Below are 449,424 nucleotides of genomic sequence, written 5' to 3'. Positions count from 1 at the left end.
CGGACCCAAAGGGCGTAGCTTTCAATGAGAAAATTTATTGGCGTGGCGCGATCTATTTTGTTTGTGATCGTTGGGCTTTTACTGATGTTTCTGCTTGGGCTGAAGGTATATGGTTCTTGGATGGCTCAGCCATTAAAAAAATATTGGAGCGATTCGGGGGATTGCTATATCTCCAAGTATGAGCCTGACTACAAGATGATCGGCCTGGCTGGCAGGGTGCTGGAGTTATTGAGTAGTCGGTATTTTTATCGTGTCTATACAAAAGATGATGAACTGCTTAGGACATCCGAATGGTTTTTCTGGATGAGGGAGGGAAATGAGCAGGTTGCCCCCGAGTTTTCTGGCGCTACTGCGCTGTACCCGGGAACTGAGGGTTGGGAGTACTGGACGGTGACAGCGTGTCGTTGAAGATTTTGGTATTCAGAGAGGGCTTTCATAGAGTGAGTCATGCTGAAAACTAAAAGAGGGTTAGTGGTTTTCATTGTTTCGGTAGTTGTGCTTCTACTGTTGCTCCCCCTAGGGCTCAAGTTAAGAGGTGCGTGGCTGGCTCAGCCCAGAGTGAAGGATTGGAACGAGTCGGGTAAATGCTACATAGCAACATATATCCCGGAATATCGATCGGTGGGGCTGGTTGGGCGCGTTTTTGAATTGTTCAGTAGCAAGAATTTTTATCGGGTTTATACCAAGGAGGGGGAGATGCTTAGAACGTCGGAATGGTATTTATGGATGAGAGAAGGAAGTGAAAATATTGCTCCGGAGTTTAATGGTGCTTCCGCGCTATATCCTGGGTCCGAGGGCTGGGAGGGGTGGACTGTCACGGAGTGTCGTTAAGCACAACGATGAATATGCTCCGGAGTAAATGGCTTCGCCGAACAGTTATATTCGCTGTTGTGTTGGGTGCGGCATTGGCATACACCGTCAATGTAATGCTCGGTTATCCCTCGAGTACTACGCAGGTAAGTCCGTCAGGCCGATTCATAATGGAGAGTGTGCGTGTCGATGGAATTTTTTTTCTGCGGAGAATGGCTTATCTTCGAGTAATTGATACGCAGGCGCCTGAAACAGTCTACCGCACACCTTTGTATAACACGCAGTCCTTGGATATGCGGGTATTTGAAAATGATCATGAGGTCGGGATTTACTGGATAAGATTTGATTGGCAGAAAAATCTGTTTGTTATTTCCATGCCGGAATGGGAAGAGCACGGGATGAATGTGTTTGTAAGTAATGCGCCTTATACCCATTTTAAAAATTAGGTTGGGTGCTTTTTTGGTTTCGGCCTAAGGCCTGCGACAGCAGGCAAGGAGCTTGAAGGGAATGAATGTCCGTTCCGCAGTCAGCGTTTTTTTCTATGTTGCAATTGGCGTGTCATATGTGCCGCTGCACAACATGCCGGTGGATATCTATCTGTCTCTCTACGGTGAGCTGATCTCCCGTGGCGTCAATATCGGTATGACCAACGTGTTGATGCTTCAGCTCTTTGTTCTGGTAAGTCTGATTGTTTTCTTTACCAGGAATATCAAGCTCAAGTTTGTCATCGTTCTACTGATGACAAGCCTGATCACTTTTTACTTTTTAACGCGTCATCCCGTTCGTGCCATGGCTTACAGCGCGCTGAGAGGTTTTTTGAGCATTGCCGCGATAGTTCTGCGGGAAGCGGTGGATCGATGGCTTGCAAGAAAAACAGCAGCCATTCAAGCGCAACCGTGAACCCAGGCGTTTCCACATTCGCCCGTTCCCCCACTCACCCCAGGCAGGTAAACCATGTCCTTCAACCACTACTACCAAAGCGAACTGACCGCGCTGCGCCAGTTGGGCCGGCGTTTCGCCGAGCGTAGTCCGGCGCTGGCTCCGTTTCTCGGGCAGGCCGGGCGGGACCCGGATGTGGAACGGCTGCTGGAAGGCTTTGCCTTTCTCACCGGGCGTCTGCGGCAGAAGCTCGATGACGAGCTGCCGGAGCTCAGCCATTCGTTGATGCACCTGCTGTGGCCCAACTACATGCGGCCGTTGCCGGCGTTCAGCATCCTGCAGTTCGATCCGTTGCAACGTTCGGGGCCGGCGGTCGGCGTGCCTCGGGACACGCCGGTGGAGAGCCGGCCGATCAATGAGGTGCGCTGCCGGTTCCGCACCTGCTATCCCACCGAGGTGCTGCCCCTGGCGCTGTGCGGGCTGACCTATTCGGTCAAGGGCGACGGGGCCTTGCTCAGTTTGCGCCTGGAGATGACCTGCGACGGGCATCTGGGCGAGTTGGAGCTGGGGCGCCTGCGCCTGCATCTGGCCGGTGAGCGCTACATCAGCCAGATGCTCTACCTGAGCCTGTTGCGCAACCTGGCCGGGATCGAGCTGGTGCCGCTGCGTGCCAGTGGCGAGCCGTTGCGCGCAGCCAACGGTGATCCGCTGGCGTTGCAGATCCCGGGCAACAAGGTGCAGCCGGTGGGCTTTGCCGAGGAAGAGGCGTTGATTCCCTATCCGCTGAACACCTTCCGCGGCTATCGCTACCTGCAGGAATATTTTTCCTTCCAGGACAAGTTCCTGTTTGTCGACCTCGGCGGCCTGGAGGTATTGCGGACGCTGCCGGAGGACAGCCTCAAGCAGGTGCGCGGCCTGGAGCTGCGCTTCGATATTCGCAAGAGCGGTATCCAGCGCCTGCGGCCGACCCTGGACAACGTCAAGCTGTACTGCACCCCCATCGTCAATCTGTTCAAGCACGACGCGCTGCCGATCCGCCTCGACGGCAAGCAGGACGAGTACCTGCTGCTGCCGGCGGAATACGACCTGGAAAACTGCGGGGTGTTCTCGGTGGATTCAGTCACCGGCTGGGCCCCGGGCGGGGTCGGCTACCAGGCCTATGTGCCGTTCGAATCCTTCGAGCACGACCCCAGCTTCGACGTGCCCCAAAGCCGTCCGCACTACAGCATCCGCCAGCGTTCGTCCCTGCTCCACGATGGCCTGGACACCTACCTGAGCTTCGCCATCCGCCACACCGAGGCCCAGGAAACCCTGTCCATCGAGCTGACCTGCACCAACCAGAACCTGCCCCGTCAGCTCAAGCTCGGCGACATCGACCAGCCCTGCGAGAACACCCCGGATTTTCTGCGCTTTCGCAACATCACCGCGGCCACTGCCAGCTACGCGCCGCCCCTGAATCGCGATTTCCTGTGGAAGCTGATCAGCAACATGTCCCTCAACTACCTGTCCCTGGCCAACGTCGATGCGCTCAAGGTGATTCTCGAAACCTACGACCTGCCGCGCTACTACGACCAGCACGCCGAGCGGGTCAGCAAACGTTTGCTGGGAGGGCTCAAGTCGATCCGTCACGAACACGTCGATCGCCTGCACCGCGGCCTGCCGCTGCGGGGCCTGCGCACCGAGCTGACCATCGACCCGCAAGGCTACATCGGTGAAGGCGACCTGTTCATCTTCGCTTCCGTGCTCAACGAGTTTTTCGCTCTTTACGCCAGCCTCAATTCGTACCACGAGCTGCGGGTAAACAGTACACAAGGAGAGGTGTACCAATGGACGCCACGCATGGGGCTACAGCCCCTGCTTTAAGCGAGCTGTCCCGAGGCATACGGGAGTACTCGCTGTTCCAGGCGGTGATGCTGGTGGTCGATCGACTGCGCGACGCTCACCCACAGATGAACGACGACGAGCTCTACGATCAGCTGGAGTTCCAGGCCAACCCGAGCCTGGGATTTCCCGGCAGCGACGTCGATCGCGTGGAGTTCTTCGAAGAGCAGGGGCTGTTGCATGCGCGCCTGCGCCTGAACCTGATCGGTCTGTTCGGCTCCGGCTCGCCGCTGCCGGCCTTCTATGGCGAGCAGGCCCTGGGCGACACCGAGGACGGCAACCCGACCCGGCATTTTCTCGATCTGTTCCACCATCGCCTGCAACGGCTGATGCTGCCGATCTGGCGCAAGTACCGCTATCGCGCGAGTTTCTCCAGCGGGGCCCTGGACCCGTTTTCCAGCCAGTTGTTCGCCCTGATCGGCCTGGGCGGCGAGGAGATCCGCCAGGCCCGTGAGCTGAACTGGAAACGCCTGTTGCCCTACCTCGGCCTGCTCAGCCTGAGGGCCCACTCGGCGGCCCTGATCGAGGCGGTGCTGCGTTACTACTTCAAACATGCGCAACTGGTGATCGAGCAATGCATTGAGCGCCGGGTGCAGATTCTCACCGAGCAGCGCAACCGCCTGGGCCTGGGCAACAGCGTGCTCGGCGAGGACCTGGTGCTGGGGGAGCGGGTGCGTGATCGCAGCGGCAAGTTCCGCATCCACATCCGCGAGCTCGACTGGCAGCGCTTCCATGAGTTCCTGCCGATCGGCTTCGGCTATCAACCGCTCTGCGCCCTGGTGCGTTTCACCTTGCGCGACCCGTTGGACTACGACATCCGCCTGGTACTGCGCCAGGAAGAAATCCGTGAACTGTGCATCGGCGAGCAGAACGCTTGCCGCCTGGGCTGGACCAGCTGGCTGGGACGGGAACGCGCCGATGGCGTGGTGACCCTGGGCAGCCTCTCTCATTAAGGACGAGACCGATGATCAACGTCGATTTGCAACAACTGATCCAGGCACTGGATGCCGATACCCGGCGCGACCTGGAGCGCTGCGCCGAGCGTTGCGTGGCCCGTGGCGGCAGCAAGATCCTGGTCGAGGACCTGCTGCTGGAACTGCTGGAGCGACCCCAGGGGCTGCTTGCCCGGGCCCTGCAGGATGCCGGGATCGAGGCCGCTGAGCTGGTGGCGGTGCTGCAACCCGGGACCGAGCACAGCGCTTCACGCAACCCGGTGTTTGCGCCGGAGCTGGTGCAATGGCTGCAAGACGCCTTGCTGGTGGCCAGCCTGGAACTGGGGCAGACCCAGGTGCAGCAGGCGGCGTTGCTCCTGGCCCTGCTGCGCAACCCGCTGCGCTACGCCGGCAGCCGCTACCAGCCGTTGCTGGCGCGCTTGAACAGCCAGCGCCTGAAGGACTTCGCCCTGGCCCAGCAGGGTGATCCCGAGGCCCCGGGGCAGCCTCTGGCCGCTGGCGAATCGCTGTTGCAGCGCTTCACCCACAACCTCACCCAGCAGGCCCGGGACGGCCGGCTCGACCCGGTGCTGTGCCGCGATGAAGCGCTACGCCAGATGGTGGATATCCTCGCCCGACGGCGCAAGAACAACCCGATCATTGTCGGCGAAGCCGGGGTCGGCAAGACCGCGGTGGTGGAGGGGCTGGCGTCGCGGATTGCCGCCGGTGAAGTGCCCCAGGCGCTGCTGGGCGTCGAGTTGCTGGTCCTGGACATGGGCTTGCTGCAGGCCGGGGCCAGCGTCAAGGGCGAGTTCGAGCGTCGCCTCAAGGGGGTGATCGACGAGGTCAAGGCCGCGCCGCGGCCGATCATCATGTTCATCGACGAGGCCCATACCCTGATCGGTGCCGGTGGCAACGCCGGCGGTGGCGACGCCGCCAACCTGCTCAAGCCGGCCCTGGCCCGGGGCGAACTGCGCACCATCGCCGCCACCACCTGGAGCGAGTACAAGAAATACTTCGAGAAGGACCCGGCCCTGGCCCGGCGTTTCCAGCCGGTGCAGTTGCACGAGCCCAGCGTCGACGAGGCGGTGACCATCCTGCGCGGCCTGGCCCCGGTCTATGCACAGAGCCATGGCATTTACTTGCGCGACGATGCGGTGGTGGCGGCGGCGGAATTGTCGGCGCGCTACCTGGCGGGCCGCCAGTTGCCGGACAAGGCGGTGGATGTGCTGGACACCGCCTGTGCCCGGGTGCGCATCAGTCTGGCGGCAGCACCGCAGAGCCTGGAGCGGCTGCGGGCCGAGCTGGCCGAAGGTGGGCGCCAGTGCCAGGCCCTGCGGCGCGATGCCGAGGCCGGGCTGAGTATCGACCAGGCGGCCCTGGCCCAGCTGGAACAGCGCCTGATCGAGGCCGAGCAGGAACGCCAGGCCCTGGAGCAACGCTGGCTGGAGCAGCGCCGGCTGGCCGAGCGCCTGCTGGTCCTGCGCCAGGAACTGGCCCAGGCCCGCGCCGCCGCGAGCACCAGCCCCCAGGACCCGGCGCAGACCCCGCCAACAGTGGACCTCGATGCCCTGCAGGCAGAACTGGAGGCGGTCCATGGCCTGTTGAGCAGCGCGCAAACCGCGGAGCGCCTGGTCAGCTTTGAAGTGTGTCCACGGCTGGTGGCTGAAGTCATCAGCGCCTGGACCGGTGTGCCCCTGGAGCAGCTGGCCCGCGAGCACAACGCCCGGGTGGCCAGTTTCGCCGACGATCTGCGGGCGCGGATCCGCGGCCAGGAACAAGCGGTGCAGGCCCTCGACCGTTCCATGCGCGCCGTCGCCGCCGGCCTGAACAAGCCCGACGCGCCGGTGGGGGTGTTCCTGCTGGTGGGCCCCAGCGGGGTCGGCAAGACCGAAACCGCCCTGGCCCTGGCGGACCTGCTGTACGGCGGCGAACGCTTCCTGACCACCATCAACATGTCCGAGTTCCAGGAGAAACACAGCGTCTCGCGGCTGATCGGCTCGCCGCCGGGCTACGTCGGTTATGGCGAGGGCGGCATGCTCACCGAAGCGGTGCGTCAGAAGCCCTATTCGGTGGTGCTGCTGGACGAGGTGGAGAAGGCCGATCCGGACGTGCTCAACCTGTTCTACCAGATCTTCGACAAGGGCCTGGCCAACGATGGCGAAGGGCGCGCGATCGACTTTCGCAACACCCTGATCCTGATGACCTCGAACCTCGCCAGCGAACGCATCGACGCCCTGTGCCGAGGTCCGCAGCGGCCCAGTGCCGAGGACCTGGAACAGGCGATCCGCCCGGTCCTCAGTGCCCACTTCAAGCCGGCGCTGCTGGCCCGCATGCGGGTGGTGCCGTTCTACCCGGTGGACGCTGCGGTGCTGCGGGAGCTGATCGAGATCAAGCTGCAGCGCCTGGGCCAGCGCCTGGGGCGCCGGCAACTGCAGTTCAGTCATTGCCCGGAACTGGTGACGCAACTGGCCCGGCGCTGCGGGCAGAGCGACAGCGGTGCGCGGTTGATCGACCACCTGCTGGAGGCGCATCTGATGCCCCGGGTGGCCGATCGCCTGCTGCAGGCCATGGCCAGCGGCGAGTCCCTTGCGCAGGTGTACGCCACGGTGGATGCCGACGGCGGCGTGGTCTGCGAGTTTGTTTGAGGGCAGCCGGATGTTTACCCAGATTGCCCAACCACTGGCCTACGCCGAATCCCTGCTGGGGATGTACTGCGAGCTGGCCAGGAGTCGCGACGAGGCCAGCCTGCTGGCGGACTTCGTGGCTGCCGTCGCCCGGCTCAGTGGTTGCCAGCTGACCCAGCTGTACCTGCTGGACGCCACCCATACCCGCCTGGAGCTTTGCGCCGAGTGTTTGAGCGACGCCACGCGGCCGCGGCCGGTGGCCGAGCTGCCGGCGGACTACAACGGTGAGCAGCTTTTGCAGTTCTCGCTGTGCCAGGACCGCGTGCTGTTCCTCGCCGACCTGGGCTGCGGCCTGTACCAGACCGACTTCCTGCCGGAGGCCGGCGGTGCCTGGCGCTCGCTGCTGTGCGTGCCCCTGGCCAACCCCCAGGGCGCGGTGCAAGGGTTGCTGCTGTGCGCCAGCCGCGAGCCTGCCCGGTTGCAGGGGTTTGCCGGTTCGTTGCGCCTGTCGGGCAGTTTCCTGCTGGCCCAGCGCAGCCTGCGGCAACACTGGCGGCGCGCGGCGACCACGCTGCCGACCGAGCCCGAGGCCCCGCGCCGGGCCGGCGACTACGGGCTGATCGGCAGCAGCCTGGCCATGCGCCAGACCTGCCAGCTGATCAGCAAGGTGCTGCACAGTCCCTACACGGTGCTGCTCCAGGGCGAAACCGGCACCGGCAAGGAAGTGGTGGCGCGGGCCATCCACGATTACGGACCGCGCCGCTTGCAGCCCTTCATCGTGCAGAACTGCGCGGCCTTGCCCGAGCACTTGCTGGAGAGCGAATTGTTCGGCTATCGCAAAGGCGCGTTCACCGGCGCCGACAGCGATCGCATTGGTCTGTTCGAGGCGGCGCAGGGCGGCACGCTGCTGCTGGATGAAATCGGCGACATGCCGCTGGTGCTGCAGGCCAAGTTGTTGCGGGTGTTGCAGGAAAGCGAAATCCGCCCCTTGGGCAGCAACGAGCCGCGCCAGATCGATGTGCGCATCATCGCTGCCACGCACCGCGACTTGCCGACCCTGGTCAGCAGCGGCGAGTTTCGCGAGGACCTCTATTACCGCCTTGGCCAGTTCCCCATCGAACTGCCGCCCCTGCGCCAGCGCGCGGGGGATGTGTCGCAACTGGCGCGCTACTTCTGCGACAAGACCTGCGCCTTCCTCCAGCGCGAAGCATTGCAGTGGTCCGACTCGGCGCTGCAACTGCTCGGCGGCTACGCCTTTCCCGGCAACGTGCGCGAGCTCAAGGGCCTGGTGGAGCGGGCGGTGCTGCTGTGCGAAGGCCGCGAGCTGCTGCCCGAGCACTTGCTGCTGCAACGCTCGGCGCCGGACGACTCGCCGACCCTGAACCTGCGGCTGCGCATGGAACAGATCGAGCGCGGCCTGTTGCTGGAATGCCTGCACAAGCACGGCGGCAATCGTACCCACGCCGCCCGCGAGCTGGGCATGTCGCGGCGTGCCCTGCATTACCGCCTGGCGCGCTTGCAGATCCAGCCGCTGGAACCCGAGGCGTCCTGCTCATGAGCGCGCTGTGGCGGTGTTTGTCGCTGACCGGCGGCGCCCGATTGCTTGGGCGCCGTGCCCCTTACCTTGATCCGGAGAACCGCTGATGTCCGTTCGTCCCTGGCCCCTTGTCCTGCTGTTGCTGGTGGTTTTCGGCCACCTGGGCGCTTGCAGCGGCAATTACAAATTCAATGACCCCAGCTACCGCCCGCTAGGTGACCCGCAGACGGTCAACCGCGGCAAGTGAGCGCAAGGAGCAGCACCATGGAACTGGTTTTCGAAATGCTCGACAGCCCTCAGCGCCTGCCGGCCGCAAGCGCCAGCAAGACCTTCGGGCAGGGCGGGGGACGGATCGGCCGCGGCGCCGATTGCCACTGGGTGATTCCCGATCGCCAGCGGCACCTGTCCAATCACCACGCGCAGGTCAGCTATCGGGACGGCGCGTTCTTCCTCACCGATACCAGCAGCAACGGCATCGTCCTCAAGGACAGCGGTGCGCGTCTGCCCAAGGGCACGCCGCTGCGCATCGAGCAGGGCAGCACCTATGTGCTGGGGGGCTTCGTGATGCGCGCGCGGCTGATGCCGACGAGCGCGTCCCTGGCGCTGGACGTCGGCCGGCCGCTGGCCGCGGGCAGCATCATTCCCGATGACGCCTTTCTCGATCCGGATCCGCTCAAGGCCCTGGCCATGGAGGAGCAGGGCGAGCTGACGGACGATCCTCTGGCGCTGCTCGACAGCCCGCCCCAGGCCCTGGAGCCCTTCGCCGACTACGCGCGGATCGACACCGAGCACTTGCTGGTCCCCGAACTGGTGGCGCCCGCGCCGGTCCCGCCAGCGAGCCCGGTGTCGCCGCCCAAGAGCCCTGGCGAGCCGTTCTGGGAACGCTTTGCCGAGGCCCTGGGCGTTGAGCTCAAGGACCTCGATCCGGCGGCCCGGGAAGCACTGGCGATCAAGGCGGCGAGCCTGCTCAAGCAGAGTGTCGCCAGCCTGCAGCAGAGCCTGCGCACCCGTAGCGAATTGAAGAACGAACTGCGCCTGGGCCAGACCCAGGTCCAGAGCGTCGGCAAGAACCCGCTGCGCTTTGCCCCGGACGCCGGTGAAGCCCTGGAGCGGCTGCTGCTGGACGACAAGCCCGGGCAGTTGTCCGGGCCCCAGGCCATTGCCCGGGCCTTCGGCGATTTGCAGGCGCACCAGGTGGCCTTGCTCGCCGCCAGCCGGGCAGCGCTGCGCAGCACCCTGGAGCACTTTTCGCCGCAGCAGTTGACCCTGCGCTTCGAGCGCGACGGCAAGCGCCCCTGGCTGGCCACCGCCGGGCGTCACTGGCGGGCCTACACCCGTTACCACCAGAACCTGCGTCTGGACGACGACTGGAGCGAACGCCTGCTGGCCCGGGACTTTGCCCAGGCCTACGAGGAGCAGCACCGGCTGATTTGTACCCTCAACACCCACGCCCACCAAGGATGATCCCCATGCTTCGCTGCAAGGTTTTGTTGATGCGCACCGCGACCCTGCTGGCGCTGTCGCTGCTCGCCGCCTGCGCCTCGATGTCGCCGTATTCGAGCCTGACCAAGCTCGACCTCAGGCTCAGCGCCAGTGACCAGTTGAACCCCGACCTCAACGGCCGGCCGTCGCCCATCGTGGTGCGGCTGCTGGAGCTCAAGCACCCGGTGGCCTTTGAAAACGCCGATTTCTTCAGCCTCTACGAGCGGGCCAAGGAATCCCTGGCCCCGGACCTGGTGGCCAGCGAGGAGCTGGAACTGCGGCCCGGGCAGAGCCTGGAGCTCAAGCTCAGCGTCGACCGTGACAGCCGTTATGTCGGGGTGCTGGCGGCCTACCGCGACCTGCCGGAAACCCGCTGGCGCTACGTGATTCCGATCACCGCGATGGAGGTCACCCGCAGTGAGCTGATCCTCGATCAGGCGGGCATTCGCAACCGTCTGCAACCTCTGGCCCGGGCGGATGAACAGCCATGAACGAACATAAAGTCATCTGGCAGGAAGGCATGTTGCTGCGTCCCCAGCACTTCCAGCACAACGACCGCTATTTCGATCATCAGCTCAAGACCCGCACCCAGTTGCTGGGCAGCTACACCTGGGGCTTTCTCGGTCTGGAGATCGACCTGCAGTACCTGAACATGGGCAAGCTGGTGATCAGCCGGGCCTCGGGGATCCTGCCGGACGGCAGTCTGTTCGCCCTTGGGGAGAGCAGCGAGCCCCTGGCCCTGGACGTGCCGGCCAACACCGGCAAGACCTCGGTGTACCTGGCGCTGCCCCTGGTCACTGGCAACCACATCGAAGCCCGGCGCGCCGAGCAGTCCGATGTGCTGGCGCGCTACATCACCTACGAAGCGCAGATCGCCGACTCCAATGCCGACGACGACTCCAGCAGCCAGATCAGTTGCGGACGCCCGGACTTCCGCCTGTTGCTGGGCGAGCAGCAAAGCGACCAGGCCTACGTCAAGCTCAAGGTCTGCGAGGTGCAGGGCAGCAACGCCGAAGGGGTGATCAACCTCGATCAGGAGTTCTTCCCGACCTTCATCCAGACCCACGCCTCGGCCTACCTGCTGTCGTGCCTGAAGGAGGTGATCAGCATGCTCGCCCACCGTGGCGACACCATCGCCGAGCGCATCCGCTCCAATGGCAAGGTCGGTGGCGCCGAGGTCGGCGATTTCATGATGCTGCAGCTGATCAACCGCAGCGAAGTGGTGCTGCGCCACTACCTGGACCTGGAGCAGGTGCATCCGGAGGAGCTGTATCGCACCTTGCTCGGCATGCTGGGCGACCTGTCGACCTTCTCCAGCGAGAGCAAGCGCCCGCGCCTGGACACCCGCTACCAGCACAGCGACCAGGGGGCGAGTTTTCGCAGCCTGATGGACGCCATTCGCCAGGTGCTGTCCATGGTCCTGGAGCAGCACGCCATGGAGCTGGCCTTGCAGGAGCGCCAGTACGGCATCCTGGTGGCGGCGCTGCACGATCACTCGCTGCTGGAGTCGGCTTCCTTCGTCCTGGCCGCCAGCGCCAACTGCGACGCCGAAGAGTTGCGTCATCGCTTGCCGGCGCACCTCAAGGTCGGCCCGGTGGAGAACATCCGCCAGCTGGTCAACCTGCACCTGCCGGGGATCAAGGTCAAACCGCTCTCGGTGGCGCCGCGACAGATCCCGTTCCACTCCAGCAAGACCTATTTCATCCTCGAATTCAGCCCCCAGGAGCTGACTCAACTGGAACGTTCCGGCGGCTTTGCCTTCCACGTTTCCGGGGAGTTCTCCGAGCTTGAGCTGAAATTCTGGGCCATCAGGAACTGACTGCCATGACCAAGGACAGTGAATACCCGCAGGACGACAAGACCGTCCTCGTCGACCGCCACGAGCCCCACGCCGACAGCGGCCCGCTGACGGACTCCGCCGCGCCGCCGCGTATCGAGCAACTGGAGCAGCGGATGATCTATGCCGCGCGCCTGCAACCGGCCCAGGCCTTCAACGTCAGCCTCAACGCCCTGGTGGCTGCGGCGTCCGAGCTGCTTTCGGAAGTGGTGCGGCTCAAGCACAGCGTGGTGCGCGAAGACCTGGGCGAGCTCAACCAGCAACTGAGCGCCGCCATCCGGCGGTTCGAGGCCCGGGCGCTGCACGACGGCGCCGAGCCCGGCCAGGTGCGCAGCGCCCGCTATGTGCTGTGCACGGTGGCGGACGAGGCGGTGGTGAGCACCCCCTGGGGCAATGAAAGCCAATGGTCGCAGATGAGCCTGCTGAGCAGCTTTCACAACGAGACGTTCGGCGGCGAAAAGGTCTTCCAGCTGCTGGAGCAACTGACCCGCAACCCGTTGCGCCACCTGCCGATGCTGGAGCTCATCTACCTGTGCCTGTCCCTGGGGTTCGAGGGCAAGTACCGGGTCGCGCCCCGCGGCATGCTGGAGCTGGAAGGCATCCGCGATGCCCTGTACCGGCAGATCCGCCAGTTGCGCGGCGACGTGCCCCGGGAGCTGTCGCCCCAGTGGCAGGGCTTTGGCGATCAGCGCCGGGACCTGGTGCGGATCGTGCCCTGGTGGACGGTGGCGTTGTTCACCCTGGTGAGCCTGGCGGTGATGTATTCGGGGTTTGCCTGGGTTCTGGCGCAGCAGCGCGAGAGCGTGCTGCAACCTTATCGTCAGCTTGATTCGGCGGCGTCCGTGAGTGCGCCGCAAGACGGGAAACTGTGATGAAGACTCTGTTGAAGAAAGTCGGCCTGTTCCTTGCCAGGACCTGGGTCTGGACCCTGCTGCTGTTGCTGTTGACGGCGTTGCTGGTGTGGTTCGTCGGGCCCTTGCTGGCGGTGGATGACTATCGGTTCTGGGCCAGCACCACCGCGCGGCTGTTGACCATCAGCGGCTTGTGCCTGATCTGGGGCTTGAGCATGGTGTTTGTCAGTTGGCGCGCCGGGGTGCGCAAGAGCGCCCTGGAGGACAGCGAGGAAGGCCGGCAAAGCCTGGAGCGCGAACAACGCATGGATGACGAGGAGAAAGAGCTGCGCAGTCGCTTCAAGGAAGCGCTGCGCACCCTCAAGACCTCCAGCCTGTATCGCGGCCGCGGCGAGCGCTGGCGCCAGGACCTGCCCTGGTACCTGCTGCTCGGGCCCCAGGGCGGTGGCAAGACCAGCCTGCTGGATTTTTCCGGGCTGGAATTTCCCCTCAATCGCATCGACCGCAAGCTGACCCGCGACACCCAGGGCAGCGTCCACTGCGACTGGTACTTCGCTGAACACGGGGTGCTGATCGATACGGCCGGGCGTTACCTGACCCATCCCGATCCCGAGGCCGACAGCCACGCCTGGAGCACCTTGCTCGGCCTGCTGCGCAGCCGTCGGCGCAATCGCCCGCTCAATGGCGTGCTCCTGGCGCTGCCGGTGGAAGTCTTGCAGGGCGGCGACGAGCAGGCCCTGGAGCTGTTGGCGCGCCAGGTGCGCAGTCGCCTGCAGGACGTGCGGCAAAAACTGCATGTGGACGTGCCGGTGTACCTGGTGCTGAGCAAGGCCGACCAACTGCTGGGGTTCGACGAGTTCTTCGATCAGCTGAGCCGCGAAGAGAGCGAGCAGGTGCTGGGTGTCAGCTTCCGGCGCGAGCAGGACGGCACCGATGTGGCGGTGCTGCGCGACGAGTTCGAAGACCTGCTGCGGCGCCTCAACAGCCAGATGATCATGCGCATGCACCAGGAGCGCGATACCCAGCGTCGCGGGCGGATACTCGATTTTCCCCACCAGCTGGGACTGATCGGCGAGCGCCTGTGCCTGTTCGTCGACATGGCCTTCACCGGTAACCGCTACCAGCGCGCCAGCCTGTTGCGCGGCTTCTACCTCACCAGCGCGCCGCACCTGAGCCAGTCACTGGACCCCGACACGGCCGGGATCGGCGCCAACCTGGGCCTGCAGAGCAGCCTGCTGCCGAACCTGCACAGCGGGCGGGCGCGATTCATTCATCACCTGCTCAGCCAGGTGATTTTTCCCGAAGCCGAACTGGCGGGCCTGGAGAAGGGCGAGCGCCGGCGCATCGACTGGGGCCAGCGCGCCCTCTATCTGGGGGCGCTGGGTTCCCTGGGGCTGTTCGGGCTGGTATGGGCCAGTGGTTTTTCCGCCAACCATGCGCGCCTGGAGCAATTGCGCGAGCTGGCCCGGGAGTGGACCCAGCAACGCGCCACCCTGAGTGACCGGAGCGACGCCATGGCGGCGCTCAAGACCCTGGACCTGAGCGACCAGGCGACCCGGGTGTTCCCGCCCAAGGGCGAGGTGTCGCTGCATGAGCGCGCCGGCCTGTACCAGGGTGAGGCCAGCAACCCGGTGCTGCGCGCAACCTATGAGCGCGAGCTGCAAGCCCAGTTGCTGCCACGGGTGGCGCAGATGCTCGAAGGGCAGATCCGCAGCAACCTCAAGGACCGCGAGCGCCTGCTCAACAGCCTGCGCGCCTACCTGATGCTCAACCTCAAGGAGCGTCGCGACCCCAGCTGGCTGCGCGACTGGGTGGCGGCCGACTGGTCGCGGCGCTACCCCGGCAACAGCCCGGTGCAGAACGGCCTCAACCGCCACTTCGAGCGCCTGTTGCAGCAACCCTTCAGCTACCCGCTCAATGAGCCGCTGGTGGCCCAGGCGCGTCAGGTGCTGCGCAGCGAGTCGCTGGCCGACGTGATCTACCGGGTGCTGCGCGAGCAGGCTCGCACGCTGCCGGACTATCGCCTGAGCCAGCACCTGGGGCCCCAGGGCCACCTGCTGCTGGGCGCTGATTATGTGATCCCGGGCTTCTACACCCAGCAGGGCTACCAGCAGTATTTCTCGGTCCAGGGCGCCAGCCTGGTGAGCGACATCCTCCAGGACAACTGGGTGCTGGGGGAGGGCAGCGACATCAGCGGCATGGACCTGCGCCAATTGATGGTCAAGCTGGAGCAGCTGTACTTTCGCGACTACGCCAACCACTGGGGCGAGGCCGTGGGCCGGGTGGCCTTGCAGCCGATCAACGATGCCGGCGAAGGGGCCGAGCAAGTGGCCGGCCTGACCTCGGCCAACTCGCCGATCCTGCAACTGCTGGTGGAAGTGCGCGAGAACACCCGTTTCCCGGTGCTGGTCGAGCCCGGCGATGAGCTGAGCGAGGCCGCTGACAAGCTGGCCGGTGGCGGCGCCCTGGGCAAGGTCGCGGCGGCGGCCGCGGGCAAGGCCAAGGACGGGTTGCTGAAAAAACTCCCGGACACCGCGCGCAAATCCCTGCAAAGCCGCTTCGAGCCGCTGCACCGCTTGCTCGACGACAACAACGGCCCCACTGCGGACCTGGCCCCGGCCCTGCAGGCGCTCAACGAACTGCAGTTGCAACTGGCGTTTCTGGCCCGCTCCGGCAACCCCGAGCAGGCGGCCTTTGAAATGGCCAAGACCCGCATGAGCGGCCAGCGCGATGCCCTGAGCACCCTGCGCACCAGTTCCGGACGCCTGCCGCGACCGGTCAGCGCCTGGTTCAACCTGCTGGCCGAGGACACCTGGCGCCTGGTGCTCAACGACGCCTACCAGTACCTCAACCAGCGTTATCAGGGCGAGCTCTACGGCTTCTACGGCAAGGCCATCCACAAGCGCTACCCGTTCGATGCCCACAGCAGCAGCGAGGTGGCGATCGGTGACTTCCGCGAGTTCTTCAAGGCCCAGGGCCTGGCCGAGCGCTTCTTCGACACCTACCTGCGGCCCTTCGTGGTGGGCGATCCGGGCAATTACCGGCTGCGCAACGTCGACGGCTACAGCCTGCCGGTGTCCCGGGTCTACCTGGACCAGATGGCCGCGGCTCAGGTCATCCGCCAGAGCTTCTTCGCCGAGAACCCCGCCGAGCCCCAGGTGCAGTTCCGCCTGGAACCCTACACCCTGGACCCCAGCGTCAGCCGCGCCGAGTTTCGCTTTGGCAACCAGCAGTTCGAGTACCGCCACGGTCCGATCGTGCCCATGGCCTTCAAATGGCCCACCGATGCGGAAAACGGCCGCACCAGCCTGGTCCTGGAAAAACTCGCCGGGCGGCCCATCGGCATCGAGAAGAACAGCGGGCCCTGGTCACTGTTCCGCCTGTTCGACCTGATGCAGAACGAATACCTGAGCGGACGCGACGTGATGGTGATCAAGGCCGACCTGGGCGGACTGCGGGCCAACTACCTGCTGCACAGCCAGCGCACCCCCAACCCCTTCGACATGGGCGTGCTGCGTAGCTTCCGCCTGCCGGTGCAGCTCTGATGAGCGCTGCCGGGAGCTGGCGCAGCGCGGCCCGTACCGACCCGGGCAAGGTGCGCCGGCGCAACGAGGACGCCTTCCTCGACTGCCCGGAGCGCGGGCTGTGGGTGGTGGCCGACGGCATGGGCGGGCACCAGGGCGGCGACATCGCCAGCCGGTTGATCGTCAGCAGCCTCGCCGAGCTGCCGGCCGAGGAGGGCTTCGAGGCCCGCCTGGCCAGCGTGCGCCAGTGCCTGCACTGGCTCAACCGGCGCCTGGGCCAGGAGCTGACGGTCACCGCCGGACGGCGCGACAGCATCATGGGCAGCACCGTGGTCGCGCTGTTGCTGCAGGGCGATCGCGCCGCCTGCATCTGGGCCGGAGACAGCCGCTGCTACCTGTGGCGCGAGCAGCGCCTGTACCAGCTGTCGCGGGATCATTCGCTGATGCAGAAGCTCATCGACGAGCAGCAGATGAGTGTCGAACAGGCCCGCTCGCACCCGGCCGCCAACGCCTTGACCCGGGCGGTGGGCGCCAGCGAGCGCCTGAGCCTGGAAGTGCTGGAACTGCAGGTCTATCCCGGCGACGTGTTCCTGCTGTGCAGCGACGGCCTGTACCAGGAGTTGACTCGCAACGCCTTGTGCCGGGCCTTGAGCCTGGCGGCGCCGCAGGTGGCCTTGCAGCGTCTGTTCGAGGACGCCCTGGACGGCGAGGCGCGGGACAACCTGACCGCCGTGGTGGTGCGCCAATGAGCCTGCCGCTGTTGCACCCGCATTCACCCTCGCCGGCGCCGGGCGAACTGACCCGGGTGGTCGCGGCTGCGGCAACGCAGCCGCGGCCGGTCAAGGGCCGTGGCAAAGGCTCCAAGGGGCGCGGCAAGGCCCGGGGTGGCGGCAAGCGGCGCTTGCCGACAGGGCCGCCGCTCAAGGTGCTCGATCCCCTGGGCGGGCTGCCCCAGGTGCTGGCCGGCCGTTACCGCCTGGAGCGCTTGCTCGGTGCCGGCGGCATGGGCGTGGTGTACCGCGCCCGGGACCTGCTGCATGAACAGTTCGGCGACCCCGAACCCTATGTGGCCGTGAAGCTGCTCAGCGAAGCCTTCGCCGACGCGCCGGATGCCAGCGCCTTGCTCTACAGCGAATTCGCCCTGACCCGGCGCCTGCACCATCGGCACATCGTGCGCATGCACAGCTTCGACGTGGACACCGGGCACGCCTGCGCCTTCATCACCATGGAACAGCTGCGCGGCATGCCCCTGGACCAACTGCTCTGCCAGTGGCCCCTGGGCTTGCCCTGGGCGCAGGCGCGGGAGGTGATTCTGGCCTTGCTGGATGCCCTCGCTTACTGCCATGGCCTCGGGGTGCTGCACGGCGACCTCAAGCCCGGCAACCTGATGCTCGGCGACGACGGCCTGCGCCTGTTCGACTTCGGCCTGAGCCGCGCCGCCCAGGGCCTGTTGCCGGGCCTGCCAGGGCTCAACCGCCAGCGTTTCGACGCCTGGACCCCCAGCTACGCCGCGCCGGAGCTGCTGCAAGGCGCGGCCCTGTCGACGGCGGCCGATCTGTTCGCCGTGGCCTGCGTGATCCATGAACTGGTCAGCGGCAAGCACCCTTATCGCCGCCTGCCCTCGACCCAGGCCCGGGACCAGCAACTGGACCTGCAACTGCAACGCCCGCGCCAGTTGCCGGAGTACTGCTGGCCGGCGCTGCGCACGGCCCTGGCGCTGAATGCCGCGGAGCGAGCCATCGGCGTCGAGGAACTGCGGCATGCCTTTGCCCCCAGGGGCGGCTGGCTGGGCGGCTGGTTGCAGCGGCGTGAACCATGAACAGCGAACAAGGAGCAGCACATGTTCAACTCGGCCAGTGAGACCCACTTCAGCCTGAGCGTCGAAGACTTTGCCAATGACTTGCAGGTGCTGGGATTCAAGGGCACCGAAGGCATCAGCCAACCCTTTCGCTTCGACCTGCAACTGGTCAGCGACAACCCGGCCCTGGACCTGGAAGGGCTGCTGCACAAACAGGCCTTTCTCGCCTTCGACCCCCAGGGCCATGGCATTCATGGCCAGATCCAGCGCGTGGCCCAGGGTGATTCCGGGCAGCGCCTGACCCATTACCAACTGTCCCTGGTGCCGCGCCTGGATTACCTGCGCCATCGCACCAACCAGCGGATCTTCCAGCAACGATCGGCGCCGACCATCATCGCCGCGATTCTCGAAGAGCACGGCATCCTCGCCGATGCCTATCGGTTCCAGATCGAGCATCCGTGTCCGGCACGCGACTACTGCGTGCAGTACGACGAGAGCGACCTGCACTTCATCCAGCGCCTGTGCGAAGAAGAGGGCCTGCATTACCACTTCCAGCACAGTCGTGGCGGCCACCTGCTGGTGTTTGGCGACAATCAGACCGCGTTCCCCACGCTCGGCCGCCCCACCGCCTATGTGCGCGGCAGCGGGCTGGTGGCCGACGAGCCGGTGATCAAGGGCCTGGAAGTGCGTCTGGAGTCGCGCACCAGTCGCACCAGCCGCCGCGATTACGACTTCGAGAAACCGCGCCTGCAGTTGGAGGCCGCCTACCGGCCTGAGGCCGCAAGCCCGGAACCGGACCTGGAGGACTATGACTACCCCGGACGCTTCACTGACCGTGAGCGTGGCAAGTTGCTCAGCCAGCGCGCCCTGGAACGCCACCGCGCCGACTATCGGCAGGCCGAGGGCTGGGGCGATGAACCACGGCTGGTCAGCGGGCATTTTCTGCAATTGTCCGAGCACCCGCGCAGGCAATGGAACGACCTCTGGCTGCTGACCCAGGTGACCCACGAAGGCAAGCAGCCCCAGGTGCTGGAAGAGTCCATCACCAGCGATACCCGGGCCGAGGACGGCTTCCAGCAGGGCTACCGCAACCGCTTTCTGGCCACCCCCTGGGACGTGTTCTACCGCGCGCCGCTCAAGCACCCCAAGCCCCAGGTACTGGGCAGCCAGACCGCGGTGGTTACAGGCCCGGCAGGAGAGGAAATCCACACCGATCCATACGGCCGGGTCAAGGTGCAGTTCCACTGGGACCGCGAAGGCCAGGGCGACGACAAGAGCAGTTGCTGGCTGCGGGTGGCCTCCGGCTGGGCCGGCGACCGCTACGGCGCCCTGGTCATCCCGCGCATCGGCATGGAAGTGCTGGTGAGCTTTCTCGAAGGCGACCCCGACCAGCCCCTGGTCAGCGGCTGCCTGTACCACAAGGAACACGAAGTGCCCTACGCGCTGCCAGCGCACAAGACCCGCAGCGTATTCAAGAGCCTGAGCTCGCCGGGCGGCGGCGGTTTCAACGAACTGCGCATCGAAGACAAGAAGGGCGCCGAGCAGATCTTCGTCCACGCCCAGCGCGACTGGGACCAGAACATCCAGCACGACCAGAAGCTCCGCATCGGTCACGAGCGCCACGACACGGTCGAGCACAACGTCTACAGCGAATTCAAGGCCGAGGAACACCGCACCACCCACGGCGCGCGCAAGACCGAACTCCGCGCCGACGACCACCTCACCGTGGCCGACACCCAGCACATCAAGCTCGGCGTGGCGCAACTGACCCAGGCCGGGCAGGAAATCCACCTCAAGGCCGGGGACAAGATCGTCATCGAGGCGGCCCTGGAAATGACCCTCAAGGCCGGCGGCAGCTTTATCAAGCTCGACCCCGGCGGCGTGACGATCGTCGGGCCGCTGGTGAAACAGAACGCCGGCGGCGCCCCGGGCAGTGGCAGCGGGATCGCCATCAAACCGCCGTTGCAGCCGGGGGCGGCGGATCGGGATGTACCGGGAGCCTTGCCCCAGGTCGCCGCGCCCAACCCGCCGCCGGTGTGCAAAGAGTGCCTGGCCCGGGCCAAGGCCAACAACCAAGCGCTGGAAGCACGCTAGAGGAGCCCGCCATGTATACGAGCAACCCGCAGTGGCACGAGCTGCTGTGGCAACAGGTACAGCGGCTGGAGCACGAGCACCTCGACCTGCTGATCGACGCCACCGGCCTCGACTACCCGCTGCTGCAAGAACTGGCGACCCTGGCCGACGGCCCGCCACTGGCCAAGCTGTTCGACAGCACCCCGGAAGCCGCCATCGCCGATGCCGGGCCATTGCTGCTGCGGCTGAAGCTGCGTCATCAAACCTGGCTGAAGGCCTTTTTCAGCGCGGTCGACTGCACCCAGCACGTACTGGCGCTGCTCAGCCCCTGGCCCTTCGAGGCCCTGGCCGCTCACCTCAGCCGCTGCACCCAGGCGCAGTGGAACCAGGGCCGCGAACAAGGGGTGCTGCGCTACTACGACCCGCGCCTGTTCCTGCCGGTGAGCGAAGCCCTGACCCCGGCCCAGGGCCGCGTCCTGCATGGCCCGGTGATCGCCTGGCACTGGCTCGACCGCGACCACCGGGCACAGCAGCTGCTGGGGCACTACTCCCGACACAGCGACGCCCCAACAGCGGAAGGCTTCCTGTTCGACCCCGCGCAGGTCGCCAGCCTGAAGGCCTGGGCCGACGCCGACTGGCACCGCCGCGAGCACAGCGCCACCCCGCAGCACTACGGCCTGAGCCGCGAGGAAGGCCTGATGCGCCACCTGTTCCACAGCCAGATGGCGGCCTGCCAGCAAGGGCTGCAAGAACCCGGGGAACGACAGGCGTTTATTCGCCAGTGGCTGTTGGATAACTCGCCGTTCGTGGTGGATGAGTAGGGGAGGGGGATGCCATGAAGTGGATGTGCAAAACGCGGAGCTGGAAGACCGCAGTGTCATTGACCGGGTGGTTGAGTGCCGTGTTGCTGATCACAGCCTGTCGGAGCCAGTCCCCGATGCTGAGCGCCCCGGTGACGGGGTACAACCATACTTCGGCGGCGATCAATCGGTTTTCGGTTAATGGGGCGGGAGGGCCGAACTTGGGGCCGCATCAGGGCGGGGGGAGTGAAGTTTGTTGTGGTGTTGTTCCTCGTTATTGGGTTCCAGGATTAAGAGCTGTTGTTGAGTGGGAAAAAGATCCGGATCCTTACTCTTCAAGCAAGTGGGAGGAACGACCTTACTCAGATGCTTGGACTAAACGTATGAAGGCGCAAAAACAAGAGTACTCACGTCACAAAGCTATTGTTGAAATTCCACAGTACGAGAGTCCCGGTGACTTGAAAGTTCATTTTTTACCTTGCGATCAGGTTCGTGTTACTGCTGCTGGAACGTCTCCAGGCTACCCTGGTTATCCTTACAACTATCCAATGGAAATGGAGGAGCCTGAAGTATGTTAGGGCTAATTATGGAAAAATTTTTTGTGAGCGGTCTATTTGGTGTCTTGAGTGTTGCTCGCGGATGCTTGTTGGTCGCCGGTCTGTTGATTGCAAGCGCTTGTCAGTCTGAGTCGAAGATGTTGTCGGCGCCGGTGACGGGGTATAACCATACTTCGGCAGCGATCAATCGGTTTTCGGTGAATGGGGCTGGTGGAGGGAACGTTGGTCCACATCAAGGAGGAGGTAGCCAAGTTTGCTGTGGCGTTGTACCTCGTCATTGGGTTCCAGGATTAAGAGCTATTGTTGAATGGGAAAAAGACCCTGATCCAGACGGGTATATTAAACGGGGTAAATATGGTCAGCTTGATGTTGAGGACTATAAACGTCATGCCGCCAACTACTCCAGACACAAAATGACTGTAGAAATTCCTCGATACTCTGTGGCTGGAACATTGAAGGTTCATTTTTTGCCGTGTAATCAAGTACGTGTTTCTGCAGACAATATCAAGGTGATGGATCCACGTTATCCCTACAGCTATCCAATGAAAATGGAGGAGCCAGAAGTATGTTAGGGCTAATTATGGAGAAGTTTTTTGCGAGCGGTTTATTTGGTGTCTTAAGTGTTGCTCGTGGATGCTTGTTGGTCGCCGGTCTGTTGGCTGCAAGCGCTTGTCAGTCTGAGTCTAAGATGCTAGGGGCGTCGGTGACGGGCTATAACCATACGTCGGCTGCGATCAATCGTTTCTCTGTTAATGGGGCGGGAGGGCCGAACTTGGGGGCATATCAAGGTGGTGGTAGTAAAGTTTGCTGTGGTGTCATTCCTCGTCATTGGGTTCCAGGGTTGAGAGCTGTTGTTGAATGGGAGAAAGATCCTGATCCATATTCTTATGGGAAATGGCCAGAGCGACCATATTCTGAAGCTTGGAATAAGCGAATGGAAAGGGAGAAACAGCAGTATTCGCGTCACAAAGTGACTGTGGAGATTCCCCGGTACTCCATCGCTGGATCTTTGAAAGTTCACTTCCTGCCTTGTGATCAGGTGCGTGTTTCTGCAGATAATATCAAGCCTGGTGATCCACGTTATCCCTACAATTATCCGATGAGGATGGAGGAGCCGAAGGTATGTCCGAAATAATAAAGAAAAATTTAAAAAATCGTAAGGTTGATACGCCAATTGCTCCAGCTTTCCCCTTGGATAGATGTTTGCCTACAATTCCAAAGCAACTTTCTAGAAGTATTAAGCTTCAAAGGCGTGACGAAGTTGAGTTTGGTGAGCAGCAGCGTAAAGTTGTCCAGGCTAGAGGTGATGCATACAGTGGAGTGCCTTGTTGTAAGACTTTGCATATTACATTGGTGTTTGATGGGACAAACAATAATGATGAGGCCGACAGTGCTTCGAACCCATCGTCATGTAGCAATATGGCTCGGCTTTATCATGCGAGTATAGGGGCGGATGATATTGCTCGGGAGAATGGCTATTTCAGGTATTACAGTCCAGGTGTGGGTACGGTTTTTCCTGATATTAAGGAAATGGTACCCAGTAATTGGGGGCTGATAGCTGCCAGTGGTGGTGAAAACCGAATCAACTGGGGCCTGACTCAAATGCTTGATGCATTAAAGGATGCTATCCCGACGCAAGATCCTCTTTCGGAGAAAGAGACTCAAGCATTAGTAGAGAATATGGCTACTTGTTGGTACGGCAACGTAACAACTTTAGGTCTATTGGAAAATGGCGAAAAGAAACGTGAAGCCGCCATGCGTCCCTATATAGATGACCTGGAAAAGGTGCTACAGCAGCGACGAGATACAGGCGAGAAACCCCATATCTTGGCCATGCGCCTATATGTCTATGGCTTCTCCAGAGGCGCTGCACAAGCCCGAACCTTTGCCAATTGGCTGCAAACCCTGACCCGTTGCCAAGGCAGCGATGGCGCAGTGGAGTATCGTTTTGCCGGGCTGCCGATCTCCATTGAGTTCCTTGGTATCTGCGACACGGTGGCGGCGGTGGGTATCGCCGACAGTTTTCCCTTTACCGCCGGGCATATGGATTGGGCGGACGGCACCATGCGTTTGCCTGATGAAGAGTCTGCAACTTGCATGGACACCTCCATTCCTGAGGACTGCCACTTTCTCAAGCGTTGCGTGCACTTGGTATCAGCCCATGAGCAGCGTGCCAGCTTCCCATTGGACTCGATCCGTCGTCGACCGAAAAACGCCAGTGGCCAGCGCGATACGACTCAGCCCTCCAGTTACCGTAGTGGCACCGTCGAATATCTTTACCCCGGCGTGCACTCGGATGTAGGCGGGGGTTATGCCCCTGGGGATCAGGGTAAGGCGCTTGCTGGTACCGAGCATTTGTTATCGCAGATTCCGCTGCAGCATCTTTACGCAGAGGCGTTTAAAGCGGGTGCTCCTTTACAAGTTCCAGAATTTGCATGGCGTGAGGGCATGCATGAAGAGTGGCGGAAGATGAGTAAAGACACCTTTGCTGAATTCAACGTCTCCGACCAACTCATCAAACGCTTCAACGCCTGGCAAGCCGACGCCGCTCAACACACCGGCACCCTGGAAGACATGATCGAGTGGCAACAGGCGCTGATCACCGGTTGGCGCATCGACCGTTATGCCGGAGGGGTGGAAAGGCAGCCGTTCTATCAGAATGCTCCGCCGGATATGCCCAAGGCCGAGGTCGAGGCCTGGAAGGCGATCCAGGCGCGCAATGATGCCGAGACCGAGGCCGCCGCCAAAGGCAAACCGGTACCGACTTACACCGAGGCACAGGAGAAGGAGTACCAGCGCCATGTGCAGATCGTCGGTGGTGAGGAAAAGGCCAACGGCATGCGCAGGGAAAAGGTCTTCGACCCGCCCTTGGATCACCGGCAACTCAAAGGCGCCGCCGACGAGTTTCGTCATGACTACAAGCAAGAGTGGGGTCTACTCCCCGACAGCATGGAGATCGGCGGCGTTCTGGATTTGCTGCTGGGCGGTACGGTGTTCCTGGTCAACGAGGAAGACGAGGCCAAGGAGTATGCCTACCTGCACGATAAAGGCACCGAGCTTTACCGGGAGTTGTTCAGTGCACCCAACACGCCCAAATCGGGCAAGGAAGACCTGGTGGCGCTGTTCGACGAGCAGATCCACGACTCCCGCGCCTGGTTCATGAACACCTCCTGGCTGGGCCCTCGCGAGCCGTTCACTGATTACTTCCGCATTCGCCTGGTGCATTTTGACAACGAGTCGAACAAGGAGCTGTCGCTGCTGGCCACCGCCGGCCGGGTGGTGGGGGTGGGGCTGGCGCTGGCCAGTGTCGGTTTGAGCATCAAGAAGAAGGATCCGCGCATGTTGCTCGGCCTGTTCCTGCCGTCTTTGGCGCGGCCGGTGCTGGCGGGCAAGGTCGGGGTGCCGGGTTCGCCGCAAGTCAGCGCTTTCGACCCGCTGACCGGTCTGGCCTTGCCGATGCTGAGCAATCTGGATGGGCTGCGGGCCTTCACTCAATCCCCGGGGGATGTGGTCGCCCTGGTCGCGGCGATGCCGCCTCCGCCACCCTTGAACGCCAGCACCGCCACCACTCCGGAGTTGCAGAAAATCCTCGTGGCCCACCAAGCGCTGGAAGCCGCACAGGCGGCGCAGGACAAGGAGGACGCCCGCCTTGCCGGGCTATTGGCGAGCGCCAACGATCAGGGCCAGCCGGCTGGCTGGCAAGACCTGCTGGCCGAGCAGGTGGGCAATCTGAAATCGTCCGGGAAGCAGGTATAGCGATGGATAACCTGAAGGGGCGGCACTCCCGGGGCCGCCCTTTGAGGGAGGAATCAGGCGCGTGCCTTACTGGGGGTTGGCCTCGGGCAACAGTGCCTGGGACAGATCATCCACCACTGCCTTGCCCATTTCGCACAGATAGTAGGCCGGCCAGGCGTAGCGCTCGCCCTGGGGTTCCATGGCCGCGTCCAGCATGAGTTTCTTGGCGTAATAGAACAGGTTGGAGGCATGTTCCAGGGCTTCGCCCACGGGAATGTCCGGGTTGACTTTGAACAGGCTTTGGTCTTTGTCGCCGCAGGGGGCGAAGGTGACGATGCCGAGGGTTTTGACGGAGGCGGTCATTGGGCACCTCCGGCGGTTTGTGTGAGGCAGATTTCGAATGGATTTCTGATGCACATGGCAGTAACTCCGTTTACTCGATTGAGCTGCCGGTTTCGTTTCCAGTCGAAAGGGTGGCAGCTGTGCGCGGGCTGGAAAACCGGAGTAAACGGAACCCGGCAGACCCGAGGGTCTCCCGCGCACAGCCGCCATAGCACGAGAATGCCGGGCACAAAAAAAGCGCCGGCATTCGTGATAGGTGGCGCTGCTGCGCCGTTTACTTCATCGGGTTTCCAGGCCCGGCCGCTGATTGTGCAGCGGCGGGCGAAGGATAGCGGGCAGGGTGATCCGCTGCAACGGCGTTGGCGCGCTATTGTATGACGCCTTGTGTGTGCAGGCGTTTACCGCCGACGCGGGTGCTGGCTCTTCAACCAATTTCCATCGAACCCTGTCCTGGCACTCAAGCGCTCAAGGCCGCGCCCCCACCCCATACGCATCCCACAACTTATTGCGGAACTTGTTCTGCGGATCGACCCGGGCCTTCAGCGCGAGAAATTCCCCCGCCCGGGGATAGGCCGCGTGAAACTGCTGCGCCGTGGCGTGGATCTGGTACGGCAGGTAGTAGCTGCCGCCGTGCTGGATGGCGCTGTCCACCAGGGCGCGGGTCCATTCGCCGACTTTCTCCCGTTCCTCTGGCGCGGTGCTCTGCTGGTAGTACAGCACCAGGGCGAAGACTTCGGTCTTGGCCCAGGCCAGCAGGGTGCCGGGGTCGGCCTTGGCGTGGCGGATCGACAGGTTGATCACGTTGACGTTATGCGCCCTTAAGGTCGCGCCCATCTCCTGGATGAAGCTTTCCAGCTGGTCGGGGGGCACGAAGTATTCCTGCAGCACGTAGGTGCGCTGGGCCCGGGACTCGGGCTCCAGTTCGCGCACGTCGAGGCTGGCTTCGTGGTTGCGCCAGGACACTTGCGGTTTTTTCAGCACCAGGGGGTCGATCACTTCCTGGCGCAGGGTCTTGCCGCCGGGCCACTGGCTCACCACTTTCAGGGCCTTCTGTTCTTTCCAGTAGTTCTGGTCCAGGGGCGTGAGGCGCTCCTTGACCGTGACCGGCAGCTCGGTCTGGCTGTAGGACACCGCGCGCAGGGTCTGGTACTGGTCGGGGTAGAGCACGGCGTTGTGCAGGATGACCTTGGGGTTGTTGTGGATCCGGGCCTGGAAGTAGGGGCGGTAGTCGCCGAGGGGCATTTCGTCGACGCTGTGCAGCAGGCGCACGTTATCGCTCAGTTGCAGGGTGGCCTGGACGATCACCCCCAAGCCGCCGTAGCCGCCGATGGCGCCGTAGAACAGCTCGCGGTTGTGCTGCGGGCTGGCCTCCACCACTTGGCCGTCGGCCAGCACCAGCTTGATGGCTTTCACCGAGCTCACCAGCGGGCCGTAGCCGATGTAGCGGCCGTGGGCGTTGACGCTCAGGGCGCCGCCGACGGTGAAGTTGGCGTAGCTCTGCATGATGCTCACGGACAGGTCGTGGGGGTCGATGTAGTCCTGCACGGCGCGCCAGGTGATGCCCGGCTGCACGGTGATTTCCTTGCGCTCTTTGGAGAAGTCGAGCACTTGGTTGAAGCCGCGCATGTCGATCTGCAGGGCGTGCTCGGTGGCGGTCTGGCCGCCCATGCTGTAGCGCCCGCCGCCTATGGCGATGGGCCCGGGGTGTTCGGCCACTTGCTGGACGATCTGCTCCAGGGTGGTGGGGCGCACCACCCGATCGACCACGATGGGGTTGAGCTGGGTGATGTCGTTGACGGTTTCTGCGGCGTGGGTGGTGAGTGCGTTGCTGAGTGCCGCGCATAAAAACAGGCCGATCGCGAATCTCATTCGCCGTGTCCATCCCTGGTGGTGGTGCGCCGCCGAAGGGGCGCAAATGGCGGCAGAATACTGCCACGGCGGGCCCATGACCATGGGCGAACGCACCGGGGGGAGGGCGGCATCGACCCCTGGGTCGATGCCGGGCGCGGCTTACAGCGTCGGCAGGCCGAGGGTCGCGGCGCACTGCTCCAGGGAGCGCTGCTGGGTCTGGGCGTACAGCTGCAGCTCGTCGAGGGTGGCCCGACCCAGGGCGTTTTCGAAGGCCTGGCGGTTGGAGTGTTCGGCGTAGTGGCTCTGGCTGTCGTCACCCAGGTTGGACTGGAAGATCCCGGCGGCGCTCACCGGCAGGAAATCCTCATAGACCAGGGGCTCGAAGCCCAGGTGTCCGGCTGCCAAGAGGGCCGGCAGGGTGGTGGGGCGCTGGGGCTCGGTGCGGGCCGCGAGCCCGGCTTCGCTGACGAAGTAGCGAAAGTACGCCAGGCCCTGTTCACGCATGGCCGAGTGGCTGTCGGGAAATTCCCCGAAGTGCTCTTGCATCAGTTGGTTGTAGCGCTGGGCGTTGGCCTCGTTGGGGAAGTCGCCGAGGGCGTCGCGGGCGGCGTTCAGCAGGCGGTCGTAGAGTTCGCGGCCCTTGGGGGTCAGCGCCGCGCCGCGCTGTTCGATTTCGCCAAAACGCGCGCTGTGGCTGCCCTGGCTGTCGGCCTGGTCGGTGAAGGCCACGGATTCCTCCAGGGCCTTGAAGCTGGTCTGGCGCAGCAGGATCGGGCAGTCGCGGCGCGGCGGGCCTTCGATCACCGCCTTGGGGGTGATGCCGCGCGCGGGCATCAGCCGTTGCACTGCATCGATGTCCAGGGTGCGCGGGGTCAGGTGGTTGATGTGCGGGCCCTTGAACGCCACCACGTCGGCGATCAGCCGGTGCTGGGCGCTGAGGCTGGCGTACTGGGCGGCGGTCACCGTGGCGTGGTGGTGCCAGCGGAAGGTTTCCAGGGCTTCCTGGATAAAGCGCTGGGCGTCGTCTTCATCCAGCCCGCCCTCGGCCTGGGCCTGTTCAATCAGTTCCAGCACCTTGGGGGTGAAGATCTGGCGCTGGGCCAGCACCTGTTGGGCAAAGCCTCGCAGTTCGGGGTTGTCGATCAGTTCCAGGCGCAGCAGCGAGGTGAAGACCCGGAACGGGCTGACCTGCAGGGCCTGTTCATGCACCGCGCGAAAGGCCGTGGAATGCACCGGCACCCCGGCCGGGGTCAGGTCGTAGTAGCCCACCGGCTGCATGCCCATCACCGCGAACAGCCGGGCCAGGGTCGCCAGCTCGGCGGCGGTGCCGACGCGGATCGCGCCGTGGCGCTCCAGGTCCAGGCGCTGCAGTTCGCCGCTGCGCTGCAGGTGTTGGGCGAGCGCCGGTTGCTGCTCCAGGACCTGGGCATTGACCTGGGCCACCAGGGCCATCAGGGCGCCGTAGAGGGGCACCTCCTCGCGGTACATATCCGACATCGCCCGGGAAAATCCCTGGCGGATCAGGTCAGGACTGACGAAGCGCTGGTTGCTCATGGACAGGGTTCCCGTGGCAGTGGATATCGAAGCGAGAGAGGTACGGATCGGCCCCGATTCTGCTGGCCGGTGCCGGGGCTGACAAACGAAGTTTCCTCTGAACTTCATTCTGCAAATGAATGCATGGGGCCGGCGGGCAGATTCCCGCTCAGCGGCCCCGTCTTGAGCGGGCAGGCTGTGTACACTGATGGCGTTTTGCATCCGCGTGGCTAGACTTGCAACGGTTCAAGCTCACCTATCGCTCGCTGCATCTTTCCCATCGCTGGACGGAGGCAACTTGGCCCCTGCGCAGTACACCAGAGGCAAGGGACTGTCATTGGCCAGGAGGCTGTATAAATCGCGGATTCTGGGCCTTGGCCTGGGCTTGCTGTGCGTGGCCGCGGGGATGTGGCCGCTGCAACCGGCGCCCTGGGTCTGGGGACTGATGCTGGGCAACGCCCTGGTCTGGCCGCACCTGGCCTATCAGTGGGCGCGTTGGTCGCGGGTGCCGTTTCGCGCCGAGTACCGCAACCTGCTGGTGGACTCCTTGCTCGGCGGGTTCTGGGTCGCGGCCATGCACTTCAATCCGCTGCCGCTGGCCACCACCCTGGGGATGATGGCGATGAACAACATCGCCCTGGGCGGGGTGCGCTTCTTTCTCGCCGGCAGCCTGGCCCAGGCCCTGGGCATCGGCCTGGGCCTTTGGCTGTTCGGCTCGTCGTTCATCGCCCAGACCACGCCGTTGCAGCTGTACGCCTGTCTGCCGATGCTGACCCTGTACCCCATGACCCTGGGCTACATCTGCTACCGGCAGGCGGCCACCCTGGGCCGGCACAAGCGCGAGCTGCTGGCCCTGAGTCGCACCGACAGCCTGACCGGGCTGCTCAATCACGGGGCCTGGAAGGACCAGCTGGAGATCGAGTTCCAGCGCTGCAAGCGCCAGGGCCGAGGCGGCGCCATCGCCCTGATCGACATCGATCACTTCAAGGCCATCAACGACACCTATGGCCATGTCGCCGGGGATGGGGTGCTGCGCCAGTTGAGCAAGATCCTCAGGCAGAACCTGCGGGCCAGCGATCAGGCCGGGCGTTATGGCGGCGATGAGTTCTGCGTGATTCTGCCGGACGTGCCCCTGGAGCAGGCCGCCGAGCGGATGGAAGCCTTGCGCGGGCGTTTTGCGAGCCTGGGGGATGAACAGAGCCCGACCTTGCAGGTCAGCCTGAGCATTGGCCTGGCGGCCTTCAGTCCCGAGCATGGCGAAGCCATGGACTGGCTCAACGATGCCGATCAGGCCTTGTACGTGGCCAAGAGCGGCGGTCGCAACAACGTCAACTGCCATCGGCCGGAGCAGCCATCGCGCAGGGTGTTGAATCCTCTGTAGTACCTGCCTCTTGTCGGGCTTGCCCGCGAATGCGTCGGGTGGCGCGTCGCGGGGTTGGCGGTGCTCGCTTCGCCGGCAAGCCGGCGCCTACGGGGCGGGGTGCAGGCGCCGGGCCAGCTCCAGGGCACTGCGGCCGCTGGCGATGCCCGGCACCAGTTGGCTGAAGGGGATGTCGATCAGCCGGTCCTCGCGCACCGCCCGCAGCCGCGACAGCACCGGGTCACGCTGCAGCAGCTGGCGTTTGCGCGTGGCCGGTGACCACAGGGCGTCCGCCAGCAGCAGCACGTCCGGGTCGTTGCTCAGCAGGGTTTCGCTGTCGACCGTCAGGCGCGGGCGGTCGATGGCAGCGAAGCTGTTGCGCGCGCCGGCGGCCTGCAGCAATACCCCGACAAAACCGCGCCGCCCCTGGCTGGCCAGGCCGTTGACTTCGCTGTCGAGGTAGAACACCGCAGGCCTGTCGCGCCCCTGATACAGGGCCGCCGCCGCGTCGAGGTCGGCCTGCTGCCCGGCGATCAGTTGCGCCGCCCGGGCGTCCTGGCGCAGCAGCCGGCCCAGGGTCAGCAGGTCGTGACGGATATGCCCGAAGTAGTCCTCGTTGTGCCCGGCGCAGGCCGACTCCAGCAGGTAGCTGGCCACGCCAATGCCCCTCAGGCGCTGCCGGGAACTGAAGGACTCGGGGAACGCCGAGGCAAAGCCGCCCACCACCAGATCGGGCTTGAGGCTGTAGAGCACCTCCGCCGACGGGTATTGCCGGGCGATCACCGGTACGCCGTGGTAGTGCCCGTCGGCGCCGGCATCGTCGTCCAGGTAGGCCACGCCGATCAGCGACGGCCCGGCGCCCAGGGCCAGCAGCAGGTCGGCGCTGTGCTGGTTGAGGGCGACGATGCGTTGCGGCGGCGCGGCGATCTCCCAGCGCTGGCCGCAGTTTTCATAGGTGGTGGCCAGGGCTGGCGTGCCGGCCAGACCGAGCAGGAGGCCGAGCAGCGGGGCGATGGGGGTTGTTCTAGGCATCTGTCGCGCCTGCGTAAGGCGAGGGAATCAGCAGATCGGCTACCGGCGCGCCTGCCACTAGGTGTTGCTGCACCAGGCGCAGCACCTGGGCGTCGTCGCCGACCCGGTACCAGCAGCCATCCGGGTGCACCGTCAACACCGGCCCCAGGTTGCAGGGGAACTGGCAGGCGGTGCGGGTCAGCAGCACGCCACCGGGTGTCTCCATGTGCTCCAGGCGCAGCAGCTCGCGGCGCAGGGTCTTCCACAGCGCCAGGGCGCCGCGCCGCACGCAGCGCGGGCCGGTGCAGAGGAACACCTGGCGGGCGTGGGGTGGCACCCGCGACCAGTCCGGGTCGCAGGCCACCGCGTTGACCTTGTCGCAGGGCAGGTGGCGCTCGTGCTGGTCGACGCTGGCGCAGGCCAGGGCTGCGTCCAGGCCGCGGCGGCCCAGGGCCTGGGCGGTGATCCAGGGTTGCGGCGCTTGCGGGTGGGCGCGGGCCAGGCGCCCCAGTTCGTCGCGCAGCCAATCCAGGTAGGCGCTGTCGGAGCTGGGCTCCAGGTCCACCACCAGCAGCGCCGCGCCGTTCTCGGGCAAGGGTTCGTCGAGGGCGGCCCAGAGGCTGTCGAAGCCGTCCAGGGTGTCGATCACCCGGGTGCTGGCGTCGTTGCCCCGCAGCCGATGAAGCTCGCGGCGAAACGCCTCGCCCAGGGCGCCGCTGTTCAGGCCGGGGCCGACGAACAGCACCCGTTGATAATCCTTGTGCATGGCAGTCGTCCTCAGAAGCGGTAGGTGTAGCGCACCTCGGTGGTGAAGGGGCGCCCCAGGTTGTCCACCCGCGGGTTGTTGCTGGCGATGCTGGTGCTGTAGTCGCGGTCGAAGAGGTTTTCCACCAGCAGGCTCAGGCGATGCTGCTGGGCCGTGTCGAGGTAGCGATAGGCATCGGCGTCGACCACCGAATAGTGGCCGTAGTCGATCTTCTTCGGGCTGTCGATCTGGCCGATGTAGCGGATTGCCCCGCCCACGCCCCACTGGCGGTCCACGGACTCGTAGCCCAGCCGCGTGCGGGCGAGGAAGCCGGGGATGTTGCTCAGGGTCACGCCGTTGCGCGACTCCACCAGGTTGCGGGTCATGTCCGCCTGCAGGGTCCATTGCGGGCTGAACTGCCAGCGCCCGTCGATCTCCAGGCCACGTACCTTGATCCGTCCTTGGCCATTGACCCAGTCGATGCCGTCGAGGGCGATCAGGTCGTCGATCTTGCGCTGGAACAGCGTGCCGCTGGCGTTGAAGTCGCCGGCCAGCAGGTGGCCCTGGTAGTCCAGGCCCAGCTCGGCATTCACGCTCTTTTCCGGCTTGAGGTGGCGGTTGCCTCGTTCATCCTCCTCGTTGGCGAACAGTTGCTCGGCGTTGGGCAGCTTGAAGGCGCTGCCGAACTGGCCGCGCAGTTGCCAGTGGGGCGAGAGGTCATACAGCGAGGTGAGCATGCCCACCGTGGCGCTTTCGCCGCCGCTGATCTTCTCGTGACGCACGCCGATGCTCGGGTGCCAGTCGGGCAGGGCTGCCAATACCGGGCGCAGTTGAGCGTAGAGGGCGTTGGCCTGGGCGCTGTTGTCCTCGATCTTGAGCACATCGTCCTGGCCCTTGAACCACTGGTTGTCGCTGCCGAACACCAGCACATGGCCGCCGTCCAGCTCGGCCTTGCCCTCGGCCTGCAGGCCCCAGTCGGTGAAGCCCCAGTAGTCGTTGTGGTTGATCACCTTGAGGCCCCCGCCCTCGGTGGTGTTGATGCGGGTGTAGCGGGTGTCCCAGTCGTTGACATGGCCTTTGACGAAGTAGCTGAAGCGCTCGCCCAGGCGCTGCTCGAAGGTCGCGGTGGCGATCTGCTGGATGCGGTCGTTGGTGGTTTTATGGTTGTTCACCGGGCGGGCGAAATCCAGGTTGGCGTCGCTGTACTGGTAGAACAGTTCCAGCCGCGAATCGTCGGCAAAGCCCTGGATCGCCTTGGCGCCGAAGGTGGTCACGGCATAGCCGCGTTTCTTGTCCCGGGTGTTGGGGCTGTAGGCGCTGTTGCGATAGGGCTGGTAACCGTCGGAGACGTTATGGCTGACATAGGCCAGCAGGCCCAGGTCGCCCAGGCCGTTGCTGAGGATCTGCTCGGCGCGGGCATCGCCGCTCTGGCCCCGGAAGCTGTCCAGGCCCAGGTTGACCTCGCCGGAGACGTCGCGGGTCTGCGGGCTGCGGGTGACGATGTTGATCACCCCGGACACCGCCTGGGTGCCGAACAGCAGGCTCTGGCCGCCCTTGAGCACCTCGATGCGCTCGATGGCGTTGGCCGGCAGGGTGTCCAGGTACAGGCCGCCGTACAGGCGGTTGTTCAGGCGCACGCCGTCCAGCAGGATCAGGGTGTCGTCGTTGCGCCCGCCCAGCAGGGAATAGGTGCCGTAGTCGAAGGGGCCGTTTTTCGGTGCGACGTAGAGGCCCGGCACGTACATCTGCAGGACCCGGGTGATGTCGCTGCTGGGGCCGGCACGCTCGATCTGCTGGCGATCGATGATCTCCACCTTGCTGCCGTACCTGGCCATTTCGGCCACCGTGGTGGACTCCACCGAAGGGGCGGAAACCCATTGCTGCTCCAGTTTCAGCGGCGCGTCGTCCGCCAGCAGCAGGGGGCTGAACAGGCAGCCGAACAGGGCGCCGCTCATGCTGCGGCGCGGTGCACGCCAGTCGCGTGCAAGGAAAGTCTCAGGTGTTGTCATTCTTGGTCTTCTCGAAAGTGTCTTCGGGAAGCACGCAGGAGAAGGTATCGGCCACAGGCACGCGACCATACCGGCCCATGCCCGCCCACCGCAGGATTGCCAAACACAGGTTCCAGGCCGGTCTCCGGGCTGACGAGTGTGGCGGCATTCGCCTTCCCATACCTTGGGTACAGTGGCGTGTTGAATGCAGCACTCGCTTACCGTTGCGGGGGCAGCACCGGACTAGCCCTGAAGGGGCGCACCGGTTTCCCGTTTCACCTCATGCACGGCGGCATGAGGCACCTGAAACTGGGCGGCATCTGAACACTCGCACCGACGTTCGTCAACGTCGGGCCTGGCGCCGGGTGCTTGCGGTTCAAGGGCGATGGCGGATCTGCAGCGAGTCGTGCCTGATAACGGGCAAGGCGGTGGCTACGGCAGCGCGGCGGTTTCCGGGGTCAGGTGCCGCTGTGAGCGCCGTGTCGGCGGGGACTCGCAGGCCAGCAGCGGCACGGCGCGCACCGAGTCGCCGGGCTGCAGTTGCAGGCGTTTGGCGGTCAGGCGGTCCACCAGCAGGCAGCCGGACACCAGGCGCCCGGGCGCGGCGGTGATGCGGCAGTTCTCCAGGCGCCGGTTGTGAATCAGCCACACCGGCGCCTGCGCGTCCGGAGTGCCCACCAGCAGGGGCAGGGTCTGGCTTTCACGCACGCTGCGGATCTTCGTCACCTCGGCCTCGATCAGCGGCCCGCCGTCGAAGATGTCGATGCAGCCCTGATGGTTGAAGCCTTCGTCCCGCAGGATGTGCACCGCCTGCTCGGTGCTGTGGTGGGCCTGGCCGATGGCGGCCTGGGCGGCGGGGCTGAGCAGGCAGGTGTACAGCGGCTGGCGTGGCATGAGTTCGGCGATGAACGGCTTGCTGCCCTGGCTGGACAGGCGATTGGCCTGCTGGAAGTCCATCTTGAAGAAGTGGCGCCCCAGGCTGTCCCAGAACGGCGAACGGCCCTGGCCGTCGAGCTGGCCCCGCAGCTCGGCCACCAGCTTGTCGCCGAACAGCTTCGGGTATTCGGCGACGAACAGCAGGCGCGCGGTGGACAGCAGGCGCCCGGCGTAGCCCTGGCGCTGGTCGTGGCGCAGGTACAGCGAGCAGAGCAGGGATTGCCCGGTCATCTCGTTGCACAGGAACAGGGTCGGGATCTGTTTTTCGATCCCCAGCTCCGGGGCGCGGCCGCGGGTGATGCCCACCCGGTAGTGGTAGCAGGGCTCGCGCAGGCCGATGGCGCCGCTCAGGCCGCAGACGCCGATCACTTGCTGGTCGTCGTCCTCCAGTACGAACAGGTAGTCGGCGTCGGCCCGTTCCACCTGATTGGCGAAGGTGCGCTGGGCCCAGCGCAGCCGATGAGCCAGGCGCTCGGGGTCGGTGGAGAGGTTGTTCAACTCGCGACCGTTGCCTTGCAGCAGCCTCAGCAGCGCCGGCAGATCGGTGACGCGGATCGGACGGACGATCATGGCACAGCTCCTTGACGCTGCCCGGGGCAGCGGTAAAACCGCGGCTGGCTCATAACGCCACCGCCCGCACCGGCTCGCCCGGTGTCAATTGCAGGGCCTGGAACATCGAGTGGTCCAGGCCGATCACGTCCCCCGGGGCCTCATCCAGGGGCACGACAATCGCGCGAAAGCCCTGCAGCCGGTCATTGCTCAGCAGCCAGTGGCGGCCCTGGCCGCTCTGCGGGCTCAGGTAGCTGGTCGCGACCCGGCTCTGAATGATCGAGCGTAGCTGGTTATGGCGTGCCTGCAGGGTCGGGCCGGCATCGAACAGGTCAACGTACTGGGTCGGCGCAAAGCCCTCGTCGACGAGGATGTCGCAGGCTTCCCGGGCCGCCGGGTGAATGCGTCCGATGCAGTCCTGGGCCGGCTGCGGCAGCATCGGGATGTACAGCGGGTACTGGGGCATCAGTTCGGCGAGAAAGCCGCGGCCCTGCAAGGCGCACAGGCGTTCGGCCTCGACATAGGGCAGGTCGAAGAAGTGCTGGCCCACCGCCGCCCAGAAGGGCGATTGGCCGGCGTCGTCGCTGTAGCCGACGATCTCGCTGATGCAACTGTCGGCAAAGCGCCAGGGGTGCGCGGCGATGAACAGCAGGCGCGCGCGGGAGGTCAGTTGCGCCTGGGGCGTGCCCGCCAATGCCGGATCGACATGGAAGCTGCGCAGCAGGGTCTGTTCGCTGAGGTCCTGGCACAGCGACAGGGTCGGCACCGCCTGCTCGATGTTCAGCTCGCGCGAGCTGCTGATGAAGGGGCGGTTGCGCAGGCTGTAGAAGGGGGTGGCAAAGCCGGCGGTGGCGAGAATGTCCGAGCAGCCGTGGAGTTGGCCGCTGTCCTGGTCCTCGAGCACCATAAAATAGTTTTCCGGACCCTGGCGGGCCTCGACCTTGGCGAAGGACGCCAGGGAGTCGAGGATCTTTTCCCGCAGGCAGGTTTCGTCATCCACCAGCGAAGTCACGCCCAGCAGGCGTGTGCCGGCCAGTCGCAGCAGTTGAGGCAGATCGGATAACGCCACCGGACGCAAGGCCAGCATGGGGGTACTCCTGTATCAAGGGCCGTTCGCCCGGGGCGAACATCGGCCAGACATCACTGTCGGTGACCACGCAGTTGCACGGCCGCGGCATCCGGCGGCCGGTCCCCGGGGCGGCTCTTGGCGGCTGCGCGCGGGGTGCGCGCGACGCCATCCGGCGCCGCGCGGGAGGTTATTGCTTGAGCGGATCGGGCAGGGCGGCGCCGCTGCCCAGCTTGTTCAGCAGGAACAGGTAGACCAGCCCGGCGAGGATCCAGATGGCGCCGAGTTTCTGCGCGTCCACGCCCATGTTGTACATGATGGCGCTGACGATCACGAAGCCGATCACCGGGCAGATCAGGTGGCGGATCACCTGGCCGGACTTCTGCCGGCGCCAGTAGAAGTTGATCACGGTGATGTGCAGCAGCATGAAGCCGCTCAGGGCGCCGAAGTTGACCAGGGAGGTCAGGGTATCCACCGAGTTGATGAACAGGTAGCAGATCAGCAGCGACAGCACCGCCACCAGGTAGATGCTGATGTGCGGGGTGTTGTGTTTCGGGTGGACCTTGGCCAGCACCTTGGGCAGCTTGCCGTCGCGGGCCATGCCGAACAGCAGGCGCGACACCGCGGCTTGCGAGGTGATGGCCACGGCCACGCCCCAGGCCAGCGCCGTGGCCACCCCGGTGAGGGTCGCCAGCCAGCTGCCGGCGGCCAGTTCGGCGATCTCGTAGAAGGCGGTGTCGGCGGACTTGAAGCCCATGCCGGCGGCCAGGTCGGTGGCGATCCAGGTCTGCACCACGAAGATCGCCCCCATCACCACCAGGGTGATCAGCGCGGCGCGACCGACGCTGCGGCCCGGGTCGCCCTTGACCTCTTCGGCCAGGGTCGAGATGGCGTCAAAGCCCAGGAACGACAGCACCGCGATCGACACGCCCTGCATCAGCAGGCCGAAGTGGAAGTTCTCCGGGCTGTACAGCGGCGCCAGGGTCAGTTGGCCGTTGCCGGCGCCCCCGTGCAGGGCGTTCCAGGCGTAGAACAGGAAGATCCCCAGCACCACCAGCTGCGCCAGCAGGAACAGGATGTTCATCCGCGCGGTGAAGGTGATGCCCCGCAGGTTGACGAAGGTGGCGCTGACCAGGAACGCCAGGATGAAGCCGACCTTGGGCACTTCCGGGTACAGGTGGTTGAGGGCCATGGCGGCGTAGACGTAGAGCAGCGGCGGAATCAGCAGGTAGTCCAGCAGCATCAGCCAGCCGGCGAGAAAGCCGACATGGGGATTGAGGCCGCGCTGGGCATAGGAGTAGACCGAGCCGGCGATGGGGAAGGCGCGGGCCATTGCGCCGTAGCTCAGGGCGGTGAAGACCATCGCCACCATGCCGATGATGTAGGCCAGGGGCACCATGCCCGGGGCTTCCTGGTTGACGTAACCGTAGACCCCGAACGGGGCGATGGGGATCATGAAAATCATCCCGTAGACCACCAGGTCGCGCAGGCTCAGCCCGCGCTTGAGTTCCTGTTTGTAGCCGAATTCTTCAATCTCCATGAAGCGGTTCTCCTTGTAGCCAATATAAGTGGACGAAGGCGGCGCCGAGGGTCGTCATGGACACCTCGGGCGCCGGCCTGTGTTTGAACCTGGCAGGGTTAAAGACACACCACAGCGTGTTTTCTTGTTGTCGTTGCAGTCCTGCAAATCGTCTTGTTCGCGTTCAATCCTCTTGCTATCCGGGTTACAGCAGCGGCGCCAGGCGTTCGCTCCAGCACTGCACGGCTTCGGGGCTGCGCAGCAGATCGTTGCGCACCTCGATCAGCACCGATTCCAGGCCCCGGGCATCACCGTGCACCGGCACGGTCATGTCGCTCAAGGGGTCGATTTCATAAGGCTGGTTGCCCGCCACCTTTATCGGCAGGGCCCACAAACCTTCCAGTATCCGCGCGGCGTAGGCCGTGGCGTTGCCATACAGCACGCCGACTTCCAGCGAGCGCGGCTGGCTGTAGTAGATCGGCGTGAAGCTGTGGATCCCCACCACCCGCACTTCGCGGCCGGCGGCCAGGCGCCGGTCGATGATGCGCTGCAGACGCTGGTGAAACGGCGTGAACAGCTGCTGGCGGCGGTATTCGCGGGTCGCCTCGTCCAGGTGCTGGTTGCCCGGCACCTGATAGATCTCGCTCTGCAGCGGGATGCTGTCGGGAGCGTGGCGCGGCCGGTTGAGGTCGATCAGCAGGCGCGAATAGTTGGCCGCGATCAGGGTCGCGCCCAGGGCCTGGGACAGGCTCTCGGCCAGTTCCAGGGCGCCCGGGTCCCAGGCGATGTGCTCGCGGGCCGCGACCTTGTCCAGGCCCAGGTCGTGCAGGGCCGGTGGAATGTAGTGGCTGGCGTGCTCGCACACCAGGATCAGCGGATGCTCGGAGTCTTCCCGCAGCAGGCGATAGGCCGGTTCGGTATAGAAACCGTGCTCGGCGGATTTAGTACAGGTGTCCATAGTGCTCACAGAGTTCGGCAGCGGTCAGGTGCTCGGTCAGGGACACTTCCTTTTGTTTGACGGCCAAATAGGTGCTCAGCAGCGGTTCCGGCAGAGCCTGCAGCAACTCCGTGTTGCTGCGCAGGTAATCCAGGGCCTGGGGCAGGCTGCCCGGCAGGGGCACGATGCCGCTGGCCAGGCGCTGTTCGGCGCTCAGTTCATCGGGGACCTTGTCGGTCACCGCGTTCAGCGGCAGCGTCTGTTCAAGGCCCAGGCGTCCGGCGATCAGGATCACCGCCATGGCCAGGTGTGGCGAGGCGGTGGCGTCCAGGGCGCGGAACTCCAGGTTGTACTGCGGCGCCAGGGGCTTGCCGCCGATGTCCACGGTGGGGCAGATGCGCAGCGAGGCTTCGCGGTTGCGCAGCCCCAGGCAGGCGTAGGAGGCGCTCCAGTGATGGGGCTGCAGGCGCTCGTAGGACAGCGGCGTCGGCGCGGTGAAGGCGCACAGCGCCGGCAGATGCTTGAGCACCCCGGCGGCCCAGTGCTGGCCCAGGCGCGACAGGTCGTCGCCGCTGACCGCCTGGGGATCGTAGAGCAGTGGGGTGCCGTCCAGGTCCTGCAGGCTCAGGTGCAGGTGCACGCCGTTGCACACCGCGTCGGCGGCGGTCTTGGGCGCGAAGCTGACCCGCTGCCCCAGCTGCCGGGCGATTTCCCGGGTGATCTCGCGCACGTTCACCGCGCGGTCGGCGGCCGCCAGGCCCTGGGTCGGGCGGCAGGTGATTTCGTACTGCCGCTTGCCGTATTCGGGGAGGAACATTTCCGGTTCGGCGCCGGCGGCCCGCAGCGCCGCCAGCAGCCAGCCGCCAAAGGCCGCGCCCTGGCGCTGGGCTTCCAGGGAGAAGGCCAGGTGCTGGCGCTGGCCGGCGCCGGTGTCGAGGTTGAATTCATGTTCGAAGGCCGCGGTGATCTGGATGCCCAGCTCGCGGTAGCGCTCGATTTCGTTGCGCAGCAGGGTGCGCGGGCAGGCCGCCCAGGGCTTGCCGTCGGTTTCGCAGATGTCGGCGTGGATGAAGTCCAGCGGCGCCGCGCTGGCATCCGGCCCAGCACCGACACTGACCCGGCTGTCCAGGTCGGGAATCAGCCGCAGGTCGCCGTAAGCGCCCCAGGGGTTGTCCTCGGCGATCAGGTCTTGGGGCGTCAGGGCGCTGTTGGCCGGCACCCAGCCGCAGCCGCCGAGCCGGTAGCGTTCCAGTTCGTCGCTGGGAAAGGAACGGCCCCGGGTCACGCCGATCAGGTCGGTGGTGACCAGGCTGGTCATCGCCACCGGGGTCAGGGCCTTGATGCCCTGGCCGCGGCTCATCCGCGGATCTCCCGCAGGCGGCCGAGCACGGTGTCGGTGTCGGTGATCCAGCAGTAGCCCTTGATCGCGTTGAGGCAGGCCTGGTGCCGGGCGTCGCCGTAGGTGGCGCAGGCGTCTTCCACCAGGGTCACCAGGTAGCCGCGGTCGGCGGCGTCGCGCACCGCCATGTCCACGCACTGGTCGGTGACGATCCCGGCGACGATCAGGTGGCGGGTTTCCAGGTTGCGCAGCACGTAGTCGATGTTGGTGGAATTGAACACCCCGGAAGAGGTCTTGGGCAGCACGATCTCGTTTTCCACCGGGGTCAGCTCGTCGATGATCGCCGCCTGGGGGCTGCCCTTGGGCAGGTGCATGTTCGACAGCTTGTGGTCCAGGGAGCGGTCACGGCCGTCGGCGGTCAGGCTTTCGATAAGGGTGTGCAGCACGTTTTGCCGCGCCTCGCGCACCGCGGCCAGCAGCCGTTGCTGGTTGGGGATCACCCGCTCCCGGACCCGCTTGAGAAAAGCCTCGCCCTCGGGGCCTTGCAGGTGCGGGTCGAACTGCGGTTCCAGCCAGGCGCGCTGCATGTCCACCAGCAGCAGGGCGGTGTGATCGACAACGAAGGGCAGGTCGCGGGGCGAACGGTGGGGCAGGCTGAACATCCTTATTTTTCCTCCAGCACATGGGTATCGAATTGCGCCCGCAGGGCATCGATGCCCTCCAGGCGTTGACCAAGATGGGCGCTGCGCAGCGTCAGGCAGGCGATCAGCGCCTCGACCTGGGCCAGCGCCGGCACCAGGGTGTCGAAGGGCGACAGCGATTCCACCGGGGCGCTGATGATCAAGTCCGCCAGCTCCCGCAGCGGCGAGGCATAGATATCGGTGAACAGCACGACCCGGGCGTGACGCGCCTTGGCCGCGCTGGCCACCCGCAGGGCCTGGGACTGATAGCGGCGGTAGTCGAACAGCAGCACCAGGTCCTGGCGCTGGATATCGAACAGGCGGTCCGGCAGCTGCGCATTGTCTTCCAGCAACAGGCAGCCGGGGCGCATCAGGCGCAGGTGGTTGAGCAGGTAGTGGGCGAGGAAACTGCTGAAGCGTCCGCCAAAGCAGTACACCGCGTGGCGGTTGTCCTGCAGCCAGTCCACGAGCACGCGCACGTCTTCGGGCTGGGTCAGGGCCTGGGTGTCCTGCAGCGCGCGCTGGCTGTCCGCCAGGTAGCGGCCCCAGGTGTCGCCCTGAGCCACTTGCGCCCGGGGGCGGAGCAGGGTGCTGGGGGACCGCAGGCGATCGTCCATGTCGCTGAGCAAGGCTTCCTGGAATTCGCCGTAGCCGCTGAAACCGAGCTTTTTCACCAGCCGCACGATGGTCGGATCACTGACCCCGGCGTGTTCCGCCAGGCGCGACATCGGTCCCAGGCCGTTGCGCGGGTAGTGGTCGAGCAGCGCGCGCACCACCTTGCGTTCCGCGGGCGTCAGGTCGAGGGCCGAGTCGGTGATCAGGTCTTTGAGAGAGGGCATCGGGTGCCTTGGACAGTGATGTCGGTTTTGTTTCATGAAAAGGCGAAATTGATATTTATGTAATGGACGCTACATGTCTAGTGAAAAATTGGTTGATATCGGAATGCCCTGAAATGGGGCGGGGGCGGGGTTGGGGTTGGGGGGCGGGGTACATATCCGTTGCTGCGGTAACGGCTGCTTACGGTTTCGCCCTTACGGCGAGTCACTTTTACCAAACGCCGTAAAAGTAACCAAAAGGGCTTGCCCCTCCATACGGCCCCTCGCTGGGGCTCGGGGTGCCCGAGCTCCGGCATTGCTCCGGGGGCCCGCCGCCAACCGGCCATCCATGGCCGGGTGGCGGCTAGCTCGGCATCCATGCCGAGCTGCCCCCTACGCAACGCCTACGCTCGGCCTGCTGGGAAGGGGCCTGAAGATCAAGATCAAGATCAAGAGCAAGATCAAAAGCCAAGCTGCGCAGGCAGTCTCCTTGTAGCCGCTGCCGAAGGCTGCGAACGAGCGCTCGCGCTCGCAAAACCAGGCGGCGCGATATGTCAGGAATATCGGGGAGGCAGGTTTAGCGTCTCCTGCGGAGCCGTGCGCAGCCTGCGGCAGCGGCTACAGAGTATGTGCGTTCTGTAGCCGCTGCTGAGCCTGCGAAGCTGCGAAAAGGTCCGCAGGACCTTCAGCCCTCCCAAGAGTAACGTCGCCCAGTGAAGGACTAATGAAACAAGGCCGGCCGGCAGGCCGCCGTCAGATGTTGATCTTGCTCCGGCTTTTGATCTTCCTGCCCCTTTAGACACGATGGCCGAACGCAGGCATTGAGCCGTGGGTAACCCGGCAGGACGCCGGGTTAGCCGCACTGGGCCAGGGATGGCCCATTGCGGCGGCCCACGGATCAATGCCGGAGTGAGGGCATGCCGAGCCTAGGCGAGGCACCGAGTGGAGGGGCAGGAGCGTTTTGCTCACTTTTGCGCTCTTCAAAAGTGAGTCGCTGTAAGAGCGAAACCATAAGCAGCCGTGACCGCAGAAATGGATATGTACCCCGTCAAACTCGCTGTAAGAGCGAAACCCTAAGTAGCCGCACCCGCAGCAACGGATATGTACCCCCCAAAAAAAGCCGAAAAGCTCGATCAATCCCCCCGCCTTTCGCTCCGCAAGCCCTCACAACCAACCCCCAATTCAATCAATTGCTCCAGAGGCACCGCCGGCGAGAAGAAGTACCCCTGGGCACAGCCAATGCCAATGCTCCGCAGAATATCGATCTGCTCCTGAGTCTCGACCCCTTCGGCGGTCAGTGTCGCCTGGTACAGGCGGGCGCTTTCCTGGGCGATGGACACGGCGGTGCGCATCCGTTCGTAGTGCAGCAGCGAGATCATCGAGTGGTCGATCTTCACTTCCGCAAAGGGGTATTTGGCCAGGATGCTCAGCGCCGAATAGCCGGTGCCGAAGTCGTCCAGGGACAGGGTCACGCCATGATCCTTGAGCAGGAGCATGTTGTGGGCCGCTTGGCGGGTGTCCTGCAGCAGGGTGTTTTCGGTCAGTTCCAGGGTCAGGCGGTGGCCGGGCAGGCCGCTTTCCTTGAGGCGCTGTATCAGCAGCACGGCAAAGTTGGCATCGCTCAGGGTCGAGGCCGAAACGTTGACCGCCAGCGGTCCCGTCAATCCGGCGTCGATGTAGCGCCGGGCATCGCGGATCACCGCTTCGATGGTCGACCATTCGAAGGCGTGCTGCAGGTCGTGGTGGCGGATGACGTCGAGAATCAGCAACGGAGAAATGGCCGCGCCCTGTTCGTCCCGGGCCCGCAGCAGGGCTTCGGCGCCGATGACCGTGCGCCGCTCCAGGCAGAACTTCGGCTGGTAGTGCAGAGGCGGGTTGTGGGTGCGCACCCATTCCAGCAACTGCTGGCGGATGCGTTCGTTGCTCTGGGCCTGCTCGATCAGCGACTGGTGCAGGTAGCGCACCGGCTGGCGGCTGTCCTCCAGCGCCAGGCTGATATTGCGCAAGGTGACGGTGGGGCTGCCGCCGGCGCAGGCATCGATCACGCAGTACTGCAGGGTGGGAGGCAGGCCGCCGTCGCCGGGCAGGCTGGCCTGCAGGGTCATTTGCAGGGAGGTCAGCAGCGCCGACTCCTCGACCTGGCGGATCCCGCAGTTGGGCAGGGCCAGGGCGATGCTGAGGTCGGAGAACATGAAGGGGCTGGGCTCGCTGGCGGTCTGCAGGACGTGCCTGGCCGGCCCGTCCCTGAACTGTTGCGCCAGGCCGATCAGCAATTGATCGCTCCAGTCGTGACCATGGATGGCCACCAGGTCCTTGAGATTGCCGATCTTGATCACGATCAGGGTGTGCCGCCCGAGCTTGGGGCCGTTGTGCTGCAGCAGTTGTTCCAGGTAGAGGTTCAGGGCCCGGCGATTGGGCAGTTGCGTGGTCGAGTCGGTCAGGGCCTGTTGCAGCAGACGCTGCTGGGCCTGCTGGTAGCGCGCTTCGCGGCGCAGCATGGCGAGGATCAGGATGATCAGCGGCAGCGAGAGCAGGGTCGAACTGATCCGCAGTGACAGCAACTGGGCATTGATGGCGGAATCGATGCTGCCGAACCAGTCGATCAGTTGCATCGGGGCGATGGCGGCGGCGATCCGCACCAGCACCACCAGCGCCATATCCTTCAGGCGCAGGGACCACAGGTCGCGCGACTCGAACCAGCGGTGCAACAGCACGCCGCCCAGGGTCATCAGGCTGAAACTGAACAGGGCTTCGGCAAACAGCTCGGCCCCGGCGATCCAGAAACGTGCCAGCGCCACCAGTGTCAGGCAGGCCAGGCCGCCCCACCAGCCGCCCAGCAAACCGGCAAGAAACAGCATGTCGTTGCTCAGGAACGCCTTCACCGGGGTTTGCATGAACTGCGAGGCCAGGGCGATCAGCGCGACGTTGCTGGTGCCGAGGATCAACCCCAGCAGCACTTTCTTGGATTTGATCAGGCGCTGGGCATCTTCGCGCAGCATCAGCAGGGTGCTGAAGATCCCGACCATGGCCACGTATTGCAAGAGGATGATCGGCAGCAGCGAAGTGTTGACTGCCAGGTCGAGAGACATGAGCTCCCACATACCGCTGTGCATGGTTGTTTAGGTGCCTGGTTGGGTCGAAACGTGGAAGAGGGCTGGAGGATAAGAGGGAGGTGCCTGGGTGGCCTATAAGCTGATTCTCTTTTTGAAAGCAGTTTGTTCTTGATTTTTATGAGAGCTTTCCAGCGCTCGCCGTCGGTTTTTTTCCCTCGGCCATCGTGCTACAACCGCGCCTCACCCCTGATAGCCCTTTGTCGAGATTGCCCCATTGCCGGCCACCCGCCTGACCCTGATCTGCCATGCCCGTACCGCTGCCCAGAAGCAGGCGCGCCTGCCCCTGGACGAAGCCCTGGAAATGGACTGGCAGGCCCAGGCCCTGAGTCGGGCGGCGGCTTTCAAGCCCGGGCTGCGGGTGCTCTGCGGGCCGGAGCGGCGCACCCGGCAGACGGCCGCGCTGTTCAGCGCCGCGCCCCAGGTGCAGGAGGCCTTGCGCGATTGCGCTGTGGGCGCCTGGCAGGGGCTGCGGCTTGCCGAGTTGCAAGCGCGAGAGCCCCAGGCCTTGCAGGCCTGGCTCGAAGACCCGCAGTGCGCGCCGCCGGGGGGAGAGTCGCGGGTCGAGTTGTGCCAGCGCGTGGCCCAATGGCTGGAGCAGATGGCCCAGCAGCCCGGGCACTGGCTGGCGGTGACCCATCCCATGGTGATCCGCGCGGCCATGCTCCAGGTGCTGCAGGCGCCCCTGAGCAGCTTCAACCTGCTGGACATCGAGCCCCTGGGCCGCCTGGATTTGAGCCACGCCGGGCGCTGGCGCCTGCGACTGGACGGCCGTGACTGAGCCCCTGGGCCGGCGGCGCATTGGTCGGGCGCGTCGCGCCGCCCATACTGTCCCCAGGCACAGCAGCGAGAACCTGACCCCATGAAAACCCTCCTGGTCATCGGCATCGGCGCCGGCAATCCCGATTTCATCACCATCCAGGCGATCAAGGCGCTGAACCGCTGCGATCTGGTGTTCCTGATGGACAAGGGCCCGAGCAAGGATTCGCTGATCGACCTGCGCCGCGAGCTGTGCCAGCGCTACCTCACCGAGCGCCCTTATCGCTTCGTCGAGGCGCAGACCCCGGAGCGTCAGCGAGGCGACGTGGATTACCCGGCCAGCGTCCAGGCGCTGAACCGTGACAAGCAGCGGATCTTCGAACGCCTGATCAACCAGGAAATGCAGCCGGGGCAGACCGGGGCCTTTCTGGTCTGGGGCGATCCCGCGCTGTATGACAGCACCCTGCGCATCCTGCAGCAGATCCTGGCCAGTGGGGCGGCGCAGTTCGAGTATCAGGTGATCCCCGGCATCACCAGCGTCCAGGCCCTGGCCGCACAGCATAAAGTGCCGCTCAACCGCATCGGCCGCTCAGTGGAAATCACCACCGGCCGCCGTCTGGCGGCGGGGCAGGCCGGTGATGCCGACAGCCAGGTGGTGATGCTGGATGCCGAGGACGCCTACCGCCAGTTGCGCCATCAGGACCTGGACATCTACTGGGGCGCCTACCTCGGCACCGCGGACGAGATCCTCATCGCCGGGCGCCTGGACGAGGTCGCCGACGAGATCCAGCGGGTCCGTCGCCAGGCGCGCGAGACGCATGGCTGGATCATGGACACCTACCTTCTGCGCAAACCGGAGCCTTAGACACGGGCCGGAATGGACGCCACCGGATAAGCGTGGTGTTCTTCGCCGGCAGCGGGGTCTCCCTCTTTTCCCGTAGGAGCGGGCTTGCCCGCGAAGAGGCCGGGATGAACACCACCGGATGAACGTCGGGTGCTTCGCCGGCAAGCCGGTTCCTACGAGGGGGATTTTTGGCCGAAGCGTTCGCGGTAGGCCGAGGGCGGCAGGCCTACGAGGCTGCGGAAGGCCACGCGAAAACTTTCCACCGAACGATAACCGCAATGCAGGGCGATGCTTTCCGTGGTCTGGCTGCCACTTTCCAGCAGTTCCCGGGCCCGGGCCAGTCGCTCATGTTGCAGCCAGGCCTTGGGCGTGGCGCCGGTGGCGGCGCTGAAACGTCGCAAGAAGGTACGTTCGCTCATCAGCGCCCGGGCCGCCAGGTCGCTCACCGTCAGCGGCTGATGCAGGCGCTCCCTGGCCCATTGCATGACCTGCGACAGGTCGCTGCGCGGGGTGCGGCTGACCGGCGCCGGAATGAACTGGGCCTGGCCGCCGGTACGCTGGGGTGACATCACCAGGCGTCGGGCCACGCTGTTGGCCACCCCGGTGCCAAAGTCCCGGGCCACCAGGTGCAGGCAGGCATCGATTCCGGCGGCGCTGCCGGCAGACGTGATCAGTTGGCCGGCGTCCACATAGAGCACGTCCGGGTCCACGCGGATGTCCGGGAAGCGCTCGGCCAGTTCTTGGGTGTAGCGCCAGTGGGTGGTGGCGCCCAGGCCGTTGAGCAGGCCGCTGGCCGCCAGGGCGAACACCCCCGAGCAGATCGACAGCAGCCGCGCGCCGCGATGGTGGGCCCGGCGCAGGGCCGCCATCAGCTCGGGCGGCGGCGCCTGGTCGCGGCTGCGCCAGCCGGGAATGATGATGGTCCGGGCCTGCTCCAGCCGTTCCAGGCCGCCATCGGCGAGTATCCGGATACCGCCCGCCGCGTGCATCGGCCCCGGGTCCACGGCGACGATGCAGTGCTCATACCAGGGAAAATCGAACTCCGGCCGGGCCAGGCCGAAGATTTCCACGGCGATGCCGAATTCGAAGGTGCACAGGCCGTCGTAAGCCAGGATCGCGACCAGACCGGGGGGATTATGCATTTGGCGGAAAGTTACCAGTGGCTGTCCGGGGCGCCACTTTAACGCGGTGGGGCCGGGCCGATAAAGTCCTTCCCACCTTAATCGCGAGTTTCTGGAGACGCCCATGACCAGCCTGGTCCGCAGCACTGCCGCCGCCCCTTCGGCCATTGCCCTGATGCATTTTTGCAACCGCCTGACCTTTGAAACCGACTGTTCCGACGTCTACAGCAGCCAGCAGGCCGGTGAAGTGGATTTTGTCCTGGTGGATGTGCGTGGCCCTGAGGCCTTTGCCCGTGGCCATGTACCCGGGGCGATCAATCTGCCCGGGCGCTTGCTCAGCGCCGAACACCTGGCCGGTTATCCCCGCGACACCCTGTTCGTGGTGTATTGCGCCGGCCCTCACTGCAACGGCGCGAACAAGGCGGCGATCAAGCTGGCGGCCCTGGAATACCCGGTCAAGGAGATGATCGGCGGTGTCACCGGCTGGCTCGATGAGGGTTTTGGGCTCAGCACCGGACAACCGCGCAGCGAGGGGCCGGACCTGTCCTGCGCCTGCTGAGGGGCACCTGCGCTGGCGGCGGCCCCAGGTTGCGGCTGGCGCAGGATATGTCGGTAAACATGGTCCGTTCTGAGGCGAACGTCGGGTTGCTCAGGGATAAACGCACCACGTCGGGGCGAGGGGGAGGGCGCAGCGTCGCGGCTTTATGATTTTTATAAGTATTTGTCGCATCAACACAATTTGCTTCCCGGGAGCCGCTCTAGACTGCTGGCCACTTCGATTTGCCCCTAATCGAAACCAGCCAATAAAAGTCTCCGTCTCCTGGAGTTATAAATGAACAAGTTTGCGCTGTTTGGTGCCCTGGCACTGTCGCTGTTTTCCTTCACCGCTTCGGCCGACGAGGCCAAGCCGATCCGCATCGGTATCGAAGCCGGCTACCCACCGTTCTCGATGAAGACCCCCGACGGCAAGCTCACCGGTTTCGACGTCGACCTGGGCGATGCCCTGTGCGAGCAGATGAAGGTCAAGTGCACCTGGGTCGAGCAGGAGTTCGACGGCCTGATCCCGGCGCTGAAGGTGAAGAAGATCGACGCCATCCTGTCGTCCATGACCATCACTGACGACCGCAAGAAGAACGTCGATTTCACCATCAAGTACTACCACACCCCAGCACGCTTCGTGATGAAGGCCGGCACCGCCATCAAGGACCCGCTGACCGAGCTCAAGGGCAAGAAAGTCGGTGTGCTGCGCGCCAGTACCCACGACCGCTTCGCCACTGAAGTGCTGGTGCCGGCCGGTATCGACCTGGTGCGCTACGGTTCCCAGCAGGAAGCCAACCTGGACATGGTCTCCGGTCGCATCGACGCGCTGCTGGCCGACTCGGTCAACCTCAATGACGGTTTCCTGAAAACCGACGCCGGCAAGGGCTTTGCCTTCGTCGGTCCCGAGTACAACGATCCGAAATACTTCGGTGGCGGTGCCGGCATTGCCGTGCGCAAGGGCGACAAGGAGCTGGCGGAGAAATTCAACACCGCCATTACCGAGATCCGCGCCAACGGCAAGTACAAGCAAGTGCAGGACAAGTACTTCGATTTCGACGTCTACGGCGAGTAAACCGTCGGGCTCGATACATGCAGTAAAAAAAGGTGGCGGCCGCAACTCGGTCGCCACCTTTTTTCTGCGTCACTGTTTTATTCTGCACCGCGCTTTTTTCGATCCCTGGAGCCAGCATGCAACGCATCGATCATTCCCTGCCCTGGGGCCATCTGGGCACTCAGCGTCAGCTCAGCGTGTTCCGCTTTGGTAGCGGCACGCGCAAGGTGTACATCCAGGCCAGCCTGCACGCCGATGAATTGCCGGGCATGCGCACCGCCTGGGAACTCAAGCAGCGTCTGGCCGAACTGGAGCGCCAGGGCCGCCTCAAGGGGGTGATCGAACTGGTGCCGGTGGCCAACCCCATCGGCCTGGACCAGCAGGTGCAGGGCAGCCACCTGGGGCGTTTCGAGCTGGGCAGCGGCAAGAACTTCAACCGCGCCTTCGTCGAACTCAGTGGCCCGGTGGGCGACCTGATCGGCAAGCAGCTGGGCAGCGATGCCGCCGCCAATATCGCCTTGATCCGCCGCACCATGGTCCAGGTGCTGGATGAACTGCCGCCGCCGGCCTCGCAACTGGAGGCCCTGCACCGCTTGCTGCTGCGCCATGCCTGCGACGCCGACATCACCCTGGACCTGCACTGCGATTTCGAAGCGGCGATCCACCTCTATGCCTTGCCCCAGCACTGGCCGCAGTGGCAGCCCCTGGCGGCGCGGCTCAAGGCCGGGGTGGCGCTGCTCTGTGAAGACTCCGGCGGCAGCTCCTTCGACGAGTCCTGTTCCGCGCCCTGGCTGCGCCTGGCCCGGGATTTCCCCCGGGCGGCAATCCCCCCGGCAAACCTGGCCACCACCCTGGAGCTGGGCAGCATGGGCGACACCCGGGTCGAACAGGCCCGGGCCAATAGCGAGGCCATCCTCGGCTTTCTCGCCGAGCAGGGCCTGATCAGCGGCGACTGGCCCGCCGCGCCGGCGCAGTGCTGCGAAGGCATGCCCTTCGAAGGCACCGAATACCTGTTTGCCCCGCACCACGGCGTGGTCAGCTTTCTGCGCGAGGCCGGCGAGTGGGTCGAGTGCGGCGATGCCTTGTTCGAAGTGGTCGACCCGCTGAACGACAGGGTCAGCACCGTGCGGGCCGGCACCAGCGGCGTGCTCTTTGCCCTGGACCGCGGGCGCTACACCCAGCCGGGCATCTGGCTGGCCAAGGTGGCCGGCCGCGAGGCGATTCGCGCCGGCAAGCTGATCAACGACTGAAGCGCGACGACAGGAGCGCACCAGGGTGGATGGGGGCTGGCCATGGGCAGCCCTGGTGCGGTTGCCCTCGATCCGCCAGCGCGCCTTTCGCCGGCAAGCCGGCTCCTACAGCAGAGGCGTCCATGTCCCGAGTGTCGCTGTTCATCCGCCTGCTGTTGGCCTTGTGCCTGCTGGCGGCCACTTTCAATCACCTGCGCGCGGCGCTGGACCACGGCTTGCTCTGGGACTATGGCTACGGCGTCGACACGCCGCTGGCCAGCCGGGCCTTCTGGGGCTCGCTGACCCTGTTCGACCCTCTGGCGGCGTTGCTGTTGTTCGTGCGTCCGCGCTGGGGCCTGCTGCTGACCCTGGCGATCATCGTGCTGGATGTTGTGCACAACAGCTTTTATGTGGCAGCCCACGGCCAGTGGCTGGAAACCTTCTACCTGTCTCAGGTGGGGTTTGGGCTGGTGGTGGTGCTGCTGTTGCCGCTGGCCTGGCGCGGGCTGGCGCTGCCCGCCAGATGAACCACCGGGCCCGGCGATGCTAGGCTCCTGCACTGATTTTCCTACCATCCCTCAGGCACAAGGAGCCGTACATGATCCGCTACCTGGCGCTACTGGTTGCATTGGCCGCGCCGCTGGCCCACGCCGCGCCGACGCTGCACGACGATCTGCCGCTGCGCTACCTGGAGCAGGCCCCCGACGACACCCGCAACCAGCCGCTGGTGATCTTCCTGCATGGTTACGGCAGTAACGAGGCCGATCTGTTCGGCCTGCATGAGCGCCTGCCGGCGTCCTACACCTACCTTTCGGCCCGGGCACCGCAGACCCTGGAGGAGGGCAGTTACCAGTGGTTCCAGCGCAAGGGCCAGGGCGCCTATGACGGCGTTACCGAGGAGTTGGCCAGCAGCGCCGAGCTGATTGGCCAGTTTGTCCGCGCCGCGGTGGCCAAGTACCACACCCAACCGGACAAGGTGGTGCTGGTGGGGTTCAGCCAGGGTGCGGTCATGGCCTATGAAGTGGGGCTGCGTCATCCGCAGTCGGTGCGTGGCATTGCCGCCCTGAGCGGGAAGATCCTGCCGCTGTTGGCGGCCCAGGTGAACAACAGCCCGGAGCTGCAGCGCCTGGGCATCTTCATCGGCCACGGCACCGATGATCGGCGCCTGCCCTACAGCGACGGGGTACAGGCCCATCGCTTGCTGCTTGAAGCCGCGCTGCAACCGCAGTTCCATGCCTACCCGGGGCTGGGGCACAGCATCAGCGAAGCCGAGATCGAAGACCTCAAGGCCTGGCTGCAGGGGCTCAACCCCTGAGCCGAAGCAGGGTTTACTGACCGAGGATCTGCTTCATCAGCGCCGCATGCCCGGCCTTGTCGGCGGCGCGGGAAATCACCTGGACCACCGCCATGCGCGAGCCGGAACCGGCGATCAGGGTCGAGTTCAGGGTCTGGCCGCCGCCCTGGGTCGCGGTGCTGTCGATCTGCCGCACCCCGAGGCCCTTGAGGGTCATGCTCTTTTCACTCTGCTTGCTGAAGTCCGGCAGGGCGGCGGCCTGTTGCGAGAGAAAGCTGCTGACGGCGGCGTCGAGAAAGGCGCTGTCGTTGTCCTTGACCTGAGCCGCATTGGGAATGCTGTTCTGCGCGGCGATCACCACGGTGCGGGTGGTGGCATTGGAATACAGAGTACCGCTGGCGCCCGCGGTGCCATCGGCCTCGCTGCCGGCCGGCAGGGCCGAGGCGCTGAAGCCCTTGGGCAGGGTGAAGGCGAGCTTGCCGCCGAGCATCGAAACCTTTTCCCCTGGCGCCTGCTTGGCCGTGGACTTGCCGGCCGCGAGCGCGTTCAGCGCACCAAAGCCCGCCACTGCGGCGAACACCAGGACCAGGGCTTTTCTAGCGAAGGATGACATGCACAATCTCCGGGCATGGGATCAAGGGGGCGCATCATCCCACGGTCGTCACAGAAGGCTCCAGAAGGATTTTTCGTGGTGGATCAATGACTGCAAACTGTTTTGATTATTGAGGTTTATAAGACACCGAACAGTGGCATCTACTTCTCCGGGAGCCGGTTACGTATTGACGGGCCAAGTGCCGCGCCGAACCATCTCTTTGACTCGATCTGCGCCATTGGCACGGACTAGAAGTTCCAGCCTGGCCTTTTCGATGTCCTCAGCGCTCCAGAACTCGGTTGCCATCGTGGCTTTCTCATGGGACCAGCCATTGTCGTAGTGACGCACCACATATTGCTGCTGGTAATCCCACATTGCGGTGCCAGGAATGGGCGTCACGATAAACGGGTTGGCGTAGGCCATTCCCGCACCCATTAGGCTGACCGCGTAGTCGGTGGTTCTTTCTATCAATTCCAGGCTTTCGATAAACGGCTTGGCGCCCGCAATGGCGGGCGGGTTGACAAAGCCCAACATGAAACCGCCAGTGACCTGGATGCCGTGCTCAGTGAATATCTCGATGAGTTCAAAGGTGGCTTGCTGAATGGCATTGAAGCGCGACTTGTTGGAATTGATCAGGCTTTCCTCGTTGGCGCTTTCCACCGCAAGGTAGATGTTGTAGCAGCCGTTTTCGGCAATCGAGCGGATGAACTGCCGGGCTGTCAGTCCGCCCTTGATCGCGGCGATGACGTTGCGGTACTGCGGACTTTTCAGTTCCTGATCATCCAGCTCAGCGAGGAAACGCTCGCCTTTGTGCAGCAGCACTAGATTGAACAGACTCAGGCCATCTTCTTCGACCCAGGGCAAATTGTGCTTTTTCAGCAGGCGTCCCACTTCCATGGCATACAGCGGATCGTGCATCAGATGGTCGTCCTCAATCAGTACCTCGGTCACGCCCTGATTGACCAGATCCGCCAGGTGCAGGTCGAACCAATCCAGTCCCAGGGCACGCCATGGGCCGTTGATCTTGGGGATGTAGCAGAAGTTGCAGTTCACATTGCAGCCGATGGTGGAGAAAATCTGCGCCCAGGCGCCGTGTTTGTGTACCCGAGCGCCGGAGGAGTGATAGGGCTGCAGATAGTGGTTCATGTCCAGGAAACTGAAGTCGGGCAAGGGCATGACCCCGAGACGTTCCTCCAGACCCTGGCGGCTAGGCACAATGCTCAAGTAGTTGGATTTGCGCGAAGGGCGAACCAGTTGTCCCTGCTGGCCACGATAGGCAACCCCTGGAACTGCATGAATGTTGCCGTCGCCATGGCTTAAGGCGTCGAGCAATAGGGTGAAGGCTCGGTCCGCTTCATTGATCAGGACAAAATCAAATGCGGAGTCCAGCAGCGCGTTCTGCCAATCGCCGCTGGAGTGTGCGCCTCCAGTCACCAATACCAGTTTGGGATCAATGGACTTGACCAGATTCGCCAACGCCCGAGCGTTGCCCCATTGCACGGTGTAGTTGCACTGGATGCCGACGATGTCGGGCTGTGCAGTCTCGATGATGGTGCGCATCTGCTCATCGCTCAGGCCGTAGCGCAGCAGGTGTCCCTGATCGACTTGCACCAGGGGGGACTCCTGTTCCCAGCCAGCGAAGGGGGCGTCGATGATCTGTACGTCATACCCCGCGCGACGGGCCACTGTGGCGATACGCAGCAGGCCAATGGGAGTGCCTGCACGCTTCATCACTTCAAAGGTATCGATGCCGATTTGGGTGAATGCGCTGTCTTTCGGCGCCGGTTCGACCAAGCGCGTGTAGGGCGGAACGAATAACAGCACTCTTGGGGCCTCGCCATGGGAGCGGCGGCGCGTGGCGCTATGGCTGGTCGTTCTGGAGGGAAGACCCAGATTCTGAAGTGTCGCTCTGGTGGGGGCTACCGAAAAAAGCGGGCCAGTACGATCGAGCCTCTCAGCCCCTTGGGAGGCAATCAGATGCATTTTTTGAACTCCTTGTTGGTACAGAGATTCAGGCCCCGGAGGTGCCCTGGCGTGAGGTAGCGATCACCGCTCCAGCGATGATGAGTAACGCCGGCATGAGCAGGATCGGGTTGGCGTGGGCCTGGCCGACCAGAATCAGCAGCAGGGTGGAAAACAGCGGCGCCAGATAGGAAAGAGCGCCGAGACTTGCCAGGTTGCCGTGTTTGGTCGCGTGATCCCATGCAAAGAACGCCAGGCCAACCGGGCCCAGCCCGAGGCCGATGATCGCCAGCCATTGCCCGTAGTCAGGCTGAACCGTGGTTTCGAATGCCAGGTGACAAAGCGCTCCAGCTACCGCCACCAGGCCGCAGATTGCCCCGATGATGCTGCTGGGAACGTTGCTCAAGCGTCGATTGATCACCGAGTAGCCCGACCAGACCAAGGCGCAGAGCAAGGCCGCCGTATAGCCGGCGATCGGCATGCTGGCCACGCCTGACTGTGAGCGTTGCTGCATGATGAACGCCGTGCCCGCGAGCCCCAGGAGTGCTCCCAGCAGTTGTCGTGGGCGCAGTGACTGACCGCCCGTGATACCGGCCAGCAAGACGATCAGCAGTGGCCAGAGGTAGGCAATCAGGCTGGCCTCGGCCGGGGGCGCGGCCTTGAGGGCGAAGAAATACAGCGCGTGATAGCCAAAGATTCCCAGGAAACCTGTGGCCCACACCTTCCATGGCTGGCGCCAGCCTTGAAAACCCGCGGCACCTCGCAGCCCGAGAATGAACAGGCTGGCCAGAAAGGCCACGGCAAAGCTCAAAGCCAGCAATTCGAAAGGCGGGATGCCTGACGTTAGCGTGGTGAGCAAGGCCAGGCAGGACCACAGAAACACAGCAATCACCCCAATGGCGGTTGCCGAGGCGGCAGACCTTGGAGCCGAGAGCGTTTTATTGGACGTCGTTGCTTGGGTCATGAGTCCCGCCCGATAAGCATTTCGAAGCGGGGATCATAGGGAGGACGGTCGGTCGGGTATTGGCGTGTGCTGCCTAATACTTGTTCCAGGCTGCACGTTTTCAGCCGGTTCTGCTGCACCTTCGCGCCGATGCCGGTGTCAGGTTGCGGTTTTTCTTCAGCGCATGGTTCAAGGCGCTCTGATCCGCGTAACCCACTCGATGGGCAACTTCGCTGATCGACAGTCGAGTATCGCGCAGCAGGTCCATGGCCAGGTCCAGACGCAGACGCGTGATATGGGCAAACGGCGTGGTTTTCAGGTGTTGCTCGAAGAGTATGTACAAGCGTCGTTCGCTGGTGCCTGAGATTCGAGCTATTTCAGAGGCGGTCAGGTGAGTGTCCAGATTGTTTTCGATATGGGTCAGGGCCCTGGCCAGGGTGAATTGTCCGTGGTCAGGGGTGTGGCTGTGGGGCTGGACCAGGGACGACATCAACAAGGTACTCCAGGATTGAGCCACCTCAGGTGAGCTGGTCAGCAATGGAACGCTGCGTGTGGCGTAGTCAAGTAGGTGACGAATCTCCGGCCTGACCGGAAAGAAGCTTTTTTCGTTGAGCCTCTTGATGGTTTCAGCTTCGAATTTTTGGGTGCGGGGTGATGAAAGCGGGACGTCAAGAACCAGGAAAGTGTTGGCGGTGCTGGCGGAAAAGGTATGAGGGCAACCTGCCGGGATGATCACGCCCTGGCTCCAGTCGACTTTGCCGCCACGGCCATCGACTTCTATCTCCATGGCGCCTGACTGTGGCAGCACGATCTGGTGGTAGTCGTGGTCATGCAGCTCAACCTGGCCAGAGTAGGATCGCAAGGCCAATGAAGCCTTTGGGGTTTCTATGTTGCTCATCACGCTCTTCCATAAGACTGACGATGCATGATGCATGAGTGCCAGAGTTCGGCGCCAGTCTCTGAATGCCGAGGCTTTGTGACGGTTTATTTGCGGTTCATGGACGTTGCCTGGCAGCGCAGTTGGTGGTATTTCGCGCCAACAACCGCTTGCTCAAGCCCAGCACCAGCATCGACACCGCCACTGCCAATGCAAAGGCCAGCATTCCCAGTTTGGGCAAGGCCACGGCCAGTACCAGGCAGAATGCCGCAAAGGAATACAGGCCGGTGCTCAGCGAGCGCAGCAGCACGGTGGTGAAGGCCACGCCGTGACTCTGGTGGGAGAACACCGCCAGCACGCTGCCGAGCACCGGGAACACCGCGAGCATGCCGCTCCAGCGCTCGCCCACGGTGCTGGCCAGCAGGGTCACCGCCAGGGTCAGCGTGGCCCCGGCGAGCATCCGGTAGGGCAGTTTGTCGGAACGCGGCGCGGGGGCCGCGGGCAGGTCGCCCACCCGAGGAAACAGGCGCGGTGCCAGGAGCAGGCCGCCGGCGGCGCAGGCCACGGACAAGCCCAACGAGGGCGGCATCCGGGTAATGGCTCCGGCCAGCACAGCCCAGACCAGGGTCGCGACGGCCAGGGCCCCGGGCCAGGCAAGGCGCTGCGCGGCATGGGTGTAGGCGACGCTGAAGGCGATCATCGCCAGCAACGCCGAGAGGGCGGCCCCCGCCGCCTGGGTGGCGAAGGCCGTGCCTTGCTCCAGGGCCAGAAACAGCAGGATCGGTCCCACCACCACCGGAAACCCCGCCCGCCAGCCGGCGACATTCGGGCCCCAGCACCGGCTCGCCAGGGAGATCAGCCAGAGGAATCCGGGAACCGTCAGCAGTTTTAACAGCAGCATGGGCGCACTCAGTGGATAAACGGTGCGCCACGCTAGCATCCAACGGGGCATTTGGCGCGTATGTGCTGGCAGGAAGGTGGCCGGGAGCGCGCTGTGCTGCTGCTTTTTCTTGTACAGCGAAAAGCTTTTGAATCGATTAAAAGCGGTTTTGTACAAGTATTTAGGCGTTTAAGCCGGTTTTTAACGATAAAAATTGTACAAAATTTAAATTGTCGTATAGGTTTTTAAGGGTGGAATGTGTCGATGCCTGCTCAATCCTTTCAGGGGCAGGCGGTCGCTCTCCACACTTTTGGGGCTCCGAGGTTAGGCCCGGGTGGAACCGGGGCTGGGTCAGTTGTGCGGTCGGCCACCTCGGCGCTCTTTTTTTCCTTGGCACGTGCAAGGAATTGCCCGCCTCGCCAGCTTTTCGGAACCCATGCGCCATGCACGATCCTCTTTCGCAGCACTTTCACGGCATTCTCCAGGGTCTGGGTGAAGACCCCTCACGCGAAGGCCTGCGGGACACCCCGCAGCGAGCGTCAAAGGCCTTGCGCTACCTGTGTCATGGTTACGAAACCAGCCTCGAAGAACTGGTCAACGGTGCCTTGTTCAGCTCCACCAGCGACGAGATGGTGATGGTCCAGAACATCGAGTTGTACTCCCTGTGCGAGCACCATCTGCTGCCCTTCATCGGCCAGGCCCATGTGGCTTACATCCCCACCGGCAAGGTGCTGGGCCTGTCCAAGGTGGCGCGGATCGTCGACATGTATGCGCGACGCCTGCAGATCCAGGAGAACCTCACGCGGCAGATTGCCGAGGCGATCCAGGAAGTGACCCGGGCGGCCGGGGTGGCGGTGGTCATCGAAGCGCGACACATGTGCATGATGATGCGCGGGGTCGAGAAGCAGAACTCGCTGATGAACACCTCGGTAATGCTGGGGGCCTTCCGCGAGTCGGCCAGCACCCGCCAGGAGTTTCTCCAACTGTTGCGCAGGCAACCTTGAATGAAGCGCATCCGGCGAGTGGGGATGGCCCGGTGTTGGTGGCTGCTGCTGGTGCTGCTCAGCGCCACGGCCAGCGCCGACTGGCAGGCCTCGCTGCCCGATGCCCGGCTGCTGGGCAGCGGCGAGTTCAGCTGGTTCGGCTTCAAGGTCTACCACGCGCGGCTCTGGGGCAGAGCGTTGCCTCTGACGGACGACAGCCCCTTCGCCCTGGAACTGACCTACCGGCGCACGATCAGCCGCGACGATCTGGTGCAGACCAGCCTCGACGAGATCCAGCGCCTGTCCGGCAGCGCGGTGAGCCCGGCGCAACTCAAGGACTGGCAGGCGCAGATGCAGCGCGCCTTCGTCGATGTCGAGCCGGGCCAGCGCATCACCGGGGTGTTCCTGCCCGGGCACGGGGTGCAGTTCTTTGTCGACCAGCGCTTGCAGTACAAGGTCGAGGACGAAGCTTTCGCCCGGGCGTTTTTCGCCATCTGGCTCGACCCGCGCACCCGCAATCCGCAGTTGCGCGCACAACTGCTGGGCCAATAGCGGGCGCAGCACAGGAGAGGTTGCATGTTGAAGAAATACTTGCTGTTGCTGTGCCTTGGCCTGGTCGCGTGCAGCGACCTCGACGTCAAGCAATACCGTGACCAGAAGCCCGAGCTGGAACTGCGCCAGTTCTTCAGTGGCCGGGTCGAGGCCTGGGGCCTGTTCCAGAAGCGCTCCGGCGAGGTGATCAAGCGCTTCCATGTGCAGATCGACAGCCGCAGCGAGGGCGAGAAATTCATCATGCACGAGGACTTCACCTACAGCGACGGCACCCGCCAGACCCGGGTCTGGACCCTGGTTCCGGCGGGGCCCGGCCTGTGGCGCGGCACCGCCGACGATGTGGTCGGCGAGGCCCTGGGCGAAGTGTCCGGCAATGCCCTGCGCTGGCGCTACGTGCTCAACCTGCCGGTGGACGGCAAGACCTACCAGGTGCACTTCGACGACTGGATGTTTCTGTTGGACGAAAACACCCTGGCCAATCGTTCCTACATGACCAAGTTCGGCTTCGAGCTGGGGCAGGTCAGCCTGTTCTTCCGCCGCCAGCCCAACTGACCGGGCGCGACCCGGATCTCAGGACGGGTCGTCGAGAAAGCGCCCTCGATGCTCGGGGCTGGGCAGCAGGCACACCGGGTGGCGGCCGAACCAGCGGTAGCGGTTGCTGGCGATCCGGTCGTAGGCCCAGTCCCGCAGCGGCCGCGGGATCCAGCGCAACAGGCGCAGCCAGCGCCAGGGTGCGGGCAGTTGTGCCATTAGGCGGATAAACGCCTCGGAGCGCTGGGACAGGCCCCGGTCCTCGATCAGCAGCACCGTGTCGAACGCTTCGCTGGGCTGGCCGAACCACTTCAGCAGGGCCTGGCCCTGGGGCGATTGCATCGACGCCAGCTTGATCCGCCGCTGGCTGTCGTGGCGGATCACGAACTGCACCGAGGCATTGCACAGCTTGCACACCCCATCGAACAGCAGGACCCGGTCGCCGGGTTGCAGGAAGGGCGGCAGGCTGTCGGGTCGGGGAGTGGTCGCAGGGTTGTTCACGGGGCCACCTTGGGCGCGGTATCGAAGCCTGCGGCGGGGGCCGCCAGGCGCTGTAAAGGCAGCAGCATACGCGCCTTCAAGGTCAAGATTCAGGCTTGGGTGCCCGCGCTGAAACCTCCAAGCTGGGCCCTTGCGCCAATCCGTCGTGGAAATCCCCCGTGAAATTCAGCCTGCCGAAAATCGCCACAGCGCCCTTTTGTCCGCCGGAAGTGGCGGGTTCCGTGTCCGTCGATCCCCGTGCCTCGTTGTTCAAGCGCCTGCTGCGCTTTGCCGGGCCCGGGCTGCTGATCTCCATCGGCTACATGGACCCGGGCAACTGGGCCACGGCCATCGAAGCCGGCTCGCGCTATGGCTACAGCCTGCTGTTCGTGGTGCTGCTGGCGAGCCTGGCGGGGATGGCGGTGCAATGCCTGTGCTCGCGCCTGGGCATCGCCACCGGGCGCGATCTGGCGCAACTGTGCCGGGAGCGCTACAGCCGCCGTTCGGCCCGGGCCCAGTGGCTGGCGGCCGAGGTGTCGATCATCGCCACCGATCTTGCCGAAGTGCTGGGCTGCGCCCTGGCGTTCCACCTGTTGCTGGGGGTGTCGCTGAGCACCGGGATCGTCATCACCGCCTTCGACACCTTGCTGGTGCTGGCCTTGCAGAACCGCGGCTTTCGCCGGCTGGAGGCGATCATGCTGGCGCTGGTGGCGACCATCGGCGTGTGTTTTTTCATTGAACTGCTGCTGATCAAGCCCTACTGGCCGGACGTGGCCCGGGGCTTCACCCCATCGCTCGCGGCCATCAGCGATGCCGCGCCGCTGTACCTGGCGATCGGCATCCTCGGCGCCACGGTGATGCCGCACAACCTGTACCTGCACACCTCCGTCGTACAGACCCGGCTGATCGGCCAGGACCGGGCCAGCCGCGCCGACGCCATCAAGCTGGCGCGGATCGACACCATCGGCTCCCTGGCCCTGGCGTTGCTGGTGAACGCGGCGATCCTGATCCTCGCCGCCGCGGCCTTCCACAACACCGGCCACAGCGACGTGGTGGAAATCCAGGACGCCTACCACCTGCTCGACCCCCTGGTGGGCGGAGCCCTGGCCAGCGTGCTGTTCGGCGTGGCGCTGCTGGCCTCGGGGCAGAGCTCGACCTTCACCGGCACCATCGCCGGGCAAGTGATCATGGAGGGCTACCTGAACCTGCGGATTCCCTGCTGGCAACGGCGCCTGATCACCCGCGGGCTGGCCCTGATCCCGGCGTTCATCGGCGTCTGGCTACTGGGTGACGGCGCCGTGGGCCAACTGCTGGTGCTGAGCCAGGTGGTGCTCAGCCTGCAACTGCCATTCGCCCTGTACCCGCTGATCCGCATGACCAACGACCGGCGCCTGATGGGCGAATTCGTCAACCGCTGGCCGACCCGGATCCTCGCCTGGAGCCTGTTCGCCATTATCAGCGCCGCCAACGCCTGGCTGATTGCCCAACTCTTCCTGTAGGCGCCGGCTTGCCGGCGAAGGGGCCGCTGAGTCTTGCGCCGGTCTTGCCGACGCCTTCGCTGGCAAGCCAGCTCCTACGGTGACCGGGCGGGTGGCGGTGGCGCTAGCGATCCCAGTACGGCTCGGGGCCGAATTTCTCGACGAAGAAGTCGATCACGGTGCGCACTTTCACTGACAACCGGCGGCTGCCGGGCCACAGGGCGGCGATCTGCTGCGGTTCGAGGCTGGTGGCCACTTCGAAGCCTTCGAACAGGCCCACCAGTCGGCCCTGGTGCAGGGCTTCGCCAATCAGCCAGGAAGGAAACATCACCAGCCCCAGGCCCTGTTCGGCGGCCTGGGTCAGGGTGTCGGCGTGGTTGCCGGTCAGCGGGCCCTTGACGCTGTAGCAGGTCCAGTCCTGGTGGCCCTGGCGGAAGAACCAGCGCTGCTGTCCGGTTTCGCCCTTGTAGGCCAGGCACTGGTGCTGTTGCAGCTGCTCCGGGTGGTGCGGTGTGCCGTGCCGGGCCAGGTAGGCCGGGCTGGCCGCCACCCGGTAGCGCTGCGGGGCCAGCAGGCGCGCCTGCATCGAGGAATCTTCCAGGGTGCCGATGCGAAACAGCAGGTCGGTGCCATCCTGCAAGGGGTCGATGTAGTTGTCGGTCTGCTGGATGTCCAGTTGCAACTTGGGGTAGCGGCCCAGCAGTTCGCCAAGCCAGGGCGACAGGTGACGCTGGCCGAACACCACCGGGGCGTTGATCCGCACCAGCCCGGCCGGTTCGTCCTGCTGTTCCTGCAGCGCCTGTTCGGCTTCTTCCCATTGCGCCAGCACCCGCCGCGCATGGTGGCCCAGCAAGCGCCCGGCCTCGGTGGGGCTGACGGCGCGGGTGTGGCGATAGAGCAACTGCTGGCCCAGGGCCTGCTCCATCAGCTGGATCTGCCGCGAGATGGACGAGGGCGCCAGCCCCTCGCGGCGCGCCACGGCCGAGAAGCTGCCTTGGTCGAGCACCGCGATGAACAGGCGCAGGGCCTTGAAACCGAGGTCGTTGAAGCCTTGCATGGGGGAGTCCTGCTGTGCGTTTTACGCAAAAGAGTTGTCGGCATGCTGGCATTTATCGCAAAGCAGGTGCAATCGATAATGCCCGCCGTTTCTTGATCTCAGGCAGGTGTTGCATGTCTTCCGATGTTGTCGAACCCGCGTTGCCAAACCTGGCGCCGGTCACTGAATCCCGCGCCGGCTGGCAGCGCCTGATGCTCTTGCCGCTGGTGATCCTGGCCGGCATGGGCCTGTCGGTGGAGGCCGGCTTGCTCGGCCCGCTGGGCGCTCAGGTCGGGCACTTGTGGGCCACCCTGAGCATCTTCGGCGTGGGCGCGGCGTTGCTGTTTCTGCTGCTGTTGTTCAGCGGCCCGCAGCCCGGCCCGGCCTTGAGCCAGTTGCCACGCTGGCAACTGCTGGGCGGGGTGCTGGGACCTATCTACGTGGTGGTGCTGACCCTGGCCACGCCCCATATCGGCATTGCCATGACCATGATCGCGATCCTTTCCGGGCAGGTCGGCAAGAGCGTGCTGATCGACCATTACGGCTGGTTCGGCAGTGCTCGCAAACCGGTCAATGCAGAACGCTGGCTGGCCCTGACACTGATTGTCGTGGCCCTGATCCTGATGGCCCGAGGTTGAAGATGAACCTGATTCTATTGCTGGTTCTGGTAGTGGGCGCCGGTGCGGTGCTCAGCGTGCAGGCGGCGATCAATGGCCGCCTGGGAGAAAGCGTCGGGGTGCTGCGCAGCAGCCTGCTGACCTTTGCCGTGGGGGCCTTGATCACCGGGCTGCTGATTGTGTTTTTCCAGCCACCCCAGGCCATGACCTTGCTCCAGGCGCCCAAGTGGCAGCTTTGCGGCGCGCTGTTCGGGGTGGTCTACATGCTGGTGATGGTCGGCGCGGTGCCCCGGGTCGGCACCGCGGTGGCCACGGTGGCGGTGATCCTCGGGCAACTGGGCATGGGCATGCTGATCGACAACTTCGGCTGGTTCGGCAACCCGGCCATCGAGCTGTCATCCAACCGCCTGCTGGCGATGCTGTGCCTGGCCCTGGCGCTGCTGTTCATGTACCGGAGCCAGAAGCCATCAGCGGCAAGCCGTAAGCCACAAGCCGCAAGCTGTAAGCCGTAAGCCACAAGCTTGAAGCTTGGAGCTTGTTGCAGCTTGGCGCCTAGCGCAGCGCGTCTTCCAGCACTTCGATCCAGTGCCGCACCGGGGTGCGGCCGGCGCCATCCAGGTGGTTCTGGCAGCCGATATTGGCGGTGACGATCAGGTCCGGCTGGCCGCTTTCCAGGGCCCGCAACTTGTCGTCCCGCAGTTGCCGCGCCAGCGCCGGCTGGGTCAGTGAATAGGTGCCCGCCGAGCCGCAGCACAGGTGGCTGTCGGGCACCGCGATGAGGTGAAAGCCCAGGCGTTGCAGCAGGCTTTCCACGGCGCCGCCGAGCTTTTGCGCGTGCTGCAGGGTGCAAGGGCAGTGGAAGGCCAGGCGCTGGTTGCTGTGGGCGCCGAGCTGCTCCAGGGGTTCATCGCGCAGCACTTCCACCAGGTCCCAGGCCAGGGCACTGACCTGCCGGGCCTTGTCGCGGTAGGCCGGGTCGTGGGCCAGCAGGTGCTGGTAATCCTTGATGAAGGCGCCGCAGCCGCTGGCGGTCTGGACGATGGCTTCGGCGCCCTGTTGCAGCTGGGGCCACCAGGCGTCGATATTGCGCCGGGCCCGTTGCAGGCCGGCTTCCTGGGCGTCGAGGTGATAGTCCACGGCGCCGCAGCAGCCGGCCTCGGCAACCGGCTGCACGCTGATGCCCAGGCGGTCGAGAACCCGCGCCGTGGCGGCATTGGTATTGGGCGACAGCCCCGGCTGCACGCAGCCTTCAAGCAACAGCACGCGCCGCGAATGGCCTGGGGCGGGGCGCGGCTTGGCGCTGGGCACCTGGCGCGGCAGCTTGTCCTGCAGGGCCTGGGGCAGCAGCGGGCGCAGGCGGCTGCCGCCGTGGATCAGGGCCTTGAACAGTTGCGGGTTGGCGCTCAGCGCTCGCAGGCCACGGCGCAGCAGTTGCTGGCCGGCGGGCCGGGGCAGGGCGGCATCGACCACGGCGCGGCCGATGTCCAGCAGGTTGTGGTAGTCGACCCCGGACGGGCAGGTGCTCTCGCAGTTGCGGCAGGACAGGCAGCGGTCCAGGTGCTGCTGGGTCTGGGCGGTGGCCGGGGCGCCTTCGAGCACCTGCTTGATCAGGTAGATGCGCCCCCGCGGGCCGTCCAGCTCGTCGCCCAGCAACTGGTAGGTGGGGCAGGTGGCGTTGCAGAAACCGCAGTGCACGCAACTGCGCAAGATGCGCTCGGCTTCGGCGGCCCGGGGCAGTTGCCGGGCCTCGGGGCTGAGGGTGGTCTGCATGGGCTAGAGCTCCGCGTAGAGTCGGCCGGGGTTGAAGATCCCTTGCGGGTCCAGCTGCGCCTTGAGCCGTTGGTGGTAGTGCAGCAGGGGCGGCGCCAGGGGCTGGAACGGGCTGTCCTGCAGGCCGTGGCTGTAGCAGCTGGCGTGGCCGCCGACGGCGCTGACGGCGGCGCGGATCTCGGCCGCCGTGGCATCGCTCTTCAGCCAGCGCTGGGCGCCGCCCCAGTCCAGCAGTTGTTCGCCGTGCAGTGCCAGCAGCGGCGTGTTGTGCGGCAGTGACAGGCGCCACAGCGGCAGGCCGGGGTTGAAAAAATCCAGTTGCTGCTCGTTGAGCAAGGCCCAGTAGCCCGAATCCAGAGGCTCGCCGCCGAGGCGTTCGTGGGCCGCCGCCACCGAGCCTTCACCGCCCTCCAGGCGCAGGTGCAGGCGCTCGCCGTCATGGCAGGCGGCGCTGATGGGCAAGGGCTGTTGGCCCCATTCGGCCAGTTGCGCGAGGGCCCGCTGGCGGTCCATTTCCAGGCTCAGGCTCAGGCTTTGCCGGGGCTTGGGCAGGACCTTCAGCGAGACTTCGGTGATCAGCCCCAGGCAGCCGTAGCTGCCGGCCATCAGCCGCGACAGGTCATAACCGGCGACGTTCTTCATCACCTCGCCGCCAAAGCGCAGGTGCTGGCCGCTGCCGCTGATGATCCGGGTGCCGAGGACGAAATCGCGCACCGCGCCGGCCCAGGGCCGACGCGGCCCGGACAAGCCGCAGGCGAGCATGCCGCCCAGGGTGGCGCCGGCGCCGAAGGATGGCGGTTCGCAGGGCAGCATCTGCCCGGCGGCGTCCAGGGTGGCGTGCAACTCGGCGAGCGGGGTGCCGGCCCGGGCGCTGATCACCAGCTCCGTGGGGTCGTAGCTGACGATGCCGCGATGGCTGCGGGTGTCGAGGATTTCCCCGGCGCAGTCGCGGCCGAGAAAGGCCTTGCTGTTGGAACCCTGGATGCGCAGCGGGGTGTTGCTCTGCAAGGCGTCGCGCACCTGCTCCAGCAACTCTTCTGCGGCATCGAAATCGCTGTCCGTGCTCATCAGAACCGCTCCAGTTCGGGGAAGGGCAGTTGCCCGTGGTGGACGTGCATGGCGCCGAACTCCGCGCAGCGCTGCAGGGTCGGGATGTTCTTCCCGGGGTTGAGCAGGCCGCTGGGGTCGAAGGCGGCCTTGATGGCGTGGAACAGGCTCAGCTCGTGATGGTTGAACTGGGCGCACATCTGGTTGATTTTCTCTCGGCCCACGCCGTGTTCGCCGGTGATGCTGCCGCCCACTGCCACGCACAGTTCGAGGATCTTGCCGCCCAGGGCCTCGGCCCGCTCAAGCTCGCCGGGCTGGTTGGCGTCGAACAGGATCAGCGGGTGCATGTTGCCGTCGCCGGCATGGAACACATTGGCCACCCGCAACTGGTGTTCCTCGGCCAGGCGCGCGATGCCCCGCAGCACCCCCGGCAGCTGGCGGCGGGGAATGGTGCCGTCCATGCAGTAGTAGTCCGGCGCCAGGCGCCCCACCGCCGGGAAGGCGTTCTTGCGCCCGGCCCAGAAACGCACGCGCTCGGCCTCGTCCCGGGCCAGGCGCACCTGGCTGGCGCCGGCCCGTTGCAGCACCTGGCGCACTCGCTCGCAGTCGTCGTGGACATCGGCTTCCACGCCGTCCAGCTCGCACAGCAGGATGGCCGCGGCGTCCACCGGGTAGCCGGCGTGGATGAAGTCCTCGGCGGCGCGGATCGCCAGGTTGTCCATCATCTCCAGGCCGCCGGGAATGATCCCCGCGGCAATGATCTCGGCCACGGCGCGGCCGGCGGCTTCCACCGAGTCGAAGGCCGCCAGCAGCACCTTGGCGATCTGCGGCTTGGGCAGCAGCTTGACCGTGACTTCGGTGATCACCCCCAGCAGGCCTTCGGAGCCGGTGAACAGCGCCAGCAGGTCGAAGCCCGGCGCGTCCAGGGCCTCGCTGCCCAGGGTCAGGGGCTGGCCCTCGACGCTGAGCATCTCGACCTTGAGCAGGTTGTGCACGGTCAGGCCGTATTTCAGGCAGTGCACGCCGCCGGCGTTTTCCGCGACATTGCCGCCAATCGAACAGGCGATCTGCGAAGACGGGTCGGGGGCGTAGTACAGGCCGAAGGGCGCGGCGGCCTGGGAGATCGCCAGGTTGCGCACCCCGGGCTGGAGCCGGGCGCAACGGGCGGCGGGGTCGATCTGCAGGATGTCCTTGAAGCGCGCCATCACCAGCAGCAGGCCTTTCTCCAGGGGCAGGGCGCCGCCGGACAGGCCGGTCCCCGCGCCCCGGGCCACCACCGGCACCCGGTGCGCATGGCAGATCTGCAGGATGCGCTGCACCTGGTCCAGATGCCGGGGCAGGGCCACCAGCATCGGCGTGCTGCGATAGGCGCTGAGGCCATCGCACTCGTAGGGCTTGAGCTGCGCTTGCTGGTCCAGCAGTTCCAGCTCTGGAAGCTGCTGGCGCAGGGCCTGGATCAGGGCCTGGCGGTCGACCTCGGGCAGGGCGCCGTCGAGGCGTTCGTCGTAGAGCATGGTCATGGCGGCGAAGGACCTTGAGTGATGGTTATCAGGTCGCGACAGCGGCATTGGCGGGGCGGGTGTCCGTCCGTCGGCGCTTGCCCTGGCTGAACCACTTTAGTCGCTTGTGGCCGGGTGAGGAGAGCGGATTGGCCTAACCTTTCCAGGTACTCGAACCCTGCGCTGGCCGTTGCTGTCGCGGGCGCTGCGCTGATCGAGTCCCACCAGAAGGCCGCTCAAGAGGAGCCTTGTCATGTCCAATCAAACCTGTGCCTGTCCGGCTTGCACCTGCAAGCTTGGAGCCCACTCGATTGTCCGTCACGGTAAGCACTACTGCTGTCAGGCGTGCGCCGATCACCATGCCCATGGTGAGCCTTGCGCCTCCACCGAAGGCTGCAAATGCGCCAAGGGCGCCCACGGCTGAAGCCGTCAGGCGGGTGGCGCCACAGGGCTTCACCCGCATCGCCAGCGCCTAGACCGAAGGGCGCCAGGTGACGTTCTCGATGCCGAATTTCTCGGCCATCGGCTTGCTGGTTTTCTTCACCCGTTCGCGGCCGAAACGGCCGATGCGACCGACACCGGCATCGCAACTGGCCCAGTGCCAGGCCTCGGCGTTGTCCATCTTTTCCTGGCGAATGATGAAGGACTTGGGTGCGCCGTGAAGGGTGTATTCGATGACGAAGAGTTTTGCGTTGTTCATAGAGCCTTGATTCCTCCCTGTGATCCTTGAGTGATCCTGCGGGCTGGAAAAAATTCACTTTGATTGTCCGACTCTGGCGCCAACGGTCCTGGCTCCGCGCCTGACCGGCCCAAGGTCGGAGCGAGGCCGCCAGGGCCCGGGAAAAAGTCCGCGCCCGGAGCGCTCCCAGCGTCTGGCGAGCGCTGCGGCCGCTGGTTACCATGGGCGCCCGCCGACCCGTTGCGAGCTTGTCATGGCCCTGGCCACCCCTCCCGATCTGAGCGACACCGCGATCCCGCTGCAACCCCTGGCTCGCACCTATCCGCGCGGCTTGTTCATCGAGCCCCACGAGCACGCCTGGGGCCAGTTGCTGTACGCCATGAGCGGGGTGATGTGGGTCGAGACGCCCACCGAGGCCCTGGTGGTGCCGCCGCAGCGGGCGGTGTGGCTGCCGCCCGGGGTACGGCACGGGATTCGCGTGGTCAGCGACCTGCAGATGCGCAATATCTACCTGCGCCCGTCCCTGGCGGCGACCCTGGACCCCAGCGTCCAGGTGCTGCAGGTGGACAACCTGCTGCGGGAGCTGATCGTGCGCCTGGTGGAGCTCGAGCCGCCGCAGACGGATTACTACGAAGCCCTGGTGCAACTGGCCCTGCTGGAGCTGCGGCGGGCCCGCCGCTCGCTGCTGAAGATCGCCCTGCCGGACGCCTCCGACCGGCGCCTGGGCAGCCTGTGCCAGGCGGTCATGGCGGCGCCGTCGCTGGCCATTTCCTTTGAACAGCACGCCGACGCGGCCGGGGCCAGCGTGCGCACCCTGGCGCGGCTGTTCAAGGAACAGTTGGGCCTGGGCTTTGCCGAATGGCGGCGCCAGGTGCAACTGGCCACCGCTGCCGCGGAACTGATCCAGGGCGTACCGGTGAGCCGCATTGCCCGCGAGCTGGGTTATTCCCCCAGCAGCTTCAGCGACATGTTCCGCCGCGAACTGGGTGTCGCGCCCTCCCAATACGCCAGCCTGGTGTAGCCGCTGCCGCAGGCTGCGAATGGCTGCGAAGGAGACGCGGCGATCTCAAGCTCGCCCGAGGTTTGTCGGAAGACCGCCAAGCAAGGCCCTGCGGTCCTTTTCGCAGCTTCGCAGGCTCAGCAGCGGCTACAGGGCACGGCTTTGTGTAGCCGCTGCCGCAGGCTGCGAACGGCTGCGCAGGAGACGCGGCGATCTCAAGCTCGCCCGAGGTTTGTCGGAAGACCGCCAAGCAAGGCCCTGCGGTCCTTTTCGCAGCTTCGCAGGCTCTGCAGCGGCTACAGGGCACAGCTTTGTGTAGCCGCTGCCGCAGGCTGCGAACGGCTGCGCAGGAGACGCGGCGATCTTGAGGGCGCCAGAGGTTCGCCGGGATATAGCCAAGCAAGGCCCTGCGGTCCTTTTCGCAGCTTCGCAGGCTTAGCAGCGGCTACAGGGCACAGCTTTGTGTAGCCGCTGCCGCAGGCTGCGAACGGCTCCGCAGGAGACGCGGCGATCTCAAGCTCGCCCGAGGTTTGTCGGAAGACCGCTAAGCAAGGCCCTGCGGTCCTTTTCGCAGCTTCGCAGGCTCAGCAGCGGCTCCAGGGCACGGCTTGGTGTAGCCGCTGCCGCAGGCTGCGAACGGCTCCGCAGGAGACGCGAAGCTCCGCAGAGCCCCCGAGGTGCATCAGGCGGACGCCAGCCAAGCGACCGCCCGGGTTTCGGCTTTGGCCGAAATCCTGAAGCACTTGGCCGATGCCGCAGGCAGCCGCCACCTAGACTGTGCCGCACACGCCACCTCACCCCGGCATCAACAGCACGGCTCCTGGAGCGCAGCATGAACTACCTGATTTCCCTGGCCGCCGGCCTGTTGGTCGGCCTGCTTTACGGCGCCTTGCAGGTGCGTTCCCCGGCGCCGCCGGCGATAGCCCTGGTGGGCCTGTTGGGCATGCTCGGCGGTGAACAGTTGTGGCCGCTGGGGCGCCAACTCTTTAGCAGTTGGCTGTCCTGAGCCCGGTTTTTTTCTATCTCCCTGACGCATGGAACCGACGATGAAAGCACTGCAATTTTCCGCCACCGGCGACCTCGCTGCCCTGCGCCTGGTGGACCTTCCCACGCCGCTGCCGGGCCCCGGCCAGGTGCTGGTGCGCATCCAGGCCGCAGGCCTGAACCCCAGCGACGTGAAGAATGTGCTCGGGCGCTTTCCCTACACCACGCTGCCGCGGATTCCCGGGCGAGATTTCGCCGGGGTGGTGGAGCAGGGGCCGGCCGAGCTGATCGGTCAGGAGGTCTGGGGCACCGGCAAGGAGCTGGGTTTCTTCGCCGACGGCAGCCATGCCCAGTACGTGGTGCTGTCCGCCCGGGGCGTGGCCCGCAAGCCCCGGCAGTTGAGCTTTGCCCAGGCCGCGAGCCTCGGGGTGCCATACACCACCGCCTGGGATGCCCTGGAGCGCAGCGGCGTGACGAGCGGCACGCGGCTGCTGGTGATCGGTGGCGGCGCGGTGGCCACGGCGGCCCTGGCTTTGGCCAAGGTGCGCGGGGCCCGGGTGCTGGCGGCGGCGCGGCGGGCCGAGCAGGTCCGGGCGCTGGAAGCCCAGGGCTATCCGACCCTGCACCTGCAACAGCCGGAAACCCTGGCGGCCCAGGTGGCCGAGGTGTATGCCGACGGCGCCGAGGTGATCTTCGACACCACCGGCTTCTGGCTGCCGGCGGCAGTGCCGGCCCTGACCACCTTCGGCCGCATCGCCATCATTGCCGCGCCGCTGGACGGGCATGTGCAACTGCCGGCCCTGGCCCTGTACCGCAAGGGTGGCTCGGTGGTGGGGATCAACTCGCTGTTGTACGGCGTAGAGGCGTGCGCGGCGATGCTGGAGCAGTTCGGCCGCTACTTTGATGAAGGCCTGCTGCCGCTGCCCGAAGGCTTGGTCGAATCACCACTGGAGCAGGGGCTGGAGCGCTATGCCGAAGTGAACCAGGGGCGTGGCGAGAAAGTCATTCTCATGCCCTGAGCGGCCTCGATGTGCCTGCGCCCGGTAGGCGCTGGCTGGCCAGCGAAGAGGCCCCTGAGAGCGCCTTCGCCGGCAAGCCGGCTTCTACGGGTTGTGGAGGATCAGGCGTCGGGGACGCCTTTTTCCCAGGTCGACCAGTTGTCGAGAATGTCCTGCACCAGAGGATTGCCGGCCCGGTAGAGGTTCTCCAGGGCCGGGACAAAGCCGCCCTGGTCGGCGTACTTGAGCAGGTTGTCCACTTCGCTGGCCCCCGGCGCCGGGCGGTCGAAGTCGGAGCCGGCCCGTAGCACCGCCAGGCGCTGGATGTCCACCAGGCCCTCGCGGCTGGCCCGCAGCAAGGCTTCGTAGGTGGAGTTGTCTTCCTGCTGGGTGGTGCAGTAGGTGCCTTTGTTGTCGGTCAGCAGGCGGGTCCAGACTTCGGCCCGTTCGCTCAGGCGAGTGCCGGAGAACCAGGTGTTACCCGCCAGGGTGTCGCAACGGGTCACCACCGGCGGCTGGTTGGCTGGGGCCTTGGGGTATTTCAGGCGCCAGGCTGCTGATTGCTGGCTTTCGCTCAAGCTCACCTTGTGGCTCAGGGCGAAGGCCTTGGCCTGGAGCTTGGGGTTCAACTCGAAGACCTCAGTCTTGTAGTCCAGGGGCGGTTTTTCGTTGGGGCCCTTGGTGTTGATCCCCAGGTAGCCGGTGGGCCAGTCCTTGGGCGCGTCCCGGGAGTCGATTTCCCACTGGGTGCCGAACTCCACCAGGTAATGAGCCCAGGCGGCGGTGCCGATGGTGCCGTGGTGCGGGCTGATGCCGGCGATCCCGGCAATCAGGAAATAGCTTTTGCGCAGGTCGAACTTCGGCGACAGGGCCAGGGCCAGGGTCGAGGCCGCGGCATTGGTCTGGCCCATGCCGGTGGTCAACAGGCACACGTCCCGGTCATTGCAGCGAATGCTCGGATACTCCGCCGCCAGCCCCGGCACGCGAATCTCGCGCTTGAGCTCCAGGCGCTCGATCCAGTGCTGCGCCTCCGGCGCGAACATGCTGATCAGCACCACCTTGGGCGTGATCGGTGCCTCATTGGCCCAGGCGCCGCTGACCATCAGCGCGCTCAAGCCCAATACCCACGAAACCTTTTGAATCCCTCGCATACAACCTCCTTCATCTTCAGAAATATCAAGCCTCAAGCTACAAGCCTCAAGCTACAAACAGACGGCGCTTGCCGCTTGCCGCTGCTTCTAGAACTGATAACCGACCCCGGCGTAATAGCCCCAGCCATTGGAGCGGGCGCGGAACTCGCCCTCGCCGAAATTCAGCACGCTGCCATCCTCCCAGTTGCCGCCGTTGTGGAAGTAGCGGCCCACCAGGGTGAAGCGCAGGTGAGTGAAGGCATACAGCAGCACGTTGGTGGCCACCGTGGCATTGGCGGTGCGTGCCGGGTTGTCCTTGTGCAGGTCGGAGCCGAAATCGAAATTGGTGAAGCCGATGTAGGTCAGCGAGGCGCCGTTGCTGTAGCTGTCGATGGGCACGATGTATTTCAGCTGGGCGCGGTAGCCGTCCCAGGAATACTCGTTGCTGGCGCCGTAGTTTTCCCACTGGTAGCGGCCGTAGAAGTTGGCCGAGAGGTTGACCCGGGAATGGGTGTCGATGTCGGTGCCCAGGCCGCTGTACAGGGTGTTGGCACGGTTGGCGGTGCGGCTGCCGTGGTCGTAGATCCAGTCGAAGGCCACATACCACTCCTTGATCGGGCCGATGGCCAGGCTGCGGCCGGCCAGGTAGTCGATGGAGATCCGCGGTTCGTGCTCCATGAACAGCGGCGAGCCGTGGTCCCAGATGCCCTTGTCGTGGCTGTTGCCGATGTCGAGGATCTTCGGCAGGTCGATGTAGCCGTACAGCTCGAAGGGGCCTTTGCGTCCGAAGTATTCGTATTCCAGGTAGATGTCGTCCGCCGGGCGCGGGCCGAAGCTGATGTCCTTGCTGCCGATCAGCATCAGGTCCTGGTTGTACCAGTCGGAAAGGTAGGCGCCCTGTTTCGCAGGCTGGACCTCGGCGCTCAGGCTTTCGCCCTGGGCTGATGCGTCCGGGGCGGGGGATTGGGCCTGCGCGGCGTGGCTGAGTAGCGCGGTAACGCCGGCCAGCCCGAAGGAAGCAGCCGACAGGCCGCGGCAAGCCGGGCGGGGGAAGCGATTGTGCATGGAAAGTCCCTGTTCGTGCGGTGTGAAGTCCCTGATGTCCGTTCCCCCGCAGGGCGGTGGCGAACACCCACAAAAATGCAACTCGCAAACGTTTGCACATGGCGTACCAACTTGAAATAGCCTTGGCAAATAAAAGTCCTCGACAGGGCCTTTGCGCCAGCGCTGTGGCGGCTGCGGCGCTACCGAGCGGCCCGCCGATGGAGGGCCGGCGGTGAGCAGGGCTGGGTATTACCAGCGGGAATACAAAGGGCCGCCTTTTCTATTATCCAGTAATGACGACCCTGGCTAGCATCCGGACTCGCCAGGGCCGTTTGCTGCGGCCCCGGCGCCCCAATCATCGATACCGAGGGATCGTCATGAGCCGTTCCGCGCCCTGTACCCGGGAGCAGATCCAGCAGTTGGATCAGTCAGACCCGCTGGCCTTCTGTCGCCAGCGTTTTACTTTGCCGCAACACAAGATCTACCTCGACGGCAACTCCCTGGGGGCCATGCCGGCCCATGTCCCGGCGCGTCTGGAGCAGGTGCTCAAGGTGGAGTGGGCCGAGGGCCTGATCAACTCCTGGAACGACGCCGACTGGTACCCCGCGCCGCAGCGCACCGGGGCCCGCATCGCCGGGCTGATCGGGGCCCAGGGGCACGAAGTGATAGTGGCCGACTCCACCTCGATCAACCTGTTCAAGGTGCTGGTGGCGGCCTTGCGCATGCAGCCGTCGCGCCGGGTGATCCTGGCGGAGAACGGCAACTTTCCCACCGATGTGTACATCGCCCAGGGCGTCGCGGAGCTGACCGGCTGCCGGCTGCAGTGTGTTGACCCGGAGCAGGTCCTCGACGCCCTCAGCGACCAGGTGGCGATCCTCTCCCTGACCCACGTCAACTACAAGACCGGCCGCCGCTACGACATGGCGGCGATCACCGCGCGGGCCCACGAGCTGGGTGTGCTGGTGGTCTGGGACCTGTGCCACTCGGCCGGCGCCATGCCGGTGGAGCTGAACGCGGCCGGCGCGGACTTTGCCGTGGGCTGCGGCTACAAGTACCTCAATGGCGGCCCCGGCGCGCCGGCCTTCGTGTTTGTCGCCGAGCGTCACATCGTCCAATTGCGCCAGCCGCTGACCGGTTGGCACGGGCACGCCAAGCCCTTCGATTTCAGCCATGACTACCAGCCGCACCCGAGCCTCGACCGGATGCTGGTGGGCACCGCGCCGCAGTTGGGCGTGCTGGCTCTGGAAGCGGCGCTGGAGGTGTTCGACGGCGTCGACCTGCAGGCCTTGCGCAGCAAGAGCCTGGCCTTGTCCGAGCTGTTCATCCGCCTGTGTGACGAGCAATTGGCCGGGTTGGGCGTGCAGTTGCAGACCCCGCGCGATGCCCAGCAGCGCGGCAGCCAGGTTTCCCTGAGCCACCCCCAGGCCTACCCGGTGATGCAGGCCCTGATTGCCCGGGGCATCGTCGGTGATTTTCGCGCGCCGGACATCCTGCGCTTCGGTTTCGCGCCGCTGTACAACCGCTTTGAAGACATCTGGAGCTGCGTCGACGCACTGCGCGACATCCTCGTCAGCGAGGCATGGAACCAGCCGCAGTTCCTGGCCCGCAAAGCGGTGACCTGAACCCCGTGCCCAGCCTTGGAGCAAGAGTGTCATGACAAAAACAATACGCACCTTCAAACAAGTGGCAGACCGTGAACACGGCCTCAAGCAAAGCCTGAGCAGTGGCCAGCTGTCGATGATCGCCATCGGCGGGGCCATCGGCACCGGGCTGTTTCTGGGCAGCAGTTTCGCCATCGGCTTTGCCGGGCCCAGCGTGCTGGTGAGCTACGCCATCGGCGCGGTAATCGCCCTGTTGCTGATGGGCTGTCTGGCGGAAATGACCGTGCGCCATCCGACGTCCGGCTCGTTCGGTTCATTCGCCGAATTCTATGTGGCGCCCTGGTTCGGCTTTGCCATCCGCTACGCCTACTGGGCCTCCATCGTGTTTGCCGTGGGCACGGAAATCACCGCGGCGGCGATGTACATGAAGTACTGGTACCCCGAGGTGCCCGGCGGTTACTGGATGCTCGGTTTCTCCCTGGCGCTGATTTTGGCCAACGCCTTCAGCGTCAAGGTGTTCGGCGGCATCGAGTATGTGTTCTCGCTGCTCAAGCTGTGCGCCATCCTGGTGTTCATCCTGCTCGGGGCCTGGGTGGTGTACGGCGCGGCGCCCGGCTCGGGCATCGGTTTTGCCAACTACAGCAACGAGGGCGGCTTCTTTCCCAACGGCGCCTGGGGCACCTGGGTGGCGGTGATCGTGGCCTTCTTCAGTTACTTGAGCATCGAGATGATCGCCGTGGCCGCGGGCGAGGCCAAGGACCCGGAACGTGCAGTGACCCGGGCCTTTCGCATCACCATGGTGCGCCTGGTGGTGTTCTACCTGCTGACCATCGCCCTGGTCCTGGCCATCGTGCCCTGGAGCCGCAACACCGGCGGTGAAAGCCCCTTTGTCATGGTCATGGCGGCCACCGGCATTCCCTATGCCGGCGGGGTGATCAATGCGGTGATCCTGGTGGCGGCGCTGTCGGCGATGAACAGCCAGCTGTACATCACCACGCGGCTGATGTTCAGCCTGTCCCGGGCCGGCCAGGCGCCGGCGCTGTTCGGGCGCCTGACCAACAATGGCGTGCCCCTGGCGGCGCTGCTGCTGTCGTCCCTGGGGATTGCCCTGGCCACCTTGCTGTACCTGGCCTACGCCGAAAAAGCCTTCACCCTGATGATGTCGATCGCCATGTTTGGCGCCATGTTCACCTGGGCCGGAATCTTCCTCACCCACCTGTTCTTTCGCCGGCAACAGGGCTCCGAACCCCTGGCGTTCAAGCTCTGGGGTTATCCCTGGACCAGCCTGGGAGGGCTGTTGCTGATGCTGGCGGTGATGATCACCACGCTGTTCACCGAGCAGTTCTTCCTGACCCTGGTCTGCGGGCTGCCGTTCCTGGCGCTGATCCTGCTCATCTACTACCTGCGCTTTCGCGGCCAGCGCCCGCTGGATGCCGAGGCGCCCAAGCCGTTGCCGATCCAACCCTGAGTTCCGGAGCACCCCGTTTGCGGGAGCCGGCTGGTCGGCGAAGCGGTCCGCGTGATCGCCTTCGCCGGCAAGCCGGCTCCCACGGGGCCTTTGGTCACTGTCGATCCCTGTCGCCACCTTTACAAAAACAATAATCCACAAGGGTTTTGCCATGTCTGACGTAATGCGCCGTTCACCGCTTTTGCTGTTGCCGCTGCTGGGTTGCCTGCCCTGGAGCGTCCACGGGGCCGGGGAGGAGCCGGCCGGTTTCATCGAGGACAGCCATCTGCGCATCCTGGCCCGCAACTACTACCTCAACCGCAGCGTCCAGGACGGCCGTGCCGACCGCAAGGACTGGACCCAGGGCTTTATCGGCCGCTTCGAATCCGGGTTCACCCAGGGCACGGTCGGCGTCGGCGTGGATGTCTTCGCCACTCTCGGGCTCAAGCTGGATGCCTCCGGAGGCAAGACCGGCACCTACAACCTGCCGATCCACGACAACGGTAAGCCGGCGGACGAATACGCCAAGGCCGGTGCCGCGCTGAAACTGAACGTCTCCAACAGCGTGCTGCGTTTCGGCGAGCAGTCGGTGGACACCCCGGTGTTCGCCGTCGGCCACAACCGCCTGATCCCGGAAACCGCCACCGGCTTTGCCCTGGACAGCCAGGAACTGGACAAACTCAAGTTGCAGGCCGGGCATTTCACCTCGGCCACCGGCCACGTCACCACCAACAGCAATGGCGACCTCTGGGCCTTCTATGCCGGCGTCACCACGCCCTCGGTGGACTACCTGGGCGGCCAGTACCAGTTCACCGAAGACCTGGGCGCCAGCTTCTACGCGGCGCGTTTCGCCGACATCTGGAACCAGTACTACGCCAACCTCAACGGCCGTACCGACCTGGGGCAGGGCCGGCAGGCCGGTTTCGACCTCAACCTCTACCGCACCCTTGACACTGGCCAAGCCAGAGCTGGCGCCATCGACAACACCACCCTGGGCGCCTCGGTGTTCTATGGCTTGGGCGCCCACCGCCTGACCCTGGCGCTGCAGAACGTCGACGGCAACACCCCGTTCGACTACCTGGGGGTGGGCGACCTGGACCGCAACGGCCGCAATGGCCGCGACCAGGGCGCCTCGATCTACCTGCCCAACTCGGTGCAGTACTCGGACTTCAACGGCCCCAACGAGCGTTCCTGGCAACTGCGCTACGACCTGTCGCTGGCCGGCTACGGCATGCCCGGCTGGAACCTGATGACCCGCTACCTGCGCGGCTCCGGCATCGACGGCACGCACACCCCGGCAGGCAGCGCCTACGCCGGGATGTATGGCCAGGACGGCGTGCACCGTGAGATCAACTTTGAAGCGCGCTATGTGGTGCAGAACGGCCCGCTCAAGGACCTGAGCTTTCGTCTGCGCCAGACCTGGCACCGGGCCAACGTGGCTCAGGGCGAGGGCAATATTGATGAGTTCCGGCTGATTACCGATTACCCGATCGATATTTTTTGAGCGGGTGGCGGTCTGGAGTGCGAATGCTCGGGCAGGGTGCCTGGCTGAAACCAGGCCATAGCCCGTCGAGTGAGCAGGGGCGCCGGGCCACCTGAACGGTGGCCCGGCGTTTGTCGTTTAAAACGCGTAGCTGGCCTTCAAGGTCATGCCGTTCGCGTCGAAGCCGCTGCGGGCCTGATAGTTGTAGCTGGCGCCGATCACCAGGGACGACACGGCGTAGTTCAGACCAACCGCTGCTTCATAACGGTCACGAGCCACCGAGGCCCCGGTAACGGTGAAGGATGAGCTTCCCAATACGAAGCTTGAGGTCTGGGCGACACGGTCCCCGATCACGTCGTGGTAGGTCATCAGGCTGGCTTCGGGCTCAAGCCGTCCCTGGGCCAACGGCCAACTGCCGGCCAGGCGCAGGCCGGCCCCCAGTTCGCCGATCTCATAACGTTGGGAGCCGTTATCAAGGGCCGCGGATGAGCCATGCTCCTTGAAGCCTTGCATGCGCACGTTGGCATAACGGGCGGCCACACGAGGTTCAAGCAGCGCGTTGTCGCTCAGCGTGAAGGTGTAGCCGCCGAGCAGGCTCATGGACAGCAAGTTGCTGTCATAGCTGCCTTTGGCTGTGGTGCCGGCGACATGGCGCTTGCTGTCGTTTTCGTTATGGCCATAGCCCAGGCTGCCGTCCACGAACCAGTTCTGCAGCGCCCAGTTGCCATACAGCGCGAGGGCATTGCCTTGTACATCGGTCTTGTTGTTCAGGTCCGAATGGATATTGGCGTTGTGGTAGGCGTAGGCGACCCCCAGGGTCGTGGTGGGACTGACCTTGCCATCGACGCCGACCACGACGCCGCTACTGTTGGCGGAGTAACCATTGCGATGGTCGCGGCGATCCTGGTCCAGGTCGCTGCTCAGCCCTTGTACCCAGACGCCGTGATCATGGCTCGGGGCGCTGCCGAGTACACTGCCGGGCTGGCGATCCAGGCGGCTGAAAATCGCGCTATTGACCTGATTCTGTGCCGCCACGGTGGTATCCAGCACACCGCGATTCACATCGGGTTTCAGCCGTTCGCCCTGCGCGGCAAGGCCCGCCGCGCTGGACTGGGTCGCCAGTGCCTGAAACACCGGATCGCTTTCGCTTAGCCGCCCCAGGATCTGGTTTTTCAGGGTGTTCACCACAGTCGCCGTGGTCGGGTCCGAACCCTGGGCGAGCAGGGCCTGTTGAACCTGTTGGTCGCTTTTCAGTCCCACCTCGGCCGAGACGGTCTGGGCATCCGCGGTGTAGCTGAGTACGTCCAGCAATGCCGACTGGCTGGCCACGCTCAGGCCATTGTTTTGCACGCTGCTGGCTTTAACCAGGGTGTAGCGGGTCCCTGCGGCAGGGGCCTGAAATTCGCCGGGGTTGGCGCTCAGCGTCAGCTTCGAGTCTTGGGCGAAGGTCGCGGTGCCGTTGACCGTCAGATAGGGCGTGCCCGGCAGTACGCTGTCGGTCAGGCGCATATCGATACCGGCGCCGTTGCTGACTGACAGATCACCGGTAAGGGTGGTGCCTTGGGTGGCGAGGTTCAAGGAGCCCGAGCTGATCGACAGCGGCCCGACCATGCGCTGGCCGTTGAAGCTTGCCTGTCCGGCAATATTGATGCTCGTGAGGTCAAGCAGGTCGCCGGTAATCTGGCCTCCGGTCCAGTTCAGTTGCGCCAGGTTGGCGCCATTGATCGCGATACCGCTATTGCTGCGAATCTCGCCCGCCTGCTGATTGATTTCCAGGGGCGAGGTTTGCTCCGTGGCACTCACCGAAATAGCGACCCCGTCAGCCAGAATCGTGCCGCGGTTGATAATGCCCCGGGCTCCCGCAGCCGAGGTCTGGGTGAAGGTGGCGCCCCTGAGGTCGATGGCTGCTGCGTTTGTGCCTTTGCCTTCAATCGTGCCGGTGTTGAGCAGGTAGTCGACGGTGCCGTCATAAAAAACGATGGAAGAAGCATCCTTGCCAGTGGCTGACATCAGGCCGCTGTTTTCGATCTTCAGGGCACTGGTGTTGGTCTCTATATCCATCGCGTTGGACTCAGCGCCGTTAACACGAATGCTGCCGGAGTTGAGCAACTTGCCGCCGATGAATATGGGCTGCAGCGCTGAGGCATCAAGTATCAATCCAATGGCTTCGTCGCCGGAAACATCAATAGTCCCGGTATTGGCAACGTCGCCCATCACCGTGGCCCTGTTCACGAACATGCCTTCGAGATTCGGCGTAAAAGCTGGGTTGTCTTGAGCGGTGATCGTGATCGAGCCGGAGTTTATGACGCTTGCGCCAATCGTCGCGCCGCCGATTTCGAAGCCGTTGACATTGCGCGCGTTGATAAAGGTCAGCTTGCCGTCCTGCCTAACATCCCCTGAGATAAAACCACCCGTTGCACTGGGATTGGCGCCAAAGCTGTCTATTTCAAGGCCACGAGCGTTGGTCACGCCGTCGAAAGTGATGTCGGCCCGGTTGATCAGCGAGCCTTGAATATCGGTTCTGATGAAAGTCGCTCCTGCGACACCCCCTGGTACCTGTGGTGCGGCGGGCTCGGTCTTGGTGACCTGCCCGCTCAAGGTCACCGATTCACTGAAAGATTCATCCGTCCAGCTGTTCTGTCCCAAGCCAAGATTGAACTCAACGGCCGCGGCCTGTGTGCCTATGGCTCCCACCATCAAGGCAATGAGGGACTTGTGAAACCCTTTACTCTGCATGCGTACTCCATTACTGAACGATGCTGCCATGATCCTCGGCAGGCGTTTGAACCCTGTGAAACCCGGAAAAGCACGGCGTACTTTGACGTTGTGGAAAGTTAGAGCGACGCAAGATCGACGGCGATGACGAGCCCCATTGTTCACGTCGCCCTGAAAGAGCCGGGCGATTCTCCCTGAAAGCAAAAGATTCTTAAATAAGGAATTTCTCTAATCAAACTCAGCGAAATAGCCTGAGAGAAGGGGCTGTGCGCTGTGCTGCGCGAGTCTTGAAAGGCGCGCACTGGCCGGCTCTCCGAGCCGACCAGTGCGATGAGTTACACCGCTGCTTCGGGCTCTGCCAGCGACCGCTGCTGCAGACGCTGCATCGCGCCCAGCGCCACCCCTGCCAACACCACCGGCACCGCGATCCAGGCGAAGAAGTGTTGCAGGTCACCGGCGTTGCTGAAGATCCAGCCACCGAGCAGCGAGCCAACGATGGAGCCGGCGCGGCCGGCCGCCAGGGCCCAGGCCACGCCGGTGGCCCGGGAGGCGGTGGGGTAGAGGGTGGCGGCCACCACGCTGAGGTTGTTCAGGGTGCCGGTGAGGCTGAAACCGGCCAGGAACACGATGGCCAGGGTGCCGGCGGCGCTGTGCAGTTGGCTGCCGGTCAGGGCCAGGGCGCAGGCGGCAATCAGGCACAGCCAGGGCAGGATGCGCAGGGCGCCTATGCGGTCCATCAGCAGGGCCATGGCGATGCCGCCGAGCACGCCGCCAAAGGGGATCATGGCGCTGATCCGTGCCGCGCCGCCGGTGTCGTAGCCGCTGGCCCGCAGCACCGTGGGCAGCCAGTTGGTCAGCAGGTAGAACACGAACAGGCAGCAGAAGAAGGTCAGCCATAGCAGCAGGGTGCGGGCTAGCTGGCCGGGGCTGAACAATGCCCAGAGCGGTGAGCGGGCGCCGGCCTCGCCGCTATCGCCCACCAGTCGTACCCGTTCCCAATCGGACTGGCCGCTGATGCGGGTGATGATGCGGCGCAAAGTGGCGGTGTGGCGTGGGCTGTTGGCCATGAAGCACACCGATTCCGGCAGCGCCAGGTACAGCACCGGCAATAGCAGCAGGGGCGCCAGGCCGCCGATCAGCAGCAGGCCCTGCCAGCCCACCCGGGGCAGCAGCTCGCCGGCCACCGCGCCGCCCAGGGCCAGGCCCAGGGTGAAGCCGGAATAGCTCAGGGTCACCAGCAGCATGCGCCGCCGCGCCGGGGAGTATTCCGAGCTCAGGGTGATGCAGTTGGGCAGCACGCCGCCCAGGCCGATGCCGGTGACAAAGCGCAGGATGCTCAGCACTTCGATGTTCGGTGAAAGCGCCGTGGCCAGGGTGCCCAGGCCGAAGATCGCCACGCAGGTCAGCAGCACGACCTTGCGTCCGTGGCGGTCGGCCAGGGGGCCGAAACAGAAACTGCCCAGGAGCATGCCGAACAGCCCGGCACCGAAGGCCGGGGCCAGTTGTGCCCGCTCGATGTTCCAGTGCTGGATCAGTTCCGGGGCAATGTAGCCGATGGCGGCGGTGTCGAAGCCGTCCAGCAGGACGATCAGGAAACACAGCAATAGCACCCGCATTTGCAGGGCGGACAGAGGACTGCGGTCGATGAGTTCGCCGAGGTGTTGCGTTCGCTCGTACATGGGTGGCTCCTTATAGGTTTTGTTCGAGGCGGGCATGGGGTGCCCGCCGGATGACCACGGTGACGGGTGCAGCGAGGGGGATGGGGGGCTGAGTGCGGGCACTCAGTACAGGTTGAAAAAGTCCTGGGCGTTGCCGCCGAGCAGACGTGCCTTGTCGGCTTCGGCCAGGGTCGGGTGTTCGGCGATGCCGCTGCCGATGCGCTGTTCGCCGAGGGGGAAGGGTGAGTCCGAACCCAGCATCACCCGTTCACTGCCCATCACTTCCACCAGCAGTTTCAGGGCGCCGGGGTCGAACACCGCCGAGTCGACGAAGAAGCGCTTGACGTAGCTGGACGGCAACTGCGGGCAGTCTTCGCGGACGATGTCGCGGTGACGCCAGGCGTTGTCCACCCGGCCCAGGAGAAAGGCGAAGCCGCCACCGCCGTGGGCGAAGCAGATGCGCAGGGATTCGGGCAGGCGCTCGAAGGCTCCGGAGAGGATCAGCGACAGAATCCCCAGCTGGGTTTCCGCCGGCATCGCCACCAGCCACGGCAGCATCCATTTGCGCATGCGCTCGCCGCCCATCATGTCCCAGGGGTGCACCAGCACCGGGATCTGGTTACGGGCGCAGTGATCGAGAAAGGTCACCAGATGATCGTGGTCCAGGTCGTGATTGCCCACGTGGTTGCCGATCTGCACGCCGACGTGGCCGATGGCCTGGGCCCGGCTGGCTTCGGCGCAGGCGGCGTCCAGGTCCTGCAGCGGCACCTGGGCCAGGACCTTGAGCCGGCGTTCGTGGCCGGCGGTCATGGCCATGGCCCGATCGTTCATCAACCGGGCCCAGGGCAGGGCCCGTTCGATGGGCGCGTCGTAGGCGAACATCACCGGCGTGGCGCACATGATCTGCAGGTCCAGGCCTTGTTCGTCCAGGTGCTCGACACGTCGCGCCGGGTCCCAGAGCACGTCGTGCACCGGACGAAAGGCTTTGTCGCCGACCATGATCTGGCCCCGGGCGCCGTCCTTGCGCAGCCAGGGCGCGCGCACCGGGTCCAGGCGCGCGGCCTCGTCCTGGCTGATGTCGGGGAAGAAGTGCGAATGCATGTCGATTTTCATAAAGGGGTCGCCGCCTTGAGGGTGTGGTGCCAGGTCTGCCAGTCGCGGCCCGGGTGGATTTCGCCGCAGCCAGTGCAACGCCGCTGCTCCTGGCTGGTGGCGTAGAACTCTTCGTAGACCGGTGGCAGGTCGTTGACGATGCTCTGCAGCTGCATTTCATAGCGCTGGATCAGCGTGCCGCAGCGGGCGCAGGACCATTGCAGGGCGTCCAGCAGGCCCTTGGGCCGCTGGCGCTCCACCACCAGGCACAGGCTGCCGGGCTCCGGGCGTTGCGGGGAATGGATGACGTGGGGCGCCATCAGGTAGATGTCGCCTTCGCGCAGGTCGATGCGTTCGTAGCGGCCGCGGTCCCAGATGTTCAGGTAGGCATTGCCCTTGAACTGATAGAAGAACTCTTCCATGGGGTCGTCGTGAAAGTCGGTGCGCTGGTTGGGGCCGCCGACCACGGTGACCATGAAGTCGGCGTCCTGCCACACCTGGCGGTTGCCCACCGGCGGTTGCAGCAGATGGGCATGTTCGTCCAGCCAACGGTTGAAGTTCAGCGGTGCGCTGTAGTGGTGCTTGTCCATTGTTATTGTTCTCGGCGATTGAGCGGGGCGTAGGCCACCGCTTTGATTTCGATGCGCAGGTGCGGGTGCGGCAACTGATGCACGGCCACGGTGGTGCGGGTCGGGCCCTGTTCGTCGAAGTACTCGGCGTAGACCTGGTTGTAGGGACCGAAGTCGTTCATATCCACCAGGAAGGCGCTGATTTCCACCAGGTCCTGCAGCCCGGCGTTTTCGCTGGCGAGGATATCGCGGATGTTCTCGATCACCGCCCGGGTCTGGGCGCGAATGTCCAGGCGGGTGGTGCCCAGCTCGTCCACTTCGACGCCGTCGAAGCTGTTGTCCGGGCGCCGCGAGCTGGTGCCGGAGACGAACAGCAGATCGCCGGCGCGCTTGATATGGGGGAAGCGGCCCCGGGGCTTGGCCTTGCCCGGCACCAGGGTCGCGCGATTGATGCTCATGAGCCTTCTCCTTGTGCCTGGCCGCTGCAGGTGAAGGCGCATTCGCCGTAGCCATTGATCTCCACCGTCAACTGCGCGCCGGGTGTCAGGGCCACGGCGGCGGTGGCGGCGCCGGCCATGATCAGGCTGCCGGCGGGCAGGCTGATGTCGGCCCGGGCCAGCAGTTGCGAGGCGTGCACCAGGCTGCGCAGCGGATGGCCGAGGATCGCCGCGGTCGAACCGGCCTCCACCAGGGCACCGTCCAGGCGCATCAGCACGCCGGCGTTGGCCAGGGTGGAAAAATCCCGGGACCAGGGGCCGACCACCAGCCCGGCCGAGGAGCAGTTGTCCGCCACCACGTCTTCCAGGCTGAATTTGAACGCCTCGTAGCGCGAGTCGATGATCTCGATGGCCGGGGCCACGGCCTCCAGATAGTCCACGGCTTCGAGCTGGGTCAGCGGCCGGTCGATGGCGCGCCGGGTGAGGAAGCACAGCTCCGGTTCGGCCCGGGGGTGGATGTAGCGGTCCAGGTTCAGCTGGCCGCCGTCCTCTTCCAGCATGGCGTCGGTGAGCCAGCCCCAGATCAGGCTGTCGACGCCCATCTGCTGCATCTTGGCGCGGCTGGTGAAGCCCAGCTTGAGGCCGATCATGCGTTCGCCATCGGCGTAGCGGTGGGCCATGGAGGCGCGCTGGATCTGGTAGGCCTGCTCCAGGTTGAAGGGCCTGTGCCGGCTGAACTGGGGCAGGGCGCGAGCGTTGCGCGCGGCCTGATCCAGCGCGTGGGCGATGGGGGCAAGATCGAGGTTCATGGGCGGGACTCCCGGGCAGCGAGCAGGTCGAGGGCGACGTCGACGATCATGTCTTCCTGGCCACCGACCATGCGCCGGTGGCCGAGCTCGACCAGGATGTCGACGGTTTTCAGGCCGTACTTGTGGGCGGCTTGTTCGGCGTGGCGCAGGAAGCTGGAGTAGACCCCGGCGTAGCCCAGGGCCAGGGTTTCGCGGTCGACCCGCACCGGCCGGTCCTGCAGCGGGCGCACCAGATCGTCGGCGGCGTCCATCAGGCGATAGAGGTCGGTGCCGTGGTTCCAGCCCAGCTTGTCGGCGGCGGCGATGAACACTTCCAGCGGCGCGTTACCGGCCCCGGCGCCCATGCCGGCGAGGCTGGCGTCGATGCGCTGGCAGCCTTCTTCCACCGCCACCAGGGAGTTGGCCACCCCCAGGCCGAGGTTGTGGTGGGCGTGCATGCCGGTGGCGGTGTCCGGCTTGAGCACGGCCTTCAGCGCCCGAAAGCGCAGGCGGATGTCCTGCATGTTCATGGCGCCGCCGGAGTCCACCACGTAGATGCAGGTGGCGCCGTAGCTTTCCATTTTCTGCGCCTGCACGGCGAGATTTTCCGGGCTGGTCATGTGGCTCATCATCAGAAAGCCCACGGTGTCCATGCCCAGTTCCCGGGCGCATTCGATGTGCTGGCGCGAGACATCGGCCTCGGTGCAGTGGGTGGCCACCCGCACCACCCGGGCACCGGCCTGGTAGGCGGCCTTGAGGTCGTGAACGGTGCCGATGCCGGGCAGCAGCAGGGTGGCGATGCGCGCGTGTTCGAGCACCTCGGCCGCGGCTTCGATCCATTCCAGATCGGTGTGGGCGCCGAAGCCGTAGTTGAAGCTGGAGCCCTGCAGGCCGTCGCCGTGGGCCACTTCAATGCTGTCGACCCGGGCCGCGTCCAGGGCCCGGGCGATGGCCTGGACCTGATCCAGGCTGTACTGGTGGCGGATGGCGTGCATGCCGTCACGCAGGGTCACGTCGGAAATGTAGAGCTTGTTGCCGGGGTTGAAAGTCATGGCGAAGCTCCTTCAGCGGTTGAGCAGCGACTGGGCCATGCGCTCGGCGGTGGCCAGCGCGGCGCAGGTCATGATGTCGAGGTTGCCGGCGTAGGCGGGCAGGTAATGGGCGGCGCCCTCGACCTCCAGAAATACCGAGGTCTTGAGCCCGCTGAAACGCCCCAGCCCTGGGATCAGCAGCGGCGCCGAGGCCGGGATCGGCTCGAACTGCACCTGCTGCTTGAGCCGGTAGCCGGGCACATAGGTCTGCACCGCCGCGGCCATCTCGGCGATGGAGGCGGCGATCTGCCGCTGATCGGCGGCGGCCGACAGCATCAGCACCGTGTCGCGCATGATCAGCGGCGGTTCGGCCGGGTTCATGACGATGATCGCCTTGCCCCGGGTGGCCCCGCCGAGGGTCTCGATGGCGTGGCGGGTGGTTTCGGTGAACTCGTCGATATTGGCCCGGGTGCCGGGGCCGGCGGATTTGCTGGCAATCGAGGCGACGATTTCCGCGTAGTGCACCGGGGCCACCCGCGACACCGCGGCGACCATGGGAATGGTCGCCTGGCCGCCGCAGGTGACCATGTTCAGGTTGAGGCTGTGCAGGTGCTGCTCCAGGTTGACCACCGGAATGCAGTAGGGGCCGATGGCCGCCGGGGTCAGGTCGATCAGGCGGATGCCCGGCTTGGCCTGGCGCAGCACGGCCTCGTGGTGCTGGTGGGCGGCGGCCGAGGTGGCATCGAACACGATGTCGATGGCGGCAAACTCGGGCATGCGCAGCAGGCCTTCGACGCCTTCGTGGGTGGTGGCCACGCCCAGGCGCCGGGCCCGTTCCAGGCCGTCGGAAGCCGGGTCGATGCCGACCATGGCGCTCAGTTGCAGGTGCCGGGCCTGACGCAGGATTTTCAGCATCAGGTCGGTGCCGATATTGCCCGAGCCGATGATCGCGGCCTTGAGGGTTGGGTTCATGCGTGGCTCCGGTTCATTGGACGCTGGCGAAGGCGGCGCTGACGCTGCCCAGGCCCTGGATGTGCGCGGTGAAGCGATCTCCCGGCTGCACCGCGACCATGGGCCCGAGGGCGCCGGTCAGGAGGATGTCGCCGGCCCGCAGTGGCGTGCCCAGGCGGGCCAGGGTGTCGGCCAGCCACAGGGCGGCGTTCAGCGGGTTGCCCAGGCAGGCGGCGCCGGCGCCCACCGACACCGGCTCGCCACGCCGGGTCAGGCTCATGCCGCAGCGCACCAGATCGAGTTTTTCCAGGGCCACCGGCTGGCTGCCGAGCACGAACAGCCCGCTGGAGGCGTTGTCGGCGATGGTGTCGCTCAGGCGGATGTCCCACTGGGCAATGCGGCTGCCGACAATCTCGATGGCCGGCAGGGCAAAGGCGGTGGCGCGGATCAGGTCGGCCAGCGTGTGGCGCTCATGGTTCAGGTCATGTTCCAGCACCAGGGCCACCTCGGCCTCGACCTTGGGCTGGCAGGTGTCGCTCCAGGCGATGGGCTGGTCGTCACCGCGGGCCATGTCGGCGAACAGCTGGCCGAAGTCCGGCTGGTCCACCCCCAGTTGCTGCTGCACGGCGCGGGAGGTCAGGCCGATCTTGTGGCCTACCGGGCGGCGTCCGGTATCGATGGCCGCCTGGTTGTTGTAGTGCTGCACCTGGTAGGCCAGGTCGGCCAGGGAGGTGTGGGGTTGCGCGGCCTGGGCCTGGGCAATCAGCTCGCGCACCGGGGCGCAGGGCTGGCCGTTGAGCTGGGCCTGGCGCAGGTGGTGCGCCGCTTCAATCAGGTCTGCATGCATGTCGGGGTGCCCCTCAAGGGTTGACGCAGATGGTGGTGATCTCGGAGTAGAAATCCAGGGAGTGACGGCCGCCTTCGCGCCCCACGCCCGAGAGCCTTGTGCCGCCGAACGGCGTGCGCAGGTCGCGCAGGAACCAGGTGTTGACCCAGACCATGCCCACGCGGAAGCGCCGGGACAGCTGGTGGGCGCGCTTCAGATCGCGGGTCCACAGGGCCGTGGCCAGGCCATAGGCCGAGTCGTTGACCCGGCGCAGCACTTCGTCCTCGGTGTCGAACGGGGCGATGTGGCAGACCGGGCCGAACACCTCCTCGCGCAGGCAGCGGGCGTGGTCCGGCAGGTCGGTCCAGATCGTCGGCTGGACGTAGGCGCCCTGGTCCCGGGCATCGCCGAACTGCGGAATGCCGCCGCCGCTGACCAGGGTCGCGCCTTCCTCCAGGGCCAGTTGGAAGTAGCCCAGGACCTTGTCCCGGTGCTTGTGGGAAATCAGCGAGCCCATGTTGACCCCGTCTTCATCGGGGTAGCCGATCTTCAACTGTTCGGCACCGGCCTTGAGGGCGGCGACGAAGCGCTGGTAGATCGGCCGTTCGACGTAGACCCGCTCCGAGCACAGGCATACCTGCCCGGCGTTGGTGAAGCTTGCGCGCAGCACCCCGGCCACCGCGGCGTCGAAATCGCAGTCGGCGAACACCACCGCGGCGTTCTTGCCGCCCAGCTCGAAGGACACCTCGCGCACGCCTTCGGCGGCGGCTTTCATGATGGTGGCGCCGGTACGGGATTCGCCGGTGAAGGTGATGGCGTCGACGTCGCGATGGGCGGTGAGGAATTCCCCGGCCGAATTCGGTCCGAAGCCGTGCACCAGGTTGAACACGCCGGCCGGCACCCCGGCGTCGTGCATCACTTCGGCCAGCAGGGTGGCGCTGGAGGGGGTGTCCTCGGACGGCTTGACCACCACCGAGTTGCCGCAGGCCAGGGCCGGGGCGACTTTCCAGGTGAGCAGCAACAGCGGCAGGTTCCACGGCGAGATGATCGCCACCACGCCGTGGGGCTTGCGCACGCTGTAGCTGAACACGTCATTGCCGTCGGCGCCGCGCATCTCGAAGATTTCGCCGCCGGATTGGCGCAGCAGCTCGGCGAAGGTGCGGAAATTCTGCACCGCGCGGGCCACGTCCAGGGTGCGCGCCTGTTGCACCGGGCGCCCGGTGTCGGCGACTTCGGCGGCGACGAAATCCTCGAAACGCGCCTCGATGCCGGCGGCAATTCGCAGCAGCAGGTCGGCGCGCTGGCTGGCGCTGTAATCGGCCCAGGGGCCGGACTGCGCCGCCTTGGCCGCGGTCACGGCGCGGTCCACTTGGGATCGGTCGGCCTCGCAGACCTGGCCCAGCACGCGGCCGTCGACCGGGGAGATATTGGCAAAGGTCTGGGGGCTGGCGACGAACTCGCCGGCGATGAAATGACGCAGCAGGGCAGTGGACACTTGAACCTCCGAAACATGGGTTTCGGGGCGAGTGTAGGAAGGCCTGGTATTAGTGAATAATCAAAGATCGGCCGCTAACTATTAACAATTGGAATATCAGGGCGAAGCCTGGATCGGCGCTTGCCCGCTGTCGGACTCTGCTCGGGCCAGGTCCAGGCATTCGCGGAACAGCCGGGCCGCCGGGCCCAGATGGCGCTGGGCGTAGAAGCAACCGATGTCGCCGAACTGCAGCGGCGTCCCCAGATCGAAAGCCTGGAGCATGCCGGCCTGGATGAACTGCAACGAGGCCTCGTAGGGCATCAGGGCCACGGTGCGCTGATCCTGCATCAGGGTGATGTTGGTGAGGATCGACAGCGACTCGGCAACATTGTCCGGCGTCGGCAGGCCGTTGTCGGCGAACAGTCGGTCGGCGGTGCGCCGCAGCAGCGAGTCGCGGGTCGGCAGCACCCAGGGGTAGGCGTGCAGGTGTTCCAGGCTGACCGGCGTCTGCTGGTGCAACGGGTGATGGACGCCGGCGACGATGCTCAAGTCCTCGCGGTACAGCACGTCGACCTCCAGGGCCTCGCTGCGTCGGTGCCAGTCGTCCGGCACCCGGCCCACCACCAGGTCGACATCGCCCACCGCCAGCGCCGGGAACAACTGGTCCATCTGCCCGACCCGCAATGACACCAGCACCCCCGGAGCGCGCTGCTTGAGCAACTGGATGGCCCGGGGCAGCAGCGAGGTCGAGGCCGAGATCAGGGTGCCGACCATCACCTGCCCCGAGGTGCCTTCCTGGAAGGCGTTGACCTCATCGGTCAGGGCCCGCAGCTCCGCCAGCAGCGACTTGGCCCGTTGCACCACCACCTGGCCCAGCTCGGTGGCGCTGACCCCGCGGTTGCTGCGCACCAGCAGCGGCGCCTCGAAGTAGGACTCCAGCTCGTGAATGATCTTGGTCACCGCCGGCTGAGTCAGGTTCAGCGCCTGGGAGGCGCGCACCAGCGAGCCGCTTTGCAGCACCTGCTCGAACACCACCAACTGGTGGAACTTGAGCTTGCGGGCGATGGACTGGGTGGTGAATTTCATGGCGGGCTCCGTCAGCGTCTTGCCCTGGCCTCGGGTGAGGGGCGGGGGGGCGCTTTTGTGGGTATGAGGACAAGCGTGCCCGGGCAGGGCGCTGCAAGCCTAACCAAAGTCCGGCGCATTTGCTTGGTGCAAGCGCTACCGCAGGTGTCCGGTCTTGAGAGGCTGGGCGCGGATGCTAGAGTGCGCCACTGATCCGCCGCCGCCTCGGGAGTGACCATGGAATTGTCCGACCACCTGTTGATGCTCGAACGCCAACTGCAACAAGCCGAAGTGCGCGCCGATCGCCAGGCGCTGGAGGCCTTGCTGGCCGATGATTTTCTCGAATTCGGCGCCAGCGGCGGACGTTGGAACAAGGCCCAGGTGCTGCACAGCCTGCCGCAGCAGGACTTCATCGAACGGCGCATCAGCGAGTTTGCGTTGCAGCGCCTGGCGGCCGATCTGGCCCAGGTTACCTACCTGTGCCATAACGCCGCAGCCGGTGGACGGGCGGCCAGCAGTGCCTGGCGCAGTTCGCTGTGGCGCTGCCGCGAAGGGCGCTGGCAGATGCTGTTCCATCAGGGCACGCCGCGGCCCAGTGCCTGAGGGCTCTGCTAGAATCCCGGTCCCAGACTTGACGAGGTGCCCCATGAGCGAGCCGATTCGCCTGACCCAGTACAGCCACGGAGCCGGCTGCGGCTGCAAGATTTCCCCCCAGGTGCTGGAGGTGATTCTGGCCGGCAGCGGGGCGCAGAACCTCGATCCCAAGCTGTGGGTCGGCAACGCCTCGCGCGATGACGCGGCGGTCTACGCCATCGACGAAGAACGCGGCGTAGTCTCCACCACCGACTTTTTCATGCCCATCGTCGACGACCCCTTCGACTTCGGGCGCATCGCCGCCACCAACGCCATCAGCGACATCTACGCCATGGGCGGCGACCCGCTGATGGCGATCGCCATTCTCGGCTGGCCGGTGAACGTGTTGGCCCCGGAAATCGCCCGGGAAGTGATCCGCGGCGGCCGCGCCGTATGCGACGCGGCGGGCATTCCCCTGGCCGGCGGCCACTCCATCGACGCACCGGAGCCGATCTTCGGTCTGGCGGTCACCGGGCTGGTAGAAAAACGCTTCATGAAGCGCAACGACACCGCGACCGCCGGCTGCCTGCTGTACCTGACCAAGCCCCTGGGGATCGGCGTGCTCACCACCGCCGAGAAAAAGGGCAAGCTGCGCGACGCCGACATCGGCCTGGCCCGCGACTGGATGTGCACCCTGAACAAGCCCGGCGCGCGTTTCGGCAAGCTCGAAGGGGTGACCGCGATGACCGACGTCACCGGTTTCGGCCTGCTCGGGCACCTGGTGGAAATGGCCGACGGCAGCGGCCTGACCGCGCAGATCCACTACGACCGCGTACCTCGTTTGCCGGGGGTCGAGTACTACCTGGACCAGGGCTGCGTGCCCGGCGGCACCTTGCGCAACTACAGCAGCTACGCCGAGAAGATCGGCCGGGTCCAGGAGCTGCACAAACGCGTGCTCTGCGATCCACAGACCAGTGGCGGCCTGCTGGTGGCGGTGACCCCGCAAGGCAATGCCGAGTTCCTCGCCCTGGCGGCGGAGCTGGGCCTGGAACTGGCGCCCATCGGCGAGCTGGTGGAGCGACAGAGCCACGCGGTCGAGGTGTTCTGATGCCTCTGGACTGCACCGACTACCGCGACATATTCCTCAACGACCGGCCGATGATGGACACCCGGGCGCCGATCGAATTCACCAAGGGCGCCTTTCCCGGGGTGCTCAACCTGCCGCTGATGACCGACCTGGAACGCCAGCGTGTCGGCACCTGCTACAAGCAGCAGGGGCAGCAGGCGGCCATCGTGCTTGGGCATCAACTGGTGTCCGGGGACATCAAGGCCCAGCGCATCCAGGCCTGGGCCGATTTCGCCCGGGCTCACCCCGACGGCCTGCTGTACTGCTTCCGTGGCGGCCTGCGCTCGCAGATCGTCCAGCAATGGCTCAAGGACGAAGCGGGCATTGACTACCCGCGGGTTGGCGGCGGCTACAAGGCCATGCGTACCTTCCTGCTGGACACCACCGAACAGGCCCTGCAGCAGTGCGATTTTGTCCTGTTGGGGGGCATGACCGGCACCGGCAAGACCGAAGTGCTGGGCCAACTGGACAACGCCCTGGACCTGGAAGGCCACGCCAACCACCGCGGCTCCAGTTTCGGCCGGCGCGCCACCGGGCAGCCGAGCAACATCGACTTCGAAAACCGTCTGGCGGTGGACCTGCTGAAAAAGCGTGAGCGCGGCGTGCAGAGCTTTGTCCTGGAAGACGAAAATCGCATGATCGGCAGCTGCGCCTTGCCGCTGTCGCTGTACCAGAGCATGCAGGGCCTGCCCATGGTCTGGCTGGAAGACCGCCTCGACAGCCGGGTGCAGCGCATCCTCGACGATTACGTGGTCAACCTCAGCGCCGAGTTCGTGGCCGTGCATGGCGAGGAAGGTTTTGCCCTGTTTGCCGAACGCCTGCTGGAAAGCCTGAACAAGATCCACAAGCGCCTCGGTGGCGAGCGTCACCAGCGCCTGTTGCTGCTGATGGAAGCCGCCCTGGCGGAACAGGCCCGCAGCGGCGACGTCGAACTGCACCGAGCCTGGATCGAAGGCTTGCTGGGCGAATACTACGACCCGATGTACACCTTCCAGCGCGAGAGTAAGGGCGCGCGGATCGAGTTCAGCGGCGAGCACGGCGCCGTGCTCGATTACCTGCGCCAGCGCCAGCCGCCATCGCGCTAGCGCTCAAAAAAACGCGCGCTCGCAACACCTGAGCGCGCGGTGTGCGCGGGCGTCAGCCGGCAGGGCGTGGACGGTCGAGCAAGGCCTCGACCACGGCCCGGGCCATTTCCACGGAATGCACCATGGACCAGATCAGGCCGCGTTCGATACCGCTGGCGCGCTCGGTGATTTCATCGGACACCTCCTCGGCGCATTTGAGCAGCAGGGCGACGTGCCTCAGGGCCTCTTCGGCGCTGACCCCGGCTTGCACGCTGAACAGGGTATTGCCCTGGGCATCGCGCAGGCCGAACGGGCGTGCCTGGGTCGGTTTCAGCGCGCTGAGCAGGTTGGCGTTGGCGCGATCCAGCTCGGGATCGCGCAGTGGGCGGGGTGGATCGGGGACGAGCTTTTTCATAAGGGTACCTACGCGTTAAGGGCGATGTACCTTTGACTCTTCCAGACTTCCACATCCGGGTCGCTGATTGTGCAGCGGCTCAGGGAGGCTGCCTGACGAAAACCAAGGGCGCAAGCCGCTTAAAGGCGTTGGCGATTCTCTCGGACAAGCCTTACAAAACAAAGCGAAAACTCTGGTTTCGGGAGCGTCATTCCCTGACCAATGTGTTTCAAGACAATAAACCGGGCTCTACAACAACACCGTACCAATCAACCCGCAGACAATCCCCACCAGCATGGTCAGCACGGCCACGGTCACCAGCACCCGGGCATCGAAGTCTTTGCGCAGCATCAGCAGCGACGGCAGGCTGATGCTCGGCAGGGTCATCAGCAGGGCCACTGCCGGCCCAGTGCCCAGGCCCAGGGTCATCATGGTCTGGACGATGGGAATCTCCGCTGCTGTGGGAATCACGAACAGGGTCCCGGCAATCGCCAGCGGCACCAGCCACCACAGGCTGTCACCCATGGCGCCGTCGATATGCGGGAACAGCCAGACCCGCGCCGCGCCCAGCACCAGTGCCGCCAGCACGTAGATCGGAATGGTGCTCCAGAACAATTGCCACAGGGTCTTGCCCCAGCGCAGCAGGAACGGCTGGTCGTTCACCGTGCTGGCTTCCACCACCGCATCCACTGCGGCTTCCGGCAGTTGCTCGGGGCCGGCGACCCGTTGCGCCACCAGGGACACGCCCAGCACCAGGACAATCCCCGCCACCAGGCGCAGGGCGGAAAAGCCCCAGCCCAGGACAAAGCCCATGAACACCAGAGTCGCCGGGTTGAGCACCGGGTTGGCGATCCAGAACGCCAGGGCCGCGCCCACCGAGACCTTCTGCCGCCGCAGACCCGCAGCCACCGGCGCGGCGCAGCAGGAACACATCATGCCCGGCAGGGCGAACAGCCCACCGCGCAGGGTCGAGCCGAAACCGGCGCGGCCGAACAGGCGCAGCAGCCAGTCCCGGGGAATCAATACCTGCAGCAGGGAACCCAAGATCACCGCCAGCACCGCGGCTTTCCAGATGGCCAGGAAGTACACCTGGGAATAGGCCAGGGCGGCGCTCCAGGGCGAGCTTTGCTGATCGTTGAGGATCGACGCGCCGATGCTGTGGCTGTCGGCGGCGACAAAGGCCTTGAGGTAGTAGGGCGACCACTTCACGTAATACAGGCCGATGGCGGCCACGAGCAGGAACAGCAGGGGTTTGCACCAGAACGCCCAGCCGCGGGTGGGCTGGGTGGAGGCGAGGTTGGACATGAAAGGTATTCCGCACGAAGACAATAAGCGCGAATTGTAGCCGCTGGCGCCGGCGCGCCGCGAACCGATCTCGTCCGGCATTGGACTGTAGCCGCTGCCGAGCGTCAGCGAGGCTGCGCAAAGGGCCGCAGGACCTTGCCTGGCGATCTCCTGTCGAACGCGCAGCAACCTAAAGATCGTGGCGTCTCCTGCGGAGCCGTTCGCAGCCTGCGGCAGCGGCTACAGGGACGGAGGCCGCCTGTAGTCCGGAACCATCAGCTCGGGCAATCCTGCTCGCCACCGTCCAGGCCCTGCTTGTAGCTCTGGCTGTGCAGGCTGGCCTTGCCGTTGCGCCAGGTCAGGGTCAGCACGTACAGCGAGTCGAAGTCGCTGGAGGCCCAGTCCTCGGTGATCGGGCGTGTTTCGCCCACGGCCTCTTCGGCGACCTTGTTGATCAGCTCCGGCAGGTAGCCGTGGGACCAGGCGGTGTAGATGGTCGCGTTGTGGTAGCGGTCGTGCAGCAGCTCGTCCGCCAGGTCGCTGGTGTCATTGGCGGCAAAATCGATGTTCACCGGCAGGCCGAGCTTGATGGCGCTAGGGCTGATGGTCATCAAGGGGCGGATGTAGCTGTAGGAGTTGTCCAGCTCGCCTTCCTCGACATTGCGCGTGGGGTCGGCGGCGAACACGTACTGCGCCTTGCCGAATTTTTCCGGCAGCAGCGAGGCCAGGTCGATGGCCCGGTTCAGCCCCTGGCAGTTGAGCTGGCCGAGGCCGCCTGCAGGTTTTTCGGCATGGCGCAGGAACACCATGGTCTGGGTGCCGTCCACCGGTTGTGCACGGCTGGCACTGGATTCCAGGGACAAGGCGCTGCCCAGCAACAGGGCCGGTAGCAGCAGGTAGGCGCGGTTCTTGAGATGGCGTAACAGGGGCATGGCGAGCTTCTTCAGCGCAAGGGTGAAGGCAGTGCTTCTGAGTCCTTGGACGGCGTTTGGTTCGATGCAGCGCCAGACTAACCACGGTGTGTTGCCGATTTAAGAAAACCCGGCGGATAATCCTCGACCGTTGCCTTGTGTGGCGCCCCCCTTTGACTGTCATTGGAAGCCTGTCATGACCGATCTTTCCGCTTTTGCCGTTACCCAGAAATGGCCTGCGCAATTTCCCGAATGGATTCAGCTGTATTCGTTGCCGACGCCCAACGGGGTCAAGGTCTCGATCATGCTCGAAGAGATCGGCCTGCCTTATGAAGCGCACCGGGTCAGCTTCGAGACTCAGGATCAGATGACCCCGGAGTTCCTCAGCGTCAGCCCGAACAACAAGATCCCGGCGATTCTCGATCCCCATGGTCCTGGCGACCAGCCGCTGGCGTTGTTCGAATCGGGGGCGATCCTGATTTACCTGGCGGACAAGAGCGGGCAACTGCTGGCCCAGGAGTCGGCGGCGCGTTATGAAACCCTCCAGTGGCTGATGTTCCAGATGGGCGGTATCGGGCCGATGTTCGGGCAGGTGGGGTTCTTCCACAAATTCGCCGGCAAGGACTACGAGGACAAGCGGCCGCTGGAGCGTTATGTGAACGAGGCCAAGCGCTTGCTGGGGGTGTTGGACAAGCACCTGGAGGGGCGCGAGTGGATCATGGGTGAGCGCTACACCATTGCCGATATTGCGACCTTTCCGTGGATTCGGAATTTGGTCGGGTTTTATGAGGCGGGTGGGTTGGTGGGGTTTGATAGCTTCCCGCAGGTGCAGCGGGTGCTGGCCAAGTTTGTGGCGCGGCCGGCGGTGATCCGTGGGTTGGAGATTCCCAAGGTGGTTTGAGGTGTTTTTTTTAGGGGTGGGGCGCGAAGGGGGGTACATATCCGTTGCTGCGGTCACGGCCACTTAGGGTTTCGCCCTTACGGCGAGTCACTTTTACCAAACGCCGTAAAAGTAACCAAAAGGGCTTGCCCCTCCATACGGCCCCTCGCTAGGGCTCGGGGTGCCCTCTCTCCGGCATTGCTCCGGGGGCCCGCCGCCAACCGGCCATCCATGGCCGGGTGGCGGCTAGCTCGGCATCCATGCCGAGCTGCCCCCTACGCAATGCCTACGCTCGGCCTGCTGGGAAGGGGCCTGAAGATCAAGATCAAGATCAAAAGCCAAAGCCAAGCTGCGCAGGCTGGTTCCTTGTAGCCGCTGCCGAAGGCTGCGAACGAGCGCTTGCGCTCGCAAAACTAGGCGGCGCGATATGTCAGGAATATCGGGGAGGCAGGTTTAGCGTCTCCTGCGGAGCCGTTCGCAGCCTGCGGCAGCGGCTACACGTAACGCTAACGGCAATGAAACAGGTCGGCCGGTAGGCCGCCGTCAGATTTTGCCTTTGCTGTTGATCTTGCTTTTGATCTTCCTGCCCCTTTAGACACGATGGCCGAACGCAGGTATTGAGCCGTGGGTAACCCGGCAGGACGCCGGGTTAGCCGCACTGGGCCAGGGATGGCCCATTGCGGCGGCCCACGGATCAATGCCGGAGTGAGGGCATGCCGAGCCTAGGCGAGGCACCGAGTGGAGGGGCAGAAGCGTTTTGCTCACTTTTGCGCTTTTCAAAAGTGAGTCGCTGTAAGAGCGAAACCATAAGCAGCCCTGACCGCAGCAACGGATATGTACTCCATCCCACTCGCTGTAAGAGCGAAACCGCCAACCGTCACACCCGCAGCAACGAATATGTACACTTCACCCCCCAGCCCCCCACCGACCCCAGGCTCCCTCTAAATGCCCGCCCTGAACTTCAAACAAATCGACGTCTTCAGCGCCACCCCCTTCAAGGGCAACCCCCTGGCCGTGGTGTTCAACGCCGACGACCTCAGCGAAGAACGCATGGCCACCTTCGCCACCTGGACCAACCTCAGCGAAACCACCTTCCTCCTCAAGCCCCGCGACCCCCGGGCCGACTATCGCTTGCGGATCTTCACCACCACCCAGGAGCTACCGTTCGCCGGTCACCCGACCCTGGGCAGTTGCCACGCCTGGCTCGAAGCCGGTGGCGTGCCTCAGGGCGAGGAGATCATTCAGGAGTGCGAGGTGGGCCTGGTGCGCATCCGCCGTCAGGGCAATCAGCTGGCCTTTCTCGCGCCGCCGCTGCTCAAGTCCGGCCCGGTGGAGCCCGAGGTGCTGGAGCAGGTGCGCCGTGGTCTGCGCCTGGCGCCCGGGGACATCGTGCAGGCGCAGTGGGTCGACAACGGCGCCGGCTGGCTGGCGGTGATGCTCGGCGAACGCCAGCAGGTGCTGGACCTGCAACCGGACTACCCGGAGTTGGTCGGTCTGGCGGTCGGGGTGATCGCGCCCTGTGACCCCGAGCGCGATGACAGCGACGCGCAGTTCGAGGTGCGGGCCTTTATCGCCGGTGATGGCATGCCCGAGGACCCGGCCACCGGCAGCCTCAACGCCGGCCTCGCCCAGTGGCTGCTGGGCGCCGGGCTGGCACCGGCTCGCTACCGCGTCAGCCAGGGCCTGAGCATGGGCCGGGCAGGGCGGATTGACGTGGAACAGATCGGCGATGAAATCTGGATCGGCGGCACGGCGCGCACCTGCATTGAGGGACACCTGAGACTTCTCCAAACCAGTGAGCAAGCGTGTGAGAACGCACCTTCGCCCACTGATCCGAGGCACCCATGAACGCGCTGAGCCCTGGCGATTTTGCAGGCCCCGGCACGCACAAGCCGGCACGGCTCCGGTGCACCTGGGCCCAGGTTGGGTCCTGCAAGGGCTGGCTGCTGCGGGCCGGCCTGGTGGGTTTGCTGGCCCTTGATCCCCTGCTTTGCAGCGCAGAAACCACGGCGGTCAAACAACAGCCCGGCCCGGCAACCTTGCCCGGCAAGACACCGCGCAGCGATTCCGCGGCATCCGCCAGCGTGACGGCCACGCCAGGGGACCAGGGCGTGGCGCTGAATGCCACGTGCAACCTGCCGCTCAAGCCATCCGCCGGCAAGGTCGTGGAAATCTATTGGACCCAGGGCCCGGAGAATCGTCGCGTTGTGGGCCGCGAGGCTGACCATTACGTCGATCTCAATCTGATCGTTCGAACCGTGGGTTACCCGCCTGGCGAGTGCATCGAAGCGACGATTCAGTCCGAAAAGGCTGCCGATGAAGTTGCCGACAGAATCAAGAAAATCGTGCTCAGGGGAAAGATTGACGACGGCGGCATGGCCTACTTCAAAACGCCTCTGAAGGACTACACCCTCAATTTGCAGGGCAGCGAGCCGCCGTAGTGTGCGCCGCCGTGCGAGAACCAAGCGCCGCTGCAAGATTTGTTGCGCGCCGGTTTTCAATGGCGGCTGCTGCTGTTGCGTCAGATGGTCGCAGGCTGGCCGCGTCGAGGGGCCGACACCCCCCTGAATCGCGGGGCCTGGCGGGCATTGTTACGGCTTCGGCAAGGCTCTGTTGAGCCGTGCGGGTTTGTACCCTGGCGGCTCTGGGCATAAGCTTTCAGCCTTTTTTCGCCATCGCTCGTGTTATCCCGCGCTCAGCCTTAGGAAAAATCATGTCCAGCCAGTTCCCAGAAGCCCGTCCCCGCCGCCTGCGTCGCTCCGAACAACTGCGCAGTCTGTTCCAGGAAACCGAATTCACCCTCAACGACCTGGTGCTGCCGATTTTCGTCGAGGAAGAAATCGACGATTTCGTGCCGATCAAGAGCATGCCCGGGGTGATGCGCATTCCCGAATCCAAGCTGGCCGGGGAGATCGAGCGCTACGCCCGCGCCGGGATCAAGTCGGTGATGACTTTCGGCGTGTCTCACCACCTGGACTGCGATGGCAGCGATACCTGGAAGGAAAACGGCCTGGTGTCGCGCATGTCGCGCATTGCCAAGGACGCGGTGCCGGAAATGATCGTGATGTCCGACACCTGCTTCTGCGAATACACCGAGCACGGCCACTGTGGCGTGATGCACGGCCATGAAGTGGACAACGACCAGACCCTGATCAACCTCGGCAAGCAGGCGGTGGCCGCGGCCCGTGCCGGCGCCGACGTGATCGCGCCGTCGGCGGCCATGGACGGTCAGGTCCAGGCCATCCGCCGGGCCCTGGACGCCGCCGGTTTTACCCAGACGCCGATCATGGCCTATTCCACCAAGTTCGCTTCGGCGCTCTACGGCCCGTTCCGCGAGGCCGGCGGCAGTGCGCTCAAGGGCGACCGCAAGAGCTACCAGATGAACCCGATGAACCGCCGCGAAGCGGTGCGCGAGTCCCTGCTGGACGAGCAGGAAGGCGCCGACTCGCTGATGGTCAAGCCCGCCGGGGCCTACCTGGACATCATCCGCGACATCCGCGAGGCCTCGCGGTTGCCGGTGGCGGCGTATCAGGTCAGCGGCGAGTACGCGATGATCAAGTTCGGCGCCCAGGCCGGGGCCATCGACGAGCAGCGGGTGGTGCGCGAAACCCTGGGCTCGATCAAGCGCGCCGGTGCTGACCTGATCTTCACCTACTTCGCCATGGACCTGGCCCTGGCCGGGATCTGACCCGGCCCCCGCCGTACCGCCACGAACGTCGTCCGGCGTTCGTGGCTCTTGCCAAGACTTCCGCCTCTACATGACAATGCGATTCATTATCAAATATGAATCCTTATTGTCATGCCCGCCGACGACTTATCCCTGCGCTGTGCCGTCACCGATCTGTACACCCATCACCACGGCTGGCTGCAGGGCTGGTTGCGCCAGCGCCTGGGCAACACCTTCGATGCCGCCGATCTGGCCCAGGATACTTTCGTGCGGGTGCTCAAGGCGCGCAATGCCCTGGAGATCCGCGAGCCGCGGCCCTACCTGTCGCGCATTGCCCGGGGCCTGCTGATCGATCTGTTTCGCCGCCGCTCCCTGGAGCAGGCGTACCTGGAGGCCCTGGCCCTGGTGCCCGAGGGCGAGCATCCGTCGCCGGAGGAGCAGAACCTGATGCTCCAGGCGCTGTTGGAAGTTGATCGCCTGCTGGACGGCCTGGGGGCCAGGGTCAAGCAGGCTTTCCTGCTGTCCCAGTGCGATGGCCTGACCTACGAGCAAATCGCCGAACGCCTGCAGATCTCGGTGCGCAGCGTCAACAACTACATGGCCAAGGCCATGGAGCATTGCTGCCTGATGCAGATGCGGATGCAGTTGTCATGAGTTTTGCCAAGCTGCAACTGAGCGTGGGCGAGCGCCAGGCCATCAGCGGCGCGGCGCGCTGGTATGCGCAGTTGCGCTCCGGCACAGCGAGCGAACAGGAACAGGCAGCCTGGCGCGAATGGCTGGCCGCCGACCCCTTGCATCGCCAGGCCTGGGAACGCATGCAGCAACTGGGCGAGCAGATGTCGGCCTTGCCTGGTGGCCTGGCCGGTTCCACCTTGCGCGGGGCCGGGCGCTCGCGCCGTGAGCTGATGCGCAACCTGATGGTACTGGCCTCGGCCGGCTCCCTCGGCTGGCTGGGCTGGCGCAGCGACAGCGCCCAGCAACTGCTGGCGGACTATCGAACCCAGGTCGGCGAACGCCGCGAAGTGCGCCTGGCGGACGGCAGTGCATTGCTGCTCAACACCGACACCTCGGTAAATGTCACTTTCGACGCTCAGCAGCGCCGGTTGCAGTTGCTCTGGGGCGAGATGCTGGTGAGCGCTGGCGTTGATGCGCTGCGCAGGCCATTGCGGGTCATCACGCGCCACGGTGAGGTCCAGGCCCAGAGCGCGCGTTTCGTGTTGCGCAGCGAGGAACACGAGGATCAGGTGGCGGTGCTGGAGCAGGGCGTGCAGGTCAGCCTGGGTAATGGGGCGCTGGTGCGTCGGGTCGAAGCCGGGCAGCAACTGGCCTTCAACACCCGGAGTTTCGCCGCGCTGCAACCCAACGACGCTTCAGTAGGCGCCTGGCGCCAGGGCAGCATCATCGCCCTCGACCGACCCTTGGGGGACTTGCTGGCGGACCTGTCGCGCTATCGCCGCGGTGTGGTGCAGTGCGATCCGCAGATTGCCGGCCTGAAGATTTCCGGGGCCTTTCCCATCGATGACACCGATCGCGCCCTGGCGGCGCTTGAGAGCGGTTTCTCGCTGCGCATCGAGCGCTACACCCGCTATTGGGTGCGGGTGTCCCAGCGCCGCGTCGGCTGAAACCAAATGGTAAAAATAATTATTCCGGTCTTTGCACTTTTGCCCATTCTGATCCGGCTCATCCCCCAGTGGATTCATTTTCAAGATCGGGGGAAGGCAAAGCATGTCTGAAGTTCACAAGTCGAAGTTGGCCCAGGCCATCAAGCTCGGGCTCTGGGGCGCGCTGGCGGTGTATGGCGCGGCGCTGCTGCCGTTGACCGCGGTGGCGGCCAGCGAACAGACGGCGGTGCGCCGCTTCGACATTGCCGGCGGTGACCTGACCGAGGTGCTGAGCCGTTACGCCAGCGCAGCCGGCGCGGCCATTTCCTTCGATGCCCGGCAGACCGCCGGCCTGCGTTCGGCGGGGCTCAAGGGTGAATACGGGGTACAGGAAGGCTTTGCGCGGATTCTTGCCGGCAGCGGCTGGCAGGCCGAGCCGCAAAGCAATGGCAGCTATGTGCTGCGCCCCGTGCCCCAGGGCAGCGGCGCTCTGGAGCTGGGCGCCACCCAGGTGCAGGGCCAGGAGCTGGGGGCCACCACCGAGTATTCCGGTTCCTACACCACCGGCGCGGTGACCATCGGCAAGGGCCAGCACTCGTTGAAGGAAACCCCGCAGTCGGTGACCGTGATCACCCGCAAGATGCTCGATGACCAGAACCTCAACACCATCGACCAGGTGATGGAAAAGACCCCGGGCATCACCCTCTACGACTCGCCCATGGGCGGCAAGTATTTCTACTCCCGGGGTTTTCGCATGACCGGCCAGTACCAGTACGACGGCGTGCCCCTGGACATGGGCAGCAGCTACGTGCAGGCCGACAGCTTCAGCAGCGACATGGCCTTCTATGACCGGGTGGAGATCCTGCGCGGCGCCGCCGGCATGCTCAAGGGCGCGGGCGGCACCGCCGGCTCGGTGAACTTCGTGCGCAAGCGCGGCCAGGCCACGCCCCACACCGAACTGACGATGTCCGCCGGCAGCTGGGACAACTACCGGGCCCAGGTGGACACCGGCGGGCCGTTGAACGATGCCGGCACCGTCCGCGGCCGGGCGGTGGTGACTCAGCAGACCCGGCAGTACTTCTACGACCTGGGGGAGCGCAAGGATCAGGTCTACTACGGCGCCCTGGATTTCGACCTCAGTGATGACACCACCCTGGGCCTGGGCATGGCCTATGAAGATGTTGATTCGCGCCCGTGCTGGGGCGGCCTGCCGCGCTACAGCGACGGCAGCGACCTCAAGCTCGGCCGTTCCACCTGCCTGAACACCGCCTGGAACAACTCGCGCAGCAAGCGCGCGACCTATTTCGCCGACCTGCGCCAGCAGCTCAACGATGACTGGGCGCTGAAGGTGGCCGGGGTCTACAGCCGCAACACCCAGGACGTCGAGTACGCCTTCCCCAGCGGTTCGGTGCCGGTGGGTGCCAGCCGCTCCAGCACCCTGATGCTGGGCAGCATCTATGACTACGATCAGGTGGACTACGGCTTCGACGCCTATGTCGACGGCCACTTCCAGGCCTTTGGCCAGGAGCACGAACTGATATTCGGCGCCAACGCCAGCCGTTCGATCAAGGACGACTTCTACGCCGTGACCGGCTTGCCGCAGCGGCAGAACGTGCTGGACCCCGATCACCACCTGCCCAAGCCCGATGCCAGCTACTACGAAAGCAACTCCACCCGGGGCGGCCCATCCGATCTGCGGATCCAGCAGCAAGGGCTGTATTCCACCCTGCGCCTGAAACTCGCCGACCCGCTGACCCTGGTCATGGGCAGCCGGGTCAGTTGGTACAAGTCGCAGAACGATTCCGTGGCCTACTGGCGCGATACCCGCACCCCCAGCAGTGCCCGTTCCAAGGAAACCGGCGAGGTCACGCCGTTCGCCGGGGTGCTGTACGACCTCAACGACAACCTCACGGCCTATGCCAGCTACTCCAGCATCTTCACCCCCCAGGGCAGCTATCGGACCCTGGACGGTGCGTCTCTCAAGCCGCTGGTGGGCAAGAGCTATGAGCTGGGGATCAAGGGCGAGTGGTTCGACGGCCGCCTGAACAGCGCCTTCAGCCTGTTCCGCACCCTTCAGGAGGATGCGCAGCAGGACAACCCGGTCTGCCCGGACAGCACCTGCTCGCTGAACTCGGGCAAGGTCCGCGCCCAGGGCGTTGAAGCCGAAGTCAGCGGCGAGGTGATCGAACGCCTGCAACTGCTGGCCGGCTACACCTACACCCAGACCAAGATCCTGGAAGATGCCGACAGCCACAACGACGGTTTGGCGTACAACAGCTATGTGCCGCGACACCTGCTGCGGGTCTGGGGCGATTACCAGTTGGGCGGTGCCCTGGAGCGCTTCAATGTGGGGGCTGGGGTCAACGCCCAGAGCGACAACTACCGGGTCTCGCCCACCAGCGGCAAGCACATCAGCCAGGCCGGCTATGCGATCTGGAACGGGCGCATCGGCTATCGCATCGACGACACCTGGTCCCTGGCGCTCAACGGCAACAACCTGCTGGACAAGCGCTACTACACCACCATCGGCACTGAAGGCTTCGGCAACTTCTACGGCGATCCGCGCAACTTCACCCTGTCGGTCAAGGCCGAATTCTAAGGGCCCTGGCGTTCGCGCAGGCTTTCTGCGCGAACGCTTCAGCCGTGGGCGGCGCGGCGTCGAGCGCAGCCCTGACGCGGCGCAACCGCGGCTAGGGGGCCGGCGCCCATGCACGTGCAACCCGATGCCCGGCCCCGGCTGCGCAGTGCGCCGAGCGCGGATCAGCGCGGTTTGACGGCGGCCGGGCTGTTCTGCGGGGAGATCTCGCGCTCGCGGAAATAGCGCTCCAGCACCCGCGGATCGGCCGAACGTTCGGCCAGGGCCACGTAGGTGTCCGGGCGCAGCAGGTACAGGGCGTTGCGCGCCAGCCCCGCGCGGGCGTGGGCCGAGCGCCAGTCGAAGATCCGCAACGGCACCCGGTGTTCGGCGCACCAGTCCTGCACCGCGTTGCTGGTGACGCCATAGACGTGCACCTGCCAGCCCAGATAATCGAGGCTGTCGAAGTTGTCATGCTCGCCGTCGCGGACCCAGGGCAGGCGGTCGCCGCCGTGCACCGGGCCAACGCCGCCGGCGCTCAGGGGCATGCCCCGGTAGTTGAGGGTGATCTGCGACACGGTGCGAAAGAGAAATTCCCGGGCACTGTCGAAGGCGGCGATTTTCGGCAGCAGCAGGGGCGCCAGGCGGGTGCGTACCAGGTAGGCGACCGGGCCGTCGGCGGTGGCGAAGCTGAACACCCGGTCGGTGGTGGCCACCAGGCGCCGGGCAAACTCCATGCGTTCGATTTCATAGCTGTCCAGCAGGCTTTCGGCGCTCTTGCCGCTGAGCACCGCCGCCAGTTTCCAGGCCAGGTTGATGGCGTCGCCGATCCCGGTGTTCATGCCCTGGCCGCCGGCGGGGCTGTGCACGTGGGCGGCATCCCCCAGGAGAAACACCCGGCCCAGGCGAAACTGCTCGGCCACCCGGTGGTGCACCTTGTAGGTGGAGAACCAGTTGACTTGGGTGACGTTGACCTTGAGCTGATGCATGGCGCGCTGGCTGACGTCTTCGAAACGCAGGTTTTCCGGGTGCTCGGCGCGCTCGTCACGCACGGTGCCGATCAGGCGCGCACGGCCGCTGTGGGCCAGGGGAAATACCGCAAGAAAGTCGGCGTCGTCCAGGTCCACGTGCAATTGACCGTCGATGCTCGGGCCGTCGGCCTCGACATCGGCGACGTAGAACACCTGCTGGTAGGTGCCACCGGGGAACCCCGTGCCCAGGGTCTTGCGCACCGTGGAGCGGGCGCCGTCGCAGCCGGCCAGGTAGAAGGCCTGGCAGTGTTCCTCGCGGCCGTCGGGGCCACGCAGGCGGGCGTTGATCAGGTGGCCGTGGTCGGTGAAGGCCAGCAGTTCGGTGCCCCGCTCGATGCGCACGCCCAGCAGTTCCAGGCGCTCGATCAGCAGTTGCTCGTGCTCGTCCTGGGGAAAGATCTGCAGGAAGGGGTAGGGCGTCAGGTCTTCGCCGATGGCGTTGAACGGCAGTTGCGCGGCCCGCTCGCCGCGGACCCAGAGGTTGACCGCCGGCACGTGGTGGCCGCGTTCGACGATGGCCTGGGTCAGGTCCAGCTGGCGGTACAGCTCCAGGGTCCGGGCCTGTACCGCCAGGGCCCGGGAAGTGCTGCCCGGGCCCGAGGTCTTGTCGATGATCCGTACCTTGACCCCCTGCTGGCGCAGCCATAGCGCCAGCACCAGGCCGGTGGGGCCGGCGCCGATGATCAGTACGTCGCTGCAGTTCATGTGTTTGCCCTCGTTAGGAGATCAACGTCATGCCTCTGGCTGCGGGCGGCGCCTGCCGCGGGGTCAACGCTGGGCGAAGGCCAGGTTCAGGCCCAGTCCCGCAAAGCTCGCGGCAAAGCTGCGGCGCAACCAGTTCTGCACCTTGGGCGACTCGATCACCGCAGTGCGGAACAGATTGGCCAGCAGGCCGTAGAGCACGAACACGAAGAAGGTCATGGCCATGAACACGCCGCTCAAGAGCAGCATCTGCGGGATCGGGTCGCTGCCGTCATGGGCGATGAACTGGGGCAGGAAGGCCAGGAAGAAAATGGTCAGCTTGGGGTTGAGGATATTCAGCAGGCAGGCCTTGAGCATCAGCGCGCCGGCGCCGTGGCTCACCGTGTTGCTGTCCACCGCAAAGGCCGAGCGATCACGCCAGGTGGCATAGGCCAGGTACAGCAGGTAGGCGACCCCGGCGAACTTCAGGCCCTGGAAGGCCAGGGCGCTGGTGTGCAGGATCGCCGACAGGCCGAGGATCGAGGCCAGCAGGTGGGGGACGATCCCGGCGGTGCAGCCGATGGCGGTGAACAGGCTGGCGCGCTTGCCGGCCACCAGGGCGGTGGAAATGGTCAGGATCACGCCGCTGCCGGGAATCAGCACGACGATCAGACTGGTGAGCAGAAAATCCAGGGTCAGCATCCGGGTGTCACTCCATTGAGGGCGGGGTCATCAAAGTACACCCAGCCACACCGTCAATAGAAGGATTTTAGTCTGTAGCCGCTGCTGAGCCTGCGAAGCTGCGCGAAGGTCCGCAGGACCTTGCCTGGCAATCCCCAGCCAAACCGCTATCGATCCTGAGAACCCTGCGTCCCTACGGGCCGTTCGCAGCCTGCGGCAGCGGCTACAGGGGCGTGGCGGGAACAGCGCTGGCATTCCTTGGTCGAACGCCTCGTGCCGCTGCTTTACTTGCACAGTCCTCGCACAGCCATCTCGCGGAGTCCCATGATTTCCCACCGTCTTCTCAGTTGCCTCCTGGGCCTGTCGCTGCTGGCCGGTTGCGCCAGCCCGCGCGGTCCCCAGGCGCCGACGCTGACCCCGGAGCAGACCCAGGCGCGGATCCTGCGCCTGCTGCCAGCCCAGGTCAGCGACCGCCCGGGCTGGGCCCGGGATATCCAGGTGGCCTTCAGCGCCCAGGGCCTTGAGCCGAGCCAGAGCAACCTGTGCGCGGTGCTGGCGGTGACCGAACAGGAATCCACGTTCCAGGTCGACCCGACAGTGCCAGGCCTGGGGCGCATTGCCCGGGAAGAGATCGACCGCCGCGCGGCCAAGGTGCATGTACCGGCGCTGCTGGTGAGTGCCGCTCTGCAAGTGCGCGGCCCGGACGGCCAGTCCTACAGCCAGCGTCTGGCCAAGGCCCGCAGCGAGAAGGAATTGAGCGCGATCTTCGATGACTTCATCGGCATGGTGCCCCTGGGCCAGACCCTGTTTGGCGGCTTCAACCCGGTGCATACCGGCGGGCCGATGCAGGTCAGCATCGAGTTTGCCCAGCAGCATGCCCAGGGCTATCCCTACCCGGTGCAGGGCACCATTCGCCATGAAGTCTTCAGTCGCCGTGGCGGCCTGTACTTCGGCATAGCCCACCTGTTGGGCTATCCGGTGGACTACCCGCAGCCCCTGTACCGTTTTGCCGACTTCAACGCCGGCTGGTACGCCAGCCGCAACGCTGCCTTCCAGGCTGCGGTCAGCCGCTTCAGTGGGATCAAGCTGGCGCTGGATGGCGACCTGATCCGCTACGACTCGCTCCTGCCTGGCAGCACCGAACTGGCGGTGCGCAGCCTGGGCAAACAGCTGGGGCTGCGCAACCCGCAGATCCGCGCCCAACTGGAAAAGGGCGACAGCCAGGCCTTTGCACAGACCGAGCTGTACCGCCAGGTGTTTGCCCTGGCCGATCGAGCGGCGGGCCGGCCCGTGCCGCGCCAGCAACTGCCGGGCATCGAACTCAAGAGCCCGAAGATCACCCGCCAACTGACCACCGCCTGGTTCGCCAAACGCGTGGACGAGCGCTACCAGCGCTGCCTGCAACGGCCGCTGTAACCCCAAGGGCCTGCCCGTTGTAGGAGCTGGCTGGCCAGCGAAGGCGTCCGTCAGGGCGATGCAAGGCTTGCGGCCTTGTTCGCCGGCAAGCCGGCTCCTACGGTTGGGCGCTGAGGTGTACCTGCCTGCCGTAGGAACTGGCTTGCCAGCGAAGACGCCCTTGAGAGCGCAGCAGGACTCACAGGCCTCTTCGCCGGCGAGTGCCGGATGATTGAGCCGCTTGTCAGGCACTTGGGCCGCGTGGCAGGATGCGCCATGAATTTTTTCCGCCTCGACTCCCGCCTTCATCACCATCGACCTCATTTCAGGGGCCGTGGTCGCTTGTGCGCGTCGAGCCGTCAGTTATCGAGAGAACGCGATCACTGACCGTCGATGAAAAAAAACCAAAGGCGCCCTGCAAGGCGCCTTTTTTATTGCCTGTCAAAAACCAAGAGGAAACACCCATGACCATGCTCCGTGGCACTCGAATGATCACCGGCCCGCAAGCTGCCGCCCTGCGCACCCTGGAAGGACGCTTCCGGAGCTGGCTTCATCGAAGCGGGTGCTGAAGAAGTCATAGTCCCGGCGCTGTGGGGCCAGGACACCTTTATCGAAAAGGCCGGCGGCAGTGAAGTCATCGGCCAGATGTGGGCCTTCAACGACAAGGCCGGACGGCCCTGCTGCCTGATTCCGGAAGCCACTGCGTTGTTTCAGGAAACCGCCCGCGAACTGCTGGCGGGGCGCGAACAGGCGGCGTTCTTCTATGTTGCCCGCTGCTATCGCTACGAGCGCCCGCAAGCCGGGCGGTATCGAGAATTCACCCAGTTGGGCCTGGAGATACTGGGGCCCGAACCCTTGCAGGCACTGGAGCGCGCGCGGGAACTGTGCGTTGGCTTTCTGGATGCCCTGGGCCTGGAGTACGAGCTCAACCTCGGGGTCAAGCGCGGCCTGACCTACTACCTCAATGGCGAAGGTTTCGAGGTGCGTTGCCCGCAGTTGGGCGCGCAACAGCAAGTGGTGGGTGCCGGCGCCTACCGTGAAGGTGCCGGCTTCGGCATTGGCCTGGAGCGCCTGCAACTGGCGCTGCAACCCCAGCCGTAGGCGCTGGCTTGCCAGCGAAGGCGCCCGCAAGGGCGCTGCAAAACTCAGGGGCGGCGACGCACGAACTTGCGCCATAGCCAGACCCACAGCAGTGCCAGCGGGAAGGCCAGGATCACGAAGGGCAGGGCCTGGCTGCCTTTCTCCAGGGCTGCGGCAGTGCCCTCGGCCAGGTTGTCCGGCAGGTCGCGCAGGGCGCGCTTGAGGCTTGAACCGCGTTCTGCGCCGTCACTGGGCAGGAAGTTCAGGGTCAGGCGGTTGGTGTCCAGGCGACGCTGGTGTCCGGCAGCTGTCTGGGCCAGGGCCTGCAGGTCATTCTCGATGCCTGCCTGCTCCTTGCTCAGGGCGATCAGGTCGCTGACGCCGATGTCCTTGCGCGCCGCCAGTTCATCCAGGCGCTGTTGCTGGGCCTTGAGTCGCTGTTGCTGGCGTTGCACATCGGCCACGGCGTCGGCCAGGTCTTCGGCGCTGGTGACCCGCTCGCCCAGTTCGGCCCCTTCGGACGCCTGCTTGACGATGGGTTCGACACCGTCCGGGGCGATTCGCAACACCACCCGAGCGCGGTACTTGCTCTGTTCCAGAAGCAGGATGTTGCAGGGGCCGAACTGGGCTTTTTCGCAGGACTCGCGGGTTTGTTCCAGGTGCGGGCCGATCTGTTCGGCGGGCAGGGACAGGGTCAGTTCGTGTTCGTAGGCCAGCAGGGCGCCAGCCTTGCCCTGGGCGCCGCCGAGGGCCACCGCGGAGCTGTTGTGATCACTGGGGGAGCAGGCGCTGAGGGCCAGGGCGCCCAGCAGGGCAAAGGCCAGTCGGCGGGGGATGGAAGGGTGATCGTCCTGATGTTGCATGGGGGCTCCTTGAGTACCTGAAACTGCGGCTAGGGCGCAGGTGCGCATCTTACTGCTGTTCCCAGGATCACCACGATCGCGGCGCAACTTATTTTCGCCAATTTGCCTGGCTGATGCTCATAGGCATCGTGGTCAATCAGGGCTACACCTGTCGTCCTGGGCAACCCTCTGTCACCCAGCGGTTCAAGGAGAGCCTCATGAGCCAATCGGACATCCCCCAGGGCTTCAGTCCCTTGCCCCGCAGCAGCCCGCTGCTGGAGCTGATCGGCCCGGTCTATGGGCGTGGCAGTGGCCGTGAACTGTGCCTCGGCCTGCGCGCCGACACCCGCCACGCCAACGGCCGGGGTACGGTGCATGGCGGCATCATCGCCACCCTGGCGGACATCGGCATGGGCTACGCCATGGCGTTCTCCAGCGAGCCGCCGTTGCCGCTGATCACCGCCAGCATGACCCTCGACTACCTGGGTGCGGTGCAGGTCGGGGAATGGATCGAGGTGCGTCTGGAGCATGCCAAGCGCGGCCGGCAGATGGCCTTTGCCACCGTGGTGCTGCGAGTCGGCGAGCGTGAAGTGGCCCGGGCCAGTGGCGTCTTCGCCGTCCCAACCGCAGCCCTGTAGCCGCTGCTGAGCCTGCGAAGCTGCGCGAAGGTCCGCAGGACCTTGCCTGGCAATCGCCAGCCAAACCTCTATCGATCTTGAGCACCCTGGGTCCCTACGGGCCGTGCGCAGCCTGCGGCAGCGGCTACAGTTGCTTCCAATCCAGGCCGAAGCGCGCCAGGTATTTGCGCAGGCGGTCGGCGTCGTTGGGGTTGGCCTTGCCCAGGCGTGACACGCCGAACAGCCTGCGCCCGGCGTCCGACAGGCTGTCGGCGCGACGGCATTCGGCAATCACCGCCTTGAGCTGCAGACGGTCGAACAGGTCCAGCTCTACCTCGTCGCCCAACAGTTGCTGCAGTTCATCCTCGGCGTTTTCCAGGCCCCAGGCGTGGCGCAGGCGCTGGATTTCCTCCTCGACCTGGGCCTGGTCGATGCGTCCGCTGTCGGCCAGGGTGGCCATGCGGGTGATGGAGGCCGACAGCTCGCGGAAGTTGCCCAGCCACGCCGCTTCGCTGGAGCTGGCAAAGGCCAGGTAGCGGCGCCGCGCCTCCAGGTTGAAACGCACCAGTTGCCCTTGCTCCCGGGCGTGACGCTCCAGTTCGAAGTCGATGTTCGGCTCGATGTCCTCGCGGCGTCCCGCCAGTCCCGGCAGGTTGAAGGTCCAGAGGTTGATCCGCGCATACAGGTCTTCGCGGAACAGGCCCTGGGCCACCCGGCCGCGCAGGTCGCGGTGGGTGCCGGCGATGATCAGGAAGTCACTCTCCACTTCCTGGTCCGCGCCCATGGGGAAGAAGCGTTTTTCCTCGATGGCCTTGAGCAGCATCGCCTGTTCGTCCAGTCCCAGTTCGCCGATCTCATCAAGAAACAGCATGCCGCTATGGGCCGCCCGCAGCAGGCCCTCGCGGGCGTTCTGGGCGCCGGTGAAGGCGCCCTTGATATGGCCGAACAGCGCCGACATCGCGCCGTCGCCGCGCAGGGTGGCGCAGTTGACCTCGACAAAGCGTCCCTGCACCTGGTGCCGGCCGCGCTTGAGTTCATAGATGCGCCGGGCCAGGAACGACTTGCCGGCACCGGTGGGGCCGATCAGCAGCATCGGCGCCTTGGAGCGCACAGCGACCCGCTCGATCTGCTCGATGGAGCGGTTGAACGCCGGGTTGCGAGTGGCGATCCCGGACTTGAGGAAGGCCAGGCCTTCCAGGCGCTTGTGGGCAAAACGCGAGGCGATGCGGTCGTAGCGCGACAGGTCGAGGTCGATCAAGGCATGGGTGCCGGTGGCGTGTTCGCTGGGGTCGCGGCGCCGGGCCGGCGAGGTCTGGATCAGTCGGGCCGGGAGGTAGCGCGCCTCGGTCAGCAGGAACCAGCAGATCTGCGCCACGTGGGTGCCGGTGGTGATGTGCACCAGGTAGTCCTCGCGCTCGGTATCGAACGGGTAGGCGCTGGTGAAGTCGTGCAGGGCGGCGTACACCTCCTCGAAATCCCAGGGGTTGTTCAGGCCCATGGGGTGCAGGCGCACTTCGGTTTCCGGCGACACCTGGCGCACATCGTTGGCCACCCGTTCGGCCAGGCTGATATCCCGGGCGTCCAGGCCGTGGATCAGTTCCAGGCGGTTGATCAGCACATCCTGCTGCTGGCACAGGCCGACCGTGGGCCGCCAATGGCTCCAGCGATTGGCGCCCTTGCCGACGCGATCGAGGGTGGAACCGACAAAACCGATGGCGACCGTGGGCTTGCTCGACATGTTTATACCTGAAGATAAAAAGCGATAAGCAAAGATATAAAATTATCGAGGCGTTTGTCTTGTTGAATGCTCAGTGAAAAATTGAATAAAAATAAAAACGTTATAAATCAATAAGTTAAAAAATAATTTGCCGGAAAAACAAAACCTGGCACAGCGGCTGCACTGTATCTGGCAACGAACGAGACAACAGAGCGAGACGCCAAGATGGCCAACTTCCAGCTGTTCAACACCCAACAGGCAAAAGCGCCAGTGAGCACCACCCTGAACGCTTCCAAGGCCGGGGCTTATGCCTACAACGCCAAGCATCGCCTGGCCCAGCTGGCGGTCACCGGTTGCCTGAACTCGACCTTCTACACCTCGCCTGAAGGTCAACTGGACGCGGTGCTGCAACTGGTGAGCCAGCTGGACAGCCGCTTCGTCGCCCAGGCCGCCCGTTACGCTCGGCAGCAAGGCCATATGAAGGACATGCCGGCGCTGCTGCTGGCGGCGCTGACCGCACAACGCTCGGCCCTGGTGCCGGAGCTGTTCGCCCAGGTGGTGGACAACGGCAAGATGCTGCGCAACTTCGTGCAGATCCTGCGCAGCGGCGTGACCGGGCGCAAATCCCTGGGGTCGCAGCCCAAGCGCCTGGTGCAGAACTGGTTGAACAGCGCCAGTGAGCGTCAGCTGTTGCAGGCCTCGATCGGCACCAAGCCGTCCCTGGGGGACGTGCTGAAGATGGTTCACCCCAAGCCAAGTGAAGCCTGGCGCGAAGCCTTCTTCGCCTGGGTGATCGGCAAGCCGGTGGATGTGCAGGCGCTGCCTGAGCTGACCCGCGAGCTGCTGGCGTTTCGCAGCGGGGCGACAACCCTGGTGCCGCAGGTGCCGTTCCAGTTGCTCGGCAACGAGACGCTGAGCGCCGAACAATGGGCGGCGCAGGCCCGCAACATGGGTTGGCAGGGGCTGCGCATGAACCTCAACACCCTGGCCCGCCACGGCGCGTTCCAGGTGCCGGGTTGCAGCGAGTACGTGGCGGCGCGGTTGGCGGATGCGGGGGAGGTGGCCAAGGCCCGGGTCTATCCGTACCAGTTGCTGGCGGCCTACCGCATGGCTGGCGAGGACGTGCCGCAGTTGGTCCGCGAGGCGCTGCAGGATGCCCTGGAGCTGTCCCTGGCCAACGTCCCGGCGCTGGCGGGCCACGTGGTGGTGTGCCCGGATGTCTCGGGCTCGATGCACAGCCCGGTCACCGGCTATCGCCAGGGCGCCACCACCGCGGTGCGTTGCATCGATGTGGCGGCACTGGTGGCGGCCGCGGTGTTGCGCAAGCAGCCGGCGGCGCGGGTCATGCCGTTCGAGCGGGGGGTGGTGAACATTCACCTCAACCCGCGGGACAGCGTGATGAGCAATGCGCAGAAGCTGGCGAACATCGGCGGAGGCGGGACCAACTGCTCGGCGCCCCTGGCACAGCTGGCCAACGCCAAGAGCCGCGTGGACACCCTGATCCTGGTCTCGGATAACGAGTCGTGGATCGATGCGCGGCGCCACGGCGCCACGGAAACCATGCGCCAGTGGGAGCGGATCCGGGCCATCAACCCGCAGGCGAAGCTGGTGTGCATCGATATGCAACCCGGCGCCACGACCCAGGCGCCAGACCGCGAGGACATCCTCAACGTCGGCGGCTTCAGTGACGCGGTGTTCGATGTGATCGAGCAGTTCACCGCGGGCAACTACGGTGCGCAGCACTGGGTCAAGGCGATCGAGGCGATGCCGCTCTGATCGCTGGAACATGAGATAAACCGTGCGCCGGCCAGCCGGCGCACACCACAGATTTTTTGCTCATTGGCCCTGAATGCCGCTGTGACTACATCCAAAGGCGTCTCAGCAACTCTTGTCAGGGCCGGTGACGGCACGAATGCCAGTGGCTGTACATATTGGTTAAGCCGGTTCGAATCCGGCGATCAGTCACTCCTTTTGTCGTGCCACCTTTTTTGCAGTTTTTGCGACGAATGCGGATGGAACTACATCCAAGGTTCGAGATGCGGGTTCGATTCCCGCCGGTGCTGGAAAACGGCGCCGTGGTTCAATGGTCAGAACGCGAGTGCACCGTTTCATCGACTCCTTGTCGTCGCATCTTTTCCCCCCGCCTCGGCGGGATGGCAGCGAATGCCACGGGTACTACATTTTGTCGCGGGTTCGAGCCCCGCCAGCCGCCAGGCTGTAGCTCAGTCGGTAGAGCAAATGTGCCCGTTCCCTTGTCGCTGCCCGCAGGCCAGGCCTGCACCGATTGACCCGGCGAATGCCGGTGGAACTACAGGACAGCGTGGTCGCGGGTTCGAGTCCCGCGCACCGCAAGGTGCTAGCTCAGAGGCAGAGCGCGCTGCATGTTCCACCTCCACTGGTCGCCGTCTGTACCGAACACCGCAACGCCGTAGGAGCTGGCTTGCCGGCGAAGAGGCCCCTGAGACCGTCTGCTGCGCCCCGGCTCCTGCACACCCTATTGAACAAGGCCGAATCAGCGGCCACAGGAAAAAGAGTCAACGACATGGAACACAAGACCTACCAACTGCTGGAAGTCGCCAACGGCAAGCCGATCAAGATGTGGACCCAGGGCGTGCCCGTGGAAAACGAAGCGCGCCAGCAATTGATGAACACCGCGAAGATGCCGTTCATCTTCAAGCACCTGGCGGTGATGCCCGACGTGCACCTGGGTAAGGGATCGACCATCGGTAGCGTGATCCCCACGGTGGGCGCGATCATCCCGGCGGCGGTCGGGGTGGATATCGGTTGCGGAATGATCGCCGCCCGTACCTCGCTGACCGCCTCGGACCTGCCGGATAACCTGGCCGGATTGCGTAGCGCCATCGAGGCGGCGGTGCCTCACGGTCGTACTTCGCCCCGTAGCGGTCGCGATAAGGGCGCCTGGGGTGACGTACCGAATCAGGCCGACCAGGCGTGGGCGGCGTTGCATCCGCGCTTCAAGGCGATCACCGATAAGTACCCGGCCCTGGCCAACAGCAACAACCGCAAGCACCTGGGAACCCTCGGCGGCGGTAACCACTTCATCGAGGTCTGCCTGGATGAGGCCAACCGGGTCTGGTTCATGCTCCACAGCGGTTCCCGCGGCGTCGGTAACGCCATCGGCAACCTGTTCATTCACCTGGCCCAGGCCGATATGCGCCAACATATCGCCAACCTGCCGGACCGCGACCTGGCCTACTTCGAGGAAGGCAGCCAACACTTCGACGACTATGTGGAAGCCGTGGCCTGGGCCCAGGATTTCGCCCGGCAGAACCGCGAGCTGATGATGCAACTGGTGATCCAGGCCACCCGCCAGGTGATCAGCAAGCCCTTCGAAGTGGCGCTGGAGGCCGTCAACTGTCACCACAACTACGTGCAGAAGGAGCGCCACTTCGGTGAAGAGGTGCTGGTGACCCGCAAGGGCGCGGTGTCGGCGAAGAAGGGCGAGCTGGGGATCATCCCGGGGTCGATGGGGGCCAATAGCTTCATCGTTCGCGGGCTGGGTAACGAGGAGGCGTTCTGCTCCTGCAGCCACGGCGCGGGGCGTACCATGAGCCGCACCAAGGCCAAGAACACCTTCACCCTGGCCGACCAGATCCGCGCGACCGCCCATGTGGAGTGCCGTAAGGACGAAGCGGTGATCGACGAAATCCCGATGGCCTACAAGGACATCGACCAAGTGATGCACGCCCAGCGCGAGCTGGTGGAAGTGGTGCACACCCTGCGTCAGGTGGTGTGCGTTAAGGGGTAGAACAATGGACGACATGGACGCCTTGATAGCGGCGCCGCCCGGCTGGCAGTACCAACTGAGCGACTACGAAGCCCGCCGCGTGCGGGAGGTGATGGAGGAGTTGGACCGGCACAGCGCCTGGCTGGAACTGAGCCGCTTTGGCAACGGTTTCGTTCGTCAGGCCGCCGTGCGCGGCCTGGCCGCACAGCCTTCGGCCGAGGCCCTGGCGGCCTTGCTGGAGCGCCTCAACGATTGGGTGCCCCAGGTACGCCAGGAGGCTGCCGCGGCGATCGAGGGGTATCTGGCACCCGAGCGCGCCGAGCTGCTGTTGCAGAGTCTGAAGCCGCTGCTGGCCCTGGCCGGCAAACAGCGCGCGGACCACGGCGCGACCCTGGAACGGGCGCGTGCGGTGCTGCAGCTGGCCCAGGTACGCGAAGAAGTTGAAGCGGCTTTTGCCGCTTGCCGTGGCAAGGCCGCGCGCTTTGTCTTCGAGCTGTTGCTCGAAGGGGCGCCGGATCGGACGGCGCTGCTGGCCCGGGCTTTGCGCCACAGCGAAGTCAGTGTGCGGCAGATGGCGGTGGATGCCTGCGCCGAGCTGCCGGCCGCACAGGCCGTGCCCCTGCTGGAAGAGGTGATGCACAGCTGCGGCGCCAGTGTGCGGGTCAAGGCGCTGCGCTTGCTGCTGCCGTTGCTGGCCGATCCTCGCGAGTATCTGAGTCAGGCCTTGCTGGACCCTTCGGGGGCCTTGCGTTGCCTGGCCCATTGGGCCGCGCCCCGTCACGGGCTGGACCCGCGCGAGGTGTTGCTGCAACGGTTGCAACAGCCGGCACCACGGAACAAGCGCGCTTGGCTGGGGCTGTTGGGGCTGGTCAAGGAGCTGCAGGAACCCATGGCCGACGCCATGGTGCGACAGGCCCTGGCCTCGCCGGCGCCGAGTGTGCGCCTGCTGGCCCTGCAGACCTTGAGCGAACGTGGCATGGCCGAGCAACTGGCGGCCCTGGACGACGCCTCGGACAAGGTCTTCAACTGCGCCCTGGGACTGTTGCACGAGCAACCCTGGGCGGTGTTCGACGAGGCCCTGGAGCAACGTTTGGATCAGCACTGGCATGACCTGCCCAAGGCGCGGCGCTGGGCCCTGCTGGCCCTCAAGCCGGGCTGGCGCCAGCTGGAATACCTGCTGTGGCGCCTGGGGCAGGGCGGCAGCGAGGCCGCCTATTGGCGCCAGACTCTGGCGCGCTGGTGCGATAGCCGCTACGGGATGTTCGATCCGGTCACCCCCAAGCCGCTGCGCGAAGCCATGTTGCAGCGTGTGCAGGCGATGGAGGCAGCCGGTGAATTGCCCGCAGGTTCTGCCAAGCGCCTGCTTTGAAAAATGGAGAGCGCCTTTATGCAACCGCGGCCACTGTTGACCCGGATGGAAGATGAACACTGCCGCGCGCTGCGCCAGCAACTGAAGCAGGTGTACTGCGTCTTCGATTTTGTGGTGCTGGCGGTCGAAGCCGAGGCTGAGGTGGATCAAGCACTGCATCGCCAGGGCTTGCAGCACCTGTACCTGCAACTCATGGCCGAGCGCCGCGAGCGCTGGGAAATACTGCGCCAGGACCCGCGCTATGCCGACGTCGGCCTGACGTCGATGCGCTGGGAGCAGGAGCGGGCGGTGCCTGAGGCGCTCGGCCAAGAACAGGTCCGGCAGCTGGTCTGCGAAAATTTGGAGCCGCAGGAGTGGGCCTTGTTCCAGGCGTTTTACGACCCGCCGTATGGGACGCAGTTCCCCGGCGGCATCGAGCAGGCCCGGCAGGCGTTCGGCCACTGGTTGCAGGTGTTGGGGCTCGACCCCGCCGAGGGGCCGCATGTCATCAACTGGGTAGGCAACCTGGAACTGGACTTTCTGGCGCCGGACATGGGCCCGCACCTGCTGCCCTGGAGTGACTATTTCGACGAAGGCCTGGAGTGGTGGGGCGTCTGGTGCCTGACGGTGTGGAACCCCGTGCGCCGGACCCTGAGTGTGCTGGCCGCCAGCGCCACCGATTGAACAAGGAAAAAGGATCATGGAACACCTGGAGCACCATCCCCTGAGCAGCGCCATGCGCGAACGGGTATTGGCCGAGCTGGCGCGGATCGAGCGCGAGCGCAATGTGCGGGTGCTGTACGCCTGCGAATCCGGCAGTCGGGCCTGGGGCTTTGCCTCCACCGACAGTGATTACGACGTGCGTTTCGTCTATGTGGAAAAGCCCGAATGGTTCATCCAGGTGGATGCCGGGCGCGACGTGATCGAGCGGCCCCTGGATGACGAGCTGGACATCAGCGGCTGGGAACTGCGCAAGACCCTCGGGCTGTTGCGCAAGTCCAACCCGACCCTGCTGGAATGGCTGGACTCGCCCCTGGTGTATCGCAGCGAACCGGCCGCCGCCGCGCGCCTGCGGGAGCTGGCAGAGGCGTTCTACAGCCCGCCGGCGGCGCGCAATCATTATCTGTCGATGGCCAAGAAGAACTTTCGCGGTTACCTGCAAGGCGAAAGCGTGCGTTTCAAGAAGTACTTCTACGTGCTGCGGCCGTTGCTGGCGGTGCGCTGGATCGACCAGGGTCGCGGCCGACCGCCGATGACCTTTGCCGATCTGCTGACCACGGTCGAGCATCAACCACTGCTGGACGAGGTGGCCGAGCTGCTGGCCTTGAAACGCAGCGCCGAGGAGTCCGCCTACGGGCCACGACGCCCGGCACTGCACGCCTTTATCGCCGCCGAGCTGGAGCGCCCGGTGCCGAAGCTGGCGCGCACCCATGAAGACAACGCGTTGCTGGACGCTTACCTGCGGGAAACCGTCCGGCACTACGCCTGAGGAATGAGATGAAACAGGATGTAATCGAACTGGACGGCGCCATCGGCGGCGGCCAGGTACTGCGCAGCGCCTTGAGCCTGTCGATGCTAAGCGGAAAGACCCTGCGTATCCATAATATTCGTGCCCGGCGCAGCCGCCCGGGGCTGCTGCGCCAGCACCTGACGGCGGTGCAGGCGGCGGCCCAGGTGTGTGGCGCCAAGACCACTGGAGTCGAACTCGGCTCCCTGGCCCTGACCTTCGAGCCGGGGCCGATCCGTGGTGGCGACTATCGCTTCGCCATCGGCACCGCGGGCAGTTGCACCCTGGTGCTGCAGACCCTGCTGCCGGCCTTGATGCACGCGCCGCAGCCCAGCCGCGTGAGCATCAGCGGCGGCACCCACAACCCCCTGGCGCCGCCGGTGGATTTCCTCCAGCAGGCCTGGTTGCCGTTGTTGCGGCGCATGGGCGGGCGGGTGGAACTGCAATTGCTGCGCCACGGCTTCGTCCCGGCCGGCGGTGGTGAGTTGGAGGCCTTTGTTCAACCGTCGGTGCTGCAGCCCCTGCACCTTGAGGCGCGTGGCGCACTGCTGGGGAGTCGGGCCTGGGCGCTGAGCGCGGGCCTGCCCGAGCATGTGGCCGAGCGCGAGTTGCGTCGGGTGCACAATCGCCTGGAACTGCCGCGCGAGCACCTCACCCCGGTGCAGCTGGATGAACAATACGGCCCGGGCAATGTGCTGTTGCTGGAGTTCGCCTTCGAGCACCTGACTGAGCTGTTCAGTGGTTTCGGCCAGAACAGCCTGCGGGCGGAAAAGGTCGCCGACATCGCCATCGATCAGGCCCGGGACTGGTTGGATTCCGGCGCGGCGGTGGCCGAGCACCTGGCCGATCAACTGCTGCTGCCCATGGCCCTGGCCGGTGGCGGCAGCTTCACCACGCCGTGCATGACCGAGCATCTGGAGAGTAACATCCGGGTGATCGAAGCCTTCCTGCCGGTGCGCATCGAGTCGCGCTTGCTGAGCGAGCAACGGCTGCGCGTGGAGTGTCACGCGCTGGTTTGACCTGTGTAGAGTGCTCCGGTCATCAAGGAGGTTGTCGCTATGTATCACTTGTATGGAGGCCGGGGCAGCGGTTCGGCCATCGTCGAGATCGCCCTGGAATATTGCCGGGCGCCGTATCGCAGCATCGAGGCCGCGCCCTGGGAGGACAGCCCCGGGCGCGAGGCCCTGGCTCGGCTCAATCCACTGTTGCAGATTCCCACCTTGCAACTGCCGGATGGCAGCATCCTCACCGAAAGCGCGGCGATCCTGATCCACCTGGGCCTGGAGTTTCCCGACTCCGGGCTGCTGCCTGCCCAGGCATCGGCCCGGGCTCAGGTGATTCGCGGCCTGGTGTACATCGCCGCCAACTGCTATTCGGCCATCGGTATTCTCGACTACCCGGAGCGCTGGATCAGTGGCGCCGACGAGCTGCTCAAGGCGCGAGTGCGCCGTGCCACGGCCGATCGCCTGTTGCGCAGTTGGGAGGTGTTTGCCCAGCAGTTCGCTGCACGCCCCTTCCTCGGTGGCGCGGCGCCGGGCGCCCTGGATATCCAGGCGGCGGTGGTGTCCCGCTGGTCCGGCGCCCGTGAACATCTGCGCGGCAGCCATCCCGATTTTTTCGCCCTGCTGCAACGCATCGACCACGAGCCGCCCATCGCCGCGATCCTGGCCCGCCACTGGCCCTGCGCATCCTCATCGTAGGCGCTGGCTGGCCAACGAAGGCGTTCCTGAGAACGATGCAGGGCTCAAGGGCCTCTTCGCCAGCAAGCTGGCTCCTACAGGTGTGTGCGGTGCGGCGGATGATCGTAGGAGCTGGCTTGCCAGCGAAGGCGCCGGCAAGAACGCCGCATAGCCCAGGGCTCTGTTCGCCGGCAAGGGGCAGGCAGTAGTCAGGAAGTGGAGGGCAGTGGGTGAAAGTCATCGGTATGCGGGCGTAAAACTCTTATACTCCGGCGCTTTATTTTCCCTAGCCAGCCAGAGGAACGCACCGTGGCCAACGAACCCGATCAGGATTTCTTCAACCGTGCCGACGCCATCATCGAGTTGACCAACTCCCACATCGCCGACAGCAGCCGCGGCAAGGCCAGCGCCTCGCTGATGTATGCCAACGCGCGCTTCAGCGCCTGGGTCAGCGCTTGCGGTTGCCGCAATGTCGAGGAGCTGGTGGCGGCCAGGCAACAGGCGGTGGACTATTTCGTCGAGGAATTCCGCCTGATGCTGGAAGAGAACCTCACCGACTACGTCGAGAACTTCGGCCGGTACATGACCGGCACGCAGGAGTGAAAGACCCGCTGCCGACGTTGCCAAAACAGCGGATTGTGTGATCCGCGTCACTCTTTGCTCAAGTGATCCGTGCTCCTGGTCGATAAGCTCTGATTGCCTATTGATATGGAGTTCGTCATGGCCTTGCTACCGGTTCGTCTGTCTCATCGTTTGACCCTCGGCAGTGTCCTGCTGTTGCTGTTCACGGCGTTGGCGGTTTTTGCCGTGATGACCTTGCGGGGGCAGCCCAGAGTGGTGGCGGCGAGCTCGGCATTGATTGAACAGACCGGCAGCGCCATCGTCCGCCAGCTGGCCTTGCAGTTGGCGGGGATCGAGGGCGTGACCGCCAGCATGGCCCATCTGCTGGAAGGGCTGCCCAAGGAGCAGGCGCTGGTCATGGCCACCTTGCCCAAGGTGATCGACCACGAAGGCGACAAGGCGATTGCCGGGGGCGGTATCTGGCCGGAACCCAATGCCTTCACCCCTGGGGTCGAGCGCCGCAGTTTCTTCTGGGCCCGCAGCGACGCCGGGCCCCTGGCGTTCTCCGATGACTACAACGCTGCCGGCAGCGCCGGCTATCACCATGAAGCCTGGTACACCGGCGCGCGCAACAGCGCGCCGGGGCGTTGCCTGTGGTCCGAGGCCTACCAGGACCCGGTGACCCGGGTGCCGATGACCACCTGTAGCGTGCCCTATCGTCAGGACGGCGCCTTCGTCGGGGTCGCCACCATCGACCTGCGCCTGGATGACCTGGCGCGCTTCCTCAAGGAGCAGGGCTCGGTCACCGGCGGCTATGCCTTCGCCCTGGATCAGGCTGGCAACGTGCTGTATTTCCCCGAGGCCCAGGCTGGCGCCGACGGGCAGATGCTCAGCTTCGAGGCCTTGAGCAAGCAGCAGCCCTGGTTGCATCCGGTGGCCGAGGCCCTGGCCAAGGCGGCGCCTGGCGGGCAGGTGCGCAGTCTGGATCTGGCAGAGGATGGCCGACTGCAGGAAGCGGCGCGGGTCAGCCTGTTCAGCATGCCCGGCAGTGGCTGGACCATTGGCCTGGTGACCCCTGAGCAGAAGGTCACCGGCCTGGCCCGGGCCATGACCACCGAGATCCTGGTGTTCCTGCTGCCGTTGCTGGCGCTGCTGTTGTTCTTCGCCTGGCTGGCCGGGCACAAGCTGATTGCCCAACTGGAGGAAACCACCCAGCAGATCGATGCCCTGGGCCGTGGCCAGGCCACGGACAACGCCGAGTTGCACGTGGCCCGGGCCGATGAGATCGGCGCCTTGCGCGGCGCGGTCAACCGCTATGCCGGGCAACTGCGGCAGATGCTGCAGAAGATCGCCAGCGAAGCCCAGCAGTTGCAGAACGAAGCCGCGCGCCTGGGGGAACTCAGCAGCACCCTGGCCCAACGCGCCGAGCAGCAACGCCAGGAAAACACCCAGTTGGCCACGGCCATCACCGAGATGTCCTCCAGTGCCCTGGAAGTGGCGCAGAACACCAACAACTGCGCCGACACCGCGCGCCAGTCCCTGGTGGTGGTGCAGGACGGTCAGCAGCGGGTCGCGGCCAACAGCCAGTCGATCCAGCAACTGTCCACGGAAATGGCCGAGGCCACCGCGGTGATCCAGCGCTTGGAGCAGGACAGCCAGCAGGTCGGCGCGGTGCTGGATGTGATCAAGGCCATCTCCGAGCAGACCAACCTGCTGGCGCTCAACGCCGCCATCGAGGCGGCCCGGGCCGGCGAGCAGGGCCGCGGCTTTGCCGTGGTGGCGGATGAAGTGCGGACCCTGGCCGGGCGCACCCAGACCTCGGCCAACGAGATCAGCGGCATGATCAGCGACCTGCAGCAGGCCTCGCGCCAGGCGGTGCAGGCGATCCAGGCCGGTGAATCGCGGACCCGTGAAGCCGTGGGCGAGGCCTCCGGCGCGTCGCAGGCACTGTCGAGCACCGTCACCAGCTTCGACGATATTTCCCAGCGCGCGCAGCAGATTGCCGTGGCCGCGCAGCAACAGAGCCATGTGACCCAGGAGATCAACGAACTGGCGGTGCGCATCCACGGCATCAGCGAGGACAACGCCCGGGACGCCCAGGCCCTGGACAAGGTCAGCGAGGCCATGCAAGCCCTTTCCGGACGCTTGTCGCACCTCAGCCAGGGCCACAGCTGAGGCATTGCCTGCCCGGGCCGTCAGTGGTCCGGGCGGGTTTCAGTCCCTCCCGGGCCGCAGTCGCCGGTCCGTTTCAGGCCTGGCTGGACATCATCAGCTTGAGGTTCAGCAACAGCCCCAACGACACCCAGCCGACCCCCAGCAGGCCATTGATCAGGGGCTTGCCGGGAGCCGCGCGGGTGGCCAGGAGACGGGCGATGGCGGCGCCGATCAGCGCGCCGGGAAAGTCCAACAGGTAGAACAGCCAGCCCATGGAGTCCTCCGGGGCGCTGATCCACAGGCTGAACAACTGCAGGTGCGCGGCCAGGGCCAGGGCCACGCCGCTGAACAGCGCCGGCGTGGGCCGGGTGCACAGCAGCAGGCCGAGGATCAGCCCCTGGGGCAGCCAGTAGGCGGCGAAGTTTTCCCAGAAATACTCCATCGGTTGCCCGGCCCGGACGATGGCCAGGGACAGCCCCCAGAGCAGCGCGGCTGCAGCGGGCAGATGATTTGGGGAGAGCAGACGCAAGGTGCGGGCAGGCATGCAGGATCTCGGTAAGGCGACAGGGGATCAACCGTGCTTGCGGTTGGGAATCATGGCCATCAGCGCGAAGCTGCGGCTCCGGGCCGAGGGGGGCAGACGCTCGGCAAGCCGCGCCACCCTGGCTTGGCTCAGGAGCGTGCCCAAGGTGATGGGGCGCTTCAGATCGGCTGCGGACGGCGGCGGAATCTATCACAGTGCGATCGCTGACATGGCGTTACCTGCATGAGTCTGCTGGGGTCTGATGTGCCGCCTGCTCCGACCGGCTGTCAGGGCCGCTCGGGGAGGCTTGTCGGCCGCCTCGGCCGAGCTAGGCTTTGCCTGCACACCCCCACCAAGGAGCAGGTCACCGTGAGCACACTTCGCACCCCCTCTTTAGGCCCGATCGTCGGGCACACCACCGACACGTCCTGCCGTCTATGGATCGCCGCTTCCGATGCCCTGGACGAGAAGGGCGTGGCGGAGGACATCCGCACCATCGGCGTGATTGGCGTAGTGAGCAGCAACGGCCGGGTCGCGGCGGACAACATCTTCTACTTTCGACTGCGACGCGAGTATCACCGCACCGGCACCTTCAATCTCGGGGTCGACACCAGCCTGTGGGGCAGCGAGGCCGCGCGCAAGCAGCTCAAGCCCTTTGAGCTGACGCCGGGCACCCGTTATCGGGTGCGCATGGCATCGCTCAACGTCGATGACGCGGGCAACAACGATGATGATGTGTCCAGCGAGTCGGTGGTGCAGCGCCTGCCCGACCCCGGAGCCTGGGCCAATGACCTGAACCGCACCGGGGCCGACAAGATGTACGTCGAAGCCGAGTTCACCACACGGGCCAGTGCGGTGCCCGGCAAGGCCTCGGCCCTGAGCTTTCTGCTGGGCTCCTGCCGCTACCCGGGGCTGCTGTGGAAACGCAAGAACTCCGACACGATCTTCGGTCCGATGCTGAGCGAACACGCCGACGCGCAGATGGTGCTGATGGTCGGCGACCAGATCTATGCCGACCTGTTCAACCGCCTGGTGCCGGTGGGGCTGGCGGACACCTTCGAGGAGTTCGAGGAGCGCTACCACAGCGCCTTCGGCTCGCCGAACATCCGCCAGTTGCTGGCCCACATGCCCACGTACATGATCCTTGACGACCACGAGATCGAGGACAACTGGACCCAGGACCGGATCCGCAAGGACCGTGACAAGCGCCTGCTGTTCAACCTCGCCATGGGCGCCTACATGAGCTACCAGTGGAGCCATGGGCCACGCTTTGCCGACAGCTATGTCCATGGCCGGGCCATGACCGGTGACGACAGGTACCTGCAGCAGCTGCAGACCAACCAGCTGTTCTACGACTTCTCCTGTGGCCACTACCCGTTCTTCGTCCTCGACACCCGTACCCAGCGCTTTCTCGACGATGTGCCGGACGCCCTGGACGACAACCACCTGCTGGGCCGCCCCTCACTGCACCCCAGCGAACCGGGTCAGCTCGACCGCTTGTGCGCCTGGCTGCGGCACATGCAGGAGGATCGCGGCAACGTGCCCAAGTTCGTGGTCACCTCCAGCGTCTTCGTACCCAATGGCGTGGACACCGTGGGCACCGACAGCGATGCCGTGCGCCACAAGAACGACAGCGACTCCTGGTCGGCTTTCCCCACCACGCGCCGCGCCGTGCTGGAAACCCTGGTCGAGCATCAGGTGCAGAACGTGGTGTTTCTCTCCGGGGACATTCACTGCTCGAACATTTCCCGCTTGCAGTTCAGCGCCGCGGGGCAGGGGATCAAGTGCTACGCGGTGACCTCGTCGGCGTTCTACTGGCCGTTTCCCTTTGCCGACGGCGATCCGGCCGGGTACGTGCACGACTCGACGGCGCCGCAGACGCAGGACAGTTTTGCGCTCTTCGACGGTACGCAGAGCATGGACTACCAGACCTGGGCCTTCACCCAGGCGGACAACTTTGCCCGCCTGGACGTGAAGCCCGATGACGCCCAACTGGTGGTGCAGTTCTACGGCGCCGACGGTGAGCCGCTGGTGACCCGCAAGCAGGACGACAGCGTGGACAACCAGGCGCAACGGCTGCAGCTGGAACCCTGGTAGCGGGGCCTTACAGCCCCAGTTCCAGCGCCAGCAAGTCCGCCAGGGGCTGGCGCCGGCGGATCAGCTTCGGCTGGCCGTTGGCGAACAGCACTTCCGGCAGCAGCGGCCGGCTGTTGTAGTTGGACGACATGCTGGCGCCGTAGGCGCCGGTGTCGTGCAGCACCAGCAGGTCGCCGACCTGGGCCTGGGGCAGCAGGCGCGGGGTCAGGCATTCGTCGTCCTGGGTGAAGATATCGCCGGACTCGCACAGCGGGCCGCCGACCACGGTCAGCTGTTGCGGGCGCTGCACCGGCTGGCCGCTGGCGTCCAGCAGGCTCATGCCGTGGTAGGCGCCGTACATGGCCGGGCGCATCAGGTCATTGAAGCCGGTGTCCACCAGCACGAAGTGATGCTGGCCGGCGGTCTTCACCACCCGCACTTCGCTGACCAGGCAGCCCGCCTCGGCCACCAGGAAACGCCCGGGTTCGATCTCCATGCGCACGCCGTGGCCCAGATAGGCCTCGATCTCCTGGCGCGCGACCTTCCAGGCATTGGCGTAGCGCTGCACGTCCACCGGGGTGTCGCCCTCGCGGTAGGGCGTGGACAGGCCGCCGCCGATGGAGAAGGCCTCGATGTCGTGGTCCAGGGATTTCACCGCCGCCACCATGGCCGCGCCCACTTGCTCCAGGTGGTCGTAGTCGACCCCGGAACCGATGTGCATGTGCAGGCCCACCAGATGCAGGCCGTGCTGGCGGATCACCGCCAGGGCTTCGCCGACCTGATCGTGCCAGATGCCGTGCTTGCTGTTCTCGCCGCCGGTGTTGGTCTTGCGGCTGTGGCCGTGGCCGAAGCCCGGGTTGATCCGCAGCCACACCCGGTGCCCCGGGGACTGTTCGCCGAGTTGACGGAGCATGTCGATGGAGCCGGCGTTGACTTCCACTTGCAGCTCCACCACGCGCTTGAGGGTGGCTTCGTCGAACAGGTCGCAGGTGAAGACGATGCCGGCATCCAGCGGGCTGAAGCCGGCCAGCAGGGCACGTTCGATTTCTCCCAGGGACACCGCATCGACCCGTACTCCGGCTTCGCGGATCAGGCGCAGCAGGTGCAGGTTGGACGAGGCCTTCTGGGCGTAGCGCACCACGTCGAAGGCCTGCAACTGGGCAATGCGCGCCTGGATGGTGGCGGCGTCATAGCACCACAGTGGAGTGCCATATTGGCGGGCGGCGGCGGCGAGTTGAGCAGGAGAGAAGGGAATGGCCATGGCGATTGCTGTCTGTGGTCAGTGAGAGTGGTTGCAGCATGCCGATGATTGGCTATTCAATAAAATATCTATTCTTTGTTGCTCGATTCAGTTTTGATATGGGCTGATCGATCGAACGAGCCTCTGTTGATGGACATCTCCCTGCGCCATATCGAAGTCTTCCGCGCCATCATGCAGGCCGGCAGCGTCACCGGCGCCGCGCGCCTGCTGTTTACCTCGCAACCCACGGTCAGCCGCGAACTGGCGCGGCTGGAAAGCCTTTCCGGGCTGCGCCTGTTCGACCGCGAGGGTGGCCGCCTGCTGCCCACGGCCCAGGCTCTGCTGTTGCTGGAAGAAGTGGAGCGAGCCTATGTGGGGCTGGAGCGAATCAACAGCGTGGCCCAGTCGATTCGCCGTTTCGAACACGGCCAGTTGAGCCTGAGCTGCCTGCCGCTGTTCTCCCAGACCTTGCTGCCCCGAGTCTGCAAGCGCTTTCTGCAACAGCACCCGGGGATCGGCCTGAGCATCACTGCCCAGGAATCGCCGCTGCTGGAAGAGTCCCTCAGCGCCCAGCGCCATGACTTGGGCCTCACCGAAAGCGAGCACCTGCCCCGGGGTACCCAGGGCGAGTTACTGTTCTGCGCCGACATGGTCTGCATCCTCCCGGACGATCATCCGCTGCTGGCCAGGCCACGGCTGGCTTCGGAGGATTTTCGCGGGCAGAACTTCATCAACCTCTCGGGCCTGGATATCTACCGGCAGACCCTGGACGAGCACTTCCGCCAGGCCGGGGTCGACCGCCGGGTGGTGGTGGAAACCACCAACGCCGCCTCGGTGTGCGCCATGGTGCGGCAGAAACTGGGGGTGGCGATCATCAACCCCTTGAGCGCCATGGAGGAAGTGGGGCGTGGCTTGGCGATTCGTCCGCTGCAGCTGTCGGTGCCGTATCGGGTGATGCTGATCCGCCCGGATTACCGGCCGTCATCGAGTTTTGTCGAGGGCTTCTGCGAGTCGTTGCGGGGGGAGGCGCGGCGCCTGGATGAGCAACTGAGCAGGCTAGTGCAGGCGCTGTAGCTTGTATTGTGGCGAGGAAGCTTGCTCGCGCTCGGTCGCGTAGCGGCCGCAACAGCTGAATTCGCGACAGGTCGGATGAGACGCGAATTCAGTGCTTGGGAAGGCTGCGCCTTCCCGCGGGAGCAAGCGCCCTCGCCACAGGGGAAACCCTAGCGCTCGATGGCCAATGCCACGCCCTGACCGCCGCCGATGCACAGGGTCGCCAGGCCTTTTTTGGCGTCGCGCTTGAGCATTTCATGCAGCAGGGTCACCAGCACCCGGCAGCCCGACGCACCAATCGGGTGGCCGATGGCAATCGCGCCGCCGTTGACGTTGACCTTGCTCGCATCCCACGCCAGCTCCTTGCCCACCGACAGCGATTGCGCGGCGAAGGCTTCGTTGGCTTCGATCAGGTCCAGCTGGTCCAGGGTCCAGCCGGCCTTGTCCAGGCAGCGACGGGTGGCGGACACCGGGCCGATGCCCATGATCGCCGGATCGACCCCGGCGTTGGCGTAGGCGGCGATCCTGGCCAGGACTGGCAGGCCCAGGGCCCGGGCCTTGCTGGCGCTCATCAGCATCACCGCGGCGGCGCCGTCGTTCAGCGCCGAGGCGTTGCCGGCGGTCACCGTGCCATCTTTCTTGAACGCCGGCTTGAGCTTGGCTAGGGCCTCGGCGGTGGTGCCGGGGCGCGGTTGTTCGTCGGTGGCAAAGGTCAGCGGCTCGCCCTTGCGCTGGGGAATCTGGATCGGGGTGATCTCGTCGACAAAGCGCCCGGCCTCGATGGCTGCAGCGGCTTTCTGCTGGGAAGCGGCGGCGAAGGCGTCCTGGGCTTCACGGCTGATGCCGTACTTGTCCACCAGGTTCTCGGCGGTGATGCCCATGTGGTAGTCGTTGAAGGCGTCCCACAGGCCGTCGCTGATCATGCTGTCGATCATCTGGCTGTGGCCCATGCGCAGGCCGGTGCGGGCGCCGGGCAGCACGTAGTTGGACAGGCTCATGTTTTCCTGGCCGCCGGCGATCATCACTTCGGCATCGCCGCAGCGGATGGCCTGGGCCGCCAGGTGCAGGGCCTTGAGACCGGAGCCGCAGACCTTGTTCAGGGTCATGGCCGGTACGGCGTGGGGCAGGCCGGCCTTGATCGCGGCCTGGCGCGCGGGGTTCTGCCCGGCGCCGGCGGTGAGCACCTGGCCCATGATCACTTCGTCGACCTGGGCCGGGTCGATGCCGGTCTGGGCCAGCAGTTGGCGGATCACCGCGGCGCCCAGGTCAACGGCGGGAATGCCCGCCAGGGAGCCCTGGAAACTGCCCACGGCGGTACGGGTGGCGGCAACGATAACGACGTCTTGCATGGTGGGGCTCCTTAGGCGAACTGCATTTCAGGCACGTGGTCCGGCACGATAAGCTTGCCGGCGGTCTTGCTGACGATCTCCTCGACGCTGACCCCGGGGGCGCGCTCCTTGAGGATGAAGGCGCCGTTCTCGATCTCCAGGTAGGCCAGATCGGTGAGCACGCGCTTGATGCACTGGGCGCCGGTCAGCGGCAGGCTGCAGCGGTCGAGCAGTTTGGATTCGCCGTCTTTCGAGGCGTGGGTCATGGTCACGATGATGTTCTCGGCGCCGGCCACCAGGTCCATGGCGCCGCCCATGCCCTTGACCAGCTTGCCGGGGATCATCCACGAGGCGATGTTGCCTTGCACGTCCACTTCGAAGGCGCCGAGCACGGTGAGGTCGATATGGCCGCCGCGGATCATCGCGAAGGATTCGGCCGAGGAGAAGATCGAGGCGCCGATGCGCGCGGTCACCGTCTGTTTGCCGGCGTTGATCATGTCGGCGTCGACTTCGTCCTCGGTGGGGAAGGCGCCCATGCCCAGGAGGCCGTTTTCCGATTGCAGCATGACTTCCATGCCGTCGGGGATGTAGTTGGCCACCAGGGTCGGAATGCCGATGCCGAGGTTGACGTAGAAGCCGTCCTGCAGTTCGCGGGCGACGCGCTGGGCCATTTGTTCGCGGGTAAGAGCCATGTTTGTTGTCCTTTTAGTCGGGCTGGGGAAGGGCGATCACTTGCGCACGGTGCGCTGTTCGATGCGCTTCTCGAAGGTGCCGCAGATGACCCGGTCGACGTAGATGCCGGGGGTGTGGATCTGCGTCGGGTCCAGCTCGCCCGGCTCGACGATTTCTTCCACTTCGACCACGGTGATCTTGCCGGCGGTGGCCGCCAGGGGGTTGAAGTTCTGCGCGGTGTGGCGATAGACCACGTTGCCGAAATGATCGGCCTTCCAGCCCTTGACGATGGCGAAGTCACCGGTGATGGACTCTTCCATCAGGTAGGTGCGGCCCTTGAATTCGCGGGTTTCCTTGCCTTCGGCCACTGGGGTGCCGACACCGGTGGCGGTGAAGAAGGCCGGAATGCCGGCGCCGCCGGCGCGCATTTTCTCCGCCAGGGTGCCTTGGGGAGTCAGCACCACTTCGATCTCGCCGCTGAGCAGCTGTTTCTCGAACAGGGCGTTTTCCCCGACGTAGGAAGCGACCACCTTGCTGATCTGGCGGTCTTCCAGCAGGACGCCCAGGCCGAAACCGTCGACCCCGCAGTTGTTCGACACCACGGTCAGGTCGCGGGTGCCGCGACGCTTGATCTCGGCGATCAGGTTCTCGGGGATCCCGCACAGACCGAAGCCGCCGGCGATCACGGTCATGCCATCTTGCAGACCTTCCAGGGCTTCCTCGTAGGACGCCACGCGCTTATCGAAACCTGCCATTTGCACCATCCTCTTTCTTGTTCGTTGGCGGCTGGCCAGCCGTTTGCGGATCAGTGTTGCGCTGCTGGATTGATTTGTTAAGTTGATTTTTAAGGTTGATTGATTTTAAAAGCAGCATAATCAGCTCCAAGCTCCAAGCTCCAAGCTCCAAGCTCCAAGCTCCAAGCTCCAAGCTCCAAGCTCCAAGCTCCAAGCTCCAAGCTTGCGGCTTGAAGCTTATAGCTTGTCGCTGCCCTTCTGAGGATGAGAGATGACGGTTAAACAGATACGGGCCTTTCTGGCGGTGGCCCACAGTTTGAGCTTTGCCCTGGCCTGTGAGCGCCTGCACCTGTCGCAGTCGGCCCTGAGCCTGACCATCAAGGCCCTGGAAGAAGGCCTGGGCGGGCGCCTGTTTACCCGCAACACGCGCAATGTCGCCCTGACCCCGGAAGGCGAGGCGTTGTTGCCCCTGGCGCGGCGGCTGATCGCCGACTGGGACAACGCCGAGGATGAGCTGCGCCAGCGGTTCACCCTGCAACGCGGGCGGGTGACGGTGGCGGCCATGCCGTCCTTTGCCGGTAATCTGCTGCCGCCGATCCTCAAGCACTTTCGCGCCCGTTACCCCCAGGTCAACGTCACGGTTAACGACGTGGTCAATGAGCAGGTGCTGGAGATGGTCCGCGACCGCGAGGTGGAGTTGGGGGTGGCGTTCGAGCCTCAGGACAGCACTTCCTTGCTGTTCACCCCGCTGTACATCGACCGTTTCGTGGCGGTGGTGCCCAAGGATTCGCCCCTGGCGCAGCGCAGCCGCATCGACTGGCAAACGCTGCTGCAGGAACCCTTTATCACCCTGCAGCGGCCGTCCACGGTGCGGGTGATGCTGGAGGACCATCTGCGGGCCCGGGGCGTGCAGTTGCCGGTGGAATTTGAAAGCCATCAGTTGGCGACCGTGGGGCGCATGGTCGCCAGCGGCCTGGGCGTCAGTGCCGTGCCGGCGCTGTGTGCCCAGCATATGCGCGAGTTGGGCGGGCATTGCCTGACCCTGGACGAGCCGGTGGTGGAGCGGGCCATCGGTATCCTCACCAAGCCGGGGGAGGAGTTGTCCACCGCGGCCCAGGCGTTGTTCGACATCCTCCGCCAGGACAACCTCGGCGAGCGCCTGGGCGCCGCCGGTTCAGCGCAGCAGGCGCTCGGCCAGTAGCGGCAGGAGTTGGTCGCAGGGCTCGCCGAGCTTGAGGTCCAGCAACTGGTCGGCGCGGGTCTTGCCGAAGTTGATGGCCAGCAGTGGCTTGCCCTGGTCCGCCACCGCCCGACACAGGCGAAACGCCGAATACGCCATCAGTGACGAGCCCACCACCAGCAGGCCGGCGGCCTCGTGCACCGCTTTCAAGGCCCGGGCGGCGGTGATCTGGGCCACGTTCTCGCCGAAGAACACCACATCGGGCTTGAGCCGCTGGCCGTTGCAGTAAGGACAGCGGGGCACCTGGAAGCGTTCCTCGAAGGCCGGGTCCAGCAGGGTGTCGCCATCCGGTGCCGGCACCGCGTCGACACCGGTCAGGTACGGATTGAGCGCCTGCAACTGCTGCTGGATGGCATCGCGCTGGCTGCGTTGGCCACAGTCCAGGCACAGCACCCGGTGCAGGCTGCCGTGCAGTTCGATGACGTCCAGGCTGCCGGCCTGATCGTGCAGGGTGTCGACATTCTGGGTGATCACCCCGGCGATGCTTCCTGCCGCCTGCAATTGCGCCAATGCCTGGTGCGCGGCGTTGGGCCGGGCCTGGCGGATGCGCGGCCAGCCAAGCATGGCCCGGGCCCAGTAGCGGCGGCGGGCTTCGGGCTGAGCGAGGAACTCCTGGTACATCATCGGTTGGCGGCCGCGGCGCACGCCGTCGTTGTCGCGGTAGTCGGGGATGCCCGAAGGGGTGCTGATGCCGGCGCCGGTGAGGACCATGAACGGCTTGCCGTGCATGGCGGCGGCCAGTTGTTCGAGCGGCGCGGCGGTGGGTCGATCAATCATGGAAGGCGCTCGTCTGCAGAGGGGACGGCTATCAGGAATAGACGCAAAACCCCGGGGATGCCAGGGTTTGCGTCGACCACCGGGCGCTCGGGCCGGTGGGCGTCAACCTACAGGCGGAACACGCTCACCTGCTGCTCCAGGTTCTGCGCCAGTTGCTGCAGGGAGCGGGCGGTTTCGCTGGTTTCCTCCACCGCCTGGCTGTTCTGCTGGGACATCTGGGCGATGCGCTCGACATTGCGCGCCACATCCTGACTGGCGGCGGTCTGCTCCCGCAGGGCCAGGGAGATCTGGTCCACCACCCGCACCACATTGCCGGACGAGGTGCGGATATTGACGATGGCCTCACCGGCCTGCTGGGCCAGTTCGACGCCGTTTTTCACCTGATTGACCCCCACGTCCATGCTGCTCACCGCTTCCCGGGTGCCCAGCTGGATCTTGCCGACCATCTCGGTGATTTCCTGGGTCGAATTGGCGGTGCGCTGGGCCAGCAGGCGCACTTCATCGGCGACCACGGCAAAGCCGCGGCCCTGTTCCCCGGCGCGGGCGGCTTCGATGGCCGCGTTCAGGGCCAGCAGGTTGGTCTGTTCGGCGATGCCCTTGATCACCCCGACAATGCTGGAGATCTGCTCGGCGTGCTGGCCCAGTTCACCGATCTGGGTGGCCGAGGCCTGCACGGTTTCGGCGATCAGGCGCATGCTGCCCAGGGTGTCCTGGATCACGCTGCCGCCTTCCTCGGACTGGCGTCCGGACTCGCTGGACAGGGCGTGGGCATCCCCGGCGTTGTCCGCCACATGGTTGATGCTCACGGTCAGTTCTTCCACCGTGGCCGCCATGGAAGAGGCCGAGTGGGACTGTTCCTGAGCCGAGGCCGAAAGCTGCAGCGAGGCACTGGAAATGCTCTGGGAGGCGCTGACCAACTGGTCGGCCCCCTGCTTGATCTGACTGATCATGGTCCGCAGGCGCTCCTGCATGGCGGCGAAGGCTTGCAACAGGTTGCTCACTTCATCACGGCCGGTGGCGCTGATGCTGCTGTCCAGGCGTCCGGCGGCGATGGCCTTGGCCACGTCCACGGCCTGGCGTATGCGCCCGACCAGGGTGCTGGACAGCGACCAGGCGACCAGCATCGCCAGCACCGCCGCCAGCACGCCGCCGCCGATCAGGATCGCCAGGGCCGAGGCCTTGGCCTGGTCCATGGCCTGGCTGCGGGCGTCTTGCAGGCTTTTTTCCGCTTCGCGCAATTCACTGGTGAGCTGGCGCATGGCGTCCATCTTGGCCTTGTCGCGGCCAGCGCTGATCTGTTCGGCCATGGCGGCGGCCGGCTGGCTGCCGGCGTTGATCGCCCGGCGCAGGGCCAGGTTGGCCTGGATATCGTCGCGCAGCCACTGATCATGCAGGACCTTGAGTCGTTCCAGGCGCGCCTGCTGCTCGGGATTGTCGGCGGTGCTGCTCTTGATCCGCGCGTAGTCCTCGGCAAAGGCCTTCTCGCCTTGCTCCAGGGGTTCGAGGAAGCTGTCGCGGCCGGTCAGGGCATAACCGCGCATGCCGGTCTCGACATTGATCAGGCTGCGCAGCAAGGCATCGGACTGGTTCAGGACCTCGTAGCTGTGGATGTTGCTTTTGACACTGCTGCTGACTTGATCGAAGCCGCGCAGGGCCGCCAGCACCAGCAGCAGGAGGATCAGCAGGACGACGCCGAAACCGGCATAGAGCTTTTGCGAAATGCTCAGATTGGAAAACATAGGAAGGAGCGCTCCTAAACCGTTGACTGAATGCTTCACAGGGCTGTGTCTCGACGAGGCAGCGTGATAGCTCAATGATGTTCAAATGACATCAACGGTCCGACTTTTCCTGTACAAAAAAAGTTTCATGTACAAGAAAATATTTTTTTGCGGAGCTTGTAGAAGGGCGCATCGAGCGTCACCCGAAAGGGCGCCGCTCGATGCTCGGCGGGGTCAGCTGGAGTGGGCGTTGCTGTCTTCTTCGGGGTCGACGCTCTCGGCCTGTACGGGCAACTCGGTGATCACGCTGAAGTCGCTGACTTCCACCGCGCCCAGGCCGTAGCCCAGCAGGTGGAAGGAGAACGCCTTGCGGGTTTGCGGGTTGTCGAAGCTGAAGTCCATCTGCAGCGGCTGGTCGGGGGTCACCAGCATTTCTTCCGGCAGGCCCAGGGGCACGTCCTGCTCCAGTTCCTTGCCCTTGAGCAGGATGTAGGCGTTCTGCTGCGGGTCGGCGGAGCGCACGGTGAAGCGCACCCGGGTCTGCGAACCCTTGGGCATTTCCAGGTACTGGGCGCCGATCAGGTTGTCGGCCCAGTCATCCTTGATCTGCGCCTTGAGCGGGATGATCGCCGGGCTGCCGAACTGATAGTGCTGGTTCAGTGGCGACTGCAGCAGGCTGCGGTCCAGGTGCGCGGCCCGGGCGCTGATCTGCCGTGCCCGCAGGCCGCCGTACTGGCCTTGCAGGCTGGCGCTGTCGGCGATGAAGCCGCTGCTTGAGTAGTAGCGGCAGCGTTGCTGGAAGTCGCACTCGGTAAAGGTGCCCTGACCGTCGTGGTAGCGCAGCTTGCCGTTGGTGTAGGACATGATTTCCCGGCCCTGGGCGTAGTCGCGGAACAACGAGCGGCCGCTGAGGCTGGCGGGCACCGGCAGGCCGAAGTAGTCCAGCACCGAGGCGCTGAGGTCGACGTGGCCGTAGGTCCCGGACTTGAGGTGGGGCAGCAGCGCCTGGTCCGGGGCCAGCATCAGGTTGAAGCCCCAGGACGAGGCCAGACGCACCCCGTCGATGCCGTGGGATTCATCGGAGGTGATGATCACCAGGGTGTCCTTGAGCACTCCCTTGCGCTCCAGCCCCGTGAGGAACTGGTCGATGGCGTCGTCCAGGTAGCCGACGGCGGCTTGCTTGGGCGTGTCATAACGCTCCAGGTAGTCCTCGGGGGCCGAGTAGGGCTGGTGGGTGCCGACGGTCAGCAGGGTGAGCATCCACGGCTTTTTGTTCTTCTTCAGTTGATCGACGTAGCTCAGGGCGCCTTCGAAGAAGGCCTTGTCGTCCTTGCCCCAGGGGAATTCCAGGTAGTTGTCGTTCTTGAACCACTCCAGGCCATGGGTCGAATCAAAGCCGATGTGCGGCATGATCTTGTCCTTGGCCATGAAGCGCAGGCCGGCGCCCTGCAGGTAGTGGGTGTTGAAGCCGAACTTGTGCATCTGCGCCGGCAGGCAGGCCTGGTTGCGCTGGTTCTGGGTGAGCATCTCGACGCCCTTGGGGGTGCCGTTGTCGAGCTTGTCGTAGTCGCCGCAGAGCATGGCGTACAGGCCGCGAATGGTCTGGTGGCTGTGCAGCACGTAGTCCGGGGTGTTCATGCCGCGCTCGGCCCAGGCGCTGAGCTTGGGCATCAGGTCTTCCTGGTAGCGGCTGTTCAGGGCCTCGCGATTGGTGCGGATATAGGCCCCGGGAATGCCTTCCAGGGTGATCAGCAGCACGTTACGCGCGCGCCCGGCGCTGGGCAGCAGGGGTTGGCCTTCAAGGTCCAGCCGGGTCAGGCCGGTCATCACCGGTGGCACGTCGGCGACATCGCCTTGCAGCCAGTCTTCGATGCGCATCTGCGCCTGGCCGGTGGCGGTGGCCAGGGCCTGGTGGGGCAGGTTGAACAGCTGCCACTGATCGGCTTCGCTGGGTTTGAGGTACTGGGTGGTGCCATGGGCCAGGAGCAGGCCCAGCGGCAGGGCCCACAGCGCCCGTGGCAGGGCCGGGAGTCGCACCCCGCGACTGCTGCGCTGGACCACCAGCCACAGCACCAGCCCCAGCAGCAGGCTCAGCCCCAGCTCGGGGTGGGTCAGGCCGCCACCGGTGGAGTTGCCGACAAACTGCGGGTCCACCAGGTAATGCAGGTCGGCGAGGTTGGGCATGCGCCCCACGGCGCTCACCAGCTCGGCGCTGACCAGGGTCAGCAGCGCCCACACCAGCAGCACCGGCAGCGCCAGCCACCAGCGACGGCGGTACAAGAGCAGGGTCAGCAGGCTGGCGCTGGCCAGGTCCGACAGATAGCCCAGCGGGTTGGACCAGCCCAGGGCCAGGCGCGCGCCCATCGGCACCAGCAACAGCAGGCCGAACAAGGTGCACAGGGGAGCAAGAGGGTGTTGTAGGCAACGACGGATCAACTTCACAAATAACCTGCCTGTCATCAAAGCTTCACGCAAATGTGCGCAATGGTAACAAGAGCGACAGCTCAGACGTTTCTTATTAGTGGGGGGAATTTATTTCCAGGCGGGCTAAGAATTGGCCTGGAGAGGCTCAAGATCGGGCTGAAGGCCCGTATTCAGGTGTCTTATTGCGGCTGCGGCCGGGTCTGATGGTGGTGGGATTTACTATTTCAGGGTGTTAAAAAGCCGCCGTCTACGGATCAGCTCAGAAGCGCAGACGGCCGTACCGGCGATGCAAGGCTTGCGGACCTGTTCGCCGGCAAGCCGGCTCCTACGGGTGGTGATTGGGGCGCTGTGTAGGAGCTGGCTTGCCAGCGAAGGCGGCCGCACGGGCGGTGCATGGCATTCGGACCCGCTCGCCTGCGGGGTCAGACCACAGTGCCGAAGGCGCTGCCCACGGCGGCGGTGAGGCCCATGGCCAGGGCGCCCCAGAGGGTCACGCGCCAGGCGCCCGTTAGCACCTTGGCGCCGCCGGTGTGGGCCGCCACGGCGCCCAGGCCGCCGAGGAATACCAGGGACATGCCGGCGATCCACGGCACCACGCTGTGCGTCGGGGCAATGAAGGTCACCGCCAGGGGCAGCGCCGCGCCCACCACAAAGCTGGCCGCCGAGGCCAGGGCCGCCTGCAGTGGGTTGGCCGCCAGGGCCTCGCTGATGCCCAGTTCGTCGCGGGCGTGAGCTCCCAGGGCGTCGTGGTCCATCAGTTGCACCGCCACCTGGCGGGCCAGTTCCGGGTTGACCCCGCGGCTCTGGTAGATGTGCGCCAGTTCGTTGAGTTCGGCCTGGTGATCGCTGGCCAGTTCGGCCCGTTCCCGGGCCAGGTCGGCCTGTTCGGTATCGGCCTGGGAATGCACGGACACGTATTCTCCGGCGGCCATGGACATGGCCCCCGCCACCAGCCCGGCCATGCCGGTGACCAGCAGCGTGCCGTGGCTGGCGCTGGCGGCGGCCACGCCGATCAGCAGACTGGCGGTGGAGACAATGCCATCGTTGGCCCCCAGGACGGCGGCCCGCAGCCAGCCGATACGGTCGTTACGGTGCAGTTCGCGGTGTCGGTGCATGAATTTCATCGGCAATGGACTCAGGTAGAGAGGACTGAACAACGGGTTGGGGTGGACCTTGGTATCAGCGGGTCTGGATGTCGGCCTGCAACTGTCCACCGACAATCGACACTTCCCGCAACTGCTCGCCGTCGCGGATCACAAACAGGGCATCCATGCCGCGCTCCTGGGCCAGCCGTGGCCCTTCGATTTCGCCCAGCACCAGCAGCGCGGTGGCCCAGGCGTCGGCCAGCATGCAACTGCTGGCCACCACGCTGACCGAGGCCAGACGATTGCGCAGGGGTTCGCCCGTCGTCGGGTCAAGGGTATGAGCGTAGGCCTGTCCGGCGATGTCCACCCACCGGCGGTAGTCACCGGAGGTGGCGATGGCCGCATCTTCCAGCTCCATCACCCCCATGACCTGGCGTTCGCCGCGCAGGGGTTTTTCAACGGCCACGCTCCAGGGCTGCCCTCCGGGCTTGCGGCCGCGGGCGCGCATTTCGCCATCGATCCCCACCAGGTAGTCGCGGATGCCCGAGGCTTCCAGGGCCCGGGCCAGTTCATCGACGCCAAAGCCCTTGGCGATGCCGTTGAGGTCCAGGCGCAGTTTGCTGCGCTTGCGCAGGCGGTGGCGCCTGGGTTCCAGCACCAGGGCGCTGGCGGCCGGGCTGCGGCGCTGCCGGCCCAGTTCACGCAGTGCCGGCAGGTCCAGGGTCCGCGACACGGGACCAAAGCCCCAGCTCTGGACCAGATCCCCCACGGCGATCTCGAAGGCCCCATGCGATTGTTCGCTGACCCGCAGCGCGGTGGTGATGACGTTCATCAGCTCCCGCGGCACGCTGATCCAGCGGTGCCGGGGCGCGGCGTTGATGCGGTTGAGATCGGATTGCGGGTTCCAGCCCGACATCTGCTGCTCGACCCGCGCCACGGCCTGGGCCAGACGCTCGCCGAGGTCCTGGGTGGCGAAGCCCGGGGCGGCGTAGAACAGCGCGCTGTAGCGGCTGCCCATGGTCGGGCCGTTGAGGCTGTAGCGCTGCAGTCCGGCGGTTTCAGTAGACATCTTCACGGTAACGTCCTTGGGCCTTGAGGGTCAGTACGCTGAGGTCGAGCGGGGCCAGCACTTCGTCCAGGGCCTGCATCACGCCCTTGGCCATGTCCCGGCTGCCGCAGACCAGCACCTGGGCGCCTGTTTCCACCAGGCGGCGCAGGGCCAGGGCATCGGCCAGCAGCCGGTCCTGCACGTAGCCGCGCTCCTGGACCTGGGAGAAGGCCGCGCGCAGGGCGGTCAGGCGCCGGTCGGCCAGATAGCCCTTGAGTTCCGGCTCGTAGAGAAAATCCGAGGCCGGGTGGCGCCCGCCCCAATACAGGTGCATCGGCTGCCGGGCCCGATTGCTGCGGATGAACCCCGCCAACGGGCCGATGCCGGTGCCGGCACCGATCAGGATCACCGGTTGCGCGCCTTGGGCGGGACGAAACTGCGGGTTGGGCTGGATGAACCCCGCGATCCGCGCGCCCGTTTGCAGTTCATGGAGAAAGCCCGAGCACAGGCCGCCCGGGTGCTTGCGCACGCAGATCTCCAGCACCCCGTCGGCGCGGCTGCTGGCCAGGGAATAGAAGCGGGGCTGGGTCGTGCCGGGAGGCAGGATGCCCACCAGATCGCCGGCCTGGAACTCGGGCAACGGCTGCCCGCTGCCGTCGGCGGCCTTGAAGCGCAGGATCCGCGTCGGCGCCTGGACCTGATCGCCATAGGCCACCGACTCCACCAGTTGCCACTCATGGCAGGGCAGGGCACGGGCCTGATGCTGCAGGTCCAGGGGCAAGCCCAAGGCCTGTCCCAGGGCCTGACCCCAGCGTTGGAATGCCTGGGGCGACTGGCGATGGATGCTTTCCAGGGGCAGCAGGCACTGCGCGGTAGTGGCCTCCAGGGCGTTTTGCACCTGCTCGGCAAAGCCGCAGAAACGTGGGAACTGCCGGTCGCCAAAGCCCAGCACGGCGTACTCCAGGCCGGGCGCCAGCGGCTGCTGTTGCAGGCGCGCGAGGAAGCCTTGGGCCGAAGCCGGGGCATCGCCGTCGCCGTGGGTGGCGGTGAGGATCAGCAACTGCCGGGCCTTGGGGTAGTCGCTGCGCAACTGGTTCATCGGCGCGCTGTGGACTTGGCGTCCCGCCGCCGTCAGGGCCTGTTGCAGGGTCCGGGCAAAGCCCCAGGTGCTGTTGCTCTCGCTGCCCACCAGGATCACGCAGTCGGCGGCGTCGGCCGGGCAGTTGTCGTCGATCGCCACCGCGTCGCGACGTCGGCGCCACCACAGCCACAGGCCGGTGAGGCTCATCAGGGGCACCCCCAGGGCGCCCAGGCCCAGCAGCAGGCCCAGCCACCACAGGCCTTCCCCGGTGTGCAGTTGATAGATGAACCCGGAGAGCTGCTGCATTCCGCTCTCGGGCTGGAAGGCCAGCAGGGCGCCGTTGGCCGGATCGACATAACCTTGGCCGCTGCGGGTGTGCAGGCTGAACAGATCCTGGGGGCTGTCAGGGTCGGGGTAGACCAGCTCGCGCAGGTCGTTGAGGTTCACCGCCTGCAACGCCGCGAGGCTGGCCACCGGCAAGGCCGGGCCGGCGCTGATCGGGGGCGGCTGGGGCAGTTGGCCCTGGCCGTCGTCGGCGATCAGGCCCAAGGTGCCGGCCGACAGGTACAGCCCGCTCAGGGCCGAGAGCAGCAGGCCAAGGATCGTCAGGCGTCCGACCTCGGCGTGCCAGCGCTGGCTGAAACTGCCGCGCAACGGCCGCAGCAGCTTGCCCCAGCCACCGGCGCGGCGGGCCAGCAGCAGCGCGCCGGACGCCGACAGCAAGAGCATCGCCAGGGCGCCCAGGGCCGCCACGATATGCCCCGGGGTGTCGAGAAACAGCGAGCGGTGCAGTTCCTTGACCCAGCGGGCAAAGGCCGAGGGCGTGTAGGGCGCCAGCAGCGCGCCGGTCTGCGGATCGACGCGGCTGGCCAGGGTCTGGCCATGCTCGCGGTGATAGACGATCAGCGTGCCCGAGGGCGTGCGGCGGATCTGCTCGATCCCGCCCAGTTGGCCGGCCACGCGCCCGGCCAGTTGCGCCACGCTGATGTCGGCCGCCGCCGCGGGCGCTTGCAGGCGTTCCAGGGCCGGGTTCAGCGCCAGGGTCGCGCCGCTGAGGGCCAGCAGCATCACCAGCAGGGCGGCCAGCAGTCCGGGGATTGAGTGCAACGAGCGCAACATGGTCGGGCCTCCTCGGGGCGCAGGGCTTACAGGTCGTAGCGCAGCGACTGCACGTAGGTGCCGCCGCTGGCGGGCTGGCCGCTGCCTTTGAGGGTCAGGGGCAGGACCACGTCGGCGCGCACATCGCGCTGGTCTTCCACGGCGCTGTCGATGCGGATCTGATACCCGGCATCAATCAGGCTGTCCGCCAGATCGGCGCTGACGGTCAGGGTTTCGCCGCTGCCCACGCTGGCGCCGGTGACGCCGTCGTACTGGCCGGCGGCCGCGCCGCCACCGCGGGCCCACCCCGACAGATGCTTGTAGTACTTGGCCTTCTTGCCGGCGACCCACAGGGTCTTCTGGTAGGCGCCGCTGGCGTCGGTGAGGTAGATCGCCAGGTAGGCGCCGTTGCCGCTGTAGGGCTTGAGCTGGGTGGTCAGGGTCACTTCACGGGCCTGGGCCAGTGTCGGCAGGGCCAGGGCCGCGGTGAGGCACCCGGCGATCACGAGCTTGTTCATGAGGCTGTCCTTTTTGCTGAATGTGGCCGCAGCCTGGGCCGTTTAGCTGACAGCAACCTGAAGGCCTGGAAAAAACTTCAGGTCATGGCACTCACGGTGATCCGGGCTTTTGCTGATCTGCCTCGGGTCGCGAGGAGGCGACACTGGCTACCCTGATCAGGCCCGCTGCTTCTTCAGATTCACGTCAGGTTCAGCGGTTAAGGTGCAGCACCACACAGGTCAAGGGAGAACGTCGATGCGGGTGTTATTGGTCGAGGATGCGGCAGGGCTGGGGGACGCGGTGCGTGAGCAGATTGCCGACGATGGCCACGCCGTGGATTGGGTGCAGCGTCTGGAGCAGGCCCGGGCCAGCGTCGCCAGTACGCCCTACGACCTGATCCTGCTGGACCTGATGCTGCCCGACGGGCGCGGCCTGGAATTCCTGCGCCAGCGCCGCAGCGCCGGGGACGTGACGCCGGTGATCATCCTTACCGCCCAGGACCAGATCTCCGAGCGCATCGCCGGGCTCAATGCCGGGGCCGACGACTACCTGGTCAAGCCCTTCGACCTGTTCGAGCTGTCGGCGCGGGTCGCCGCGGTGGCCCGGCGCTACAGCGGCAACCCCAACCCGCAGATCCGCCTCGGCGAGCTGCAAGTGGACCTGAACGCCCGCACCGTGCAGCGCGGCGGCAGCATCATCGACCTCACAGCACGGGAATGGGCGGTGTTCGAAGCCTTTGTCCAGCGCCCCAGCGCCTTGCTCTCCAAGTCGCAACTGGAGGAGCGGCTGTATGCCTTCGGCGCGGAAATCGAAAGCAACACCATCGAGGTCTACGTCAGCCGCCTGCGCAAGAAGCTCGGCCGCGAACTGATTGAAACCGTGCGCGGCATGGGCTACCGGCTGATGCCCGCATGAAGCGTCCCATCAGCCTGCAAAAACGCCTGAGCCTGGGCCTGACCCTGGGCATGACCCTGCTCTGGCTCGGGGCCACCGCCGGCACCTGGCTGGTGGTCCAGCACGAGCTGGACGAAACCTTCGACAGCGCCCTGGAAGCCACTGCCCAGCGCATCCTGCCGCTGGCCGCGCTGGAGATCGGCAACCGCCGTGGACCGCGTCGGGCGCGGCACGTGGCGACCCTGAAGATGGACAGCGAATACCTGACCTACCTGGTGCGCGACGCCGAGGGGCGAATTCTCATGCGTTCCCACGACGCCAAGCTGAAGATCTTCAGCCACCGCCCAAGCCCCGGCTTCAGCACCACGGACAAGTACCGCCTGTACAGCGCCAGCATCGAGAACGGCTCGATCGTCATCGAAATCGCCGAGCCCCTGGCCCACCGGCGCGAAGCCTCGCGGGAGGCGTTGCTGGCCCTGCTGTTGCCCCTGCTCGGGCTGATTCCCATCAGCCTGCTGGGCACCTGGCTGTTCGTGCGCATCAGCCTGCGCAGCGTGCTGGCTTACCGGCGCGCGGTGGAATCCCGCGGCGTGGGCGACCTGTCGCCGATCCAGGTGGCGCACCTGCCAGCGGAAATCGATCCCTTGGCCGAAGCGGTCAATCATCTGCTGGAGCGCCTGCGCAAAGCCCTGGAAGCGGAGCGCAGCTTTACCGCCAACAGCGCCCATGAACTGCGCACGCCCCTGGCGGCGACCCTGGCGCAGATCCAGCGCCTGCGCCAGGAAGCCCCGCAGGGGCCGTTGCAGGTACGCGCGGCGAAGATCGAGAACGCCCTGCGGGAACTGGCCAGGCTCTCGGAAAAACTCATGCAACTGGCCAAGGCCGAAGGCGGCGGGCTGCTCTCGCAAACCCCCGAGGACCTGATTCCGTTGCTGGCCCATGGCGTCGAGGAATGGAATCGCGGCGCGGCCGCGCGCATCCGCCTGCAACTGCCGGAAGCGGCCCGGGTGTGCACTGCCATCGACCCGGACGCCTTTGGCATCCTGCTGCGCAACCTGATCGAGAACGCCTTGAAGTACGGCGATCCGGCGCAGCCGGTGGACGTCAGCCTCAGCGCCGACGGTTGCTTGCGGGTGATCAATGGCGGACCGCTGGTGCCGGCGGACGTGCTGCAACGCCTGACCGAACGTTTTGTGCGGGGCAACAGCGAGGCTAGCGGTTCCGGGCTGGGGCTGGCGATTGCCCAGAGCATTGTCCACGGCGTCGGTGGCCAACTGCACCTGGCCTCACCGGCCAGCGGCCGTGACGAGGGTTTCGAAGTCCGCGTGCATTTTCCCCTGGAGGGGCCGACCCAACCTTAGGCGCTGGCTGGCCAACGAAGGCGTCGGTTGGAGCGGGGCCCTGTTCGCCGGCAAGCCGGCTCCTACGTGAGCGGGCGTCTGTAGGAGCTGGCCAGCGAAGGCGTCGGCTGGAGCGGTGCAGGGCTCGCGGAGCTCATTCGCCGCGGATGTATTGCTCCAGCTGGCGGATCAGGTCGGCCTGTTCGGCGATCGCTTCCTTGACCAGGTCGCCGATCGACAGCAGCCCCAGCAACTGGCCGTTCTCCACCACCGGCAGGTGGCGCAGGTGGTGGTCGGTCATGATGCTCATGCAGGTTTCCACGTTCTGGTGGGAGTCCACGGTGATCACCGGCGAGCTCATGATGGCGCTGACCGGGGTGCCCACCGAGGAGCGCCCGTGCAGCACCAGCTTGCGCGCGTAGTCACGTTCGCTGATGACCCCGACCACTTGACCGTTCTCCAACACCGGCAAGGCGCCAACGTTTTTTTCGGCCATCAGCATCAGCGCTTCCAGGACCATCTGGTGCGGGGCGATGGTGTGCACTTGCTGGTTGTGCTTGGCCTTGAGTTTCAGCAGTTCTGCGACGCTCTTCATGGGGCGCTCCGGTGGTTCTACGTGGGGCGGCGATGCGCTGCCCGGAGGGGTTGCTAAAGAATCGTAGAGACTCGGCCAACCGGCAAGGCTGAAAACGGCAGATAAACGGCGAAAAACGTCAGCCCGGGAATTTTTTTTCAGCACGGCCCCGATAAAGGGGCCGCGAGCGTCAGTGGAAGCGTTGCAGGGAGAAGCTTTCCAGGTCGATTTCGCTGCGGCCGTCCACCTGCAGCTGGGCCAGGGCTTCACCAATCGCCGCCGAGTGCTTGAAGCCATGGCCGGAGCAGGCACTGACCACGGTGACGTGGGCCATGTGCGGATGGCGGTCGATGATAAAGCCCGAATCCGGAGTCACGGTGTAGGCGCAGACGCTGGCCTTCACCAGCTCCGGCGCCAGCCCGGCGATATGCGGGGCCACCAGCTCGCGGAACAGGCGCTGGGCATCGGCGAGGCTGGGTTGGCGGTCGAGTCTGTCCGGCTGGCTGCTGGCGCTGTACTGCTCGGTGGCGATCTTCACGCTGCCTTCGCCGGGAATCGGCGGGAAGCCATAGCAGGTGTCGACATCGTCGGCGCTGTGGAGGATGAAGCTCGGCGAGCGGGGCGGGTAGTGTTGCGGCTCATCGAGGCGGAACCAGTACAGCTGCTGGCGACAGACCTGCAGCAACTCATCGAAGGGCGCCCCCAGCAGCTGCGCCGACCACATGCCGGCGCTGACGATCACCTGCCGGGCGCGGATTTGTGAACCGGCGCAGATGACGTCCACGCCCTCGGCGTCGGGCTTGAGTTGCAGCACGGTGTGGCCGGTGATCAGGGTCGCCCCCAGTTGCCGGGCCCGGGTCAGTTGCGCGTCGATGCAGCGTTCCGGGCGGACAAAACCGCCGCCGGGTTCGAAGTAGCCCCGGGCGCTGTCGGCCAGCGGGGCGAACTGCGGGAAGCGCCGGCGGATCTCGGCGGCGTCCAGCACCTGGTGCTCGATGCCATAGTGCCGGGCCAGGGCGATGCTGTTGTCGGTGAAGTCGCGGGCATCCGCCGGGCGCTGCGGGTCGGTGCTGGCGGTCATCACCAGCACCCCGCATTGCTCGAACAACGGCACGTCCAGTTCGGCCTCCAGCTCGCGCCAGATCTGCTGCGAGCGGATCGCCAGGGGCACATAGGCCGCGCCTTCGCCCACCGCCTGGCGGGTGATGCGGGTGTCGCCATGGCTGGAGCCCTGGTCATGGGGCGGGGCGAAGCGGTCGATGCCCGCCACCTTGACCCCGCGCTTGGCCAGTTGATAGAGAGTGGCGGCGCCCATGGCGCCCAGGCCTACGACGACCACATCGAATTCGGGTGTCTGCACGACAAGATCCTTGGGGGATGAAGGTTCAGCGGTTATTGATAGTGGCCAGGGTCATGGGCGCGATGATCCGGTGGAACGGCGCCACCGGCAGCATGTACAGGCGCCCCAGGCGGTTGTGCGGGTGCACCACGGTGCTCAGCACCACCGGGCGCAGGCCCTCGGCGGTCAGGGGTTGGAGGTTGAGCGACAGGTGCACGTCCAGGTGCTTGTCGCGGTCCACCACCAGCACCTCGTCGGGACTCTGGGAAACCAGGGTAAAGATGCCGACCCGGTCGCCGGGCTGGTAATCCGCGTCCGGGCGCGCCAGGTCGATGCGGGTCAGGCGCCCCAGGTCCTTGAGGCCGAACAGCTGCACTACGCGGTTGCGCAGGCCCATCAGGCGGTCGATCCAGGCCGGGGTCTGGCTCATCAGGTTCAGCAGGTGGCGCATGGCGCTGCGTTCGGCATCGTTGGCGAATGTGCGGCGGCAGTCGATGAAGGTCGCCCCCGGGGCCAGGGCGGCGATGCTCGAGTCATGGGGCAGCGGGCAAGGGTGTACGGCGGACTTCATCGGTGCAGCTCCCTGAAGGATGGCGGCCTTGGCTGGATGCCGATCAGCCGCGCCGGAAGCGGCAGAAAATACCACTTCCTGGGGCGCGGAACTTGCTGTTGTGTCGCGGCCGGTTGTCGCTGGGCCATGGTCGCCATTGCCGGCGCGCAGGGCTTCGGCGGTTATCCGCACGGCGCAGGCCGGTGCATGCGCGAGCAGGTGATCCTGCGACCGGTCGCGCGGCTTCAGTGCTCGGGCGGGTGCTTACGCTCCAGCCAGCCGATGCTCTGCTTGCCGTAGCCGGTGCTGTCCAGCAGGCGCCGGGCATCGAACCATTGCTGGCCCTCGTGCTCCTGCCATTGCTGGCCCCAGCTGTTGAGTACCTTGAGGCCCTCCTGGCACTGGCCCTGGGGCGTGCACAGGCGGGCGTGACCATAGGCCACCAGGCTGTGCTGATACTGCTCGGGGCATTTTTTCTGCTTGGCATCGCGGTACAGGCAGACGTTGGCGATGATCACCGGGTTGCCGGCATCTATAGCCTGGGTCAGCGCCGGGTACAGGCCGGCGAAGTGCTTCTGTTGGCTCGTTTCCGGCAGGGCGCGGATCTGCAGCTTGTCCTTGAGTTCGAACAAGGCCCGGCGGCTGAGGCGCCGGCATTCAGGGGGGATGATGATGGCCGAGAAAAAGCCGCCGAAGTGCGGCTTGCCCAGGGCCTGGGCGATGCCTCGGGCGTCGCGGGGGGTGGCATAGATAGCCTGGAGCTCGGCCACCTGGGCTGGGCTGGCGACACAGTCGGCACAGGGGGCCTTGAGCCGATGCTGTTGATAGAAGTCCTCCAGGGCTTTGAGCACCGCGCGCTGGGCCTTGACGTCCGCGGCGGTAATGGCGCCGCTGGGCACGAACTTGTCCTTGAACAGTTTCTCCTCGGAAAAGCACGCCTGGGACACCACGGTGCCGACCATCAGCGCGGCGTTTTCCAGGGTGTAGAGCGGGTCGCCGCCCTCGTCGATGTCCTCGTAGGAGCCGACGCTGTCCACCTCGCCCGTGGGCTTGCGGCCATAGCGCGCCATGTCCAGGGGCGCTGCCAGCTGGTGTTTGTCGATCCGCGTGCAATCTTCTTTGGCCGCCTGGCATTGGTAGTAGTTGAACACCGCCGCCGCGCTGTGGCTGAAGCACAGGCCCAGGCCCTGCTGGGAGGTGGCCAGGGGCATGTTGTCGAGGAGGTGCAGGCTGTTCGGGGCGGGCGTGGCCGCCGCCGGCAGGGGCACCAGCGCCAGCAGCGGTGGTGCGGCATGCAGGTGCAGCGGAATCAGGGCCGGAATCAGGGCTGGAATCAGCCAAGGCGCGCGCCGGGGTGCAGGCATGTCGAAGGACCTGTGTTGCAAAGTGGACGAGGTGGGGTTGGAGCCATGTCGGCTGAATCTAGCCAAGGCACTGGTTCGCTGCCAGTGGGTGGCATGAGGGTTGGCGGTTTTTGTGTGCCTGGCGAGTACGCGGACCTTCCCCGCAGGACCCTCTGCTGCCGGGATCGCCTATGCCGCCCCAGCGATTCGCGCCTGCGGCAACGGCTACCGGGAACGCAAAAAAGGCGCCCGAAGGCGCCAAGGATTCACCCCAACCGAGGGAGCCGGGTGAAGCCGTTCGCAGGAGTGCCGCGGTGGTAAGGCGCGACGTGAACGGAAAAAGGGGAGCGCTGCCCGCCAGCGGCGGGCGGCTTGAGTCATTTGCCCAGCTTGATCCTGGTCCAGCCGCGGTTCATCACCCGCTGGATGGCAATCGGCTGGTCCGGCACCGCGTACAGGGTGGCCAGTACCTCTTGCGGCGGGTAGGACGCCGGGTCGTTGCGGATCGCTTCGTCCACCAGCGGCGTGGCCGCGGCGTTGGCGTTGCTGTAGCCCAGGCTGTTGGTGACCTCGGCGATGATGTCCGCGCGCATCAGGAAGTTCATGAACAGGTAGGCGTTGTCGACGTTGGTGGCGTCCTTGGGGATGGCCATCATGTCGTAGAAGCTGCCGGCGCCTTCCTTGGGAATGCTGAACGCGACCTTCTCCTTGTTGCCGGCCTCTTCGGCGCGGGAACGGGCCTGCAGCACGTCGCCGGAGTAGCCCACGGCCACGCAGATGTTGCCGTTGGCCAGGTCCGAGATGTACTTGGAGGAGTGGAAGTAGGTCACCGACGGCCGGATCTTCATGAACAGTTCCTGGGCTTCGAGGATCTGCGCCTTGTCCTTGCTGGTCACCGGGTAGCCCAGGTAGTGCAGGGCGGCCGGGAGCATTTCGGTGGGCGAGTCGAGGAAGCTGATGCCGCAGGCCTTGAGCTTCTCGGCGTTCTCCGGCTTGAACAGCAGGTCCCAGGAGTTGGTCGGGGCATCAGTGCCCAGGGCCGCCTTGACCTTGTCCGGGTTGTAGCCGATGCCGATCGAACCCCACATGTAGGGGAAGGCATGGGCGTTGTCCGGGTCGCTGGCGGAGGCGTTCTTCAGCAGCACCGGGTTGAGGTTCTTCCAGTTGGGCAGCTTGGACTTGTCCAGCTCCTGGTAGACCCCGGCCTTGATCTGCTTGGCCAGGAAGCTGTTGGACGGCACCACGATGTCGTAGCCGGACTTGCCGGTGAGCAGGCGCGCTTCCAGGGTTTCGTTGCTGTCGAAGACGTCGTAGGTGACGTGGATGCCGGTCTCGGCCTCGAACTTCTTCAGGGTGTCCGGGGCGATATAGTCCGACCAGTTGTAGACGCGCAGCACCTTGTCGTTGGCTTGAGCGCCGGTAATCAGTGCGCCCATCAAGGACACCGAGAGCAGGGTTTTGGCGAACAGTGTCCTGCCAGGCATTTTCATTACTACAACTCCATTTCTTATTGTGCAGATTGCTGCGTGTGCAAGGTGGATATCGGTGTGGAGGCTTTCGCCAGCAAGCTGGCTCCTACAGGTTTGGGTTATCCGTAGGAGCCAGCTTGCTGGCGAAGAGGCCGTCAGGCCGTCGCCGGCGCTCGTACCGCGGGTTTTCTCGCCGCCGGTGGCTGCCAGGATTCGTTGGCGGTGAACTCCATGGCTTCCTGGATCGCCCGCTTGCGGGCCGCTTCGGCGCGGCGGCCGAAGTACCAGACCAGGAAGGTCACCAGGGACACCGCCAGCAGGATCAGGCTGGCCACGGCGTTGATCTCGGGTTTGACCCCCAGGCGCACCGCCGAGAACACTTCCATCGGCAAGGTGGTGGAACCCGGGCCGGAGACGAAGCTGGCCAGCACCAGGTCATCCAGGGACAGGGCAAAGGACATCATGCCGCCGGCCGCCAGTGACGGCGCGATCATCGGGATGGTGATCAGGAAGAACACCTTGAACGGGCGCGCGCCCAGGTCCATCGCCGCTTCTTCGATGGACAGGTCCAGCTCCCGCAGGCGCGCGGAGACTACCACGGCTACATAGGCAGCGCAGAATGTGGTGTGGGCGATCCAGATGGTGACGATCCCGCGCTCCATCGGCCAGCCGATCAATTGCGCCATGGCCACGAACAGCAGCAGCAAGGACAGGCCGGTGATCACTTCGGGCATCACCAGCGGCGCGGTGACCAGGCCGCCGAACAGGGTGCGGCCCTTGAAGCGGGTGACCCGGGTCAGCACGAAGGCCGCCAGGGTGCCCAGGGCCACCGCGGCAATCGCGGTGTAGCAGGCGATCTCCAGGGAGCGCGCCACCGAGCCCATCAGTTGCTGGTTGTCCAGCAGGCCGACGTACCACTTGATCGACCAGCCGCCCCAGACCGTCACCAGCTTGGAGGCGTTGAACGAGTAGATCACCAGGATCAGCATCGGCAGGTAGATGAACAGCAGGCCCAGCACCAGCATCAGTTTGGAAAATTCGAAGCGTTTCATGCCCGTGCCTCCATCTCTTTGGCCTGGCTGCGGTTGAACAGCAGGATCGGGATAATCAGGATCGCCAGCATCACCACCGCCAGGGCGGAGGCCACCGGCCAGTCACGGTTGTTGAAGAATTCCTGCCACAACACGCGGCCGATCATCAGGGTTTCCGGGCCGCCCAGGAGTTCCGGAATCACGAACTCGCCGACCACCGGGATGAACACCAGCATGCAGCCGGCGATGATGCCGTTCTTGGCCAGGGGCACGGTGATTTTCCAGAAGTTGTTGAAGTTGCTCGACCCCAGGTCGGAGGCGGCCTCCAGCAGGCTCTGGTCATGCTTGACCAGGTTGGCGTACAGCGGCAGCACCATGAACGGCAGGTAGGCGTAGACCACGCCGATGTACACCGCGGTGTTGGTGTTGAGGATTTCCAGCGGCTGTCTGATCAGCCCGGTCCACAGCAGGAAGCTGTTGAGCAGGCCGTTGTTGCTGAGGATGCCCATCCAGGCGTAGACGCGGATCAGGATCGCGGTCCAGGTCGGCATCATGATCAGCAGCAGCAAGACGTTCTGCGCTTCCTTGCTGGCCTTGGAGATGGCGTAGGCCATGGGGAAACCCACCACCAGGCACATCAGGGTGCTCAGCAGCGCCACCTTCAGCGAACCCAGGTAGGCCGAGAAATACAGCTCGTCGCCGGCCAGCATGGCGTAGTTGCCCAGGTTCAGCAGCAGCTGGAATTTCTGTTCGGCGTAGCTGTAGATCTCCGAGTAGGGCGGGATCGCCAGGGCCGCTTCCGAGAAGCTGATCTTCATCACCAGGAAGAACGGCAGCATGAAGAACAGGAACAGCCAGAGAAAGGGAACGCCGATCACCAGCTTGCGACCGCTGGGCAGCATGCGGAACAGTTTCTGATTGAAAGTGCTCATGCTCGAAGTCCTCATGCCCGCAGTACCACGCCGCTGTCGTCTTCCCACCAGACGTAGACTTGGTCGTCCCAGGTCGGCCGCGCGCCACGGCGCTCGGCGTTGGCCATGAACGACTGGACGATCTTGCCGCCGGGCAGCTCAACGTAGAACACCGAGTGGCCGCCCAGGTAGGCGATGTCGTGCACCTTGCCCTTGGACCAGTTGTAGCGGGCGTCGGGCTTGAGGGTGGTGACCAGCATCTTTTCCGGGCGGATGGCGTAGGTCACCGACTTGTCCTGCACCGAGGTGCTGACCCCGTGGCCAACGTAGATCTGCTGCTCAAGGTCCGGGCAGTCGATGATCGCGTAGCCTTCCAGGTCTTCGGTGACGGTGCCGTCGAAGGCGTTGACGTTGCCGATGAACTCGCACACCAGGCGGCTCACCGGCGCCTCGTAGATGTCCACCGGGCTGCCGGTCTGGGCGATCCAGCCCAGGTGCATGATGGCGATGCGCTGGGCCATGGTCATGGCCTCTTCCTGGTCGTGGGTCACCATCACGCAGGTCACACCCACGCGCTCGATGATTTCCACCAGTTCCAGCTGCATCTGCGAGCGCAGCTTCTTGTCCAGGGCGCCCATGGGTTCGTCCAGCAACAGCAGCTTGGGGCGCTTGGCCAGGGAGCGGGCCAGGGCCACGCGCTGGCGCTGGCCACCGGAGAGCTGGTGCGGCTTGCGCCGGGCGTACTGGGTCATGTGCACCAGCTTGAGCATTTCCTCGACCCGGGCCTCGATCTCGGCGGGTGGCAGGCGGTCCTGCTTGAGGCCGAAGGCGATGTTCTGGGCCACGGTCATGTGGGGAAACAGGGCGTAGGACTGGAACATCATGTTGATCGGCCGCTCATAGGGCGGCATGTCGGTGATGTCCACGCCATCCAGCAGGATGCGGCCTTCGGTGGGGCGTTCGAAGCCGGCGAGCATGCGCAGCAGGGTGGATTTGCCGGAGCCGGAACCGCCCAGCAGGGCGAAGATCTCGCCCTGGTGGATCTCCAGGGACACATCGTCCACGGCCACGGTTTCATCGAACTTCTTGGTCACGCGGTCGATCTTGACCAGGACCTTCTGCGGGCTCGGGGTGCCTTCGAGGGCCTTGCGGTAAGTGCTGGAGGCGTTTGCCATGTGAAACTCCCAACAGGTGTCAGCAGCCTGGCCAATTCGGCCGGGCTTAAAGGTTGATTGCCAGCCCGCAGGGGGTGCGGGCTGATTCGGCGCTGCCTTCCTGGCGGCCTGACGCTATTTGTTGTTGTGGTCTTGCCGTTTGCTGCTCACGCCGAACGTCGGGCGCGCACAGGCGCGCTCGCCGTGGGGCAGGGCGTGGTGAATCGTGTTGAATGCCTGGAAGGCCGCCTTGGCGGCCGGGGTTTGCCGCTTAGCGCCGTTGCGCGGCCCGTTGCCGGCAGGCGTCGCCAAAGGCCTGGAAGATCCGCAGGTAGGCCGGGTTCGACAGCACCTGCCATTCCGGGTGCCACTGCACGCCGAAGGCAAAGGCCTTGCTGTGTTCCACCGACAGCGCCTCGATCAGGCCATCCGGGGCCACGGCCTCGACCCGCAGGCCGGGGGCCAGGCGGTCGACGCCCTGGCTGTGGATCGAGTTGACCTGGATCTCGCCGGCCAGGCCCATGGCTTCGAAAACGCCGCCGGGCTGGATCGCCACCGGGTGGGCCGGGGCGTACTGCACTTCGATGCGCGGGTCGTCGGCTTCGCGGTGGTCCATGTAGCCCGGCAGTTCATGCACCTTCTGGTGCAGGCTGCCGCCGAAGGCCACGTTCATTTCCTGGAAGCCGCGGCAGATGCCGAGCACCGGCACGCCGGCGGCAATCGCCGCGCGCAGCAGGGGCAGGGTGGTGGCATCGCGTTGCGGGTCGTGGGCGGTGCCCGGCGCGCTGGGCGGGCCCTGGTAATGGAAGGGTTCGACATTGGAGGGCGAGCCGGTAAACAGCAGCCCGTCCATGTTGTGCAGCAGATCGTCGATATCGATCAGATCCGCCAGGGAAGGAATGATCAGGGGCAGGCCCTCGGCCGCGACGCTGACAGCACGCAGGTACTTGTCGCCGCTGACGTGGTAGGGGTGCAGGCCGATCTCTTTGACGCACGCAGTAACGCCGATCAATGGCTTGAATGCCATTTTTATCACCTCGAAATTCACGCTGGAACGAGTTTTTCCAGAGCTTATCCTCGTTGATTTTAATTAACAACTTCCATGTAAAAAATTCTAAACGTTACTCGTCCGAAACCCGCAAGCGGCGCGGATTGCGCCGGTTATTTGTCTCTAGTGGAGCAAAATAATTGACGAAAAGCCGCCGCTGTTGGCTATTGACTCCGGTTTTTCTTTCGGGTTGACTGCTGGCGTGTCACAGCAGTGAACATAATAATTAACACAATAGGTGCATCATGTCGGTCCCCCCGCGTGCCATTCAACTCAATGAAGCCAATGCCTTCCTGAAAAAACACCCCGAGGTTCTCTACGTCGATCTGCTGATTGCAGACATGAACGGTGTGGTGCGCGGCAAGCGCATCGAGCGCACCGCGCTGCACAAGGTCTACGAGAAGGGCATCAACCTGCCCGCCTCGCTGTTTGCCCTGGATATCAACGGTTCCACGGTGGAAAGCACCGGCCTGGGCCTGGACATCGGCGATGCCGACCGCATCTGCTACCCGATCCCCGGCACCCTGAGCGTCGAGCCCTGGCAGAAGCGCCCCACCGCGCAACTGCTGATGACCATGCACGAGATCGAAGGCCAGCCGTTCTTCGCCGACCCCCGCGAAGTGCTGCGCCAGGTGGTGAGCAAGTTCGACGAGCTGGGCCTGACCATCTGCGCGGCCTTCGAGCTGGAGTTCTACCTGATCGACCAGGACAACGTGAACGGCCGCCCGCAGTCGCCGCGCTCGCCGATCTCCGGCAAGCGTCCGCAATCGACCCAGGTCTACCTGATCGATGATCTGGACGAATACGTCGATTGCCTGCAAGACATCCTCGAAGGCGCGAAAGAGCAGGGCATCCCGGCCGACGCCATCGTCAAGGAAAGCGCCCCGGCGCAGTTCGAAGTCAACCTGCACCACGTCAGCGACCCGATCAAAGCCTGCGACTACGCGGTATTGCTCAAGCGCCTGGTGAAGAACATCGCCTACGACCATGAAATGGACACCACCTTCATGGCCAAGCCCTACCCGGGCCAGGCGGGCAACGGCCTGCACGTGCACATCTCGATCCTCGACAAACAGGGCAACAACATCTTCGCCAGCGAAGACCCGGAAACCAACGACGCCCTGCGCCACGCCATCGGCGGCGTGCTGCAAACCCTGCCCGAGCAGATGGCCTTCCTGTGCCCCAACGTCAACTCCTACCGCCGCTTCGGCGCGCAGTTCTACGTGCCCAACTCGCCGACCTGGGGCATCGACAACCGCACCGTGGCCGTGCGCGTGCCCACCGGTTCGGCGGACTCGGTGCGTATCGAGCACCGGGTGGCTGGCGCCGACGCCAACCCCTACCTGCTGATGGCCTCGGTGTTGTCGGGCATCCATCACGGCCTGACCAACAAGATCGAGCCCGGCCCGGCGATGGAAGGCAACGCCTACGAACAGAGCGAGCCGAGCCTGCCGACCAACCTGCGCGATGCCCTGCGGGTGCTGGACGACAGCGAAGTGATGGCCAAGTACATCGACCCGATGTACATCGACGTGTTTGTCGCCTGTAAGGAAAGCGAGTTGGCGGAGTTCGAAAACTCCATCTCCGACCTGGAATACAACTGGTACCTGCACACGGTCTGATGACCGTGCCGCCTTCTGTGTTGAGTATTTGCCATGACTAAATCCCGCAGCGACTGGGAGCAGCACTTCCAGTCCCTCAGCCTTGAAGGCCGTGCCTTTATCGACGGCCAGTACTGCGCCGCCGCCAGCGGTGCCACCTTTGAATGCCTGAGCCCGGTGGACGGGCGCTTCCTGGCCAACGTCGCCAGCACCGATCAGGCCGATGCCGATCGTGCCGTGGCGGTGGCGCGCCAGGCGTTCAACAGTGGCGTCTGGTCGGGCAAGGCCCCGGCCGAGCGCAAGCGCATCCTGATTCGCTTCGCCGAGCTGATCCTTGAGCACCAGGAAGAACTGGCGCTCCTGGAAACCCTGGACATGGGCAAGCCGATCGGCGACTCCATGAGCATCGACATTCCGGCCACGGCCAACGCCATCCGCTGGAACGCCGAAGCCATCGACAAGCTCTACGACGAAGTGGCGGCCACCCCTCACGACCAGCTGGGCCTGGTGACCCGGGAACCGGCAGGCGTGGTGGCGGCCATCGTGCCGTGGAACTTCCCGCTGATCATGGCCAGCTGGAAGTTCGCCCCGGCCCTGGCGATGGGCAACTCGTTCATCCTCAAGCCCTCGGAAAAGTCGCCGCTGACCGCGATCCGCATCGCCCAGCTGGCCCTGGACGCCGGTATCCCCAAAGGCGTGTTCAACGTCCTGCCAGGTTATGGCCACACCGTCGGCAAGGCCCTGGCCCTGCATATGGATGTGGACGTGCTGGCCTTCACCGGCTCCACCGCCGTGGGCAAGCAACTGTTGGTGTATTCCGGCGAAAGCAACATGAAGCGGGTGTGGCTGGAAGCCGGTGGCAAGAGCCCCAACGTGGTGTTTGCCGACGCTCCGGACTTGCGCGCCGCGGCCGAAGCGGCGGCTGCGGCCATCGCCTTCAACCAGGGCGAAGTCTGCACCGCCGGTTCGCGCTTGCTGGTGGAACGCTCGATCCGCGAGCAGTTCATCCCGCTGCTGGTGGAGGCCCTCAAGGGTTGGAAACCGGGCCATGCCCTCGATCCGGAAACCCGGGTCGGCGCGGTGGTGGACCAGCGCCAACTGGAGAACGTGCTGCGCTACATCGAGATCGGCAAGGAGCAGGGCGGGCAACTGCTGGCCGGTGGTGTACGCACTCTGGAGAGCACTGGTGGCCTGTATGTCGAGCCGACGATCTTCGACGGCGTGACCAACGCCATGACCATCGCCCGGGAAGAGATCTTCGGTCCGGTGCTGTCGGTGATCAGCTTCGATACCGAAGAAGAGGCGCTGCAGATCGCCAACGACAGCATCTTCGGCCTGGCGGCCGGGGTCTGGACCGCCAACCTCAGCCGCGCCCACCGTTTTGCCCGTGGCCTGCGCGCCGGCAGTGTGTGGGTCAACCAGTACGACGGTGGCGACATGACCGCGCCGTTCGGCGGCTTCAAACAGTCCGGCAACGGTCGCGACAAGTCGTTGCACGCCTTCGACAAATACACCGAGCTCAAAGCGACCTGGATCAAGCTCTAACTCTTATAACAACAGCGGCGGCGGGCCTGGGCCCGTACCCGCTGGGGAATTTCTCATGCAAACCTACGTGAACAGCTACTACGCGGCGACCCGCAACCAGACCACCGACTACCCGCAACTCGACGAGTTGGTGGAGTGCGACGTCTGCGTGATCGGCGCCGGTTACACCGGCCTGTCCTCGGCCTTGTTCCTGGCGGAAGCCGGCTACAGCGTCACCGTGCTGGAGGCGGCCAAGGTCGGCTTCGGCGCCAGCGGGCGCAACGGCGGGCAACTGGTCAACTCCTACAGCCGCGATGTGGACGTGATCGAAGAACGCTACGGCGAAAAAAGCGCCGAAGTGCTCGGCAGCATGATCTTCGAAGGCGCCGACATCATCCGTCAGCGCATCCAGCACTACGACATCCAGTGCGACTACCGCCCCGGTGGCATTTTCGCCGCCCTGAACAACAAGCAGCTCAAGGGCCTGGCGGAACAGAAACGCAACTGGGAACGCCTGGGCAACCACAACCTGAAGCTGCTCGACAAGGCGCAGATCGACCGCGAAGTCGGCACCAAGAACTACATCGGCGGCCTGCTGGACATGCAGGGCGGCCACATCCATCCGCTGAACCTGGCCCTGGGCGAAGCCAGCGCCATCATCGGCCTGGGCGGCAAGATTTTCGAACAGTCGGCGGCGGTGGAAATCACCTACGGCGAACCCAACGTGGTGCGTACCGCCAAGGGCGTGGTGCGCGCCAAATACCTGCTGATCGCCGGCAACGCCTACCTGCAGCAGGACCTCGACCCCCGCGTGACCCGCAAGAGCATGCCCTGCGGTTCGCAGATCGTGGTCACCGAGCAGTTGCCGGAACAACTGGCCCGCAGCCTGATCAGCAACAACTACTGCGTGGAAGACTGCAACTACCTCTTGGACTACTTCCGCCTCACCGGCGACAACCGCCTGCTGTACGGCGGTGGCGTGGTCTACGGCGCCCGTGAACCGGATGACATCGACCAGCTGATCCGGCCGAAGATCCTCAAGACCTTCCCCCAGCTCAAGGACGTGAAGATCGACTACCGCTGGACCGGCAATTTCCTCTTGACCATGTCGCGCATGCCGCAATTTGGCCGGATCGAAAAGAACGCCTACTACATGCAGGGCTACAGCGGCCACGGCGTCACCTGTTCGCACCTGGCGGGCAAGCTGATTGCCGAAATGATCCGCGGCGACGCCGAACGCTTCAACGCCTTCGCCTCCTTGCCGCACATGCCGATGATCGGCGGGCGCACCTTCCAGGCCCCGCTGACCGCCATGGGCGCCGCGTACTACGCCCTGCGCGACCGCTTCGGCATCTGACGCCACCTCGCTCCTACAGCCCCCACTCCTGTAGGAGCGAGCTTGCTCGCGAAGCTCCGGCCCTTGACCCACCCCAGAAAAAGCCCCGCAAAGCCCCGGAAAACCGGCACTCCATCACCCGGCCTTCACGCCCATCGCCGGTCTTTACAGCTTGCCTGTCAAACATGTTTAAATAGCCGCCTTTTCAGGCTCCAGGGCAGCCAAATCGCGATCCTCGCGACCCAACCGCCGCAAAAATACCCTTAAGTACTTCTCACATAAGGCTGTTATGGACACGGGCACCCGACTCAAACTCGTTCGCGAAAGCTACAAACTCTCCCAGCGCGAGCTGGCCCGCCGTAGCGGCGTGACCAACGCCACCATCTCCCTGATCGAACAGAACCGCGTCAGCCCGTCCGTCAGCTCCCTGAAAAAGCTGCTGGAAGGCATCCCCATGTCCCTGGCCGACTTCTTCACCTTCGACCAGCCACCCCGCGAGCACCAATACGTGTTCCGCGCCAACGAACAGCCCGACCTGGGCCGCGACGGCCTGCGCCTGCTGATGATCGGCGCCCCGGTGGCCAACCGGCAGATGCGCTTTCTGCGCGAGCAATACGCCCCCGGCGCCAGCTCCGGCGAAGAAGCCATCGTGCATGCCGAAGGCGAGGAGTGCGGGCTGGTTGTTCGCGGCACCGTGGAGTTGACGGTGGATGGGCAAGTCAGCGTGCTCAACCCGGGGGATGGCTATTACTTTCCGACCACCTTGCCTCATAGCTTTCGCAACATTGGGCAGGATGAGGCGGAAATCATCAGCGCCAACACCCCGGCGAACTTTTGAGTGGGGAGACGGGGGGACTGATCTGAAGCGGCTTTTGATAGCCGCTTTTTGTGAGTGAGGAGGGGCTGATCTTATTGGTTTGGCGGTGTTTGCTTTTGACTGTTAATGGTCATTTAGAACGGGCAGCGATCGGCCGGAAGCGGACGCTCGTAACCAGCATTTTCCGCAGTGAGTCAATCAACCGTCGATCAACCTCGCGGAACTGGGACAGTCGAACTTCCAATATTCGCGAGAAAAATTCCTATATCCCGATTGGACGGCAGACAAACCACGCGGCAAGTGGATGGCGCTGTTGCCACAAGTTGCTGCATCTTTTCTCGCGCTGAATTTTTCGTCCGCCACATGAATCTGAAAAACTCTGGCAGGTTCGCCAGCATTTCCGGGCAGTTTTCCGACAAGTCGGGCCGAGACTGACCGCGTTGGAGCAGTGTTCTGCGCAGTACGCGGAAGAATCGAAGCGTCGCCGAACGATCAATCCATATCAAAAGATCTGCACGGGCCACTCGGTTGTCCCAAGTGGCTGAATGGCTACCTTCGAATATCCAGCGATCTTGAGCCTCTACATCGAGACATAGCCGGGTTTTCTCTTCCGGGCTTCGTTCTATCCATCCTGGCTGCCAGTGGATAGTGTCGATATGGACGACCGGCAAGCCCGTGCGCTGACCAAGCTCACGCGCCAAAGTGCTTTTGCCTGATCCAGGTTGACCAACAATCATCACCCGTTGCATCGAAGCTCCTTCTCGCTATGCAAGCTGATCTTTTGGGGCGGCGATTTTATGTCAATGCTTACCTCGGTCAACAACAAACGGTCAGCACGACAAGTAGCTAACGGTCGAAAGTAGCGATTCAAAAAGCCGATCACCGTATGCTTTTGCAACGATAAATCGATCGATCGCTTATCCGGAAACGCTCATCGAGCGAATACCGCGTCTACAGTTCGATGCGTCACCGCAATTTAGTGACTGGTCATCGCGGGCCAAAAACTATGGACATAACGCCTCGTTGTCCGATCTGTATGCCTGCGCTCAGCAACGCATCGGCGCAGCCCGCAACCTGCTTGAACTCGGTTGAGTGCTGAGGAAATGAAAAAGGGCGCCGCATTGCGTCGCCCTTATCCTAGAAAAAACACCGTTGGAGCATTCATTGGTGGCCGCGCCAGTAGAATTCGATGTGCCACAACGGCTTTCCTTGAAGGGCATCGCGTATGCCATTGATCACCGCTTGATACTGCTCGGTATCGAGCTTCGACCAGCGTTGTTTTCGTGCTTGTCTCCAGACGGCCTTTAAAGCGCCAATGTCCTGATGGTAGAGCTCATCCAGCAAAAGCTTGTCGATAGGAGGGTGCAGGGCCTGCACATGGGGATGCAGTTCCTGGCCGCCGCAAACAAAGGCGCCCTTGAGATAAACGTTGATGAGCTTTGCTGCGACGCCGTGGCCGAACCCAACCAGGCCTTTGCTCTTGGCCGCTTCGATTGCCAGTTCGCGCCAGATCTTGTGCTGGGCATCGATACGCTCGGGAGGCGGCAGAAGTTCTGGGCCTGCCAGTAGCAGGTGCAGGCCTGTGGCTTCGATGATCGCCTTGCCGGTGCTGACACTGAAGCGGCAGGTCTTGGTGCTCGCTGCACGGCCTGCGGCCCAGGTGCAGTAGCGATGCCGGTGCTCGACAATTTCGTAGTCGTTAATCTGCGTCGCAACCTTCATGCAGGCATCTCCAACTGCTCATAGGCGTATAGCCAATGCAGTGTTTCTTGTTCATCGAAGGCCTTGACCTCGACCGCGTCGCTATTGTCTGGCAGCCAGCTGTTGTCCCAGGCCCGGACGGTGTCTTGCTTCTTCCACCAGTTGACAATATTCGGGCTCCAGGTTTCGGCAAGCATCAAGCGATAGACACTGCGTGTCCGGGTGGAAGGGGAGATGAATTTTTCCAGTATCGGTGCCAGGGTTTCTGCATTCATACGTTGGAAGTCGTTACGCAGTTGCTCGGCTTTCTCTAGCCTGAACAGGCGCTTGGCCTCGACAAAGAACACCCGCTCCTTGTCGAACAGCATGCAGTCGATCCGATATTCAAAACGTTGGGTCAGTGGGTTGAGAAACGGCACTTCCATAAAGGCATGGGCGCCGTTACGTGCTCCAAAGGCGTTGGCCAATTGAAAGGTGAGGTTGCGTTCGTTTATGCCATTGCGGCCGTAGGAGGGGTAGAACGCACTCAAACTGTGGGAAAAATTTTCCGCGGCTTGTTGAATCACACGGTTGATCACTCGACTCACAGCATCCCTCTGCTTCTGTCCTGGAAAATGGGCCTGCCCTGGTGTCATTGCCCCCGAGGCACGGAGCGCATCATAAATACCTTGGCCAGGGCATGGCCATTAAAATGCCGCTATTGATGGTGCGGCTTTTCGCGTGCTGCGTGCTGCGGCTATCGGGCCGCGCAGGAGGCGGGGTCATGCCATTGGCTATGCCATGCTCGATCCCCCATCCATACCGGCGCTTTCCCACTGTTCAAGCAGCAAACTGCGCCAAACGATCACTGGCGGTTCAACAGGCGCCGCGCCCGGTTGGCGCTGTTGCGTTTTCTGCGGCTCTGGCGAAGTCATCTCGTTCAGCCCGACCCGTAGCTGCCGGTGGCGATAGTAAAAAACGGGAAGTAACGACCGAGGCTGTGTGAAAGCGTCAATGAAAATTGCACGCCTACGTAAACTTCAGGTCTGCCGACTCACAAAATACCAGCAGGTTTTACGTAGCAACGCGGACGTCAAAACGGTGCGTGAGTTTTCATGCGGCCTCGGCTCATAGACGCCAGTTTTCGCTGGGCGGCAACACAGTGAAGACCAGTCTTTGTCCCGGGCTGGTGTTTTATGACGCGAAACAATCTTCAGCTCTGATCCGTCACCATGTTTGAATCCTTGCGTGCCAATGGTGAACTTGCCCCTTTCCTGCCTTCATAACGACCAAAAAACAGGTAGTGCTGATAACCACTGGAGAAGGCGCTATTGGCAATTGCGGCCTTCACATCATGGTTCGACTGTAGATACTGATGCTCATCAAAGTCTTCTGCGCTAACTTCGTCGTCCTGCTTTCCAAGTGCTTCATTGTCAATCGGGAGACCTAGAAGGCTGCGGCGTTGAAAATCCATAATGCGACTGACAGCGTGGCGCTCCAGCGGCCCTTGGTTGGGATACATGGCGTACTCGTGCAAACCATTTTTTGCGCAACGATTGCACATGTCGACGCAATTTTCTTTAGTGGATTTAAGGCTTGTTAGCTGCTCCAGTGGCAGATCCAGATACTTTCCGACTTGGTACTCGGATTGGTTGAAGATAGAGCAGCAAAGTACAGTGTTGCCGTTACAGTCAAGTACCAGCATTTGATCTTTTAGCTTGCACGCCCGCTTCGGGTAGTGTTTGACCAGGTTGATCAGATCGTCGTAGGGCGGTAATGCGAGTCTATTAAGGGTTTCACGATCTGCTTCGGTGACGGACGGATCGCGCTCGATGATGGCAAAGGTTTTTTCCAGCGGCATCATCACAGAATAACCTGTGCTGAAACTGAAGCCCAAGCGCTCGCTGAACTCGCGCATCAAGCTTTCTTCTTCCAGGTTGTCTAAGTAGCGATGGTAGTAGACTTCGATCAATGTATTAAGATTGTATTGCTGCTTGATGTCATGCAGCATGATCATGTTTTGTTTTACAACTTCGATGTCACCTCCCACATGTCCCTGTGCGTAGGTGTTTTGATGGAAGCCGGACAGCGAAATACGGAAAAATGAAGGCTCAGCCCGTAGGGCTTGTTCTATGTTCTTGGCAATGTTCAAGTTGGTGCTAATACCGCTGGCAATGCCTGCGGCGTTTATTGTTTGGATAAATTCACCAATTCGCGGGTGAATTAAGGGCTCAGTCCAGTTGTAAAGATGAATCGAGTCGACACCCTCCAGCTTGGCTTTTTCTACTATTTGCCTGAACGTCTCGATCTGCATGGATTTTTTGAAGTTGTTGTTTTCAGAGTTTCCCATGGGGCATGAGGGACAGCTTAAATTACACGCTCCAACTATATCGATAAACATGTGCATTATGGGGCTCTTTATATAAGTTGTGTGAGTGCTGCTGCAGGCTTTCGGTGTTAAATGCGATTTGGTGATCGCTGAATTTCATGCTGGCAATTTGACGCATTTTTTTCAAAGCAAAATTCGAGCCATGGTAGGGGGCGATACGATTATATTAGGTCGAATCTGGCTGTTCTATGCTGGTCGCGACTGGCTGCTTCTGGCTAAAAACAGGCGTTAGTAAGTTGATCACCGGATGTTATTGAAACGATAAACCGCACGATCTCTACCCAGAAACCGTCATCCAGCGTATTCCACTTCGATAGTTCAACATGTCAGCGCTTGTTGGTGACTGGCCATCGCGGGCTAAAAAGCTAAGGGCATAACGCCTTGCCTTTAAGCCGATTACATCTGGCTGTTTGACGACGGTAAAGGCTTGTCTCTCATGGAGCTTCACCAATGATCCGCACTTATACTTTCAACCCATCCAGCTCACCCGTGACGACACCGACCATACCGTCCTATATCTGAACGCCAATGCCTCGTTGCCTGATCTGTATACCTGCACTCAGCAACGCATCGGCGCAGCCCGTTGGAAATTTTCGACTGCGCTTCTGGCTCGCAGTACCTTTCACAAATCCACTTTGCCATCGACCTGTTGCTCAGTGAGGGTTTCGATCTGCTACGTACCTGGGTGATAGAACATTGGGGCAGGTTGATCCTGCCTAATCCCGGCTTAGTACTCGACAAAAAAGAGGCGCTCCGCAGAGCGCCTCCCCATGCCGGTTACTGCTCGCTGACCGGCTTCGAATCAGCAGCCTCAGCTCCCCCGATCATGATGCGTTTAGGCTTCGCTTCCTCCGGTACAACCCTGAGCAGGTCGATGCTCAGCAGACCGTTGGTGAGCTTCGCACCCTCCACCTCGATGTGATCCATCAAGCGGAACGACAGCCGGAATGCCCGCTGTGCGATACCTTGATGCAGGTAAGTGACAGCTCCGTCGCTTTCTCGTTTGTCACCGGTGACGGTCAACACACCTTTTTCAACCTGAATGTCCAAATCCTCTTCGGCCAGGCCTGCTACCGCGATAACGATCCGGTAGTGATCATCACCGTGCTTTTCGACGTTGTGCGGAGGATAGGAAGTACCGGCCTCACTGCGAAGCGCCGATTCAAAAAGGTCGTTGAAACGGTCAAAGCCGACCGAGTGGCGGAAAAGTGGGGCCAGCGAAAGGGTAGTAGCCATTGCAAAATCTCCTGAGGTTTCTCCAAGTGATTTGAGGCGCGGCCCGCATTCGGCACCGCGCAAGAACCTAGGTATGTGCCAGAAGCAAAACTTCAAGAGCCCCAAAAAATTGATTTTATCTATCAATTTCAAAGAGTTAATCGCCGTTTTTCAATGTGGCGAAGATGCTCGTTGAGTCGTTACAGGTTCTGGCGGTGAATTCAATCAGCCGTTCTTGAGTCCCGGCAGTCCCTGAGCTTTGCGCCATTCCTTCACGGTACTGGTCACCCCCTCGGCGGAGTTATCCGCGCCGGGCTCAGGGTGGAAAATCAGGTCGTAGCCATCTGGATGGCCGGCGAGCTTGCTGAACCTTTCAAGCAACTCGCCTAGCTCATCGTCCGTCCCGCTTTTGTTGACGGTTCGTATGTTTTTCACGAAGGAAATGAATTCGGCTTCGGTCAAATCAGAAATGTCTTCCATGTAGTGCCTGTTCTCTTTCGTGAGGGTCAATGGGGTTTCGTGGGTCGTTGATCTTCAAGCTTTCTGCGTCTTACGCCACCCAAGCGTCTTGGTCTGCGGGGGCACTTTCAAGGGCTCGGCTCTGGGTTCGTTATTCTGCCTCAGCCACCGACCCTCAGCGCCACTCACCGCGTTTTGAGAATCTCCTTAAGGCCCTGCCCGAACTCCTGCGTTAGCGTTTCCTGTCTCCCGGACGGGAGGCTTTTTCACTCATAGCGCAGGATGCCAAATGATCGCTTCCTCTCGCCTGGGCGACAGCCATGTCTGCCCGCTGCCGGGGCACGGCACTACGCCCATCGTTACCGCTTCCAGCAACGTCATCATCAACGGCATGGGCGCGGCCCGGGTCGGTGATGTCTGTGGCTGCGGCGCGGTGATTACCACAGGATTTCCTTCTGTGCTGGTCAATGGCCGGCCCCTGGCCCATGTGGGCAGTCTCACCAGTCACGGTGGCAGCATCGTCAGCGGCTCTGGCGATACCTTCGGCGGCTCGCTTTTCGCGCCCGCCGACGGCGCCGCCATCGTCAACTTCGCCACGCTGGGCGCCATCCGCGCCGATGGCTCGGTGGATGAGTCGCGCATGGCCACGCTGCTGGCCGATCCGGCTCTGACGGAAAAAGCCCAGGCGGCCAATGCGCTGGTCAGCCCGTTGGCTGCCTCCACGGCGGCCCTGCAGGAGGGCGTCGAGCCGGGGTTTCATATCGTCGAGCAGCCCATGTCCCGCTCGGCACTGGAGTCCATACTCTTCGCCAGGCCCGATAGCGCGGTGCTGGAGAAGTTTCGCCGCCTCAACCCGCAACTCAGCGACTACGCCAAGCCGGGGCAATTGATCGTTCTCAGTGATCCGGCCAACGTCCAGTGCACCCGTGAGGAGGCCTGGCTGATGGAGGCGGCGGAGAAGGTCAACGCGGCACTTGAGCCCATGAGCGATGAAGAGGCCAGTTTCCTGGCGCGCCATCGTGATCTGCTGGAGTCCTTTGCCTCCCAGGGATCGACCGCGCTGGGCGTCGGCGCCGCGATCTTCGCCAAGAACCTGGAGGATGTGAAAGCCTCGCTGCGGGATATCGAGAGCTTGCATCAGCGTACTTTTCAGCAGCATGGGCATTTGCGTTCTGCCGAGTTTTTTGCCGAGCGCAAAAGGTTGCTGGCGCAATTGGATACTCGGCTGACTGCCTTTACCCGCAAGGGGATCGGTTTTCCCGAGCATCCCAAGTTGAAAACGGCGCTGGGGATTTCCAGTCGCAGTCTGGTGCATCACTGGAAACTGGCTGGCGCACCGGGGCAGATACCGGGGTATGCGACGAATATGCAAGGCGTGGCAAAGGCGTCTCAGTATGTAAAGCGCTTGGGCTGGCTGGGTGTCGGGTTGGGTGGGGGCGCTTCGTATCTGAAGGTTCAGGAGGTGTGTACGGCGGGCAATGTTGAGGCTTGTGAACGGGTGAGATTGACAGAGGGAGGCAGTTTTCTCGGCTCTGTGATTGGTGGCGCGGCGGCCGGTTCTTTTCTGTCCGGTGCCTCCGCCGGAGCTCTATGTGTGGCTATAGGTGTACCTACTGGTGGGGGCGCTACTTTCGCTTGCGGTCTTATAGTAGTGGGTACCGGTTCTTACACCGCAGGCATGATTGCTGGGAAGGGTGGAGAAGTGCTGGGGGAAGTGATTTATGAGAGCAGCAGATGAATTGGATTGAGGTGACCTATTACACATTCGTCATTGGCTTCGCCATAGTCCTGATCGGGATGGTTATCTGGATAGGCGTGTGTCTGCATCTGGCATACACACGCATGGATGAAATACTGGAGCTTCTAAAAAACTGCTCTGCGGTTATGAATCGTGCCCCTCTCAGGCATGGCGGGCCTTGGGGTAAGTTGTTACTTATAGGTGGTATATCGGGGGTGATTACTTTTCCAGGGGTATACCTTAAGCATGGCGGAGTTAGTGTCGAGGATTTAAATAATTTCCCTGTTCGGCTTAAACGGAAGTTGGCTGTATTGCAATGGTGTGTGATAGGGCTGCTTGTAATGATGTGCGTTTTGGTTGCAGGTATGAAAATAATAAAGAAATACATTATTTGAATGCGCAGCGAGCTGGCTCGGAGTTGGTTTGTATATCGCATATACCGATATGGATGAGATGCTTGAGCGACTTAAAAACTGCCCCGCAATCATGAATAGAGCGTCGCTCAAGCGCGCCGGGCCAGCGGGGAGGCTGTTTCTAATGGGGAGTGTTGTTGGAGTGATTGCCTGGCCTGCGATGTACATACGTGATGGGGGCGCAAGCATCGAAGATATCAATAATTTTCCCCGACGCCTTAGAAGGAAGCTGGTGGTCTGGTACCGAGCAGGTGCAGTTCTATTGGGGGTTCTTCTTTTGCTGTGGTCTGTCGGTCAATACATGGGCTGGGTTAAGTGAGTGGTTGATGGCATTTCATCTAGTTTTGGGTGGCGCAGGGGGAGCGGGTGTCGGACGAGCTGACACAACCGGCCAGTGACAGCAGACACACACCGAACAGCATTCTTTTCATGGGACTTCCTGTGCTCAAACACACCGCCTCCAGCAGGCGGCTGCGGACGCGGATCATACCCGCGACCTGTTGGCCAAAGGCGCAGAGCGGGTATTGAGGGGCAGGAGTAGGGCGTCCTAACCCTTGTCGCCATGCACCAATATCCGGCCGTCATACCCACAGCTGATCCAGCGACCGGCGCGGGTGGGGAGCACATCGGTTGCAAAGTTGTCGTGTGAGCCGATGATCGCCCCCTGCCGTGAGGGCAGGTCCCAGCGTCTGACGAGTCCGTCCTCGCCGCAGGTCAGCAGTATGTGTCGCGCCTCGAAGCGCACGCGCCGGACCGGCCCGTCATGAGCGGCCAGGCAATCCAGGAGCGCCAGCCTCGGTTCGGTCGCTAGCAGGTGCACCGCGCCGTCAAGATCACCAGCGGCCAAGGTGACGCTGCCATCAGCGTCGATCCAGCTTGCCAGCGTCCTCAGGGGGCGGCCCAGATCGAGCACTTGTACGCAGTCCCGCTCCTCGGATTGCCACAGCCTGACGGTTCCGTCCTCCGATGCGCTGGCGAAACCACCGTCGCCCGTAGGCGCGATCGCCCAGATCCAGCAGGCGTGGGCCTGACGCCTGTCCGCGGCACCTGTGGCCAGGTTCCAGACGGTCAGGCGACCGTCACAGCCCCGGTCACGAAGCGGCCAGCGCCTAACCTTGCCGAGGACAGGACGGCCGAATCCGATGTGCCGACCAACCTTGACTTGCCGGTCGCCAAGGACCAATGCCGAATCGTGCGGTCCCGCGAGTGAGAAACAAGCTCGCCAGGCGCCACGTCCACCAGACCCAGAATGGACTGTGTATGTCCGTCAAGCTGACCCAGGCAGCGGCCCTCGCGATTCCATAGCCGGATGGTTGCGTCACGCCCGGCGCTTGCCAAGCCCCGGTCGCCAAGGTCGGCAAGCGCCCATACGTAGCCGCGGTGGCCCGGCTGGAAGGGGCCGGCGACGTGCAAGGACTGCTGTGGCTCGTACATCAGGTCACTGCGCATGACGTATTTTTGGCCAGTGTCCACTAAGGCGCCGGCGTGCCAGAGGGTGTGGTCGAATACGATCAGGCTGCCCTTACGCGGGCGCAGCCTGAGCGTCGCATTCCGGTTCGACATGGCGGCGGACCGTCCCTCGAAGAACAGCGTCTCTCCGCCGCTGAATGCATCGTCGTTAAGATAAATCATGAAGGTCAGGCGTGACTGTTGGTGCTGGCGGTGGTGTACACCATCCTGGTGGGCACGGAACTGGGTGCCGGGCCGGTAGCGGCAGAAGCGCAGCCGCTCATTGATGCCGACCAGACGCCAGCCGTCCTCATCGATCACCGTTCCGAGCCTCGGCATCCGCGAGGCGCAGTGCTTCAAGCGTTCGAAGAGTCGCTCGGCCAGAGCTGGGTCGTCTGCCACGATCCGGTCATTATCGCGGTAGGAAGACGGGTAGTCAGACCCAGCGCTGGCGAACCCACACTGCTCCGTGGCTTGTATCAACGCTTCGCACTCGCTGGCCGAAAGAAACCCGTGGACCAGGACACAGCGCACCCGGTCACCCAGCGGTAGTTCGACCGAGGCCGACGGAGCAGTGGCCCCCGCCAACAGTTTTTCAGCGAAGGAATTCATCGCAATCTCCAAAGTTGGTCTGATAACCAATATTTGGAAAACTAGGGTGTGGCAGGGTCGATGTCAATGCTAAGCTGGTCGCGCAACCAACATTGGAAAGGTGACATGGCACGGCGCTCGAACACTGATGAAAGACGCGGCCAGATCGTGGCGGCACTCCAGGCCGTCATGGCCAAGGCCGGCTACGCTGGCGCAACCATAGCGGCCATCGCCCGGCATGCGGAGCTGGCCCCTGGGCTTGTGCACTACCACTTCAAGGACAAGCGCGAGATCTTGGTGGCACTGGTCGACTCACTGGCCGACTACGCCCGTCAGCGTTACGAGGCCCGCGCCGCTGAGGCCCAGACCGCCGAGCAAAGGCTTCAGGCCTATATTGCAGCACACCTGGCCTACGGTTCGGACGCGCAGCCCGATGCGGTGGCGGCGTGGGTGATGATCGGCGAGCAGTCGGCCCACGACCCAGAGGTGCGCGAGGTCTATCAGGCCGTGCTAGCGGCGCAAATGAAGCTCCTCAAGGGCCTGCTCCGGCAGCGATTCGCCGAACGCGGACGCCGCGTCCGAGGGCTCGACGCCCTGGTGGCGGGCATTACCTGCTTTATCCAGGGGGCGTTCACGCTGTCCACCACGGCGCGGCCACTGCTGCCGACGGCCTTCGCCGCACCGACGTTGTTCGCTTGGGTCGAGCGTTACATTGATGGGGAAGAGGAGCGATGAAGGGAACGCCAGAAGGACACAGCCTCTTTCCGACCGGCGCGCACAGCGCCGCCGAGGTGCCTGATGGTGTGGACTTCGCCGCCTGGGCTCGCCTCTGGGCGGAGCTTGGCGCCGGCTGCCCGCCGCGAGCAACCTACGAAGAGCTCCTGCGACGCTACCGCGAGCCCCATCGTGCGTATCACAACTGCCAGCATTTGCAGGAATGCCTCCAGGTGCGCCGACTGATCAACGCAGCCTGCCAGGCCCCCGCCGAAGTCGACCTCGCACTTTGGTTTCATGACGCCATCTACGACCCCCTTCGCAGCGACAACGAGCTGCGCAGTGCGCAATGGCTGGACGAGGTGGCACGCGATAGCGGCCTGGGCGATGAAATCCGACGCAGGCTTTACGGCCTGATCATGGTGACGCGACACGACGGCGCTCCAGCGTCGGCAGACGAGGCCGTGCTGGTGGACACGGATCTGGCGATCCTTGGGGCATCGGCCGCACGGTTTGAAGCTTACGACCGCCAAGTCCGTCGCGAGTACCGACATGTGCCGCTGTTTGTGTACCGCCGAAAGCGGCGCCAGGTCCTGGAGGGCTTCCTGGCACGCGGGCGCATCTATACGACCGAACCGTACTTCGATGCATTCGAACAGCAAGCCCGCGTCAATCTTGCAAGCGCCATCGAGCGTCTCGACTGAGAAACAGCCAACAGCGGAGGCAGGGCATTCGCCTTCTCAGGTGCCTGGCCACTTGGCAGATCAACCCGCCACCGCAAACAGATGACGGGGCATCGCCGGGCAAAAAACCATGGTTACCGGTCACACAGGCTGCCGTTACCGTTGCGCCCGTGATATCGACCTAAGGCTTGGCCCGATCCCAGCGACACTCCGCCAACCGGTGCCCATCGGTTCCGCTCTTTTCTCGCCTGTCGATGTCGCCGTCGGCGTTCAGGTAGATATGGGTGTTGGGCCATTGCGGGGTGATGCTGATGCAATGATTGCGTCCGGTGTTCTTGCTCCACCAGGAAAACTCCATAAAGAACTCGTCGTCCGGGAAGAGCACGCCATGATCGGTTGCGCCGCCTCCAGGAAGCATTCCTCCTTTATCAATCCGATCCTGGACATTCCAGATGTACCTGAGCTCATCCCGGCCGGCTTGGGAGTAGTGAACAGTCACCCTTGGCAATGCGAAGTCCCAATGGGTGACCAGCCCAAACAGCAGCGGTATCCAGAGCAGCTTTAGGTACCATGGCCGGCGCGTGCCTGCGTGGCGGGGCCAGAATTTCATCTCCATCCTTTGGGCGTATTTTTTGGGGGGGCGTGGGTTGAGAGTGGAGACGGCAGTGTCGCAGCCGGTCGTTATCCACGTCCGGCTGCTGTGTGGTTTCTCGTGCTGACGGTCAGCAGCCGGAAGCCTTGAGTTCCGTGCCGATGGTCACCGCGTTGACCTGCACTTTCTCAAAGGCCTTCTGCGCGGCGGCGTCGTATTTCTGGTCGCAGTTGAAGCGTGTCTCCATCACGTAGTCTTCGCCCTCGGCTTTGCGCATCTGCGCTTCCCACTGGTTGGCGGCGTTGAGCGCAGGATCCGAGGCCAGCACCACCTCCAGCAGCACCTCTCTGAAACCTATGGCGCGAGGGCCTTCCCAGTGGGCATAGACGGAAGGGTCGGCGGCGTTGCCGCACATGCTCAGGCAACTGGCGCTGTAGCTCAGGCCGCCACCGGACGATGCGTTGAAGGCGCCGACGGTGAGGGGTTTGCCTGGGGCGGGGGCGAAGCTGCCGACGAACTGGGTCAGGTCGGCCTGGCATTTGGGCGTCAGCTCCATGCGCAGTTTGCTGACTGTGCCGCCCTCTATGGTGGCGGTGATATCGCAGCCCTGGACTTTGAACTTGTGCTCATCGCCGAAGGATTCCCGAGGGATTCCGGCGACGGATTCAAAGTAACGCTGATTGGTGCCCAGCATCTCGCCGGTGAAGACTTGGGCCACGGAAGCGGCGTGGGCAACGTCGATAGACAGGGCCAGTGTCGAGGCAAAAAGGCCGTAGGTCAGCTTGTTCATGGCAGAGTCCTTTCAATGGGGCGGTCAGTGCCTGTGGTCATCTTCAGGCGGGTTCGGGGGGGGCGGAGTCTAGCAGGCGTCGCTGCTGAATTTTTTGGGGGCTTGCTGATTGCTCTGGGTGTTGATGCCTATCCGCGGAAAGTTGCTTCAGGCCGCAAGTGTTCACTTAAGAACGGCTGAGGACAGCGTGGCGCGCTCAGTTGCTTAAAACACGACATAAAACACCGATCGCCAAAGCAATCAGGGGCCGAGAATAGCTCATTTGCTGAACGTGGATGGCATGGATGACGATCCCTGTCGCTGAATTGTTGTTCGTTAGGATACCGCTCTACATCACTTGCCTGCGCACAGTTCCTGCCATCGGGGCTAAGCGTTGTGTCGCCCCGAGGGGAGCCGTCGGCGGCTAGCGCTTGGCCATGCAATGAGCGTTGACGAAGGTTGCAGTGTGCCGCAGAGACTGGCGTATATCCGGTTTGGCGATTGCGTGCCTGTTGGCAAATTGCTCGACGGCCGCGGTATCAAAACGCGTGGTCTGGATAAAGTCCAAGGCTTCGGGTTGGGTATTCATCAATCGCGCGACGGGAGGAATGCTCAGCAGCCACTTCAGCAGGCGAAGCGAAACGTGATGCCTGGGCGACTTCAAGCCCAAGGGTTGGGCCACCTGTGCCAACAGTTCTCGCAAGTTGGGCGTTTGCGCATCCAGCGCCAGCAGTTCCTGGCCGGCCATGGCCGGGTCAAAGGCACAGGCCGCCATCAGCTCAACCAGGTAATCCACGGTGACCAGTGGCAGCCAGTGCTGGGCGGTGCCGGGCACGGCCGTCAGCTTTCCCTGCACCAGGTTGCGTATCAGCGCCACCAGGGGCTGGCCGTCGAGGATATGCCCGGTGCGGCTGTGGCCACACACCGTCGCCGGGTGGACAACGGTCAGCTCGCCACCCTTGGCGGACATGGTCTCCAGGGTCGCAAAATGCGCTTCCAGCTTGCTCGCCTCGTAACCACCGACCTGCCGGTAGACCGTAGGCCAATCGGTCCGCTGCGGATGACGAGGATCGATGCCGATGCGTTGCAGGTGCTCGTGGTTTTTCAGCATGTAGCCGCCGATCATCACTAGCCGGCTGTTTTGCTCAGCCGCCAGCAGCGCCACGCGCTGGGCTCCTGCAACGTTCACCGCGCGCGACTGCGCCAGGGAAAGCCCCCAAGCGAAGTGGGCGCCCAGGTGGAAGACGACGCCGGCGTGCCTCAGCGCTGCTCGGTCGTCAGGACTCAGCCCGAGGTTGTCCCGTTCCAGATCGCCGGCCACGGCCAATACCCGGGTGCCCCAGCCGCCCAAATGCTCGACTTGCTCGCGCAGTGCCGCGAGTCGCTCGGGACGACGCATCAATACCCGGACGGTGTGGCCTTTCGCACTCAGGTGCGCCAGCAAATGTTGACCGATGAAGCCGGTACCCCCGGTGACAAAACACTCCACGCTCATTTCCCTGTTCCTTGTTGACGGTGAGAAATCAAGCGTAAACTGTCGACCCAACTCTACAGTCAAGCGGTGTTTTCATGAAAATCGGTGAAATCGAGGCCCGCAGTGGCGCCAGCCGCCATACGCTGCGTTACTACGAGCAAATCGGCCTGATCTCTCCGCAGCGGCGAACCAACAACTATCGCGTTTACACCGCGCAAACCCTGCAGGATCTGGACTTTATCCAGCGCGCGCAAAGCATGGGGTTTTCCCTGGGGGAAATAGGCGAAATTCTGGAGGCGCAGCGCAACCAGCAGATCGACTGTGCCGAGGGCGCCAAGCTCATTGAAAAGAAGATGGCCCAGATCAAGCAGAAGATCGCCAACTTCCAGGGTATTTATCGCTACCTGGATCAAGAGCGTGCAAAGCTCGAAGCCAGCGCCGCCGAGCAACTTGAGCTGCAGCGGCGGAACAACCCCTAGCCTGCACCCCTAGCCCGCACCCTGGGCCTGCGCCACGCTATCCCCCGTCAAGGGGTGCTGGCCCTTCGTACTGCTCAATCAGGTGCTGTTCAAGGCTCAGGATGGCCTGCTTAACCTGTTCGACACATTCGCTCACCAGGAGCATGTTCAGCTCCGGGCCCAGGCAGGCGTCTTCCAATTGCCGGCAGCTCTCCACCAGTTGCTCGCCCTTGACGACTCGCGCAGCCCCCTTGATGCGATGCGCCAACTCGGCAAGTTCCGCTGTCGCTTGCTCCCGGAGCAGTGTCTCCAGGGTCTGCAGGTCGGTGCGATTGTTGCTGAGCAGTTCACTGAGGATGTGCTGCAGCATGGTCGGCTCGCTGCCCACCAGGGTATGCAGGGACTCCAGGTCGAATACCTGTGGGGATTGGCTGCTGACGCGTTCTTCGGGCGGCAGGGGCGCGCGTTCTTCTTCCTCGACCTGACCCAGGGCCAACAGGCGCGCTTCCAGTTCATCCAGGCTGATGGGCTTGATCAGGCAGTCATTCATTCCGGCCTGGATGCAACGCTCCACTTCCTCTGGTTGGGCGTCGGCGGTCAGGCCGATGATCACGATCGGTTCGTCGTGGCTGTCGCGTTCTTCCTGGCGAATTGAGCGCGCCAGTTCGGCACCGTTCATGACCGGCATGTGGCAGTCGGTGATGATCAGGTCCAGGGCATGCTCGCGCCAGATCTTCAGTGCCTCTTGGCCATGTTGCGCTTCGACTACGTCGTGCCCGAGAAACGCCAGTTGCTGTCCCAGGACCTGACGGTTCACCGGATGATCGTCCACCACCAGAATCTGCAAGCGGTACATCTGCCGCTGCTTGATGCTGGGTGGCGGTTCTGCGGCGGCCAGGCGCTCCAGCACTTGAAGGCGCAGGTCCACCTCCACCAGGGTGCCCTGGCCCAGGGTGCTGCTCATCGACACAGTGCCGCCCATCATTTCGCACAGGGAGCGACAGATCACCAGTCCCAGGCCGGTGCCTTCGGTATTGAGCACATTGCGTTCGACCTGGGCAAAAGGTTGGAACAGGCGCTGCTGGTTGCTGGGCGATATGCCTATTCCTGAGTCTTCGACGCGCAGTTTGACGTGCAGCAGCGAGTTCTCCAGCAGATCGCCAGTGATGCTCACTTTGATGAAGCCAGCTTCGGTGAACTTGATGGCGTTGCTTATCAGGTTGGACAGAATCTGCTTGAAGCGCATGCCGTCTACCAGCACATCGCAATTGATGCGCGAGTCGATATCGAGGATGAAGCTCAGGCATTTCTGGCGTGCCAGGCCTTCGAACACACGGGCGATGGATTCCACCAGTTCGCGCAGGTTGGCGCGCTTGGGCGAAAGGCTCAGGCGTCCTGACTCGATGCGGGCGATGTCGAGGATATCGCCGATCAGGTCCAGCAGGCTCTTGGCCGAGCTGTAGGCAATCTCGATGCTGGAACGCTCGATCCGGTCGCTGTCGGCGCGTTTGAGCGCCAGTTCCAGAATGCCGATGATCGCGTTCATCGGCGTGCGGATCTCATGACTCATGGTGGCCAGGAACGTGGTCTTGGTGCGACTGGCCTGGTCGGCCAGGTTCTTCGCCTCTTTCAACTCCTGGACCAGATGGCGGTGCTTGGTGATGTCCAGCCAGCCGCAGATCACGCCTTTGGTGACGCCATTGTCGTCCTGGAAGGGCTGGATCCAGTGATCGATCCAGACCTCCTTGCCCTGCAACCTGACCTTGTACACCGAACTGATGGTCTGCCCCTCGCGCATGGCTTGCAGGTAGCTGTGATGCAGGTCGGGTTGGGCCGAGAAATGTTCCTCGGGCAGCTGTTGCACGGATTTGTGCAGGACCTGGTCGGCGCGCAGGCCGACACTCTGCAGGTAGCTGCGGTTGCACGAGAGCATGTTGCCGTCCATGTCCCGAATGTAGAGAACCGGAGGCATGTTTTCGGCCAGGGCCTCGATGAAGCGCAATTGGTCGTTCAGGGTTTTCTCGGCCTTGATCCGCCGTCGCAGATAGAGGGCCCAGGCCAGTGTCAGCACCAGCAGCAGCGTCGCGGCGGCGATGATTTCGGCGATCAGCAGCGCATAGTCGCGCCAGGTTTCGCCACTCATGCCCGGTGGCGAGCGCCAGTGGTTGGCGATGGCGTTCAGGTCGTCCGCCGGGAGGCTGAGCAGGGCCTTGTCGAGAATCGACTGCAGCTCCGAGTCGCTGCGCCGCAGGGCAAAGCTGGCGGTTGCCCGGCTGGTGTGGATCAGGTCGGCGATGTTCAGGCGATTTTGAAACAGGCGGACAATGTAGTAGCGAGCGGCCGGCAACGACACCAGGGCGGCATCGGCGCTGCCGTCATAGACCTTGTTCATGGCATCCAGGGAGGTGCCGGCCTCGATCAGTTGCGTGCTCGGATAAAGCTCGCGGACGTGTTGCAAGGTCACGTGACCTGACGGAATGGCAAGACGCTTGCCTGCCAGGTCTTCGGCGGTCAGCCCCTTGTCCTTGCTGCCACTGGGTGTGACCAGGACAAAAGGGCTGGTCAAGAAGGGCCGGGTGAAACGTAGCTTGTCCTCGCGCTGCGGACTGGCGGTCATGATGGCCATGTCCGCCTCGAAGTCGCTCATGGCTTCAATCTGCTGCGGATAGCCGCCGTTACGCACGGTCACCTGGAAATGCAGGCCGGTGCGCTGCGAGATGATCTCCAGCAGTTCGGCGGCAACCCCCGAGAACACCCCGTTGGCGTCGAAGAACGCCACGGGTGCCAGGTCATCGTTGATGATCAGGCGGATCACCGGGTGACGATCGATCCAGCGTGATTCTTCTGGCGTCAACACAACCTTTTCGCCGGTGGGGACGAAACCGCTGCCGACCCAGCGCTGGCTCAGATTGCTCAGTTTTTCCTTGCCAATGGCCTCGATGCTTCGGTCAAGGATGCGCTGAAGACGGTCGTTGTCCTTGTTGATCGCATAGCCATAGCCACCCGTGGTCAGGTCAACGAAGCGCTCGAACTTGAGGAAGCCGTAGTAAGAGCGATTGATCTGGAAGTAGGCGCTCAGTACATCGTCCAGGTACATGTCGGCATGACCAAATGCCGCGGCGGCGAGGGCTTCGTTGTGGGTGGGGTAGATCATCAAGCGGGCCCGGGGAAAGCGCGACTGGGCTTCGCTGCTGTGTTCCTTGGCCACGGCAACCCGCAGCCCGGCCAGGTTTGCCGGGGACTGGCGCTGTTCGGCGTTGCGCTTGAACAAGGCCAGCCGCCCATCGGCGAACGGGCGGGTGAACCTGACGCCATCACTGGCTGGCCCGGGGCTGTCGTAGCTGCCCATCAAGTCGATCGAGGCGTCCTGCAACGCCTGTAGGGCTTGTTCTCGAGAGGCGAAGGGAACCACCTTCATGCCGACTCCGAGCATCTGCCCGATCAATGAACTGACGTCCGCGGTAATGCCTTCGTAGCGACTGTCGTTGTAGTCGACATTGAAGGGGGGCGACTCTTCGGCGACCACGCCGATTTTCAACTCCGACTTGTGCCGTAGCCAGTGCCAGTCCTCTTGTTCAAGTATCAGGTCGTGGTGATCGAGGCGCACCGGGCTGTACAGAGTATTGGGCATTAGGGGCGCTTGGGCCGCAGCCGTCTGAGCCGCGATGGTCAGCGAGCAGATAAATAGCCAGATAAGTCGTAGGGGCATGGTTTCTTCAGGCAATGGGGGGAGGCTTGGTTGCGTCGAAAGCCCCGCAAGTACAGGGTGAAAATAGTAGCTGTAGCCGCTGGCCTTGGCCTATCAATTTAAGGCGTCAACGGGGAACTTGAGTGCTTGCTGCAATAGGCGATGAAGTGACTTTCCGGCATGGGGCGGGCAAATAGAAAACCCTGGGCAAGCGCGCCACCCAACTGCAAGAGTTGCTCCTGCTGTTCATGGGTTTCCACGCCTTCGATGATCACTTTCATTCCCAGGGCGTCACCCAGGGCCAAGGTGTAGCGGATGATGGCGCGGCTGGCGGGGTGATGTTTCATCTTGCGCACGAAGTTGCCGTCCAGCTTGATCTGGTTGAACGGCAGTTCGCATAGGCGTTGCAAGGAGGCGAAGCCGGCGCCGAAATCGTCCATGGCCAGGCCGCAGCCCATCAGGCGCAGACGCACCAGGTTTTCCAGGTTGCAGGCAGACGCGCCCAGCACACAGGTTTCGGTGATTTCAAAGGTGATGCAACTTGAAGGCACCTGGAACAGCGTCAACAAGGAGGTGACGGACTCGGTCAGCGTCGGCGAGGCCAGTTGCGCAGGGTGCAGGTTGAAGGAAAAGTTCAGCGCAAGGTCCTTTCTCGCCAGTTTGCGCCGCAGGGCCAGGCCTTGATCGAACAACTGCCAGAACAGTCGATCCAGCAGGTTGTGGTCTTCCATGATGGTCAGGAAGTGCGAGGGTGGCAGCACGCCCAGTTGGGGGTGGTTCCAGCGCGCCAGGGTTTCGGCGCCTTGCAGTGCCGCGGTATCGAGCGCCACCTTGGGTTGGTAGTAAGGCTCGAACTCTCCATTGTCCAGACCACGCACCACATCGCTCAGGGTGGGCAGGGCAATGCGCGGGAGCGGGCTGCCCAGGTCATGGCGCAAGGGCTGGTAGCGGTTCAGCAAGGTGGTCAGGCGTTCCAGGTTGAAGGGTTTGCTCAGGCTTCCAAGAAAATGCAGGCCCAGGCGCTTGATCATGGACACGGTGGTGTTGCGCAGCGCCAGATCAATCTGGCTGCAGAGGATGACCGCGCGCAGTTTGCCGCTGTGGCTGGCGTGACGCAGAAAGGCCAGGCCATCCATGCCGGGCATTTTCAGATCGCAGATGGCAATGTCCATGGCTTCACAACTTTCCAACAGCGCCAATGCCTGACTGCCGCTGATGGCTTCATGAACCTGGCCGGGTATGACCTTCCTTAACGCAGTGATGGTGACCAGGCGTTGCAGGGGCTCATCTTCCACAACTAGAACGTTCAGCTGTTGCATTGCAGGCTCGTCTCGTTTATCCGACGGATATCTTGCTTAAGCCATTTGATGCGGGTCTATTAGAGTGATCTTCATGCCTTGTAGGAAATTTCCTACTGAAAAATCAGAGCATCTGAATTTTCCAATGTTCGTCAATAACCACTTGTAACCAGGGGCAATTCCGGGGAATTTGCAGCCCGGCAGTTGCTACCCGGCGGCAAGTTACAAGGTGAAATGACATTATGCACAGCGTATTAATAGTGGATGATCATCCCGTCGTCCGACTGGCGGTGAAGGTTCTGCTGGAAAAGCACGATATGCAGGTGGTGGGCGAAACCGATAACGGGCTGGATGCGCTAGAGCTGGTACGCGAGCATGTTCCGAATGTGGTGATTCTCGATATCGGCATTCCCAAACTCGATGGCCTCAAGGTGCTGTCCCGGATCAAGGCACTGGGCTTGCCCACCGAGGTTCTGGTGCTGACTTCACAGTCCGTCGAGAGCTTTTGCAAGCGCTGCATCCAGCTTGGCGCTAGAGGCTTCGTCAACAAGGAAGAAGACCTGAGCAATCTGGTGGTGGCGCTGAATGCGGTGCTGGCCGGCTACACCTTTTATCCTTCCCAGGTCACCGATGTGTCCAGGCCGGCTGCCGAGCAGTTGTCCGAGACCGAGCTGATTGGCTCGCTGACCGATCGGGAAATGATCGTGCTGCAGTATCTGGCTCAGGGTTATTCCAACAAGGCCATCAGCGAGAAGCTGTTTCTCAGCAACAAGACCGTCAGCACCTACAAGGCCCGCTTGTTACAGAAACTCGGGCTGGGCTCGCAAGTTGGCCTGGCAGAGTTCGCCAAGCGCCATGGGCTGATTATCTGAAAGAGGCCAAAGCGGCAATATTCATACTCGGCAGCGCAGTTTGAATTGCAGGTATCTGTGCATCCTGCTCAGGCAAGTTACCAAGTTATTGCAGAGACTTTCCGTCGTTATGTAGGAAGTTTCGCAATGATAAAGGTCTTGTCTATTGAATAGACTTTGCCGGTATTTAAATGTCTGGACCGCAACTTTGATCATGATTAAACCCACCACTCTCGTTGCTTTGCTGTTGGCTTTCTTTAACGCGCAAGCGATGGCGGCGCTGGCCCTTGGTAGTTCGCGAATCATCATCCAGGCGCCCAAGACACGTGCCGTGGTCATGGTGCATAACCGTTCCCCCCATAGCGCTTATCTTGCCCAGTCCTGGATCGAGGATGCTCAAGGGCAAAAGCCTGAACGCGCGCCCGTGGTGGCCTTGCCGCCGATCCAGCGCCTGGAGGCCCGGCAGGACAACCAGTTGAACATCCAGGTGCTGCCGCAGGTGGCTGATCTGCCCCAGGATCGGGAAACACTGTTCTATCTGAATGTGCGTGAGGTTCCCCCGCGCGGCGAAGACAAGGAGGTCATCCAGATCGCTCTGCAACGGCGGATAAAAGTCATTTACCGGCCACAAAGAATACGTCCGCTCACGGTCGGCCTCACCAGTCCCTGGCTGTCGGCCTTGACCTTGTGCAAAGAACAAAGCGGAGGCTTTCAGCTGAACAATGCCACTCCCTACCATGTGACCCTCATCGAGGCCTTCGGTGATGAGTCCGGCGTAGCGCCTGTCACGGACTTCAAGCCCATGGAAATTCCGCCTTACAGTGAGCGTCGCCTTGAGGGCCAGTTCGCTCCGGGCCTCCAGCGGCCGACATTGGTCTATATCAATGATTTTGGCGGGCGTGGGCAATTGAGCTTCGACTGCCTGGATGGCGTGTGCACCGTCATACAGAACAGTGTCCGCTCATGAGACGGATAAACCTGATTGGGCGTGTGCTGTGTGGCCTGTGCACTGTCTTGATGGTGGGAAACCTAGAGGCCGCCACTCCGGGTGGGCTGTATGTGTATGTGAACTTTGAAGTGTTCGATCCTGCCAATTGCAGCGTGAATGTGCTTCAAACAAAGATAGATTTTGCCGAGGTCAAGATTGATGAGATCAATGGGCGCGAGGGCGCCAGGAAGATTGCTTATCAGATCAGTTGCAACAATCCCTCCCAGTCACCCGCACTCAAACTGAAGTTTGTCGGCTCCCCCGGCTTCAATGCTGAAGTGTTGCAGACCAGTACCAGCAACCTCGGCGTGCGCTTTCTGGTGAATGGCAAGCAACAGCCCGTCAACAGCGAGTTCTCGGTGAACTACGCCTCTGTACCCACGCTGGAGGCTGTGCTGGATGCCAAGCCCGGCAGCGTTTTGCGAACGGGTGCCTTCACTGCCAACGCGGTGCTCGTTATCACTCAGGAGTAAACTCCCTGTGGCTATTTCCACTCTGGATACAACAAGCAAGATAAGCCTGTGCCTGCCAATCTCGTGGCTGGCTCTTGCGGCAATATTTTTCTCGGTCAAGGCCTGTGCTGAGCCTGTTCCCCCAGGAACGCCGGACGGTGCCTGCTGGGGCAACAATCAGCTGAGTATTGAAATAAAGAACGGCGCTTTTACCTCCAATGAAAAGGGCGCGCTGTATGAAACGACCTATCAGACCATTCCCAGTGACTACGACGGTTGGTGCTACTCCAACAGTGGCGAGCAGAGGGCCAGCTATTTCAGGGCCGAGCTGAGTCAGACCTTGTCCCGTGTCGACAATGAGTTCTTCAGATTGACCGAAGACATCGACATGAAAATATTCGTAACGGGCAATAGTGCGCCGGAAAGCTTCGTCCCCTTCAAGGACAAATTCAATGCGGGCGCCACCGCCGGGCCTTCCGATAATGGTGTCACGCCCTTGCGCTGGGCAAACGCGGGCAACCAGGGCAAAGTCACCTTCCGTCTTCGGCGAAAGGCGCTCAGCGGGGCGGTGTACCTTCCCCCCAGCGAGCTTTTTTCGTTCTTTCGCTACTCCCAACCGGGGCGCTGGAGTCCTCAACCGCTGTACACGCTGTCGTTGAAATCACCGACCATTCTGTCGGTTCCTGCCACCTGTGATCTCAACGATGGGCAAAATTTCCTGGCGCTGAAGATAAAAGAGCCGATTGATAGCCGCAAGGTTCAGAGTATTGCGGTGAACAATGTTATCTACGGTTATAACGTGGGTAGCAAATTGACCCTTCGCTGTGACTCCGGTCAACTTGATCCGGCCAAATTGTCTGTTGGTCTGATAGGCAGTCCCGGGGAAAAGAGCGGTGCGCTGGCTACATCAAATCCGGGAATTGATCTGGCATTTTATGCTCGCTCAGGCAGTGGCGTTTATATCCCGCTTATGCCATTCCAGCAAACACCACTCAATGGACTGGCCACTAAAGGACTGCTCGAAATCGAGGTGCTAGTGCAGAAAACTTCAAAGCCCATATCCACTGGCACTCATGCCGGATATGGCGTTCTGACCCTTACCGAATATTAATTTCTGGTTGAAGCAGTATTTTTCAAGCGGCGCCCAGGTTGACACTAGCCTGGGCGCTTTTTTTATGCGCCCTGAGTCGCTAGGTAGATGCATTAAGACAAGCTAGAAGTTGACTCGGAATTTTCCTGTGCGCTTATCGAACCTTTCTTATCTTAATTCTCTTGGTTGGTAAATATAATAACTCTCGACACTCGCTAGTTGGCTGCGATTTGGTCGGCTAGTGGCATGTCATGGATTTTGCCTTGTGGTCTATCCATGTGATGCATGGTGCCAACATATCAAATGTGTACTTGTAGGGATTCTAAAATGAAATTCAGCAAAATGGCTGCAGCTGTAGCAGCAGTGATACTCAGTGGCACTTCGGTTTTGGCCATGGCGGCGGGCCAGGGCGGTGGCAAGGTCAACTTCAAGGGCAACATCAACGACTCTCCTTGCTCGATTTCCAGTGGCTCCCTGGAGCAGGTGGTGGAGTTCGACTCGATCTCCAACAGCGCGCTGAAAAATGGTGGAAAGTCCGCTCTGAAGCCGTTCTCCATCAAGCTCAACGGCTGCGACCTGGGCTCGCTGAAAAGTGCCACCGTGACCTTCACCGGCGCGCCTTCGGCGGCCAACCCTGATCTGCTGGGCTTCCAGGGCGGTACTGCCAAGGGCGCGAGCCTGGCGATCGCCGATCGCAATGGCACCCTGATCAAGCTCGGCTCGTCCTCCGATCCGCAGAATCTTTCCGACGGTGAAAGTGCGCTGAACTTCACGGCCTATCTGCAAGGCGACATGCTGGCTCCCGAAACCGAAGGCGGCGAGGCCAAGCCGGCCACCGTGGTCGCGGGTACTTTTGATACTGTGGCCAACTTTACCCTGGCGTATCAGTAACTTTGCATGAGGTGCGGCCTGGATACGCAAGTTCGCGTATTCCAGGCGCACTGCCGATCTTGTCTTAATGGGATCGCCGCCAGACTTCTCGGATATTCATTGTTTCGACGTTATAGACCATGCACTGCCATGGCGCTCGAACATGACTCTCGTTAATCAGTACTCAACACTTGCATGTTGCCTTCAGGCATATCCAATGGCGTTCCTGACAGTGTTGGGCACAGTGGTCGATCGATGCTGTTTTATGGCCAAGGGAAGCGGGCGAAAGAAGTGGTTGTCGTTGTAAAGGGAAGTTAATTACGTGGTTCAACACCGGGTATGGCTCTTCACTACGTTGTGGTCTATGGCCAGCTTGGCTAGTGCAGCCGAAGAGTTTCAGTTCAATACGGACATCCTTGATCTCAAGGATCAACAAAATCTCGATCTCGGCTTGTTTTCCAAGGCTAACTTCATTTTGCCGGGGCAATACAACCTGGTCGTTCATGTGAACCGCGACTCGTTGCCGGAAACTTCCGTGGACTACATCGCCCCGGAGGATGACCCCAAGGGCAGTGTGGCCTGCATCTCCCCGGCACTGGTGGCCGAGTTGGGGCTGAAAAAACAGCGGATCAATCAACTTGCCTGGTGGCACCAGGGCAATTGCCTGGATATCAGCAGCATTCCGGGCATGACGGTGCGTGGCGACCTGGGCGCCTCGGCCTTGTACCTGAACATTCCCCAGGACGCCCTTGAATACACCGCAAGCAACTGGGACCCGCCTTCACGCTGGGACGAGGGCATTGGCGGATTTTTATTTGACTACAACCTCAATGCCCAGACCACGGATTACGCCGGCCCTCAGGCCAGTGACCAGCAGTTGACGGGTAACGGCACCGCCGGTTTCAACCTCGGCGCCTGGCGCCTGCGGGCCGATTGGCAAGGGCAGGTGCACAAGACCTCCGGCAAGCCTAGCCAGCGGCAATTCGCCTGGAGCCGCTACTACGCATCGCGGGCGATTCCGGCGTTGCGCGCCCACCTCAGCCTGGGAGAAAACTATCTGGACTCCAACCTGTTCGGCAGCGTGCGCTACACCGGTGCCAGTCTGGCCACCAGCGACAACATGCTGCCGCCCAACCTGCGCGGCTATGCGCCGGAAGTCAGTGGCGTCGCGCGGACCAACGCGCGGGTGCTGGTCACCCAGCAGGGACGCATTCTGTACGACACCCAAGTGCCGGCGGGGCCCTTTCGCATCCAGGACCTGAGCGATGCGGTGAGCGGCAAGCTGGATGTGCGCGTCGAAGAGCAGGACGGCAGCGTTCAGGAATTCCAGCTGGACACGGCCAGCATTCCCTACCTCAGCCGCCCGGGCACGGTGCGCTACAAGGTGTCCGCCGGCCGGCCTTCGGACTGGGAGCACGAGCCCGATGGCCCGGAGTTCGCCAGCGGCGAATTCTCCTGGGGCGTGAGCAATGGCTGGTCGCTGTACGGCGGAGCGCTGGGCGCGCGGGACTATCGCTCGCTGGCCGTGGGCGTGGGCCGTGACCTGATGGCCTTCGGCGCCCTGGCGGTTGACGTGACTCAGTCCAATGCCCGCCTGGCACAAATCGGCCAGCGCCAGGGCAAGTCCTATCGCGCCAGCTATTCGAAGCGCTTCGAGGATTACGACAGCCAGGTGACGTTCGCCGGTTATCGCTTCTCCGAAGAGGATTTCATGACCATGAACGACTTTATCGAGGCCCGTCGCAGTGGCCGGTTGAACAATCAGAGCAAGGAAATGTACACCGCGACACTGAGCAAGAATTTTCGTGATCAGAACCTGAGCCTGTACTTCAACTACAACCACCAGACCTATTGGAACAACGCGCCGAGCGACCGGTACAGCCTGTCGCTGTCCCGTTATTTCAACCTGGGCGGGCTGAAGAACCTGGGCCTGTCGCTGACCGCCTATCGCAGCCAGAGCCATGGCGCGGTCGATGAAGGGGCCTATGTCTCCCTGAGCCTTCCCTGGGGCGACAGCGGCTCGCTCAGTTACAACGCCACGCTCAACCGTGGCAGCAGCGGTCACAACTTGAGCTATTACGACCGTCCGGATGAGCGCAACAGCTACATGCTCAGCGCCGGCACCGCCAGCGAGGGCAACACGGCCAGTGGCTACCTGAACCACGAGGGCAGCCTGGCCGATGTCACCGCCAGCGCCAGTTATCAGGCCGGACGCTATCGTTCCGCCGGTCTTGCAGTGCAGGGCGGGGCGACCCTGACCGCCGAAGGGGCGGCGCTGCACCGGATCACCACCCTGGGCGGCACCCGCCTGCTGCTCGATACCAATGGCGTGGCCGGGGTGCCGGTGCAGGGCAACGGCGCCAGCACTTATTCCAACCGCTTCGGCAAGGCGGTGGTGGCGGATATGAACAGCTACTACCGCAATCAGGCGAGCATCAACCTGGATCAACTGGCCGACGATGTGGAAGCCGGGCGCTCGGTGACCCAGGCCACCCTGACCGAGGGCGCGATTGGCTACCGGCGTTTCGGCATTGTTTCCGGGAGCAAGGGCATGGTCCGCATCCTCCTGCCCGACGCGAGCCCGCCGCCTTTCGGCAGCGGCGTGTTCAACGCACAGGGCCAGGAAACCGGAATCATTGGCGAAGAGGGCCTGGTGTACCTCAGTGGCATGCGGGCGGGTGACCTGATGTCGGTGCATTGGGACGGCAAGGCCCAATGCGACTTCGCCCTGACGGAGCAGGTCAACGCGGATGACCCGCAAGCGCAATTTGTCTGCCGGCCCCTTGCGGCCCGCGAAATCCAACCCCCCAGCAATCAGTAATAAGGAGTGGCCTCCATGCCGTGGTTCGACCTGAAAAAAAGCCTGCTTGTCATCGGCCTGAGCCTCTTGGCTCTGGAGTCGGTGCACGCCGCCATCGCCCTGGACCGTACCCGAATCATCTTCAATGGCAGCGAGAAATCGGTGAGCGTGGGCATCAGCAACCAGAATCCCCAGCTGCCGTATCTGGCCCAGGCCTGGCTGGAAAACGACAAGGAGGAGAAGATCAGCGGCCCCTTGACCGTGCTGCCACCGGTGCAGCGGCTCGAAGCCGGCGCCCGCAGTCAGGTGAAGATCCAGAGGCTGGCGCAGGTGGGGCAGTTGCCCCAGGACCGGGAGTCGCTGTTCTACTTCAACTTGCGTGAGATTCCACCGCGCACCGACAAGCCCAATGCCTTGCAGATTGCCCTGCAGACGCGGATCAAGCTGTTCTACCGTCCCGAGGCCCTCGTCAGGGGCGGCGGACAGAATCAGGTGCCTTGGCAGGAGCAACTGACGCTGTCCCGGGAGGGCGAGCGCTACGTGGTGCATAACCCGACGGCCTATTACGTGACCCTGGTGGATGCCCAGGTCCGCGTGGGCGGGGCATCCGTTGCAGACTTTCAGCCGGTGATGCTGGCGCCCTGGGGACGCCAGGAGTTGAGTGTCGGCGCCCGGACCCTGGGCAACGCGCCGGTGCTGACGTATGTCAACGATTTCGGCGGGCGGCCGCAACTGGAGTTTCGCTGCACGGCGGGGCAGTGCCTGGCCAGGCCGGTGGCCGATGCGAGCTGAGGCGGGCGTGACGCCACAGGGCGCGTTCGGGGTGGTCGCTGCGCAGGCGCAGTGGCTGGGCGCAAGGCTTGCGGCGCCGCCTCGGATGGGCCGGGAGCTGGCGGCCGGCGTTTTCATGAGCCGGTTGTGGCGCAGCAGAACCGGGTGCCTGGTGCTGCTCTGCGGCCTCTTGTGGCTGGGGCTGCCGAGTGTGGGGCGGGCGGCGGGGAACATGGATTTCGCCGGCGTCTTGATCGCCCCTCCGCAATGCACGGTCAGCGACAAGGACGCGCCGATCAGGGTGTCATTCGGCAACGTGTTGCTGCGCAAGATCGACGGCGAGCACTATCGTCAGCCGATCCCCTATCAGATCAAGTGTCCGGGGCTGGTGGCGCAAAACTCGATCTGGAAGATGCGCCTGACCTTCAAGGGCTCAGCGGCGGATTTCAACCCGGCGTTGCTGCGCACCTCGGTCAGTGGCTTGGCCATCAAGCTGTTTCTGGGAGCGCGGGAACTGGAGCTCAACCAGCCTCGGCAGATCAGCCTCGACAGTCTGCAAAAACCACCGGCATTCGAAGCGGTGCCGGTGAAGAAGGTCGGAGCGCAGCTTGCGTTGAGCGAGTTCAATGCTTCCGGGCTGTTGCTGGTCGAGCTGTATTAGGGGAAGTCATGAAGCGATTGCTCAACGGTTGTCTGTGCCTGTGTTGTGCCTGGCTCGTGGGGGGCTTTGGCACGGCGGCGGCTGCGCCAGACAACGTCTTTTTCAGCGGCCAGCTGATGGATCAGACCTGTACCCTGGAGCCCGGCTCCGAAACCCGGACCCTGGACTTCGAGGATGTGAGTCAGCAGGAGCTCTATCGCGACGGCAGGACCGCGAGCAAGGCGGTTGTCCTGAACCTGATTGACTGTGATGCCAGCGCCAGCAGGACCGAAGTCAAGGCGACCTTGAGCGGCAATGAAAGTCAGCAGATACCGGGCTTTCTCGCGCTCGACAGCGGCAGTCCGCAAGGCCTGGTGATTGGCCTGGAGGATGCCGCGGCGCAGCCCTTGCCCCTGGGACGCGCGCATTCCATTGGCCGCATCGGCCAGGACGGCAAGCAGTCGGTCACCTTTCTGGCCTACCTCAAGGCGCTTCCCAAGGCCCTGAGCGAGCACAGCATTGGCAAGGGGCAGCTGGCTGCTTCATTGACCTTCACCTTGAGCTATGAGTGATGGTGGGCGGGGCCGCGTCCAGGCAGCACCGTGTCCAAGACAGCACCGCGTCTAAATCGGCGCCGTTGCCCCTGGCGCACCAGCACCTTCGGCAAGCGCGGGCGCCATTGTTCTAGGCGTGCAGGTGCTTTTTCAGGAACGACCGGGTGCGTTCGTGCGTCGGGTTTTGCAGGATCTCCTGCGGCGCGCCTTCCTCGACCACCACGCCACCGTCCATGAAGACGATCCGGTCCGCCACTTCACCGGCAAAGCGCATTTCATGGGTGACGATCAACATGGTCATGTGCTCGGCGGCCAGTTGCTTCATCACCTGGTTGACCTCTTCCACCAGCTCGGGGTCCAGGGCCGAGGTGGCCTCATCGAACAGCATGACCTTGGGGCGCATCGCCAGGGCCCGGGCAATGGCCACGCGCTGCTTCTGCCCGCCGGACAGGCGAGAAGGGTACTCATTGAACTTGCTGGCCAGGCCGACTTTCGACAGGTACTCCATGGCCAGCTCGCCAGCGGCGGCTTTGTTCAGCCCTTTGAGCTTGATCGGCCCGAGGGCGATGTTTTCATGCACGGTCAGGTGCGGGAACAGGTTGAAGTGCTGGAACACCATGCCCATCTGCTGGCGCACGCTGTTGATGTGCTGTTCGAATGCGCGACCTTTCAACGGCCGGTTGACGTGTTCGCCTTCCAGCCAGACCTCTCCCTCGTTCAGCACTTCCAGGTGGTTGATGGCCCGCAGCAGGGTGCTTTTACCCGAACCGCTGGGGCCGATGATGGCGATGATCTGTCCGCGCGAGACAGACAGATCGATGCCTTTGAGCACTTCCAGGGCGCCATACGCCTTGCGCGCGCCCTTGACTTCAACCATGAACTTTTCTGTGGTCATCGTGACATCTCTACCTTGGTTTCAAGCAGGTGCAGGCCGGCTTCCAGAACAAGATTGACCGCGTAATAAATCACCGCGACGGCCAGATAGAATTCGAACGGGCTGTATGTTTCGCTCACGGCGCGCTGGGCGCTGTAGACCAGCTCGGCAATGCCGATGATCGACACCAGGGAGGTGTCCTTGAGCAGCACAATCAGGTTGTTGCCCAGCGGCGCCAGGGTATTGCGCAGTGCCTGCGGCACAATCACGTAGCGCTGGGCCTGGCTGCGGCTCAGGCCAATGGAGCGCGCGCCTTCAAGCTGCCCGGGGTCGACCGACAGCACCCCGGCCCGAATCACGTCGGCGTTGTAGACCGCAAAATGCAGGCTCAGGCCGATGATGCCGGCCACCAGTGCCGGGATATCGATCCCCACTTGCACCAGGCCGTAATAGATCAGGTACAGCTGCAGCAGCAGGGGCGTGCCCATCAGCAGCCAGGTCAGGAAACGTATGGGCAGGGACACCAGTTTCGGGGTGTAGAGCACGATCAGGGCAAAGGCTATTCCGGCGATCAGGCTCAGCACACTGGAGCAGAGAAACAACACGAGGGTCCACCAGAGTCCGGTGGCTAGCAGCTCGGAATAGGGGGGCACGATACTCAGGTCAAGGCTTGGCATGGAGGCGTCTCACTTGGCCGCGAAGCGTTTATCGAGAAGATCAACCATCAGCCTGACCGTGTAGACCATGGCGATGTACAAAATGGCCGACACCATGAAGATCTCGAACGGCTTGTAGGTGGAGCTGATAAAGCGTTGCGCCGTGTAGGAGAGTTCCACCACGGAAATGGTCGACACCAGGGCCGAGCCCTTGATCAGCGCCACCGCATTGACCCCCAGTGGCCTGATCATCAGCTTGGCGGTTTGCGGGAGGGTGATCAGCCACAGGGTCTGGCCCTTGCCGAAACCGATTGAGCGGGCGGCTTCGACCTGGCCGGGATCGATGTTGCTGATCGCGCCGCGAATGGATTCGGCCATGTAGGCCGCAATGTTCAGGCCCAGGCCGATGACGCCGGCGGAAAACGGTTCCAGCTCAAGGCCGATCTGCGGGCCGCCAAAGTAGATGAGGAACAGCTGGACCAGGCACGGCGTGCCGCGAAAAACGCTGACGTAGACCCTGGCCAGGCAGCGAAGCAGAAAGAAGCCGGACAGCCGCGCTGCCACCAGCACGACGGCAACCAGCAGGCCCAGCAGCAGTGCCAGCAGCGAAACGTGCACCGTGACCCAGGCCGCCTCCAGAAAAAACGGCAGGGTGCGCTGTATGAGTGTCAGATCCATGGGCAGGCTCGAAAAGGTCGGATTGACTGGCCCGACCCCAGGTCGAGCCAGGCTGCGGATGAGTCAGCGAATGTCCTTGCCGATCCACTGCATCGAGATCTTTTCGTAGCTGCCATCGGCGAGCATGTCGTTCAGCGCCTGCTGCATCGCGGCCTTGAGCTCGGGGTTGTTCTTGCGCAGCGCAATGCCCATGCCTTCAACCCCGCCGTCACGGTCGGGCGGGGTGATGATGCGCACTTTCTGCCCGGTTTCCTTGACGGCCACCAGCACCGGAACGCTGTCCATCACCAGCGCATCGAGGCGCCCGGCATCCAGGTCGACCAGCATCTCGGGAAGGCCTTTGTAGGTCTTGACCTCCAGGTTGCCGCGCGCCCTGGCCCATTTGTCGTGGGCATCGCCCAGGGTGACGCCGACCTTCACCTCTTTCAGGTCATCCAGGCTGTGGATCGGCGAGTCTTCCTTCACCACGATGGTACGGCCGGCGTGGTAGTAGGGGCCGACGAAATCCACGGCCTTCTGGCGCTCCGGGGTAATGGTCATGGAGGCGATGATGGCATCGTATTTTTTCGCCAGGAGCCCGGCGATGATCCCGTCGAAGGGCGTGGTGACAATGCTGACTTTCACCCCGAGCCGCTGGGCCAGGGCTTCGCTGATGGAGGCGTCGAAGCCGACGATCTGGTTCTGCTCGTTGGCAAAGCTGAAGGGCGAGTACTGCCCGCTCATGGCGATGCGAATCTCTTTGGATTGCTGGATCGATTGCAAGTCATCCGCCTGAGCGGCTGCCGGACAGAGGAGCGCCGCAGCCGCGACGGTGGATGCAGCAAACAGACCCTTGAGCGTTCTGGTTAGCATTGGATGGCACCTTTGAAGAATCATTAATTATTGTTGTTGGGCTCTTCACCCAGGCCTCGGGAAAAGCTTTGCATAGGCCGTTCTGGAAAGCACCCGGCAAGGTGTCCGCCAGCCGGGCACATTGCCGGAGTTGGCCGACACTCTGTCGGCCATGCACGCTGGCGGTCACTCGCGCGCCGATCCTGGCGCTCTACTGCAGGGCCGCCTTGAAGCTGTCGTCCAGCACCTCCAGCAGGAAGTCGGCGTTCTTGTGGCTGAAGATCATCGACGGGCGCATTTTCAGCACGTTGTCATGGGGGCCTTCGGTGCCGATCAGAACGCCGCGTTCCCGGGCGCCATCGGCGACCTTTTTCGCCAGTTGCGTGGCCGGAGCCTTGCTCTGGCGGTCGGTGACCAGCTCGATCCCGAGAAACAGCCCCAGCCCGCGTACATCGCCAATGGCGTCGTAGCGCTGCTGCAGCGTGCGAAAGCCATCAAGCAGGTAATTGCCCACCGTCAGTGCGTTGAGTTTCAGGTTGTCGCGCTCGATCACATCGAGAACGCTGAGCCCTACGGCACATGAAACCGGGCTGCCGGCGAAGGTGTTGAAGTACTCCATGCCGTTGTTGAAGCTGTCGGCGATCTCGCGGGTGGTCACCACCGCCGACATCGGGTGGCCGTTGCCAATGGGCTTGCCCATGGACACCGCATCAGGCACCACGCCCTGGGTTTCAAAGGCCCACCAGTGGCTGCCCACCCGGCCAAAGCCGACCTGGACTTCATCGGCCAGGCACAGCCCGCCCTCGGCCCGCACCATGGCATAGACCTCTTGCAGGTAGTTTTCCGGAAAGAACAGCTGCCCGGCGACACTGGGAATCGACTCCGCCAAGAAGAACGCCGGGGCCCGGCCCTGCTTGCGCATGCTGTCGATCTGCTCGGCGACACTTTGCGCGTAGCGCTTGCCCAGCTCTGCGAATGGCCAGTCATCCGCGGCGCGGTAAACGTCCGGCACGGCCGCCTCGAACACATGCTCGGCGCGCCCCTTGCCGGCCTTGCGCTTGTACTTGTAGGGGCTCAGGTCAATCAGCTCCTGGGTGGTGCCGTGGTAGGCCCAGTCCAGCACGATGGCGTCGTTGCGCCCGGTGTGATTGCGCGCCATGCGCAGCATCAGGCTGTTGGCTTCGCTGCCGGAACAGCCGAAGGAGGCCACCGCCAGGCCCTTGGGCAGGGTCGCGGTGAGGCGCTCGGCGTACTCGACGATGTTGTCGTGCAGGTAACGGGTGTTGGTGTTCAGCCGTGACGCCTGGCGCGCAAGGGCTTGCACCACATCGGGATGGCAGTGGCCGAGGTGGCAGACGTTGTTGAAGCAGTCCAGATAGGCCCGGCCAACGTTGTCGATCAACCAGACCCCATCACCGCGCACGAACTTGATCGGGTCCGAGTAGGAAATCGACAAGTTGGGCAGCAGCACTTGCTTACGCCTGGCCACGATCTGCGCTTTGGTTCGTCCTTCCTGGTGGTAGGTTTCCGCGGGGATCCCGGCCAGGGTCGAGGCATCCGGGAACAGGTCGGCCCAGACCTCAAGATAGGCGCGCTCACCGACGCCGATAAACTCGCTCGCCTTCAACTGGGTGTCGGTGGACATCTGGAAATGCACATGGGGCAGCCAGCCGCCGTTTTCCGTGTCCGCGCCCATGTAGCCCACCAGCGCGCCTGCTTCAAGGTGGTCGCCGGGCTTGAGGCGGGTCAGCGCTTCGTGGGCCATGTGCCCCCACAGGGTGAGGAAGGGCGGGCAACCGGCCGGCGAGTGCTTGAGCATGATCAAGCCGCCATAGCCCAGCGGTTCACCCTCGACCTCGACGCTCTGCACCACCCCGGCAAGGGGTGTGTACAGCGGCGTTCCGGCGGGCATGATCAAGTCGACGCCCAGGTGCATGATCCGACGCTCTCCTGCAATGAAGCGCGATTCAAAGGCGCGGTCGGTGTAGATGGTCCTGGCTTCGCCCCAGGGCCCGATGCCCAGCGGCACCTGATGTTCAGCTGAGAAATCATTCCACCACTGGGTCGCCTCCGCCGGGCGCTGCTCGGCCGAAGCGATGGTCATCTCATGGCTGGCATCGGCGAACGGCACAATCGCCTTGTTCAGGGTCGCCGCCGAGGGATGCACGATGTCGGCGAAGGACTGGCGGTGTTCGTCCACCCAGCGGCGAATCGCCCCGGCGCCTTCTATCGCGTCGTAACCACAGGCCTTGCGCAGGATCGCCGTGGCCAGGCGCGGGTTCATGCGATCCATCTTTTCCAGCAGGCGCCAGGCCGGCGCTTCACTGATGGCCAGGTAAGGGTTGTCCTGGGTCTGCTCATGGCGCGAGGCGGACAAGGTGACGCTGATCACCAGGCGCATGGCGATCAGATTGAACAGCACGTCCAGCTCTTGCGCCTGCAACGGGTAGCGTTCGTGGAAGCCGCCGGTGAGGGCGGCCGCCGCGCCGATGGGGTCTGGCGTGTCGAGAATGGCGTAGGCGCAGGTGATGGCGACTTCGGCAATCAGCACCGTGTGCACCGCATCGCCGAAATCGATGATGCCCGAGACCTGCTGCTGGTTTTGCGGGTTGACGAGGACGTTCCAGTCATTGCCGTCGTTGTGAATGACCTGGGTGCGCAAGCGCGCCAGCTTGGGTTCGACCCTGGTTTCGAAATCATCGATGAAGCGCTGCACAATGGCGCGTCTGGCCGGGTCCTTGATGAAGTGCAGGCGGGCTCGGGAACGGGCGGCGTGGCGCAGGTCCCAGTCCAGATCGCGCACCGCGCCGGGATGCATGAAGCCCTGCAGTGCACGGTCCATGTCGGCGAACGCTTGGCCCAGGTGGCGCATCAGTTCGAAGGTACGCGGGACCTCGGCCAGCGGTGTGCCCGGCAACCAGCTCACCAGGCGCACCGCGTGGGTTGCGCCGCAAGGCCCCACGGCCGAGGCGAGGCCATCACCGGCCAGGCTCTTTTTCAGCTGCGGCACGGCCAGCTCGGGGCAGGTACTGGCCAGATGGCTGAGGATGGCAGCCTGCAGTTCGCTTTCAATGCGCGGCTCGCTGGCGTTGACGACTTTCAGGATCCATCCCGCATCGCTGGCGGTCTGCAACCGGTAGTTGCAGTCTCGCTCGCCGTCCAGGGGCGAGGCGCTCGCGCTGACATTGAAAAGCTGCTTGGCCAGGTGTTCGGCATCGCGGGGCGAGAACTGCGGGGCGGGGTGGCAAAGGTCAGTCATGGTGGTGGTTTTCCTGGTTATTTTTTTCAGTTAGCTTGGCATGCGGAGTCTTCGTGGGCAGTAGGTATGCGGTCGGCTTTGGCCTGCATATTGTCGGAATCGACCGGCACAAAATCGGCAGTCAATGTGAGGAGTTTCAATGCGCGAGCTGGACGTGAAAGATCGGGAAATACTCGACATTCTGTCTAAAGAGGCACGGATCGCCCTGAAGGCCCTGGCCGCGAGAATCGGCCTGTCCAGAAGTGCCACCAGCGAGCGCGTCAGCAACCTTGAACGCAATGGCGTGATCCGCGGCTACCGGGCGGACATTGGCGAAATCGACGCTAACGTGATTCGCGCCATGTTTCTGGTGTGCCTGAAACGCACACCGGCCATCAGCCTGCTGGACATGCTGGCCCAGCACTCGCAGGTGCGCCGCATCTCTTCGGTCAGCGGCCAGCTGGACCTGGTGATCGAGATCGAATCACGCACCATTGATGACCTGAACCGAGTCCGGGATGCCGTCGCCAGCCACGAATCGGTCGAGGACATCACCACCGCCGTGGTGCTTCGCCGCGATATCGACCGACAGGCCTCCTGATTCGCCGCGTTCGCCCGGGAAACGTGGCGGGCAAGCCCCTTGGCCGCCGTCGTGAGCGTGCCGTGCTGTACAACGCCCATCGGTAAACAATAAAATGAGAAGCATTATCATTAGTGCGAATCTCTCATGCCCAACCACAGCCTTTCTTCGCCCGTCGCCCAGCTGTATGCGAACCATCACGGCTGGCTGCGCGGCTGGTTGCAGCGGCGCCTGGGGCACAGCGCCGATGCCGAGGACCTGGCTCACGACACCTTCATCCGCGTGTTGCGCTCCCAGGTGGATGTGCGTGAGCTGCGCCAACCCATGGCGTTTCTGGCCACCATCGCCAATGGCTTGCTGATCAATCGCTGGCGCCGCCAGGCCATCGAGCGGGCCTATCTGCAGGCGCTGGCGGCGCGGCCGGTGGGGGAGGAGCCTTCGCCGGAGGAGCGGCACTTGATGATCGAAACCCTGTTGCAACTGGATGCGTTGCTGGTGGGCTTGTCGTCGCGGGTGCGGCAGATTTTCTTCCTGTCCCAGCTCGATGGCTTGACCTATGCGCAGATCGCCACGCAGTTGGGCCTGACCGTGGCCCAGGTGCAGCGGGCCATGGGCAAGGCGTTCAGCGTCTGCTACGCGAGCCTGTTTGAATGAGTGGCGCGGCGATCGATCCGCGGGTGCGGGACTGCGCCATCGATTGGCTGGTGCGCGTGCAGTCCGGGCTGATGAGCGCCGCCGAGCAGCAGGCTTTGCAGCAATGGCGTCAGGCCAGCGCCGAGCATGAGCACGCCTGGCAGCGGGTCAGCCGTCTGCCGCTGATGTTGCAGCCGGGGGCCGATCTGTTGGCCGATGCCACGGCGCGCCGGGCCTTGCAGGTGGCCGGCGCCAATCCGCAACGGCGGCGGCAGGTGCTCAAGTGCCTGTTGGCGCTGGGGCTGCTGGGGGGCATCTCCTGGCAGGGGGCGGATTCCACCCTGGTGCGTTCGGCCCTGGCCAGTTATCGCACCGGCATCGGCGAGCGCCGGCGTTGGGCCCTGGCGGACGGTGGTTCGCTGTGGCTGAACACCGCCAGTGCGGTGAACCTGGACCTGAGCGCGGGGCAACGCCGCGGGCAGTTGATCGAGGGTGAATTGGCCCTGGATACCCCGGCCGGATCGGCCTCCCTGCAACTGCAAACGCCGGATGCGCTGTTGTACAGCCAGGGCGCCCAGCTGCTGGTGCGCCATGATCGCCAGGGCACCCAGGTGACGGTGCTGCGCGGGCTGGTGCAGGTCAGTGCCCGGCAGCAGCCGACGCCGCTGGCGGTGCAGGCCGGTTGGCAAACCCGGGTCGATGCCCGGGGCGCCGGGCGACCGAGCCCCATCGATACCTTTCTGGCCCAGGCCTGGCTGCGCGGCATCCTGCCCGCCGAGCGCATGCGCCTGGATCAATTGCTGGTAGAGCTTGCGCGCTATCGCCCGGGGTTTTTACGTTGCAGCGAAGCGGTTGCCGCTTTGCGGGTGACCGGCAGTTTCCGGCTGGACGACACCGATGCCGCCCTGGCCCTGGTGGCCAATACCCTGCCGGTGCGCATCGAGCGCAGAACCCGTTATTGGGTGACCGTGGTGCCGGCCTGAAAGTTTTTTTTCACCTGCGCGATAGTTTTTTCGATCTGGCTTGGCCTTCAGGTATTCCCCACCGGCACAGGTGGGTTTCGATCCCTAGGAGCCTTGCATGATTTTCCCCGTTCGTGTCTTGCGTACCCATACCTTCGGCCTGCTGTTGCTCAGCCTGCAACCGCTCTACAGCGAGATGGTGCTGGCGGCCGGCGAGCGCCACTACAGCATCGGCGCCGGTCCCCTGGACCAGGTGCTGTCGCGTTTTGGCGCCGAGGCGGGGATCAGCATGGCCGGCAGTGCGCTGCTCACCGCGGGCAAGACCAGCCAGGGCCTGCAAGGGGATTTCACCACCGAAGCGGGCCTGAACCAGTTGCTGGCGGGCACCGGCCTGGGCTACGTGCGCCAGGCCGACGGCGGCTATGCCTTGCGCCTGCGCCTGGAGGCGGTGTCGCTGCCGACGCAGCAGGTCAAGGGCGAGAACCCTGACGAGGAGGCGGTGTATCGGGCGCCGCGTTCGTCGGTGTACATCTCCGCCGACGATATGCAGCGCTTCGGCCTGGTGTCGGTGGGCGACGTGCTCAAGGGCCAGCCCGGGGTGCAGGTCGGCGACAGCCGCAATGGCGGCGGCCTGGATGTGAACATTCGCGGCATCCAGGGCCAGAGCCGGGTGGCGGTGACGGTGGATGGCTCGCAACAGGCGCTGGATGTCTATCGCGGTTATGCCGGCACCCAGCAACGCAGCTACATCGACTCGGACATGATCAGCGACATCGCCATCGACAAGGGCCCGAGCCTGACCTCCAGCGCCATCGGCGGCACGGTGAAGATGCGCACCCTCGGGGTTGGCGACATTCTCAAGGACGGTCAGCATGTCGGCCTGCGGCTCAAGGGCGACCTGTGGAACAACGGCGTGGCCCCGGCCGGTCGCGACCCGCACTCCAAGACCGAGGACCTGTACGCGGAACCGCACCAGAGTCGCGGCGGACTGTTCGGCTCGCAGGCCGAGTCCGGCAGCGCCGCGTTCGCCTACAGCCATGACTTGTTCGATGTGGTGGCGGCCTACGCCCAGCGCAACCAGGGCAACTATTTCGCCGGCAAGAAGGGCCAGGATCGCTACCGCACCTTTGACCGCTACGGCGATGAGGAAACCAGTGTCGCCACCACCTACAACGCCGGGGAAGAGGTGTTGAACTCCTCGTCGAAGACCGAATCCTGGCTGCTCAAGACCACCCTGCGTCCGGCGGACGGCCACAGCTTCGACCTTGGCTATCGGCGCTATGACGGGCGCATTGGCGAGATCATGCCCTCGGACATCTTCCGTTTCGGCACCGGTGGCATCTACCAGTACCCCCTGGGCCACACCCAGATCGACACCTACACCGCGCGCTACAACTACCTGCCCGCAGACAACCCGCTGTTGGACCTGACTGCCGACCTGTGGCTGACCGATGCGCAGACCAGCCAACTGAGCGCCTGGTCGGCGCCGGCCTCCCAGGCCTATCGCACGGATCGTTCCTGGGCCCGCCAGGCCAACCGCCGCACGGGCGGCGGGCTGGCCAACACCTCGCGCTTTAGCACCGACTACGGCGACTTGAAGCTGGACCTGGGCGGTTCGTTCCAGCTGGAAGAACTGCGCCCACAGAAGGGCGTGGTCACCACCCAGGACGACATCAACGCCAACCGCAGTTTGCGCGAAGGCTCGCGGCAGGAGTTCAGCGTCAACGGCAAGCTGGAATACCAGCCGGTGGAGCGCCTGACGCTGTGGGGCGGCGGTCGTTATACCCACTATCGCAGCAAGGACCATGTGGCCAATGCCACGGCGCGCAGAGAGGAGCGCGAACACAAGTACGTGACCGTCTCCAGGCCCGGCGACTATGGCTACCTGATGTGGTTCCCGGACCAGAACGGGCTGTACACCGATGCGACCGACCCACGCTTGAACAACGGCATTGTCTTCAACAACACCAACTATCCATTTGAAGGCACGCCCTATAACCAGTTCGGCGCGACCGAGACGGAGGTGGGCGACGCGCAAGTGGGCCGGGTGGTCACCGGCTACAACTATGCCGGCAAGGCCAGCAACAGTGGCGGCGCCTTTGCCCCGGCGTTCGGCATCAACATCGAGGTGCTGGCGGACACCTTTGTCTATGCCTCCTACACCCAGGGCTTTCGCATGCCTTCGCTGTTCGAAACCGGTTACGGCGTGCAGCAGACCACACCGGGCAAGGGCCTCAAGCCCGAACGCTCAAGCAACTGGGAGATCGGCGCCAGTACCCTGCACAAGGGCCTGTTGGTGGATGACGATGCGGCGGCGATCAAGCTCGCCTACTTCAACAACAGCATCAAGAACTACATCACCCGCTACTACGATCCGAGCCCGGGCCTGTGGGGCCTGATGCGCTTCAGCAATACCGACAGCTACACCACCCGCGGCCTGGAACTGCAAACCCACTACGATGCCGGACGGATGTTCGCCGACCTGTCGTCCACCTACTACCTGAAGACCGAAACCTGCGACGCGGCCTTCGCCGCCACCCTGCGCGCCACCAGTAACCCCTACCGGAAAACCGCCGACACTCCGGACTGCACCCCGGGCAGCTTCATGGGTTCCTACACCAACACCCAGAACCCGCCGCGCTTTGCCGGCAACCTGACCACCGGCCTGCGCTTCTTCGACCAGAGCCTGACCCTCGGCACGCGGATCACCTACACCTCGGGGCCCACCGTCACCGCCGACAAGCCCTGGCAGACCGGCGCCACCACGCCACAGCTGAACTACCGTGAAGTGGCGCTGTTCGATCTGTTCCTCAATTACACGTTGAAGCAAGACGCCAGCCTCAATGTGTCGCTGCAAAACCTCACCGACCGCTATTACCTGGACCCGCTGGCGCAGAGCTTCATGCCGGCGCCGGGGCGTACGCTGCGGGTGGGGATGCAGGCGAAGTTCTGAGGGCCGGGCATTGGCCAGCCGGTTGCGCCGAGTCAACGCGACGGCCATTCAGAGGGCGCTTTTGCGGCTACAGTTTTCAGTGCCCTAATCGAGAGGAATCCAGATGAACCTTTTGTCTTCTGTATCGCCCCCCAAGCCTGTTGCCCTCCTGGGTTATGGCGGTTTGCTGCCGTTTCTCGGGCTGGCGTTGCTGGCCGTGGTTGCCCACGGACAGCGGCTGTTGTGGTGCCAGGCACTGGTCAGTTACGGGGCGGTGATCCTGAGTTTTGTCGGAGCCCTGCATTGGGGCTTTGCCATGATCGCTCCCGGCATGAACGCGCAGCAGCGTCACACACGCTTTATTTGGAGCATCGTCCCTGCGCTGATGGGGTGGGTCGCCACCTTGCTGCCGCTGTCATGGGGCGGGTTGCTATTGATTGGCGGATTCTTCGCCCACTGGTGGCATGACCGGCAGCTCTCGCAGGTCATGCACCTGCCGGCCTGGTACCTGCCGATGCGTTTGCGACTGACCATCGTGGCCAGCGCCTGTCTCCTGCTGGGCGTGCTCGTGATGGCCATCGGCAGTTAAGCGCGACGTTGTCTTCTACCAGGCGCAGCAGGCCTCTGGCGAGCAGAGGTGGCTACAGAGAGCAGCCCATGGTCTGCAACTTGATAAGGGGGACTTTCCAGGGGTTCCCATTCATCAACCTCTACTTTTATTCCTGTCCGGCAAGGTCGGTCTTGTATTCGCCCCACTCCATGTACGCGTAGTACTGGGTCATTGCTTCGAAGTGGCTGTGGGCTTCAATTTCCCACACAAGCTGGGCGTCGGGGTGAAGCAGTTTGCGTGCGGTGTTTCCCTGTGGGCCGCCCAGGCAGAATGTCTGGCATTCATCCGGTTCCATCCAGAGTTGGTAATTCATCTTTGGTACCCATCTTTTTTGCTTTAGTGCGCCCGTCAGCCTTTTGCCCCTGGGCTTGTGAGTGGGCTGGGTGCGCTATCGCGGTTTTGCTTCGATCGACCTAGATCGAGCCGACCGAGCGCAGGTATTTTCGTGCCTGACGGCCGCTGATCTTTTCTGGCTCAAGGACATACAGCGAGCTCCAGAGCGGCGGTAAACCCAGTTCCTCCATGTAGGAAGTGAAACTGTTGAACGACTCGGTAGCCATGACCTCGGCCGTGAGCCACAGCGACTCGCACTCTTGGCAAACGTACAGAATCTCCTGCGTTGCCCGCACTTGAACCTTGGTCACTTCACCTTGTTCACATTCTGGACAGATCATTTTTTTAGCCCCCCAATGGGCGCGGAGTCTATCACTGACCAGGGTGCACGCTGCCAGCAACGAAGGTCTGCTTCCGCTCAGAAACCCGCCATGGAGGACGGTGCTTTCGGCCCCGTCCGGAGCGGGCCTTTTCTGCAGAGCATCCCAGGTTCCGGTCGCATAAATTTGAAATGCCCGGCATTGCCCGCCAGAATCGCCCCCCGATCCGGCCCTGGCTGGCGGAGGTTCGTGGTGAAAAGGGGCAGCAGTTGAAGCAACAGACATTGTCCATGCGCCTGGCGCGTGTGGCGGCGCATGTGCCGAGCGGGGCGCGCCTGGCCGATATCGGCTCGGATCATGGTTATTTGCCGGTGGCCTTGCTGCTGCGCGGCAGCATTACCGCGGCGGTGGCCGGTGAAGTGGCCTTGACCCCGTACCAGGCCGCCTTGCGCACGGTGCGCGACAACGGCCTGGAGCAGCAGGTCAGCGTGCGCCTGGCCGATGGCCTGGCGGCAATCGAGCCACAGGACCGAATCAACGCCATCAGCCTGTGTGGCATGGGCGGCGAGACCATTCGCGACCTGCTCGACAGCGGCCAGGCGCGCCTGAGCGGCCAGGAACGCTTGATCCTGCAACCCAACGGCGGCGAGCAGCCGCTGCGCCAATGGCTGATGGACAACGGCTACCGCATTCTTGCCGAGGAGGTGCTGCGGGAAAACCGCTTCGACTACGAAATCATCGTCGCCGAGCGCTCGGGGCCGGTGTGCTACAGCGCTCGGGAACTGTACTTCGGCCCGCTGCAGATGCAGGCTCGCAGCCCGGCATTCCTGGCCAAGTGGCAGCGCCTGCTGCGCCTGAAACAGCGCACCCTGGCGAGCTTTGCCCGGGCGCAGACCGTGGCGGATGCCAAGGTGCAGGATCTGGAACGCCAGGTGCGCTGGATCAGCGAACTGCTGGCTTGACCCGATTCTTCACGTTGTCCGCAGCCTACGAGACGCAGCGAGGCGGCACGCGGACCGTGCGCTCAGAGCGAGCGCTGATTGACCCGGGCCATCAGTTGCTCGGCACTTTCCTTGCGCTCCGAGTAGCGATCCACCAGGAAGGCCTGCTGGTTTCGTAGCAAGAGCGTGAACTTCACCAGCTCCTCCATCACGTCCACGAGCCGGTCGTAGTAGGCCGAGGGTTTCATCCGCCCCGATTCGTCGAATTCCAGGTAGGCCTTCGCCACCGAGGATTGATTGGGGATGGTGAACATGCGCATCCAGCGGCCCAGCACCCGCAGTTGATTGACCACGTTGAACGACTGCGAGCCGCCGCACACCTGCATCACCGCCAGGGTCTTGCCCTGGGTCGGGCGCACGGCACCGAGCTCCAGGGGGATCCAGTCGATCTGTGCCTTGAACACCGCCGACATCGCGCCATGGCGTTCCGGCGAGCACCAGACCTGGCCTTCGGACCATTGCACCAGGTCCCGCAGCTGCTGAACCTTGGGGTGCTCCACGGGAGCATCGTCGGGCAGCGGCAGGCCGGACGGATCGAAGATCCGGGTTTCGGCACCCAAGTGCTGCAGCAGGCGCGCGGCTTCTTCGACCAGCAGGCGGCTGAACGAGCGCTCCCGGGTCGAGCCGTACAGCAGCATGATGCGCGGTTTGTGCTCGGGCCTGGCGTGCTTGCCATCGAGCAGGGAGAGGTCGAGGTTGGGCAGGTGTTCTGACAGCTGTTCTGACATGTGGCCTCCGGCTCAGAGTGTGCCGATACGGTTCAACTCGTGCTGCAGTTGCTCACGGCTGAGGTGGTTGAAAGGCAGGCCCAGGAAGGCCCGGCAGCGCTGCTCGATGTGCGCCAGGGTGGCGCGGAAGGCGGCGTCGACGCAGGCTTCGTCACCCCGGACGTCGGAGGGATCTTCCAGATTCCAGTGGGCCTTGAGTGCGGGGCCGAAGTACACCGGGCAGGCTTCGCCCGCGGCCTTGTCGCAGACGGTAATCACGATGTCGGGCGGGTTGTCGGCGAAGGCGTCGTTGCCCTTGCTGTACAGGCCGCTGGTGGCGATGCCAGCCCGCTCCAGGGTGGCCAGGCTGCGGGGCAGCACCTGGCCCCTGGGGAAACTGCCCGAACTCAGGGCCGCAAATCCCTCGGGCGCCAGGTGGTTGAACAGGGCTTCACAGAGGATGCTGCGGCAGCTATTGGCCGTGCACATGAACAGGACTCGCATGGGGTGCTCCTCGCGCTGCGGGGTGGATTTCAACGACTCGATTGTTTGCCGATTCAGCAGCAGGCAGCGGCGCGGACCGGGCGTCCATCCATGTTCTGCAGGCGGGCAGCGTTGTCCTGGAGCCAGTCGGCGTTGGCGTGCAGGGTCACTTGCAGGATCTGGTGCACCCAGGCGGGCAGATCCGGATTGAGGCGGTAATAAACCCACTGCCCCTGGCGGCGATCCAGCAACAGGCCGCTGTTGCGCAGTTGGCCCAGATGGCGGCTGATCTTCGGCTGGCTGTCGTCCAGGGCGCACATCAGCTCGCAGACGCACAGTTCGCCCTGGTGCGCGATCAGCAGGGTGGCGCGGGCGCGGGTTTCGTCGGCAAGGCTCTTGAATACGTCGGCAGGCGTCATCATGGTGGCGGCTTGAATATATGGGAAATCGAATATACGGAAATCCATATGTTGCATGCAAGCCGTGGCAGCAGCAAAGCCTGCTGTTGCCGCCATCGAGCAGTCCAGACCCGAAATGAGCGCGCGCACTTGCCATTTGCCAGCATCTTGTCGGTGCCGAAAACCTGCCTTTATGATCGTCGCGTCATGCACGACGCCGCCGACGCGGTCCGCGGTTCTCTACAGGCTCACAGGGACGTTCAAGCGATGAAAATCACGATCAAGGCCGGTTCGCTCATGCAAGGCTGCTTGGGCAAAGGCCTGGCAGGGCTGCTGTTATCAACCTTCACCCTGGCGGCGCCAGCGCTGGTTGAGGCCAAGGAGGCACCGATTCCCCCCGGCGCGGTGCTGGCGGTGATGCAGAACGTCGAGGTTCCCGCGGCGAATGAGGAAGTGGAGCTGGAGGACGGTGTCACCGCCACGTTCTGGTACGGCAAGGAGCTGGACTTCGACGGCAAGCATTACTACGCGGCGTTTGTCTGGCACACCCGGGACAGCGCCTCCCGCCAGGGCGAGGATTTTGCCGCGCCCGAGGTCCAGGTGCGGCTGGCCGATGCCACCTTCGAACTCACCCACCCGGGCCAGACGCCGGCCTATTCCATACTCAGTATCGAGCGCAAGATCGGCTTCTTTGGCGGCCGGGAAAAGCCCGAGGAAGTGGACACCGGGCGCCAGGCCCTGGAACACCGCACTGGCGATGGGCGGCTGCTGTTGGCGGTGCCCACGGCCACCTTTGAGGACGGCATCATCACCAAGGGCTACACGCTGTTCGTGTTCAACCCGCACAAGAAACCCGAAGACGACGGCTGGATCTGGTCCCATGTCGGCCAGGTGCGCACCGGTGAGGACAATTCGGCGGCCTGCGACGACGGTGCGGTGATGCCGTGCATCGGCAGCGACGGTGAGCTGAGTTTCGTCGCCGGCCAGGAGTCGCTGCCGCAGGTGCAGGTCAAGGTCAGCGGCACCACCTTCCAGGGGCCGGAAAAAGTCCGTCCGCTGGTGGCGGCCGACAACCTCACCTATGTCTATGACAGCAAGACCCAGCAGTACCTCAGCCACTAGGCTGTGACCCGCAACGCTGGGCTTCTGGCGGTGTAATCTCGCGAAACGCCACATCACCACGGGGTGATGTGGCGACACCTTCAACCATGCATGACGGTGCAATTATCCAAGGGATCGGTGAATGACAACGCGTATTGAAATGCTGGTTGACCCGGGACAGGAGGTGCGTGCGGCCATTCTCAAGCCCTTGCGTGCCCATAACCTGGCCCAGGCGGGCGACCCCAAACCACAAGCCATCGCCCTGGTGATCAGGGATGAGCACAGCGGTGAAATCATTGGCGGCCTGCAGGCCGAGATCTTTTATCGCTGGATGTTCATCGAGCTGCTGGCGATCCCTGAGCAGGCACGGGGTCAGGGTACGGGCGCGCAGCTGCTGAAGATGGCCGAGGACACGGCAAGGGAAAAAGGCTGTGTCGGCATCTGGCTCGATACCTTCGATTTTCAGGCGCCGGAGTTCTATCAGCGGCATGGCTTCAGCGAGTTCGGTCGGCTGGATGATTTTCCGCCGCAGCACCAGCGCTTTTTCCTGCACAAACGCCTGAGCTGACCGGGCGCCGGGGGCCTGGCTGGCGAACGCCTGTTCAGGCGTTGTCGCACAGCCAGGGCCGAGGCTACTCAGGCACGGGCGTCGACGCCGATCCGGGCCAGCAGCCAATCCTGATAGAGCGCAGCGCTGGCCGTCGATTGGCTGCCGTTCTTGGCGGTGATGGTTCTGCCGTCCAGGCGCCCGATGTCCTGCAGGTATTGCAGGCCCTTGAGTACATGGGTGGCGTCGTCCTTGGTGAGGGACTGCACATCGGGCAATGCGACGGAGTTGTTCTTGTCGTCGAAGGTCGCCCAGGTGGGGTTGGCTCTGTATTGGGCGATCAGCTTGGCATCCGCGGCCTGTGCTTGTTGAACGTTGGCGTCGAGCCTGGCCTGCATTTGCGGCGTTGCGTTCGCGACCTGAATCTTCATGGATTTGAGCGTGCCATTTTCCAGTGCCCGGGTGATTCCTTTGAGGCCCGTGGCAAACAGCGACGTGGTATTTGAGATGCTTCCTGTCATGTGACGACTCCCTGGTTGGTCTGAGGCCAGCTGAGCAAGACCCGGGCCAGGTGCCCGCGGCCCCAGGCAGCACGGCTGCGGCCGCGATGCCTGGCGCGGCGCGGGGCAGGGGCTGGCCGCCATGGGCAAGCGATTGCCAGCCGATTGCAGGCCTTTGCCAGTGGTTGCCGGCCCCGAGTCGGGCCAGGCGCCTTCGGCGGCCTTGAAGAAACACTCGATCTGCGCGGGCAATCGGCGCACAGTGGCCGCCTGTACGTTCGTCCATTCCGATAGTCCGCACCATGACCCAACCGCAGAACGCCACCACGCTCGCCCGCCTGATCGCCCGGCACACCCCGGGTTCCGGCGACTTTCCCAGTGCCGTGCCCAACCTGACCCTGCATCGGCGCGCCACGCCGACCTCGGCCATTCCCTGCATCTACAGCCTGGGCCTGGGGGTGATTGCCCAGGGCGGCAAGCAGGTGCTGCTGCATGATGCGGTGATCGACTACCAGGCCGGGCAGGGCATGCTGACCAGCATCGATCAGCCGGTGGTGGCGCGGGTGTCCAGGGCCTCGGTGGCGGAACCCTTTCTGGGCATGATGCTGACCCTGGACATGCAGCAGATCCTGCAGACCGCCGCGCAGATGCCGCCGCCGCTCCCGTCCCAGGCCAGCGGTCATCGCTCCGTGGTGGTGGATGAGCTGGATGCGGGACTGCTCAATGCCCTGGAGCGGCTGCTGGGATTGCTGGACGAGCCGGTACTGATTGCGCAACTGGCGCCGCTGATTCAGCAGGAGATCATCGTGCGCCTGCTGGCCGGGCCTCACGGCCGGGCCCTGCAACAGCTGCTGGCGGTCGGCTCGCCAAGCCAGCAGATTTTCAGGACCGTGGCCTGGCTCAAGCAGAACTTCACCCAGCCGCTGCGCATCGACGATCTGGCGCAACGGGCCCATATGAGTGCATCGACGTTCCGCCAGCATTTTCGCGCGATCATCGGCGTCAGTCCGCTGCAGTTCCACAAGCAGTTGCGCCTGCAGCAAGCCCGGCAACTGATGCTCAACCAGAACCTCGATGCCGGTCGTGCCGCCGGGCTGGTGGGCTACGAAAGCGCCTCGCAGTTCAGTCGGGAGTACCGCCGGGTGTTCGGCGCACCGCCACAGCGGGATATCCGCCGGATGCGCGAGGCCGGTTGAGCCCGCGCGCCGGAACCCAGGACCGGGCTCGACAAAATAGGCAAACCGGCGCAAGCCGCAGAACCGCGGGTTGCCGGGCATCGGTGTGCCTTCGTGCACGCCGGTGACGCGGCCGAGGCCAGGCTGGGCCTGCTGTCCTGGCATGGCCGAGGATGGCTCGGGCGAATCAGCAAAAAGCGCAGAACAGGCAAGCTTGTCGTTGGAATAGGCAAGGTTTCGCCGCGTGCCATTTTTATACTGGCCCCCAGCGACGCAGCAGCCTCAGGGCCTGCGCTGCCCCGGGCCACCTCTGTTACGCCCGATTGCGACGGCCGCCCGCCGTCTTGCCTGTCAGTACCGCATCTGCCCACCTGTGCCGCAGCGGTCCGCCTATCGATCCAGACGAGCCTGCCCAGGGCGGCTCAAGGAGCATCTTCATGAGCAACAGCATCGAGCACGTCAGCTTCCGCAACCTCGGCTGGGACAACGCCGCGGACCTTTACCTGCCGGCGGACTTCGATCCGGGCCGCCGCTACCCGGCGCTTGTCAGTAGCCACCCGATCGGCAGTTGCAAGGAGCAGACCTCCGGCAATATCTACGCCGCCGGGCTGGCCCGGGCCGGGTTCGTGGTCATTGCCTTCGATGCCAGTTTCCAGGGCGCCAGCGGCGGTCAGCCGCGGTTCATCGAAGACCCGGCGATCCGCGTGTCGGATATCCGCTTCGCCATCGACTACCTGGTGACCCTGCCTTATGTCGACCCTGAGCGCATCGGCGCGATCGGTGTCTGCGGCGGCGGTGGCTACACCATCCATGCGGCGATGACCGACTACCGGATCAAGGCCCTGGCCTCGATCACCGGGGTCAACTTCGGCCGGCTGATCCGCGAAGGCTTCAGTCAATTCGATCCCGTCAGTGCCCTGCAGGCCATCGCCCGCCAGCGCACCGCCGAGGCGCAAGGCGCGGCCAGGCAGGTGATCAACTACCTGCCGGCCTCGAGGGCCGAAGCGCAGCAGAGCGGCATCAGCGATATCGACGTGCTGGAAGCCACCGACTACTACAAGACCGCCCGTGGCCAGCAACCCAATGGCGCCACCAGCGGCCTGTTGTCCTTCAACGGCGCGGCCTTCGGCTGGGACGCCTTCTTGCAGGCCGAAGTGCTGCTGACCCAGCCGCTGATGGTGGTGATCGGCGACAAGCCCGGCGGCTTCGGGGCCTACCGCGATGGCCTGGAAATCCACGGCCGCGCCGCGTCCAAGGACAAGCACCTGGTGGTGGCCCAGGGCTTTTCTCACTATGACCTGTACGACCGCGCTGAAGCGGTGGCGCTGGCCATGGAGCAACTGCTGCCGTTCTTTGGCAAGCACCTGTAAACCCCCTGTGCAGCGGCGCCCCGGTGGCGCCGCTGCCGTCATGGGGCGCTGTGGTGCTTGAGCCAGCGGCGCAAGCGTCCGCGGGCGTTGGCGTAGGGCGCGGCGGTGTTGAGCTGGATCATCCGGCCCAGGGTCCACTTGGCGTACCAGGGGCATTGGTAGAGCGCGGCATTGTCACGCTGCCGGATCAGGCTGACGATCCGTTGCTTGGCCGCCTCCAGGCGTTGGCGCTTTTGCGGGTAGGCCAGGGCGTCATGGTCGCGGTAGAACTTTTGCGCGAGCAGGCCCAACTGGTTCCACTTGAAGCCGTCCGCTGGAAAGGCCATGGGCAGGCCGGCCAGGTCCTTTTCCAGCCAGTCCAGTACTCGCTCGCTCCAGCCCAGCAGGTAGGCCAGGAGCTCGGAAACGCTGATCCGCGTACCCTTGACGTGGCCTTCCAGGCTGCGTTCGTCGACCCGCTCCGGGGGCACTTGATCCAGCGCTTGGCTCAGGGCATTGAAGTGGCTGTCGATGGCCTTGAGCAGTTGTTCCTTGTCCTGGGGGATCGCCATGCCGGTTGTTCCTGTGCGGCGAAAGCCCGGAGTGTGCCAGCGATTGGCCGCGACTGATTGCGCTGCATCAACGCCTGCCAGGATGGGCCTTGGCATCGGGTATGCTGGCGGCCGGTCAACCTGAGCAGAGACACGCAACATGACTCGCCTGCCATTGCTGGAAATCGATGTACGCGACCTGGGCACGGCCCGCGAACTGCACCTGGCCTTGCGCGACGCCTTGGGTTTGCCCCAGTGGTATGGCTGCAATTGGGATGCCTTCTGGGATGCGATTTCCGGTCTGGTGGAGCTGCCGCTGCAGTTGCGCATCCGCGGCTGGCACGGGCTCTGTCGGCGCTTGCCGGACGATGCGCGGCTGATGGAGCAGTGCCTGCGGCGCCTGCAGACCCAGTACCCGGCATCGGCTGCAGAACTGCAGTTCGATTGAGGCGCAATGCAAAAAGCTGCGCCGGGGCGATTTACTAATGCCGCGCAATCCTCTATACATTTTTCCCTCGGCGCCGACCTTTGCGGCGCCATCGGGTGATAACAGGAGGATGCTATGTCACCGTTAAACGTGTAACCGCAACGCTTTGCCCCATCGCCACACCCTCGCTTGAACACCTCGAAACACGCTGGTCCCAGCGCTGGCTGGAAGAGGGCACCTACGCCTTCGATCGCAGTGCCACCCGGGACGCCGTCTACTCCATCGACACACCGCCCCCCACGGCCTCGGGCTCGTTGCACGTCGGCCATGTGTTCAGCTACACCCACACCGACATCATCGCGCGCTTTCAACGCATGCGCGGCAAGGCCGTGTTCTACCCCATGGGCTGGGACGACAACGGCTTGCCCACCGAACGCCGGGTCGAGAACTACTACGGCGTGCGCTGCGATCCCCAGGCGCCTTACCAGCCGCAGTTCCAGCCTCCTGCCCAGGCAGCCGAGCGCCGCGCCGACTATGCGCCGGTCAGCCGGCGCAACTTTGTCGAGCTGTGCCACCAGTTGACCGCCCTCGACGAGCAGGCCTTTCGCCGCTTGTTCATGCAACTGGGCCTGTCGGTGGACTGGGGCCTGACCTACGCCACCATCGATGAGCGTGCGCAGCGGATCAGCCAGCGCGCCTTGCTGCGCAACTACCGGCGCGGCGAGCTCTACAGCCAGCAGGCGCCTTGCCTGTGGGACCTGACCTTCCAGACCGCCGTGGCCCAGGCCGAGCTGGAGGAGCGGGAGGTGGCGGGGGCCTATCACGACCTGCGGTTCCAGGGCATCGACGGCCCGGACCTGAGCATTGCCACCACTCGTCCCGAGTTGTTGGCGGCTTGCGTGGCACTGGTGGCGCATCCGGACGATCCGCGTTACCAGGGGCGCTTCGGCCAGCAGCTGCGCTCGCCGTTGTTCGAGGTCGAGGTGCCGTTGCTGGCCCACGTCCTGGCCGACCCGCAGAAGGGCAGCGGGCTGGCGATGGTCTGCACCTTTGGCGACCTGACCGATGTGCTCTGGTGGCGCGAGCTGCAGTTGCCCACGCGCTCGATCATCGGCGCGGATGGTCGGCTGCTGGCTCAGATTCCCGACTGGCTGGCCACGCCAGCCGCGCGGCAAGCCTATGAGACGCTGGCCGGGCGCAGCCTGCCCCAGGCGCGCAAGTTGTTGCTGGCGCTGTTGCGCGAGTGCGGCGCCTTGCCTGGCGAACCGCGGCCGATCCGACACGGGGTGAAGTTCTTCGAGAAGGGCGACCAGCCCCTGGAGATTGTCGCCACGCGCCAGTGGTACCTGCGCAACGGCGGGCGCAGCGAGGCGCTGCGCGAGCAACTGCTCGATCGCGGCCAGGCCCTGGCGTGGCATCCGCCGTTCATGCGCAGCCGCTACGAGCACTGGGTCGGCGGCCTCAATGGCGACTGGCTGATCAGCCGCCAGCGGGTGTTCGGCGTACCGCTTCCGTTCTGGTATCCCCTGGATGCCCAGGGCGAGCCGGACTACGACCGGCCAATCCTGGCGGACGAACGCTCGCTGCCGGTGGACCCGACCCTGGATACGCCAGCGGGCTTTTGTCCCGAGCAACGCGGCCAGCCCCATGGCTTTATCGGCGAGCGGGACATCATGGACACCTGGGCCACCAGCTCCCTGACCCCGCAGATCGCCGCCGGCTGGGAGGAGGACGACGACCTGTTTGCACGGGTCTTCCCCATGGACCTGCGCCCCCAGGGCCACGACATCATCCGCACCTGGCTGTTCTCGACCCTGGTGCGCAGCCACTTCGAGGCGGCCGCGGTGCCCTGGAAGCATGTGGCGCTGTCGGGCTGGATCCTCGATCCGGACCGCAAGAAGATGTCCAAGTCGCGGGGCAATGTGGTCACGCCCCAGTGCCTGCTGGAGCAGTACGGCAGCGATGCCGTGCGCTATTGGGCGGCCCTCGGGCGCCCGGGCAGCGATACCGCCTTCGAAGAACAGCAGATGAAGATCGGCCGGCGCCTGGCGCTGAAGTTGTTCAACCTGTCGAAGCTGGTGTTCGGCGTGCCGGGCGACCCTCACGGGCCGGTCGAGCAGAGGCTGGACCAGGCCATGCTGCAACGCCTCGGAGCGGTCACCGCCGCCGCCGAGGCGGCGCTGGTGGGCTACGACTACAGCAGCGCGCTGACCGGCATCGAGGGCTTCTTCTGGTGGTTTTGCGATGACTATGTCGAGCTGGTCAAGCGCCGCGCCTATCGCCCCGAGGGGCATTCGGCGCGCAACGCCCTGGCGGCGGCCTTGAGTGTCCTGCAGCGCTTGTTCGCGCCGTTTCTGCCCTTTGTCTGCGAGGAGGTCTGGCGTTGCTGGCAGCCGGGTTCGGTGCACCGGGCCCAGTGGCCCGAGGCGCAGGTGGCCGAGGATTTTGTCGAGCCGCTGTTGCAGGCGGTCAGTGCCACGCTGGCCGCCATTCGCAAGGCCAAGTCCGATGCCCGGCAGTCGATGAAGGCCGCGGTGGCGCGCGTTGAGCTGGTGCAGCACGCGCCGCTGCTGGAGTCCCTGCAATGCGCCCGTCAGGACCTGATCGAGGCGGGGCAGGTGGCCAGCCTGGTGTTCATCGAAGGCGCACAGCCGCAGGTGCGGGTCTGGCTGCAGGAGTGATCTGCTGCCTCTGCGATTCCACGAGCCGTCAGGTTCGTGGGGTCGCCCCGGCAGGATAAATCTTGTCGTGATGTGGGCGGCCAGCGGTTTATGCTTCCCGGGCGCAGTAGGTCGCAGCCCATGGAGAAACCGGTGAGCATCAAAGACAGTCCCGAGGATTATCAGGACCTGAAGCGGGCGGTCAGCCTGCTGGAATCCCCTTCATTGACCGCGCGCCTGTCGGGCCTGCTCGGCTCGCCGATTGAAAGCGCGGTCAAAGCCTTGCCCAACTGGGTGTCGGGAAAAATCAATGACGCGGTGGTGGCCGCGCTGCATACCTCCGCCGATGCCGCGCTGTGGAGCCTGGAAAACACCCCGAAAAAACAGGCGTCGACCTTCTTGCACAAAGTCTATGCCGCCACCAGCGGCGCAGTGGGCGGCGCTTTCGGGTTTGCCGCGCTGTTTGTCGAGCTGCCCATTTCCACCACCATCATGATGCGCTCGGTGGCCGATGTGGCCCGCAGCGAAGGCTTCGACCTGGAGGACTTCGCCACCAAGCAGGCGTGCATCGAAGTGTTCGCCATGGGCGGCAACAGCCAGGCCGATGACGCCACCGAGACCGGCTATTACATCACCCGCAGCTTCACCACCCAGGCCATGCAGCAGTTGTCCAAGGAACTGGCGGCCATCGCCGCCAAACAGGGCGCCGGTGCGGCCGGCCGGCTGTCGCCGGGGCAGGTGGGCAAGTGGCTGGCGCTACTGATCGAGAAGGTCGCCAGCCGTTACGGCGTGACCATCTCCAGCAAGTTCGCAGCCCAGGCGGTGCCGGTGATCGGCGCCTTGACCGGCGCCACCATCAATGCGCTGTTCACCGACTTCTATCAGGACATGGCCCGTGGGCACTTCATCGTCAAGCGCCTGGAGCACAAGTACGGCTTTGAGCAGATCAAGGGCGAGTATGCGCTCATCCTGGGCCGACGGTTGGCAGGCTAGGGCGGGTGTCGATATGAGTGGCTTTCCGGTTATCCATACCCCGCGCCTGATCCTCAGGGAACTGTGCCCGGCCGATGTTCCTGGGTTGTTCGCCATTCACAGCGATACCGATGCCATGCAGTGGTTCGGCACCGACCCCATGACTGATGAGCAACAGGCCGAACAACTGCTGGCCCAGTTCGCCAGCTGGCGGAGCTTGCCCAACCCGGGCGTTCGCTGGGGCATCGAGCGCCAGTCCGGCCCCGGCCTGCTGGGCACCTGTGGCCTGTTCAAATGGAACCGCCCGTGGCGCAGCTGCGCCATCGGCTTCGAGCTGGCGCGTGCGGCGCAAGGGCAGGGGCTGATGAGCGAGGCGCTGGCGGCCATCCTCGACTGGGGCTTTGCCCACATGGCGTTGAAACGCATCGAGGCCCAGGCGCACCCGCAGAACCTGGCGAGCCTCAGGTTGCTGGAGCGGATGGGGTTTGTGCGCGAAGGGCTTTCACGGCAGGCGGGGTATTGGCTGGGGGCGCATCATGATCTGCAGCAGTACTCGTTATTGAGGGCGGAACGTAGCGTTCGGTGAGCTGCCCCCTGCACTTGGCCAAGTGCAGGGCGGTGCTCAAGTCGTCGACAGCTGGCCCGGGCTTCAGGCATCTCTCAGGATGGCGGCGGCAGCCGCGACTTTGTTGTCTTGAATCATCTGAAAGAAACCACGTTCCACATCCGCGACACGGGCATCGGGCAAGTAGGTCCGAGCGATGTCAGCCAGGCGTTCGCACCAGCCTTCGTAAGCGTTCGAGTTGGCTTTACTGATACGAATCCGGGTCGGGTCCTGTTTGATTGCCGCCAGGACCGTAAGGCATAGCCTGCTACCGCATCGGCCAATGTTTTCGCTTGCAGAGGACTGAGTGGCATCACGTGCTCCTTGTGTAGTCATGGGGGGGGAATGGCGGGGCGGCCTTTCAGCGGTTGCCGGGCACCGGTACATCGCGGTCTTCGATGGCTTGCAGGTCGTGGTAGGAGGGGAAGACCTTCCTATCGCTGATCTTCAAGCCTGTGGGTTGCGCGAGCCCTTGGGTTTTACTGGAGTCCCAGGTCCGACGTTCGCCGCAATAGGTATGCACCACCTCAGAGTTGTCCCAGAACAAACGCTCCAGCAGGGCTTCGTACTCGTCTAGCCACGCATCATCGAAGATGTAACTGCCTTTGGGGTAGGTGGCGAAGTGCATCATATGCCCGTAGTAGCAATGCCCCGGGCTGTTTGGCAGCACGCTGAAAAGCGCCCTGGTGATCTGCGCACCCGTCACTGGCAGGCTGTGCAGCACCGCGCGATTGTGCGCTTCGGCAGCCGGCGAAGGGTCAAAGCAGTGGATGTAGCCATACAGGTTGCCGCTCATGGGGTCAGATGCCTGTGTTGTCGGTTGATGGGCGGCATCCGTTGTTGCGGGCCAGTCGATCGATCGCTTGCACGCCGGCGCGCATCTTTTCCACGGCGCTGGCATTGGCCGAGTGGATGTGAATGCGCGGTGGACGAAAGCCATTCAGGGCCACGGCCTCTTCGATCCACAGGATCACGTCGTAACCGGTGCCGCGCTGGTCATCTCCGAGGTCGTGGTCGAGGCTGATCTCTTCGACGCCGCCGGCTTTGAGCAACGCGATGACTTCGTCCGGCCAGTAGGTGCGAATCCAGCCTTGCGGGGTCTGGCGTTCGTCGTCGAGGTAGATTTTCATGGGCCTGTTTACTCTTTCAGATACAGATCAAGCATCGGCGTCGTTCGCGATGACATGCAGCACAAGGCTCAGCGAGTCGTCGGTGAGCAGCGGTGGGTGATCCTGTTGCAGTTTGTCAATGAAAAAAAGCGCACCCGGCGCTGTTTCAGCGGGCATGGAGAGGCAAGGGTAGAGTTGGTTTTTACTGGCCTCGGCATACTGGATATGAACCTTGCTGTGCTCAATCCAGATCCTGCTCGATTGACCGGAACAACTCAGGAACAGGGTGCTGAAACTTGATTGCTCCTGCTCCAGCGGCATCGATTGAGAGTCGCCGTGCCGGCCTTTGCGAATGGCTCGTGCCATGGCATTGAATGCTTTGGGTGTGCCAAAGAAATGCAGTTCCTGTCCGTTCAGTCGTGCCAGCACGTCAAGTTTCCTTTCGTATCGCGTCGGTCAACGCTGGGTCCTTGCAACCTGCGCCGCAGCGCTAGCAGGACCGCGTCAGCGTGGCAGAGTTGCCCGTCCAGAGGAATTGCACCGGCTGTTTCAGGCACCAAGCTGATCGTGCTGGGCACGCCTTGGCCGCAGAGCTGCTGTTGAGCTAGCAGCAGGACTCGGCGGCTGCCTGCAAGCCAATGCTTGTTCTGCTCTGACAGCAGTGCAACGACCTGTGGATAGGTGCAGGCCAGTTTTTGCCGCAGGTTGCCCATCGCAGCGTCCTGATCGTACTTGTCTTGCAGGTAGTCATCCACGCTGATGGCACTACCGATGGCGTCGACCACTCCAATCTGGACGTTGACCAGGTGGGCGTTTATGCCGATATAGCAACTCGACTCCACGCCGTGCTGCACATAATCCGCGCTGTTGCAGCTGATCACCCAGTAAGCACTCAGGGGGCAGAGCTCGCAGGACTGAATGACAAAACGCTCAGGCTTTCCATCGTTGATAATGCCGTCATGCATGGCGAGCACCAGAGCACAGGCTTGTTGGGCTGAGAGCATCGGTGGGTGGTCTTTACGGTGAGTGTCTGGATGAATTTTCGCCCAGTTGTATAACCCGATATTGAGTAATAAGCCATTGCCGGGCTTAAGGTTGCACAGTTTTTCCAGCAGTGGATTAGTCCGCCGCAGTTGTGTAAAAACGCTCCACTATTCAACCCGGCACCCGCTGCCAACTCAGGTGGAACCCAATGCGGCCCAACGCCGAACTCCGATTGTTTGCACTGCCGGCATGCGCCGGTCTGGTCTATGCCGTGATCAAGGGCCTGATCAAGGGCTGGAATGGCACGCAGCTGTTTTCCGGTTTTTTGTTTGGCAGCGTGATTGCCATGGTCCTGGGCATTCCCCTGTTGCTGTGGATCGACCGGCGCTGCCCGCAAGCCAGGACGCGCTATCTGTGGCTCGGCTTGATCTTGAGCCTGGTCGCGACCTTGTTGGTGCGTGCGTCATGGATGCAGTTGTTGCTACTGCCGCTGGCCGGCGGATTGGCCCTGGGTGGCCTGTACAGCCTGGTGATCCGTGGTATCGACAAGCTGCCGGTGCCGCTTGATGGACGAGTTCGGCAGGGTTGGGGGCGGCTCCTGGCGGTGCCTCTGTCGGGTGCATTGACCCTGGGCAGCATCGCTACGGCGCTCTATCCCAAAGGCGTGGAAAGCCTGCCGATGTTTTTCTTCGGCGGGTTGATCGGCGCGTGGCTGAGCGTACTGGTGTGTTGGCCGATGCTGTGGCTGGTGGAGCGGGTACTGGTCACCCCTTGGCGCTACGTGATCGGTGGCGGCCTCAGTGGCCTGGTGGTCTGGCTGCTGTCCGGGGCACAGGGGTTGATGGTCAATCCTCAGGGCTGGTCCGCGGGGCTGGGCTTCTGGGTGCCGCTGCTGACTCATGGTTTCTTTCCGTTCCTGCTGATCGGGCTGTTGAGCGGGATGCTGATGACGGCCTGCAACCGGATGCTCCAGCGCGAGAAGGCGGGCCCCAACTGAATTCGATAAGCCTGCCGCCGTCCAGACACAGCAATGCGGCAAATTTAAGGACGTCGCGGCACTTTTGCGCTGTAGAGCAAGTGATTGTTCGTCCGTCGGCCAAGACCTTCAGGAAAAAATAGGTGGCGTTTTGAAATTCCCTCCCATCCTCCATGTCGACTTCGAAGATGAGGCGCTCTGCCTGAGCTGGGCCGACGGCCTGGTCTTGCGCCAACCCCTGAGTCGTCACAGCCGGCTGCAAAGCGCCACGCCCGAGCAGCGTGCGGAGTTTCAGATCCACCCGCATGGGATCTCGGTGTCCTGGCCGCACCTGGGAGACGCGGATGTCAGCATCGACGCCTTCGACTGGATCTGGGAGCACCTGTGCCGGGAATCCATGGGGCGGCTGCAGGCTCTGGAGTGGCAACTGGAGCAATTGCCAGAGGACGATCAGTTGATCGTGGCGCTGTGGCGCCTGGAAGCGGACGGTTACAACGGGGGCTTCCTGCAGTTCTTCTGCAACTGGGGCGAGCGCAGTTACGAGCTGGCGCTCAAGGCGCTGGTTGCCATTGGCGCGCGTAGCACCCACGCCGTGGTCAGCCGCCAGCGGGAGTTGATCGGGCCTCTTGAAGATCACCCGCAACTGCAGCGGCTGTGGGACATTCCCGAGCTGCTGAGTGACGAGCAATATGAGCTGATCGGTGGCGAGCTGGACGAGCAATTGTGGTCGGCGATGGAGGAGGTGCCGACGCTGGCGGTTAAGTATTTCTACGCTGGCTGACGCTCCTTGCGCCATGCTCTAATGCCGCGCCTTGCGCCCCTTGAATGGACTTCATCCCTTGGCTGAGCCCCGTATCCGCGCCCTGGCGCTGTGTGTCTTCCACCACCAGGGCAAGATCCTGGTCAATCAGTTCGTTGATGCCGACACGCAACAGACGCTGTTCCGGCCGCTGGGCGGTGGGATCGATTTTGGTGAGCACAGCGCCCAGGCCATTGTTCGCGAAGTACAGGAGGAGCTGGGGCAGTCGATCAACAACCTGCGGCTGATCGGCACCCTGGAAAGCCTGTTTGTGTACGACGGCAAACCCGGCCATGAAATCGTCCAGGTGTACGACGCCCGCTTCGAGGATGCGACGCTCTACCAGCGCGCTCAACTCGATGCTCAGGAAAGCGACGGCGCGCCCTTTGTCGCCCGCTGGCAGGGCAGCGCCAGTTTCACTGAGCACACGCCGCTGGTGCCCCAGGGATTGGGTGAGCTGTTGAAGCACGCCGGCTTGCTGGACTGACCGAGGTCCGGTCGCGATTGGCCGCCGATGCCGGCCGCGGCCTTGATTCAGGAAACACTCCGCAACGCATCCGGCGCCAGATCGGCCGCGGCCTATGTCATTCGGCAGATGTGCGCCTGTACCCGCTTCTCGATACTCGAGCCTCCCTGGCACAGCCCGCCGTGATCACGGCTGGCGGGTTGGCCGTTGTTCGAGTAGTGGAGTGATGCATGCGTAAATTGACCCTTCTGAGTACCAGCCTGCTGTTGTCTACCCTGGCGGTTTCCACGGCCCAGGCCTTCGAGGCCGGCGACATTATTGTCCGCGCCGGCGCGGTGACGGTTGACCCGCGCGAGAGCAGCTCCAGCGTCAAGGTCGATCGTGGCGCCCTGGCCGGCACCAGCCTGGGGGGCAAGGCCAGCCTGGGCAGCGATACCCAATTGGGCCTGAACTTCGCCTATATGCTGACCAACCATCTGGCGGTGGAACTGTTGGCGGCGACCCCCTTTGAACACAACGTGAGCCTCAGCGGCACCGCCGGCGGTATCGCCGATGGCAAGCTCGGTTCCCTCAAGCACCTGCCACCGACCCTGAGCCTGCTGTACTACCCGATGCACAGCAAATCGGCGTTCCAGCCCTATGTGGGGGCAGGGCTCAACTACACCTGGATCTACGATGAAAAGGTCGGCAGCCGGGCTTCCGCCGCAGGCTTCGACAACTTTCGCGCCGGCAACTCCTGGGGCTGGGCGGCACAAGTGGGCATGGACTACATGCTCACCGACCGGCTGATGCTCAACGCGCAGATGCGCTACATCGACATCAATACCGATGCCTATGTGAACAACACCCAGCTTGGGGTTCGCTCCAAGGTCAATGTGGATGTCGACCCGTTGGTGTACATGGTGGGCTTGGGCTACAAGTTCTAGGGGCTGAGCCGGGGCGCTGCGCCGAGGTCCAGCGCCCCTTGCCCGGTCAGCATTGTTCAAGGGAATGTTTGAGTGGCGCCATGGTCGACTCGATATGGCCCGCTCATGCCCCGTCGGTTATCGCCTACGTGCCCATGCGCCGGCCTCGGTGCGCGGCCCTGTCGCTCAATGGCTCAGGGCTGGCGCTGACACAGGGTCCATGGCTTGTAGGAAGAGTCGATCATGCACTTCATCGCAAGGCTTAGCTGCTACGGTTTGATGCTCTATATCGCCCAACTTCTGGCCGCCGAGCCGCAACCGGCGGTCCAGGACGTGGCCAAGGACAAGGCCCAGGTCCTGGAGCAGAAGGTCGCGGACAAACAGAGCCCCAAGGCCGAGCCCCAGGCGGCCCCCATCACCAGGACGGAAGTCCAGGCCGTGGATCCCGCCGGACAGGCACCGGTGGACGATGCCATCACCTGTCTGTCGCGGACCCTGTATTGGGAAGCCAAAGGGGGCGAGTCTGCCGATATGGAAGCGGTGGCCGATGTGGTCCTGAACCGTCTGGGCCATGAAGGTTTTCCGTCTACCGTGTGCGAAGTGGTCAAGCAGGGCTCGGAAAAAAGTCCGTGCCAGTTCTCCTGGTGGTGCGATGGTCGCCCGGATCAGGTGCAGGAGGAGGAGCGTTACAGCCTCGCCAAGGAGATTGCGCGCAAGGCGCTGAATCAGCAGCTCAAGGACCGCACCGGCGGCGCCCTGTACTTTCACGACCGCAGCGTTTCACCGCAGTGGGCCAAGAGCTATACCAAGACCCGCGAAATCGGCAATTTCCTGTTCTACAAACCCAAGGATCTGGCGGCGCGCTAGCGGCGGGTCGAGCAGTCAGGGGACTTGCGGGTATTGATCGCAGATCTGGTGCCAGCTGGCCTTCATGGCCACGCAATGGTGCTTCTGCTTGGGGGCCGTGAATGGCGTATCCAGGGTGGCGATGGCGATTGAAATCCACTGCGTGTATTCGCCTCCCGTCTCTTGCCAGAACAGCGATGAGCCACAGCCGCCGCAGAACTGGCGCAGCACGCCGGGGGAGGACTCATAGCCCTTGAGGGCTGCGCCGTCATCGCTGACGTGCAGATTCTCGCGCGGGGTGCTGGCGTAGGAGGCAAAGGCCGCGCCATGGCCTTTCTGGCACTTATGGCAGTGGCAGTGGGTGACGGCTTTCAGCGCGCCGGACACTTGATAGGTCACCGCGCCGCACAGGCAACTGCCTTGATGGGGGATTTGCATGCTGAGGGATTCCGAGGTTTCAGGGCCATCAGCGCTAAAACCGCTCCAGTTGGGGGTTCAGAGTGGATGGGGACAATCAGATCGAGGCCAGGAGGATGTACAAATGCGCGCTGATGCTCAAGTGGGCAGTGCCGGCTTCCGAGGAATTTCTTGTCGCATCATTGAGTGACGTTAAGCTGTGGCGGGTGACGGGCAACCTCTGGGGCCAGAGATCCGTCGCCTGTCTATTGCGCAACATGTCGAGGGAAGAATCATGCTGCAGGCACTGGAAAACAAGGTTCCGCCCCCGCTGGTGGCGCTGGTGTTCGGCGGGTTGATGGGCGGTGCATCGCTGGGGCTGCCGGGGCTTGAACTGGCATGGGGTACACGCCTGCTGTTGGCGCTGCCGCTGATCGGGGCTGGGCTGCTGTTTGTGCTGGCAGGCGGAATCTCGTTCCGGCGTGCCCGGACCACGGTCAACCCCTTGAAGCCCGAAGCGGCTTCGGCGTTGGTGACGTCGGGCGTCTACCGCTACACCCGCAACCCGATGTATGTCGGCTTTGCCCTGTGGTTGCTGGCCTGGGGGCTGTACCTGGCCTCGCCCCTGGTGCTGCTGGGCGTCCTGGGGTTTGTCCTGTACATGAACCGCTTGCAGATCGCTCCCGAAGAACGGGCGCTCGGGCGGTTGTTTGGTGCGGATTTTGCGACGTATCGCCAGCGCGTGCGGCGCTGGCTCTAGGTCGCACGCCTCTGTGCCCGCGGCAGAGGCGTGAGGCTTGTCTCAAGCCGCCACTTGCGCCTGAATCTGCAACTGGCCGTCCACTTCGCGGGTCAGGCCGCTGGCGACGAACAGCGGCACCAGCCGCTTGTGCAGTTCGGGCTCGACGAAGTCCTTGACCGTCGCCAGGTCCAGCGCGCCGCTTGCTGGCAGTTCGGCCTTGGTGAAGGACAACCAGGCCTTTTTCAGGGCCAGCAGCACGTCGCTGCCGGCAGTGGTGGCGAAGCGGCGGTTGGCGACCTTGCCGGCAAAGTTGAAGCTGTGCGGGTGCTCGTAGCCGGTTTCGTCACCCTGGCTGGCGACGCAACGACCGCAGGAGCAAGGGCCGTCGGCGAAGGCCGCGCGCAGGTAGCTGTTGAAATCGACGATGGGCTTGAGGGCCAGGCGCTTGTCGACTTCGAACAGGTCCCCGGTCATTTTTGCTTCACTGCTCAAGGGCATTTTCCTCAGTGTCTGGCGGTGTGTTTTTCAAGGGCCGCACCATACCAGCCGGATCGGTCCAGGGGTACTGTTCTGGCGTTGTCCGCGGCTTGAGAGAGGGGGAACATCTGCTAGGATCCATCGGCTTTTATGGCGGGGCGACGGGCAACAACCGGCCCCTGTGTCTTGATCTCATCGAGGAACACCCATGTCGATCCACGCAATCACCGTTTCCTGTTTTGCCCAGATGCTGCGTGCCCTGGAGGGCTTTCTCGCCAAGGGCGAAGAGCAGGCCCGGGAGCGGGGGTTCGAACCCCAGGTGCTGTTGCAATCGCGGCTGGCACCGGACATGTATGACCTGGCGGCCCAGGTGCGTTTTGCCTGCACCCAGGCCCGCGAAGCGGTCCAGCGCCTGAGCGGGCAGCCGCTGACTGCGTTGCAGGCGCCGGCCAGCATGGCCGAGGCCAGGGCACTGATCGACGACACCCTGGCGTTCCTGGCGGCGGCGGACCGCGAGCTGATCGACAACAGCGGCCAGCGAACCATCGCCATCGAGCTGCACAACGGTATTGCCTTCGACATGACCGGCGCAGAATTCGCGCGCAACTGGGCGACGCCGCAGTTCTATTTCCATCTGGTCACGGCCTACAACATTCTGCGGCATAACGGTGTGCCACTGGGCAAGGCCGATTATGCCCAGCACATGCTGGCCTACTTGCGTCAGCCCCAGGCCTGAAGGCCTGGCGCTATCGGCCGGCCGCTACAGCGCCGGGCGTGGCAACCGCAGCCATTCCTGTACCGCCGGCCGTTGCCATTGGCGCCGGGCATAGTCCACCAGGCGCGCCGGCATCGGGTCGCCGTTGAGGATCAGTCGGTTGAGCATCAGCGCCAGGTCGACATCGGCAATCGACCACTGGCCGAACAGGCAGTCGCGGCCCTCCGCCAACAGCGCTTGCGCGGCCTCGATCAGCTTGCTCGCCGCCGCTTCGGCCTGGGGTGACAGCGGCTCGCCCTTGCAGCCATAGAACACCACCAGGGTCGAGCGCTCCTGGCGGATCGGCAGCAAGTCGCTGCGCAGCCAGGCCTGGACCTGGCGGGCCTTGGCTCGCTGTTGCAGGTCTTGGGGATAGACCGCAGGTTCGGGGAACAGCTCCTCCAGGTATTCAGTGATGGCCGAGGATTCGGACAGGGCAAAGCCTTCATGCACCAGGGTCGGCACCCGCTGCGTCAGCGACAGTCGGGCGTAGTCCTCTGCGCGGTTCTGGGCCGTCTCCAGGTCGATCGGCAGCAGTTCGAAGTCGATGCCCTTTTCCCGCAGCACCACGAACACGGACAGGGCATAGGGGCTGGTGAACTGGGCATCGACGTACAGGCGCGGGCGGGAAGCGGTCACGGCGGTATCTCCATAGGGGGAGCCGCCACGCTAAGAGATCCTGTCCGATAAATACAATGCGCGATTTTTATCCCGGCATTCCTCTTGGGAATACTGGCGAGCAGCCGGCGCAGCGGGTGTCATGCTGCGCTGTATCGGCCTCGGGCAACTGAGCCGCCATTGGGGGATCGCCTGGGTGGCCAGTATTGGCAGGCATTTTGCCTTGATTGGTCAGGCAGAATACTGGCCCCGGACAGTCTGAAATGTCGCCAAAATCGCTTTATTTTCAGGTGGTTAGGTGACCGAAAAATGCGCCATGTGTTGATTACCCTGACGTCCTTTGCCCTGCTGGGCGGGGCTTGCGCGGCCCAGGCCCGGGAGCTGGCGGCCAATGACCGTTATGTCTGCAGTTGGGGCGCAGGCACCGCTGCTCGGGCCCAGGAGCTGAAATTGTCCGGGGTGTCGCTGTACGCGGCGCGGCAGAAGATCCAGACCTACAAGTTCAGCAAGGGCTGGATGCGCATGATGGCCCTGGGGATCACCGAGCAGACCTACGACAGTGCGTCGCGGATCAGGCCCGAGGCCTTGCGCAAAAGCTTTTACGACGACTGTGTGCGGTATAAGTTGGCCCGGCGCTAGCGTTACACAGGCGCCCTGGGCTCGGCGAGCGAGGCTGGGCCAATCCTTCTGATCCGTATTTTTCTTGCGTATCTGCGTCTGTTATCAGAACAGCCGAGGTTTGAAAATGGCGCGCCCGTCCGGCCTCCCGGCTGGAAACCGGGCCCGCTGCACCGCACACCTACTGTTCAGGAGGCCTGATGACTAAGATGGCGTTTTTCTTGTTTGGATTTTTAGCCTTGACCATCGCGATCGGTGCGCTTGCCACTATCTCTCCGACCTAGACCCCAAGCCGTTTGCAGCACCCGCCGCCAGGTAAGGCGCAAGCAGTGGCAGGCCTCTTGAGCCTGCCACTGTCGTTTCTGTCACTGGGCCCAGCGCTTGGCCCCGGCCACACAGAGGATCACCGCCAGAGTGACCCCGAGCATGCCCAGGCTGACCTGTTCGTGCAGCAGGCCGGCGGCCAGGGCCAGGCCGAAAAACGGCTGCAGCAATTGCAATTGGCCAACCGCGGCGATGCCGCCTTGAGCCAGGCCGCGGTACCAGAAGACAAACCCGATCAGCATGCTGAACAGCGAGACGTAGCCCAGGCTGAACCAGGCTGGCGGGCTGATGCCGCTGAAGTGGGGCGGGGCGCTGAACAGGGTCAGTGCGGCCATGATCGGCAACGACAGCACCAGGGCCCAGCAGATCACTTGCCAGCCGCCCAGGGTCCGCGACAGCTTGGCGCCTTCGGCATAACCCAGGCCGCAGACCAGCACCGCCAGGAGCATCAGCGCATCACCCCGCGGCGAGGCCGTCAGGCCCTGGGACAGGGCATAGCCCACCACCAGCAGGCTGCCCAGCAGCGAAAACAGCCAGAACACCAGGCGCGGTCGCTCACCGCCACGCAACACGCCAAACACCGCCGTGGCCAGAGGCAGCAGGCCGAGAAACACGATGGAGTGGGCCGAGGTCACGTATTGCAGGGCCAGGGCGGTCAGCAATGGAAAGCCCAGGACCACCCCCAGGGCGACGATGCCCAGGGGCAGCAACTGCGCGGGGCTCGGGCGCCTTTCCTTGAACAGCAGCAGGAGGCACAGGGCCAGAAGCCCGGCGAGGCTGGCCCGGACCACGGTGAGGAACAACGGTTCGAACTCCAGCACCGCGACCCGGGTGGCCGGCAGCGAGCTGCTGAAGATCAGCACGCCGATAAAGCCGTTGAGCCAGCCGCTGGTGGAGCGGGCCTGGGCGGTTGATTGCAGGTTCGATGTTCGTGCCATTGGGGGAGTGCTCAAGAGGTGGGAGGCCGCCGCGGCGGAGCTTGTGTCGAAGGCATCCTAGGATTGAAAATCAGCACAATCAAAAAATTGTCATGGATACAACGCCCTATGGCCCGTGCTCGCTACAAGCAACTGGTGGACGCCTTTGCCGCAGATATCCGCGCCGGGGTGCTGGCCCCCGGCACTCGCCTGCCGACCCACCGCCAACTGGCGGCGCAGGAGGGGTTGGCGCTGGTCACCGCGTCACGGGTGTATGCCGAGCTGGAAGCCATTGGCCTGGTCAGCGGCGAAGCCGGGCGCGGCACCTATGTTCGGGAAACTGCCCTGCCTCCGGGGCAGGGGGTGGATCAGCCGGCCACCACGGCGGGCACCCTGGACCTGAATTTCAACTACCCGGCGCTGCCCGGGCAGGCCGAGCTGTTGCGCAGTGCCTTGCGCCAACTGGCCTTGGCCGGCGATCTTGAGGCCTTGCTGCGCTACCAGCCTCACGCCGGGCGCGCCCATGAACGGGCGACGCTGGCCCGTTACCTCGCCAGCTGCGGGCTGACGGTGGATGGCGAGCAGGTGCTGATGGTCAGCGGCGCCCAGCATGGCCTGGCGACCACGGTGATGGCCCTGCTCAAGCCCGGCGATGTGGTGGCGGTGGATGCCTTGACCTACCCCGGCTTCAAGCTGGTGGCCGAGGCCCACGGGCTGGAGTTGGTGGCCATTGCCCTGAGCGAGCAAGGTCCGGACCTCGACGCTCTCGAGGCAGTGTGCCGAAGGCGACGGGTGCGGGCGGTGTACGCCATGCCGACCCTGCACAACCCCATGGGCTGGGTGCTGGACCTGGCCTGGCGCCAGCGGCTGGTGGCCATTGCCCGGGCCCGCGAGTTGCTGATCATCGAAGACGCCGCCTACGCCTTCCTGGCGCCCAACCCGCCGCCGCCCCTGGCCGCCCTGGCGCCGGATCTTACGGTGTACGTCTCGGGGTTTTCGAAGAACGTGGCCACCGGCCTGCGGGTTGGATACGTGGTGGCGCCCTTGAAGTGGGTGGCGCCGATCGAGCGCGCGATCCGTGCCAGCACCTGGAACACTCCGGGGGTGATGACCGCCCTGGCGTGCGCCTGGATCGAAGATGGCAGCGTGGCGCGGCTGGAGCAGGCAAAACGCGAGGATGCCAGGGCCCGTCAGGCCCTGGCTCGGGAGGTCATGGCCGGGCTGGCCTATGTCAGCCATCCGAACGCCTACTTCCTCTGGCTGCCGTTGCCCGAGGAAGTCCGGGCCGATCAGGTGGTCATGGCACTGCTGCGCGAGAACGTCTCGGTGTCCACCGCTGAGCCCTTTGTCGGCGCCGGGCCGGTGCCCCACGCCATTCGCCTGGCGCTGGGCTCGGTGGACATGGCCGATCTGGGCCTGGCCCTGGCCAAGGTCCGACAAGTGATTGAGCGTTACGCGTTTTGAAGCGGCAAGCTTTGAACTTGAAGCTTGCCGCTGCCTTTTCAGAGCTTGAACTGATTCACCAGGGCGTTGAGGTCCACCGCCAGGCGCGACAGTTCCTGACTGGCGGCATTGCTCTGGTTGGCCCCGGCCGAGGTCTGGGTCGACAGGTCGCGGATATTGATCAGGTTGCGGTCCACTTCCCGGGCCACCTGGGCCTGCTCTTCGCTGGCGCTGGCGATCACCAGGTTGCGCTCGTTGATCATGGTGATGGCCTGGGTGATCTGGTCCAGGGCCAACCCCGAGGCGCGGGCCGCTTCCAGGGTCAGGTGGGCGCGCTCGTTGCTGTTGCGCATGGCGCTGACCGCGCCCTCGGTGCCTTCCTCGATGGTGTTGATCATGCTTTCGATTTCCTGGGTCGACTGCTGGGTGCGATGGGCCAGGGCCCGCACTTCGTCGGCGACCACGGCAAAGCCGCGTCCGGCGTCCCCGGCCCGGGCGGCTTCGATGGCGGCATTGAGGGCCAGCAGGTTGGTCTGTTCGGCGATCGAGCGGATCACTTCCAGGACCTGACCGATATTGCGCACGTCCACCGCCAGGTGCTCGACCCGTTCACAGGTCTGAGTCACGTCCGTCGCCAGTTGGCCGATGGAGTCCACGGTGTGCTGTACCTGCTCGCGGCCGTGGTGGGCGGTGCGGTCGGTTTCCTGGGAGGCTTGCGAGGTGCTCACGGCGTTGCGCGCCACTTCCTCCACGGCGGCGGTCATTTCGTTGACGGCGGTGGCGGCTTGTTCCACTTCATTGCTCTGCTGGTGCAGGGTCTGGCTGGAGTGCTCGGTGACCGCGTGCAGTTCTTCGGCGGCCGAGGCCAGCTGGTTGGAGGAGTCGGCAATACGCTGCAGGGTGCCGCGCAGGCTCGCCTGCATGGTCTGCAGGGCTTGCAGCAGGCGCGCCGGTTCGTCCTTGCCGCTGACCGTGATGCTCTGCCCGAGGTTGCCGTTGGCGATGGTTTCCGCCACCGCCACTGCCTGCCCCAGGGGCTGCACGATGCTGCGGGTCAGCAGCAGGGCCAGGGCGATGGTCAGGGTCACCACCACCAGCATGATCAGCGCGACCATGGCGATCGCCCCCTGGAACACCTCGCTGGTGTGTTCGGCCGCGGCGACGCCACCGCGGGTGTTGATGTCGATGATCTTCAGCAGCTCTTTGAGCATGGCGTCGGCGTTGGCCAGGTACGGGCCGGCGTCGACGATACCGATGGCGGCTTCCTTCTGCCCCTGGCGCACTCGTTCCACCACCTGATGCTGATCCTTGCTGTAGGCCTCCTTGGCGCTGAGAAAGCGTTCATAGGCTGCGCGTTCCTCGGTTTCGGTGATCAGTTTTTCGTAGACGCCCTGCTGGTGGCTGAGCTGCTCGTCGAGCTCGCCGACGCGCGTGAGCAGCGCCTGTACATCGTTGTTGTCACGGACTACCAGCATGCGCAGGGTGATGGTGCGGATCTGGGTGCTGGTCAGGGCCAGGGCGTTGGCGGCGACGATCGAAGGCTGCCAGTTCTGGTCGACCTCAAGGGATTGCTGGTTCATGCGCTGCATTTCCAGCAATGAGAAGCCCCCCAGGCCCAGTGCCAGCAGGGCGATCAGGGCGAAGCTGAACCCTGCGCGGCGGGAAATGTTCATCGTTCTCAAGAGCATGACTGTGTTCCTTGTGGCGGCAAAAAGTACAACCGGCGACGGGCATCGCGGTTTGCATCAATGCGGCGCGCGCTGGAGCAGGCTCCATGGCGCCGTCGGTCTTTTGCACACAAGGCGGGGGGGTGGCAGGCGCGTCTGGGCGGCGCCTTGTCCAGGGGTTCCAGGGTGATCGGGATGCACGGCCCGGTCTGGAAAACCGGGCAATGATATCACGGTGACATCTATTCTGGGGGGCTGGCAGCGGGGTTTTCAGCGGCCTTCGTGGCGTAGAAATCCGAGGATGGCCCGTGCACTGGCTGCCGGGTCGACTTGCATGAAGCAGTGTTGGCCTTCGATCACTTGCGTGCTCAGGTGGGGATTGATGGTTGCCCAGCGTTTCACCGAACGGGCCACGTAGGGGTAGCTGTCGCGGCCATGGATCACCAGGCTCGGGGTCTGCACGTGACGCAGGGAGCGCCACAGGTGCCGGGGGAAGCTGCTGAAAATGTCCACCTCGCGCTCGGGAGCGCATTTGAGCGCCACGCCCTGGCCATCGTCCTTGAGCGCCTGCTCGACATAGGCATTCAGGGCGTCTTCGCTCCAGCCCTTGAAGATTCCCCGGTTGACCAGGCTGGCCCTGGCCGCGGCGCGGTCCGGCCAGTGCTGGCGCCGGGCGGCGGCCTTGCGCGCCAGGCTGTGGCGGCGATTGAGGCCCAGGGCCGACAGCAGCCTCAGGGAACTGATCATCGACGGGCTGAAGATCACCGGATCGAGCAGCACCGCCTTACGAAACAGCTGCGGGCGTTCGGCCAGGATCAGGCTGGTGAGCACTCCGCCAAAGCTGTGGCCGACGGCGTAGCAGGGCACGTCGGCGTAGGCCCCGCGTCCGGCTTCGAACGCTTCGGCGGCCAGCTGTGCAGTGCGGTTCCAGCCGCGGAACGGGCCGCCATGATCGCTGTCGCCATGGCCCTGGACGTCGCTGAGCCACAAGTCGAAGGACTCGGCCAGCAAGGCCAGCAGCGGACGATAGGCCATGGAGCAGAAGCCGTTGCCGTGGAGAAAGTGCAGCAGGGGTTTACCCGAAGGTGCGGAGCGCAGGCCGCGCAGGGTGAAGCCTTCGGGGCAGGCGTAGGACCAGGGAAGCAACTGCATGGGGCCTCTATTCGAGCGGTGATCACAGCCGGGCATTGTCGATGGCGCGGCCCTTGAGTCAAGGGCCGATCCTGACCGAGTCCAGCACTACGCGGTCTTGAGCTGGCGAAACGACAGGCTGATGCGTTCGCCCGCATCCGGCGCCTTGGGAATCGCGTGCAGCCAGTGTTTCTGCAGTTCGTCGGACATGTGCAGCAGCGAGCCGCTGGCCAGGCTGTAGTCGAAGGTGGCGCCGCTTTCCTTGTGGCGAAAGACCATGGCCCGGGCGTGACCCAGGGAGACGATCACCACCCCGGTGCCTTCCACCAGTTGCTCGTTGGCGTCGGAGTGAAAGCCCATGGAGGACTGGCCGTCCGGGTAGAAGTTGAGCAGGCAGTTGTTGGGACGAAAGCCCAGCAGCTGCTCGATCGGCCCGCACAGCTGTTCCAGCGCCTCGGGCATCGGCACCGCCGGGTAGGTGATCTGCGAGTAGTCATAGGGCGCGCCGAAGCTGGCGGTCTTGCGCGCCCGCATGCGCTCGTCCCACTGCACGTCATGCTTGAGGTGGTTGAACAGCCGTTGCGGGTCGGTGATGAAGTCGGGGAAAAAGTCGATCTCGGGTGGATTCATTAGAGCGCTGCCAGTATTGAAAGGAGGGCAACTGCCGGGGGGGCAGGGCCCGATCCTTATCGGTCCTTGATGTGTGCCTGGAGTGTGCCGCCTGCCACCGACTGGATGAAGTGCGCGGCCCTTTCGCCTAGACCCGCCTCTGAGGCGCGGATCAGCAAGACCAGGGGCGCCAGGGACAGTGGATCGATGTCCAGCCGTTGCTGGCTGGAGTCGCGCAGTATCAGGGTCAGCTCGGTCCACTGCTCATCGTCGGCGGTTCGGCTGTCGCCATCGGAGTCCACGTTGCAGCCGGCACCCCACAGGTGTTCGGCAACCCGGTAGAACGCCGGACGTGGTCCGGGATGATGGAGAAGCAGGGAGTGCGCTGAAGGCATGAGGTCCGGCTCGGGCGAGGTGGCGTTCCAGGTCGGCAACGGTATCTCGCCGCCGGCGCTCGGCGCAACCCGGCAGCGGGCTGGCCGCTGCGTTCAGCGCGTTTGTTCAGCCGCCATTGGCACTGAGGATGCTCGCCACCTGACGCGGCTGGCAGTTGAGGTAGGCCGAGGATTTCAGCCAGCGCTGGTCCGGGTACCAGGAGAACATGAACTGGCCATCCTTGAGCTTGTCTATCACCTGGCGCGCCACTTGCGGGCGCACCGCCGGGCAGCCCTGGCTGCGGCCGATGCGGCCCTGGCGCTGGCTCCACAAGGGGTTCACGTAGTCGGCGGCATGGATCACGATGTCGCGGTCCCGGGCCCGGTCGTTGAAGCCGGGCTCCAGGCCGTCCATGCGCAGCGAGTAGCCATGGCTGCCTTCGTAGCTTTCCTGGGTGCGGAACAGGCCCAGGCTGGACTGGTAGCTGCCCAGGCGGTTGGAGAACTGGGTGGCGAAGTTTTCCCCGGACTTCTGGCCGTGGGCCACCAGGTCGCGCAGCACCAGTTTCTTGCTGCGCAGGTCGAAGATCCACAGGCGCCGGGCGGTGGACGGTTGCGAGTAGTCGATCACCGCCAGGTGCCGGGCCTGGCGGGCGCCACTGGCGACCGCGCATTGCATGGCGCTGAGGGCGCTTTTCAGGGCCTGGGGATTGAGTTCCGGCGCGGCGTGGGCGAGGCTGGCGTACAGCGCGGGACTGGCGGCGGGGCGAGGTTTGTTGGCGGCGAAAGAAGGACTGCAAATGGCGCCCAGGGCAATGGCCGCCAGGCAGAATCGGCACAAGAAGGTCAACATGTATAGTGCATCCCCATGGTCACTTTGGCTCCCGACATCCTGTCGTTCCCCCGGCGGGCTGGTCTATATATTCAAGGCCCGGGCCTGATTGACTTCCCCATCTGCGGTAACGATTGGCCGTCAAGTGGATGGCCACGGATTGGAGTAAAGCAGTTGTTCAAAAAACACGCATGTTACTTGAGCCTGTGCTTGCTCGCTGCGCCATTGGTCGCGCTGGCCGGGGAGCAGGCGCCGCTGCCGGCGAGTCCGATGCAACAGGCGCTGACCCAACTGGCGGTGGCGTGTCCGGCCCTGGCCACGCGCGTGAATCCTGCCCGGCAGCAGCTGTTGCAGGGCTTCTACCAGCAGCAGGGCGAGCAGCCGCTGTGGGGCGTCGAAGGACGCTTGGCCGACCTGCAGGCGCAGCTGGCGCAACTGGTGGACGACGGTCTGGACCCTAGCCATTACCGCCTGCCGTCGAACAGTCCGGCGGCCGACCCGTGTCACGACATCGAAATCAGCCAGCAGTACCTGCAAGCCTTGCAGGACCTGCATTACGGACGCCTGTCGCAGACCCGCTTCGAACCCCTGTGGCGAGCCCAGCCGCTGCCGGACGATCGCCAGGCGGCGTTGCTGGCGCTGGCCGTGCCGGGCATCGAGCATCTGGCCACGGCCTTTGAACAGGCCCGGCCCAACCTTGAGCAGTACCGCAACCTGCGCCAGGCCTATGCCCGGCTTCGCCAGCAACCCTTGCCCCAATGGCCGGCAGTGGCCGGCGGCCCGTTGCTGCGTCCGGACATGCAGGACAAGCGCGTCCCCGACCTGGCCCTGCGCCTGTACCGCGGCGGCCTGCTGCCGAGCCCGGAGGTCAGTGCGGATAATACCTACGGCAGTGAGCTGGTGAGCGCCGTGAAAAACTTCCAGCTCAGTCACTCGCTGCAGGCCGATGGCGTGATCGGCGCGGGCACCCTCAAGGAGCTCAACGTCAGCCCGGCCCAGCGCCGCGAGCAGTTGCGCATCAACCTTGAACGCCTGCGCTGGCTGGCCCAGGATTTCGAACCGAACATCGTCCTGGTCAATGTCGCCGCGGCGCAGTTGACCCTCTACAAGGACGACGCGGTGGTCTGGCAGACCCGCACCCAGGTCGGCCGCGCCGAGCGCCAGACCCCGTTGCTCAAATCCCAGGTCACGCGCCTGACCCTGAACCCCACCTGGACCGTGCCGCCGACCATCCTCAAGGAAGACAAGCTGCCGGAGATCCGCCGTGACCAGGGCTTCCTCGACCGCCAGAACCTGCAGGTACTGGACGCCAATGGCCAGCCCCTGGCCGCCGAGGACATCGACTGGGAACGTCCGGGCAATATCCTCCTGCGCCAGGGCGCGGGGCCGCGCAACCCCCTGGGACGCATCGCCATCCGCTTTCCCAACCCGTTCTCGGTGTACCTGCACGACACCCCGAGCCAGGCCCTGTTCAGCAAGGGGCCGCGGGCCTTCAGCTCGGGCTGCGTGCGGGTCGAACAGGCGCTGCAACTGCGCGACTGGCTGCTGAGTCCGGCGGAACGGCTGCGCACCAACGACCTCTTGGCCACCGGCCTGACCCATGAGTTCCGCCTGGCCAAGCCGGTGCCGATCCTGCTCAGCTACTGGACGGTGCAGGCCGACAGCCATGGGCAGTTGCTGTACGCCCCGGACATCTATGGGCATGACGAGGTGCTGTCCAGCGCCCTGGGCAGCAAGCTCCTGTAGGCGCGAGCTGGCGCGCGCTGAACCGCGGGGCGCCGCGTTCAGCCGGCCCGTTCGGGTTCAGCCGCCAGCAAGCCCCGGCACGGAGCCGGGTCCCGGCGCTTTCAAGGCTGCGCCGGCGCCAGCCGGTCATAGATCACCTCCAGCGCCGGCCCCAGATCGCCGTCACCCTGGACCACCGCCTTGATGCCCTGGGGCCGCGGCAGCGACGGGTCGCCATGCATGCCCAGCGGTGCTGGTCGCAGCGCCACCTGGGCGGGTCGCTCATAGATCACCCGGCCTTCCTTGACCGTCTTGAGCACCTGGATCTCGCTCAGGGTCGCGGGCGCCACGGTCAGCGGATTGGCCGAGAGCACGGCGAAGTCCGCCAGCTTGCCCGGGGTGATGGAACCTTTGCGATCCTCCTCGAAGTGCTGGTAGGCCGACCACAGGGTCATGGCCTTGAGTGCTTGCAGAGGCGTCACTCGCTGGTCCGGGCCCAGCACATAGCCGCTGCGGGTGGTGCGATTGACTGTGGCCGCCAGCACTCGCATGGAGTCCGGCAGGGCCACCGGCGCATCGTGGTGGGTGGTGAACTTCATCCCGGCCTTGAGCACCCATTGGGTCGGCGAGATGTTTTGCGCACGTTCCGGGCCCAGCACCGATTCGCGGTGCCAGTCGCCCCAGTAATAAGTGTGCATGGGGAACAGTGACGGGAAGATCTTCAGTTGCTTGAGCTCGGCCACCTGGTCCTGGCGCAGAGTCTGGCCGTGGATCATCACCGGACGTACATCGACGCCGGGGTAGGCTTTTTCCGCGGCGCGCATCGAGCTCAGCAACTGGTCGATGGCCCGGTCGCCGTTGGTGTGGGAGAGGATCTGCCAGCGGTTGGCCAAGGCTTCCTTGTAGATGGCCAGGGCGTCGGCGTCCTTGATCACGCCATAGCCGGCATAGCTGGCGTCCTGGCCCTGGGGCGGCTTGAAGTAGGGCTGGCTCAGCCAGGCGGTCTTGCCCTGGGGCGAACCGTCCAGGGTCAGCTTGACCCCGCCGATGCGAAAGTGCTGGTTGTACACCACTGGCTGGTTGCTCGGGTGATACCAGGGCGCGACCAGCGTTTCCCGGGTGCCGGGGGTGAGGATATCCGGGTAGGAAACGATGTCCGCCAGCAGTTTGCCTTCGCCCGCGGCCTTGATCGCGGTCTTGATCTGGTCCGCAGAGGAGCGACCGTCCTGCAGGGTGGTGTAGCCATAGCTGATGTACAGCTTCTGCCCGGCGCTGAGCATGTCCACCGCCTGGTCGGCGCTGAGCTTGGGGAAGATCTTGATCAGGGCATTGAAGAAGGCGTTTTCCTCCAGCACGCCGTTGGGTTCCTGGCTGCCCTCGACCCGACGGATCACCCCGCCTTCCGGGTTAGGGGTCGAGGCGTGGATCTTCGCCAGTTCCAGGGCCTTGCTGTTGAGCACCCCCAGGTGCGAGGACTGGTGGACGATGGCGATGGGGACGTCCTTGGACACCGCGTCCAGCTCGTCCTTGGTCGGATGACGCTGTTCCTGAAGTTGGGAATCGTCATAGCCAAAGCCGAACAGCACGCCGAACTGCTTGGGGATCGGCGACTGCTGCTCGAAGTCGCGCAGGGTTTGCTGAAGCTTGGGGATGCTGTTGTTGGCGCCGTCCGGCGGTGGCAGCAGGTTGGCGCTGGCGGCCTGGAAGCCGACCATCGACACGTGGCCGTGGGGATCGATGAAACCCGGCAGCAGGGTGGCGCCCTTGAGGTCGAGCATCTGCGTGGCCGGGCCCTGGTTCTTCAGCACTCGCTGCTTGTCGCCCACGGCGAGGATCTTGCCGTCCTTCACCGCCACGGCCTGGGCATTGGGGTGCTGGTCGTCGATGGTGATGATCGGGCCGTTGAACCAGATGGCGTCGGCCACCGGAGCGCCCGTGGCAGCCATGGCGGTGCCGCAGGCGAGCTGGATCGCGGCCAGGAGCAGTGTGAGGGAGGGGCGAGACATGATCGTTCTTCCTTGACGGTACGCAGGAGGGCTCAAGCCTAGACGCAAAGATGCGTCCTGAGTGAAACACTTGAGGTATCGTGTGCGGCCTTTTTTGCCTGTTGAGGGTCGTCATGCCATTGAACAAACGCCAGCAGGCCGCCATGGAGCGTCTGCTGGCCGCCACCCTGACCCAAGCCTGCGAGGTCGCCAAGGCAGAGATCATCGGTTTTTCCTGGCTGACCCACGAGGTGGATTACGCCGCCTTTCCGGCAAGCCTGGTGGTGGCCTGGATCTTCGACACCCAAGCCCACAAGGAGCAGGCCCTGGCGGCGGGCCAGGGCGCGCGGATGATCGAGCTGACGGCCCGGGCCCTGGGCGAAGCCGGGGTTCACCTCGAACCGCTGGCGAGCCATGTGTTTTTCGATAGCGAAGAGCAATGCCGGCGGATCAATGCTGGCGATTGGGCGCAACGCCTGAAGCGCCTGCGCCCGGGGCGGGGTTGAGCCATGGCCAAGGAAATCGACAATCCGTGCATCGCCCTGTGCCGGCTCAGTGGCGACCTGTGCCTGAGTTGCGGGCGCAGCAAGGACGACATCCGCCAATGGAAGCGCATGAAGCGCCCGGAAAAGATGGCCGCGGTGCAGCGCGCCAGTGCGCGGCTCAAGGCCTTGCAGAAAAAGAAGGGCTGATCAGGTATCGCTCTGGAATTGGCCGGCGCCCAGGCGCCGCACGCTCAGCCAGAAGTCTTCCCCAGGTTCGTACTCGGCCAGAGACAGGCGGTGCACCTGTCCCTGCTCGTCCTCCACCGCCAGGCTGGTCTCCCAGTCGAAATCCGGGTTCTGGGAAATGGTGTAGGACGGGTAAGGGCTGTTGATCTGGAAATGAATCGAGTAGACCTCCAGTGGCGGGCACGACAGCAGGCCTTGTGCGTACAGCTGCCAGGCCTTGCGCATGCCGGGTACGCACAGGCGCTCGGCAAAGGCCAGGGCCTGGGGGATGTCATCCCAGACGGCCTGCACCCCTTGCTGCGCGGCCGTGAGCCGGCGCTGGGGCGGTTCGTTGCTGGGGTGCTGGACGTAGATCAGGCGGCTGCCGAACTGCAATTCGCATTGCATAACGCCTGCAGAGGTTTCCCAGTGGCCGAGCAGCGATTCGTTGAGTAGATCTATCTGCATTACGTTTAATCGCTCAGACCGTTTGCCGACGCATGGCCAGGATGCTGGTGCCGAAGAAGATGAAGGTCGAACCCACTACGCGATTGACCCACTTGGACAGCGCCGGGCGGGTCAACACGCCCTTGGCCCGGGAAGCGAGCAGCGCATAGACGCTGAGGGAGGTTAGCGACAGGGCCATGAAGATCAGGGTCAGGATGAAGAACTGCGGCAGCAGCGCGGTGTGCTGGTCGATGAACTGCGGGAACAGCGCGGTGAAGAAGATCGTCGCCTTGGGGTTGGTGGCGGCGGTCAGGAAGGCCGACTTGAACAGTTTGAAGCGTGGCGGCGGCGCGAGCTTGCCGTTGTCGGCGCTGCTGGCGCTCAGCAGCTGGCGCTTGCTGAACAGCTGCTTGGCGCCGAGGTAGAACAGGTAGCCGGCACCGACGATCTTCACCGCATTGAAAACCCACTCGGAACTGGCGATCAGCGCGCCGAGGCCGAGCATGGCCGCGGCAGACATGCAGAACAGCCCGCTGACATTGCCCAACGATGACCAGATAGTGGACTTGGCGCCGTAGGCCACGCTGTTGTGCAGCGCCACCAGGGTAGCGGGGCCGGGGCTGGCAATGGCGATGGCCGCCACCAGGGTGTAGGTCAATATCGAGTGAGCATCCATGGTTCGGACTCGTCTTGCAGAAAAAGGGGGCTTGATTCTATCGGGGTGGTGCTGAGCTGTAAGCCAAAAAAGCAGAGTTTTGCGATCTTCGCTCGCGATCGGCTGGGCACCTGTGGTGGCGCATCGGGGCCGATTGTCAATCATTGCTGCAATCGATAGTTATCATCAAAAAGTGCAGGTTCCGTTTTTCCAGCAAAGGAGGAAGATGGCGCTTACACCGTGCTGGCTGCAGAAGGAAACACCCGATGAGAATCTCGACTCTATTGACCCTTGTGGTTGTCTTGATCGCGGGAACCGGTGCTTCTGCGACAGCCTTCGCCGCCGATGACATGTCCTGCCACTTCTTGCCCATGGCCGACAGCGGCGCCGATCTGCGGCACGCCCAGTCGGTCGGGGTGCTGTACAGCGAAAACACCCTCAATACCCTGCAATACCTGGAGCACTACCACTCGGTGGCGCTGAACGGGGCAAAAAATGCCGGGCTCGACCCGCGCATCAGTGCGGCCTTTGTCGACAGCTCCGACCCGCAGCGGGCGATCAACTGGTTGATGGCGTCGTTGCAGAAGCACTTCGCCAGCGTGACGCTGTATGACAGCCTCGATGCGCTGGTCCAGGCCCGCCCCGATGCGGTGGTGATGCTCGACACTTACAACCAGCTGGTGACCAAGGGCAACAGCAAGGTGGAAGCGCGTTTTATCGCCAAGTTCTATGACGCCAACCTGCAATACATCGGCCAGGCCGAAGGCATCCAGGCCAAGGTCCTGCCGTCGGTCTGGGTTCGGGGCAAGGCGGCGCCGGAGATCGCGGCGCAGATCAATCAGCAGACCGAACTGCAGGTCGACGCGCTGAAGCAGTTCGATGCATCGCTCAAGGCCCTGGTGAGTCAGGGCGAAGCAGGGCAGATGGCGGCCAACAAATGAGGTGCAAGCAGGCCTGATGAAAAAAAGCCCCGAATGTTCGGGGCTTTTGCTTTGTGCCTGGCTGGGTGCAGCCTGTGGCGCGGTCCCTAGGCCGAGGCCAGAACCCCCGCGACCAGCAGTGCTATGCCCCGGTACCAGCCCCAGAGAAAGGGCCGGGCTTGAGGGTCTTTCCTGGCATAGACGTACACATAGAAGGGAATGAACAGGCTGAGGATGGCATTGCCCAAAGAATTCTTCAGGGCCACGCAGAAAATCGCGAACTGCATCGCCACCGTAAGTGCCAGCCCTGACAGGATCAGCAACATAACCATTGAATCGTCTCGCTATCGAATGAAGGTCGGTCGCGCCCTCTGCTGCGTCGCGGGCCGGATGCGGGCCGCGGCGCGCCAGAGGGAGCGGTGTGACGGGTTATCGACACGGCGGTGCAAAGCAATAGGCATGGGTGCCGCTATCGACCCTTCATTCACTTGCGAGTGTTCACTGCTGGTGCCAGGCCGGGTTTCAGGCGCCGCTGCCCAGGGACGCCATGTCGATCACGAAGCGGTAGCGCACATCGGCCCGTTCCATGCGTTCGAAGGCCTGGTTGATGTCCTGCATGGCGATCATTTCGCAGTCCGGGAGGATGGTCTTGCGCGCGCAGAAGTCGAGCATTTCCTGGGTCTGGGCAATGCCGCCGATGGGTGAACCGGCCAGCCGGCGCCGGCCCAGGAGCATGGGCAGGGTCAGTTGTTCGTCGATCGGCCCGACCTGGCCGACGATCACCAGGGTGCAGTCGATGTCCAGCAGGGGCATGTAGGGCGAGACGTCGTGGCGCACCGGAATGGTGTCGATGATCAGGTCGAAGCTCGACTGGGCGCGGGCCATGGCCTGCGGGTCGCTGGACACCAGCAGTGCATCGGCGCCCAGGGCCAGGGCGTCGGCGCGCTTGTCGGCGCTGCGGCTGAGGACCGTGACCTTGGCTCCCATGCCCACCGCCAGCTTGACCGCCATGTGCCCCAGGCCACCGAGGCCGATGACCCCCACCCGGCTGCCGGGCCCGACATTCCAGGTGCGCAGCGGCGAATAGGTGGTGATGCCGGCGCACAGCAGCGGCGCGGCCTTGGCCAGGTCCAGGCCCTCGGGCACCCGCAGGACGAATTCTTCGCGTACCACCAGATGCTTGGAGTAGCCGCCGTAGGTCACCTCGCGGGTGATGCGGTCCAGGCCGTTGTAGGTCTGGGTATTGTGCTCGCGGCACATCTGTTCTTCGCCCTTGCGGCACTGGTCGCATACCTGGCAGGAGTCCACCATGCAGCCGACGGCGACGCTGTCGCCGACCTTGTACTGCTTGACCTCGGGGCCGACGGCGGTGACCCGGCCGACGATCTCGTGGCCCGGGACCATGGGGTAGCGGCTGGCGCCCCAGTCGTTGCGCGCCTGGTGCAGGTCGGAGTGGCAGACCCCGCAATAGAGGATTTCCATCGCCACGTCGTTGGCGCGCAGGGCGCGACGCTGGAAGGTGAAAGGCGCCAGGGGAACCCCGGCGGACTGGGCTGCGTAACCGAAGGTTTGCATGATCGGCGTTCCTGTGTGAGGGAGAGCGAATGATCCGAAGGCAGGGCTACAAGCATAGAAAACCCGGGCGCACCGTGAGGACGGCCGACCGATGGTTGCGCGGGCCAACCGGCCTCGCACCGCAGAGGCCGGGGCGCGTGGGTGTCGTTCCTTCGTTGTCGTGGAGGCCCGGTTGCAGCTTCAGGGCGTGGCAGCCACGCCCCGGGCACTGGGTTCAGGGCGCGCCGAACATCGCCGTCCAGTAGATGCCGGCGTCGCTTTTCGGGTCCACCGCGTAGGCCGCGCCCAGTTCGCGGTAGGTCGGGTTCATCAGGTTGGCGCAATGCCCGGGGCTGGCCAGCCAGCCGTCCAGCACCTTGCGCACGCTGTCCTGGCCGGCGGCGATGTTCTCGCCCACCTGCTGGCCGGCATAGCCTGCCAGCTCCGCGCGGTCGCCCGGGGTGCGGCCGTCGTGGTCCTTGTGATCGAAGTAGTTCTGGTTGGCCATGGCCCGGCTGTGGGCTTCGGCGGTGCTGCCCAGGGTGGCGTTCCAGGCCAGCGGCACGGTGGCGGCGAAGCGCTGCTCGCCGCATTGCCGCGGCTGGCTGCGGGCGGTATTGATCTGGGCCAGCAGTTGCTGGCCCTCGGCTTGCCAATCGCCGAGACGCGCGGACAGCAACGGCCGGGCGAGGACGATGCGCCACTGGTTGGCCTGGCGATTGACGCCGATATCGACGAACTGCGGGTCCAGCACCACCTGGCAGAAGCTCTCGCGCACCGCCTGCATCGCCGCCTGGGCATCCCGTGGCCCGGAGAGGCTGATGGCCTGCACGTTGACCATGGGGTAGCCCGCCCGGGACATGGCCTGTTGCAAGTCGCCGATGTTGTCCACCGGCAGGATCAGGCGCGGATCGCTGGCCAGTGGCGGCAACTCCGAGGAGGCCTGGTTGGCGCAGCGTTGCGGCTGGCTGCGGTAGGCGTTGATCGACTCGATCAGTTGCGATTGGTCGTCGGCGGCGGCGCCGGTGGCCGCCAGCAAGCCCAGCGACAGGGCGGCGGCGGGCAAGAGCAATGAGCGCATGGGCATGCAAGTCTCCGGAAAAATGGCAGCGCCCATGATGCACCCGGCGCCGGGGCATTTCATCCGCCGCTGGATGAAATCGATGTTAGCCGGTAGGCCTCAATAGAAGTCGTAGTACAGCGCCCATTCGCCGCTGCCGGGATGCTTCCAGAACATCAGGCTGCCGCCGTGCACCACGTTGAGGTTGATCTTGGTGTCGGAGGAAATCTGCATCACGAATTCGAAACCGTCCCCGGCATCGATCCCCGACTGGCAGAACGAGGGGTAGCCCCCGAGCTTGTGCTGGTAGCAATGGCTCACCAGGTCGTAGTAGCACTCGATCTGCCCGGCGTTTTCCAGTTCGAGGATTTCCCGCTCCAGGTCCTCCGGCACGCCACCGCCGTCCCACAGCGGAAAGTCCGCGGGCACGGCTTCGGCCTTGAGCGGGAAGGGTTTGAGAAAGGCTCCCGGGGCGGTCAGTTCCTTGCGCACCAGGACATCCTCGGCACGGTATTCGCGAATCAGCCAGCGCTCGCCCATGGGTTCCAGAGGCTCGGGGAAGGGGTTGGCGACGAACACCGTGAGCACCCGCACGCCTTCCAGCAGCGGGCTGTGCCAGGGCAGAGCCGGCAGATGGAGCTGGGCGAACGGCAGCAGGGTTTCCCCGGCGCTGTTGCGTGGCAGCTCTTCATCCTCGCGAAACAGAAACACCCGGCCCAGCCAGCTTTCCTCGTCACTGTGGGTGGGGCGAAAACCGCCGGGGATCAGTTGCAGCGCCGGCTTGGCCAGGCGCCGCTGGATTTCCTGAATGTCCATGGTCAGGGCTGATTTCCTGTCAGTGGGTAGGGGGGTGGGCAATGTAACAAAGGCGGCGGGGCGGCAGTAGCGCGTCGGTGTTCAACGCAGCTGTCGCGGCGTGGCGTTGAGCAGCTTGCGCATCAGCCGGCGCAGGGCGGTGGCGTCCTGATAACCGACCTGTTCGGCGACGCTTTCCACCGAGTATTTGCTGTTCTGCAGCAGCGCCCGGGCGCGGTTCAGTTGCACGCGCTGGATCAGGCGCAAGCTGCTGTGGCCGGTGGCCTTGCGCACCTGACGGCCCAGGGTGCGTTCGGACATGCCAAACTGCGCCGCCAGTTCGCCGACGCTGGGCAGCCGCGGCAGGCAGGCTTCGATATGGGCGCTGAGACGACTGATCAGGGCGTTGCCCTGGGCCATCATCGCCGGAACCGTGCAAGGCGCTTGCAACTGGCGTCGATCAATCAGCAGCACCTGCCCGACCGCGTCCGCCAGGGCCGGGGAGAAGCGCCTGCGCAGCAAGTGCAGCAACAGGTCGGACTGGCCCAGGGCGGCACCGGCGGTGGTCAGCGGCGGATCGACGATGACCATCTGATCCGGGTCCACGTGGCAGTCGGCGACCCACTCTTGCAGCAGCGGCGCCAGCCACCAGGAGGTGGTTACCCGGCGCCCGTGCAGCAGCCCGGCGGCCTGCAGCAGGAACACGGCGGAACAGGACGCCGCGACTGGCGCGCCGCTCTGCACGTGATGGCGCAGGGTCTGGAGCACGGGTGCCACATCCGCATGCTGCAGGCGCTGGGCGATGGCTTCCGGGGTGTCGAGGCCCAGCCCCGGCAGAATCCAGCAGGAGCGGTCGTCGGCCGTGGCGTCCAGGGCCTCGACTTCCAGCAGCAAGCCTTGCCCCAGGCGCACCTGGCCAGCGTGCAGTGCACAGACCCGCCAGCGCGGCGCGCCCAGCCCCAGGCGCGGAGCCAGCAGGGCGGCGCAGGACAGTATGTCCAGGGTCAGGGCGACGCTGGAGGCAAAGGCACCGGGAAGCAGCAGGACGGTGAAATCGTTCATTGGCCGATTATGCATGAAAGATGTCGAATCGGTCGCTGTTGGCCGAGCGGGGCAAGAGGCTCAATAGCCGCTCATTTTTTCTTCGAGTGGTGATAGCGATGCCCAACATCCTGATCAAGATTCCCCAGGGCGCCTTCGATGCCCAGCAGCGTGAGCGGATCCTGCAGGAGGTGACGCAAGTGGCGCTGGACGTGGAGCAGATCGGCGAGGACCCGCGTCAGCGGGCGCTGTGCTGGGTCTTGCTGGAGGAGCTGGCCCCGGGCGCCTGGCGCTGTGGCGGCGCCGATCCTGGTGCCCAGGCGCTGCCTTGCCTGGTGCAGGTCAAGGTGCCCGCTGGGGTGCTCGATGCTGCCCGGCGCCAGGCCTATGTCGCCGGGTTGCATCAGGCCCTGGCCGCGTGCCGGTCGGCAGAGGACGGGCGGGTGCTGATGACCTCGATCCTGCTGGATGAAGTGCCCGATGGCACCTGGGGCGCCAATGGCACGCTGTGGCAGCTGGCGGATTTCACCCGGGCGGCGGGGTATCGGCACCTGTCCCAGGCGACTGGTCAGTAGCTCAGGTTTCTGGCCCGGGCTCAGGCATCGCGGCCGTGGGCCGCCGCTGCGAGTTGCGCGGTATCGACCCGGACGAAGATCGAATCGCCGATGGCGGTCAGCACGTCGCCGGCATACACCTCGCAGATGACCCGGCTCTTGCGGCCCACCTCGCCGTCGACCCGGGCCCGCAGGGTCAGGGGCACGCCCATGGGCGTGGGCTTGATGAACTTGATGCCCAGGTTGCCGGTCACGCAGTCGATGCGTGGCAGGCTGCCCGGTTCCCGTTGTTCGTGGCGGTAGTGGTAGGCCATGGCGGTCCAGTTGGAGTGGCAGTCCACCAGCATGGCGATCAGGCCGCCGTAGACCAGGTCCGGCCAGCCGCAGTACTTGGCATCGGGCAGGTGCTCGGCGACCACATGCACGCCGTCCGCGTGCCAATGGCTCTTGATGTGCAGGCCGTGGTGGTTGCGGCTGCCGCAGCCGAAGCACACGCCCTCGGGGGCGGTGGTGTCTTGCAGGGAGGTTTCGTGCATGGTTGTTCTTCTTGTCCTTGACGATGGTCTGGCAGGTGTTGCAGGCGCATCATGATGCCCGCGCCATCGCTGCCCGCCAAGGCGCAGTGCAGCGCTGTGGCGCGGTGATCGGCCAGCGGCGTTGTGACGCATTGATTGCGGCGGGTGTCGTAGTGGGTCGCGGTTTGTCCGGGGCCCGGGGCAGCCGCTCCGCTCAAGACAGGCTGATGCCGTAATGATATTCTTGCGCTGAATCGGTTCATCGTTTGTGCGGAAATACCTCCCCCATGCTTTGCTTCAAGTGGCCTGAGCGGGTCCTTGCACGTGGGCGGGAGTGTCCGGGCAAACCTGCCGAATGCAATGTCAGGCAGTGTTCGTTGACCTTCTTTGGTTGAACCCGACCCTTCTTTTGCTGCTGGCCCCGTGTCGACGGGCGTCGGCATTGTGCGTCGTGCCGAGGCCGATGCCGGTGAAAGGAGTGGGGCTGCGCAGCCGGCAGGCGGTGCCCCCGTGATGAGTCCCGAGAAACAAGTGTCACTCAAGTAGCTGAAGCCAAAAACGATAAGAAGTCAGCGCCCGAGCGATATAAAACTGAGGTCGAGCCAGTCTCGTCGGCCTTGTGTGCCCACCCTCCAGTTCTTCTGAATGCGCGTGTCCAGGGCCTGCGAAATGCCTGTTTCGCCAGGTGCCGAGCGTGCAGGATCGAGGATGGGGCGGCGGATGGCGTTCTATCGTAGGTACTACAGAATGTTGAAGAAAGTGAACACGGCCCTGATCGGGCTGGCGATGTCGATAGGCCTCACGACCGCGCACGCGGCTGAGCCGAAGAAAGTGGATGTACTGCTGATCGGTGGCGGCATCATGAGTTCGACCCTCGGGGTCTGGCTCAACGAGCTGCAGCCCGATTGGTCGATGGAGATGGTCGAGCGCCTGGATGGCGTGGCTGAAGAAAGCTCCAACGGCTGGAACAACGCCGGTACCGGTCACTCCGCTTTGGCCGAGCTGAACTACACCCCGGAAGGCAAGGACGGCAAGATCGAGATCGCCAAGGCCATCGAGATCAACGAAGCGTTCCAGATTTCCCGGCAGTTCTGGTCCTGGCAGGTCAAGAACGGCGTGCTGAAGAACCCGCGTTCGTTCATCAACTCCACGCCGCACATGAGCTTCGTCTGGGGCGATGACAACATCAAGTTCTTGAAGGCGCGCTACGAGGCCCTGCAGGCCAGCCCGCTATTCAGCGGCATGCAGTACTCCGAAGACGCCGAGCAGATCAAGAAGTGGGTGCCACTGATGATGGAAGGTCGTGATCCGGCGCAGAAGATCGCTGCGACCTGGACCCCGATCGGCACCGACGTCAACTTCGGCGAGATCACTCGCCAGTTCGTCGCCCACCTGCAAGCCCAGCCGAACTTTGCCCTCAAGCTGTCCAGCGAAGTGCAGGACATCGAGCGCAATCAAGACGGCTCGTGGCGCGTGACCTACAAGAACCTCAAGGACGGTTCGAAAACCGAGACCGACGCCAAGTTCGTGTTCATCGGCGCTGGCGGCGGTGCCCTGCACCTGCTGCAGAAGTCGGGCATTCCTGAAGCCAACGACTATGCCGGCTTCCCGGTGGGTGGTTCGTTCCTGGTGACCGACAACGCCACGGTGGCCGAGCAGCACCTGGCCAAGGCCTACGGCAAGGCTTCGGTGGGTGCACCGCCGATGTCGGTTCCGCACCTGGACACCCGCGTACTGGACGGCAAGCGGGTGATCCTGTTTGGCCCATTCGCCACCTTCTCCACCAAGTTCCTCAAGGAAGGTTCGTACTTCGACCTGCTGACCAGCACCACCACCCACAACTTCTGGCCGATGACCAAAGTCGGCATCGAACAGTACCCGTTGGTGGAATACCTGGCCGGCCAGCTGATGCTGTCGGATGACGACCGCTTCAACGCCTTGAAGGAATACTTCCCCAACGCCAAGAAAGAAGACTGGCGCCTGTGGCAGGCCGGTCAGCGCGTGCAGATCATCAAGCGTGACGAAGAGAAGGGCGGCGTGCTGAAACTGGGCACCGAGATCGTCGCTTCCCAGGACGGCAGCATCGCCGGCCTGCTGGGCGCTTCCCCAGGTGCCTCGACCGCCGCGCCGATCATGCTCAGCGTGCTGCAGAAAGTCTTCAAGGACCAGGTTGCGACTCCGGCCTGGCAAGAGAAGCTGAAGCAGATCGTACCGAGCTACGGCACCGCCCTGAACGACAGCCCCGAGCGTGTCGCCAAAGAGTGGGCCTACACCGCCGAAGTGCTGCAACTGACCCCGCCACCTGCGGTGAAAGGTGCAGCGCCCCAGGCTCCGGCCAGCCTGGCCAAGCCCGAGAGCAACCCAGCGGCCGACATGGCGCTGTAAGCCTCGGCCCCGTCCGCGTTCGTCGGGCGGGGCACCGCGGCGGCCATTGTGCCGCCGTATCCTGTGCCGGTTGCGACGCTCCCCAAGAGGCGCTCGCAACCTGCCGGCTCGGCCGGCATCTGTTTCTCGTTCAAGCCATTTCCAGCATTTTCCATGACCCCGCGTGCCCGCGGCGCCGGCGTGGTGCTGCGCCTGAGCGGCCCGCGGCGGGTTATCATGGCGCCGCCCGCCACGCCCGGGCCTGCCCCCATCCTCGGAGTCACCGCCTCGATGTCCAGCATCACCCTGTTCCAAGCCCCGCCGCCCGAAGCCATCCAGAGCCAGATCCAGCAGATGGTGGTGGACTACATCACCGACATCAGCGCGCTGGCCATCGCCCCCAGCAACCCGCTGTACAACCTTTACCAGTACGGCGTCGGCTACGAGGTGCACCTGTACCTGCAGGCCATGGACGGTTCCCGGGGGATCGCGGTCGAGCTGGTGGTGGCCACCGACACTCAGGACCCTGAGCAGGTGCTGGGCTTCACCCTTTACCTGCCGCTCAAGGACGATCCCCAGGCCTGCGCCGTGGCCTACATGGCGGTGCTGCAAAGCCATCGACGCCAGGGCATTGCCCGGCAGATGCTGGAGGCCATGCGTGCGCGTTACCCCCATGCCGAGCTGGCCTGCCACGTGGCCAAAGTGGCGTGCTTCGAGGCCCTGGGCTTTCAACTGCTGAGCGCCCGCGGCCCGCAGGTGCTGATGAATACCCGCGACCATGGCAGCGACGGCCTGCTGGCGGTACTCGACGTGGCGCCGATCTACCAATCGGTGGAAGTGCGGCAGATCCACACCTACCTGCTGGCCCAGCACGGGCGCAAGGCCATGCTGGAGGCGGAGAAAAAGCGCGACCGGCAGCTGGACCAGATGACGCGCCAGGCCCAGGCGCTGGTGCGCGAGCGCTTGGGCGAGGCCGCGCTGTACAACGCGCGCGCTCCCCAATTGATCGCCTGAATGCCCAGGCTTGTGTTCGCGAGAGGGCTTGGCTAATCTCGCGAAAACACGCAAAAACGGGCAAGAACATGCAAAACCTGCATTCGGTAGCCGAGCTGCCATCCCTGCGTCGGCAAAAGATCCTGCTTCTACTCGAACGCGACGGCAAGGTCCTGGCCGCCGAGCTGAGCCGGCACTTCGCGGTGTCCGAAGACACCATCCGCCGCGATCTGGCCGAACTGGATGCCGCCGGCCTGGTGCTGCGGGTCCACGGAGGCGCGCTGCCGCGACCCAAGGACAGCGGCAAGGACTACTTCACCCGGGTCGGCGAAATCAATGAGGCGAAGCTGCGCCTGGCGCAATATGCGGTGCGATGGGTGCAGGACGGCCAGACGGTGATGTTCGATTCCGGCTCCACCACCTTGCATATCGCCCAGTCCCTGCCGGCCGATATCCGTCTGACCGCGGTCACCGCCTCGCCGCTGATTGCCGTGGCCCTGGCCGAGTACCCGGGGGTCAAGGTGATCCTTGCCGGTGGCCAGCTCAACCCGGCGACCCTGTCCGTCAGTGGCCATCAAGCGCTGCACATGATCCAGGGAATCAAGGCCGACCTGATGTTCACCGGGGTCTGTGCGATCCATCCGGAGATCGGCATCAGCTCGTTGCATTTCGATGAAGTGCCGCTCAAACAGGCGATGTTCGACAGTGCTGCGCAAGTCATCGCCGTGACCACCGCCGACAAGCTGGGGGCCATGGAGCCCTTTGTGGTGGTGCCGTGCAATCGCCTGCAGCGGATGCTCACCGAACAGCAGGTGGCGAGCGGCGACATCGAGGATTACCGGCGCCTGGGAATCGAGGTGGTGCAGATCTGAGCCCGAGGGCCTGCACCTGCCAGGCGCCGGATCTCCACAGGCCGCCAGGGGCGCTGTGGAGGGTTGAATACCGCGTCAGTTCTTGAAGGCCGAGTGCTTGCGGCCCTGGTCGCACAGGGCGAACACCACCACCAGCACGGCGGCCACGGCGAGGATGATCACCACGCCGTCGGTGGAGTGAGTGGCCGAGGCGGTGACCAGGGACAGGGCCCCCAGCGGCGCCAGGCCGCCGGCGATCGCGGTGCCGATTTCGCGCCCGGTGCCGAACCCCGAGGAGCGGGTGGCGGTGGGGAACTGGCGGCTGAGGAACGAGCCCTGGGGCGCGAACATCATGGGCGCCAGGATGCCGGTGCCCACGCCAATGGCGATGTAGATCATCAGGCTGTCGCCGGTGTTGAGCAGGGCCAGGAACGGGTAGGCGAACAGCAGCGAAAACACCCCGCCGAGCACCAGCACCGCCTTGCTGCTCCACTTGTCGCACAGCCAGCCGAAGAACGGCACGGCGACGATGGCGATCAGGCTGGCGATGGTCACCGACAGCGAGGTGACGTGCACATCGACGTTCTTGTACTGGGTCAGGTAGGCCAGGGAGAAGGTCTTGAAGATGTAGCTCAGGGCGTTGTAGCCAATGGCGACGAAGAACACCACCGCCAGGCCCTTGAGGTCATTCTTGAACAGCGCAGTGAGCGGCGAGGGCTTGGCCTTCTGGCTTTCCTTGCTCAGTTCCTTGAACTCCGGGGTTTCCGGAATGCTGTTGCGCACCCACAGGCCCACTGCCACCAGGACGATGCTGCACACGAACGGAATGCGCCAGCCGCCGGCCAGCAGGAACTCGTTGCCGTTGATGGTCAGCAGGTAGATGGTCAGCGACGACAGCAGCAGGCCCAGGTTCAGCCCCAGCGCCGGCCAGGCACCCTGGCTGCCGCGCTTGCCTTCGCTGGCGTGTTCATAGGAGGTGACCGCCGCGCCGGACAGTTCGGCGCCGGCGCCCAGGCCCTGGATGATGCGGATCGCCACCAGCAGGATCGGCGCCCAGATGCCGATCGAGGCGTAGCTGGGGATCAGGCCGATCAGCGCGGTGCACACGCCCATCAGGCAGAAGGTCAGCACCAGCACCTGCTTGCGGCCGAACTTATCCCCCAGGTAGCCGAACAGGATGCCGCCGAAGGGCCGGGCGATAAAGCCGATGGCAAAGGTCGAGAAGGCCATCAGCGTGGCGCTTTTCGGGTTGCTGTTATCGAAGAAGATCTTCGAGAAGACGATGGCCGCCATGGTGGCGTAGAGGTAGAAGTCGTACCACTCCAGCATCGAGCCGAAGATGGTGGCCGCCGCGACCTTGCGCAGGCGTTTCCGGGTTTGTTGTGGGGTTTCCGCTGCAGTACTGCTGGTTTCAACTGCGCTCATTTCCGTACTTCCTCATGAATCATTGTATTTATTGTCGAGTTGACGCGAGTCTTGCCCGGTGCGCCCAAAGGGCGCGCCGAGGAGGATCTGGGCGGCACAAGGCCCTGTGCACAGCGCTGCAGCGCTGTGCAACCAGGCGTGCCGCGTCGGTGTTTCAGTCGGCCTGGAAAATCTTGTCGGCAATCATCGAACCAATGGGAATCGCCGAGGTGGCGGCGGGCGAGGGCGCGTTGCACACGTGCAACATGCGCGGGGTCTGGGCGAACAGGAAGTCGTGCACCAGGCTGCCGTCACGCATCACCGCCTGGGCGCGGATCCCCGCTTCATAGGGCAGCAGGTCGGAGACTTCCAGGGACGGGCAATACTTGCGGCACTGCTCCAGGTAGCCGGACTTGAACAGCGAGTTCTTCATCTCGGTGGTCCCGGAACCGAGGTTCTGCCAGATGGTTTTCCAGAACCCGGGAAAGCTGGCGTACTGCGCCACGTCGCGCCAGTTGATGGAGAACTTCTTGTAGTTCTCCCGGCCCAGGCCCAGTACCGCGTTGGGGCCGACGGTGACGCTGCCGTCGATCATGCGGGTCAGGTGCACCCCGAGGAACGGCAGCTCCGGGTCGGGGATCGGGTAGATCAGGTGATTGACGATGTTGTTCTTCGCCTCCGGCAGGCGGAAGTACTCGCCACGGAAGGGGATGATCTGGTGCTCGATCCTGACCCCGGCCATCAGCGCCAGGCGGTCCGATTGCAGGCCGGCGCAGGCCACCAGCTTCTTCGCCCGCCAGCTGCCGCCATGGCTGCTGACGGTGACGCTGTCGGCGCTTTCCTGGATCGCGGTGACGGTTTGGCTGAGGCAGATCTCGCCGCCGTCGCGGCGGATCACTCGGGCCATGGTTTCGCAGACTTCGCGGTAGTCGACGATGCCGGTGGCGTCGAGGAACAGTCCGCCGAGGCCGACGATGTTCGGTTCGCGCTGGCGCAGTTGCTCGGCGTCCAGGCGCTCGACCTTCAGGCCGTTCTGTTGCGAGCGTTGGTACAGCGCTTCCATGCGCTGCACTTCCAGGGCATTGGATGCCACCAGCACCTTGCCGCAGACCTCGAACTTGATCCCGTGCTCGCGGCAGAACTGTTTGGTGGCCTCGGCCCCGCGCTTGCACAGGTCGGCCTTGAGGCTGCCCGGTGCGTAGTAGATGCCGGCGTGGATCACCCCGCTGTTGTGCCCGGTCTGGTGCTTGGCCAGGACGTTTTCCTTTTCCAGGATCACCAGCGAAGCGCCGGGCTGGCGCTTGAGGATCTCCATCGCCGTGGCCAGGCCGACGATGCCGCCGCCGATGATGCAAAAGTCGTAAGTCATTGTTCTTGGATACCTTGGCTCTAATCTGTTTCGGTCTGGTTATCAGGTTGTCAGACTAAGTAATCCGACAAAATCCCGCGGTGCGACGCTTGAAGCCTCAAGCGCGCCGCCGTTGTTAATTCTTAATCTGTAGTGGGCAACTCCAGGCCCAGGCGCTTGGCCGCGGCGCGCAAGTGGGCGTCGGCGCAACCGGCCGCGGCCTGGCGGTCGCCGGCGGCAATCGCCTGGTACAGCGCCTGGTGTTCCTGGGTGGCATCGGCGGAACCGCCGACCATGCGCAGCGCCGAGTTCTCCCAGGCGGCCTTGCGCGCGCTGGTCAACTGGCTGCGCAGAAAATCATGGAAGGCCACGAAGTAGTCGTTCTTGCTCGCCTCGGCGATGGCCCGGTGAAACTCCACGTCGGCCAGCCCCGCGGCTTCGAAATCACTGCGCTTGTCGTGCATTTCCTGCAGCGCCTGCTGCATCCGCTGCAGGTCGGCGGCGTCGCGGCGCTGGGCGGCAATCGACGCCGCCTGGGTTTCGATCCACAAGCGCATCTCGAACATCTGCGCCAGGTCCGGCAAGCGCCCGTTGCCCTGGGGAAAACGGAACACGGTGCCGGCCGGGGTCTTGGAAATGTACGAACCCAGGCCACGCCGGGCGATCAACACGCCGTCGGCCTTGAGCTGGGCGATGGCTTCGCGAATCACGGAACGGCTGACATTCAGCTGTTCGGCCAACTGCTGTTCAGTGGGCAGGCGCGATTCGGGCGCCAGGCGGCCGGAATCGATCTCGCTGCGGATCGCATTGACCACGCGGACAACGAGGGAGTCAGGTCGCTGGAGTTCGAGCATGGGAAGGAAAAACCGTGGCAGTCAGGTTGTCAGACAATAGCGGTTGAGATTTTTCACTGTCAAGAAAAAACCACGCGGCAAGAGCGGGGCTGTTCTGACAGATCCGGGTTCAGGCGGTCAGCGGGCAGCTGAATATCAGGTCGTCGAAGTCCTCGCCGCCCTGGCGGAAGGCGCCTTCGTCGCGGCGCAGGAGGACGAAACCGCACTTTTTCAGGACCTGACAGGACGCGACATTGCCGTCGGTGACGGTGGCCACCAGGCGCTGGATGCCCAGATGCTGGCGGGCGTAGTCCATCAGCCCGCGCAGCGACTCTGCGGCCACGCCCCGGCCCTGGTGACCAGGGGCCAGCAGGTAGCCGACCTCGGCTTCGGCGGCGTCCCGGTCGCTGATCCTCAGACCGGTGAGGCCCAAGTCCTCGCCGCTCTCGCGATCACGGATCACCAGGCACAGCCAGTGTGTCGAGTCGAGGTCCCAGCGCGGCAGGCGCGAGGTGAAGCGCTCCTCGATCTGGGCCCGGGACAGCGGATCGCAGACATAGCGCAGGTTGTCCGGATCGCTGTGCAGGGTCAGAAACAGTGCCCAGTCATGGGGACTCAAAGAGCGCAGGTGCAGGCGTGGGGTGTGCAGTTCCAGCATGAGCGGTTCCCGATCCATGGGTAGTAAAGATCTGGCGCACTTTACCTGAGAAAAGTCTGATCGCCGCGCTGGCAATATCGCATAAGATCCCGGGCCTGGGTTTTCAGGGATAGGTCGGGTAAACGTGAACTGGGACGACCTGCGGTTTTTCATCGCTGTGGCCAATGCCAACAACATCACCGACGCCGGGCAGGCGCTGAAGGTGTCTGCCTCCACGGTTTCACGCAAGATCCTGGTGCTGGAGCAGGCCTTGAACACCCTGTTGTTCATGAAGACCACCCAGGGCTATTTCCTCACCGAGGCCGGCCACGCCTTGTTGCCCATGGCCCTGGAGGCCGAAGAGCGGTTCAAGCTGATGATGCGGCACATGGCCCAGCCCGGTGCGCGGATGGCGGGGGTGGTGCGCATTGATTGCCCGGAACTGATGGGCAGCCACCTGATCATCCCCGCCCTGGCGCAGTTTCGCGTGCAGTACCCGCAGATCAGCTTCGATTTCGTCAATGCCGCGCGCTCGGTCAAGCTCACCCAGAGCCACAGCGATCTGCTGCTGCGCCTGCAGCGGCCGGAGGCCGGCAACTTCACCCTGCGCCGGGTCGGCGAGCTGACCCAGGCGCTGTTCTGTTCACCGGGTTACGCCTCGGTCCATGGCGGCCCGGAGAAACCGGCCGACCTGGGCCAGCATTCGCTGATCGGCTGGAACCAGGCCCTGGAACACCTGCCCCTGGCGCGCTGGCTGGACCAGCTCAGCGGCGGCCAGCCGCTGTGGATGCGCACCGGCAATCTGGAGGCGCAGCTCAAGGCGGTGCAGGCCGGGCTGGGGATTGCCGCCTTGCCGGCCTATATCGCAGAACCCTTGGGCCTGCTCCGGGTGCTGCCCAAGACCCCGGTCCACCGCGCGGATATCTGGCTGTTGCGCAACCAGGCGACCCAGGGCCAGGAGCGGGTCGACCGGGTGGTGGCGTTTCTCTGTGAGCTGCTGGCGCGTCACGGGCTGCAGGGCGGGTGAGGGCGGTCGAGCTAGGCGCCGCGCAGGAAGATCCACACGGCCACCGCCATCAGCAGCAGGCCGAACAGGGCGTTTTGCGCCACCAGCAACCGGGGGCGGTCGCGTATCAGCACTTGCAGACTGGAACCCAGGCTGGCCCAGAGCAGATGACCGCACAGATTGACCGCGATCAGCGCGGCGCTGAGCACCAGCACCACCGCGCTGCCGGCGTCGGTGCTTGGGCTGAAGGTCGAGAACATCACCAGCAACATCACCAGGCCCTGCACATTGCTCAGTTGCAGCAGCACGCCATCGCGAAAACCCAAGGCAGCAGTCGCTGCGCCGGGCACGCCGCGCCGTGGCAGCAACAGGCGCAGGCCACGCCAGAAAATGTACAGACTGCCGGCCAGCCGCAGGCCCCAGAGCAAGTGCGGTTGCGCCGCCAGGCTGTGGTACAGGCCCAGCCCCACCAGCAAGGCCAGCAGCCAGTAAGTCAGGTCGAGGCCGAGGATAAAGCGCAGGGAACGGCGCACCCCGCTGTGGGCGCCGGAGCTGGCCACCATCAGGTTGCCGGGCCCGGCGCTCAGGGCCATGGGCAGCATGGTGGACAGCCACAACGGCCAGTTGATGTCGTGGATCGGGGGCACGGGCGGCTCCTGGAAGGCGATGCGGATTGCACCGGCGCCAGCTTAAGGCGCCGCCATGGGCGGGGTTAGCACCAGGAATGCAAAGTGGTTTTGCAGCGATTGTTCGCCGCTGTGCCAATGCCTGCGGGGCACCCGCGCGCTTGTAGTTTCAGGATTCATGGCGTGCCCGATCCGTTTCCAAGGACGACAAAGTGGTCTGCCTGTATTTCTGAAATTGGCCTGATCAAACCATCCACTGACGCTCTAGGCTGTGGCTTTCAATAACCGGGGCCGATCCCGGTATGGATGATCAAGAGGAGCGCGCAATGAGCGATCAACAACCCGCGGTTACGGTTCGGGCGATTCAACCAGGGGATTACCAGCAATGGCTGCCGTTGTGGCTGGCGTATCAGGATTTCTATCAAGTGACGCTGAGCGAAGAGGTCAGTCGCACCACGTTCGAGCGCTTCCTTGATTCGCGGGAACCGATGTATTCCGCAGTGGCGGTGCAGGGCGGTGAAGTGATCGGCTTCGTCAACCTGGTGTTGCACCGCTCGACCTGGGCCGTTGGCGACTTCTGCTATCTGGAAGACCTGTACGTGGCCCCGTCTATTCGCGGTAGCGGGGCGGGCAAGCTGCTGATCGAGTGGGTGCAGGCGTTGGCCCGGGAACGGCAGTGTGGGCGGCTGTATTGGCATACCCAAGAGAGCAACAAACGGGCCCAGCGGTTGTATGACTGGGTGGCGTACAAGCCGGGGGTTATTGAGTATCGGATGGAGTTGTAAGACGGGGGGCTGGCGGTTTCGCTCTTACAGCGACTCACTTTTGCGCGTCCTAAAATGCCGGCCCAGACAAATGTAAGCAAAACGCTCCTGCCCCTCATTCATCGTGGAGAGAGCAGTGAAGGGGGGCATGACAATAACAAGGCCGGCCGGCAGGCCGCCGTCAGATTTTGCCTTTGCTGTTGATCTGGCTTTTGATCTTCCTGCCCCTTTAGACACGATGGCCGAACGCAGGCATTGAGCCGTGGGTAACCCGGCAGGACGCCGGGTTAGCCGCACTGGGCCAGGGATGGCCCATTGCGGCGGCCCACGGATCAATGCCGGAGTTCGGGCATGCCGAGCCTAGGCGAGGCACCGAGTGGAGGGGCAAAGCCCTTTGCTTACTTTGGGCTGGGCCGGCATTCCGGCTTTTCCAAAGTGAGCCGCTGTAAGAGCGGAACCGTAAGTGGCCATTACCGCAGCAACGGATATTCACCGAACCCAACCCAACACCACCCTAATCCCCCTGCCGAAACACCAAAGCCTTCAACCCACACTGCTCATCCGCATCCGGAAACTCCGGCGGATTTTCCAACCGCTGTTCAAAGCGCAACCCCGGCGCCTCCTGCGTCACCCCTTCCAAAAGAAAGTCCACGCTGAACGCCGGGTCATTCATGCACGCCAATACGCAGCCATTGGCCGTCAGCAATTCCGGCAAGCGCCGCAGCACTCGCGCATAGTCCTTGCTGAGGACAAAACTGCCTTTCTGGAACGACGGCGGGTCGATGATCACCAGGTCATAGGGGCCCCCTTGCTTGACCTTGCTCCAGGACTTGAACAGGTCATGCCCGAGGAAACTCACCCGGCTCGTGTCATGGCCATTGAGCCGATGGTTGTCACGACCCCGGCTCAAGGCCGCTCGGGACATGTCGAGGTTCACCACCCGCTCGGCACCGCCGGCAATCGCCGCCACCGAGAAGCCGCAGGTGTAGGCAAACAGGTTCAGGACGTTCTTGCCCCGGGCATTGGCCCGCACCCAGTTGCGCCCGTAGCGCATGTCGAGAAACAGCCCGTTGTTCTGTTTGCTGCCCAGGTCCACCTGGTAGCGCAGGCCTTCTTCGGTGATGGTGCAGGAATCCACCGGCTGGCCCAGCAGCCATTCGCCATGGCTGTCGGGCAGATAGCGGTGTTGCAGCATCAGGCTGCGGGCGCCACTGGCGGCCCATTGCGGGGTGTCGCCCAACTCCACCAGCAGCACCTTGAGAGCGGCGAGCTGTTCCGCTTCCGGCGCCTTGAACAGTGACACCAACAGCACGCCTTGCAGCCAGTCCACCGTCAGTTGTTCCAGCCCCGGCCAGCAGCGGCCGCGGCCATGGAACAGACGCCGGGTCTCGGTGGGCGCGGTGTCCAGGGCGATCAGCAAATGTTGGTTGAGGGTGGCGAGGGCGAGAGGTGTCATCAGCAAGGCCGGTCATTTTTCGGGGGCGGCATTTAACCATGGGCGGGGCAAGATCCGCCAACCACCAGCCTGCCGCCCTGTGCTCAGTCGATGTACTGCGGCCGACCGGTGGCGCGCCAGGTCGCCAGCCGTCGGTCCAGCACCGGGGCTAGCCGGTCATAGTTGCTCCAGCTGTTTTCCACCCGGTAGATGGTGCCGGGTTCAGGGGCCAGGGTCTTTTCGTAGTCGCAGTAAAACCGGCTGTTGTCCTGCCCCTGGTAGTAGGCCAGGGCGAAGGCGTTGCCTTCGTCGTTGAAGTCCGCTTCGCTGAGTTTTTCATCCAGGATCTGCAACAGGAAGGCCCGGCCATCGAGGTCACGGGAGCGTACCTGAGTGATTTCTTCTGCGGCATCGTCCACCAGCTCTTCGCTGGCAAAACCGTTGATCAGCATCCAGGCCAGGAACAGGCCGATATGGGTGGCGCCAGCGCTGGTTGGCAGGTCCGCGGGGAAGTCGCCGCCGTAGTGCCAGGAGGCATCATCGTATTTCATGGTTGAAGGTCCTGATGGGTGAACGGCAGCCCGTTCGGGTTCGTCAGAGGATGGCGCTTGTCCATTCCCGGGTGCCGGCCAGGCGGCGTTTGACGCTGTCGATACGCCATTGCCCGGCGACGCGCTTGAGCAGGAAGCGATGCTCGTAGCACAGCGCCCGAACGGCCGGGTCGCGCATCAGCACTTCAGCCTGGGCGGGCTTGAGCCGTTCGCAGCCGAGCAGTTCATCGGCTGGCGAGTAAGTCGTGGGGTCACCGTAGGACGCGCGTGGATAGGCCCGTGGGCGCTGGGTGCAGAAACGTTCGATGAGTTGTTGCGGTTCGGCCCAGAAGCCGGCATCGAGCGCCTCGTGGCCCGCGGCATTGCCGCGTTGTTCCCAGGCGGCCACGGCCAGGGTATAGGCGCGCACCTGGGTAACCGGGTCGACACTGCAGTCGTGCCCTTGCGCCGGTGCCGGCCAGGGTAGGTGAGGGGCGGGCCTGGGCGTTGGCGGTGCTCCAGCACCGGCCTGTTCAAGCCGTTGCATGACCTGGGCATGGGACCGCTCTTGGGCCAGGGACCAGGCGTTGCGCTGCTGAAAATCCAGCAGCCGGGGATCGGCGCCGGCGTTCAGCAGCAAGGCCACCATCGTCTCGTGGCCGGCCTGGGCGGCGTTCATCAGGGCCGTGCGTTGCAGGTCGGGGGAGGCTTGATCGAGGACGGCGCCATGGGCGATCAGCAGCTCGGCACTGGCCAGGTCGCCATTGCTCGCGGCCCAGGCCAGCGGGCTGTAGCCCAGGGCCTTGCACGGCTGCAGCACATTCGCCCGGCGTTCCAGCAGCAGCGCCACGGCGGCCGAATGGCCGGCGATAGTGGCGGCCAGCAGGGCGGTACGCCCGGTGCTCTTGTGCCGCCATTCAAGGTCCGCGCCAGCGTCCAGCAGGCGTTTGAGTGCTACGAGATCGCCACGCGCGGCAGCTTTTTCCAGGAGGTGGGACACGGCCGGGAATCCATTCGGTGGGGGCGCTAACAGCGGGTAATGGTAACGCCGCAGAGCAGGGCGCTGCCACGTCTGTCGCGCGCAGGGGCCGTTCTGGCAGGTCGCACGCGCTGGGCTACGCTGCGATACGAGGCGCCGGTGCGGGGGACGCTGTGGCGGGGCAGGCCGTTTGCCGCGGTCCTTGCAGGGATAACGTTGAGGGGGCGCGAAATGACTGGCAGGACGTTGGCGATGCTGGTGTGGGGCTGGGTGCTGTGCTGTGCCGGCGCAGCCTGGGCTGTCGAGGAAGCTGCGGCCCCGGCGCCGGTGGCCGCCGAACTCAAGGTGGCCAACCGCAGTGTGGTGGTGCTGCGGGCGATGCTGCTGGGCGAGAGCCCCGAGCAGCGGGTCAAGCGCGCCCGGGCGGTGATCAGCGAGGCGCTGGACGAGGACCGCGACCTCAACGTGCGCATCGACCCGATCCAGCAAAGCTACCTGGTGCTGCTGGGCGACAAGCGTGCCTTCATCCTCTCGGCGAAGGACATCGACCCGGTGCAGTTCGAGTCGGTGCAGCAGGCCGCCGAAGCGGCGGCGAGCAACCTGCGCCAGGTGATCGCCGAAACCCAGGAAGGCCGCGACCTGCATGCGCTGCTGTTGGCGCTGGGGGCGTCGGCCCTGGCCACCTTGCTGTATGTCGCCTTGCTCGGGGGCCTGGGCTGGCTGCGGCGCAGGTTGCTCGGGCGCCTGCCGGGGCTGATGCGCCGGCATACCCAGGCGCTGAAGGTCGGCCAGACCCCGGTGATCGACGCCCACTACCTGTACCCACTGGTGAACCGCTTGTTCGGCCTGTTGCGCTGGACACTGGTGGCCTTGTTCACCTACCAGTGGCTGGGGTTTGTGTTGTCGCGTTTTCCCTACACCCGGCCCTGGGGCGAAAGCCTCAACCACTACCTGCTGGAATTGGCCGGTTACCTGCTGCAAGGCATGATCGGCGCCATACCCGGGCTGGGAGTGGCCCTGGCGATTTTCTTCATTGCCCGCGGCGCCAGCCTCTTCAGCCGTCGGCTGCTCAAGCGCATGGCCATGCCGGGCACCTTCAGTTGGCTTAACCCGGAAACCCTGCAACCGACCATGCGCCTGACGTCCCTGGCGATCTGGCTGTTTGCCCTGGCCATGGCCTACCCCTATCTGCCCGGGGCCGGCACCGATGCCTTCAAGGGCCTGTCGGTGCTGATCGGCCTGATGATTTCCCTGGGCGCCTCCAGCGTGGTCGGGCAGGCCGCCGCCGGGCTGATCCTGACGTACACCCGCACCCTGCGCCCGGGGGAGTTCGTGCGCATCGGCGATTACGAGGGCACGGTGACTGAGCTGGGGATGTTCACCACACGCATTCGTACCGGCCTGGGCGAAGTGCTGACCCTGCCCAATTCGCTGATCACCAGCTCGGTGACCAAGAACTACTCCCGCGCCGTGCAGGGGGAGGGCTACGTGGTGGACACCACCGTGACCATCGGCTACGACACCCCCTGGCGCCAGGTCGAGGCCATGCTGCTCGAGGCGGCGCGGCGCACCGACGGCGTGCTGGCGCAGCCGATGCCGCAGGTGTTCCAGACCGCACTGTCGGATTTCTACCCCGAGTACCGCCTGGTGGCCCAGGCCCTGCCCAGCGAGCCGCGGCCGCGGGCGCTACTGCTCAGCGTGCTGCACGGGCATATCCAGGATGTGTTCAACGAGTACGGCGTGCAGATCATGTCGCCGCATTACCTGGCCGACCCGCAGCAGCAAAAGAGTGTGCCGCGCGAGCAGTGGTACGCCGCGCCGGCACGGCCGCCGCAGGCGCCTTGAGCCAGCGCCTGGGCGGGCTTAAGGCCGTGGTCAGTCGATGGACGTTTTTTCAGGGGATGAGTAGCATGCCCGGCTTGGCGCATCCGCCCTTCAAGGAAGAACCATGCCGACTTGTCGTTTCAGCGCCCTATGGACGCTGTTGATCGCCGCACTTTCCTGCCAGTTGCTCAGTGCCTGCAGTGTCAGCGGGACGTACCCCGACGCCACGCAAGCGGATGCGGCCAAACTGCGCTTTGTCGCCAACGCCTCGAACGTCACTCAAGAAGCGCTGGCCGTGGCCCCCGAACTGCTCGCGGGTCAGGTTCGCGGGCGGGTGGTGGTCGACGTCAACCGCTGATATAAACCCCAGGCCATCGCGCTGCGCAAAGGCCGCGCGCGGCCTGCGTTGCAGCACTGTCCATGACGGACGCGAGCTCCGCGCTGCGGAGTTTCTTCGTGGCCCTTTGTCGTCTTGATCCGAGGTTGCCTGTCCATGTCCATTCCCGCCCAGCGCCCGCTCTGGCAGGTGTATCTGATCTTCCTCTTGCCCATGGTGCTGTCGAACTTCCTGCAGTCGTTTTCCGGCACCCTGAACGGTATCTACATCGGTCAGATGCTGGGGACCCAGGCGTTGGCCGCGGTGTCGGGAATGTTCCCCATCGTGTTCTTCTTCATTGCCCTGGTGATCGGCCTGGGCGCGGGGGCCTCGGTGCTGATCGGCCAGGCCTGGGGCGCCCGGGAGCTGGGCACGGTCAAGGCGGTGGCCGGCAGCACCTTATTGCTCGGCGCGCTGATCGGGTTGCTGGGGGCGGTGCTGGGCATGCTGTTCGCCCGGCCGGCCTTGCAGGGCCTGGGCACGCCCCTGGATGTGCTGGACGAGGCGGTGGGTTACGCCCGGGTGATGATGCTGATCATGCCGCTGCTGCTGGTGTTCGTGCTCTTCACTCAGTTGCTGCGCGGTGTCAGCGATACCCTGTCGCCGTTGCTGGCGCTGATCGTGTCGACCCTGGTGGGCCTGCTGCTGACTCCGGCGCTGATCCGCGGCTGGCTGGGCCTGCCGCCGATGGGCATCCAGAGCGCGGCGTTCGCCGGGCTGGTGGGCAATATCCTGGCCATGGGCTTTCTGGTCTGGCGCCTGAGCGGTCGGGCGCACCCGCTGGCGCCGGATCGGGCGCTGTTCGCGGCAATGAAGCTGGACCGGGCGATCCTCGGCAAAGTGCTGCGTATCGGCCTGCCCACCGGGGTGCAGATGGTGGTGATCTCGCTCTCCGAACTGGTGATCCTGGCCCTGGTCAACCGCCACGGTTCCCAGGCCACGGCGGCCTACGGCGCGGTGACCCAGATCGTCAACTATGTGCAGTTTCCGGCGCTGTCGATCGCCATCACCGCGTCGATCCTCGGGGCCCAGGCCATCGGCGCCGGGCGCCTGGAGCGCATCAGCCCGATCCTGCGCACCGGGCTGGCGATCAACCTGTGCCTGACCGGCGCCCTGGTACTGCTCGGCTACCTGATTTCCCACTGGCTGCTGGGGCTGTTCATCATCGACCCCACAGCCCTGGTGCAGGCCGAACATCTGTTGCACATCATGCTCTGGAGCATCCTGGTGTTCGGCTTCCAGGCGGTGGTGGGCGGCATCATGCGCGCCAGCGGCACGGTGCTGATGCCGGTGGCGATCTCGATCTTCTGCATCCTCGGGGTGCAGGTGCCGGCGGCCTACCTGCTGGATGCGCACTTCGGCCTGCAAGGGGTGTGGATGGCCTTTCCGGTGGCCTACCTGTGCATGCTGGTGCTGCAGGTCTGCTACTTCAAGCTGGTCTGGCGCCACAAGCAGATCCAGCGCCTGATCTGAGAGGGGCGTGCGACGGGCGCTGTGAAGTGTTCAACTTGCCACGGGATTACTCGCCGGCGGGCCTTGCGGCGGTGCCGCGGTTTCAACGCCTATGGATCGCCGTCGGCGAGGCGCGGCGCCAACCCTGGACCACGATGTACAGCAGCGGCCCGATGGAAACGAACACGGCGGTCAGCAGCAGATAGGGCAGCACCGAGCATGCGCAGCGCCCTCGGCGGCGGGCGTCGTCGAGCATCCAGGCCGAGGCGAGCCACGCCATCAGGTACAGGTCGATCACCACTTGCGCGGTGTCGGGCCGCGACAGCAGTTGCAGGCCGAACTGCAGCAGCGACTGCTCGGCCTGGAGCAAGGTGAACAGGGTGTAGCCGCTGAAGGCCAGCAGGGCCAGCAGCGCCGGGTAGGGACGGGGCATCGTCAGATCCTCGGTCAATCGGCCAGCGGGAAGTCGGCCCGACGGTGGTGCCGGCCCAGGTCGACTATCAGGTAGAGCAGCCCGGCACCGGCGCAGGCGAAGATCAGCGCCTGGGACAACGGCGAGTCGAACAGATACAGCGGATGTTCGCGTAGGTTGAAGTGCAGCCCGGCATGGACCACGGCGAACCCGGCCAGCAACCGCCGGCTGTTGCGGCGCACGGCGGGGCGCGAATGCCCGGTGAGCCCGATCAACGCAGCCACCAGGGGCACATGCAGGGCAATGAACAGCGCCTGCCCGAGTGCCGGATCGAGGTGGCGCAAGCCATACAGCAAGCGCCATTCGGACTGGGCCACGGCGTCCAGCTCATGCCCGGCGAACAGCGCCAGGCAGAGCATCCAGAGTGTTTCTTTCACGGTGAAACTCCTTGAGCAGCGGCGGGCGAACAGGCTAAGTGGCAGGCCCGTCGTCGCTCAATGACCTCACAGGTCATAGACAGCCGGCGACCGATCCTGTCTGATGCGCCCGCATGACAATCACCTTCAAGGAGCGAGCAGTGATGAGTGAACAGGCTCCCGCCGCCGTCGACTCGCCGCCCGTGGGCCAGTTGTTGCGCCAGTTGCGTCAGCAGGCGCGCTTGAGCCAGCTGCAACTGGCCTTGCAGGCCGGCATGTCGCAGCGGCACCTGAGCTGCGTCGAGACCGGTCGTGCGCAACCGAGTCCGGCATGGCTGCACAGCCTGCTGAGCACCCTGGACACCCCGCTGCAAACCCGCAACCGGGTGTTTCTCGCCGCTGGCTACGCACCGCGCTACGCCGCCCTGGCGTTGAAGGATCCGGGGCTGGAGCCGGTGCGCATGGCCTTGATGCACCTGCTCAAGGCCAACAACCCGGCGCCGGCCATTGTCATCGACAGCCTCTGGCAGGTGCAGGCGGCCAACCAGGCCACCACGGCCCTGTTTCAGCTGTTGGGGTTGCCGTTGCAGGCGCTTGAGCAGGGTTTCAATCTGTTGACGACGCTGTTGGCGCCCGGCGGTTTCGGCGACTGCCTGATCAACGCCGAGGAGATCCGCCAAGTGGCCTGGCAGCGAGCCGCGCGGGAGGCCGCGGTGGACCCTGAACTCGCGAGCTTGCTGGCGAGCCTGCCCGTTCCGGAGGCGTCGGCACCCGCTCCGCAGCTGGTCACGCCGTTGCTGCTGACCCGGGTTCGCGGGCCCCAGGGCGAGCTGGGTTTTCTTTCCACCTTCACCACCTTCGGCATGCCCCAGGACATCACCGTGGCGTCACTGCGCATCGAGCACCTGATTCCCGCCGACGACACCACCTGGCAGGCCATGACCCAGGCCTGCAAACGCCTGGACGAGCGTGCCCCGGGCTAGATCGCCAGGGCCCGTGCCCGTTGCGTCGATCAACGGCGCCAGGTGTGGCGCAGCCAGGGTGCGGATCAGGCGCGGGGGCTTTGCGGCGCCAACGAGCAAGGTCGCTCGCGCTCTGAAGCAGGCTGCTCGCGCAGATTCAGGCGTGGCGGCTGCGCGCCCAGCGCTGGCCCAGATAGAGGTAGACCGAAAGGTTGATCAGCAGCACCAGGCCGCCCAGCCACAGCTGGATGCCCGGGGTCAGGCCGGCGGGGTAGATCAGCGGGATCAGGTAGTGCTCGATGAACCCGGCGCCGTAGCCGTCCTGGCCGGCGGCGTGGCGCAGCAGGTTCTCCCAGCGGGTCAGTGGGCATTCCAGGTGCAGCACTTCCACCGCCACGCCCCAGGCCGCGGCCGGCAGGTGCAGCAGCATCAGCCGTGGATAGCGCAGCACCAGCAGGCCGCCCAGCAGCACGAAGACGATAAATGACAGGTGAAACAGCACCAGGCTGTCGGCGGCAATACGGTAGAGCATGGGGGTTCCTTGACGAGGGGCAGGTCCGTGGCGCGAACGCCGGGGGGCAATATACCGAGGGTGAACGGGCGCTGGCAGTGTTTGTTCATGAGGCAGGATAAAAGCCCGGGGCGCTGCCGGTTTTTGCCCGCAGCCGCCGTGGCGGCGCTACCTATACTGCTGGAACGCCATGGCGCTGTGTCGGATGCCGGCGCGGCTTCTGCGGGAGGAACCTGCCTTGCGGCGATCGATGCTCTGCTCTGGCCATTGCCTGCTGGCGCTGCTGCTGGTGCTCGCCGGCTGCGCTCACCGGGCCCCGGAAGCCGAAGTGCCGGCCCCGGTCAGCCCGGCCATTTGGCGTCAGGTCGACAGCGAGCTGCTCGACGCTTCCCGTAGCGCCACCGCCCAGGCTGAAGTCTACGCCCAGGGTTCCATGGAACACTGGCGCACCCGGGTCTACCAGCAGACCGACGAGCAGTTCATTCCCTGGTTCAGCGGTTACTGGACCCAGGAATGGCTGTCGCTGAAGGTCGGCTGGTATTCGCTGAACAGTCGCGGCGACGCCGGGCAAGCCTCCGGGCGGCTGGCCGCCTACCTGCAGGAGCAGTACCAGGAACGGGTGCTGGCGCCGGTGGCGCTGGAGATCGATGCCGACGAGATCACCGGCGAGGCCATGGAGTTCTATGTGCAGTTGCTGCGCCAGCAATTGGCGCAGATCGGCCACCGCTACCAGCTGCCGACGCTGCAGCTGGACCAGCACCTGGATCAGGTGCTGGCCATTGACCTGGGGCCGGCTGCCGAACAGCGCGCTTCCTTGACCCAGTTGTTGCGGGTCGAGCCCATCGCCCGCTTGCCCGCTTACGGGCCGCTGTTGCGGCAGATTCGTGGCACGGCGGCGGCCGGGCAGGGCACGCCGGCCCCTGGCGTGTCCCAGGTGGCGCAGGTGACCAGCGAGAAAATCCAGGCCCAGTTCGCCACCCGTGGTGTCGCCGGTGCGGTGGCGGCGGCAGTGGGGCGGGTGGCCGGTGCGTTGATCTCGGTGGGGGTGGCCGGGGTCCGGGCGCTGGTCCAGGACCATGACCGGGACGGGGTGCAGGCCCAGACCCGGCGGGACCTGGGGGCGGCCTTCGACCAGGCCTGGTCCCGGCAACTGCATGACCCCGAGCATGGGGTCTTGGCCGGGGTGTATTACCTCGGCCGGCAGATCGAAAGCCAGTTGCAGGTCCCCGGGGTGGCGGAAGACCCGGCTGGCGGCCGTTCGCCCTGAGGGCCGCGTGGCGACTCAGCGCGGATCGGTCACGGCGGCGCTAGGCAGTGCGGCTTCATAGGCCTCGACTCCGGCCGCGTGGCGTCCGGCGATGTAGCCGAAGGTCATGGCCGGGCCCAGGTTGATGCCGCCGGAGGGGTAGAACCCGCCCATCACGCTGGCCATGTCGGTGCCCGCCGCATACAGCCCGGGGATCGCCGCGCCGGCCTGATCCAGCACCTGGGCCTGGGCATTGGTCTTGAGCCCGGCGAAGGTGCCGAAGCTGCCGGGCAGCACCTTCACCGCGTAGAACGGCCCCTGCTCGATGGGCGCCACGCAAGGGTTGGGGCCGGGGTACAGGGCGTCGCCCTGCTTGCGGTTGTAGGGCGTCGAGCCGCGGCCGAACTCGGGGTCCTGGCCGTGGCGGGCGTGCTGGTTGAAGTGCTGCACCGTGTCCGCCAGTGCCTGTGGGTCGATGCCGCATTGGCGGGCCAGAGCCAGGATCGAGTCGGCCCGCTGCAGGTAGCCGCTGCGCACCAGCGGGCCAACGGGCAACGGAAAGGGCCGGGCATAGCCCAGGCCGTAGCGGCGCTGGAAGCGATGGTCGCAGATCAGCCAGGAGGCCACTTCCTCGCCGGCCGGCACCTTCTCGACCATGGCGGCGGTGTAGTCGTAGTAGCCGTCGGCCTCGTTGACGAAGCGCTTGCCGTTGGCCAGCACGCCGATCAGCCCGGGCTTGGCCCGGTCGATGATGTGGGGAAAGTGCCCGACGCTGCCATCGGCGTGCCGCACCCGCGACACCGGGGCCCAGGCCACCGGGCTGGCGAGGTCCGTGGCCAGGACCGCGCCGGCGGCTTCGCCGAGGCGGATGCCATCCCCGGAGCAGCTCGATGGCGGCAGGGCCAGATGTTCATCCGGCCCAGGTGCGCGAGGAAATAGCGCTTGGCGCCGAACCGGGTCATTGGCAAATCCGCCGGCGGCCAGCACCACGCCGCGCCGGGCGCGGATTTCCCGCGGGCCCTGGGGCGTGTCCACCAGGGCGCCGTGCACCCCTTGCTGATCCCGCAGTAGCGAGCGGGCCGGCGTGGACTCCATGAGAGTGACCCCCAATTGCTCGGCGGACTTGGCCAGCCGGCCGATCAACGCCACGCCGTTCACCAGGTGCATGGCCCGGCCGTGCAGCGCCAGGTCCCGCAGATGGCGGCTAAAGCGCTTGGCGACATGCAGCAGCGACTTGAACGAGCGGGTCATGCTGAGAAAGGCCCCCAGATCGGCCCCGGCCATGATCGGCATGCCCATGAACGAGGTTTCCCGCAGGGTCTTGCGCAGGCGTTTGAGCAGGGGGCCGATGGCCCGTGCGTCATAGGGCGCGGCAATCAGCTGATGGCCCTCGACCCCGGCGCCGGGCACCTGGCCGTGGATATCCGGAATGCCATTGCCATCGACGAATTGCAGGGCCGTGTGCTGCTCGAAGAAGGCCACCATCTGCGGCCCGTTATCCAGCAAGGCATCGATGCGCGCGGCGTCATAGCGTTCGCCCAGTTCATGCTTGAGGTAGGTGCGCGGTTGCTGCGGGTCTTCATCGATGCCGGCGCGGCGTGCCAGGGGGTTGCCCGGCACCCACATCCAGCCGCCGGACCAGGCACTGGCGCCACCGAAAGTGGAATCCTTTTCCACTACTATCACTTCCAAGCCGTGCCAGGCGGCGGTCACCGCGCAGGCCAAGCCAGCGGCGCCGGAGCCGATCAGCAGCAAATCACAATCCAGGGGCGGTAGAGGGGGAGTGGGGGCTTGAGTCACGGAGCAGGCCTTTGTGCATGTTTTTTATTCCCAGGTCTGGCTGATCGAGCGCCCAAGCCCTGGACCCGATGGCGTCGTCCGGGGCGGGTTTTCGGCCGTCAGCGCTGCCTGGCTGTGCGGATGCGCAGATCATGCAAGAAAATGGAATTATGTTCCAGTATTTTGAAAAGTGGCTTTTCCGGGGTAGCTCCGGGGTAGCGATCCGCTCAGGTCCGGTGACAAAAGCTTGCACTTGCGGGGTAGGCAAAGCGCTTGCGGCGGGTTCCTAATAGGCACCGGCCGTGATGAGCCGAGCCTTGAGGAGAACAATAAGATGGGGCACTACCTAGAAATCAGCGCCGCTGATGGGGCGGGCGTATTCCGTGGCTATCTGGCCTTGCCCGCCAGTGGCCGGGGGCCTGGGCTGGTGATTGGCCAGGAGATTTTCGGCATCAACGACAATATGCGCGCCACCGCTGATCTGTATGCCGAGGAGGGTTATGTGGCCCTGGTGCCGGACCTGTTCTGGCGTCAGCAGCCCGGGGTCGAGCTGGGCTACAGCACCGCGGACTTTCAGGTGGCCCTGGGCTTGTTCGGCGGCCTGGACCTGGACCGCGCGGTGCAGGACATCGCCGCCTCGATCGAGGCCCTGCGCGCTCTGGAGGCGGTCAGCGGCCCGGCGGTGGGCTACGTCGGCTATTGCATGGGCGGCAAGCTGGCCTACCTCACCGCCACCCGGACCGATGCGGCCTGCGCCGTGGGTTACTACGGCATGGGCATCGATGAATACCTGGATGAGGCGGTGCATATCCACGGGCGTCTGGTGCTGCACTTCGCCGAACAGGATGTCTACTGTGATGCTGCGGCCCGCCAGCGCATCGGCGCGGCCCTGGCCGGGCGCCCTGGGGTGGAGATCTACAGCTACCCGCAAGCCGACCACGCTTTTGCCCGCATCGGCAGCGAGCATTACCACAAGCCTTCGGCAACCCTGGCTCACGGGCGCACCATCGCCGCGCTGAAAAAGGCGGTGGGGCCGGACTTCGACCTCGGTGCCCTGTGGGAGGCCCATGTCAGCCACGAGTTCGCGACCCGGGACGTGCCGGCCACCATGGCGACCATGGTCAAGGAGCCCTACGTCAATCACGTGCCGACGCTGACCGGCGGTGTCGGCGCGGCTGATCTGAGCCGTTTCTACGAGCAGCACTTCGTCCACGGCAACCCGCCGGACACCCGCATGATCCCGGTGTCGCGCACGGTTGGCGCGTTGCAGGTGGTGGACGAATTCATCCTCTGCTTCACCCACAGTACGGAAATCGACTGGCTGCTGCCCGGGGTCAAGCCCACCGGCAAGTACGTGGAAATCCCCATGCTGGCGGTGGTCGGGTTTCGCGGCGACAAGCTGTGCCACGAGCACATCTATTGGGATCAGGCCAGCGTGCTGGTGCAGATCGGCCTGCTGGATCCGGCAGGGCTGCCGGTGGCGGGGGCCGAGTGTGCGCGCAAGGTGCTCGATGAAAGCCTGCCGTCCAACCAGTTGATGGCCCGTTGGCAGCGCTGACCCGGCAGGCGTGTCAGGCGAAATGACAACGGGCCCCGCGAGGGGCCCGTTGCTGTGGCGTGGTTTGTGATGGGCTGTGTGATCCAGCTCAACTGACGACGCGGTAGCACGGCACATAGGCCGCGCCGCCGGGCAGCTTCATGCGGTGCTGCTCGACGAAGGCTTTGAGCAGCTGGTCCAGGGGCCGCATGATCGTCGGGTCGCCGTGGATGCTGTAGGGGCCTTTCTGTTCGATCAGGCGGATGCCCTGGTCCTTGACGTTGCCGGCGACGATGCCGGAGAACGCGCGGCGCAGGTTGGCCGCCAGCTCGTGGGGCGCCAGGGCGTGGTTCAGTTGCAGGCTGGCCATGTTCTCGTGGGTCGGATCGAAGGGACGCTGCAGGCTCTCGTCGATCTTCAGCAACCAGTTGAAGTGGAAGGCGTCGTTGCGTTCGCGGCGGAACTGCTTGACGGTCTTCAGCCCCTCGGTCATCTGCCGGGCGACCTCCGCCGGGTTGTCGATGATGACCTGGTAGTGCTGCTGTGCGGCTTCACCCAGGGTCGCCAGGACAAAGGCGTTGAGCTGCTCCAGGTACGGCGCCGCGCTGCGCGGGCCGGTGAGGATCACCGGGAACGGCAGGTCGCGGTTATCCGGGTGCATGAGGATGCCCAGCAGATAGAGGAATTCCTCGGCGGTGCCGGCGCCCCCCGGGAAGATGATGATGCCGTGGCCGACACGGACGAAGGCCTCCAGGCGCTTCTCGATGTCCGGCAGGATCACCAGCTCGTTGACGATGGGGTTCGGTGCTTCGGCGGCGATGATCCCCGGCTCGGTCAGGCCCAGGTAGCGACCGCCGCTCATGCGCTGCTTGGCGTGGGCGATGGTGGCGCCTTTCATCGGGCCCTTCATCACGCCCGGACCGCAGCCGGTGCAGATGTCCAGCTTGCGCAGGCCCAGTTCGTGACCGACCTTCTTGGTGTATTTGTATTCTTCGGTGTTGATCGAGTGGCCGCCCCAGCACACCACCATCTTCGGCTCCACGCCGGGGCGCAGGGTACGGGCGTTGCGCAGCAGATGGAAGACGTAGTCGGTGATGCCCTGAGAGCTGTCCAGGTCGATGCGCTGGCTGTCCAGTTCGTTCTCGGTGTAGACAATGTCGCGCAGGGCACTGAAGAGCATTTCCCGGGTGCTGGCGATCATTTCACCGTCGACGAAGGCGTCGGCCGGCGCGTTCAGCAGTTCAAGGCGCACGCCGCGATCCTGCTGGTGAATGCGCACTTCAAAATCGTGGTAGGCGTCGAGGATGGTCTTGGCGTTGTCGACGTGGGCGCCGGTATTGAGAATGGCCAGGGCGCACTGGCGGAACAGGGTGTAGATGCTGCCGGAGCCGGCGGCGCTGAGTTGTTGCACTTCACGTTGCGAGAGGGTCTCCAGGCTGCCTTTCGGGCTGACCGAAGCATTGATCACGTGTCTTTGCGGCATTAATCCATTTCCTGAAATCGGCGCCACCGCGCCAGACGCGCTCAGTGGCGAAAAAACGGCGGGGCAGTGAACAGAGCCACCGGTACGGGGCTTGGTTTCCAGCGGCAGGGCAAGAAAGCAAACGTCGTTGCGAGGTTATTCGCTGCTTGAATCTACCTCATGCCGGGCCGCTGTGGCGGGAAAAATGACGATCCGCGTCGTGAACGGCGTGTCAGCCCCCAGAAAATCAGGCAAAGGCCTGGCGCAGCAGTTCCGGCATAATCTGTCCGGCCTTGCCCACCAGGCTGTATTCCTCAGGCTTCGTACAGGCCTGGGGCTGCGAGTTGATGTGCACCACGCAGGCACCTTGCTCCAGCGCCAGTTGGGGGATCTGCGCCGCCGGCTGCACCAGACCCGAGGTGCCTACCGACAACAGCAGGTCGCATTCGCCTGCCGCTTTGAATGCCTCTTTGAGGATGTGCGGTGGCAGGGCTTCGCCGAACCACACCACCCCGGGGCGGATCTTGCCGTTGCAGCCGGTGCAACGGGGGGGCTCCAGGCTGCAACCCTGCTCCGGCAACACGGGTTCTGGCAGTTCGCCGCTGAAGGGGCGGTTGCAGGCGAAGCACTTGGGGTGGTGCAGGCTGCCGTGCAGGTGCAGCACCGAGGGGCTGCCGGCGCGCTCGTGCAGGTCATCGACATTCTGGGTGATCAGGGTCAGGCGCGGTACGCGTCGGGCCAGTTCGGCAATCGCCAGGTGGGCCGGGTTGGGGTGGGCCTGGAGCACTTTCATGCGGCGCCATTCATACCAGCCCCAGACCAGCGCCGGGTCCTCGCGAAAGGCTTGGGGCGTGGCCAGCCGCGCCGGGTCGAAGTTTTCCCACAACCCGGTCAGGGCGTCGCGAAAGGTCGGGATGGCGCTTTCAGCCGAGACTCCGGCGCCACTGAACACCACCAGGTGTCGGGCCTGGGCCAGGCGTTGGGGATCGAATTCCATGGATGACCTGTCTGCGTTGTTGCGGTGATATCGGGGTCGCATTATCGCCAGCCGGTTCGGACCTGTCCGAAAAAAACACTGCGGGCGCATCGGGAATGAATTTATCGTCAAGCCGCCGCTCATAACTCTTGTCAGCGGTCCTGTCCGCGCAATTCTCAACCTTTCAGGGAGTGTCAGCCCCATGTGCCCAGCCTCATCCGTCCGCCCCGACGCCACCTCTCGCTTGATCCTGGTGGTGGAGGACGAACCGACGGTGCTGGAGTTTCTTTGCGAGATTCTGCAGGACGAGGGGTTTGCCACCGAGGGCATGGACAGTGCCGACCGGGCCTGGGAGTTCCTGCAGCAACATGCCGCGGACGTGGCCCTGCTGCTCACCGACATCAGCATGCCCGGCACGCTCAACGGCGCCAGCCTGAGCAACCTGTGCGGTGAACGCTGGCCGTCGCTGCCAATCGTGGTGATGTCGGGTTTCGAGACCCCCGAGAGTTCCGGGGTGCGCTATCCGGTGACCTTCATCCGCAAGCCCTGGACCATCGGGCAGATCCTCGACTGCGTGGAAGGCGCGTTGAAATCGGCCCAGGGTTGAGGCGTTGCGCCTCACCCCGGCCAATCGCCGGTGTTACTCCTTGACGCTCATGAACTCCTTGGCCCAGACGATGTAGTCCTCGGGCTGGGTGTAGGTATGGGCCAGCTCGGTGGCACTCAGGTCCGAGGCCTGGGTGAAGATCTGCCGCTGCTCGCGCAGGCAGTCGTAGGTGGCCTTGATCGCGGCGAAGTAGGCGGCGTGGCCGTCCACCGCGATTTTCACCCCCAGCTCGGCCAGGCGGGCATCGTCGCGCAGTGCCGGGTTGCCGTAGGTCACCAGCATCAGCGGCACGCTCAGGTGCTCGGAGATCTGTTCCAGTTGCTCGAAATCACGGATGCCGACCATGCAGATGGCGTCGGCGCCTGCGCGCTGGTACTGCTGGGTGCGGCTGATGATTTCCTGCACCGGGAGGATTCCGGCGTTGGTCCGGGCGATGATCGCCAGCTCGGTGTCGACCCGGGCTTCCAGGGCGGCGCGGATCTTGCCGACGCCTTCGGCCACCGAAATCAGGTCGGTGGATTTGCGCCCGAACTGCGCCGGCAGCAGGGTGTCTTCGATGGTCAGCGCGGCGATGCCGGCCCGTTCCAGTTCCACCACGGTGCGCATCACGTTCAGCGCGTTGCCGTAGCCGTGGTCGGCGTCGGCGATCACCGGCAGTTGGGCCACACGGCCGATGCGGGTGGCCTGCTCGGCGAATTCGCTGAGGGTGATCAGGGCGAAGTCGGGGGCCGCCAGCACCTGCAGCGAGGCCACGGAACCGCCGAGGATGCCCACTTCAAAACCCAGGTCGGCGGCGATGCGCGCGGACATCGGGTCGAACACGGAAGCGGTGTGGTAGCAGGAGTTGGAGGCGATCAGTTCACGGAAACCGCGGCGCAAATCTTGATGGGAAAGCCTGGACATAACAGCTCCGAGATAGGATCGAGAGATCGACCTTGGGGTCGAGTCAAATTTTGCAATCAGTTCCCTTGGTGAGCCGATGATCGAAAGGCTCACAGCGAAACGTTAGTTGGGCAGATGAAGGTGAAGCAAAGGGGGATAACAAGGCATCTGGGTCCCGCTCGGTTGGGTAAACCGGCAGGTTTATTATGCGAGGCCGACATAGCAGGACGAGGCTATCACGCTCCAATGCCGCAGTTGATGAGGAATTTGCATAGCATTATGCCGGACCGGCATTGGCATTTTTTGTCGACCGAATATTGCAGAGGCGGCGGCCCCTTGTCGATCCGCGGCAAATCAAGGAAGCTGCCGCGCCTCGAACGGTGCCTTCTGCACCGGATAACGGCTTGGTTCAGGGATGCAGGCAATGACGCTCAGGGTGTTGGTGGTCGGTGGTTATGGCAATTTCGGCAGCATCGTCTGCCGCTATCTGATCCAGACGCCCGGGGTGCATCTGCTGATTTCCGGGCGTGACCCGCGCAAGCTCGCAGCCAAGGTTCAGGCGCTGCAAGCCGAGGGTGGACAGCCCTGCGAAGGCTGGTGCGGCGATGCCATGGGCCCGCAGTGGGTGCCGGCGCTCAAGGCCCTGGATGTGCATTGGGTGATCCACACCGCAGGGCCGTTCCAGGGTCAGTCCTATGCGGTGGCCCAGGGCTGCATCGAGGCCGGCGTCAACTATTGCGATCTGGCGGACTGCCGGCAGTTCGTCGGTGGCATTGGCGTCCTCGACGCCCAGGCCCGGGCGGCCGGGGTAACGCTGCTCAGCGGTTGCAGCTCGGTGCCGACTTTGTCGACGGCGATCATCGATGAGCACCGTGAGCGTTTCTCCCGCATCGATCGGATCGACCACGGCATTTCCTCCTCGGCGAAAATGCCCGGCCTGTCCACCATCCAGGGCGTGTTGGCCTACGCCGGCCGGCCGATCCTGCAACTCAAGGACGGCCAGCCGCACCCGGTGATCGGCTGGCAGGGCCTGACCCTGCGCAAGTTGCCGGGGCTGGGCACGCGGCTGGTGGCCAATGTCGATGTGCCGGACCTGGACCTGTTCGCCGAGCGTTATGGTGCCCACACCCTGAGCTTCAAGGCTGGTGCCGGGCTGAAGATAGCCGGGTTGGCCAACGCCCTGCTGGCCCAGGCGGTGAAGCTCGGGCTGATCGCCGACCCGGCGCCTTGGGCTGCGCGTTTGCATCGTTGCGGCACTTGGTTTGAAGGTTTCGGCGACGGCCTCAGTGCCATGTACGTGGACGTGCATGGCCTGGGCCGGGACGGTCAGCCGCTGTCGATGCACGCGCAGTTGACCGCCACCCACGATCACGGTCCGGAGATCCCCAGTTGCGCGGCGGTGGCGGTGGTGCACAAGCTGCTGGCCGGCCATGTGCCGGCCCCGGGTGCCCGGTCCAGCGCCGGCGAGGTCAGCGTGGCGGAGTACCTGCGGGCGATCGATGATCCTGACCACCTGCGGCTGCAGGTGAGTTTCTCGCGCCCGCCGGTCTAGAACCCACTCACCACAGCAGCGGCTTGGCGAAGTCCTTCCAGAACAGCCAGCGGTGGGTTTCGTGGTGCTCGCCGGTGCCGATCTGCCATTCCGGGCGCCCGGCGTCCAGGTCTATCTTGACGATGATCCCGGCATAGGTGGCGGCCACCAGGGTCTTGCCATCGGCGCTGATGTCCAGGGCGGTCAGGGTCGAGCCGACGTAGTGCTGCCAGCGTTCCTCGCCGGTTTCACTGACGGCCCGCAGGTAGCCGTAGGCGTCGCCGATGATGAACTCGTTGCCCCGTGAGGCGGCGGCGTACACCCGGGCGCCTTCCTGCAGCACCGGAGTGCGCGGGTCGTCGCTGTAGAAGTCGGTGGAGAGCCCCGGCAGGTCGGCCACCGCCACCCCCAGGCTGGCGCCGCCGTAGAAGTGGCAGGCGTTGAGCAGCAGGCGGTCGCCGCGCGAGTTGAAGTGCGCAAAGTGCGGGTACTCGCTGGCGGGGCCGATCTGCGCGACCTGCTGCAACCTCGCATCGAACACCAGGTGCATACCGCTTTGCTCGCCGATGGCGATCCACTGGCCATCGGGCGACACCGCGCCATGTTCCATGCTCAGGCCGATGCTCAGGTCCTCCGGGGCGACGCCGTCGGCCAGCTCTTGCTGCAGGTCTTCCAGGCTCGGCAGCAGGCGCGTGGCACCTTCGGCGGCGAGGACAAAGATGCCGTCGGCGCTCACCAGCAGCACCCGGCGCCCGTCGGGGAAGGGAATCAGGCTGGTGGGGGTGGGGCGCCCGCTGTCTTCCAGGTCTACGCCCGCCGGCAGGCTCGCGTGGGGATCGGGCCAGGCAAAACTTGCCACCTGCGGCCCGTTCCAGCCGTCAGTGACCTGAATGCCGTCGGCCCGGCCCCAGGCGAAGTAACGCCGCTGCGGGCACACGCCGAAGCACTCCACCTGCTCCAGGGTTTCGATCCGCGCGTCGTCGATATGCACCACGCAGCCGGCCTCGTAGGGCGCGCCGATGCGGGCCAGCAGGCTGCCGTCCGGCAACAGGGCCAGGGTCGGAATCATCCGCCCCTGGCTTTCCAGGCGTGGCGTCAGTGGGAAGTGTGCCGGTGGCCAGTCCTGGCGGAAGGCCTGGTGCTGCGCGGCGTCGTAGGGGCCTTGGTTGCTCGCTTGCAGAGCTGCCTGCCAATCCTGTAACAGGTGCTCGGTGTCGGGCATGTTCGGCTCCTTCAGGCCCTTCCAGCCCTCGCGGGTGCCGGTTTCGACATACTGGTTGATGTCGCGGGCATAGGTCAGCACGGCTTGCCGCCATTGCTCTTGCGGGGAGCGGTTTGAATTCGACTGGGACATGCGCACGGGACTCCTTGTGGCGCTGGAAAAGGCGTAACAGACCGGGGGATGGACCGGAAAGGCGCGCAGTTTATCCCTTGGCGGCGGTTTTTTTTCAAGGAGCCCGAGTGCCGCTGCTCAAGGCGCGTAGGTGCTGACCCGATTGCGCCCGGCGTGCTTGGAGGCGTATAGCGCCTGGTCGGCCCATTCGATCAGGCAGCGGTGATCCCGGGCCGGGCGGTCGAGGCAGGCGATGCCCAGGCTGATGGTGAAGGCGATGGCCTGGCCGTTGTGGATCACCTGCTGCTGTTCTGCCGACTGGCGCAGGCGCTCGGCCAGGGTCTGGGCCCCGCTCAGGTCGGTGTGGGGCAGGAGGATGGCGAATTCCTCGCCGCCATAGCGCCCGGCCACATCGCTGTCGCGCACATGCTCGTGGATCAGCTGCGAGACGCGCTGAATCACCGCGTCCCCGGCCTGGTGCCCATGGCGATCGTTGATCGACTTGAAGTGGTCGATGTCCAGCATCAGCAGGGCGATGGCGCTGCCGTGGCGGCTGTACTCGAACGCCAGGCGCTGTTCCCAGTGACCGCGGTTGAACAGCTGGGTCAGGTGGTCGATGCGCGACAGGTGCTGCAACTGCCGGTTGGCCTGCTGCAGCGCCAGGCTGTTGATCGCCACGTCGGTGACGTCGTAGATCACCAGGCAGACGTGGTGGATCTCGCTGTTGGACGAGCGCAGCGGCAGCAGGGTGGTGTTCTGGTACATGAACTCGCCCTGGCCGGTGATCGGTTGGTAGTTCTTGAAGTGCACCAGGTACGGCCGTTGTTTCCAGATCGTGAAGGCCGGGGTGCCCAAGGCCACCACGCGGCTCACTTTGCGGCTGAACCAGGGCCGCTCGACCTCGGGAAACAGCGCGAAGAACGACTGGTCGATGGCCTGCTTGGAGGGCACGCCGGAGCGGTTCTCCATAAAGCTGTTCCACACCTGGACTTGGCAGTCGAGGTCGAGCACCACGATCCCCACGTCGATGCTCTGGACCACCGCCAGCAACCAGTGCAGCTCACTGAAATCCATTCGTTTGGGCATGGCTCAACTCATCAGGTAGGCGAGTTTCTGTTCCAGAAGGGGCATGGAGTCTTCGGTGAACAACAGCAACAGGTCGAAGTGGATGTTCTGTTCTTCCAGGCTGTAGCTGATCTCCACCGCCTGGGTCTTTTTCCAGCGCTGCTGATTGAGCACGATCAATTCGTCGATGCTGGTGTGCTCTCCCAGTACCTGGGGATGGCCCACGGAAAAGAACACGTCCAGCTGTTCGGCGATGCTGCTCAGGCAGGCGCCGATCAACACGCTGGAGAGGTCGATCAGCACTTCCATTTCCTGATAGGGATCGGTGCCTTGTTCCATCAGCTGGGCGATGTCCGCCACTTCCGAGTCGTAGAACAACAGCAAGGCTTCGCCGGCGATGCCGCTGCCGATGTAGCCCTGGCAGATGGCGGTCAGTTGCCGGGCCCGGTTGGCGTCGGCCAGGAGCATCTGCAACTCGCCGGCTTCGAGCACGTTGACGTGGGGAATCGGCAGGTGCACGAACACATCCAGCACCTTGGCGATCAGCGCCGCGGCGTAGCCCATGGAGACGTTGACGGTTTCCCGGAAGGCGTCGCGGAAGGTCACCACCGGGGGCGGCGAGGGCGCTATCGGATGCTTGGGCGGCGGGCTGTCCAGCAGTTGCAGTTGCTTGAGCAGGGCGCGCAACTGCTGGGGATCGAAGGGTTTCTTGAGAAAGGCCAGGGCACCCAGCTCGCGGGTGCGGCGCACGGCTTCTTCCTGGACGTCGCCGGAGATGACGATGATCCGCGCGTCGATGCCTTCTTCCTGCACGGCGCTCAACACCTGGTAACCGTCCATGAGCGGCATGGTCAGGTCCAGCAGCGCCACCTTGCCCAAGCCCCGGCGCAGTGCCTCCAGGCCCTCGCGCCCGTTGCAGGCCTGGGTCACCGATACCTGCCACTCGCTGGGCAGGGTCCGCAGCACCTGCTTTCTGGCCATGCTTGAGTCATCGCAGACGAGGAGGGGGATCATCGGGGTCGGACGCTCATTCGAAAAAATCCGTGGCGCGATAGTGTTCGGCAATGTGGCGAGTTATCGCTTTGATAAGGTGTTGCAGGGCTGTCCGTGCCGCGCCGAACTATAGTTCGCAGAGCGTCGCAAGAACAAGTCGCGGCTCATTGAGTTATTTGTTCCAGATCATTATCCGGTGGATTCAAGCGTCATATGACGGCCTGGGCTGCACTGGCGACATAGCGCGACTTTTCAATGGGTTATCAATATCGCTGGTTGTTTTCTGGCGTTTGAAAAATGACGCACTCTCCATGACTTGCAAGTTCAAGTGTGTAGTGCGGGTTGTACTCGTGGCAGTGGGCTCGGGGCATCAAGGGTTCTGTCGGCGCATGTTGCTCCAAGGTGCTCGAAGTGTGCTCGCGCCATTGTGCACACGGCCTGCTCGCTACCCTGTATATGCAACAAAACCTTGCGCGCCAGGCTCTCCGGTTCGAGGTTGAAAACGCCGCAGCCCGGATTCTGCGCCGCCTTGGCCGATGGCGGCGCCCGCCTGGGGCGTGGCGCAGAAAAATGTCAGATTTTGAGTCCCGGCCTGGACCTTTTTCCGCAATGCGCAATCATTACTGCGTGGAAAACATAAGGAGAGACGCATGTTCATCCGGTCATTGACCCTCGCAACTCTGCTCGCTGTCGCCGGCCCGGTCCTGGCTGCCGACAACGATGGCCCACTGACGCAGGACCTGGGCAAATCACGACCATTGATCGTGATCGCTCCCAGCACCGTGGACCCGACCCTGGTGAGCCTGAAGAAGTCCCTGGATGAGCCAGCCAACCGCCAAGCCTTCAACGAACGCAACATGGTCCTGTACACCGTGATCAACACCATCGGCCAGCGCGATGGCAAGGACATCGATCCGCAATCCACCATGGCCCTGATCCGCAGCCTCAAGCTCGGCGCCGGGGCGCAGACCAAGGTGATCCTGGTGGGCAAGGACGGCGAGAAGAAGCTGGAGCACTCCGGGGCCATCGAGCTCAAGGAAGTCTTCAGCGCCGTCGACCAGTTGCCGGCCGCGGAGAAGCAGGCCGCCGCACCGGCCCCGGCTCCCGAGCCCGAAGCCAAGCCGGCCAGCGCCAAAGCCGGTAAAGCGGCCAAGCCCGCCGCCGCTCCCAAGGCCCTGGACGATTGATCCGGGGCACCGGGGCGGGCCTGGGCCGCGCTCCGGTGTCGTTCAAGCAGCGTTGAGGAGCTGTTCCAGGCCCTGAACGATCTGCTCCACGTCAGCTTCATCGATCACCAAGGGCGGCAGCAGGCGAATGGTCTTGCCGCGGGTGACATTGATCAGCAAACCCTGATCCCTCGCGGCGATCTGCACCAGGTCCCGTGGCGTGTTGCGCAATTCGATGCCGACCATCAGGCCCCGCCCGCGAATCTCCAGGACCTGGGCATGGCCCTGCAATGCCTCCCGCAGGCGCCGCAACAGCAACGCACCCTGGCGCTCGGCATTGGCCAGCAGATCTTGCTCCTCGATGATCTCCAGCACGGTGCACGCCGCCCGACAGGCCAGGGGATTGCCGCCAAAGGTGCTGCCGTGGCTGCCGGGGGTGAACAGTTGCGCGGCCTTGCCTCGGGCCAGGCAGGCACCGATGGGAATGCCGTTGCCCAGGCCCTTGGCCAGGGTCATCACGTCTGGCACCACGCCTTCGTGCTGACAGGCGAACCAGCGTCCGGTGCGGCCGATGCCGCTCTGGATCTCGTCCAGCATCAGCAGCCAGTTGCGCCGGGTGCACAGCTCGCGCACGGCCTTGAGGTAGCCGGCGGGTGCCAGCCGGATGCCGCTCTCGCCCTGGATCGGCTCCATCAACACGGCGCAGATGCGTGGGCCATGCTCGGCAACGGCGGCCTCCAGCGCCTTGAGGTCAGCGAAGGGCACTCGGAGAAAGTCCCCTGGCAGCTGGCCGTAGTTCAGGCGCACGGCGGGTCCGTCGCTGGCGGCCAGGGTGCCCAGGGTGCGGCCATGGAAGGCGTCCTCCATGACCACAATCAGGGGCTGCTCGATGCCCCGGTGCCAGCCGTGCAGCCGCGCCAGCTTGAGGGCGGTTTCGTTGGCCTCGGCGCCCGAGTTGTTGAAAAAGGCCCGGTCCATCCCGGCCAGCGCGGTCAATCTGGCGGCCAGCTGCTGCTGCCAGTGGATGTCGTACAGGTTGGAGCTGTGCAGCAACAGGCCGGCCTGTTCGCTGATGGCCTTGACCAGTTTGGGGTGGGCGTGGCCGATCGCCGTTACCGCGACCCCGGCGATGGCGTCCAGGTACTCGCGCCCGGCCTGGTCCCAAAGTCGGCTGCCCAAACCCTTGCAGAAGCTCAGGGCCAGGGGCTGGTAGGTGCTCATCAGGCAGGCGGCGGTCATGGCGGGCGACTCCATCTTGTTGGGGGTGCGATCAGTATCGTTAGTCACCCAGGCTAGATAAACTCGGCAATTCTTTAATCATCTTGAAGTCAGGGTTGATAATGGATCTGTTCCAGGCGATGTCGGTGTACGTCAAGGTGGTGGAGGCGGGGAACATGACCGCTGCGGCCCGTGAGTGCGGCTTGTCCACCACCATGGTCGGCAATCATCTGCGGGCGTTGGAGCAGCGCCTTGGGGTGCGCCTGCTCAACCGCACCACGCGACGCCAGCGCCTCACCGAGTTCGGCACCGATTACTACCAGCGCTGCCTGGCGGTGCTGGGGCTGGTGGCGGACTCCGAGCGCCTGGCGGAGCAGGCCCAGGGCGAGCCTTCCGGGACCTTGCGCATCACCGCGCCGCTGACCTTTGGCACCGAGCGCCTGGCGCCGGCCTTGAGCGAGTTCCAGCAGCGCTGTCCGCAGGTCAAGGTGGAGCTGACCCTGGCCAACCAGCGTTTCGATCTGACCGATGGCGCTTTCGACGTGGCCGTGCGCCTGGGCAACCTGGACACTTCGGCGCTGATCGCCCGGCGCCTGCAGGACTACACCCTGACCATCTGCGCCGCCCCGGAGTACCTGGAGCGCTGCGGCACGCCGCAAGTCCCCGAAGACTTGAAGCAGCACAACTGCCTGGCGTTTGCCTATCCGGCCGGTGACGAGTGGAGTTCCACCGCCACCCAATGGCCCTTGCGCGGGCCCGAAGGCGATGTGCTGATTCCGGTATCCGGCTCGCTGCTGACCAACACCTCGTCCGGTCTGCACCGTGCGGCCCGGGGTGGGCTGGGGCTGGTGATGATGCCCGATGCGCTGGTGGAGGAGGACCTGCAGCAGGGCCGGCTGGTGCCGGTGCTGCAGGACTATCAGTTGCCGTTTCGGACCATGCACCTGCTGTATGCCCAGGACCGCTACCGCCTGCCCAAGCTGCGCCACTTTGTCGACTTCGCCCTGGAGAAGTGGGGGCGTCAGGCTGACTCGGAAGCCAGCAGCATCATCGCTGCCGACAAGGTATGAGCGTCGGTGATCCGCCCGGCGGCGATCATCGCCAGCAGCTCCTGGCGGCTGACCCACAGCACGCGGTCCACCTCGCCGTCGGTGGCGGCGCTCTGCTGTTCGGCGATTTGTACCTGACACACCGCCACCGCGCTGGCGATCAGCGAGGTGTTGCTGTGCAGCAGGCCCAGTTGGCGCACGGACGAAGCCTGGCGGCCGGTTTCTTCCAGCAGCTCCCGGGCCGCGGCGTCACAGGCGCTTTCCCCGGCATCGATGGCGCCCCGGGGAAACTCGATGGACTGGCCGCCAATGGCCCGGCGCTTGAGCTCTACCAGCATCAGCCGGCCATCGGCCAGGGTCGGTACGGCTACCACGCCGTTCACCGCCTGGGCTTCCTTGATGATGAAGTAGCCGTTTTCGCGGACCACCTTGAAGTACGGGGTTTCCAGCAGGCACTGGCTTTCGGTGACGGAACTCATGGGCGGCATTACTCCAGAAAACAACGATCGAACAGGTACAACTCGGTGGGCTTGAGCGTTTCCACCGTGGCTTGCGGGCGGCCACCATCGCCGCTTTTCTTGCGCCCGGTTTCCTGCAGGTAACCGGCCTCGCTCATCTTCAGCAGGCGCTGGCGGATGCTGGTCTTGAGCACCGGCCGTTGCAGCACCAGGGAGAAGATGCTCACCGCCTCGGGGGCGCTGAACTCGTTGCCGAGGAACATCAGCGGCAGGCTGCTGTACAGGGATTTGGAAAACAGCCGTTCCCGTGTCTGGGCCACCAGGCTGTTGTGGTCGAACGGCAACTTGAAGGCGCCGCTGGCCACCTCGCCAAGGGCAAAGAAACCCTGCTGCGGGCCCGGCTGCACCGGGTCGCTGACAATCCCCAGGTAGAAGGTCGAGGACGACCAGCAGCGCGGGTCGCGGAAGGCGTCGCCGACGGTGCCCACCTGTTCCAGCCAGGCCAGGGGCATGTCCACTTTGCTTGAGCGGCGCAGGCGTTCCACGGCGTCATTCAGGCTGCGGTCCTCGACATCGCCGTTGACCACGATGCCCGGCAGCGCCCAGTGTCCGGCGAATGGTTCGCTGTCCCGTTGGTGAAGGAGAATTTCCAGCTCGCAGCGCTCGCGGTTGTAGCGCAGCAGGCACAGGTCGATGGTGTGCAGGTAGGCGCTGGGGAGGGTGGGGCGGTCGTGCATATCAACTTCCGTGGGCGGCGTAGAGGCCGTAGTTTAGCGGATTCAGGCCCGGGGCCAGCCATTGGCTGGGCGGTGTTTCGCCCCGGGCCAGGCACTGGCGCAACACGCTGCTGCGCACTCCGGGCTGCTCCTCGATGCAGAGGATGGAAAAACGCTGCAGCAACTCTTCGCCGCGATGGAACCTGGGCAACTGCCGCGCCACGTCCTCGCCCACCACCAGGGCGATGCGCTTGCCGTCCAGGGCCAGGTCGTCGGCCAGGCGTTGCAGCAGGGTGAAGCTGTAGACCGGTCCCGGGTCGGCCAGGGCCAGCTGGCGCTCCAGGCGGCTGACCGCCAGCTCGGCGCGGCACTCGGGTTGCAGGTGCGCGGTGATCGCCTGCAACCAGTGGGCCCGTTGCTCGAAATCGGCCATGCGCTTGCCATCCGGGTGGCGAAAGCTGGGCACCACAAGAACCCGGCGAGCGTGGCGCGCGGCTTCGAGCATCACTTGGGCGTGTCCGGCATGGGGCGGGTTGAAGGCGCCGCCATAGAGGGCCAGTTCAAACATCTGCTTTTCCTCATTGGGTACATGACGTGTACCTTATCACCGCTTTTGCCTACGGAACATCTTCTTTTTGGCTTCCATGATCTTTATGGATTGAGTCGAAGGTTGAAAATAAATTGCGCGATGGCTTGCCATGAAAGTACATGACATGTACTTTGTGCTCCATGCAGAGGAGAGACCCAGCATGAACAGCCAAACGATGAAGACCGCTTCCTTCGATGTCGACGCGCAAAAAAGCTTCACCCCGCTGTGCCCGGACGAGCTGCCCGTGGCCGAAGGCGAGCGCATCGGCGGCGAACTGAATTTCATGGCGACCCTGGCCAGCCTGCGCATCGGCAGCAAGGATGCCCACAGTCCCCAGGCGCCCTGGGTGGTGGCCGGGCACGACCAGATGCTCCAGCCCACCGGCCTTGAGCATGCCGACCTGACCTGGGTCAGCCACTGCGTACCGGGCACCACTGGCTTCACCCTTTTGGACGAACTGCCCACGCCCTATGACTACGACTACTTCGTGTGGAAGGGCGTGGAGCCGGACCTGCACCCCTACGGCGCCTGCTACCACGACCTGCACGGCAAGCTGTCCACCGGGGTCATCGAGTACCTCAACAGCCAGGGCGTGCAACAGGTCATCGTCGGCGGCCTGGCCCTGGATTTCTGCGTCAAGACCACCGCCCTGCAACTGGCCGCCGCCGGTTTCAAGGTGATCATCCACCTGCCGGCATGCCGGGCCATCAGCGCCGAGGGCGCCACCCAGGCCATTGCCGACATGCAACAAGCGGGCATCACGGTTGCCGCGACCCGCGAAGAAACCGCCAGACTGGCCAAGGCTTGAGGAGTCATCATGGAAAGTGCATTCGACCGTAACAACGGCGTGATCCAGAGCCTGCTGGACACCGACTACTACACCTTCACCATGATGCAGGCGGTGCTGCACCAGCACCCCAATGTCGATGTGGAATACCAGTTCATCGTCCGTTCCAAAGAGTCCCTGGTGCACCTGATCCCCGAGATCCGCCAGGAACTGGAAAAGCTCGCCGGCCTGCAGATGCGCGAGGGCGAGCAGCGCTTTCTGTTCAACAAGCGCTTTCGTGAATACCTGACCCCGGACTTCGAGCAGTTTCTCGGCCTGTTCCGCTTCAACCTGCGCTACATCCACGTGGCGGCGGTCGATGGCCAACTGAGCATCCGCGTGCGTGGCCCGATGCTGCACTGCATCATGTTCGAACAGCCGGTACTGGCCATGGTCAGCGAGCTGCGCAACCGCGATAAATACCCCGAGGTGGAGCTGGAGGACGTCACCCGCCGGCTCTATCAGAAGTTCGAATGGCTGGAGAAAAACGCCAGCCGCGACGAACTCGCCGAGTTCCGCGTCTCGGATTTCTCCACCCGCCGGCGCCTGTCGTTCAAGGCCCAGCGCGAAGTGGTGAAGATCATGCGCAGCGATTTCCCCGGAGTCTTCGTCGGCACCAGCAATGCCCACCTGGCCTACGAGTTCGACCTGCCGCTGATCGGCACCATGGCCCACCAGTGGCTGATGGTGCACCAGCAACTGGGGCGGTTGCGGGAGAGCCAGAACGCCGCCCTGGAGAATTGGGTGCACGAGTATCGCGGACGCCTCGGCATCGCCCTGACCGACTGCATCAGCACCGACTTCTTCCTCAAGGACTTCGACCTGTACTTCGCCAAGCTCTACGACGGCCTGCGCCAGGATTCCGGGGACCCGATCCTCTGGGCCGACAAGGTCCTGGCCCGCTACCGCGAACTGGGCATCGATCCACGGACCAAGGACCTGATGTTCTCCGACGGGCTGAACTTCGAAAAATGCCTGCCGATCCTGCGTCACATGCGCGGTCAGGCCAGGTTCGGTTTCGGCATGGGCACCAGCCTGGCCTGCGATGTCGAAGGCGTCGAGCCACTGAGCATCGTGATGAAACTGGTGCGGGTGCACGGTGAACCGGTGGTGAAGTTCTCCGACGACCCGATCAAGAACGTCTGTGAAGATCCGTCGTTCCTGCGCTACGCGGCCCAGGTGTTCAACGTTGATCTTGCCCACTCGCCCCTGGAGGCCTGACATGAGCAGCCAAACCCAAGAACGCATTGCCCGGGAACTGGGCATCGACCGGCAACTGCTGCGCGGTGGCGAGGCCGCCGAGATCACCCGGCGCGTGGACTTTATCCAGCAAGTGCTGCGCGAGTCCGGTTGCAGCACCCTGGTGCTGGGCATCAGCGGCGGGGTCGACTCCCTGACCGCCGGCCGCCTGTGCCAGCTGGCGGTGGAGCAACTGCGCGGGGCAGGGCATGAGGCGCGGTTTATCGCCATGCGCCTGCCTTATAAAAGCCAGGCGGACGAAAGCGATGCCCAGGCGTCCCTGGACTTCATTGGCCCGGACAGCATCAGCACCTGCAACATTGCCGACAGCGTCGATGGAATGATGAAGCAGGTGCGGATCGACGGCCTGCAGCCTTCGCCGGCCCTCACGGATTTTGCCAAGGGCAACGTCAAGGCCCGGGCGCGAATGATCGCCCAGTACGCGGTGGCCAATTTCAGCAACGGCCTGGTGGTGGGCACCGACCACGGCGCCGAGGCGCTGATGGGGTTCTTCACCAAATACGGAGACGGCGCTTGCGATCTTGCCCCGCTGTCAGGCCTGACCAAGACCCAGGTGCGCCTGCTGGCCGACGCCCTTGGCGCCCCGAAGCATCTGGTGCACAAGGCCCCCACCGCGGATCTGGAGGAGCTGGCCCCGGGCAAGCTGGACGAAACGGCTTACGGTTGCAGCTACGAAGAAATTGACGCTTATCTGATGGGCCAAGCGGTGCCCGATAACGTGCGGCAACTGATTGAAAGCGCCTACCAGCGCACCGCCCACAAACGCGCCTTGCCCCGCAGTCCTGTAGACGCGGCGCTGTAGGAACGCGCGGGTGTGGTCTGCCGGATAGTCATCCTATGTGTCGTGCTGTACCCAATCCCGTAGGAGCCAGCTTGCTGGCGAATGTGCCCGCATGATCGCCTTCGCCGGTAAGTCGGCTACGGGATCGCGTCGTGTCGATCAGCGCAATAGCTGGCTGGCCAGCGAAAGGCCCCAGCCAACCACCGCCAACCTTCGGTTGTTCAATCCGGCCATTTGCGCAACGCCGCCCGGCAATTTTCGGTCAACTCCGGCATATGCTCGCGCACCTCGGACCAACCCAGCAGCGCCAGGGCTTCACGGGCACCTTCGCGCAGTGGCTGCCATTGCGGGTGCTGGAAGCCGTTGTCTTCCAGGGTTATTCCGTAAGCCTCCCGGCACAGCGCTTCACAGCCGCGCAACAGCGCCTGCAAGTGCGACAGCAGTTGCGGCGCCAGATTGGCCGGAAAATGCTTCACGAAGCCGTCCAGATATTCCAGGTAGTCGGACCACAGGTTGCACTCGGCGCAGCAGCCGATTTCCTCTCGTTGCCGTCCGGCTTCCAGGGCAAGGAACTCCAGGGCCACGCCCAGCTCTCCCAGCAGGATGATTTTTCGATACTCATCCTGGCCGTACCAGGTCCAGATATTCGAGGCGAGGGCGGTGTCAGGGGAGGCTGGTATTTCACCCATGCAGTGGGCCTTTGTATTGGGTTCGTACAGCGGTGTCCCGAACCTGTTCAGCTTCTGGAGCAACGGGTTATTCCCGGCCTTGAGCGGGGGCTGCGACATAGGCTGCCAGCCGTAGTAAGAGATATAGAGAGCAGCTCTAGCATGCCCACGCACGACATCCAACAGCATGCCTTTTAACTGACACTACCTTGAGCTGAGCATCAAGTGCCTCTTTAGCAATAGTATTTGTATTCTTATAGTGCTTGAATGGAAGAAAATAAATTAAATTCAAATTCTTTTTAGTCGTGTCGGTTGATAATAGCTATGCGAAAAGTGAATGTGGAGGTTTTATAGTTTCAGGAGTTTAATACTGATGTCTGAGCTATAAATGGGTGAGTGATAGGTTTTTATTGATTTTAATAAGGCTTGAGGTGCACGCAGGATGCACCCCAAGGTCGAATGGATTGTGTTTGTTTTGGCGCATTAATAATCAAGCTGCATCATATTTAACTGCTTGAGTCTTTACAGTCGGGCGAGATGGCGACCAACTTTTGCCAAGCCTCTGCGTAAATATGATTTCGTTTTTAGAGTGCGCCTTTGTATAGAGCTATAGTCTTCTCCGAAAATGTAAGAAATTGTGCCCGCGCAGGGAGCTGGAAGAGTGAGCTTAACCCCTGTTTGTTGTTCTATTTCGTTAAAGCGGTGTTTCCACAATCCATTTTCGGCAATACATATCTGGGAGCCCTCAATAATCTCCTTACGTAGAGTTTCATCTTTTAGCAGGCGGCGTGCTAATTCCCTTGCTTCTAAAGGGCTTTCATACATTGGAATATCAACATAATCCTTGCTGAAGTCAGCAATCCCCCGCTTACGATCAGATAGCAAGCACCCATTGGAGGCCATTATGTCCATGATACGCCATGGGAATCCGTCCGAAGCTTGAGAGTGCGAGACGCTGAGGCAAATTTTACTTGAGTTATAAATGTCTTGATTGTGCTTAAGTGAATATACTTTTTTCTGATCAAAGGACGCTGCTAAGTCAGGAAAATATTGTGCTGTCTCATGCCAATTAGTTGCGCCGTAAAGTGATAGGCCTTCTTCAGTCATAAGTGAGAGTGTAAGAATTCTATCTCTTGCGGAAAATGCGTGAATGAAATGTGATATTGGTAAATATGATTCGATGAAGTTGGCTTCTTTTTCTGAGAAAATGTCCATCGACGAAGTGTCATGGCGTAAAATGTTTAGAATCTGTAAAAGACGCTTTCTGTCTGGGAAGTCAAGTATGAGCTTTTCAAGACGTTTGTCATTCTGGAAGTTAGAGCCGATAAAAGATATATTTTTATCTACCAGAATAGTTTCTGCTTTAACTGACGTAGCAGGTAGCAGATGCAAAATTTTTCCTGCGTCTTTGCCAAAAAAAGCCTCAATTTCATGAAGGTCGCGCTTGAATGGTGCATAAAAATGAATTCTATTACCGTATGACTTGTTTTTTATAAGTTCTTTATCGTTGAGAAATGCGGCTGTGTCTGAAAGTAAAATAATAACTGGGCAGTCGGTGGCCTCATAAACAGCCTCGGGAACAGAGTTGTTACCGAAAATACAGAGGTCAGGTGAAAAGTCCTTAATATCCTGTATAAGTCGTTGGCGCTTGACATCTTTGTACATGGTGTTCGTGCCGTTCCACGCTTTGGGTATGAACGACGTAGAAATCATGTGCTTTACATTATGACCGCCTTCCTGAAAGCTCTTAGCTAGCCCTTCAAAGAAACACCCTGGAGTGAAGCGGCCATTCTCTACAATAGTTGAAAAGTGAGAAATAAGAATATTAGCCATTACAAATCTGCTTCGAAGGTTAGCTTAGACGAGGTTGCACAACCAATAGCTTGTTTAAAATCGCAAAGTCCGAAATTGGGGATGCTGAACTCTGTAGATGGGCCGATATCAAAAAAAACCTTACCTTTTTTACTGTAATAGTCAAAGATATGGTAGGCCATGAAATTCATTGGTTTAAGGTCTTCCGTATTTGGAAGATTCCCCCAGTATATTACTTGAACTTTGTCGGATGAAACTTCATAGACCATTGCCGAGGCAATAGGTTCGCGTGCTTTTGAGTAGACAATGAAGAAATCTGCTTTTATGACCTTTATTGTTTCTAGGATGTTTTCGTATGTCATCCATAAAGGGTAGTTTTTTGCTGCTCTATTCTCACGTATGACGTCATATACGGTTTTAATGTCGTCTGTCTTCTGAAAAGACAACTCGCTCCGAACTGCGGATCGCAGTTTTTGTCTGGCCTTCAAGTCTATAGTTGCTTCGTAGTCATCGCCAAAGCACTGAAGGTTGTATTGAAAATTCAGGTCGCATCCAGAAATTCTAAAGCCAGCATTATAAAAACTATTGTAAAGCCTGGCAATGTGACTTTCATCGTAAACGGTAGGTGGAAAAGTTATACGTACTTTTTTGAGGTCTTGAGCTTTTGCATATTCAAGTAAGGAAGATGCTATAGTGCTGTAAGAAGCTACCTTGTTGTTTTTTCCTATCTCTGAAAAGCAAGCGTAAGGTGCTGAAAATGGAGCGCGTAGCACTCCATCTTTGATGCCGGCAATGATTCCAAATCTGTTTTTTCCGTTGTTGAATACTAAGTGTTTTATAGAATCAACTTTGGCGGAGTTTAATTGGCAAAACTCTACGGTATCAAAAACTGAAAAGGGAGCCTTTACGGTTTTTTTGTATTCTTCAGGAGAAAGTTCTATGACATTCATTGGATTGTCAACTCTATCGCACCAAGACCGTCCTTCCCGAAGTAGTTGCCGCTATAAAAAAGCAAAGCTTTGGAGTCGGAAATCTTTACTGCGGCAGGAAAATAAATCATGTCACAATCAAATTCGTCTTCCGAGCCATACTCAATTCCGTCGAATACATGATCGATACGCTCCCAAGTATTGCAGTCTTTTGAGCGAGCGCAGCCTATGAAGTATTTCATGCCTTCAATGATCCGCCTTGTATAAAAGGCATAGTACATATCGCCCAAGCGTATGATTTGAGGGCGCCCCAGTCCGTGCTCTATGTCTAGGTCACATGTGAGGATTCTCTTTCCTGCCTTTTCCAGCTGAATTCCATCTGGAGATTTCTGGTAAAAGACATCATATACTGGGCGTAATTCTCCTAAGCACATGTGCCAAGAACTTCCAGCCGAATAAATTACGTGAAAACCTCCGTCCTCGGCTTTTTCTATCGACTGCCCAGCTCGAACAAACAGCCCCTCATCTGCTCGATCCATGACAGGTGCTTCGCTGTATCGTTGAAATGATTGGCCGCCATCATTGCTGATGGCTAGTCCACCAAAGTTATAATGACGAATTTTATGACCTAGCTGGAAACCTGTATAATAAAGGTATACTCGGCCATCATTAAAGTTATAGACGTGAGCAGGAAACACGCCATTTTCATCAAAACAACCAGCCTTTCCAATATCAAGAACTGGATTGTCTGATATTTTTAGTATCTCAGTCGGATTGTGTAAATTTACATCAATATAGCCAATCCGGGAAACTTTATCAGCTGTCCAGCAGCCCATATAGATTCGCACTGTGTCATTATCTAAGACAATTGGAGCGGGTGCCATCGTGTGCGTCCGCCACCAATCGGTATTTCCTTCGGGCTTGAATATAAAGCCCAGCTTGTTTACCTTGATCATATTGAACCTGCTCAAATTCTATCGTCTAACAAAACCTCGACCATCGAAGGGTCGAATGTTGGGATTCCGCATTTTTTACTTACTTCAAACCGTTGCGAAAAACTATCCTCGATGAAAATTGCTTTCTGGTGAGGAATGTAATTTGCTTTAGAGTCGCTTTCTTTTAGCCAGATTATTTCGTCAAAAATCTCAGAAATCCTCCACTTTTTTAAGTATGCATTAATGTCGGCACCTAAATGTTTGCTTATTAAAACTATCTTCTTGTTCTTGTTGATGCACTGATATAAAAACTGAATGAGTTCTGTGTTCAGGTGATCATGAATTACGAGCGTGTCATCAAGGTCTACATATATCGAGTCATATTGGTAGTCATGACGATAGCGGTTCTTTAGGCATCGATCGAGAGAAAGACTCATGTCATTTACTAGAGTACTGATCGACATGCCATGGAATTGAAGTACGGAGAGCAATGGAAAATTAATGCCGCGGCCACGGTTGAAGCACATAGTGCCTGCGATACGAATATCGATTTCCAGTAACCTCAGTATTCCATCGTCATCTTCCTTGACTTGGAAGAACCAAGCGCCTGTGATTTTTATTTTTTCTAGAATTTTCTCTGCATAGTTACGTAAATTTTTTTCTATATCAGGAGACACCACCTCTGCGTGCATGGAGGTTCCCATGCGAATGCGGCTTCGTTCGCGCGCTCCCGAAAAAAGTAGTTTTCCGTCCATGTTTGAAAAACAATCGACAGAGTATTCTTTGCCTGGTAAGTACTGCTGGACGATAAACTTGTCGAAGTCTATAGACTTTGCCTGTTCCAAGTTCTTGACTACAGTAATGCCTTGAGAACCATAACCCATGTCTGGCTTGGCAAAAGCAGGGAAAGATGTAATCTTCTCCGGTGTGCTATAGACGTCTGGTATCGGAATCAGTCCTCTCATTGCCTCTAATGAGGATTTTTTAGAGCGAGTCAGTTCGATAACTTCTCGTTCGGGCAGCAAGACGGGTGCTAGTATTTTTTCCCTAAGAGGAGAAAGGTGATCTATAACCGTAGAGTTTGCAGGGAAAACAATATCAATATCGTTTTCTCTAATTGTTCTATTGAGGTCATCAAGCCAGCCGTCGGTTCTTACATCGCGAATAATATTTGGCTTCTCAAATACATAGAATGCTTGATTGACTTCTGGGCTTGATGCTCCATGAAGACGGACCTCTTTGCACCCTTGGAGAGCTTTGAAAATTTCCAATCCATTCTCTATGCCAGCAGGAAATATTAATACATTAAGTGGCTTTTTCATCAGGTATTATCTTTTGTAGGTGTGAGGATTTATTCTGGTCTGGTTAGATCTTTAGCGTCAGTGATGATGAATCAGGTTATAAATTCTATGTGCCAATGAAAACGTTTGGCTTGAATGATTTTTCGTGCTGCGATCTCTGGGTTAAATCGCGCCAAAGAGTTGCTTTTGTGTATTTGTGTCGGGGGGGAAGCGGCCAATTTATGATGGCGTGTTTTACCACCACCATACCCTTTCTAGCAAGTGAAGAGCTATGTAGTGCCTGCTCATCTAGCTTGATGCTGAGCCTGGGCATGTCGATTGTCAGTCGGTGCTGCCCCGTCGTATGGCGCCGAACCCAAAAGTAATGACTGATGTCTAGGGAGAGGGGGGCATGTTTTTATAATTCGTCCTCTAGAAATGCTTTCGGCGTATCGTGTCGGTCGTTCTCGCTATGGTTTTTGAGCTGGAGGCTGGCGATTGCGTGGAGGTGTCTGATAGTCCTTTTTGGTGTGTTGGTACGATGTTTTGTGGGTGGGGGAGCTGTAGAAGGTTTTAGTTATGGCTGATGTGCCCTGTCGCGCAGCTTTCCTGGGGGGGGGGCGGTCTCTAGTAGCGTGCTGCGTCCGCTGGCGGAGATGGTTTTTGTAAGGTGGTTCAGAAAAGGCAACAAGGCCTAAGGCGCGCGTCGCGTGCGGATCAAAATTGTGGGAAAATGCTCGCAATGCGTCAGCTGCGTGTGCGGTATGGCTGTCTACCTCCCCCCCTCCCCTAAGGGGCAGAGGGGGCAATTTCAGTCTGCGACGATGCTCTCGTGAACCTTGTTCTGCTGACTTGTGCGAGCTGAGCGGCATGTCTTTTGATTGGCGAGGAATTCATTTGTGAGGGTTCGCTTGAGGCTGGTCAACTTGTTGCGACATTCGAGCATCCATAAAAGGGTTAAAAGTGGCTTTTATAGAAAACAATAATTTTTATGAAATACGGGATTTAGAAAAAGACATTCGTCAAGTCGGTGTATTGCTTGGCAAAAGTAGTTGTGGTCAGTATCTGTTGTCGCTAATCGAGGAGACCTCCTTTTGAGTCTGATCAAGTGGATTGAGTTTCAGGTGTTGGGCGATGATCGCGGAAGCTTAGTAGCCTTGGAGCATGGGCGAAATGTGCCTTTTGATATTCGGCGCGTATATTACATCTACAAAACTGAGCCTGGTGTTAGCCGTGGATATCATGCTCATCGTGATTTGCGTCAAGTTGCAATGTGTGTTGCTGGCAGCTGTCGCATGGTTTTGGATAATGGCAGGGTACGTGAGGAGGTTGTAATGAGCTGCGCGACGCGCGGTTTATTGATTGAGAGTATGGTCTGGAGAGAGATGCACGATTTTAGTGATGATTGTGTGCTATTAGTGCTTGCGAGCGAGCTTTATGATGAGTCTGACTATATTCGCGATTATGAACAGTTTCTTCAGGAGAGCAGATGATGAAAGTGGAGTTGAAAAGCATCCGGTTGCGACTGGTTGAGGAATTAGATGCTGGCTTCATTCTCTCATTGCGTCTTGATCAGCGATATAACCGCTTTCTTTCTGAGGTGACGGCTGACCTTGAAGCGCAAAAGAGTTGGATTCGAAAGTATAAAGAAGATGAGCTCGCTGGGCTGCAGTATTATTTCATAATTGAACGTCTTGATGGTGTGCCGTGCGGTACTGTACGAATTTATGATCTTCGCCCGGACTCGTTTTGTTGGGGGAGCTGGATTCTTAATGAAAACAAAACTCGGCATGCAGCAATTGAAAGTACATTATTGGTTTATGACTTAGGTTTTAGTCATTTGGGTTTTGATAAGTCGCACTTTGATGTAATGAAGGCTAATGCCGGTGTCGTGGCGTTCCATAAGCGTATGGGGGCGGTGGTGGTTAAAGAGGATGAGCAGAACTATTACTTCGAAATCACCAAGGCTAGCGTCGAGCGATCTCGGATTGCCATGTGTGATAAGATAGGCGGCTGCTAACGTACAGCTTCAATGGCATATGTGTGTTTGTCATCGCAGTGATAGGTGGATTTTCGCGGTTTGCCGATTTTAACTTTAATCTTTTAAATGCTGTGATGGTATCGTGGTGGCAAAGCTCGATGCTAGTGTTTTTTTGGCAATGTGATGATTGAGGACGAGAAAAGGCGCTCGTTCCGAGGGGGAGTAGTGATTAGTTTTCTAGATCTGAAAGAAGTTAATGCAGAGTTTCGCGATGAGTTGATTGAGGCCTGTGCACGCGTGATTGATTCTGGCTGGTATATTAACGGTAATGAGTTGTCAGATTTCGAGAGTAAGTTCGCTGATTGGTGCGGTGTGCGGCACTGTGTCGGTGTGGCTAATGGATTAGATGCATTGGTGCTAACCTTGCGTGCTTGGATGCTATTGGGTCGCCTGAAAGAGGGTGATGAGGTGATTGTTCCGGCAAATACCTATATTGCCAGTGTGCTTGCTATCACCGAAAATCGATTGGTTCCGGTACTAGTAGAGCCTGACGATTCCACATTCAATCTTGATGCTACGATGATTGAGTCTGCAATAACCCACCGTACGCGTGCTATTTTGCCTGTGCATTTGTACGGCCAGATGGCAGATATGCCCAACATTATGGCAATTGCTAAGAAGCACAATTTACTTGTTCTAGAGGATTCAGCACAAGCTCATGGAGCTCGTGTTGACGGGCGGCGTGCAGGCAGTTGGGGAGATGCTTCAGGATTCAGCTTTTATCCTGGCAAGAACCTTGGTGCTTTAGGGGATGCTGGAGCGGTAACAACAAATGACGATGCTCTTGCGAGTACTTTGCGCGCATTACGTAACTACGGTTCTCATGAGAAATATAAAAATCTCTATCCAGGTGTGAATAGCCGCCTTGACGAAATGCAGGCTGCAATGCTTTCGATAAAATTACGTTACATGGACGTTCAGACTGAGCGTCGTCGGTATATAGCGAATCTTTACCGAGAGGGGATCCGCAATTCAGCAATTCGCTTGCCAAAATGGGAGTGCGAAGAGCAGCATGTATTTCATTTGTATGTTGTACGTTGTAATCATCGCGCTGCACTGCAAGCGCATCTTGCGGCTGCCGGGGTGAGTACATTGATTCACTATCCGATACCGCCTCATAAGCAGCAGGCTTATGCCGAATTGAGCGGTTTACATCTGCCCATTACGGAGCGTATTCATGAGGAGGTGTTGAGTCTGCCGATTGGACCTGTCATGACGGATGTAGAAGCAAAAGCGGTCATTGAGGCTTGCAATTCCTTCGTTCCAGCTTCTTCCTGAAGCGGTGTGTTGATAGTACAGGTTTGTCGATTGAGAGATCTCGGCCTGCTGTTAGAGAGAGATGTAGGTGTGAGATAATCTATGCACCCACATGGCCTTCTGAACAGCTTTCTTGGTCGGAGGGGCTTATGTTGGTTTGTTAAATATTGCAGGCGGAATTTTTTGAGTATGATGATTCGGTTGATCTTTTCAGTATTTTTGGAAAGAAAGTATCGTGATGGTTTTTAGGTGTAAATACTTTGGTGTTGATAGGTGTGCCTTGAGAGCTTGTTTTTTGAGGGTGGGTGGTTCAATGGTCAGTAAGAAGGCAGTGATATAGTGATGGGAATAACAGAGCGGTGGAGTGAGCTCAGAGCCAATAGCTATGTGCTATGGCAGTTGGTGCGTCAGCAATTGATTTTGCGTTATCGTCGCACAGTGATTGGCTATTTCTGGACCTTGGTCAATCCGCTGTTAATGATGTCAGTAACGGCATTCGTTTTTTCGTCATTATTCAAGATGCCTTTGCGTGAGTATTCTGTCTTCTTGTTTTCGGGGATGATTGCATGGAATAGCTTTAACTCCACGGTGTTTCAATCTTGTCATGCTTTCATAAATAATGAAGGATTAATCAAGAAGATTTATTTGCCTAAAATTTTGTTCCCGCTTAGTGTTTCTATGGGGGCGGCAATTGATACGGTTCTTTCTTTTTTTGCATTGTTTATAATAATTCTTGTTCTTGGTGGAAAGGTTACTTCGGCTTTGTTGTTGCTGCCGATTTCGTTTTTACTTCTTTTCCTGTTCTCCTTGGGTATCGGGCTGATCATGTCTGTTATGACAGTGTTCTTTCGTGATTTGCTCTATATTATTACGGTGATATTGCAGGCAATGTTTTTCCTGACTCCTGTTATGTATGAAAAAACTATGCTTGGAGGAACAATTGCCTACCTCATGAAGTTGAATCCATTGGTGCCATATATTGATATTTTTAGATCGCCGTTGGCGTATGGTGTTATGCCTTCTTTAACAACCATCATTTCCGCCATTGCCTTCTCTATCCTATCGTTGGGCATAGGGTTGTTGGTTCTGTCGGTGAATGAGAAAAAGATTGTCTATAGGCTCTGAAGAAAATGTCTAGTATTAAAATTGAAAACCTCTCTATCGATTTTCGTCGTTATAAAGATCGCTCCCCTTCGCTAAAGGACTATGTCTCAAGTTTTTTTAAGGGGCACCAAAAAGAACCATACTCGGAGTATCGTGCAGTAAATAATGTTTCCTTGGAGATATCTAAAGGAGAGCGCGTTGGTATAGTAGGGCACAATGGAGCAGGAAAAAGCACTCTCCTTAAAGCGCTTTGTCGTATATACGAGCCAGTTGAAGGAACGATCCGCCTTCAAGGGCGAGTAGCTCCGCTGCTAGAAATCGGTGCAGGATTTCATCCTGAATTTACTGGGCGTGAGAATATTTATCTTAATGGTGCGATTCTCAAGTATAACAAGGCAGAATTAAAACGCCTTGAACCTGAGATTATAGCATTCGCTGAGATTGAAGAATTTATTGATACCCCGGTCAAATACTATTCGACGGGTATGTACCTTCGCTTGGCATTCTCCTTGGCGACGGCAATTCAGCCTGAGATTCTTATCTTGGATGAAATGTTTGCTGGTGGGGATGCTGCCTTTATCAAAAAGGCCAAGGAGCGGATGCTACAAGTTGTTCATCAGGCTGATGTCATGATTTTGGTTTCGCATGACATTGAAATATTACGCAGTCTATGTACTCGTATTGTTTGGATGGACCATGGCGTTGTTAAGGATGATGGTGATCCTGAGACTGTTATTAGTCGTTACTTGGCGATGAGTGAGGCTAACTGATGCATTCGAAGGAGCGGGCGCAAGCTGAGGTTAAGGACGGCGTCCGTTCTTTTCTGCTTAATAGGACTCTCTTAGGTTTTATTTATTATAAGTTTCTGAAGCGCTCTTCCGTAGTTAGAGGGTTGATTATTGCTGGATGGGGGGTTGTGTTCCCTGTCTGGATGGTGTTGCTCAGCCGCTTTTCATCGAAAGTTCTGAAGCTACGAATATTAAGTCTTTCAAGTTCAGCGCAGAAAGTTATTGAAGTCGTTGCTCAAGAACGAGTCAATGTGCCAGTTGCTTCAGTCTTTCCAAGGCGTTTGGCATTCGAGTGTGTTTTGCCACATGAGTCATATATATTTCCATCTATTTATTTGGCGGAGCTTGAGGATCACTTGGTCCGTGGTGGTAGTAATTTTTTGATTGGACAAGGTACTTTGGTTTGTCATGACTTATTTTGCACTTTGCGAGATTATACCAGCGAAGAAGCTCATGGTAGGATGGTGATCAGTCCGGTTAAAAAGACGAGTTATGTATTTAGAAATTTAGGCGATGATTATGGTTTGGAAGCTCTGGCTGAGGCTGCGGTTTTTACAGATGCTGTCAGTCAAAACTATGCGCATTTTTTGACTGAAGTTCTACCTCGTATATATATCTTTATTAAGAATGCACCAAGTCATCTGCCTTTGATTGTCGATGCGAATTTGCACGCCAATTTACTTTCCGCTATCCATCTCCTTGTAGGGGGGGGGAGAGAAATTATACCACTGACAAAAGGGCATGAAGTGCAGGTGGGGAAACTACATGTGGTTTCTGTTTGTGGCTATGTTCCATATGAGCGCCGTCCACGAACTAGTGGGTTGAAGGGGCACTCTCAAGGTCAGTTCAGCCCTACCGCTTTGATTTCTATGAGAAGCTCAATCCGTTCAGCATTGAATCTCCCAGAAAAGCCTTCAGCGGATAGAAAGATTTTTATTCGTAGGAACTCAGGCTATCGAAATATTGTCAATGCTCAAGAGATAGAAGTTACCCTGGTTGCACTGGGCTTTGAGGTGGTTGAGCCAGAAAAACTATCATTCAGTGAGCAGGTTGAGCTTTTCTCTTCAGCTTCAATTGTCGTGGGGGCCACGGGAGCCGCATTTGCCAATCTGGTTTTTTGTAATCCGGGAACTCGATTGGTTATAATGATAGCACATCTTAGTAACACCTCTTATTACTACTGGCAAAATATGGCATCCGCGTGTGGTAATCAGGTTTGCTATGTGCTTGGTGAGATTGAGAAAACATCTTACCGCTCAATTCATAGTGATTTTTATATTGAGATCGAAGATGTTCTGCTGGCAATAAAAGGGCATGACGATGCAATGTCCGAGGGGCAGGATGAGGCGGTTCAATTGTGAATGGAATAGAGCGTTTTGTTCGCGTTTCCTTAAAAAAAATTGCTGCTGAAAAAAATCTAGATAGAGTCATACACCTTTCAAGATTCCTTGGGGAGGTTTTATGGAAAAACTCGACCGGTTACTATCAGTTGGTAGAGCTTGAGCGTGAGCTTGTTGAGCGAATAGAGTCAAGAGTCCCGATCTTTGAGGGTTCTCATAGATGCTGCTATGGTCATGTTTTAACAAAGGCTTATGATACGGGCGGTCACACTCGAGTAGTTGAACGACTTATTACTAGCAATGCATTACAAGACTCTGCCGTTTTGGTTCTGGATGCCGCAACTGGACTAGCGCAGGAGCGTTTGTCTCGTGCGAGACATGGTTGCACAGTAATGTCTTCGATGGGGCCTGGCTTGAATCGCATTTCAGCATTAGTTGCTGAATTTATTCGTTTTGAAACAATAATTTTGTACTTGCATCCTCATGATATTGAGTCTGTGGTGGCGGCAGGGATAGCTAGTCGAAGAAATGGCACTAAGATTTTATTCTACAACCATGCTGACCATGTATTTTCTTATGGTTATGGTGTGGCTGATCGTGTACTGGAAATCAGCCACTTTGGTTGGGCCTTACGTGATGCTCGAGGGTGTTTGGACCGCTCTGTCTTTGCTGGAATTCCATTAGGGCTACCTTCAAAGCGTCGTTTCAGAACTTCTACTTCAGGTCTTCAACAAGGATCTATAGTCGCAGCAGGTACTGCATACAAGTTTAAGCCAGTAATGGGTTGGTCTTTTCCTGATTTTGTACGTGCAATTTGTCTTAGAGCAAATTACCGCGTGGAAGTAGTGGGGCCCAGTTTTTGGCGCGATTGGTGGTGGTGGCCAATTATGTACTCTCAACGAGGCCGTTTTGCTGTTCATGCGCGTTTGGAGCACAAAAAATACTTAGAGTTCATGGCATGTGCCTCTGCATATGTTGACAGCTTTCCAATTGTTGGGGGAACGGCGTTTGCTGAGGTTATGGGGCAAGGAATTCCGTGTTTTGGTGTTCTGACCGGTTCGCATGGCTACTCACCAGCTGATTTGGTTAAGTCAGCGTCAGTAGACGAGCTGATTACTGACTTAGTGAATTTTGAAGTGACAGGTGTTAAAGCAGGGCCTGATGAGAACAACGTATTTGAACAGGTACGCAAAATACATGATGTTGAAGAGGTTGCTCTTCGAGTGGCTGGGGCTTTTTCGAAAGATGTAGTCGGTATTGCACCGCCATGGCCTTGTGAAGGAAAAATTGATACCGAATACTTTAAAAAAATATGGATGGAAAGTTTTTTTCCTATTGTTCCTGTGCATGTCTTCCCTCCTGTTGAATTGATTTTAGCGTTTGTTTTAATAAAAAAACGCTCATGATGTATTGAGTAACAATCTTAGAGTCTACGGTGGATGAGTAGGAAAGGAGTTATGAATATTTCCGGGCGCTTGCCGAGAGTGGCTGTATTGTTGGCTGCATATAATGGCATGAACTATATTGCAGAGCAGGTTGAAACAATACTTGCCCAGAAAGATGTCGATTTAACAATTTTTTTTAGTATTGATCCTTCGTCTGATGGTACGGAAGATTGGGTCCTTGAACTTTCTAAGAACAATCCCAAGATAATTATTTTGCCTGGTGGTCAGCGTTTTGGCGGCGCTGCACGAAATTTTTATTATCTTGTTAGAGAAGTTGATTTCTCTGGTTTTGACTATATATCCTTTGCAGATCAGGATGATATTTGGCTGGAGGATAAGTTGACTCAAGCCCATCGTCAGTTGCAGATTAGAGCCTGTGACGCTTATTCAAGCAATGTGTTGGCATTTTGGCCTGATGGTCGCGAGTCTATTATTAATAAGGCCCAGCCACAAGTTTCCCATGATTATTTATTTGAGGCCGCCGGTCCGGGTTGTACCTATGTGCTCACAGTGCAGTCAGCCTTGAGCATGAAGTCTTTCATGTTGAAGCACTGGGATGAGGTTAATCAGGTCGGTCTTCATGATTGGTTCTTTTATGCCTGGTATCGCGCCAACGGCTTGTGTTGGTTTATCGATAGCGAATGGCGTATGCGTTATCGTCAACATGATGGTAACCAAGTAGGAGCGAATAAAGGGCTCACGGCTGTCTTACGTAGAATCAGTTTATTGCGCTCAGGTTGGTACCGAACTGAGGTGATTCGTATCGCTGGCTTGATATCTCCGTCGTCTGACAGATTGGTGCATATTTTACGTGTAAAGGGGAAGTTGGGACTGCTAGAGCTTATCCCTCATATAGGGCAGTTGCGCCGCCGAAAGTCAGATCGATTATTTCTTTGTGTGGTAGTTCTTTTGGGGCTGTTTTGATGTCAAGGAAGATAAGATTAATATTTGCTTGCTGGTTTATGTACAATTTATAAGCGCTTCCCCTGATGGGTATTTCTTTGAGTTAGATTAAATCGATTTTTCGGTTGTGGGAGCTATCATTGATAGGCGTGTTCCACATTTTTACTCAGTCTTATTCGATATCTCCTATAGAGTGTCGATAAATATTTTATACCGCGAATAGTTGTTCAGTGCTCATTTACTTAGAGTCGGAGGGGGACAATTAGCGCCTTAATAGAGTTTTCCATCAGGCGCTGTACTTGTTAGTTAGCGTAACCGTTCCAGCATCTGGTAGTACCACATGCCCGCTGCCAGCATCGGGTTGCCCAGCTGGTCGCCGAAGGGCACGCGGATGTGCTGGCAGGCGGCGAAGGTGTCGTAGTGGCCGAGGTGGCCGGTCAGGGCCTCGGCCATGATCTCGCCCATGATGTGGCTGGTGGCCACGCCGTGCCCGGAGTAGCCCTGGCAGTACCAGACGTTGTCCGAGAGCTTGCCCAGTTGCGGGATGCGGTTGATCACGATGCCCATGGCGCAGCTCCACTGGAAGTCGATGCCCACGCCCTTGAGCGCCGGGAAGGTGCGTTCGATGCACGGGCGCAGTTCGCCGGCGATGTCTCGCGAGTCCTTGCCGCTGTAGTTGGCGCCGCCACCGAACAGCAGGCGGCCGTCGGCGGTCATGCGGTAGTAGTCGAGGACGAAGCGGCAGTCGTAGACCGCCAGGTCCTCGGGGTTGAGGCGCTTGGCCAGGTCACCCAAGGGTTCGGTGGTGACGATGCCGCCCATGGCCGGGAAGATCTTGCCCTTGAGCTTTTTCGGCTCCAGCTTGTGGTAGACGTCGCCGGCCAACAGCACCTGTTTGGCGTCGATGCGGCCCTGGGCGGTGATCACCGCCGGGTGTTCGCCGTGGACGATCTGCAGTACCTCGCTGTGTTCGAAGATCAGCGCGCCGAGGCTTTCGGCGGCGCGGGCTTCGCCGAGGCACAGGTTCAGCGGATGCAGGTGCAGGTTGCGGGTGTTCTTGATGGCACCGTGGTACAGCTCGCTTTCCAGCAGCCCGCGAACCTGGGCCCGGTCCAGCAGGCTGACTTCGTCGCCCATGCCGCGGCGCACGGCTTCTTCATAGTCGGCGCGCAGGCCCGGCAGGTGGCTGGGTTTGTAGGCGGCGTGCAGGTGACCGTGCTTGAGGTCGCAGGCGATGGCGTATTTTTCGACTCGCTGCTGGATGATCCGGTGCCCACGCCAGCGCAGGTTCCAGATGAAGTCGTCAACCTCGTCGCCCAGTTCGCGGCGCATCTGCTTGCGCATGGCCGCGTCGCCGGAAAGGCTGCCGGTGACCTGGCCGCCGTTGCGCCCGCTGGCGCCCCAGCCGATCTTGTGGCTTTCGACGATGGCGACTTTCAGACCGCGTTCGGCCAGTTCCACCGCGCTGGCGACGCCGGTGAAGCCGCCGCCGATGATCACCACATCCACCTGATGGCTGCCTTGCAGGGTTGGGTAGTGGGTTTCCTGGTTCAGGGTGGCGCTGTAGTAGCTGGGGCAGCGCTCGGCTGCCGGGGTCCGCGGATCGAGAGCGGTTGTCATGAACAATATCCTTAAAAAATTCAAGCGGGCGGCTGCCTGTGGGCAGCCGCCAGCGCTGGATAACGTGTCGGCGATCTGCCACTGGCGCCTGGATGCAGCAGGCGTCGCAGATCGTGCTTGGGCTCAGGCCTGGGTCAGGTACCAGCGCCAGTCCTGCTCGCCGACTTCGGCCATGAACTGGCGGTATTCGGCGCGCTTGACCGCCAGGTACACCCCGAGGAATTCGCTGCCCAGGGCATCCCGGGCCCAGGCCGATTGCTCCAGGGCGGTCAGCGAGGTCAGCCAGTCGGTGGGCAGCAGCTCGGTGGCCTGGGCGTAGCCATTGCCTTGCACCGGATCACCCGGGTCGAGGTGTTCGCGCAAGCCGCGGTGCACCCCGGCGAGGATCGCCGCTGCGGCGAGATAGGGGTTGGCGTCGGCGCCGCAGATGCGGTGTTCGATGTGTCGACTGTTGGCCGGGCCGCCGGGCACCCGCAGGCTCACGGTACGGTTGTCGACGCCCCAGGTCGGGGCCAGCGGCGCGTAGCTGTTGGCCTGGAAGCGCCGGTAGGAGTTGGCGTTGGGGCAGAACAGTAGCAGCGAGTCGAGCAAGGAGGCGAGCATGCCGCCCACCGCCTGACGCAGCAGCGGGGTGCCGGCCGGATCCTCGGAGGCGAACAGGTTATGGCCCGCCGCGTCGGCGATGCTCACGTGCATGTGCATGCCGGTGCCGGCCAGGTGGTCGAAGGGTTTGGCCATGAAGGTCGCCTGCATCCCGTGCTTGTGGGCCACGGCCTTGACCAGGCGTTTGTAGCGCACCGCCTGGTCCATGGCCTCCAGGGCATCGCCGTGCTCCAGGGTGATTTCCACCTGGCCCGGGGCGTATTCGGAGATCGCCGTGCGCGCCGGAATGCCCTGCAGCTTGCAGGCGGCGTAGAGGTCGGCGAGGAACGGCTCGATCTGCTCCAACTCGCGCAGGCCGTAGACCTGGGTGCTGCGCGGGCGACCGCCGTCGGCATCCAGCGCCGGTTGCGGCCGGCCGTTGCCGTCGCGCTTGGCGTCCAGCAGGTAGAACTCCAGCTCGCAGGCCATCACCGGGTGATAACCGTCGGCCTTGAGCCCGTCGATGACCTTGATCAGCAGGTGGCGCGGGTCGGCGATGCTGGCGGGCATGCCCTCCTGCGGGTGCATGCTGACCTGCACCGCGGCGGTGGGAATCTGCCGCCAGGGCAGGCGCACCAGGCTGCCGGCCAGCGGGTAGGCGCGGCAGTCGATATCGCCGACGTCCCACACCAGCCCGGAGTTTTCCACGTCGTCGCCGTTGAGGGTCAGGCCGAGGATGGTGCTGGGCAGGGGGCGACCGCTTTCATACACCGCCAGCAGTTCTTCGCGGTGCAGCAGCTTGCCTCGGGGCACGCCATTGGCGTCGAGGATGAACAGCTCGATCATGTCGATATCGGGGTGGGCGGCCAGGAAGTCACGGGCTTCATCGAGGGCGGCAAATTTCATCGGGATTCTCGCTTGCGCCATTGGGGGCGCGCAGGTTTTCAGGTCCTGCAACGACGCCGCGCACGGCTCGGTTGCAAGGGCAGAAATCAGGTCTGGGGCGTTACGCGCAGGGGCGCGCGATCAAGCCGAAAGCGAGTGATCCGGAGGACGTGAGGAGTGGCGCAGACGGGAGCGGCACAGGGCCATGGGCAGGTTGACCATCAGCTTCATGGGCAGGGCCTGTCCAGCAAGTACAAACCGATGACGGCGGCGCGGTCCTCATGAACCTCACGAGGCGTGGCGGGGAGCGAGCGGGGCAGCGAGAACCCAGCGTCGACGTCAGCACCGCGGCCACTGTGCAGGGGCGCGGGAGTTGATCTGTCGAATCCGTGATACGGGCTCAGGGGGTACATCGCCGGGTGATCTCGCTGTCGAGTTCGTGGTGATTATTCTTGATAGGAACCGGGCACTGGCGGGGCGGAAAAACGGCGCCGCACGCTCAGGGCGGAACAATACTGCAAGAAACCGCCAGCCAATGTAAGGGGGGTAAAGGGGCATAGGCCCCTGGCGAGGGCCCTTCAACCAGGGGCAGAGACGCGTGCTAGAGCGGTTCATCCTGGTCGGAAGAAGTGTCTGATTTTTTTTACAGCGCCTCAGTAGACACCGGGCAACAGGCGCCAGCTGCGGGCGCAATAGTCTTCATATGCCTGGCCGAAATGCTCCAGCAACAAGGCTTCCTCGGCATGAATCCGCGCGATCAGCGGGATCAGGGTCAGCGCCGCCAACAGCAGCCCCAGCCCCGAGCGAAAGGCCAGGGCCCAGCCCAGGGCGTTCACCAGCAAACCCAGGTAGCTGGGGTTGCGCAGGTGGCGATAGAGACCGTCCACCACCAACTGGTGGCCGGGCTGGATCGCCACCAGGCCGCTGAAGCGTCGGCCGAGGATGAACACCGGCCACAGGCGCAGCACCCCGCCGAGGATGAACAGCAAGGCCCCGAGCCAGCGCAGGCCTTCGCCGCCGAAGGTGCAGAAATCCATGCGGTCGCTGTAGGCCGGGACAAAGCCGCTCAACAGGCCGATCACCCCGAACACCGGCAGCACCCAGCGGTTGCCCTGATCTTCCCGCACGCCGCTGCTCAGGTTGACTTCGCTGGACAGCGAGGCGACCACCATCAGCAGGGTGGCGAGGGCGATCAGGGTCAACTGGGGATGGCCGAAGAAGGCCGCGAAACCGCCCAGGCCCCAGATCGCCAGGCCCAGGTAGGCGAGGGCGCCGAGGAGGCTGGAGGCGGCCAGTTGGGGAGAGATTTTCATGGGGGAGCCACGCGGTTATCAGAGGTATCTACAGAGTTTAGGTGTCACCCGCGGGCCGGTTTATGTAACGATCCTGAGTCGGACTTTTCATCAGGCATGAAAAAGGGATGAGTCCATGACTGAACTCATCCCTTTTCGCTGACTAGCTCAACGGGTTGAAGAGGTCAGGTGCTCAGCCGAACAAGGCAAATGCATCACTGTTGGCCGGAAGATTGATGAGTTGTCCATCAGCTGTCTGGATTTGCTCGATGGTGTCATAACCGGCGAACCAGCCCTTCAGGCACACGCCTTCCTGTGGAGTCTGGCCACTCGCAACGCGCGACTGGTGCAGGTAGAGATCATCGCCGACCCGGTCCGCCAGCAAGTCGTTGCTGTAAAGGGTTGACAGCACCAGCTTGTCGCCACGGCTGACACCGTCGTCCTGAATGGTGACCAATGCCCGCGTATCGATCGTGTAGGTATCGTCACCCTCGCCGCCATTGGCCCAGCCACTGGCGCGCAAGACCAGCTTGTCATCACCCGCGCCGCCAAACAGTGAAAAGCCCAGGCCGGTGCCCGTCAGCAGGTCATTGCCTTCACCACCGTCGGCCATGCCGTGTACAACGGTGATCACATCGCCCCCCGCTTCACCGTAGGCCCGACTGCCCTGATCGTTGCTTGCCGTGACAATGGTGTCGTTCCCATTACCGCCATACAACGTATCGGCCTGCGGCCCGTTGGTCAGGCCGTCGAGGCTGAAAGGACCGATCTGCGAAATCAGTCCGCCGTACAGATAATCGTTGCCGTCACCACCGTACAGGACGTCATCGCCCAGCCCGCCTTCCAGATAGTTAACGCTGGCATCACCTGTCAGGCTGTCGTTGTAGTGACTGCCCACCACACGCTCGATGTTGCGCAGCACATCACCCTCGGCATCACCACCCTGGTTCACGTTGGTCTGCAGATTGATCGTGACGCCTGTGGTGCTGGTGACATACCAGACACTGTCCTGGCCTTCACGACCATCAATCAGATCCGCACCCTTGCCGCCAATCAAAATGTCACTCAAGCGCGAGCCCGATAGCGTGTCGTTGAAGTTGCTGCCCTGGACAATTTCGATGTTGGTGTAGGTGTCACCCTGCGCGTCCCCGGTGTTGACTCCTGTATACAGGTCGATGGTCACGGCACTGTCCGACAGCTCGTAGCTGACCAGATCCTGCCCGGCAGCACCATCCAGCCCCATGGCGGAAGTTCCCCCATAGAAGATGTCATTCAGATTGGAGCCCCTGATTGCTTCGATGTCGGTGTAGGTGTCACCTGCCGCTATGCCGGAGTGCACGCCAGTCTTGAGGTTGAGGGTCATGCTCACTTTGCTATCGAGGTACCCCACCGTGTCGTAACCTGCGCCACCGAAGAACTGGTCGGCTCCCGCGCCGCCGTAGAGCGTGTCGTTGCCTGAGCCACCGGTGATGATGTTGTCGAGATCGTTGCCCCAGCCGGTGAAGGCGCCATTGCCGATAAAGGTCAGGCGTTCAATATTGGCTGCCATGTAGGTATGACTTGGGTTGACCACTGTCACGCGCATCTCATCATTGCCACCACCGGCCTGTTCGACGATGGTCGGTGTGATTCCGTTGCTGATGTAGTAGATATCGTCGCCCGCACCGCCTTCCAGGCGGATGGCGGTGGCGGTGTGATCCGAGCCGGAGGTGAGGATGTCATTGAATGCCGAGCCGATGACGTTCTCGATGCTGGTCAGAGTAGTGCCTTCAGCGTCTCCGCCTTTGCCAGCCGCTCCGGTGCCGAAACGCACCTCCACGTTGACCCCGGCAGACGAGGTCGAGTAGTCGACGGTGTCCACACCAGCGCCGCCATCGAAGTTCATGCCCAGGCCGTTGCCGACAAACGTGTCGTTATAGTTCGAACCCTTGATCGTCTCGATGTCGGTGTAGGTGTCGCCAGCGGCGATGCCGGTGTTCACGCCGGTTTTCAGATTGACCGTCACGCCGGCCTTGCTATCGGTGTAACCGGCAATATCCAGGCCCGCGCCGCCGAAGAACTGATCAGCACCTGCGCCGCCGTACAGCGTATCATTGCCTGAACCGCCGGTGATGATGTTGTCGCTGTCGTTGCCGTAACCGATGAAGTTCTGGCTGCCGATGTAGGTCAGGCGCTCAACGTTGGCCGCGAGGATGGTGCCGCTCGGGTTGATTACCGACACCCGCACTTCGTCATTGCCGCCCCCGGCCTGCTCGACGATGGTTGGCGTGACGCTGGTGTTGATGTAATAGATATCGTCACCTGCGCCACCTTCTAGGCGGATGGCGGTGGCGGTGTGATCCGGGCCGGAGGTGAGGATGTCATTGAATGCCGAACCGATGACGTTTTCGATGCTGGTGAGGGTAGTGCCTTCGGCGTCTCCGCCTTTGCCAGCCGCTCCGGTGCCGAAACGCACCTCCACGTTCACTCCGGCAGACGAGGTCGAGTAGTCGACGGTGTCCACGCCAGCGCCGCCATCGAAGTTCATGCCCAGGCCGTTGCCGACAAACGTGTCGTTATAGTTCGAACCCTTGATCGTCTCGATGTCGGTGTAGGTGTCGCCAGCGGCGATGCCGGTGTTCACGCCGGTTTTCAGATTGACCGTCACGCCGGCCTTGCTATCGGTGTAACCGGCAATATCCAGGCCCGCACCGCCGAAGAACTGATCAGCACCTGCGCCGCCGTACAGCGTGTCGTTGCCCGAGCCGCCGGTGATGATGTTGTCACTGTCGTTGCCGTAACCGATGAAGTTCTGGCTGCCGATGTAGGTCAGGCGCTCAATGTTGGCTGCGAGGATGGTGCCGCTCGGGTTGATTACCGACACCCGCACTTCGTCATTTCCGCCCCCGGCCTGCTCGACGATGGTCGGCGTGACGCTGGTGTTGATGTAATAGATATCGTCACCTGCGCCACCTTCCAGGCGGATGGCGGTGGCGGTGTGATCCGGGCCGGAGGTGAGGATGTCATTGAATGCCGAGCCGATGACGTTCTCGATGCTGGTCAGTGTGGAGCCTTCAGCATCTCCGCCCTTGCCAGCCGGTCCGGTGCCGAAACGCACTTCCACGTTCACTCCGGCGGACGAGGCCGAGTAGTCAATCGTGTCGAAACCGGCGCCACCATCGATCTTGTCTGCTCCGGGACTCCCCTTGATGACATCGTTCCCGCCCAGAGCGTTGATTTCGTCATACCCATCGGTACCCGTCAGCGTGTCAGCACCGTTTGTCCCGTTGATTATTGCCATTCGCGTCTTCCTTGCTTTGATGTTGAACCCGATACCGAGAAAAAACGTTCTTGTAGCCAATTAGTTGAGATAGAAATCGCTTCCATCGATTTCGGCCGCCACAGGCCAAACGTGAAGATAAAAGATGATCAATCTGAGATTTTTTTCGTCAGGTGCCCCACCAGAAAATCGATAAACACCCGAGTCTTCTGCGGCACCCGCCGCGCCGAGGGGTAGACCACGTTGACGCTGATGGGCGGCGCTTGCCATTCACACAGCACCGGCACCAGGCGTCCGGCTGCCAGTGCTTCCTCGACGATGAAGTCCGGCAGCAGGGCGATGCCCATGCCGGCCTCGGCGGCCTGGGCCAGCAGGTCGCCGTTGTTGGCGTGCAGCGGCCCGGTGACGTGCACCCGCTGGGTGTCGCTGCCGTTGCTCAGTTGCAGGCTGACGCCGCTTTGCAGGTAGCCGTAGTTGAGGCACTGGTGGCTGCTGAGGTCCTTGGGCTGTAGGGGAGTGCCGGCTCGGGCCAGGTAGGCGGGGGAGGCCACCATGATCCGCGGCGCCGGCGCCAGCTGCCGGGCCACCATCGACGAATCCGGCAGGCTGGCGATGCGCAGGGTGACGTCGAAACCGCCGCGCACCGGATCCACCTGCTGGTCGCTGAGCACCAGTTGCAGTTCGATCAGCGGGTGCTGTTCATGGAACAGCGGCACCAGCGGTCCGAGCCGGCGCAGGCCGAAGGACATCGGCGCGTTGACCCGCAACACGCCGCGCAATTCGGCGATGCCGTCCCGGGCCCGTTGTTCGGCCTCGTCCAGGGCCGCCAGCACCTCCCGGGCGTTTTCGTAGTACTCAGCGCCGGCTTCGGTCAGGTGCAGGCTGCGGGTGGTGCGCTGCAGCAGCTGCACGCCAATGGCCTCTTCCAGGGCCTGGATCTGTTTGCTGACCTTGGAGCGGGGCACGTCCATGGCCCGGGCGGCGGCGGCAAAGCCATTCTCATCAACGGTGACGACGAAAGCGCGCATGCATTGGATGCGGTCCATGATTGTCCCTTATTTGGAATCAATGATTCCCGATTTTAGGGAATTGTTCCGATTTCGACCAGGACCTAAATTAGCCACCAAGCCGGACGCAACGGGGCGCAAGCAGCGCCATCAGCCGGTCATGTTCGACCCTCACTCTCTGACTGCAAAAGGAACGCGCCATGTCCATTCGTGAATTGCTCAACCCAGCCAACTCCGCCCTGATCCTCATCGACCACCAGCCGCAGATGGCCTTCGGTGTGCAATCGATCGATCGCCAGACCCTGAAGAACAACACCGTGGCCCTGGCCAAGGCGGCCAAGATCTTCAACGTGCCGAGCATCCTCACCTCGGTGGAGACCCAAAGCTTCAGCGGCTACATCTGGCCGGAACTGCTGGCGGTGTTCCCCGGCCAGCAACCCATCGAACGCACCTCGATGAACTCCTGGGAAGACCGCAAGCTGGTGGAAGCGGTGAAGGCCACCGGGCGCAAGAAACTGGTGATGGCGGCGCTGTGGACCGAGGTCTGCCTGACCTTCCCGGCCCTGGAAGCCCTGGCCGAGGGTTATGAGGTGTACATCGTTACCGATGCTTCCGGTGGCACCAGCCAGGAGGCCCATGACATGGCCGTGCAGCGGATGATCCAGGCTGGCGCGGTGCCGGTGACCTGGCAGCAGGTGTTGCTGGAATACCAGCGTGACTGGGCGCACAAGGACACCTACGACGCGGTGATGGGCCTGGTGCTGGAGCACAGCGGCGCCTACGGCATGGGCGTGGACTATGCCTACAGCATGGTGCACAAGGCGCCGCAACGTCAGCTCTAGGAAGCGGCTTGCCGGCGAGGGCGACTTCGCCGGCGCCTGGAGCAGGACCTGATGTACCGGATGCCGTCGGTGTCCGGTGTTGATCTCTCGAACATAAGGACATCTGACATGAGCACCTTCATCACTCGCGACGGCACTGAACTCTATTACAAGGACTGGGGCAGCGGTCAGCCCGTGGTCTTCAGCCATGGTTGGCCCCTGAGCGCCGACAGCTGGGAATCGCAGATGCTGTTCCTGGCCGACCACGGCTACCGCGTCATCGCCCATGACCGGCGAGGTCACGGTCGCTCCAGCCAACCCTGGCACGGCAATGACATGGACACCTACGCCGATGACCTGGCGCAACTGATCGAGCACCTGGACCTGCAGGACGCGGTGCTCCTGGGGTTCTCCACCGGCGGTGGCGAAGTGGCGCGCTACATTGGCCGCCACGGCACCGGGCGCCTGGCCAAGGCCGGGCTGATCTCGGCGGTGCCGCCGCTGATGCTCAAGACCGAGGCCAACCCCGGAGGCCTGCCGCTCGAGGTGTTCGACGGCATCCGCGCCGGCGCCGTGGCCGACCGTTCGCAGCTGTACAAGGACATTGCCAGCGGCCCGTTCTTCGGCTTCAACCGTCCGGGGGCCAAGGTGTCCCAGGGCATGATCGACAGCTTCTGGCTGCAGGGCATGCAGGCCGGGCACAAGAATGCCTACGACTGCATCAAGGCCTTCTCCGAAACCGACTTTACCGAAGACCTGAAGCGCTTCGACATTCCGACCCTGGTGGTGCATGGCGACGATGATCAGATCGTGCCCATCGATGCGGCGGGCCGGGCTTCGGCCAAGCTGATCGCCAACGCCCGACTGCTGGTCTATCCCGGTGCGCCCCATGGCTTGACCGACACCCACAAGGAGCGGCTCAACCAGGATCTGCTGAGGTTCATCCAGCAACCTTGAGCTTAACTGTGAAGCGCGGGTGCAGCCGGGCTGCGCCCGATGCCATCTCCTCCCGGACCCTGGAGCCTTCTGATGAACATCGAACTCACCGACGGTGTGGTGACCCTGCTGGTGCGCCACCGGATCAAGCAGGGCCAGGAACAGGCCTATGAAACCTGGTTGCGGCAGATCATCGCCAAGGCCCGCAGCTACCCGGGGCACCTGGGCATTGATGTGGTCCGCGGCCACAGCGGCGGTCTGGGGCTGTTCACCAGCGTGCTGCGCTTTGCCAGCACCGAACAGTTGCAGCACTGGCTGGATTCCGCCGACCGCCGTGAGCTGGTGCAACAGGCCCAGCACCTGCTGGCCGACGGCGACCAGACCGAAATCAACGCCGAGCGCGAATTCTGGTTCACCCCCCAGGACAGCGCCGCACCGACTCCGCCACCGCGCTGGAAGCAGGCCTGCGTGACCTTCCTGGTGATCCTGCCGCTGAGCTTCCTGGTGCCGCAGTTATGGAAACCGGTGTTTGCCCAACTGCCCTGGCTCGGCGGCTATGTGCCGGCCACGGTGCTGATCACCCTGAGCATCGTGCTGCTGGTGGTCTACGTCTTCATGCCCCGGGTCACGCGTCTGTTTCGCCGCTGGCTGCAACCGCGCAGCGCGACCTGATTCCCCACGACTTTCATCTGGAGCAATGCCATGCAACCCCAAGCAATTGCCGACCTGATTCTGTTCAACGGCCGCCTGCACACCGTGGACCGGGCCAAGCCCCGGGCCAGCGCGGTGGCGATCAAGGACGGGCGCTTCATCGCCGTGGGCAACGACGCCCAGGCCATGGCCCTGCGCGGCGCCGGCACCCAGGTCATCGACCTGATGGGACGCACGGTGATCCCCGGGCTCAACGACTCGCACCTGCACCTGATCCGCGGCGGCCTCAATTACAACCTGGAACTGCGCTGGGAAGGCGTGCCGTCCCTGGCCGATGCCCTGCGCCTGCTCAAGGAACAGGCCCTGCGCACCCCGGCGCCGCAGTGGGTGCGGGTGGTGGGTGGCTGGAACGAATTCCAGTTCGCCGAGAAACGCATGCCGACCCTGGAAGAACTGAACCAGGCGGCGCCGGACACCCCGGTGTTCGTCCTGCACCTGTATGACCGCGCCTTGCTCAACCGTGCCGCGCTGCGGGTGGTGGGCTACGACCGCAACACGCCGAACCCGCCGGGGGGCGAGATTGTTCGCGATGGTAACGGCAACCCCACGGGCATGCTGATCGCCCGGCCCAACGCCATGATCCTCTACGCGACCCTGGCCAAGGGGCCCAAGCTGCCATTGGAATACCAGGTCAACTCGACCCGTCAGTTCATGCGCGAGCTCAATCGCCTGGGGGTGACCAGCGCCATCGATGCCGGCGGCGGCTTCCAGAACTACCCCGACGACTATCAGGTGATCAACCAGCTGGCGGCCCAGCAGCAATTGACCGTGCGCATCGCCTACAACCTGTTCACCCAGAAGCCCAAGGAAGAACTGGCGGACTTCAAGCACTGGACCTCCAGCGTCACCTACGGCCAGGGCGACGACTTCCTGCGGCACAACGGGGCAGGGGAGATGCTGGTGTTTTCCGCCGCCGACTTCGAGGACTTCCTCGAACCGCGCCCCGACCTGCCGCAGACCATGGAACAGGAGCTGGAGCCGGTGGTGCGCCACCTGGTGGAGCAGCGCTGGCCGTTCCGCCTGCACGCCACCTACGACGAATCCATCTCGCGGATGCTCGACGTGTTCGAGAAGGTCGACCGCAACATTCCCTTCAACGGCCTGCCGTGGTTCTTCGATCACGCGGAAACCATCAGCCCGAAAAACATCGAGCGGGTCAGGGCCCTGGGCGGCGGCATCGCGATCCAGGACCGCATGGCCTTCCAGGGCGAATACTTCGTCGAGCGCTACGGCGCCAAGGCCGCCGAGATGACCCCGCCGATCCAGCGCATGCTCGCCGAAGGCGTCCCGGTGGGCGCCGGCACCGACGCCACCCGGGTGTCCAGCTACAACCCCTGGACCTCGCTGTACTGGATGGTCAGTGGTCGCACGGTCGGCGGAATAGAGCTGTACCCCCAGGGCTTGAGCCGCGACACCGCGCTGGAGCTCTACACCCACGGCAGCGCCTGGTTCTCCTCGGAGCAGGGCAAGAAGGGCCAGATCAGGGTCGGGCAACTGGCGGACCTGGTGGCCCTGTCGGCGGACTACTTCAGCGTCGAGGAAGAGGCGATCAAGTGGATCGAATCCCTGCTCACCGTGGTGGACGGCAAGGTGGTCCACGCCGCTGGCGACTTCGTCAAACTGGCTCCACCGAGCCTGCCGGTGACCCCGGACTGGTCGCCGGTGGCCAAGGTGCCGGGGCACTGGAAGCCCAACGCACCGCTGCAGAACCAGGTGCATCAGTGCAGCGGACCCTGCGCGGTGCATGCCCACGGGCACCAGAAGGCGCGGCTGTCGAATGTGCCGGTGAGTGACTTCCAGGGGTTCTGGGGGGCGTTTGGGTGTTCGTGTTTTGCGTTCTGAGCTGTAGGAGCCAACTTGCCGGCGAAGGCGTCCTGAAGATCACCTTCGCTGGCAAGTTGGAATGAATAAAAAGGGCGCCCTTCAAGAGCGCCCTTTTTTATATTGCAGCCACTAGTTATTTATTCATTAACGTATTGACCGCACTGCTCAACAAAACCGATCAATAACCCGAACTTCCGACTTGTCCCGCAGCGATTGCCATTCGGCTTTCAGGGTCTCCAGGACCCGGCCGATGAAGTCCTTGTCGGCGGCGGCTTTCTTGCCGACGTAGCCCTGGCCGCGGCGGTACATCTTCAGGCGGGCCGCCAGCTCCTGGTTGTTCTGGTCGAACTCTGCTTCATGGCTATGGGGCGACAGGCAGTCGATGTGCACTTGGCCCGACTTGGCAACCCACAGGATGTGGCTGTCGTGGCTGTCTTTCTGTGCGGCGAACATGCGTGCCAATTCATCAATAGTGGGTTGATTATTAAGATTCATTTGTAGCCCCCTTGACCATTTATCGATCTATCTAAGTTGATTCGCTAATTCATCTTGCTACGTCGGTAAGTTGAACCCTGATACCGGAAACAGGGCGACAGAGGGTGTCTGTCGGATACAGATAAGGCCCAGAGCCTGATGCGTGTAGTTGCCTTGATTAACTGCTACGCAATAGCGTCACAACGAAGAGAAGCAGCGCAAACCTGGATGAAGCTGCCGATATTTCCAGCATCGGCCACAAGCATCTTGAAGAGTTTTCGCTAGCTTGCTGTCCTTGTTCTGGACGATCAATGCCAGGTCAGTTTCATCAATCTGCCTTGTGGGCAGTACACATCCGGGTCACAGCTCGGCGGTCAGACGAGCTTGCTCATAACACCTTTGCCTCGTCCCCCGATCGGGGAGACGTCTGCATCATGCAAGGGCGAAATCTTCGCGTCAACGGTTTTGTAGTGAAAATTTTCAAGCACTACATATTGTCTGACAAAAGCCGCAAAGCCATCATCCAGACACCCCATCGACGGTCAGGGCAGGTAGAATCGGCGCCTTGAAATGTTCCTGAGGTTGCAGCGGTGGATGTACAACAAGGCTTCGTCCTGACCCGGCACTGGCGCGATACGCCGGCGGGCACGGAAGTCGAATTCTGGCTGGCCACCGATCAGGGGCCACGCCGTATCCGCTTGCCGTTGCAGACCTCCGTGGCCTTTGTCCCGGCGGTGCAGCGTGCTCATGCCGAGCGCCTGCTGGCCGACGACCCGGATGTCGAGCTGCGCCCGCTGCAACTGCGGGACTTCCACCAGCGTCCGGTGCTGGGGATGTACTGCCCGCAGCACAATCAGCTGATGCGCCTGGACAAGACCCTGCGCCGCGCCGGCGTCGAGGTGTTCGAGGCCGATGTGCGGCCGCCCGAGCGCTACCTGATGGAGCGTTTCATCACCGCGCCGGTGTCTTTTGGCGGCCAGCCAGGGCCCGACGGCCTGTTGCTGGAAGCGCAGATGAAGCCGGCGCCGGACTATCGGCCAACCCTCAAGCTGGTGTCCCTGGACATCGAAACCAGCGAGCGTGGCGAGCTCTATTCCATCGCTCTTGAAGGCTGCGGCCAGCGCCAGGTGTACATGCTTGGCAAGGCCCGGGAGGACGACAGCGCGGTGGACTTCGACCTGGAGTTCTGCGCCAGCCGCGAGCAGTTGCTGGAGCAACTCAACCAGTGGCTGGCCGAGCACGACCCCGACGCGATCATCGGCTGGAACCTGGTGCAGTTCGACCTGCGGGTGCTCCACGAACATGCCCGGCGCCTGGCGGTGCCCCTGCGCCTGGGGCGGGGCGGCGAGGAAATGCAGTGGCGCGAGCACGGCAGCCGCACTCACTACTTCGCCTCGGCCGCCGGCCGCTTGATCATCGATGGCATCGAGGCGTTGCGTTCGGCGACCTGGAGCTTTCCATCCTTCAGCCTGGAAAACGTCGCCCAGACGTTGCTGGGGGAGGGCAAGTCCATCGACAATCCCTACCAGCGCATGGACGAAATCAACCGCATGTTCGCCGAGGACAAGCCGGCCCTGGCCCGCTACAACCTCAAGGACTGCGAGCTGGTAACGCGGATCTTCGCCAAGACCGAGCTGCTGACCTTCCTCCTGGAGCGGGCCACGGTTACCGGGCTGCCCGCCGACCGCAGCGGCGGTTCGGTGGCGGCCTTTACCCACCTGTACATGCCGCTGATGCACCGCCAGGGTTTTGTCGCGCCCAACCTCGGCGAGCTGCCGCCCCAGGCCAGCCCCGGCGGCTTTGTCATGGATTCGCGGCCCGGGCTCTACGAGTCGGTGCTGGTGCTGGACTACAAGAGCCTGTACCCCTCGATCATCCGCAGTTTCCTGATCGATCCGGTGGGCCTGGTGGAAGGGCTGCGCCAGCCCGATGAACAGCATTCGGTGGCGGGCTTTCGCGGCGCGCGCTTCTCCCGCACCCGGCATTGCCTGCCCTCGATCGTGACCCGGGTCGCCGAGGGCCGCGAGGTAGCCAAGCGCGAGCACAACGCGCCGCTGTCCCAGGCGTTGAAGATCATCATGAACGCCTTCTACGGCGTGCTGGGTTCCAGCGGCTGCCGCTTCTTCGATCCGCGCCTGGCCTCATCCATCACCCTGCGCGGCCACGAGATCATGGCCCGCACCCGGCAGTTGATCGAAGCCCAGGGCCATCAAGTGATCTATGGCGATACCGACTCCACATTCGTCTGGCTCGGCAGCCTGCATGACGAGGAACAGGCGGCGCTGATTGGCCGCGCCCTGGTGGCCCATGTCAACCAGTGGTGGCGCGAGCATCTGCAGCAAGAGTACGGCCTGGAAAGCGCCCTGGAGTTGCAGTTCGAAACCCACTACAAACGCTTTCTGATGCCCACCATCCGCGGCGCCGAAGAGGGCAGCAAGAAGCGTTATGCCGGGCTGGTGCAGCGCGCCGATGGCCGCCAGGAGATGGTCTACAAGGGCCTGGAAACCGTGCGCACCGACTGGTCGCCCCTGGCCCGGGAATTCCAGCAGGAGCTGTACCGGCGGATCTTCCACCGCCAACCCTATCAGGGCTATGTGCGCGACTACGTGCAACGCACCCTGGCCGGGCAACTGGACGACCTGCTGATCTACCGCAAGCGCCTGCGCCGGCCGCTGGATGACTACGAGCGCAACGTGCCGCCCCATGTCCGCGCCGCACGCCTGGCCGATGACTACAACCGTGAACAAGGCCGGCCCCTGCAGTACCAGAACGGTGGCTGGATCAGCTACGTGATCACCTTGGCCGGCCCCGAGCCCCTGGAAAACCGCCGCGCCGCCATCGACTACGAGCACTACCTGACCCGGCAATTGCAACCGGTGGCGGACGCTATCCTGCCCTTCGTGCAGGACGATTTCAGCACCCTGGTGGGTGGCCAGATGGGCCTGTTCTGAAGCGCCTCAATCGACCACGAACAACTTGGCCCCCAGCGCAGTAGACGAGCGATGCGGCTCGGCGTTGTCCGCCACCTGATAGCTCATGCCCGGGGTCAGCACGAAGCGCCGGCCGTCCTCCAGTTCGGTGTGTAGCTCGCCCTCCAGGCACAGCAGGATATGGCCCTTGGAGCACCAGTGGTCGGCCAGGTAGCCCGGGGTGTATTCGACCATGCGCACGCGGATCGCGCCGAACTGCCGGGTGCGCCAGAACGCGCTGCCGGTTTCGCCGCGATGCTCGGTGGGGTCGATGGTCGACCAGTCGGTGGTGGCGAAGGGGAGTGCGCTGATGTGCATGCTTGGCTCTTGCAGTTGAGGGAGAAAAGACTGGGGGCGGCTCAGTCGTCCACGGCTTCGCACAGGCCACTGGCACCGTGCTTGTCGGTGTACTTCACGGTCACCGAATCGTCGTCTTCGACGCTGATGGCCAGGGTGATTTCCGCCGTCTTGACCTGGAAATGCCGGTCATCCACGGCGCTGTTCTTGACCGCTTTGCCGTTGATGTAAATCGGCCCGCCCTGGTCGGCGCTGACCGCCAGATTGCCCGGGCAGGACACGTTGAATAGCGGAATGCCTTCGGCGTGGGCAGCGCCGGCGAAGATCATCAAAGTGCCCAGCAGCAGGATTTTGCGCATCGCGGACTCCTCATGGAACAGCGGTGGGGCAGTGCCAGGTGTGAGCGTTTTCTGCCCCGATCGCTGCTTAGCCTATCCGCTGTCGGAGCGCCGCGCGAGTGGAATATTGACCCCGGGCCAGAGCGCTTTCGGACTATTGTCGGACAAAAAAAACCGTGGACTGGGAATTGACGACTGTGTCAGGTTTTCTGCGCCTCAACGGGCGAGTGACAGGACGATCTCGCAGGCGGGGTCGTATCTGTTCCATCGGAAATCTTTTGTCTTGAACAAGGACGTAGCAATGTCGAAGACACTCTCGCAAACCAACGAAAACGCGATCATTCCCGACGCAGCGGCCAGCAGTGCCTACCTGCAGGTCCAGACCTTCAGCCACCTGTATGACCGCGGTGGCAGCACGCTGGTGAACGGCAAGCCTTCCTTCACCGCCGACCAGGCGGCGGATTCGATCCTGCGCAAGGGGCTGTCCTGGCACGACCAGAATGGCGACGGCAAGATCGACCTGACCTACAGCTTCCTCACTGAAAAACCGGCCAACTACAACCCGGCCCTGGGCAGCTTCAGCGAGTTCAGCGCGCTGCAGAAAGCCCAGGCGCTGTTGTCCCTGCAGTCCTGGTCGGACGTGGCCAACGTCACCTTCAGCGAGGCCGCCAAGGGCGGCGATGGTCACATGACCTTCGGCAACTACAACGTCAGCACCGGCGGCGCGGCCTTTGCCTACCTGCCATCCGGCGGCAGCTATGACGGCCAGTCCTGGTACCTGATCAACGACCAGTACCGGGTCAATGAAACCCCGGGCAACGGCAACTACGGCCGCCAGACCCTGACCCACGAGATCGGCCACACCCTGGGCCTGTCCCATCCGGGCGTGTACAACGCCGGCAACGGCAACCCCACCTACAAGGATGTCACCTACGCCCAGGACACCCGCGGCTACAGCCTGATGAGCTACTGGAGCGAGGGCAACACCGGGCAGAACTTCAGCAAGGACGGCAGTGGCGCCTACGCTTCGGCACCCCTGCTCGACGATATCGTCGCGGTGCAGAAACTCTATGGCGCCAACCATGAAACCCGCGCCGACGACACGGTGTACGGCTTCAACTCCAACACCGGGCGGGATTTCTACAGTGCCCACTCCAATGCCGACAAACTGGTGTTCGCGGTGTGGGACGGTGGCGGCAACGACACCCTGGACTTCTCCGGTTTCACCCAGAACCAGAAGATCAACCTCAACCAGGGTGGTTTCTCCGATGTGGGCGGCCTGGTGGGCAACGTCTCCATCGCCCACGGCGTGACCGTGGAAAACGCCATCGGCGGCTCGGGCAATGACCTGCTGATCGGCAACGCCGTGGCCAACATCCTGGAAGGCGGTGCCGGCAACGACATCCTCTACGGCGGTGGCGGTGGCGATACGCTGTGGGGCGGGGCAGGGGCCGACACCTTCGTGTTCGGCGCGGCCTCGGATTCGACCTTCGACGCGCCGGACTGGATCATGGATTTCGCCAGTGGCGAGGACAAGATCGACCTCAGCGGCCTGTTTGCCTCCACCGGCGCCACTCTGAACTTCGTCAGCGGCTTCACTGGCCACGCCGGCGACGCGATCCTCACCTACTTCACCGAAACCAACCAGACCAGCCTGATGATCGACCTCACCGGCCATGGCGCGGTGGACTTCGCCGTGGGCACCGTGGGCCAGGCGGCGGTTACCGACATCATCGCCTGATCGATCGGAAACAGTGGAGCGGCGCGCGATGCGCCGCTTCCACATCACTCTTCCCCTATCCCCCCTTGTTCTCCCCGGTCCCGGGCAGGTTTGACCGAGGCAGGGATGGGCTGGCCATGGCGTTTCCGTCGATAGCCGTGGATGTCGAGCTGTTGCGCAGAGTAACGGATAGCGTTCCGGCAGGGGCCGTATCCAGGGCTTTTGCGTTTTTCCTGCCCTTTGATTATCTTCGCCGCATGAATCTCCTGACTCCGAACATAGAACCGTTTTTCAGAGCTGCCGGATGGGTCCCTGGCAGGGCCGTTGTGGTTGATCGTCACGTACCCCGCGCACATCCGGCATTTCGCATCCTGCAAGCATTTGGCGAATTGACCGTAGGGCATATCGGCACGGGGGAGGAGTGTGCCTCTAGTGACATCGAGTTTGGCTGTCCGGCGTGCCCCGATGAACAAGTAGATGGCTGGCAAGAAGCGCTGCGCACCGACTTTGTTTGCTTGGGTGATGTACATCATGGTCATGGACAGCTCTGGCTGGACAGCCAAGGCCGTTTGTTCTTGAACGGATTGGTCGCGTCCATGATGCTTTTTGTTGGGCATGATTTTGCCCAAGGCATCGAGGCCCTGCTCAAAGGGTATCGATCACACCCCATGCTGTTGCCATCGCAGGAGGACGTCATGGTGTGGGGAGAGCGTTTTCGAGCTGGCGATCCGCGTGTTCTAACGCCCGATTTTTTCCGCGCCCGCGCGCTCTGATGTGGGGGTTGGGCATCGCGCCCAGCCTATGTGCCTGTGCCGGTTTCGTTCAACGCTCAGGCAAGCCTCCTGGTCTGCGCCCGCGCCTGGCAAATCACAGCGCCAGGACATTGCCTCGGCCACCTGGCTATCGGTGGCGCTGGCCCACGGGTGATCAGTCGCCGCCTCCGCCGCCACAACCGCCGCCCCCGCAACCGCTGCTGTCGCCCCCGCCGCCATCGCTGCCGCCACTGTCACCGTCGCCGCCGAAACGCGAGCCGTCACTGTCGCTGCCACTGCTGGAGGAGTCGCTGTCGAAGGAACTGCTGTACAGCTCGCTGCCGCAGTGCACCACGGTTGTCGTGCTGGCGTTGTCCGTCAGGCGCCGCAGGGACTGGCAATCGGCGACGTAGTGAAAGCCCCGGGCGATCTTCAGCTTGGCATCCAGGGCGAACAGCAGCGGCAGGCGACTGGGCTGGGCGGGGTTGATGTTTTCTTCCAGGCAGTCCTGGCGCCAGACCCGACGCAGGCCGTTGTTGCTTTTCTGCTCGGCGTTCTGGCCCAGCACCGCGGCGGGTGTGTGATGGAGGAACTGGCCGAAGGCCTTGTCGCAGAAGGCCTGGTAATCCCGGGTATGCAGGATGAATTCATGCCACAGGTCGTCCACCACCTGGGACGGCATTGACACATAGCGCTGGCCGCTCTTGAGGTAGGCGAGGAAGAACTGGCGCAAGCCCTGGGCCACCAGTTGGCAGTCCTTGAGGCTCAGATGCGGATGCTGGGTGCGCAATGGTTCGAACAGCCGCGGTGGCAGGCTGAAGCTGCGGATATAGGCTTCCCGACGCAATGCCGTGAGGGCTTTCTGGCGGCGCCAGAGCACCAGGATCAAGACCAGGGCCAGCACTGCGGGAAGGATCAACAGCATGTTCGGTCTCCGCCGGAAAAAGTGCCGAGACAGTGGCGCAAAGCAGCGTTTTATTCAAGCCGCCCCCTTGTAGGAGCCGGCTTGCCGGCGAAGGCGTCCGCAAGTCGGCTCCTACAAGCAAGAGGCCTCGTCACCTGTGGTTGATGTCGATGTCGCGAGTCTCACGCAAACACAGCAAGCCCACCACCAGGCTGACCCCGGTAATCAGCACCGGGTACCACAGGCCATAGAAGATATCGCCGGTGTACACCACCAGGGCAAAGGACACGGTCGGCAGGAAGCCGCCGAACCAGCCGTTGCCGATGTGGTACGGCAGAGACATCGAGGTGTAGCGGATGCGCGTCGGAAACAGCTCCACCATCAGCGCCGCCAGCGGGCCGTAGCACATGGCGGCAATCAGGATCAGCGCCACGATCAGCAGCACCACCATGGGTTTGTTGACGTTCTGGGTGTCGGCCTGCTGCGGATAGCCGGCCAGGGTCACCGCGCCGCGCAGGGCGGCTTCGTCGAAGCCGTCGATCTTCACCTCGCCGACGCTGACCTGCACCGGGCTGCCGGCCGGGGCGGCGATGCTGTTGTAGGGCAGGCCCTGCTTGACCAGGAAGGTCTTGACCTTGTCGCACGGGCTGTCGAAGCGCGCCTTGCCCACGGGGTCGAACTGGAAGGTGCAGGTGGCCGGGTCGGCGCTGACGCTGATCGGCGCCTGGCGGCTGGCCTGGTCGATGGCCGGGTTGGCGTAGTGGGCCAGGGCCTTGAAGATCGGGAAGTACAGCAGCGTGGCCAGCAACAGGCCGAGCATCAGCACCGGCTTGCGGCCGACCTTGTCCGAGAGCCAGCCAAAGAAGATGAACATCGGCGCGCCGATCACCACGCTGATGATCAGCAGGCTGTTGGCCAGGGCCGGGTCCATCTTGAGGAACTGGGTGAGGAAGAACAGAACGTAGAACTGCGCGGCGTAGAAGGTTACCGCCTGCCCGGCATTGATGCTGAACAGGGCGATCAGCACCACCTTGAGGTTCTCCCATTTGCCGAAGGACTCGCGGATCGGCGCCTTGCTGGCGCGGCCTTCCTCTTTCATTTTCAGGAAGGCCGGCGACTCGTGCAGGCTCATGCGGATCCAGGTGGAGATCCCCAGCAACACGATGGACAGCAGGAACGGCAGGCGCCAGCCCCAGACCTCGAACTGATCGCCGGTGAAGTAGCGGCAAGCCAGTACCACCAGCAACGACAGCAACAGGCCCAGGGTCGCGGTGGACTGGATCCAGCTGGTGTGCAAGCCGCGCTTGCCCTGGGGCGCGTGCTCGGCGACGTAGGTCGCGGCGCCGCCGTATTCACCGCCCAGGGCCAGGCCCTGGAGCATGCGTAAGGCCACCAGGATGATCGGTGCGGCGATGCCGATGCTGGCGTAGTTGGGCAGCAGGCCCACGGCGAAGGTGGCCAGGCCCATGAGGATGATGGTGGCGAGGAAGGTGTACTTGCGCCCGATCATGTCCCCCAGGCGGCCGAACACCAGGGCGCCGAAGGGGCGCACCACGAAGCCGGCGGCGAAGGCCATCAAGGCGAAGATGAACGCCGTGGTGTCGTTGACCCCGGCGAAGAACTGCTTGCTGATCACCGCCGCCAGGGCGCCATAGAGAAAGAAGTCATACCACTCGAACACCGTGCCGAGGGACGAGGCGAAGATGACCTTCTGCCCGCCCTTGGCGGTGGCGTCCTGCAGGGTCGGGTTCAGGGGCTGTACGTGTTCTGACATGGGGGGCTTCCTTACAGTGATTATTGTTGTTGTTCCACTGCCGACGCCGTGACCGGCGCCGTTGCTGCAGGCTTATCGCGCGCGCGTTAAGCCTTCGTTTCCCTGCCGACCGTAGGAGCTGGCTTGCCAGCGAAGCGGCCCTTGAGCCAGGTGCCGGCCTTGGCGGCGCCTTCGCCGGCAAGCCGGCTCCAACATCGGGTGCATCTGTTCCTAAGGTCATGCCGGGGTGGCGGGTTGCTTGTGCTGGACGGTACTCCTGGGGACGCTGGCGAGGATCAGTTCGGCAGCCTTCTCGGCGATCATCAGGGTCGGCGAGCAGGTGTTGCCGGAGGTGATGCGCGGCATGATCGAGGCATCGGCAATCCGCAGTCCGGGAATGCCGTGCACCTGCAGTTGCGCGTCGACCACGGCGTGGGCGTCGCTGCCCATGCGGCAGGTGCCCACCGGATGGAAGATGGTGGTGCCGATGCGCGCCGCCGCTTCATGCAGTTGTTCCTCACTCTGCAGCTGCGGCCCGGGCAGGTATTCGCTGGGCTTGAATGGCTGCAGGGCCGGGGCGCCGACGATGCGCCGGGTCAGGCGGATGGCGTCGGCGGCGACCCGCAGGTCCTCCGGGTGGCTCAGGTAATTGGGCTGGATCAACGGCGCGGCGCCGGCGTCCACTGAGCGGATCTCGACCCGGCCCCGGCTTTGCGGACGCAGGTCGCAGACTGAGGCGGTAAAGGCCGGGAAGCTGTGCAGCGGCTCACCGAAGCGCTCAAGCGACAATGGCTGCACGTGGTACTCCAGGTTGGCCCGGGTCTGCTCCGGGCCCGAGCGGGCAAAGGCGCCCAACTGGCTGGGGGCCATGGACAGCGGGCCGCTGCGGTCATACAGGTAGCGCAGGCCCATGCCCATCTTGCCCCACAGGCTGCCGGCGATCTGGTTCAGGGTGCGGGCGTTTTCCAGCTGGTAGATCAGGCGCAGTTGCAGGTGGTCCTGCAGGTTGCCGCCGACCCCGGGCAGCGCGTGGCTGACCCCGATCCCCAAGCGTTGCAGAAGCTCGCTGGGGCCAATTCCCGAGCGCTGCAGAATGCTCGGCGAGCCAATGGAGCCGGCGCACAGGATGATCTCCCGGCGCGCCTTGAAATCCACCGGGCGACCCTGGCTGACGGCCCGTACCGCGCTGGCGCGGCCGTCTTCGAGGAGCAGTCGCTGCACTTCGATATCGGTCAGCACCTGCAGATTGGCGCGCTGGGCGATCGGCTTGAGAAAGGCCTTGGCCGCGTTCCAGCGCACCCCGGCCTTCTGGTTGACCTGGAAGTAGCCGCAGCCTTCGTTGTCGCCGCCGTTGAAGTCATCGATGTTGCCGATGCCGCTCTGCTGCGCAGCCGTGCGGAAGGCATCGAGGATCGGCCACGACAGGCGCTGGCGCTCGACCCGCCACTCACCGGCGGCGCCGTGCAGCTGGCTGTCGCCGGCAAAGTGGTTCTCGCTTTTCTTGAACAGCGGCAGCACATCCTGCCAGCTCCAGCCCGGGTTGCCTTCGGCGGCCCAGCCGTCGTAGTCGGCGGCCTGGCCGCGCATGTAGATCATGCCGTTGATCGACGAGCAGCCGCCCAGCACCTTGCCCCGCGGGTAGCTCAGGCTGCGGCCCTGCAGGCCGGGCTCGGCTTCGGTCTTGAAGCACCAGTCGGTGCGCGGGTTGCCGATGCAGAACAGGTAGCCCACGGGGATGTGGATCCAGGGGTAGTTGTCGCGACCGCCGGCTTCCAGCAGCAGCACCCGGTGCTGGGGATTGGCCGACAAGCGATTGGCCAGCAGACAGCCGGCGGGACCGGCGCCGACCACGATGTAGTCGTAGGCGTCAAAGGCGGGAAGCATCCATGACCTCTTGTTGTTCTGATTCTTGTGGCTCCATCCTAGTTGTTAGCTTTCGTCAAAAGAATGTTAGTTTTTGCCCACCCGCTGTGCGTTTTCTAACAATTGCGGGCCTCGACATCGATAAGGATTTTCCATGTTCGACTGGAACGACCTGCGCTACTTTCTCGAACTGCAACGCAGCGGGCGCCTGCTCACCGCGGCGCGGCGGCTGAACACCACCCACGCCACGGTGGCCCGGCATATCGAAGCGGTGGAGCAGGCCCTGGGCACCGCACTGTTCGTCCAGCACGCCCAGGGCTACCAACTGACCCCGGCCGGCGAGGCGCTGCTCAAGCACGCCGAGGCCATGGAAAACGTCGCCTTGCTGGTGCAGGAAGAAATCACCCAGTCCAGCGCGCCCCTGGGCAAGATCCGCGTCGGCGTCACCGAGGGCCTGGGGGTCAAGTTCCTCGCCGGGCGCATGTCCGGCCTGTTCGAGCGCTATCCGGGGCTGGAGGTGGAGCTGGTGGCGGTGCCGCGCTTTGTCAGCATCCTCAACCGCGAGGCGGAAATCAGCATTCACCTGGAGCGCCCCAGCGCCGACATGCTGGTGACCCGCAAGCTCACCGACTACCGCCTGGCGCTGTACGCCAGCCAGGCCTACCTGGACCGCGCGCCGCCGTTGCGTACCCGCGAGGACCTGGGGCGTCACGCCTGGATCGGCTACGTTGACGACCTCTTGTTCAGCCAGGAACTGATGTTCCTCAACCAGTTCTGCCGCAACCCGCAAGTGGTGTTCCACAGCACCAGCGTCATCGCCCAGCAGGAGGCGGCCCGTTCCGGCCTGGGGATCGCCGTGCTGCCGTGCTACATGGCCGCCGCCGATCCGCAACTGGTGCCATTGCTACCTGCGGAAAGCATCCAGCGCGCCTACTGGATCAGCACCCGCCGCGAGCTGCACAAGTCGGTGCGGCTGCGGGTGGTCTGGGACTATCTGATGGCCTTGTGCGCGGCGCAGCAGGGGGTGTTGCTGGGGCCCGAGCCTTAGCCTGGCTCAGAGGATCGGCCCGCAATGGGCCGAGCTGCGGATCGCCGCCCCGGGCTGGATATCGACGAAACGCGAGCCGTAGGACACCGGGTTCAGCGGGCCGCCGTCCAGGCCCATGCCGAGCCCGCCGGCACTGCGGGTTTCGCCGTCCTGCAGCAGTGGGTCAAGGCGCGCCCGCCAGTCCAGCAGGCGCAAGGTCACCGCCTGGCGGCGTTGCAGGTCGCCGGCCAGCAAGGGGCTGGAGCGGTGCCACAGGTACTTGCTGAACAGCAGGGCGTCGCCGGGTTCGAAGGCCTCTTCGATGCGCTGCTGCTCAAAACTGTCGGTGAGCAGGCCCGGTGTGCAGTAGGTCTGGCGCAGGTGTGCGGAAAAGTCCTCGATCGTCTCGCCCCGCGCCAGCTTTTCGGCCAGCAGCCGCGAGAACTGGAAGTTGGCCTGGGCCGAGAAGCGCGACAGCGGCACCCAGGCCATGCCGCCACCCTGCAGCTCGGGGCGGATCGGCTGCAACGGCAGCCACAGGCTGAAGGCCGGGTCCTGGGGGCGGATGTAGCGAAAGTTCAGCGAGTCGTAGTGCCAGGCAAAGCCCGAACGTCCCACCTCCAGCTCGAAACTCTGGGCCTCGCTCATGATCAGGCGGCAGCCGGTGAGGCGGGTCAGCACCTGGGCGAAGGCCGCTTGCCGGTAGAGGCGTTCGAGGATGCCGACCTGGGTCACCCGGTGCGTCAGGCGACTGAAGCCGTCGCCATGGGCCGAGGCGCCCGAGGGTGCCGCGCGCAGTTGGCTGTCGGCCAGTTCGCGCAGTTGCAGGACGGCCGCGGGCGTCAACAGGCTGCGCAGCTTGATGAAGCCACGCTCCTGGAAATGCCGCAGATCGTCCTGGTTCAGGCGTAGCGGGTTGACCAGGGCAGGGGCGGTGTCGGGCAGGACCGGTGGCAGGTTCACAAGGGCATTCCATTACCAGGGGACAAGGCCCTTGAGTATGGACAGCACGCATCGGGGCGGCAGGCTGGATTCGACCTCGAACAACGCCTTTGCGACATCCGCCAGTGCTGACGGCGGCGGATGGTCGGCGCTGCCACGGCGCTTGTCAACGAGCCGGCCCGGTGTCGATCCCATGGGCCAGACAGCCCTGGCAGCGCAGGATTCTCAGCTCTCTTTTGCGCCGCTATTGCTCTAGAATGCCGGCGCTTTGAGCGCCGCCGGTGAGGACCATGCCCGGCCCTGTTCAAGGCGATTGTCCAGGCCTGCCTGTGCCTGCCGGACCGGCCCCCTCTTGAAGACCCCACGGGTAAAAGGAACGACCCTCCCGATGCAAAAAATCAAACTCATTCTGGGCGCCGCCCTGGCGCTGTTCCTGGCGTACCAGGCCTACGGCTCGTTCTACCACGGCACGCCGTATCAGGGCCGCGACTACAGCCCCGACCAGGCCTTCTACTACCAGAAGTACCGCTTGTTCAGCTGGCGCACCTGGATTCCCAGCATGACCATGCCCGGCGATGGCGACAGTTCGCGCTACAGCGTTGGCGGCTACCTGCGGGTGTTCAAGGCCGACGGCACGCTGGTGGGGCAGTCCTATGACGACTGCATCGCGGTGGTGGAGGTGTCCTGGTACGACAATGCGGTGGGCGGCTTCGGCTGTGGCGAGCACTTGATCGCGCTGTCCGCGAAGGCCACGCCGGATTGAGCGTTCGGTCCCGGCGCCTGCCCATGGGCTATGGCTCGCGGCGCGCCGTCCAGGCACTGCCCAGCCGCAGCGGTTGATCGCAGGGGAGCGACAGGGTGGCGCGCAGCCCGCCCTGGGGCAGGTTGTCGAGGCTGATCGCGCCGCCCAGGTGCCCGGCGATGACGCTGACGATGGTCAGCCCAAGGCCGGCGCCGTGGGCGTTGCCGCGACTGTAGAAACGCTCGAACAAGCGCTCGCGCTGGCTTTCGTCGATGCCCGGGCCCTGGTCCTCGACGCTGAGTTCGAAGTGTTCGCCGGCCTGGGTCAGGCGCACGTTGATCACGCCATTGGCCGGTGAAAAGTTCACCGCGTTGCTGATCAGGTTGTTCAGGGCGATGTCGATGGAGGCCGCCTCCGCGCGGATCGGGTAGGCGCGTTCGTCGACGTCGAACGACAGTTCCAGGCCCTTGTTCAACAGCCATGGGGTCAGCTGCACCAGGCTGTCGCGCACGGTATGGGCCAGGTCGATGGTCTGCTCGATGGGCACCTGTGCCTTGGGCTCCAGGCGGGCCATGGTCAGCAGTTGGTTGACCAGGCGTCCGGCGCGGTCGACGCCGAGGATCAGCGACTCCAGGGACGCCCGGCGCTCCTGCTCGGTGCCGGCTTGCAGCAGGTTCTGCGCGTGCACCCGCAACACCGCCAGGGGCGTGCGCAGTTCGTGGGCGGCATCGGCAATGAAGCGTCGCTCGCGACCGAGCAATTCCTGGATCTGCGTCAACATGCGGTTGAGGGCCGCCTGCATGGGCTCCAGCTCCCTGGGCAGGGGCTCCAGGTGCAAGGGCTCCAGGGAACCGCTGGGTCGCGCCCGCAGGGTGGCGGCCATATTGGCCAGCGGCCGCAGGCCCCAGCCGATGGCCAGCCAGATGATGACCGCCAGCAACAGGCTGCCCAGGACGTTGGGCCACAGGGTGTGGCGCATGATGCGGCTGACCAGGTCGCTGCGCACATCGACCCGCTCGCCGACCCAGATCCGCAGGCCCGAGTCCTGGTCTTCGAGGGTGAAGGTGCGCCACTGATGGTTGTTGGGGTCCAGAGCGGTGCCAAAACCCGGGGCCAGGGGCTGCAGGGCATAGGTGGGGGCGCTGGTGGTGCGCACCAGCAGGCTGCCTTTGCGGTTCCATACCTGGAAGGCGATCTTGCTCTCGTAAGGGTGCCCGTCGACCTGGGGCATGGCCTGGCTCAGCGCCAGGTTGAAGGCGTGATACAGCTGGGCCTGGTCGATGCTGCTGCTGGGCATGCGCATGATGCCCAGCAGCAGGCGGGCATGTTGCGCCAGTTGGGCGTCGTAGACTTCGTCGATCTCGTGGTTGCTGTCGTGCAGGTTGAAGCTGGTCAGAATCAGCAGGCCGGCGAACAGCAGACCGATGATCAGGGTCAGGGTGCGCCGGCGGATCGAATTCATCGACGCTCCTCCACCAGGTAACCCACCCCGCGAATGGTGCGGATCAGGTCGGCGGAAAACTTCTTGCGCAAATGGTGGATGTGCACTTCCAGGGTGTTGCTCTCGGCCTCTTCATTCCAGCCGTAGAGCAGTTGCAGCAGGCGGTCGCGGGTCATCACCCGGCCCGGCGGCGAGAGCAGTTCGTAGAGCAGCTGGTATTCCTTGGGCGTCAGGGCCACCGGCTCGCCGTGGTAATGCACCTGCTGGGTGCCCGGGTCGAGGCTGATGCCGGCATGCTCGATCAGCACCCGGGCGCGGCCGGCGCTGCGTCGCAGCAGGGCCCGCAGTCGGGCCTTGAGTTCGTCCAGGTCGAAGGGCTTGATCAGGTAGTCGTCGGCGCCGGCGTCGAGGCCGGCGATGCGGTCCTCGGTGGCGTCCCGGGCGGTGAGAATCAGCACCGGCAGGGTCGCGCCGCTGTCGCGCAGGCGCTTGAGCACTTGCAGGCCATCCAGGCGCGGCAGACCGAGATCGAGCAGGGCCAGGTCGAAGGTTTCGCTGAGCAGCGCATGCAGCGCGCTGTTGCCGTCCTTGAGCCAGTCCACGGTGTAGCCTTCGCGGCTCAAGGCTTGGTGGATACCTTCGCCCAGGGGCTGGTCGTCCTCGATCAGTAGTAAGCGCACATCGACTCCTGTCCTGTTCCGGTCATCTGATTTTCTTGCCCACCTCGGCCAACAAGGCCTGGATCTCTGCGCGCCGGCCCTGGTCGGCCACTTCCCGCCCGGGGCGCGGTGGCGCCTGCAAGGCCTTGAGCAAGGCGACCTGGGCTTCGCCGTAGCGGCCCTGGCGATACAGGTGGTCACCCCAGAAGTACAGACTATCCAGGCCGTCAGGGTTGTGCTGCAAGGCTTGCTTGAGCAGTTCTGCGGCCTTGTCGGCGTCGCCGAAACCTATGGGCCAGCCGGGAACGCGATCATACAGGGCGGCGAGGCTGGTGTAGGCGCAACCTTGCAGGGCCTCGGGGGCCGGGCGGCAGGTTCAGGCAGCCCGGTAACAGTGCAGTGATCAGGGTTTTCATGGTTCCTCATGCTCCCGTTCGGATCGAATGCTCAGCCGCCGGATCAGCGGCAGGTGTTTGCGCAGGCCGCGGTCCACCAGATTCGGCAGCAGGCTGTTGAGGCGCACGAAAAACCGTTCCGGCCAGCCCAGGTACAGCTCGCGGTGGTCGCCGGCGATGGCGTGCAGCACCGCGTTGGCCACGGTCTGCGGATCGTCGACGTTGCTTTTCAAGGCATCGTTCAAGGCCTGGGCCGCGGGGCTGTTCATGCTGGTGCGGGTGGCGCGCGGCGCCACATAGAGCACGTTGACCCGGGTATCGGCCAGCTCCCGGCGCAAGGCCTCGGAAAAACCGCGCAGGGCGAACTTGCTGGCGCAGTAGGCGGCGTAGCCGGGGTAGCCGATGGAGCCGTAGGTGGAGCCGACGTTGACCACCATGGCGCTGGGCGCCTGTTGCAGCATCGGCAGCAGCAGGCGGGTCAGGCACATCGGCGCGCCGATGTTGACCGCCAGCATGGCGTTGATCTCGGCATCATCGAGCTGTTCGAGCATGGCGAAGTGGTTGATTCCGGCGGCGTTGATCAACAGGTTGACGCCACCGATGGCCTCGGCGGCCAGCAGCACCTTGCGCCGGTCGCTGAGGAAGGTCAGGTCCGCCGACACCCAGCACAGCTGCTTGGGGTAGCGCGCCAGCAGCGGCGCCAGGGGCTCCTTGTGCCGGGCCACGGCCAGCACCTGGGCACCACTGGCGCACAGGGCGGCGGCGATGGCCAGACCGATGCCGCCACTGGCCCCGGTGAGCACCGCGCGGGTTTCAGGCAGACGCATGGGCGCGCTCCCCGACACGTGGCAGACCGCGGAACATCTCGCTGTAGAGGTGGTAGACCACCTTGGAGGCATGGATCACCGCGGCCTGATCGGCAGGGTCGTCGAGACGATCCATCAGGCGCCGGTAGGTCTGCATGTGCTCGATGTCCAGGGCGCCGTGGGAGGCCAGGTAGCTGAACGCGCTCTGCGGCAGTTGCAGACTCTCCTGAATGCTCCCGGCGGCCATGGTGGCCAGGGCGATGCTGGTGCCTTCCAGCACGTTGACCATGCCGAACAGGCCCACCGGGTTGCCGCGGGCGATCAGGTCGTAGAGAAAGCTCACCATCAACTCGATGGCCAGGCAGGGCTGGCCGTCGCGCACCGCCCGGCGCTCGCCGCCGCAGGCGACGATGTCGTTGAGCACCCACTGTTCATGGCCGTACTCGTCCTCGATGTACTCGCACACCGCGCTGCGCAGCCATTCCAGGCGCTCCGGCAGGCGTGCGCCACAGGCCATCATCAGCGGCACGGTATGGCGCACGTGGTAGTAGGCCTGGGTCAGGAAGGCTCGGTAGCCCTCAAGGCTGACCTGGCCGGCCACGGCTTCGCGAATGATCGGCAGGTTGAACAGGTGCTCCCGCTCCTGGGCGGTGGCGGCTTGCAGTTGGTCGAAAAAACTCATGACGATGATTCCTCGGAATGAAGGTGGGGGCAGAGCAGGTCGCGGTAGTGTTCGACGATGGCTTCGCGACGCGGCCGACCGTTGGCGGTCAGCAGGCCGTTGGCCGGGGTGAAGGGCTGTGGCAGGCGGGTCCACTGGTGAACCTGGGCGTAATCGGGCAAGGCCTCGTTGGCCTGGGCCACGGCGGCCGCCAGCTGGCTGTCGCTGCAGTCCGTGCGATGCGGCCAGAGCAGGGCGTGGTTGCGCGGCAGGGCCTCGCCGTAGACGAAGGCCTGGGCAATGTGGCTGCGCTGGGTCAGTTCGGCCTCGACCCATTCGGGGTTGACGTTGCGCCCGTAGCTGGTGACGAACTGATGCTTCTTGCGGCCCTTGAGGTACAGGTAGCCGTCGCTGTCGAATTCACCGATATCGCCGCTGTGCCACCAGCCTTCGTGCGTGTCGGTTTGCCCCAGGTAGCCCAGCAGCAACGAACCCTCGATCAGCACCTCGCCATCGGCCGCCAGATGCACCCGCACATGGGGCAAGGGCTGGCCGACGCTGCCCGGGCGATGTGCCCCGGGACGGTTGAGGCACACCACCGAGGCGCACTCCGACAGCCCGTAGCCTTCGTAGACCGGCAAGCCCAGGCGCTGGGCCCGCTGTAGCAGTTCCAGGGACACCTTGGCCCCGCCGACCGCGGCAAAGCGCAGGCTGGCGGGATTGAACAGGCGCTGCTCGGCGGCGCCCACCAGCAACAGCAGCAACTGTGGCACCAGGATCAGGCTCTCGGCCTGGCGCTGGGCCAGACAGCCGAGCAGGGTCGGCGCATCGACGCCGCTGGCGCCCTGGATGCCCAGGGTCTTCTGGCTGGGCAGGCTGAGGGTGGCGCCGGCATAGAGCGCGGCGTAGCAGCCCAGGTTTTCCAGAAGGATCCCCAGCGGCAGCAGCGCCAGGTGATGGCGCGGGTTGCTGGAATGACTGGCCTGCTGCAGTTCGCGGGCCACCCGCAGCAGACTGTCGGCGCCCAGGCACACGCCCTTGGGGGTGCCGGTGGTGCCGGAGGTGAAGGTCAGTTTGGCGGTGCCTGCGGGCAGGCTCGACGGCCCGTCGAAGGACCGGCGCCAGAACTCGCCCTGGCGCCGGTAACCGGCGGCTTGCAGCGCCGCCTCCTGGCCGTCGTCGGCCACCAGCAGTTCGGCGCGGCTCTGTTCCAGGCAATGCAGGCGCTGGGCGTCGGTGAAGAAGGGGGGCAGGGTCAGGCAAGCCAGGCCCTCGAACAGCGCGGCCAGGTCCCACAGCAGCAGTTCCGGGCCGTTGTCCAGGGCCAGCGCCACCACCTGCACCTGTTCATCGCGCAGGCGTTGCTGGCGGTAGATCACCTCGGCGTAGAGGGTGGCGTAGTCCAGGCGCAGGCGGTCGCCCCAGAGCGCGATATGGATGGTCTTTTGTTCGGCGTGTTGGCGAAGCGCTTCCTTGAAGCGCTGCACTTCAAGCGACATGACTGCTCTCCTCGAACGACAGCGGCAGGCCCAGGCGGTTGAACATCCCCATGTTGCGCAAGTGGATGAACCCCGCACGGATGCTGCCCACATGCACGGCTGGCTGGCTCTGGTAGTAACTGCCCCAGTGATGACGCTCTTCACCCAGGCGCTCGGGGTCGGCCGCGCACAGGGTCAGGGGGCGCAGGCCCAGGCGATGGAAGCTGTTGACCAGGCCGACGCTGCCGGTGAACGCCACCCATTCCAGGCCCCCCATGGCCAGCAGCCAGGTGATGGCGATGATCGACAGCCGCGCGCTGCCGCTGTCGCTGGCTGCCAGGTTGCCCACTTCCACCACGCCCTGGCGTTCCACCGGGCGCCCGGCGGCCAGGTCGATCAGGGCCTCGATGGGCTGGTCCAGGTAGCGCTCCAGAAACAGCGGGCCCGCCTTGGCCAGGCGTACCCCGGCCACGGCGCACAGCGCGCCCCCAGGATCGCTGAAACCGAACAGCTCGGGCATGAATTGACGGATATCGGCGCCGTGAACCTTACGAAAACGCTGGCTGACGTAGGTTTCGAACACCGCTCGTTGTGCGTCCCCGGGCAGGCTGCGGGCCAGGGTCAGGGGTGGGGCGGACTCGCGTCCGAAATGCAGCGGCAGGTGGATGTTCCAATCAAGGCCAGGCATGGATATAGAGCCTCCCGGGGCGTGTTGGGGAGGAGTATCGGCAGCCTTTCTTAAGCCAGTCTGAAGATGGCAAAAAGACATTTCAGCGCTCTTCAGGTTGCCTTAAGGCTGGCCCGGCAAGGTGGCGCACCCGGGCAGCGAAAGACGTTGCCCGGGCCCTGCGACGACCTGAACGATTCAGGCGTGCCGAACCACCGTGAGGACTGTGTATGACTGCTCAATCCGTCCCATCGCGCTATGCGCGACTGTCGATCCTGATGCACTGGCTGATGCTGGCGCTGTTCGTCGGCGTCTACGCCTGTATCGAGCTCAAGGGCCTGATGCCCAAGGGCAGTACGGCCCGGGGCCTGTTTCTCGGGCTGCACAGCCTGTTCGGCATAAGCATCTTCGCCTTGGTGTGGATTCGCCTGCTGGCGCGCCTCAAGCCGCGTCCGCCGATCTCTCCGGCGCCGGCCGCCTGGCAGACCGGGCTGTCGCACCTGATGCACCTGGTTCTGTATGGACTGATGATCGCCACGCCGCTGCTGGCCTGGCTGATGCTCTCGGCGGCGGGCAAGCCGGTGCCGTACTTCGAGTTCTTCCTGCCGGCCGCGCCGGTGACGGTGGACCCGGACCAGGCGCGTTTCTTCAAGCACTGGCACGAGCAACTGGGCAACGCCGGCTACTGGCTGATTGGCCTGCACGCCGCGGCCGGGCTGTTCCACCACTACTGGGTCGGCGACAACACCCTCAAGCGCATGCTGCCGGGTCGCTAGTCGGCAGCGGCCCGCGTGCCGACGACTGGATCCGCCAGGATGCTGCACGGCGCAAGGGCCTGGTCGTCGGCCAGCCGGCTGCTGCGCGCGAGTGAGGCGGGCGGCGCTTTCTCAGGCAATCAACAGCTCGAAATGCCCACTGGCCACCGGCTCGCCATTGATTAGCAACTGCACGCCATGGCGCCCCGGGTAGTGGCGGCGGGTGGTCAGCTCGCGGATCGGCTGGCTGCGGCCCAGGTCCACCCGGGCCCAGCCTTGCAGGGTGAAGGTCTTGAGCTTGAACACCTTGCGCGCCGTGGCGCCGGAGGCCTTGACGTAGTCGATGGCGTAATCCACCACCAGGCGCTGGTCGCGGGGGCTGGTGGAGGCCAGGCTCAGGGACAGATCGAGGCGCTCGCCCAGGCGCAGTTGCCCGGGAGTGACCTGAAAGCGCCTGATCTCGACCTTGGCCCGGGCCCCGGCGCCGATGATCGCCAGGGCCCGGCGCTCGCCCTGCTTGATCAGGCTGCGCAGGGCATGGCGGGCGATCCAGGCGCTGTGGGGATGATCCAGGGGCCAGCCTTCCAGGCGCTGCATGACCCACTGCGGATGGTCCTTGCTGATGTCGTTGAGGTGGTTGGCCACCGACTTGCGCACGTACAGGCTGGGGTCGCGCTTCAGGCATTCGAGAATCGGTGCCGCCAGTTGCGGGTCGGCCTGCAGCTGTTCCAGGCGAAACGACCAGGGCAGCCGCGGGCGAGTGCCTTCGCTGGCCAGGCGGCGCACGTGTTCATCCGGATCGTCGGCCCATTCCTGCATCCGGGCCAGGGTGCGTGGGCCATCCTGGCGCAGGAAATGCCGCACGGCGAACTCCGAGGAGCCGAAGCCGGTGAAATACTTCAATGCCGCCATCGACAGTTCGAAGTCATGCAGGCCATGGCTGGCCACGTAGTGCGGCAGGAAGATGCACACGAAGCGATTGTTCAGGCTCGGCGCCAGGGCTTGCAGCCGCTCCAGGCTGCTGGCGTAGTCCAGGTCCAGCACCTGGTGCAGGCTCTCGCTGACCCGGGCCAGGCGCTGCATCAGCGACAGCTCGGCGAGGTTGTGGCCGGCCAGTTGCAGGAAGCGTTGACGATCGAAGGCCGGGTACACCGCGTGCATGGCGTCGGCGATGTGCTCCAGGCGTTGCTGGTTGAAGATTTCCTTGAGGGCGGGGGCCTGCTCTTGGGTAGAACTCATGGCGCGTATCCATTCAAAGCCGGGGCGGCGTCCACTCTACACGCCCTCTGCTGACAGAACCTGACGGTAGTCGCCCAAGCGTGCCGCACCTGTAGGAGCTGGCTTGCCAGCGAAGGGCACACCACGGCCCTCAGATCATTCCTCGGCGTCCTTGAGACCGCCTTCGCCGGCAAGCCGGCTCCTACGGTGTGTCGTGCCTGTGGGAGCTGGCTTGCCAGCGAAGGGAACACCACGGCCCTCAGATCATTCCCCGGCGCCCTCAAGGCCGCCTTCGCCGGCAAGCCGGCGAAGGCGAGGTGGCGCAGGGCTGGCGGTCTCAGCGCATCGGCGGCAGCGGGCTCTCGATCTGTTCGTCCTGCTCGTCGGCTTCGAACAGCCGGGCCAGTTCGGCGCGGGCTTCCTGGGCGCTTTGCAAGACCTTGGCGGCGTCGTCGTAGACCGCGTGCTGGGCCGCCAGCAACTGTTCGTCGTGCTGGGTGAAGCGCTGGATCCGCGAATCGGCCTGGGCCTGGCTCAAGCCCAGCCCCACCAGGGTGCGGCGGCTCATTTCCAGGCTCGAGTAGTAGGTTTCCCGCACGGCCTGGGCCTCCAGGTCCACCAGCCGGTGCACGTGCTGGCGGTTGCGCGCCCGGGCGATGATCTTCAGGTGCGGGTAGAGCTTGCGCACCTGCTCGGCGGTCTTGATGTTGGTTTCCGGGTCGTCGGTGGCGATCACGAAGTACTCCGCCGTGCCGACCTTGGCCGCGCTGAGGATCTCCGGACGCATGGGGTCGCCGTAGAACACCGGCATGCCGCCAAAACTGCGGATCAGTTCGATGGTGTCCACCGAGGTGTCCAGGGCGACGAAGGGGATTTTCTGCGCCCGCAGGATCCGCGCCACGATCTGCCCCATACGGCCCATGCCGGCAATCACCACCCGTGGGCTGTCGGCGTCGATCTGGCGGTACTCGGCGGGCATCTCCAGGGGCTTGGCCTTGGGCTTGAGCCAGCGCGAACAGGCCAGCAACAGCAGCGGCGTCAGGGCCATGGACAGGGTGATGGTGAGCACCAGCAGGTCATGCAGACGGGCCTCGAACAGGCCCTGGTCGCGGCCGATCTTGAACACCACGAAGGCGAATTCACCACCGGCCGCCAGCACCACGCCCAGGCGCAGCGCGCTCTCGCGATTGAGCTCGCCGGCCAGGCGCCCGACCACGTACAGCAGCGGCAATTTCAGGCCGATCAGCAACAGGGTCAGGCCCAGCACCGCGATGGGCGCGCTGAGCAGCAGGCTGATGTTGGCGCCCATGCCGACGCTGATAAAGAACAAGCCCAGCAGCAGGCCCTTGAAGGGTTCGATCTGCGCTTCCAGCTCGTGGCGGTATTCCGAGTCCGCCAGCAGCAGACCGGCGAGGAAGGCGCCCAGGGCCATGGACACGCCCACCAGGTCCATCAGCCACGCGGTGCCGATCACCACCAGCAGGGCGGTGGCGGTGGACACTTCCGGCAAGCGGGTGCGAGCCACGATGCGAAACACCGGGCGCAGCAGGTAGCGCCCGCCGACCACCACCACGGCGATGCTGCCCAGCACCTGCAGGCCGTGGCGCAGGTCCTCGGCGCTGCTGGTGTGGTGATCGTTGCCGGCCAGCACCGGGACCATGGCGATCAGCGGAATGGCGGCGATGTCCTGGAACAGCAGGATGGCGAAGGCCATGCGCCCGTGGGGGCTGTTCAGCTCCTTGCGCTCGGCCAGGCTCTGCAGGCCCAGGGCCGTGGACGACAGGGCCAGCCCCAGGCCCAGGACGATGGCGCTGTTCAGCGATTGGCCAAACAGAAACAGCGCCACCACGCCGATCACGGTGCCGGTCAACAGCACTTGGGCCAGGCCCACGCCGAACACCGCCTTGCGCATTACCCATAGGCGCTTGGGCGACAGCTCCAGGCCGATGATGAACAACAGCAGCACCACCCCCAGCTCGGAGATGTGACTGACGCTTTGCGGGTTGCCCACCAGCCCCAGCACCGAGGGGCCGATCAGCACCCCGGCCAGCAGGTAGCCGAGCACGGCCCCCAGTTGCAGGCGCTTGGCCAGGGGCACGATGAGCACCGCGGCGCAGAGGAACGCGACGGCGGCTTGTAGCAGGTTGCCTTCATGGGGCATCGGGGGGACTCCAGGGAGAACGGGGCGCCGGTGATGATAAAGGCTCACCGGTGACAAACAGCCGATGGCCGTTGCCAGTTTGCGCCCGGATAAAAACGGCGTGGATGTTCTGAGACTGGCGGTGCGCCCTGCAAGGCACGTCGCAGTGGGGGGCAGGCTGGCGGGAGGAGACGCTGGAGGGGCGCGCCGGTCAGTGCGGCCACTGCTCCAGCAGGATCGCGACGAATTTTTCCGCCGCCGGCGACAGCGAGGCACCGCGGCGATAGACCAGCCCCAGGGTGCGGTTGACCACCGGCTCGGTCAGCGGAACGCTGACCAGGGTCGGGTGATCGGCGGCGGGCATGGCCAGGCTCGGCATCGCCGACACCCCAAGGCCCGCCTCCACCATGCCCAGCGACGTGGACAGGTGCTGCACCTCGTAGAACCACTGGGGCCGCCAGCTCAAGCCGGACAGGGCATGGTCCAGCAGCATGCGGTTGCCGCTCAGGCGGCCGACGCCGATCAAGCGGTAGTCGCTCAGTTCCGACCAGGTCACCGAGCTGCGCTCGGCCAGTTCGTGGTCGCGCCGGCAGGCCAGGACAAAGGGCTCGTTGACCAGTGGCACGAACTCGATGTCCGGGTGCTGGCCGCTCATCATGTTGATGCCGAAGTCCGCTTCGCCGCGCAGCACCGCTTCAAGGCCTTCATTGGCGCTAAGGTCGAGCAGACGGATGCGGATTTTCGGATAGCGCTGGTTGTACAGGCGGATCACCGACGGCAGGAAGTAGAAGGCCGCCGTGGGGATGCAGGCCAGGGTCACCTGACCGATCTGGCGTTCCGCCAGCTCACGGATGTTGAGGATCGAGTCGTCGAAGTCGTCCAGCAGGCGCCGGGCCTTGGGCAGAAAGTCGCGGCCGACGCTGGTCAGGCTGACCTTGCGCGTGGTGCGGTCGAGGAGGGCGGTGCCCAGGCCCTCTTCGAGCTTTTTCATGCGTCGGCTCAGGGCCGGTTGCGACAGGTGCAAGGCGTCGGCGGCTTCGTGGAAACTCCCCAGTTCGGCGATTTTCACGAAAGATCTGATGTCCTGGAGCTCATATTCCATGGGGGCTTCTCAAGGCGGGAGTCGGCTGGGGTGCTGCCGGACACGATATTTAATTCATGCACTAAACGCAATAATTGCTCTGATCTTTGCATTGGAAACACTTTTTAATCCCTGACACTCTTGTGTGCAGAACATCAATTACCTCGATTGATCAACAAGAGTCAGTGTTCATGCAACGAATTCCTTGTGTGTTGATGCGCGGCGGCACCTCCAAAGGGCCGTTTTTTCTGGCCTGGGATCTGCCGGTGGCGGTGGCCGAGCGTGATGAGCTGTTGCTCAACCTGATGGGCTCCGGCCATGAGCTGGAAATCGACGGCATCGGCGGCGGCAGCCCGCAGACCAGCAAGGTGGCGATCGTCAGTCCGTCGCTGCACCCGGAGGCGGATGTCGACTACCTGTTCGTCCAGGTCATGGTGTCCCAGCGGCGGGTCGATACCGCGCCCAACTGCGGCAACATGCTCTGCGCCGTCGGGCCCTTCGCCATCGAGCAGGGGCTGGTCAAGGCCACGGGGGCACAGACCCAGGTGCGGATTCGCAACCTCAACACCGATACCCTGGTCAATGCCCAGGTCCAGACCCCCGATGGCAAGGTCAGCTACGAAGGCGACACCACCATTGATGGCGTGCCGGGCAGCGCGGCGCCGGTGGCCCTGACCTTTCTCGATGCCGCCGGGAGCAAGACCGGCCAGTTGTTCCCCACCGGCCAGCCACGGGACCTGATCGACGGCATTGCCGTGACCTGCATCGACATGGCCATGCCCATGGTGCTGGTGCAGGCGGCCTGCCTGGGCAAGCGCGGCGATGAAAGCCCGGCCGAACTGGACGCCGATAGCGACTTTCTCCAGCGCCTGGAGAGCCTGCGGCTCAAGGCCGGGCTGGCCATGGGCCTGGGGGATGTCAGCGACAAGGTGATCCCCAAGCCGGTCCTGGTGTCCCGGGCCCAGTCCGGGGGCACCCTGGCGGTGCGCTATTTCATGCCCCACAACTGCCATCGGGCCCTGGCCATTACCGGCTCCATCGGCCTGGCCACCGCCTGTGTCACCGACGGCAGCGTGGTGGCCGAGATGCTCGGCGGGATCAGCGAACCGCGTCTGCAGCAGGTCCGTATCGAACACCCCAGCGGGGCGATAGATGTCGTATTGTCCTACAGCGGAACCCGCCCCGAGACCATCCGCGCCTCGGTGGTCCGCACCGCTCGCCGGTTGTTTTCCGGGTATGTCTACGCGCCTGCTTCACAACGCCTTGCCGGGTAGTCGACGCGCTGTCGATCCGCTTGCATCAGAACAATTCTAAAAATGGGTGATGCCATGAAAGTTGTTAAATCGCTCTACTTCCAGATCCTCTGCGCGGTGTGCCTCGGGGTATTGGTGGGGCACTTCTGGGCCCAGCAAGCCATTGCCTTGAAGCCGCTGGGCGACGCCTTCATCAAGCTGATCAAGATGATGATCGCCCCGGTGGTGTTCTGCACCATCGTCACCGGCATCGCCGGCATGAGCGACAAGCGTTCCCTGGGACGCCTGCTGAGCAAGACCATGCTGCTGTTCCTCGGCCTGACGCTGATCAGCCTGTTCATCGGCCTGGCGGCGGTCTACCTGTTCCAGCCCGGCGCGGGGATGAACATCGACCCCACCCGGCTGAACACCCAGGGCCTGTCCCAGTACACCGAGTCGGCGGCCAAGCTGGGGGTGGTGGAGTTCTTCATGCACATCATTCCCGAGACCTTTGTCGGCGCCTTCAACAAGGGCGAGGTGCTGCCGGTGCTGTTTATCGCAGTGCTGTGCGGGTTTGCCCTGTCGTCCCTGGGCGAGCGCGGCAAACCAGTGCTGGTGGTGCTGGAGTCGGCCTCGCAGATGGTGTTCAAGATCTTCTCCTACCTGATGCGTTTTGCCCCCGTTGGCGCCTTCGGCGCCCTGGCCTTTACCGTGGGTCAGTACGGCATCACCTCCCTGGGCGCCCTGGCCAAGCTGATCATGACCCTGTATGTGGCCTGCGCTTTCTTTGTCTGCGTGGTCCTGGGGGGCATTTGCCGGGCCAACGGCTTCAGCCTGTGGAAGCTGCTGCGCTACCTGCGTGAAGAGTTCCTGGTGGTGCTCGGCACCTCGTCCACGGAGCCGGTGATGCCGCGCATGCTGGAAAAACTCCAGGCCCTGGGTTGCAGGAAAAGCGTGGTGGGGCTGGTGCTGCCCACCGGTTATTCGTTCAACCTCGACGGCACGGCGATCTACCTGTCCCTGGCGGCGATCTTCATTGCCCAGGCGTGCAACATCGACCTGAGTGCCGGGCAGGTGGTCACCATGCTGGCGATCATGCTGCTGTCGTCCAAGGGCGCCGCCGGGGTAACCGGCAGTGGCTTCGTGGCCCTGGCCTCGACCCTGACGGTGATCCATGACATTCCCCTGGCGGGCCTGGCGTTGCTGATCGGCATCGATCGCTTCATGTCCGAGGCCCGGGCCTTGACCAGCCTGGCCAGCAACGCCGTGGCAACCGTGGTGATCGCCCTTTCGGAGCAGGCCTGCGACCGCCAGGTGCTGTTGCGCACGCTTGATGGTCAGCCGATTCCGGCCCAGGCCGCTGCCGCCGATGACAGCCCCGCGGCCGCTCTGGCAAGCAAGCTCGGCTAGCGCCGCCAGGCACCCGCGCTTTACCCCAAGTACCGACTCAACACCTGTGCCGGACGCCCTTGAACGGAGCGTCCGGTGCCCGGGTGGCCGCGCCTGCGTGCCGGTCACGCTCACCATAAAAACAAGAGAATCGACTTATGCTCGCCTTACTCGGCCTCGCCATGGTGGTGGTCTTCACCGTCCTGATCATGACCAAACGCCTGTCGCCCATCGTCGCCTTGACCCTGGTGCCGATCGTTTTCGCGGTGCTCGGCGGGTTTGCCGGCAGCACCGGCAAGATGATGCTCGACGGCCTGAAAATGGTCGCGCCGTCGGCGGCGCTGTTGCTGTTCGCCATTCTGTTCTTCGGCTTGATGATCGATTCGGGGCTGTTCGACCCGCTGATCCGCAAGATTCTCAAACGGGTCAATGGTGATCCGACCAAGATCGCCATGGGCACCGCGCTGCTGTCGCTGGTGGTGGCCCTGGACGGTGACGGCACCACCACCTACATGATCACCTGCGCGGCCATGCTGCCGCTGTACAAGCGCATCGGCATGAACCCGATGATCCTCGCCACCATCTCCATGCTGTCGTTGAGCATCATGAGCGGCATGACCCCCTGGGGCGGGCCGGCCACCCGGGCCATCGCCGCCCTTGGCCTGGATGCCGGCGAGTACTTCGTGCCGCTGTTGCCGACCATGATCGGCGGCGCCGCCTGGGTGGTGTTCACCGCCTACCTGCTGGGCCGGGCCGAGCGCAAGCGTATCGGAAATACCCAGCTGCAAAGCGGTGGTGGCGACTGCTACATCAAGGCGATTCTCGAAGACACCCCGCACAAGCGGCCCAAGCTGGCCTACGTCAACCTCTTGCTGGTGATGGCGGTGATGACCGCGCTGGTGCTGGGCCTGATGCACTCGGCGGTGCTGTTCCTGATCGGTTTTGTCCTGGCCCTGATGATCAACTACCCGCAGCTGGACATTCAGAAGGAGCGCATTCTTGCCCACTCAGGCAACGCCATGACCGTGGTGCTGCTGGTATTCGCCGCAGGAATCTTCGCCGGGATCTTCTCCGGCACCAAGATGGTCGACGCCCTGGCGCAGACCCTGGTGGACTGGATTCCGCCGTCCTGGGGCCACCTGTTCCCGCTGGTGGTGGCGCTGACCAGCATGCCGCTCACCTTCGTCCTGTCCAACGATGCCTATTACTTCGGCGTGGTGCCGATCCTGGCCAACGCGGCGGCGGCCTATGGCATTTCTCCCCTGGAAATCGCCCGCGCCTCGATCCTCGGCCAGCCGGTGCACCTGATGAGCCCGTTGGTGGCCTCGACCCTGCTGCTGGTGGGCATGGTCGATCGCGACATCGGCGACTTCCAGAAAGCCACGGTGAAGTGGGCGGTGCTGACCTCGCTGGTGATTACCGCCCTGGCCTTGCTGACCGGTGCCCTGACCCTGTTCGTCTGACCCGTTCGAAACCCTCTTTGATGGCCCGGCGCCCTGGTTAAAAGGGCGCCAGGGCCAACTGCGCCTTGAATAACAACAACGAGAACTACCCCATGAGCCATTGGCCAACCCGCACCCTGATGCTGTCCAGCTTGAGCCTGCTGCCCCTGGCGGCGGCCCAGGGCGCCGGCTTCATCGACGACAGCAGCCTCAAGCTGCAACTGCGCAACGTCTATTTCAACGAGAACTTCCGCGACGAACACGGCCTCAGCGCCAAGGCTGCGCGCACCGCCAAGAGCGAGCGCACTGAATGGGCCCAGGGCTTCCTGCTCGATTATCAGTCCGGGTTCACCCCCGGCACCCTGGGCTTCGGGATCGATGCCCTGGGGCTGCTGGGGGTTCGGCTCGATTCCGGCAAGGGCCGCAGTGGCACGGGGCTGCTGCCGGTGCACGACGACGGGCGCGCCGCGGACGAATTCGCCAGTGCCGGCGCCACGGCCAAGGTGCGGCTGGCCAAGACCACCCTCAAGTACGGCACCTTGCTGCCCAAGACCCCGGTGCTGGTCTACAACGATGCCCGTCTATTGCCGCAGACCTATCAGGGCACCCAGCTCACCAGCACGGATATCGACGGCCTGAGCTTGACCGGCGGTTATCTGCAGCGCTTCAAACTGCGTGACTCCACCGACAGCGTGGGGCTGGTGCCCGACGGCTACAGCGGCGGCCAGTCCGGGGACTTCCGCTACGGCGGGGCCGAATACAAATGGAGCAAGAACCTGCGCCTGAGCTATTTCCATGGCGAGCTTGAGAACTTCTATCGGCAGGACTTTGTCGGCCTCCAGCATGACCTGGCACTGGGGCAGGGCACCTTGACCAGCGATCTGCGCTACTTCCGCAGCGCCGATTCAGGCGCGGCGTTTGACGGCAAGATCGACAACCGCATGCTCAGCGGCCAACTGACCTACGCGATCGCCGGGCACTCCCTTGGTGGTGGCTATCAGCGCCTCAGTGGCGATGCCGGCTTGCCCTATATCAGCGGCGCCACGGTCTACTCCTTCAGTAACGCCGGTATCGGCAAGTTCATCGAGGAGGGCGAGAAGACCTGGATGCTCGGCTATGGCTACAACTTCGCCAGCCTGGGTGTGCCCGGCCTGACCTTCAGCTCGCGCTACCTGAGCGGCAATGACGGCAAGTCCAAGACCCGGGTCGATGAGTGGGAGCGCGACAGCGAACTGGCCTATGTGCTTCAGCAAGGCTCGTTCAAGGGGCTGGGGGTGAAGCTGCGCAATTATGTGTATCGCTCCGACTATTCCCGTGGGCGGGACAGCAACCGCCTCTACATCACTTACGAGATTGCCCTCTGGTAGGGCCTTTACAGCGGCTTGAAGCGCCCATCCCACTGCGGATCCAGGCGCTGGATGCGCGCGGCCAGCGGTGGGTGGGTGGCGAACAGCCGCTCCAGGCGCAGTTTCACCCCCTGGTGGAAATACAGGTGGCTGTACTGGGCGGCGGCGAAGGCGCGCAGGCGTGAACCGGCGCTGCTGCCGCCGATCTTTTTCAGGGCGCCGGCAATGCCCTGGGGGTTGCGGGTGAACTGCACCGCCGAGGCATCGGCGAGAAACTCGCGCTGACGGCAGATGGCCGCCTTGATCAGGTTGCCCAGCAAGCTGCCCAAAGAGCCGAAGACCAGCAGGGCCAGGCCCAGCACAGCGAAGATGATCTGCCAGAAGAAGCGGTGGCGGTCGCTGCCCAGGTGCTGCTTTTCCGCCTGGCGCAGCACCGCGATGCCCGCCAGGCTGAACACCAGCAGGCCGTGGATCACCGCCAGCAAGCGGGTGTTGAGGCGCATGTCACCGTTGTGAATGTGGCTGAACTCGTGGGCGACCATGCCCTGCAACTCGTCGCGGTCCAGGTGGATGAGGGCGCCACGGGTGATGCCCAGCACCGCCTGCTGCGGGGTCAGTCCGGCGGCGAAGGCATTGATCGCGTCTTCTGGCAGGACATACACGGCCGGCATCGTGGCGCCCGAGGCCAGGGCCATTTCCTCGACGATATTGAGCAGCCGCTGTTCCTCGCTGCCCCGTGGCGAATCGTTGATCAGGCGCCCGCCCAGGTGCTCGGCGATCACCTTGCCCCCGGCTCGCAGGCGCCAGGTCTGGTACCAACTGCCCAGCAGCACCACCACCAGCATGAGCAGCGCCAATCCCGCGACCACGATCCAGTTCAGCACCTTGGGCTGGCCGTACTGCTGACTCAGCTCGCGCCACAACAGGCCCAGCCCGAGGCTGCTGAGGCTGACCAGGGTAGCCACCGCCAGGGTCATCAACAGCAGCAGTTTGAGGGTGTGGCGCCGGGCACGGGCCTGGTGTTGAAAGAACTTCATGCAAGCTTCCGGGGGCAGGCGGCGGGGTTACTGGAAGGACACTTTGCTGGCGTCCTGGATCTGCGCGCTGTCGGCGAATTGCAGCAGCGCGGCATCGGCGCGATGGCCGAACAGCCCGGCGAAAAACAGCGCCGGCACTTGCTGCTTGCACAGGTTGTAGTCGGTCACGGCGTCGTTGAAGGCCTGGCGCGCGTAGGCGACCTTGTTCTCGGTGCTGGTGAGCTCTTCGCTGAGCTGCGCCATGTTCTGCGAGGCCTTGAGTTCCGGGTAGGCCTCCAGGCTCAGGTGCAGACGATTAAGAACCTGATCCAGGGCGCCCTGGTCCTGGCCCAGGCGGGCAATGCTGGCGCTGTCGCCGGGTTGCGCGGCGGCCGCTTGCAGGCTGTCCCGGGCACTGTTGCGCGCTTCGGCCAGGGCGGTCAGGGTTTGGCGCTCGTGTTGCAGGTAGCCTTTGACGGTTTCCAGCAGGTTGGGAATCAGGTCGTAGCGGCGCTTGAGCTGCACTTCGATCTGGGCGAAGGCATTGCGCAGGCGGTTGCGCCGGGTCGTCAGGCGGTTGTAGAGGCTGACCAGGTACAGCGCCAGAGCGGCGAGCAGCACCAGGGCGACGATATCGGCGGTGGCCATGGGATGTCCTTATCGGGGTGAGGCGTGGGGGCGGCCATGGTAACGGAAACGTCCCAGGCAGCGACAGACCTTTGCCCGGGCGCCATTCAAGGATTGCCATGGGCCGGCAATTCTGCGAAAAAGCGCGCGGCATGCGCCGGCCTCAAGGTCGGCCGGGCGCCTTTTATTCAATGAACCAGGGACAGGCAATGGACAAGATCATGCTCAGGTTGACGGTGGTCGACGACTATCCACCGGTTGCCAGCGAAGGGGTCTGGGCGGAGCCGCAGCCTGACGGTCTGTACCGGATCGCCAATCTTCCGTTCTATTCCCAGGACGTCTGTTATGACGACGAGGTGACCGTGCAGGTCGAGGCCGATGGTCTGAAATGGTTCAGGCAGGTGGCACGCAGCAGTGGCAACAGCACCCTGCGCCTGGTGTTCTTCAAGGCCGGCCGGGAACGGATCAGCGAGGTGCTGGAACGGATCAATGCCCTGGGTTGCCGCTGGGAGGGCATGAGCAAGGCCTTCTTCTCGGTCAATGTGCCGGCCGCGGTGCAGCTGGACAGCGTGCTGGAGTACCTGCAGGCGTGCTTCGAGCGGGATTGGCTGGATTATGAAAGCGGACTGTTGCGCCAGTGACAGCGCCAAGGCGCCAGGGCCGATGAGCTTGAAATCTGATGCCAACAGCGACAGTGCCTGCATCGAGGACGACCTGCTGAGATTGCCAAGCCGCGGCAATTCTGCGAAAAAGCGCGCCGCAGTCCCGCGTCGGGGCCATCTTTGAACGGGAGTGAAGCATGAGTGACCAATTGCAGGTGATCGATATCCAGTTGGGGGACGGCAAGGCGGTGGTCAAGGGCGCTTTGATCACCACCCAGTACCGGGGTTTTCTGGAAGACGGCAGCAGCTTCGATTCCTCCTACGATCGCGGCAAGCCGTTCCAGTGCGTGATCGGCACTGGGCGGGTGATCAAGGGCTGGGACCAGGGCCTGATGGGCATGCAGGTGGGCGGCAAGCGCAAGCTACTGGTGCCGGCGCACCTGGGTTACGGCGAGCGCAGCATGGGCGCGATCCCGCCCAACTCGAACCTGATCTTCGAGATCGAGCTGCTGGAAGTGCTGACCCGTGACGACTGAGGGGCCAGCGCAAACGTCAGCCGCACCCTCGACCCCCGCCAACAAGGCTTGCCCGGTGCTGCTGCGCTACACCACCGAGCTTGAGGTCTTGGCCTTTCGCCATCCGCTGGCCGGCCTGCAATTGGTCAAGGGCACGCTGGAAGCGGGAGAGTCGACCGCCGCTGGCGCGGTCCGCGAACTGGCGGAAGAGGCGGGCGTCGAGGCCGAGGAAAGCCGCTTTCTCGGCCTCTGGCACTCTGGGTTTGCCGGCCAGGTGTGGGCGTTCCATGAGTGCCAGGTGCCGGCGCCGCTGCCCGCAAGCTGGACGCACTTCACCGCGGATGACGGCGGTCATGACTTCGAGTTTTTCTGGCACCCCCTGGCAAGCCCGCCGTCGGCCCAATGGCACCCGCTGTTTCAAGCGGCCCTGGGCTTTCTGCATGAGCGGTTGCTCGGCGCGGGTCGCCACGCCTAGGCCCTGCTGCCGGGTATTACTGCCCCAGGCGGTACTGGTTGTTGCCGCTGCGTTTGGCTTCGTACATCGCCAGGTCGGCGACGTGCAGCAACTGGTCCATGCGCCCGGCATGGTCGGGAAACACCGCCACGCCCAGGCTGCTGCCGATGCTGTGGCGCTGGCTGTCCACCTCCACCGGCGGCGATAGCTGGCTGAAGATCTTTTCGCCGATGCGCCGGGCTTCTTCAGTCAGGTCGAGCCCAGGGGACAGGCCTTCGAGAACCACCACGAATTCGTCGCCGCCGATCCGCGCCACGGTGTCGCTGCTGCGCAGGATGCCTTGCAGGCGCTGGGCCGTGGCGTTCAGCACCCGGTCCCCGGCGGCATGGCCGTACTGGTCGTTGATGGCCTTGAAACCGTTGAGGTCGACGAACACCAGGGCCACCCGGGTCTGGTTGAGGCGCGCCTGTTCCAGGGCTCGGGACAGGCGCTGTTCGAGCATCAACCGATTGGGCAGCCCGGTCAGCGGGTCGAAGTGGGCCAGTTGCTGCAGCTGGCGGGTGGAGACTTTCTCATCGGTGATGTCTCGTACCACGCCCATCATCTTGATGGTGGTGTCGTGCACGTTCTTCACCACGTTGCCGGTTTCGCGCAGCCAGTGGATGCTGCCGTCGGGCCAGACGACGCGGTATTCCTCGTCATGGTTCTCGCCGGTTTCCAGGCAGCGCAATTCGCCGGCGCGCACCCGCTCCCGGTCCTCGGGGTGCACGCAGGAGCAGAACAGCTCGTAGGAGGGCACCACCTCGCCGACCTTGAAGCCGAACATGCCGTAGATCGCTTCCGACCAGTACAGGCGCTGGGTGTCGACCTCCCAGTCCCAGGTGCCGATCCGTGCGAAGTACTGGCTGCGCTTGAAGCGCTCGGCGTCGTCGGGCAGGCCCTCGACCCGTTTGCGATAGGCGCGCAACTGGGCCTGGGCGCGGCGTTCGCGGCGCAGCAGCCACAGCGTCAGCAGGGTCAGCAACAAGGTCAGGCACAGCAGGAACCAGACAGCAATCATAAGATTCTGGACAGCATGGAAGGGTGAGTCCTGGGGGGTTGGTGGCACTGGGCTATGTTAATCCACGCTATGGGCTGTGCAGCAGCTTTTTCTGCGGCCTCGGGTCACTCGTCGGCGACCGGGGGACGGTGCCGGGAGCCTGGGCTTTTTTTGCAGCGGCCGGCTTGTGTCGGATTGGCCGTGGGAGCATGATGCCTTCCGATATAGGTATAGGGGGTATGGGTATGTCACACACGCACGCGCAAAAAGATGAACTGCTCAAGCGGGTCCGGCGCATTCTCGGCCAGGTCCAGGCCGTGGAGCGGGCGCTGGAGACCGGGGCCGATTGCGGCAAGACCCTGCACCTGGTGGCGGCGACCCGTGGCGCCATCAGCGGCCTGATGGGCGAGATCATCGAGGCCCATGCCCTGGAGCATGTGGCCAACCCCGAGCTCAGCGATGCCGAGCGGGCCCGTGGCGTGGATGAGCTGCTCGAAGCCATTCGCCGTTATTCGAAATAGGAGCGGGACCATGAATCTGTCGCAGCAGGCTGCACATTTGAGCCACGACCATCAGTTTCTCGGTGCCGATCACGATGACAATGCCCGGCGCACCCTGTGGGTGGTGCTGCTGACGGTGGTGATGATGGCGGGGGAAATCGTCGCCGGTTACCTCACCGGGTCCATGGCCTTGCTGGCCGATGGGCTGCACATGGCGACCCACGCCGGAGCCCTGGGCATCGCCGCGGCGGCCTATGGTTTCGCCCGGCGCAATGCCGGCAACTGGCGTTTCAGCTTCGGCACCGGCAAGGTCGGCGACCTGGCGGGGTTCGCCTCGGCGATCATTCTCGGCCTGGTGGCCCTGGGAATTGCCGGCGAATCCCTGGTGCGGCTGTTCCAACCCACTGCCGTGGCCTTTGCCGAGGCCACGCTGATCGCGGTGGTCGGGCTTTTGGTGAACATCCTCAGCGCCTGGCTGCTGGGCGGCGATCATGGGCATCACCACCATGCCCACGACCACCATCATGATCACGAGCATCACGAGCATCACGAGCATCACGAGCATCACGAGCATCACGAGCATCACGAGCATCACGAGCATCACGAGCAGCATCGGGCTCGGGGTGACAACAATCTGCACTCGGCCTATGTGCATGTGCTGGCCGATGCCCTGACCTCGGTGCTGGCCATTGTCGCGCTGTTGGCCGGGCGTTACCTGGGCTGGGTCTGGCTCGATCCGGTGATGGGCCTTGTCGGCGCGCTGGTGATTGCCCGCTGGTCCTATGCGCTGATCAAGTCCAGTGCGGCGGTGCTGCTCGATACCAGCGATGAGCGCCTGGCCGAACAGGTCCGGCGTTCGGTGGAAGAGCCGGGGGATGCGCGCATTGTCGACCTGCATGTGTGGCGGGTGGGGCCTGAGGCGCGGGCGGTGATCGTCAGCGTGGTGGCCCAGGCCTCGCTCAGTGTCGAGGCCGTGCGTGGGCGCCTGGCAGCCTTGCCCGGGCTGGCGCACCTGACCCTGGAGCTGCGCACCCTCTAAGTCCGCTGGCCGGGCGCCTCAGGCGGCGCCCGAGCGGTACAGTTCAAACCCGGTATAAACCAGCCCCGCCAAGGCCACCGCCAGCAGCACCAGGCTCGACAGGCCGGTCACCTGGCGCTTGTACTTGAGCGAGAACCCCTGGCGCGCCATCAGGATATAAGCCCCAAGCACGGCAAAATCGATCACCACCCAGACCAGCGTCAGCAGCAGCGCGCTGCGCTCGAAGGAGCGGCTGACCTGGATGAACTGGGGGAAGAACGAGACAAAGAACAGGATGTCCTTGGGGTTGCTGATGCCCAGCAAAAAGCCATTGGCCAGGCCGCGCCGGCCGCGGGCGGTCGGCGCGGCGGCCGGCGCGGTTTGCGGGCCTGTGGCCTCGCGCAGGCCCTGCAGCGCCAGCCAGCCTATAAAGCCGCACCCCAGCAGGCTGATTCCACTGATCAGCCGCGGATCCAGCGCCAGGCCGGTGGTCAGCATCAGCAGCGCCAGCAGCGCCAGCAGCAACGAGGCGGCATGGGTGCCCAGGGCGGTCAGCAGCGCCTGGCGCGGCCCGGCGTTGAGGCTGGTGTTGACGATCAGCGCCACCACCGGCCCCGGGGTGGCCACCAGCAACAGCACGCTGAGGGCATAGGCCAACAATAACGACAGGTTAAGGTCCACGGTGCAGGGCTCCTGCTCAGTCCAAGAGCGCCAAGCTTGGCGCCTTTGTCCGGCGTTGAAAAACGCAAAAAGCTGTGCGCTACTATGATTTTTTCTCATCATGAGTGCCCGTTGATGGTCGAGTCCCTGCCACCGCTCTACGCATTGCGCGCCTTTGAAGTGGCCGCCCGTTCCTGCTCCTTTACCCGGGCCGCCGAGGAACTGTCCCTGACCCAGAGCGCCATCAGCCGGCACATCCGTACCCTGGAGAGCCAGTTCGGTTGCCGTCTGTTCCAGCGCCACGGCCCGCGGCTGCAGCTCACCGAGGCCGGCGAGCGCCTGGCCCGGGAGCTCAAGGTCGGTTTCCGGATCATCGAGGACGCGTGCCTGCCGTTGCGCGCCAACCGCGGTCAGTTGCGCCTCAAGGCGCCTTCGACTTTGACCATGCGCTGGCTGCTGCGGGCTCTGGAGAGGCTCAAGGGCGAGCAGCCGGAACTGGCGGTGCAACTGGCCAGTGTGTGGATGGATTTCGATCACGTGGACTTCTACGCCGAGCCCTACGACTGCGCGATTCTTCTGGGCAACGGCCACTTCGGCGCCGGGGTCGAGGCCTGCAAGCTGTTCGATGAATGGCTGATTCCCATTGGCCCGCCGCAGGCCGCGCACGGGGCGCCCTGGACCCTGGAACGGCTCAGGGATGCGCAGCTGATCCACCCCTCGGCCGACCGCCGCGACTGGCGCCGCTGGCTGCAGGCCCAGGCGCTTGAGGACCGAGCCTGGCTGGAGCAGGTGCGGCTGGAACGGGGCACTGTCTTCGACTCCCTGGACCAGGCGATCAGCGCCGCCATGGCCGGGCACGGCCTGTCGATCGGCGACCTGCACCTGGTGGCGCAGGACATACGTGACGGGCGTATCGGCCTGCCGTTCCCCAGCGCGGTGGCGTCAGGGGACGGCTACTACCTGGTGTGGCTGCGCGACAGCTCGAACCAGGAGCGCATTGCCCGGTTGCGCACCTTTTTGCTGAGTCAGGTGGCGGACATCAGCGATCTGCACCTGCATGATCGGGCGCCGGGGAGCGCTTCCGGCCGGCATGAGGTCAGCTGAGGATGATGTAGTCGTTGCGTTGCTCGATGCCCTGGTGCGGCCCTGGCACCAGGTGCACATAGCGTCCTTGCAGCAGGTCGATCGGCAGGCAGTCGTCGACGTCGAGCAGGGCGTCGGTGTGGGATTTGTGCCAGTGGGCCAGCATCTGCTGTTTACCCTTGGCCTTGGCTTCGGTCTTGTCTTTGGCCACCACCAGCAGGTAGCGGTGGGCCTCGCCAAAGGTCGCCGCTTCGTAGCCGCCCAGGTTGAGGAAGTACAGGCGCGGCGCGCCCGGCCCGGGGGCCAGGGGGCTGAACTCGACCTTGTAGTGCTCGACGCCGTCGACCCGCATCCAGGAGTCGATGTGCAAGCCCGCCGGGCTGCCGAACCAGGCCTGGCGCAGTTGCCCGTAGGCCGACTCAAGGCGCTCGGCAACCACGAATTGGACGTCGTGGACTTCGATTGTCGCTTTGGGGTGCTTGCCCCCGAGCATCACCACAAACAGCATGATCCTTCCTTTTTCCAGTCGCGGTTTCGGCAGTGGGGGCACCTTTTACCTCAAGCGTCCGTGGGCCGCCAGCCCATGGGCTGGCCGTCCGGCGCGTCGCTGAACAGGGGCAGGCGGCCATTGACCGAGGCCCGGTATTGCCACTGCAGGGTCAGCGCCCCCAGGCCCGGGGGCTGCAGCAGGGTGCACAGCAGGCTGTGGACGATGTTCAAGGCCAGCTCCCGACCCGGGCAGCGATGGGCGCCGGCGCCGAAGCTGAAGCCCTGCTGCGCCGGATCGCTGCCGGTGATCGCGCTCAGGGCCGGGTCGTGATTGGCCGCCGCCAGCAGCACCAGCACGCTATCCCCGGCTTGCAGGTCGACCCCGAGCAGGGTGCAAGGCTCGGCCACGAAGCGGCGGGAGTTCTGCACCGGCGGGTCCAGGCGCTGCTGTTGCAGCAGCCAGTCCTGCAACTGACGGGGATCGTGCTGCAGGCGCCGGGCCAGGGTCGGGTCCGCCAGCAAGGCCAGCAGGCTGTTGCCCAGCAGCCCGGCGCAGGCGTCGTGGGTTTGCGCCAGCAGGCCCAGCAGATTGGCCAGCAGGTCCTCGGGGGCAAGCCCGTTGCTGCGTTGCAGGATCATCGCCAGGAGCGGGCTGTGCTCCGGGCCGTCGAGCACGGCCTGCATCTGCCGGAGCAAGTCGTGCGCCGCGGCGTCGGCAGCCTGCAGCTGTTCCTCCGTGCTCAGGGGCGAGAAGCAGGCGACGAACTGGCCGGTGCGTCGGGCCAGTTCTTCGCACTGCGCGGCGGGCACCCCCAGCAGGGCGGCCAGCAGGGCCACCGGCAGGCGCCACTGCCAGCGTTGCAGGTCGGCGGCGCACTGCGGCGCGCCCAGGGCCGGGCGCCAGCGGGCCAGCCAGGGCATCAGGTCGATCCCGCCCAGTGCCAGCAGCCCGGGTGCCATGGCCTGGCGCGGACAGCCATGCCGCGGGCCGTCGTTCATGCGCATCAGGCGGGCAAACACTTGCCCGGCGGGGCGTCCGGCGATGGCCCGGGGCACCGGCTCCTGCAGCGGCCGGACCCGGCAGGCCGGGTGGTTGAGCACGGCGGCAACCGCCGCGGCGCTGCTGGCCACCCACAGCCCGAGCGCCGAATCATAGGTCAGGCCGCCCCGGGCACGCAGGCGGGCGTAGTAAAAGTCGTAGGGGTCGAAATGGGTAGCTGCGCTGATCGGGTCCATGATTTTTCTCTTTGTTGGGCAGATGTCCAGGTTGCTACTATCCTCTGCCTTTCGAAGACACGATTCGTCATGGAGCGAAATATGAATGTAGTGCAGAACGACCTCGGGCTATCCAACGTGGCGGCGGCCATCGCCGAGCCGGCCCGGACCCGGATGCTCTGTGCCCTGATGGACGGCCACGCCCGCACCAGCACCGAACTGGCGGCGATTGCCCAGGTCAGCACCTCCACCGCCAGCGCCCACCTGGCCAAGCTCAAGGACGCCGGTTTGCTGCGGGTGCAGGTCCAGGGCCGGCACCGTTACTACGACCTCGGCGATCCCCTGGTGGCCCAGGCCCTGGAGGCGCTGATGGTGATCGGCCAGGGCAGCACCTTCACCCCGCGCACCCCGGACCGCCTGCAGTTCGCCCGCACCTGCTACGACCACCTGGCGGGCACCCTGGGGGTGCAGTTGCACGACCGCATGTTGGAAGCCGGCTGGTTACTGGCGGCCGGGGAGGGCGAGGAGTACCCAGTCAGCGACAGCGGCATCGAGTTCTTCCGTGGCCTGGGCATCGAGGTCGCCGAGCTTCGCACCCTGCGCCGCCGCGTTGCCTGCCCCTGCCTGGACTGGAGCATGCGCCGCCCGCACCTGGGGGGCGCCCTCGGCGCTGCCTTGCTGCGGGTATTGCTGGAGCGCAAATGGCTGGTCCGCGACCTGGACAGCCGGGCCTTGAGCCTGACCGGCACCGGCGGGCGCTACATCAGCAAGCGTTTTGGCATGCCGCTGATCCAGCCGTCGCGGCCGCTGTCGGCCTCGGCCAGTCTGGAGCTGCAGCAACTGGGGGGCTGAGCCCCCACGAGGACGCGGCACCCGGGGCTCGCCCGGGCGCCGCTGGGGCCGGTCAATCGGACTCCAGGGCCTGCAGCAAGTCGCGGTCGAGCCCGAGCATGGCCTGCTCCAAGCGCGTCAATGCCGCCTTGATCTGATCGGCATTGGCGCCTTCGCGGCAGGCCTTTTCCAGGTATTCGCATTCATCGATCAGGGCCTTGGCCTGGATGATCCGCGCCGCGCCATGGATGCGGTGGGCCAGCTCGGCGACCCCTTTGCTGTCGGCACTGGCGAGCCGCTCGCGGATCTGTTTCAGGTCCTGCTGGTTGCTCTGCTGCAAGCCCTTGAGCACGCGCTGGATGGAGTCGGGATTGCCGCCGGTGAGGTGGTCCAGTTGCTGGATGTCGAAACGCTGGCTGGTGCTTTTCAGCTGGGTGCGCGGCAGTGCCTGCAACTGCCGCAGGCGTCGATCCAGCTCGGGCAGGGCGATGGGCTTGAAGATGCAGCCGTTCATGCCGGCGTCCAGGCAGCGTTGCTGTTCCTCGGGCTGGACGTTGGCGGTGAAGCCCAGGATCTGCGCCGGCGGTCGTCCCTGGATCTGCTCGGCGAGGCGAATCTGCCGGGTCAGTTCGTAGCCGTTCATCACCGGCATGTTGCAGTCGGTGATCACCACATCGAAGGTTTCCCGCAGCCACAGCTTGTAGGCTTCGGCGCCGTTCTGCGCCTGGCTCAGCGAGTAGTCGAGAAAGCGCAGTTGCTCGCAGAGCAGTTGGCGGTTGGCCTGGCTGTCGTCCACCACCAGGATGTGCAACGCCGCCCGGGTGGCCGGCGGCAGGCTGTCCTGCACCACCGGCGCCGGTGTATCCGGCAGGGGTTCGAGTCGGCTCAGCTGCAGCTGGACCCGGGCCAGGGTGCCGACCCCAGGCTGGCTTTGCAGGCTCAACTGGCCGCCCATCATTTCGCACAGGGTGCGGCAGATCACCAGCCCCAGCCCGGTCCCCGAGCGGGCGTTCTGGTGTTGTCCGGGGACCTGGCTGAAAGGCTGGAACAGCAGCTGCTGGTCCTCGGGTTCGATGCCGATGCCGGTGTCCCGCACCGTCAGTTGCAGGGGCAGGGTCTGCGGGTCGTCGCGCTCGGCCTGCAGGCGGATCTGCACGCTGCCGCGCTCGGTGAACTTGATGGCGTTGCTCACCAGGTTCGAGAGGATCTGCTTGAAGCGCAGCGGGTCGACCAGCACGTCGCCGCTGGCGCTGCTGTCCAGGTCCAGTTCCAGGCGCAGGCCCTTTTGCCGGGCCAGGCCATCGAAGACCCGGAACACCGATTCCACCAGATCCCGCAGATTGGCCCGCTCGGGGCTCAGGCTCAGGCGCCCGCTTTCGATCCGCGCGATGTCGAGGATGTCGCCGATCAGTTCCAGCAGACCCAGGGCCGAACTGTAGGCCACCTCGATTGAAGGGCGGTCGAGCTGACCCTGGTCGGCGCGCTTGAGGGCCAGTTCGAGCATGCCGATCACCGCACTCATGGGGGTGCGGATTTCATGGCTCATGGTGGCCAGGAAGGTGGTCTTGGCCCGGTTGGCCTTGTCGGCGTCGTTCTTGGCCTGGGTCAGTTCATTCAGCAGTTGCTGGCGTTCGCTGATGTCCAGCCAGCCGCCGATGATGCCGAGGATTTCGCCCTGGGCATCGCGGTAGGGCAGCATCCAGTGGTAGATCTGCATCTGCTGGCCGCGGATGTGCACCGTGCGGTCGATCAGCAGCGGCGGGCCGCCGTCGAGGATGCTCTGGAAGTCGGTGGCGAACAGCCCGGCCTCGGGCACCGCCAGTTGTTCGAGGTTGCTGCCCAGCACGCTCTGGCGATCGGTGCCCATGGTCTTGAGGTAGCTGTCGTTGCAGATCACCAGGCGCCGGTCGCGGTCGCGCACGTAGATCGGGTTGGGCGTGCCGTTGATCAGCGCGTCCATGAAGCGCAGCTGGTCGTTGAGGGCATGCTCGGCCCGTTCGCGCTGGCTGACCTGGCGGCGCATGGCGTAGCCCCAGGCCAGGGCGATCAGCAGCAGCACGATCGACGCCGCGCCGGCCAGGTACAAGGTGGTGCGGTAGTCGCGCCAGGAGGGGGGCGCGACGGCCGCCTTGGAGCGCCAGCGATTGTTGAGCTCGGTGATGGCGTCCGGAGAAATGCTGCGCAGGGACTTGTCGATGATGCTGAACAGTTCCAGCTGGTCGCGGCGCACGGCAAAGGACTCGTTGAGCAAGGGCAGGTTGAGGGCCGAGCGGACCTTGAGCTGGTCTGCCTTGATGCGCGGCAGGTTGAAGCTGACGGCGATTTCCGCCTGCACCGCGGCGTCGGCCTTGTGGTCGCGAAGCAGGGACAGGGCTTCGAAGTTGGTCTGCACCTCCTTGATGCGGATCTGTGGATAGCGCTGGCGCAGCAGGGCCACCAGGGCGTGACCGCTGCCGATCAGCAGGGTCTTGCCGGCCATGTCTTCCAGGCTTTTCGGTGCGTCGGCGGCGTCGCGGGTGATCAGCATGTAGGGCCCGACCAGGTAGGGGCGGGTGAACTGCAGGTAGGTTTCGCGCTCGGGCGTGCGGGACCGATCGGCGACCATCTGCACCCGACCCTCGTGCACGGCGTCGTTGAGGTCCTTGAAGCTGGGCAGCGGGGTGATTTCGAAGGTCAGCCCGGTCTTGGCCTCCAGCATCGCCAGCAGATCGGCGGTAATCCCCAGGTAATTGCCGTCGGCGTCGAAGTAGGACATCGGCGGCAGGTAGCGGTGAATGCCGATGCGCACCACCGGGTTCTTTTCGATCCAGCGCTGTTCTTCGGGGGTGAGGCTGGTTTTTTCCATGCTCAGCAGCAGCCGGTCGCCCCAGCGATTGCGGATGCTGATGTCCTGCTCCTTGTGGATCGCGCGCAGGGCGGCGTCGAGCGAATGCTGCAGTTGCCGGTTGTCCGGGCTTACCGCGAAGGCAAAGCCGGAGATGCTGGCCGGGCCGCTGTAGATGATCCGCAGGTAGTCGCTGTAGTTACGCGAGATCAGAAACTGCGCCGATACAGCGTCGCTGAGCAGCACGTCGGCATCGCCGAAGGCCACGGCGGCCATGGCCGCATCCGCGCTGCCGTAGGTTTCGATCCGCGCCAGGGGGTACATGGCCTGGGCCACGAGCAGGCTGATGGTGTCCTGGGAGATGGCCAGGCGGCGTCCCTGCAAGCCGCCTTTGAGCGATGGCGAATCCCCCAGGCGGGCGACCAGGGTCGGGCGATTGACCAGGTAGCTCTGGCTGAGCAGCAGCTGCCGCGGCCGGGCCTCGTCCTGGGTGACGCTGCCCATCAGGTCGATCTCGCCCCTGGCCAGGGCATTGAACACCTGCTCGCGGGTGTCGTAGGCACGGACGCTGATCTTCACCCCCAGAGCGTCGGCCAGCAGGCCGATGTAGTCGGCGGTAACGCCTTCGTACTCCTTGGTTTCGTTGACCATTTCCAGCGGCGGCAGGTTTTGCTGCGCGGTGCCCAGCACCAGCTCGCGCTTGTTGCGCAACCATTGCCAGTCGTCACTGGTCAGGGACAGTTGGTGGTGATGGGGGGATTCATAATTGAGCAGCTGCAGGGTGGGAGGGGTGTCGCTCATGGCCGGCAGGCACGCCAGCGACATCAGCATGGGCAGGATAAAACGAAGCATCAGGGCTCCTGATCGAGGAACGGCACAAGGGTGGATCGAAGAGCAAAGTGGCAGGCTGCGTCATCAGCCGGACAAGGGCTGAGCGCCAATGCTGGAGGTAAATATAGATCAAGGAACGGCGCCAAACGCGGCTATTTTCCCGGGTTGCGGGGGCTCGGGCAAGACCGCTGGCACGGGCGGACCGAAGGTCAGGGCGCTGCCTTGACCGGCTTGCGGTTAGCGATACGCTTGTTTTTATTCGTAAGCTTCCCGTGGGAGGCCGATGGCTGTGCTGAACGCTGTCGGCGGCCCTGTCATCGGCAGCATTTCGGCGGTCGTCGCTGAGCCTGGAGCCGCGCTTGAATACCTTGAAGATACTGGTTCTGGAAGATCACCCGGTGCAGCAGTTGCTGGTCCTGGAGCAGTTGCAGCGCCTGGGTGTGGTGGCGCCCCTGGCGGCGTTCGACGGAACCTGCGCCCTGGAGCTGCTGCGCAGCCGCGGCGCGGCGGACATCGTGCTCTGTGACCTGCAGATGGCGGGCATGGACGGCCTGGAGTTCCTGCGCCGGGCCAGCGAGGAGCAACTGGTGCGGGCGGTGATTCTCTACAGCCTGATCGAGCCCGACCTGCGGCGCGCGGTGCTGCAGATGATCAGCCTGCACGGGCTGATCGTGCTCGGGGATGTGGGCAAGCCGGCGGAACTGGCGGCCCTGCAGGCGATGCTCGAACTCTATCAACTGCGCCACTACCAGCAGCCCCCCGCGCCGCCGCCCCGGCAGTTCGACCCGGTGAACCGCCAAGAGCTGCTGCAGGGCGTGGAGCAGGGGCAGTTCGTGTCCTACTACCAGCCCAAGTTCGACTTGCAGCAGGCCACCTGCCGTGGCGCCGAGGTGCTGGTGCGCTGGCTCCATCCGCAGCGCGGCGTGCTGGCGCCGGCGGCGTTTCTCGCTGAGCTGGAGGCCGAAGGCCTGCTGGACCGGGTGTTTCATCAGCAGCTCGATCAGAGCATGGCCTTGCAGCGGCGGCTGCTGGATCAGGGCGAAGAGCTGGAGCTGGCGTTCAACCTGATGCCCCGGCAACTGGCCTGCAGCGACATCGTCGGGCATATCCGCCAGGCCCTCGAACGGCATAAGGTGCCGCCGCACTTGCTGAGTTTCGAGATCACCGAGGTCGGGCTGGTGCAGGCCCCGGCCATCAGCCTGGAAAACCTGGTGCGCCTGCGCATGATGAAGTGCAACCTGGCGATCGACGATTTCGGCGCGGGCTATTCCTCCTTGCAGCGCCTGTGCGAGCTGCCGTTCAACCAGATCAAGCTCGACGCGCATTTCGTCCGCGAACTGGTGCGCCAGCCGCGCTGTCGCGCGGTGGTGGGAGCCTCCCTGGCGTTGGCCAGCAGCCTGGAAATGTGCCTGGTGGTGGAGGGCGTGGAAACCCAGCTTGAGCGGCGTCTGCTGCTGGACATGGGCTGCGTGCTGGGCCAGGGCTACTGGTATGCCCGGCCGATGTCGGAAAGCGAGTTGCTGGCCTGGCCGCGCGGGGCGCCCGAGCAGTTGTCGCAGCAGGCGCCCTGAGGGTCGCCTGCTGAGCCGTTGCGCTGGACGCGGGCGGCCATTGTGGCGAAGCTGTGGGCCCCTTGATTCAGGCAGGTTCTTGCATGCTCATCGTCTTCAGCGGCTTGCCGGGCACCGGCAAGACCACCATCGCCCGTGCCCTGGTGCCGCACCTGGGGGCCACCTACCTGCGCATCGACAGCATCGAGCAGGGCTTGCGCGACGCCGGCCTGCCCGAGGTGGGCAAGGGCGGCTACCAGATCGCCCTGCAACTGGCCGAGGCCAACCTGGCCCTGGGCAATAGCGTGCTGGCGGACTGCGTCAATCCAGTGGCCGAAAGTCGTCAAGCCTGGCGCCGGCTGGCGGACAGGCTGGGGGTCGCGCTGCTGGACATCGAAGTGCACTGTGGCGATCCGCTGGAGCATCGCCGGCGGGTCGAAACCCGGCAACTGGATGTACCGGGCCTGCAAGCGCCCGACTGGCAATCAGTGCAAACCCACGAGTATCAGGCCTGGGCGTCGCCGCCCCTGCGCCTGGACAGCGCGCGGCTGACGCCGGAGCAGGCCGTGGCGGTGATTCTGGCCAGCTTGCCGGCGCGCCCCTGAGGCCCGGGGCCGCCCGCGCCGATTTTTGCTTTGAACCTCAATGGTGCAGCTACAGTCATTGCTCAGGGGCGCAACGGCCGCTGTGAGCAGGATTGGGTGAAAAAACTCCCGGTTACGGGGCAAGAAAATCCGCTGTCGGGCTTTGTGCACCGATTCTGCCCGCGCCCGTTGCCCCCCGGTGGCGTCCGAGCGCTCTTGAACAGGTCCAAGGTCGGTCTGGTTCGGGGTGGCCGGGTCACTTTTATGAAACTTAATGTCGCTTATTGAGCATTTTTGGCGCGCGGCGGCGCTTTGTCCGCTGTTTGCGGATTTGCGGCATAGCGATTGCTACCGCTGTTTCACCAGGGCGGCAGGGGCCGCCCCGACACAGCACTGAGGAGGTGTTTTCACGGTCAGGGAGCCAGGATCCCTGCCAGGGCAAAGCCGGGTTAGGTACACACAGGGTTCAGATAAGAAGCCGTTTGCATCACGGCAAGGAGTTGGCTATGTCCCGCGCTTTTTTCGATGAAATGTACGCTGCCAGCGGCACGTGTCGACCCCATTACGCAGCGTTCGCCCGTTGGTTGGCGGACACCCCCCTGGAGCTTCTGGAGCAGCGGCGGCGCGAAGCCGATCTGTTGTTCCATCGCGCCGGTATCACCTTCACCCTGTACGGCGACGAGCAGGGCACCGAGCGGTTGATTCCCTTCGACATCATTCCCCGCAGCATCAAGGCCAGCGAGTGGCGCACCGTGGAGCGCGGCTGCGTGCAGCGGGTCCAGGCGCTGAACCTGTTCCTGGCCGATATCTATCAGGGCCAGCGGATCATCAAGGAGGGCATCATTCCCGCCGAACAGGTGCTGGCCAACGAGGGCTATCAGGTGGCCATGCAGGGCCTGAACCTGCACCGCGGCATCTACGCCCATATCGCCGGGGTGGACCTGGTGCGCGATGGCGACGGCAGCTACTACGTGCTCGAGGACAACCTGCGCACCCCCAGCGGCGTGAGCTACATGCTCGAAGACCGCAAGATGATGATGCGTCTGTTTCCCGAACTGTTCGCCGCCCAGCGCATCGCGCCCATCGACCATTACCCCAACCTGCTGCTCGAAACCCTGAAAAGCGCCAGCCCCCTGGACCATCCCACGGTGGTGGTGCTGACCCCGGGACGCTTCAACAGCGCCTATTTCGAGCATGCGTTCCTGGCCCGGGAGATGGGCGTGGAACTGGTGGAAGGGGCCGATCTGTTCGTGCGTGACGACCGGGTATTCATGCGCACCACGGCCGGGGCCCAGGCGGTGGATGTGATCTATCGCCGGCTGGACGACGCCTTTCTCGATCCGCTGTCGTTCAACCCCGACTCCCTGCTCGGCGTGCCCGGGCTGATCGCCGCCTACCGCTGCGGTAACGTGGTGCTGGCCAACGCCGTGGGCACCGGGGTCGCCGACGACAAGTCGATCTACCCCTACGTGGACAAGATGATCCGCTTCTACCTCAGCGAGGAGCCGATCCTCAAGAACGTGCCCACCTGGCAGTGCCGCAACCCCGCCGAGCTGTCCCACGTGCTGGCCAACCTGCCGGACCTGGTGGTCAAGGAAACCCAGGGTTCCGGCGGCTACGGCATGCTGGTGGGGCCGGCGGCCACGGCGGCCCAGATCGAGGAGTTCCGCGCCCGGCTCAAGGCCCGTCCCGAGGCGTATATCGCCCAGCCGACCCTGTCGCTGTCGACCTGTCCGACCTTCGTCGAAAACGGCATCGCGCCGCGGCACATCGACCTGCGGCCGTTCGTCCTGTCCGGCCGGGAAACCCGCCTGGTGCCTGGCGGCCTGACCCGCGTCGCGCTGCGCGAGGGCTCGCTGGTGGTGAACTCGTCCCAGGGCGGCGGTACCAAAGACACCTGGGTAGTGGAGGACTGAACCATGCTCTCAAGAACCGCTGCGGACCTGTACTGGATGTCCCGCTACCTGGAGCGTGCCGAGAACCTGGCGCGCATGCTCGACGTCAGTTACTCGCTGTCGCTGATGCCCCAGGCCGGGCGCGGCGACGGCCATGCCGAACTGTCCATGTCGCTGCTGGCCGCCGGCACCCTGGACGACTACAACCAGCGCTACGGTGAACTCAACAGCGAGCGCATGCTGCACTTCTTTGCCCTCGACGACACCAACCCCGGTAGCATCTATTGCTGCCTGCGGGCGGCGCGCAGCAATGCCCACGCGGTGCGCGGGCGGATCACCGCCGACATGTGGGAGAACATGAACGCCACCTGGCTGGAGATGCGCAACATCGCCGCCAACGGCCTGGGGCGCTACGGCATCAGTCAGTTCTGCGAATGGGTCAAGGAGCGCTCGCACCTGTTTCGCGGCGCCACCGCCGGCACCATCATGCGCAACGACGCCTACCGCTTCATTCGTCTGGGGACCTTCATCGAGCGCGCCGACAACACCCTGCGCCTGCTGGACGCACGCTACGAAATGTTCGGCGAGGAGTCCGAGGAGGTCAGCGACGATTCGGCCCGGGGCTACTACCAGTGGAGCGCCTTGCTCCGCGCCTTGTCGTCCTTCGAGGCGTTCAACGAGATCTACCGCAATGCCCCGGGGGCCGAGCAGGTGTCCGAGATGTTGCTGCTGCGCGCCGACGTACCGCGCTCCCTGCTGGCCTGTGTCGAGGAACTGGACCAGCTCCTGGCCACCTTGCCGGGCGACAACGGCCGCCCGGCCCAGCGCCTGGCCGCCGAACTCAATGCCCGCCTGCGCTACACCGGGATCGAGGAGATTCTCGACTCCGGCCTGCACCAGTGGCTGACCGATTGCATCGGGCAGATCCGCCACCTGGGGCAGACCGTGCACGAATCCTATCTGGAGGTGGTATGAAACTGTCCATTCGCCACGACACAACCTACAGCTACGCCGACGAAGTCTGCACCAGCATCCAGTTCCTGCGCCTGACGCCCCAGGACAGCCAGTGCCAGCGGGTCCTGCAGTGGCAGCTGGAACTGCCACGCCGGGTCCGCGCCCAGCGCGATCCCTACGGCAACATCCTGCACGTCATGACCCTCGACGAGCCCCATGGCGCCATCATCCTCACCGCCTTTGGCGAAGTGCAGATCGACGAGGGCCGCGAGGTGGAAGGCGACAGCCAGTCGCCGCTGCCGTTCCTGCGCACCAGCCACCTGAGCAAGGCCGACGCGGCCCTCTGCGAGTTTGCCCGGCGCCACTGCGGCGAAGGGCGCGACCGCGCCGCGCTCACCGAGCTGATGCAGGCCCTGGCCGAGCACATGCCCTACAGCCCCGGCGCCACCGGAGTCGGCAGCACCGCGGCCGAGGCCTTTGCCGGCGGTGCCGGGGTCTGCCAGGACCATACCCACGCGTTCCTAGCCTGCGCCCGCAGCCTGGGGATTCCCGCGCGTTATGTGTCCGGCTACCTGTGCACCGAGGACGCCAGCCATCTGGCCAGTCATGCCTGGGCCGAAGCCTGGCTCGACGACGGCTGGTACAGCTTCGACGTGACCAACCGCCTGACCCGCCCCGAGCGGCACCTGAAACTGGCGGTGGGCCTGGATTACCTGGATGCCTGCCCGGTGCGCGGCATGCGGCGTGGGGGAGGGGCGGAGCAGATGCTGGCCCGGGTCCAGGTCAGTTCGATGGTGCAGGTGCAGCACCAGTAGTGCCGGTTGCCGTCATTGAGCCGGCACCGCGCGGGACAGCCCGCCCACGGGTGCCGCTGGATCGAGCCTTTGGCCATTGTCAGTTGATGTTATAAAGTAACGGCCTTTCGCCGCTCCCCGAGCGGCGCCGTTTCTTTGAACTTCAGGTGGTGATGGCTTTTTCATGAGTGCCTTGTCCGATACGTGTACCCGCCCGGGCTCCCGGCTGCTGAGCATCGATGCCCTGCGCGGGCTGGTGATGCTGTTGATGCTTCTGGACCACGTCCGCGAAACCTTCTTTCTGCACCGCCAGGTCAGCGACCCGATGGACGTCGCCACTACCGAGCCCGGGCTGTTTGTCAGCCGCACCCTGGCACACCTGTGCGCGCCGGTCTTTGTCCTGCTGACCGGGCTTTCGGCCAGCCTGTTCGCCCACAAGCACGGCCATCGGGCCGAGGCCAGCGCCTTTCTGTTCAAGCGCGGGTTGTTCCTGGTGCTGCTGGAACTGACCCTGGTGAACTTCGCCTGGACCGGGCAGATCCCGCCGAGCGTGATCTACCTGCAGGTGATCTGGGTCATCGGCTTGAGCATGCTGGCGCTGGCGGCGCTGCTGTGGTTGCCGCGCGCCGTGCTGCTGGCGCTGAGCCTGCTGCTGATCGGCGGGCACAACCTGCTCGATGGCGTGCATTTCGCCGCGGGCGAGGCGCTGCATGTGCCTTGGGCGATCCTGCATGACCGGGGCTGGATCGAATTCGGCGAGGCCTTGCGCCTGCGCACTTCCTATCCGCTGCTGCCGTGGATCGGCGTGATCGGCCTGGGCTATGTGCTGGGGCCGTGGTTCGCCGCCGAGACCGACAGCCAGCGGCGCCAGCGCGGGTTGCTGCGGTGCGGGCTGGCGGCGCTGGCGGGGTTTGTCCTGCTGCGTCTGCTCAACGGTTATGGCGAGCGGCCCTGGGTCAGTGGCGACAGCTGGGTGCAAACCCTGATGAGCTTCTTCAATATCACCAAGTACCCACCGTCGCTGCTGTTCATCGCCCTGACCCTGGGCGTGGGGCTGCTTTTGCTGCGCGCCCTGGAGCGCTGCCAGGAACGCCGTTGGGTCGCGGTGCTCGGGGTATTGGGTGGCGCGCCGATGTTCTTCTACCTGTTGCACCTGTATGTGCTCAAGGGCTTGTATCTGTTGGCCGTGGCGCTGTTGGGGCGCAACCATGGGGCCTATTTCGGCTTCGATTCGCTGGGCTGGCTGTGGCTGATCACGCCGCTGCTGGCGGTGCTGCTTTACCCGCCGGTGCGCGCCTTCGCCCGGCTCAAGGCGCGGCGCCGCGACCTGGGATGGCTGAAGTACTTTTGAGGGATGGTTCGCCGGCGTGTTTCCCGCTGGAGCCGGCTGACCGGCGAAAGCATCCCCTCGACGGCTGTCAGGGCCGCGCCGCGCGAATGGCCTCGCGGATCTCTTCCTGCAACTGGCGAGCCCCGCTGCAGGCCGGGTCGGCGGGGCCGTACTTGCAGGATTTATCCAGCACCTTCAGTGCCAGATCGGCGTCGGGCGCTACGCCTATGCCCCGGCTCAGGTGGAAGCCGTACATCGTGCAGGCCCAGGGATCATTCAGCTCACAGGCCTTGTTGAAGGTCTGCACCGCACAGTGGCGGGTGGCCTGGTTGTCGGCGTCGGCGGTGAGCATGCCGGCGGCGCGGTTGGTGCAGCCGGAAACCAGGCCCAGGCTGCAAGCGCGCTGGTACAGCGGTTCATAGCCTGCGGCGGGCCCTTTGGCCTGTTGCAGGGTGGTTGCCAGCCAGTAGCAATCGTTGCCGTCGCCGGTTTCGCAGCGCTGCAGGCAGGCCCCCAGCTGCTCCGGGGTGTCGCAGCGGTTGGCCTGCGTGGCCCGGGTCGCGGTCCTGGCCGGCATGTTGTCGCCGGGGCATTGCCTGGCCTGGGCTTGCCAGTCCTGCCGGGCCTGGACTTTGGCGTACAGGGCGTCGATCAGTGCCTGGTCGGTGGGCGCGGCATTGGCGGCAAGGCTCGACAGCAGGGCCATGCCGAACAGGCAGAAACGGTAGTGACGAGGCATGGGGCAGAGTCCTTTCCAGAGGTCTTGGGAGCGGGCGTATCTTAAGGATTTTCAGCAATAGCTCCAGGCTGCCGGTGGGGTGGCGAGAGGTTTTTTTCATTTTGCCTGCGGCCACTCTCTTGTGGTCCCGGGGTTTTACTCTGTACTGTATATAAAAACAGTATCCGGGCCCGACCATGCAACTGATCGACAAGCTGAGCATCCTCGCCGATGCCGCCAAGTACGACGCTTCCTGCGCCAGCAGCGGCGCGCCCAAGCGCAGCTCCGAAGGCAGAAGCGGGCTGGGTTCGAGCAATGGCATGGGCATCTGCCACAGCTATACGCCAGATGGGCGTTGCGTCTCGCTGCTCAAGGTGCTGCTGACCAATTTCTGCCTCTACGACTGCCAGTACTGCGTCAATCGCCGTTCCAGCGACGTGCCCCGGGCGCGCTTCAGCCCCGAGGAAGTGGTGCGCCTGACCCTGGATTTCTACCGGCGCAACTGCGTCAGCGGGCTGTTCCTCAGCTCGGGGATCATCCGCTCGGCGGACTACACCATGGAGCAACTGGTGCGGGTGGCCCGGCTGCTGCGCGAGGAGCACGAGTTCCGCGGCTATATCCACCTCAAGACCATCCCCGACGCCGACCCGCTGCTGATCGAGCAGGCCGGGCGCTATGCCGACCGCCTCAGCGTCAATGTCGAGTTGCCCACCGACCAGGGCCTCAAGACCCTGGCCCCGGAAAAACACCTGGGCTCGATCAAGCAGGCCATGCGCACCATCTATACCGGCGAGCAGACCGTGCTCAACGAGCCCCGGGCGCCGCGTTTCGCCCCGGCCGGGCAGAGCACCCAGATGATCGTCGGCGCCGACGACACCGATGACAGCACCATTCTCCACAGCGCCGAGGCGCTGTACGGCAATTTCCGCCTGCGCCGGGTCTATTACTCGGCGTTCAGCCCGATCCCCAACAGCCCGAAAAGCGTGCCCCTGGCCGCGCCGCCGCTGATGCGCGAGCACCGTCTGTACCAGGCCGACTTCCTGTTGCGCGGCTATGGCTTCAGCGCCAACGAACTCTTCAAGGGGCCGGGGCACCTGGCCCTGGATATCGACCCCAAGCTGGCCTGGGCCCTGGACAACCGCAGCCTGTTTCCCCTGGACCTGAACCGCGCCGAGCCGGCGCTGATCTCACGCATTCCGGGGATCGGCCTGCGTACTACCCAGCGCCTGGTGGAGCTACGCCGCGAGCGGCGCATCCGCTTCGAGGACCTGGCGCGCATGCGCTGTGTGCTGAGCAAGGCCAAGCCGTTCTTCATCACCAGCGACTATCACCCGCAGCAGGCGGAAACCAGCAGCGCGCTGCTCTATCAGCAATTGCGGGACCGGCCACAACCGCAGCAGATGGGGCTCTGGGGATGATCAGCCTGGACTGCGACGACCTGTTCGACACCTGGCGCCAGCAGGCGCGCTGGTTGCTCAGTCATTCCATCGACCCGAGCCGGGTCAGCTGGGCCGGGGAGCAGGAGGCCGACCTGTTTGCCAGCGACGAGAGCTGCCCGGAACAGCCCGGGCCCTTTCGCGCGCGCATTCCCCAGGCCCTGCTGGAGCTGTTGCAACGGGCCGCCTGCTATCGCGGCGAGCAGCGCTGGAGCCTGCTCTACGAGGTGCTGTGGCGGGTCAGCCATGGCGACCGCACGGCCATGCTCAGCGGCGATCAACTGGGCAGCGAGTTGCAGCGGCGTATCAAACAGGTGGACCGCGAGGCCCATCACCTGCATGCCTTCGTGCGTTTCGTCAGGCTGCCCGAGGGACGCTCATCCCTGGCCGAGCAGCCTGAATACGTGGCCTGGCACGACCCGGCCCACGACATCCTGGCCCCGGTCAGCCGGCACTTCATCGGACGCATGGGGCGCCACCGCTGGATGATCGCCACGCCCCGGGACGGGGTGTATTTCGACGGCGAGCACCTGCACCACCAGCGCCAGTGCCCCACAGGCTGGCAGCAACTGGCCCAGGCCGGCGACGACCCCGGAGGCGAGCTGTGGCTGGCCTACTACAGCCACATCTTCAACCCGGCGCGGCTCAACCCCAAGGTCATGCAGGGGCACCTGCCGACCCGGTTCTGGAAGCACCTGCCGGAGGGACCGCTGATTCCGGCGTTGATCAGCCAAGCGCGCCACGGCAAGCAGCGCGATGGCCAGGCCAGTGCGGTGGCAGCAAGGCGCGGCAAGCGGATTGGCAGCGGGCAATAAAAAGCCCGCCCCTGGCAAGCAGGGGCGGGCTCGGGTGCGGCGGGGGGCGAATCAGACCTTGACGATCCAGCCCGCTGGCGCTTCCACGTCGCCGGTCTGCACGCCGGTCAGCTCTTTGTAGAGCTTCTGGGTGATCGGGCCGACGTCTTTTTCGCTGTAGAACACGTGCAGCTTGTCCTGGTACTGGATGCCGCCGATCGGCGTGATCACCGCGGCAGTACCGCAGGCGCCGGCTTCCTTGAAGTCCGCGAGCTTGTCGATGAACACGTCACCTTCGACCACTTCCAGGCCCAGGCGGGTCTTGGCCAGCTCGATCAGCGACAGGCGGGTGATACCCGGCAGTACCGACGGCGAGTTGGGGGTGACGAATTTGTCGTCGTGGGTGATGCCGAAGAAGTTGGCCGAACCGACTTCCTCGATCTTGCTGTGGGTCAGCGGATCGAGGTAGATGCAGTCGGCGAAGCTGGCCTTCTTGGCCTGGGAGCCGGGCATCAGGCTGGCGGCGTAGTTGCCACCGACCTTGGCCGCGCCGGTGCCTTGCGGGGCAGCGCGGTCGTAGCTGGAGATCAGGAAGTTGTGCGGAGTCAGGCCGCCCTTGAAGTAGGCGCCGACCGGGATGGCGAAGATCGAGAAGATGAACTCGGGCGCGGTGCGCACGCCGATGTTGTCACCCACGCCGATCACGAACGGACGCAGGTACAGCGCGCCGCCGGTGCCGTAAGGCGGGATGAAGCGTTCGTTGGCCTTGACCACGGCCTTGCAGGCTTCGATGAACTGCTCGGTGGACACCTGCGGCATCAGCAGGCGGGCGCAGCTGCGCTGCATGCGCGCGGCGTTCTGGTCCGGACGGAACAGGTTGATCGAGCCGTCCTTGCAGCGGTAGGCCTTGAGGCCTTCGAAACATTGCTGACCGTAGTGCAGGGCGGTGGAGCCCTCGCTGATGTGCAGCACGTTGTCTTCAGTCAGGGTGCCTGCGTCCCACTCGCCGTTACGCCAGTGCGACAGATAGCGCTTGTCTGTCTTGATGTAGTCAAAACCCAGCTTGTCCCAATTGATGCTTTCGTTACCCATGACACCCTCTATCACTTAACAACCGCCGGAACGGCTCAAGGCTTCTGACGTTTTTTGGATGGGCACAACAATACTGCATTCCGGGGGCGGACCGCATCCCGGACGATGGGAGGGGGCGCAAAAAAACTTAGCCTGCTCATGAAACTTTCCCCCAGACAGCCCCCGTACCCCCCCTGTAGGAGCGAGCTTGCTCGCGAAGGCCCCGGCGCGAACGCTTGGCTATCCCCGCCAGCCCTTTCGCGAGCAGGCTCGCTCCTACCTGGGCGCTGTGCTGTGTGCCCCTTGAATGGTTACAGATGCAGGGCGTGACCCAGGGCCCGCAGCGCCGCTTCCTGGACCGCTTCACCCAGGGTCGGGTGGGCGTGGATGGTGCCGCCGATGTCTTCCAGGCGCGCGCCCATTTCCAGGGATTGGCCGAACGCCGTGGACAATTCGGAGACCCCGACCCCCACCGCCTGCCAGCCGACAATCAGGTGATTGTCACTTCGCGCCACCACCCGCACGAAACCGCTTTTCGATTCCAGGGTCATGGCCCGGCCATTGGCGGCGAACGGGAAGCTGCTGACGATGCAATCCAGGCCCGCGGCGCGAGCTTCGTCCGGGGTCTTGCCCACCACCACCAGTTCCGGGTCGGTGAAGCACACCGCCGGGATCGCCGCCGGGTTGAATTCCCGGTGCTTGCCGGCGATCAGCTCGGCGACCATCTCGCCCTGGGCCATGGCCCGGTGCGCGAGCATCGGTTCGCCGCTGAGGTCGCCGATGGCCCAGACATTGCGCATGCTGGTCTGGCAGCGGTGGTCGATCTTGATCGCCGCGCCGTTCATCTCCAGGTTCAGGCTTTCCAGGTTCCAGCCCTGGGTGTTGGGCTTGCGACCCACCGCCACCAGCACCTGATCGGTGCTCAGGTTCAGGGTGTCGCCATTGGGCTCGCGCACCTGCAGGCTGCTGCTGGCGGCATCGAAGCCCAGCACGCTGTGCTTGAGGTAGAGCTTGATCCCCAGCTGCTTCACCGATTCCAGCACCGGCTGGGTCAGTTCCGCGTCGTAGGCCGGCAGGATGCGCTCCTGGGCTTCGACCACGCTGACCTCGACCCCGAGCTTGCGGTAGGCAATGCCCAGTTCCAGGCCGATGTAGCCGCCACCGACCACGGTCAGGCGCTTGGGCAGGGTCTTGGGCGCCAGGGCCTCGGTGGAGGAGATGATCGGCCCGCCGATGGGCAGCATCGGCAGGTTGACGCTTTTCGAGCCGGTGGCCAGCAGCAGGTGTTCGCAGTGGATGCGGGTATCGGTGCCTTCGATCTCCACGGTCTTGCCGTCGATGACCTTGGCCCAGCCCTGAATCACCTGGACCTTGTTTTTCTTCAACAGCGCGGCGACCCCGGTGGTCAGGCGGTCGACGATGCCGTCCTTCCATTCCACGCTCTTGCCGATGTTCAGGGTCGGCGCCGCCACTTCGATGCCCAGGGCCGACCCCTGGCTGTGGTGGCGGGTCTGGTGGAACTGCTCGGCGACATGAATCAGCGCCTTGGACGGGATGCAGCCGATGTTCAGGCAGGTGCCGCCCAGGGCCTGGCCTTCCACCAGGATGGTGGAGATGCCCAGCTGACCGGCACGGATCGCTGCCACGTAACCGCCAGGGCCGCCGCCGATGATCAAGAGTTGAGTATTGAGAGTCTGTTGCATGCCTGCTCCTCTGATGCTCAGTCCACAAACAGCGTGGCGGGTTGTTCGAGCAGGCCGCGAATGGCCTGGATGAATTGCGCAGCGTCCATGCCGTCGACCACCCGGTGATCGAAGGAGCTGGAGAGGTTCATCATCTTGCGGATCACGATCTGGCCCTTGATCACCATCGGCCGCTCGACGATGCGGTTGACCCCGACAATCGCCACTTCCGGCAGGTTCAGCACCGGGGTGCTGACGATCCCGCCCAGGGCGCCGAGGCTGGTGAGGGTGATGGTGGAGCCGGACAGTTCATCCCGGGCTGCCTTGCCGCTGCGGGCGGCCTTGGCCAGGCGCGAGATTTCCTCGGCGTTGCCCCACAGGCTGCGGGCTTCGGCGTGACGCACCACCGGCACCATCAGGCCGACGTCGCTCTGGGTGGCGACCCCGACATGCACCGCGCCGTGGCGGGTGATGACCTGGGCTTCGTCGTCGTAGCGCGCGTTGATCTGCGGGAAGTCGCGCAGGGCCACGACCATGGCCCGCACCAGGAACGGCAGCAGGGTCAGCTTGCCGCGGCTGGCGCCGTGCTTTTCATTGAGGTGGATGCGCAGCTCTTCCAGGGCGGTGACGTCCACTTCCTCGACATAGCTGAAGTGCGCGGCGCGGTGCTTGGACTCCTGCATGCGCTGGGCGATCTTGCGGCGCATGCCGATCACCTGGATCTGCTCTTCGTCGTGGCGTTCGGCATAACCTGTGCCCGGCGCCGAGTAGCCCTTGAGCGGCTGGCTGTCCTGGGCCAGGTAGGCCTCCAGGTCTTGGTGCAGGATGCGCCCGGCCGGGCCGCTGCCTTGCACCAGGCGCAGCTGGATGCCCAGGTCCAGGGCGTGCTTGCGCACGGCTGGCGAGGCCAGGGGACGCTCGTCGGCCTGGCGCGCCACCGGCGCCTGGGGCGCGGGACGGCAGGCGGCCTGGCTGGCGACGGCTTGTTCCACCCTTGGCGCTTCGACCACTGGCGCGGCAGCCGGCTTATTAATAGCTGCCGGCGCTTTTGCCGCCGGCGCGGCGGCCTGGGCGGACTCCTTGAGGTTGCCCGCGCCTTCGACTTCGATGCTGATGAGAATGCTGCCCACCGCCATCACTTCACCGGGCTCGCCGCCCAGGGAAATGACCTTGCCGTGCACCGGGGAGGGGATGTCGACCATCGCCTTGTCGGTCATCACGTCGGCCAGGACCTGGTCTTCCACCACCTGGTCGCCGACTTTTACGTGCCACTGCGCCAGTTCCACTTCCGCGATGCCTTCGCCGATGTCCGGCATCTTGATAACGTGCGTGCCCATTCAGACCTCCATGACCCGTTGCAGCGCCGCGCCCACTCGGGACGGCCCTGGGAAATATGCCCACTCCTGCGCGTGGGGATACGGTGTATCCCAACCGGTGACGCGCTCGATCGGGGCTTCCAGGTGGTGGAAGCAGTGTTCCTGCACCAGCGACACCAGCTCGGCGCCGAACCCGCAGGTACGGGTGGCTTCATGCACCACCACGCAACGGCCGGTCTTCTTCACCGACTTGACGATGGTGTCCAGGTCCAGGGGCCACAGGCTGCGCAGGTCGATGACCTCGGCGTCGATGCCGGTTTCCTCGGCCGCCACTTGCGACACATAGACCGTGGTGCCGTAGGTGAGGACGGTGACGTCCTTGCCCGGGCGGGCGATGGCCGCCACGTCCAGCGGCACCTTGTAGTAGCCGTCCGGCACCTGGGCCGCCGGGTGTTTCGACCAGGGGGTTACCGGGCGGTCGTGGTGGCCGTCGAACGGGCCGTTATACAGGCGCTTGGGTTCGAGGAAGATCACCGGGTCATCGTTTTCGATGGAGGCGATCAGCAGGCCCTTGGCGTCGTAGGGGTTGGACGGCATCACGGTGCGCAGGCCGCAGACCTGGGTGAACATCGCCTCGATGCTCTGGCTGTGGGTCTGCCCGCCGTAGATGCCGCCGCCGCACGGCATGCGCAGGGTCATCGGCGCGGTGAACTGGCCGGCGGAGCGATAGCGCAGGCGCGCGGCTTCGGAAATGATCTGGTCGGATGCCGGGTAGACGTAGTCGGCGAACTGGATTTCCGCCACCGGGCGCAGGCCGTAGGCGCCCATGCCGATGGCCGCGCCGACGATGCCGCTTTCCGAGATCGGCGCGTCGAACACCCGCGAGGTGCCGTACTTGGCCTGCAGGCCCTCGGTGCAGCGGAACACGCCGCCGAAGTAACCGACGTCCTGGCCGAACACCACCACGTTGTCGTCACGCTCAAGCATCACATCCATGGCCGAGCGCAGGGCCTGGATCATGGTCATGGTGGTGGTGGTCATGGCGGTTTCCAGCTGGATATTGTTGTTGTGATCGTTCATCTCAGACCCCCAGTTCCTGGCGTTGGCGTTTCAGGTGCTCGGGCATGTCCTTGTAGACGTCCTCGAACATGGTCGCGGCGCTGGGAATCTGGCCGCCGGCGAGGGTGCCGTACTGTTCGGCTTCCTTCTGCGCGGCGATGACCTGGGCTTCGAGCTCGGCGCTGACCGCGGCGTGTTCCTCTTCGGACCACTGGCCGATCTTGATCAGGTGCTGCTTGAGGCGGGCAATCGGATCGCCCAGGGGGAAGTGGCTCCAGTCGTCGGCCGGGCGGTACTTCGACGGATCGTCGGAGGTGGAGTGCGGGCCGGCGCGGTAGGTGACCCATTCGATCAGGGTCGGCCCGAGGTTGCGCCGGGCGCGTTCGGCAGCCCAGCGCGAGGCGGCGTAGACCGCGAGGAAATCGTTGCCGTCGACCCGTAGCGAAGCGATGCCGCAGCCCACGCCGCGTCCGGCGAAGGTGGTGGCTTCACCGCCGGCAATCGCCTGGAAGGTGGAGATCGCCCACTGGTTGTTGACCACGTTGAGGATCACCGGCGCGCGGTACACGTGGGCGAAGGTCAGGGCGGTGTGGAAGTCCGACTCGGCGGTGGCGCCGTCGCCGATCCAGGCTGAGGCGATCTTGGTATCGCCCTTGATCGCCGAGGCCATGCCCCAGCCCACGCCTTGCACGAACTGGGTCGCCAGGTTGCCGGAGATGGTGAAAAAGCCGGATTCCTTCACCGAGTACATGATCGGCAGCTGGCGTCCCTTGAGCGGATCGCGCTCATTGGACAGCAGTTGGCAGATCATCTCCACCAGCGGTACGTCCCGGGCCATCAGGATGCTCTGCTGGCGGTAGGTGGGGAAGCACATGTCGTCGATGTTCAGGGCCAGGGCCTGGGCACTGCCGATGGCTTCCTCACCCAGGCTCTGCATGTAGAAGGACATCTTCTTCTGGCGCTGGGCGACCACCATGCGGTTGTCGAAGATCCGCGTCTTGAGCATGGCGCGCATGCCCTTGCGCAGGATCTCCAGCGGCATGTCCGCGGCCCAGTCGCCCAAGGCGTTGCCCTGGTCGTCGAGCACGCGAATCAGGCCCCGGGCCAGGTCGGCGCAGTCGGCGGGTTCGATATCGATAGGGGGTTTGCGGGCCAGGCCGGCGTCGTTCAGGCGCAGGTAGGTGAAGTCGGTCTTGCAGCCGGGACGGCCCGAGGGTTCGGGAACGTGCAGGCGTAGTGGTTCATACGCGGTGGTCATGGCTTTCTACGCTCGATCTTGTGGATTTCTTGTAATTGGGCGCGCTAGCTGACAGTCATTCTTTGGGTAAAAGAAATCTTGTCCTACAAACATCATAGGCCGGGCGAAGGAGAATATTTATCTCTGTTTCATTGCGCTTGAGATCATTTGCAGATAAAAAATCTGCATAAACATAAAAAAAAGGTTGTTTTGTCTCATGCGCAAACTGGACCGTACCGACATCGGCATTCTCAACAGTCTTCAGGAGAACGCCCGCATCACCAACGCCGACCTCGCCCGTTCGGTGAATCTCTCGCCCACGCCGTGTTTCAACCGGGTCAAGGCCATGGAGGAACTGGGGTTGATCCGCGAGCAGGTGACCCTGCTGGATGCCGACCTGTTGGGGCTGCACGTCAACGTGTTCATTCACGTCAGCCTGGAGAAGCAGGTGGAGGAGGCCTTGCAGCACTTCGAGGAGGCCATCGCCGATCGCCCGGAAGTCATGGAGTGCTACCTGATGGCGGGCGACCCGGACTACCTGATCCGCGTGCTGGTGCCGACCATCCAGGCCCTGGAGCGTTTCATGATGGACTTTCTGACCAAGGTGCCCGGGGTGGCCAATATCCGTTCCAGCTTCGCCCTCAAGCAGGTGCGCTACAAGACCGCGTTGCCGCTGCCGGCCAACGGCCTGACCCTGGGCACCTGAGGCTCAGGCCGGGAGCGGGTTCCAGAGCTGCTCCAGGTTCTTGAATTCCCAGTCTTGCGGGGCTTCGCGGGCGAGGATGCGATCCTGGCCCCGGACCTTGGCCAGGTCGACCACGCTCTGCTCCAGGGGCAGGTTGGAGCGGGTGGAGAAAAACACCCGGACCTTGGGCGTGAGCAGCGACTTGGGGTTCTGTTCGATCACCACCCCCAGGCGACCGCTTTCCAGGCGCACCAGGGCCCCCACCGGATAGATGCCCACGCTCTTGACGAACGCTTGGAACACCCGCTGGTCGAAGTGGCCGGTCCAGGTGGACATGCGCTGGATCGCCTCGGCCGGGTCCCAGCCACGGTTGTAGGGGCGATTGGAGGTCACCGCGTCGTACACGTCGCACACCGCGCCCATCTGCGCGAACAGGCTGATCTGGTTGCCCGCCAAGTGGTGCGGATAGCCGGAACCGTCGGCTTTCTCGTGGTGATGCAGGCACACGTCGAGCACCAGCGCATCCACGTCAGGACTTTGCCGCAGGATCGCGCCACCGGCTTCGGGGTGCAGCTTGACCTGTTCGAATTCGCTGTCCGAGAGCTTCTGCGGTTTGTTGAGGATGCTGTCGGGAATGGTCAGCTTGCCCACGTCATGCAGCAGCCCGGCAATTCCCGCCAGGCGGATGTACTCCTCCGACAGCCCCAGTTGGCGGGCGGTGGCCAGCATCAGCGCGCACACCGCCACTGAATGCATATAGGTGTAGTCATCGGCGCTCTTCAGGCGGGCCAGGCTGATCAGCGCATCGGGATGGCGCAGCAGCGACTCGCTCATCTGCACCACCAGCTCCTCGGCTTGCTGCATCTCCAGGGCCTGGCCCATGCGCACTTCCTGAAACATCGCCATCACCGCCTTGCGCGAGTGGGCGCAGAGCTTGATCGCGCGTTGGACTTCCTCGTCCATGCTCGCCCGGGGCGTGGCCACTGTGGCCGCCCTGGCCGGCAGGGGCTGTGGCGGGGCGCTTGGCGCTGGCGCGCCATTGGCCTCGGGCAGGTCGCGGCCCTTGACGGTGTCGATCCACAGACCGCTGAGGTTGGAGCGTTGCAGGCGTTGCAGGTCTTCCCGGCTGTCGAGGACGAAGCCGGCTTTCCAGAACGAGTGGTCCAGCCAGGAACCACAGAATTGATGGATGTACATGCCCATTTGCAGCTGGTGGATGGAGATGTGTTTCAACATGACCAGCACTCCATTTCAAGGCACCGGCTGGTCGCCGGCCAGCGGCTCGTGCAAGGAACCGCTGGCTGGCGAACCACACCGGCGCTTGTGCTACCTGACTTCCAGGCGGGCTTGGGCCCGTCTCACAGGGAGAAGCGTGCCACCAGCTTGTTCAGACCCATCGCCAGGTTCGACAGTTCACTGCTGGCAATGGAGGTCTGGCTGGCGGCGGACGAGCTCTGCACCGACAGGTCGCGGATGCTCATCAGGTTCTGATCCACCGAGCGCGCCACCTGGGCCTGTTCCTCCGAGGCGGTGGCAATCATCAGGTTGCGTTCGTTGATGTGGCTGATGGCCTGGGTGATGTGACCGATGGCCGAGCCGGCTTCATGGGCGATGGCCAGGGTCTGGCTGGCGTCCTCACTGCTTTGTTGCATGGACAGCATGGCTTTGTTCGAACCGCTCTGGATGCCCTGGATCATCTGTTCGATTTCCTGGGTCGAGAGCTGGGTGCGGTGGGCCAGGGCCCGCACTTCATCGGCGACCACGGCAAAACCGCGGCCTTGCTCGCCGGCCCGGGCGGCCTCGATGGCGGCGTTGAGGGCCAGCAGGTTGGTCTGCTCGGCAATGGCGCGGATCACGTCCAGGACCTTGGTGATGTCCTGGGCCTGTTGCGCCAGCCCGGCCATTTCCACCCGGGTGTTTTCCACGGTGCCGGTGAGCTTCTCGATGGAGTGGATGGTCTGTTCGACCCGCTCCTTGCCCAGCCCGGCGGAGCGCTCGGATTCCTGGGTCGACTGCGAAGCGGACACCGCGTTGCGCGCCACTTCCTCGACGGCGGCGGTCATTTCGTTGACCGCCGTGGCGGCCTGTTCGGTCTCCATGCTCTGCTGCTGGATGCCGGCGTTGGACTCGCGGGTGATGGCGCTCATCTCCTCGGCGGCCGAAGCCAGTTGGGTCGACGAATCGGCAATGTGGCGGATGGTCGACTTCAGGCTGTCGAGCATGGCCCGGGTGGCGGTCTGCAGTTCGGTGAGTTCGTCCTGGCCGCTGACTTCCACCTGGGTGCGCAGATCGCCCTCGGCGATTTTCCGCGTGGTCGCCAGCAGGGTCTGCACCGGCAGGATGATGCTGCGGGTGAAGAGCAGGGCAATCAGCGCGGTGAGCAGGATGGCCACGACAATGATCACCCCGGTCAGGGTAATCCCGGCGGTGAACTGGGTGCCGGCATCGGTGGCCGATTGCGCCGCGCCTTGTTCGTTGATGCGGATCAGCTCATCGATGGAGGACTGCAGGGTGTTGGCCAGGGGCACCGTCACCTGGTTGACATAGTTGGTGGCCTCTTCGGTGCTGCTGGTCTTGCTGCTTTCCAGGAGCACGGCCAGCTTGTCCTGGTAGGCCTGGGCGCCGCTCTTGACCCGGTCGTAGGTGTCTTGCTCATGGGGGCTGGATACCAGCGCCGCGTAGTCCTTGATGGCCTGGTTGAGGTTGCTCTTGAGGGTTGCGAGGTTGCTCAGTGTGGCGGCCTTGTCAGCCGCATTCTCGGTGACATAGTGCAGCGTTTCGAGACGCAGGCGCAGGGTGCTGGATTCAATCAGGGTGGCTTGCCGCACGCTGGGCAGCCAGTTGGTTTGCAGTTCTACCGCGGCGTCATGGATCTGTCCCATCTTCCACAGGGCCAGTCCTCCCAGGCCAACCAATAACACGCAGATCGAGCCGAAGCTGATTAGCGCACGCAAGGTCAATTTCATGTTTCTTGTCACCATAAGGCACCTGCTTGTTTGGAGTGGTACGGCTGATACTTCGACTCCCTGTCGCCTTGATGCCAATCTGATCTCATTGAAGTGAAAAATCTGTAGAAATGTAAAAAAGTATTTCTAGTTTTTTCGCGATTGTTCAGCAAGGCGACAGGCCGGGCAATGCCTTTTTTGCAGGCGTCACTTGTGCAGTCTAGGCGACCCTCGTGCGGCTCCATTTGACCCTTATCAAGGCCGTTTGCCGAAGACCCAGGCATGCTGTGCACGCCCAACCGGAGAAGGAATACCCCCGCATGACCCCCCCTGACATTCAAACCTCCGAGGCCCGGGCGCGCTTGCCCGTCGGGCTGTTGATCGGCGTGCTGGCGCTGGTCGCCGTACTGCTCCTGCCGCTGCCCGCCGACCTGCCGGTCGCGGGGCAGCGGATGCTGGCGATCCTGGCGTTTGCCGTGGTGGTGTGGATCAGCGAAGCGGTGTCCTACGAGGCCAGCGCGATCATGATCACCGCGCTGATGGCGTTCCTGATCGGCACCGCGCCAACCCTGCAGGACCCGACCCAGCTCTATGGCAGCTCGGCGGCCATCAGCCTGGCCCTCACCGGGTTCTCCAACTCGGCCCTGGCCCTGGTGGCCGGTGCCTTGTTCATCGCCGCGGCCATGACCCACACCGGCCTCGACCGGCGCATCGCCCTGGTGACTCTGAGCCGGGTCGGCACCAGCACCCGGCGCATCCTCATCGGCGCCATTGCCGTGACCATCCTCCTCAGCCTGCTGGTGCCCAGCGCCACCGCGCGCAGTGCCTGCGTGGTGCCGATCATGATGGGGGTGATTGCCGCCTTCGGCGTCGACAAGCGCTCGAACATCGCCGCCGGGCTGATGATCGTCGTGGCCCAGGGCACCAGCATCTGGAACGTCGGGATCCAGACCGCCGCGGCGCAGAACCTGCTGACCGTAGGCTTCATGGACAAGATGCTCGGCCAGCGCGTGGCCTGGCTCGACTGGCTGATCGCCGGCGCGCCCTGGGCGCTGATCATGTCTCTGGTGCTGCTGTGGCTGGTGCTGAAACTGCTGCCGCCGGAAACCGACAGCATTCCCGGCGGCAAGCAAGCGGTGGCCCAGTCCCTGGCGGACATCGGCCCCATGACCGGGCCGCAGAAGCGCCTGCTGGCGGTGTCGCTGCTGCTGCTTCTGGCCTGGTCCACCGAAGGCAAGCTGCACCCCTTCGACACCACGACCACCACCTACGCCGGGCTGGTGATCCTGCTGCTGCCACGGGTCGGCATCATGACCTGGAAGGACGTGCAGTCGCGCATTCCCTGGGGCACGGTGATCGTCTTCGGGGTCGGCATCAGCCTCGGTTCGGCGCTGCTCAGCACCCAGGCCGGGCAGTGGCTGGGCGGGCAGGTGGTGGCCCACACCGGCCTGGACCAGGTCGGGCCTTTGGCGGTGTTCGCGATTCTCGCGGCGTTCCTGATCCTGATCCACCTGGGGTTCGCCAGCGCCACGGCCCTGACCTCGGCGCTGCTGCCGATCCTGATCGCCGTGCTGCAAACCCTGCCCGGGGAATTCAGCCGCCTGGGCATGACCATGCTCCTGGGCTTTGTCGTCAGCTACGGTTTCATCCTGCCGATCAACGCGCCGCAGAACATGGTCTGCCTGGGCACCGAGACCTTCAATGCCCGGCAGTTCGCCAAGGTCGGGCTGCTGGTGACGCTGATCGGCTACCTGCTGATGCTGGTGTTCGCCATGACCTGGTGGAAGTGGCTGGGCTGGATGTAGTGCCCTTCACAGTGACCCGCTGAACACCCGGGTCACGCTGCCGGCCAGGCGCACCTTGCCCTGGCCGTCCCAGCTCACCGTCACCGGCCCGCCGTCGCACAGCACCCGCACCGGGCTGTCGAGCAAGCCACGACGGATGCCATTGACCGCCGCCGCGCAGGAACAGGACCCGGAGCCCAGGGGGATGGCGCCATGGCGCTCCCAGATGCGTAGGCGGATGGTCTGGCGGTCGATCACCTGGATGAAGTGCACATTGGTCTTGAGTGGAAACAGCGGGTCGCTCTCGATCCTTGGGCCCAGCGCGGCAATGTCCAGTTGCCCCAGATCGTCGACGAAAAAACTGCAATGGGGATTGCCCATGCTGCACGCCGCCGGTGTTCCTGGCAGTGGCAGGTGCAGGCTGTCCAGCTCGCGGGCCAGGGGAATGGCCTGCCAGTCGAATGACGGCAGGCCCATTTCCACGGACACCGATTGATCCTCAAGGCGCAGGCAGTGCTGCAGGCCGCGGGCGGTTTTCACCTGCACCGAGGTGGCGGCGCTTTCCTGCATCAGCAGGTCGGCGGCGCCTCGGGTCGCGCTGCCGCAGGTGTCCAGGCTGGAACCATCGGCGTTGAAGAAGGTCAGTTGCGCCGCGCTCTCGTGGCAATCGCCGAGCACCACCAACTGATTGAAACCGATGCCGCGCCGGCGATCGCCCAGGGCCCGGGCCAACTCGCGGGTGATCGGGTTGGCGCGGCCACGGGCATCGATCAGCACGAAGTCGTCGCCATTGGCGTGCATCTTCACAAAGTTCAGCGGCATTCGGGCTCCGACAGGCGAGGGCAGGCAGCCGGTTCAACGACCACCAGCGAGCGTAGGATTGCGAAAAAAAGCCACCGGCGCCAGCGCCTTAAAATAAAATTCATCCTGCATGCCCGGGCATTGCCTGGACGGCGGGATTTTCCGGCACACTGCCGGAGCACCGCGAACATCGTCGACCGCAGCAACAGCGCTCGGCACAGCACAAGGTCACGGCATGGATCATTACGCCCCGCGCAACTGGCAGCCCCACGAAAAGCCCAGCTTGCCCGGTTCGCCCTCGACACCGCTGCACCCCAGCCACAAGCGCCTGGCCTATGCCCTGGTGGGCTTGCTGGTGGCGATCACCGGCGGCCTGGGCAACTCGCTGGTGATCGCCAACCTGCCGTACCTGCAAGGAGCGCTGGGGGCGACCACCGCGGAAATGGCCTGGCTGCCGGCCGCCTACGTGATGACCAACGTGTCGATGAACCTGCTGCTGGTGAAGTTTCGCCAGCAGTTCGGCCTGCGCGCCTTCACCGAAGTGTTCCTGGTGCTTTATGCCCTGGTGACCTTCGGCCACCTGTTCGTCAACGACTTGAGTTCGGCGATCGCCGTGCGCGCGGCCCATGGCATGGTCGGCGCCGCGCTGAGTTCCCTGGGCCTGTACTACATGGTCCAGGCCTTCCCGGCGAAATGGCGGCTCAAGGCCCTGGTGGCGGGGCTGGGCACCTCGCAGTTGGCCTTGCCCCTGGCCCGGCTGTTTTCCGAGGACCTGCTGCAGATCGCCGAATGGCGCGGCCTGTACCTGTTCGAACTGGGCCTGGCGCTGACCTCCCTGGGCTGCGTGTTCCTGCTCAAGCTGCCGCCGGGGGACCGCTTCCGGACCTTCGAGAAACTCGACTTCCTGACCTTCGCCCTGCTGGCCACAGGCGTTGCCCTGCTGTGCGCGGTGCTGTCGTTGGGGCGCATCGACTGGTGGCTGGAGGCGCCGTGGATCGGCTACGCCAGTGCCGCTTCCATCGTGCTGATCCTGGCCGGGCTGTGCATCGAGCATAACCGCAGCAACCCGATGCTGATGACCCGCTGGCTGGGCAGCGGGGCGATGATCCGCCTGGCCCTGGCGGTGATCCTGATCCGCATGGTGCTGTCGGAACAGTCCACCGGCGCCGTGGGCTTTCTCCAGGCACTGAACATGAGCAGCCAGCAGATGCGCCTGCTTTACGGGGTGATGCTGCTGGGCAGCATCGCCGGGCTGGCCACCAGCGCGCTGACCATCAACCCGGCGCACCTGTTGATGCCGCTGGTCATTTCCCTGGCGCTGATGGCCGTGGGCTCGGTGATGGACAGTTTCTCCAGCAACCTCACGCGCCCGGCCAACATGTACCTCAGCCAGTTCCTGCTGGCCTTTGGCGGCACCTTCTTTCTCGGTCCGACCATGGTCCTGGGCACCCGCAATGTGCTGACCAACCCGCGCAACCTGGTGAGCTTCTCGGTGCTGTTCGGCATCTGCCAGAACCTCGGCGGGCTGATCGGCTCGGCCTTGCTCGGGACCTTCCAGATCGTGCGCGAGAAGTACCATTCCAGCCATATCGTCGAGCAACTGATCCTGCTCGATCCCCAGGTCCTGGCCCGGGTGCAGAGCGGCGGCGCGGCCTACGGCAAGGTGATTGCCGACCCGGACCTGCGCACCCTGCAAGGCATTCGCAGCCTGGCCACTGCGGCCACCCGCGAGGCCAACGTGCTGGCCTATAACGATGTATTCATGCTGATCGCGGTGATTGCCGTGCTCACCATGCTCTGGATCTTCATCCGCAGCCTGTGGCTGATGAGCACGACCCGAGCGGTCGCGCCCGCGGCTCCCGTTCAACAAAGTGGTGCCCCAAGTTCATGAGCGAAACCGTCAACCCCACCACCAACGCCATCGCCTCGACTCCCGAGCCCAACGGTCCGCCGAGTATTCCGGCGACCGAGCCGCGACCGCTGGCGGTGCGCATCCTCTCGTCCCTGGGCTTTGCCGCCATCGCCATCGTCGGCGTGCTGATCGTGCTCTACGCCTGGCAGCTGCCGCCGTTTTCCAGCGCCATCGAAAGCACCGAGAACGCCCTGGTGCGCGGGCAAGTGACCATCATCGGCCCGCAGCTCAGCGGCTACGTGTTCGAGGTGCCAGTGCAGGACTTCCAACAGGTCAAGGCCGGCGACCTGCTGGTGCGCCTCGACGACCGTATCTACCAGCAGCGCCTGGACCAGTCCCTGGCGCAACTGGCGGTGCAGAAGGCGGCCCTGGCCAATGCCCTGCAACAGCGCAACAGCGCCGAAGCCACCATCAAGCTGCGCCAGGCCGCCCTGGCCGATAGCCAGGCCCAGGCGCGCAAGAGCGCGGCCGACCTGCAACGCAACCAGGCGCTGATCGCCGACGGTTCAGTGTCCCAGCGCGAGCTGGACGTGACCCGCGCGGCCAATGCCCAGACTGTCGCCGCCGTGGCCCAGGCCCAGGCGCAACTGGACATCGCCCGCCAGGACCTGCAGACGGTGATCGTCAACCGCGGCTCCCTGGAAGCGGCGGTGGCCAGCGCCGAAGCCGCGGTGGAGCTGGCGCGCATCGACCTGTCCAACACCCGCATCCTCGCGCCCCGCGACGGCCAGCTGGGGCAGATCGGTGTGCGCCTGGGGGCCTACGTCAACTCCGGCGCGCAACTGATGGCCCTGGTGCCGAACCAGCTGTGGGTGATTGCCAATATGAAGGAAACCCAGATGGACAATGTGCGGGTCGGGCAGCCGGTGAGTTTTACCGTCGACGCCCTCAATCACCGCACCTTCAGCGGCAAGGTGCAGCGGATTTCCCCGGCCACCGGTTCCGAATTCGCCTTGTTGCAGGCCGACAACGCCACCGGCAACTTCGTCAAGATTGCCCAGCGCGTGCCGGTGCGAATCAGCGTCGACCCGGACCAGCCAGAGCTTGAACGCCTGCGGCCGGGGTTGTCGGTGGTGGTCAGCATCGACACCAGCCAATAGCCGCCACACCGCCGCTCTGTAGGAGCCGGCTTGCCGGCGAAGCGGCCCGCCAGACGTGCACCGCCCATGCCGACGCCTTCGCTGGCAAGCCAGCTCCTACCGTGGGCCTGCGGTGTCTCCACGACCCCGCCCACACCGCCATTCCCGTAGGAGCCGGCTTGCCGGCGAAGAGGCCCGCAAAATTTGCGCTGATGCTGCGGACGCTTTCGCTGGCAAGCCAGCTCCTACAAGGGGGGATCGTTCAGATAACCTGCATTGGGGGCAAGGTGCCCAGCAGCGAGACGGCGGCCACTGCGGCCACGCCCAGTAGCCATTCCAGCTGCACGCTGTTGCGCAGGCTGGTAAGGCGCTGGTCGCAGCCGCGAATCCGCAGGCGGTTGAACAGGGCCAGCCCGAGCATTCCCGCCACCAGCAGCACCTTGATCAGCAGGATCAGGGCAAAGCCGCTGAACAAGGGTGTTGGCCACCATTGCCCGGTGAGCACCCGCACATTGATCAGGCCGCTTGCCAGCAACCCCGCGACCAAGCCGTACCCCACACCGCTGAAACGCCGCAACAGCGGTTCCACGGAGGCCTGCGGTGGTTGCCGCAACACCAGCAGCAACACCAGCAAGCCCCCCAACCAGATGGCGACACAGCTTAAGTGCACGACCTGATTGAGGATCAGCATCTGCCCGGCCAACCCATCGAGCATGGCGCCGTGGCCCACCGGAGCGAGGGTGGCCAGGAGCAGGGCACCGAGCCCCAATTGCAGCGGCAGGCGCCGGCCCAGGGTAGTCAGCAGCAGGCCCAGCAACAGGAGGTTGAGCAGCAGGTGCCAGCTCCAGACCTGGCCGAAGAAGGTCTTGCCCAGCACCAATTGCACGGTTGCCGGGTCCAGCGCCGCCGGCCAGGAGCCGGCCATGCTGGCGCTGATCAGCAGCAACCAGCACAGGCCACTGCAAAGGCCGATCAGCGCCAGCCAGCGGCTGAGCCGATCGAGTTGCTGGCGCACGACGCCATGGCCGTTTTGCGCGGCATCACGGCCCAGCAACAGCGGGCGAAACACCCAGGCCCCGACCAGGGCCAGGACCACCGCAAAGTGCACGAAGCGGCACAGCACCAGCCATGTCGCCATGGCTTACGGGCTCACCTTGAAGCTGTAGCTGCCTTCGCTCTTGTGGGTGTCCACCGACACCGCATGCCACTCCACCTTGTACTCGCCAGCGCGCAGCGGCGTGGCGGCCGGGATGACGATCAGGGTTTTCTTGTCCGCGCCTTCGGTGGCCAGGCTTTTCACTTCGAGGGGCGCGCCGTCCTTGCTGATCTTGACCTGGGTGAAGGCCGCTTCCACGCCTTCGCTGAACACCAGGCGCAGTTCGTTGGGCGCGGTCACGTTGCTGTCGGCCGCCGGCGTCGAGCTTTTCAGGTGGGCGTGGGCAAATACCGAGGAGGCGCCCAGCAGCGAGGCGAGCAGGGCGGTGGTGGTGAAGAGGTTTTTCAGTGACATCGAGGATTACCTTCAATAAAGAGAGCAGGGGCTCAACGATCCTGCAATTGCATGTGGATGATCGGAAACGGCCGGCCTTCGCCATCGGTTTCCGAGCGGCCGCAGTCGACGAAACCGTAGTGACGGTAGAAGCCATGGGCCTGGGGGTTCTGTTCGTTGACGTCGACCTTCAGGTTCGGACGGCGCACGTGATCCAGAAGTTTTCGACCGATGCCCTGGCCCCGTTGGGCCGGTTCGATGAACAGCATCTGCACCGTGTCGTCGCTGGTGGCGATAAAACCGCCGGGGCTGGCGTCGGGGTTGTCCCAGACCCAGGTTTCAAGGGCCGGCAGGTAGCTGTCGCGTACCAGCGGATACAGGCGCTGGATATCGTCTTCGGCAATAAAGTCATGGGTGGCGCGGACCGAACGCTCCCAGAGCGCGGTCAGCAAGGCGTCGTCCGCAGCGACGCGAGGGCGAATCGTCATGAGTGTGTTCCATCGGTAACAGGACAGATGGCCGGCGGTGGGGCAGGGCCGGCATTCGGGCAGCGACCTGTATGCCCGTGTCGCGAATTAACGCCTGGACGGAGCACCGCAGTGACTGCTGCAAATGAGCGGGAGGCCGATCCTACCCAATAAGGTCGGGCGGCGAAAGGTCAATGCAGGGCCGCCCTGTCGCGGGCTTGACAGCTCCCCGCAGTGAGCGGGCGGATGCTAGTCTTGCCGCAGACTGTTTCCGTAGGAGCCCTCATGGGCAATCACAAGATCGAGATTCGTCGCAGCAACGTGGAAAAAATCCTCCTGGCGGCGGAGAAAATCTTCGCCGAAAAAGGTTATGCCGGCACCGCCATGGCCGACATCGCCGAAGAAGTGCAACTGCCGCGTTCCAACCTGCATTACTACTTCAGCACCAAGAACGAGCTTTATAGCGCCGTGCTTCTGGATCTGCTGGACGTGTGGAAGCAGGACGCCCTGTGCTTCGAAATGTTCGACGACCCGCGGGTGGTGCTCAGCAGCTACATCCGCGCCAAGATGCAGCACTCGCGCAGCCGGCCCTACGGCTCCAAGGTCTGGGCCAACGAAATCATCCATGGCGCGCCGACCCTGGGCGAGGCGCTGGATGCCAGCCTGTACGACTGGGCAAAGATGAAGGAAGCCAAGATCCGCCAATGGGTCGAGGACGGGCGGATCCTGCCGGTGGAGCCTTCCAGCCTGCTGTACATGATCTGGGCCTCGACCCAGCATTACGCTGACTTCGATCATCAAGTGATGATCCTCAACGACCACCAGCCGCTGTCGGATTTGCAATTCGAACGCGCGGTGCAGACCGTCACCAGCGTCATCCTGCGGGGCATTGGCCTGGAACCCTAGAAGGGCAGCGGCAAGCTACAAGCGGCAAGCTGCAAGTGGGCCAGGCTTGCCGCTTGTAGCTGCCGTTACTACTTGCCGCTTGCAGCTGCTTCTCTGTAGGGATTGCGCGGATCGTGCAGCCAGTCGAGGAACGGCTTGCCGGTGTCCTGGGGCACCATTTCGATGCAGTCCTGCACCGGGCAGGTGATCTGGCACAGGTTGCAACCCACGCACTCGTCGTCGATCACTTCGTATTTATGGCTGCCGTCGGCTTGCCGTAGGCTGGCAATCGCCTGGTGCGAGGTGTCTTCGCAGGCGATATGGCAACGGCCGCAGCCAATGCACGCCTGCTGGTCGATCCTGGCGATCACCTGGTAGTTGATGTCCAGGTACTTCCAGTCGGTGGTGTTGCCCACCGCGCGCCCGGAGAAGTCTGGCAGGCTGTGGTAGCCCTGGCTGTCCATCCACCGCGACAGGCCGTCCTTCATTTCCTCGACGATGCGAAAGCCATGCAGCATCGCCGCGGTGCACACCTGTACGGCGCCACAGCCCAGGGCGACGAATTCGGCGGCGTCGCGCCAGCTGCCGATGCCGCCAATGCCGCAGATCGGCAGGCCGCGGGTCTGCGGGTCACGGGCAATCTCGGCCACCATGTTCAGGGCAATCGGCTTGACCGCCGAGCCGCAATAACCGCCGTGGGTGCTCTGGTGGCCCACCATCGGGTGGGCCACCATGCGCTCCAGGTCGACGCTGGTGATGGAGTTGATGGTGTTGATCAGCGACACCGCGTCCGCCCCGCCACGATGGGCGGCGCGGGCGGCCATGCGGATGTCGGTGATGTTCGGCGTCAGCTTGACGATCACCGGCAGCGAGCAATAGGTCTTGCACCAGCGGGTCACCTGCTCGACGTATTCCGGCACCTGGCCCACCGCCGCGCCCATGCCCCGTTCCGGCATGCCGTGGGGGCAACCGAAGTTCAGTTCGATGCCGTCGCAACCGGTGGCTTCCACCAGGGGCAGGATGGCTTTCCAGGATTCCTCGACGCAGGGCACCATCAGCGACACGATCAAGGCGCGGTCCGGCCAGTCCTTCTTCACCTGGGTGATTTCCTTGAGGTTGATCTCCAGGGAACGGTCGGTGATCAGCTCGATATTGTTGATGCCCATCACTTCGCGGTTCGGTCCGTAATGCGCCGAATAACGCGACGAGACGTTGACCGCCGCCGGGTCCTCACCCAGGGTTTTCCAGACCACGCCGCCCCAGCCGGCCTCGAACGCGCGGACCACGTTGTAGGCCTTGTCGGTGGGCGGCGCTGAGGCCAGCCAGAACGGGTTGGGGGCTTTGATACCGGCGAAGACAATCGACAGATCGGCCATTTACGCAGCCTCCATGTTGAGCATGAGTTGGGCATGCATGGCTTCTGCGGCCAGCTTGCCGTGTTGCACCGCTTGCACGGTCAGGTCCTGGCCGAGGCTGACGCAGTCGCCCCCGGCATAGACCCCGGGAATGCTGGTGCGCAGCTGTTCGTCGACCTGGATCCGCTCGCCGCACCGCTGCAGTTCCCGAGCCAGTGGATCGGCCAGGGCGCTACCGTCGAACGACTGGCCGATAGCCTTGAAGATGGCGTCGGCGGCCAGTTCGAAGGTTTCGCCGGTGGTCTGCAACCGTCCATCCCGCATCTGGGTGCGGGCGAAGCGCATGCCGCGCACCCGGCCCTGGTCATCCAGCAGCACTTCTTGCGGTGCGGCCCAGGTCAGCAGGCGCACCTGATTGGCCTTGGCGATGTCCTGTTCATGCTCGGTGGCGCCCATGTCCTCGACGCCCCGGCGGTACACCAGGTTGACGTCACGGGCACCCAGGCGCGCCATCTGCACCGCCATGTCGATGGCGGTGTTGCCGGCGCCGAGGACGATGCAGCGGTCGGCCAGGGGCAACTGGCTGAGGTCGTCGGCCTGGCGCAGTTCGCGAATGTAGTCAGTGGCGGCCAGCAGCCCGGGGGCGTCTTCATGCTCCAGCCCCAGTTGCTTGCTGGCGGCCAGCCCGAGACCAAGGAACACCGCGTCGAACTGCTGGTGCAGCTCGGTCAGGCTCAGGTTGGCGCCGAGTTTGTGCCCATGGCGGATCTCGATGCCGCCAATCCCCAGCAGGAACTCCAGCTCCTGCTGGGCGAAGTCATCCACCAGCTTGTACTTGGCAATCCCGTATTCGTTGAGGCCGCCGGCTTTTTCCCGGGCTTCGAAAATCACCACCTCATGGCCGTGCAGGGCGCAGCGGTGGGCGCAGGACAAACCCGCCGGGCCGGCGCCGACCACGGCGATGCGCTTGCCGCTGGGCGCGGCGCGCTGGAACGGGTGCTCGGTGAAGTGCGCGTTGTCCAGGGCATAGCGTTGCAGCAGGCCGATCAGCACCGGCGCGCACTCCTGGGCGTTGTTGCGCACGCAGGCCTGCTGGCAGAGGATCTCGGTGGGGCAGACCCGGGCGCAGCTGCCGCCGAGGATGTTGGCCGAGAGAATCTTCTGCGCCGCGCCCTGGACGTTGTCGGTGTGGATATTGCGGATGAACGAAGGAATGTCGATCTCGCTGGGGCAGGCGTTGACGCAGGGCGCGTCGTAGCAATACAGGCAGCGCGAGGCTTCCAGATGGGCCTGGCGGGTGTTGAGCGGTGGCGCCAGATCGCTGAAATGGCCGGCCAGGGTGGCGCCGTCCAGGGTCGGGTGGGGCAAGTGGTTCAAGGTCTTGATCACGGTTTTGGCCTCACGGTTTTTTTAGCGGCTGCCTCTGACGGGCATGTTTACAAGCGGGCGAGGGCGTCCGGATCGCGAGCAAGCTCGCTCCTACAGGGTCGTGTTTTTTATGTAGGAGCGAGCTTGCTCGCGATAGGGGGCAACGCCCCCGGTCTCAGCGTTTAACCGCCGTCGGCTTGTGCCGCTCGGCGCGCTTGCTCAACAGGTCGAACACCGCCGGGTAGGCCGGGCGTTCGATGTAGCGCCCGGCGCCGCGTTCGGCTCGCAGGTCGCCGTCGGCCCACACCAGCTTGCCCTGGCTGATGGTGTGGCTGGGCACGCCGCGCACGGTCTTGCCTTCGAAGATGTTGAAGTCCACCTGCTGGTGGTGGGTCTTGGCGGAGATGGTCCGCGTGCCTTGCGGGTCCCAGAGCACCAGGTCGGCATCGGCACCGACGCGGATTGCGCCCTTGCGCGGGTAGAGGTTGAAGATCTTTGCGGTGTGGGTGGAGGTCAGGGCGACGAACTCCTGCATCGACAGGCGCCCGCTGTTCACCCCTTCATCCCAGAGCACCGCCATGCGGTCCTCGATGCCGGCGGTGCCGTTGGGGATCTTGCTGAAATCATCGCGGCCGGCGGCTTTCTGTTCGGCGCAGAAGCAGCAGTGGTCGGTGGCGGTGGTGTGCAGGTTGCCCGATTGCAGGCCGCGCCACAGCGCTTCCTGATGACCACGGGGGCGGAACGGTGGGCTCATCACATAGCCGGCGGCGGTCTGCCAGTCCGGATTGCGGTACACGCTGTCGTCCAGCAGCAGGTGGCCGGCCAGCACTTCACCGTAGACCGGCTGGCCCTTGCTGCGGGCGTAGGTGATTTCGTCCAGCGCCTCTTGGGTGGAGACGTGCACCAGGTACAGCGGCGTGCCCAGGGTTTCGGCGATGCGAATGGCCCGGCTGGCGGCTTCGCCTTCCACCTGCGAGGGTCGCGACAGCGGATGCGCTTCCGGCCCGGTGATGCCCTGGGCCAGCAGCTTGCGCTGCAGGTGATAGACCAGCTCGCCGTTTTCCGCGTGCACCGTGGGCACCGCGCCCAGTTCCAGGCAGCGCTCGAAGCTGGCCACCAGGGTGTCGTCGGCGGCCATGATGGCGTTCTTGTAGGCCATGAAGTGCTTGAAGCTGTTGATGCCGTGGTGCTGCACCAGTTCGGCCATTTCCTCGCGCACCTGCTCGCTCCACCAGGTGATGGCCACGTGGAAGCCGTAGTCGCTGGCGGATTTCTCGGCCCAGCCGCGCCACTGGTGGAAGGCCTCCAGCAACGACTGCTGGGGGTTGGGAATCACGAAGTCGATGATCGAAGTGGTGCCCCCCGCCAGGCCCGCCGCCGTGCCGCTGAAGAAGTCTTCGCTGGCCACGGTGCCCATGAAGGGCAGTTGCATGTGGGTATGTGGGTCGATGCCGCCGGGCATCAAGTATTGGCCGCTGCCATCGAGCACTTCACAGCCGGCGGGAATATCCAGATTGTTGCCGATGGCGCGAATCAGACCCTCTGCGCAGAGCACATCGGCTTTATAACTTTCATCATGGGTAATAACGGTGGCGCCACGGATCAACAGAGACATTCCGAGTTCCTCGCAGGCATGACCGACTGTTGTCGGTTCTAACTTTTTTATTGAACGCGCTGACAACTTAATAATCCTGTCAGCGGTGTCAGGATTAGAAGCTAGCCGCAGTTCAAAGAAACAGCAAGAATATTTTTTATAAGCATATATTAATTATAAGTTGTTGAAATTAAACGAATAAAAATCAAAATCCGCAAAATGGTGCACATCATCACCATTTTGACGCACTTGACAGGATCGAAAAATGGTCGAGATTTCCTATGTCAAATCAGCCGTTTGAGGAGGCGCTGCGAAGAACGACAGGCAACTAAGAAAATAACCGTGCACTGCTTTGGGTCCTGACCGAATGGACAACTTGCCAAACACCCGGCCTGAGTGAATGCGCAACTAACCTGGGGCTACAAAGTTGATTGAATAAAACTGAATCACATCAGTTGTTTACATGGATTCCGCACACTGTGCAGGCGCGTATCCGGCAGTAGTTGGCACCTTTATTGAGTGCCGCCGCAGATCGCTGGCCAGGAGGGCGGAAGTCGTCAGTTCTCCGGCCATCGTCCGGCGCGCTGTTTCTGGGTGCGCCGGCCTGATGAGCAAAATAATCAGAACAACAGTGGAGCGGCCATGCAACAGATCAGATCCCAGGTGACCGAGTGCGAAGGCTTGTACGAGCTGGACGCCGGCAGCGACGTACTCGACAGCCCCCGTTACAACCACGACATCGCACCGACCCAGGTCCAGGAACGCACCTGGAACAAATGGCATATCACCGCACTGTGGATCGGCATGTCGATCTGCGTGCCCACCTACACCCTCGGCGGGGTGCTCACCGCCTACTTCGGCCTCAGCGTCGGCGAGGCGCTGCTGGCGATCCTGCTGGCCAATATCGTGGTGCTGATTCCCCTGACTCTCAACGCCTTTGCCGGCACCAAGTACGGCATTCCGTTCCCGGTACTGCTGCGCTCCTCGTTCGGCATCATCGGCTCCAACGTGCCGTGCCTGATCCGCGCCCTGGTGGCCTGCGGCTGGTTCGGCATCCAGACCATGTTCGGCGGGCTGGCGATCCACCTGTTCCTGGGCTCGATCTTCGAGGGCTGGAAGGCCTTGGGCGGCACCGGCGAAGTGATCGGCTTCATGATCTTCTGGACCCTCAACCTGTGGGTGGTGCTGCGCGGCGCCGAGTCGATCAAGTGGCTGGAAACCCTGTCCGCGCCGCTGCTGGTGGCGGTGGGCATCGGCCTGTTGGTGTGGGCCTTGCCCAGCGTGTCGCTGACCGAGCTGTTGGCGATCCCGCCCAAGCGTCCGGAGGGCGCCAGCGTCATTGGCTACTTCATGGCTGGGCTCACGGCGATGGTGGGTTTCTGGGCCACCCTGTCGTTGAACATTCCCGACTTCAGCCGCTACGCCAGAAGCCAGAAGGACCAGATCCTCGGGCAGATCTTCGGCCTGCCGCTGACCATGTTCCTGTTTGCCGCCCTGGGGGTGGTGATGACCGCCGCCTCGGTGAAACTGGTGGGCGTCACCGTCTCCGATCCGGTCAGCCTGATCGGCCATATCCAGAGCCCGGGCTGGGTGGCTCTGGCCATGGCGCTGATCATCATCGCCACCTTGTCCACCAACACCGCGGCCAACATCGTCTCGCCCACCAACGACTTCCAGAACCTGGCGCCCAAGCTGATCGGCCGCACCACCGCGGTGATCCTCACCGGCCTGGTGGGGCTGGCGCTGATGGGCCACGAGTTGTTGAAAAAGCTCGGCCTGCTGATTTCCGACGTCAGCCTGGAGACCGTGTATTCCAACTGGCTGCTGGGCTACTCCAGCCTGCTGGGGCCGATTGCCGGGATCATGGTGGTGGACTACTTCATCATCAAGCAACAGCGCCTGGACCTGGCCGGCCTGTACCGCGACGACGTTTATCCGGCGTGGAACTGGCACGGCTTCATCGCCTTCGGCGTGCCGGTGGCCCTGACCCTGATGTCCCTGGGCAGCAGCGCCTTCAACTGGTTCTACAGCTACGGCTGGTTCACCGGCTCGGCCCTGGGCGGCTTGATCTACTACGGCCTGTGCACCTGGCGCAGCCCCCAGGGCCTGACCGCCAAGACCCCGACTCTGTAGGAGCGAGCTTGCTCGCGATGAAGGCACAGACAACGCTGCCTCTCTGCGGGTTAGGTAACGTCTGCCGGCCAATCGCGAGCAAGCTCGCTCTTACAGGGACACCGAAAACCGCACCACTCAAGACGCGCCCGATCCCGTCAACCACAACCAGAAAAAGCCTGAGGAAATCACCATGAACGCTGCCGTCGAGGTTCTGCAATCCAGCCATCAGCACATCAACCGCGATCGTCTGTGGCAGTCGCTCATGGCGCTGGCCAAGCTCGGCGCCACGGTCAAGGGCGGGGTCTGTCGCCTGGCCCTGACCGACCTCGACCGCCAGGCCCGCAACCTGTTCGTGAAGTGGTGCGAGGAGGCCGGTTGCACCGTCACCGTGGACGGCATCGGCAACATCTTCGCCCGCCGCCCCGGGCGCAACCCGCACCTGCCACCGGTGATGACCGGCAGCCATATCGACACCCAGCCCACCGGTGGCAAGTTCGACGGCTGCTTCGGCGTATTGGCCGGGCTGGAAGTGCTGCGCACCCTCAACGACCTCAAGCTGGAAACCGAAGCGCCCCTGGAAGTGGTGGTGTGGACCAACGAAGAGGGCTCGCGCTTCCCGCCGTGCATGATGGGCTCCGGGGTGTTCGCCGAGAAATTCACCCTGGAGGACACCCTGGCCAAGACCGACGCCGAGGGCATCAGCGTCGGCGAGGCGCTGAACGCCATCGGCTACGCCGGTAAACGCCCGGTCAGCGGGCATCCGGTGGGCGCCTATTTTGAAGCGCATATCGAGCAAGGCCCGATCCTGGAAGACGAGCGCAAGACCATAGGCATTGTGCTCGGCGCCCTCGGCCAGAAGTGGTTCGACCTCAAGCTGCGTGGCGTCGAGGCCCACGCCGGCCCGACCCCGATGCACCTGCGCAAGGATGCCCTGGTGGGCGCCGCCGCAGTGGTCGCGGCGGTCAACCGCGCGGCCCTCGGTCACCAGCCTCACGCCTGCGGCACCGTCGGCTGCCTGCAAGCCTACCCGGGCTCGCGCAACGTGATTCCGGGCGAGGTGCGCATGACCCTGGACTTCCGCCATCTGGAGCCGGCGCGCCTGGATTCGATGATTGCCGAGGTGCGCCAGGTGATCGACAACACCTGCGAAGAACACGGCCTGAGCTTCGAACTGACCCCGACTGCGGACTTCCCGCCGCTGTACTTCGACCCCGTCTGTGTCGAAGCCGTGCGCGGTGCGGCGCAGTGGCTGGGCCTGTCGCACATGGACATCGTCAGCGGTGCCGGGCACGACGCGATCTTCGTCGCCGAACTGGGCCCGGCGGGGATGATCTTCGTGCCCTGCGAAGGCGGCATCAGCCACAACGAAATCGAAAACGCCGACCCCGACGACCTCGCCGCCGGCTGCGCCGTGCTGCTGCGGGCCATGCTCGCCGCCTCCCAGGCCATCGCCCAGCGCCAGGCGTAGGAGCCGGCTTGCCGGCGAAGAGGCCCGCCAGATGTGCGCCGCCCATGGCGACGCCTTCGCTGGCAAGCCAGCTCCTACCGGGGGCCTGCGGTGTTTTCACGAACCCGCCCACACCGCCATTTCCGTAGGAGCCGGCTTGCCGGCGAAGGGGCCCGCCAGACGTGCACCGCCCATGCCGACGTCTTCGCTGGCAAGCCAGCTCCTGCACGGGGCAGCGTGAGCCGCTTTGCCTGGCGTACACTGGCGAACTTTTCCCATGGGATGCCGAATATGCACAGGATGGTGCTCTGTCTGGCCCTGGCTCTGAGCCTGGGCGGTTGTATCGATTACAAATGGGGCCACGACTGGAAGGCTGACAGCCTCGGCGGTTGGCAGGATGCCAGCACCGGCAACTATGACCAGGGCACTTCGTTCAAGCTGGCCTGCGGGGCCGAGCCGCTCTATGTGAGTGTGCAGTCCAGCACTCCTCACCAACTGGTCTCGCTGTTTCTGGTTCCCTTGTTTTCCGCCTCGCTCAGTGATGACGACTCCGTGGAAATCCGTGCCAGTCACCCGGGCCTGGTGACTTGCACTTCATCGGCAGAGAACCCCCTGGTGTTGAAGATGGATAACCGGGTCATCAGCCCTATTGGCTATCCATCCCGTCAATTGGCGAACAGCTGTCGCATCCACCTGGACGCTCGTGAGCTGCAGGGCGAGCGCTTGTCGATCGAGGTCAATCAGGCCCTGCTGCCCTGTGCGGCAGCCCCGGTCACCCTGAAGAAGCACAGCTACTTCTGTATGCGACAGTCGAAGTTCGGTGGATCGGTGCCCTGCGGCCGTTAACACCGCTCAACCGCACGAACCTAAGCTAATTCCTAAAAAGTATTTATTTTCGATTTATTAGATCGATTAGCTTTTAGCGACTTTCCTGCCTCCCAGAAGGTTCGCCCCCATGCGCCTGCCCTTTGCTTTGCGTCGTAGCTTGTCGATCACCGCCCTGGCCGGTCTGGCGCTGGGCATGGCCCTCAATGCCCAGGCCGATACCGATCTGCGCATCGGCTACCAGAAATCCTCGACCCTGCTGGCCTTGCTCAAGGCCCAGGGCACCCTGGAAAAACAGCTGGCGGGGCAGGGCGTCAACATCACCTGGCACGAGTTCACCAGTGGCCTGCCGTTGGCGGAATCGCTGAACGTGGGCAATGTGGATATCAGCGCCGATGTCGCCGACACGGTGCCGGTCTTCGCCCAGGCCGCCGGGGCCAAGCTGACCTATTTCGCCACTGAAACCCCGTCGCCCGCCGCTCAGTCCATCGTCATTCCCAAGGATTCGCCGCTCAAATCCCTGGCCGACCTCAAGGGCAAGCGCATCGCCGTAACCAAGGCTGCTGGTAGCCATTACCTGCTGATCGCCGCCTTGCGCGAAGCGGGCTTGAGCTTCGCCGATATCCAACCGGTGTACCTGACCCCGGCCGACGGTCGCGCGGCGCTGGAAACCGCCAAGGTCGATGCCTGGGTCACCTGGGAACCTTTTGTCGCCAGCGCCCAGCGCCAGCAGGGCGCGCGGGTGCTGCACGATGGCCAGGGGCTGGCCAGTTATCGCCGTTACTACCTGGCGTCCAACGACTACGCCAAGGCCCATCCCGAGGTGCTGCAGCAAGTGTTCGCCGAGCTGCAGAAGACCGGCACCTGGGTCAAGGCGCACCCGGCCGAGGCGGCCAAACTGCTGGGCCCGCTGTGGGGCAACCTGGATGTGCCGACGGTGGAACTGGCCAACAGCCGCCGCACCTACAAGGTGGAAGCAGTCAAGCCCGATGCCTTGGGCGAGCAGCAGAAAATCGCCGATGCCTTCTACCAGGAAAAGCTGTTGCCCAAGCCGGTGGATGCCCGGGCCGTGCAGTTGTGGAGCCCGAAATCGTTGTAATTGACCGTTAGATCGCTTTCGCCTGTAGGAGCCGGCTTGCCGGCGAACAGGTCCCCCCCTTTTTTTTACTTGTTCACCGCCGGTTACGCCATCCCGCGCCCGGCGTCAGGAGTTCCCGTGTCTGCCGTTCACCCCCAAGAGGCCTTTGCCGTCCCAGCCTCCGTCAGCCCGCCCGCGGATAACGCCGACGTGGTGCTGGAATTACGCCACCTGACCAAGCACTACGCCCGCCGCCGTGGCCAGTCCGCGCCGCCAGCGGTTGAGCAGGTCAGCCTCAAGGTGCGCCGTGGCGAAGTGCTGTGCCTGATGGGCACCTCCGGCAGCGGCAAGTCCACCTTGCTGCGGCATATCAACCGGTTGATCGAGCCCAGCAGCGGCGAAGTGCTGATCGACGGTTCGGCCATCAGCCAGCTGTCGGCCCAGGAACTGCGCACCCTGCGTTCGCGGCGCATCGGCATGGTCTTCCAGCACTTCGGTCTGCTGCCCCATCGCAGCGTGCACGACAACGTCGCCTTGCCCCTGGAGCTGCGCGGCGAGCCTGAAGCCCTGCGCCATGCCGCAGCCGACGTGCAGTTGCAGGCCATGGGCCTGGAAGGCTGGGGCGAGCACTATCCCCATGAGCTGTCCGGCGGCATGCAGCAGCGGGTCGGCCTGGCCCGAGCGCTGGTCAGCGAGCCGGACATCCTGCTGATGGACGAACCCTTCAGCGCCCTGGACCCGACCATTCGCCGCGACCTGCAAAGCCACTTTCTGCGGGTGGTGCGCGAGCGCGGCATCACCACCTTGCTGGTGACCCACGACCCGGCGGAAGCCCTGCGTCTGGCGGACCGCATCGCCGTGCTGCGCCACGGCCAGTTGATTCAGGTCGGTACGCCTGAGGAATTGCTGAAGCAGCCGGCGGATGCCGAAGTGGCGGACTTCTTCCAGGAACACGGCGTCCGCAGCGCCACGCCGGTGGCGACGATTGCCCCGCGCAAGAGCGCGACGACCCCGGCGCCGGTCAGCCCCGGACTGTCCTTTGCCCAGGCCCTGCTGCTGGGCCCCGCCGCCCTGGCCGCCAGCGGTCGTGGTGGCCTGTACTGGCTGGGCTTCGCCCTGGAACTGGGCGCGGCCGCGGCCCTGGGGCAGGGGCTGGCCACAGCCAGTTTCGCCTGGGCCGCCTTGGCGCTGATCGGCTTGCTGCTCAGCCGCCTGTTGAGTGTGATCCTGGCCCGCCGCCCCAGTCGCCTTGGGCGTTCGGACTGGCGCCTGCCGTGGCTGGTGTTGCTGCTGTCCCAGGCCCTGGTGCTGTGGCGGGTGTTGGCCACCGATGCCTCGGGCCCCTGGCTGCAGTTTCCCGCCAACCGCCAAGTGCTGCTGGGCACCGCCGCGGCCATCGACCAACTGATTGCCTGGTCCCAGGTAACGTTCGAAAGCACCTTCGTCGGCGTGATAGTCGCCGTGCGCACGGTGATCGACAGCACCGAAAGCCTGCTGGGCTGGCTACCCTGGCCGGTGCCGGCCCTGGCCCTGGTGCTGCTGGCCTGGCGCAGCGCCGGCGCCGCCCTGGCCCTGACCAGTGCCGCGGCCTTGCTCTACATCGGCCTGTTCGGTTTCTGGGAACGGACCATCGCCACCCTGGCCCTGGTGGGTTCCTCGGTGCTGATCTCGCTGTTGATCGGCGTACCCGCCGGCATCCTCCTGGCCAAGCGCGCCCTGGCCCGGCGCCTGATCACTCCGCTGTTGGACGTGATGCAGACCCTGCCGACCTTCGTGTACCTGATCCCGGCGGTGGCGTTCTTCTCGGTGGGCAAGACCCCGGCGGTGATCGCCACGGTGATCTTCGCCCTGGCGCCGATGATCCGCCTCACCGCCCTGGGGATTCAGGAAGTGCCCAAAACCGCCGTCGAAGCAGCCCTGGCCCACGGTGCCACGCCGTGGCAGATCCTGACCAAGGTCGAACTGCCCCTGGCCGCGGGCTCCTTGCTGCTGGGGATCAACCAGACCCTGGTGATGAGCCTGTCGATGGTGGTGGTGGCGGCGTTGATCGGCGCCGGCGGCCTGGGCTACGACGTGATGACCGCGCTGCGCAACATCAAGGGCGGCGAGGGCATGCTGGCCGGCGCCGCGATCGTGTTCTGCGCGCTGATTCCCGATCGCATCATTCAAGCGACCCTGCGCCAGCGGGATCGCACATTGCAAAAAGCATGAGGTGTCCCTTGAACAAGTCGTTTACCCGTACCCTTGGCGCCGCCGCGCTGTTGTTGGGGTTGTCCCTGCCGGTGCTGGCCAAGGACAAGATCGTCATCGGCGAGCAGAACTGGACCGGCGCCATCGCTATCCAGAACATCCTTGGCGAAGTGATCAAGAGCCGCCTCGACGGCGAGGTTTCCTACCTCGCCGGTGACGTGCCGGTGCTGTTCGCCGCCGCTGCCAAGGGCGACGGCTCGGTGGACGTGCTCACCGATATCTGGCTGCCCAACCAGTCCGCCGCCTGGGCCAAATACGTCACCGGCGGCACCCGTTCCCTGGTGCCCAATAAGCAGCCGTACCTGGGGGTTCAGGGCTTCTACATCCCCGGCTACCTGCAAGACAAATATGGCGTGAAGTCGGTCTACGACCTGCAAAAGCCTGAAGTGGCCAAACTCTTCGAACCCCTGGGCGGCGGCAAGGCGCAATTGCTGGTGGGCCCGGCGGGCTGGGAGTCGACCTACATCGGCCAGATCAAGGCCAAGGATTTCGGCTTTGCCGACAAATTCGAATCGGTGTCCACCGAAGCTTCGGTGACCTACGCCAAGCTCGCCGCCGCCTACAAGGCCCAGCGCGGCGTGGTGTTCTACGCCTACACCCCGGACTGGATCTTCTCCGCCTTCGACCTGCGCCGCCTGGATGAACCGGCGTTCGACGGCTACGCCCAGGACAACAAGAAGGGCGACCCGCTGTACAAGGCCGACGGCTGCTGGAAATTCATCAGCCCCACGGTGGATGCCGACTGGCTGAGCAAGAGCAAGATCACCTGCGCCTACCCGGATGCCCGAGTCTATGTTTTGGCGTCCAGCGCCCTGCAAAAACGCGCGCCGCGAATTGCCGCGTTCCTGGAGAACTTCAGCATCGAGCCTCAGGCCCTGAACGACCTGATTCTCAAGATCGAAAAGGAACAGCAACCGGCGGCGCAGGCGGCCAAGGAATGGGTGGCGGCCCATCCGCAGATCGTTGATGGCTGGCTGGGTGCCAGCGGTGAAAAGGTGGGAGCGATTCAATGAGTGAGGTTGAACAGGCGACTTTCGGCGCCGGCTGCTTCTGGGGCGCGGAAGCCGCGTTCCGGGCGCTGCCGGGCGTTATCGACAGCCGCGTCGGCTACGCCGTGGAAGCCGGGGACGAGGCGGTGCAAATTGAAGTGGTGCAGGTGGATTTCGACCCGCAGGTGCTGGCGTATTCGACCCTGATCGAACACTTCTGGGGCCTGCATGATCCCACCTCGGTGGATCGCCAGGGCGAGCATGGCGGGGTGAAATATCGCTCGGCGATCTTTCACACCAACGCCGAACAGGCCGAACAGGCGAGGGCGGCCAAGACCGCCCTGCAAGACTCCGGCCGCCTCAACAAACCCGTAGCCACGGTGATCGTGCCCCTGGGCCGCTTCGACCTGGCGGATGAAGCGCACCAGCGTTACCTGGAGAGGAATGGCCTGAGCAGTTGCCATATCTGAAAGCTGCAAGCTTGGAGCTTGGAGCTTGGAGCTTGAGTCTCAGTTATCTGTATGCAAGTTGTGCTTTGTGGCGAGGGAGCTTGCTCCCGCTGGGCTGCGCAGCGGCCCCAAACCCTGATGCACGCGGTGCATCAGGTGGCATGGGGTTGAGGCCCAAGCGGGAGCAAGCTCCCTCGCCACAGGTTCGCGAACAGGATTCCTACGCGACCCGCCACTGAATCACTTCCAGCACCGCGCAGCCTTCTCGTGTGAGCAGATGCACACCACGGGTGATGTGGGTCAGGTCGCAATCGCTGATGTCTTTCAGCCCCAGGGTGGAGAGGCTGTCCATCAGGTCGCGGACCACGGTGAAACGGTGGGCGGCGCTGCTGGCCAGGTCGCTCAAGGGGGCTTGGGTATCGAGGTAGAACACCGGGTGTTCGGTGTCGTGGGTGTCGATGGGGGTGAAGCGGGGGGGGTGATGGTCAGTCATAGGTGCGGCTCCTGCTTATAGAGCAATCGCCTTTTTGCCGACCGTCAGGATTGGGGCAGTGATGCGCGAGCAGGCTGGCCTGGGATAGGGCAACAGCACACCTTGAGGTGTCCCGCGCACCACCGTCATAACCTTTGATCGCAGGGACAAAAGCGACTGCGAGGATGTTTGAAAGTGGATGCGTTCCTATATTCGACCGGCCAAGGTCGCTCGCGGATTGGGTTGCGAGGGGGGACTATAGGAGCGACGTCATAGCGCTGCAACAGGGTGATTGGGGAGATGTTTGAGCGCTTGTTTCGTGGTGTTGGTGGCTGGTTTTGGTGGGGGGTATATCCGTTGCTGCGGGTGTGGCGGCTGGCGGTTTTGTCTTTGTGGCGAGGTTGACTGGGTGCATATTCGTTGCTGCGGTAACGGCCGCTGGAGGTTTCGCCTTTATGGCGGGGGACGGGGTACATATCCGTTGCTGCGGTCATTGCCACTTAGGGTTTCGCCCTTACGGCGAGTCCCTTTTGTCAAACGCCACAAAAGGAACCAAAAGGGCTTGCCCCTCCATACGGCCCCTCGCTGGGGCTCGGGGTTCCCTCACTTCGGCATTGCTCCGGGGGCCCGCCGCCAACCGGCCATCCATGGCCGGGTGGCGGCTAGCTCGGCATCCCTGCCGAGCTGCCCCCTACGCAACGCCTACGCTCGGCCTGCTGGGAAGGGGCCTGAAGATCAAGATCAAGATCAAGATCAAAAGCCAAAGCCAAGGTGCGCAGGCCGTCTCCTTGTAGCCGCTGCCGCAGGCTGCGAACGAGCGCTCGCGCTCGCAAAACCAGGCGGCGCGATATGTCAGGAATATCGGGGAGGCAGGTTTAGCGTCTCCTGCGGAGCCGTTCGCAGCCTGCGGCAGCGGCTACATGTAACGTGAACGGCAATGAAACAGGTCGGCCGGCAGGCCGCCGTCAGATGTTGATCTTGCTCTGGCTTTTGATCTTCCTGCCCCTTTAGACACGATGGCCGAACGCAGGTATTGAGCCGTGGGTAACCCGGCAGGACGCCGGGTTAGCCGCACTGGGCCATGGATGGCCCATTGCGGCGGCCCACGGATCAATGCCGGAGTTCGGGCATGCCGAGCCTAGGCGAGGCACCGAGTGGAGGGGCAGGAGCGTTTTGCTCACTTTTGCGCTCTTCAAAAGTGAGTCGCTGTAAGAGCGAAACCATAAGCAGCCGTGACCGCAGCAACGGATATGTACCCAGAACTCGCGGTAAGGGCGAACCACTTTGGCAAAGCCGGAATGCCGGTCCAGCCCAACATCACCAAAGGGCTCCTGCCCCTGCATCCGGCACCTCGCTCCGGCCTCCTGAAGGGAGAGCAAAGCCAAAACCTGAACCCTCACCCTTTCAATCAAAACCCTCAAACGCCCTGCAAGACCCTCAACGCAGCCTGAGCCAAAAAGCCCGATCGGCTTTTCTGTTCCGGATGATGTTTCACATATTCATCAATTCGATTCAGCAAATAGCCCGGCAGCGTGATGTTGAGTTTTTCCGCCTTGCCCATGTAGCGAGTGATGTCGATATCAATCACGGCCCAAGTGCAGCCTTGATACTGGGGATTGGCGGCGTGGAGGGTCACTGTGCGCGCGGTGGGAATGGCTGCTCCTTCTTCGGCCAGTAATTCCAGGTGGCCTTCAATGGCTTCGCGGGCCATGGCCATGGCGTCGTCGAGGTCGTCACCGGCGGAGAAGCAGCCAGGAATATCGGGTACTTCCACACCCCAGGCGTGTTGGTCGTCACCGGGGAGAATGGCAATGGGATAGAGCATGGACTGATCCTCCTTCGGACCTGGGAGCGTCGAGCCTGGGTGGTTAGAGCCGGGCTTGTTTCAATATGCTGCTTACCGTTTTGGCCAGTAGATCTTTTTTGGGATGGGGAATGGTAACCAGGCCTGGCTTGGTTGGGTGTTTGAAGTGGTGGTGACTGCCCTTGACCCTGACCAGATACCAACCATCTGCTTCGATCTGGGCGATGAGTTGCCGGCTGTTCACATCGCTTTCAACTCCCTGTCGTGGCGGTGGGTATGATAACTACTTTTTTGGCGCTCAACACTATCAGCAACGGTTGGCGACGCATAGGGCGAGGCGGCAAACCTCAAGCTTTCAGCTTGCCGCTTGCCGCTACAAACTTGCCGCTGACTCTCCTCCACCCAACGCCACCAGCAACCCCACACTCGCCTGCAACTCCCTTGTCTGCACCGCCTGCAACCCCCGTTGCGCCTGCAAGGCCGCGTTCTGCGCCGTCACCACATCCAGGTAACTCACCGCCCCGGCCTGATAGCTGTTCATCGCCAAGGTCTGGGTATGCAGCGCCGCATTCACCGCCGCCTGCTGATCCAGCGCCTCCTGACGCAAATCCCGCAGTTGCCCCAGGTTGTCCTCCACCTCGCGCACCGCCCGCAGCACCTGTCCACGGTAATGGGCGGCGGCTTCTTCGAACTCGGCATGGGCCTGGCGCTCATTGGCGCTCAGCCGCCCGCCATCAAAAATCGGCAGGTTCACCAAAGGCCCCAAGGCCCAATAGCGATTGCCCGCGGCCAGCAGGTTGCCCACGCCCTGGGTCTGGCCACCGAGCATGCCGGTCAGGCTGAAATCCGGATACCAGGCGGCGCGGGCGATGCCGATGCCGGCATTGGCGGCATACACGCGGCGTTCAGCGGCGGCAATGTCCGGCCTTCGTTGCAGCAGGGTGCTGGGCAGTTGCTGGGGAATGCTCGGCAGGCTCAAGAGTTGCGCAGAGGGCGCCAGGTGGAATTGGCTGGCCGGCTCGCCCACCAGTTCGCCGATGGCGTGTTCGGTGAGGTTGCGCTGGGCGCGCACTTCGTCCAGTTCCGCTTCGGCGCTGGCCAGTTGGCTCTGGGCCCGGGTCAGGTCCAGTTCCGAGGCGATTTGCCCTTGATAACGGTCGCGGGTCAGTTGCAGGGCCTGGGCGTAATCCTCCAGGGAGTGGCTGAGGATGCGGCTCTGGGCGTCCAGGCCATTGAGTTGCACATACAGGCTCGCCAGCTGTTTTTGCAGGCTCAGGCGCGCGGCTGCCAGATCGTCTCCGGAGGCTTGGGCCTGGGCATCGCCGGCCGCGGCTTGATTGCGAATCCGCCCCCAAAGGTCGAGGTCGAAGCCCAGGGAAAAACCGGCGGTGTTGCTGTTGTAGATCGACGGTTGCGTGCTGCCGCGCAGGGGGCGGCTGTCCGACTGGCGTTGGCGCAGCGGTTGGGCGCTGGCGCTGATCTGCGGGAACAGCCCGGCATGCAGTTGGCTGGCGTAGGCCTGTGCAGCGTCGTAGTGGGCCAGGGCCGCCGCGAGGTCCGGGTTGGCCTGGAGCAGGCGCTGTTGCAGGTCGTTGAGACGCGGGTCCTGGTACAGCAGCCACCACTGTTCGGCAATGACCTGGGGCGCGGCGGCCGGGTGCCAGGGGCCGTCGGCGTTCTGTTCGCGATACTGCGCCGGCAGGTCGATGGCCGGCACCTGGTAGTGGGGCGCCAGGGAGCAGCCGTGCAGGGCCAGCAACAGCAGGGCGGCGAGGGGCTTAAGCCTTGGGCGCATGTTCGCCTCCCGCGTCCGCCAGTTGCACCAAGTCGCCTTCGCGCAGGGCGTCCGGCGGGTTGTCGATGACCTGATCGGTCGCTTGCAGGCCCTGGTCGATCACCAACCGCTCGCCCAGGTCCAGGCCTATATGGATGCTGCGCAGGTGCACGTGGCGGGAACCGTCGATCACCGCCACCTGGGTGCCCTGGGCGCGGAAGATCAGGGCGCTGGCGGGGATGCTCACGCCGTGGGTGTCGGCAGGGATGGCCAGTGTGGCTTCGGCATAGTCGCCGGGCATCAGCGCGCCGTCCGGGTTGGCGGCGACGAACTGTGCCAGCAGGGTGCCGGAGCGTGGGTCGATGGCGGTGGAGTCGCCCAGCAGTTGCGCGCTGAAGTGCTGGCCGGGATGTTCCGGCACGCTCAACTGCGCCACCAGTCCAGGGCGGATCACGCTGGCGTAGTTCTGCGGAATCGGCACGTAGAGCCGCAGTTTGTGGGTGTCCGCCAGGTCGAACAGCTCGGGGTCGCTGTCGTTGTCGGCCTTGATCAGCTGGCCGATATCGGTGTGGCGGGCGGTGAGGGTGCCGGCAAACGGCGCGCGAATGGTCTTGTAGTCCTCCAGCGCCGAGAGCCGTGCGTAGTCGGCGGCGGCCGCCTCGGCGTTGGCTTTGGCGGCAGCTGCGTTGGAGGTCTTTTCATCGGCTTCCTGGCGCGATACCGAGTGGCTGGCCAAGAGGTTCTGCCAGCGCGCGGCGGTGGTCTGGGCCAGCCGGGCATTGGCTTGCTGCTGGATCATCCGCGCCCGGGCCTGGGCCACTTGCTGGTCCAGGTCGGGGCTGTCGATATGGGCCAGCACTTGCCCGGCGCTGACCTTGGCGCCGATGTCCTGGGTCCAGTCCTTGAGGTAGCCGCTGACCCGGGCGTGGATCGGCGCCTTGCTCCAGGCTTCCAGGTGCGCCGGCAGGCGCAGGGTGTCGCCCAGCACATTGGGTTGCGGCTGGAGCACCAGCACTTGCGGCACGGCGGCGGTTTCGGTCCAGGCGGCCACGGCCCGTTCATGCAGGGTGCGCGCGGCCAGGCCGTTGGCCACCAGCAGCGCGGCCAGGCTCAGGCTGCCGATGCCCAGCAGCATCAGGCGTTTGCGCGAAGGGGTGTGATCAGGCGACATGGGTGTTTTCTCCAGCAACAGCGGATTGGGGACGACGGCCGTGGACCAGGCTGAAGACCACGGGGACAAAGATCAGGGTGGCCACGGTGGCGAGGAGCAGCCCGCCGATCACCGCGCGGCCCAGAGGGGCGTTCTGTTCCTCGGACAGGGCCAGAGGCAGCATGCCGATGATCATCGCCAGGGCGGTCATGCACACCGGGCGAAAGCGCGTATAGCCGGCTTCCAGGGCGGCCTTGAGGGCATCGCCATGTGCCGCCAGGCGCTCGCGGCAAAAACTCACCACCAGGATCGAGTTGGCGGTGGCCACCCCCATGCACAGGATGGCCCCGGTCAGGGCCGGCACCGACAGCGAGGTGCCGCTCAAGAACAACATCCAGACGATTCCGGCCAGGGCCGCTGGCAACGCGGTGATGATCACAAACGGATCGACCCAGGACTGGAAGTTGACCACGATCAGCAGGTAGATCAGCACCACCGCCCCCAGCAGGCCCAGGCTCAGGCCGCTGAAGGCCTCGTGCAGGGCATCGATTTGCCCGTGCAGGCTGACCGTGGCGCCCTTGGGCCGCAGGGCTGCGGCGTCGTCCAGGACCTTTTGCATGTCGTGGGCCACGGCGCCCAGGTCGCGGCCCTGGACGTTGGCGTACAGGTCCAGTGTGGGCTGGATGTTGTAGTGGCTGACCACCGCCGGGCTCTCGACCCGGGAGATATCCGCCAGGCCACCGAGGATCTGCGACTGGCCATTGCTGCCGGTCACCGGCAGAGCCTCCAGGGCCGGCAGGCTGTCCAGGCGGTACTGCGGGGTGGCGGCGACGATGGAATAGGACACGCCGTTCTTCGGGTTGAGCCAGAAGGTCGGCGCCACCTGGGAACTGCCGGCCAAGGACGCCACCATGCTGTTGGTCACGTCACGCTCGGTGATGCCCAGGCCGTTGGCCCGCAGGCGGTCGACCTTGACCTGCAATGACGGGTAGCCGGTGGACTGCTGGATGCGCAGGTCGGCGATGCCCGGCACATGTTGCAGGCGCCGTTGCAGTTCCTGGGCGAAGGCGCGGTTGGCCGCGTCATCGGGCCCGGAGATTTTCACGTCCAGCGGGGCCGGGGCGCCGAAGTTGAGGATCTGGCTGCTGATGTCCGCCGGCAGGAAGGCGAACTGGCTGCCGGGGAAGCTTTCCGGCAGGGCTTCACGCAGCTGTTTCACATAGTCGGCGCTGGGGGCGTGGCCGGGCTTGAGGGTGACCTGGATGTCGCCGTCCTGGGGGCCGATGGTGCCGCTGTTGCTGTAGGCCATGTCGATGCCGCTCAGGGGGATGCCGATGTTGTCGATGATGCTATCCAGTTGCTCGGCCGGGATCACTTCGCGAATCCGCGCTTCGATGCGGTCGAAGGCCGCCGCGCTTTCCTCTATCCGCGTGCCCAGGGGCAGCCGCACGTGCAAGGCCAGGGCGCCGGCGTCGGTGGCGGGGAAGAAGTCCTGGCCCAGGCTCGGCAGCAGGGCGAAGGAGGCCAGCACACAGGCAAGAAAGCCGAGGATGAAGGTCTTGCGCCGGCCCAGGGCCAGGTGCAACAGGCCGTGGTAGGTGTCGCGCACATTGGAGAAACGCGCCTCGAAGCCCTGCTGGAAGGCCAACAGCCCGCGTACCAGGGCATTGCGCGGCTTGGCATGCTGTTCGCCCTCGTGGTGGTTGATGAAGGCGTCCTCCGGGTGATGCCCGGGGCCGGCTTCTGGCGTGTGCGGCTTGAGCAGGTACATGGCCAGGGTCGGCACCAGGGTCCGCGAGAGGATGAACGAGCTGGCCATGGCGAAGATCACCGCCAGGGCCATGGGCCGGAATAGGTAGCCGGCGATGCCCTGCAACAGGAACATCGGCACGAAGACGATGCAGATGCACAGCAGCGAGACGAAGGCCGGGCCGACGATCTGCCTGGCGCCGTCGAGGATGGCGTCCTTGACCGCCTTGCCCTGTTCCAGGTGCCAGTTGATGTTCTCGATGGTCACCGTGGCGTCGTCCACCAGGATCCCCACCGCCAGGGCCAGGCCGCCCAGGGTCATCACATTCAGGGTCTGGCCGCTGAGCGCCAGCAAGGCAATGGCCGAGAGCACCGCCAGGGGAATCGAGGCGGCGATGATCAGGGTGGAGCGCCAGCTACCGAGGAACAGCAGGATCATCGCGCTGGTCAGCAGGGCGGCGATGATGCCTTCCTGGGCCACGCTGCCCACCGATTGCTTGACGAACACCGAGGCGTCCCCCAGCAGCGAAGTCTTCAGCGCTGGCGGCAGGGTTTCGTTGATCCGCGGCAGCATCTGGCGGATGCCATCGACGATGGACAGGGTGGAGATATTGCCGTTCTTCAGCGCCGGCATCAGCACCGCGCGGCGCCCGTCGACCCGCACGATATTGGTCTGCGGCGGCGAGCCGTCGCGCACGTGGGCCACCTGGCCGATGGTGATCAGCGCGCCGTCCACGGTCTTGATCGGCAGGTCGTTGAGCTCCTCGATGGCGGTGGGGCTGTTGTTCAGCAGCACCGTGTATTCATCGCCGCCGAGCTTGGCGGTGCCCACCGGGATGATCTGGTTCTGCGCCGCCAGGGCATTGCCCACGTCTTGCGCCGACAGGCCCTTGGCGGCCAGGGCTTGCGGGTCCAGGTCGAGGGTGATCTGCCGTTGCTTGCCGCCCATGGGGGTGGGCATGGCCAGCCCCGGCAGGGCGCTCAGGGGCAGGCGGATGTTGTTCTGCACCAGGTCGCGGATCTTCGCCTCCGACAGGGTCGGACTGGAGAAGGCCATTTGCAGGATCGGCACCGTCGAGGCGCTGTAGTTGAGGATCAGCGGCGGGGTGATGCCCGGTGGCATCTGTTTGAGCACGGTTTGCGACACCGCCGTCACCTGGGCGTTGGCGGTGCGGATATCCACCCCGGGCTGGAAGAAGATCTTGACGATGCCCATGCCCGGCAGCGACTGCGACTCGATGTGCTGGATGTCGTTGACCGTGGTGCTCAGGGAGCGCTCGTAGGTATAGATCACCCGCCCGGCCATGGCGTCCGGCGACAGGCCGTTGTACTGCCAGACCACCGCCACCACCGGGATGCCGATATCGGGGAACACGTCGGTGGGGGTACGCAGGGCCGCCAGGGGCCCGATGATGCAGATGAATATCGCCAGCACGATGAACGTGTAGGGCTTGAGCAGTGCGGTCTTGACCAGCCCGAGCATGCCGAAAACCTCCGAGGGAGTGGGATTGCAAACCTCGGCAGCCTGCAGCGACCCACCTAACACGCGGCTTTCAGCCAGGTGAAGGAAGTTTTAGGTAAGGCCTGAAATTCCTTTCATGGGGATTCATTTGTTCTCGCGTCGCAGCCTCGACAAGCTTGATGGCCATCGGTGCCGGCGATTTTTTCGGGCCTGCGCCGCACTCATTACTGTCATTTGCGAGGTTTCTTCCATGTCCCTCAAACCCTTGTTGCTGCTGCCGGGCCTGGGCCTGGCGTGCCTGCTTTCAGCCTGTGCAGGGCCTGTGCCCAAGGCCGATCCGCAGCAGGCCTGGATCGATCTTTCCGCGGAGTCGCCCAACGACCTGCTGGCCGACAGCGTCGACGGCCAGCGCCTGAGCGACGGCCGCTATTTCCAGGTCAGCCCCGGCCAGCACCGCTTGCAGATGGCCTTGCTGCAAGGCGCCAACGGCAACTCGGCGCAGCCTGAATGCCTGGGGCGCCTGGACTATGCCGGGTTCCAGGCGGGCGGCCATTACCGACTGCTGGAGTCCAGCGAAGGGCAGGACGTCAGCGCCGCGCTGCTGGACGCCCAGGGCCGGCAGGTGGCCCAGAGCCGGCCGTTCAGTTGCCTGTAGGGCTTCTTTTTTCCATTGCCAAGGTAGATGTTCATGACACTCAAACCGCTATTGCTGATTCCCGCCCTGGGCCTCGCGTGCCTGCTCTCTGCCTGCGCTGGCCCCATGCCCCAGCCCGATCCCAGCGAGGCCTGGATCGGTTTGCAGGAAGAGGGATCCAACGACCTGATAGCCGAACGGGTGGATGGCCGCAAGGTCGACGATGGGCGTTATTTTCAGGTCAAGCCCGGCGCGCATCGCCTGGACGTGACCCTGTTTGAAGAGAACGTCGGTGACGCCAACCAGCAAGACTGCAATGGTCATCTCAGCTACAGCGGCTTCAAGGCCGGTGAGCATTACAAGCTGGTGGAGTCGAGCCTGGGCAACGAGGTGTCGGCGCGCTTGTATGACGCCCAGGGCAAGCAGCTGGCCAGTACCCAGGACTTCAATTGCATGCCTGGCTGACAGGTCTGTTTACCGCGCTCAAATCAGGACATTTCGCTCAACACAAAGAGACAGGCCTGACTGCGGGCTCATGGCGAGCTACGGGATGATAGGGGCCTGTCTCCCAGCAAGCGGGCGTGCGTCATGAAGCAAGAGGCTGAAACGGCAATCACCGCCACCGATGTGGCATTTGGCGAAGTGGCGCAAATGATCACCGCCGCGCGGCAACGGGCGGTGCGGGCGGTGAACACTGAACTGGTGGAACTGTACTGGCAGGTCGGGGCCTACATCAGCCGCAAGATCCAGGCGGCGGAATGGGGCGATGGCGTGGTCCAGCAACTGGCGGACTACCTGGCGCGGCAGCAGCCGGGGCTGCGGGGGTTTACCCGGGCCAACCTGTTTCGCATGCGCCAGTTTTATGAGGCCTATCGCGGTGACGAGAAAGTCGCACCACTGGTGCGACAATTGTCCTGGAGCCACCATCTGGTGGTGATGGGGCAGAGCAAGGGGCCCAGTGAACGTGAGTTCTACCTGCGTCTGGCGATCCAGGAGCAATGGTCGCGTAGAGAACTGGAACGGCAGATCAAATCCGCCCTGTTCGAACGCACGCTGACCCGCCCGGCAAACGCCTCGGCCACCTTGAGGCAGGACCGTCCCGAGGCCCTGAAGGTATTCAAGGATGCCTACATGGTGGAGTTTCTCGACCTGGCCCAGGGGCATGGCGAAGCCGACCTGCACCAGGGGCTGGTGCGCCAACTCAAGGATTTCCTGGTCGAGATGGGGCGCGACTTCTGCTTTGTCGCTTCGGGCTTTCCCCTGCAGGTTGGCGGGCGCGATTTCGCCCTGGACCTGCTGCTGTTCCATCGTGGGTTGAATTGCCTGGTGGTGGTTGAACTCAAGGTCGGGCGTTTCGAACCGGAATACCTGGGCAAGCTGGACTTCTACCTGGAGGCCCTGGACCGTCAGGTGCGCAAACCCCATGAAAACCCTGCCTTGGGCGTGTTGCTCTGTGCCAGCAAGGAGGACGAGGTGGTGGAATATGCCCTCAACCGTTCCATGTCGCCGGCGCTGATCGCCGAGTACCGGACCCAGCTGCCGGACAAGAAGCTGCTGCAGGCCAAGCTGCAGGAGTTCTATGCCTTGGACACCCAGGCGCGGTGAGCCGGGCGGCCATGGTGCCCGGGGTTTTGCAGGGCCTTGTTGAGTCGTATGCGCGCCCTGACGCCGACCTGCGGCTTATTCCGGCTCGCTGCCGAACCAGTCGGCCAGGCGCGCGCTGGCTTGCTCCCGGACCTCGGCGTTGATGTGGGCGGCCACCGTGACCACGGAGCCGGTCAACAGGCCGAGGTCGTCCACGTACCCCGCCCCGGGAATCAGGTCGGGGATCAGGTCCAGCGGCAGCACGAAGTAACCCAGGGCGGCGTAGATGGTGGTCTTGGCCCAGATCGGGGTTTGCGGTCGTTGTGCGGCGTAGTAGAGCCACAGGGCTTTCTGGATCAAGGCCCGGCCGATGCGCGAGGCGTAGCGGCCGATTTTGCGCCAGAAACAGAGTTCAAGGGACTGGGCGGTGGACATGGCGCACTCCTGGAGGACATGGGTCCAGGTCATGGTCGCCACCCGGGCGTTGGACCGGCAGAGGCCAATATTTCCCCGGTGGTTGCCCAGGTAGGAGCCGGCTTGCTGGCGAAGAGGCCGGCCCTGGCGCCGTGAATCCTGGGTCAGGTCGGCGGTGCCTGTCAGGACGCCTTCGCTGGCAAGCCAGCTGCCACAGTGCCGCAGGGAGTACGGGTCAGGGCTGGCGACGGGCCTCCAGGCGCTGGAACAGCAGCATGCCCAGAAGCATGGCCAGGACGAACACCCAGGCTTGCCAGTGCCCGCCCGGCAACAGCACCAGGGCCGGTCCCGGGCAGATCCCGGCGATGCCCCAACCGACGCCGAACAGCAGGCTGCCGCCGATCAGGCGCCGATCCACGTTGCGTTTGCCGGGGATCTGCATGGGCGCCCCGAGCAGCGAGCGCGAGCGGCCCATGGCCCAATGGAAAGGCCACCAGGCCACCGCGATGGCGCCGAGCATCACCAGCGCCAGGGACGGGTCCCAGTTGCCGGCCAGATCGAGAAAGCCCAGGACCTTGGCCGGGTTGGCCATGCCCGCCAGCAGCAGGCCGATACCGAACAGCAGGCCGGCGACAAATGCGCTGAGCTTTCTCATGGCAGTAGCCCCAGCAGATGCCGCAGTACCCAGACTGTGGCGAAACCGGTGCCCATGAAGCACAGGGTGGCGACGATCGAGCGCGGCGACAGTCGGGAGATCCCGCAGACGCCGTGGCCGCTGGTGCAACCGGCGCCGTAGCGGGTGCCGAGGCCCACCAGCAGGCCGGCGCTGATCAGGCCGAGCAGGCCGCCCTGGAACTCGGCGACGGGCAGGGCGTGAAACAGGCCCCAGAGCAGCGGCGCCAGCAACAGCCCGAGGATGAACAGGGCTTTCTCGCCCCAACCGTCGCTGCCCGGTTGCAGCAGGCTGCCGAGCAGGCCGCTGATTCCGGCGATGCGCCCGTTGGCGACGATCAACAGCCCGGCGGCCAGGCCGATCAACGCGCCTCCGGCCAGGGCCGACCACGGTGTGAAATGCAGATAGTCCAAAAGCATATCGAGTTCCCTGCAGGAGCCGGCTGGCCGGCGAAGGGGCCAGTCCGGTCGCCATGAGTATTGCGTTGGACAGCGGCGTCGGCGAGGCCGCTTGCGCTGGCAAGCCAGCTCCTACGCGGTGTATGGGTTCAATGGGGCAGCCAGCCCAGGGCGCCGCCCGCCAGCAGCAGCGCCGCCAGCAGGCCGGTGACGGCGAACAGCTGTTGCAGGCGCGGACCGGCCAGGTGGCTGGCCACTTGCCGGCCCAGCACCAGTCCCGCTACCGCGCCCAGGGCAAAGGGCGCGCCCACCGCCCAGTGCATCACCCCGCTGAGGCTGGCGGTGATCACGCTACCCAGGGACACCAGGGCAATCACCGCCAATGAGGTGGCGACGATGCTCTTGCTGTCCAGGTTGGTGTAGCGGCTCAGGGCCGGGATGATGACGAAGCCGCCGCCCACCCCGAGCAACCCCGACAGCAGGCCCGAGAGCATGCCGGTGAAGGTCAGTGCCCGGGCGCAGGGCAGGGTCCAGCGCAGGCGCCCCTGGGCCGGGTTGAGCACACAGGGCAGGAACGCCGGACGCGGCGCCGCCTGGCCCTGTTTCAACTCCAGGCTGGCCTTGCGCAGGATGCGCCCGCAGGCATACAGCAGCACCAGGGAAAACAGCAGCGCCAGGGGCAGGTTGGGCAGGCGGTGGGCCAGCCACAGCCCCAGTGGCGCCATGAGGATGCCGATGCTGGCGACAAACCCCGCCGCGCGGTAACGCACGATGCCCTGGCGCAAGCCCAGCACCGCGCCGACGCTGGCGGCCAGGCCCACCGCCAGCAAGCCGATGGGCGCGGCTTCGACCATGCTCAGGCCCAGGCCGAACACCAGCAGCGGCACCGCGAGGATGCCGCCGCCGGCCCCGGTCAGGGCCAGGATAGCGCCAATGATCGCCCCCAGCCCGGCGCCCAAAAGACTGTGTTCGTTCATGCTTGCGGGGTGTCCGTGTCCAGGTTCGGTTGCGCCAGCCATTCATGGCCCTTGAGCATGCCGCGCCAGTACAGCGGCGGCAGGATCCGTTCCTTCAGCCACCAGGCGCGGCGGGTCGGCTGGCGGCCGTCCAGCAGCCAGCGGGGGAAGCTCGGCGCCAGCTTGCCGCCGTAGGTGAATTCGGCGAGGACGATCTTGCCCCGTTCCACGGTCAACGGGCAGGAACCGTAGCCGTCATAGCTGGCCAGCCGGGTCAGGCGCTTGAGGGCCACCAGCACGTTGTTGGCCACCACCGGCGCCTGCTTGCGCGCCGCCGCGGCGGTCTTGGCGTTGCTGGTGTTGGTCGCATCCCCCAGGCCGTGGATGTTGACGAAACGCCTGTGGCGCAGGCTATGGGGGTCGACATCGATCCAGCCGGCGGCGTCCGCCAGCGGGCTGTGGCGGATAAAGTCCGGGGCGCATTGCGGCGGCACCACGTGCAGCAGGTCGAAGGCGCGCTCCAGGGGCTGCTGGCTGCCGTCGGCCAGGGTGCGAACGAAGGTCGCGCGCTTGGCCGGGCCGTTCACCGCCACCAGGTTATGGCCGAAATCCAGTTCGATGGCGTACTTCTTCACGTATTCCATCAGCGCCGGCACATAGTCGGCGACGCCGAACAGCACGCCGCCGGCATTCAGGAAGCGCGGCTTGATCGCCCCCAGGCGCCCGTGGCGCAGCCAGTGGTCGCAGGACAGGTACAGGGCCTTCTGCGGTGCCCCGGCGCACTTGATCGGCATCGGCGGCTGGCTGAACAGCGCCTCGCCCTGTTGCAGCTGCTGCACCTGTTGCCAGGTGTAGGGCGCCAGGTCGTAGCGGTAGTTGGAGGTCACGCCGTGGTTGCCCAGGGCCTCGGGCAGGCCGTCGATGGCCGCCCAGTCGAGCTTGAGCCCGGGGCAGACGACCAACTGGTCGTAGGCCAGCACGTGGCCGTTGTCCAGTACCAGGGTATTGTGTTGCGGCTCGAACTGGCTGACCGCGCGCTGGATCCATTTGACCCCCTGGGGGATCAGTTCGGCCAGGGTCCGTTCGGTGGACGCGGCGCTGAACACCCCGGCGCCCACCAGGGTCCAGCCGGGTTGGTAGTAGTGGTGCTTGGCGGGGTCGATGAGCGCCACGTCCAGGTGCGGATCGCGGGTCAAGAGGCTGGCGGCAACGGCGACGCCGGCGGCACCGCCGCCGACGATCAGCACCTGGTGGCTGCCGTCGACAGGGCGCAGGGCCGGGTTGAAGGGACGCATGGCAAGGTCTCCGTGTGGAGTCAGTAATAGTTATAGGGTGTTCAGGGGAATCTTCAGGTAGCTCACGCCGTTGTCTTCGGGCTCGGGAAAGTGCCCGCTGCGCATGTTGACCTGCACCGAGGGCAGGATCAGCACCGGCATGTCCAGGGTTGCGTCGCGGGCTTCGCGCATCCTCACGAAGCTGTCTTCGTCGACGCCCTGGTGAATGTGGATGTTGTTGGCGCGCTGCTCGGCGACGGTGGTCATGTATTGCAGTTCGCGGCCGTTGGGCAGGTAGTCGTGGCACATGAACAGCCGGGTCTCTGGGGGCAGGGCGAGGATCTTGCCGATCGAGCGGTACAGGGTTCGCGCATCGGCCCCGGGGAAGTCGCAGCGGGCGGTGCCGTAGTCGGGCATGAACAGGGTGTCGCCGACAAAGGCCACGCACTCATCGCCCACTTGCACCAGGTAGGTCATGCAGGCCGGGGTGTGCCCCGGGGTGTGCAGGGCTCGGGCGCTGAGGCCGCCGATGCTGAATTCGGCGCCGTCTTCCAGCAGCACGTCGAACTGGCTGCCGTCGCGGGCAAAGGCCGGGGCCTCGTTGAACAGCGCGCCAAAGACTTTCTGCACCCGGGTGATCTGATTGCCGATGGCCACCCGGGCTCCCAGCTGGTCCTTGAGGTAGGCCGCGGCGGACAGGTGATCGGCGTGCACGTGGGTTTCCAGAATCCAGTCGACCCGGGCGTCCAGTTCGCGCACCCGGGCGATCAGGCGGTCGGCGGACTCGGTGCGGGTGCGGCCGGATTTCGGGTCGTAGTCCAGCACGCTGTCGATCAGCGCGCAGCGGCGGCTGGCCTGGTCCATCACCAGGTAGCTGATGGTCCAGGTCTGAGGGTCGAAAAAGGCTTCTACACGCAGGGTGTCGCGGATGATCATGGGGCACTCCAGGCAATGAAGGTGAGGGCAGTCTGCGCTGTCGCTCGTCCCTTGGACTGTCAATAAACGTGCCAACCTCAAACACTCGGATTGGCCACCTGTTCATTGCAGTAGAGGGTTGCAGAGGCTGCCATCAGGCGTTTTTCGCCGCGACTGCCAGCGGCATTTGACAGTGATATGGCAGTTAGTGGCAGAAAATGGCAGAAAGCCGCGCCGTGCTTTAAGCTGCCGCCACTGCCCCGGAGTCGCCCCATGTCCCTGATCGCCACCGACCGTGCCCAGCCGTCCATGTCTGCCCTGGTGTCCTACCTCGAACACGATCCGCAGCCGACCATCGTGCTCGACACCGACTACAACATCATCGCCGCCAACACCGCCTACCAGCGCCAGTTCGGCGTGGCCGGCAAGCCCCATGTCGGCGCCAAGTGCTACCGCGTATCCCACCAGTTCGCCGTGCCCTGCGATCAGGCCGGGGAGCATTGCCCGATGCGCAAGGCCCATGACAGCCGGGTGCCGGAGCGCATGCTGCACATCCACCACACCCCGCGCGGCCCGGAGCACGTGGACGTGGAATTGCGGCCAATCATCGGCGAGGCCGGGACCGTGGTGGCCTATGTCGAACGCCTCAGCTCAGTGGCGGTGGCGTCGGTACAGCCCCAGCAGAAGGGCCTGGTGGGGCGCTCGCCGGCCTTCAACGAAGCCTTGAGCGCCTTGCAGCGGGCGGCCCCGGCGCCGATCCCAGTATTGCTGCAGGGCGAATCCGGGACTGGCAAGGAGTTGTTCGCCCGCGCCCTGCACGATGGCAGCCCACGGGCCAGCGGGCCGCTGGTGGTGGTGGACTGCACCGGGCTCACCGAAACCCTGCTGGAAAGCGAATTGTTCGGCTACGAGAAGGGCGCCTTCACCGGCGCCCTGCAACGCAAGATCGGCCTGGCGGAAGCGGCCCACGGCGGCACCCTGTTTCTCGACGAGATCGGCGAGGTGCCGCTGGCCATGCAGGTCAAATTGCTGCGCCTGATCGAGTCCGGCAGCTTCCGCCCGGTGGGCAGCCTGCGCACCGTGCACTCGGATTTTCGCCTGGTGGCGGCGACCCACAAGCCGCTCAAGGAAATGGTCGCCGCCGGCAGCTTCCGCCAGGACCTGTACTACCGCATCAGCGCCTTCCCGATCCGCCTGCCGGCCCTGCGCGAACGCAGCGACGACCTGCCGCTGCTGATCGACAGCCTGCTGCGCCGCCTCGATCCCGGGGTGGTGCCGCGGGTCGACCCCCAGGCCCTGGAACAACTCCAGCTGTACACCTACCCGGGGAACATCCGCGAGCTGCGCAACATCCTCGAACGGGCGCGGTTGTTCAGCGACGACGGGGTGATCCGCCTGCAGGACCTGCCGGCGGAACTGCGCAGTCCCCAGCCCCATGCCCCAGTGACCCGCCGTCGCGCCAGCAAGGACCTGGAGCAACTGGCCCATGCCCTGGAGGTCTTCGATGGCTCGCGCAGCGAGCTGGCCAAGGCCCTGGGGCTGAGCGAGCGGACCCTGTACCGGCGGCTCAAGGCCCTGGGTTTGTAGTGGCGGGCAGGGCGCGGAAAAGGCAGCCTCAGCCCTGGGCGGAGGGCCCCTTGAGGGGCAGGTCGCAAGCCATCACCCACATGCCGATCTGTTCCAGGTCGGTGCTGAACGGCACTTCGCCGATCTGCCGCAGCCCGGCGCTTTCATAAAAGCGCCGGGCGCCGCTGTTGCTCTTGAGCACGTCCAGCCACAGGCAGCTTTCGCCGGCGCCAGCGGCGCGCTGCATCACTTGCTCCAGCAGGCGCCGGCCATGGCCCTGGCCAGCCTGGGACTTGAGCAGGTAGATCTTCTGCAGTTCGGCCCCGCAGCGCTCGCTACCCGGAACCGGCCGGGCCCAGTTGAGCTTGGCAAAGCCGATGGGTTGTTGCTGGCGGTCCAGGGCCAGTAACCACAGGTGCCGGTCCCGGGCCGCTACAGAGGCTTCGAGGCTGGCGGGGGCGAAGTCCTGGTCGAGAAACCGCTGCATGCCCTCAGGCGTCCAGATCGCTGCGAAGTGTTCGCGGTAGGTGGCGCAGCCTATGGCCTGCAGGGCATCGATATCGCGGCTGTCGGCTTCACGGATGCTGATCATGCTTCACTCCTTGAGGGCGGTCGGACCGGGCGCAGCAGCTTAACCCCTGGCGCGGGGCGGCTCCAGTGCGTGGCGGTGAAGGCGCAGGGCACGATGGCGAGCGCTCGTGGTCGTAGTCTTCAGCCCCCTTTTTTCCGGCGCACAGCTATGGGCAGTCGCGCCGGACCTGACTGGAGATGCCATGAGCCAGGCCGTACTTGCCACCGAAACCAATCGCCGCCAATTGCAGCAGATCATCGCCGGCCTGTCCGACGGGGTGATCCTGATCGAAACCGACCAGGCCCGCAGCCTGCTCTGGGCCAATGAGGCGGCGCTGGCCATGCACGGGGTGAGCGAGGTCGGTGAGTTGGGGGCCAATGTCGGCGAGTACGCCCGGCGCTATGCCTTGCGCTACCGCAACAACCATCCCCTGGCCCTGGACGCCTACCCGATCAACCGGGTGGCCGCCGGGGAAACCTTCAGCGACGTGGTGGTCGAGGTGCAGGCCGAGATCGACGGCGAGCCGCGGCACTGGGTGCACCGGGTGCGCAGCATGATCCTCACCGATCGCAGCGGCGCTCCGGAATCCCTGGTGCTGATCCTCAGCGACGCCAGCGACTGGGCCGGCGCCGAGCAGCGCTTCGAGAAGACTTTCAATGCCAACCCGGCGCCGGCGGTGATCTGCCGCCTCAGCGACCTGCGTTACATCAAGGTCAACCAGGGCTTCCTGGAAATGACCGGCTATGCCCGGGATCAGGTGATCGGCCGTTCGGTGTACGAGCTGGATGTGCTGGAGGACGCCGAGCACAGGGACCTGGCCATCGAGCGCCTGGGGCAGGGCGCGACCATCCCGCAGATGCAGGCCGAGCTGCGCCTGCCGGACGGCGGCAGCAAGCTGGTGATCGTCGCCGGCCAGCCCCTGGACATCAACGATGAAGACGGCATGCTGTTTTCCTTCATGGACCTGGAGCCGCGGCGCAAGATCGAGATTGCCCTGCGCCAGAGCGAGGAGCGCTTTGCCAAGTCGTTCCGCCTGACCCCGGTGCCGACCCTGGTGTGCAGCGCCGAGCAGCAGATCGTCGATGTCAACGATGCCTTTCTCAACACCTTTGGCTACAGCAGCGAAGAACTGCTGGGCAAGACCATCGACGCCACCGGCTGCATGGGCGATGCGGCGAGCGGGCAACTGTTCAGCCGCCTGGAGAAGGACGGCAAGGTCGACGCTCTGGACCTCAAGGTTCGCAAGAAGGGCGGCGAGCTGCTCGACTGCGCGGCCTATGCCGACACCCTGGTCATCCAGGACAGCCCCTGCTACCTGCTGGTGCTGATGGACATCAGCGAGCGCAAGCGCTCGGAACTGGAACTGGTGAGCGCCATCGAGGAAGTGATGCGTGACGCCTCCTGGTTCAGCCAGACGCTGATCGAGAGGCTGGCCAACGTCAGACGTCCGAAAGCCCTGGACAGCCCTGGCGTGTCCTCCGCTGACCTGACGGCTCGCGAGCGCGACGTGCTCGGGCTGATCTACCAGGGACTGGCGGACAAGGAGATTGCCGCGCGCTTGCAACTGGCGCCCAACACCGTGCGCAACCATGTCGCCACCCTGTATTCCAAGCTCGGCGTGCACAGCCGCGGCGAGGCCATCGTCTGGGCCCGGGAGCGCGGGCTGTTCGTCGGTACGGCCGGCAACCGGGGACGCTGAACCGGTGCAAATGCACCAGGGCAACCCGTGCAAATGCGCCTTCTTTGCCTGGTGGGGGTTTTCTACCCTGTGAGCCGCCACAGGTCCGGTCAATGGGGCTGTGGCAGAGCACAACCACAGCACAAGGACAGCCCGCATGGGTGATGAACAGAGCAAGGGCACCGCGACCGACCAGGCACCGGCGGTGCCCACCCAGGCCCAATGGCGCGCCTGCATCGAACAGCGCCTGGCGCCCCTGGCCTGCAGTTTCAGCCATGCCGGCGACGGCACCCTGACCCTGCGGGTGTTCGAGCCCGACAGCGGCCGGGTCGACCTGGTGGTCAGCGGGTTGCGCATCAAGTCCTTGCAGAGCGAGGCCGACGTATTGCGGCTTATCGACGAGTTGCTCTACGAGCTGGACAGCAACTCCCTGGGCCAGCCGTAGCCGCTGCCGCAGGAGGCGCTGCTTTTGAGGCCGCTGAAGGCCCTGCGGTCCTTTTACCGGGATGGGGTGGGCCGGGTGGGTCAGTTGTCGGCGATCAGGCTTGGCCGGCAATCCAGGCTCAGGCGCGCTCCGCCCCGTTCACTGCTGCCCACTTCGAGCTTGAAGCCGTGCAGGCTGACAATCGCCGCGACGATCGACAGGCCCAGGCCGAAGCCGCCCTGGGCGTTGTTTTCGTCGACCCGGTAGAAGCGCCGGAACACCGCCGCGCGTTCCGCCGGGGGAATGCCGGGGCCTGAGTCCAGCACTTCCAGGCGCGGGCTGCCGCCATCATCAAGGCCGCGCAGTATCACTTCGCCGCCCGGTGGGGTGAACTTGATCGAATTGCTCAGCAGGTTGGCCAGGGCCTCGAACAACAGGGCGCGGTCGCCGGTCAGCCGCGGCAGGCTCGGCGGCACGTCGAGCAGCAGGGTCAGGCGGCCTTCTTCGGCCAGGGGCAGGTAGAAGTCGTACAGCTCTTGCAGCAGCGGCAGGGGATCGAGTTCGAGAAACCCCGAGCGCCGTTGCCGGTCCTCCAGTTCGGAGATGCGCAGCAAGCCGCGAAAACGCGCCATCAGGGTGTCGGCCTCGGCCAGCAGCTGGTCCATTTGCAGGGCCTGGGGCGAACCGTCCTCGGCCTGTTGTTGCAGGCGGTAGAGCTGGGCCCGCAGGCGGGTCAGCGGGGTGCGCAGGTCGTGGGCGATGTTGTCGCACACGCCCTTGACCTCGTGCATCAGCCGCTCGATGCGTTCGAGCATGGCGTTGACGATGGCCGCCAGCATGTCCAGCTCGTCGCGCCGGTCCGACAGCGGCAGGCGCCGGGTCAGGTCGCCGGCGACGATGGCTTCGGCGCTGGCCTGGATCTGGCGGATGCGCCGCAACGGCCGGCGGCGCAGCAGGTGCCAGCCGGCGACCCCGGGAATGATGGTCAGGGAGATGCCCCACAGCAGCGCATGGAGAATGATCCGGGTCACCGCGAACAGCGAGCCGTTGTCGCGCACCAGCACCAGCCAGCGGCCGTCGCGGGTGTGGGTGGCCACGGCGTCGCAGCTGTCCCGGGGCAGGCTCGGGTCGTCGGAGTCGATGCAGTTCTTCAATTCGTGGATCTGCCCGTCCAGGGGCAGGTCGTCGGGGATCTGCCGGATCGGCCCGCTCAAGGGCCGGCGCTGTTCGTCGAACAGGCCGTAGGCGTCGATGGCGCGCATGTCGAAGGTCATGCTGGTGGCCAGGGCTTCCACCAGTTGCTCGCCCTCGAAGCGCGCGAACAGGTGTTGGCGCTGCATCAGCGAGTGCTTGGCCAGGCTGTCCAGGTAGGTCGAGACTTCGTAGTACAGCACCCCCATGAGGATGCAGCTCCAGGCCACGAACAGCGTGCTGTAGAGCGCCAGCAGGCGGCTGCTGGAGGAGCGCCAGCCCTTAGAGGGGTTCAGCAATGACATAACCCGAGCCTCGCACGGTGCGGATCAACGGGGTCATGCCGGGCGGGTCGATCTTCTTGCGCAGGCGGCCGATGTGCACGTCGATCAGGTTGGTCCCCGGGTCGAAGTGATAGCCCCAGACCTCTTCGAAGATCATCATCCGCGAGAGGATCTGCCCGGTGTTGCGCATGAGGAATTCCAGCAGCTTGTATTCGGTGGGCAGCAGGCTCAGCAACTGGTCGGCGCGGGTCGCCTCGCGGCTGATCAGGTTCAGCTCCAGGTCGGCCACCCGCAGGCTGGTGGCGAAATCCTTGACCGTGTCCTTGCGCCGCAGCAGCACCTCGACCCGGGCCGCCATCTCGTCGGAGGCGAAGGGCTTGGTCAGGTAGTCGTCGCCGCCGGCGCGCAGGCCGCGCACCCGTTCGTCGACGTCGGAGAGGGCGCTGATCATCAGGATCGGCGTCGACACGCCAATGGTGCGCAGGGTGGTGACGATGGCCAGGCCGTCCAGCTCCGGCAGCATGCGGTCCAGGGTGATCAGGTCGTAGTCGCCGCTCACGGCGCGCACCAGGCCTTCGCGGCCATTGTCCACCCAGTCCACGTCGAGGCCGTGGCTGCTCAGTTCGGCGACGATTTCCCGGGCCGTCACGGCATCGTCTTCGATGGTCAGAATGCGGGTCATAGGCGTTACCTGCTTAGCGGTTCGTGACACAGGCGGGCATTTTGCCAAGAAACCAGCGGCGGGATTCTAAAAAAACTTTCATCTGGCCGGTCGTCTGGTCCGCGCAGTTCGAGTCAGCAGCGTTGAAGCTTGATATCATCCGGCCACTTTTTTGCCAGGAGGCGTCACCATGAGTGCCCTGACTCGGGTCGGCTGGAAGCCCTTTGTCGCTGTGTGCCTGATGCTGCTGTGCAGCGCGGCGGCCCAGGCGGCCAATCAACCCTGTTCCGGAAAGAAAGGCGGCATCGACCGCTGCGATGGCGAGCTGTTCCTGTGCAACGACGGCTCCATCAGCGCCTCGAAGAAAAACTGCGCGCTGATGTTCGGCCAGCCAGCCTCCACCCCCCGCGCCGAACCGCTGCTGCGCGACGCCCAGGGCTGCACCTGCGGCAGCGGCAGTTTCTGTACCGGGCCGCGGGGCGGGGTCTACTGCCTGACCCCCAGCGGCAATAAAAGCTACAAGCGGCGTTGAAGCCCCCGATTGAGCTTCTCTGGATCAAGGTGTCATGCAATGAAATACGCATCACGTTTCAAGGGGCTGCTGTGGCTGCTGGTGGCCAGCCTGCTGTTGAGTCTGGCCATGGATCTGGCCTTGCGCCTGCCGGGCTATCTGGAGGCCTATGCCGCCGATCCCCGCTATGCGCGCTGGATGCTGGGGTATCGCGGGCTGGACGTGCTGGTCATCGCGCTGATCGCGGTGATCGTGCCGGGCATCATGCGCCTGCTGGATTTTCGCCGTTCGGCCTGGCTGGCGTTGCCGATCTTTATCTTGTGGGGGCAGGGCATCGCGCCATTGACCCTGGCGGGCCACCTACTGCTGGCGCTGTGGGGCCTTGGGCTGCTGCTGCGCTGGTGCTACACCCGGGGCCGGGAGCTTTACCTGAGCAAGCGTTCCTGAAGGGACCCCGTGCAGAACGCCCGCCATAAAACCCCCAGGTCGGCAAATTGCACGACCCGGGCCTATGAGCTAATCGCAAGTCATTGAAATACATAGAGTTATAAAGTTCGTGCAACTGGCACGCTGACTGCACTGGTCCCCTGGAGACGTGCAACAGCCTTTTTCATGCCTGGAGCAGAACAACAATGAACAGACCCTCTGAACACCTGCTGGCCACCGCGGACGCTTCGAGTCATCACTCGGGCGTGTCCTGGGCGGCGATCTTCGCCGGCGCCGCGGCGGCCGCTGCCTTGTCCCTGATCCTCTTGCTGCTGGGCTTCGGCCTGGGCTTTTCCGCGGTGTCGCCCTGGGCCGGCAACGGCATCAGCGCCAAGGGCCTGGGAATCTCCAGCATCCTCTGGCTGGCCCTGACGCAGATTCTGGCCGCCGGCCTGGGTGGCTACATCGCCGGACGCCTGCGGGTGAAGTGGGCCAACCTGCACGGCGATGAAGTGTATTTCCGCGACACCGCCCACGGTTTTCTGGCCTGGGCGGTGGCGACCCTGGTCACCGCGACCCTGGTGGTGGGCTCGGTCAGCAGCGTCATTGGCGGTGGTGTGCGGGCCGGGGCCCAGGTTGCTTCCGCGGCCGCCGGCGCCGCCACCCAGGTGGCCGGCCATGCCGCTGCCCAGGGCGCCGCGGACGACTACGGCTATTTCGTCGACAGCCTGTTGCGTGACGATCGCCCGGTGGCGGTCAGTGAGGATGCGGCGCGGGGCACGGTGTCGCGGATCTTCGTGCGCAGCTTGAGCAACGACGGTCAGCTCCTGCCTGAGGACCGCCGTTACCTGGCGCAAGTGGTGGCCCAGCGCACCAACCTCAGCCAGGCCGAAGCCGAGCAGCGGGTGGACGAGGTGTTCGCCAAGACCCAGCAAGCCGTGAATGAAGCCAAGCAAGCCGCCAGGGAGGCCGCCGACAGCGCCGCCAAGCTGGCCGCCTGGTCGTCCTTGTGGATGTTCATCGCGCTGCTGTGCGGGGCGTTCTTTGCCAGCCTGGCGGCGACCTTCGGTGGCCGTCGCCGGGACGCCGTGATCAGCCTTGAAACCGACCTGCAGCCGCGCACCGTGGCCCCGACCCCCGTTCACTGATCCAGGAGATTTCCCATGCGCTCATTACTGTTGTGGTTCCTCGGTGTACCGATCCCGGTGATTATCCTGATCGCCCTTTTCGTGCACTAAGCACTCTTGATCCACTAAGCACCCTGGCGACACGGCTTGCCCGTTGTCCATGCGCCGCTGCCGGCTTGTGCCGGCAGCGGCTTTTTTGTGCTCCGGGTCGCCTGATTGAGAAGGGGCATGCACGGTTTGCGGGCGCGCCGGCCTTTTGCTTGGCCCAGATCAATATTCCTGTCGGACAAAAGCACTAGATTGGCCCGCGCTCGGTTCTGACAGAGTTTTCGGAACCGCGGTGTTGCCACGTCCTCGCGCCAGGACTCTGAGCGGCAGGATGCCGGCAACTCCACTCACTTCTCACGGATGAACCGCAATGCGTCAGATAGACCGCAATTTTGATATTCAGCCGCTGCAGCATGCGGACATGACCATCAGCCTCAATGGCCAGCCGGTCACTGCCGCCCTGGGTGAAACAGTTCTCAGCGTGATCCAGGCCACCGGCCTGCGCCAGGTGGCGCGCAACGATCACGGGCAGCTGGTCGGTGCCTACTGCGGCATGGGCGTGTGCCATTGCTGCCTGGTGCAGATCGACGGTCGCCACAAGCGCCGCGCCTGCCAGACCCTGGTCAAGCCCGGGATGCAGGTGCAGACCCTGAGCAACCGCATCACTGAAACGGAGCCCAGCCTATGAGCCAGAACCCGGTGATCGTCGGCGGTGGGCCGGCGGGCATGGCGGCGGCCATCGAACTGGCCGAGCACGGCGTGCGCAGCACCCTGATCGAAGAAGCCTCGCGCCTGGGCGGGGTGGTCTATCGCGGGCCGCTGCGCGATGGCGTGCAACTGGATTACCTGGGGCCGCGCTACTGCGAAATGCTGGCCAAGCTGCACGGTGATTTTTCCGACCACGAACACATGATCGAGGTGCGCCTCAACAGCCGGGTGATCGGCGCCGAAGGCCAGCACAGCCTGATGTTGCTGGACGCCGACGAGCAGGTGCAGCAGGTCGATTACGCGCAATTGCTCCTGGCCGCCGGTTGCCATGAGCGCAGCGTGCCGTTTCCCGGCTGGACCCTGCCGGGGGTCAAGTTGCTGGGCGGCCTGCAATTGCAGATCAAGAGCGGGGTGGTCAAGCCTCAGGGGCCGGTGGTGATCGCCGGCACCGGGCCGCTGCTGCCACTGGTGGCCTGCCAGCTGCATGCCTCGGGCGTGCGCGTGGCCGGGGTCTTTGAAGCCAGCGCCCTGAGCAAGATCGCCAAGCAGAGCCTGGCCCTGCTGAACAAGCCGCAACTGTTCCTCGACGGCCTGAGCATGCTGGCCTACCTCAAGCTGCACAGCATCAGCCTGCGCTATGGCTGGGGCGTGGTGGAGGCCCAGGGGCAGGACGAACTGAGCGTGGTCACCGTGGCGCCGTACTCCAGCGACTGGCAGCCGGACATGTCCAAGGCCCAGCGCATCGCCGCCCAGACCCTGGCGCTGGGCTACGGCTTTATCCCGCGCACCCAGCTGAGCCAGCAGATGGGCCTGGACCACGGTTTCAGCGACGACGGCTACCTGCGGGCCAACGCCAATGTCTGGCAGCAAAGCAGTGAGCCGCACATCCATCTGGCCGGCGACATGGGCGGAATCCGCGGCGGTGAAGCGGCGATGCTCAGCGGCCGTATCGCCGCGCTGTCGATCCTCATGCAGCGCAACGTCCTGAGCAACGAGGCCGCCCTGCAGCGGCGCGAGGGCTACGAGCGCAAGCTGGCCTCGATCCTGCGCTTTCGCGGTGCGGTGGACCGCTATACCGCGCGTGGCACCGGGCAGATAGAACTGCCCAAAGGCGACACGGTGATCTGCCGTTGTGAACACACCACCCGTAACGATATCGAGCGCGCCCTGGCCCAGGGCGTGCAGGACATGGCCAGCCTGAAAATGCGCACCCGGGTGAGCATGGGCGACTGCCAGGGGCGCATGTGCGTGGGCTATTGCAGCGACCGCCTGCGCCAGGCCACCGGGCGCAAGGACGTGGGCTGGATTCGCCCGCGCTTCCCGCTGGACCCGATTCCGTTTTCCGCCTTTGCCGCACCCGACCAGGAGGTCCCCGAACATGAGTAAGTATTACGACGTGGTGATCGCCGGTGGCGGCGTGATCGGGGCGTCCTGCGCCTACCAGCTGTCCAAGCGCAAAGGCCTCAAGGTGGCGCTGATCGACGCCAAGCGCCCCGGCAACGCCAGCCGCGCCTCGGCCGGCGGCCTGTGGGCCATCGGCGAGTCGGTGGGCCTGGGCTGCGGGGTGATCTTCTTTCGCATGATGTCGGCCAACCGCAAGCGCGAGGCCCAGGGCTCGGCGGTGGTGGTGGACTCCAGCACCCCGCATATCCTGCCGCAGTCGTTCTTCGACTTCGCCCTGCAGTCCAACGAGATCTACCCGCGCCTGCACCGCGAGCTGATCGGCCTGCACGGCATGGATTTCAAGTTCGAACAGACCGGGCTCAAGTTCGTCATCTATGACGACGAGGACCGCCTGTACGCCGAACACATTGTCGGTTGCATCCCGCACCTGTCCGATCAAGTGCGCTGGCTCGACCAGGCGGCCCTGCGCGCCGCCGAACCCAAGGTCAGCCACGAGGCCCAGGGCGCCCTGGAGTTCCTCTGCGATCACCAGGTCAACCCGTTCCGCCTGACCGATGCCTACACCGAAGGGGCGCGGCAGAACGGCGTGGATGTGTACTTCAACACCAACGTCACCGGGGTCCTGCACCAGGGCAACCGGGTCAGCGGGGTGCAGACCGCCGAGGCCGGGCTGTTCCATTGCGCGACCCTGATCAACGCCGCCGGTGCCTGGGCGGCGGAGCTGAGCCTGCAGGCCACCGGGGTGGAGATTCCGGTCAAGCCGGTGAAGGGCCAGATCCTCCTCACCGAACGCATGCCCAAGCTGCTCAACGGCTGCCTGACCACCAGCGACTGCTACATGGCGCAGAAGGACAACGGCGAGATCCTGATTGGCAGCACCACCGAGGACAAGGGCTTCGACGTCAGCACCACCTACCCGGAAATCAACGGCCTGGTGCAGGGCGCGGTGCGCTGCATTCCCGAGCTGGCCCAGGTCAACCTCAAGCGCTGCTGGGCCGGCCTGCGCCCGGGCTCGCCGGACGAGCTGCCGATTCTTGGGCCGATGGACGGGGTCGAGGGTTACCTCAATGCCTGCGGGCACTTCCGCACCGGCATCCTGACCTCGGCGATCACCGGCGTGTTGCTCGACAAACTGGTGAACGAGGAAGCCCTGCCGCTGGACATCACCCCGTTCCTGGCCCGGCGTTTCGCCACCGCCCCGGTGAAGAAACAGCCCGAACCGGCCTGACAGATCCCCACGAGGATCGGTTGGACTGGCGTAGGAGCTGGCTTGCCAGCGAAGGCGGCCTCAAGGGCGCCGCAAGGCTCACGGGCCTGTTCGCCGGCAAGCCGGCTCCTACGGTGAGGGCGGTGTGGAGGTCAGGTGGCGGGGGTGTCGAGGAACACCGGCAGCTGTTCGGCGTATTCGGCAAAACCGCGCACCGCCGGGAACGACTCGGGACCGAACTGGTCCGCCACCATCATCTGGCTGAAGCTCCAGGCCACCGCCAGGCTGATGCCGGCCTGGCCCAGGGTTCCATCCCGGGGCAGGGGCTGTTTCTGCAACTCGCGCTCCAGCTCGGCATAGGCGGCCTGCAATTGGCCGCCGACCCGCTCCAGCCAGGGGCCGTGCTGTTTCTCCGCCGGGCGCAAGTTGCGTTCATAGACGATCTGTACCGACTTCTCACAGGCCGCCAGGGCCAGGCCAATCAGGCGCAATTCGTGCAGCCGCTGGGGCAGGGCGCTGGGCATCAGGCTGCGTTCCGGGCCGGCGAGGGCCTCCAGGTAGTCGAGGATCAGACTCGAATCCATCAGCACTTCACCGCCGTCGCAGACCAGGGTCGGAGCCTTGACCACCGGGTTGATGGCCTTGAACTGCTCGAAGGTGCTGAACACCGAGACCGAGTGGTGCTCGAAGGGCAGGCCCAGGCATTTGAGGCTGATGGCGACGCGGCGCACATAGGGTGAATCGAGCATTCCAATAAGCTTCATCACGTATTTCCTTGTCTTGAACGGCACAACGGATGGCAACGGCGCGGCCAATTTAGCGGTATTGAAGCGGCCTTGCACAGCTCCTTGCCATGGCTCAGCAGCGGCTACAGGCCAATGCCGATCGGGGATTGGTGTAGCCGCTGCCGCAGGCTGCGAACGGCACGAAGGGCCGCAGCGCTCTTGAGGCCGCTGCGGGTTTGGCGGGAGATCGTCAAGCAAGGCCCTGCGGGCCTTTTCGCAGCTTCGCAGGCTCAGCAGCGGCTACAGGCGTGCAGGAAGGCGTTCTGCGCCGATGCCTACCGCCGCCGTGGTCGCAGGCCCCACCAGACCAGGGCCAGGGCGAGGCTGAACAGGCCGGTCAGGGCCTGCAGCGAGCCGGCCAGGCTGTCCGCCAGCAGGCTGGCGAGCAACCCGCAGCCGGCGGTCAGGGCCATCTGGATAAAGAAGAACAGCCCCGAGGCGCTGCCCGCCACCGCCGCATAGGGTTGCAGGATCGCCAGCTGGCAGGCGGGGATCGCCAGGCCCACCGAGAACATCAGCGCCAGCATCGGCAGGACGATCGCCCACAGGCTGTCGGGCCACAGGCTGCGAGCCAGTAGCAACAGGCCGGCGCCGGCCAGGTTCAACAGGCAGGCCCGGGCTATCAGATGGTCGGCGCCGTGACGGGCGCCCAGGCGCTGGAACAGTCGCGAACCCAGCAGGTAGCCGGCGACGGTGGCGGCGAATACCAGGGCGTAGGCCGTGGGCGACAGCCCCAGTTGGCGCTGCAACAGCGCCGACGATTGCAGGATGAAGGGGAAATAGGTGCAGTACAGGCAGCCGATGGCCAGGGAATAACGCATGAAATAGCGCTCGCCCAGCAGCCGCAGGTACAGGCGCGGCAGGTGCTTGCCAAGCAGGGGGGCGAGCTGCGGCGGGCGGGTTTCGGCCAGCCGTTTGTACATCAGCAGCCAGGCCGCCGCGGCCACCAGGCTCAGGCACAGAAACAACCCGCGCCAGCCCAGCAGGTGGTCGATCAGGCTGCCCAGTGGCGGCGCCAGCATCGGCGACAGGGCGATGCCCATGGACAGCAGCCCGAGCAGGCGCGGCTGCTCCTCGGGTGCGCAGCGGTCGCGGACCATGACCCGGCCGACCAGGGTGCCGCAGCAACCGCCCAACGCTTGTAGCAGGCGCGCGGCCATCAGCATTTCGACACTGGCGGCCAGCATGCAAGCCAGGCTGGCTACAAGGAACAGCGCGGTGCCCGCCAGCAGCACCGGGCGCCGGCCATAGCGGTCGCACAGCGGCCCGCCCAGCAGCATCGACAGGGCATAGCCGAGCATGTACAGGCTCAGGGTCAGCTGCAGCTGGGTGTCGCTGGCGCCCAGGTCGTCGGCCATGGCCGGCAGCGCCGGCAGGTACAGGTCGATGCTGATCCGCGGCAGGCAAACCACCACCAGCAGCAACAGGGTCCAGAGCCAGGGGGCGAGGGCGGGTTCAATCGCGATGGAACGGGTGGTGGAGGGGGCAACGGGTGGCATGGCAGGCTCGGCGCAAGGGGGGACGGCGCTGAAATTAAGGTCTTTATGGTTTAATGCCGAGCACCGTTTAGAGCGCTTTTGACTGGACCACTATGAGCCGTGGAAAACACCCCGTGCCCCTCGACCTGCCCCTGCCGGAGCGCATGGATGAAACCCAGGGCAAGCAGGACAGCGCCTACGCTGCCTTGCGCCAGGCGATCCTGGAAAAGCGCCTGCCGGCCGGCTGCCGCTTGCCTTCGACCCGCACCCTGGCCCAGCGCTGGGGCCTGTCCCGGGGCACCCTGGAGGTGGTTTTCGACCGCCTGCGCAGCGAAGGCTATGTAAGCCGGGCCAGTGGTTCCGGAACCCAGGTCTGCGCCGTGGTGCCGGACCTCTACCTGAGCGCCCCGGCACAGGGGCTAGCGCCCGCCGTCAGTGACGGCGAGCCGCCGTACCCAGCACTCAGCGTGCGCGCCGGCCAGCCCTTTGTCGCGCGGCTGGCCGACCCGGCGCTGTTTCCCCTGCAGCGCTGGACCCGTTCCCTGACCCGAGCCCTGGGCAGTGCCACGGCGCAATCGCTGTGCGATGCCGACCCCGCTGGCCTGCCAGCCCTGCGCCAGCAGATCGCCGAGTACCTGGGGCAGCACCGGGGCATCGCCTGCCATGCCGGGCAAGTGATGATCACCACCGGCATCCGCCATGGCCTCGACCTGCTGGCCCGCAGCCTGCTCAAAGCAGGGGACAAGGTCTGTATCGAAGACCCCGGCTACCTCTCGGCCCAGAGCCTGTTTGCCCTGGCCGGGGCGCACCTGGTGCCGATCCCGATGGATGACCAGGGCATCGACGTGGCGCAACTGCAAGAGCACCGCGATGCACGCATGGTCTACGTGACCCCGGCCCATCAGGCGCCCCTGGGCATGACCATGCCGGTGTCGCGGCGCCTGGCGCTGCTGGAGTGGGCGCGGCACAGCCAGGCCTGGGTGGTGGAAGACGACTACGACAGCGAGTTCAACTACCAGAGCGCGCCCCTGGCGGCGCTCAAGTCGCTGGATCGGGATGACCGGGTGATCTACTGCGGTAGTTTCAACAAGACCCTGTTCGCCGGTTTGCGGGTGGGCTTCATGCTGCTGCCCGAGGCGCTGCGTGCCCGGCTGCTGGCCACCTTGCAGAACACCGGGCGCTCGGTTGGGGTGATCGAGCAACTGGCCCTGGCCGACTACATCGCCAGCGGCGCCTTCCTGCGCAACCTGCGGGCGGCGCGCCAGGCTTATCAGGAGCGCCGCGACCTGCTGCTGTCGATTCTCGCGCGGGAGGCGCCCGGCTGTTACCGCATCAGTGGCCAGCAGGCCGGGCTGCATCTGCTCCTGGAGCTGCCGCCGGGCAGCGACGAGGCGGGCTTTCGCCAGCGCGCGGCAGAGCAGGGGCTGCTGCTGCAAGGGGTGATTGAACATTGCCAGGACGTGCGCCGGCCACCAGCGGTGATCATCGGCTACGCGGCCCTGAGCCTGGCGCAGATCCGTTTCAGTGGATCGCGGCTGGCGGCGCTGCTGGTGGCCGAGGCGCGGCAGGGGCAAGAACCCTGAGCAGGGGCTGTCATCTGCCTGTCATGTCGCTGGGGCACTCTCGCCGCCCCGGCCCCTGGCCTTTGTGGATTACACGGACGTCATGCTCATTGTCACTTCCGGCGCGGCCTATCTGGATATCGACGCCTACGCCGGCTGCATCGCCTACGCCGAATTGCTCAACCTCAGCGGCCGCCCGGCCCGGGCCCTGAGCAGCGCGCCGCTCAACGAGAGCATTCCCCAGCGTTTCAGGGACATCCTCAAGGGCCTGGACAGCCACGTCCCGGAGGGCGCCGATCAGTTCGTGCTGGTGGACATTTCCAACCACCTGCACCTGGACCCGCTGGTGGACCTCGCGCGGGTGGTGGAGGTCATCGACCATCACCCGGGGTTCGAGGCCTTCTGGGACGAGCGCCTGGGCAAATACGCCGATATCCGCCCGATCGGCGCCGCCTGCACCCAGGTCTATGAGCGCTGGCGCGATTCCGGGCTGCTGCCCAGGATCAGCCGCGACAGCGCGCAATTGCTGGCGGCGGGGATTCTCGACAACACCCTGAACTTCACCGATCAGGGATGCACCGCAGCGGACCGCCAGGCCTATGCCGCCCTGGCCGCCCATGCCGGCCTGGGGCCGCAGTGGCCCGAGGCGTATTTCCAGCAATGCCAGCAACAGATCGAAGCGCAACTGGCGCAAGCACTGCTCAAGGACCTGAAGGTTCTTGAACCTTCCAGCAACCTGCCACGGCGCTTTGCCCAGCTGACCCTGTGGAATGGCGAGGACCTGCTGGCGCGCCAGCGCAGCCTGATCGAGCAGGTGCTGGGGCAGTGGGGCGATGACTGGCTGCTGAACCTGATCAGCCTCAGCGAGGGCAAAAGCTACCTGCTGACCGGCAGCCCGAGCAGTGCCCGCAAGCTTGAGCGGCTGCTGGAGTGCAGCACCCTGGACGGCGTGCATTGCCTGGCCCGGCCGATCCTGCGCAAGGAGCTGTTGCGCAAGGGCCTGGCTTTGCAGGCAATGCCCTGAACCGGGCGGCAGCCACCGGCATGGGCGCCACCCAGGGCCTGGCACAGGCCTCGCCCTGGCAGCGTTTCGCGGAGTTCCTGTACGGCGCCAAGATCTACCAATAGCGCCGCCGGGGCGGTTGCTGCCGGTCTTTGACGGGCGACTATGCTGAGCTTCTAGAGCGTCGATAACGGCGCGGGAGATCAGCCATGAGTCAGGACACAACCGCGCTGGTGCTTTCCGGAGGCGGCAGTCTCGGGGCGGTGCAGGTCGGCATGTTGCAAGCCCTGGTGGAACTGGGACTGGAATTCGATCTGGTGGTGGGGGCCTCGGTGGGCGCCATCAATGGCGCCTATTTCGCCGCGCGGCCCGATGCCCGGGGCGTGGCCGAGCTGGCGGACTTCTGGCGCGGCCTGCGCAAGGGCGACGTGTTTCCGTTTTCCTGGTTCGACAGCCTGACCGGCCTGCTACGCCATCGCGGCTGCCTGCTGCCGTCCACGGCCCTGTCCCGGCTGGTGCGCCGGGCGTTGCCGGTGGCGCGTATCGAGGACAGCCGACTGGCGCTGCATATCGTCACCACCAACCTGCTGACGGGGGCCCAGGAAGTGCTCTCCAGTGGCGACACCGAGCAGGCGCTGCTGGCCAGCGCGGCGATTCCCCTGGTGTTTCCCTGGGTGCGCATCGGCGACAAGCTGCTGGTGGATGGCGGGGTCGCGAGCAATACGCCGATTGCCGCCGCGGTGGGCCTGGGGGCCACTCGGGTGATTGTCCTGCCCACCGGTTTCGGCTGCGCCTGCCCGGCGCCGCCGGCGGGGATGCTGGCCCTGGCCCTGCACACCCTGAACCTGTTGAGCATGCGCCAGCTGGTGCGCGACATCGAACTCTACGCGTCGCGGGTGGCGATCCATGTGGTCGACCCCCTGTGTCCGCTGGGGGTGTCGGTGTTCGACTTCAACCAGACCGAAGCGCTGCTGCAGCGGGCGTACCGCCAGACCCTGGACTGGGTCGAGCAGGGCGGCCTGCAGCGCCGGGGCGTGCCCGATGCCCTGCAGGCCCACAGTCATGGGCCGGCGTCCGGCTAGTCGTCGAAGCCGCCCTGTTCGTGAATCTCGTCCATCTTCAGTTCCAGGCGGTAGGCCACGGCGATGAACAGCGCCTGGCACAGGCACAGGGTGGCGCTCAGTGAGCGGAAGGCGAAGGAGCTGCCTTCATTGACCAGCAGCACGCTGTTGGCGCGCTTGGCCAGGGGCGACAGGGTGCTGTCGGTGATGATCAGGGTCTGGGCCTGGTTGTGCTGGGCAATGCGCAGGCAGTGCTGGGTTTCCTTGGCGTAGGGGGTGAAGCTGATGGCGATCACCAGGTCGTTGGGGCGGATGCTGCGCATCTGCTCGCGGTAGCTGCCGCCCAGGCCCGAGACCAGGTGAATGCGCTTGTTGGTGTGCTGCAGGTTGTACACCAGGTAGTCGGCCACGGCGAAGGAGCGGCGCACCCCCACCACGTAGATGTTGTCGGCATTGACCACCAGCTCCACCGCCTGTTCGAAGACCGCGTCGTCCAGTTCCAGGCCCAGGCGCTCGATCCCCGACAGGGTGGCATTGATGCACTCGCGCGCCAGGTCGCCGCCGCTGGCCTTCTGCGACTTGTTGGCGATCATGCTGCGGATGCGCTGCTGGTAGTTCTGCACCGGCGTGGCCTTGTGGGTGTAGGCCTGGCGGAACAGCGCCTGCATTTCACTGAAGCCGCTGAAGCCGAAACGCTGGGAGAAACGCACGATGGCCGAAGGATGGACCTCGCACTCCCGGGCGATGTCGCTGATGCGGTCGACCATGATCCGGTCGCTCTGCTGGCTCATGTAGCTGGCGATGCGCTTGAGCTGGCGCGGCAGGCCTTCGTATTCCTCGGTGATCAACTGCAGCAGCCGCTCGGCATTCGCCGGAGGGCTGGCGAGGTCGCGCTCGGGCGTGCTCTCGGACAAGGCCGGCTGATCGGTGCGGGACATAGACAATCCTTCTGGCTTGTACGGGTGGGGCAGGCTGTGGGGCCGTCCCCTGACAATAGGTGGGCAGCCGGCAGTCTACAGGGTAGGGGCCGATAAAATCTTCGGGCCCCTGCCGGCCGGGGCGTTGCTGAAACGATGCAGGGCGTCTGGCTCAGGCTTGAAAAAAGTTTAATGGAAAATATATTCCATGTAAAAAATATATAGAAAAAATATTGATTGAGGCTGGGAGACGTTTTAGTCTGGGCCGACCAAGAGTGCTCGGCACCTGACCACGGCGACGAGCGCAGGCTGATAAAAATAACAGGAGCCAGCATGGGCCAGACTCGTTTTGCCAGTGGGCGTCAATTGGATCTGATTTGCCTCGGACGCCTGGGCGTCGATCTCTACGCGCAGCAGGTCGGGGCGCGGCTGGAGGACGTCGCAAGCTTTGCCAAGTACCTGGGCGGCTCGTCGGCGAACATCGCCTTCGGCACCGCGCGCCTGGGCCTCAAGTCGGCGATGCTGAGCCGGGTCGGCGACGATCACATGGGGCGCTTCCTGGTGGAATCGCTGGCGCGCGAAGGCTGCGACGTCAGCGCGGTCAAGGTCGATCCGCAGCGCCTCACCGCCCTGGTCCTGCTGGGCCTCAAGGACCGCGAAACCTTCCCTTTGGTGTTCTACCGCGAGAACTGCGCGGACATGGCGCTGTGCGCCGCCGACATCGACGAAACCTTTATTGCCTCCAGCAAGGCCTTGCTGATCACTGGCACCCATTTCTCCACCGACGGCGTCTACCGGGCCAGCCTGCAGGCCCTGGACTACGCCGAAAAGCACGGGGTCCGGCGGGTCCTGGACATCGACTACCGGCCGGTGCTCTGGGGCCTGGCGGGCAAGGCCGACGGCGAGACCCGGTTCGTCGCCGACTCGCAGGTCAGCCAGCATGTGCAGGGCATCCTCGGGCGTTTTGACCTGATTGTCGGCACCGAAGAGGAATTCCTGATTGCCGGTGGCAGCGACGACCTGCTGACGGCCCTGCGCACCGTGCGCTCCCTGAGCGCCGCGACCCTGGTGGTCAAGCTCGGCCCGCAGGGCTGCACGGTGATCCACGGCGCGATTCCGCCGCGCCTGGAAGACGCGGCGGTCTACCCCGGCGTGCGCGTGGAAGTGCTCAACGTACTGGGCGCCGGCGATGCCTTTATGTCCGGCTTCCTCAGTGGCTGGCTGGAAGAGGCCAGCGATGAGCGCTGCTGCCAGCTGGCCAACGCCTGCGGCGGCCTGGTGGTGTCGCGCCATGCCTGCGCCCCGGCGATGCCGACCCGGGCCGAACTGGACTACCTGTTCAGCAGCCCGGTGCCGATCACCCGTCCCGATCAGGACCCGGTGCTGCAACGCCTGCATCAGGTCAGCGTGCCGCGCAAGGCCTGGAAGCCACTGTTCGTCTTTGCCTTCGATCATCGTGGGCAACTGGTCGAACTGGCCCAGCAGGGCGGTCGCGAGCTTGCGGCCATTCCTCAGCTCAAGCAGCTCTTTATAGAAGCGGTGCAGCGGGTCGAAGCCGACCTGCGGCGCCGGGGCATCGAGGCCGATGTCGGCCTGCTGGCCGACCAGCGCTTCGGCCAGGACGCGCTGAACGCCGCCACCGGGCGCGGCTGGTGGGTGGCGCGGCCGGTGGAAGTCCAGGGCTCGCGGCCCCTGGCGTTCGAGCACGGGCGCTCGGTGGGCAGCAACCTGATCGCCTGGCCCCAGGAGCAGATCATCAAGTGCCTGGTGCAATTTCACCCGGACGACGAACCCCTGCTGCGCCTGGAACAGGAAGCGCAGATCCGTGGCCTGTACCAGGCGTCCCAGGTCAGCGGGCATGAACTGCTGCTGGAGATCATCCCGCCCAAGGACCTGCCCGGCGCCCATCCCGAGGTGCTCTACCGCAGCCTCAAGCGCCTGTACAACCTGGGCATCTACCCGGCGTGGTGGAAGATCGAGGCGCAATCGGCCGAAGAATGGAAAAAGCTCGATGAGCTGATCCAGGAGCGCGATCCGTATTGCCGTGGCGTGGTGCTGCTGGGCCTGAATGCCTCGGCCGAAGCCCTCGCCGAGGGCTTCCGGCAAGCCGCCAACAGCCAGACCTGCCGTGGTTTTGCCGTGGGCCGCACGATTTTCCAGGAACCCAGCCGAGCGTGGCTGGCGCGGGAGATCGACGACCAGACCCTGATCCGGCAGGTGCAGGGCACCTTCGAACAACTGATCAACGCCTGGCGCAGCGCCCGCCCCCTGTAGGAGCCGGCTGGCCGGCGAAGAGGGTCTTGAGCCTGGTGCCAGGCTCGCCGGCGCCTTCGCTGGCAAGCCAGCTCCTACGAGTGCGAGGCCGTTCTCCACGCTTTCATGAATAACAACAAAAGGTGCAGCCATGCCCGCGATCCGAATTGGCATCAACCCGATCTCCTGGAGCAACGACGACCTGCCGGCCCTGGGCGGTGAAACACCCCTGGACACCGCCCTCAGCGAAGGGCGCGAGATCGGCTATGCAGGCTTTGAACTCAACGGCAAGTTCCCCAAGGACGCCCAGGGCGTGGGCGATGTGTTGCGCCCTTATGAGCTGGCGCTGGTATCGGGCTGGTATTCCGGGCGTCTGGCCCGGCGCTCGGCGGCCGAGGAAATCGACGCCATCGCCAGCCATATCGAGTTGCTCAAGCACAACGGCGCCTCGGTGCTGGTCTACGGCGAAGTGGCCGATTCGATCCAGGGCTCACCGGTGCGCCTGATCGAGCGCCCGCGCTTCCACAGCGCACAGGCCTGGCAGGACTACGCCGACAAACTCACGGAGCTGGCGCGCTTCACCCTGTCCCAGGGCGTGCGCCTGGCCTATCACCATCACATGGGCGCCTACGTCGAGTCCTCGGCGGACATCGACACGCTGATGCGCCTGACGGGCGAGGAAGTCGGCCTGCTGTTCGATTCCGGCCACTGCTACATGGGCGGCGGCGAGCCCCTGGAGGTGCTGCGCAAGCATGTGCGCCGGGTCTGCCATGTGCATTTCAAGGACGTGCGCAAGCCGGTGGTGCAACTGGCGCGCAACAACCTGTGGAGCTTTCCGGACTGCATCGTCAACGGCACCTTCACCGTGCCCGGCGATGGCGACCTCGACTTTGCCGCCTTGCTCGATGTGTTGCTGGCCGCTGACTACCAGGGCTGGCTGGTGGTGGAAGCCGAGCAGGACCCGGCCGTGGCGCCGAGCTACGTCTATGCGAAAAAAGGCTACGACACCCTGCGCGCGTTGCTGGACGCCGCGCTGCCATCGTCGAGGACAGGCCAATGAATCTGTTGGTTAAAAGCGCGACCCAGGGCCGGACCCTGGTTCAACTGCCGGAGGGCGCCCTGGAGTACGTGGGGTTCAGTGCCTACCGCCTGAGCCTGGGGGACAGCCTGCCGCTCAGCGCCGGCGACCAGGAGTTGTGCCTGGTGCTGCTCAGCGGCCGCATCGACGTGCAGGGCGAGTCGCCCCAGGGCGCCTTCCAGTGGTACAACCTGGGCGACCGGCAATCGGTGTTCGAAGACAAATCGCCCTTTGCCGTCTATCTGCCGCCGGGCAGTCAGGCCCAGGTCAGTGCCTTGAGCGAGGTGCAGATTGCCCTGTGCGCCGCCCCGGGTGATGCCGCCGCCGGCCTCGGCCCGCGCCTTATCCGTCCGGAGCAGTGCAAGCGCAGCGTGCGCGGCAAGGGCGCCAATACCCGTTATGTCTGCGACATCCTGCCCGACAGCGAGCCGGCCCATTCGCTGCTGGTGGTGGAGGTGCGCACGCCGTCCGGGCATTCCTCCAGCTACCCGCCGCACAAGCACGACACCGATGACCTGCCGCACCAGAGCTTTCTGGAAGAGACCTATTACCACCAGGTCAACCCGCCCCAGGGCTTCGTCTTCCAGCGGGTCTACACCGACGACCGCAGCATCGACCAGGCCATGGCCGTGGAAAACAGCGACCTGGTGGTGGTGCCCAAGGGCTATCACCCGGTCAGCGTGCCTTACGGCTACGAGTCCTATTACCTGAACGTCATGGCCGGGCCCAAGCGGGTCTGGCAGTTCCATAACGACCCGCAGCACAGCTGGCTGCTGGATCTCTGAAGCCCCGAACCCAGACGGCAACTCTTTACGGAGAACAAGAACAATGAGCGACACCCCGGTAATCGGCCATTACATCGACGCTCAGGAGCGGGTGGCCGGCGAGCGTTTCAGCCCGGTGTTCAACCCGGCCACGGGGGCGGTCCAGGCCCGCGTGGCCCTGGCCAGCCAGCAGACCGTGGACGAGGCCGTGGCGTCGGCACTGAAGGCTTTCCCGGCCTGGTCCGAGCAGTCGGCCCTGCGCCGCGCGCGGGTGATGTTCAAGTTCAAGGAACTGCTGGACCAGCACCACGCGGAACTGGCGCAGATCATCACCCGCGAGCACGGCAAGGTGCTGTCCGACGCCATGGGCGAGGTGACCCGTGGCATCGAGATCGTCGAGTACGCCTGCGGCGCGCCGAACCTGTTGAAAACCGATTTCAGCGACAACATCGGTGGCGGCATCGATAACTGGAACCTGCGCCAGCCCCTGGGCGTGTGCGCCGGGGTCACGCCGTTCAACTTCCCGGTGATGGTGCCGCTGTGGATGATCCCCATCGCCCTGATTACCGGTAACTGCTTCATCCTCAAACCGTCCGAGCGCGACCCGTCCGCCAGCCTGCTGCTGGCGCGCCTGCTGACCGAAGCCGGGTTGCCCGATGGGGTGTTCAACGTGGTCCAGGGCGACAAGAGCGCGGTGGACGCTTTGCTCCAGCACCCGCACATCGAAGCGATTTCCTTCGTCGGTTCGACGCCGATTGCCCAGTACATCCACCAGCAGGCCAGCGCCCGAGGCAAGCGTGTGCAGGCCCTGGGCGGGGCCAAGAACCACATGATCGTGATGCCCGACGCCGATCTGGACCAGGCCGCCGATGCACTGATCGGCGCGGCCTACGGCTCGGCCGGCGAGCGCTGCATGGCGATCTCCATCGCCGTGGCGGTGGGTGAGGTGGCTGATGAATTGATCGCCAGGCTGCTGCCGCGCATCGACCGGCTCAAGGTCGGCAACGGCTTGCACGGCGACAGCGACATGGGGCCGCTGGTGACCGCCGAGCACCAGGCCAAGGTTGAAGGTTTCATCGACCAGGGCGTGGCCCAGGGCGCGCAGCTGCTGGTGGACGGTCGCGGCTTCAAGGTGCCGGGGGCGGAGCAGGGCTTTTTTGTCGGCGCCACCTTGTTCGATCAGGTCACCCCCGAGATGAGCATCTACCGCGAGGAAATCTTCGGGCCGGTGCTGGGCATTGTGCGGGTGCCCGACTTTGCCAGCGCGGTGCAGTTGATTAACGCCCATGAATTCGGCAATGGCGTGTCCTGCTTCACCCGTGACGGCGGCGTGGCCCGGGCCTTTGCCCGCAGCATCAAGGTGGGCATGGTCGGCATCAACGTCCCGATCCCGGTGCCCATGGCCTGGCATTCCTTCGGCGGCTGGAAGCGTTCGCTGTTCGGCGACCACCACGCTTATGGCGAGGAAGGGGTGCGCTTCTACAGCCGCTACAAGAGCGTGATGCAGCGCTGGCCCGAGAGCATCGCCAAGGGCCCGGAATTCAGCATGCCGACCGCCCAGTAACTGTCTCGACGCGATGGATTTTGGAGAACAAGAAGAATGAGCCAGCCCCTGCGTTTCGCCCTGAATCGTATGGTTGCACCGCGTTTGTTGCTGCCGGCGTTTATCGACCTGGCGCGGACGCTGAAGGTCGATGCGATTGAGATCCGCAATGACCTGGCGGGCGTGGAAATCGAGGACGGCACGCCGCCGCAGCGGGTCCGCGAATTGTGCGCGGCCCAGGGCATCAAGGTGTTGTCGATCAACGCCCTGTACCCCTTCGATGTGTGGAACCACGAGCGTCGCCAGCAGGCCCTGAGGCTGGCCGCCTATGCCCGTGCCTGCGGGGCCGAGGGGCTGGTGCTGTGCCCGCTCAATGAGCGTGCCGACCCACGCACCGAGGCCCAGCGCAGCAGCGCTTTGCACAGCGCGTTGCGCGAGCTGGCGCCGATTCTGCGGGATCACGGCCTGCTGGGGTTTATCGAGCCCCTGGGCTTTGAGGAATGCGCGCTGCGCCACAAGCGCACGGCGCTGGAGGCGATCCGTGCCAGCGGCGGCCTGGACGTGCTGCGCCTGGTGCACGACACCTTCCACCACCACTTGGCCGGTGAGGAGGAGTGCTTCCCCGAGCTGACCGGGCTGGTGCACATCTCCGGGGTCGAGGATCGCGAAGCGCCGCTCAACCGCATTCGCGACGGCCATCGGGTGCTGGTGGGCGAGGCGGACATCCTCGGCACTGCGGCGCAGATCGACACGTTGTTGAGCGGTGGCTACCGCGGCTACCTGTCGTTCGAGCCCTTTGCCGAGAGCGTGCACGGGCTGGCGGACATCCGGCAGGCGCTGGAGGCGAGCATGGCCCACCTGCAGCAATCCCTGGCCTAACACCGCCCTCGCGTAGGAGCCGGCTTGCCGACGAAGGGCCCCCACAGCGGGGCGCAAGTCTCCAAGGCGCTTTCGCTGGCCAGCCAGCTCCTACGGACGTGTTGGCAGACACATCAACATTAAGGTGCAAACCATGAGTACGACACGCTTGACCATGGCCCAGGCCCTGGTGAGATTCCTCGATAACCAATACGTCGAGGTGGATGGGGTCCAGAGCAAGTTCATTGCCGGGGTCTTCACCATTTTTGGCCACGGCAACGTGCTCGGCCTGGGCCAGGCCCTGGAGCAGGACAGTGGCGACCTGGTGGTGCACCAGGGCCGCAACGAGCAGGGCATGGCCCATGCCGCCATCGGTTTCGCCAAGCAGCACCTGCGGCGCAAGATCTACGCCTGCAGCTCCTCGGTGGGCCCCGGCGCGGCCAATATGCTGACCGCGGCGGCCACCGCCAGCGCCAACCGTATTCCTTTGCTGTTGCTGCCGGGGGACGTTTACGCCAGCCGCCAGCCGGACCCGGTGCTGCAACAGATCGAACAGTTCCATGACCTGAGCATCAGCACCAACGATGCCTTCAAGGCCGTGAGCAAATACTGGGACCGCATCAACCGCCCCGAGCAACTGATGAGCGCGGCGATCCACGCCATGCGCGTACTCACCGACCCAGCGGAAACTGGCGCCGTGACCCTGGCATTGCCCCAGGATGTGCAGGGCGAAGCCTACGATTACCCGGACGCCTTCCTCGCCAAGCGCGTGCATCGCATCGACCGCCGTCCGGCCACCGAGGCCATGCTCGGCGATGCCCTGGCGCTGTTTCAGGGCAAGCGCAAGCCGCTGATCATCTGTGGCGGCGGGGTCAAGTATTCCGGGGCCAACCGGGCGTTGCAGGCTTTTGCCGAACGCTTCGGCATCCCCTTTGCCGAAACCCAGGCGGGCAAGAGCGCGGTGGTCTCCGAGCACCCGTTGAACGTCGGCGGGATCGGCGAGACCGGCTGCCTGGCGGCCAACCTGCTGGCCAGGGACGCCGACCTGATCATCGGCATCGGCACTCGCTACAGCGATTTCACCACCTCGTCGAAATGGCTGTTCCAGCACCCGGAGGTGGCGTTCCTCAATCTCAATGTCTGCCCTGGCGACAGCCTCAAGATGGAGGGTGTGCAGCTATTGGCCGATGCCCGCGCCGGCTTGCAGGCCCTGAGCGAAACCCTGGGCCGCAGCGGCTACCGGGCGGCCTGGGACGGGCAGATCAGCGCGGCCAAGGCGCAGTTGGACGCCGAGGTGGACCGGGTGTATCAGGTGCAATACCAGGACGACGGTTTTGTCCCGGAAATCAACGACCACATGGACCCGGCGCTGCTGCGGGAATTCATCGAGCTGACCGGCTCCTGCCTGACCCAGAGCCGGGTGCTCGGGCTGCTCAACCAGGCCTTGCCCGAGGACGGCATCATCGTCGCTGCCGCCGGCAGCCTGCCCGGCGACCTGCAGCGCAGCTGGCGCAGCAAGGCGGTCAACAGCTACCACGTGGAGTACGGCTATTCGTGCATGGGCTACGAGGTCAATGCGGCCCTGGGGGTCAAGCTCGCCGAGCCTGCGCGCGAGGTGTACGCCCTGGTGGGCGACGGCTCCTACCTGATGCTGCATTCGGAGCTGGTCACCTCGATCCAGGAGCGGCGCAAGATCAATGTGCTGCTGCTGGACAACATGGCCTTCGGCTGCATCAACAACCTGCAGATGGGCCACGGCATGGACAGCTTCGGCACCGAGTTCCGCTACCGCAACCCGCAGAGCGGCAAGCTCGACGGTGGCCTGGTGCCGGTGGACTTCGCCATGAGCGCCGCCGCCTACGGCTGCAAGACCTACAAGGTCAGCACTGAGGAGCAACTGCTGGCGGCCCTGGCCGATGCCCGGACCCAGACCGTCTCGACCCTGATCGATATCAAGGTCCTGCCCAAGACCATGATCCACGGCTACCTGTCCTGGTGGCGGGTGGGCGTGGCCCAGGTGTCCACCAGCGAACGCACCGATGCGGCGGCCAAGATCCTTAATGAACGCCTGGCCCAGGCCCGGCAGTACTGATTGCTCTGCAACGCACAACCACAGGAGTATCTGCATGTCTTTGAAACTTGGTGTTATCGGCACTGGCGCCATCGGCCAGGATCACATCCGTCGTTGCAGCCAGACCCTGCTGGGCAGCCAGGTGGTGGCGGTCACCGACATCAACCTTGAGTCGGCGGCCAAGGTGCTCGGCGACCTCAAGCTCAGCGCCGAGGTCTACCCGGACGGCCACGCGCTGATCAAGGCGGCGGACGTCGAGGCGGTGCTGGTCACTTCCTGGGGCCCGAGCCACGAGGAATTCGTGCTGGCGGCGATTGCCGCGGGCAAGCCGGTGTTCTGTGAAAAGCCCCTGGCGGTGACCGCCGCCGGTTGCCGGCGCATCGTCGAGGCCGAAATCGCCCACGGCAAGCGCCTGGTGCAGGTGGGGTTCATGCGTCCCTACGATGCCGGCTACCAGGCCCTGAAGGCGGTGATCGACAGCGGCCGGATCGGCGAGCCGCTGATGCTGCACTGCGCCCATCGCAACCCGCGGGTGGGTGAGAACTACAAGACCGACATGGCCATCACCGACACCCTGATCCACGAACTGGACGTGCTGCGCTGGCTGCTGGCCGACGACTACGTGTCGGTGCAGGTGGTGTTCCCGCGCAAGACCAGCAAGGCCCTGGCCCACTTGCGCGACCCGCAGATCGTGCTGCTGGAAACCGCCCGTGGCACGCGGATCGACGTCGAGGTGTTCGTCAACTGCCAGTACGGCTACGACATCCAGTGCGAAGTGGTGGGGGAGAGCGGCATCGCCAAGCTGCCGGAGCCGTCCCAGGTGCAATTGCGCAGCGAAGCCAAGCTGTCCAACGCCATCCTGATGGATTGGAAGGAGCGCTTTATCGCCGCCTATGACGTGGAGTTGCAGGCCTTTATCGACGGCGTGCGCGCCGGCCAGGTGGGCGGGCCTTCGGCCTGGGACGGCTTTGCCGCGGCGGTGGCGGCCGATGCCTGTATCGAAGCGCAGAACAGCGGCCAGATCGTCAAGATCGAGTTGCCCCAGCGTCCGGGCTTCTACGCCTGATTCCCGGCTGGCCGGCGAAGCGGGGCTTGGAGTAGGCGCAGGGCTGGGGGGCGCTTTCGCTGGCAAGCCAGCTCCTGCAGGGGGAGGTGTGAGGATTGCCGGAAGGGGCCCTTGCGGGAAGCGCAGGTCTTGGGCCCGCAGTCGTCGCAGTGCCGGTTTTACCGGGGGGAAACCGATTTAGAATAAAATTCTAAAATGAGTTGATATAGAAATTATTTTCCAATAAAGTCATTTCCAGGTTGCCGACTAGCTAGGTTGCACACCCCTCAAGCAGGCTTTGAGCGCGGCGTGCACCGACCCACAAAAACAAACAGGTACCGTCGATGAAAACCTTCAAATCCGCTGTCCTCGCTGTCACTTCACCGCTGCGCTCTTTTCGCGCGCCGGCCGCCGCGACACCCCGGGCCAGTCGTTCGGCCATCCTCCTGACCTGTCTCGGCTTTCTCTGCGTAGAGCGCAACGGTGCGCTGCTGTGCTGCGTTCCGGGGGCGCCTGTGGTGCGTCTGCCGCTCTGAGTCGTTCTGCGCTTTATCCATAAAACCTACAAGAATGTGGAGAAAGACCTGTGATGAACACCAAGATCCGTTTTGCCTCGCTCGCGCTGTCGCTGCTGCTGACCAGCGGGGCGGCGCTGGCCGATATCAAGATCGGCGTGAGCATGTCGCAGTTCGATGACACCTGGCTGACCTACCTGCGCGAATCGATGGATCAGAAAGCCAAGTCCCTGCCCGATGGCGTCAAGCTGCAGTTCGAGGACGCCCGCAGCGACGTGGTCAAGCAATTGAGCCAGGTCGAGAACTTCATCAGCCAGAAGGTCGACGCCATCGTGGTCAACCCGGTGGACACCGCCGCCACCAAGAAAATCACCGAGGCCGCGGTTAAGGCCGGCATCCCTTTGGTCTACGTCAATCGCCGCCCGGATGACCTGAACCTGCCCAAGGGCGTGGTCACCGTGGCCTCCAACGACCTGGAGGCCGGGAAGATGCAGATGCAGTACCTGGCCGAAAAAATGGGCGGCAAGGGCGACATCGTGATCCTGCTGGGCGATCTGGCCAACAACTCCACCGCCAACCGCACCAAGGGGGTCAAGGAAGTGCTGACCCAGTACCCGGGGATCAAGATCGATCAGGAGCAGACCGGGGTCTGGCTGCGGGACAAGGGCATGACCCTGGTCAACGACTGGCTGACCCAGGGCCGCAAGTTCGACGCGGTGGTGTCCAACAACGATGAAATGGCCATTGGCGCCGCCATGGCGCTGAAGCAGGCCGGGGTCGAGAAGGGCAGCGTGCTGATCGCCGGTGTCGATGGCACCCCCGATGGCCTGCGCGCGGTGAAGAAGGGCGAGCTGGCGCTGTCGGTGTTCCAGGACGCCAAGGGCCAGGCGGACGGCTCCATCGATACCGCGGTGAAGATGATCAAGCATGAGCCGGTGGAGCCGGCGGTGTGGATTCCGTATCGCCTGATCACCCCGGACAACGTCGACCAGTTCAAGTAACGCCGCGCACCCGGCCAAGCGGTTCCATAACAACAATAAGTGACAGGGCGGCCCCGGCCGGCCCTGACGATGGAGTACCTGATCATGTTCTCTTGCGCGACTGCCTCAAGCACCCCGCTGGCCGCCGTCCAGGCGGTCACCCCGGCGACCGCAGAGCCTTATCTGCTGGAGGTGATCAACGTCAGCAAGGGCTTTCCCGGCGTGGTGGCCCTGTCCGATGTGCAACTGCGGGTACGCCCGGGAACGGTACTGGCGCTGATGGGCGAGAACGGCGCCGGCAAGTCGACCCTGATGAAGATCATCGCCGGCATCTATCAGCCGGACGCCGGCGAGCTGCGCCTCAAGGGCCGGCCGGTGGTCTTCGACACGCCCCTGGCGGCCCTGCAATCGGGCATCGCCATGATCCATCAGGAACTCAACCTGATGCCGCACATGAGCATCGCCGAGAACATCTGGATCGGCCGCGAACAGATCAACGGCCTGCGCCTGATCGATCACCGCGCCATGCACCGCTGCACCGCGCAGTTGCTGGAGCGCCTGCGCATCGACCTCGATCCCGAGGAGCAGGTGGGCAACCTGAGCATCGCCGAGCGGCAGATGGTGGAGATCGCCAAGGCGGTGTCCTACGACTCCGACGTGCTGATCATGGATGAACCGACCTCGGCCATCACCGACAAGGAAGTGGCGCACCTGTTCTCGATCATTGCCGACCTCAAGGCCCAGGGTAAGGGCATCATCTACATCACCCACAAGATGAACGAAGTGTTCGCCATCGCTGATGAAGTGGCGGTGTTCCGCGACGGTGCCTATATCGGCCTGCAACGGGCCGACAGCCTGGACGGCGACAGCCTGATCTCGATGATGGTCGGGCGCGAGCTGAGCCAGCTGTTTCCCCAGCGCGAGAAGCCCATCGGCGAGCTGCTGCTCAAGGTCCGCGACTTGCGCCTGGATGGGGTGTTCGACGGCGTGTCTTTCGACCTGCACGCCGGGGAGATCCTCGGCATCGCCGGGCTGATGGGCTCGGGGCGGACCAATGTCGCCGAAACCCTGTTCGGCATCACCCCAAGCGATGGCGGCGAGATTGTCCTCGACGGCCAGCCGCTGCGCATCGGCGACCCGCACCGGGCGATCGAGAAGGGCCTTGCCCTGCTGACCGAGGATCGCAAGCTCAGCGGCCTGTTCCCTTGCCTGTCGGTCCTGGAAAACATGGAAGTGGCGGTGCTGCCGCATTACGCCGGGGGCGGTTTCATCCAGCAGAAGGCCTTGCGCGCCTTGTGTGAGGACATGTGCAGGAAGCTGCGGGTCAAGACTCCGTCCCTGGAGCAGTGCATCGATACCCTGTCCGGGGGCAATCAGCAGAAGGCGCTGCTGGCGCGCTGGCTGATGACCAAGCCGCGGATCCTGATTCTCGACGAGCCGACCCGGGGCATCGATGTCGGGGCCAAGGCCGAGATCTATCGTCTGATCGCCGCCCTCGCCAGCGAAGGCATGGCGGTGATCATGATTTCTTCGGAACTGCCGGAAGTCCTGGGCATGAGCGACCGGGTCATGGTCATGCACGAAGGCCAGCTCATGGGCATTCTCGACCGCAGCGAAGCGACCCAGGAACGGGTGATGCAACTGGCGTCGGGCATGTCGCTGGTGCACTGATTCTCCAATCGATGGCGACCGGCGGCGCGCTGAGGCGTCACGGTCAGGCGCTAACAAAGGTGAGTGGTTATGAACGTGATGTCTGAAAACAAACCGGCCGTGGTACCCGCCAGGACGCGTCGGCGCTGGCCCACCGAACTGAGCATTTTCCTGGTGCTGATCGGCATCGGCCTGGTGTTCGAGCTGTTCGGCTGGATCGTTCGTGACCAGAGCTTTCTGCTGAACTCCCAGCGTTTGGTGCTGATGATCCTGCAGGTGTCGATCATCGGTCTGCTGGCCATCGGCGTGACCCAGGTGATCATCACCACCGGCATCGACCTGTCCTCGGGCTCGGTGCTGGCGCTGTCGGCGATGATCGCCGCCAGCCTGGCGCAGACCTCGGACTTTGCCCGGGCGGTGTTTCCGTCCCTGACCGACCTGCCGGTGTGGATCCCGGTAGTGGTCGGGCTGGGGGTGGGCCTGCTGGCGGGGGCGATCAACGGCAGCATCATCGCCATCACCGGCATTCCGCCCTTTATTGCCACCCTGGGCATGATGGTGTCGGCCCGTGGCCTGGCCCGCTATTACACCGAAGGCCAGCCGGTGAGCATGCTTTCCGACTCCTACACCGCCATCGGCCACGGGGCGATGCCGGTGATCATCTTCCTGGTGGTGGCGGTGATCTTCCATGTCGCGCTGCGCTACACCAAGTACGGCAAGTACACCTACGCCATCGGCGGCAACATGCAGGCGGCGCGCACCTCGGGGATCAACGTCAAGCGCCATCTGGTGATCGTCTACAGCATCGCCGGGCTGCTGGCGGGGCTGGCCGGGGTGGTGGCCTCGGCGCGGGCCGCCACCGGGCAGGCGGGGATGGGCATGTCCTACGAGCTGGACGCGATCGCCGCCGCGGTGATCGGCGGCACCAGCCTGGCCGGCGGCGTGGGGCGCATTACCGGCACGGTGATCGGCGCGCTGATCCTCGGGGTCATGGCCAGCGGCTTCACCTTTGTCGGCGTGGATGCCTACATCCAGGACATCATCAAGGGCCTGATCATCGTGGTGGCGGTGGTCATCGACCAGTACCGCAACAAGCGCAAGCTCAAGCGCTGAGGCACCGGCCTGGTGGCGACGCTGGCTTGGCCGCAAAGCAGCCCATAAGGGAATGCAACGCTGGCTGGCCGGTTCGCCGACAAGCCGGCTGACAAGGGCTGAAACGGGGGGTAAAAGGCTCGAATTGGCTGTCCGGTACTGCCGTTTGTCTTCTAACAGGCACGCCTCTATGGAATTTTTTGTTATAAACGCACTCCGATAAGCGCCAGCAAAGCCCGTGATTATGGGCTTTGTGCGTTTTGTCGGACAGATTCGCTGTCATTTCAGTTGCTGCGCCCTCAAACCGGCCTTAGACTGCCGCCCCTCGTAAATTGAGTGCCGGGTGGCGCTTGGAAGGTATGGCGCCTTTCTGATGACCTGACGGGTCAACCGGAAACCGTTTGAATTCGCCTTAATGCACGTATTTTTTATAGAGAAATCAATGACCAAGGAAAAGTTGCTGGCCATGCCGGCGGATGACTACATGAATGCCGAGCAGCACGCTTTTTTCAGCGACCTGTTGCAAGCCATGAAGGTGGAAACCCACGAGCGCATCGAACAGAACCGGATCGCCATTGAAAGCCTGGACACCCCGGCTGACCCGGCCGACGCCGCTTCCGTCGAAGAAGAGCGCACCTGGCTGGTCAACGCCATTGATCGCGATCAGCGCATGCTGCCGCAGCTGGAGCAGGCCCTGGGCCGGATCAGTGACGACACCTTCGGCTGGTGCGACGACAGCGGCGAGCCCATTGGCCTCAAGCGCCTGCTGATCAGCCCGACCACCAAGTACTGCATCGAAGCCCAAGAGCGCCACGAGCAGATCGACAAGCATCAGCGTCAGGCTTAAAAGCAGCTGCAAGCTTGTAGCGTCAAGCTGCAAGTGCATCCTTGCCTCCGAGTGCGTAGCCGTGCCAGCGCTGCGCACTGGAGCGGGAGCCAGGCCCTCGCCACGCTGCTCCTGCCTCCACATCCGTTGATCTACTGCAACATCCCCCTTCCAAGACTCTGAATAATGCCTCGCACATGCCGCTTGCTGCTTGTAGCTTGCCGCTGCTCTTCTTCCTACTAAGGGACCATGGTTAATGGCCTTATAGTGGCGTCTAATGCCGAAAATAATTAGAACGATGTGGGGTGCTAAACATGTCAAGAGAAGGATCTCTAGCGGTGCCGATCGCGCAACCGCTGGCAGCAACACCCGCCGCCCGCTGGTGGGCGCCGACCTTGCAGAGCGCGGCCTTGATGGGCTTGCTGGTTGGCCAGGCACTGGGTGACTGGTCGCTGTACCTGTGCCTGCCTCTGGCGGTGCTGGTGGTCTGGCTGCCCCGGCTGAGAAGCCGCAAGGTGCCCGAGACGCCGGCGGCAACGGCCGACAGTGAGCTGTCCTCGCTGACCCGCGACCTGTCCTACAGCACCACCCATAACGCCCTGTCTGCCGCTGGCGTGGCCTATTCGGTGACGCAACTGGCGGGCAAGCTGCAATCCCAGCTGGATGCCGCGGCGCGCATCGTCGGCAACGCCGAGGTGATGATCAAGACCGAACAGGTCACCTCACAGCTCAGCCAGCAGGCCCTGGGCGCCGCCAGCCAAGCCCATGCCAGCAGTGCCGAAGGGCGCACGGTGCTGGGCGAGTCCATCAGCCGCATGCATTCCCTGAGCCAGCGGGCCAATGGCAGCCGCGAGCTGATCGAGGCCTTGAGCCAGCGCAGCGAAGAGATCCAGCGGGTGACCCTGGTGATCCAGTCCATCGCCAGCCAGACCAATCTGCTGGCCCTGAACGCGGCCATCGAAGCGGCCCGGGCCGGGGAGCACGGGCGCGGCTTTGCCGTGGTCGCCGACGAGGTGCGCGGGCTGGCCGGGCGCACCGCCTCGGCCACCGACGAGGTCGGGGTGATGGTGGCGGATATCCAGCAGCGCACCAGCGATGTGGTGGAGCAGATCCGCCAGCTGTCCGACGACCTGAACCTGGGGGTGGAGCAGGTGGAGCACACCGGGCGGCATCTGGACAACATCGCGCGGCTGGCGGCGGGGGTGGAGGAGCAGGTCAGCGAGATCGCCCGGGGCGCCGAAACCAATCGCGAACAGCTCGACAGCCTGTTCCACGCCGTGGAGCAGATGCGCAGCGACCTGGCCATCAGCGACCAGCAGACCCGCAGCCTGGCCGAGGCCGCGGTGCAGATGGAAGGGCAGGCGGAAACCATCAGCGAGCGTTTGGCGGCGGTGGGCCTGGACGACTATCACCAGCGTATCTATGACCTGGCCCGCGAAGGCGCGCGGCGCATCGCCGAGCAGTTCGAGGCCGACCTGGCGCAGAACCGCATCAGCCTCGATGATTTGTTCGACCGCCACTATCAGCCGATTCCCAATACCCATCCGCCCAAGTACCAGACCCGGTTCGACCGCTACACCGATCAGGTGCTGCCGCCGATCCAGGAGTCCCTGCTGCCGCGCCACGACGGCCTGGTGTTCGCCATCGCCTGCACCCAGGAAGGTTATGTACCGACCCACAACAAGATTTTCTCCCAGCCGCTGACCGGCGATCCCCAGGTGGACATCCTGCACAACCGCAGCAAGCGCAAGTTCGCCGATCGCACCGGCATCCGTTGCGGCAGTCACCAGCAGCCGCTGTTGCTGCAGACCTACACCCGTGATACCGGCGAGCTGATGCATGACCTGTCGGTGCCGATCATGGTCCAGGGACGGCATTGGGGCGGCCTGCGCCTGGGCTACAAACCCGAGCAGGCAGCCCCTAGGCGCAAGTCTTGAGAGGTCGATTGTTACTCGCGAGGTAACGCTGCTGTGCAGATTCGGGCTGTTATCGAGGCCGGGAAGCGATTAGTATCCGAACATCGTTAGGAGGCTAACTAATTCCGCGAGGTGCTCCATGCACAGCAAAGTCGATGTGGCAGTGATGATTGGCAGTGGCGTTCCCGCTTCGCTGCGGGCCCTGGGGCGCAAGGCGTGCTGGGTGGTGCTGGTCAATGGCGAGCAGCGCGGCACCGCGTTTGCCAGTCGGGCCGAAGCCGAAGAGTGCCGGCAGGCGTGGCAGGCACAACTGGCCAGTGTCCAGGGAGCGCGCCAGGGGTTCAGGCACTCGGCTTGAATCTTGGTTGGGCGCAGGCGTTCGAGGTGGGGGCGCTGGGCGCTTGTCGCCGCCCTTGGGCCTGTGCGGCCAGGGCGGCGGGTGTGTTCGAGTCAAGAGGGGAATCAGGCGTTCAGGGCGCCCTGGTCAATGGCCAGCTTGAGGGCCTTGGCCGAGGCCTTGGCTGCGGCCAGGGCTTCTTCCGGAGTCTTGAACCAGCGGTCCCGTTCCACCTGGTGGAAGGTGATCTGAGTCAGTGGAGGTTTGGCGCGCATGGCAATCACGGCCTGGAATTCGCCTTCGACTTCTCTGCACTCGCCACGAATGAAAAACTCGCCAATATCTAGTTCGGTCACTTCTAGCCTTCCCTTGGAGATGAGTGAGTGCTTGAGCGCCCGTACCGCGGTCGCTCAACCAGCGGCGGAGTATGGCAGTTGTTGCGTTGCGAGGGGCTGAGTTATGTCATTGCGGTTTTAGGTAACGAATGTTCCGAGGGACTAAAGTGAACTTTCTTACGCTTAAATCCGCCAACCCAGATCACTGCGCCCGCGTATTACTGGTTAGAATGCCGGGCCTTCGTGTGACGACTGCGGGCAAGATTACCCGCTGATGAGCAACATTAGTCTGTGTACTAATCAATGGCCGGGCCGCCATCAATCGCTCGCTTTAAATGGTCGAAATGCACAAAGTTGCTCTAGAATTGCCTCTGCAACCCGAAGTGGCTGCCGATCCGGGGATTCAATCTCAGGGTATATCCGGCTTACCGGCCTGTTTCAGTACCCGCCCCAGATAACTCGCCGCCACACTTTTCGGGGTGTCAGAGCCTACTCCTACAGCCTTCAACCTGTGCCTGATGCTTCGGCGAAATGCCCGTTGCTCAGCGCCGGCGCCAACGCCGTGGCCTGGAGTACCCGCTGCATTTGTGTGTTTTTTGGGGTAACTGATTGAGGTGATCACGCCGTCATGGCGGTTTTTTGTGCTGTCCATTTTTTTCGGGCGGCACCCTTTTGAGTATCGGGGAGTGTTCCTTGGCAGTAAGTAATCTTGAAATGCATGCTTTGTTCGTGTTGGGTGATTTGCGCGCAAAGTTGGTCAAGCTGTTCCAATCTCGTTTTGTCTACATCACCGAACAGTCCGCTGAAGGCTTCTACGTCGCCGAGATCGATACCGCGACCGCGCTGGTGGTGGACGACAAGCCACGCCTGGAACTCAAGGTCGGCGATCATTTTCGCGCCGCCGTGCTGCCCAGCCGCGAAGGCGGCAAGCTGGAGATCCGCTTTCGCGAGATCAAGCTCACCGTCTATGGCCTGGGCGACTATGCCTTTGTCAGCAGCCCCCTGGGGCAGGGGATCGTCTTCAAGGAAGGGCATGCGGTGGTGACGCTCTTCGCCGCCAACGAGCAACTGCAGGAAGGCCTGACCAAGACCCTCAAGGCGGTCACCGCCAAGGCCGCCAAATTCCGCAAGGGCGAACTGGTGAGCTTCAAGGCCAGCGAGTGATGAGCCAGGGCCGCGCCGAGTTTCATCGCCAGCATCAACAGGCCGCCGCCGAAGAGGCCCGGCGCCTGTTCGCCGAAAAGCCGCGCTTGCAGGGCGCCTGGCTGAACTGGGTGGCCGGCGAGCTGTACCACCTGCGTCCGGCGACCTACGCCAGCATGGTGCGCCGCGAGTTGCAGCGCTTGCAGGAGCCGGCGGACCCGTGATGGCCGATCCCGGCATCGCCCCCGGTGGAAAATACGGAACCTCTACTACAGTCAGTTGACTCAATGCTTCAGGGGCCGCGCGCATTGGCGCAGCGGGTCCCTTTTGGCCCAGGTCCCGACTCCGAGAGGTGTACCCCATGAAAGGCTTCCGAGCGCTGCTGGCCAGCGGCCTGCTGACCCTGGCCGGCTTTGCCCCCTTGCCGCCGGCCGTGGCCGCCGAGCCGATCCACTTCGCCGACCTGAACTGGGAAAGCGGCAGCCTGATCACCGAGATCCTGCGCGTTGTGGTGGAGAGCGGTTATGGCTTGCCTACCGACAGCCTGCCGGGCACCACCATCACCCTGGAAACCGCCCTGGCCAGCAACGATATCCAGGTGATCGGCGAAGAGTGGGCCGGGCGCAGCCCGGTATGGGTCAAGGCCGAGGCCGAGGGCAAGGTGATCGCCCTGGGGGATACGGTCAAGGGCGCCACCGAAGGCTGGTGGGTGCCGGAGTACGTGATCAAGGGCGATCCGGCCAGAGGCCTCAAGCCGCTGGCCCCGGAGTTGCGCAGCGTCGCGGACCTGGCCCGCTACAAGGACGTGTTCAGGGACCCGGAAACTCCGGGCAAGGGCCGCTTCCTCAACAGCCCGATCGGCTGGACCTCGGAAATCGTC

At 64.0% G+C, this 449,424-nt stretch carries 417 protein-coding genes, 6 pseudogenes and 1 riboswitch (2 of these 424 running past the window's edge); of the genes and pseudogenes, 216 read left to right on the top strand and 207 right to left on the bottom strand.

The annotated features are described in order from the left end of the window. The 22 genes from GGI48_RS03865 to GGI48_RS03760 form a co-directional block, all read left to right on the top strand. Positions 1-18 carry the 3' portion of a DUF6402 family protein gene (locus tag GGI48_RS03865; RefSeq protein ID WP_179597072.1) on the top strand. Its footprint begins 963 nt before the window's first position, so the window shows 18 of its 981 coding nt (coding positions 964-981); the start codon falls outside the window, past its left edge; it ends in the stop codon at positions 16-18. A gap of 6 nt (positions 19-24) precedes the next feature. Further along, positions 25-408: a hypothetical protein gene (locus GGI48_RS03860; RefSeq protein WP_179597070.1), complete on the top strand. Its 384-nt coding sequence runs from the start codon at positions 25-27 to the stop codon at positions 406-408. A gap of 572 nt (positions 409-980) precedes the next feature. Beyond that, positions 981-1,256, top strand: a complete 276-nt coding sequence (locus GGI48_RS03855) for a hypothetical protein (protein ID WP_179597068.1) — start codon at positions 981-983, stop codon at positions 1,254-1,256. A gap of 61 nt (positions 1,257-1,317) precedes the next feature. Next, complete coding sequence (locus GGI48_RS03850; protein ID WP_103741959.1) at positions 1,318-1,710, top strand: hypothetical protein; 393 nt, start codon at positions 1,318-1,320, stop codon at positions 1,708-1,710. Between the two features lie 54 nt (positions 1,711-1,764). After that, a complete protein-coding gene (gene tssF / locus GGI48_RS03845) occupies positions 1,765-3,552 on the top strand; it encodes a type VI secretion system baseplate subunit TssF (RefSeq protein ID WP_103741958.1) in 1,788 nt (595 codons plus the stop codon). Beyond that, positions 3,516-4,523 (top strand): type VI secretion system baseplate subunit TssG, encoded by a 1,008-nt coding sequence (tssG, locus tag GGI48_RS03840; protein WP_042941084.1) that lies wholly within the window; start codon positions 3,516-3,518, stop codon positions 4,521-4,523. Before tssF ends, tssG begins: the two co-directional genes overlap by 37 nt. 11 nt (positions 4,524-4,534) lie before the next feature. Continuing rightward, positions 4,535-7,150 (top strand): type VI secretion system ATPase TssH, encoded by a 2,616-nt coding sequence (tssH, locus tag GGI48_RS03835; protein ID WP_179597066.1) that lies wholly within the window; start codon positions 4,535-4,537, stop codon positions 7,148-7,150. 10 nt (positions 7,151-7,160) lie between these two features. Then, positions 7,161-8,687 carry a sigma-54-dependent Fis family transcriptional regulator gene (locus GGI48_RS03830; protein WP_179597064.1) on the top strand — a complete coding sequence of 509 codons (1,527 nt, stop codon included), beginning with the start codon at positions 7,161-7,163 and terminating at the stop codon, positions 8,685-8,687. 85 nt (positions 8,688-8,772) lie between these two features. Further along, a complete protein-coding gene (locus GGI48_RS03825; protein WP_047303353.1) occupies positions 8,773-8,913 on the top strand; it encodes a hypothetical protein in 141 nt (46 codons plus the stop codon). Between the two features lie 17 nt (positions 8,914-8,930). After that, positions 8,931-10,130 carry a type VI secretion system-associated FHA domain protein TagH gene (gene tagH / locus GGI48_RS03820; protein ID WP_103741956.1) on the top strand — a complete coding sequence of 400 codons (1,200 nt, stop codon included), beginning with the start codon at positions 8,931-8,933 and terminating at the stop codon, positions 10,128-10,130. A gap of 5 nt (positions 10,131-10,135) precedes the next feature. Further along, the gene (gene tssJ, locus GGI48_RS03815) at positions 10,136-10,639 is read left to right on the top strand and encodes a type VI secretion system lipoprotein TssJ (protein ID WP_047303356.1); all 504 of its coding nucleotides are present in this window, start codon (positions 10,136-10,138) and stop codon (positions 10,637-10,639) included. After that, entirely contained in the window at positions 10,636-11,967 is a 1,332-nt protein-coding gene (tssK, locus tag GGI48_RS03810) for a type VI secretion system baseplate subunit TssK (RefSeq protein WP_016964839.1), read from the top strand. Before tssJ ends, tssK begins: the two co-directional genes overlap by 4 nt. 5 nt (positions 11,968-11,972) lie before the next feature. Further along, on the top strand, positions 11,973-12,857 hold the full coding sequence (gene icmH, locus GGI48_RS03805; protein ID WP_016964838.1) for a type IVB secretion system protein IcmH/DotU: 885 nt from the start codon (positions 11,973-11,975) through the stop codon (positions 12,855-12,857). Beyond that, on the top strand, positions 12,857-16,381 hold the full coding sequence (gene tssM, locus GGI48_RS03800; protein WP_179597062.1) for a type VI secretion system membrane subunit TssM: 3,525 nt from the start codon (positions 12,857-12,859) through the stop codon (positions 16,379-16,381). The genes icmH and tssM overlap by 1 nt, the downstream gene beginning before the upstream one ends. After that, positions 16,381-17,109 (top strand): PP2C family protein-serine/threonine phosphatase, encoded by a 729-nt coding sequence (locus tag GGI48_RS03795; RefSeq protein WP_016964180.1) that lies wholly within the window; start codon positions 16,381-16,383, stop codon positions 17,107-17,109. Before tssM ends, GGI48_RS03795 begins: the two co-directional genes overlap by 1 nt. Next, the gene (locus GGI48_RS03790; RefSeq protein ID WP_179597059.1) at positions 17,106-18,179 is read left to right on the top strand and encodes a serine/threonine-protein kinase; all 1,074 of its coding nucleotides are present in this window, start codon (positions 17,106-17,108) and stop codon (positions 18,177-18,179) included. The genes GGI48_RS03795 and GGI48_RS03790 overlap by 4 nt, the downstream gene beginning before the upstream one ends. Positions 18,180-18,200: 21 nt before the next feature. Continuing rightward, entirely contained in the window at positions 18,201-20,252 is a 2,052-nt protein-coding gene (gene tssI / locus GGI48_RS03785; protein WP_179597057.1) for a type VI secretion system tip protein TssI/VgrG, read from the top strand. Positions 20,253-20,263: 11 nt separating this feature from the next. After that, positions 20,264-21,052 carry a DUF4123 domain-containing protein gene (locus GGI48_RS03780; RefSeq protein WP_179597056.1) on the top strand — a complete coding sequence of 263 codons (789 nt, stop codon included), beginning with the start codon at positions 20,264-20,266 and terminating at the stop codon, positions 21,050-21,052. 14 nt (positions 21,053-21,066) lie between these two features. Then, the gene (locus tag GGI48_RS03775; protein WP_409565342.1) at positions 21,067-21,609 is read left to right on the top strand and encodes a DUF3304 domain-containing protein; all 543 of its coding nucleotides are present in this window, start codon (positions 21,067-21,069) and stop codon (positions 21,607-21,609) included. Positions 21,610-21,617: 8 nt separating this feature from the next. Further along, positions 21,618-22,160 carry a DUF3304 domain-containing protein gene (locus GGI48_RS03770; protein WP_179601912.1) on the top strand — a complete coding sequence of 181 codons (543 nt, stop codon included), beginning with the start codon at positions 21,618-21,620 and terminating at the stop codon, positions 22,158-22,160. Then, the gene (locus GGI48_RS03765; RefSeq protein ID WP_409565341.1) at positions 22,154-22,723 is read left to right on the top strand and encodes a DUF3304 domain-containing protein; all 570 of its coding nucleotides are present in this window, start codon (positions 22,154-22,156) and stop codon (positions 22,721-22,723) included. Before GGI48_RS03770 ends, GGI48_RS03765 begins: the two co-directional genes overlap by 7 nt. Beyond that, complete coding sequence (locus GGI48_RS03760; protein ID WP_179597054.1) at positions 22,711-25,344, top strand: T6SS phospholipase effector Tle1-like catalytic domain-containing protein; 2,634 nt, start codon at positions 22,711-22,713, stop codon at positions 25,342-25,344. The genes GGI48_RS03765 and GGI48_RS03760 overlap by 13 nt, the downstream gene beginning before the upstream one ends. A gap of 66 nt (positions 25,345-25,410) precedes the next feature. On the opposite strand, the gene GGI48_RS03755 is transcribed toward GGI48_RS03760, so the two are convergent. The 3 genes from GGI48_RS03755 to GGI48_RS03745 all read right to left on the bottom strand — a co-directional run bounded on the left by GGI48_RS03755 (position 25,411) and on the right by GGI48_RS03745 (position 29,070). Continuing rightward, positions 25,411-25,686, bottom strand: coding sequence for a DUF3077 domain-containing protein (locus GGI48_RS03755; RefSeq protein WP_179597052.1), 276 nt, complete (start codon positions 25,684-25,686; stop codon positions 25,411-25,413). A gap of 444 nt (positions 25,687-26,130) precedes the next feature. Next, positions 26,131-27,534: an FAD-binding oxidoreductase gene (locus GGI48_RS03750; protein ID WP_179597050.1), complete on the bottom strand. Its 1,404-nt coding sequence runs from the start codon at positions 27,532-27,534 to the stop codon at positions 26,131-26,133. Positions 27,535-27,675: 141 nt separating this feature from the next. After that, complete coding sequence (locus tag GGI48_RS03745; RefSeq protein WP_179597048.1) at positions 27,676-29,070, bottom strand: VOC family protein; 1,395 nt, start codon at positions 29,068-29,070, stop codon at positions 27,676-27,678. A gap of 277 nt (positions 29,071-29,347) precedes the next feature. On the opposite strand from GGI48_RS03745, the gene GGI48_RS03740 reads away from it, so the two are divergent. Next, entirely contained in the window at positions 29,348-30,430 is a 1,083-nt protein-coding gene (locus GGI48_RS03740; RefSeq protein WP_260620615.1) for a diguanylate cyclase, read from the top strand. Between the two features lie 87 nt (positions 30,431-30,517). Here GGI48_RS03740 and GGI48_RS03735 read toward each other — a convergent pair whose 3' ends face one another. The 11 genes from GGI48_RS03735 to GGI48_RS03685 form a co-directional block, all read right to left on the bottom strand. Next, positions 30,518-31,441 (bottom strand): ABC transporter substrate-binding protein, encoded by a 924-nt coding sequence (locus GGI48_RS03735; protein WP_179597046.1) that lies wholly within the window; start codon positions 31,439-31,441, stop codon positions 30,518-30,520. Next, positions 31,434-32,186: a (2Fe-2S) ferredoxin domain-containing protein gene (locus GGI48_RS03730; RefSeq protein ID WP_179597044.1), complete on the bottom strand. Its 753-nt coding sequence runs from the start codon at positions 32,184-32,186 to the stop codon at positions 31,434-31,436. Before GGI48_RS03730 ends, GGI48_RS03735 begins: the two co-directional genes overlap by 8 nt. A gap of 11 nt (positions 32,187-32,197) precedes the next feature. Then, on the bottom strand, positions 32,198-34,120 hold the full coding sequence (locus GGI48_RS03725) for a TonB-dependent receptor plug domain-containing protein (RefSeq protein WP_260620667.1): 1,923 nt from the start codon (positions 34,118-34,120) through the stop codon (positions 32,198-32,200). Between the two features lie 151 nt (positions 34,121-34,271). Further along, positions 34,272-34,475: riboswitch (cobalamin riboswitch) on the bottom strand. A gap of 110 nt (positions 34,476-34,585) precedes the next feature. Further along, entirely contained in the window at positions 34,586-35,659 is a 1,074-nt protein-coding gene (locus tag GGI48_RS03720) for an arginine N-succinyltransferase (RefSeq protein WP_103742345.1), read from the bottom strand. Positions 35,660-35,708: 49 nt separating this feature from the next. Beyond that, positions 35,709-36,725: an arginine N-succinyltransferase gene (locus tag GGI48_RS03715; RefSeq protein WP_179597040.1), complete on the bottom strand. Its 1,017-nt coding sequence runs from the start codon at positions 36,723-36,725 to the stop codon at positions 35,709-35,711. A 169-nt stretch (positions 36,726-36,894) separates the two neighbouring features. Continuing rightward, complete coding sequence (locus tag GGI48_RS03710) at positions 36,895-38,244, bottom strand: APC family permease (protein ID WP_047303382.1); 1,350 nt, start codon at positions 38,242-38,244, stop codon at positions 36,895-36,897. Positions 38,245-38,428: 184 nt separating this feature from the next. Next, a complete protein-coding gene (locus tag GGI48_RS03705; RefSeq protein WP_016965618.1) occupies positions 38,429-39,181 on the bottom strand; it encodes an N-formylglutamate amidohydrolase in 753 nt (250 codons plus the stop codon). Beyond that, positions 39,165-40,520 (bottom strand): glutamine synthetase family protein, encoded by a 1,356-nt coding sequence (locus GGI48_RS03700; protein ID WP_179597038.1) that lies wholly within the window; start codon positions 40,518-40,520, stop codon positions 39,165-39,167. Before GGI48_RS03700 ends, GGI48_RS03705 begins: the two co-directional genes overlap by 17 nt. Further along, positions 40,517-41,161, bottom strand: a complete 645-nt coding sequence (locus GGI48_RS03695) for an isochorismatase family cysteine hydrolase (protein ID WP_179597036.1) — start codon at positions 41,159-41,161, stop codon at positions 40,517-40,519. Before GGI48_RS03695 ends, GGI48_RS03700 begins: the two co-directional genes overlap by 4 nt. A 2-nt stretch (positions 41,162-41,163) precedes the next feature. Further along, on the bottom strand, positions 41,164-42,018 hold the full coding sequence (locus GGI48_RS03690; RefSeq protein ID WP_179597034.1) for a MurR/RpiR family transcriptional regulator: 855 nt from the start codon (positions 42,016-42,018) through the stop codon (positions 41,164-41,166). 1,109 nt (positions 42,019-43,127) lie between these two features. Continuing rightward, positions 43,128-45,083 carry a GGDEF domain-containing phosphodiesterase gene (locus GGI48_RS03685; RefSeq protein WP_179597032.1) on the bottom strand — a complete coding sequence of 652 codons (1,956 nt, stop codon included), beginning with the start codon at positions 45,081-45,083 and terminating at the stop codon, positions 43,128-43,130. A gap of 238 nt (positions 45,084-45,321) precedes the next feature. Between GGI48_RS03685 and GGI48_RS03680 the strand changes: the two genes are divergently transcribed. Both GGI48_RS03680 and cobF read left to right on the top strand, forming a co-directional pair. Next, entirely contained in the window at positions 45,322-45,885 is a 564-nt protein-coding gene (locus GGI48_RS03680) for a histidine phosphatase family protein (RefSeq protein ID WP_179597030.1), read from the top strand. An 81-nt stretch (positions 45,886-45,966) separates the two neighbouring features. Further along, positions 45,967-46,728 carry a precorrin-6A synthase (deacetylating) gene (cobF, locus tag GGI48_RS03675; protein ID WP_179597028.1) on the top strand — a complete coding sequence of 254 codons (762 nt, stop codon included), beginning with the start codon at positions 45,967-45,969 and terminating at the stop codon, positions 46,726-46,728. A gap of 152 nt (positions 46,729-46,880) precedes the next feature. Here the strand turns inward: cobF and ftrA are convergent, their stop codons facing one another. Continuing rightward, positions 46,881-47,849 (bottom strand): transcriptional regulator FtrA, encoded by a 969-nt coding sequence (gene ftrA / locus GGI48_RS03670; RefSeq protein WP_179597026.1) that lies wholly within the window; start codon positions 47,847-47,849, stop codon positions 46,881-46,883. A 103-nt stretch (positions 47,850-47,952) separates the two neighbouring features. On the opposite strand from ftrA, the gene GGI48_RS03665 reads away from it, so the two are divergent. The 5 genes from GGI48_RS03665 (at position 47,953) to GGI48_RS03645 (ending at position 51,963) form a co-directional block, all read left to right on the top strand. After that, the gene (locus GGI48_RS03665) at positions 47,953-48,387 is read left to right on the top strand and encodes a rhodanese-like domain-containing protein (RefSeq protein ID WP_179597024.1); all 435 of its coding nucleotides are present in this window, start codon (positions 47,953-47,955) and stop codon (positions 48,385-48,387) included. A 273-nt stretch (positions 48,388-48,660) separates the two neighbouring features. Continuing rightward, positions 48,661-49,440 carry an ABC transporter substrate-binding protein gene (locus tag GGI48_RS03660; protein ID WP_016963750.1) on the top strand — a complete coding sequence of 260 codons (780 nt, stop codon included), beginning with the start codon at positions 48,661-48,663 and terminating at the stop codon, positions 49,438-49,440. 116 nt (positions 49,441-49,556) lie between these two features. Beyond that, entirely contained in the window at positions 49,557-50,669 is a 1,113-nt protein-coding gene (locus GGI48_RS03655; protein WP_179597022.1) for a succinylglutamate desuccinylase/aspartoacylase family protein, read from the top strand. Between the two features lie 122 nt (positions 50,670-50,791). After that, positions 50,792-51,175 (top strand): hypothetical protein, encoded by a 384-nt coding sequence (locus tag GGI48_RS03650; protein WP_179597020.1) that lies wholly within the window; start codon positions 50,792-50,794, stop codon positions 51,173-51,175. 71 nt (positions 51,176-51,246) lie between these two features. Continuing rightward, on the top strand, positions 51,247-51,963 hold the full coding sequence (locus tag GGI48_RS03645) for an alpha/beta hydrolase (protein WP_179597018.1): 717 nt from the start codon (positions 51,247-51,249) through the stop codon (positions 51,961-51,963). A 13-nt stretch (positions 51,964-51,976) separates the two neighbouring features. Here the strand turns inward: GGI48_RS03645 and GGI48_RS03640 are convergent, their stop codons facing one another. The 5 genes from GGI48_RS03640 to GGI48_RS03620 form a co-directional block, all read right to left on the bottom strand. Next, positions 51,977-52,555, bottom strand: coding sequence for a hypothetical protein (locus tag GGI48_RS03640; RefSeq protein ID WP_103740282.1), 579 nt, complete (start codon positions 52,553-52,555; stop codon positions 51,977-51,979). Positions 52,556-52,714: 159 nt separating this feature from the next. Beyond that, positions 52,715-54,517 carry a B12-binding domain-containing radical SAM protein gene (locus GGI48_RS03635; protein ID WP_179597016.1) on the bottom strand — a complete coding sequence of 601 codons (1,803 nt, stop codon included), beginning with the start codon at positions 54,515-54,517 and terminating at the stop codon, positions 52,715-52,717. A gap of 28 nt (positions 54,518-54,545) precedes the next feature. Then, positions 54,546-55,460 carry a DMT family transporter gene (locus tag GGI48_RS03630; RefSeq protein ID WP_047303410.1) on the bottom strand — a complete coding sequence of 305 codons (915 nt, stop codon included), beginning with the start codon at positions 55,458-55,460 and terminating at the stop codon, positions 54,546-54,548. 100 nt (positions 55,461-55,560) lie between these two features. After that, the gene (locus tag GGI48_RS03625; protein ID WP_047303412.1) at positions 55,561-56,337 is read right to left on the bottom strand and encodes a helix-turn-helix domain-containing protein; all 777 of its coding nucleotides are present in this window, start codon (positions 56,335-56,337) and stop codon (positions 55,561-55,563) included. A 97-nt stretch (positions 56,338-56,434) separates the two neighbouring features. After that, complete coding sequence (locus GGI48_RS03620; RefSeq protein ID WP_179597014.1) at positions 56,435-57,217, bottom strand: hypothetical protein; 783 nt, start codon at positions 57,215-57,217, stop codon at positions 56,435-56,437. Positions 57,218-57,639: 422 nt separating this feature from the next. Here GGI48_RS03620 and folE point away from each other — a divergent pair, with 422 nt between their 5' ends. The 3 genes from folE to GGI48_RS03605 are packed head-to-tail and all read left to right on the top strand — an operon-like array spanning position 57,640 to position 59,283. Further along, a complete protein-coding gene (gene folE / locus GGI48_RS03615; protein ID WP_016963769.1) occupies positions 57,640-58,200 on the top strand; it encodes a GTP cyclohydrolase I FolE in 561 nt (186 codons plus the stop codon). Beyond that, positions 58,201-58,731 carry a chalcone isomerase family protein gene (locus GGI48_RS03610; RefSeq protein ID WP_016963770.1) on the top strand — a complete coding sequence of 177 codons (531 nt, stop codon included), beginning with the start codon at positions 58,201-58,203 and terminating at the stop codon, positions 58,729-58,731. A gap of 24 nt (positions 58,732-58,755) precedes the next feature. Continuing rightward, positions 58,756-59,283 (top strand): DUF3833 domain-containing protein, encoded by a 528-nt coding sequence (locus tag GGI48_RS03605; RefSeq protein ID WP_047303420.1) that lies wholly within the window; start codon positions 58,756-58,758, stop codon positions 59,281-59,283. 18 nt (positions 59,284-59,301) lie between these two features. On the opposite strand, the gene GGI48_RS03600 is transcribed toward GGI48_RS03605, so the two are convergent. Beyond that, positions 59,302-59,763 (bottom strand): thiol-disulfide oxidoreductase DCC family protein, encoded by a 462-nt coding sequence (locus tag GGI48_RS03600; RefSeq protein ID WP_103740277.1) that lies wholly within the window; start codon positions 59,761-59,763, stop codon positions 59,302-59,304. Positions 59,764-59,972: 209 nt separating this feature from the next. Here GGI48_RS03600 and GGI48_RS03595 point away from each other — a divergent pair, with 209 nt between their 5' ends. Then, positions 59,973-61,241, top strand: a complete 1,269-nt coding sequence (locus tag GGI48_RS03595) for an Nramp family divalent metal transporter (protein ID WP_409565421.1) — start codon at positions 59,973-59,975, stop codon at positions 61,239-61,241. A gap of 103 nt (positions 61,242-61,344) precedes the next feature. Here the strand turns inward: GGI48_RS03595 and GGI48_RS03590 are convergent, their stop codons facing one another. Then, positions 61,345-62,277 carry a LysR family transcriptional regulator gene (locus GGI48_RS03590; RefSeq protein WP_047303426.1) on the bottom strand — a complete coding sequence of 311 codons (933 nt, stop codon included), beginning with the start codon at positions 62,275-62,277 and terminating at the stop codon, positions 61,345-61,347. Between the two features lie 191 nt (positions 62,278-62,468). Between GGI48_RS03590 and GGI48_RS03585 the strand changes: the two genes are divergently transcribed. Together GGI48_RS03585 and GGI48_RS03580 are read left to right on the top strand one after the other, a co-directional pair. Continuing rightward, a complete protein-coding gene (locus GGI48_RS03585) occupies positions 62,469-62,894 on the top strand; it encodes a DMT family transporter (protein ID WP_233172619.1) in 426 nt (141 codons plus the stop codon). 2 nt (positions 62,895-62,896) lie between these two features. Further along, positions 62,897-63,385: a DMT family transporter gene (locus tag GGI48_RS03580; protein ID WP_179597012.1), complete on the top strand. Its 489-nt coding sequence runs from the start codon at positions 62,897-62,899 to the stop codon at positions 63,383-63,385. A gap of 40 nt (positions 63,386-63,425) precedes the next feature. On the opposite strand, the gene glcF is transcribed toward GGI48_RS03580, so the two are convergent. The 3 genes from glcF to glcD are packed head-to-tail and all read right to left on the bottom strand — an operon-like array spanning position 63,426 to position 67,210. Further along, positions 63,426-64,643 carry a glycolate oxidase subunit GlcF gene (gene glcF / locus GGI48_RS03575; RefSeq protein WP_179597011.1) on the bottom strand — a complete coding sequence of 406 codons (1,218 nt, stop codon included), beginning with the start codon at positions 64,641-64,643 and terminating at the stop codon, positions 63,426-63,428. Positions 64,644-64,646: 3 nt separating this feature from the next. After that, positions 64,647-65,711 (bottom strand): glycolate oxidase subunit GlcE, encoded by a 1,065-nt coding sequence (gene glcE, locus GGI48_RS03570; RefSeq protein WP_179597009.1) that lies wholly within the window; start codon positions 65,709-65,711, stop codon positions 64,647-64,649. Beyond that, entirely contained in the window at positions 65,711-67,210 is a 1,500-nt protein-coding gene (glcD, locus tag GGI48_RS03565) for a glycolate oxidase subunit GlcD (RefSeq protein ID WP_016965496.1), read from the bottom strand. The genes glcE and glcD overlap by 1 nt, the downstream gene beginning before the upstream one ends. A 232-nt stretch (positions 67,211-67,442) precedes the next feature. Between glcD and GGI48_RS03560 the strand changes: the two genes are divergently transcribed. Beyond that, entirely contained in the window at positions 67,443-67,613 is a 171-nt protein-coding gene (locus GGI48_RS03560) for a metallothionein (protein ID WP_016965497.1), read from the top strand. Between the two features lie 48 nt (positions 67,614-67,661). Here GGI48_RS03560 and GGI48_RS03555 read toward each other — a convergent pair whose 3' ends face one another. Further along, positions 67,662-67,889 carry a DUF6555 family protein gene (locus GGI48_RS03555; RefSeq protein ID WP_011060569.1) on the bottom strand — a complete coding sequence of 76 codons (228 nt, stop codon included), beginning with the start codon at positions 67,887-67,889 and terminating at the stop codon, positions 67,662-67,664. Positions 67,890-68,121: 232 nt separating this feature from the next. Between GGI48_RS03555 and GGI48_RS03550 the strand changes: the two genes are divergently transcribed. The 3 genes from GGI48_RS03550 to GGI48_RS03540 all read left to right on the top strand — a co-directional run bounded on the left by GGI48_RS03550 (position 68,122) and on the right by GGI48_RS03540 (position 70,871). Continuing rightward, the gene (locus GGI48_RS03550) at positions 68,122-68,889 is read left to right on the top strand and encodes an AraC family transcriptional regulator (protein WP_047303435.1); all 768 of its coding nucleotides are present in this window, start codon (positions 68,122-68,124) and stop codon (positions 68,887-68,889) included. A gap of 811 nt (positions 68,890-69,700) precedes the next feature. Then, a complete protein-coding gene (locus GGI48_RS03545; RefSeq protein WP_080963042.1) occupies positions 69,701-69,874 on the top strand; it encodes a DUF1427 family protein in 174 nt (57 codons plus the stop codon). Between the two features lie 40 nt (positions 69,875-69,914). Further along, entirely contained in the window at positions 69,915-70,871 is a 957-nt protein-coding gene (locus tag GGI48_RS03540) for a zinc-binding alcohol dehydrogenase family protein (protein WP_179597007.1), read from the top strand. 101 nt (positions 70,872-70,972) lie between these two features. Here GGI48_RS03540 and GGI48_RS03535 read toward each other — a convergent pair whose 3' ends face one another. After that, positions 70,973-72,001, bottom strand: coding sequence for a purine nucleoside permease (locus GGI48_RS03535; RefSeq protein ID WP_179597005.1), 1,029 nt, complete (start codon positions 71,999-72,001; stop codon positions 70,973-70,975). A gap of 87 nt (positions 72,002-72,088) precedes the next feature. Further along, entirely contained in the window at positions 72,089-73,045 is a 957-nt protein-coding gene (locus tag GGI48_RS03530; RefSeq protein WP_179597003.1) for a nucleoside-specific channel-forming protein Tsx, read from the bottom strand. A 356-nt stretch (positions 73,046-73,401) separates the two neighbouring features. Here GGI48_RS03530 and kynU point away from each other — a divergent pair, with 356 nt between their 5' ends. The 3 genes from kynU (at position 73,402) to GGI48_RS03515 (ending at position 77,576) form a co-directional block, all read left to right on the top strand. Further along, positions 73,402-74,646 carry a kynureninase gene (kynU, locus tag GGI48_RS03525; protein ID WP_179597001.1) on the top strand — a complete coding sequence of 415 codons (1,245 nt, stop codon included), beginning with the start codon at positions 73,402-73,404 and terminating at the stop codon, positions 74,644-74,646. Between the two features lie 31 nt (positions 74,647-74,677). Beyond that, positions 74,678-76,093, top strand: coding sequence for an amino acid permease (locus tag GGI48_RS03520; protein WP_103740265.1), 1,416 nt, complete (start codon positions 74,678-74,680; stop codon positions 76,091-76,093). 151 nt (positions 76,094-76,244) lie between these two features. Continuing rightward, positions 76,245-77,576, top strand: a complete 1,332-nt coding sequence (locus GGI48_RS03515; RefSeq protein WP_179596999.1) for an OprD family porin — start codon at positions 76,245-76,247, stop codon at positions 77,574-77,576. A 117-nt stretch (positions 77,577-77,693) separates the two neighbouring features. On the opposite strand, the gene GGI48_RS03510 is transcribed toward GGI48_RS03515, so the two are convergent. From GGI48_RS03510 to GGI48_RS03460, 11 genes are all read right to left on the bottom strand, one after another. Continuing rightward, positions 77,694-80,291: an autotransporter outer membrane beta-barrel domain-containing protein gene (locus tag GGI48_RS03510; RefSeq protein ID WP_179596997.1), complete on the bottom strand. Its 2,598-nt coding sequence runs from the start codon at positions 80,289-80,291 to the stop codon at positions 77,694-77,696. Between the two features lie 314 nt (positions 80,292-80,605). Then, positions 80,606-81,949, bottom strand: a complete 1,344-nt coding sequence (locus tag GGI48_RS03505; protein WP_179596994.1) for an MFS transporter — start codon at positions 81,947-81,949, stop codon at positions 80,606-80,608. Between the two features lie 102 nt (positions 81,950-82,051). Next, positions 82,052-83,041 (bottom strand): amidohydrolase family protein, encoded by a 990-nt coding sequence (locus tag GGI48_RS03500; protein WP_047303451.1) that lies wholly within the window; start codon positions 83,039-83,041, stop codon positions 82,052-82,054. After that, positions 83,038-83,610 carry a 3-hydroxyanthranilate 3,4-dioxygenase gene (locus GGI48_RS03495; protein ID WP_016965505.1) on the bottom strand — a complete coding sequence of 191 codons (573 nt, stop codon included), beginning with the start codon at positions 83,608-83,610 and terminating at the stop codon, positions 83,038-83,040. The genes GGI48_RS03500 and GGI48_RS03495 overlap by 4 nt, the downstream gene beginning before the upstream one ends. 2 nt (positions 83,611-83,612) lie before the next feature. Continuing rightward, complete coding sequence (locus GGI48_RS03490; RefSeq protein ID WP_179596992.1) at positions 83,613-84,047, bottom strand: RidA family protein; 435 nt, start codon at positions 84,045-84,047, stop codon at positions 83,613-83,615. Next, positions 84,044-84,835, bottom strand: coding sequence for a 2-keto-4-pentenoate hydratase (locus GGI48_RS03485; RefSeq protein ID WP_179596990.1), 792 nt, complete (start codon positions 84,833-84,835; stop codon positions 84,044-84,046). The genes GGI48_RS03490 and GGI48_RS03485 overlap by 4 nt, the downstream gene beginning before the upstream one ends. After that, positions 84,832-85,866, bottom strand: a complete 1,035-nt coding sequence (gene dmpG, locus GGI48_RS03480) for a 4-hydroxy-2-oxovalerate aldolase (protein WP_179596988.1) — start codon at positions 85,864-85,866, stop codon at positions 84,832-84,834. The genes GGI48_RS03485 and dmpG overlap by 4 nt, the downstream gene beginning before the upstream one ends. 12 nt (positions 85,867-85,878) lie before the next feature. Next, complete coding sequence (locus GGI48_RS03475; RefSeq protein ID WP_179596986.1) at positions 85,879-86,817, bottom strand: acetaldehyde dehydrogenase (acetylating); 939 nt, start codon at positions 86,815-86,817, stop codon at positions 85,879-85,881. A gap of 13 nt (positions 86,818-86,830) precedes the next feature. Further along, on the bottom strand, positions 86,831-87,643 hold the full coding sequence (locus GGI48_RS03470; protein ID WP_103740257.1) for a 2-keto-4-pentenoate hydratase: 813 nt from the start codon (positions 87,641-87,643) through the stop codon (positions 86,831-86,833). A 13-nt stretch (positions 87,644-87,656) separates the two neighbouring features. Continuing rightward, positions 87,657-89,117: a 2-hydroxymuconic semialdehyde dehydrogenase gene (locus GGI48_RS03465; protein WP_179596984.1), complete on the bottom strand. Its 1,461-nt coding sequence runs from the start codon at positions 89,115-89,117 to the stop codon at positions 87,657-87,659. A 96-nt stretch (positions 89,118-89,213) separates the two neighbouring features. Further along, positions 89,214-90,182: a LysR substrate-binding domain-containing protein gene (locus tag GGI48_RS03460; protein ID WP_179596982.1), complete on the bottom strand. Its 969-nt coding sequence runs from the start codon at positions 90,180-90,182 to the stop codon at positions 89,214-89,216. Positions 90,183-90,398: 216 nt separating this feature from the next. On the opposite strand from GGI48_RS03460, the gene GGI48_RS03455 reads away from it, so the two are divergent. From GGI48_RS03455 to mnmH, 3 genes are read left to right on the top strand one after another with little or no spacing between them, the layout of a single operon-like run. Further along, complete coding sequence (locus tag GGI48_RS03455; RefSeq protein ID WP_047303466.1) at positions 90,399-90,764, top strand: DUF4440 domain-containing protein; 366 nt, start codon at positions 90,399-90,401, stop codon at positions 90,762-90,764. Between the two features lie 43 nt (positions 90,765-90,807). Continuing rightward, positions 90,808-91,842, top strand: coding sequence for a selenide, water dikinase SelD (selD, locus tag GGI48_RS03450; protein ID WP_179596980.1), 1,035 nt, complete (start codon positions 90,808-90,810; stop codon positions 91,840-91,842). Next, positions 91,842-92,945 carry a tRNA 2-selenouridine(34) synthase MnmH gene (gene mnmH, locus GGI48_RS03445; protein ID WP_179596978.1) on the top strand — a complete coding sequence of 368 codons (1,104 nt, stop codon included), beginning with the start codon at positions 91,842-91,844 and terminating at the stop codon, positions 92,943-92,945. The genes selD and mnmH overlap by 1 nt, the downstream gene beginning before the upstream one ends. A gap of 52 nt (positions 92,946-92,997) precedes the next feature. On the opposite strand, the gene GGI48_RS03440 is transcribed toward mnmH, so the two are convergent. From GGI48_RS03440 to GGI48_RS03430, 3 genes are all read right to left on the bottom strand, one after another. After that, positions 92,998-93,339 (bottom strand): DUF3077 domain-containing protein, encoded by a 342-nt coding sequence (locus GGI48_RS03440; protein ID WP_016964563.1) that lies wholly within the window; start codon positions 93,337-93,339, stop codon positions 92,998-93,000. Between the two features lie 228 nt (positions 93,340-93,567). Beyond that, entirely contained in the window at positions 93,568-94,623 is a 1,056-nt protein-coding gene (locus GGI48_RS03435) for a permease (RefSeq protein ID WP_179596976.1), read from the bottom strand. A gap of 254 nt (positions 94,624-94,877) precedes the next feature. Then, the gene (locus GGI48_RS03430; protein WP_179596974.1) at positions 94,878-95,534 is read right to left on the bottom strand and encodes a histidine phosphatase family protein; all 657 of its coding nucleotides are present in this window, start codon (positions 95,532-95,534) and stop codon (positions 94,878-94,880) included. A gap of 175 nt (positions 95,535-95,709) precedes the next feature. Between GGI48_RS03430 and GGI48_RS03425 the strand changes: the two genes are divergently transcribed. The 7 genes from GGI48_RS03425 to GGI48_RS03395 all read left to right on the top strand — a co-directional run bounded on the left by GGI48_RS03425 (position 95,710) and on the right by GGI48_RS03395 (position 104,260). Next, positions 95,710-96,414: a glutathione binding-like protein gene (locus GGI48_RS03425; protein ID WP_179596972.1), complete on the top strand. Its 705-nt coding sequence runs from the start codon at positions 95,710-95,712 to the stop codon at positions 96,412-96,414. 924 nt (positions 96,415-97,338) lie between these two features. Next, positions 97,339-98,241 (top strand): PhzF family phenazine biosynthesis protein, encoded by a 903-nt coding sequence (locus GGI48_RS03420; RefSeq protein WP_179596970.1) that lies wholly within the window; start codon positions 97,339-97,341, stop codon positions 98,239-98,241. Then, the gene (locus GGI48_RS03415; protein ID WP_179596968.1) at positions 98,238-98,834 is read left to right on the top strand and encodes a hypothetical protein; all 597 of its coding nucleotides are present in this window, start codon (positions 98,238-98,240) and stop codon (positions 98,832-98,834) included. Before GGI48_RS03420 ends, GGI48_RS03415 begins: the two co-directional genes overlap by 4 nt. Before the next feature lie 272 nt (positions 98,835-99,106). Further along, positions 99,107-100,081, top strand: coding sequence for a porphobilinogen synthase (gene hemB, locus GGI48_RS03410; protein ID WP_047303488.1), 975 nt, complete (start codon positions 99,107-99,109; stop codon positions 100,079-100,081). Between the two features lie 111 nt (positions 100,082-100,192). Then, on the top strand, positions 100,193-100,714 hold the full coding sequence (locus tag GGI48_RS03405; RefSeq protein WP_016962996.1) for a sigma-70 family RNA polymerase sigma factor: 522 nt from the start codon (positions 100,193-100,195) through the stop codon (positions 100,712-100,714). After that, positions 100,711-101,682 carry a FecR domain-containing protein gene (locus GGI48_RS03400; protein WP_179596967.1) on the top strand — a complete coding sequence of 324 codons (972 nt, stop codon included), beginning with the start codon at positions 100,711-100,713 and terminating at the stop codon, positions 101,680-101,682. The genes GGI48_RS03405 and GGI48_RS03400 overlap by 4 nt, the downstream gene beginning before the upstream one ends. 103 nt (positions 101,683-101,785) lie before the next feature. After that, positions 101,786-104,260 (top strand): TonB-dependent siderophore receptor, encoded by a 2,475-nt coding sequence (locus GGI48_RS03395; protein WP_179596966.1) that lies wholly within the window; start codon positions 101,786-101,788, stop codon positions 104,258-104,260. Positions 104,261-104,421: 161 nt separating this feature from the next. On the opposite strand, the gene GGI48_RS03390 is transcribed toward GGI48_RS03395, so the two are convergent. Then, the gene (locus tag GGI48_RS03390) at positions 104,422-105,972 is read right to left on the bottom strand and encodes an FAD-dependent oxidoreductase (RefSeq protein WP_179596965.1); all 1,551 of its coding nucleotides are present in this window, start codon (positions 105,970-105,972) and stop codon (positions 104,422-104,424) included. Between the two features lie 63 nt (positions 105,973-106,035). Next, entirely contained in the window at positions 106,036-106,650 is a 615-nt protein-coding gene (locus tag GGI48_RS03385; RefSeq protein WP_016962992.1) for a LysE family translocator, read from the bottom strand. 303 nt (positions 106,651-106,953) lie between these two features. Here GGI48_RS03385 and GGI48_RS03380 point away from each other — a divergent pair, with 303 nt between their 5' ends. Continuing rightward, the gene (locus tag GGI48_RS03380; RefSeq protein ID WP_179596964.1) at positions 106,954-108,045 is read left to right on the top strand and encodes a DUF1615 domain-containing protein; all 1,092 of its coding nucleotides are present in this window, start codon (positions 106,954-106,956) and stop codon (positions 108,043-108,045) included. A gap of 304 nt (positions 108,046-108,349) precedes the next feature. Here GGI48_RS03380 and GGI48_RS03375 read toward each other — a convergent pair whose 3' ends face one another. Then, a complete protein-coding gene (locus GGI48_RS03375) occupies positions 108,350-108,490 on the bottom strand; it encodes a hypothetical protein (RefSeq protein ID WP_161799165.1) in 141 nt (46 codons plus the stop codon). Between the two features lie 41 nt (positions 108,491-108,531). On the opposite strand from GGI48_RS03375, the gene GGI48_RS03370 reads away from it, so the two are divergent. Continuing rightward, complete coding sequence (locus tag GGI48_RS03370; RefSeq protein WP_179601908.1) at positions 108,532-109,125, top strand: ATP phosphoribosyltransferase regulatory subunit; 594 nt, start codon at positions 108,532-108,534, stop codon at positions 109,123-109,125. A 44-nt stretch (positions 109,126-109,169) separates the two neighbouring features. Here GGI48_RS03370 and GGI48_RS03365 read toward each other — a convergent pair whose 3' ends face one another. After that, complete coding sequence (locus GGI48_RS03365) at positions 109,170-109,967, bottom strand: DUF4349 domain-containing protein (RefSeq protein ID WP_179596963.1); 798 nt, start codon at positions 109,965-109,967, stop codon at positions 109,170-109,172. A 197-nt stretch (positions 109,968-110,164) separates the two neighbouring features. On the opposite strand from GGI48_RS03365, the gene GGI48_RS03360 reads away from it, so the two are divergent. Next, positions 110,165-110,584: a PaaI family thioesterase gene (locus GGI48_RS03360; RefSeq protein ID WP_179596962.1), complete on the top strand. Its 420-nt coding sequence runs from the start codon at positions 110,165-110,167 to the stop codon at positions 110,582-110,584. Between the two features lie 124 nt (positions 110,585-110,708). Here GGI48_RS03360 and rtcR read toward each other — a convergent pair whose 3' ends face one another. Next, the gene (gene rtcR, locus GGI48_RS03355; RefSeq protein WP_179596961.1) at positions 110,709-112,301 is read right to left on the bottom strand and encodes an RNA repair transcriptional activator RtcR; all 1,593 of its coding nucleotides are present in this window, start codon (positions 112,299-112,301) and stop codon (positions 110,709-110,711) included. Positions 112,302-112,505: 204 nt separating this feature from the next. Here rtcR and GGI48_RS03350 point away from each other — a divergent pair, with 204 nt between their 5' ends. From GGI48_RS03350 to GGI48_RS31370, 10 genes and pseudogenes are all read left to right on the top strand, one after another. Beyond that, positions 112,506-114,056 carry a vWA domain-containing protein gene (locus GGI48_RS03350; protein WP_179596960.1) on the top strand — a complete coding sequence of 517 codons (1,551 nt, stop codon included), beginning with the start codon at positions 112,506-112,508 and terminating at the stop codon, positions 114,054-114,056. Between the two features lie 766 nt (positions 114,057-114,822). Beyond that, positions 114,823-116,049, top strand: a complete 1,227-nt coding sequence (locus GGI48_RS03345; protein ID WP_179596959.1) for an RtcB family protein — start codon at positions 114,823-114,825, stop codon at positions 116,047-116,049. A gap of 4 nt (positions 116,050-116,053) precedes the next feature. Beyond that, positions 116,054-117,397 (top strand): PBS lyase, encoded by a 1,344-nt coding sequence (locus GGI48_RS03340; RefSeq protein WP_179596958.1) that lies wholly within the window; start codon positions 116,054-116,056, stop codon positions 117,395-117,397. 18 nt (positions 117,398-117,415) lie between these two features. Further along, entirely contained in the window at positions 117,416-118,060 is a 645-nt protein-coding gene (locus GGI48_RS03335) for a hypothetical protein (protein ID WP_260620613.1), read from the top strand. Between the two features lie 16 nt (positions 118,061-118,076). Beyond that, a complete protein-coding gene (locus GGI48_RS03330; RefSeq protein ID WP_179596957.1) occupies positions 118,077-118,865 on the top strand; it encodes a nucleotidyltransferase domain-containing protein in 789 nt (262 codons plus the stop codon). Positions 118,866-118,873: 8 nt separating this feature from the next. Further along, complete coding sequence (gene rtcA / locus GGI48_RS03325; protein ID WP_179596956.1) at positions 118,874-119,902, top strand: RNA 3'-terminal phosphate cyclase; 1,029 nt, start codon at positions 118,874-118,876, stop codon at positions 119,900-119,902. Between the two features lie 39 nt (positions 119,903-119,941). Then, on the top strand, positions 119,942-120,583 hold the full coding sequence (locus GGI48_RS03320) for a glutathione S-transferase family protein (RefSeq protein WP_179596955.1): 642 nt from the start codon (positions 119,942-119,944) through the stop codon (positions 120,581-120,583). Positions 120,584-120,871: 288 nt separating this feature from the next. Next, positions 120,872-121,165, top strand: a complete 294-nt coding sequence (locus tag GGI48_RS03315) for a DUF3144 domain-containing protein (protein ID WP_016962980.1) — start codon at positions 120,872-120,874, stop codon at positions 121,163-121,165. Positions 121,166-121,270: 105 nt separating this feature from the next. Then, positions 121,271-122,128, top strand: a pseudogene (locus GGI48_RS31375) (cache domain-containing protein); the annotation flags it as partial. Between the two features lie 33 nt (positions 122,129-122,161). After that, entirely contained in the window at positions 122,162-123,298 is a 1,137-nt protein-coding gene (locus tag GGI48_RS31370) for a methyl-accepting chemotaxis protein (RefSeq protein WP_409565420.1), read from the top strand. Between the two features lie 73 nt (positions 123,299-123,371). Here the strand turns inward: GGI48_RS31370 and GGI48_RS03305 are convergent, their stop codons facing one another. Beyond that, a complete protein-coding gene (locus GGI48_RS03305; RefSeq protein WP_179596953.1) occupies positions 123,372-123,821 on the bottom strand; it encodes a hypothetical protein in 450 nt (149 codons plus the stop codon). Positions 123,822-124,169: 348 nt separating this feature from the next. Between GGI48_RS03305 and GGI48_RS03300 the strand changes: the two genes are divergently transcribed. Further along, a complete protein-coding gene (locus GGI48_RS03300; protein WP_260620612.1) occupies positions 124,170-125,897 on the top strand; it encodes an alkaline phosphatase D family protein in 1,728 nt (575 codons plus the stop codon). A 7-nt stretch (positions 125,898-125,904) separates the two neighbouring features. Here the strand turns inward: GGI48_RS03300 and lysA are convergent, their stop codons facing one another. Then, the gene (lysA, locus tag GGI48_RS03295; RefSeq protein WP_179596950.1) at positions 125,905-127,137 is read right to left on the bottom strand and encodes a diaminopimelate decarboxylase; all 1,233 of its coding nucleotides are present in this window, start codon (positions 127,135-127,137) and stop codon (positions 125,905-125,907) included. A 129-nt stretch (positions 127,138-127,266) separates the two neighbouring features. Here lysA and GGI48_RS03290 point away from each other — a divergent pair, with 129 nt between their 5' ends. After that, positions 127,267-128,190 (top strand): LysR family transcriptional regulator, encoded by a 924-nt coding sequence (locus GGI48_RS03290; RefSeq protein WP_016962974.1) that lies wholly within the window; start codon positions 127,267-127,269, stop codon positions 128,188-128,190. Between the two features lie 149 nt (positions 128,191-128,339). On the opposite strand, the gene GGI48_RS03285 is transcribed toward GGI48_RS03290, so the two are convergent. Genes GGI48_RS03285 through GGI48_RS03275 form a run of 3 tightly spaced genes read right to left on the bottom strand, consistent with a single transcriptional unit; the run spans position 128,340 to position 130,924 of the window. Next, positions 128,340-129,518 carry an acetyl-CoA C-acetyltransferase gene (locus GGI48_RS03285; RefSeq protein ID WP_016962973.1) on the bottom strand — a complete coding sequence of 393 codons (1,179 nt, stop codon included), beginning with the start codon at positions 129,516-129,518 and terminating at the stop codon, positions 128,340-128,342. 11 nt (positions 129,519-129,529) lie between these two features. Further along, entirely contained in the window at positions 129,530-130,189 is a 660-nt protein-coding gene (locus tag GGI48_RS03280) for a CoA transferase subunit B (protein WP_016962972.1), read from the bottom strand. 36 nt (positions 130,190-130,225) lie between these two features. Then, positions 130,226-130,924 carry a CoA transferase subunit A gene (locus tag GGI48_RS03275; RefSeq protein WP_047303566.1) on the bottom strand — a complete coding sequence of 233 codons (699 nt, stop codon included), beginning with the start codon at positions 130,922-130,924 and terminating at the stop codon, positions 130,226-130,228. A 250-nt stretch (positions 130,925-131,174) separates the two neighbouring features. Between GGI48_RS03275 and GGI48_RS03270 the strand changes: the two genes are divergently transcribed. After that, the gene (locus GGI48_RS03270) at positions 131,175-132,104 is read left to right on the top strand and encodes a LysR family transcriptional regulator (RefSeq protein WP_179596948.1); all 930 of its coding nucleotides are present in this window, start codon (positions 131,175-131,177) and stop codon (positions 132,102-132,104) included. On the opposite strand, the gene GGI48_RS03265 is transcribed toward GGI48_RS03270, so the two are convergent. The 7 genes from GGI48_RS03265 to GGI48_RS03235 all read right to left on the bottom strand — a co-directional run bounded on the left by GGI48_RS03265 (position 132,078) and on the right by GGI48_RS03235 (position 141,892). Continuing rightward, positions 132,078-132,920 (bottom strand): NAD-dependent protein deacetylase, encoded by an 843-nt coding sequence (locus GGI48_RS03265; RefSeq protein WP_179596946.1) that lies wholly within the window; start codon positions 132,918-132,920, stop codon positions 132,078-132,080. The genes GGI48_RS03270 and GGI48_RS03265 overlap by 27 nt on opposite strands. Positions 132,921-133,027: 107 nt before the next feature. After that, a complete protein-coding gene (locus GGI48_RS03260) occupies positions 133,028-134,659 on the bottom strand; it encodes a methyl-accepting chemotaxis protein (protein WP_179596944.1) in 1,632 nt (543 codons plus the stop codon). A gap of 213 nt (positions 134,660-134,872) precedes the next feature. Continuing rightward, complete coding sequence (locus tag GGI48_RS03255) at positions 134,873-137,080, bottom strand: LTA synthase family protein (protein WP_409565340.1); 2,208 nt, start codon at positions 137,078-137,080, stop codon at positions 134,873-134,875. Between the two features lie 404 nt (positions 137,081-137,484). Continuing rightward, positions 137,485-138,186 (bottom strand): VIT family protein, encoded by a 702-nt coding sequence (locus tag GGI48_RS03250; protein ID WP_047303540.1) that lies wholly within the window; start codon positions 138,184-138,186, stop codon positions 137,485-137,487. A 55-nt stretch (positions 138,187-138,241) separates the two neighbouring features. Then, positions 138,242-139,216: an FAD:protein FMN transferase gene (locus GGI48_RS03245; protein ID WP_179601904.1), complete on the bottom strand. Its 975-nt coding sequence runs from the start codon at positions 139,214-139,216 to the stop codon at positions 138,242-138,244. Further along, positions 139,206-141,395 (bottom strand): PepSY domain-containing protein, encoded by a 2,190-nt coding sequence (locus GGI48_RS03240; RefSeq protein WP_179596940.1) that lies wholly within the window; start codon positions 141,393-141,395, stop codon positions 139,206-139,208. The genes GGI48_RS03245 and GGI48_RS03240 overlap by 11 nt, the downstream gene beginning before the upstream one ends. Positions 141,396-141,421: 26 nt before the next feature. Further along, positions 141,422-141,892 (bottom strand): DUF2271 domain-containing protein, encoded by a 471-nt coding sequence (locus tag GGI48_RS03235; protein WP_179596938.1) that lies wholly within the window; start codon positions 141,890-141,892, stop codon positions 141,422-141,424. A gap of 235 nt (positions 141,893-142,127) precedes the next feature. Here GGI48_RS03235 and GGI48_RS03230 point away from each other — a divergent pair, with 235 nt between their 5' ends. Further along, positions 142,128-142,787, top strand: a complete 660-nt coding sequence (locus tag GGI48_RS03230; RefSeq protein WP_103741710.1) for a response regulator transcription factor — start codon at positions 142,128-142,130, stop codon at positions 142,785-142,787. Continuing rightward, positions 142,784-144,127, top strand: coding sequence for an ATP-binding protein (locus GGI48_RS03225; protein ID WP_103741709.1), 1,344 nt, complete (start codon positions 142,784-142,786; stop codon positions 144,125-144,127). Before GGI48_RS03230 ends, GGI48_RS03225 begins: the two co-directional genes overlap by 4 nt. Before the next feature lie 133 nt (positions 144,128-144,260). On the opposite strand, the gene GGI48_RS03220 is transcribed toward GGI48_RS03225, so the two are convergent. From GGI48_RS03220 to GGI48_RS03180, 9 genes are all read right to left on the bottom strand, one after another. Continuing rightward, on the bottom strand, positions 144,261-144,701 hold the full coding sequence (locus GGI48_RS03220; RefSeq protein WP_016963450.1) for a CBS domain-containing protein: 441 nt from the start codon (positions 144,699-144,701) through the stop codon (positions 144,261-144,263). A gap of 169 nt (positions 144,702-144,870) precedes the next feature. Continuing rightward, positions 144,871-146,040 carry an N-methyl-L-tryptophan oxidase gene (gene solA / locus GGI48_RS03215; protein WP_179596936.1) on the bottom strand — a complete coding sequence of 390 codons (1,170 nt, stop codon included), beginning with the start codon at positions 146,038-146,040 and terminating at the stop codon, positions 144,871-144,873. A gap of 25 nt (positions 146,041-146,065) precedes the next feature. Beyond that, on the bottom strand, positions 146,066-146,590 hold the full coding sequence (locus tag GGI48_RS03210) for a DUF2867 domain-containing protein (RefSeq protein WP_179596934.1): 525 nt from the start codon (positions 146,588-146,590) through the stop codon (positions 146,066-146,068). 224 nt (positions 146,591-146,814) lie between these two features. After that, a complete protein-coding gene (locus GGI48_RS03205) occupies positions 146,815-147,933 on the bottom strand; it encodes a hypothetical protein (RefSeq protein WP_179596932.1) in 1,119 nt (372 codons plus the stop codon). 356 nt (positions 147,934-148,289) lie between these two features. Next, positions 148,290-149,396: a polyamine ABC transporter substrate-binding protein gene (locus GGI48_RS03200; protein WP_313771312.1), complete on the bottom strand. Its 1,107-nt coding sequence runs from the start codon at positions 149,394-149,396 to the stop codon at positions 148,290-148,292. Between the two features lie 140 nt (positions 149,397-149,536). Continuing rightward, positions 149,537-150,433, bottom strand: coding sequence for an ABC transporter permease subunit (locus GGI48_RS03195; RefSeq protein ID WP_179596931.1), 897 nt, complete (start codon positions 150,431-150,433; stop codon positions 149,537-149,539). Next, on the bottom strand, positions 150,430-151,311 hold the full coding sequence (locus tag GGI48_RS03190; RefSeq protein ID WP_179601902.1) for an ABC transporter permease subunit: 882 nt from the start codon (positions 151,309-151,311) through the stop codon (positions 150,430-150,432). Before GGI48_RS03190 ends, GGI48_RS03195 begins: the two co-directional genes overlap by 4 nt. A gap of 44 nt (positions 151,312-151,355) precedes the next feature. Then, positions 151,356-152,498 (bottom strand): polyamine ABC transporter ATP-binding protein, encoded by a 1,143-nt coding sequence (gene potA, locus GGI48_RS03185; protein WP_060838662.1) that lies wholly within the window; start codon positions 152,496-152,498, stop codon positions 151,356-151,358. Between the two features lie 250 nt (positions 152,499-152,748). Continuing rightward, a complete protein-coding gene (locus GGI48_RS03180) occupies positions 152,749-153,504 on the bottom strand; it encodes a gamma-glutamyl-gamma-aminobutyrate hydrolase family protein (protein WP_103741896.1) in 756 nt (251 codons plus the stop codon). 266 nt (positions 153,505-153,770) lie between these two features. Here GGI48_RS03180 and GGI48_RS03175 point away from each other — a divergent pair, with 266 nt between their 5' ends. The 4 genes from GGI48_RS03175 (at position 153,771) to GGI48_RS03160 (ending at position 158,824) form a co-directional block, all read left to right on the top strand. Continuing rightward, the gene (locus GGI48_RS03175) at positions 153,771-155,147 is read left to right on the top strand and encodes a glutamine synthetase family protein (protein WP_047303558.1); all 1,377 of its coding nucleotides are present in this window, start codon (positions 153,771-153,773) and stop codon (positions 155,145-155,147) included. Positions 155,148-155,180: 33 nt separating this feature from the next. After that, on the top strand, positions 155,181-156,671 hold the full coding sequence (locus GGI48_RS03170) for an aldehyde dehydrogenase (RefSeq protein ID WP_179596929.1): 1,491 nt from the start codon (positions 155,181-155,183) through the stop codon (positions 156,669-156,671). A 55-nt stretch (positions 156,672-156,726) separates the two neighbouring features. Then, on the top strand, positions 156,727-158,007 hold the full coding sequence (locus GGI48_RS03165; protein WP_179596927.1) for an NAD(P)/FAD-dependent oxidoreductase: 1,281 nt from the start codon (positions 156,727-156,729) through the stop codon (positions 158,005-158,007). 268 nt (positions 158,008-158,275) lie between these two features. Beyond that, on the top strand, positions 158,276-158,824 hold the full coding sequence (locus tag GGI48_RS03160) for a cupin domain-containing protein (RefSeq protein WP_016968722.1): 549 nt from the start codon (positions 158,276-158,278) through the stop codon (positions 158,822-158,824). Positions 158,825-159,012: 188 nt separating this feature from the next. Here the strand turns inward: GGI48_RS03160 and GGI48_RS03155 are convergent, their stop codons facing one another. From GGI48_RS03155 to GGI48_RS03130, 6 genes are all read right to left on the bottom strand, one after another. After that, positions 159,013-159,552: an AAA family ATPase gene (locus GGI48_RS03155; protein ID WP_179596925.1), complete on the bottom strand. Its 540-nt coding sequence runs from the start codon at positions 159,550-159,552 to the stop codon at positions 159,013-159,015. Positions 159,553-159,964: 412 nt separating this feature from the next. Further along, positions 159,965-160,525: a hypothetical protein gene (locus GGI48_RS03150; protein ID WP_179596923.1), complete on the bottom strand. Its 561-nt coding sequence runs from the start codon at positions 160,523-160,525 to the stop codon at positions 159,965-159,967. Beyond that, entirely contained in the window at positions 160,522-161,082 is a 561-nt protein-coding gene (locus GGI48_RS03145; protein WP_179596921.1) for a hypothetical protein, read from the bottom strand. The genes GGI48_RS03150 and GGI48_RS03145 overlap by 4 nt, the downstream gene beginning before the upstream one ends. A gap of 614 nt (positions 161,083-161,696) precedes the next feature. Further along, on the bottom strand, positions 161,697-162,890 hold the full coding sequence (locus GGI48_RS03140) for a radical SAM protein (protein WP_179596919.1): 1,194 nt from the start codon (positions 162,888-162,890) through the stop codon (positions 161,697-161,699). 759 nt (positions 162,891-163,649) lie between these two features. Then, positions 163,650-164,108 carry an Hsp20 family protein gene (locus GGI48_RS03135; RefSeq protein WP_016968718.1) on the bottom strand — a complete coding sequence of 153 codons (459 nt, stop codon included), beginning with the start codon at positions 164,106-164,108 and terminating at the stop codon, positions 163,650-163,652. A 204-nt stretch (positions 164,109-164,312) separates the two neighbouring features. Then, a complete protein-coding gene (locus GGI48_RS03130) occupies positions 164,313-164,567 on the bottom strand; it encodes a bacteriocin immunity protein (protein WP_042942417.1) in 255 nt (84 codons plus the stop codon). Positions 164,568-164,835: 268 nt separating this feature from the next. On the opposite strand from GGI48_RS03130, the gene GGI48_RS03125 reads away from it, so the two are divergent. Together GGI48_RS03125 and GGI48_RS03120 are read left to right on the top strand one after the other, a co-directional pair. Beyond that, the gene (locus GGI48_RS03125) at positions 164,836-166,284 is read left to right on the top strand and encodes a PAAR domain-containing protein (protein ID WP_179596917.1); all 1,449 of its coding nucleotides are present in this window, start codon (positions 164,836-164,838) and stop codon (positions 166,282-166,284) included. Further along, on the top strand, positions 166,281-166,679 hold the full coding sequence (locus GGI48_RS03120; protein ID WP_047303568.1) for a hypothetical protein: 399 nt from the start codon (positions 166,281-166,283) through the stop codon (positions 166,677-166,679). The genes GGI48_RS03125 and GGI48_RS03120 overlap by 4 nt, the downstream gene beginning before the upstream one ends. A gap of 565 nt (positions 166,680-167,244) precedes the next feature. Here GGI48_RS03120 and GGI48_RS31090 read toward each other — a convergent pair. Together GGI48_RS31090 and GGI48_RS03115 are read right to left on the bottom strand one after the other, a co-directional pair. Then, complete coding sequence (locus GGI48_RS31090; protein WP_260620691.1) at positions 167,245-167,610, bottom strand: hypothetical protein; 366 nt, start codon at positions 167,608-167,610, stop codon at positions 167,245-167,247. Positions 167,611-167,765: 155 nt separating this feature from the next. Then, entirely contained in the window at positions 167,766-168,758 is a 993-nt protein-coding gene (locus GGI48_RS03115; protein ID WP_260620611.1) for a 2OG-Fe(II) oxygenase, read from the bottom strand. 105 nt (positions 168,759-168,863) lie between these two features. Between GGI48_RS03115 and GGI48_RS03110 the strand changes: the two genes are divergently transcribed. Beyond that, entirely contained in the window at positions 168,864-169,472 is a 609-nt protein-coding gene (locus tag GGI48_RS03110) for a TetR family transcriptional regulator (RefSeq protein ID WP_179596915.1), read from the top strand. Next, entirely contained in the window at positions 169,469-170,155 is a 687-nt protein-coding gene (locus tag GGI48_RS03105) for a hypothetical protein (protein WP_179596914.1), read from the top strand. The genes GGI48_RS03110 and GGI48_RS03105 overlap by 4 nt, the downstream gene beginning before the upstream one ends. Positions 170,156-170,315: 160 nt before the next feature. Here GGI48_RS03105 and GGI48_RS03100 read toward each other — a convergent pair whose 3' ends face one another. The 3 genes from GGI48_RS03100 to GGI48_RS03090 form a co-directional block, all read right to left on the bottom strand. Then, entirely contained in the window at positions 170,316-170,744 is a 429-nt protein-coding gene (locus tag GGI48_RS03100) for a hypothetical protein (protein WP_260620610.1), read from the bottom strand. 112 nt (positions 170,745-170,856) lie between these two features. Further along, positions 170,857-171,516: a hypothetical protein gene (locus GGI48_RS03095; RefSeq protein ID WP_016963272.1), complete on the bottom strand. Its 660-nt coding sequence runs from the start codon at positions 171,514-171,516 to the stop codon at positions 170,857-170,859. A gap of 403 nt (positions 171,517-171,919) precedes the next feature. Further along, positions 171,920-172,990, bottom strand: coding sequence for an SDR family oxidoreductase (locus GGI48_RS03090; RefSeq protein WP_179601898.1), 1,071 nt, complete (start codon positions 172,988-172,990; stop codon positions 171,920-171,922). Positions 172,991-173,064: 74 nt separating this feature from the next. Here GGI48_RS03090 and GGI48_RS03085 point away from each other — a divergent pair, with 74 nt between their 5' ends. Further along, the gene (locus tag GGI48_RS03085) at positions 173,065-173,448 is read left to right on the top strand and encodes a MerR family transcriptional regulator (RefSeq protein WP_016963274.1); all 384 of its coding nucleotides are present in this window, start codon (positions 173,065-173,067) and stop codon (positions 173,446-173,448) included. A 37-nt stretch (positions 173,449-173,485) separates the two neighbouring features. On the opposite strand, the gene GGI48_RS03080 is transcribed toward GGI48_RS03085, so the two are convergent. Together GGI48_RS03080 and GGI48_RS03075 are read right to left on the bottom strand one after the other, a co-directional pair. Next, positions 173,486-177,136: a transporter substrate-binding domain-containing protein gene (locus GGI48_RS03080; RefSeq protein ID WP_179596912.1), complete on the bottom strand. Its 3,651-nt coding sequence runs from the start codon at positions 177,134-177,136 to the stop codon at positions 173,486-173,488. Positions 177,137-177,234: 98 nt separating this feature from the next. Further along, complete coding sequence (locus GGI48_RS03075; RefSeq protein ID WP_047303581.1) at positions 177,235-178,434, bottom strand: EAL domain-containing protein; 1,200 nt, start codon at positions 178,432-178,434, stop codon at positions 177,235-177,237. 221 nt (positions 178,435-178,655) lie between these two features. On the opposite strand from GGI48_RS03075, the gene GGI48_RS03070 reads away from it, so the two are divergent. From GGI48_RS03070 to GGI48_RS03030, 9 genes are all read left to right on the top strand, one after another. Next, positions 178,656-179,285, top strand: coding sequence for a response regulator transcription factor (locus GGI48_RS03070; protein WP_016963277.1), 630 nt, complete (start codon positions 178,656-178,658; stop codon positions 179,283-179,285). Between the two features lie 193 nt (positions 179,286-179,478). Continuing rightward, on the top strand, positions 179,479-180,231 hold the full coding sequence (locus GGI48_RS03065; RefSeq protein ID WP_183757214.1) for a molecular chaperone: 753 nt from the start codon (positions 179,479-179,481) through the stop codon (positions 180,229-180,231). Continuing rightward, complete coding sequence (locus tag GGI48_RS03060) at positions 180,228-180,725, top strand: fimbrial protein (protein WP_103740124.1); 498 nt, start codon at positions 180,228-180,230, stop codon at positions 180,723-180,725. The genes GGI48_RS03065 and GGI48_RS03060 overlap by 4 nt, the downstream gene beginning before the upstream one ends. Positions 180,726-180,732: 7 nt before the next feature. After that, positions 180,733-181,815 (top strand): hypothetical protein, encoded by a 1,083-nt coding sequence (locus tag GGI48_RS03055; RefSeq protein ID WP_179596908.1) that lies wholly within the window; start codon positions 180,733-180,735, stop codon positions 181,813-181,815. Between the two features lie 306 nt (positions 181,816-182,121). Further along, entirely contained in the window at positions 182,122-182,685 is a 564-nt protein-coding gene (locus GGI48_RS03050) for a fimbrial protein (protein WP_042940615.1), read from the top strand. A gap of 301 nt (positions 182,686-182,986) precedes the next feature. Next, complete coding sequence (locus GGI48_RS03045) at positions 182,987-185,485, top strand: outer membrane usher protein (protein WP_409565339.1); 2,499 nt, start codon at positions 182,987-182,989, stop codon at positions 185,483-185,485. A 15-nt stretch (positions 185,486-185,500) separates the two neighbouring features. Further along, the gene (locus GGI48_RS03040; RefSeq protein WP_047303586.1) at positions 185,501-186,256 is read left to right on the top strand and encodes a fimbria/pilus periplasmic chaperone; all 756 of its coding nucleotides are present in this window, start codon (positions 185,501-185,503) and stop codon (positions 186,254-186,256) included. After that, positions 186,168-186,896: a fimbrial protein gene (locus tag GGI48_RS03035; RefSeq protein ID WP_080963048.1), complete on the top strand. Its 729-nt coding sequence runs from the start codon at positions 186,168-186,170 to the stop codon at positions 186,894-186,896. The genes GGI48_RS03040 and GGI48_RS03035 overlap by 89 nt, the downstream gene beginning before the upstream one ends. 8 nt (positions 186,897-186,904) lie before the next feature. Then, positions 186,905-187,447 carry a fimbrial protein gene (locus GGI48_RS03030; protein WP_179596906.1) on the top strand — a complete coding sequence of 181 codons (543 nt, stop codon included), beginning with the start codon at positions 186,905-186,907 and terminating at the stop codon, positions 187,445-187,447. A 112-nt stretch (positions 187,448-187,559) separates the two neighbouring features. On the opposite strand, the gene GGI48_RS03025 is transcribed toward GGI48_RS03030, so the two are convergent. From GGI48_RS03025 to GGI48_RS03005, 5 genes are all read right to left on the bottom strand, one after another. Beyond that, positions 187,560-188,324: an amino acid ABC transporter ATP-binding protein gene (locus GGI48_RS03025; protein WP_016964488.1), complete on the bottom strand. Its 765-nt coding sequence runs from the start codon at positions 188,322-188,324 to the stop codon at positions 187,560-187,562. Further along, complete coding sequence (locus GGI48_RS03020; protein WP_179596904.1) at positions 188,321-188,980, bottom strand: amino acid ABC transporter permease; 660 nt, start codon at positions 188,978-188,980, stop codon at positions 188,321-188,323. Before GGI48_RS03020 ends, GGI48_RS03025 begins: the two co-directional genes overlap by 4 nt. Positions 188,981-188,989: 9 nt before the next feature. After that, on the bottom strand, positions 188,990-189,637 hold the full coding sequence (locus GGI48_RS03015; protein ID WP_047303593.1) for an amino acid ABC transporter permease: 648 nt from the start codon (positions 189,635-189,637) through the stop codon (positions 188,990-188,992). 63 nt (positions 189,638-189,700) lie between these two features. Then, positions 189,701-190,489: an ABC transporter substrate-binding protein gene (locus tag GGI48_RS03010; protein ID WP_179596902.1), complete on the bottom strand. Its 789-nt coding sequence runs from the start codon at positions 190,487-190,489 to the stop codon at positions 189,701-189,703. A 190-nt stretch (positions 190,490-190,679) separates the two neighbouring features. After that, the gene (locus tag GGI48_RS03005; protein ID WP_179596900.1) at positions 190,680-193,727 is read right to left on the bottom strand and encodes an aminotransferase class III-fold pyridoxal phosphate-dependent enzyme; all 3,048 of its coding nucleotides are present in this window, start codon (positions 193,725-193,727) and stop codon (positions 190,680-190,682) included. A 139-nt stretch (positions 193,728-193,866) separates the two neighbouring features. Here GGI48_RS03005 and GGI48_RS03000 point away from each other — a divergent pair, with 139 nt between their 5' ends. The 5 genes from GGI48_RS03000 (at position 193,867) to GGI48_RS02980 (ending at position 199,402) form a co-directional block, all read left to right on the top strand. After that, positions 193,867-194,307, top strand: coding sequence for an Lrp/AsnC family transcriptional regulator (locus tag GGI48_RS03000; protein ID WP_016964483.1), 441 nt, complete (start codon positions 193,867-193,869; stop codon positions 194,305-194,307). Positions 194,308-194,433: 126 nt separating this feature from the next. Continuing rightward, entirely contained in the window at positions 194,434-194,940 is a 507-nt protein-coding gene (locus GGI48_RS02995; RefSeq protein ID WP_179596898.1) for a sigma-70 family RNA polymerase sigma factor, read from the top strand. Continuing rightward, positions 194,937-195,902 carry a FecR domain-containing protein gene (locus GGI48_RS02990; protein ID WP_179596896.1) on the top strand — a complete coding sequence of 322 codons (966 nt, stop codon included), beginning with the start codon at positions 194,937-194,939 and terminating at the stop codon, positions 195,900-195,902. Before GGI48_RS02995 ends, GGI48_RS02990 begins: the two co-directional genes overlap by 4 nt. A 97-nt stretch (positions 195,903-195,999) precedes the next feature. Continuing rightward, positions 196,000-198,834, top strand: coding sequence for a TonB-dependent receptor (locus GGI48_RS02985; protein ID WP_179596894.1), 2,835 nt, complete (start codon positions 196,000-196,002; stop codon positions 198,832-198,834). A 103-nt stretch (positions 198,835-198,937) separates the two neighbouring features. After that, positions 198,938-199,402: a DUF3429 domain-containing protein gene (locus GGI48_RS02980; RefSeq protein WP_179596892.1), complete on the top strand. Its 465-nt coding sequence runs from the start codon at positions 198,938-198,940 to the stop codon at positions 199,400-199,402. A 127-nt stretch (positions 199,403-199,529) separates the two neighbouring features. Here the strand turns inward: GGI48_RS02980 and GGI48_RS02975 are convergent, their stop codons facing one another. Next, on the bottom strand, positions 199,530-199,736 hold the full coding sequence (locus GGI48_RS02975; RefSeq protein ID WP_179596890.1) for a hypothetical protein: 207 nt from the start codon (positions 199,734-199,736) through the stop codon (positions 199,530-199,532). Between the two features lie 100 nt (positions 199,737-199,836). After that, a complete protein-coding gene (locus tag GGI48_RS02970) occupies positions 199,837-200,067 on the bottom strand; it encodes a hypothetical protein (protein WP_179596120.1) in 231 nt (76 codons plus the stop codon). Positions 200,068-200,345: 278 nt separating this feature from the next. Between GGI48_RS02970 and GGI48_RS02965 the strand changes: the two genes are divergently transcribed. Next, positions 200,346-201,038, top strand: a complete 693-nt coding sequence (locus GGI48_RS02965) for a tRNA (adenine(22)-N(1))-methyltransferase (protein ID WP_313771303.1) — start codon at positions 200,346-200,348, stop codon at positions 201,036-201,038. Positions 201,039-201,100: 62 nt separating this feature from the next. On the opposite strand, the gene arsH is transcribed toward GGI48_RS02965, so the two are convergent. From arsH to GGI48_RS02950, 3 genes are read right to left on the bottom strand one after another with little or no spacing between them, the layout of a single operon-like run. Continuing rightward, positions 201,101-201,793 (bottom strand): arsenical resistance protein ArsH, encoded by a 693-nt coding sequence (arsH, locus tag GGI48_RS02960; protein ID WP_179601894.1) that lies wholly within the window; start codon positions 201,791-201,793, stop codon positions 201,101-201,103. 24 nt (positions 201,794-201,817) lie between these two features. Further along, positions 201,818-202,288: an arsenate reductase ArsC gene (locus GGI48_RS02955; RefSeq protein ID WP_047303606.1), complete on the bottom strand. Its 471-nt coding sequence runs from the start codon at positions 202,286-202,288 to the stop codon at positions 201,818-201,820. A gap of 53 nt (positions 202,289-202,341) precedes the next feature. After that, positions 202,342-202,689, bottom strand: a complete 348-nt coding sequence (locus GGI48_RS02950) for a metalloregulator ArsR/SmtB family transcription factor (protein ID WP_016968441.1) — start codon at positions 202,687-202,689, stop codon at positions 202,342-202,344. A gap of 243 nt (positions 202,690-202,932) precedes the next feature. On the opposite strand from GGI48_RS02950, the gene GGI48_RS02945 reads away from it, so the two are divergent. Both GGI48_RS02945 and GGI48_RS02940 read left to right on the top strand, forming a co-directional pair. Next, entirely contained in the window at positions 202,933-203,787 is an 855-nt protein-coding gene (locus GGI48_RS02945; protein WP_179596886.1) for a hypothetical protein, read from the top strand. A 121-nt stretch (positions 203,788-203,908) separates the two neighbouring features. Next, positions 203,909-204,334, top strand: coding sequence for a GNAT family N-acetyltransferase (locus tag GGI48_RS02940; RefSeq protein ID WP_179596884.1), 426 nt, complete (start codon positions 203,909-203,911; stop codon positions 204,332-204,334). A 68-nt stretch (positions 204,335-204,402) separates the two neighbouring features. On the opposite strand, the gene GGI48_RS02935 is transcribed toward GGI48_RS02940, so the two are convergent. Continuing rightward, positions 204,403-204,834: a hypothetical protein gene (locus tag GGI48_RS02935; protein ID WP_260620608.1), complete on the bottom strand. Its 432-nt coding sequence runs from the start codon at positions 204,832-204,834 to the stop codon at positions 204,403-204,405. A 281-nt stretch (positions 204,835-205,115) separates the two neighbouring features. On the opposite strand from GGI48_RS02935, the gene GGI48_RS02930 reads away from it, so the two are divergent. Further along, positions 205,116-206,009, top strand: coding sequence for an AraC family transcriptional regulator (locus tag GGI48_RS02930; RefSeq protein WP_179596882.1), 894 nt, complete (start codon positions 205,116-205,118; stop codon positions 206,007-206,009). A gap of 416 nt (positions 206,010-206,425) precedes the next feature. Beyond that, positions 206,426-207,358 (top strand): alpha/beta hydrolase, encoded by a 933-nt coding sequence (locus GGI48_RS02925; protein ID WP_103740107.1) that lies wholly within the window; start codon positions 206,426-206,428, stop codon positions 207,356-207,358. A gap of 38 nt (positions 207,359-207,396) precedes the next feature. Here the strand turns inward: GGI48_RS02925 and GGI48_RS02920 are convergent, their stop codons facing one another. After that, complete coding sequence (locus GGI48_RS02920; RefSeq protein ID WP_179596880.1) at positions 207,397-207,909, bottom strand: ClbS/DfsB family four-helix bundle protein; 513 nt, start codon at positions 207,907-207,909, stop codon at positions 207,397-207,399. A 139-nt stretch (positions 207,910-208,048) separates the two neighbouring features. Here GGI48_RS02920 and GGI48_RS02915 point away from each other — a divergent pair, with 139 nt between their 5' ends. The 4 genes from GGI48_RS02915 (at position 208,049) to GGI48_RS02900 (ending at position 212,533) form a co-directional block, all read left to right on the top strand. Then, on the top strand, positions 208,049-208,336 hold the full coding sequence (locus GGI48_RS02915) for a barstar family protein (protein WP_103740106.1): 288 nt from the start codon (positions 208,049-208,051) through the stop codon (positions 208,334-208,336). Between the two features lie 95 nt (positions 208,337-208,431). Then, a complete protein-coding gene (valS, locus tag GGI48_RS02910; RefSeq protein ID WP_179596878.1) occupies positions 208,432-210,996 on the top strand; it encodes a valine--tRNA ligase in 2,565 nt (854 codons plus the stop codon). Between the two features lie 120 nt (positions 210,997-211,116). Next, on the top strand, positions 211,117-211,968 hold the full coding sequence (locus GGI48_RS02905; protein WP_047303617.1) for an EcsC family protein: 852 nt from the start codon (positions 211,117-211,119) through the stop codon (positions 211,966-211,968). Between the two features lie 13 nt (positions 211,969-211,981). Beyond that, on the top strand, positions 211,982-212,533 hold the full coding sequence (locus tag GGI48_RS02900; protein WP_179596876.1) for a GNAT family N-acetyltransferase: 552 nt from the start codon (positions 211,982-211,984) through the stop codon (positions 212,531-212,533). A gap of 379 nt (positions 212,534-212,912) precedes the next feature. On the opposite strand, the gene GGI48_RS02895 is transcribed toward GGI48_RS02900, so the two are convergent. The 4 genes from GGI48_RS02895 to GGI48_RS02880 are packed head-to-tail and all read right to left on the bottom strand — an operon-like array spanning position 212,913 to position 214,625. Next, complete coding sequence (locus GGI48_RS02895; RefSeq protein WP_179596874.1) at positions 212,913-213,347, bottom strand: hypothetical protein; 435 nt, start codon at positions 213,345-213,347, stop codon at positions 212,913-212,915. 4 nt (positions 213,348-213,351) lie between these two features. Then, on the bottom strand, positions 213,352-213,681 hold the full coding sequence (locus tag GGI48_RS02890) for a cyclic-phosphate processing receiver domain-containing protein (protein WP_016968433.1): 330 nt from the start codon (positions 213,679-213,681) through the stop codon (positions 213,352-213,354). A 27-nt stretch (positions 213,682-213,708) separates the two neighbouring features. Beyond that, complete coding sequence (locus GGI48_RS02885) at positions 213,709-214,089, bottom strand: hypothetical protein (protein WP_179596872.1); 381 nt, start codon at positions 214,087-214,089, stop codon at positions 213,709-213,711. Continuing rightward, entirely contained in the window at positions 214,074-214,625 is a 552-nt protein-coding gene (locus GGI48_RS02880) for a hypothetical protein (RefSeq protein ID WP_260620607.1), read from the bottom strand. Before GGI48_RS02880 ends, GGI48_RS02885 begins: the two co-directional genes overlap by 16 nt. Positions 214,626-214,876: 251 nt before the next feature. Between GGI48_RS02880 and GGI48_RS02875 the strand changes: the two genes are divergently transcribed. The 5 genes from GGI48_RS02875 (at position 214,877) to GGI48_RS02855 (ending at position 218,657) form a co-directional block, all read left to right on the top strand. Further along, positions 214,877-215,641 (top strand): hypothetical protein, encoded by a 765-nt coding sequence (locus GGI48_RS02875; protein ID WP_260620606.1) that lies wholly within the window; start codon positions 214,877-214,879, stop codon positions 215,639-215,641. Between the two features lie 130 nt (positions 215,642-215,771). Next, the gene (locus GGI48_RS02870) at positions 215,772-216,401 is read left to right on the top strand and encodes a DUF4375 domain-containing protein (RefSeq protein ID WP_179596866.1); all 630 of its coding nucleotides are present in this window, start codon (positions 215,772-215,774) and stop codon (positions 216,399-216,401) included. 58 nt (positions 216,402-216,459) lie between these two features. Continuing rightward, complete coding sequence (locus tag GGI48_RS02865) at positions 216,460-216,906, top strand: NUDIX hydrolase (protein ID WP_103740102.1); 447 nt, start codon at positions 216,460-216,462, stop codon at positions 216,904-216,906. A 209-nt stretch (positions 216,907-217,115) separates the two neighbouring features. Beyond that, positions 217,116-217,811 carry an OmpW/AlkL family protein gene (locus GGI48_RS02860; protein ID WP_016966342.1) on the top strand — a complete coding sequence of 232 codons (696 nt, stop codon included), beginning with the start codon at positions 217,116-217,118 and terminating at the stop codon, positions 217,809-217,811. 258 nt (positions 217,812-218,069) lie between these two features. Further along, on the top strand, positions 218,070-218,657 hold the full coding sequence (locus tag GGI48_RS02855) for a cell wall hydrolase (RefSeq protein WP_409565419.1): 588 nt from the start codon (positions 218,070-218,072) through the stop codon (positions 218,655-218,657). Between the two features lie 15 nt (positions 218,658-218,672). On the opposite strand, the gene GGI48_RS02850 is transcribed toward GGI48_RS02855, so the two are convergent. Then, on the bottom strand, positions 218,673-219,074 hold the full coding sequence (locus GGI48_RS02850; protein WP_179596862.1) for a GFA family protein: 402 nt from the start codon (positions 219,072-219,074) through the stop codon (positions 218,673-218,675). 256 nt (positions 219,075-219,330) lie between these two features. On the opposite strand from GGI48_RS02850, the gene GGI48_RS02845 reads away from it, so the two are divergent. Beyond that, positions 219,331-219,792, top strand: coding sequence for a methyltransferase family protein (locus GGI48_RS02845; RefSeq protein WP_179601890.1), 462 nt, complete (start codon positions 219,331-219,333; stop codon positions 219,790-219,792). Positions 219,793-219,834: 42 nt separating this feature from the next. Here the strand turns inward: GGI48_RS02845 and GGI48_RS02840 are convergent, their stop codons facing one another. Then, positions 219,835-220,272, bottom strand: a complete 438-nt coding sequence (locus GGI48_RS02840; protein WP_042941717.1) for a hypothetical protein — start codon at positions 220,270-220,272, stop codon at positions 219,835-219,837. A gap of 187 nt (positions 220,273-220,459) precedes the next feature. Here GGI48_RS02840 and GGI48_RS02835 point away from each other — a divergent pair, with 187 nt between their 5' ends. Then, a complete protein-coding gene (locus GGI48_RS02835) occupies positions 220,460-220,987 on the top strand; it encodes a DUF1993 family protein (RefSeq protein WP_016966348.1) in 528 nt (175 codons plus the stop codon). 24 nt (positions 220,988-221,011) lie between these two features. Here the strand turns inward: GGI48_RS02835 and yfcF are convergent, their stop codons facing one another. Further along, the gene (gene yfcF, locus GGI48_RS02830) at positions 221,012-221,644 is read right to left on the bottom strand and encodes a glutathione transferase (protein ID WP_179596860.1); all 633 of its coding nucleotides are present in this window, start codon (positions 221,642-221,644) and stop codon (positions 221,012-221,014) included. Between the two features lie 288 nt (positions 221,645-221,932). On the opposite strand from yfcF, the gene GGI48_RS02825 reads away from it, so the two are divergent. Next, positions 221,933-222,262: a hypothetical protein gene (locus GGI48_RS02825; protein ID WP_016966349.1), complete on the top strand. Its 330-nt coding sequence runs from the start codon at positions 221,933-221,935 to the stop codon at positions 222,260-222,262. Between the two features lie 344 nt (positions 222,263-222,606). On the opposite strand, the gene GGI48_RS02820 is transcribed toward GGI48_RS02825, so the two are convergent. Continuing rightward, positions 222,607-223,503: a DMT family transporter gene (locus GGI48_RS02820; protein ID WP_179596858.1), complete on the bottom strand. Its 897-nt coding sequence runs from the start codon at positions 223,501-223,503 to the stop codon at positions 222,607-222,609. 108 nt (positions 223,504-223,611) lie between these two features. Here GGI48_RS02820 and GGI48_RS02815 point away from each other — a divergent pair, with 108 nt between their 5' ends. Next, positions 223,612-224,946, top strand: coding sequence for a PLP-dependent aminotransferase family protein (locus GGI48_RS02815; RefSeq protein WP_179596856.1), 1,335 nt, complete (start codon positions 223,612-223,614; stop codon positions 224,944-224,946). A 38-nt stretch (positions 224,947-224,984) separates the two neighbouring features. Here the strand turns inward: GGI48_RS02815 and GGI48_RS31365 are convergent. From GGI48_RS31365 to GGI48_RS02790, 6 genes and pseudogenes are all read right to left on the bottom strand, one after another. Continuing rightward, positions 224,985-225,581: pseudogene (locus tag GGI48_RS31365) on the bottom strand (methyl-accepting chemotaxis protein); the annotation flags it as partial. Between the two features lie 309 nt (positions 225,582-225,890). Next, positions 225,891-226,598, bottom strand: a pseudogene (locus GGI48_RS31360) (MCP four helix bundle domain-containing protein); the annotation flags it as partial. A gap of 264 nt (positions 226,599-226,862) precedes the next feature. After that, positions 226,863-227,744 carry an alpha/beta fold hydrolase gene (locus GGI48_RS02805; protein ID WP_179596852.1) on the bottom strand — a complete coding sequence of 294 codons (882 nt, stop codon included), beginning with the start codon at positions 227,742-227,744 and terminating at the stop codon, positions 226,863-226,865. 87 nt (positions 227,745-227,831) lie between these two features. Next, the gene (locus tag GGI48_RS02800) at positions 227,832-228,353 is read right to left on the bottom strand and encodes an alpha-ketoglutarate-dependent dioxygenase AlkB family protein (protein ID WP_016966353.1); all 522 of its coding nucleotides are present in this window, start codon (positions 228,351-228,353) and stop codon (positions 227,832-227,834) included. Between the two features lie 56 nt (positions 228,354-228,409). Continuing rightward, complete coding sequence (locus tag GGI48_RS02795) at positions 228,410-228,727, bottom strand: hypothetical protein (RefSeq protein WP_179596850.1); 318 nt, start codon at positions 228,725-228,727, stop codon at positions 228,410-228,412. Between the two features lie 106 nt (positions 228,728-228,833). Continuing rightward, entirely contained in the window at positions 228,834-229,559 is a 726-nt protein-coding gene (locus GGI48_RS02790) for a murein L,D-transpeptidase catalytic domain family protein (protein ID WP_016965372.1), read from the bottom strand. Between the two features lie 153 nt (positions 229,560-229,712). Between GGI48_RS02790 and GGI48_RS02785 the strand changes: the two genes are divergently transcribed. Next, positions 229,713-231,284 (top strand): murein L,D-transpeptidase, encoded by a 1,572-nt coding sequence (locus GGI48_RS02785; RefSeq protein ID WP_179596848.1) that lies wholly within the window; start codon positions 229,713-229,715, stop codon positions 231,282-231,284. Positions 231,285-231,385: 101 nt separating this feature from the next. On the opposite strand, the gene GGI48_RS02780 is transcribed toward GGI48_RS02785, so the two are convergent. Continuing rightward, entirely contained in the window at positions 231,386-233,269 is a 1,884-nt protein-coding gene (locus GGI48_RS02780) for an amidohydrolase (RefSeq protein ID WP_179596846.1), read from the bottom strand. 113 nt (positions 233,270-233,382) lie between these two features. Here GGI48_RS02780 and GGI48_RS02775 point away from each other — a divergent pair, with 113 nt between their 5' ends. Both GGI48_RS02775 and GGI48_RS02770 read left to right on the top strand, forming a co-directional pair. Then, a complete protein-coding gene (locus GGI48_RS02775; RefSeq protein WP_179596844.1) occupies positions 233,383-233,754 on the top strand; it encodes a hypothetical protein in 372 nt (123 codons plus the stop codon). A 3-nt stretch (positions 233,755-233,757) separates the two neighbouring features. Beyond that, positions 233,758-233,940, top strand: a complete 183-nt coding sequence (locus GGI48_RS02770) for a DUF1289 domain-containing protein (protein WP_047303656.1) — start codon at positions 233,758-233,760, stop codon at positions 233,938-233,940. On the opposite strand, the gene GGI48_RS02765 is transcribed toward GGI48_RS02770, so the two are convergent. Together GGI48_RS02765 and GGI48_RS02760 are read right to left on the bottom strand one after the other, a co-directional pair. Next, positions 233,941-234,426, bottom strand: coding sequence for a hypothetical protein (locus GGI48_RS02765; protein WP_179596842.1), 486 nt, complete (start codon positions 234,424-234,426; stop codon positions 233,941-233,943). A gap of 13 nt (positions 234,427-234,439) precedes the next feature. Beyond that, positions 234,440-235,081 carry a LysE family translocator gene (locus GGI48_RS02760; RefSeq protein ID WP_179596840.1) on the bottom strand — a complete coding sequence of 214 codons (642 nt, stop codon included), beginning with the start codon at positions 235,079-235,081 and terminating at the stop codon, positions 234,440-234,442. Positions 235,082-235,326: 245 nt separating this feature from the next. On the opposite strand from GGI48_RS02760, the gene GGI48_RS02755 reads away from it, so the two are divergent. Continuing rightward, positions 235,327-236,001: an ATPase gene (locus tag GGI48_RS02755; protein ID WP_103742531.1), complete on the top strand. Its 675-nt coding sequence runs from the start codon at positions 235,327-235,329 to the stop codon at positions 235,999-236,001. Positions 236,002-236,087: 86 nt separating this feature from the next. Here GGI48_RS02755 and GGI48_RS02750 read toward each other — a convergent pair whose 3' ends face one another. The 5 genes from GGI48_RS02750 to GGI48_RS02730 form a co-directional block, all read right to left on the bottom strand. Then, positions 236,088-236,306, bottom strand: coding sequence for a hypothetical protein (locus GGI48_RS02750; protein ID WP_260620605.1), 219 nt, complete (start codon positions 236,304-236,306; stop codon positions 236,088-236,090). Positions 236,307-236,502: 196 nt separating this feature from the next. Next, positions 236,503-237,555: an NAD(P)-dependent alcohol dehydrogenase gene (locus tag GGI48_RS02745; RefSeq protein ID WP_179596836.1), complete on the bottom strand. Its 1,053-nt coding sequence runs from the start codon at positions 237,553-237,555 to the stop codon at positions 236,503-236,505. Between the two features lie 214 nt (positions 237,556-237,769). Further along, a complete protein-coding gene (locus tag GGI48_RS02740) occupies positions 237,770-238,615 on the bottom strand; it encodes a CAP domain-containing protein (protein ID WP_179601888.1) in 846 nt (281 codons plus the stop codon). A 99-nt stretch (positions 238,616-238,714) separates the two neighbouring features. Continuing rightward, positions 238,715-239,410 (bottom strand): hypothetical protein, encoded by a 696-nt coding sequence (locus tag GGI48_RS02735; protein ID WP_103742532.1) that lies wholly within the window; start codon positions 239,408-239,410, stop codon positions 238,715-238,717. Positions 239,411-239,491: 81 nt separating this feature from the next. Beyond that, the gene (locus GGI48_RS02730) at positions 239,492-240,451 is read right to left on the bottom strand and encodes a GlxA family transcriptional regulator (RefSeq protein ID WP_179596834.1); all 960 of its coding nucleotides are present in this window, start codon (positions 240,449-240,451) and stop codon (positions 239,492-239,494) included. A gap of 98 nt (positions 240,452-240,549) precedes the next feature. Between GGI48_RS02730 and GGI48_RS02725 the strand changes: the two genes are divergently transcribed. Continuing rightward, positions 240,550-241,005: a tautomerase family protein gene (locus GGI48_RS02725; RefSeq protein ID WP_177435208.1), complete on the top strand. Its 456-nt coding sequence runs from the start codon at positions 240,550-240,552 to the stop codon at positions 241,003-241,005. A gap of 20 nt (positions 241,006-241,025) precedes the next feature. Here the strand turns inward: GGI48_RS02725 and GGI48_RS02720 are convergent, their stop codons facing one another. Further along, a complete protein-coding gene (locus tag GGI48_RS02720; RefSeq protein ID WP_103742535.1) occupies positions 241,026-241,520 on the bottom strand; it encodes a PaaI family thioesterase in 495 nt (164 codons plus the stop codon). A gap of 726 nt (positions 241,521-242,246) precedes the next feature. On the opposite strand from GGI48_RS02720, the gene mqo reads away from it, so the two are divergent. The 3 genes from mqo to GGI48_RS02705 all read left to right on the top strand — a co-directional run bounded on the left by mqo (position 242,247) and on the right by GGI48_RS02705 (position 245,728). Next, positions 242,247-243,884 carry a malate dehydrogenase (quinone) gene (gene mqo / locus GGI48_RS02715; RefSeq protein ID WP_016965389.1) on the top strand — a complete coding sequence of 546 codons (1,638 nt, stop codon included), beginning with the start codon at positions 242,247-242,249 and terminating at the stop codon, positions 243,882-243,884. Between the two features lie 270 nt (positions 243,885-244,154). Then, positions 244,155-244,877, top strand: a complete 723-nt coding sequence (locus GGI48_RS02710) for a GNAT family N-acetyltransferase (RefSeq protein ID WP_179601886.1) — start codon at positions 244,155-244,157, stop codon at positions 244,875-244,877. A gap of 68 nt (positions 244,878-244,945) precedes the next feature. Next, positions 244,946-245,728, top strand: coding sequence for a DeoR/GlpR family DNA-binding transcription regulator (locus GGI48_RS02705; RefSeq protein WP_103742537.1), 783 nt, complete (start codon positions 244,946-244,948; stop codon positions 245,726-245,728). Between the two features lie 75 nt (positions 245,729-245,803). Here the strand turns inward: GGI48_RS02705 and GGI48_RS02700 are convergent, their stop codons facing one another. The 4 genes from GGI48_RS02700 to GGI48_RS02685 all read right to left on the bottom strand — a co-directional run bounded on the left by GGI48_RS02700 (position 245,804) and on the right by GGI48_RS02685 (position 249,950). Continuing rightward, positions 245,804-247,132, bottom strand: coding sequence for an MFS transporter (locus GGI48_RS02700; protein ID WP_047303685.1), 1,329 nt, complete (start codon positions 247,130-247,132; stop codon positions 245,804-245,806). Positions 247,133-247,286: 154 nt separating this feature from the next. Beyond that, on the bottom strand, positions 247,287-248,480 hold the full coding sequence (lhgO, locus tag GGI48_RS02695) for an L-2-hydroxyglutarate oxidase (protein ID WP_179596832.1): 1,194 nt from the start codon (positions 248,478-248,480) through the stop codon (positions 247,287-247,289). Between the two features lie 122 nt (positions 248,481-248,602). Then, a complete protein-coding gene (locus tag GGI48_RS02690; RefSeq protein WP_016965400.1) occupies positions 248,603-249,313 on the bottom strand; it encodes a FadR/GntR family transcriptional regulator in 711 nt (236 codons plus the stop codon). 109 nt (positions 249,314-249,422) lie between these two features. Further along, positions 249,423-249,950: a GNAT family N-acetyltransferase gene (locus GGI48_RS02685; protein WP_179596830.1), complete on the bottom strand. Its 528-nt coding sequence runs from the start codon at positions 249,948-249,950 to the stop codon at positions 249,423-249,425. A gap of 124 nt (positions 249,951-250,074) precedes the next feature. On the opposite strand from GGI48_RS02685, the gene GGI48_RS02680 reads away from it, so the two are divergent. Then, entirely contained in the window at positions 250,075-250,956 is an 882-nt protein-coding gene (locus GGI48_RS02680) for a LysR family transcriptional regulator (RefSeq protein WP_179596828.1), read from the top strand. A gap of 11 nt (positions 250,957-250,967) precedes the next feature. On the opposite strand, the gene GGI48_RS02675 is transcribed toward GGI48_RS02680, so the two are convergent. Further along, a complete protein-coding gene (locus tag GGI48_RS02675; RefSeq protein ID WP_016962836.1) occupies positions 250,968-251,582 on the bottom strand; it encodes a LysE family translocator in 615 nt (204 codons plus the stop codon). Positions 251,583-251,887: 305 nt separating this feature from the next. Here GGI48_RS02675 and GGI48_RS02670 point away from each other — a divergent pair, with 305 nt between their 5' ends. Further along, on the top strand, positions 251,888-252,346 hold the full coding sequence (locus GGI48_RS02670) for a GNAT family N-acetyltransferase (RefSeq protein ID WP_179596826.1): 459 nt from the start codon (positions 251,888-251,890) through the stop codon (positions 252,344-252,346). Between the two features lie 493 nt (positions 252,347-252,839). Here the strand turns inward: GGI48_RS02670 and GGI48_RS02665 are convergent, their stop codons facing one another. The 3 genes from GGI48_RS02665 to GGI48_RS02655 all read right to left on the bottom strand — a co-directional run bounded on the left by GGI48_RS02665 (position 252,840) and on the right by GGI48_RS02655 (position 255,290). Continuing rightward, on the bottom strand, positions 252,840-253,781 hold the full coding sequence (locus tag GGI48_RS02665) for a class I SAM-dependent methyltransferase (protein WP_179596824.1): 942 nt from the start codon (positions 253,779-253,781) through the stop codon (positions 252,840-252,842). A gap of 83 nt (positions 253,782-253,864) precedes the next feature. Then, a complete protein-coding gene (locus tag GGI48_RS02660) occupies positions 253,865-254,311 on the bottom strand; it encodes a hypothetical protein (protein ID WP_179596822.1) in 447 nt (148 codons plus the stop codon). Between the two features lie 43 nt (positions 254,312-254,354). Beyond that, positions 254,355-255,290, bottom strand: coding sequence for an ankyrin repeat domain-containing protein (locus GGI48_RS02655; RefSeq protein ID WP_179596820.1), 936 nt, complete (start codon positions 255,288-255,290; stop codon positions 254,355-254,357). Between the two features lie 210 nt (positions 255,291-255,500). Between GGI48_RS02655 and GGI48_RS02650 the strand changes: the two genes are divergently transcribed. The 3 genes from GGI48_RS02650 (at position 255,501) to GGI48_RS02640 (ending at position 258,942) form a co-directional block, all read left to right on the top strand. Next, the gene (locus tag GGI48_RS02650; protein WP_179596818.1) at positions 255,501-257,114 is read left to right on the top strand and encodes a mechanosensitive ion channel family protein; all 1,614 of its coding nucleotides are present in this window, start codon (positions 255,501-255,503) and stop codon (positions 257,112-257,114) included. A 103-nt stretch (positions 257,115-257,217) separates the two neighbouring features. Next, entirely contained in the window at positions 257,218-257,451 is a 234-nt protein-coding gene (locus GGI48_RS02645) for a hypothetical protein (RefSeq protein WP_179596118.1), read from the top strand. Between the two features lie 135 nt (positions 257,452-257,586). Continuing rightward, positions 257,587-258,942 (top strand): MATE family efflux transporter, encoded by a 1,356-nt coding sequence (locus GGI48_RS02640; protein ID WP_047303714.1) that lies wholly within the window; start codon positions 257,587-257,589, stop codon positions 258,940-258,942. An 82-nt stretch (positions 258,943-259,024) separates the two neighbouring features. Here the strand turns inward: GGI48_RS02640 and GGI48_RS02635 are convergent, their stop codons facing one another. Both GGI48_RS02635 and GGI48_RS02630 read right to left on the bottom strand, forming a co-directional pair. Further along, positions 259,025-259,354, bottom strand: coding sequence for a DUF2834 domain-containing protein (locus GGI48_RS02635; protein WP_103740043.1), 330 nt, complete (start codon positions 259,352-259,354; stop codon positions 259,025-259,027). A gap of 14 nt (positions 259,355-259,368) precedes the next feature. Continuing rightward, positions 259,369-259,770, bottom strand: a complete 402-nt coding sequence (locus GGI48_RS02630; protein WP_103740042.1) for a DUF6713 family protein — start codon at positions 259,768-259,770, stop codon at positions 259,369-259,371. A 143-nt stretch (positions 259,771-259,913) separates the two neighbouring features. On the opposite strand from GGI48_RS02630, the gene GGI48_RS02625 reads away from it, so the two are divergent. Continuing rightward, a complete protein-coding gene (locus tag GGI48_RS02625; protein ID WP_179596816.1) occupies positions 259,914-260,732 on the top strand; it encodes a helix-turn-helix domain-containing protein in 819 nt (272 codons plus the stop codon). Between the two features lie 136 nt (positions 260,733-260,868). Here the strand turns inward: GGI48_RS02625 and GGI48_RS02620 are convergent, their stop codons facing one another. After that, on the bottom strand, positions 260,869-261,243 hold the full coding sequence (locus GGI48_RS02620; protein WP_047303721.1) for a DUF2784 domain-containing protein: 375 nt from the start codon (positions 261,241-261,243) through the stop codon (positions 260,869-260,871). A 217-nt stretch (positions 261,244-261,460) separates the two neighbouring features. On the opposite strand from GGI48_RS02620, the gene GGI48_RS02615 reads away from it, so the two are divergent. Beyond that, the gene (locus tag GGI48_RS02615) at positions 261,461-262,489 is read left to right on the top strand and encodes a hypothetical protein (protein WP_260620604.1); all 1,029 of its coding nucleotides are present in this window, start codon (positions 261,461-261,463) and stop codon (positions 262,487-262,489) included. A 15-nt stretch (positions 262,490-262,504) separates the two neighbouring features. Here the strand turns inward: GGI48_RS02615 and GGI48_RS02610 are convergent, their stop codons facing one another. Beyond that, the gene (locus GGI48_RS02610; RefSeq protein WP_179596814.1) at positions 262,505-264,268 is read right to left on the bottom strand and encodes an FAD-dependent oxidoreductase; all 1,764 of its coding nucleotides are present in this window, start codon (positions 264,266-264,268) and stop codon (positions 262,505-262,507) included. A 313-nt stretch (positions 264,269-264,581) separates the two neighbouring features. Here GGI48_RS02610 and GGI48_RS02605 point away from each other — a divergent pair, with 313 nt between their 5' ends. Next, positions 264,582-265,805, top strand: a complete 1,224-nt coding sequence (locus tag GGI48_RS02605; RefSeq protein ID WP_179596812.1) for a dienelactone hydrolase family protein — start codon at positions 264,582-264,584, stop codon at positions 265,803-265,805. 88 nt (positions 265,806-265,893) lie between these two features. Here the strand turns inward: GGI48_RS02605 and ppnN are convergent, their stop codons facing one another. Together ppnN and GGI48_RS02595 are read right to left on the bottom strand one after the other, a co-directional pair. Next, positions 265,894-267,267, bottom strand: coding sequence for a nucleotide 5'-monophosphate nucleosidase PpnN (gene ppnN / locus GGI48_RS02600; RefSeq protein WP_179596810.1), 1,374 nt, complete (start codon positions 267,265-267,267; stop codon positions 265,894-265,896). A gap of 226 nt (positions 267,268-267,493) precedes the next feature. Further along, positions 267,494-268,243, bottom strand: a complete 750-nt coding sequence (locus GGI48_RS02595) for an SIR2 family NAD-dependent protein deacylase (protein ID WP_179596808.1) — start codon at positions 268,241-268,243, stop codon at positions 267,494-267,496. Positions 268,244-268,424: 181 nt separating this feature from the next. Here GGI48_RS02595 and GGI48_RS02590 point away from each other — a divergent pair, with 181 nt between their 5' ends. Then, positions 268,425-268,829 (top strand): response regulator, encoded by a 405-nt coding sequence (locus GGI48_RS02590; RefSeq protein ID WP_179596806.1) that lies wholly within the window; start codon positions 268,425-268,427, stop codon positions 268,827-268,829. Positions 268,830-268,862: 33 nt separating this feature from the next. On the opposite strand, the gene GGI48_RS02585 is transcribed toward GGI48_RS02590, so the two are convergent. Continuing rightward, positions 268,863-269,732, bottom strand: coding sequence for an oxaloacetate decarboxylase (locus GGI48_RS02585; protein ID WP_016966444.1), 870 nt, complete (start codon positions 269,730-269,732; stop codon positions 268,863-268,865). A 403-nt stretch (positions 269,733-270,135) separates the two neighbouring features. Between GGI48_RS02585 and GGI48_RS02580 the strand changes: the two genes are divergently transcribed. Beyond that, the gene (locus tag GGI48_RS02580; RefSeq protein WP_179596803.1) at positions 270,136-271,263 is read left to right on the top strand and encodes a saccharopine dehydrogenase family protein; all 1,128 of its coding nucleotides are present in this window, start codon (positions 270,136-270,138) and stop codon (positions 271,261-271,263) included. A 7-nt stretch (positions 271,264-271,270) separates the two neighbouring features. Here the strand turns inward: GGI48_RS02580 and GGI48_RS02575 are convergent, their stop codons facing one another. The 3 genes from GGI48_RS02575 to GGI48_RS02565 all read right to left on the bottom strand — a co-directional run bounded on the left by GGI48_RS02575 (position 271,271) and on the right by GGI48_RS02565 (position 274,654). Beyond that, on the bottom strand, positions 271,271-272,596 hold the full coding sequence (locus GGI48_RS02575; RefSeq protein WP_179596801.1) for a YncE family protein: 1,326 nt from the start codon (positions 272,594-272,596) through the stop codon (positions 271,271-271,273). A 117-nt stretch (positions 272,597-272,713) separates the two neighbouring features. Beyond that, positions 272,714-273,661, bottom strand: coding sequence for a sensor domain-containing diguanylate cyclase (locus tag GGI48_RS02570; RefSeq protein WP_047303736.1), 948 nt, complete (start codon positions 273,659-273,661; stop codon positions 272,714-272,716). Positions 273,662-273,664: 3 nt separating this feature from the next. Next, positions 273,665-274,654, bottom strand: a complete 990-nt coding sequence (locus GGI48_RS02565) for a response regulator (RefSeq protein ID WP_103740033.1) — start codon at positions 274,652-274,654, stop codon at positions 273,665-273,667. A 629-nt stretch (positions 274,655-275,283) separates the two neighbouring features. Here GGI48_RS02565 and GGI48_RS02560 point away from each other — a divergent pair. Then, positions 275,284-275,820, top strand: coding sequence for a DUF4174 domain-containing protein (locus tag GGI48_RS02560; RefSeq protein ID WP_016965213.1), 537 nt, complete (start codon positions 275,284-275,286; stop codon positions 275,818-275,820). Positions 275,821-275,862: 42 nt separating this feature from the next. On the opposite strand, the gene GGI48_RS02555 is transcribed toward GGI48_RS02560, so the two are convergent. Continuing rightward, positions 275,863-277,038, bottom strand: coding sequence for an acetylornithine transaminase (locus GGI48_RS02555; protein ID WP_179596799.1), 1,176 nt, complete (start codon positions 277,036-277,038; stop codon positions 275,863-275,865). 101 nt (positions 277,039-277,139) lie between these two features. Here GGI48_RS02555 and GGI48_RS02550 point away from each other — a divergent pair, with 101 nt between their 5' ends. Continuing rightward, positions 277,140-278,087 (top strand): LysR family transcriptional regulator, encoded by a 948-nt coding sequence (locus GGI48_RS02550; protein ID WP_016962668.1) that lies wholly within the window; start codon positions 277,140-277,142, stop codon positions 278,085-278,087. Here GGI48_RS02550 and GGI48_RS02545 read toward each other — a convergent pair. The 3 genes from GGI48_RS02545 to GGI48_RS02535 are packed head-to-tail and all read right to left on the bottom strand — an operon-like array spanning position 278,039 to position 279,808. Beyond that, the gene (locus tag GGI48_RS02545) at positions 278,039-278,545 is read right to left on the bottom strand and encodes an NUDIX hydrolase (RefSeq protein WP_179596797.1); all 507 of its coding nucleotides are present in this window, start codon (positions 278,543-278,545) and stop codon (positions 278,039-278,041) included. The two genes, GGI48_RS02550 and GGI48_RS02545, sit on opposite strands and share 49 nt — an antisense overlap. 8 nt (positions 278,546-278,553) lie before the next feature. Next, positions 278,554-279,261 (bottom strand): NUDIX hydrolase, encoded by a 708-nt coding sequence (locus GGI48_RS02540; protein WP_016962670.1) that lies wholly within the window; start codon positions 279,259-279,261, stop codon positions 278,554-278,556. 1 nt (position 279,262) lies between these two features. Further along, complete coding sequence (locus GGI48_RS02535; RefSeq protein ID WP_179596795.1) at positions 279,263-279,808, bottom strand: adenylyltransferase/cytidyltransferase family protein; 546 nt, start codon at positions 279,806-279,808, stop codon at positions 279,263-279,265. A gap of 181 nt (positions 279,809-279,989) precedes the next feature. Between GGI48_RS02535 and GGI48_RS02530 the strand changes: the two genes are divergently transcribed. Genes GGI48_RS02530 through nadE form a run of 3 tightly spaced genes read left to right on the top strand, consistent with a single transcriptional unit; the run spans position 279,990 to position 282,717 of the window. After that, positions 279,990-280,637, top strand: a complete 648-nt coding sequence (locus GGI48_RS02530) for a nicotinamidase (RefSeq protein WP_179596793.1) — start codon at positions 279,990-279,992, stop codon at positions 280,635-280,637. Between the two features lie 9 nt (positions 280,638-280,646). Further along, a complete protein-coding gene (gene pncB, locus GGI48_RS02525; RefSeq protein WP_016962673.1) occupies positions 280,647-281,876 on the top strand; it encodes a nicotinate phosphoribosyltransferase in 1,230 nt (409 codons plus the stop codon). Between the two features lies 1 nt (position 281,877). Next, entirely contained in the window at positions 281,878-282,717 is an 840-nt protein-coding gene (gene nadE, locus GGI48_RS02520; protein WP_179596791.1) for an ammonia-dependent NAD(+) synthetase, read from the top strand. A gap of 200 nt (positions 282,718-282,917) precedes the next feature. Here the strand turns inward: nadE and GGI48_RS02515 are convergent, their stop codons facing one another. The 5 genes from GGI48_RS02515 to GGI48_RS02495 form a co-directional block, all read right to left on the bottom strand. Then, positions 282,918-283,385 carry a hypothetical protein gene (locus GGI48_RS02515; RefSeq protein WP_179596789.1) on the bottom strand — a complete coding sequence of 156 codons (468 nt, stop codon included), beginning with the start codon at positions 283,383-283,385 and terminating at the stop codon, positions 282,918-282,920. A gap of 501 nt (positions 283,386-283,886) precedes the next feature. After that, on the bottom strand, positions 283,887-285,197 hold the full coding sequence (locus tag GGI48_RS02510; protein WP_179596787.1) for a glycosyltransferase: 1,311 nt from the start codon (positions 285,195-285,197) through the stop codon (positions 283,887-283,889). Beyond that, on the bottom strand, positions 285,197-286,126 hold the full coding sequence (locus GGI48_RS02505) for a hypothetical protein (protein ID WP_179596785.1): 930 nt from the start codon (positions 286,124-286,126) through the stop codon (positions 285,197-285,199). The genes GGI48_RS02510 and GGI48_RS02505 overlap by 1 nt, the downstream gene beginning before the upstream one ends. Continuing rightward, on the bottom strand, positions 286,123-287,061 hold the full coding sequence (locus tag GGI48_RS02500; protein ID WP_179596783.1) for a hypothetical protein: 939 nt from the start codon (positions 287,059-287,061) through the stop codon (positions 286,123-286,125). The genes GGI48_RS02505 and GGI48_RS02500 overlap by 4 nt, the downstream gene beginning before the upstream one ends. A gap of 11 nt (positions 287,062-287,072) precedes the next feature. Next, positions 287,073-288,362, bottom strand: a complete 1,290-nt coding sequence (locus tag GGI48_RS02495; protein ID WP_179596781.1) for an ATP-grasp domain-containing protein — start codon at positions 288,360-288,362, stop codon at positions 287,073-287,075. A 1,052-nt stretch (positions 288,363-289,414) separates the two neighbouring features. On the opposite strand from GGI48_RS02495, the gene GGI48_RS02490 reads away from it, so the two are divergent. From GGI48_RS02490 to GGI48_RS02455, 8 genes are all read left to right on the top strand, one after another. Beyond that, positions 289,415-289,813, top strand: coding sequence for an FdtA/QdtA family cupin domain-containing protein (locus GGI48_RS02490; protein ID WP_179596779.1), 399 nt, complete (start codon positions 289,415-289,417; stop codon positions 289,811-289,813). Further along, positions 289,810-290,340 (top strand): GNAT family N-acetyltransferase, encoded by a 531-nt coding sequence (locus GGI48_RS02485; protein ID WP_260620603.1) that lies wholly within the window; start codon positions 289,810-289,812, stop codon positions 290,338-290,340. The genes GGI48_RS02490 and GGI48_RS02485 overlap by 4 nt, the downstream gene beginning before the upstream one ends. A gap of 144 nt (positions 290,341-290,484) precedes the next feature. Continuing rightward, on the top strand, positions 290,485-291,639 hold the full coding sequence (locus GGI48_RS02480) for a DegT/DnrJ/EryC1/StrS family aminotransferase (RefSeq protein ID WP_181956930.1): 1,155 nt from the start codon (positions 290,485-290,487) through the stop codon (positions 291,637-291,639). Between the two features lie 321 nt (positions 291,640-291,960). Continuing rightward, positions 291,961-292,743, top strand: a complete 783-nt coding sequence (locus GGI48_RS02475; protein WP_179596777.1) for an ABC transporter permease — start codon at positions 291,961-291,963, stop codon at positions 292,741-292,743. Between the two features lie 5 nt (positions 292,744-292,748). Beyond that, positions 292,749-293,492 carry an ABC transporter ATP-binding protein gene (locus GGI48_RS02470; protein WP_179596775.1) on the top strand — a complete coding sequence of 248 codons (744 nt, stop codon included), beginning with the start codon at positions 292,749-292,751 and terminating at the stop codon, positions 293,490-293,492. Further along, positions 293,492-294,871, top strand: a complete 1,380-nt coding sequence (locus GGI48_RS02465; RefSeq protein ID WP_179596772.1) for a glycosyltransferase family 61 protein — start codon at positions 293,492-293,494, stop codon at positions 294,869-294,871. Before GGI48_RS02470 ends, GGI48_RS02465 begins: the two co-directional genes overlap by 1 nt. Beyond that, positions 294,868-296,256, top strand: a complete 1,389-nt coding sequence (locus tag GGI48_RS02460) for a hypothetical protein (RefSeq protein ID WP_179596766.1) — start codon at positions 294,868-294,870, stop codon at positions 296,254-296,256. Before GGI48_RS02465 ends, GGI48_RS02460 begins: the two co-directional genes overlap by 4 nt. Positions 296,257-296,307: 51 nt before the next feature. After that, the gene (locus GGI48_RS02455; RefSeq protein WP_260620602.1) at positions 296,308-297,219 is read left to right on the top strand and encodes a glycosyltransferase; all 912 of its coding nucleotides are present in this window, start codon (positions 296,308-296,310) and stop codon (positions 297,217-297,219) included. 285 nt (positions 297,220-297,504) lie between these two features. On the opposite strand, the gene GGI48_RS02450 is transcribed toward GGI48_RS02455, so the two are convergent. From GGI48_RS02450 to GGI48_RS02430, 5 genes are all read right to left on the bottom strand, one after another. Further along, positions 297,505-298,818 (bottom strand): FAD-binding oxidoreductase, encoded by a 1,314-nt coding sequence (locus GGI48_RS02450; RefSeq protein ID WP_179596764.1) that lies wholly within the window; start codon positions 298,816-298,818, stop codon positions 297,505-297,507. A 123-nt stretch (positions 298,819-298,941) separates the two neighbouring features. Next, positions 298,942-300,306, bottom strand: coding sequence for a glutamine synthetase family protein (locus GGI48_RS02445; RefSeq protein ID WP_179596762.1), 1,365 nt, complete (start codon positions 300,304-300,306; stop codon positions 298,942-298,944). Positions 300,307-300,938: 632 nt separating this feature from the next. Then, positions 300,939-301,598, bottom strand: a complete 660-nt coding sequence (locus GGI48_RS02440; RefSeq protein WP_016962682.1) for a methyltransferase family protein — start codon at positions 301,596-301,598, stop codon at positions 300,939-300,941. A 172-nt stretch (positions 301,599-301,770) separates the two neighbouring features. Further along, positions 301,771-304,857 carry a calcium-binding protein gene (locus tag GGI48_RS02435; RefSeq protein ID WP_179596760.1) on the bottom strand — a complete coding sequence of 1,029 codons (3,087 nt, stop codon included), beginning with the start codon at positions 304,855-304,857 and terminating at the stop codon, positions 301,771-301,773. A gap of 128 nt (positions 304,858-304,985) precedes the next feature. After that, positions 304,986-305,882: a LysR family transcriptional regulator gene (locus GGI48_RS02430; RefSeq protein WP_047303765.1), complete on the bottom strand. Its 897-nt coding sequence runs from the start codon at positions 305,880-305,882 to the stop codon at positions 304,986-304,988. Between the two features lie 161 nt (positions 305,883-306,043). Here GGI48_RS02430 and GGI48_RS02425 point away from each other — a divergent pair, with 161 nt between their 5' ends. The 4 genes from GGI48_RS02425 to GGI48_RS02410 all read left to right on the top strand — a co-directional run bounded on the left by GGI48_RS02425 (position 306,044) and on the right by GGI48_RS02410 (position 310,153). Further along, the gene (locus GGI48_RS02425) at positions 306,044-306,685 is read left to right on the top strand and encodes a hydrolase (protein WP_016968700.1); all 642 of its coding nucleotides are present in this window, start codon (positions 306,044-306,046) and stop codon (positions 306,683-306,685) included. A 108-nt stretch (positions 306,686-306,793) separates the two neighbouring features. Continuing rightward, positions 306,794-307,621 (top strand): alpha/beta fold hydrolase, encoded by an 828-nt coding sequence (locus tag GGI48_RS02420; RefSeq protein ID WP_047303767.1) that lies wholly within the window; start codon positions 306,794-306,796, stop codon positions 307,619-307,621. A gap of 72 nt (positions 307,622-307,693) precedes the next feature. Beyond that, complete coding sequence (locus GGI48_RS02415; RefSeq protein ID WP_016968702.1) at positions 307,694-308,272, top strand: antibiotic biosynthesis monooxygenase; 579 nt, start codon at positions 307,694-307,696, stop codon at positions 308,270-308,272. Between the two features lie 30 nt (positions 308,273-308,302). Continuing rightward, entirely contained in the window at positions 308,303-310,153 is a 1,851-nt protein-coding gene (locus GGI48_RS02410; RefSeq protein ID WP_179596758.1) for an amidohydrolase, read from the top strand. 147 nt (positions 310,154-310,300) lie between these two features. Here GGI48_RS02410 and GGI48_RS02405 read toward each other — a convergent pair whose 3' ends face one another. After that, on the bottom strand, positions 310,301-310,630 hold the full coding sequence (locus GGI48_RS02405) for a hypothetical protein (RefSeq protein ID WP_047303772.1): 330 nt from the start codon (positions 310,628-310,630) through the stop codon (positions 310,301-310,303). 569 nt (positions 310,631-311,199) lie between these two features. Between GGI48_RS02405 and GGI48_RS02400 the strand changes: the two genes are divergently transcribed. After that, on the top strand, positions 311,200-313,560 hold the full coding sequence (locus tag GGI48_RS02400) for a DNA polymerase II (RefSeq protein ID WP_047303774.1): 2,361 nt from the start codon (positions 311,200-311,202) through the stop codon (positions 313,558-313,560). Between the two features lie 6 nt (positions 313,561-313,566). Here the strand turns inward: GGI48_RS02400 and GGI48_RS02395 are convergent, their stop codons facing one another. Both GGI48_RS02395 and GGI48_RS02390 read right to left on the bottom strand, forming a co-directional pair. After that, complete coding sequence (locus GGI48_RS02395) at positions 313,567-313,896, bottom strand: DHCW motif cupin fold protein (protein WP_179596756.1); 330 nt, start codon at positions 313,894-313,896, stop codon at positions 313,567-313,569. Between the two features lie 41 nt (positions 313,897-313,937). Continuing rightward, positions 313,938-314,234, bottom strand: coding sequence for a hypothetical protein (locus GGI48_RS02390; RefSeq protein WP_016968706.1), 297 nt, complete (start codon positions 314,232-314,234; stop codon positions 313,938-313,940). A gap of 280 nt (positions 314,235-314,514) precedes the next feature. On the opposite strand from GGI48_RS02390, the gene GGI48_RS02385 reads away from it, so the two are divergent. Both GGI48_RS02385 and GGI48_RS02380 read left to right on the top strand, forming a co-directional pair. Next, positions 314,515-315,954, top strand: a complete 1,440-nt coding sequence (locus GGI48_RS02385; protein ID WP_179596754.1) for a serralysin family metalloprotease — start codon at positions 314,515-314,517, stop codon at positions 315,952-315,954. 116 nt (positions 315,955-316,070) lie between these two features. Beyond that, complete coding sequence (locus GGI48_RS02380) at positions 316,071-316,706, top strand: SUKH-3 domain-containing protein (protein ID WP_179596752.1); 636 nt, start codon at positions 316,071-316,073, stop codon at positions 316,704-316,706. A 154-nt stretch (positions 316,707-316,860) separates the two neighbouring features. On the opposite strand, the gene GGI48_RS02375 is transcribed toward GGI48_RS02380, so the two are convergent. From GGI48_RS02375 to GGI48_RS02365, 3 genes are all read right to left on the bottom strand, one after another. Then, a complete protein-coding gene (locus tag GGI48_RS02375; protein ID WP_179596750.1) occupies positions 316,861-317,610 on the bottom strand; it encodes a hypothetical protein in 750 nt (249 codons plus the stop codon). A gap of 130 nt (positions 317,611-317,740) precedes the next feature. Next, entirely contained in the window at positions 317,741-319,363 is a 1,623-nt protein-coding gene (locus GGI48_RS02370) for an MFS transporter (protein ID WP_179596748.1), read from the bottom strand. Positions 319,364-319,579: 216 nt separating this feature from the next. Continuing rightward, the gene (locus GGI48_RS02365) at positions 319,580-321,226 is read right to left on the bottom strand and encodes a GMC family oxidoreductase (RefSeq protein WP_179596747.1); all 1,647 of its coding nucleotides are present in this window, start codon (positions 321,224-321,226) and stop codon (positions 319,580-319,582) included. A gap of 133 nt (positions 321,227-321,359) precedes the next feature. Here GGI48_RS02365 and GGI48_RS02360 point away from each other — a divergent pair, with 133 nt between their 5' ends. Continuing rightward, positions 321,360-322,253, top strand: a complete 894-nt coding sequence (locus GGI48_RS02360) for a LysR family transcriptional regulator (protein ID WP_179596745.1) — start codon at positions 321,360-321,362, stop codon at positions 322,251-322,253. A gap of 6 nt (positions 322,254-322,259) precedes the next feature. Here the strand turns inward: GGI48_RS02360 and GGI48_RS02355 are convergent, their stop codons facing one another. Further along, a complete protein-coding gene (locus tag GGI48_RS02355) occupies positions 322,260-323,195 on the bottom strand; it encodes a phytanoyl-CoA dioxygenase family protein (protein ID WP_179596743.1) in 936 nt (311 codons plus the stop codon). A 367-nt stretch (positions 323,196-323,562) separates the two neighbouring features. Here GGI48_RS02355 and GGI48_RS02350 point away from each other — a divergent pair, with 367 nt between their 5' ends. Next, positions 323,563-323,937: a hypothetical protein gene (locus GGI48_RS02350; protein WP_179596741.1), complete on the top strand. Its 375-nt coding sequence runs from the start codon at positions 323,563-323,565 to the stop codon at positions 323,935-323,937. A 28-nt stretch (positions 323,938-323,965) separates the two neighbouring features. Here the strand turns inward: GGI48_RS02350 and GGI48_RS02345 are convergent, their stop codons facing one another. The 7 genes and pseudogenes from GGI48_RS02345 to GGI48_RS02315 form a co-directional block, all read right to left on the bottom strand. After that, positions 323,966-325,378, bottom strand: a complete 1,413-nt coding sequence (locus tag GGI48_RS02345) for an ATP-binding protein (RefSeq protein ID WP_103742049.1) — start codon at positions 325,376-325,378, stop codon at positions 323,966-323,968. After that, positions 325,375-326,037 (bottom strand): response regulator, encoded by a 663-nt coding sequence (locus GGI48_RS02340; RefSeq protein ID WP_179596739.1) that lies wholly within the window; start codon positions 326,035-326,037, stop codon positions 325,375-325,377. The genes GGI48_RS02345 and GGI48_RS02340 overlap by 4 nt, the downstream gene beginning before the upstream one ends. Positions 326,038-326,059: 22 nt before the next feature. Then, positions 326,060-326,377 (bottom strand): annotated as a pseudogene (locus tag GGI48_RS02335) (tetratricopeptide repeat protein); the annotation flags it as partial. Between the two features lie 51 nt (positions 326,378-326,428). Then, the gene (locus tag GGI48_RS02330) at positions 326,429-327,238 is read right to left on the bottom strand and encodes an SDR family oxidoreductase (RefSeq protein WP_103742051.1); all 810 of its coding nucleotides are present in this window, start codon (positions 327,236-327,238) and stop codon (positions 326,429-326,431) included. Further along, positions 327,225-327,899 (bottom strand): TenA family transcriptional regulator, encoded by a 675-nt coding sequence (locus GGI48_RS02325; RefSeq protein WP_103742052.1) that lies wholly within the window; start codon positions 327,897-327,899, stop codon positions 327,225-327,227. Before GGI48_RS02325 ends, GGI48_RS02330 begins: the two co-directional genes overlap by 14 nt. Continuing rightward, the gene (locus GGI48_RS02320; RefSeq protein WP_179596737.1) at positions 327,896-329,377 is read right to left on the bottom strand and encodes an AMP-binding protein; all 1,482 of its coding nucleotides are present in this window, start codon (positions 329,375-329,377) and stop codon (positions 327,896-327,898) included. Before GGI48_RS02320 ends, GGI48_RS02325 begins: the two co-directional genes overlap by 4 nt. Next, positions 329,367-330,044 carry a thermostable hemolysin gene (locus GGI48_RS02315; protein ID WP_179596735.1) on the bottom strand — a complete coding sequence of 226 codons (678 nt, stop codon included), beginning with the start codon at positions 330,042-330,044 and terminating at the stop codon, positions 329,367-329,369. Before GGI48_RS02315 ends, GGI48_RS02320 begins: the two co-directional genes overlap by 11 nt. Before the next feature lie 209 nt (positions 330,045-330,253). Here GGI48_RS02315 and GGI48_RS02310 point away from each other — a divergent pair, with 209 nt between their 5' ends. Beyond that, complete coding sequence (locus GGI48_RS02310) at positions 330,254-330,799, top strand: cytochrome b (RefSeq protein WP_179596733.1); 546 nt, start codon at positions 330,254-330,256, stop codon at positions 330,797-330,799. Between the two features lie 111 nt (positions 330,800-330,910). On the opposite strand, the gene GGI48_RS02305 is transcribed toward GGI48_RS02310, so the two are convergent. The 3 genes from GGI48_RS02305 to GGI48_RS02295 form a co-directional block, all read right to left on the bottom strand. Next, positions 330,911-332,017: a DNA alkylation repair protein gene (locus GGI48_RS02305; protein WP_179596731.1), complete on the bottom strand. Its 1,107-nt coding sequence runs from the start codon at positions 332,015-332,017 to the stop codon at positions 330,911-330,913. Positions 332,018-332,333: 316 nt separating this feature from the next. Continuing rightward, a complete protein-coding gene (locus tag GGI48_RS02300; RefSeq protein ID WP_179596729.1) occupies positions 332,334-334,157 on the bottom strand; it encodes a monovalent cation:proton antiporter-2 (CPA2) family protein in 1,824 nt (607 codons plus the stop codon). Between the two features lie 190 nt (positions 334,158-334,347). Then, positions 334,348-335,238, bottom strand: coding sequence for a LysR family transcriptional regulator (locus tag GGI48_RS02295; RefSeq protein ID WP_016966118.1), 891 nt, complete (start codon positions 335,236-335,238; stop codon positions 334,348-334,350). Between the two features lie 170 nt (positions 335,239-335,408). Between GGI48_RS02295 and GGI48_RS02290 the strand changes: the two genes are divergently transcribed. From GGI48_RS02290 to GGI48_RS02275, 4 genes are all read left to right on the top strand, one after another. Then, on the top strand, positions 335,409-336,491 hold the full coding sequence (locus tag GGI48_RS02290; RefSeq protein WP_179596727.1) for a 4-oxalomesaconate tautomerase: 1,083 nt from the start codon (positions 335,409-335,411) through the stop codon (positions 336,489-336,491). 42 nt (positions 336,492-336,533) lie between these two features. Then, entirely contained in the window at positions 336,534-337,859 is a 1,326-nt protein-coding gene (gene dctA, locus GGI48_RS02285; RefSeq protein WP_016966120.1) for a C4-dicarboxylate transporter DctA, read from the top strand. Positions 337,860-337,996: 137 nt separating this feature from the next. After that, a complete protein-coding gene (locus GGI48_RS02280; RefSeq protein WP_016966121.1) occupies positions 337,997-339,301 on the top strand; it encodes a CitMHS family transporter in 1,305 nt (434 codons plus the stop codon). A gap of 92 nt (positions 339,302-339,393) precedes the next feature. Then, positions 339,394-340,647, top strand: a complete 1,254-nt coding sequence (locus GGI48_RS02275; protein WP_179596725.1) for an OprD family porin — start codon at positions 339,394-339,396, stop codon at positions 340,645-340,647. A 23-nt stretch (positions 340,648-340,670) separates the two neighbouring features. Here GGI48_RS02275 and GGI48_RS02270 read toward each other — a convergent pair. From GGI48_RS02270 to GGI48_RS02265, 3 genes and pseudogenes are all read right to left on the bottom strand, one after another. Next, positions 340,671-341,426 (bottom strand): annotated as a pseudogene (locus GGI48_RS02270) (M48 family metallopeptidase); the annotation flags it as partial. Positions 341,427-341,480: 54 nt separating this feature from the next. Continuing rightward, a pseudogene (locus tag GGI48_RS31355) lies at positions 341,481-341,603 on the bottom strand (peptidase M48); the annotation flags it as partial. A gap of 87 nt (positions 341,604-341,690) precedes the next feature. Further along, positions 341,691-342,290, bottom strand: a complete 600-nt coding sequence (locus GGI48_RS02265) for a LemA family protein (RefSeq protein WP_047303813.1) — start codon at positions 342,288-342,290, stop codon at positions 341,691-341,693. 188 nt (positions 342,291-342,478) lie between these two features. Between GGI48_RS02265 and GGI48_RS02260 the strand changes: the two genes are divergently transcribed. The 3 genes from GGI48_RS02260 (at position 342,479) to GGI48_RS02250 (ending at position 343,861) form a co-directional block, all read left to right on the top strand. Further along, entirely contained in the window at positions 342,479-342,910 is a 432-nt protein-coding gene (locus GGI48_RS02260) for a DUF4265 domain-containing protein (RefSeq protein ID WP_016966125.1), read from the top strand. 158 nt (positions 342,911-343,068) lie between these two features. Continuing rightward, positions 343,069-343,407 carry an FKBP-type peptidyl-prolyl cis-trans isomerase gene (locus GGI48_RS02255; RefSeq protein WP_060843293.1) on the top strand — a complete coding sequence of 113 codons (339 nt, stop codon included), beginning with the start codon at positions 343,069-343,071 and terminating at the stop codon, positions 343,405-343,407. Between the two features lie 55 nt (positions 343,408-343,462). Then, a complete protein-coding gene (locus GGI48_RS02250; RefSeq protein ID WP_179596721.1) occupies positions 343,463-343,861 on the top strand; it encodes an NUDIX domain-containing protein in 399 nt (132 codons plus the stop codon). Between the two features lie 16 nt (positions 343,862-343,877). On the opposite strand, the gene GGI48_RS02245 is transcribed toward GGI48_RS02250, so the two are convergent. Continuing rightward, complete coding sequence (locus tag GGI48_RS02245) at positions 343,878-344,900, bottom strand: sensor domain-containing diguanylate cyclase (RefSeq protein WP_016966128.1); 1,023 nt, start codon at positions 344,898-344,900, stop codon at positions 343,878-343,880. 224 nt (positions 344,901-345,124) lie between these two features. Here GGI48_RS02245 and GGI48_RS02240 point away from each other — a divergent pair, with 224 nt between their 5' ends. Next, positions 345,125-345,400, top strand: coding sequence for a metal/formaldehyde-sensitive transcriptional repressor (locus tag GGI48_RS02240; RefSeq protein WP_047303817.1), 276 nt, complete (start codon positions 345,125-345,127; stop codon positions 345,398-345,400). 10 nt (positions 345,401-345,410) lie between these two features. Continuing rightward, entirely contained in the window at positions 345,411-346,418 is a 1,008-nt protein-coding gene (dmeF, locus tag GGI48_RS02235) for a CDF family Co(II)/Ni(II) efflux transporter DmeF (protein WP_179596719.1), read from the top strand. Positions 346,419-346,436: 18 nt separating this feature from the next. Here the strand turns inward: dmeF and GGI48_RS02230 are convergent, their stop codons facing one another. Beyond that, positions 346,437-347,078 (bottom strand): LysE family translocator, encoded by a 642-nt coding sequence (locus GGI48_RS02230; RefSeq protein WP_260620600.1) that lies wholly within the window; start codon positions 347,076-347,078, stop codon positions 346,437-346,439. 114 nt (positions 347,079-347,192) lie between these two features. Here GGI48_RS02230 and GGI48_RS02225 point away from each other — a divergent pair, with 114 nt between their 5' ends. Then, complete coding sequence (locus tag GGI48_RS02225) at positions 347,193-348,161, top strand: LysR substrate-binding domain-containing protein (protein ID WP_179596715.1); 969 nt, start codon at positions 347,193-347,195, stop codon at positions 348,159-348,161. Here GGI48_RS02225 and GGI48_RS02220 read toward each other — a convergent pair. Together GGI48_RS02220 and GGI48_RS02215 are read right to left on the bottom strand one after the other, a co-directional pair. Beyond that, on the bottom strand, positions 348,154-348,648 hold the full coding sequence (locus GGI48_RS02220) for a DUF1543 domain-containing protein (RefSeq protein WP_103742066.1): 495 nt from the start codon (positions 348,646-348,648) through the stop codon (positions 348,154-348,156). The two genes, GGI48_RS02225 and GGI48_RS02220, sit on opposite strands and share 8 nt — an antisense overlap. A gap of 50 nt (positions 348,649-348,698) precedes the next feature. Continuing rightward, positions 348,699-349,865, bottom strand: a complete 1,167-nt coding sequence (locus GGI48_RS02215; RefSeq protein ID WP_179596713.1) for a cytochrome P450 — start codon at positions 349,863-349,865, stop codon at positions 348,699-348,701. Between the two features lie 81 nt (positions 349,866-349,946). Here GGI48_RS02215 and GGI48_RS02210 point away from each other — a divergent pair, with 81 nt between their 5' ends. Beyond that, positions 349,947-350,696 carry an ArsR/SmtB family transcription factor gene (locus tag GGI48_RS02210; RefSeq protein WP_179596711.1) on the top strand — a complete coding sequence of 250 codons (750 nt, stop codon included), beginning with the start codon at positions 349,947-349,949 and terminating at the stop codon, positions 350,694-350,696. Positions 350,697-350,748: 52 nt separating this feature from the next. On the opposite strand, the gene GGI48_RS02205 is transcribed toward GGI48_RS02210, so the two are convergent. Next, the gene (locus tag GGI48_RS02205) at positions 350,749-354,351 is read right to left on the bottom strand and encodes a transporter substrate-binding domain-containing protein (protein ID WP_179596709.1); all 3,603 of its coding nucleotides are present in this window, start codon (positions 354,349-354,351) and stop codon (positions 350,749-350,751) included. Between the two features lie 338 nt (positions 354,352-354,689). Between GGI48_RS02205 and GGI48_RS02200 the strand changes: the two genes are divergently transcribed. The 6 genes from GGI48_RS02200 to GGI48_RS02175 all read left to right on the top strand — a co-directional run bounded on the left by GGI48_RS02200 (position 354,690) and on the right by GGI48_RS02175 (position 361,458). Further along, on the top strand, positions 354,690-355,901 hold the full coding sequence (locus GGI48_RS02200; protein ID WP_179596707.1) for an EAL domain-containing protein: 1,212 nt from the start codon (positions 354,690-354,692) through the stop codon (positions 355,899-355,901). 83 nt (positions 355,902-355,984) lie between these two features. Next, the gene (locus GGI48_RS02195) at positions 355,985-356,485 is read left to right on the top strand and encodes an AAA family ATPase (protein WP_016966137.1); all 501 of its coding nucleotides are present in this window, start codon (positions 355,985-355,987) and stop codon (positions 356,483-356,485) included. Positions 356,486-356,970: 485 nt separating this feature from the next. After that, complete coding sequence (locus GGI48_RS02190) at positions 356,971-358,380, top strand: circularly permuted type 2 ATP-grasp protein (protein WP_047303832.1); 1,410 nt, start codon at positions 356,971-356,973, stop codon at positions 358,378-358,380. A 3-nt stretch (positions 358,381-358,383) separates the two neighbouring features. Continuing rightward, a complete protein-coding gene (locus tag GGI48_RS02185) occupies positions 358,384-359,334 on the top strand; it encodes an alpha-E domain-containing protein (RefSeq protein WP_103742071.1) in 951 nt (316 codons plus the stop codon). Then, a complete protein-coding gene (locus tag GGI48_RS02180) occupies positions 359,331-360,128 on the top strand; it encodes a transglutaminase domain-containing protein (RefSeq protein WP_179596705.1) in 798 nt (265 codons plus the stop codon). The genes GGI48_RS02185 and GGI48_RS02180 overlap by 4 nt, the downstream gene beginning before the upstream one ends. Before the next feature lie 163 nt (positions 360,129-360,291). Beyond that, positions 360,292-361,458, top strand: a complete 1,167-nt coding sequence (locus GGI48_RS02175; protein WP_179596703.1) for a DUF1624 domain-containing protein — start codon at positions 360,292-360,294, stop codon at positions 361,456-361,458. A gap of 67 nt (positions 361,459-361,525) precedes the next feature. Here GGI48_RS02175 and GGI48_RS02170 read toward each other — a convergent pair whose 3' ends face one another. After that, positions 361,526-362,176, bottom strand: a complete 651-nt coding sequence (locus tag GGI48_RS02170; protein WP_179596701.1) for a sel1 repeat family protein — start codon at positions 362,174-362,176, stop codon at positions 361,526-361,528. 176 nt (positions 362,177-362,352) lie between these two features. Here GGI48_RS02170 and GGI48_RS02165 point away from each other — a divergent pair, with 176 nt between their 5' ends. Both GGI48_RS02165 and GGI48_RS02160 read left to right on the top strand, forming a co-directional pair. Next, the gene (locus GGI48_RS02165) at positions 362,353-363,573 is read left to right on the top strand and encodes a putative DNA modification/repair radical SAM protein (protein ID WP_179596699.1); all 1,221 of its coding nucleotides are present in this window, start codon (positions 362,353-362,355) and stop codon (positions 363,571-363,573) included. After that, positions 363,570-364,406 (top strand): TIGR03915 family putative DNA repair protein, encoded by an 837-nt coding sequence (locus GGI48_RS02160; RefSeq protein ID WP_179596697.1) that lies wholly within the window; start codon positions 363,570-363,572, stop codon positions 364,404-364,406. Before GGI48_RS02165 ends, GGI48_RS02160 begins: the two co-directional genes overlap by 4 nt. A gap of 51 nt (positions 364,407-364,457) precedes the next feature. Here GGI48_RS02160 and GGI48_RS02155 read toward each other — a convergent pair whose 3' ends face one another. The 5 genes from GGI48_RS02155 to GGI48_RS02135 all read right to left on the bottom strand — a co-directional run bounded on the left by GGI48_RS02155 (position 364,458) and on the right by GGI48_RS02135 (position 370,771). Continuing rightward, positions 364,458-365,477: a branched-chain amino acid aminotransferase gene (locus tag GGI48_RS02155; protein ID WP_047303842.1), complete on the bottom strand. Its 1,020-nt coding sequence runs from the start codon at positions 365,475-365,477 to the stop codon at positions 364,458-364,460. 290 nt (positions 365,478-365,767) lie between these two features. Then, positions 365,768-367,159, bottom strand: a complete 1,392-nt coding sequence (lpdA, locus tag GGI48_RS02150; RefSeq protein WP_016963014.1) for a dihydrolipoyl dehydrogenase — start codon at positions 367,157-367,159, stop codon at positions 365,768-365,770. 17 nt (positions 367,160-367,176) lie between these two features. Beyond that, complete coding sequence (locus GGI48_RS02145; protein ID WP_179596695.1) at positions 367,177-368,475, bottom strand: dihydrolipoamide acetyltransferase family protein; 1,299 nt, start codon at positions 368,473-368,475, stop codon at positions 367,177-367,179. Then, positions 368,476-369,534, bottom strand: coding sequence for an alpha-ketoacid dehydrogenase subunit beta (locus GGI48_RS02140; RefSeq protein ID WP_047303847.1), 1,059 nt, complete (start codon positions 369,532-369,534; stop codon positions 368,476-368,478). It abuts the gene before it with no gap. A 1-nt stretch (position 369,535) separates the two neighbouring features. Then, a complete protein-coding gene (locus tag GGI48_RS02135; protein ID WP_016963012.1) occupies positions 369,536-370,771 on the bottom strand; it encodes a 3-methyl-2-oxobutanoate dehydrogenase (2-methylpropanoyl-transferring) subunit alpha in 1,236 nt (411 codons plus the stop codon). Positions 370,772-370,967: 196 nt separating this feature from the next. On the opposite strand from GGI48_RS02135, the gene bkdR reads away from it, so the two are divergent. Continuing rightward, a complete protein-coding gene (gene bkdR, locus GGI48_RS02130; protein ID WP_016963011.1) occupies positions 370,968-371,456 on the top strand; it encodes a Bkd operon transcriptional regulator BkdR in 489 nt (162 codons plus the stop codon). 3 nt (positions 371,457-371,459) lie between these two features. Here the strand turns inward: bkdR and GGI48_RS02125 are convergent, their stop codons facing one another. Further along, positions 371,460-372,671 (bottom strand): HD-GYP domain-containing protein, encoded by a 1,212-nt coding sequence (locus tag GGI48_RS02125; protein ID WP_179596693.1) that lies wholly within the window; start codon positions 372,669-372,671, stop codon positions 371,460-371,462. A 122-nt stretch (positions 372,672-372,793) separates the two neighbouring features. After that, a complete protein-coding gene (locus GGI48_RS02120; protein WP_409565338.1) occupies positions 372,794-374,401 on the bottom strand; it encodes a methyl-accepting chemotaxis protein in 1,608 nt (535 codons plus the stop codon). Positions 374,402-374,700: 299 nt separating this feature from the next. Here GGI48_RS02120 and GGI48_RS02115 point away from each other — a divergent pair, with 299 nt between their 5' ends. Then, a complete protein-coding gene (locus tag GGI48_RS02115; protein ID WP_103740661.1) occupies positions 374,701-376,185 on the top strand; it encodes a DASS family sodium-coupled anion symporter in 1,485 nt (494 codons plus the stop codon). Between the two features lie 6 nt (positions 376,186-376,191). Here the strand turns inward: GGI48_RS02115 and dapF are convergent, their stop codons facing one another. Then, positions 376,192-376,986, bottom strand: coding sequence for a diaminopimelate epimerase (dapF, locus tag GGI48_RS02110; protein WP_179596691.1), 795 nt, complete (start codon positions 376,984-376,986; stop codon positions 376,192-376,194). Between the two features lie 214 nt (positions 376,987-377,200). Here dapF and GGI48_RS02105 point away from each other — a divergent pair, with 214 nt between their 5' ends. Both GGI48_RS02105 and GGI48_RS02100 read left to right on the top strand, forming a co-directional pair. Continuing rightward, positions 377,201-378,856: an MFS transporter gene (locus GGI48_RS02105; protein ID WP_179596689.1), complete on the top strand. Its 1,656-nt coding sequence runs from the start codon at positions 377,201-377,203 to the stop codon at positions 378,854-378,856. Further along, on the top strand, positions 378,853-379,977 hold the full coding sequence (locus tag GGI48_RS02100) for an HlyD family secretion protein (RefSeq protein WP_016963019.1): 1,125 nt from the start codon (positions 378,853-378,855) through the stop codon (positions 379,975-379,977). The genes GGI48_RS02105 and GGI48_RS02100 overlap by 4 nt, the downstream gene beginning before the upstream one ends. Before the next feature lie 241 nt (positions 379,978-380,218). Here the strand turns inward: GGI48_RS02100 and copD are convergent, their stop codons facing one another. The 3 genes from copD to GGI48_RS02085 are packed head-to-tail and all read right to left on the bottom strand — an operon-like array spanning position 380,219 to position 381,933. Then, complete coding sequence (gene copD, locus GGI48_RS02095) at positions 380,219-381,094, bottom strand: copper homeostasis membrane protein CopD (RefSeq protein ID WP_179596687.1); 876 nt, start codon at positions 381,092-381,094, stop codon at positions 380,219-380,221. Positions 381,095-381,097: 3 nt separating this feature from the next. Then, positions 381,098-381,466: a copper homeostasis periplasmic binding protein CopC gene (copC, locus tag GGI48_RS02090; protein WP_179596685.1), complete on the bottom strand. Its 369-nt coding sequence runs from the start codon at positions 381,464-381,466 to the stop codon at positions 381,098-381,100. A gap of 32 nt (positions 381,467-381,498) precedes the next feature. After that, positions 381,499-381,933, bottom strand: coding sequence for a GNAT family N-acetyltransferase (locus GGI48_RS02085; RefSeq protein ID WP_016963022.1), 435 nt, complete (start codon positions 381,931-381,933; stop codon positions 381,499-381,501). Between the two features lie 264 nt (positions 381,934-382,197). Here GGI48_RS02085 and GGI48_RS02080 point away from each other — a divergent pair, with 264 nt between their 5' ends. Continuing rightward, on the top strand, positions 382,198-382,818 hold the full coding sequence (locus GGI48_RS02080; protein WP_016963023.1) for a TetR/AcrR family transcriptional regulator: 621 nt from the start codon (positions 382,198-382,200) through the stop codon (positions 382,816-382,818). A 68-nt stretch (positions 382,819-382,886) separates the two neighbouring features. Here GGI48_RS02080 and preA read toward each other — a convergent pair whose 3' ends face one another. The 3 genes from preA to hydA all read right to left on the bottom strand — a co-directional run bounded on the left by preA (position 382,887) and on the right by hydA (position 387,135). After that, positions 382,887-384,173, bottom strand: a complete 1,287-nt coding sequence (gene preA / locus GGI48_RS02075) for an NAD-dependent dihydropyrimidine dehydrogenase subunit PreA (RefSeq protein WP_179596683.1) — start codon at positions 384,171-384,173, stop codon at positions 382,887-382,889. Beyond that, the gene (locus tag GGI48_RS02070) at positions 384,174-385,541 is read right to left on the bottom strand and encodes an NAD(P)-dependent oxidoreductase (RefSeq protein WP_179596681.1); all 1,368 of its coding nucleotides are present in this window, start codon (positions 385,539-385,541) and stop codon (positions 384,174-384,176) included. 154 nt (positions 385,542-385,695) lie between these two features. Continuing rightward, positions 385,696-387,135 (bottom strand): dihydropyrimidinase, encoded by a 1,440-nt coding sequence (gene hydA, locus GGI48_RS02065; protein WP_179596679.1) that lies wholly within the window; start codon positions 387,133-387,135, stop codon positions 385,696-385,698. 621 nt (positions 387,136-387,756) lie between these two features. On the opposite strand from hydA, the gene GGI48_RS02060 reads away from it, so the two are divergent. The 7 genes from GGI48_RS02060 to msrA all read left to right on the top strand — a co-directional run bounded on the left by GGI48_RS02060 (position 387,757) and on the right by msrA (position 396,288). Continuing rightward, positions 387,757-389,247: an NCS1 family nucleobase:cation symporter-1 gene (locus GGI48_RS02060; protein ID WP_179596677.1), complete on the top strand. Its 1,491-nt coding sequence runs from the start codon at positions 387,757-387,759 to the stop codon at positions 389,245-389,247. Between the two features lie 172 nt (positions 389,248-389,419). Then, positions 389,420-390,697 carry a Zn-dependent hydrolase gene (locus tag GGI48_RS02055; RefSeq protein ID WP_179596675.1) on the top strand — a complete coding sequence of 426 codons (1,278 nt, stop codon included), beginning with the start codon at positions 389,420-389,422 and terminating at the stop codon, positions 390,695-390,697. Between the two features lie 270 nt (positions 390,698-390,967). Continuing rightward, positions 390,968-391,522 (top strand): hypothetical protein, encoded by a 555-nt coding sequence (locus GGI48_RS02050; RefSeq protein WP_047303873.1) that lies wholly within the window; start codon positions 390,968-390,970, stop codon positions 391,520-391,522. Between the two features lie 109 nt (positions 391,523-391,631). Continuing rightward, complete coding sequence (locus tag GGI48_RS02045; protein WP_015635282.1) at positions 391,632-392,600, top strand: aliphatic sulfonate ABC transporter substrate-binding protein; 969 nt, start codon at positions 391,632-391,634, stop codon at positions 392,598-392,600. A gap of 117 nt (positions 392,601-392,717) precedes the next feature. Next, on the top strand, positions 392,718-394,790 hold the full coding sequence (locus GGI48_RS02040) for an ATP-binding cassette domain-containing protein (protein ID WP_179596673.1): 2,073 nt from the start codon (positions 392,718-392,720) through the stop codon (positions 394,788-394,790). Next, complete coding sequence (locus GGI48_RS02035) at positions 394,787-395,842, top strand: glycine betaine ABC transporter substrate-binding protein (protein WP_179596671.1); 1,056 nt, start codon at positions 394,787-394,789, stop codon at positions 395,840-395,842. Before GGI48_RS02040 ends, GGI48_RS02035 begins: the two co-directional genes overlap by 4 nt. After that, positions 395,839-396,288: a peptide-methionine (S)-S-oxide reductase MsrA gene (gene msrA / locus GGI48_RS02030; protein WP_179596668.1), complete on the top strand. Its 450-nt coding sequence runs from the start codon at positions 395,839-395,841 to the stop codon at positions 396,286-396,288. The genes GGI48_RS02035 and msrA overlap by 4 nt, the downstream gene beginning before the upstream one ends. Positions 396,289-396,487: 199 nt before the next feature. Here msrA and GGI48_RS02025 read toward each other — a convergent pair whose 3' ends face one another. From GGI48_RS02025 to GGI48_RS02000, 6 genes are all read right to left on the bottom strand, one after another. Then, entirely contained in the window at positions 396,488-396,760 is a 273-nt protein-coding gene (locus tag GGI48_RS02025) for a hypothetical protein (protein WP_179596666.1), read from the bottom strand. A 1,396-nt stretch (positions 396,761-398,156) separates the two neighbouring features. Beyond that, positions 398,157-398,564 carry a type II toxin-antitoxin system HicB family antitoxin gene (locus tag GGI48_RS02020; protein WP_102864418.1) on the bottom strand — a complete coding sequence of 136 codons (408 nt, stop codon included), beginning with the start codon at positions 398,562-398,564 and terminating at the stop codon, positions 398,157-398,159. Between the two features lie 43 nt (positions 398,565-398,607). Beyond that, positions 398,608-398,787, bottom strand: a complete 180-nt coding sequence (locus GGI48_RS02015) for a type II toxin-antitoxin system HicA family toxin (RefSeq protein ID WP_092315415.1) — start codon at positions 398,785-398,787, stop codon at positions 398,608-398,610. Positions 398,788-398,916: 129 nt separating this feature from the next. Further along, a complete protein-coding gene (locus GGI48_RS02010) occupies positions 398,917-400,338 on the bottom strand; it encodes an efflux transporter outer membrane subunit (RefSeq protein WP_179596664.1) in 1,422 nt (473 codons plus the stop codon). After that, positions 400,322-401,488 carry an efflux RND transporter periplasmic adaptor subunit gene (locus GGI48_RS02005; RefSeq protein ID WP_179596661.1) on the bottom strand — a complete coding sequence of 389 codons (1,167 nt, stop codon included), beginning with the start codon at positions 401,486-401,488 and terminating at the stop codon, positions 400,322-400,324. Before GGI48_RS02005 ends, GGI48_RS02010 begins: the two co-directional genes overlap by 17 nt. Next, positions 401,478-404,699, bottom strand: a complete 3,222-nt coding sequence (locus GGI48_RS02000; protein WP_179596659.1) for an efflux RND transporter permease subunit — start codon at positions 404,697-404,699, stop codon at positions 401,478-401,480. The genes GGI48_RS02005 and GGI48_RS02000 overlap by 11 nt, the downstream gene beginning before the upstream one ends. Before the next feature lie 229 nt (positions 404,700-404,928). On the opposite strand from GGI48_RS02000, the gene GGI48_RS01995 reads away from it, so the two are divergent. The 3 genes from GGI48_RS01995 to GGI48_RS01985 all read left to right on the top strand — a co-directional run bounded on the left by GGI48_RS01995 (position 404,929) and on the right by GGI48_RS01985 (position 406,917). Next, a complete protein-coding gene (locus GGI48_RS01995; RefSeq protein WP_179596657.1) occupies positions 404,929-405,333 on the top strand; it encodes a hypothetical protein in 405 nt (134 codons plus the stop codon). Positions 405,334-405,366: 33 nt separating this feature from the next. Then, positions 405,367-405,777: a hypothetical protein gene (locus GGI48_RS01990; RefSeq protein ID WP_179596655.1), complete on the top strand. Its 411-nt coding sequence runs from the start codon at positions 405,367-405,369 to the stop codon at positions 405,775-405,777. Positions 405,778-405,900: 123 nt separating this feature from the next. After that, a complete protein-coding gene (locus GGI48_RS01985) occupies positions 405,901-406,917 on the top strand; it encodes a YhcG family protein (RefSeq protein ID WP_179596653.1) in 1,017 nt (338 codons plus the stop codon). 75 nt (positions 406,918-406,992) lie between these two features. On the opposite strand, the gene GGI48_RS01980 is transcribed toward GGI48_RS01985, so the two are convergent. From GGI48_RS01980 to GGI48_RS01955, 6 genes are all read right to left on the bottom strand, one after another. Further along, a complete protein-coding gene (locus GGI48_RS01980; protein ID WP_260620599.1) occupies positions 406,993-407,364 on the bottom strand; it encodes a YkvA family protein in 372 nt (123 codons plus the stop codon). 181 nt (positions 407,365-407,545) lie between these two features. Beyond that, positions 407,546-407,965, bottom strand: coding sequence for a DUF6691 family protein (locus GGI48_RS01975; protein WP_179596651.1), 420 nt, complete (start codon positions 407,963-407,965; stop codon positions 407,546-407,548). Further along, on the bottom strand, positions 407,962-408,402 hold the full coding sequence (locus GGI48_RS01970) for a YeeE/YedE family protein (protein ID WP_047303899.1): 441 nt from the start codon (positions 408,400-408,402) through the stop codon (positions 407,962-407,964). The genes GGI48_RS01975 and GGI48_RS01970 overlap by 4 nt, the downstream gene beginning before the upstream one ends. A gap of 128 nt (positions 408,403-408,530) precedes the next feature. Continuing rightward, complete coding sequence (locus tag GGI48_RS01965) at positions 408,531-409,358, bottom strand: sulfite exporter TauE/SafE family protein (RefSeq protein ID WP_179596649.1); 828 nt, start codon at positions 409,356-409,358, stop codon at positions 408,531-408,533. After that, entirely contained in the window at positions 409,355-410,632 is a 1,278-nt protein-coding gene (locus GGI48_RS01960) for an FAD/NAD(P)-binding oxidoreductase (RefSeq protein ID WP_179596647.1), read from the bottom strand. The genes GGI48_RS01965 and GGI48_RS01960 overlap by 4 nt, the downstream gene beginning before the upstream one ends. Before the next feature lie 30 nt (positions 410,633-410,662). Beyond that, positions 410,663-411,547, bottom strand: coding sequence for an MBL fold metallo-hydrolase (locus GGI48_RS01955; protein ID WP_103740687.1), 885 nt, complete (start codon positions 411,545-411,547; stop codon positions 410,663-410,665). A gap of 252 nt (positions 411,548-411,799) precedes the next feature. On the opposite strand from GGI48_RS01955, the gene GGI48_RS01950 reads away from it, so the two are divergent. Further along, positions 411,800-413,113 carry a sigma-54-dependent Fis family transcriptional regulator gene (locus GGI48_RS01950; RefSeq protein WP_179596645.1) on the top strand — a complete coding sequence of 438 codons (1,314 nt, stop codon included), beginning with the start codon at positions 411,800-411,802 and terminating at the stop codon, positions 413,111-413,113. Between the two features lie 28 nt (positions 413,114-413,141). Here GGI48_RS01950 and GGI48_RS01945 read toward each other — a convergent pair whose 3' ends face one another. Further along, positions 413,142-413,684 carry a GNAT family N-acetyltransferase gene (locus tag GGI48_RS01945; RefSeq protein ID WP_179596643.1) on the bottom strand — a complete coding sequence of 181 codons (543 nt, stop codon included), beginning with the start codon at positions 413,682-413,684 and terminating at the stop codon, positions 413,142-413,144. Positions 413,685-413,865: 181 nt separating this feature from the next. Here GGI48_RS01945 and GGI48_RS01940 point away from each other — a divergent pair, with 181 nt between their 5' ends. Continuing rightward, positions 413,866-415,362, top strand: coding sequence for a helix-turn-helix transcriptional regulator (locus tag GGI48_RS01940; protein ID WP_179596641.1), 1,497 nt, complete (start codon positions 413,866-413,868; stop codon positions 415,360-415,362). Positions 415,363-415,498: 136 nt separating this feature from the next. Next, entirely contained in the window at positions 415,499-415,786 is a 288-nt protein-coding gene (locus GGI48_RS01935) for a DUF1652 domain-containing protein (protein WP_179596639.1), read from the top strand. A gap of 80 nt (positions 415,787-415,866) precedes the next feature. Here the strand turns inward: GGI48_RS01935 and GGI48_RS01930 are convergent, their stop codons facing one another. Beyond that, positions 415,867-417,261, bottom strand: coding sequence for a sensor histidine kinase (locus GGI48_RS01930; RefSeq protein WP_016967143.1), 1,395 nt, complete (start codon positions 417,259-417,261; stop codon positions 415,867-415,869). Continuing rightward, positions 417,239-417,922, bottom strand: a complete 684-nt coding sequence (locus GGI48_RS01925) for a response regulator transcription factor (RefSeq protein ID WP_016967144.1) — start codon at positions 417,920-417,922, stop codon at positions 417,239-417,241. Before GGI48_RS01925 ends, GGI48_RS01930 begins: the two co-directional genes overlap by 23 nt. 169 nt (positions 417,923-418,091) lie before the next feature. Between GGI48_RS01925 and GGI48_RS01920 the strand changes: the two genes are divergently transcribed. The 6 genes from GGI48_RS01920 (at position 418,092) to hcnC (ending at position 423,353) form a co-directional block, all read left to right on the top strand. Next, positions 418,092-418,433, top strand: a complete 342-nt coding sequence (locus GGI48_RS01920; protein ID WP_016967145.1) for a hypothetical protein — start codon at positions 418,092-418,094, stop codon at positions 418,431-418,433. 39 nt (positions 418,434-418,472) lie between these two features. Continuing rightward, positions 418,473-418,859, top strand: a complete 387-nt coding sequence (locus GGI48_RS01915) for a hypothetical protein (protein ID WP_179596637.1) — start codon at positions 418,473-418,475, stop codon at positions 418,857-418,859. 185 nt (positions 418,860-419,044) lie between these two features. Continuing rightward, positions 419,045-419,986: a hypothetical protein gene (locus GGI48_RS01910; protein WP_179596635.1), complete on the top strand. Its 942-nt coding sequence runs from the start codon at positions 419,045-419,047 to the stop codon at positions 419,984-419,986. 397 nt (positions 419,987-420,383) lie between these two features. Then, positions 420,384-420,701 (top strand): cyanide-forming glycine dehydrogenase subunit HcnA, encoded by a 318-nt coding sequence (gene hcnA / locus GGI48_RS01905; protein WP_047303914.1) that lies wholly within the window; start codon positions 420,384-420,386, stop codon positions 420,699-420,701. Beyond that, complete coding sequence (hcnB, locus tag GGI48_RS01900; protein WP_016967149.1) at positions 420,698-422,107, top strand: cyanide-forming glycine dehydrogenase subunit HcnB; 1,410 nt, start codon at positions 420,698-420,700, stop codon at positions 422,105-422,107. Before hcnA ends, hcnB begins: the two co-directional genes overlap by 4 nt. Next, positions 422,100-423,353 (top strand): cyanide-forming glycine dehydrogenase subunit HcnC, encoded by a 1,254-nt coding sequence (gene hcnC, locus GGI48_RS01895; protein ID WP_016967150.1) that lies wholly within the window; start codon positions 422,100-422,102, stop codon positions 423,351-423,353. Before hcnB ends, hcnC begins: the two co-directional genes overlap by 8 nt. Positions 423,354-423,484: 131 nt before the next feature. Here hcnC and GGI48_RS01890 read toward each other — a convergent pair whose 3' ends face one another. Continuing rightward, positions 423,485-424,096 carry a glutathione S-transferase gene (locus tag GGI48_RS01890; protein WP_179596633.1) on the bottom strand — a complete coding sequence of 204 codons (612 nt, stop codon included), beginning with the start codon at positions 424,094-424,096 and terminating at the stop codon, positions 423,485-423,487. A 296-nt stretch (positions 424,097-424,392) separates the two neighbouring features. Further along, complete coding sequence (locus tag GGI48_RS01885; protein ID WP_179596631.1) at positions 424,393-425,616, bottom strand: multidrug effflux MFS transporter; 1,224 nt, start codon at positions 425,614-425,616, stop codon at positions 424,393-424,395. Positions 425,617-425,708: 92 nt separating this feature from the next. On the opposite strand from GGI48_RS01885, the gene GGI48_RS01880 reads away from it, so the two are divergent. From GGI48_RS01880 to GGI48_RS01870, 3 genes are all read left to right on the top strand, one after another. Continuing rightward, positions 425,709-427,178, top strand: coding sequence for a PLP-dependent aminotransferase family protein (locus GGI48_RS01880; RefSeq protein WP_179596629.1), 1,470 nt, complete (start codon positions 425,709-425,711; stop codon positions 427,176-427,178). 82 nt (positions 427,179-427,260) lie between these two features. Next, the gene (locus tag GGI48_RS01875) at positions 427,261-428,181 is read left to right on the top strand and encodes a DHH family phosphoesterase (protein WP_179596627.1); all 921 of its coding nucleotides are present in this window, start codon (positions 427,261-427,263) and stop codon (positions 428,179-428,181) included. 188 nt (positions 428,182-428,369) lie between these two features. Continuing rightward, on the top strand, positions 428,370-429,242 hold the full coding sequence (locus GGI48_RS01870) for a patatin-like phospholipase family protein (protein ID WP_179596625.1): 873 nt from the start codon (positions 428,370-428,372) through the stop codon (positions 429,240-429,242). Here the strand turns inward: GGI48_RS01870 and GGI48_RS01865 are convergent. Beyond that, complete coding sequence (locus GGI48_RS01865) at positions 429,239-430,159, bottom strand: MurR/RpiR family transcriptional regulator (protein ID WP_179596623.1); 921 nt, start codon at positions 430,157-430,159, stop codon at positions 429,239-429,241. The genes GGI48_RS01870 and GGI48_RS01865 overlap by 4 nt on opposite strands. 312 nt (positions 430,160-430,471) lie before the next feature. Here GGI48_RS01865 and iolC point away from each other — a divergent pair, with 312 nt between their 5' ends. The 14 genes from iolC to GGI48_RS01795 all read left to right on the top strand — a co-directional run bounded on the left by iolC (position 430,472) and on the right by GGI48_RS01795 (position 447,087). After that, positions 430,472-432,412, top strand: a complete 1,941-nt coding sequence (gene iolC, locus GGI48_RS01860) for a bifunctional 5-dehydro-2-deoxygluconokinase/5-dehydro-2-deoxyphosphogluconate aldolase (protein ID WP_179596621.1) — start codon at positions 430,472-430,474, stop codon at positions 432,410-432,412. A 130-nt stretch (positions 432,413-432,542) separates the two neighbouring features. Next, positions 432,543-433,451, top strand: coding sequence for a myo-inosose-2 dehydratase (gene iolE, locus GGI48_RS01855; RefSeq protein ID WP_179596619.1), 909 nt, complete (start codon positions 432,543-432,545; stop codon positions 433,449-433,451). After that, positions 433,448-434,254, top strand: a complete 807-nt coding sequence (gene iolB, locus GGI48_RS01850) for a 5-deoxy-glucuronate isomerase (protein WP_179596617.1) — start codon at positions 433,448-433,450, stop codon at positions 434,252-434,254. Before iolE ends, iolB begins: the two co-directional genes overlap by 4 nt. A gap of 43 nt (positions 434,255-434,297) precedes the next feature. Beyond that, positions 434,298-435,797: a CoA-acylating methylmalonate-semialdehyde dehydrogenase gene (locus tag GGI48_RS01845; protein WP_179596615.1), complete on the top strand. Its 1,500-nt coding sequence runs from the start codon at positions 434,298-434,300 to the stop codon at positions 435,795-435,797. Positions 435,798-435,833: 36 nt separating this feature from the next. After that, positions 435,834-436,655: a TIM barrel protein gene (locus GGI48_RS01840; protein ID WP_179596613.1), complete on the top strand. Its 822-nt coding sequence runs from the start codon at positions 435,834-435,836 to the stop codon at positions 436,653-436,655. A gap of 133 nt (positions 436,656-436,788) precedes the next feature. Beyond that, positions 436,789-438,726 (top strand): 3D-(3,5/4)-trihydroxycyclohexane-1,2-dione acylhydrolase (decyclizing), encoded by a 1,938-nt coding sequence (iolD, locus tag GGI48_RS01835; RefSeq protein ID WP_179596611.1) that lies wholly within the window; start codon positions 436,789-436,791, stop codon positions 438,724-438,726. A 34-nt stretch (positions 438,727-438,760) separates the two neighbouring features. Then, positions 438,761-439,771: a Gfo/Idh/MocA family protein gene (locus GGI48_RS01830; protein WP_179596609.1), complete on the top strand. Its 1,011-nt coding sequence runs from the start codon at positions 438,761-438,763 to the stop codon at positions 439,769-439,771. Positions 439,772-440,094: 323 nt separating this feature from the next. Further along, complete coding sequence (locus GGI48_RS01825) at positions 440,095-440,286, top strand: hypothetical protein (protein WP_080963059.1); 192 nt, start codon at positions 440,095-440,097, stop codon at positions 440,284-440,286. 53 nt (positions 440,287-440,339) lie between these two features. Further along, entirely contained in the window at positions 440,340-441,266 is a 927-nt protein-coding gene (locus GGI48_RS01820) for a sugar ABC transporter substrate-binding protein (RefSeq protein WP_179596607.1), read from the top strand. 84 nt (positions 441,267-441,350) lie between these two features. Next, entirely contained in the window at positions 441,351-442,916 is a 1,566-nt protein-coding gene (locus GGI48_RS01815) for a sugar ABC transporter ATP-binding protein (protein ID WP_179596605.1), read from the top strand. Positions 442,917-442,985: 69 nt separating this feature from the next. After that, entirely contained in the window at positions 442,986-444,008 is a 1,023-nt protein-coding gene (locus GGI48_RS01810) for an ABC transporter permease (protein WP_179596603.1), read from the top strand. A gap of 421 nt (positions 444,009-444,429) precedes the next feature. Continuing rightward, positions 444,430-444,834, top strand: coding sequence for a TraR/DksA family transcriptional regulator (locus tag GGI48_RS01805; protein WP_016962869.1), 405 nt, complete (start codon positions 444,430-444,432; stop codon positions 444,832-444,834). 293 nt (positions 444,835-445,127) lie between these two features. Continuing rightward, a complete protein-coding gene (locus GGI48_RS01800; RefSeq protein WP_179596602.1) occupies positions 445,128-446,750 on the top strand; it encodes a methyl-accepting chemotaxis protein in 1,623 nt (540 codons plus the stop codon). Between the two features lie 118 nt (positions 446,751-446,868). After that, a complete protein-coding gene (locus tag GGI48_RS01795; protein ID WP_016962867.1) occupies positions 446,869-447,087 on the top strand; it encodes a hypothetical protein in 219 nt (72 codons plus the stop codon). Between the two features lie 104 nt (positions 447,088-447,191). Here the strand turns inward: GGI48_RS01795 and GGI48_RS01790 are convergent, their stop codons facing one another. Continuing rightward, positions 447,192-447,422 (bottom strand): hypothetical protein, encoded by a 231-nt coding sequence (locus tag GGI48_RS01790; protein ID WP_016962866.1) that lies wholly within the window; start codon positions 447,420-447,422, stop codon positions 447,192-447,194. A gap of 693 nt (positions 447,423-448,115) precedes the next feature. Between GGI48_RS01790 and GGI48_RS01785 the strand changes: the two genes are divergently transcribed. From GGI48_RS01785 to GGI48_RS01775, 3 genes are all read left to right on the top strand, one after another. Then, the gene (locus tag GGI48_RS01785; protein ID WP_016962865.1) at positions 448,116-448,565 is read left to right on the top strand and encodes a hypothetical protein; all 450 of its coding nucleotides are present in this window, start codon (positions 448,116-448,118) and stop codon (positions 448,563-448,565) included. Continuing rightward, on the top strand, positions 448,565-448,768 hold the full coding sequence (locus tag GGI48_RS01780) for a hypothetical protein (RefSeq protein WP_179596600.1): 204 nt from the start codon (positions 448,565-448,567) through the stop codon (positions 448,766-448,768). Before GGI48_RS01785 ends, GGI48_RS01780 begins: the two co-directional genes overlap by 1 nt. A 137-nt stretch (positions 448,769-448,905) precedes the next feature. Further along, a protein-coding gene (locus GGI48_RS01775) for an ABC transporter substrate-binding protein (protein ID WP_179596598.1) crosses the window boundary here: on the top strand, positions 448,906-449,424 show its 5' portion. 495 nt of this gene lie beyond the right edge of the window; the window shows 519 of its 1,014 coding nt (coding positions 1-519); it begins with the start codon at positions 448,906-448,908; its stop codon lies off the right edge, out of view.

Source organism: Pseudomonas protegens (assembly GCF_013407925.2).
Taxonomy (GTDB): domain Bacteria; phylum Pseudomonadota; class Gammaproteobacteria; order Pseudomonadales; family Pseudomonadaceae; genus Aquipseudomonas; species Aquipseudomonas fluorescens_AP.
This window is presented reverse-complemented; position numbering and strand designations above follow the sequence as displayed.

What these genes read in the sequence shown, in the direction of transcription:
- GGI48_RS03860 (WP_179597070.1), top strand. Translation starts at nt 25, where the DNA reads ATGAGAAAATTTATTGGCGTGGCGCGATCTATTTTGTTTGTGATCGTT.
- GGI48_RS03855 (WP_179597068.1), top strand. Translation starts at nt 981, where the DNA reads ATGGAGAGTGTGCGTGTCGATGGAATTTTTTTTCTGCGGAGAATGGCT.
- GGI48_RS03850 (WP_103741959.1), top strand. Translation starts at nt 1,318, where the DNA reads ATGAATGTCCGTTCCGCAGTCAGCGTTTTTTTCTATGTTGCAATTGGC.
- tssF (WP_103741958.1), top strand. Translation starts at nt 1,765, where the DNA reads ATGTCCTTCAACCACTACTACCAAAGCGAACTGACCGCGCTGCGCCAG.
- tssG (WP_042941084.1), top strand. Translation starts at nt 3,516, where the DNA reads ATGGACGCCACGCATGGGGCTACAGCCCCTGCTTTAAGCGAGCTGTCC.
- tssH (WP_179597066.1), top strand. Translation starts at nt 4,535, where the DNA reads ATGATCAACGTCGATTTGCAACAACTGATCCAGGCACTGGATGCCGAT.
- GGI48_RS03830 (WP_179597064.1), top strand. Translation starts at nt 7,161, where the DNA reads ATGTTTACCCAGATTGCCCAACCACTGGCCTACGCCGAATCCCTGCTG.
- GGI48_RS03825 (WP_047303353.1), top strand. Translation starts at nt 8,773, where the DNA reads ATGTCCGTTCGTCCCTGGCCCCTTGTCCTGCTGTTGCTGGTGGTTTTC.
- tagH (WP_103741956.1), top strand. Translation starts at nt 8,931, where the DNA reads ATGGAACTGGTTTTCGAAATGCTCGACAGCCCTCAGCGCCTGCCGGCC.
- tssJ (WP_047303356.1), top strand. Translation starts at nt 10,136, where the DNA reads ATGCTTCGCTGCAAGGTTTTGTTGATGCGCACCGCGACCCTGCTGGCG.
- tssK (WP_016964839.1), top strand. Translation starts at nt 10,636, where the DNA reads ATGAACGAACATAAAGTCATCTGGCAGGAAGGCATGTTGCTGCGTCCC.
- icmH (WP_016964838.1), top strand. Translation starts at nt 11,973, where the DNA reads ATGACCAAGGACAGTGAATACCCGCAGGACGACAAGACCGTCCTCGTC.
- tssM (WP_179597062.1), top strand. Translation starts at nt 12,857, where the DNA reads ATGAAGACTCTGTTGAAGAAAGTCGGCCTGTTCCTTGCCAGGACCTGG.
- GGI48_RS03795 (WP_016964180.1), top strand. Translation starts at nt 16,381, where the DNA reads ATGAGCGCTGCCGGGAGCTGGCGCAGCGCGGCCCGTACCGACCCGGGC.
- GGI48_RS03790 (WP_179597059.1), top strand. Translation starts at nt 17,106, where the DNA reads ATGAGCCTGCCGCTGTTGCACCCGCATTCACCCTCGCCGGCGCCGGGC.
- tssI (WP_179597057.1), top strand. Translation starts at nt 18,201, where the DNA reads ATGTTCAACTCGGCCAGTGAGACCCACTTCAGCCTGAGCGTCGAAGAC.
- GGI48_RS03780 (WP_179597056.1), top strand. Translation starts at nt 20,264, where the DNA reads ATGTATACGAGCAACCCGCAGTGGCACGAGCTGCTGTGGCAACAGGTA.
- GGI48_RS03775 (WP_409565342.1), top strand. Translation starts at nt 21,067, where the DNA reads ATGAAGTGGATGTGCAAAACGCGGAGCTGGAAGACCGCAGTGTCATTG.
- GGI48_RS03770 (WP_179601912.1), top strand. Translation starts at nt 21,618, where the DNA reads ATGGAAAAATTTTTTGTGAGCGGTCTATTTGGTGTCTTGAGTGTTGCT.
- GGI48_RS03765 (WP_409565341.1), top strand. Translation starts at nt 22,154, where the DNA reads ATGTTAGGGCTAATTATGGAGAAGTTTTTTGCGAGCGGTTTATTTGGT.
- GGI48_RS03760 (WP_179597054.1), top strand. Translation starts at nt 22,711, where the DNA reads ATGTCCGAAATAATAAAGAAAAATTTAAAAAATCGTAAGGTTGATACG.
- GGI48_RS03755 (WP_179597052.1), bottom strand. Translation starts at nt 25,686, where the DNA reads ATGACCGCCTCCGTCAAAACCCTCGGCATCGTCACCTTCGCCCCCTGC.
- GGI48_RS03750 (WP_179597050.1), bottom strand. Translation starts at nt 27,534, where the DNA reads ATGAGATTCGCGATCGGCCTGTTTTTATGCGCGGCACTCAGCAACGCA.
- GGI48_RS03745 (WP_179597048.1), bottom strand. Translation starts at nt 29,070, where the DNA reads ATGAGCAACCAGCGCTTCGTCAGTCCTGACCTGATCCGCCAGGGATTT.
- GGI48_RS03735 (WP_179597046.1), bottom strand. Translation starts at nt 31,441, where the DNA reads ATGCCTAGAACAACCCCCATCGCCCCGCTGCTCGGCCTCCTGCTCGGT.
- GGI48_RS03730 (WP_179597044.1), bottom strand. Translation starts at nt 32,186, where the DNA reads ATGCACAAGGATTATCAACGGGTGCTGTTCGTCGGCCCCGGCCTGAAC.
- GGI48_RS03725 (WP_260620667.1), bottom strand. Translation starts at nt 34,120, where the DNA reads ATGAGCGGCGCCCTGTTCGGCTGCCTGTTCAGCCCCCTGCTGCTGGCG.
- GGI48_RS03720 (WP_103742345.1), bottom strand. Translation starts at nt 35,659, where the DNA reads ATGATCGTCCGTCCGATCCGCGTCACCGATCTGCCGGCGCTGCTGAGG.
- GGI48_RS03715 (WP_179597040.1), bottom strand. Translation starts at nt 36,725, where the DNA reads ATGCTGGCCTTGCGTCCGGTGGCGTTATCCGATCTGCCTCAACTGCTG.
- GGI48_RS03710 (WP_047303382.1), bottom strand. Translation starts at nt 38,244, where the DNA reads ATGGAGATTGAAGAATTCGGCTACAAACAGGAACTCAAGCGCGGGCTG.
- GGI48_RS03705 (WP_016965618.1), bottom strand. Translation starts at nt 39,181, where the DNA reads ATGGACACCTGTACTAAATCCGCCGAGCACGGTTTCTATACCGAACCG.
- GGI48_RS03700 (WP_179597038.1), bottom strand. Translation starts at nt 40,520, where the DNA reads ATGAGCCGCGGCCAGGGCATCAAGGCCCTGACCCCGGTGGCGATGACC.
- GGI48_RS03695 (WP_179597036.1), bottom strand. Translation starts at nt 41,161, where the DNA reads ATGTTCAGCCTGCCCCACCGTTCGCCCCGCGACCTGCCCTTCGTTGTC.
- GGI48_RS03690 (WP_179597034.1), bottom strand. Translation starts at nt 42,018, where the DNA reads ATGCCCTCTCTCAAAGACCTGATCACCGACTCGGCCCTCGACCTGACG.
- GGI48_RS03685 (WP_179597032.1), bottom strand. Translation starts at nt 45,083, where the DNA reads ATGTCTCTCGACCTGGCAGTCAACACTTCGCTGCTGCCGATCATCCTC.
- cobF (WP_179597028.1), top strand. Translation starts at nt 45,967, where the DNA reads ATGAAAACCCTCCTGGTCATCGGCATCGGCGCCGGCAATCCCGATTTC.
- ftrA (WP_179597026.1), bottom strand. Translation starts at nt 47,849, where the DNA reads ATGCATAATCCCCCCGGTCTGGTCGCGATCCTGGCTTACGACGGCCTG.
- GGI48_RS03665 (WP_179597024.1), top strand. Translation starts at nt 47,953, where the DNA reads ATGACCAGCCTGGTCCGCAGCACTGCCGCCGCCCCTTCGGCCATTGCC.
- GGI48_RS03660 (WP_016963750.1), top strand. Translation starts at nt 48,661, where the DNA reads ATGAACAAGTTTGCGCTGTTTGGTGCCCTGGCACTGTCGCTGTTTTCC.
- GGI48_RS03655 (WP_179597022.1), top strand. Translation starts at nt 49,557, where the DNA reads ATGCAACGCATCGATCATTCCCTGCCCTGGGGCCATCTGGGCACTCAG.
- GGI48_RS03650 (WP_179597020.1), top strand. Translation starts at nt 50,792, where the DNA reads ATGTCCCGAGTGTCGCTGTTCATCCGCCTGCTGTTGGCCTTGTGCCTG.
- GGI48_RS03645 (WP_179597018.1), top strand. Translation starts at nt 51,247, where the DNA reads ATGATCCGCTACCTGGCGCTACTGGTTGCATTGGCCGCGCCGCTGGCC.
- GGI48_RS03640 (WP_103740282.1), bottom strand. Translation starts at nt 52,555, where the DNA reads ATGTCATCCTTCGCTAGAAAAGCCCTGGTCCTGGTGTTCGCCGCAGTG.
- GGI48_RS03635 (WP_179597016.1), bottom strand. Translation starts at nt 54,517, where the DNA reads ATGCATCTGATTGCCTCCCAAGGGGCTGAGAGGCTCGATCGTACTGGC.
- GGI48_RS03630 (WP_047303410.1), bottom strand. Translation starts at nt 55,460, where the DNA reads ATGACCCAAGCAACGACGTCCAATAAAACGCTCTCGGCTCCAAGGTCT.
- GGI48_RS03625 (WP_047303412.1), bottom strand. Translation starts at nt 56,337, where the DNA reads ATGAGCAACATAGAAACCCCAAAGGCTTCATTGGCCTTGCGATCCTAC.
- GGI48_RS03620 (WP_179597014.1), bottom strand. Translation starts at nt 57,217, where the DNA reads ATGCTGCTGTTAAAACTGCTGACGGTTCCCGGATTCCTCTGGCTGATC.
- folE (WP_016963769.1), top strand. Translation starts at nt 57,640, where the DNA reads ATGCACGATCCTCTTTCGCAGCACTTTCACGGCATTCTCCAGGGTCTG.
- GGI48_RS03610 (WP_016963770.1), top strand. Translation starts at nt 58,201, where the DNA reads ATGAAGCGCATCCGGCGAGTGGGGATGGCCCGGTGTTGGTGGCTGCTG.
- GGI48_RS03605 (WP_047303420.1), top strand. Translation starts at nt 58,756, where the DNA reads ATGTTGAAGAAATACTTGCTGTTGCTGTGCCTTGGCCTGGTCGCGTGC.
- GGI48_RS03590 (WP_047303426.1), bottom strand. Translation starts at nt 62,277, where the DNA reads ATGCAAGGCTTCAACGACCTCGGTTTCAAGGCCCTGCGCCTGTTCATC.
- GGI48_RS03585 (WP_233172619.1), top strand. Translation starts at nt 62,469, where the DNA reads ATGCTCTTGCCGCTGGTGATCCTGGCCGGCATGGGCCTGTCGGTGGAG.
- GGI48_RS03580 (WP_179597012.1), top strand. Translation starts at nt 62,897, where the DNA reads ATGAACCTGATTCTATTGCTGGTTCTGGTAGTGGGCGCCGGTGCGGTG.
- glcF (WP_179597011.1), bottom strand. Translation starts at nt 64,643, where the DNA reads ATGCAGACCACCCTCAGCCCCGAGGCCCGGCAACTGCCCCGGGCCGCC.
- glcE (WP_179597009.1), bottom strand. Translation starts at nt 65,711, where the DNA reads ATGAGCACGGACAGCGATTTCGATGCCGCAGAAGAGTTGCTGGAGCAG.
- glcD (WP_016965496.1), bottom strand. Translation starts at nt 67,210, where the DNA reads ATGACCATGCTCTACGACGAACGCCTCGACGGCGCCCTGCCCGAGGTC.
- GGI48_RS03560 (WP_016965497.1), top strand. Translation starts at nt 67,443, where the DNA reads ATGTCCAATCAAACCTGTGCCTGTCCGGCTTGCACCTGCAAGCTTGGA.
- GGI48_RS03555 (WP_011060569.1), bottom strand. Translation starts at nt 67,889, where the DNA reads ATGAACAACGCAAAACTCTTCGTCATCGAATACACCCTTCACGGCGCA.
- GGI48_RS03550 (WP_047303435.1), top strand. Translation starts at nt 68,122, where the DNA reads ATGGCCCTGGCCACCCCTCCCGATCTGAGCGACACCGCGATCCCGCTG.
- GGI48_RS03545 (WP_080963042.1), top strand. Translation starts at nt 69,701, where the DNA reads ATGAACTACCTGATTTCCCTGGCCGCCGGCCTGTTGGTCGGCCTGCTT.
- GGI48_RS03540 (WP_179597007.1), top strand. Translation starts at nt 69,915, where the DNA reads ATGAAAGCACTGCAATTTTCCGCCACCGGCGACCTCGCTGCCCTGCGC.
- GGI48_RS03535 (WP_179597005.1), bottom strand. Translation starts at nt 72,001, where the DNA reads ATGCGAGGGATTCAAAAGGTTTCGTGGGTATTGGGCTTGAGCGCGCTG.
- GGI48_RS03530 (WP_179597003.1), bottom strand. Translation starts at nt 73,045, where the DNA reads ATGCACAATCGCTTCCCCCGCCCGGCTTGCCGCGGCCTGTCGGCTGCT.
- kynU (WP_179597001.1), top strand. Translation starts at nt 73,402, where the DNA reads ATGAGCCGTTCCGCGCCCTGTACCCGGGAGCAGATCCAGCAGTTGGAT.
- GGI48_RS03520 (WP_103740265.1), top strand. Translation starts at nt 74,678, where the DNA reads ATGACAAAAACAATACGCACCTTCAAACAAGTGGCAGACCGTGAACAC.
- GGI48_RS03515 (WP_179596999.1), top strand. Translation starts at nt 76,245, where the DNA reads ATGTCTGACGTAATGCGCCGTTCACCGCTTTTGCTGTTGCCGCTGCTG.
- GGI48_RS03510 (WP_179596997.1), bottom strand. Translation starts at nt 80,291, where the DNA reads ATGCAGAGTAAAGGGTTTCACAAGTCCCTCATTGCCTTGATGGTGGGA.
- GGI48_RS03505 (WP_179596994.1), bottom strand. Translation starts at nt 81,949, where the DNA reads ATGTACGAGCGAACGCAACACCTCGGCGAACTCATCGACCGCAGTCCT.
- GGI48_RS03500 (WP_047303451.1), bottom strand. Translation starts at nt 83,041, where the DNA reads ATGAAAATCGACATGCATTCGCACTTCTTCCCCGACATCAGCCAGGAC.
- GGI48_RS03495 (WP_016965505.1), bottom strand. Translation starts at nt 83,610, where the DNA reads ATGGACAAGCACCACTACAGCGCACCGCTGAACTTCAACCGTTGGCTG.
- GGI48_RS03490 (WP_179596992.1), bottom strand. Translation starts at nt 84,047, where the DNA reads ATGAGCATCAATCGCGCGACCCTGGTGCCGGGCAAGGCCAAGCCCCGG.
- GGI48_RS03485 (WP_179596990.1), bottom strand. Translation starts at nt 84,835, where the DNA reads ATGAACCTCGATCTTGCCCCCATCGCCCACGCGCTGGATCAGGCCGCG.
- dmpG (WP_179596988.1), bottom strand. Translation starts at nt 85,866, where the DNA reads ATGACTTTCAACCCCGGCAACAAGCTCTACATTTCCGACGTGACCCTG.
- GGI48_RS03475 (WP_179596986.1), bottom strand. Translation starts at nt 86,817, where the DNA reads ATGAACCCAACCCTCAAGGCCGCGATCATCGGCTCGGGCAATATCGGC.
- GGI48_RS03470 (WP_103740257.1), bottom strand. Translation starts at nt 87,643, where the DNA reads ATGCATGCAGACCTGATTGAAGCGGCGCACCACCTGCGCCAGGCCCAG.
- GGI48_RS03460 (WP_179596982.1), bottom strand. Translation starts at nt 90,182, where the DNA reads ATGAAATTCACCACCCAGTCCATCGCCCGCAAGCTCAAGTTCCACCAG.
- GGI48_RS03455 (WP_047303466.1), top strand. Translation starts at nt 90,399, where the DNA reads ATGGAATTGTCCGACCACCTGTTGATGCTCGAACGCCAACTGCAACAA.
- selD (WP_179596980.1), top strand. Translation starts at nt 90,808, where the DNA reads ATGAGCGAGCCGATTCGCCTGACCCAGTACAGCCACGGAGCCGGCTGC.
- mnmH (WP_179596978.1), top strand. Translation starts at nt 91,842, where the DNA reads ATGCCTCTGGACTGCACCGACTACCGCGACATATTCCTCAACGACCGG.
- GGI48_RS03440 (WP_016964563.1), bottom strand. Translation starts at nt 93,339, where the DNA reads ATGAAAAAGCTCGTCCCCGATCCACCCCGCCCACTGCGCGATCCCGAG.
- GGI48_RS03435 (WP_179596976.1), bottom strand. Translation starts at nt 94,623, where the DNA reads ATGTCCAACCTCGCCTCCACCCAGCCCACCCGCGGCTGGGCGTTCTGG.
- GGI48_RS03430 (WP_179596974.1), bottom strand. Translation starts at nt 95,534, where the DNA reads ATGCCCCTGTTACGCCATCTCAAGAACCGCGCCTACCTGCTGCTACCG.
- GGI48_RS03425 (WP_179596972.1), top strand. Translation starts at nt 95,710, where the DNA reads ATGACCGATCTTTCCGCTTTTGCCGTTACCCAGAAATGGCCTGCGCAA.
- GGI48_RS03420 (WP_179596970.1), top strand. Translation starts at nt 97,339, where the DNA reads ATGCCCGCCCTGAACTTCAAACAAATCGACGTCTTCAGCGCCACCCCC.
- GGI48_RS03415 (WP_179596968.1), top strand. Translation starts at nt 98,238, where the DNA reads ATGAACGCGCTGAGCCCTGGCGATTTTGCAGGCCCCGGCACGCACAAG.
- hemB (WP_047303488.1), top strand. Translation starts at nt 99,107, where the DNA reads ATGTCCAGCCAGTTCCCAGAAGCCCGTCCCCGCCGCCTGCGTCGCTCC.
- GGI48_RS03405 (WP_016962996.1), top strand. Translation starts at nt 100,193, where the DNA reads ATGCCCGCCGACGACTTATCCCTGCGCTGTGCCGTCACCGATCTGTAC.
- GGI48_RS03400 (WP_179596967.1), top strand. Translation starts at nt 100,711, where the DNA reads ATGAGTTTTGCCAAGCTGCAACTGAGCGTGGGCGAGCGCCAGGCCATC.
- GGI48_RS03395 (WP_179596966.1), top strand. Translation starts at nt 101,786, where the DNA reads ATGTCTGAAGTTCACAAGTCGAAGTTGGCCCAGGCCATCAAGCTCGGG.
- GGI48_RS03390 (WP_179596965.1), bottom strand. Translation starts at nt 105,972, where the DNA reads ATGAACTGCAGCGACGTACTGATCATCGGCGCCGGCCCCACCGGCCTG.
- GGI48_RS03385 (WP_016962992.1), bottom strand. Translation starts at nt 106,650, where the DNA reads ATGCTGACCCTGGATTTTCTGCTCACCAGTCTGATCGTCGTGCTGATT.
- GGI48_RS03380 (WP_179596964.1), top strand. Translation starts at nt 106,954, where the DNA reads ATGATTTCCCACCGTCTTCTCAGTTGCCTCCTGGGCCTGTCGCTGCTG.
- GGI48_RS03375 (WP_161799165.1), bottom strand. Translation starts at nt 108,490, where the DNA reads ATGGGTGTTTCCTCTTGGTTTTTGACAGGCAATAAAAAAGGCGCCTTG.
- GGI48_RS03365 (WP_179596963.1), bottom strand. Translation starts at nt 109,967, where the DNA reads ATGCAACATCAGGACGATCACCCTTCCATCCCCCGCCGACTGGCCTTT.
- GGI48_RS03360 (WP_179596962.1), top strand. Translation starts at nt 110,165, where the DNA reads ATGAGCCAATCGGACATCCCCCAGGGCTTCAGTCCCTTGCCCCGCAGC.
- rtcR (WP_179596961.1), bottom strand. Translation starts at nt 112,301, where the DNA reads ATGTCGAGCAAGCCCACGGTCGCCATCGGTTTTGTCGGTTCCACCCTC.
- GGI48_RS03350 (WP_179596960.1), top strand. Translation starts at nt 112,506, where the DNA reads ATGGCCAACTTCCAGCTGTTCAACACCCAACAGGCAAAAGCGCCAGTG.
- GGI48_RS03345 (WP_179596959.1), top strand. Translation starts at nt 114,823, where the DNA reads ATGGAACACAAGACCTACCAACTGCTGGAAGTCGCCAACGGCAAGCCG.
- GGI48_RS03340 (WP_179596958.1), top strand. Translation starts at nt 116,054, where the DNA reads ATGGACGACATGGACGCCTTGATAGCGGCGCCGCCCGGCTGGCAGTAC.
- GGI48_RS03335 (WP_260620613.1), top strand. Translation starts at nt 117,416, where the DNA reads ATGCAACCGCGGCCACTGTTGACCCGGATGGAAGATGAACACTGCCGC.
- GGI48_RS03330 (WP_179596957.1), top strand. Translation starts at nt 118,077, where the DNA reads ATGGAACACCTGGAGCACCATCCCCTGAGCAGCGCCATGCGCGAACGG.
- rtcA (WP_179596956.1), top strand. Translation starts at nt 118,874, where the DNA reads ATGAAACAGGATGTAATCGAACTGGACGGCGCCATCGGCGGCGGCCAG.
- GGI48_RS03320 (WP_179596955.1), top strand. Translation starts at nt 119,942, where the DNA reads ATGTATCACTTGTATGGAGGCCGGGGCAGCGGTTCGGCCATCGTCGAG.
- GGI48_RS31370 (WP_409565420.1), top strand. Translation starts at nt 122,162, where the DNA reads ATGCCCGGCAGTGGCTGGACCATTGGCCTGGTGACCCCTGAGCAGAAG.
- GGI48_RS03305 (WP_179596953.1), bottom strand. Translation starts at nt 123,821, where the DNA reads ATGCCTGCCCGCACCTTGCGTCTGCTCTCCCCAAATCATCTGCCCGCT.
- lysA (WP_179596950.1), bottom strand. Translation starts at nt 127,137, where the DNA reads ATGGCCATTCCCTTCTCTCCTGCTCAACTCGCCGCCGCCGCCCGCCAA.
- GGI48_RS03290 (WP_016962974.1), top strand. Translation starts at nt 127,267, where the DNA reads ATGGACATCTCCCTGCGCCATATCGAAGTCTTCCGCGCCATCATGCAG.
- GGI48_RS03285 (WP_016962973.1), bottom strand. Translation starts at nt 129,518, where the DNA reads ATGCAAGACGTCGTTATCGTTGCCGCCACCCGTACCGCCGTGGGCAGT.
- GGI48_RS03280 (WP_016962972.1), bottom strand. Translation starts at nt 130,189, where the DNA reads ATGGCTCTTACCCGCGAACAAATGGCCCAGCGCGTCGCCCGCGAACTG.
- GGI48_RS03275 (WP_047303566.1), bottom strand. Translation starts at nt 130,924, where the DNA reads ATGGCAGGTTTCGATAAGCGCGTGGCGTCCTACGAGGAAGCCCTGGAA.
- GGI48_RS03270 (WP_179596948.1), top strand. Translation starts at nt 131,175, where the DNA reads ATGACGGTTAAACAGATACGGGCCTTTCTGGCGGTGGCCCACAGTTTG.
- GGI48_RS03265 (WP_179596946.1), bottom strand. Translation starts at nt 132,920, where the DNA reads ATGATTGATCGACCCACCGCCGCGCCGCTCGAACAACTGGCCGCCGCC.
- GGI48_RS03260 (WP_179596944.1), bottom strand. Translation starts at nt 134,659, where the DNA reads ATGTTTTCCAATCTGAGCATTTCGCAAAAGCTCTATGCCGGTTTCGGC.
- GGI48_RS03250 (WP_047303540.1), bottom strand. Translation starts at nt 138,186, where the DNA reads ATGAAATTCATGCACCGACACCGCGAACTGCACCGTAACGACCGTATC.
- GGI48_RS03245 (WP_179601904.1), bottom strand. Translation starts at nt 139,216, where the DNA reads ATGTCTACTGAAACCGCCGGACTGCAGCGCTACAGCCTCAACGGCCCG.
- GGI48_RS03240 (WP_179596940.1), bottom strand. Translation starts at nt 141,395, where the DNA reads ATGTTGCGCTCGTTGCACTCAATCCCCGGACTGCTGGCCGCCCTGCTG.
- GGI48_RS03235 (WP_179596938.1), bottom strand. Translation starts at nt 141,892, where the DNA reads ATGAACAAGCTCGTGATCGCCGGGTGCCTCACCGCGGCCCTGGCCCTG.
- GGI48_RS03230 (WP_103741710.1), top strand. Translation starts at nt 142,128, where the DNA reads ATGCGGGTGTTATTGGTCGAGGATGCGGCAGGGCTGGGGGACGCGGTG.
- GGI48_RS03225 (WP_103741709.1), top strand. Translation starts at nt 142,784, where the DNA reads ATGAAGCGTCCCATCAGCCTGCAAAAACGCCTGAGCCTGGGCCTGACC.
- GGI48_RS03220 (WP_016963450.1), bottom strand. Translation starts at nt 144,701, where the DNA reads ATGAAGAGCGTCGCAGAACTGCTGAAACTCAAGGCCAAGCACAACCAG.
- GGI48_RS03210 (WP_179596934.1), bottom strand. Translation starts at nt 146,590, where the DNA reads ATGAAGTCCGCCGTACACCCTTGCCCGCTGCCCCATGACTCGAGCATC.
- GGI48_RS03205 (WP_179596932.1), bottom strand. Translation starts at nt 147,933, where the DNA reads ATGCCTGCACCCCGGCGCGCGCCTTGGCTGATTCCAGCCCTGATTCCG.
- GGI48_RS03200 (WP_313771312.1), bottom strand. Translation starts at nt 149,396, where the DNA reads ATGCCTGGCAGGACACTGTTCGCCAAAACCCTGCTCTCGGTGTCCTTG.
- GGI48_RS03195 (WP_179596931.1), bottom strand. Translation starts at nt 150,433, where the DNA reads ATGAAACGCTTCGAATTTTCCAAACTGATGCTGGTGCTGGGCCTGCTG.
- potA (WP_060838662.1), bottom strand. Translation starts at nt 152,498, where the DNA reads ATGGCAAACGCCTCCAGCACTTACCGCAAGGCCCTCGAAGGCACCCCG.
- GGI48_RS03180 (WP_103741896.1), bottom strand. Translation starts at nt 153,504, where the DNA reads ATGGCATTCAAGCCATTGATCGGCGTTACTGCGTGCGTCAAAGAGATC.
- GGI48_RS03175 (WP_047303558.1), top strand. Translation starts at nt 153,771, where the DNA reads ATGTCGGTCCCCCCGCGTGCCATTCAACTCAATGAAGCCAATGCCTTC.
- GGI48_RS03170 (WP_179596929.1), top strand. Translation starts at nt 155,181, where the DNA reads ATGACTAAATCCCGCAGCGACTGGGAGCAGCACTTCCAGTCCCTCAGC.
- GGI48_RS03165 (WP_179596927.1), top strand. Translation starts at nt 156,727, where the DNA reads ATGCAAACCTACGTGAACAGCTACTACGCGGCGACCCGCAACCAGACC.
- GGI48_RS03160 (WP_016968722.1), top strand. Translation starts at nt 158,276, where the DNA reads ATGGACACGGGCACCCGACTCAAACTCGTTCGCGAAAGCTACAAACTC.
- GGI48_RS03155 (WP_179596925.1), bottom strand. Translation starts at nt 159,552, where the DNA reads ATGCAACGGGTGATGATTGTTGGTCAACCTGGATCAGGCAAAAGCACT.
- GGI48_RS03150 (WP_179596923.1), bottom strand. Translation starts at nt 160,525, where the DNA reads ATGAAGGTTGCGACGCAGATTAACGACTACGAAATTGTCGAGCACCGG.
- GGI48_RS03140 (WP_179596919.1), bottom strand. Translation starts at nt 162,890, where the DNA reads ATGCACATGTTTATCGATATAGTTGGAGCGTGTAATTTAAGCTGTCCC.
- GGI48_RS03135 (WP_016968718.1), bottom strand. Translation starts at nt 164,108, where the DNA reads ATGGCTACTACCCTTTCGCTGGCCCCACTTTTCCGCCACTCGGTCGGC.
- GGI48_RS03130 (WP_042942417.1), bottom strand. Translation starts at nt 164,567, where the DNA reads ATGGAAGACATTTCTGATTTGACCGAAGCCGAATTCATTTCCTTCGTG.
- GGI48_RS03125 (WP_179596917.1), top strand. Translation starts at nt 164,836, where the DNA reads ATGATCGCTTCCTCTCGCCTGGGCGACAGCCATGTCTGCCCGCTGCCG.
- GGI48_RS03120 (WP_047303568.1), top strand. Translation starts at nt 166,281, where the DNA reads ATGAATTGGATTGAGGTGACCTATTACACATTCGTCATTGGCTTCGCC.
- GGI48_RS03115 (WP_260620611.1), bottom strand. Translation starts at nt 168,758, where the DNA reads ATGAATTCCTTCGCTGAAAAACTGTTGGCGGGGGCCACTGCTCCGTCG.
- GGI48_RS03110 (WP_179596915.1), top strand. Translation starts at nt 168,864, where the DNA reads ATGGCACGGCGCTCGAACACTGATGAAAGACGCGGCCAGATCGTGGCG.
- GGI48_RS03105 (WP_179596914.1), top strand. Translation starts at nt 169,469, where the DNA reads ATGAAGGGAACGCCAGAAGGACACAGCCTCTTTCCGACCGGCGCGCAC.
- GGI48_RS03100 (WP_260620610.1), bottom strand. Translation starts at nt 170,744, where the DNA reads ATGAAATTCTGGCCCCGCCACGCAGGCACGCGCCGGCCATGGTACCTA.
- GGI48_RS03095 (WP_016963272.1), bottom strand. Translation starts at nt 171,516, where the DNA reads ATGAACAAGCTGACCTACGGCCTTTTTGCCTCGACACTGGCCCTGTCT.
- GGI48_RS03090 (WP_179601898.1), bottom strand. Translation starts at nt 172,990, where the DNA reads ATGAGCGTGGAGTGTTTTGTCACCGGGGGTACCGGCTTCATCGGTCAA.
- GGI48_RS03085 (WP_016963274.1), top strand. Translation starts at nt 173,065, where the DNA reads ATGAAAATCGGTGAAATCGAGGCCCGCAGTGGCGCCAGCCGCCATACG.
- GGI48_RS03080 (WP_179596912.1), bottom strand. Translation starts at nt 177,136, where the DNA reads ATGCCCCTACGACTTATCTGGCTATTTATCTGCTCGCTGACCATCGCG.
- GGI48_RS03075 (WP_047303581.1), bottom strand. Translation starts at nt 178,434, where the DNA reads ATGCAACAGCTGAACGTTCTAGTTGTGGAAGATGAGCCCCTGCAACGC.
- GGI48_RS03070 (WP_016963277.1), top strand. Translation starts at nt 178,656, where the DNA reads ATGCACAGCGTATTAATAGTGGATGATCATCCCGTCGTCCGACTGGCG.
- GGI48_RS03065 (WP_183757214.1), top strand. Translation starts at nt 179,479, where the DNA reads ATGATTAAACCCACCACTCTCGTTGCTTTGCTGTTGGCTTTCTTTAAC.
- GGI48_RS03060 (WP_103740124.1), top strand. Translation starts at nt 180,228, where the DNA reads ATGAGACGGATAAACCTGATTGGGCGTGTGCTGTGTGGCCTGTGCACT.
- GGI48_RS03050 (WP_042940615.1), top strand. Translation starts at nt 182,122, where the DNA reads ATGAAATTCAGCAAAATGGCTGCAGCTGTAGCAGCAGTGATACTCAGT.
- GGI48_RS03040 (WP_047303586.1), top strand. Translation starts at nt 185,501, where the DNA reads ATGCCGTGGTTCGACCTGAAAAAAAGCCTGCTTGTCATCGGCCTGAGC.
- GGI48_RS03035 (WP_080963048.1), top strand. Translation starts at nt 186,168, where the DNA reads ATGTCAACGATTTCGGCGGGCGGCCGCAACTGGAGTTTCGCTGCACGG.
- GGI48_RS03030 (WP_179596906.1), top strand. Translation starts at nt 186,905, where the DNA reads ATGAAGCGATTGCTCAACGGTTGTCTGTGCCTGTGTTGTGCCTGGCTC.
- GGI48_RS03025 (WP_016964488.1), bottom strand. Translation starts at nt 188,324, where the DNA reads ATGACCACAGAAAAGTTCATGGTTGAAGTCAAGGGCGCGCGCAAGGCG.
- GGI48_RS03020 (WP_179596904.1), bottom strand. Translation starts at nt 188,980, where the DNA reads ATGCCAAGCCTTGACCTGAGTATCGTGCCCCCCTATTCCGAGCTGCTA.
- GGI48_RS03015 (WP_047303593.1), bottom strand. Translation starts at nt 189,637, where the DNA reads ATGGATCTGACACTCATACAGCGCACCCTGCCGTTTTTTCTGGAGGCG.
- GGI48_RS03010 (WP_179596902.1), bottom strand. Translation starts at nt 190,489, where the DNA reads ATGCTAACCAGAACGCTCAAGGGTCTGTTTGCTGCATCCACCGTCGCG.
- GGI48_RS03005 (WP_179596900.1), bottom strand. Translation starts at nt 193,727, where the DNA reads ATGACTGACCTTTGCCACCCCGCCCCGCAGTTCTCGCCCCGCGATGCC.
- GGI48_RS03000 (WP_016964483.1), top strand. Translation starts at nt 193,867, where the DNA reads ATGCGCGAGCTGGACGTGAAAGATCGGGAAATACTCGACATTCTGTCT.
- GGI48_RS02995 (WP_179596898.1), top strand. Translation starts at nt 194,434, where the DNA reads ATGCCCAACCACAGCCTTTCTTCGCCCGTCGCCCAGCTGTATGCGAAC.
- GGI48_RS02990 (WP_179596896.1), top strand. Translation starts at nt 194,937, where the DNA reads ATGAGTGGCGCGGCGATCGATCCGCGGGTGCGGGACTGCGCCATCGAT.
- GGI48_RS02985 (WP_179596894.1), top strand. Translation starts at nt 196,000, where the DNA reads ATGATTTTCCCCGTTCGTGTCTTGCGTACCCATACCTTCGGCCTGCTG.
- GGI48_RS02980 (WP_179596892.1), top strand. Translation starts at nt 198,938, where the DNA reads ATGAACCTTTTGTCTTCTGTATCGCCCCCCAAGCCTGTTGCCCTCCTG.
- GGI48_RS02975 (WP_179596890.1), bottom strand. Translation starts at nt 199,736, where the DNA reads ATGAATTACCAACTCTGGATGGAACCGGATGAATGCCAGACATTCTGC.
- GGI48_RS02955 (WP_047303606.1), bottom strand. Translation starts at nt 202,288, where the DNA reads ATGCGAGTCCTGTTCATGTGCACGGCCAATAGCTGCCGCAGCATCCTC.
- GGI48_RS02950 (WP_016968441.1), bottom strand. Translation starts at nt 202,689, where the DNA reads ATGATGACGCCTGCCGACGTATTCAAGAGCCTTGCCGACGAAACCCGC.
- GGI48_RS02945 (WP_179596886.1), top strand. Translation starts at nt 202,933, where the DNA reads ATGAAAATCACGATCAAGGCCGGTTCGCTCATGCAAGGCTGCTTGGGC.
- GGI48_RS02940 (WP_179596884.1), top strand. Translation starts at nt 203,909, where the DNA reads ATGACAACGCGTATTGAAATGCTGGTTGACCCGGGACAGGAGGTGCGT.
- GGI48_RS02935 (WP_260620608.1), bottom strand. Translation starts at nt 204,834, where the DNA reads ATGACAGGAAGCATCTCAAATACCACGTCGCTGTTTGCCACGGGCCTC.
- GGI48_RS02930 (WP_179596882.1), top strand. Translation starts at nt 205,116, where the DNA reads ATGACCCAACCGCAGAACGCCACCACGCTCGCCCGCCTGATCGCCCGG.
- GGI48_RS02925 (WP_103740107.1), top strand. Translation starts at nt 206,426, where the DNA reads ATGAGCAACAGCATCGAGCACGTCAGCTTCCGCAACCTCGGCTGGGAC.
- GGI48_RS02920 (WP_179596880.1), bottom strand. Translation starts at nt 207,909, where the DNA reads ATGGCGATCCCCCAGGACAAGGAACAACTGCTCAAGGCCATCGACAGC.
- GGI48_RS02915 (WP_103740106.1), top strand. Translation starts at nt 208,049, where the DNA reads ATGACTCGCCTGCCATTGCTGGAAATCGATGTACGCGACCTGGGCACG.
- GGI48_RS02905 (WP_047303617.1), top strand. Translation starts at nt 211,117, where the DNA reads ATGGAGAAACCGGTGAGCATCAAAGACAGTCCCGAGGATTATCAGGAC.
- GGI48_RS02900 (WP_179596876.1), top strand. Translation starts at nt 211,982, where the DNA reads ATGAGTGGCTTTCCGGTTATCCATACCCCGCGCCTGATCCTCAGGGAA.
- GGI48_RS02895 (WP_179596874.1), bottom strand. Translation starts at nt 213,347, where the DNA reads ATGAGCGGCAACCTGTATGGCTACATCCACTGCTTTGACCCTTCGCCG.
- GGI48_RS02890 (WP_016968433.1), bottom strand. Translation starts at nt 213,681, where the DNA reads ATGAAAATCTACCTCGACGACGAACGCCAGACCCCGCAAGGCTGGATT.
- GGI48_RS02880 (WP_260620607.1), bottom strand. Translation starts at nt 214,625, where the DNA reads ATGCATGACGGCATTATCAACGATGGAAAGCCTGAGCGTTTTGTCATT.
- GGI48_RS02860 (WP_016966342.1), top strand. Translation starts at nt 217,116, where the DNA reads ATGCGTAAATTGACCCTTCTGAGTACCAGCCTGCTGTTGTCTACCCTG.
- GGI48_RS02855 (WP_409565419.1), top strand. Translation starts at nt 218,070, where the DNA reads ATGCTCTATATCGCCCAACTTCTGGCCGCCGAGCCGCAACCGGCGGTC.
- GGI48_RS02850 (WP_179596862.1), bottom strand. Translation starts at nt 219,074, where the DNA reads ATGCAAATCCCCCATCAAGGCAGTTGCCTGTGCGGCGCGGTGACCTAT.
- GGI48_RS02840 (WP_042941717.1), bottom strand. Translation starts at nt 220,272, where the DNA reads ATGCCCTTGAGCAGTGAAGCAAAAATGACCGGGGACCTGTTCGAAGTC.
- GGI48_RS02835 (WP_016966348.1), top strand. Translation starts at nt 220,460, where the DNA reads ATGTCGATCCACGCAATCACCGTTTCCTGTTTTGCCCAGATGCTGCGT.
- GGI48_RS02825 (WP_016966349.1), top strand. Translation starts at nt 221,933, where the DNA reads ATGCGCCATGTGTTGATTACCCTGACGTCCTTTGCCCTGCTGGGCGGG.
- GGI48_RS02820 (WP_179596858.1), bottom strand. Translation starts at nt 223,503, where the DNA reads ATGGCACGAACATCGAACCTGCAATCAACCGCCCAGGCCCGCTCCACC.
- GGI48_RS02815 (WP_179596856.1), top strand. Translation starts at nt 223,612, where the DNA reads ATGGCCCGTGCTCGCTACAAGCAACTGGTGGACGCCTTTGCCGCAGAT.
- GGI48_RS02805 (WP_179596852.1), bottom strand. Translation starts at nt 227,744, where the DNA reads ATGCAGTTGCTTCCCTGGTCCTACGCCTGCCCCGAAGGCTTCACCCTG.
- GGI48_RS02800 (WP_016966353.1), bottom strand. Translation starts at nt 228,353, where the DNA reads ATGAATCCACCCGAGATCGACTTTTTCCCCGACTTCATCACCGACCCG.
- GGI48_RS02795 (WP_179596850.1), bottom strand. Translation starts at nt 228,727, where the DNA reads ATGCCTTCAGCGCACTCCCTGCTTCTCCATCATCCCGGACCACGTCCG.
- GGI48_RS02790 (WP_016965372.1), bottom strand. Translation starts at nt 229,559, where the DNA reads ATGTTGACCTTCTTGTGCCGATTCTGCCTGGCGGCCATTGCCCTGGGC.
- GGI48_RS02780 (WP_179596846.1), bottom strand. Translation starts at nt 233,269, where the DNA reads ATGTCTCGCCCCTCCCTCACACTGCTCCTGGCCGCGATCCAGCTCGCC.
- GGI48_RS02775 (WP_179596844.1), top strand. Translation starts at nt 233,383, where the DNA reads ATGCCATTGAACAAACGCCAGCAGGCCGCCATGGAGCGTCTGCTGGCC.
- GGI48_RS02770 (WP_047303656.1), top strand. Translation starts at nt 233,758, where the DNA reads ATGGCCAAGGAAATCGACAATCCGTGCATCGCCCTGTGCCGGCTCAGT.
- GGI48_RS02765 (WP_179596842.1), bottom strand. Translation starts at nt 234,426, where the DNA reads ATGCAGATAGATCTACTCAACGAATCGCTGCTCGGCCACTGGGAAACC.
- GGI48_RS02760 (WP_179596840.1), bottom strand. Translation starts at nt 235,081, where the DNA reads ATGGATGCTCACTCGATATTGACCTACACCCTGGTGGCGGCCATCGCC.
- GGI48_RS02755 (WP_103742531.1), top strand. Translation starts at nt 235,327, where the DNA reads ATGAGAATCTCGACTCTATTGACCCTTGTGGTTGTCTTGATCGCGGGA.
- GGI48_RS02750 (WP_260620605.1), bottom strand. Translation starts at nt 236,306, where the DNA reads ATGTTGCTGATCCTGTCAGGGCTGGCACTTACGGTGGCGATGCAGTTC.
- GGI48_RS02745 (WP_179596836.1), bottom strand. Translation starts at nt 237,555, where the DNA reads ATGCAAACCTTCGGTTACGCAGCCCAGTCCGCCGGGGTTCCCCTGGCG.
- GGI48_RS02740 (WP_179601888.1), bottom strand. Translation starts at nt 238,615, where the DNA reads ATGCGCTCATTGCTCTTGCCCGCCGCCGCCCTGTCGCTGGGCTTGCTG.
- GGI48_RS02735 (WP_103742532.1), bottom strand. Translation starts at nt 239,410, where the DNA reads ATGGACATTCAGGAAATCCAGCGGCGCCTGGCCAAGCCGGCGCTGCAA.
- GGI48_RS02730 (WP_179596834.1), bottom strand. Translation starts at nt 240,451, where the DNA reads ATGAACGATTTCACCGTCCTGCTGCTTCCCGGTGCCTTTGCCTCCAGC.
- GGI48_RS02725 (WP_177435208.1), top strand. Translation starts at nt 240,550, where the DNA reads ATGCCCAACATCCTGATCAAGATTCCCCAGGGCGCCTTCGATGCCCAG.
- GGI48_RS02720 (WP_103742535.1), bottom strand. Translation starts at nt 241,520, where the DNA reads ATGCACGAAACCTCCCTGCAAGACACCACCGCCCCCGAGGGCGTGTGC.
- mqo (WP_016965389.1), top strand. Translation starts at nt 242,247, where the DNA reads ATGTTGAAGAAAGTGAACACGGCCCTGATCGGGCTGGCGATGTCGATA.
- GGI48_RS02710 (WP_179601886.1), top strand. Translation starts at nt 244,155, where the DNA reads ATGTCCAGCATCACCCTGTTCCAAGCCCCGCCGCCCGAAGCCATCCAG.
- GGI48_RS02705 (WP_103742537.1), top strand. Translation starts at nt 244,946, where the DNA reads ATGCAAAACCTGCATTCGGTAGCCGAGCTGCCATCCCTGCGTCGGCAA.
- GGI48_RS02700 (WP_047303685.1), bottom strand. Translation starts at nt 247,132, where the DNA reads ATGAGCGCAGTTGAAACCAGCAGTACTGCAGCGGAAACCCCACAACAA.
- lhgO (WP_179596832.1), bottom strand. Translation starts at nt 248,480, where the DNA reads ATGACTTACGACTTTTGCATCATCGGCGGCGGCATCGTCGGCCTGGCC.
- GGI48_RS02690 (WP_016965400.1), bottom strand. Translation starts at nt 249,313, where the DNA reads ATGCTCGAACTCCAGCGACCTGACTCCCTCGTTGTCCGCGTGGTCAAT.
- GGI48_RS02685 (WP_179596830.1), bottom strand. Translation starts at nt 249,950, where the DNA reads ATGCTGGAACTGCACACCCCACGCCTGCACCTGCGCTCTTTGAGTCCC.
- GGI48_RS02670 (WP_179596826.1), top strand. Translation starts at nt 251,888, where the DNA reads ATGAGCGATCAACAACCCGCGGTTACGGTTCGGGCGATTCAACCAGGG.
- GGI48_RS02665 (WP_179596824.1), bottom strand. Translation starts at nt 253,781, where the DNA reads ATGACACCTCTCGCCCTCGCCACCCTCAACCAACATTTGCTGATCGCC.
- GGI48_RS02660 (WP_179596822.1), bottom strand. Translation starts at nt 254,311, where the DNA reads ATGAAATACGATGATGCCTCCTGGCACTACGGCGGCGACTTCCCCGCG.
- GGI48_RS02650 (WP_179596818.1), top strand. Translation starts at nt 255,501, where the DNA reads ATGACTGGCAGGACGTTGGCGATGCTGGTGTGGGGCTGGGTGCTGTGC.
- GGI48_RS02645 (WP_179596118.1), top strand. Translation starts at nt 257,218, where the DNA reads ATGCCGACTTGTCGTTTCAGCGCCCTATGGACGCTGTTGATCGCCGCA.
- GGI48_RS02640 (WP_047303714.1), top strand. Translation starts at nt 257,587, where the DNA reads ATGTCCATTCCCGCCCAGCGCCCGCTCTGGCAGGTGTATCTGATCTTC.
- GGI48_RS02635 (WP_103740043.1), bottom strand. Translation starts at nt 259,354, where the DNA reads ATGCCCCGTCCCTACCCGGCGCTGCTGGCCCTGCTGGCCTTCAGCGGC.
- GGI48_RS02625 (WP_179596816.1), top strand. Translation starts at nt 259,914, where the DNA reads ATGAGTGAACAGGCTCCCGCCGCCGTCGACTCGCCGCCCGTGGGCCAG.
- GGI48_RS02620 (WP_047303721.1), bottom strand. Translation starts at nt 261,243, where the DNA reads ATGCTCTACCGTATTGCCGCCGACAGCCTGGTGCTGTTTCACCTGTCA.
- GGI48_RS02605 (WP_179596812.1), top strand. Translation starts at nt 264,582, where the DNA reads ATGGGGCACTACCTAGAAATCAGCGCCGCTGATGGGGCGGGCGTATTC.
- ppnN (WP_179596810.1), bottom strand. Translation starts at nt 267,267, where the DNA reads ATGCCGCAAAGACACGTGATCAATGCTTCGGTCAGCCCGAAAGGCAGC.
- GGI48_RS02595 (WP_179596808.1), bottom strand. Translation starts at nt 268,243, where the DNA reads ATGGAATTCGATCCCCAACGCCTGGCCCAGGCCCGACACCTGGTGGTG.
- GGI48_RS02590 (WP_179596806.1), top strand. Translation starts at nt 268,425, where the DNA reads ATGTGCCCAGCCTCATCCGTCCGCCCCGACGCCACCTCTCGCTTGATC.
- GGI48_RS02585 (WP_016966444.1), bottom strand. Translation starts at nt 269,732, where the DNA reads ATGTCCAGGCTTTCCCATCAAGATTTGCGCCGCGGTTTCCGTGAACTG.
- GGI48_RS02580 (WP_179596803.1), top strand. Translation starts at nt 270,136, where the DNA reads ATGACGCTCAGGGTGTTGGTGGTCGGTGGTTATGGCAATTTCGGCAGC.
- GGI48_RS02575 (WP_179596801.1), bottom strand. Translation starts at nt 272,596, where the DNA reads ATGTCCCAGTCGAATTCAAACCGCTCCCCGCAAGAGCAATGGCGGCAA.
- GGI48_RS02570 (WP_047303736.1), bottom strand. Translation starts at nt 273,661, where the DNA reads ATGCCCAAACGAATGGATTTCAGTGAGCTGCACTGGTTGCTGGCGGTG.
- GGI48_RS02565 (WP_103740033.1), bottom strand. Translation starts at nt 274,654, where the DNA reads ATGATCCCCCTCCTCGTCTGCGATGACTCAAGCATGGCCAGAAAGCAG.
- GGI48_RS02560 (WP_016965213.1), top strand. Translation starts at nt 275,284, where the DNA reads ATGTTCATCCGGTCATTGACCCTCGCAACTCTGCTCGCTGTCGCCGGC.
- GGI48_RS02555 (WP_179596799.1), bottom strand. Translation starts at nt 277,038, where the DNA reads ATGACCGCCGCCTGCCTGATGAGCACCTACCAGCCCCTGGCCCTGAGC.
- GGI48_RS02550 (WP_016962668.1), top strand. Translation starts at nt 277,140, where the DNA reads ATGGATCTGTTCCAGGCGATGTCGGTGTACGTCAAGGTGGTGGAGGCG.
- GGI48_RS02545 (WP_179596797.1), bottom strand. Translation starts at nt 278,545, where the DNA reads ATGAGTTCCGTCACCGAAAGCCAGTGCCTGCTGGAAACCCCGTACTTC.
- GGI48_RS02540 (WP_016962670.1), bottom strand. Translation starts at nt 279,261, where the DNA reads ATGCACGACCGCCCCACCCTCCCCAGCGCCTACCTGCACACCATCGAC.
- GGI48_RS02535 (WP_179596795.1), bottom strand. Translation starts at nt 279,808, where the DNA reads ATGTTTGAACTGGCCCTCTATGGCGGCGCCTTCAACCCGCCCCATGCC.
- GGI48_RS02530 (WP_179596793.1), top strand. Translation starts at nt 279,990, where the DNA reads ATGAACAGCCAAACGATGAAGACCGCTTCCTTCGATGTCGACGCGCAA.
- pncB (WP_016962673.1), top strand. Translation starts at nt 280,647, where the DNA reads ATGGAAAGTGCATTCGACCGTAACAACGGCGTGATCCAGAGCCTGCTG.
- nadE (WP_179596791.1), top strand. Translation starts at nt 281,878, where the DNA reads ATGAGCAGCCAAACCCAAGAACGCATTGCCCGGGAACTGGGCATCGAC.
- GGI48_RS02515 (WP_179596789.1), bottom strand. Translation starts at nt 283,385, where the DNA reads ATGGGTGAAATACCAGCCTCCCCTGACACCGCCCTCGCCTCGAATATC.
- GGI48_RS02510 (WP_179596787.1), bottom strand. Translation starts at nt 285,197, where the DNA reads ATGGCTAATATTCTTATTTCTCACTTTTCAACTATTGTAGAGAATGGC.
- GGI48_RS02505 (WP_179596785.1), bottom strand. Translation starts at nt 286,126, where the DNA reads ATGAATGTCATAGAACTTTCTCCTGAAGAATACAAAAAAACCGTAAAG.
- GGI48_RS02500 (WP_179596783.1), bottom strand. Translation starts at nt 287,061, where the DNA reads ATGATCAAGGTAAACAAGCTGGGCTTTATATTCAAGCCCGAAGGAAAT.
- GGI48_RS02495 (WP_179596781.1), bottom strand. Translation starts at nt 288,362, where the DNA reads ATGAAAAAGCCACTTAATGTATTAATATTTCCTGCTGGCATAGAGAAT.
- GGI48_RS02485 (WP_260620603.1), top strand. Translation starts at nt 289,810, where the DNA reads ATGATGAAAGTGGAGTTGAAAAGCATCCGGTTGCGACTGGTTGAGGAA.
- GGI48_RS02480 (WP_181956930.1), top strand. Translation starts at nt 290,485, where the DNA reads ATGATTGAGGACGAGAAAAGGCGCTCGTTCCGAGGGGGAGTAGTGATT.
- GGI48_RS02475 (WP_179596777.1), top strand. Translation starts at nt 291,961, where the DNA reads ATGGGAATAACAGAGCGGTGGAGTGAGCTCAGAGCCAATAGCTATGTG.
- GGI48_RS02470 (WP_179596775.1), top strand. Translation starts at nt 292,749, where the DNA reads ATGTCTAGTATTAAAATTGAAAACCTCTCTATCGATTTTCGTCGTTAT.
- GGI48_RS02465 (WP_179596772.1), top strand. Translation starts at nt 293,492, where the DNA reads ATGCATTCGAAGGAGCGGGCGCAAGCTGAGGTTAAGGACGGCGTCCGT.
- GGI48_RS02455 (WP_260620602.1), top strand. Translation starts at nt 296,308, where the DNA reads ATGAATATTTCCGGGCGCTTGCCGAGAGTGGCTGTATTGTTGGCTGCA.
- GGI48_RS02450 (WP_179596764.1), bottom strand. Translation starts at nt 298,818, where the DNA reads ATGACAACCGCTCTCGATCCGCGGACCCCGGCAGCCGAGCGCTGCCCC.
- GGI48_RS02445 (WP_179596762.1), bottom strand. Translation starts at nt 300,306, where the DNA reads ATGAAATTTGCCGCCCTCGATGAAGCCCGTGACTTCCTGGCCGCCCAC.
- GGI48_RS02440 (WP_016962682.1), bottom strand. Translation starts at nt 301,598, where the DNA reads ATGAAAATCTCTCCCCAACTGGCCGCCTCCAGCCTCCTCGGCGCCCTC.
- GGI48_RS02435 (WP_179596760.1), bottom strand. Translation starts at nt 304,857, where the DNA reads ATGGCAATAATCAACGGGACAAACGGTGCTGACACGCTGACGGGTACC.
- GGI48_RS02430 (WP_047303765.1), bottom strand. Translation starts at nt 305,882, where the DNA reads ATGGACCGCATCCAATGCATGCGCGCTTTCGTCGTCACCGTTGATGAG.
- GGI48_RS02425 (WP_016968700.1), top strand. Translation starts at nt 306,044, where the DNA reads ATGTCCATTCGTGAATTGCTCAACCCAGCCAACTCCGCCCTGATCCTC.
- GGI48_RS02420 (WP_047303767.1), top strand. Translation starts at nt 306,794, where the DNA reads ATGAGCACCTTCATCACTCGCGACGGCACTGAACTCTATTACAAGGAC.
- GGI48_RS02415 (WP_016968702.1), top strand. Translation starts at nt 307,694, where the DNA reads ATGAACATCGAACTCACCGACGGTGTGGTGACCCTGCTGGTGCGCCAC.
- GGI48_RS02410 (WP_179596758.1), top strand. Translation starts at nt 308,303, where the DNA reads ATGCAACCCCAAGCAATTGCCGACCTGATTCTGTTCAACGGCCGCCTG.
- GGI48_RS02405 (WP_047303772.1), bottom strand. Translation starts at nt 310,630, where the DNA reads ATGAATCTTAATAATCAACCCACTATTGATGAATTGGCACGCATGTTC.
- GGI48_RS02395 (WP_179596756.1), bottom strand. Translation starts at nt 313,896, where the DNA reads ATGCACATCAGCGCACTCCCCTTCGCCACCACCGACTGGTCGACCATC.
- GGI48_RS02390 (WP_016968706.1), bottom strand. Translation starts at nt 314,234, where the DNA reads ATGCGCAAAATCCTGCTGCTGGGCACTTTGATGATCTTCGCCGGCGCT.
- GGI48_RS02385 (WP_179596754.1), top strand. Translation starts at nt 314,515, where the DNA reads ATGTCGAAGACACTCTCGCAAACCAACGAAAACGCGATCATTCCCGAC.
- GGI48_RS02380 (WP_179596752.1), top strand. Translation starts at nt 316,071, where the DNA reads ATGGCGTTTCCGTCGATAGCCGTGGATGTCGAGCTGTTGCGCAGAGTA.
- GGI48_RS02375 (WP_179596750.1), bottom strand. Translation starts at nt 317,610, where the DNA reads ATGCTGTTGATCCTTCCCGCAGTGCTGGCCCTGGTCTTGATCCTGGTG.
- GGI48_RS02370 (WP_179596748.1), bottom strand. Translation starts at nt 319,363, where the DNA reads ATGTCAGAACACGTACAGCCCCTGAACCCGACCCTGCAGGACGCCACC.
- GGI48_RS02365 (WP_179596747.1), bottom strand. Translation starts at nt 321,226, where the DNA reads ATGCTTCCCGCCTTTGACGCCTACGACTACATCGTGGTCGGCGCCGGT.
- GGI48_RS02360 (WP_179596745.1), top strand. Translation starts at nt 321,360, where the DNA reads ATGTTCGACTGGAACGACCTGCGCTACTTTCTCGAACTGCAACGCAGC.
- GGI48_RS02350 (WP_179596741.1), top strand. Translation starts at nt 323,563, where the DNA reads ATGCAAAAAATCAAACTCATTCTGGGCGCCGCCCTGGCGCTGTTCCTG.
- GGI48_RS02345 (WP_103742049.1), bottom strand. Translation starts at nt 325,378, where the DNA reads ATGAATTCGATCCGCCGGCGCACCCTGACCCTGATCATCGGTCTGCTG.
- GGI48_RS02330 (WP_103742051.1), bottom strand. Translation starts at nt 327,238, where the DNA reads ATGCGTCTGCCTGAAACCCGCGCGGTGCTCACCGGGGCCAGTGGCGGC.
- GGI48_RS02325 (WP_103742052.1), bottom strand. Translation starts at nt 327,899, where the DNA reads ATGAGTTTTTTCGACCAACTGCAAGCCGCCACCGCCCAGGAGCGGGAG.
- GGI48_RS02320 (WP_179596737.1), bottom strand. Translation starts at nt 329,377, where the DNA reads ATGTCGCTTGAAGTGCAGCGCTTCAAGGAAGCGCTTCGCCAACACGCC.
- GGI48_RS02315 (WP_179596735.1), bottom strand. Translation starts at nt 330,044, where the DNA reads ATGCCTGGCCTTGATTGGAACATCCACCTGCCGCTGCATTTCGGACGC.
- GGI48_RS02310 (WP_179596733.1), top strand. Translation starts at nt 330,254, where the DNA reads ATGACTGCTCAATCCGTCCCATCGCGCTATGCGCGACTGTCGATCCTG.
- GGI48_RS02305 (WP_179596731.1), bottom strand. Translation starts at nt 332,017, where the DNA reads ATGAGTTCTACCCAAGAGCAGGCCCCCGCCCTCAAGGAAATCTTCAAC.
- GGI48_RS02300 (WP_179596729.1), bottom strand. Translation starts at nt 334,157, where the DNA reads ATGCCCCATGAAGGCAACCTGCTACAAGCCGCCGTCGCGTTCCTCTGC.
- GGI48_RS02295 (WP_016966118.1), bottom strand. Translation starts at nt 335,238, where the DNA reads ATGGAATATGAGCTCCAGGACATCAGATCTTTCGTGAAAATCGCCGAA.
- GGI48_RS02290 (WP_179596727.1), top strand. Translation starts at nt 335,409, where the DNA reads ATGCAACGAATTCCTTGTGTGTTGATGCGCGGCGGCACCTCCAAAGGG.
- dctA (WP_016966120.1), top strand. Translation starts at nt 336,534, where the DNA reads ATGGGTGATGCCATGAAAGTTGTTAAATCGCTCTACTTCCAGATCCTC.
- GGI48_RS02280 (WP_016966121.1), top strand. Translation starts at nt 337,997, where the DNA reads ATGCTCGCCTTACTCGGCCTCGCCATGGTGGTGGTCTTCACCGTCCTG.
- GGI48_RS02275 (WP_179596725.1), top strand. Translation starts at nt 339,394, where the DNA reads ATGAGCCATTGGCCAACCCGCACCCTGATGCTGTCCAGCTTGAGCCTG.
- GGI48_RS02265 (WP_047303813.1), bottom strand. Translation starts at nt 342,290, where the DNA reads ATGGCCACCGCCGATATCGTCGCCCTGGTGCTGCTCGCCGCTCTGGCG.
- GGI48_RS02260 (WP_016966125.1), top strand. Translation starts at nt 342,479, where the DNA reads ATGGACAAGATCATGCTCAGGTTGACGGTGGTCGACGACTATCCACCG.
- GGI48_RS02255 (WP_060843293.1), top strand. Translation starts at nt 343,069, where the DNA reads ATGAGTGACCAATTGCAGGTGATCGATATCCAGTTGGGGGACGGCAAG.
- GGI48_RS02245 (WP_016966128.1), bottom strand. Translation starts at nt 344,900, where the DNA reads ATGATTGCTGTCTGGTTCCTGCTGTGCCTGACCTTGTTGCTGACCCTG.
- GGI48_RS02240 (WP_047303817.1), top strand. Translation starts at nt 345,125, where the DNA reads ATGTCACACACGCACGCGCAAAAAGATGAACTGCTCAAGCGGGTCCGG.
- dmeF (WP_179596719.1), top strand. Translation starts at nt 345,411, where the DNA reads ATGAATCTGTCGCAGCAGGCTGCACATTTGAGCCACGACCATCAGTTT.
- GGI48_RS02225 (WP_179596715.1), top strand. Translation starts at nt 347,193, where the DNA reads ATGGTCGAGTCCCTGCCACCGCTCTACGCATTGCGCGCCTTTGAAGTG.
- GGI48_RS02220 (WP_103742066.1), bottom strand. Translation starts at nt 348,648, where the DNA reads ATGCTGTTTGTGGTGATGCTCGGGGGCAAGCACCCCAAAGCGACAATC.
- GGI48_RS02215 (WP_179596713.1), bottom strand. Translation starts at nt 349,865, where the DNA reads ATGGACCCGATCAGCGCAGCTACCCATTTCGACCCCTACGACTTTTAC.
- GGI48_RS02210 (WP_179596711.1), top strand. Translation starts at nt 349,947, where the DNA reads ATGAATGTAGTGCAGAACGACCTCGGGCTATCCAACGTGGCGGCGGCC.
- GGI48_RS02205 (WP_179596709.1), bottom strand. Translation starts at nt 354,351, where the DNA reads ATGCTTCGTTTTATCCTGCCCATGCTGATGTCGCTGGCGTGCCTGCCG.
- GGI48_RS02195 (WP_016966137.1), top strand. Translation starts at nt 355,985, where the DNA reads ATGCTCATCGTCTTCAGCGGCTTGCCGGGCACCGGCAAGACCACCATC.
- GGI48_RS02190 (WP_047303832.1), top strand. Translation starts at nt 356,971, where the DNA reads ATGTCCCGCGCTTTTTTCGATGAAATGTACGCTGCCAGCGGCACGTGT.
- GGI48_RS02185 (WP_103742071.1), top strand. Translation starts at nt 358,384, where the DNA reads ATGCTCTCAAGAACCGCTGCGGACCTGTACTGGATGTCCCGCTACCTG.
- GGI48_RS02180 (WP_179596705.1), top strand. Translation starts at nt 359,331, where the DNA reads ATGAAACTGTCCATTCGCCACGACACAACCTACAGCTACGCCGACGAA.
- GGI48_RS02175 (WP_179596703.1), top strand. Translation starts at nt 360,292, where the DNA reads ATGAGTGCCTTGTCCGATACGTGTACCCGCCCGGGCTCCCGGCTGCTG.
- GGI48_RS02170 (WP_179596701.1), bottom strand. Translation starts at nt 362,176, where the DNA reads ATGCCTCGTCACTACCGTTTCTGCCTGTTCGGCATGGCCCTGCTGTCG.
- GGI48_RS02165 (WP_179596699.1), top strand. Translation starts at nt 362,353, where the DNA reads ATGCAACTGATCGACAAGCTGAGCATCCTCGCCGATGCCGCCAAGTAC.
- GGI48_RS02160 (WP_179596697.1), top strand. Translation starts at nt 363,570, where the DNA reads ATGATCAGCCTGGACTGCGACGACCTGTTCGACACCTGGCGCCAGCAG.
- GGI48_RS02155 (WP_047303842.1), bottom strand. Translation starts at nt 365,477, where the DNA reads ATGGGTAACGAAAGCATCAATTGGGACAAGCTGGGTTTTGACTACATC.
- lpdA (WP_016963014.1), bottom strand. Translation starts at nt 367,159, where the DNA reads ATGCAACAGACTCTCAATACTCAACTCTTGATCATCGGCGGCGGCCCT.
- GGI48_RS02145 (WP_179596695.1), bottom strand. Translation starts at nt 368,475, where the DNA reads ATGGGCACGCACGTTATCAAGATGCCGGACATCGGCGAAGGCATCGCG.
- GGI48_RS02140 (WP_047303847.1), bottom strand. Translation starts at nt 369,534, where the DNA reads ATGAACGATCACAACAACAATATCCAGCTGGAAACCGCCATGACCACC.
- GGI48_RS02135 (WP_016963012.1), bottom strand. Translation starts at nt 370,771, where the DNA reads ATGACCACCGCGTATGAACCACTACGCCTGCACGTTCCCGAACCCTCG.
- bkdR (WP_016963011.1), top strand. Translation starts at nt 370,968, where the DNA reads ATGCGCAAACTGGACCGTACCGACATCGGCATTCTCAACAGTCTTCAG.
- GGI48_RS02125 (WP_179596693.1), bottom strand. Translation starts at nt 372,671, where the DNA reads ATGTTGAAACACATCTCCATCCACCAGCTGCAAATGGGCATGTACATC.
- GGI48_RS02120 (WP_409565338.1), bottom strand. Translation starts at nt 374,401, where the DNA reads ATGAAATTGACCTTGCGTGCGCTAATCAGCTTCGGCTCGATCTGCGTG.
- GGI48_RS02115 (WP_103740661.1), top strand. Translation starts at nt 374,701, where the DNA reads ATGACCCCCCCTGACATTCAAACCTCCGAGGCCCGGGCGCGCTTGCCC.
- dapF (WP_179596691.1), bottom strand. Translation starts at nt 376,986, where the DNA reads ATGCCGCTGAACTTTGTGAAGATGCACGCCAATGGCGACGACTTCGTG.
- GGI48_RS02105 (WP_179596689.1), top strand. Translation starts at nt 377,201, where the DNA reads ATGGATCATTACGCCCCGCGCAACTGGCAGCCCCACGAAAAGCCCAGC.
- GGI48_RS02100 (WP_016963019.1), top strand. Translation starts at nt 378,853, where the DNA reads ATGAGCGAAACCGTCAACCCCACCACCAACGCCATCGCCTCGACTCCC.
- copD (WP_179596687.1), bottom strand. Translation starts at nt 381,094, where the DNA reads ATGGCGACATGGCTGGTGCTGTGCCGCTTCGTGCACTTTGCGGTGGTC.
- copC (WP_179596685.1), bottom strand. Translation starts at nt 381,466, where the DNA reads ATGTCACTGAAAAACCTCTTCACCACCACCGCCCTGCTCGCCTCGCTG.
- GGI48_RS02085 (WP_016963022.1), bottom strand. Translation starts at nt 381,933, where the DNA reads ATGACGATTCGCCCTCGCGTCGCTGCGGACGACGCCTTGCTGACCGCG.
- GGI48_RS02080 (WP_016963023.1), top strand. Translation starts at nt 382,198, where the DNA reads ATGGGCAATCACAAGATCGAGATTCGTCGCAGCAACGTGGAAAAAATC.
- preA (WP_179596683.1), bottom strand. Translation starts at nt 384,173, where the DNA reads ATGGCCGATCTGTCGATTGTCTTCGCCGGTATCAAAGCCCCCAACCCG.
- hydA (WP_179596679.1), bottom strand. Translation starts at nt 387,135, where the DNA reads ATGTCTCTGTTGATCCGTGGCGCCACCGTTATTACCCATGATGAAAGT.
- GGI48_RS02060 (WP_179596677.1), top strand. Translation starts at nt 387,757, where the DNA reads ATGCAACAGATCAGATCCCAGGTGACCGAGTGCGAAGGCTTGTACGAG.
- GGI48_RS02055 (WP_179596675.1), top strand. Translation starts at nt 389,420, where the DNA reads ATGAACGCTGCCGTCGAGGTTCTGCAATCCAGCCATCAGCACATCAAC.
- GGI48_RS02050 (WP_047303873.1), top strand. Translation starts at nt 390,968, where the DNA reads ATGCACAGGATGGTGCTCTGTCTGGCCCTGGCTCTGAGCCTGGGCGGT.
- GGI48_RS02045 (WP_015635282.1), top strand. Translation starts at nt 391,632, where the DNA reads ATGCGCCTGCCCTTTGCTTTGCGTCGTAGCTTGTCGATCACCGCCCTG.
- GGI48_RS02035 (WP_179596671.1), top strand. Translation starts at nt 394,787, where the DNA reads ATGAGGTGTCCCTTGAACAAGTCGTTTACCCGTACCCTTGGCGCCGCC.
- msrA (WP_179596668.1), top strand. Translation starts at nt 395,839, where the DNA reads ATGAGTGAGGTTGAACAGGCGACTTTCGGCGCCGGCTGCTTCTGGGGC.
- GGI48_RS02025 (WP_179596666.1), bottom strand. Translation starts at nt 396,760, where the DNA reads ATGACTGACCATCACCCCCCCCGCTTCACCCCCATCGACACCCACGAC.
- GGI48_RS02020 (WP_102864418.1), bottom strand. Translation starts at nt 398,564, where the DNA reads ATGCTCTATCCCATTGCCATTCTCCCCGGTGACGACCAACACGCCTGG.
- GGI48_RS02010 (WP_179596664.1), bottom strand. Translation starts at nt 400,338, where the DNA reads ATGCGCCCAAGGCTTAAGCCCCTCGCCGCCCTGCTGTTGCTGGCCCTG.
- GGI48_RS02005 (WP_179596661.1), bottom strand. Translation starts at nt 401,488, where the DNA reads ATGTCGCCTGATCACACCCCTTCGCGCAAACGCCTGATGCTGCTGGGC.
- GGI48_RS02000 (WP_179596659.1), bottom strand. Translation starts at nt 404,699, where the DNA reads ATGCTCGGGCTGGTCAAGACCGCACTGCTCAAGCCCTACACGTTCATC.
- GGI48_RS01995 (WP_179596657.1), top strand. Translation starts at nt 404,929, where the DNA reads ATGTCCCTCAAACCCTTGTTGCTGCTGCCGGGCCTGGGCCTGGCGTGC.
- GGI48_RS01990 (WP_179596655.1), top strand. Translation starts at nt 405,367, where the DNA reads ATGACACTCAAACCGCTATTGCTGATTCCCGCCCTGGGCCTCGCGTGC.
- GGI48_RS01985 (WP_179596653.1), top strand. Translation starts at nt 405,901, where the DNA reads ATGAAGCAAGAGGCTGAAACGGCAATCACCGCCACCGATGTGGCATTT.
- GGI48_RS01980 (WP_260620599.1), bottom strand. Translation starts at nt 407,364, where the DNA reads ATGACCTGGACCCATGTCCTCCAGGAGTGCGCCATGTCCACCGCCCAG.
- GGI48_RS01975 (WP_179596651.1), bottom strand. Translation starts at nt 407,965, where the DNA reads ATGAGAAAGCTCAGCGCATTTGTCGCCGGCCTGCTGTTCGGTATCGGC.
- GGI48_RS01970 (WP_047303899.1), bottom strand. Translation starts at nt 408,402, where the DNA reads ATGCTTTTGGACTATCTGCATTTCACACCGTGGTCGGCCCTGGCCGGA.
- GGI48_RS01965 (WP_179596649.1), bottom strand. Translation starts at nt 409,358, where the DNA reads ATGAACGAACACAGTCTTTTGGGCGCCGGGCTGGGGGCGATCATTGGC.
- GGI48_RS01960 (WP_179596647.1), bottom strand. Translation starts at nt 410,632, where the DNA reads ATGCGTCCCTTCAACCCGGCCCTGCGCCCTGTCGACGGCAGCCACCAG.
- GGI48_RS01955 (WP_103740687.1), bottom strand. Translation starts at nt 411,547, where the DNA reads ATGATCATCCGCGACACCCTGCGTGTAGAAGCCTTTTTCGACCCTCAG.
- GGI48_RS01950 (WP_179596645.1), top strand. Translation starts at nt 411,800, where the DNA reads ATGTCCCTGATCGCCACCGACCGTGCCCAGCCGTCCATGTCTGCCCTG.
- GGI48_RS01945 (WP_179596643.1), bottom strand. Translation starts at nt 413,684, where the DNA reads ATGATCAGCATCCGTGAAGCCGACAGCCGCGATATCGATGCCCTGCAG.
- GGI48_RS01940 (WP_179596641.1), top strand. Translation starts at nt 413,866, where the DNA reads ATGAGCCAGGCCGTACTTGCCACCGAAACCAATCGCCGCCAATTGCAG.
- GGI48_RS01935 (WP_179596639.1), top strand. Translation starts at nt 415,499, where the DNA reads ATGGGTGATGAACAGAGCAAGGGCACCGCGACCGACCAGGCACCGGCG.
- GGI48_RS01930 (WP_016967143.1), bottom strand. Translation starts at nt 417,261, where the DNA reads ATGTCATTGCTGAACCCCTCTAAGGGCTGGCGCTCCTCCAGCAGCCGC.
- GGI48_RS01925 (WP_016967144.1), bottom strand. Translation starts at nt 417,922, where the DNA reads ATGACCCGCATTCTGACCATCGAAGACGATGCCGTGACGGCCCGGGAA.
- GGI48_RS01920 (WP_016967145.1), top strand. Translation starts at nt 418,092, where the DNA reads ATGAGTGCCCTGACTCGGGTCGGCTGGAAGCCCTTTGTCGCTGTGTGC.
- GGI48_RS01915 (WP_179596637.1), top strand. Translation starts at nt 418,473, where the DNA reads ATGAAATACGCATCACGTTTCAAGGGGCTGCTGTGGCTGCTGGTGGCC.
- GGI48_RS01910 (WP_179596635.1), top strand. Translation starts at nt 419,045, where the DNA reads ATGAACAGACCCTCTGAACACCTGCTGGCCACCGCGGACGCTTCGAGT.
- hcnA (WP_047303914.1), top strand. Translation starts at nt 420,384, where the DNA reads ATGCGTCAGATAGACCGCAATTTTGATATTCAGCCGCTGCAGCATGCG.
- hcnB (WP_016967149.1), top strand. Translation starts at nt 420,698, where the DNA reads ATGAGCCAGAACCCGGTGATCGTCGGCGGTGGGCCGGCGGGCATGGCG.
- hcnC (WP_016967150.1), top strand. Translation starts at nt 422,100, where the DNA reads ATGAGTAAGTATTACGACGTGGTGATCGCCGGTGGCGGCGTGATCGGG.
- GGI48_RS01890 (WP_179596633.1), bottom strand. Translation starts at nt 424,096, where the DNA reads ATGAAGCTTATTGGAATGCTCGATTCACCCTATGTGCGCCGCGTCGCC.
- GGI48_RS01885 (WP_179596631.1), bottom strand. Translation starts at nt 425,616, where the DNA reads ATGCCACCCGTTGCCCCCTCCACCACCCGTTCCATCGCGATTGAACCC.
- GGI48_RS01880 (WP_179596629.1), top strand. Translation starts at nt 425,709, where the DNA reads ATGAGCCGTGGAAAACACCCCGTGCCCCTCGACCTGCCCCTGCCGGAG.
- GGI48_RS01875 (WP_179596627.1), top strand. Translation starts at nt 427,261, where the DNA reads ATGCTCATTGTCACTTCCGGCGCGGCCTATCTGGATATCGACGCCTAC.
- GGI48_RS01870 (WP_179596625.1), top strand. Translation starts at nt 428,370, where the DNA reads ATGAGTCAGGACACAACCGCGCTGGTGCTTTCCGGAGGCGGCAGTCTC.
- GGI48_RS01865 (WP_179596623.1), bottom strand. Translation starts at nt 430,159, where the DNA reads ATGTCCCGCACCGATCAGCCGGCCTTGTCCGAGAGCACGCCCGAGCGC.
- iolC (WP_179596621.1), top strand. Translation starts at nt 430,472, where the DNA reads ATGGGCCAGACTCGTTTTGCCAGTGGGCGTCAATTGGATCTGATTTGC.
- iolE (WP_179596619.1), top strand. Translation starts at nt 432,543, where the DNA reads ATGCCCGCGATCCGAATTGGCATCAACCCGATCTCCTGGAGCAACGAC.
- iolB (WP_179596617.1), top strand. Translation starts at nt 433,448, where the DNA reads ATGAATCTGTTGGTTAAAAGCGCGACCCAGGGCCGGACCCTGGTTCAA.
- GGI48_RS01845 (WP_179596615.1), top strand. Translation starts at nt 434,298, where the DNA reads ATGAGCGACACCCCGGTAATCGGCCATTACATCGACGCTCAGGAGCGG.
- GGI48_RS01840 (WP_179596613.1), top strand. Translation starts at nt 435,834, where the DNA reads ATGAGCCAGCCCCTGCGTTTCGCCCTGAATCGTATGGTTGCACCGCGT.
- iolD (WP_179596611.1), top strand. Translation starts at nt 436,789, where the DNA reads ATGAGTACGACACGCTTGACCATGGCCCAGGCCCTGGTGAGATTCCTC.
- GGI48_RS01830 (WP_179596609.1), top strand. Translation starts at nt 438,761, where the DNA reads ATGTCTTTGAAACTTGGTGTTATCGGCACTGGCGCCATCGGCCAGGAT.
- GGI48_RS01825 (WP_080963059.1), top strand. Translation starts at nt 440,095, where the DNA reads ATGAAAACCTTCAAATCCGCTGTCCTCGCTGTCACTTCACCGCTGCGC.
- GGI48_RS01820 (WP_179596607.1), top strand. Translation starts at nt 440,340, where the DNA reads ATGAACACCAAGATCCGTTTTGCCTCGCTCGCGCTGTCGCTGCTGCTG.
- GGI48_RS01815 (WP_179596605.1), top strand. Translation starts at nt 441,351, where the DNA reads ATGTTCTCTTGCGCGACTGCCTCAAGCACCCCGCTGGCCGCCGTCCAG.
- GGI48_RS01810 (WP_179596603.1), top strand. Translation starts at nt 442,986, where the DNA reads ATGAACGTGATGTCTGAAAACAAACCGGCCGTGGTACCCGCCAGGACG.
- GGI48_RS01805 (WP_016962869.1), top strand. Translation starts at nt 444,430, where the DNA reads ATGACCAAGGAAAAGTTGCTGGCCATGCCGGCGGATGACTACATGAAT.
- GGI48_RS01800 (WP_179596602.1), top strand. Translation starts at nt 445,128, where the DNA reads ATGTCAAGAGAAGGATCTCTAGCGGTGCCGATCGCGCAACCGCTGGCA.
- GGI48_RS01795 (WP_016962867.1), top strand. Translation starts at nt 446,869, where the DNA reads ATGCACAGCAAAGTCGATGTGGCAGTGATGATTGGCAGTGGCGTTCCC.
- GGI48_RS01785 (WP_016962865.1), top strand. Translation starts at nt 448,116, where the DNA reads ATGCATGCTTTGTTCGTGTTGGGTGATTTGCGCGCAAAGTTGGTCAAG.
- GGI48_RS01780 (WP_179596600.1), top strand. Translation starts at nt 448,565, where the DNA reads ATGAGCCAGGGCCGCGCCGAGTTTCATCGCCAGCATCAACAGGCCGCC.